This is a genomic window from Plantibacter sp. lyk4-40-MEA-4, assembly GCF_030209415.1.
In the GTDB taxonomy this organism is placed as follows: domain Bacteria; phylum Actinomycetota; class Actinomycetes; order Actinomycetales; family Microbacteriaceae; genus Plantibacter; species Plantibacter flavus_A.
This window is the reverse complement of the sequence record NZ_JARVSA010000002.1, coordinates 56,453-509,557: the sequence shown is the minus strand read 5'-3', so window position 1 is coordinate 509,557 and position 453,105 is coordinate 56,453. Positions and strand designations below refer to the sequence as shown.

414 protein-coding genes, 6 tRNA genes, 1 pseudogene and 1 riboswitch (1 of these 422 running past the window's edge) are annotated in these 453,105 nt (G+C 69.5%); of the genes and pseudogenes, 272 read left to right on the top strand and 149 right to left on the bottom strand.

All coding sequences use genetic code 11. From position 1 onward, the window contains the following. Positions 1-1,181, bottom strand: partial view of an NAD-dependent succinate-semialdehyde dehydrogenase gene (locus QRN44_RS04435; protein ID WP_175116403.1) — the 5' portion only. It extends 286 nt beyond the left edge of the window; 1,181 of the gene's 1,467 nt are visible here — the first part of the coding sequence; its start codon is at positions 1,179-1,181; the stop codon falls past the left edge of the window. Between the two features lie 166 nt (positions 1,182-1,347). After that, positions 1,348-2,712, bottom strand: coding sequence for a 4-aminobutyrate--2-oxoglutarate transaminase (gene gabT / locus QRN44_RS04430; RefSeq protein WP_285038381.1), 1,365 nt, complete (start codon positions 2,710-2,712; stop codon positions 1,348-1,350). Between the two features lie 156 nt (positions 2,713-2,868). On the opposite strand from gabT, the gene QRN44_RS04425 reads away from it, so the two are divergent. After that, positions 2,869-4,464 (top strand): PucR family transcriptional regulator, encoded by a 1,596-nt coding sequence (locus QRN44_RS04425; RefSeq protein WP_175116401.1) that lies wholly within the window; start codon positions 2,869-2,871, stop codon positions 4,462-4,464. Between the two features lie 54 nt (positions 4,465-4,518). After that, positions 4,519-6,570: a bifunctional lysylphosphatidylglycerol flippase/synthetase MprF gene (locus tag QRN44_RS04420; protein ID WP_285038378.1), complete on the top strand. Its 2,052-nt coding sequence runs from the start codon at positions 4,519-4,521 to the stop codon at positions 6,568-6,570. 13 nt (positions 6,571-6,583) lie between these two features. Here the strand turns inward: QRN44_RS04420 and QRN44_RS04415 are convergent, their stop codons facing one another. Then, positions 6,584-8,014: an alanine--tRNA ligase-related protein gene (locus tag QRN44_RS04415; RefSeq protein ID WP_285038376.1), complete on the bottom strand. Its 1,431-nt coding sequence runs from the start codon at positions 8,012-8,014 to the stop codon at positions 6,584-6,586. A 58-nt stretch (positions 8,015-8,072) separates the two neighbouring features. Beyond that, positions 8,073-9,218: an alpha/beta hydrolase gene (locus QRN44_RS04410; RefSeq protein ID WP_285038374.1), complete on the bottom strand. Its 1,146-nt coding sequence runs from the start codon at positions 9,216-9,218 to the stop codon at positions 8,073-8,075. Positions 9,219-9,480: 262 nt separating this feature from the next. Here QRN44_RS04410 and QRN44_RS04405 point away from each other — a divergent pair, with 262 nt between their 5' ends. The 7 genes from QRN44_RS04405 (at position 9,481) to QRN44_RS04375 (ending at position 17,413) form a co-directional block, all read left to right on the top strand. Further along, the gene (locus QRN44_RS04405; protein ID WP_121291602.1) at positions 9,481-10,401 is read left to right on the top strand and encodes a phosphate/phosphite/phosphonate ABC transporter substrate-binding protein; all 921 of its coding nucleotides are present in this window, start codon (positions 9,481-9,483) and stop codon (positions 10,399-10,401) included. A 138-nt stretch (positions 10,402-10,539) separates the two neighbouring features. Continuing rightward, complete coding sequence (phnC, locus tag QRN44_RS04400) at positions 10,540-11,535, top strand: phosphonate ABC transporter ATP-binding protein (protein ID WP_079001426.1); 996 nt, start codon at positions 10,540-10,542, stop codon at positions 11,533-11,535. After that, positions 11,535-13,292 (top strand): phosphonate ABC transporter, permease protein PhnE, encoded by a 1,758-nt coding sequence (phnE, locus tag QRN44_RS04395; protein WP_285038371.1) that lies wholly within the window; start codon positions 11,535-11,537, stop codon positions 13,290-13,292. Before phnC ends, phnE begins: the two co-directional genes overlap by 1 nt. Next, positions 13,289-14,551, top strand: coding sequence for a TIGR03364 family FAD-dependent oxidoreductase (locus QRN44_RS04390; RefSeq protein ID WP_285038370.1), 1,263 nt, complete (start codon positions 13,289-13,291; stop codon positions 14,549-14,551). Before phnE ends, QRN44_RS04390 begins: the two co-directional genes overlap by 4 nt. Beyond that, entirely contained in the window at positions 14,548-15,345 is a 798-nt protein-coding gene (locus QRN44_RS04385; protein WP_285038369.1) for an HAD family hydrolase, read from the top strand. Before QRN44_RS04390 ends, QRN44_RS04385 begins: the two co-directional genes overlap by 4 nt. A 24-nt stretch (positions 15,346-15,369) precedes the next feature. Continuing rightward, a complete protein-coding gene (locus QRN44_RS04380) occupies positions 15,370-16,497 on the top strand; it encodes a zinc-binding dehydrogenase (RefSeq protein ID WP_285038368.1) in 1,128 nt (375 codons plus the stop codon). 211 nt (positions 16,498-16,708) lie between these two features. Then, positions 16,709-17,413: a hypothetical protein gene (locus QRN44_RS04375; RefSeq protein ID WP_139205499.1), complete on the top strand. Its 705-nt coding sequence runs from the start codon at positions 16,709-16,711 to the stop codon at positions 17,411-17,413. 13 nt (positions 17,414-17,426) lie between these two features. Here QRN44_RS04375 and QRN44_RS04370 read toward each other — a convergent pair whose 3' ends face one another. Further along, complete coding sequence (locus tag QRN44_RS04370; protein ID WP_121291608.1) at positions 17,427-18,365, bottom strand: phosphoribosylaminoimidazolesuccinocarboxamide synthase; 939 nt, start codon at positions 18,363-18,365, stop codon at positions 17,427-17,429. A 94-nt stretch (positions 18,366-18,459) separates the two neighbouring features. Between QRN44_RS04370 and QRN44_RS04365 the strand changes: the two genes are divergently transcribed. Further along, a complete protein-coding gene (locus QRN44_RS04365) occupies positions 18,460-19,101 on the top strand; it encodes a PadR family transcriptional regulator (protein ID WP_175116395.1) in 642 nt (213 codons plus the stop codon). Positions 19,102-19,191: 90 nt separating this feature from the next. Beyond that, the gene (locus QRN44_RS04360; protein WP_285038367.1) at positions 19,192-20,766 is read left to right on the top strand and encodes a DHA2 family efflux MFS transporter permease subunit; all 1,575 of its coding nucleotides are present in this window, start codon (positions 19,192-19,194) and stop codon (positions 20,764-20,766) included. Between the two features lie 29 nt (positions 20,767-20,795). Here QRN44_RS04360 and QRN44_RS04355 read toward each other — a convergent pair whose 3' ends face one another. The 4 genes from QRN44_RS04355 to purD are packed head-to-tail and all read right to left on the bottom strand — an operon-like array spanning position 20,796 to position 23,958. Beyond that, a complete protein-coding gene (locus tag QRN44_RS04355; RefSeq protein ID WP_285038366.1) occupies positions 20,796-21,278 on the bottom strand; it encodes a 2'-5' RNA ligase family protein in 483 nt (160 codons plus the stop codon). Positions 21,279-21,295: 17 nt separating this feature from the next. Beyond that, complete coding sequence (locus QRN44_RS04350; RefSeq protein ID WP_285038365.1) at positions 21,296-21,745, bottom strand: MSMEG_6728 family protein; 450 nt, start codon at positions 21,743-21,745, stop codon at positions 21,296-21,298. Positions 21,746-21,802: 57 nt separating this feature from the next. Then, a complete protein-coding gene (locus QRN44_RS04345) occupies positions 21,803-22,681 on the bottom strand; it encodes an alpha/beta fold hydrolase (protein ID WP_285038364.1) in 879 nt (292 codons plus the stop codon). A gap of 11 nt (positions 22,682-22,692) precedes the next feature. Further along, a complete protein-coding gene (gene purD, locus QRN44_RS04340) occupies positions 22,693-23,958 on the bottom strand; it encodes a phosphoribosylamine--glycine ligase (RefSeq protein WP_064294202.1) in 1,266 nt (421 codons plus the stop codon). 38 nt (positions 23,959-23,996) lie between these two features. On the opposite strand from purD, the gene QRN44_RS04335 reads away from it, so the two are divergent. Beyond that, on the top strand, positions 23,997-24,362 hold the full coding sequence (locus tag QRN44_RS04335) for a sterol carrier family protein (protein WP_064294203.1): 366 nt from the start codon (positions 23,997-23,999) through the stop codon (positions 24,360-24,362). Positions 24,363-24,439: 77 nt separating this feature from the next. After that, positions 24,440-25,444, top strand: coding sequence for an NAD-dependent epimerase/dehydratase family protein (locus QRN44_RS04330; RefSeq protein ID WP_175116390.1), 1,005 nt, complete (start codon positions 24,440-24,442; stop codon positions 25,442-25,444). A 7-nt stretch (positions 25,445-25,451) separates the two neighbouring features. Here the strand turns inward: QRN44_RS04330 and zapE are convergent, their stop codons facing one another. Beyond that, a complete protein-coding gene (zapE, locus tag QRN44_RS04325) occupies positions 25,452-26,597 on the bottom strand; it encodes an AFG1/ZapE family ATPase (protein ID WP_175116389.1) in 1,146 nt (381 codons plus the stop codon). Between the two features lie 84 nt (positions 26,598-26,681). Between zapE and QRN44_RS04320 the strand changes: the two genes are divergently transcribed. The 3 genes from QRN44_RS04320 to purF all read left to right on the top strand — a co-directional run bounded on the left by QRN44_RS04320 (position 26,682) and on the right by purF (position 29,800). Next, positions 26,682-27,161, top strand: coding sequence for a DUF2273 domain-containing protein (locus QRN44_RS04320; protein WP_071262414.1), 480 nt, complete (start codon positions 26,682-26,684; stop codon positions 27,159-27,161). Next, positions 27,158-28,270: a phosphoribosylformylglycinamidine cyclo-ligase gene (gene purM, locus QRN44_RS04315; RefSeq protein WP_071262413.1), complete on the top strand. Its 1,113-nt coding sequence runs from the start codon at positions 27,158-27,160 to the stop codon at positions 28,268-28,270. Before QRN44_RS04320 ends, purM begins: the two co-directional genes overlap by 4 nt. 72 nt (positions 28,271-28,342) lie before the next feature. Further along, complete coding sequence (gene purF / locus QRN44_RS04310; protein ID WP_064294208.1) at positions 28,343-29,800, top strand: amidophosphoribosyltransferase; 1,458 nt, start codon at positions 28,343-28,345, stop codon at positions 29,798-29,800. A gap of 68 nt (positions 29,801-29,868) precedes the next feature. Here purF and QRN44_RS04305 read toward each other — a convergent pair whose 3' ends face one another. Both QRN44_RS04305 and QRN44_RS04300 read right to left on the bottom strand, forming a co-directional pair. After that, the gene (locus QRN44_RS04305; RefSeq protein WP_285038363.1) at positions 29,869-31,056 is read right to left on the bottom strand and encodes a 2TM domain-containing protein; all 1,188 of its coding nucleotides are present in this window, start codon (positions 31,054-31,056) and stop codon (positions 29,869-29,871) included. Between the two features lie 132 nt (positions 31,057-31,188). Then, positions 31,189-31,404 (bottom strand): DUF3073 domain-containing protein, encoded by a 216-nt coding sequence (locus QRN44_RS04300; RefSeq protein WP_064294210.1) that lies wholly within the window; start codon positions 31,402-31,404, stop codon positions 31,189-31,191. A gap of 207 nt (positions 31,405-31,611) precedes the next feature. Here QRN44_RS04300 and QRN44_RS04295 point away from each other — a divergent pair, with 207 nt between their 5' ends. Genes QRN44_RS04295 through QRN44_RS04280 form a run of 4 tightly spaced genes read left to right on the top strand, consistent with a single transcriptional unit; the run spans position 31,612 to position 33,533 of the window. Continuing rightward, positions 31,612-32,196, top strand: coding sequence for an HhH-GPD-type base excision DNA repair protein (locus QRN44_RS04295; RefSeq protein ID WP_064294211.1), 585 nt, complete (start codon positions 31,612-31,614; stop codon positions 32,194-32,196). 4 nt (positions 32,197-32,200) lie between these two features. After that, positions 32,201-32,725 carry a universal stress protein gene (locus QRN44_RS04290; protein ID WP_285038362.1) on the top strand — a complete coding sequence of 175 codons (525 nt, stop codon included), beginning with the start codon at positions 32,201-32,203 and terminating at the stop codon, positions 32,723-32,725. Between the two features lie 53 nt (positions 32,726-32,778). Beyond that, positions 32,779-33,156 (top strand): fluoride efflux transporter FluC, encoded by a 378-nt coding sequence (locus QRN44_RS04285; RefSeq protein WP_285038361.1) that lies wholly within the window; start codon positions 32,779-32,781, stop codon positions 33,154-33,156. Beyond that, complete coding sequence (locus QRN44_RS04280) at positions 33,153-33,533, top strand: fluoride efflux transporter FluC (protein ID WP_285038360.1); 381 nt, start codon at positions 33,153-33,155, stop codon at positions 33,531-33,533. Before QRN44_RS04285 ends, QRN44_RS04280 begins: the two co-directional genes overlap by 4 nt. Before the next feature lie 69 nt (positions 33,534-33,602). Here the strand turns inward: QRN44_RS04280 and QRN44_RS04275 are convergent, their stop codons facing one another. Then, complete coding sequence (locus QRN44_RS04275) at positions 33,603-33,893, bottom strand: hypothetical protein (RefSeq protein ID WP_285038358.1); 291 nt, start codon at positions 33,891-33,893, stop codon at positions 33,603-33,605. Between the two features lie 59 nt (positions 33,894-33,952). After that, positions 33,953-35,956 (bottom strand): APC family permease, encoded by a 2,004-nt coding sequence (locus QRN44_RS04270; protein WP_399543036.1) that lies wholly within the window; start codon positions 35,954-35,956, stop codon positions 33,953-33,955. A 261-nt stretch (positions 35,957-36,217) separates the two neighbouring features. Here QRN44_RS04270 and QRN44_RS04265 point away from each other — a divergent pair, with 261 nt between their 5' ends. Continuing rightward, positions 36,218-36,724 (top strand): septum formation family protein, encoded by a 507-nt coding sequence (locus QRN44_RS04265; protein ID WP_285038356.1) that lies wholly within the window; start codon positions 36,218-36,220, stop codon positions 36,722-36,724. Positions 36,725-36,811: 87 nt separating this feature from the next. Here QRN44_RS04265 and QRN44_RS04260 read toward each other — a convergent pair whose 3' ends face one another. The 3 genes from QRN44_RS04260 to QRN44_RS04250 form a co-directional block, all read right to left on the bottom strand. Beyond that, positions 36,812-37,441 carry a PadR family transcriptional regulator gene (locus tag QRN44_RS04260; RefSeq protein WP_064294217.1) on the bottom strand — a complete coding sequence of 210 codons (630 nt, stop codon included), beginning with the start codon at positions 37,439-37,441 and terminating at the stop codon, positions 36,812-36,814. Then, positions 37,438-38,295 carry a DUF4097 family beta strand repeat-containing protein gene (locus tag QRN44_RS04255; protein WP_285038355.1) on the bottom strand — a complete coding sequence of 286 codons (858 nt, stop codon included), beginning with the start codon at positions 38,293-38,295 and terminating at the stop codon, positions 37,438-37,440. Before QRN44_RS04255 ends, QRN44_RS04260 begins: the two co-directional genes overlap by 4 nt. A gap of 170 nt (positions 38,296-38,465) precedes the next feature. Next, positions 38,466-39,080 carry a hypothetical protein gene (locus QRN44_RS04250; RefSeq protein ID WP_175116384.1) on the bottom strand — a complete coding sequence of 205 codons (615 nt, stop codon included), beginning with the start codon at positions 39,078-39,080 and terminating at the stop codon, positions 38,466-38,468. 205 nt (positions 39,081-39,285) lie between these two features. Between QRN44_RS04250 and QRN44_RS04245 the strand changes: the two genes are divergently transcribed. From QRN44_RS04245 to QRN44_RS04235, 3 genes are read left to right on the top strand one after another with little or no spacing between them, the layout of a single operon-like run. Further along, on the top strand, positions 39,286-39,561 hold the full coding sequence (locus QRN44_RS04245) for a hypothetical protein (protein ID WP_121291625.1): 276 nt from the start codon (positions 39,286-39,288) through the stop codon (positions 39,559-39,561). Continuing rightward, the gene (locus QRN44_RS04240; RefSeq protein ID WP_285038354.1) at positions 39,558-39,953 is read left to right on the top strand and encodes a hypothetical protein; all 396 of its coding nucleotides are present in this window, start codon (positions 39,558-39,560) and stop codon (positions 39,951-39,953) included. Before QRN44_RS04245 ends, QRN44_RS04240 begins: the two co-directional genes overlap by 4 nt. After that, a complete protein-coding gene (locus QRN44_RS04235; RefSeq protein WP_285038353.1) occupies positions 39,950-41,602 on the top strand; it encodes a hypothetical protein in 1,653 nt (550 codons plus the stop codon). Before QRN44_RS04240 ends, QRN44_RS04235 begins: the two co-directional genes overlap by 4 nt. 187 nt (positions 41,603-41,789) lie before the next feature. Here the strand turns inward: QRN44_RS04235 and QRN44_RS04230 are convergent, their stop codons facing one another. Both QRN44_RS04230 and QRN44_RS04225 read right to left on the bottom strand, forming a co-directional pair. After that, complete coding sequence (locus QRN44_RS04230; RefSeq protein WP_285038352.1) at positions 41,790-42,497, bottom strand: response regulator; 708 nt, start codon at positions 42,495-42,497, stop codon at positions 41,790-41,792. Continuing rightward, complete coding sequence (locus tag QRN44_RS04225) at positions 42,494-44,152, bottom strand: sensor histidine kinase (protein ID WP_285038351.1); 1,659 nt, start codon at positions 44,150-44,152, stop codon at positions 42,494-42,496. The genes QRN44_RS04230 and QRN44_RS04225 overlap by 4 nt, the downstream gene beginning before the upstream one ends. A 199-nt stretch (positions 44,153-44,351) precedes the next feature. Between QRN44_RS04225 and QRN44_RS04220 the strand changes: the two genes are divergently transcribed. Continuing rightward, on the top strand, positions 44,352-45,674 hold the full coding sequence (locus QRN44_RS04220) for a cation:dicarboxylate symporter family transporter (RefSeq protein ID WP_175116378.1): 1,323 nt from the start codon (positions 44,352-44,354) through the stop codon (positions 45,672-45,674). Positions 45,675-45,781: 107 nt separating this feature from the next. Here the strand turns inward: QRN44_RS04220 and yczE are convergent, their stop codons facing one another. After that, complete coding sequence (yczE, locus tag QRN44_RS04215) at positions 45,782-46,447, bottom strand: membrane protein YczE (RefSeq protein WP_285038350.1); 666 nt, start codon at positions 46,445-46,447, stop codon at positions 45,782-45,784. A gap of 63 nt (positions 46,448-46,510) precedes the next feature. Between yczE and yczR the strand changes: the two genes are divergently transcribed. Together yczR and QRN44_RS04205 are read left to right on the top strand one after the other, a co-directional pair. Further along, a complete protein-coding gene (gene yczR, locus QRN44_RS04210) occupies positions 46,511-47,953 on the top strand; it encodes a MocR-like transcription factor YczR (RefSeq protein ID WP_285038349.1) in 1,443 nt (480 codons plus the stop codon). A 144-nt stretch (positions 47,954-48,097) separates the two neighbouring features. Then, entirely contained in the window at positions 48,098-52,027 is a 3,930-nt protein-coding gene (locus QRN44_RS04205) for an efflux RND transporter permease subunit (protein WP_502928583.1), read from the top strand. Positions 52,028-52,134: 107 nt separating this feature from the next. On the opposite strand, the gene hutH is transcribed toward QRN44_RS04205, so the two are convergent. Continuing rightward, entirely contained in the window at positions 52,135-53,709 is a 1,575-nt protein-coding gene (gene hutH / locus QRN44_RS04200) for a histidine ammonia-lyase (RefSeq protein ID WP_285038465.1), read from the bottom strand. A gap of 159 nt (positions 53,710-53,868) precedes the next feature. Between hutH and QRN44_RS04195 the strand changes: the two genes are divergently transcribed. Further along, positions 53,869-54,621, top strand: a complete 753-nt coding sequence (locus tag QRN44_RS04195) for an IclR family transcriptional regulator (RefSeq protein ID WP_071262398.1) — start codon at positions 53,869-53,871, stop codon at positions 54,619-54,621. A gap of 46 nt (positions 54,622-54,667) precedes the next feature. On the opposite strand, the gene QRN44_RS04190 is transcribed toward QRN44_RS04195, so the two are convergent. Beyond that, positions 54,668-55,150, bottom strand: a complete 483-nt coding sequence (locus QRN44_RS04190) for a hypothetical protein (protein WP_064294230.1) — start codon at positions 55,148-55,150, stop codon at positions 54,668-54,670. A 150-nt stretch (positions 55,151-55,300) separates the two neighbouring features. Here QRN44_RS04190 and QRN44_RS04185 point away from each other — a divergent pair, with 150 nt between their 5' ends. Continuing rightward, positions 55,301-56,218, top strand: coding sequence for an AraC family transcriptional regulator (locus QRN44_RS04185; protein WP_285038348.1), 918 nt, complete (start codon positions 55,301-55,303; stop codon positions 56,216-56,218). A gap of 26 nt (positions 56,219-56,244) precedes the next feature. Here the strand turns inward: QRN44_RS04185 and QRN44_RS04180 are convergent, their stop codons facing one another. Beyond that, entirely contained in the window at positions 56,245-56,859 is a 615-nt protein-coding gene (locus QRN44_RS04180) for a putative antibiotic biosynthesis monooxygenase (protein ID WP_285038347.1), read from the bottom strand. Positions 56,860-56,924: 65 nt separating this feature from the next. Between QRN44_RS04180 and QRN44_RS04175 the strand changes: the two genes are divergently transcribed. After that, positions 56,925-57,410, top strand: a complete 486-nt coding sequence (locus tag QRN44_RS04175; RefSeq protein WP_071262396.1) for an NUDIX hydrolase — start codon at positions 56,925-56,927, stop codon at positions 57,408-57,410. Between the two features lie 51 nt (positions 57,411-57,461). Here the strand turns inward: QRN44_RS04175 and QRN44_RS04170 are convergent, their stop codons facing one another. Next, positions 57,462-59,285, bottom strand: a complete 1,824-nt coding sequence (locus QRN44_RS04170; protein ID WP_285038346.1) for a glycoside hydrolase family 15 protein — start codon at positions 59,283-59,285, stop codon at positions 57,462-57,464. Positions 59,286-59,568: 283 nt separating this feature from the next. Here QRN44_RS04170 and QRN44_RS04165 point away from each other — a divergent pair, with 283 nt between their 5' ends. Beyond that, positions 59,569-61,881: a DEAD/DEAH box helicase gene (locus QRN44_RS04165; RefSeq protein WP_285038345.1), complete on the top strand. Its 2,313-nt coding sequence runs from the start codon at positions 59,569-59,571 to the stop codon at positions 61,879-61,881. A gap of 56 nt (positions 61,882-61,937) precedes the next feature. Here the strand turns inward: QRN44_RS04165 and QRN44_RS04160 are convergent, their stop codons facing one another. Next, entirely contained in the window at positions 61,938-63,455 is a 1,518-nt protein-coding gene (locus tag QRN44_RS04160; RefSeq protein ID WP_285038344.1) for a carboxylesterase/lipase family protein, read from the bottom strand. 67 nt (positions 63,456-63,522) lie between these two features. Here QRN44_RS04160 and QRN44_RS04155 point away from each other — a divergent pair, with 67 nt between their 5' ends. Beyond that, positions 63,523-63,945 (top strand): GNAT family acetyltransferase, encoded by a 423-nt coding sequence (locus QRN44_RS04155; RefSeq protein ID WP_079001495.1) that lies wholly within the window; start codon positions 63,523-63,525, stop codon positions 63,943-63,945. 69 nt (positions 63,946-64,014) lie between these two features. On the opposite strand, the gene QRN44_RS04150 is transcribed toward QRN44_RS04155, so the two are convergent. The 5 genes from QRN44_RS04150 to QRN44_RS04130 all read right to left on the bottom strand — a co-directional run bounded on the left by QRN44_RS04150 (position 64,015) and on the right by QRN44_RS04130 (position 69,375). Continuing rightward, positions 64,015-65,106 (bottom strand): Rv2578c family radical SAM protein, encoded by a 1,092-nt coding sequence (locus QRN44_RS04150; protein WP_285038343.1) that lies wholly within the window; start codon positions 65,104-65,106, stop codon positions 64,015-64,017. A 47-nt stretch (positions 65,107-65,153) separates the two neighbouring features. Then, entirely contained in the window at positions 65,154-65,984 is an 831-nt protein-coding gene (locus QRN44_RS04145) for an energy-coupling factor transporter transmembrane component T family protein (protein WP_285038342.1), read from the bottom strand. After that, positions 65,981-67,684, bottom strand: a complete 1,704-nt coding sequence (locus QRN44_RS04140) for an ABC transporter ATP-binding protein (RefSeq protein WP_285038341.1) — start codon at positions 67,682-67,684, stop codon at positions 65,981-65,983. The genes QRN44_RS04145 and QRN44_RS04140 overlap by 4 nt, the downstream gene beginning before the upstream one ends. A gap of 45 nt (positions 67,685-67,729) precedes the next feature. Then, complete coding sequence (locus tag QRN44_RS04135) at positions 67,730-68,311, bottom strand: ECF transporter S component (protein ID WP_071259786.1); 582 nt, start codon at positions 68,309-68,311, stop codon at positions 67,730-67,732. A 113-nt stretch (positions 68,312-68,424) separates the two neighbouring features. Further along, positions 68,425-69,375: a pirin family protein gene (locus tag QRN44_RS04130; protein WP_285038340.1), complete on the bottom strand. Its 951-nt coding sequence runs from the start codon at positions 69,373-69,375 to the stop codon at positions 68,425-68,427. Positions 69,376-69,493: 118 nt separating this feature from the next. On the opposite strand from QRN44_RS04130, the gene QRN44_RS04125 reads away from it, so the two are divergent. The 5 genes from QRN44_RS04125 to QRN44_RS04105 all read left to right on the top strand — a co-directional run bounded on the left by QRN44_RS04125 (position 69,494) and on the right by QRN44_RS04105 (position 73,482). Further along, complete coding sequence (locus QRN44_RS04125; protein ID WP_071259781.1) at positions 69,494-70,612, top strand: AI-2E family transporter; 1,119 nt, start codon at positions 69,494-69,496, stop codon at positions 70,610-70,612. Positions 70,613-70,659: 47 nt separating this feature from the next. Next, positions 70,660-71,088 (top strand): DUF3592 domain-containing protein, encoded by a 429-nt coding sequence (locus QRN44_RS04120; protein ID WP_285038339.1) that lies wholly within the window; start codon positions 70,660-70,662, stop codon positions 71,086-71,088. A 210-nt stretch (positions 71,089-71,298) separates the two neighbouring features. Further along, positions 71,299-71,913, top strand: coding sequence for a hypothetical protein (locus QRN44_RS04115; protein WP_121291641.1), 615 nt, complete (start codon positions 71,299-71,301; stop codon positions 71,911-71,913). Positions 71,914-72,055: 142 nt separating this feature from the next. Then, positions 72,056-72,823, top strand: a complete 768-nt coding sequence (locus QRN44_RS04110; protein ID WP_285038338.1) for a YcnI family copper-binding membrane protein — start codon at positions 72,056-72,058, stop codon at positions 72,821-72,823. Continuing rightward, entirely contained in the window at positions 72,823-73,482 is a 660-nt protein-coding gene (locus QRN44_RS04105) for a copper resistance CopC family protein (RefSeq protein ID WP_285038337.1), read from the top strand. Before QRN44_RS04110 ends, QRN44_RS04105 begins: the two co-directional genes overlap by 1 nt. 325 nt (positions 73,483-73,807) lie before the next feature. On the opposite strand, the gene QRN44_RS04100 is transcribed toward QRN44_RS04105, so the two are convergent. Beyond that, on the bottom strand, positions 73,808-74,467 hold the full coding sequence (locus QRN44_RS04100; protein ID WP_064294247.1) for a fasciclin domain-containing protein: 660 nt from the start codon (positions 74,465-74,467) through the stop codon (positions 73,808-73,810). Positions 74,468-74,675: 208 nt separating this feature from the next. Between QRN44_RS04100 and recQ the strand changes: the two genes are divergently transcribed. From recQ to pip, 4 genes are all read left to right on the top strand, one after another. Then, complete coding sequence (gene recQ, locus QRN44_RS04095) at positions 74,676-76,670, top strand: DNA helicase RecQ (RefSeq protein ID WP_285038336.1); 1,995 nt, start codon at positions 74,676-74,678, stop codon at positions 76,668-76,670. A gap of 161 nt (positions 76,671-76,831) precedes the next feature. Beyond that, positions 76,832-78,913: an acyl-CoA dehydrogenase family protein gene (locus QRN44_RS04090; protein ID WP_285038335.1), complete on the top strand. Its 2,082-nt coding sequence runs from the start codon at positions 76,832-76,834 to the stop codon at positions 78,911-78,913. Between the two features lie 90 nt (positions 78,914-79,003). Continuing rightward, positions 79,004-79,891 (top strand): KPN_02809 family neutral zinc metallopeptidase, encoded by an 888-nt coding sequence (gene ypfJ / locus QRN44_RS04085; protein ID WP_121291646.1) that lies wholly within the window; start codon positions 79,004-79,006, stop codon positions 79,889-79,891. Between the two features lie 133 nt (positions 79,892-80,024). After that, complete coding sequence (gene pip / locus QRN44_RS04080) at positions 80,025-80,984, top strand: prolyl aminopeptidase (RefSeq protein ID WP_285038334.1); 960 nt, start codon at positions 80,025-80,027, stop codon at positions 80,982-80,984. A 99-nt stretch (positions 80,985-81,083) separates the two neighbouring features. Here pip and QRN44_RS04075 read toward each other — a convergent pair whose 3' ends face one another. The 5 genes from QRN44_RS04075 to QRN44_RS04055 all read right to left on the bottom strand — a co-directional run bounded on the left by QRN44_RS04075 (position 81,084) and on the right by QRN44_RS04055 (position 85,264). Beyond that, entirely contained in the window at positions 81,084-81,806 is a 723-nt protein-coding gene (locus QRN44_RS04075) for a polysaccharide deacetylase family protein (protein WP_175116358.1), read from the bottom strand. Positions 81,807-81,907: 101 nt separating this feature from the next. Beyond that, positions 81,908-82,378: an FAD synthase family protein gene (locus QRN44_RS04070; RefSeq protein ID WP_064294253.1), complete on the bottom strand. Its 471-nt coding sequence runs from the start codon at positions 82,376-82,378 to the stop codon at positions 81,908-81,910. 146 nt (positions 82,379-82,524) lie between these two features. Continuing rightward, positions 82,525-83,247 carry a polysaccharide deacetylase family protein gene (locus QRN44_RS04065; protein ID WP_285038333.1) on the bottom strand — a complete coding sequence of 241 codons (723 nt, stop codon included), beginning with the start codon at positions 83,245-83,247 and terminating at the stop codon, positions 82,525-82,527. Further along, a complete protein-coding gene (locus QRN44_RS04060) occupies positions 83,244-84,224 on the bottom strand; it encodes a glycosyltransferase family 2 protein (protein WP_285038332.1) in 981 nt (326 codons plus the stop codon). The genes QRN44_RS04065 and QRN44_RS04060 overlap by 4 nt, the downstream gene beginning before the upstream one ends. Further along, positions 84,221-85,264, bottom strand: a complete 1,044-nt coding sequence (locus QRN44_RS04055; protein ID WP_071259750.1) for a glycosyltransferase — start codon at positions 85,262-85,264, stop codon at positions 84,221-84,223. The genes QRN44_RS04060 and QRN44_RS04055 overlap by 4 nt, the downstream gene beginning before the upstream one ends. Before the next feature lie 228 nt (positions 85,265-85,492). On the opposite strand from QRN44_RS04055, the gene QRN44_RS04050 reads away from it, so the two are divergent. After that, positions 85,493-86,131, top strand: a complete 639-nt coding sequence (locus QRN44_RS04050; RefSeq protein WP_153303382.1) for a hypothetical protein — start codon at positions 85,493-85,495, stop codon at positions 86,129-86,131. A 214-nt stretch (positions 86,132-86,345) separates the two neighbouring features. After that, a complete protein-coding gene (locus QRN44_RS04045; protein WP_285038331.1) occupies positions 86,346-92,024 on the top strand; it encodes a PKD domain-containing protein in 5,679 nt (1,892 codons plus the stop codon). 117 nt (positions 92,025-92,141) lie between these two features. Here the strand turns inward: QRN44_RS04045 and QRN44_RS04040 are convergent, their stop codons facing one another. The 5 genes from QRN44_RS04040 to QRN44_RS04020 all read right to left on the bottom strand — a co-directional run bounded on the left by QRN44_RS04040 (position 92,142) and on the right by QRN44_RS04020 (position 98,413). Further along, entirely contained in the window at positions 92,142-93,077 is a 936-nt protein-coding gene (locus QRN44_RS04040; protein WP_079001526.1) for a glycosyltransferase, read from the bottom strand. Beyond that, complete coding sequence (locus QRN44_RS04035) at positions 93,074-94,330, bottom strand: hypothetical protein (protein ID WP_285038330.1); 1,257 nt, start codon at positions 94,328-94,330, stop codon at positions 93,074-93,076. The genes QRN44_RS04040 and QRN44_RS04035 overlap by 4 nt, the downstream gene beginning before the upstream one ends. 148 nt (positions 94,331-94,478) lie before the next feature. Further along, positions 94,479-95,828 carry an oligosaccharide flippase family protein gene (locus QRN44_RS04030; protein ID WP_285038329.1) on the bottom strand — a complete coding sequence of 450 codons (1,350 nt, stop codon included), beginning with the start codon at positions 95,826-95,828 and terminating at the stop codon, positions 94,479-94,481. Further along, positions 95,828-96,931 carry a glycosyltransferase family 4 protein gene (locus tag QRN44_RS04025; protein WP_285038328.1) on the bottom strand — a complete coding sequence of 368 codons (1,104 nt, stop codon included), beginning with the start codon at positions 96,929-96,931 and terminating at the stop codon, positions 95,828-95,830. The genes QRN44_RS04030 and QRN44_RS04025 overlap by 1 nt, the downstream gene beginning before the upstream one ends. 39 nt (positions 96,932-96,970) lie before the next feature. Further along, the gene (locus QRN44_RS04020) at positions 96,971-98,413 is read right to left on the bottom strand and encodes a tyrosine-protein kinase domain-containing protein (RefSeq protein WP_285038327.1); all 1,443 of its coding nucleotides are present in this window, start codon (positions 98,411-98,413) and stop codon (positions 96,971-96,973) included. A 251-nt stretch (positions 98,414-98,664) separates the two neighbouring features. Here QRN44_RS04020 and QRN44_RS04015 point away from each other — a divergent pair, with 251 nt between their 5' ends. The 4 genes from QRN44_RS04015 (at position 98,665) to QRN44_RS04000 (ending at position 102,650) form a co-directional block, all read left to right on the top strand. Next, complete coding sequence (locus QRN44_RS04015) at positions 98,665-99,300, top strand: arsenate reductase/protein-tyrosine-phosphatase family protein (protein ID WP_071259737.1); 636 nt, start codon at positions 98,665-98,667, stop codon at positions 99,298-99,300. 161 nt (positions 99,301-99,461) lie between these two features. Next, positions 99,462-100,613 (top strand): DUF1972 domain-containing protein, encoded by a 1,152-nt coding sequence (locus tag QRN44_RS04010; RefSeq protein WP_285038326.1) that lies wholly within the window; start codon positions 99,462-99,464, stop codon positions 100,611-100,613. Beyond that, a complete protein-coding gene (locus QRN44_RS04005; protein WP_197977383.1) occupies positions 100,606-101,748 on the top strand; it encodes a Gfo/Idh/MocA family protein in 1,143 nt (380 codons plus the stop codon). The genes QRN44_RS04010 and QRN44_RS04005 overlap by 8 nt, the downstream gene beginning before the upstream one ends. Beyond that, positions 101,733-102,650, top strand: coding sequence for a hypothetical protein (locus tag QRN44_RS04000; RefSeq protein WP_285038325.1), 918 nt, complete (start codon positions 101,733-101,735; stop codon positions 102,648-102,650). Before QRN44_RS04005 ends, QRN44_RS04000 begins: the two co-directional genes overlap by 16 nt. Before the next feature lie 94 nt (positions 102,651-102,744). On the opposite strand, the gene QRN44_RS03995 is transcribed toward QRN44_RS04000, so the two are convergent. From QRN44_RS03995 to QRN44_RS03985, 3 genes are all read right to left on the bottom strand, one after another. Further along, positions 102,745-103,956: a glycosyltransferase family 4 protein gene (locus QRN44_RS03995; RefSeq protein ID WP_285038324.1), complete on the bottom strand. Its 1,212-nt coding sequence runs from the start codon at positions 103,954-103,956 to the stop codon at positions 102,745-102,747. Next, positions 103,953-104,747 carry a CDP-alcohol phosphatidyltransferase family protein gene (locus tag QRN44_RS03990; protein ID WP_285038323.1) on the bottom strand — a complete coding sequence of 265 codons (795 nt, stop codon included), beginning with the start codon at positions 104,745-104,747 and terminating at the stop codon, positions 103,953-103,955. The genes QRN44_RS03995 and QRN44_RS03990 overlap by 4 nt, the downstream gene beginning before the upstream one ends. Positions 104,748-105,162: 415 nt before the next feature. Next, a complete protein-coding gene (locus tag QRN44_RS03985; protein WP_285038322.1) occupies positions 105,163-106,707 on the bottom strand; it encodes a sugar transferase in 1,545 nt (514 codons plus the stop codon). A 485-nt stretch (positions 106,708-107,192) separates the two neighbouring features. Between QRN44_RS03985 and QRN44_RS03980 the strand changes: the two genes are divergently transcribed. The 4 genes from QRN44_RS03980 (at position 107,193) to QRN44_RS03965 (ending at position 111,052) form a co-directional block, all read left to right on the top strand. Continuing rightward, complete coding sequence (locus QRN44_RS03980; protein ID WP_231884389.1) at positions 107,193-107,678, top strand: MarR family winged helix-turn-helix transcriptional regulator; 486 nt, start codon at positions 107,193-107,195, stop codon at positions 107,676-107,678. A gap of 382 nt (positions 107,679-108,060) precedes the next feature. Beyond that, a complete protein-coding gene (locus QRN44_RS03975; RefSeq protein ID WP_285038321.1) occupies positions 108,061-109,365 on the top strand; it encodes a C40 family peptidase in 1,305 nt (434 codons plus the stop codon). A gap of 4 nt (positions 109,366-109,369) precedes the next feature. Beyond that, positions 109,370-109,747 (top strand): DUF1801 domain-containing protein, encoded by a 378-nt coding sequence (locus QRN44_RS03970; RefSeq protein ID WP_285038320.1) that lies wholly within the window; start codon positions 109,370-109,372, stop codon positions 109,745-109,747. Between the two features lie 102 nt (positions 109,748-109,849). After that, complete coding sequence (locus QRN44_RS03965) at positions 109,850-111,052, top strand: SLC13 family permease (RefSeq protein ID WP_285038319.1); 1,203 nt, start codon at positions 109,850-109,852, stop codon at positions 111,050-111,052. Between the two features lie 15 nt (positions 111,053-111,067). Here the strand turns inward: QRN44_RS03965 and QRN44_RS03960 are convergent, their stop codons facing one another. Further along, a complete protein-coding gene (locus QRN44_RS03960) occupies positions 111,068-111,442 on the bottom strand; it encodes an iron chaperone (protein ID WP_285038318.1) in 375 nt (124 codons plus the stop codon). Between the two features lie 93 nt (positions 111,443-111,535). Next, complete coding sequence (locus QRN44_RS03955; protein ID WP_285038317.1) at positions 111,536-112,507, bottom strand: NAD(P)/FAD-dependent oxidoreductase; 972 nt, start codon at positions 112,505-112,507, stop codon at positions 111,536-111,538. Positions 112,508-112,616: 109 nt separating this feature from the next. On the opposite strand from QRN44_RS03955, the gene QRN44_RS03950 reads away from it, so the two are divergent. The 4 genes from QRN44_RS03950 to QRN44_RS03935 all read left to right on the top strand — a co-directional run bounded on the left by QRN44_RS03950 (position 112,617) and on the right by QRN44_RS03935 (position 114,822). Continuing rightward, the gene (locus QRN44_RS03950) at positions 112,617-113,228 is read left to right on the top strand and encodes a helix-turn-helix domain-containing protein (RefSeq protein WP_285038316.1); all 612 of its coding nucleotides are present in this window, start codon (positions 112,617-112,619) and stop codon (positions 113,226-113,228) included. Beyond that, on the top strand, positions 113,225-113,653 hold the full coding sequence (locus QRN44_RS03945) for a hypothetical protein (protein ID WP_285038315.1): 429 nt from the start codon (positions 113,225-113,227) through the stop codon (positions 113,651-113,653). Before QRN44_RS03950 ends, QRN44_RS03945 begins: the two co-directional genes overlap by 4 nt. Positions 113,654-113,693: 40 nt before the next feature. Further along, a complete protein-coding gene (locus QRN44_RS03940; RefSeq protein WP_064296061.1) occupies positions 113,694-114,209 on the top strand; it encodes a DUF427 domain-containing protein in 516 nt (171 codons plus the stop codon). A 124-nt stretch (positions 114,210-114,333) separates the two neighbouring features. Beyond that, on the top strand, positions 114,334-114,822 hold the full coding sequence (locus QRN44_RS03935; RefSeq protein WP_285038314.1) for a hypothetical protein: 489 nt from the start codon (positions 114,334-114,336) through the stop codon (positions 114,820-114,822). 9 nt (positions 114,823-114,831) lie between these two features. Here the strand turns inward: QRN44_RS03935 and QRN44_RS03930 are convergent, their stop codons facing one another. The 3 genes from QRN44_RS03930 to QRN44_RS03920 all read right to left on the bottom strand — a co-directional run bounded on the left by QRN44_RS03930 (position 114,832) and on the right by QRN44_RS03920 (position 117,799). After that, positions 114,832-115,821, bottom strand: coding sequence for an MBL fold metallo-hydrolase (locus QRN44_RS03930; protein WP_285038313.1), 990 nt, complete (start codon positions 115,819-115,821; stop codon positions 114,832-114,834). Between the two features lie 223 nt (positions 115,822-116,044). Further along, positions 116,045-116,950, bottom strand: a complete 906-nt coding sequence (locus QRN44_RS03925; RefSeq protein WP_071259707.1) for a LysR family transcriptional regulator — start codon at positions 116,948-116,950, stop codon at positions 116,045-116,047. A gap of 99 nt (positions 116,951-117,049) precedes the next feature. After that, the gene (locus QRN44_RS03920; RefSeq protein WP_285038312.1) at positions 117,050-117,799 is read right to left on the bottom strand and encodes an NRDE family protein; all 750 of its coding nucleotides are present in this window, start codon (positions 117,797-117,799) and stop codon (positions 117,050-117,052) included. Between the two features lie 81 nt (positions 117,800-117,880). Here QRN44_RS03920 and coaBC point away from each other — a divergent pair, with 81 nt between their 5' ends. Next, the gene (gene coaBC / locus QRN44_RS03915) at positions 117,881-119,197 is read left to right on the top strand and encodes a bifunctional phosphopantothenoylcysteine decarboxylase/phosphopantothenate--cysteine ligase CoaBC (RefSeq protein WP_285038311.1); all 1,317 of its coding nucleotides are present in this window, start codon (positions 117,881-117,883) and stop codon (positions 119,195-119,197) included. Positions 119,198-119,216: 19 nt separating this feature from the next. After that, on the top strand, positions 119,217-120,512 hold the full coding sequence (locus QRN44_RS03910; protein ID WP_285038310.1) for a M23 family metallopeptidase: 1,296 nt from the start codon (positions 119,217-119,219) through the stop codon (positions 120,510-120,512). A 21-nt stretch (positions 120,513-120,533) separates the two neighbouring features. Here the strand turns inward: QRN44_RS03910 and QRN44_RS03905 are convergent, their stop codons facing one another. Then, positions 120,534-121,202 carry an SGNH/GDSL hydrolase family protein gene (locus QRN44_RS03905; RefSeq protein ID WP_175116338.1) on the bottom strand — a complete coding sequence of 223 codons (669 nt, stop codon included), beginning with the start codon at positions 121,200-121,202 and terminating at the stop codon, positions 120,534-120,536. Between the two features lie 125 nt (positions 121,203-121,327). Here QRN44_RS03905 and QRN44_RS03900 point away from each other — a divergent pair, with 125 nt between their 5' ends. From QRN44_RS03900 to QRN44_RS03880, 5 genes are read left to right on the top strand one after another with little or no spacing between them, the layout of a single operon-like run. Continuing rightward, on the top strand, positions 121,328-121,732 hold the full coding sequence (locus tag QRN44_RS03900; RefSeq protein ID WP_064296069.1) for a TOBE domain-containing protein: 405 nt from the start codon (positions 121,328-121,330) through the stop codon (positions 121,730-121,732). Then, the gene (modA, locus tag QRN44_RS03895) at positions 121,729-122,544 is read left to right on the top strand and encodes a molybdate ABC transporter substrate-binding protein (protein ID WP_285038309.1); all 816 of its coding nucleotides are present in this window, start codon (positions 121,729-121,731) and stop codon (positions 122,542-122,544) included. Before QRN44_RS03900 ends, modA begins: the two co-directional genes overlap by 4 nt. A 52-nt stretch (positions 122,545-122,596) precedes the next feature. Further along, complete coding sequence (locus QRN44_RS03890) at positions 122,597-123,364, top strand: ABC transporter permease (RefSeq protein WP_285038464.1); 768 nt, start codon at positions 122,597-122,599, stop codon at positions 123,362-123,364. Further along, on the top strand, positions 123,361-124,437 hold the full coding sequence (locus tag QRN44_RS03885) for a sulfate/molybdate ABC transporter ATP-binding protein (protein ID WP_285038308.1): 1,077 nt from the start codon (positions 123,361-123,363) through the stop codon (positions 124,435-124,437). Before QRN44_RS03890 ends, QRN44_RS03885 begins: the two co-directional genes overlap by 4 nt. A 45-nt stretch (positions 124,438-124,482) precedes the next feature. Further along, complete coding sequence (locus tag QRN44_RS03880) at positions 124,483-125,244, top strand: GH25 family lysozyme (RefSeq protein ID WP_285038307.1); 762 nt, start codon at positions 124,483-124,485, stop codon at positions 125,242-125,244. A gap of 26 nt (positions 125,245-125,270) precedes the next feature. Here the strand turns inward: QRN44_RS03880 and QRN44_RS03875 are convergent, their stop codons facing one another. The 9 genes and pseudogenes from QRN44_RS03875 to QRN44_RS03835 form a co-directional block, all read right to left on the bottom strand. Next, a complete protein-coding gene (locus QRN44_RS03875) occupies positions 125,271-125,411 on the bottom strand; it encodes a hypothetical protein (protein ID WP_153303386.1) in 141 nt (46 codons plus the stop codon). A gap of 253 nt (positions 125,412-125,664) precedes the next feature. Beyond that, positions 125,665-126,072 (bottom strand): annotated as a pseudogene (locus tag QRN44_RS03870) (arsenate reductase ArsC); the annotation flags it as partial. Next, a complete protein-coding gene (locus QRN44_RS03865; protein ID WP_285038306.1) occupies positions 126,069-126,668 on the bottom strand; it encodes a TetR/AcrR family transcriptional regulator in 600 nt (199 codons plus the stop codon). The gene QRN44_RS03865 and the pseudogene QRN44_RS03870, both read right to left, overlap by 4 nt. A gap of 42 nt (positions 126,669-126,710) precedes the next feature. After that, on the bottom strand, positions 126,711-127,169 hold the full coding sequence (locus QRN44_RS03860) for a hypothetical protein (RefSeq protein ID WP_285038305.1): 459 nt from the start codon (positions 127,167-127,169) through the stop codon (positions 126,711-126,713). Positions 127,170-127,478: 309 nt separating this feature from the next. Then, positions 127,479-128,750 (bottom strand): HNH endonuclease signature motif containing protein, encoded by a 1,272-nt coding sequence (locus QRN44_RS03855; protein ID WP_285038304.1) that lies wholly within the window; start codon positions 128,748-128,750, stop codon positions 127,479-127,481. A 373-nt stretch (positions 128,751-129,123) separates the two neighbouring features. After that, positions 129,124-129,564 carry a hypothetical protein gene (locus QRN44_RS03850; RefSeq protein ID WP_285038303.1) on the bottom strand — a complete coding sequence of 147 codons (441 nt, stop codon included), beginning with the start codon at positions 129,562-129,564 and terminating at the stop codon, positions 129,124-129,126. 191 nt (positions 129,565-129,755) lie between these two features. After that, positions 129,756-129,828, bottom strand: a tRNA-Phe gene (locus tag QRN44_RS03845). A gap of 78 nt (positions 129,829-129,906) precedes the next feature. Then, positions 129,907-129,980: transfer RNA gene (locus tag QRN44_RS03840), tRNA-Asp, on the bottom strand. Between the two features lie 117 nt (positions 129,981-130,097). Continuing rightward, positions 130,098-130,173 (bottom strand) — tRNA-Glu (locus tag QRN44_RS03835). 291 nt (positions 130,174-130,464) lie between these two features. Between QRN44_RS03835 and QRN44_RS03830 the strand changes: the two genes are divergently transcribed. Further along, complete coding sequence (locus QRN44_RS03830) at positions 130,465-131,760, top strand: M23 family metallopeptidase (RefSeq protein ID WP_285038302.1); 1,296 nt, start codon at positions 130,465-130,467, stop codon at positions 131,758-131,760. Positions 131,761-131,847: 87 nt separating this feature from the next. Here QRN44_RS03830 and QRN44_RS03825 read toward each other — a convergent pair whose 3' ends face one another. Then, complete coding sequence (locus QRN44_RS03825) at positions 131,848-132,339, bottom strand: inorganic diphosphatase (protein ID WP_064294335.1); 492 nt, start codon at positions 132,337-132,339, stop codon at positions 131,848-131,850. A gap of 129 nt (positions 132,340-132,468) precedes the next feature. Between QRN44_RS03825 and tilS the strand changes: the two genes are divergently transcribed. The 11 genes from tilS (at position 132,469) to QRN44_RS03770 (ending at position 142,249) form a co-directional block, all read left to right on the top strand. After that, positions 132,469-133,476, top strand: a complete 1,008-nt coding sequence (gene tilS / locus QRN44_RS03820; protein WP_285038301.1) for a tRNA lysidine(34) synthetase TilS — start codon at positions 132,469-132,471, stop codon at positions 133,474-133,476. A 62-nt stretch (positions 133,477-133,538) separates the two neighbouring features. Further along, complete coding sequence (gene hpt, locus QRN44_RS03815) at positions 133,539-134,090, top strand: hypoxanthine phosphoribosyltransferase (protein WP_064294334.1); 552 nt, start codon at positions 133,539-133,541, stop codon at positions 134,088-134,090. A gap of 154 nt (positions 134,091-134,244) precedes the next feature. After that, positions 134,245-136,263 (top strand): ATP-dependent zinc metalloprotease FtsH, encoded by a 2,019-nt coding sequence (ftsH, locus tag QRN44_RS03810; protein ID WP_121289504.1) that lies wholly within the window; start codon positions 134,245-134,247, stop codon positions 136,261-136,263. Positions 136,264-136,268: 5 nt separating this feature from the next. Beyond that, positions 136,269-136,931: a GTP cyclohydrolase I FolE gene (gene folE / locus QRN44_RS03805; protein ID WP_285038300.1), complete on the top strand. Its 663-nt coding sequence runs from the start codon at positions 136,269-136,271 to the stop codon at positions 136,929-136,931. Between the two features lie 4 nt (positions 136,932-136,935). Further along, positions 136,936-137,739, top strand: a complete 804-nt coding sequence (folP, locus tag QRN44_RS03800) for a dihydropteroate synthase (protein ID WP_285038299.1) — start codon at positions 136,936-136,938, stop codon at positions 137,737-137,739. Beyond that, positions 137,732-138,121, top strand: a complete 390-nt coding sequence (gene folB, locus QRN44_RS03795; protein ID WP_079003845.1) for a dihydroneopterin aldolase — start codon at positions 137,732-137,734, stop codon at positions 138,119-138,121. Before folP ends, folB begins: the two co-directional genes overlap by 8 nt. After that, positions 138,121-138,681: a 2-amino-4-hydroxy-6-hydroxymethyldihydropteridine diphosphokinase gene (gene folK / locus QRN44_RS03790; protein WP_121289510.1), complete on the top strand. Its 561-nt coding sequence runs from the start codon at positions 138,121-138,123 to the stop codon at positions 138,679-138,681. The genes folB and folK overlap by 1 nt, the downstream gene beginning before the upstream one ends. After that, positions 138,678-139,157, top strand: coding sequence for a DUF3180 domain-containing protein (locus QRN44_RS03785; RefSeq protein WP_079001580.1), 480 nt, complete (start codon positions 138,678-138,680; stop codon positions 139,155-139,157). Before folK ends, QRN44_RS03785 begins: the two co-directional genes overlap by 4 nt. Beyond that, on the top strand, positions 139,114-139,728 hold the full coding sequence (locus tag QRN44_RS03780) for a PH domain-containing protein (protein WP_436278692.1): 615 nt from the start codon (positions 139,114-139,116) through the stop codon (positions 139,726-139,728). The genes QRN44_RS03785 and QRN44_RS03780 overlap by 44 nt, the downstream gene beginning before the upstream one ends. Beyond that, a complete protein-coding gene (locus QRN44_RS03775) occupies positions 139,725-141,539 on the top strand; it encodes a PH domain-containing protein (protein ID WP_285038297.1) in 1,815 nt (604 codons plus the stop codon). The genes QRN44_RS03780 and QRN44_RS03775 overlap by 4 nt, the downstream gene beginning before the upstream one ends. Further along, on the top strand, positions 141,536-142,249 hold the full coding sequence (locus QRN44_RS03770; protein ID WP_064294399.1) for a Rossmann-like and DUF2520 domain-containing protein: 714 nt from the start codon (positions 141,536-141,538) through the stop codon (positions 142,247-142,249). Before QRN44_RS03775 ends, QRN44_RS03770 begins: the two co-directional genes overlap by 4 nt. A gap of 79 nt (positions 142,250-142,328) precedes the next feature. Here QRN44_RS03770 and QRN44_RS03765 read toward each other — a convergent pair whose 3' ends face one another. Beyond that, the gene (locus QRN44_RS03765) at positions 142,329-142,826 is read right to left on the bottom strand and encodes a DoxX family protein (RefSeq protein WP_285038296.1); all 498 of its coding nucleotides are present in this window, start codon (positions 142,824-142,826) and stop codon (positions 142,329-142,331) included. 217 nt (positions 142,827-143,043) lie between these two features. On the opposite strand from QRN44_RS03765, the gene lysS reads away from it, so the two are divergent. The 7 genes from lysS to QRN44_RS03730 all read left to right on the top strand — a co-directional run bounded on the left by lysS (position 143,044) and on the right by QRN44_RS03730 (position 154,342). Beyond that, positions 143,044-144,564 (top strand): lysine--tRNA ligase, encoded by a 1,521-nt coding sequence (lysS, locus tag QRN44_RS03760; RefSeq protein ID WP_079001587.1) that lies wholly within the window; start codon positions 143,044-143,046, stop codon positions 144,562-144,564. 41 nt (positions 144,565-144,605) lie between these two features. Further along, positions 144,606-144,752 (top strand): hypothetical protein, encoded by a 147-nt coding sequence (locus QRN44_RS03755; protein ID WP_153303387.1) that lies wholly within the window; start codon positions 144,606-144,608, stop codon positions 144,750-144,752. Positions 144,753-144,893: 141 nt separating this feature from the next. Next, on the top strand, positions 144,894-145,091 hold the full coding sequence (locus tag QRN44_RS03750; protein WP_213014309.1) for a hypothetical protein: 198 nt from the start codon (positions 144,894-144,896) through the stop codon (positions 145,089-145,091). 78 nt (positions 145,092-145,169) lie between these two features. Then, positions 145,170-146,639, top strand: coding sequence for a cardiolipin synthase (cls, locus tag QRN44_RS03745; protein ID WP_175116321.1), 1,470 nt, complete (start codon positions 145,170-145,172; stop codon positions 146,637-146,639). Between the two features lie 139 nt (positions 146,640-146,778). Then, positions 146,779-150,324: an SdrD B-like domain-containing protein gene (locus tag QRN44_RS03740; protein WP_285038295.1), complete on the top strand. Its 3,546-nt coding sequence runs from the start codon at positions 146,779-146,781 to the stop codon at positions 150,322-150,324. 179 nt (positions 150,325-150,503) lie between these two features. Beyond that, the gene (locus QRN44_RS03735; RefSeq protein ID WP_121289520.1) at positions 150,504-151,640 is read left to right on the top strand and encodes a baeRF11 domain-containing protein; all 1,137 of its coding nucleotides are present in this window, start codon (positions 150,504-150,506) and stop codon (positions 151,638-151,640) included. Between the two features lie 173 nt (positions 151,641-151,813). Beyond that, entirely contained in the window at positions 151,814-154,342 is a 2,529-nt protein-coding gene (locus QRN44_RS03730) for an ATP-dependent Clp protease ATP-binding subunit (RefSeq protein WP_064294324.1), read from the top strand. A gap of 127 nt (positions 154,343-154,469) precedes the next feature. On the opposite strand, the gene QRN44_RS03725 is transcribed toward QRN44_RS03730, so the two are convergent. Continuing rightward, a complete protein-coding gene (locus QRN44_RS03725) occupies positions 154,470-155,396 on the bottom strand; it encodes a Ppx/GppA phosphatase family protein (RefSeq protein WP_064294323.1) in 927 nt (308 codons plus the stop codon). A gap of 287 nt (positions 155,397-155,683) precedes the next feature. Between QRN44_RS03725 and QRN44_RS03720 the strand changes: the two genes are divergently transcribed. The 5 genes from QRN44_RS03720 to QRN44_RS03700 all read left to right on the top strand — a co-directional run bounded on the left by QRN44_RS03720 (position 155,684) and on the right by QRN44_RS03700 (position 164,348). After that, positions 155,684-157,060 (top strand): glucose-6-phosphate dehydrogenase, encoded by a 1,377-nt coding sequence (locus QRN44_RS03720; protein ID WP_285038294.1) that lies wholly within the window; start codon positions 155,684-155,686, stop codon positions 157,058-157,060. Positions 157,061-157,328: 268 nt separating this feature from the next. Further along, positions 157,329-157,847, top strand: coding sequence for an amino-acid N-acetyltransferase (locus QRN44_RS03715; RefSeq protein ID WP_064294321.1), 519 nt, complete (start codon positions 157,329-157,331; stop codon positions 157,845-157,847). A 260-nt stretch (positions 157,848-158,107) separates the two neighbouring features. After that, the gene (locus tag QRN44_RS03710; RefSeq protein ID WP_285038293.1) at positions 158,108-163,021 is read left to right on the top strand and encodes an ExeM/NucH family extracellular endonuclease; all 4,914 of its coding nucleotides are present in this window, start codon (positions 158,108-158,110) and stop codon (positions 163,019-163,021) included. Between the two features lie 110 nt (positions 163,022-163,131). After that, a complete protein-coding gene (locus QRN44_RS03705) occupies positions 163,132-163,797 on the top strand; it encodes a hypothetical protein (protein ID WP_064294319.1) in 666 nt (221 codons plus the stop codon). Positions 163,798-163,943: 146 nt separating this feature from the next. Further along, the gene (locus tag QRN44_RS03700) at positions 163,944-164,348 is read left to right on the top strand and encodes an SseB family protein (RefSeq protein WP_285038292.1); all 405 of its coding nucleotides are present in this window, start codon (positions 163,944-163,946) and stop codon (positions 164,346-164,348) included. A gap of 3 nt (positions 164,349-164,351) precedes the next feature. On the opposite strand, the gene radA is transcribed toward QRN44_RS03700, so the two are convergent. After that, entirely contained in the window at positions 164,352-165,728 is a 1,377-nt protein-coding gene (gene radA / locus QRN44_RS03695) for a DNA repair protein RadA (protein ID WP_064294317.1), read from the bottom strand. A gap of 109 nt (positions 165,729-165,837) precedes the next feature. Here radA and QRN44_RS03690 point away from each other — a divergent pair. Then, a tRNA-Ser gene (locus QRN44_RS03690) sits at positions 165,838-165,927 on the top strand. A 149-nt stretch (positions 165,928-166,076) separates the two neighbouring features. Here QRN44_RS03690 and QRN44_RS03685 read toward each other — a convergent pair. The 7 genes from QRN44_RS03685 to QRN44_RS03655 all read right to left on the bottom strand — a co-directional run bounded on the left by QRN44_RS03685 (position 166,077) and on the right by QRN44_RS03655 (position 174,652). After that, positions 166,077-166,409, bottom strand: a complete 333-nt coding sequence (locus QRN44_RS03685; RefSeq protein ID WP_285038291.1) for a hypothetical protein — start codon at positions 166,407-166,409, stop codon at positions 166,077-166,079. A gap of 59 nt (positions 166,410-166,468) precedes the next feature. Continuing rightward, complete coding sequence (locus tag QRN44_RS03680; protein WP_285038290.1) at positions 166,469-167,137, bottom strand: hypothetical protein; 669 nt, start codon at positions 167,135-167,137, stop codon at positions 166,469-166,471. Positions 167,138-167,622: 485 nt separating this feature from the next. After that, complete coding sequence (locus QRN44_RS03675) at positions 167,623-169,977, bottom strand: AAA family ATPase (protein WP_285038289.1); 2,355 nt, start codon at positions 169,975-169,977, stop codon at positions 167,623-167,625. Between the two features lie 92 nt (positions 169,978-170,069). Next, positions 170,070-170,945 (bottom strand): DUF4238 domain-containing protein, encoded by an 876-nt coding sequence (locus QRN44_RS03670; protein WP_285038288.1) that lies wholly within the window; start codon positions 170,943-170,945, stop codon positions 170,070-170,072. Between the two features lie 168 nt (positions 170,946-171,113). Further along, positions 171,114-172,268, bottom strand: coding sequence for a plasmid recombination protein (locus QRN44_RS03665; RefSeq protein WP_285038287.1), 1,155 nt, complete (start codon positions 172,266-172,268; stop codon positions 171,114-171,116). A 348-nt stretch (positions 172,269-172,616) separates the two neighbouring features. Further along, positions 172,617-174,425 carry a P-loop NTPase family protein gene (locus tag QRN44_RS03660; RefSeq protein WP_285038286.1) on the bottom strand — a complete coding sequence of 603 codons (1,809 nt, stop codon included), beginning with the start codon at positions 174,423-174,425 and terminating at the stop codon, positions 172,617-172,619. After that, positions 174,425-174,652, bottom strand: a complete 228-nt coding sequence (locus QRN44_RS03655; protein ID WP_285038285.1) for a helix-turn-helix transcriptional regulator — start codon at positions 174,650-174,652, stop codon at positions 174,425-174,427. The genes QRN44_RS03660 and QRN44_RS03655 overlap by 1 nt, the downstream gene beginning before the upstream one ends. 288 nt (positions 174,653-174,940) lie before the next feature. On the opposite strand from QRN44_RS03655, the gene QRN44_RS03650 reads away from it, so the two are divergent. Then, positions 174,941-176,044: a tyrosine-type recombinase/integrase gene (locus QRN44_RS03650; RefSeq protein ID WP_285038284.1), complete on the top strand. Its 1,104-nt coding sequence runs from the start codon at positions 174,941-174,943 to the stop codon at positions 176,042-176,044. Positions 176,045-176,105: 61 nt separating this feature from the next. Here QRN44_RS03650 and QRN44_RS03645 read toward each other — a convergent pair whose 3' ends face one another. Then, a complete protein-coding gene (locus QRN44_RS03645) occupies positions 176,106-176,888 on the bottom strand; it encodes a hypothetical protein (protein ID WP_285038283.1) in 783 nt (260 codons plus the stop codon). Positions 176,889-176,956: 68 nt separating this feature from the next. Next, entirely contained in the window at positions 176,957-177,433 is a 477-nt protein-coding gene (locus QRN44_RS03640) for a hypothetical protein (RefSeq protein ID WP_285038282.1), read from the bottom strand. A gap of 1,088 nt (positions 177,434-178,521) precedes the next feature. Here QRN44_RS03640 and QRN44_RS03635 point away from each other — a divergent pair. From QRN44_RS03635 to QRN44_RS03615, 5 genes are all read left to right on the top strand, one after another. Then, positions 178,522-178,794 carry a hypothetical protein gene (locus QRN44_RS03635; RefSeq protein WP_285038281.1) on the top strand — a complete coding sequence of 91 codons (273 nt, stop codon included), beginning with the start codon at positions 178,522-178,524 and terminating at the stop codon, positions 178,792-178,794. 139 nt (positions 178,795-178,933) lie between these two features. Beyond that, on the top strand, positions 178,934-179,899 hold the full coding sequence (locus QRN44_RS03630; RefSeq protein WP_285038280.1) for a nuclear transport factor 2 family protein: 966 nt from the start codon (positions 178,934-178,936) through the stop codon (positions 179,897-179,899). A gap of 198 nt (positions 179,900-180,097) precedes the next feature. Then, on the top strand, positions 180,098-180,475 hold the full coding sequence (locus QRN44_RS03625) for a hypothetical protein (RefSeq protein ID WP_285038279.1): 378 nt from the start codon (positions 180,098-180,100) through the stop codon (positions 180,473-180,475). A 52-nt stretch (positions 180,476-180,527) separates the two neighbouring features. After that, positions 180,528-180,896 carry a nucleoside triphosphate pyrophosphohydrolase family protein gene (locus QRN44_RS03620; protein WP_285038278.1) on the top strand — a complete coding sequence of 123 codons (369 nt, stop codon included), beginning with the start codon at positions 180,528-180,530 and terminating at the stop codon, positions 180,894-180,896. A 9-nt stretch (positions 180,897-180,905) separates the two neighbouring features. After that, positions 180,906-181,169: a DUF1653 domain-containing protein gene (locus QRN44_RS03615; protein ID WP_285038277.1), complete on the top strand. Its 264-nt coding sequence runs from the start codon at positions 180,906-180,908 to the stop codon at positions 181,167-181,169. Positions 181,170-181,235: 66 nt separating this feature from the next. Here QRN44_RS03615 and QRN44_RS03610 read toward each other — a convergent pair whose 3' ends face one another. Then, on the bottom strand, positions 181,236-181,553 hold the full coding sequence (locus QRN44_RS03610) for a DUF7882 family protein (RefSeq protein WP_285038276.1): 318 nt from the start codon (positions 181,551-181,553) through the stop codon (positions 181,236-181,238). A gap of 71 nt (positions 181,554-181,624) precedes the next feature. On the opposite strand from QRN44_RS03610, the gene QRN44_RS03605 reads away from it, so the two are divergent. Then, entirely contained in the window at positions 181,625-181,975 is a 351-nt protein-coding gene (locus tag QRN44_RS03605) for a DUF6804 family protein (RefSeq protein WP_064294309.1), read from the top strand. Positions 181,976-182,031: 56 nt separating this feature from the next. Next, on the top strand, positions 182,032-183,315 hold the full coding sequence (locus QRN44_RS03600) for an FAD-binding protein (protein ID WP_285038275.1): 1,284 nt from the start codon (positions 182,032-182,034) through the stop codon (positions 183,313-183,315). 219 nt (positions 183,316-183,534) lie between these two features. On the opposite strand, the gene QRN44_RS03595 is transcribed toward QRN44_RS03600, so the two are convergent. The 4 genes from QRN44_RS03595 to QRN44_RS03580 form a co-directional block, all read right to left on the bottom strand. Next, positions 183,535-184,197 (bottom strand): pentapeptide repeat-containing protein, encoded by a 663-nt coding sequence (locus QRN44_RS03595; RefSeq protein ID WP_285038274.1) that lies wholly within the window; start codon positions 184,195-184,197, stop codon positions 183,535-183,537. Between the two features lie 82 nt (positions 184,198-184,279). Beyond that, positions 184,280-184,585 carry a hypothetical protein gene (locus QRN44_RS03590; RefSeq protein WP_064294306.1) on the bottom strand — a complete coding sequence of 102 codons (306 nt, stop codon included), beginning with the start codon at positions 184,583-184,585 and terminating at the stop codon, positions 184,280-184,282. 9 nt (positions 184,586-184,594) lie between these two features. Next, positions 184,595-184,864, bottom strand: coding sequence for a putative acetyltransferase (locus QRN44_RS03585; protein ID WP_285038273.1), 270 nt, complete (start codon positions 184,862-184,864; stop codon positions 184,595-184,597). 16 nt (positions 184,865-184,880) lie between these two features. Beyond that, positions 184,881-186,374: an SDR family NAD(P)-dependent oxidoreductase gene (locus QRN44_RS03580; protein ID WP_064294305.1), complete on the bottom strand. Its 1,494-nt coding sequence runs from the start codon at positions 186,372-186,374 to the stop codon at positions 184,881-184,883. Positions 186,375-186,567: 193 nt separating this feature from the next. Between QRN44_RS03580 and QRN44_RS03575 the strand changes: the two genes are divergently transcribed. Then, positions 186,568-190,179 carry a DEAD/DEAH box helicase gene (locus QRN44_RS03575; protein ID WP_285038272.1) on the top strand — a complete coding sequence of 1,204 codons (3,612 nt, stop codon included), beginning with the start codon at positions 186,568-186,570 and terminating at the stop codon, positions 190,177-190,179. Positions 190,180-190,242: 63 nt separating this feature from the next. Next, the gene (locus QRN44_RS03570; RefSeq protein ID WP_064294303.1) at positions 190,243-191,979 is read left to right on the top strand and encodes a cation:proton antiporter; all 1,737 of its coding nucleotides are present in this window, start codon (positions 190,243-190,245) and stop codon (positions 191,977-191,979) included. 233 nt (positions 191,980-192,212) lie between these two features. Here QRN44_RS03570 and QRN44_RS03565 read toward each other — a convergent pair whose 3' ends face one another. The 9 genes from QRN44_RS03565 to QRN44_RS03525 form a co-directional block, all read right to left on the bottom strand. Then, complete coding sequence (locus tag QRN44_RS03565) at positions 192,213-192,452, bottom strand: hypothetical protein (RefSeq protein ID WP_285038271.1); 240 nt, start codon at positions 192,450-192,452, stop codon at positions 192,213-192,215. Positions 192,453-192,565: 113 nt separating this feature from the next. After that, a complete protein-coding gene (locus tag QRN44_RS03560; RefSeq protein ID WP_175116307.1) occupies positions 192,566-193,549 on the bottom strand; it encodes an SDR family NAD(P)-dependent oxidoreductase in 984 nt (327 codons plus the stop codon). Between the two features lie 103 nt (positions 193,550-193,652). Then, entirely contained in the window at positions 193,653-194,420 is a 768-nt protein-coding gene (locus QRN44_RS03555; protein WP_217634971.1) for a polyprenol monophosphomannose synthase, read from the bottom strand. Between the two features lie 77 nt (positions 194,421-194,497). Continuing rightward, positions 194,498-195,169, bottom strand: a complete 672-nt coding sequence (locus tag QRN44_RS03550) for a class F sortase (RefSeq protein ID WP_121289553.1) — start codon at positions 195,167-195,169, stop codon at positions 194,498-194,500. Beyond that, positions 195,166-196,350 (bottom strand): glycosyl hydrolase family 8, encoded by a 1,185-nt coding sequence (locus QRN44_RS03545; RefSeq protein WP_175116306.1) that lies wholly within the window; start codon positions 196,348-196,350, stop codon positions 195,166-195,168. Before QRN44_RS03545 ends, QRN44_RS03550 begins: the two co-directional genes overlap by 4 nt. Positions 196,351-196,352: 2 nt before the next feature. Continuing rightward, positions 196,353-197,201, bottom strand: coding sequence for a DUF4397 domain-containing protein (locus tag QRN44_RS03540; RefSeq protein WP_121289557.1), 849 nt, complete (start codon positions 197,199-197,201; stop codon positions 196,353-196,355). A gap of 80 nt (positions 197,202-197,281) precedes the next feature. After that, positions 197,282-199,312 carry an ArnT family glycosyltransferase gene (locus tag QRN44_RS03535; protein ID WP_121289559.1) on the bottom strand — a complete coding sequence of 677 codons (2,031 nt, stop codon included), beginning with the start codon at positions 199,310-199,312 and terminating at the stop codon, positions 197,282-197,284. Then, entirely contained in the window at positions 199,309-200,829 is a 1,521-nt protein-coding gene (locus tag QRN44_RS03530) for a glycosyltransferase family 2 protein (RefSeq protein ID WP_254628165.1), read from the bottom strand. The genes QRN44_RS03535 and QRN44_RS03530 overlap by 4 nt, the downstream gene beginning before the upstream one ends. Next, a complete protein-coding gene (locus QRN44_RS03525; protein ID WP_285038270.1) occupies positions 200,829-201,392 on the bottom strand; it encodes a GtrA family protein in 564 nt (187 codons plus the stop codon). Before QRN44_RS03525 ends, QRN44_RS03530 begins: the two co-directional genes overlap by 1 nt. A 399-nt stretch (positions 201,393-201,791) precedes the next feature. On the opposite strand from QRN44_RS03525, the gene QRN44_RS03520 reads away from it, so the two are divergent. The 4 genes from QRN44_RS03520 (at position 201,792) to QRN44_RS03505 (ending at position 204,277) form a co-directional block, all read left to right on the top strand. Continuing rightward, positions 201,792-202,154 carry a DUF7882 family protein gene (locus QRN44_RS03520; RefSeq protein ID WP_064294294.1) on the top strand — a complete coding sequence of 121 codons (363 nt, stop codon included), beginning with the start codon at positions 201,792-201,794 and terminating at the stop codon, positions 202,152-202,154. Next, the gene (locus tag QRN44_RS03515; protein ID WP_121289563.1) at positions 202,151-202,984 is read left to right on the top strand and encodes an SDR family NAD(P)-dependent oxidoreductase; all 834 of its coding nucleotides are present in this window, start codon (positions 202,151-202,153) and stop codon (positions 202,982-202,984) included. Before QRN44_RS03520 ends, QRN44_RS03515 begins: the two co-directional genes overlap by 4 nt. A gap of 71 nt (positions 202,985-203,055) precedes the next feature. After that, positions 203,056-203,229 carry a hypothetical protein gene (locus QRN44_RS03510; protein ID WP_153303389.1) on the top strand — a complete coding sequence of 58 codons (174 nt, stop codon included), beginning with the start codon at positions 203,056-203,058 and terminating at the stop codon, positions 203,227-203,229. A 58-nt stretch (positions 203,230-203,287) separates the two neighbouring features. Continuing rightward, positions 203,288-204,277 carry an SDR family oxidoreductase gene (locus tag QRN44_RS03505; protein WP_175116303.1) on the top strand — a complete coding sequence of 330 codons (990 nt, stop codon included), beginning with the start codon at positions 203,288-203,290 and terminating at the stop codon, positions 204,275-204,277. 105 nt (positions 204,278-204,382) lie between these two features. Here QRN44_RS03505 and QRN44_RS03500 read toward each other — a convergent pair whose 3' ends face one another. Continuing rightward, a complete protein-coding gene (locus QRN44_RS03500; protein WP_121289566.1) occupies positions 204,383-205,987 on the bottom strand; it encodes an AMP-binding protein in 1,605 nt (534 codons plus the stop codon). A 72-nt stretch (positions 205,988-206,059) separates the two neighbouring features. On the opposite strand from QRN44_RS03500, the gene QRN44_RS03495 reads away from it, so the two are divergent. Together QRN44_RS03495 and QRN44_RS03490 are read left to right on the top strand one after the other, a co-directional pair. Further along, positions 206,060-206,962: a hypothetical protein gene (locus tag QRN44_RS03495; protein ID WP_285038269.1), complete on the top strand. Its 903-nt coding sequence runs from the start codon at positions 206,060-206,062 to the stop codon at positions 206,960-206,962. A gap of 2 nt (positions 206,963-206,964) precedes the next feature. Then, positions 206,965-207,627: a TMEM175 family protein gene (locus QRN44_RS03490; protein WP_121289569.1), complete on the top strand. Its 663-nt coding sequence runs from the start codon at positions 206,965-206,967 to the stop codon at positions 207,625-207,627. A 153-nt stretch (positions 207,628-207,780) separates the two neighbouring features. Here the strand turns inward: QRN44_RS03490 and QRN44_RS03485 are convergent, their stop codons facing one another. Beyond that, positions 207,781-208,554: a DNA-formamidopyrimidine glycosylase family protein gene (locus QRN44_RS03485; RefSeq protein WP_175116302.1), complete on the bottom strand. Its 774-nt coding sequence runs from the start codon at positions 208,552-208,554 to the stop codon at positions 207,781-207,783. Between the two features lie 80 nt (positions 208,555-208,634). Next, complete coding sequence (locus tag QRN44_RS03480) at positions 208,635-213,479, bottom strand: ATP-dependent helicase (protein ID WP_285038268.1); 4,845 nt, start codon at positions 213,477-213,479, stop codon at positions 208,635-208,637. A gap of 152 nt (positions 213,480-213,631) precedes the next feature. Here QRN44_RS03480 and QRN44_RS03475 point away from each other — a divergent pair, with 152 nt between their 5' ends. After that, the gene (locus QRN44_RS03475) at positions 213,632-214,201 is read left to right on the top strand and encodes an NUDIX hydrolase family protein (protein ID WP_121289575.1); all 570 of its coding nucleotides are present in this window, start codon (positions 213,632-213,634) and stop codon (positions 214,199-214,201) included. 137 nt (positions 214,202-214,338) lie between these two features. Here QRN44_RS03475 and QRN44_RS03470 read toward each other — a convergent pair whose 3' ends face one another. Together QRN44_RS03470 and QRN44_RS03465 are read right to left on the bottom strand one after the other, a co-directional pair. Further along, a complete protein-coding gene (locus QRN44_RS03470; protein WP_121289577.1) occupies positions 214,339-214,833 on the bottom strand; it encodes a GNAT family N-acetyltransferase in 495 nt (164 codons plus the stop codon). A gap of 109 nt (positions 214,834-214,942) precedes the next feature. After that, a complete protein-coding gene (locus QRN44_RS03465) occupies positions 214,943-216,523 on the bottom strand; it encodes a DEAD/DEAH box helicase (RefSeq protein WP_175116300.1) in 1,581 nt (526 codons plus the stop codon). 478 nt (positions 216,524-217,001) lie between these two features. Here QRN44_RS03465 and QRN44_RS03460 point away from each other — a divergent pair, with 478 nt between their 5' ends. The 15 genes from QRN44_RS03460 to QRN44_RS03390 all read left to right on the top strand — a co-directional run bounded on the left by QRN44_RS03460 (position 217,002) and on the right by QRN44_RS03390 (position 234,782). Continuing rightward, the gene (locus QRN44_RS03460; protein WP_285038267.1) at positions 217,002-219,020 is read left to right on the top strand and encodes a glycoside hydrolase family 127 protein; all 2,019 of its coding nucleotides are present in this window, start codon (positions 217,002-217,004) and stop codon (positions 219,018-219,020) included. Between the two features lie 77 nt (positions 219,021-219,097). Beyond that, complete coding sequence (locus QRN44_RS03455; RefSeq protein ID WP_175116298.1) at positions 219,098-220,792, top strand: ABC transporter substrate-binding protein; 1,695 nt, start codon at positions 219,098-219,100, stop codon at positions 220,790-220,792. A 45-nt stretch (positions 220,793-220,837) separates the two neighbouring features. After that, positions 220,838-221,773: an ABC transporter permease gene (locus QRN44_RS03450; RefSeq protein WP_064294392.1), complete on the top strand. Its 936-nt coding sequence runs from the start codon at positions 220,838-220,840 to the stop codon at positions 221,771-221,773. After that, positions 221,770-222,765 carry an ABC transporter permease gene (locus QRN44_RS03445; RefSeq protein WP_064294283.1) on the top strand — a complete coding sequence of 332 codons (996 nt, stop codon included), beginning with the start codon at positions 221,770-221,772 and terminating at the stop codon, positions 222,763-222,765. Before QRN44_RS03450 ends, QRN44_RS03445 begins: the two co-directional genes overlap by 4 nt. Beyond that, positions 222,762-223,643, top strand: coding sequence for an ABC transporter ATP-binding protein (locus tag QRN44_RS03440; RefSeq protein ID WP_121289585.1), 882 nt, complete (start codon positions 222,762-222,764; stop codon positions 223,641-223,643). The genes QRN44_RS03445 and QRN44_RS03440 overlap by 4 nt, the downstream gene beginning before the upstream one ends. Next, positions 223,640-224,518, top strand: a complete 879-nt coding sequence (locus QRN44_RS03435; RefSeq protein ID WP_121289587.1) for an ABC transporter ATP-binding protein — start codon at positions 223,640-223,642, stop codon at positions 224,516-224,518. The genes QRN44_RS03440 and QRN44_RS03435 overlap by 4 nt, the downstream gene beginning before the upstream one ends. Beyond that, the gene (locus QRN44_RS03430; protein WP_285038266.1) at positions 224,515-225,828 is read left to right on the top strand and encodes an alpha/beta fold hydrolase; all 1,314 of its coding nucleotides are present in this window, start codon (positions 224,515-224,517) and stop codon (positions 225,826-225,828) included. Before QRN44_RS03435 ends, QRN44_RS03430 begins: the two co-directional genes overlap by 4 nt. Then, a complete protein-coding gene (locus QRN44_RS03425) occupies positions 225,825-227,315 on the top strand; it encodes an aminopeptidase P family protein (protein ID WP_350310086.1) in 1,491 nt (496 codons plus the stop codon). The genes QRN44_RS03430 and QRN44_RS03425 overlap by 4 nt, the downstream gene beginning before the upstream one ends. Before the next feature lie 41 nt (positions 227,316-227,356). Next, positions 227,357-228,034: a GntR family transcriptional regulator gene (locus QRN44_RS03420; RefSeq protein ID WP_071259600.1), complete on the top strand. Its 678-nt coding sequence runs from the start codon at positions 227,357-227,359 to the stop codon at positions 228,032-228,034. 118 nt (positions 228,035-228,152) lie between these two features. Beyond that, positions 228,153-229,349, top strand: coding sequence for an NAD(P)/FAD-dependent oxidoreductase (locus tag QRN44_RS03415; RefSeq protein ID WP_285038265.1), 1,197 nt, complete (start codon positions 228,153-228,155; stop codon positions 229,347-229,349). Further along, positions 229,349-229,699 carry a (2Fe-2S)-binding protein gene (locus QRN44_RS03410; RefSeq protein WP_071259596.1) on the top strand — a complete coding sequence of 117 codons (351 nt, stop codon included), beginning with the start codon at positions 229,349-229,351 and terminating at the stop codon, positions 229,697-229,699. The genes QRN44_RS03415 and QRN44_RS03410 overlap by 1 nt, the downstream gene beginning before the upstream one ends. After that, on the top strand, positions 229,696-231,213 hold the full coding sequence (locus tag QRN44_RS03405; RefSeq protein ID WP_285038264.1) for an FAD-dependent oxidoreductase: 1,518 nt from the start codon (positions 229,696-229,698) through the stop codon (positions 231,211-231,213). The genes QRN44_RS03410 and QRN44_RS03405 overlap by 4 nt, the downstream gene beginning before the upstream one ends. Before the next feature lie 41 nt (positions 231,214-231,254). Further along, the gene (locus QRN44_RS03400; RefSeq protein WP_064294275.1) at positions 231,255-232,169 is read left to right on the top strand and encodes a dihydrodipicolinate synthase family protein; all 915 of its coding nucleotides are present in this window, start codon (positions 231,255-231,257) and stop codon (positions 232,167-232,169) included. A 55-nt stretch (positions 232,170-232,224) separates the two neighbouring features. Next, entirely contained in the window at positions 232,225-233,226 is a 1,002-nt protein-coding gene (locus QRN44_RS03395) for a proline racemase family protein (protein WP_285038263.1), read from the top strand. Positions 233,227-233,252: 26 nt separating this feature from the next. After that, entirely contained in the window at positions 233,253-234,782 is a 1,530-nt protein-coding gene (locus tag QRN44_RS03390) for an aldehyde dehydrogenase (NADP(+)) (protein ID WP_175116292.1), read from the top strand. A gap of 34 nt (positions 234,783-234,816) precedes the next feature. Here the strand turns inward: QRN44_RS03390 and QRN44_RS03385 are convergent, their stop codons facing one another. Next, positions 234,817-235,344, bottom strand: a complete 528-nt coding sequence (locus QRN44_RS03385) for a hypothetical protein (protein ID WP_231884282.1) — start codon at positions 235,342-235,344, stop codon at positions 234,817-234,819. Positions 235,345-235,417: 73 nt separating this feature from the next. Between QRN44_RS03385 and QRN44_RS03380 the strand changes: the two genes are divergently transcribed. The 4 genes from QRN44_RS03380 (at position 235,418) to QRN44_RS03365 (ending at position 237,554) form a co-directional block, all read left to right on the top strand. Continuing rightward, complete coding sequence (locus QRN44_RS03380) at positions 235,418-235,891, top strand: EVE domain-containing protein (RefSeq protein WP_121289600.1); 474 nt, start codon at positions 235,418-235,420, stop codon at positions 235,889-235,891. Positions 235,892-236,088: 197 nt separating this feature from the next. Beyond that, a complete protein-coding gene (locus tag QRN44_RS03375; protein ID WP_285038262.1) occupies positions 236,089-236,739 on the top strand; it encodes a 2-phosphosulfolactate phosphatase in 651 nt (216 codons plus the stop codon). A 9-nt stretch (positions 236,740-236,748) separates the two neighbouring features. Continuing rightward, positions 236,749-237,051 carry a DUF427 domain-containing protein gene (locus tag QRN44_RS03370; protein WP_064296381.1) on the top strand — a complete coding sequence of 101 codons (303 nt, stop codon included), beginning with the start codon at positions 236,749-236,751 and terminating at the stop codon, positions 237,049-237,051. Next, on the top strand, positions 237,051-237,554 hold the full coding sequence (locus tag QRN44_RS03365; protein WP_175116290.1) for a DinB family protein: 504 nt from the start codon (positions 237,051-237,053) through the stop codon (positions 237,552-237,554). Before QRN44_RS03370 ends, QRN44_RS03365 begins: the two co-directional genes overlap by 1 nt. 27 nt (positions 237,555-237,581) lie before the next feature. Here the strand turns inward: QRN44_RS03365 and QRN44_RS03360 are convergent, their stop codons facing one another. From QRN44_RS03360 to QRN44_RS03340, 5 genes are all read right to left on the bottom strand, one after another. After that, a complete protein-coding gene (locus QRN44_RS03360; RefSeq protein ID WP_285038261.1) occupies positions 237,582-238,403 on the bottom strand; it encodes a TspO/MBR family protein in 822 nt (273 codons plus the stop codon). A 100-nt stretch (positions 238,404-238,503) separates the two neighbouring features. After that, positions 238,504-239,070 carry a DUF1697 domain-containing protein gene (locus QRN44_RS03355; RefSeq protein ID WP_285038260.1) on the bottom strand — a complete coding sequence of 189 codons (567 nt, stop codon included), beginning with the start codon at positions 239,068-239,070 and terminating at the stop codon, positions 238,504-238,506. Then, the gene (locus QRN44_RS03350) at positions 239,067-239,591 is read right to left on the bottom strand and encodes a SprT-like domain-containing protein (protein WP_285038259.1); all 525 of its coding nucleotides are present in this window, start codon (positions 239,589-239,591) and stop codon (positions 239,067-239,069) included. Before QRN44_RS03350 ends, QRN44_RS03355 begins: the two co-directional genes overlap by 4 nt. A 72-nt stretch (positions 239,592-239,663) precedes the next feature. Further along, positions 239,664-240,896, bottom strand: a complete 1,233-nt coding sequence (locus QRN44_RS03345; protein ID WP_285038258.1) for a PQQ-dependent sugar dehydrogenase — start codon at positions 240,894-240,896, stop codon at positions 239,664-239,666. A gap of 2 nt (positions 240,897-240,898) precedes the next feature. Next, the gene (locus tag QRN44_RS03340; RefSeq protein ID WP_285038257.1) at positions 240,899-241,753 is read right to left on the bottom strand and encodes a spermidine synthase; all 855 of its coding nucleotides are present in this window, start codon (positions 241,751-241,753) and stop codon (positions 240,899-240,901) included. Between the two features lie 56 nt (positions 241,754-241,809). Here QRN44_RS03340 and QRN44_RS03335 point away from each other — a divergent pair, with 56 nt between their 5' ends. The 6 genes from QRN44_RS03335 (at position 241,810) to QRN44_RS03310 (ending at position 252,749) form a co-directional block, all read left to right on the top strand. Then, entirely contained in the window at positions 241,810-242,598 is a 789-nt protein-coding gene (locus QRN44_RS03335; RefSeq protein WP_285038256.1) for a LamB/YcsF family protein, read from the top strand. Then, positions 242,592-243,287 carry a 5-oxoprolinase subunit B family protein gene (locus QRN44_RS03330; protein ID WP_285038255.1) on the top strand — a complete coding sequence of 232 codons (696 nt, stop codon included), beginning with the start codon at positions 242,592-242,594 and terminating at the stop codon, positions 243,285-243,287. Before QRN44_RS03335 ends, QRN44_RS03330 begins: the two co-directional genes overlap by 7 nt. Beyond that, complete coding sequence (locus QRN44_RS03325; protein WP_285038254.1) at positions 243,287-244,153, top strand: 5-oxoprolinase subunit C family protein; 867 nt, start codon at positions 243,287-243,289, stop codon at positions 244,151-244,153. The genes QRN44_RS03330 and QRN44_RS03325 overlap by 1 nt, the downstream gene beginning before the upstream one ends. Before the next feature lie 237 nt (positions 244,154-244,390). Further along, on the top strand, positions 244,391-247,882 hold the full coding sequence (gene rpoB / locus QRN44_RS03320) for a DNA-directed RNA polymerase subunit beta (protein WP_064296731.1): 3,492 nt from the start codon (positions 244,391-244,393) through the stop codon (positions 247,880-247,882). A 45-nt stretch (positions 247,883-247,927) separates the two neighbouring features. Then, positions 247,928-251,809 (top strand): DNA-directed RNA polymerase subunit beta', encoded by a 3,882-nt coding sequence (locus tag QRN44_RS03315; protein WP_064296730.1) that lies wholly within the window; start codon positions 247,928-247,930, stop codon positions 251,807-251,809. A gap of 172 nt (positions 251,810-251,981) precedes the next feature. Further along, complete coding sequence (locus QRN44_RS03310; RefSeq protein WP_285038253.1) at positions 251,982-252,749, top strand: hypothetical protein; 768 nt, start codon at positions 251,982-251,984, stop codon at positions 252,747-252,749. 110 nt (positions 252,750-252,859) lie between these two features. On the opposite strand, the gene QRN44_RS03305 is transcribed toward QRN44_RS03310, so the two are convergent. Then, the gene (locus QRN44_RS03305) at positions 252,860-253,855 is read right to left on the bottom strand and encodes an amidase domain-containing protein (RefSeq protein WP_285038252.1); all 996 of its coding nucleotides are present in this window, start codon (positions 253,853-253,855) and stop codon (positions 252,860-252,862) included. A gap of 261 nt (positions 253,856-254,116) precedes the next feature. Here QRN44_RS03305 and QRN44_RS03300 point away from each other — a divergent pair, with 261 nt between their 5' ends. The 71 genes from QRN44_RS03300 (at position 254,117) to QRN44_RS02950 (ending at position 323,008) form a co-directional block, all read left to right on the top strand. Beyond that, a complete protein-coding gene (locus tag QRN44_RS03300; RefSeq protein WP_285038251.1) occupies positions 254,117-255,151 on the top strand; it encodes a hypothetical protein in 1,035 nt (344 codons plus the stop codon). 2 nt (positions 255,152-255,153) lie between these two features. Next, positions 255,154-255,642, top strand: coding sequence for a DUF6121 family protein (locus QRN44_RS03295; protein ID WP_079001681.1), 489 nt, complete (start codon positions 255,154-255,156; stop codon positions 255,640-255,642). A gap of 128 nt (positions 255,643-255,770) precedes the next feature. Next, entirely contained in the window at positions 255,771-257,096 is a 1,326-nt protein-coding gene (locus QRN44_RS03290; protein ID WP_285038250.1) for a hypothetical protein, read from the top strand. A gap of 132 nt (positions 257,097-257,228) precedes the next feature. Next, on the top strand, positions 257,229-257,507 hold the full coding sequence (locus QRN44_RS03285; protein ID WP_139205334.1) for a hypothetical protein: 279 nt from the start codon (positions 257,229-257,231) through the stop codon (positions 257,505-257,507). Continuing rightward, entirely contained in the window at positions 257,507-259,900 is a 2,394-nt protein-coding gene (locus QRN44_RS03280) for a hypothetical protein (protein ID WP_064296723.1), read from the top strand. Before QRN44_RS03285 ends, QRN44_RS03280 begins: the two co-directional genes overlap by 1 nt. Before the next feature lie 475 nt (positions 259,901-260,375). Further along, positions 260,376-260,507, top strand: a complete 132-nt coding sequence (locus QRN44_RS03275; RefSeq protein ID WP_285038249.1) for a hypothetical protein — start codon at positions 260,376-260,378, stop codon at positions 260,505-260,507. 48 nt (positions 260,508-260,555) lie between these two features. After that, positions 260,556-265,076: a type VII secretion EssC family protein gene (locus tag QRN44_RS03270; RefSeq protein ID WP_064296721.1), complete on the top strand. Its 4,521-nt coding sequence runs from the start codon at positions 260,556-260,558 to the stop codon at positions 265,074-265,076. A 121-nt stretch (positions 265,077-265,197) separates the two neighbouring features. Next, a complete protein-coding gene (locus QRN44_RS03265) occupies positions 265,198-265,494 on the top strand; it encodes a WXG100 family type VII secretion target (RefSeq protein ID WP_056008215.1) in 297 nt (98 codons plus the stop codon). Positions 265,495-265,616: 122 nt separating this feature from the next. Then, on the top strand, positions 265,617-266,111 hold the full coding sequence (locus QRN44_RS03260) for a hypothetical protein (protein WP_175116279.1): 495 nt from the start codon (positions 265,617-265,619) through the stop codon (positions 266,109-266,111). Further along, positions 266,111-267,055, top strand: a complete 945-nt coding sequence (locus tag QRN44_RS03255) for a hypothetical protein (protein WP_285038248.1) — start codon at positions 266,111-266,113, stop codon at positions 267,053-267,055. The genes QRN44_RS03260 and QRN44_RS03255 overlap by 1 nt, the downstream gene beginning before the upstream one ends. Then, positions 267,052-268,701, top strand: a complete 1,650-nt coding sequence (locus QRN44_RS03250; RefSeq protein ID WP_285038247.1) for a hypothetical protein — start codon at positions 267,052-267,054, stop codon at positions 268,699-268,701. The genes QRN44_RS03255 and QRN44_RS03250 overlap by 4 nt, the downstream gene beginning before the upstream one ends. Positions 268,702-268,762: 61 nt before the next feature. Next, positions 268,763-269,275, top strand: a complete 513-nt coding sequence (locus QRN44_RS03245) for a hypothetical protein (RefSeq protein WP_121289630.1) — start codon at positions 268,763-268,765, stop codon at positions 269,273-269,275. After that, positions 269,272-270,093 carry a PP2C family protein-serine/threonine phosphatase gene (locus QRN44_RS03240; protein ID WP_064296716.1) on the top strand — a complete coding sequence of 274 codons (822 nt, stop codon included), beginning with the start codon at positions 269,272-269,274 and terminating at the stop codon, positions 270,091-270,093. The genes QRN44_RS03245 and QRN44_RS03240 overlap by 4 nt, the downstream gene beginning before the upstream one ends. A gap of 10 nt (positions 270,094-270,103) precedes the next feature. Then, on the top strand, positions 270,104-271,462 hold the full coding sequence (locus QRN44_RS03235) for an FHA domain-containing protein (protein ID WP_285038246.1): 1,359 nt from the start codon (positions 270,104-270,106) through the stop codon (positions 271,460-271,462). A gap of 1 nt (position 271,463) precedes the next feature. After that, on the top strand, positions 271,464-273,107 hold the full coding sequence (locus QRN44_RS03230) for a serine/threonine-protein kinase (protein ID WP_285038245.1): 1,644 nt from the start codon (positions 271,464-271,466) through the stop codon (positions 273,105-273,107). 53 nt (positions 273,108-273,160) lie between these two features. Continuing rightward, the gene (locus tag QRN44_RS03225; RefSeq protein ID WP_285038244.1) at positions 273,161-273,916 is read left to right on the top strand and encodes a hypothetical protein; all 756 of its coding nucleotides are present in this window, start codon (positions 273,161-273,163) and stop codon (positions 273,914-273,916) included. A 108-nt stretch (positions 273,917-274,024) separates the two neighbouring features. Continuing rightward, positions 274,025-279,283 (top strand): Ig-like domain-containing protein, encoded by a 5,259-nt coding sequence (locus QRN44_RS03220; RefSeq protein WP_285038243.1) that lies wholly within the window; start codon positions 274,025-274,027, stop codon positions 279,281-279,283. Between the two features lie 36 nt (positions 279,284-279,319). Next, entirely contained in the window at positions 279,320-280,288 is a 969-nt protein-coding gene (locus QRN44_RS03215) for an AAA family ATPase (RefSeq protein WP_064296711.1), read from the top strand. Then, positions 280,285-281,664, top strand: a complete 1,380-nt coding sequence (locus tag QRN44_RS03210; RefSeq protein ID WP_285038242.1) for a DUF58 domain-containing protein — start codon at positions 280,285-280,287, stop codon at positions 281,662-281,664. The genes QRN44_RS03215 and QRN44_RS03210 overlap by 4 nt, the downstream gene beginning before the upstream one ends. Then, positions 281,661-284,111 carry a transglutaminase domain-containing protein gene (locus QRN44_RS03205; protein WP_285038241.1) on the top strand — a complete coding sequence of 817 codons (2,451 nt, stop codon included), beginning with the start codon at positions 281,661-281,663 and terminating at the stop codon, positions 284,109-284,111. Before QRN44_RS03210 ends, QRN44_RS03205 begins: the two co-directional genes overlap by 4 nt. A 37-nt stretch (positions 284,112-284,148) precedes the next feature. Beyond that, positions 284,149-284,790: a hypothetical protein gene (locus tag QRN44_RS03200; RefSeq protein WP_064296709.1), complete on the top strand. Its 642-nt coding sequence runs from the start codon at positions 284,149-284,151 to the stop codon at positions 284,788-284,790. Positions 284,791-284,910: 120 nt separating this feature from the next. Beyond that, complete coding sequence (locus QRN44_RS03195) at positions 284,911-286,386, top strand: zinc ribbon domain-containing protein (RefSeq protein ID WP_175116272.1); 1,476 nt, start codon at positions 284,911-284,913, stop codon at positions 286,384-286,386. A gap of 347 nt (positions 286,387-286,733) precedes the next feature. Further along, a complete protein-coding gene (gene rpsL, locus QRN44_RS03190) occupies positions 286,734-287,108 on the top strand; it encodes a 30S ribosomal protein S12 (RefSeq protein WP_056008169.1) in 375 nt (124 codons plus the stop codon). Continuing rightward, positions 287,108-287,578 carry a 30S ribosomal protein S7 gene (gene rpsG / locus QRN44_RS03185; protein WP_064296707.1) on the top strand — a complete coding sequence of 157 codons (471 nt, stop codon included), beginning with the start codon at positions 287,108-287,110 and terminating at the stop codon, positions 287,576-287,578. The genes rpsL and rpsG overlap by 1 nt, the downstream gene beginning before the upstream one ends. 87 nt (positions 287,579-287,665) lie before the next feature. Next, positions 287,666-289,780: an elongation factor G gene (fusA, locus tag QRN44_RS03180; protein WP_064296706.1), complete on the top strand. Its 2,115-nt coding sequence runs from the start codon at positions 287,666-287,668 to the stop codon at positions 289,778-289,780. 141 nt (positions 289,781-289,921) lie between these two features. Continuing rightward, positions 289,922-291,112 (top strand): elongation factor Tu, encoded by a 1,191-nt coding sequence (tuf, locus tag QRN44_RS03175; protein WP_064296705.1) that lies wholly within the window; start codon positions 289,922-289,924, stop codon positions 291,110-291,112. Positions 291,113-291,287: 175 nt separating this feature from the next. Continuing rightward, entirely contained in the window at positions 291,288-293,102 is a 1,815-nt protein-coding gene (locus tag QRN44_RS03170; protein WP_285038240.1) for a DUF4012 domain-containing protein, read from the top strand. A gap of 469 nt (positions 293,103-293,571) precedes the next feature. After that, complete coding sequence (gene rpsJ / locus QRN44_RS03165) at positions 293,572-293,880, top strand: 30S ribosomal protein S10 (protein WP_005050520.1); 309 nt, start codon at positions 293,572-293,574, stop codon at positions 293,878-293,880. 24 nt (positions 293,881-293,904) lie between these two features. Further along, complete coding sequence (gene rplC / locus QRN44_RS03160) at positions 293,905-294,558, top strand: 50S ribosomal protein L3 (protein WP_071259511.1); 654 nt, start codon at positions 293,905-293,907, stop codon at positions 294,556-294,558. A 4-nt stretch (positions 294,559-294,562) separates the two neighbouring features. Next, positions 294,563-295,228 carry a 50S ribosomal protein L4 gene (gene rplD, locus QRN44_RS03155; protein WP_064296702.1) on the top strand — a complete coding sequence of 222 codons (666 nt, stop codon included), beginning with the start codon at positions 294,563-294,565 and terminating at the stop codon, positions 295,226-295,228. Next, entirely contained in the window at positions 295,225-295,524 is a 300-nt protein-coding gene (gene rplW / locus QRN44_RS03150; protein ID WP_056008147.1) for a 50S ribosomal protein L23, read from the top strand. Before rplD ends, rplW begins: the two co-directional genes overlap by 4 nt. 28 nt (positions 295,525-295,552) lie before the next feature. Then, on the top strand, positions 295,553-296,392 hold the full coding sequence (gene rplB, locus QRN44_RS03145) for a 50S ribosomal protein L2 (RefSeq protein ID WP_064296701.1): 840 nt from the start codon (positions 295,553-295,555) through the stop codon (positions 296,390-296,392). 12 nt (positions 296,393-296,404) lie between these two features. Further along, positions 296,405-296,686, top strand: coding sequence for a 30S ribosomal protein S19 (gene rpsS / locus QRN44_RS03140; RefSeq protein WP_064296700.1), 282 nt, complete (start codon positions 296,405-296,407; stop codon positions 296,684-296,686). Positions 296,687-296,712: 26 nt separating this feature from the next. Next, entirely contained in the window at positions 296,713-297,105 is a 393-nt protein-coding gene (gene rplV / locus QRN44_RS03135) for a 50S ribosomal protein L22 (protein ID WP_056008137.1), read from the top strand. Next, positions 297,105-297,893, top strand: a complete 789-nt coding sequence (rpsC, locus tag QRN44_RS03130) for a 30S ribosomal protein S3 (protein WP_064296699.1) — start codon at positions 297,105-297,107, stop codon at positions 297,891-297,893. Before rplV ends, rpsC begins: the two co-directional genes overlap by 1 nt. 2 nt (positions 297,894-297,895) lie before the next feature. Next, a complete protein-coding gene (rplP, locus tag QRN44_RS03125; protein WP_064296698.1) occupies positions 297,896-298,315 on the top strand; it encodes a 50S ribosomal protein L16 in 420 nt (139 codons plus the stop codon). Next, the gene (gene rpmC, locus QRN44_RS03120) at positions 298,315-298,650 is read left to right on the top strand and encodes a 50S ribosomal protein L29 (RefSeq protein WP_064296697.1); all 336 of its coding nucleotides are present in this window, start codon (positions 298,315-298,317) and stop codon (positions 298,648-298,650) included. Before rplP ends, rpmC begins: the two co-directional genes overlap by 1 nt. Positions 298,651-298,652: 2 nt before the next feature. Further along, positions 298,653-298,973 carry a 30S ribosomal protein S17 gene (rpsQ, locus tag QRN44_RS03115; RefSeq protein WP_056008125.1) on the top strand — a complete coding sequence of 107 codons (321 nt, stop codon included), beginning with the start codon at positions 298,653-298,655 and terminating at the stop codon, positions 298,971-298,973. A 31-nt stretch (positions 298,974-299,004) separates the two neighbouring features. Further along, entirely contained in the window at positions 299,005-299,373 is a 369-nt protein-coding gene (gene rplN / locus QRN44_RS03110; protein ID WP_064296696.1) for a 50S ribosomal protein L14, read from the top strand. Between the two features lie 3 nt (positions 299,374-299,376). Next, a complete protein-coding gene (gene rplX, locus QRN44_RS03105) occupies positions 299,377-299,736 on the top strand; it encodes a 50S ribosomal protein L24 (RefSeq protein ID WP_056008121.1) in 360 nt (119 codons plus the stop codon). After that, entirely contained in the window at positions 299,736-300,320 is a 585-nt protein-coding gene (gene rplE / locus QRN44_RS03100) for a 50S ribosomal protein L5 (protein ID WP_056008119.1), read from the top strand. The genes rplX and rplE overlap by 1 nt, the downstream gene beginning before the upstream one ends. A gap of 145 nt (positions 300,321-300,465) precedes the next feature. Further along, positions 300,466-300,864, top strand: coding sequence for a 30S ribosomal protein S8 (gene rpsH, locus QRN44_RS03095; protein WP_064296695.1), 399 nt, complete (start codon positions 300,466-300,468; stop codon positions 300,862-300,864). Between the two features lie 6 nt (positions 300,865-300,870). Next, entirely contained in the window at positions 300,871-301,407 is a 537-nt protein-coding gene (rplF, locus tag QRN44_RS03090; protein WP_064296694.1) for a 50S ribosomal protein L6, read from the top strand. Between the two features lie 2 nt (positions 301,408-301,409). Beyond that, positions 301,410-301,769, top strand: coding sequence for a 50S ribosomal protein L18 (gene rplR / locus QRN44_RS03085; RefSeq protein ID WP_285038239.1), 360 nt, complete (start codon positions 301,410-301,412; stop codon positions 301,767-301,769). Between the two features lie 38 nt (positions 301,770-301,807). Continuing rightward, positions 301,808-302,476: a 30S ribosomal protein S5 gene (rpsE, locus tag QRN44_RS03080; protein WP_229939737.1), complete on the top strand. Its 669-nt coding sequence runs from the start codon at positions 301,808-301,810 to the stop codon at positions 302,474-302,476. Then, the gene (gene rpmD / locus QRN44_RS03075) at positions 302,476-302,658 is read left to right on the top strand and encodes a 50S ribosomal protein L30 (RefSeq protein WP_079001710.1); all 183 of its coding nucleotides are present in this window, start codon (positions 302,476-302,478) and stop codon (positions 302,656-302,658) included. The genes rpsE and rpmD overlap by 1 nt, the downstream gene beginning before the upstream one ends. Continuing rightward, on the top strand, positions 302,658-303,254 hold the full coding sequence (rplO, locus tag QRN44_RS03070; protein WP_079705265.1) for a 50S ribosomal protein L15: 597 nt from the start codon (positions 302,658-302,660) through the stop codon (positions 303,252-303,254). Before rpmD ends, rplO begins: the two co-directional genes overlap by 1 nt. 93 nt (positions 303,255-303,347) lie before the next feature. Continuing rightward, entirely contained in the window at positions 303,348-304,676 is a 1,329-nt protein-coding gene (gene secY / locus QRN44_RS03065; RefSeq protein WP_064296691.1) for a preprotein translocase subunit SecY, read from the top strand. Then, the gene (locus QRN44_RS03060; RefSeq protein ID WP_064296690.1) at positions 304,673-305,281 is read left to right on the top strand and encodes an adenylate kinase; all 609 of its coding nucleotides are present in this window, start codon (positions 304,673-304,675) and stop codon (positions 305,279-305,281) included. Before secY ends, QRN44_RS03060 begins: the two co-directional genes overlap by 4 nt. A 21-nt stretch (positions 305,282-305,302) precedes the next feature. Beyond that, complete coding sequence (gene map, locus QRN44_RS03055; RefSeq protein WP_079001715.1) at positions 305,303-306,142, top strand: type I methionyl aminopeptidase; 840 nt, start codon at positions 305,303-305,305, stop codon at positions 306,140-306,142. A 53-nt stretch (positions 306,143-306,195) separates the two neighbouring features. Then, positions 306,196-307,080, top strand: a complete 885-nt coding sequence (locus QRN44_RS03050) for an aminodeoxychorismate lyase (RefSeq protein WP_079001717.1) — start codon at positions 306,196-306,198, stop codon at positions 307,078-307,080. 149 nt (positions 307,081-307,229) lie between these two features. Beyond that, the gene (gene infA / locus QRN44_RS03045; RefSeq protein ID WP_017885304.1) at positions 307,230-307,451 is read left to right on the top strand and encodes a translation initiation factor IF-1; all 222 of its coding nucleotides are present in this window, start codon (positions 307,230-307,232) and stop codon (positions 307,449-307,451) included. A gap of 80 nt (positions 307,452-307,531) precedes the next feature. Continuing rightward, on the top strand, positions 307,532-307,645 hold the full coding sequence (gene rpmJ, locus QRN44_RS03040; RefSeq protein WP_021759549.1) for a 50S ribosomal protein L36: 114 nt from the start codon (positions 307,532-307,534) through the stop codon (positions 307,643-307,645). A 162-nt stretch (positions 307,646-307,807) separates the two neighbouring features. Then, a complete protein-coding gene (gene rpsM / locus QRN44_RS03035) occupies positions 307,808-308,182 on the top strand; it encodes a 30S ribosomal protein S13 (protein WP_064296688.1) in 375 nt (124 codons plus the stop codon). Between the two features lie 41 nt (positions 308,183-308,223). Continuing rightward, positions 308,224-308,622 (top strand): 30S ribosomal protein S11, encoded by a 399-nt coding sequence (rpsK, locus tag QRN44_RS03030; RefSeq protein ID WP_056008094.1) that lies wholly within the window; start codon positions 308,224-308,226, stop codon positions 308,620-308,622. Positions 308,623-308,779: 157 nt separating this feature from the next. Then, positions 308,780-309,772 carry a DNA-directed RNA polymerase subunit alpha gene (locus tag QRN44_RS03025; protein WP_056008091.1) on the top strand — a complete coding sequence of 331 codons (993 nt, stop codon included), beginning with the start codon at positions 308,780-308,782 and terminating at the stop codon, positions 309,770-309,772. Between the two features lie 44 nt (positions 309,773-309,816). Continuing rightward, positions 309,817-310,374: a 50S ribosomal protein L17 gene (rplQ, locus tag QRN44_RS03020; protein ID WP_071259502.1), complete on the top strand. Its 558-nt coding sequence runs from the start codon at positions 309,817-309,819 to the stop codon at positions 310,372-310,374. A 94-nt stretch (positions 310,375-310,468) separates the two neighbouring features. Continuing rightward, entirely contained in the window at positions 310,469-311,482 is a 1,014-nt protein-coding gene (locus tag QRN44_RS03015) for a GNAT family N-acetyltransferase (protein ID WP_285038238.1), read from the top strand. Further along, entirely contained in the window at positions 311,472-312,416 is a 945-nt protein-coding gene (truA, locus tag QRN44_RS03010; protein WP_285038237.1) for a tRNA pseudouridine(38-40) synthase TruA, read from the top strand. The genes QRN44_RS03015 and truA overlap by 11 nt, the downstream gene beginning before the upstream one ends. A gap of 176 nt (positions 312,417-312,592) precedes the next feature. Next, positions 312,593-313,039: a 50S ribosomal protein L13 gene (gene rplM / locus QRN44_RS03005; protein ID WP_071259493.1), complete on the top strand. Its 447-nt coding sequence runs from the start codon at positions 312,593-312,595 to the stop codon at positions 313,037-313,039. A 28-nt stretch (positions 313,040-313,067) separates the two neighbouring features. After that, on the top strand, positions 313,068-313,553 hold the full coding sequence (rpsI, locus tag QRN44_RS03000) for a 30S ribosomal protein S9 (RefSeq protein ID WP_064296683.1): 486 nt from the start codon (positions 313,068-313,070) through the stop codon (positions 313,551-313,553). 25 nt (positions 313,554-313,578) lie between these two features. Continuing rightward, positions 313,579-314,940: a phosphoglucosamine mutase gene (glmM, locus tag QRN44_RS02995; RefSeq protein WP_285038236.1), complete on the top strand. Its 1,362-nt coding sequence runs from the start codon at positions 313,579-313,581 to the stop codon at positions 314,938-314,940. A 46-nt stretch (positions 314,941-314,986) separates the two neighbouring features. Beyond that, entirely contained in the window at positions 314,987-315,940 is a 954-nt protein-coding gene (gene coaA / locus QRN44_RS02990) for a type I pantothenate kinase (protein WP_064296681.1), read from the top strand. A 126-nt stretch (positions 315,941-316,066) separates the two neighbouring features. Continuing rightward, the gene (gene glmS / locus QRN44_RS02985) at positions 316,067-317,914 is read left to right on the top strand and encodes a glutamine--fructose-6-phosphate transaminase (isomerizing) (RefSeq protein WP_285038235.1); all 1,848 of its coding nucleotides are present in this window, start codon (positions 316,067-316,069) and stop codon (positions 317,912-317,914) included. A gap of 74 nt (positions 317,915-317,988) precedes the next feature. After that, positions 317,989-318,345 (top strand): holo-ACP synthase, encoded by a 357-nt coding sequence (locus QRN44_RS02980; RefSeq protein WP_064296680.1) that lies wholly within the window; start codon positions 317,989-317,991, stop codon positions 318,343-318,345. Then, on the top strand, positions 318,342-319,502 hold the full coding sequence (gene alr, locus QRN44_RS02975; RefSeq protein WP_502928549.1) for an alanine racemase: 1,161 nt from the start codon (positions 318,342-318,344) through the stop codon (positions 319,500-319,502). Before QRN44_RS02980 ends, alr begins: the two co-directional genes overlap by 4 nt. Continuing rightward, the gene (gene tsaE, locus QRN44_RS02970; RefSeq protein WP_121289653.1) at positions 319,499-319,999 is read left to right on the top strand and encodes a tRNA (adenosine(37)-N6)-threonylcarbamoyltransferase complex ATPase subunit type 1 TsaE; all 501 of its coding nucleotides are present in this window, start codon (positions 319,499-319,501) and stop codon (positions 319,997-319,999) included. Before alr ends, tsaE begins: the two co-directional genes overlap by 4 nt. Positions 320,000-320,009: 10 nt before the next feature. After that, entirely contained in the window at positions 320,010-320,639 is a 630-nt protein-coding gene (gene tsaB / locus QRN44_RS02965; RefSeq protein ID WP_285038233.1) for a tRNA (adenosine(37)-N6)-threonylcarbamoyltransferase complex dimerization subunit type 1 TsaB, read from the top strand. Continuing rightward, positions 320,636-321,172: a ribosomal protein S18-alanine N-acetyltransferase gene (gene rimI / locus QRN44_RS02960; protein ID WP_285038232.1), complete on the top strand. Its 537-nt coding sequence runs from the start codon at positions 320,636-320,638 to the stop codon at positions 321,170-321,172. Before tsaB ends, rimI begins: the two co-directional genes overlap by 4 nt. Next, positions 321,169-322,227 (top strand): tRNA (adenosine(37)-N6)-threonylcarbamoyltransferase complex transferase subunit TsaD, encoded by a 1,059-nt coding sequence (gene tsaD, locus QRN44_RS02955; RefSeq protein WP_285038231.1) that lies wholly within the window; start codon positions 321,169-321,171, stop codon positions 322,225-322,227. Before rimI ends, tsaD begins: the two co-directional genes overlap by 4 nt. Positions 322,228-322,321: 94 nt before the next feature. Next, complete coding sequence (locus QRN44_RS02950) at positions 322,322-323,008, top strand: DUF4190 domain-containing protein (protein WP_285038230.1); 687 nt, start codon at positions 322,322-322,324, stop codon at positions 323,006-323,008. 39 nt (positions 323,009-323,047) lie between these two features. On the opposite strand, the gene QRN44_RS02945 is transcribed toward QRN44_RS02950, so the two are convergent. Further along, positions 323,048-324,253 (bottom strand): class I SAM-dependent methyltransferase, encoded by a 1,206-nt coding sequence (locus QRN44_RS02945; RefSeq protein WP_285038229.1) that lies wholly within the window; start codon positions 324,251-324,253, stop codon positions 323,048-323,050. Between the two features lie 158 nt (positions 324,254-324,411). On the opposite strand from QRN44_RS02945, the gene groES reads away from it, so the two are divergent. The 3 genes from groES to QRN44_RS02930 all read left to right on the top strand — a co-directional run bounded on the left by groES (position 324,412) and on the right by QRN44_RS02930 (position 327,307). Beyond that, positions 324,412-324,708 (top strand): co-chaperone GroES, encoded by a 297-nt coding sequence (gene groES, locus QRN44_RS02940; protein ID WP_056008047.1) that lies wholly within the window; start codon positions 324,412-324,414, stop codon positions 324,706-324,708. A 195-nt stretch (positions 324,709-324,903) separates the two neighbouring features. Then, positions 324,904-325,842, top strand: a complete 939-nt coding sequence (gene rarD / locus QRN44_RS02935; RefSeq protein ID WP_079003853.1) for an EamA family transporter RarD — start codon at positions 324,904-324,906, stop codon at positions 325,840-325,842. 187 nt (positions 325,843-326,029) lie between these two features. Then, entirely contained in the window at positions 326,030-327,307 is a 1,278-nt protein-coding gene (locus QRN44_RS02930) for an ABC transporter substrate-binding protein (protein ID WP_121289665.1), read from the top strand. A 417-nt stretch (positions 327,308-327,724) separates the two neighbouring features. On the opposite strand, the gene QRN44_RS02925 is transcribed toward QRN44_RS02930, so the two are convergent. The 5 genes from QRN44_RS02925 to QRN44_RS02905 all read right to left on the bottom strand — a co-directional run bounded on the left by QRN44_RS02925 (position 327,725) and on the right by QRN44_RS02905 (position 333,089). Beyond that, positions 327,725-328,669 (bottom strand): hypothetical protein, encoded by a 945-nt coding sequence (locus QRN44_RS02925; protein WP_285038228.1) that lies wholly within the window; start codon positions 328,667-328,669, stop codon positions 327,725-327,727. Positions 328,670-329,146: 477 nt separating this feature from the next. Continuing rightward, positions 329,147-329,923 (bottom strand): ABC transporter ATP-binding protein, encoded by a 777-nt coding sequence (locus QRN44_RS02920; protein WP_064296669.1) that lies wholly within the window; start codon positions 329,921-329,923, stop codon positions 329,147-329,149. Beyond that, positions 329,920-330,891, bottom strand: coding sequence for an ABC transporter ATP-binding protein (locus tag QRN44_RS02915; RefSeq protein WP_064296668.1), 972 nt, complete (start codon positions 330,889-330,891; stop codon positions 329,920-329,922). The genes QRN44_RS02920 and QRN44_RS02915 overlap by 4 nt, the downstream gene beginning before the upstream one ends. Beyond that, on the bottom strand, positions 330,881-331,861 hold the full coding sequence (locus tag QRN44_RS02910; RefSeq protein ID WP_064296667.1) for a branched-chain amino acid ABC transporter permease: 981 nt from the start codon (positions 331,859-331,861) through the stop codon (positions 330,881-330,883). The genes QRN44_RS02915 and QRN44_RS02910 overlap by 11 nt, the downstream gene beginning before the upstream one ends. Positions 331,862-331,871: 10 nt before the next feature. Further along, positions 331,872-333,089 carry an ABC transporter permease subunit gene (locus tag QRN44_RS02905; protein WP_285038462.1) on the bottom strand — a complete coding sequence of 406 codons (1,218 nt, stop codon included), beginning with the start codon at positions 333,087-333,089 and terminating at the stop codon, positions 331,872-331,874. Between the two features lie 315 nt (positions 333,090-333,404). On the opposite strand from QRN44_RS02905, the gene guaB reads away from it, so the two are divergent. Next, positions 333,405-334,907 (top strand): IMP dehydrogenase, encoded by a 1,503-nt coding sequence (gene guaB, locus QRN44_RS02900; protein ID WP_064296666.1) that lies wholly within the window; start codon positions 333,405-333,407, stop codon positions 334,905-334,907. A gap of 279 nt (positions 334,908-335,186) precedes the next feature. Here the strand turns inward: guaB and QRN44_RS02895 are convergent, their stop codons facing one another. Next, a complete protein-coding gene (locus QRN44_RS02895) occupies positions 335,187-335,843 on the bottom strand; it encodes a hypothetical protein (protein WP_285038227.1) in 657 nt (218 codons plus the stop codon). Positions 335,844-335,872: 29 nt separating this feature from the next. On the opposite strand from QRN44_RS02895, the gene QRN44_RS02890 reads away from it, so the two are divergent. From QRN44_RS02890 to guaA, 7 genes are all read left to right on the top strand, one after another. After that, complete coding sequence (locus tag QRN44_RS02890; RefSeq protein WP_064296664.1) at positions 335,873-336,991, top strand: GuaB3 family IMP dehydrogenase-related protein; 1,119 nt, start codon at positions 335,873-335,875, stop codon at positions 336,989-336,991. A gap of 140 nt (positions 336,992-337,131) precedes the next feature. Beyond that, positions 337,132-338,865 carry a glycerol-3-phosphate dehydrogenase/oxidase gene (locus QRN44_RS02885; RefSeq protein WP_175116260.1) on the top strand — a complete coding sequence of 578 codons (1,734 nt, stop codon included), beginning with the start codon at positions 337,132-337,134 and terminating at the stop codon, positions 338,863-338,865. A 109-nt stretch (positions 338,866-338,974) separates the two neighbouring features. After that, on the top strand, positions 338,975-339,502 hold the full coding sequence (locus QRN44_RS02880) for a cation:proton antiporter regulatory subunit (protein ID WP_056008027.1): 528 nt from the start codon (positions 338,975-338,977) through the stop codon (positions 339,500-339,502). A 2-nt stretch (positions 339,503-339,504) separates the two neighbouring features. Beyond that, entirely contained in the window at positions 339,505-340,881 is a 1,377-nt protein-coding gene (locus QRN44_RS02875) for a cation:proton antiporter (RefSeq protein ID WP_285038226.1), read from the top strand. 64 nt (positions 340,882-340,945) lie between these two features. After that, positions 340,946-341,722 (top strand): SURF1 family protein, encoded by a 777-nt coding sequence (locus QRN44_RS02870; RefSeq protein WP_079001734.1) that lies wholly within the window; start codon positions 340,946-340,948, stop codon positions 341,720-341,722. Between the two features lie 37 nt (positions 341,723-341,759). Further along, the gene (locus tag QRN44_RS02865; RefSeq protein ID WP_056778703.1) at positions 341,760-342,203 is read left to right on the top strand and encodes a DUF3817 domain-containing protein; all 444 of its coding nucleotides are present in this window, start codon (positions 341,760-341,762) and stop codon (positions 342,201-342,203) included. Next, positions 342,200-343,804 carry a glutamine-hydrolyzing GMP synthase gene (gene guaA, locus QRN44_RS02860; RefSeq protein WP_079001735.1) on the top strand — a complete coding sequence of 535 codons (1,605 nt, stop codon included), beginning with the start codon at positions 342,200-342,202 and terminating at the stop codon, positions 343,802-343,804. Before QRN44_RS02865 ends, guaA begins: the two co-directional genes overlap by 4 nt. A gap of 290 nt (positions 343,805-344,094) precedes the next feature. Here guaA and QRN44_RS02855 read toward each other — a convergent pair whose 3' ends face one another. Next, on the bottom strand, positions 344,095-344,952 hold the full coding sequence (locus QRN44_RS02855) for a Bax inhibitor-1/YccA family protein (protein ID WP_071259472.1): 858 nt from the start codon (positions 344,950-344,952) through the stop codon (positions 344,095-344,097). Positions 344,953-345,146: 194 nt separating this feature from the next. On the opposite strand from QRN44_RS02855, the gene QRN44_RS02850 reads away from it, so the two are divergent. From QRN44_RS02850 to QRN44_RS02840, 3 genes are all read left to right on the top strand, one after another. After that, the gene (locus QRN44_RS02850) at positions 345,147-346,223 is read left to right on the top strand and encodes a glycerophosphodiester phosphodiesterase family protein (protein ID WP_285038461.1); all 1,077 of its coding nucleotides are present in this window, start codon (positions 345,147-345,149) and stop codon (positions 346,221-346,223) included. A gap of 13 nt (positions 346,224-346,236) precedes the next feature. After that, positions 346,237-348,705: an ATP-dependent helicase gene (locus QRN44_RS02845; protein ID WP_071259468.1), complete on the top strand. Its 2,469-nt coding sequence runs from the start codon at positions 346,237-346,239 to the stop codon at positions 348,703-348,705. A 73-nt stretch (positions 348,706-348,778) separates the two neighbouring features. Continuing rightward, positions 348,779-349,777, top strand: a complete 999-nt coding sequence (locus tag QRN44_RS02840; RefSeq protein ID WP_285038225.1) for an SseB family protein — start codon at positions 348,779-348,781, stop codon at positions 349,775-349,777. On the opposite strand, the gene QRN44_RS02835 is transcribed toward QRN44_RS02840, so the two are convergent. Further along, positions 349,704-351,278, bottom strand: a complete 1,575-nt coding sequence (locus tag QRN44_RS02835; protein WP_285038224.1) for a hypothetical protein — start codon at positions 351,276-351,278, stop codon at positions 349,704-349,706. The genes QRN44_RS02840 and QRN44_RS02835 overlap by 74 nt on opposite strands. A 104-nt stretch (positions 351,279-351,382) precedes the next feature. Next, positions 351,383-352,183 carry an oxygenase MpaB family protein gene (locus QRN44_RS02830; RefSeq protein ID WP_285038223.1) on the bottom strand — a complete coding sequence of 267 codons (801 nt, stop codon included), beginning with the start codon at positions 352,181-352,183 and terminating at the stop codon, positions 351,383-351,385. A gap of 160 nt (positions 352,184-352,343) precedes the next feature. Here QRN44_RS02830 and sucC point away from each other — a divergent pair, with 160 nt between their 5' ends. From sucC to QRN44_RS02770, 12 genes are all read left to right on the top strand, one after another. Continuing rightward, positions 352,344-353,507 (top strand): ADP-forming succinate--CoA ligase subunit beta, encoded by a 1,164-nt coding sequence (sucC, locus tag QRN44_RS02825; RefSeq protein ID WP_064296654.1) that lies wholly within the window; start codon positions 352,344-352,346, stop codon positions 353,505-353,507. A 14-nt stretch (positions 353,508-353,521) separates the two neighbouring features. Then, entirely contained in the window at positions 353,522-354,412 is an 891-nt protein-coding gene (sucD, locus tag QRN44_RS02820) for a succinate--CoA ligase subunit alpha (protein ID WP_064296653.1), read from the top strand. A gap of 125 nt (positions 354,413-354,537) precedes the next feature. Further along, positions 354,538-355,815, top strand: a complete 1,278-nt coding sequence (locus QRN44_RS02815; protein ID WP_285038222.1) for a cell division protein PerM — start codon at positions 354,538-354,540, stop codon at positions 355,813-355,815. 9 nt (positions 355,816-355,824) lie between these two features. Further along, the gene (gene purN, locus QRN44_RS02810) at positions 355,825-356,451 is read left to right on the top strand and encodes a phosphoribosylglycinamide formyltransferase (protein WP_064296651.1); all 627 of its coding nucleotides are present in this window, start codon (positions 355,825-355,827) and stop codon (positions 356,449-356,451) included. Next, the gene (gene purH, locus QRN44_RS02805) at positions 356,448-358,055 is read left to right on the top strand and encodes a bifunctional phosphoribosylaminoimidazolecarboxamide formyltransferase/IMP cyclohydrolase (RefSeq protein ID WP_285038221.1); all 1,608 of its coding nucleotides are present in this window, start codon (positions 356,448-356,450) and stop codon (positions 358,053-358,055) included. The genes purN and purH overlap by 4 nt, the downstream gene beginning before the upstream one ends. A 109-nt stretch (positions 358,056-358,164) precedes the next feature. Continuing rightward, positions 358,165-359,376 (top strand): dimethylargininase, encoded by a 1,212-nt coding sequence (gene ddaH / locus QRN44_RS02800; protein WP_285038220.1) that lies wholly within the window; start codon positions 358,165-358,167, stop codon positions 359,374-359,376. Between the two features lie 88 nt (positions 359,377-359,464). After that, complete coding sequence (locus QRN44_RS02795; protein ID WP_285038219.1) at positions 359,465-359,779, top strand: hypothetical protein; 315 nt, start codon at positions 359,465-359,467, stop codon at positions 359,777-359,779. A 180-nt stretch (positions 359,780-359,959) separates the two neighbouring features. Then, complete coding sequence (locus tag QRN44_RS02790) at positions 359,960-360,085, top strand: hypothetical protein (RefSeq protein ID WP_255376697.1); 126 nt, start codon at positions 359,960-359,962, stop codon at positions 360,083-360,085. Positions 360,086-360,307: 222 nt separating this feature from the next. Then, the gene (locus QRN44_RS02785; RefSeq protein ID WP_285038218.1) at positions 360,308-362,077 is read left to right on the top strand and encodes an ABC transporter ATP-binding protein; all 1,770 of its coding nucleotides are present in this window, start codon (positions 360,308-360,310) and stop codon (positions 362,075-362,077) included. Continuing rightward, positions 362,074-363,894 carry an ABC transporter ATP-binding protein gene (locus QRN44_RS02780; RefSeq protein ID WP_285038217.1) on the top strand — a complete coding sequence of 607 codons (1,821 nt, stop codon included), beginning with the start codon at positions 362,074-362,076 and terminating at the stop codon, positions 363,892-363,894. The genes QRN44_RS02785 and QRN44_RS02780 overlap by 4 nt, the downstream gene beginning before the upstream one ends. Before the next feature lie 94 nt (positions 363,895-363,988). After that, positions 363,989-364,666, top strand: coding sequence for a LuxR C-terminal-related transcriptional regulator (locus tag QRN44_RS02775; RefSeq protein ID WP_121289691.1), 678 nt, complete (start codon positions 363,989-363,991; stop codon positions 364,664-364,666). Then, positions 364,659-366,437, top strand: coding sequence for a sensor histidine kinase (locus QRN44_RS02770; RefSeq protein WP_121289692.1), 1,779 nt, complete (start codon positions 364,659-364,661; stop codon positions 366,435-366,437). The genes QRN44_RS02775 and QRN44_RS02770 overlap by 8 nt, the downstream gene beginning before the upstream one ends. A 16-nt stretch (positions 366,438-366,453) precedes the next feature. Here QRN44_RS02770 and QRN44_RS02765 read toward each other — a convergent pair whose 3' ends face one another. Next, the gene (locus tag QRN44_RS02765) at positions 366,454-366,774 is read right to left on the bottom strand and encodes an MGMT family protein (protein WP_285038216.1); all 321 of its coding nucleotides are present in this window, start codon (positions 366,772-366,774) and stop codon (positions 366,454-366,456) included. Positions 366,775-366,778: 4 nt separating this feature from the next. After that, on the bottom strand, positions 366,779-367,231 hold the full coding sequence (locus QRN44_RS02760; RefSeq protein ID WP_079001745.1) for a GNAT family N-acetyltransferase: 453 nt from the start codon (positions 367,229-367,231) through the stop codon (positions 366,779-366,781). 284 nt (positions 367,232-367,515) lie between these two features. On the opposite strand from QRN44_RS02760, the gene QRN44_RS02755 reads away from it, so the two are divergent. The 4 genes from QRN44_RS02755 (at position 367,516) to QRN44_RS02740 (ending at position 372,081) form a co-directional block, all read left to right on the top strand. Next, the gene (locus tag QRN44_RS02755; RefSeq protein ID WP_121289696.1) at positions 367,516-368,730 is read left to right on the top strand and encodes an NADP-dependent isocitrate dehydrogenase; all 1,215 of its coding nucleotides are present in this window, start codon (positions 367,516-367,518) and stop codon (positions 368,728-368,730) included. 149 nt (positions 368,731-368,879) lie between these two features. Continuing rightward, positions 368,880-370,217 (top strand): ABC transporter substrate-binding protein, encoded by a 1,338-nt coding sequence (locus tag QRN44_RS02750; protein ID WP_121289698.1) that lies wholly within the window; start codon positions 368,880-368,882, stop codon positions 370,215-370,217. Between the two features lie 95 nt (positions 370,218-370,312). Beyond that, the gene (locus tag QRN44_RS02745) at positions 370,313-371,167 is read left to right on the top strand and encodes a carbohydrate ABC transporter permease (protein ID WP_121290331.1); all 855 of its coding nucleotides are present in this window, start codon (positions 370,313-370,315) and stop codon (positions 371,165-371,167) included. Next, positions 371,164-372,081 carry a carbohydrate ABC transporter permease gene (locus QRN44_RS02740; protein WP_082916227.1) on the top strand — a complete coding sequence of 306 codons (918 nt, stop codon included), beginning with the start codon at positions 371,164-371,166 and terminating at the stop codon, positions 372,079-372,081. The genes QRN44_RS02745 and QRN44_RS02740 overlap by 4 nt, the downstream gene beginning before the upstream one ends. A gap of 68 nt (positions 372,082-372,149) precedes the next feature. Here the strand turns inward: QRN44_RS02740 and QRN44_RS02735 are convergent, their stop codons facing one another. Further along, positions 372,150-372,563 carry a hypothetical protein gene (locus tag QRN44_RS02735; protein WP_064296639.1) on the bottom strand — a complete coding sequence of 138 codons (414 nt, stop codon included), beginning with the start codon at positions 372,561-372,563 and terminating at the stop codon, positions 372,150-372,152. A gap of 259 nt (positions 372,564-372,822) precedes the next feature. On the opposite strand from QRN44_RS02735, the gene QRN44_RS02730 reads away from it, so the two are divergent. Next, complete coding sequence (locus QRN44_RS02730; RefSeq protein ID WP_121289700.1) at positions 372,823-373,734, top strand: ROK family protein; 912 nt, start codon at positions 372,823-372,825, stop codon at positions 373,732-373,734. After that, complete coding sequence (locus tag QRN44_RS02725) at positions 373,727-374,506, top strand: glucosamine-6-phosphate deaminase (protein WP_064296637.1); 780 nt, start codon at positions 373,727-373,729, stop codon at positions 374,504-374,506. The genes QRN44_RS02730 and QRN44_RS02725 overlap by 8 nt, the downstream gene beginning before the upstream one ends. Before the next feature lie 4 nt (positions 374,507-374,510). Here QRN44_RS02725 and QRN44_RS02720 read toward each other — a convergent pair whose 3' ends face one another. Together QRN44_RS02720 and QRN44_RS02715 are read right to left on the bottom strand one after the other, a co-directional pair. Next, positions 374,511-374,834 (bottom strand): AzlD domain-containing protein, encoded by a 324-nt coding sequence (locus tag QRN44_RS02720; protein WP_285038215.1) that lies wholly within the window; start codon positions 374,832-374,834, stop codon positions 374,511-374,513. Further along, positions 374,831-375,520, bottom strand: coding sequence for an AzlC family ABC transporter permease (locus QRN44_RS02715; RefSeq protein WP_121290335.1), 690 nt, complete (start codon positions 375,518-375,520; stop codon positions 374,831-374,833). The genes QRN44_RS02720 and QRN44_RS02715 overlap by 4 nt, the downstream gene beginning before the upstream one ends. Before the next feature lie 66 nt (positions 375,521-375,586). Between QRN44_RS02715 and QRN44_RS02710 the strand changes: the two genes are divergently transcribed. Continuing rightward, positions 375,587-376,159, top strand: a complete 573-nt coding sequence (locus QRN44_RS02710; protein ID WP_071259444.1) for a helix-turn-helix domain-containing protein — start codon at positions 375,587-375,589, stop codon at positions 376,157-376,159. 59 nt (positions 376,160-376,218) lie between these two features. On the opposite strand, the gene QRN44_RS02705 is transcribed toward QRN44_RS02710, so the two are convergent. Beyond that, positions 376,219-378,204, bottom strand: coding sequence for a BglG family transcription antiterminator (locus QRN44_RS02705; protein ID WP_350310085.1), 1,986 nt, complete (start codon positions 378,202-378,204; stop codon positions 376,219-376,221). A 124-nt stretch (positions 378,205-378,328) separates the two neighbouring features. Between QRN44_RS02705 and QRN44_RS02700 the strand changes: the two genes are divergently transcribed. The 6 genes from QRN44_RS02700 (at position 378,329) to QRN44_RS02675 (ending at position 383,905) form a co-directional block, all read left to right on the top strand. Continuing rightward, positions 378,329-378,652 carry a PTS sugar transporter subunit IIB gene (locus QRN44_RS02700; protein WP_071259442.1) on the top strand — a complete coding sequence of 108 codons (324 nt, stop codon included), beginning with the start codon at positions 378,329-378,331 and terminating at the stop codon, positions 378,650-378,652. 4 nt (positions 378,653-378,656) lie between these two features. Further along, positions 378,657-378,932 carry an HPr family phosphocarrier protein gene (locus QRN44_RS02695; protein WP_064296634.1) on the top strand — a complete coding sequence of 92 codons (276 nt, stop codon included), beginning with the start codon at positions 378,657-378,659 and terminating at the stop codon, positions 378,930-378,932. A 4-nt stretch (positions 378,933-378,936) separates the two neighbouring features. Next, positions 378,937-380,616 (top strand): phosphoenolpyruvate--protein phosphotransferase, encoded by a 1,680-nt coding sequence (gene ptsP, locus QRN44_RS02690; RefSeq protein WP_285038214.1) that lies wholly within the window; start codon positions 378,937-378,939, stop codon positions 380,614-380,616. Next, the gene (locus tag QRN44_RS02685) at positions 380,613-382,199 is read left to right on the top strand and encodes a PTS mannitol transporter subunit IIBC (protein ID WP_064296633.1); all 1,587 of its coding nucleotides are present in this window, start codon (positions 380,613-380,615) and stop codon (positions 382,197-382,199) included. Before ptsP ends, QRN44_RS02685 begins: the two co-directional genes overlap by 4 nt. 117 nt (positions 382,200-382,316) lie before the next feature. Beyond that, a complete protein-coding gene (locus tag QRN44_RS02680; protein ID WP_064296632.1) occupies positions 382,317-382,751 on the top strand; it encodes a PTS mannitol transporter subunit IIA in 435 nt (144 codons plus the stop codon). Then, on the top strand, positions 382,751-383,905 hold the full coding sequence (locus QRN44_RS02675; RefSeq protein WP_121289706.1) for a mannitol-1-phosphate 5-dehydrogenase: 1,155 nt from the start codon (positions 382,751-382,753) through the stop codon (positions 383,903-383,905). The genes QRN44_RS02680 and QRN44_RS02675 overlap by 1 nt, the downstream gene beginning before the upstream one ends. A 183-nt stretch (positions 383,906-384,088) precedes the next feature. On the opposite strand, the gene QRN44_RS02670 is transcribed toward QRN44_RS02675, so the two are convergent. From QRN44_RS02670 to QRN44_RS02650, 5 genes are read right to left on the bottom strand one after another with little or no spacing between them, the layout of a single operon-like run. After that, the gene (locus QRN44_RS02670) at positions 384,089-385,450 is read right to left on the bottom strand and encodes an FAD-binding oxidoreductase (RefSeq protein WP_175116244.1); all 1,362 of its coding nucleotides are present in this window, start codon (positions 385,448-385,450) and stop codon (positions 384,089-384,091) included. Continuing rightward, positions 385,447-386,601: an N-acetylglucosamine-6-phosphate deacetylase gene (gene nagA / locus QRN44_RS02665; protein WP_285038213.1), complete on the bottom strand. Its 1,155-nt coding sequence runs from the start codon at positions 386,599-386,601 to the stop codon at positions 385,447-385,449. The genes QRN44_RS02670 and nagA overlap by 4 nt, the downstream gene beginning before the upstream one ends. Further along, on the bottom strand, positions 386,598-386,954 hold the full coding sequence (locus QRN44_RS02660; protein ID WP_231884415.1) for a YrdB family protein: 357 nt from the start codon (positions 386,952-386,954) through the stop codon (positions 386,598-386,600). Before QRN44_RS02660 ends, nagA begins: the two co-directional genes overlap by 4 nt. A gap of 40 nt (positions 386,955-386,994) precedes the next feature. Beyond that, the gene (gene purU / locus QRN44_RS02655; protein WP_369808468.1) at positions 386,995-387,891 is read right to left on the bottom strand and encodes a formyltetrahydrofolate deformylase; all 897 of its coding nucleotides are present in this window, start codon (positions 387,889-387,891) and stop codon (positions 386,995-386,997) included. A 27-nt stretch (positions 387,892-387,918) separates the two neighbouring features. After that, positions 387,919-388,311 carry a MerR family transcriptional regulator gene (locus QRN44_RS02650; protein ID WP_064296627.1) on the bottom strand — a complete coding sequence of 131 codons (393 nt, stop codon included), beginning with the start codon at positions 388,309-388,311 and terminating at the stop codon, positions 387,919-387,921. A 184-nt stretch (positions 388,312-388,495) separates the two neighbouring features. On the opposite strand from QRN44_RS02650, the gene QRN44_RS02645 reads away from it, so the two are divergent. Then, positions 388,496-389,722 carry an MFS transporter gene (locus tag QRN44_RS02645; RefSeq protein WP_071259432.1) on the top strand — a complete coding sequence of 409 codons (1,227 nt, stop codon included), beginning with the start codon at positions 388,496-388,498 and terminating at the stop codon, positions 389,720-389,722. Between the two features lie 39 nt (positions 389,723-389,761). On the opposite strand, the gene QRN44_RS02640 is transcribed toward QRN44_RS02645, so the two are convergent. Both QRN44_RS02640 and QRN44_RS02635 read right to left on the bottom strand, forming a co-directional pair. Continuing rightward, on the bottom strand, positions 389,762-392,011 hold the full coding sequence (locus QRN44_RS02640; protein WP_285038212.1) for a sigma-70 family RNA polymerase sigma factor: 2,250 nt from the start codon (positions 392,009-392,011) through the stop codon (positions 389,762-389,764). Between the two features lie 404 nt (positions 392,012-392,415). Further along, on the bottom strand, positions 392,416-393,918 hold the full coding sequence (locus QRN44_RS02635; RefSeq protein WP_285038211.1) for a beta-N-acetylhexosaminidase: 1,503 nt from the start codon (positions 393,916-393,918) through the stop codon (positions 392,416-392,418). A gap of 158 nt (positions 393,919-394,076) precedes the next feature. Next, positions 394,077-394,195, top strand: a riboswitch (ZMP/ZTP riboswitch). A 42-nt stretch (positions 394,196-394,237) separates the two neighbouring features. Here QRN44_RS02635 and glyA point away from each other — a divergent pair. Further along, on the top strand, positions 394,238-395,509 hold the full coding sequence (gene glyA, locus QRN44_RS02630; RefSeq protein WP_064296623.1) for a serine hydroxymethyltransferase: 1,272 nt from the start codon (positions 394,238-394,240) through the stop codon (positions 395,507-395,509). Between the two features lie 11 nt (positions 395,510-395,520). Continuing rightward, positions 395,521-396,393, top strand: coding sequence for a bifunctional methylenetetrahydrofolate dehydrogenase/methenyltetrahydrofolate cyclohydrolase (locus QRN44_RS02625; RefSeq protein ID WP_071259424.1), 873 nt, complete (start codon positions 395,521-395,523; stop codon positions 396,391-396,393). 26 nt (positions 396,394-396,419) lie between these two features. Here the strand turns inward: QRN44_RS02625 and QRN44_RS02620 are convergent, their stop codons facing one another. The 3 genes from QRN44_RS02620 to QRN44_RS02610 all read right to left on the bottom strand — a co-directional run bounded on the left by QRN44_RS02620 (position 396,420) and on the right by QRN44_RS02610 (position 399,784). Continuing rightward, positions 396,420-397,337, bottom strand: coding sequence for a hypothetical protein (locus tag QRN44_RS02620; RefSeq protein ID WP_121289718.1), 918 nt, complete (start codon positions 397,335-397,337; stop codon positions 396,420-396,422). Positions 397,338-397,475: 138 nt separating this feature from the next. Next, complete coding sequence (gene galK, locus QRN44_RS02615) at positions 397,476-398,636, bottom strand: galactokinase (protein WP_285038210.1); 1,161 nt, start codon at positions 398,634-398,636, stop codon at positions 397,476-397,478. Next, entirely contained in the window at positions 398,633-399,784 is a 1,152-nt protein-coding gene (locus QRN44_RS02610; protein ID WP_285038209.1) for a galactose-1-phosphate uridylyltransferase, read from the bottom strand. The genes galK and QRN44_RS02610 overlap by 4 nt, the downstream gene beginning before the upstream one ends. A gap of 83 nt (positions 399,785-399,867) precedes the next feature. On the opposite strand from QRN44_RS02610, the gene QRN44_RS02605 reads away from it, so the two are divergent. Beyond that, entirely contained in the window at positions 399,868-400,680 is an 813-nt protein-coding gene (locus QRN44_RS02605; RefSeq protein WP_064296618.1) for a DeoR/GlpR family DNA-binding transcription regulator, read from the top strand. A gap of 67 nt (positions 400,681-400,747) precedes the next feature. Beyond that, positions 400,748-401,263, top strand: coding sequence for a YbaK/EbsC family protein (locus QRN44_RS02600; protein ID WP_121289726.1), 516 nt, complete (start codon positions 400,748-400,750; stop codon positions 401,261-401,263). Here QRN44_RS02600 and QRN44_RS02595 read toward each other — a convergent pair. Further along, positions 401,205-402,278 (bottom strand): CPBP family intramembrane glutamic endopeptidase, encoded by a 1,074-nt coding sequence (locus tag QRN44_RS02595; protein ID WP_285038208.1) that lies wholly within the window; start codon positions 402,276-402,278, stop codon positions 401,205-401,207. The genes QRN44_RS02600 and QRN44_RS02595 overlap by 59 nt on opposite strands. Positions 402,279-402,393: 115 nt before the next feature. Here QRN44_RS02595 and QRN44_RS02590 point away from each other — a divergent pair, with 115 nt between their 5' ends. Next, positions 402,394-402,750 carry a DUF2200 domain-containing protein gene (locus QRN44_RS02590; protein WP_121290342.1) on the top strand — a complete coding sequence of 119 codons (357 nt, stop codon included), beginning with the start codon at positions 402,394-402,396 and terminating at the stop codon, positions 402,748-402,750. An 81-nt stretch (positions 402,751-402,831) separates the two neighbouring features. Here QRN44_RS02590 and QRN44_RS02585 read toward each other — a convergent pair whose 3' ends face one another. After that, positions 402,832-404,328, bottom strand: coding sequence for an MFS transporter (locus QRN44_RS02585; RefSeq protein WP_121289730.1), 1,497 nt, complete (start codon positions 404,326-404,328; stop codon positions 402,832-402,834). 106 nt (positions 404,329-404,434) lie between these two features. Between QRN44_RS02585 and QRN44_RS02580 the strand changes: the two genes are divergently transcribed. The 3 genes from QRN44_RS02580 (at position 404,435) to QRN44_RS02570 (ending at position 406,847) form a co-directional block, all read left to right on the top strand. Beyond that, positions 404,435-405,046 (top strand): TetR/AcrR family transcriptional regulator, encoded by a 612-nt coding sequence (locus tag QRN44_RS02580; protein WP_079001781.1) that lies wholly within the window; start codon positions 404,435-404,437, stop codon positions 405,044-405,046. A 4-nt stretch (positions 405,047-405,050) separates the two neighbouring features. Further along, the gene (locus QRN44_RS02575) at positions 405,051-405,854 is read left to right on the top strand and encodes a hypothetical protein (protein WP_285038207.1); all 804 of its coding nucleotides are present in this window, start codon (positions 405,051-405,053) and stop codon (positions 405,852-405,854) included. Between the two features lie 300 nt (positions 405,855-406,154). Next, positions 406,155-406,847, top strand: a complete 693-nt coding sequence (locus QRN44_RS02570) for a ScbR family autoregulator-binding transcription factor (protein WP_285038206.1) — start codon at positions 406,155-406,157, stop codon at positions 406,845-406,847. A 63-nt stretch (positions 406,848-406,910) separates the two neighbouring features. On the opposite strand, the gene QRN44_RS02565 is transcribed toward QRN44_RS02570, so the two are convergent. Then, positions 406,911-406,986, bottom strand: a tRNA-Lys gene (locus tag QRN44_RS02565). Positions 406,987-407,115: 129 nt separating this feature from the next. Between QRN44_RS02565 and QRN44_RS02560 the strand changes: the two genes are divergently transcribed. The 3 genes from QRN44_RS02560 (at position 407,116) to QRN44_RS02550 (ending at position 409,532) form a co-directional block, all read left to right on the top strand. Next, positions 407,116-407,745, top strand: coding sequence for a DNA-directed RNA polymerase subunit beta (locus tag QRN44_RS02560; RefSeq protein WP_285038205.1), 630 nt, complete (start codon positions 407,116-407,118; stop codon positions 407,743-407,745). A 348-nt stretch (positions 407,746-408,093) separates the two neighbouring features. Further along, the gene (gene sigK / locus QRN44_RS02555; RefSeq protein ID WP_231884414.1) at positions 408,094-408,684 is read left to right on the top strand and encodes an ECF RNA polymerase sigma factor SigK; all 591 of its coding nucleotides are present in this window, start codon (positions 408,094-408,096) and stop codon (positions 408,682-408,684) included. Then, on the top strand, positions 408,681-409,532 hold the full coding sequence (locus tag QRN44_RS02550) for an anti-sigma factor (RefSeq protein ID WP_285038204.1): 852 nt from the start codon (positions 408,681-408,683) through the stop codon (positions 409,530-409,532). The genes sigK and QRN44_RS02550 overlap by 4 nt, the downstream gene beginning before the upstream one ends. 126 nt (positions 409,533-409,658) lie before the next feature. On the opposite strand, the gene pstB is transcribed toward QRN44_RS02550, so the two are convergent. From pstB to QRN44_RS02510, 8 genes are all read right to left on the bottom strand, one after another. Next, positions 409,659-410,438, bottom strand: a complete 780-nt coding sequence (gene pstB, locus QRN44_RS02545) for a phosphate ABC transporter ATP-binding protein PstB (RefSeq protein ID WP_175116226.1) — start codon at positions 410,436-410,438, stop codon at positions 409,659-409,661. 20 nt (positions 410,439-410,458) lie between these two features. Then, a complete protein-coding gene (gene pstA, locus QRN44_RS02540) occupies positions 410,459-411,559 on the bottom strand; it encodes a phosphate ABC transporter permease PstA (RefSeq protein WP_121289743.1) in 1,101 nt (366 codons plus the stop codon). Further along, entirely contained in the window at positions 411,559-412,503 is a 945-nt protein-coding gene (pstC, locus tag QRN44_RS02535) for a phosphate ABC transporter permease subunit PstC (protein WP_285038203.1), read from the bottom strand. The genes pstA and pstC overlap by 1 nt, the downstream gene beginning before the upstream one ends. A gap of 130 nt (positions 412,504-412,633) precedes the next feature. Then, positions 412,634-413,725, bottom strand: a complete 1,092-nt coding sequence (gene pstS, locus QRN44_RS02530) for a phosphate ABC transporter substrate-binding protein PstS (RefSeq protein WP_371743577.1) — start codon at positions 413,723-413,725, stop codon at positions 412,634-412,636. Positions 413,726-413,917: 192 nt separating this feature from the next. Then, entirely contained in the window at positions 413,918-414,856 is a 939-nt protein-coding gene (locus QRN44_RS02525) for an NUDIX hydrolase (RefSeq protein WP_285038202.1), read from the bottom strand. Positions 414,857-414,908: 52 nt separating this feature from the next. After that, entirely contained in the window at positions 414,909-417,104 is a 2,196-nt protein-coding gene (locus tag QRN44_RS02520) for an RNA degradosome polyphosphate kinase (protein WP_064296605.1), read from the bottom strand. A gap of 90 nt (positions 417,105-417,194) precedes the next feature. Beyond that, positions 417,195-418,100, bottom strand: a complete 906-nt coding sequence (mshD, locus tag QRN44_RS02515) for a mycothiol synthase (protein WP_285038201.1) — start codon at positions 418,098-418,100, stop codon at positions 417,195-417,197. Beyond that, on the bottom strand, positions 418,072-418,761 hold the full coding sequence (locus tag QRN44_RS02510) for a response regulator transcription factor (protein ID WP_175116223.1): 690 nt from the start codon (positions 418,759-418,761) through the stop codon (positions 418,072-418,074). Before QRN44_RS02510 ends, mshD begins: the two co-directional genes overlap by 29 nt. A gap of 110 nt (positions 418,762-418,871) precedes the next feature. Between QRN44_RS02510 and QRN44_RS02505 the strand changes: the two genes are divergently transcribed. From QRN44_RS02505 to QRN44_RS02490, 4 genes are all read left to right on the top strand, one after another. Further along, positions 418,872-419,162, top strand: a complete 291-nt coding sequence (locus QRN44_RS02505) for a hypothetical protein (protein ID WP_064296602.1) — start codon at positions 418,872-418,874, stop codon at positions 419,160-419,162. Between the two features lie 134 nt (positions 419,163-419,296). Further along, complete coding sequence (locus tag QRN44_RS02500) at positions 419,297-420,001, top strand: nitrobindin family protein (protein ID WP_071259388.1); 705 nt, start codon at positions 419,297-419,299, stop codon at positions 419,999-420,001. A gap of 58 nt (positions 420,002-420,059) precedes the next feature. Beyond that, positions 420,060-421,169 carry a CAF17-like 4Fe-4S cluster assembly/insertion protein YgfZ gene (gene ygfZ / locus QRN44_RS02495; RefSeq protein WP_285038459.1) on the top strand — a complete coding sequence of 370 codons (1,110 nt, stop codon included), beginning with the start codon at positions 420,060-420,062 and terminating at the stop codon, positions 421,167-421,169. A gap of 5 nt (positions 421,170-421,174) precedes the next feature. Next, on the top strand, positions 421,175-422,299 hold the full coding sequence (locus QRN44_RS02490; protein ID WP_121289751.1) for an FUSC family protein: 1,125 nt from the start codon (positions 421,175-421,177) through the stop codon (positions 422,297-422,299). Between the two features lie 19 nt (positions 422,300-422,318). Here the strand turns inward: QRN44_RS02490 and QRN44_RS02485 are convergent, their stop codons facing one another. After that, the gene (locus tag QRN44_RS02485) at positions 422,319-423,143 is read right to left on the bottom strand and encodes a class I SAM-dependent methyltransferase (RefSeq protein WP_175116222.1); all 825 of its coding nucleotides are present in this window, start codon (positions 423,141-423,143) and stop codon (positions 422,319-422,321) included. Positions 423,144-423,214: 71 nt separating this feature from the next. Between QRN44_RS02485 and QRN44_RS02480 the strand changes: the two genes are divergently transcribed. The 3 genes from QRN44_RS02480 (at position 423,215) to QRN44_RS02470 (ending at position 426,525) form a co-directional block, all read left to right on the top strand. Then, complete coding sequence (locus QRN44_RS02480; protein ID WP_121289753.1) at positions 423,215-423,964, top strand: phosphoglyceromutase; 750 nt, start codon at positions 423,215-423,217, stop codon at positions 423,962-423,964. 162 nt (positions 423,965-424,126) lie between these two features. Beyond that, positions 424,127-424,993, top strand: coding sequence for a hypothetical protein (locus QRN44_RS02475; RefSeq protein ID WP_285038200.1), 867 nt, complete (start codon positions 424,127-424,129; stop codon positions 424,991-424,993). 110 nt (positions 424,994-425,103) lie between these two features. Continuing rightward, positions 425,104-426,525, top strand: coding sequence for a chaplin family protein (locus tag QRN44_RS02470; protein ID WP_285038199.1), 1,422 nt, complete (start codon positions 425,104-425,106; stop codon positions 426,523-426,525). Positions 426,526-426,601: 76 nt separating this feature from the next. Here QRN44_RS02470 and phoU read toward each other — a convergent pair whose 3' ends face one another. Further along, positions 426,602-427,270, bottom strand: a complete 669-nt coding sequence (gene phoU / locus QRN44_RS02465; protein ID WP_064296372.1) for a phosphate signaling complex protein PhoU — start codon at positions 427,268-427,270, stop codon at positions 426,602-426,604. 166 nt (positions 427,271-427,436) lie between these two features. Here phoU and QRN44_RS02460 point away from each other — a divergent pair, with 166 nt between their 5' ends. Both QRN44_RS02460 and QRN44_RS02455 read left to right on the top strand, forming a co-directional pair. Next, positions 427,437-428,603, top strand: a complete 1,167-nt coding sequence (locus tag QRN44_RS02460; protein ID WP_079001808.1) for a sensor histidine kinase — start codon at positions 427,437-427,439, stop codon at positions 428,601-428,603. Continuing rightward, positions 428,600-429,283, top strand: a complete 684-nt coding sequence (locus tag QRN44_RS02455) for a response regulator (RefSeq protein WP_064296370.1) — start codon at positions 428,600-428,602, stop codon at positions 429,281-429,283. The genes QRN44_RS02460 and QRN44_RS02455 overlap by 4 nt, the downstream gene beginning before the upstream one ends. A 78-nt stretch (positions 429,284-429,361) precedes the next feature. Here QRN44_RS02455 and QRN44_RS02450 read toward each other — a convergent pair whose 3' ends face one another. Then, complete coding sequence (locus QRN44_RS02450; protein ID WP_285038198.1) at positions 429,362-429,895, bottom strand: hypothetical protein; 534 nt, start codon at positions 429,893-429,895, stop codon at positions 429,362-429,364. Between the two features lie 211 nt (positions 429,896-430,106). Here QRN44_RS02450 and QRN44_RS02445 point away from each other — a divergent pair, with 211 nt between their 5' ends. Next, positions 430,107-430,589, top strand: a complete 483-nt coding sequence (locus QRN44_RS02445) for a CarD family transcriptional regulator (protein WP_064296368.1) — start codon at positions 430,107-430,109, stop codon at positions 430,587-430,589. Positions 430,590-430,635: 46 nt separating this feature from the next. Continuing rightward, positions 430,636-431,886, top strand: a complete 1,251-nt coding sequence (ispD, locus tag QRN44_RS02440; RefSeq protein WP_285038197.1) for a 2-C-methyl-D-erythritol 4-phosphate cytidylyltransferase — start codon at positions 430,636-430,638, stop codon at positions 431,884-431,886. Positions 431,887-431,897: 11 nt separating this feature from the next. Here the strand turns inward: ispD and QRN44_RS02435 are convergent, their stop codons facing one another. Further along, on the bottom strand, positions 431,898-433,010 hold the full coding sequence (locus QRN44_RS02435; protein ID WP_285038196.1) for a winged helix DNA-binding domain-containing protein: 1,113 nt from the start codon (positions 433,008-433,010) through the stop codon (positions 431,898-431,900). 40 nt (positions 433,011-433,050) lie between these two features. Between QRN44_RS02435 and cysS the strand changes: the two genes are divergently transcribed. Further along, on the top strand, positions 433,051-434,502 hold the full coding sequence (gene cysS / locus QRN44_RS02430) for a cysteine--tRNA ligase (protein ID WP_285038195.1): 1,452 nt from the start codon (positions 433,051-433,053) through the stop codon (positions 434,500-434,502). Next, entirely contained in the window at positions 434,492-435,502 is a 1,011-nt protein-coding gene (gene rlmB / locus QRN44_RS02425; RefSeq protein ID WP_079001816.1) for a 23S rRNA (guanosine(2251)-2'-O)-methyltransferase RlmB, read from the top strand. Before cysS ends, rlmB begins: the two co-directional genes overlap by 11 nt. A gap of 96 nt (positions 435,503-435,598) precedes the next feature. On the opposite strand, the gene QRN44_RS02420 is transcribed toward rlmB, so the two are convergent. Beyond that, positions 435,599-436,879, bottom strand: a complete 1,281-nt coding sequence (locus QRN44_RS02420) for a DUF4032 domain-containing protein (protein ID WP_064296363.1) — start codon at positions 436,877-436,879, stop codon at positions 435,599-435,601. A 104-nt stretch (positions 436,880-436,983) separates the two neighbouring features. Next, positions 436,984-438,093: an ABC transporter ATP-binding protein gene (locus QRN44_RS02415; RefSeq protein WP_071261188.1), complete on the bottom strand. Its 1,110-nt coding sequence runs from the start codon at positions 438,091-438,093 to the stop codon at positions 436,984-436,986. 256 nt (positions 438,094-438,349) lie between these two features. Here QRN44_RS02415 and QRN44_RS02410 point away from each other — a divergent pair, with 256 nt between their 5' ends. From QRN44_RS02410 to QRN44_RS02400, 3 genes are all read left to right on the top strand, one after another. After that, positions 438,350-439,318 carry a DsbA family protein gene (locus QRN44_RS02410; RefSeq protein ID WP_285038194.1) on the top strand — a complete coding sequence of 323 codons (969 nt, stop codon included), beginning with the start codon at positions 438,350-438,352 and terminating at the stop codon, positions 439,316-439,318. A 46-nt stretch (positions 439,319-439,364) separates the two neighbouring features. Beyond that, positions 439,365-439,440, top strand: a tRNA-Thr gene (locus QRN44_RS02405). Between the two features lie 60 nt (positions 439,441-439,500). Continuing rightward, positions 439,501-440,457, top strand: a complete 957-nt coding sequence (locus QRN44_RS02400) for a DMT family transporter (protein ID WP_121289767.1) — start codon at positions 439,501-439,503, stop codon at positions 440,455-440,457. Between the two features lie 42 nt (positions 440,458-440,499). On the opposite strand, the gene QRN44_RS02395 is transcribed toward QRN44_RS02400, so the two are convergent. Beyond that, entirely contained in the window at positions 440,500-441,048 is a 549-nt protein-coding gene (locus QRN44_RS02395; RefSeq protein WP_071261184.1) for a nitroreductase family protein, read from the bottom strand. Continuing rightward, positions 441,045-441,464 (bottom strand): peptide-methionine (R)-S-oxide reductase MsrB, encoded by a 420-nt coding sequence (msrB, locus tag QRN44_RS02390; protein WP_064296397.1) that lies wholly within the window; start codon positions 441,462-441,464, stop codon positions 441,045-441,047. The genes QRN44_RS02395 and msrB overlap by 4 nt, the downstream gene beginning before the upstream one ends. 223 nt (positions 441,465-441,687) lie before the next feature. Here msrB and QRN44_RS02385 point away from each other — a divergent pair, with 223 nt between their 5' ends. The 5 genes from QRN44_RS02385 to QRN44_RS02365 all read left to right on the top strand — a co-directional run bounded on the left by QRN44_RS02385 (position 441,688) and on the right by QRN44_RS02365 (position 446,255). Continuing rightward, positions 441,688-441,990 carry a DUF3263 domain-containing protein gene (locus QRN44_RS02385; protein ID WP_121289769.1) on the top strand — a complete coding sequence of 101 codons (303 nt, stop codon included), beginning with the start codon at positions 441,688-441,690 and terminating at the stop codon, positions 441,988-441,990. A 21-nt stretch (positions 441,991-442,011) separates the two neighbouring features. Next, positions 442,012-442,584, top strand: coding sequence for a LytR C-terminal domain-containing protein (locus QRN44_RS02380; RefSeq protein WP_071261182.1), 573 nt, complete (start codon positions 442,012-442,014; stop codon positions 442,582-442,584). A gap of 285 nt (positions 442,585-442,869) precedes the next feature. Further along, entirely contained in the window at positions 442,870-443,073 is a 204-nt protein-coding gene (locus QRN44_RS02375; RefSeq protein ID WP_064296568.1) for a cold-shock protein, read from the top strand. A 204-nt stretch (positions 443,074-443,277) separates the two neighbouring features. Next, positions 443,278-444,897, top strand: a complete 1,620-nt coding sequence (gene groL, locus QRN44_RS02370) for a chaperonin GroEL (RefSeq protein WP_064296567.1) — start codon at positions 443,278-443,280, stop codon at positions 444,895-444,897. Positions 444,898-445,586: 689 nt separating this feature from the next. Further along, complete coding sequence (locus QRN44_RS02365; RefSeq protein ID WP_175116213.1) at positions 445,587-446,255, top strand: hypothetical protein; 669 nt, start codon at positions 445,587-445,589, stop codon at positions 446,253-446,255. A gap of 70 nt (positions 446,256-446,325) precedes the next feature. On the opposite strand, the gene QRN44_RS02360 is transcribed toward QRN44_RS02365, so the two are convergent. The 6 genes from QRN44_RS02360 to QRN44_RS02335 form a co-directional block, all read right to left on the bottom strand. Continuing rightward, a complete protein-coding gene (locus tag QRN44_RS02360) occupies positions 446,326-446,616 on the bottom strand; it encodes a WXG100 family type VII secretion target (RefSeq protein WP_079001905.1) in 291 nt (96 codons plus the stop codon). Positions 446,617-446,768: 152 nt separating this feature from the next. Continuing rightward, positions 446,769-448,433 (bottom strand): sensor histidine kinase, encoded by a 1,665-nt coding sequence (locus QRN44_RS02355; RefSeq protein WP_285038193.1) that lies wholly within the window; start codon positions 448,431-448,433, stop codon positions 446,769-446,771. 10 nt (positions 448,434-448,443) lie between these two features. After that, complete coding sequence (locus QRN44_RS02350; RefSeq protein WP_056007716.1) at positions 448,444-449,133, bottom strand: response regulator transcription factor; 690 nt, start codon at positions 449,131-449,133, stop codon at positions 448,444-448,446. A gap of 46 nt (positions 449,134-449,179) precedes the next feature. Beyond that, positions 449,180-450,823 carry a DNA repair helicase XPB gene (locus tag QRN44_RS02345; RefSeq protein WP_121289777.1) on the bottom strand — a complete coding sequence of 548 codons (1,644 nt, stop codon included), beginning with the start codon at positions 450,821-450,823 and terminating at the stop codon, positions 449,180-449,182. A 51-nt stretch (positions 450,824-450,874) separates the two neighbouring features. Further along, complete coding sequence (locus QRN44_RS02340) at positions 450,875-452,710, bottom strand: helicase-associated domain-containing protein (RefSeq protein ID WP_285038192.1); 1,836 nt, start codon at positions 452,708-452,710, stop codon at positions 450,875-450,877. A gap of 5 nt (positions 452,711-452,715) precedes the next feature. Continuing rightward, positions 452,716-452,991 (bottom strand): hypothetical protein, encoded by a 276-nt coding sequence (locus QRN44_RS02335; RefSeq protein ID WP_064296560.1) that lies wholly within the window; start codon positions 452,989-452,991, stop codon positions 452,716-452,718. Positions 452,992-453,105 lie beyond the last annotated feature (114 nt).

The window sequence follows — 453,105 nt, the reverse complement described above, 5'->3', positions numbered from 1 at the left end:
CCGAAGATCTCCTCGCGGAGGATGTCGGACCCCGGCACGACACCGGTGACGACCGTCGGCTGGAAGAAGGTGCCCGGTCCGTCGACGGCCTCGCCGCCGGTGAGGACCTCGGCGCCGCGCTCGACGGCGTCGCCCACGAGGGTCTTCGCCTTCGTGACCGCGCGGTCGTCGATGAGTGGACCGATCGTCACGCCGTCCTCGGTGCCACGACCGATGCGGAACGCGTTCACCTTGTCGGTGACGCGCTTCGCGAACTCCTCCGCGACGTCGCGGTGGACGATGAAGCGGTTCGCCGCGGTGCACGCCTGTCCGATGTTGCGGAACTTGGCGGCCATCGCGCCCTCCACGGCCTTGTCGAGGTCGGCGTCCTCGAACACGACGAACGGGGCGTTGCCGCCGAGCTCCATCGAGGTGCGGAGGACGTTCTTCGCGGACTGCTCGATGAGCTTCTGACCGACGGCCGTCGATCCCGTGAAGCTCAGTTTGCGGAGCCGCGGGTCGGCGATGATCGGGCCGGAGACCGCGGAGGAGCTGGAGGTGGTGATGACGTTCACGACGCCTGCGGGGAGCCCGGCGTCCTCGAGCAGCTTCACGAAGTACAGGGTCGTGAGCGGGGTGAGCTCGGCGGGCTTGACGACGACCGTGCAGCCGGCTGCGAGCGCCGGGGCGATCTTGCGGGTCGCCATCGCGAGGGGGAAGTTCCACGGGGTGATGAGGAAGCACGGGCCGACGGGGTGCTGCGAGACGGTCATCATGCCGGTGCCCTCGGGGTTCGACCCGTAGCGTCCGGAGATGCGGACGGCCTCCTCGGAGAACCAGCGGAGGAACTCACCACCGTAGGTGACCTCGCCGTTCGCCTCGGCGAGCGGCTTGCCCATCTCGAGCGTCATGAGGAGGGCGAACTCCTCGCGACGCTCCTGGAGGAGGTCGAAGGCCTTCCGGAGGATGTTGGAGCGCGTGCGGGGAGCGGTCGCCGCCCACTCGTCCTGGGCTGCGACCGCGGCGTCGAGGGCCGCGGTGCCGTCGGCGACCGAGGCGTCCGCGATCGTCTTGATGACGTCGCCGGTGGACGGGTCGCTCACGTCGAGCGTCGCGCCCTCCGTCGCGTCGCGCCAGACGCCTCCGATGAACAGGCCGTTCGGGACCTTGGCGAGCAGATCGGTTTCACGTGCGTCGGTCATGGGTGGAGCTCCTTGGTGGTGTCGGTGCCGTCGGTCACAGTGTTTCAGCGTGCATGCCCCTCGACAAGCTCAGGGTCCGGGGTTGTGCTGCGGGGGCCGCCTCGGTCCCTGCCCTTCGACAGGCGGTTCCTGAGCTTGTCGAAGGGCGGGACCGGCGGGTGTGGTGTCAGTTCGCGGCGAGCGCCTCGAGGACGACGTCGAGTCCTTCGTCGAGCAGTTCGAGGGGGATGGTCAGTGGTGGGAGGAAGCGGACCACGTTGCCGTAGGTGCCGCAGGTCAGGACGATGACGCCGGCCTGGTGAGAGGCCTTCGCGACGCGTGCCGTGAGGGCGGCGTCGGGCTCGCCGGTGGCCGGGTCGACGAACTCGACCGCCATCATGGCGCCGCGCCCGCGGATGTCGCCGATGCGGGGGTCGGAGGTCTGCGCCGCGGTGAAGCGGTCGACGATGCGGGTTTCGATCGCCCGGGCCGAGGCGGCGAGGTCCTCCTCCTCGTACGCTTCGATCGCCGCCAGGGCGGCGACACAGGCGAGTGGATTGCCACCGTAGGTGCCGCCGAGCCCGCCGACGTGCGGGGCGTCCATGATCTCCGCGCGTCCGGTGACGGCGGAGAGGGGCAGGCCGCCCGCGATGCCCTTGGCGGTGATGATGAGGTCGGGCACGATGTCGAAGCGCTCGGACGCGAACATCGCACCCGTGCGGGCGAAGCCGGTCTGCACCTCGTCGGCGATGAAGACGACGTCGTTCGCGCGGGCCCAGTCGAGCAGGGCCGGCAGGAAGCCGTCCGCCGGGACGATGAAGCCGCCCTCACCCTGGATGGGTTCGATGATGATCGCCGCGAGGTTGTCTGCGCCGATCTGCTTCTCGATCTGGGTGATCGCGCGCTGCGCCGCTTCGGGGCCGGTGAGCCCGCCGTCACGGAAGGGGTAGGACAGCGGTGCGCGGTACACCTCGGAGGCGAAGGGACCGAAACCGCTCTTGTAGGGCATGGACTTGGCGGTGAGGGCCATCGTCAGGTTCGTGCGGCCGTGGTACGCGTGGTCGAAGGCGACGACCGCCTGCTTCTTCGTGTGGCTGCGGGCGATCTTCACCGCGTTCTCGACCGCTTCGGCGCCCGAGTTGAACAGTGCCGTCCGCTTGGCGTGGTCGCCGGGGGTGAGGCGGTTGAGCGCCTCGGCGACCTCGACGTAGGAGTCGTAGGGGGTGATGGTGAAGCAGGTGTGGGTGAACTCCTGCAGCTGTCGGGTGACGGCCTCGACGACGCGCGGGTTGCTGTTGCCCACGCCGGTCACGGCGATGCCGGACCCGAGGTCGATCAGGGAGTTGCCGTCGACGTCGACGAGGACGCCACCGCCCGCGCCGGCCGCGAACACCGGCATCGTCGTGCCGACGCCGGACGCGACCGCAGCGTGTTTCCGGGCCATGAGTTCCTCGGAGATCGGTCCGGGGATGGTGGTGACGAGGCGACGTTCCTGGGGGAGCGAGGGTCCGCCGAGGATGGAGGGTGCGGGGGCTGCGGTGCTGCTCGTCATCGGTACTCCTTCGGCTGCCGCGTCCGGCGGGGGCGCCGAGGTCGTCCGCGAGCAGTGCCACCAGGCTAGGCAGCGGTCCGCATCGGTACATTCGACAGTCTGTCCATACCAGCGGCTTCAGTTGGACGATCCGGCATCCCTGCGTAGACTCGCGCCATGGCACCGACGCTGCAGGACCTCCTCGACCACCGTGCGCTCGGCCTGAAGCTCGTGGTGGCAGGAACCGAGGGCGCCCTCGACCGCCAGGTCGCCTGGGTCTCCGGGTCGGACCTGCCGGACCCCACGCCCTTCCTCCTCGCCGACCAGGTGCTGCTCACGACGGGCACGCAGTTCGGGACCGCCGTGTCGACGACGCAGGTCGAGGCGTACGTCGCCCGCCTCGCCGACGCCGGTGTCGCCGGACTGGGGTTCGGTACCGAGGTGATCACGGCCGGGACACCGCCGGAACTCGCCGAGGCCTGCGCGGCGCACGGGATGCCGCTCGTCGAGGTCCCGTACCGCACGCCGTTCATCGCCGTCATCCGGTACGCGGCCGACCTCCTCACCGAGGCGGCTCGGGCGAGGGACGCCTGGGCACTGGGCGCCCAGCGCGCGATCGCGTTCGCCGCGCTCCGCCCCGACGCGACGGTCGCCGTCGTGACCGAACTCGCGCGGTCCCTCGGCGCCTGGGTCGTGCTCTTCGACGCGCACGCGACCCCGGTGGCGATCGCGGGCGACGGGCCCACCGCCGCTCCCGAGGCCGAGCGCCTCCTGGAGCGGGTGGCCGGCGAGGCCACCATGCTCCTGAGCCGCGGACAGCGTTCGGGGGCGACGCTCGCGAGCCGCACGCGGACGGTGTCGCTGCAGACCCTCGGCCGACGCGGCGACCTCCGGGGCGTGCTCGCCATCGCCGGGACCGACGGCCCGTTGGACGCCGCGGCCCAGAGCGTCGTGACCTCGGTCGTCGCCATCGCCGGGCTCACCCTCGAGCAGGGCGGCGCACTCGGACGGGCGGGGCGCTCGCTGCGCACCGGTGTCTGGCAGCTGCTCCGCGCCGGACAGACCACCGCGGCGCGCGAGGTCGCCGAACAGCTCGGCACGCCGTTGCCGAGCGGAGCGGTTCGTGTCGGCGTCTGCTCCGGGCCGACCGACGGGCGCGAGGCGCTCCTCACCGAGCTGGAACGGGCCGAGACGCTCGGTCCGGGTTCGCTCTTCGTCGCCGAGCAGGACGGACGGCCCGTCCTGCTTCTCGCAGCGGCTGAAGGGGACACCGAGACGGACGTCGATCGGGCGGTCGAGGCGGTGATCGCAGCGGCCCCCGCACGGCGGCTCGGACTCTCCCGATCCCTCGCGCTCGCCGATCTGCCGACGGGGATCGAGCAGGCGGTCTCCGCGCACGAGCACGCCGTCTCCGCAGGCGAGGCCGTCGTGCGGTTCGGGGCGCTCGCCGCGGCAGGGATGGCAGGGTTGCTCGACCCCGTCCGCGCCGCCGCCGTGGCCGAGGAACTGCTCGAGCCCGCGCTCCGCGTCGACCGCGAGGAGGGCTCCGACCTCGTGCCGAGCCTCCGCGGCTGGCTCGAGGCGAACGGCCAATGGGAGCCCGCCGCGCGGCGACTCGGGATCCATCGACACACGCTCCGCAACCGCATCACCCGGGTGGAACAGGTGCTCGGGCGACCGCTCGACACCTTCGCCGCTCGGGCCGAACTCTGGCTCGCGCTGGCCAGCCTGCCGGACGGGGATGCGTTGCGGTCCCGCGAGGCCGTTCTGTAGCCTCGACCGCACGGCGCGCGTGTGCTCCGTGGAACCACGAAGGGGGCGGCGCGCATGAGGATCCGAACGGTGGTCGCCCGGGTGCCGGTCACGATCGCCCTGGTGCTGGTCGTCCTCGTCGTGGGTGTCGTCGAGCGTGGCCTCTGGGAGTCGACGACGGCGCAACCGTGGTGGGACGCGGTCGCCTACGGCCTGCCAGCCTTCGAGGTCGGGCGCTGGTGGACTCCCGTCACCGGGACGTTCCTCGTCGTGGAGCCGTGGGCCTACGTGTTCGCGGTGATCGGGTTCGCCTGGGTCGGCCTGCTGGAGTGGTGGCGGGGATCGAAGGCCGCGCTCATCACCTTCGCCGCCGGTCAGCTCGTCGCCGTCCTCGCCACCGCCGGGTTCCTCTGGGCCGCGAGTCAACTGCCCTGGCCGTGGGCGACGAGCCTCGCCGGGATGCTCGACGTCGGTCCCTCCGGCGGGACGATGGCCTGCTTCGCCGCGTGCGTGTCGCTCTTCGCCTCTCCGTGGCGGCAGCGGGGCTGGATCATCGTCGCGTCCTACGCCGCGATCGGGGTCCTCTTCATCGGGTCGCTCGCGGACCTCGAGCACGCCTTCGCGGTGCTCTTCGTCCTCGCGGTGAACCGTTCCTTCCGCATCCAGCGGGCCAGTGTGCGCGAGCGCCGACTGCTCGCGTTCACGACGAGCGTGGCTCTCGGCGTCGTCCAGATCGTCGCCCTGCTCGTGCCGACCAACGGCCCGTTCGGCCCGACCGCTCCGGCGGAGGGCCCGTGGCTCGACGTCGCGATCGACACGGTCGTGATCATCCTGGTCGCCAACGGCCTGCGGCTCGGTCGTCGCTGGGCGTGGGTGCTGAGCGTCGTCTGGGCGATCCTCAACGTTCTGGTCGCGGTCCTGTACCTGGCGCTGTCGCCGCTCGATCCCGCCGACCTCCCGATCGACTGGGGCGACACCGACGTGTTCCTGGCGACGTCGGTGCTCTGGCTCGCCTTCCTCGTCTACCTCGTCGCGACCCGCAGCGCGTTCTCATCCCACCGACGCCGACAGCTCGGCGTCGGGCGCAAGCAGCAGCAGGACCTGCCGTCGGCGGACGACGCCCGCGCGCTCATCCGGACCGAAGGCGGCGGCTCGCTCTCCTGGATGGCCACGTGGGACGGCATGGAGTACTTCCGCACCTCGGTGGGCCTCGTGCCCTACCAGAAGCACGCCGGTGTCGCGATCGTGCTGGCCGACCCGCTCGGCCCACCGGATCACCTGCAGGCGAGCGTCGCGGAGTTCGTCCAGGCGGCCGAGCGCGACTCCCTCATCCCGTGCTTCTTCAGTTCCAGCCAGGGGACGAAGGACGCGATGCCCGAGGGATGGCGCGACCTCATCATCGCGGACGACACGATCGTCGACCTTCCCGGTCTCGCGTTCACCGGCAAGGCCTGGTCGAACATCCGCACGGCGCTCAACAAGGCCGAGCGCGAGGGGATGGTCTTCCGGATGAGCACCTATGGCGCCGAGACGTGGGGCGTCCGACAGCAGATCCGTGCCATCTCCGAGGGCTGGGTCGGCGACAAGGGGCTGCCGGAGATGCGGTTCACCCTCGGGACCCTGCAGGAGGCCGACGACCCGGAGGTCCGCCTGGCACTCGCGATCTCGCCGGACGGCGACGTCGACGGCTTCCTCAGCTGGCTCCCGGTCTTCGGCCCCGACGGCGAGCACCGCGGATGGACGCTCGACCTCATGCGGCGCCGCGAGGAGGGCTTCGGTTCGGTCATGGAGTTCCTCATCGCCTCCTCGGCCAAGGTCTTCGCCGAGGAGGGAGCGCAGATCCTCTCGCTCTCGGGTGCGCCGCTCGCGCACCGGGTGGAGGACGACGAGGGCCGCATCGCGCACCTGCTGGGTCAGCTCAGCGGCATCCTGGAGCCCGTGTACGGCTTCTCGTCCCTCCACCGGTTCAAGCAGAAGTTCAACCCGCGATCGGAGCCGATCTACCTCCTGTACCGCGACGAGGGCGACCTCACGCGGATCGCGGCGGCGCTCACCCGTGCGTTCCTGCCGGACGCGACCCTCCGGCAGTTCGCCGGCGCCGGCATCGACATGCTCAAGCGCGACTGAGCGAGGCCGGCCCTCAGGCGGTGTCGCCGCCCGGGAGTCCCGCTGCGCCGAGGTGTGTCGCCCCGCGGGACCGCGCTCGCTGCTCGGCGAGGGCGGCGGCGAACTCCGTCTCCCAGTCGGAAGCGACCTCGATGCCGAGGCGCCCGGCCTCCTCGATGGTCAGCTCCTTCGGGAAGCCGTTCGTGTCGGACAGCCGGAACACGTCGTGTCCCGTCATGACCCGTCCGGCGTACCCCTGGACCATCTGGAGCCCTGCGCCCAGCGTGCGCCGGAACGACTGCTCCTCCTTGACGAGGACGGCGACGACCTCGTCGCGGGCGGCGGCCACCTCCGGGTAGTCGTCGGCGTACAACCCGGCGATGACGGGCACGATCTCGCCGAAGAAGTTCTCGTGCAGATCGAGCGAGAGCGCCAGCCTGATCGCCCGTCGGAGCAGTCGTCGCATAACGTAGCCCTGCTCCTTGTTCGACGGACGCACACCGTCGACCGCGAGGAAGGTCGCCCCGCGGAGGTGGTCGGCGATGATGCGCATGGCAGCGGTCTCATCCTCGTAGCGTCTCCCGGTGAGCTCCTCGAGGCGCGCGACGATGGGCCAGAGCAGCGAGATGCGGAAGACGTCGTCGGAGTCGATCGACGCGGCGGCGATGCGTTCGAGGCCGCCGCCGAAGTCGACGTTGCGTCTGGCGAGTTCCTCGAACGAGCCGTCCTCGCGCCGTCGGTACTGCATGAACACCTGGTTGCCGATCTCCATGAACCGTCCGCCGTCGCTCGCGGGATGCGCGAGGCCGTAGGACGGGTCCTGAAACTCGGGGCCGAAGTCGTAGAACACCTCACTGTCGGGGCCGCACGGGTCGCCGATCGGGGTGCCCTCGAGTGACCCGCCGCGGGACCACCAGTTCTCGCCGCCGTCGTAGAAGAAGATCCGCTCACCGGGCCGCACCCCGCGGGCGTCGCCGTCGGCCTGGGAGCCGATCTCCGCGATCCCGTTGGAGACGCCGCGCTCGGCGAACACCGACGCCCAGATCGAGGCGGCCTCGTCGTCGCGCGGGATGCCGTTCGCGGGATCGCCGATGAAGCAGGTGACGGAGATCCGCTCCGGATCCAGTCCGACGACGTCGACCAGGAAGGTGAAGAACTGCCGGATCTGCGTCTCCTTGAAGTAGTCGCCGAGCGACCAGTTGCCGAGCATCTCGAAGAAGGTGGTGTGCCGGTTGTCGCCGACGTCCTCGATGTCCTGGGCCCGCACGCACGGCTGGCTGTCGGTCAACCGCCGTCCGTCGGGGTGATCCTCACCGAGGAGGAACGGCAGGAGCGCCTGCATCCCGCTGCCGTTGAAGAGGGTGCTCGTGTCGCCGCGCGGGACGAGCGGAGCCCGCTTGATCAACGCGTGGCCGTTCCGTTCGAGGAAGTCGAGGTAGGCGTTCCGGATGTCGTGGGCGTCCATGCCGACACGATTCCAGCTTTCCGGTCCGAGGGGAAGCCGCTGGGCGCGGCGACCCGACTCAGTCCGCGTCGTGGAGTGACCGCAGGGCGGTCACGACGTCGTCGTGCCAGCGGCGGGCCGCCGGGAGCACGCCGCCGAAGATCGGGGTGTCGTGCGTCGCGCCCAGGTACATCGTCCCGCTCGCGTCGACGCCGTCGGCCCGGAGCGCGGCGAGGTAGGCCGCACCGTCACCGCGGAGGGGGTCGTACTCGGCCGTGAGGATCACGGCGCGGGGGAGGTCCGCGTGCGACCGGGCGAGGAGGGGCGACGCGTGCGGCTCCTTCGCCTGACGTCGGTCCAGGAGGTAGGTCTTCGCCACGGAGCGCAGCTCCTTGATCGCGAAGATCCTCGGGATGCCCATCTCCCGCACAGGACGGAGGTCGATGTGGCCGCCGGTGAGGTCCGTGACCGGCACCTCGAGCAGCTGGAGTCGGATGGGCAGCCGGCCGCGTTCACGGTTCGCGAGCGTGAGCGCCGCCGCGATGCTGCCGCCGGCGGACACCCCGGCGACGGCGATCCGCCCCGTGTCGATCCCGAGCGTCGTGGCCTGGGCGAACAGCCACTCGAGCGCCGCGTGGGCCTGTTCCAGCTGGGTCGGGTACCGGTGCTCGGGAGCGAGCGCGTAGTCGACGGCGGCGATGACCACGCCGGCGTCGGCCGCCCGACGACGGAACCCCGCGTCGGTCGTCGGGTAGTCGATCCCGCCGATGCGGAACGCCCCACCGAAGAAGGACAGGACCGCGGGCACCGCCTGGTCTCCGTCGGCCGTGGGCGGGTGATAGAGCCGGATCCGGACGTCGGGGAAGCCGGCGACCGGGATCGTGTGCTCCTCGATGCGCAGCTCCGGGCCCGGGACGCCGACGGTCGCGAGCTCCTTCTTGTCCCAGTTCCGCGCGGCCTTGCGGTGCTGTGCGCGTGTCTTCTTGCGGCGGGGTGCGGCGGTGGTGGCCTTCGCCGTCGGGCTCGAGGGCTTCGCCTTCGGTCCGGTGGCCTTCGGGGAGGTCGCCTTCGGGTCCGCGGCGGGAGCGGGCTTCGGGCGCGCGACGGTGGTCGTCTTCGGCCGCAGGAAGAAGGCCTTCGCCTGCTCGAGTGCGGTCGAGATGAGGTAGGCGCGGTGCGTCCGCGCTCGTTCGACGAAGATCGGGTCGAGAGGCAAACGACTCACCTGCCTTGCTGCTCGGATGGGCGGATCCCAGCAGTCTAGGCGGGCTCGGCAGACGACGACCGTGGCTTGCCCGATCGATCCTTCCGCGCGGCTTCACCTCCTGTTCACCGGGAGGCCCGGCCCTGTTCGGGTGCCGCTCGTAGCGTGATCACACGTACGGCACACAGCAGTGCCCGCGTCGGTCACTCGCGGTTCCGCTCCACCGGAGCCACGCGCGGAGCGGGCGGGTGCATCGGTCCTTCTGAAAGGTACGTCCCAGCACATGAAGCTCTCCCTCACCCGCGTCGCTGCGCTCGGCGCCGCCGCCCTCCTCTCGATCGGCCTGGCCGCCTGCTCGAGCGCCAGCGCCACTGACACCGGTTCAGCCGCGGCCGGGACCTTCGCGGTCGACGACCAGACCCTCGTCTTCGGCGTCGTCCCCGACTCGGTCGACACGCAGACGAATTACCAGCCGCTCATGGACTACATCGCCCAGGAGACCGGCAAGAAGGTCGAGTACCACGAGTCGACCGACTACGCGGCCCTCATCGAGGCGGCCGTCGCCGGCAAGATCGACGTCGCGTCCTTCTCTGGGTTCACCTACGTGACCGCGCTCAACAACGGGGCCAAGATCACGCCGATCTCGTCGATCATCACCGTCGAGGGGCAGGAGCCGGGCTACTACTCCGAGGCGATCGTCCCGAAGGACTCGTCGATCACCAAGATCGAGGAATTCAAGGGCAAGAAGGTCTGCTTCGTCGACCCGTCCTCGACGTCCGGGTACCTCTTCCCGAGCTACAACCTGCTCGAGGCCGGCATCGACCCCGAGAAGGACATCACCCCGGTCTTCGCCGGCAAGCACGACGTCTCGGTGACGAAGACCGCCGAGGGCGTCGAGTGCGAGGCGGGCTTCGCCGAGGACTCCGAGGTCGAGAAGAACGACGGCGTGAAGGTCATCGACCGCACGATGGTCCCCGGTGCGCCGATCGTCGAGTCCGACTCCCTGCCCGCCGACGTGAAGGAGAAGCTCGAGAAGGCCCTCTCCGAGGTCACGATCGACCAGATCATCGACTCCGGCGTGAAGAGCGCCGACAGCGACGCCTTCCGCGCGACCTTCTACGGCACCTCGCCGGTCGACGACGCGTACTACGACACCATCCGCGACATCTGCAAGAAGACCGACGCCAAGCAGTGCCAGGCCTGATCTGAGCACCGGCACCGCCCTTCGACAAGCGGTTCCTGAGCTTGTCGAAGGGCAGTGACCGGTGCTCCGGTTCCCGGTCACCGAGCCCGTCGCGGTTCGACGTCCGCATCACCACCAACCTCACGAGAGGCAGCAGTCATGAGCGTCACCGAGCAGCAGGCGCGTCACACCGCACCCGACGGAGCGGAACCGCTCGTGCGTCTCCGCGGGGTCACGAAGCGCTTCGACAGGACGGTCGCCCTGCAGCGCGTCGACCTCGACATCCGTCGCGGTGAGATCGTCGTCCTCCTCGGCCTGTCGGGATCCGGCAAGTCGACGCTCCTCCGTCACCTGGACGGTCTCGAGCGGCCCACCGCCGGGTCCGTCTCGGTCCTCGGCGACGAGGTGCCGGCCCTCGGGCAGCGCGCCCTGCGCCGGCTCCGCGCCCGCGTCGGGTTCGTCTTCCAGCAGTTCGAGCTGGTCCCGTCGCTCACCGTCCTCGAGAACGTCCTGACCGGTTCGCTGGCGGGCGTCCGCGGACCACGTCTCGGCATCCTCGGCTACGGCCGCAACCTGAAGATGAAGGCGCTCGGCCACCTCGACCGCGTCGGCCTCCTGGAGCGCGCCTACCAGCGCGCCGACACCCTCTCCGGTGGTCAGCAGCAGCGCGTGGCCATCGCCAGAGCGCTCATGCAGGACCCCGAGATCCTGCTCGCCGACGAGCCCGTCGCCTCCCTCGACCCGGAGTCGAGCGAGCAGGTGATGGCCCTCATCCGCGAGATCGCGATCGACCGTGGACTCACCGTCGTGTGCAGCCTGCACCAGGTCGACCTCGCGCTCTCCTGGGGCGACCGTATCGTCGGTCTCCGGCACGGCGAGGTGGTCCTCGACACCACGACCGACGGCCTGTCGAAGACCGAGGTGATGGAGATCTACGGCCGGGTCGCGACGAGCACCCGTGAGCTGCAGGCGATCGCCGTGGAGTTGGAGACCGACGAGCTGCTCGGCGACCCCGACGACGACCTCCGCGGCCTGCTCGGCGTCGAGGAGCGCGTGGGCGAGGACGAACTCCCCGACGAACCGGAGTGGGAGTTCGACGCCGATGTCGACGGCCGCGAGCCCGACGAGCTCCGTCGACCTGGCAGGACCCGCTGATGGTCGTCACCGCGCCCGCGAAGACGGCACCGCCCGCCGACCGCCCGCCCGGACTCTCCGGACCCGTCCCGGTCGGTCGGCTCCGCCCGCAGACGATCGCCGCCGTGCTCACGCTCGTCGCGCTGCTCGCGTTCTCGGTCTACTCGCTCCTCGAGGTCGGGATCTCGATCCCGAACATGGTGGCGAGCTGGGGCAACGCGGTCAACTTCTTCAACCGGGTGGGGACGATCACGTTCCCGCCGGCCGGGGAACTGTTGTCGCTCACCGCCCTGACCCTGGGGATCGTGATCTCCGGCACCGTCCTCGCTGCGGTGCTCTCGATCCCGGTCGCGTACCTCGCAGCCGCCAACACGACCCCGGGACCGGCCTGGCGCGCAGTCGGTCGGTTCATCGGCGTGCTCAGCCGTGCCGTGCCGGACGTCGTCATCGCGATGATCCTCGTGCTCATGTTCTCGCTCGGCTCACTGCCCGGCATCATCGCGATCGGGCTGCACTCCGTCGGCATGATCTCGAAGCTCTTCGCGGACGCGATCGAGCAGGTCGACGAAGGGCCGCGACTCGCGATCCGGGCGGCCGGCGGCTCGAAGCTGCAGGAGTTCACCTCGGGCGTCCTGCCGCAGGTCCTCCCGTCCTGGGTGGCCACGGTCCTCCACCGCGGCGACATCAACCTGCGCGGTTCGGTCCTCCTCGGCTACGTCGGCGTCCTCGGCCTCGGCCGTGAACTGTCGCTCGCGTTCAAGTCACTCGACTACTCGCTCGGCATCGGATTCGCGATCGTCATCTTCGCGCTGTGCGTCGTCATGGAGATCGTGTCGAGCACCGTGCGCACCGTGATGCTCGGGGTGCAGCCGACCGGACGCGGACTCGGTGACCGCGTCGTGCGTCGGGTGGCTGCGGGTCGGGACGCGCGTCGCGCGGTGAATGGGAGCAGTCGGACGACCGCTGCTCCGAGCGCCGAGTCCCGGATCGCCGCTGCAGCGAAGCGCCCCTGGACGCCGGCCCGCGTCCGCGACACCGTCGGTGCCTGGCTCGCCGTGGCGGTCGTGGTCTGGGGCGTCGTCGTGTCGGACATCCAGTGGGGCGACCTCGTGACGTTCTGGGCGAAGGCGCCCGACGTCCTCGCCCGTCTCTGGCCGCCGTCGTTCGGCATGCGCACGACGGAGCAGATGGTCGAGGCGATGTTCGAGACCGTCGCGATCGCCTTCGCGGCGACCCTCATCGCCCTCGTCTGCTCGATCGTCATCGGGTCCCTCGCCGCACGGAACGTCGCCCCGAACCGTGGTGTCCGCACCGGCGCCCGGTTCGCGCTCGTCGGCATCCGCGGCATCCCGGAGCTCATCCTCGCGATCCTGCTCATCGTCGTCACCGGGCTCGGTGCCCAGGCGGGGACGCTCGCGCTCGGCATCTGCGGGATCGGCCTCCTCGGCAAGCTCATCGCCGACTCCTTCGAGGAGGTCGCGCCCGGACCGGAACGGGCGCTGATCGCCGTCGGTGCGACCCGACCGCAGGTCTACGCCGCCGCGACCCTCCCGCAGGGGGCCCGCGCACTGGTCGGGCACACCTTCTACACGCTCGACACGAACATCCGCGCCGCGACCATGCTCGGCATCGTCGGCGGAGGCGGCATCGGCTACTACCTGATCCAGGCGGACCAGGGCGGGAACTACGACCAGGTCACGGCCATCGTGCTGATGATCCTCGCGGTGGTCCTCGTCGTCGAGGGCATCGCCATGTGGATGCGGAGGGTGTTCTCGTGAACGGACGACGGATGAGCGGCGGGGTGTCGGCGGCGCGGGTCGGCCTCGGCGTCGGCTCGCTGGGTGCTTCGGCCGATCGCGCCGACGTCGTGATCGTCGGAGCCGGCATCGTCGGGCTGTCGGCGGCGCTCGCCGCCGTTGACGCCGGTGCCGAGGTCGTGGTCGTCGAACGCTCGGCCGAAGCCCAGGGCGCGTCGGTCCGCAACTTCGGCCACCTGGCGGCGACGCCGCAGGCCGGGCTCGCCTCGCGCCTCGCCGCGCGTTCGGCCGAGATCTGGCAACGACTCGAGCAGGACGCGGGGCTGTGGGTCCGGCGTTCGGGCACGCACGTGGTCGCCCGGCACCTCGACGAGCTGCGCGTCCTCGAGGACTTCGCGGCGTCCCGTGCCCAGGCGGGTGCCGCAGCCGACGTCCGCCTGTACGACGCGGCCGAGTTCCTGCAGCAGGTGCCGATCAGCGCCGACGACGTGGTGGGCGGCGCCTGGCTGCCGCGCGACCTCCAAGTGAACCCGCGCCAGGCGCTGGGCGCCGTCACGGCGTACCTGGAACGCCGCGGTGTCGAGTTCCGACGCCGGACGACCGTGACCGGACTGCGCTCCGGCTTCGTCGACACCAGCCGCGGCGTCATCGCCGCAGGCCTCGCCGTGGTCGCGGTGAACCACGACATCGACACGCTCCTCCCCGAGCTGGCCGAGCGGGCGGTCGTCCGTCGATGCGCGCTCGACATGGTCCGGGTGCGCGCCGAGCTCCCGATGCCGATGCCGGCGCCGCTCCTGACCGGGTGGTCGCTCCTGCGCTACGCGGGATTCGCCGACTCGCCCGCCATCCCGGCACTCCGCGAGCGACTGCAGCAGGACCACCCCGGGCTCGCTTCGCTCGACGTCAACCTCATGGCGACCCAGCTGCCGGACGGGTCGATCATCCTCGGCGACACCCACAGCCGCGGCGAGGCGGTCTCCCCGTTCCAGTCCGAGCACGCCTTCGACGAACTCCTCCGGGCAGGAAGCGCGCTGTTCGGGACGAGGCTCGACGTCCTCGAACGCTGGCAGGGCGTCTACGCCACCGCCCCGGAGGAGCTGCTCATCGACGAACCGACCCCGGGCGTCCGCGTGGTCGCCGCGACGACGGGCATCGGGATGACGACCGGACCCGCGCTCGGCGAGCTGGCCGTCGCCGAGCACCTCGGCCCGACCTTCTCGCCCGCGCAGCCGACCAGCATCCGTGCCGCATCAGCCCACCTTCAGAAAGGCCTCTCGTGACCAGCATCGATCGACCCCAGCAGGACAGCACCGCGGCGCCCGACCTCGACGACGTGGAGACCGACCTCGACGACCTCGACGAGCTGGAGGACGGGTTCGACGACGCACACGAGGACGACCTCCTGCTCGAACTGGTGGTCCTGGACCTCGCGGGGACGACGGTCTCGGACGACGGCGTCGTCGAGGACGCCTTCCGCGTCGCCGCCGAGACGATCGGGATCGACACCGAGGACGCGCTCGACGCGGCCATCGAGCTCGTCCGCGACACGATGGGCCAGTCGAAGCTCGACGTGTTCCTCATGCTGACCGACGGCGACGAGGCTCGAGCCGCTTCCGGCAACGCCACCTTCGAAGCGGCCTACGAGCGCCTCGTCGGCGAGGGGCGCGTCGAGGCGATCCCCGGAGCCGAGGACACGGTGCGGCGGCTCCGCGAGCTCGGCGTGGGGGTCGTGTTCACCACCGGGTTCGCCCCGGCGACGCGCGACGCACTCCTCGCGAGCCTCGGGTGGTCCGAGCTCGCCGACGACGCCCTGTCACCCGCCGACGCCGGCCGAGGGCGTCCAGCGCCCGACCTGCCGCTGACGGCGCTCCTCCGGTTCGGAGCGAGCGCCGTCGACACCGTCGTCGTCGTCGGCGACACGGCAAGCGACATGCTGTCCGGGGTGAACGCCGGCGCCGGGCTCGTCGTCGGGGTGCTCACCGGAGCGCACGACGAGGAGACGCTGCTCGCGGCGGGCGCCGACGAGATCATCACGAGCATCGCCGAGCTGCCCGCGCTCCTCGGTCTCGACTGAACGACCGACCGACCGGGGGGAACCATGCACACGACGCTCACCGCGCACGCGGGCAACGACGTCTTCATCAGACCGTCGCCGATCGCGATGGTCTGGCAGGGGCCCGGGCGCCCGCACCAGGCGATGGCGGTGCCCGGGGTGACGCTCGGGCCGGGGGACGTCCTCGTCGAGGTGGAACTGGCGACCGTGTGCGGCTCCGACGTGCACACCGTCCTCGGGCACCGTGACGCCGCCACACCGCTCGTCCTCGGGCACGAACAGGTGGGACGCGTCGTCGCGGTCGGGGGACCGGTCACGGCGGTGGACGGCACCGTCCTCGTCGCTGGGATGCGGGTCGTGTGGTCGGTCGTCGTGAGCTGCGGCGTCTGCGACCGCTGCTCCGCCGGGCTGGAGCAGAAGTGCCGCCGGCTCGCGAAGTACGGGCACGACCGGGTGCACCGCGGGTGGGAGTTGAGCGGTGGGTTCGCGACCCACGTCGAACTCCTCGAGGGCACGGCCATCGTCGTCGTGGGGGAGACGCCGCCCGCCGCCGTCTTCGCGCCCGCGTCCTGCGCGACGGCCACCGCGATCGCCGCACTGGATGCGGCCGGGCACGACCTGCCCGGCACGGCGGTGCTCGTGACCGGCGCCGGGATGCTCGGGCTGACCGTCGCGGCCATGGCGGCCGATGCCGGGGCACGCGTCGTCGTGAGCGATCCGGACCCCGCCCGCCGGCTGCTCGCCGGCCGTTTCGGGGCCATCGCGACGGTCGACCCCACCATCGGCGCCGCCGAGCACCTCGACGCCGCACACCTCGCGGCGGGTGTGGAGGGCTTCCCCGTCGCCATCGAGATGTCCGGCGACGCCCGTGCCGTGGACGCCGCCATCGCGTCGCTGTCGATCGGTGGAACAGCTGTCCTCGTCGGCAGCGTGTCGCCCGGTGCGCCGCTCGGCATCGACGCCGAACGCATCGTCCGACGCCTCCTCACGGTGCGCGGGGCACACAACTACCGACCGCGGGATCTGGCCCGCGCGGTCGACTTCCTCACCGGTGCGTGGCGTCGGTATCCGTTCGCCGAACTCGTCGGCCCGGAGTTCCCCTTGCAGGACGTCGACGACGCGCTCGCCGCAGCCGCGTCGGGCACCTTCCCGCGCGTCGGGGTACGACCCTGAACGGACCACGGGGTGCGCTTCGACCTGGCGCGGATCGTCCGATGAGCCAGGCGGGGTCCCGACGACGGCTCGGCGACGTCCCGCCAAGGCGGCGTGACCCCTTCGGGCGCCCCCATTCCGGGGGCCACCGCGGTCGATCCGCCGCGGATTTCCGCCGATCTCGGCTCGTGAATCCCGCCGCATGACCCACCTTGTGGGGTATCCTCGGGCCATGACGGTCACGACTCGCCACCCCGGGGTGGTCCGTGTCGGTGGTCGCCTCATGGTCGTGGATCCCTTCGCGGAACGAGGCGAGCTCACCGAGGGTCAGCAGCGCGGTCACCAGCTGCGGCGGAGGATCACCCTCCTGCTCGGTGCCTTCCTCCTCCTCACGGGCTTCGTCCTCGGTGCGACGGCGGGCGTGCTGGTCGAGTGGTGGCTCGTGCACGACGAACGCTCGTCCGTGTCACTCCCCGGCTTCGACCCGGATTGGGCGCCCGGGCTCGACGTCGTCGGCGCCTTGCTCGGTGCGATCCTCGTCGCCGTCCTCCTGCTCGCGTCGGCCGAGCGACGCAACCGCCGCCGCCGACTGGACGGCGGACACCAGCCGTCGCGGTGGATCGATCCGCTCAACGATCACCTCATCGGGCTGAGTGACGACCTTCCGTGGACCTCGCTCTGGACGCTGACGCGCATGTACGCCACTGCGGAGCGGCTGCAGCGGGAGCTCGTGGAGCGCAGCGGCACACGCAGCGAGGTGGGCAGTGACGATTCATGCGATCTCGTCGAGGCACGGCTCGCGGCCGACGATGCACGCGACGCGCTCGAGAAGACGGCCACGCTCATGGGTGTCATCGTGCCGGAGGGGCCGCTGCCCGATGCGCAGGCCATCCTGGCCGACAGCGCTCGGCTCCGTGCCCGTCGGAAGACGAGCTGACCGGTACCTTCGATCAGCGACCGGTGCCGGTGAGGCGCTCGAGGAGTTCGCGGTAGCGGGCGGCCGTCTGCGTGACGATCTCGGCAGGCAGGGTCGGTGGTGTGGGCGTCGAGGCGTCGTCCTGGTCCCAGTTGTGGGCCAACCAGTTGCGGACGATCTGCTTGTCGAAACTCGCCATCCGTGCGGTGGGGTCGTCGCTCGTCAGGTAGACGTCGCGGTCCCAGTATCGGCTGGAGTCGGAGGTGAGCACTTCGTCGCCGAGCGTGATGACGCCGGTCGCCGGGTTGCGGCCGAACTCGAACTTCGTGTCGGCGAGGATGACGCCGTGACGCTCCGCCGTGAGCGCTGCCGTCTCGTAGATGCCGAGTGACAGGTCCTTCAGTGCGACCGCGTCGTCCTCGCCGATGAGTTCGACCATGCGGCTGAACGAGATGTTCTCGTCGTGCTCGCCGAGCGGCGCCTTGTACGCGGGGGTGAACAGCGGCTCGGGCAGGCGATCGCCGTCGCGCAGACCGTCGGGCAGCGGGATGCCGCAGACGGTGCGGTTCGCGACGTACTCCTTCCAGCCGGAGCCGGTGAGGTAGCCGCGGACGACGCACTCGACGGGGAACATGTCGAGCTTGCGGACGAGCATCGCGCGCCCGGCGAACTCCACCGGGATGCTGGACACCGCGACGCCCGCGGCGTCGAGCTCATGATCGGGCACGAGGTGGTTCGGCACCTCGCGGAGCTGGTCGAACCACCAGAGGCTCAGGCTGGTGAGCAGATCGCCCTTGCCGGGGATGCCCGGCTCGAGGACATGGTCGAAGGCGCTCACCCGGTCGCTCGCAACGACGAGCAGGAGGTCGTCGGGGCCGGCGGCCGGCTCGTACAGGTCGCGGACCTTGCCCGAGTAGACGTGGTTCCAGGCGTTGGTCTCCGAGGGTGCGCTCACTCGTTCATTATCGCGCATGGCCTCCTCTCTGGCCGATCGTCGGCCTTGCGTCAGCGTCGACGGCAGCGTATATTCCATGTGGAATAGTTCGAGCGGAACGATGGTGGGGGTCATGGGCAAGGTCAAGCCGCTCGGTCCGCTCGCCGTCGCCGCGCTCGGGTATCTGGCCGAGCGACCCATGCACCCCTACGAGATGTACCAACTCGCGCTCCACCGCCAGGAGGACCGCGTCGTCAAGGTGAGTCCCGGCTCGCTCTACCGCGCCGTCTACGGACTCGAGGCCGACGGCCTCGTGCTCGCTTCCGGGACCGACCGCGAGGGAGCCCGTCCCGAGCGCACCACGTTCGAGATCACCGATCTCGGTCGGCACCTGCTGGGGGAGCGGCTGCGCGAGCTGCTCAGCACCCCCACGAACGAGTACCCGGAGCTCGGGCTCGCGCTGTCCGAGGCCCACGAACTGGGCGCCGAGGAGGTGCGGATGCTGCTCGAGACCCGTATCCTCCGGCAGCAGGCCGAGCTCGCCGACCTCGATCGCCGCATGACGTGGGCGCTCGAACGCGGGATCCCGCGCGTGTACTGGATCAACGTCCCCTACTCGGCCGCCATGGTGCGCGCCGAGATCGCCCACCTCGAATCGCTCCTCGCCGAGATCGCCGACGGTGCACTCGCCTGGCACGTGCCGGGGACCCGTGCGCCACTCCACGAGCAGGCGGCGACCCCGCCCGTGTCAGCTCAGCCGACACCCTCCACCTGAACCTCCGGGACGACCGACCAGTCCGGCCGGCGGTCCCGCTCATCCTCGCGTCCCGAACGCGAACCCGTCCTCCATGCAGAAAGGGACATCATGTCCGCATCCTCCACGCCGCCGCCCGCCGGCGTACCGTCTCCTGCGAAGGGGGCCGTGCGCCCCTGGCCGGCGCTCTGGTCGCTCGTCATCGGCTTCTTCATGATCCTCATCGACACGACCATCGTGTCCGTGGCGAACCCCGCGATCATGCGCGGCCTCGACACCGACATCAACAACGTCATCTGGGTCACGAGCGCCTACCTGCTCGCCTACGCCGTGCCGCTCCTCATCACCGGTCGTCTCGGCGACCGCTTCGGCCCGAAGAACCTCTACCTCACCGGTCTCGTCGTCTTCACCCTCGCCTCGCTCTGGTGCGGCCTGTCGGGCTCCATCGAGATGCTCATCGTCGCCCGCGTCGTGCAAGGTCTCGGTGCGGCGCTCATGACCCCGCAGACGATGGCCGTCATCACGCGCATCTTCCCGCCGGATCGCCGTGGCGCGGCCATGGGTCTCTGGGGAGCGACCGCCGGTGTCGCGACGCTCGTCGGCCCGATCCTCGGCGGCGTGCTCGTCGACGGCTTCGGGTGGGAGTGGATCTTCTTCATCAACGTGCCCGTCGGTGTCATCGGCTTCATCATGGTCTGGCGCAACGTCCCCGCGCTCGCCACGCACCCGCACAAGTTCGACGTGCTCGGGGTCGTCCTCAGCGGGCTCGGGATGTTCCTCCTCGTGTTCGGCATCCAGGAGGGCCAGAGCTACGACTGGGGCACGATCACCGGTCCGATCACCGTGTGGAGTCTCATCATCGCCGGTGTCGTCGTCCTCGGCCTGTTCGTCGTGTGGCAGGCCGTCATGAAGGGTGAGCCGCTGCTCCCGCTGGCGTTGTTCCGCGATCGCAACTTCTCGGTCGGCAACCTCGCGATCTCGACGATCGGGTTCACGATCACGAGCATGTCGCTGCCGCTCGTCTTCTTCTACCAGACCGTCCGCGGCCTGACCCCGACGCAGTCCGCGCTCATGCTCGTCCCGATGGCCGTGCTCTCCGCCGGCCTCGCGCCCGTGGTCGGGCGGGCGATCGACCGCGTGAACCCGAAGTGGTTCGCGCTCGCGGGGCTCCTCCTGCTCGCCCTCGCGCTCGGCTGGTACTCGATCCTGCTCACGCCGGAGCAGCCGATCCTCATGCTGCTCCTCCCGAGCGCCGTCCTCGGTCTCGCCAACGGCTTCATGTGGGGCCCGGTCTCCAATCTCACCACCCGGGGGCTCCCGCAGCTCCAGGCCGGCGCCGGCTCAGGTGTGTTCAACACGACCCGTCAGATCGGAGCCGTCCTCGGCAGCGCCGCGATCGCAGCGCTCATCCAGGGACGCCTCGCGGCCGAGCTGCCCGCCGCTCCCGGTGGGGCGACCGGGGGCGTGAGCGAGGTGACGGGCGGCGAGCTGCCCGAGTTCCTGCACGCCGGCTTCACCACCGCGATGGCCCAGTCGCTGCTCCTGCCCGCAGCGTTGGCGCTCGCGGGCGCCGTCGTGGTGCTGTTCTTCCAGAAGCCGAAGGCGGCGTCCTGGTCGACCCCGGAGACGCAGCACGGTCAAGCGACCGCAGCGGCCGAGGCGGCGAGTCGCGCAGCCGCCGAGTGACGCGTTCGGAGTGACGACACCGGGTCGGCTCAGGGATCGACGAGGTCGCTGACCGTCCTGGTGCCGCCGTTCCAGAATCGGAGGCCGAGGACCCGTCCGTCCGGGAGCGGGCCGATCGCAGCCAAGGTGTCGAGCGCTGTGGTCGTCTGCTCCCGGGTCAGCCGACGGGAGAGCGTGACGTGCGGCGTCCAGAACCCCGGCCGAGTGTGGTCGAAGGCGCCCTGGACCAGCGCGGCGATCCGGTCGTGCAGCTCGAGCAGCGCCACCCCTGGGACGACACCGAGCGCGAGGACCGCGCCCGACCGACGAGGGAAGGACAGCGGGGCGCCGAGGCGGACGGGGAACGGTCGGAAGTCGGGTCGTCCCTGCAGCTCCAGCGTCGCCCCGGCGGCCAGGGTGACGTGCGGACGGTTGCTGGCACCCTGGTGGGTGGACAGGCTCGGTAGGCCGGCCTCGGCCAGGGCACGCCATCGAGCCCGGACGGCCGCGTCGAGCTCGTCGTCGAAGGTCACGTCGACACTGTCCGTCATCAGTCGGTCGGCACCGGCCAGACGTAGTCGAGCGTCGCCGGGTCGTCGGGGAAGATCCCGCTGTAGAGCTCCGGCGCTTTGGCGAGGAGCTTGGACCGGTGGGAGCGATGGACGTCGGCCCGCCCGAGCCACGGCGGCAGCTCGAAGTCGTCCGCCTCGTAGGCTTCGAGGTCGTCCGGAGCGTCGGCGAGTGCCAGCAGGGTCTTCTCGAGGCAGGTGTCGGCGTGACCTCGGCCGACCCAGACCGCGCAGGTGGCGACCTGGTAGTCCATGAGCGCGGGCCGATACCCTCGCCACATCGCCGTCACCGGATGATGCTGCCAGCCGTACCCCGGGACGATGAGCGCCTTCATCACCTGCAGCGTCTCCACCCGCTGCTTGCCCAACCGCTTGTCGTCGAGGACCTCGGCACTCGCCAGGAAGTCGGGGTAGGGGAGGAACGTCTGCACCCTCCCAGTCAACACGGTGGCAGCGCCCGTCGACAGGGCTTGCGGTCCTGGACCGCCTCAGTCGACGGGGAAGAACGGGGAGACGGCCGCGGCGAAGGATCGCGGCTGCTCCACCCAGGGGTAGTGTCCGCACCCGTCGAGCACGATCGCCTGGCCGAGGGGGAACCGCTGCGCGAGGGCGACGACGGGCGCGAGTCCCGTCAGGCCGTCCTCGGAACCCGCGACCACGAGCACGGGTGCCGTGACGGTTCGGAGGGCGTCGCGGATGTCCTCGACCTCGTCGATCGTGGGGGTGTGCACGAACGCGTCCTGCGCGGCCGGGTGCCAGGCGCCCAGACGCTCGTGTTCGCGGGCGGTGTCGTCCCACTCGCCCCAGGCGATGGGCGCCACCGCCGGAAACAAGCGGTTCCCCGACGCGGAGTCCGGCGCCGCGAGCAGCGCGGGCAGCGCCTCGAGGAAGCCGGGGTACCAGTCCTCCGCCGCGTGCCGGGCGATGATCTCCGCGCTGTCGTCGTCCGTGTCGACGAGCCAGGTGGCGGGTGGCGTGATGAGGCACAGGCGGTCGAGCCGGTGCGGGTAGCGCGCGGCGTAGCTCACGGCGACGCGGGTACCGGCGGAGTGCCCGAGGAGTTCGAGGCGGTCGACGTCCAGCCAGCGACGCACGGCCTCGACGTCCTCGGCGAGTTCCGGCCAGCTGGCCGCAGCGGTCGACGATCCGCTCTCGGACCGTCCGACCCCGCGCTGGTGCAGCAGGATGAGGCGACGCCTGGTGCTCAGGCCCGCGAGATCGCCGAGGTAGACCGGGTGACGCGCCGGACCGCCGGCGAGGACGACGAGGGGCGGCAAGGCGTCGTCGCCGATCACGTCCACGTGCAGCCTGGTGCCGTCGTGACTCTCGACGACGGCCGACGACCCGAGTCCCGCTGCTGCGCTCATCCGGGCCGCGATCAGGAGACGCGTGCGGCGATGTCGGTGCGGTACTGACCGCCCTCGAGTTCGATGCGCGACAGCGCCTCGTACGCACGTCCGCGTGCCTCCGGGAACGTGGATCCGAGGGCCACGACGTTGAGGACGCGGCCGCCGGTGGCGACCAGGCCACCGTCGACGTCGGCCGTGGCCGCGTGGACGAGGTGGACCCCCTCGACGGCGACGGCGGCGTCGAGGCCGGTGATGCTCCGGCCGGTGACAGGCGTCTCGGGGTAGTTCTGGCTCGCGAGCACCACGGTCACCGCGCTCGCCTCGGCGAACGCGGGCCGTGGCTGCTGGTCGAGCGTGCCGGTGGCCGAGCCGAGCAGGAGCGCCGACAGCGGGGTGACGAGCCGGGGGAGGACGACCTGCGTCTCCGGGTCGCCGAAGCGTGCGTTGAACTCGATCACGCGGATTCCGCGTTCCGTGAGGATGAGCCCGGCGTAGAGGAGCCCCTGGAACGGGTTGCCCTCCGACGCCAGCTGCCGTACGACGGGGACGGCGACGGTCTCCAGGACCTCGTCGACGAAGGCCGTCTCGCTCCCGAAGCGGTTGTCGAGCCAGGGCAGCGGGGAGTAGGCGCCCATCCCGCCGGTGTTCGGGCCGGCGTCGCCGTCGAGCAGTCGCTTGTAGTCCTGCGCGGGGGAGAGCGGGAGCACCGTCTCGCCGTCGGTGATGAAGAAGAGGGAGACCTCCTGGCCGTCGAGGAACTCCTCGACGAGGACGCCGCCGTAGCCCAGCCAGTTGGTGGCGTGCTGGATGGCCGCGTCGCGGTCGTGGGTGACGAGGACGCCCTTGCCCGCCGCGAGGCCGTCGGCCTTGACGACGTACGGGGCACCGAAGTCGTCGAGCGCGGCGATCGCTGCGTCGAGGTCCTCGGCGCGGACCGCGCGACCGGTGGGCACGCCGGCTTCGTCCATGATCCGCTTCGCGAAGGACTTCGAGCCCTCGAGCGCGGCCGCCGAGCGGTTGGGGCCGAAGACCGGGATGCCGGCGGCGCGCAGCTTGTCGGCCACGCCGGCGACGAGCGGGGCCTCGGGCCCGATGACGACGAGGTCGACCGCTTCGTCGCGGGCGAAGTCACGCACGATCGAGGGGTTCTCCTGGTCGATGCCGACCACGGTCACGTCGCCCGCGATGCCCGCGTTGCCGGGGGCGGCGATGATGTGGTGCCCGGCCTCTTCGGAGAGGAGAGCCTTGATGATGGCGTGCTCGCGAGCACCGGAACCGAGGACGAGGATCTTCACCCGTCTAGCTTAAGGCGCAATGGCCTAGCCTCGAATGCATGGCCAGACCCAGGATCACGGACGCCGTCGGTCGCGCTGCCCTGGAGCAGGCGCTCGGGGACGCACCGGCGTCGCGCACGGACACGGCGACCGCGGTCCGCTACCTGTTGGAGCTCCTCGTCGAACGGGCACCCGGCAACACCGTCGAGGTGCGGGTGCCGCCGTTCGGCGCGGTGCAGTGCATCGAGGGCCCCCGCCACACCCGAGGCACGCCGCCGAACGTCATCGAGATGGATGCGCCGACCTGGCTCGCCCTCGCCTCAGGCCGCATCGACTGGACCACGGCGATGGCCGGCGGCACGGTGCACGCGTCCGGCCAACGCGCGGACCTCACGGGCCTCGTGCCACTGCTGCTGCCGCGCTGACCGTTCGGCGGGATTCCGCGTGCCGCCGGGAGCGAACCGGGGTGGTGCATCACCGCCTCGTGCGCTGTGATGGAGGCATGAGCACGAAACGGCTGTTGGTCCTGGGCGGTACCGAGTTCGTCGGGCGAGCGGTCGTCGACGAGGCCGTCGCCGCCGGCTGGGAGGTCACCGTCTTCCATCGCGGCACGAACCGGTCCTCCTCGTCGGACGCCGTCAGCGTGCTGCACGGCGACCGGACGCTGCCCGGCGGACTCGACGCGCTCCGGGTCGGGTCGTGGGACCTCGCCGTCGACACCTGGTCATGGGCTCCGGTCGCCGTCCGCGACGCGGCCGCGCTGCTGGCCGACCGGGTCGGGAGCTACGTCTACGTCTCGAGCCGTTCCGTCTACGCCGACCCGCTTCCCGCCGGAGCTTCGGAGGACGCGCCGGTCGTCGAGGGATCGGCGCACGACGAGGGCTTCGCGGACTACGCCCGTGCCAAGCGCGGCGGTGAGCTGGCCGCCGTGCAGGCGTTCGGTGACCGAGCGGTTTTGGCGCGGGCGGGCCTCATCCTCGGCCCGCACGAGAACATCGGGCGGCTTCCCTGGTGGCTGGCGCGGATCGCCGAGGGCGGTGCGGTGCTCGCCCCCGGCGCCGCCTCCGACCCCATCCAGTACATCGATGCGCGGGATCTCGCGGCCTTCCTCCTCACGGCCGGTTCGACGGGCGCGAGTGGTGCGTTCAACGTCGTGAGCGAGCCGCGGGCGGCCACGCTGGGCGATCTGCTCGACGCCTGTATCGCCGCAACCGGGTCAGGTGCGACCCTGCGCTGGGTGGATCAGGAGCGGGTGCTCGCGGCCGGGATCCAACCCTGGACCCAGCTCCCCGTCTGGCTTCCGACTGGACCCCACGCGGACGCGATGCATCACGGTGACGTCTCGCGTGCGATCGCGGCGGGTCTCCGTCGTCGTCCGCTCGCCGAGACCGTCGCCGACACCTGGGGTTGGCTGCAGGCCCTCGGCGGTGTGGCGCCGCAGCGTCCGGACCGCCCCGTCGTCGGACTGGACCGTGCCCTCGAGCGGGCCGTGCTCGCCGGAAGCTGAGCGCCTGTCAGCGGACCTCGCGGAGGAGGGCGAGCCGACTGCGCGTCCTGACCGCGTCGCGGGCGAAGCCGCCCGGCCCGAGGGCGGGGTCGGTCACGAAGGTCTCCCGGTCGGTGGCGGCCACGACGTGGAGTTCGACGCCGAGATCGCACAGGGCGTCGATGAGCAGGACGAACCGGGCGCGCGCCTCCCTGGTGAGGGCATGGGATTCGGGCAGGGCGTCGAGCACCCACCGGTCGTAGTCCGCCGCCCAGGCGAGGTAGTCGCCCACGGAGGTCGGACGTTCGATGAGTTCGGCGCTGGCGAACCACACCCTGCCGTCGCGCGCGGCGGCCGCGTGGAAGGTGTGGCCACTGATCGTCAACGTCGTCGCATCGCCCGGCCCCGGTCGGTGGAGGCCGAGGGTCGCGAGGCGGGCGTCCGCGGCCTCGCCGGCGAGGGACCAGCTGCCACGGGCGAAGCCGTCGCGGTGACTGACCGGCGAACTGCGGCGGTGGTCGGTCGAGCCGGCGAGTTCGAGCACCTGCATGTTCGCCTCGATCAGGGCGATGCCGGGCTCGAAGACGTGATGGTACGCCGGGTCCGGCAGGAGGTCCTGCGGCCGGAAGTTCGAGCTCGTCAACAGGGTCACCTGTCGGGCGAAGAGCGCGTCGAGCAGCCGGATCATGAGGGTGCCGTCGCCGGGATCGTGCACGTGGAACTCGTCGAAGAGCACGACGTCCACGTCGGCGAGCAGCTCGTCGACGGCTTGCTCGACCGCGTTCGTCACCGCTCCCGCCGCCGCCCGGGACGCGGCGCCCGGCTCGCCCGTCGCGCGGGCCGCGTCGGCGGCCTCCGCGCGGACCCGGTGGATCGCGGCGTGCAGCCCGCGGAAGAAGGAGTGGAAGTGGACGCGACGCCTCCGCTGCGTCGGGAGCGCTGCGAGGAACGCGTCGAGGAGCCAGGTCTTGCCCCGCCCGGCCGCACCCCACAGGTACAGGTGTGCGGGTCGATCGTCGGCGATCCGGAGCGATGCCAGGCGCCTCGCCACCTCCAGCTGCTCCGGTTCGAGCGTGAACCCGGCGTCGGCGGCGGCGGACTCGACCGCCGCGAGCAGGGCGTCGTCGGGCGGGATGGGAGCGGGATCGGTCGTCTCGGTCCCCGTCGTGTCCACCGCTCGATCGTACCCGTCGGCTCGTCGACCGCGGCCGTTCACCATCGGTTCACGAAGCCCAGGATCGTGGGGGAGAATGGAGGCATGACAGACGCCACCGGGCAGCCAGCACCGGAAGCTCAGCACCCATCCGAACCGACCGGTCCGACGCCCTCGACCGAGCCCGACACCGAGGTCGCGACCGTGTACTCCTCCGGTTCGGTCTCGGTGCGCCGGTCACCCCGCTACTGGCGGTTCCTCGTCATCGGTGCCTTCGTCGGTGTCATCGCCGCACTCATCCTCACCTTCGCGTTCCCGGGGAGCGCCGACTACTCGCTCACCCAGGTGTTCGGCTTCCTCCTGCTCGTGTGCGTCGTGGTCTTCGGCGCGATCGCCCTCGTCGTCGGTCTCCTCATCGACCGCTCCATGGCGCGACGGACGCGGATCGTCGCAGCGGATAGAGTTGACGTGCATCCAGCCGGGACCCCCGCGGCCGACGCGGAACCGACCGGTTCCGTCAGTGCCGAGCCAGGTGAGTCCGGCCCCCCGAATCCACCCATCGCAGAAGGTTCAGGACGGTCATGACCTCATCCACCAGCTACCGGGAGGCCGGTGTCGACACGGCGGCCGGTGACCGCGCCGTCGAGCTCATGAAGGCCGCCGTCGCGAAGACGCACGGCCCGGAGGTCTTCGGCGGCTTCGGCGGGTTCGCCGGCCTGTTCGACGCCTCGGCCCTCACGGCCTTCCGTCGGCCCCTGCTCGCGACGTCGACCGACGGCGTCGGCACGAAGGTCGCGATCGCCCAGGCCATCGACAAGCACGACACCATCGGCCAGGACCTCGTCGGCATGGTCGTCGACGACATCGTCGTGGTCGGTGCGAAGCCGCTCTTCATGACCGACTACATCGCCTGCGGCAAGGTCCACCCGGAGCGCATCGCCTCCATCGTCGCGGGCATCGCCCGGGCCTGCTCCGACACCGGGACGGCGCTCATCGGCGGCGAGACCGCGGAGCACCCCGGACTCCTCGGGGTCGACGACTACGACGTCGCCGGCGCCTGCACCGGTGCGGTCGAGGCGGACGCCATCCTCGGTGAGCACCGCGTCGAGGACGGCGACGTCGTCCTGGCGCTCGCCTCCTCGGGCCTGCACTCGAACGGCTTCTCCCTTGTGCGGCACATCCTCGCCCAGGCGGGCGTCGGCTACGCCGACCACAGCGACGAGCTCGGCACGACGTTCGGCGAGGCCCTCCTCGAGCCGACGCGGCTCTACACCCTGCCCCTCCTGCGGCTGCTCGACTCCCCGGCCTTCGCGGGTGGCGTCCACTCGCTCAGCCACGTCACCGGCGGCGGGATCGCCGCCAACCTCGCGCGCGTCCTGCCCAAGGGGTCCTGGGCCGAGGTCGACCGCTCCACCTGGAGCCCGTCACCGGTGTTCCGCACCCTGAGCGAGCTGGCCGGATCCTCGCTCGAGTCGAGCGAGGGCACCTGGAACCTGGGCGTCGGGTTCTTCGCCGTCGTCTCGCCGGCGGTCGCCGACGGCGTCACGGCCGCCCTCGAGGCCGACGGGATCGCGACCTGGCAGGTCGGCACCGTGCACCTCGGCGACGACGCCGCAGACCTCAGCGCGTTCGAACAGGGTGCCAAGGGGGTCGACGGCGGCGCCGTCCGCCTCGTCGGCGCCTACCGCGACTAGTCCCGCCGCTCTCCGGCCCACCTTCCTCCGTTTCGCCACTCGCCCAGCACGAACCCCAAGGAGTCCCCACGCATGTGCGGCATCGTCGGCATCGTCTCAACCGAGCCTGCCAACCAGCAGGTCTACGACAGCCTCCTGCTCCTCCAGCACCGCGGTCAGGACTCCACCGGCATCGCCACCGCCGACGGCAGCACCTTCCACATGGTCAAGGCCAAGGGCCAGGTGCGTGAAGCCTTCCGCACCCGCGACATGCGCTCGCTCCTCGGCAACATGGGCCTCGGCCACGTGCGCTATGCGACGAAGGGCGACGCCGCCAACGAGAGCGAGGCGCAGCCGTTCTACGTGAACGCGCCCTACGGCATCACGCTCATCCACAACGGCAACCTCACGAACACGCGCGAGCTCAGCAAGGACCTGTTCCACGTCGACCGTCGTCACGTGAACTCCACGAGCGACACCGAGCTGCTGCTCAACGTCCTCGCGACGGAGCTGCAGGGTCAGATCAGCGGCCTCGACCTCGATCCCGACCAGGTGTTCAACGCCGTCGAGAACGTGCACGAGCGGGTCGAGGGCTCCTACGCGACGATCGCCCTCATCGCCGGTCACGGCCTGCTCGCCTTCCGCGACCCGTTCGGTATCCGCCCGCTCATCCTCGGCAAGCGCCAGACGGGCATGGTCGGCAACGACTGGGTGGTCGCCTCGGAGTCGCTCGTCCTCGAAGCCGGCGGCTACGAGATCGTCCGTGAGATCGCCCCGGGAGAGGCCGTCTTCATCACCGCGTCGGGCGAGCTGTACTCGCGGCAGTGCGCGAAGAACCCGCGTCTCGTGCCGTGCTCCTTCGAGTACGTCTACCTCGCGCGCCCCGACTCCGTCATGAACGGCATCTCGGTCTACGAGGCCCGGCTGCGTCTCGGCAACCGGCTCGCCGACACCATCGCCGAGTACACGCCGATGGGCGACATCGACGTCGTCATGCCGATTCCGGACTCCTCCCGTCCAGCGGCCATGCAGGTCGCGCAGAAGCTCGGCATCGAATACCGCGAGGGCTTCTACAAGAACCGGTACGTGGGGCGCACCTTCATCATGCCGGGCCAGGCGCAGCGCAAGAAGAGCGTCCGTCAGAAGCTCAACGCGATGGGCTCCGAGTTCAAGGGCAAGAACATCCTCATCGTCGACGACTCGATCGTCCGCGGGACGACGTCGAAGGAGATCGTCGACATGGCGCGTCTCGCCGGTGCCAACAAGGTGACCTTCACCTCCGCCGCACCGCCGGTCCGCTACCCCCACGTGTACGGCATCAACATGCCGTCCCGCCAGGAGCTCGTCGCACACGGTAAGAAGATCCCCGACATCGCGCGTGAGTTGGGCGCTGACAACCTCATCTACCAGGAGGTCGCCGACATGAAGGCCGCCATCCTCGAGGGCTCCGGCATCAGCGACCTCGAGATGAGCTGCTTCACCGGCGAGTACGTCACCGGTACGGTCTCCGAGGAGTACCTCGAGTGGGTGGAGCGCTCGCAGCTCTCCTGAGCCCTGCTGAACGACGAAGCGCGCGAGCCCCGAGGGGATCGCGCGCTTCGTCGTTCAAGAACCGACTGCTACTCCGGCGTACCGGGCTGCTCGAGCGGTGCCGGCGTGGCCGCGGGGGCCGCCTTCGGCTTCGTCGTGCGCGGCTTCGCCGGTGCCTTCGCGTTGGCCGGCTTCGCTGCGGCGCCCGTCGTCTTCGTCGTCGGTGCCTTCGCGGCTGCGGTCTTCGGCGTCGTGGTCTTGGCCGCTGCCGCCTTGGGCGTCGTCGAACCGGTGGTGGCGCGCGTCGAACTCGTCTTGCGGACGGTGGTGCCCGCGGCCGTCGCCGTGGTCGTCTTCGCGGCGGGCTTCCGAGCCGTCGTCGAACGCGTCGTCGCCGACCGGCTGGTCGAGGTGCGTGGCGCGCTCACGGCCGCGGCCGGTGCGGTGGCCGACACGGTCTCGTCGCGTCCGGTCGTGTCTGCGGCTCCGGTCTCGTCGCTCGCGAGGCGCGCCTCGGTCTCGTCGGCGGCGGCTGCGACGGTCTCCGCGTCGCCGGTGGACGTCGACTCCAGGACGATCGACTCGGCCGGTTCGGCGGAGGTGTTCGCTGCGGCGGCGGCCTCGGGCGCGCGGTCGGTGCCGGAGAAGACCGCGGCGAACTGCTCGGTCGGGGTGGGCCCGGCGGCGCGCACCCAGTCCGAGGTGGGCTCCGCGGCCGGAGCCTCAGCGGTCGGAGCCTCGGTCGACGGTGCCTGGTAGGCGCCGTACTGCTGCGTCGCCTGGGAGCCCTGCTGGGTCTGCGTCGTGCCGTATCCGCCGGTCTGGCCACCGGCATACTGCGAGGTGTCGTAAGCGGTGGTCTGTCCGTACTGTGCGGGGTCGTACACCGGCGCCTGGCCGGTCTGGCCCGCCTGGTAGGGGTGCTGCTCGTAACCGCTCTGACCGGCGTACGGTGCCTGCGTGGAGTTCGGCTGCGAGGCGGCCTCGCGAGCGGCAGCGCGCTGCTGCTGCTGGTTCACGAGGCGCGCGACCTCGGCGTCGATGGCGTCCTCGGTGATGTGCTTGGACGGACCGTAGGCGTCGAGTCCGACGAAGACCAGGGCGATGCCCATCACGAAGATCGGCCAGATCGGCCAGAAGTATCCCCACGCGCCGGTGAGGAGCCAGATGACGATCAGGAGGACGGAGACCGCACCCCAGACGGCGAGAAACTGCTTGAAATCGTGCTGCGCCTTCAGGCGCTTCTTGGCGGCAACGCGGAGTTCGTCGGTGTTCATCCGTCCAGGCTAGTCGCCGCCCAGCGAGAACTCCATTTGCCTACAGTCGTCTGAGAGATCACCCGGCCGAGACGTGCCGGAGCGATGGTGAACCGCTGATGCAGACACGCCGGAACGGTGGGAAGGACGCGCCTACGCGCCCTTCGCCTCACCGTCGGCGTACTTCTCGGCGTACTCAGCCCACTTGGCGATCTCGTCGTCGTAGCTCTCGTCGACGCCCGTGCCCGGGTGGTCGACGGAGTGCCCAGTGAGCTCGCGCTCGAGCGCGTTGTAGTTCACGTCCGGGCTGAACGACTTGAGCTCACGAGCGATCTTCGTGTGCTTTGCCTTTTGACGGCCACGACCCATGCGAGACCCCCTCATGATTTTCTGACCGGCCGCGCTTGCGGGGCGTCCGGGGCTTTCGCCTACCAGGGAACGATAAAGACTAGCGTTGAGCTTACCATGCCGCCCGTGGACGGGGCGCTCGTACGGGGACGGTCCGGCGCGCACCGCTGCCGACACCGCGACGGAACGGGGCTGGGCCAGCACGCCGAGTGGTGGGACGATGGACCCATGACCGGAACCCTGCACATCACCGGAGATGCGGACGCCGACCGCCTGTTGTCGACCGACCCGCTCGCCCTCCTCGTCGGCATGCTGCTCGATCAGCAGGTGCCGATGGAGACCGCGTTCGCCGGCCCGCTGAAGATCAGCGACCGCCTCGGTTCCTTCGACGCGGCCACCATCGCGCGGGAAGAACCCGAGGCGTTCGCCTCGCTCTTCAAGACGAGTCCCGCCGTGCACCGGTTCCCGGGTTCCATGGCCGGCCGGGTGCAGGGGCTCTGCGCCGCGATCGTCGACGATTGGGACGGCGACGCTGAGGCGATCTGGACGCGCGACGCGCCCGACGGCCCGGAGATCCTGAAGCGCCTGCTCGCCCTGCCGGGGTTCGGTGAGCAGAAGGCGAAGATCTTCCTCGCGCTGCTCGGCAAGCAGTACGGGCTCGACGCCGCCGACTGGCGGGAAGCGTCGGCGCCCTACGGCGAGGACGGCAGCCTCCGGTCCGTCGCCGACATCGTCGACCCGGAGTCGCTCGCGCAGGTGCGGGCGGCGAAGCAGGCGGCCAAGGCCGCCGCGAAGCGCGCGAAAGGGGAGTGAGGACATGGTCGAAGCGCAACGGTCGGCCGCGATCGTGGTCGGTGTCACGCCGGGGCAACCCGACACCGTGCTCGTCGAGGCGGCGTCGTTCGCGCAGGCCTTCGCCTGCAGGCTCGTCCTCGCCCACGTCGACGCGAGCCGGTTCGTCGTGGTCGAGAACGTCGACGGCACCGTCACGTCACTCCCGTTCGACGCCGATCTGCACGACTTCGATCCGGAGCCCGTCGATCCCGGCCTGGAGGCGACGGCGCATCGCCTCCTCGACGACACCGGCGTCGCCTGGGAACTGACCCAGCTCGCCGGTGATCCGGCACGTGCCATCGGTCGGCTCGCCGATTCGGTGTCCGCCCGGGCGATCATCGTCGGGACCCGGGAGCGGGGCCTCCGGAAGGGCATCCTCGAGTTCTTCAACGGTTCCGTCGCCGCGACGCTGGCCCACCGGCAGGCGCGTCCGGTGGTCGTGGTCCCGCTCGCGCCGAGCGCCACCGACGAACCGCTCTGGGACGCCCCCGCCGGCGACCTGCGGTGACGGCCGCTCCGACGGGGACGCGGGCTCCGCACCTCCGGCCCGCCACGATCGCGATGGTCGCGCTCGGAGGCGCGATCGGGACGGGCGCCCGCGAGGCGATCTCCCTCGCGGTCCCGCCCATCGGCGGTGTTCCCGTGGCCATCCTCGGCATCAACGTCGTCGGCGCCTTCCTGCTCGGCCTCCTCCTCGAGTCGCTCCTCCGACGCGGACCCGACGACGGCCGTCGACGCGATCTCCGCCTGTTCCTCGGCACCGGCGTCCTCGGCGGCTTCACGACGTACAGCGCGCTCGCGGCCGACAGCAGCGTCCTCCTCATCGGGGGGAACGCTCTGGTGGGGGTGCTGTACGCGGTGGGGAGCGTCGTGCTGGGCGTCCTCGCGAGCTGGGGCGGCATCGTCCTCGCCCGACGGATCGGCGATGGCCGCTCGTGACGCCCTGGCTCTTCCTCGCGATCGCGGCGGCCGGCGGTGTCGGCGCCGCTGCTCGCTTCGTCGTCGACGGCCTCATCCGGTCCCGCGTGGGCGGCGCGTACCCCTGGGGCACGACCGTCATCAACGTCAGCGGGTCGCTTCTGCTCGGCCTCGTCACGGCGCTGGCCCTCGGCGGGGTCGTCGACGAGGCGTGGCGGCTCGTCCTCGGGGGCGGGCTGCTCGGTGGGTACACGACGTTCAGCACCGCGAGCATCGAGACCGTCCGGCTGCTCCACGACGGACGTTCCCGGGCCGGAGCGACCAACGCGTTGGGCATGCTCGTCGCGTCGGTCGTCGCGGCCCTCGTCGGCTACGGGGTCGGTTCGCTCCTCGCCTAGCCGCTCGTTCGCCCAAAGATGGGCGAATGAGTATTCGTTCGCCCGAAAATGGGCGAACGAATACGGCGGCTACGCCTCGAAGCGGCGGTTGTGCCGGAGGTTCAGCACGATCGGGATCCCGAGGGCGACGACGAGCAGGAGGATGCTCCAGAAGCCGATCTCCGACCACAGCAGGAAGACCCCGAAGATCCCGAGCCCACCCGACAGGCCGCGCAGGATGATGGTGAACTGCGGGAGTCGCTGCGGGCGGCCCTGCCACATCGGCAGCGGCGAGTCGGGGTTCGCGGCGATGAGGCGGACCATCGACAGCGTCCCGAAGACGGCCGCGAGGAACAGTAGCGAGAGACCCCAGGTGAACATGTCCCCAGTCTGTCAGTCGGCGGCCGACCCCTCACGCCGTCGCCTGAGTGCGTGGCCGATCAGGAGCGCGGCTGCCCCGTGTTGCGGTCGATGTGCGGCTTCCGCTCGATCGGCTTCTTGACGCGGACGATCTCGCCACGTCGCTCCTGGCCGGGCAGCGGCCGTGACCGACGTCCGTAGATGAGCTCTGAGGAGTCGAGCAGCCAGGGCACGAGGGCGACGGTCACGCCGTGGACGAGCATGATCTGGTTGCGGATCCGCGACGCCCGCCGGTTGTGGAGGAGGCTCTCCCACCAGTGCCCGACGATGTACTGCGGCATGTAGACGGTCACGACCTCGGCGCCGTGCTCAGCACGGTGCGCCTTGATGTACTTCGCGAGCGGCATCGCGAACTCGCGGTACGGCGACTCGAGGATGACGAGGGGAACGTGGATGTTCTGTTCGATCCACTGCTGTTCGAGGAGCTTCGTGGCCTCGGGGTCGACCGACATGTGGACCGCTTCGAGGCTGTCGTGCTTCGCGGCGATCGCGTAGTCCAGCGCCTTGAGGATCGGCTTCTGCATCTTGCCGACGAGGACGATCGCGTGGTCGCCGGTCGCACCGAAGGTCGTGGTCGGGTCGACCTCGACCTCCTTCTCCACGTCGCGGTAGTAGCGGTTCACGCCGAGCATGAGGATGAAGAGGATCGGCATGAGCACGAAGACGAGCCAGGCGCCGTGGGTGAACTTCGTGATCGTGACGACGATGAGGACGCTCGCGGTGAGCAGGGCGCCGAACGCGTTGATCGCGAGTCCGCGGTAGACGGAGCCGCGGTTGTCGCAGCCCTCCCGGAGCATCCGCAGCCAGTGCTTCACCATGCCTGTCTGGCCGAGCGTGAACGACACGAACACCCCGATGATGTACAGCTGGATGAGCTGGGTGAGGTTCGCCTGGTAGACCACGAGGATCGCGCATGCGGCGAGACCCAGGATGATCATGCCGTTCGAGAACACGAGGCGGTCGCCGCGGGTGTTGAGCGACTTGGGGGCGTAGGAGTCGCGCGCGAGGACCGCACCGAGCAGCGGGAAGCCGTTGAAGGCCGTGTTGGCTGCGAGGAGGAGGACGCACGCGGTCGCCGCCTGGATGAGGAAGAACGGGATGCTGTTCGCGCCGAAGACCGCGGTCGCGACCTGTGCCATGAGGCTCGGCTGCGGCGTCGTCGCGCAGTCCGCGAACCCCTCGAGGTGACAGGCGTTCTCGGCGTAGTGCACGCGGGAGATGAGGGCGAGTGCGGTGAGGCCGACGAACAGCACGATCGCGGTGCCGCCCATGAGGACCAGCGTCTTCTGGGCGTTCTTGATCTGCGGGCGGCGGAACGCGGGCACACCGTTCGAGACCGCTTCGACACCGGTGAGTGCGGAGCAACCGGAGGAGAAGGCGCGCAGGAGGAGCAGGATGAACGCCGCCTGGGTGAGGCTTTCGCCTTGCACGGTGAACTCGGCGCTCGAGGCGACCGGGGCGTCGCCCATGACGGTGCGGGCGAGTCCTGCGACGATCATGACGAGCACGCTCGCGATGAAGAAGTAGGTGGGGATCGCGAAGGCCTTGCTCGACTCCCGGACACCGCGCAGGTTGACGGCCATGAGGACGAGGACGAATCCGACGGCCAGCTCGACGCGCCACGGGTTCAGCCCGGGGATCGCGGAGATGATGTTGTCGACGCCCGAGGCCACCGAGACGGCGACCGTCAGGACGTAGTCGACGAGGAGAGCGGAGGCGACCACGAGGCCGGCCTTCTCGCCGAGGTTCCGGTGGGCGACCTCGTAGTCGCCACCGCCCGACGGGTACGCCTTGATGAGCTGCCGGTAGCTCGCGACGACCACGACGAGGAGGATCACGACGCACGCGGCGACCCACGGCGCGAAGCTCAGGAAGGCGAGCCCGCCGAGCGTCAGGATCATGAGGAGTTCCTGCGGTGCGTATGCCACACTCGACAGTGCGTCGCTCGCGAAGATCGGCAGCGCGAGCCGTTTGGGGAGGAGCTGGCCCTCCAGGTTCTCGGTCGGCAGCGGGTCCCCGATCAACCAGCGTTTTGCCGATCGTGGTTCTGTCCCGGGCTCTCGACCCTCAGTTGTCACGAGCGGCGATATTACTCCTTCGGGAACCGGAGTCAAGCGGGGATGAGCTGGATGGACAGGCATCGTCACCCGACCGTGACGCAGTGTTCATCGACCGGGGGAGTGGCGGACCAGAATGGTCGACCAATATCCTGATCGACGGCTGTTGCCTGGCTGTGTGCCCGGACAGTCGCTCGTGATCGACCACCCACCTCAAGGACCCTCATCGTGACCGCTCGCCGTCGTCTCCTCCCGCTCGCCCTCGCCGCCCTCGCCGCGACCCTGACGCTCTCCGGGTGCAGTGTCGTGGAGGGCATCCTCCCGAAGCCCGCCGAGACCCGGGACGCGCAGTCCGGCGAGATCGTCGGTGGAGGTACGACGGACGTCTTCACCCTTTCGGTCGGCGACTGCCTGAACGACGAGTCGTCGTCCGACGAGGTCACGGAGGTGCCGACCGTGCCCTGTTCCGAGCCCCACCAGTACGAGGTGTACGGCGAGGTCACGCTGACCGGCGACGAGTGGCCCGGCGAGGAGGCCGTCACGCAGCAGGCCGACGACGGTTGCTATGCGCAGTTCCAGGCGTTCGTCGGGATCGTCTACGAGGACTCCAACCTCGAGTTCAACTACTACACGCCGACCGAGGCCAGCTGGAACGGGGTGGACGACCGGCTCGTCACCTGCGTGATCTACGACTCCGAGGCGACCACGGGCTCGCTGGCCGGGGCGGCACGGTAGCTCGACCGCACGCGCCGCGCCGACGGAACCGCCCGACCCCAGAACGGGGTCGGGCGGTTCCGTGTCTCGGCTCGCATGGCGGGGCGATCAGCCCTGCAAGCGCTCCCGCAGGCGGTCGCGGACGGCGACGAGGTCGGCACGCAGGGCTGACACGGTGTCGTCGTCCAGCGCGCCGCCACGGGCGACGTGCTCGCGGAGTTCGGCTCGGACCGCCTGTCGGAACTCGTTGATCGACACGTCGGTCTCGTGGAGCGCCAGGCGACCCTGCACCTTCTGATCGGCGCTCTCCTCGGCGGTCGACGTCCAGCTCGGACCGGGCTTCGCGGACTGCTTCGCCTCGCGCGCGGCGGAGGCGAGATCGGCCCGGAGGCTCTTCATGGCCGCCGTGACCCCGCTGCGGACCTCGTCGGCGATACGGCGGACGGAATCGGTGAGCTGGTCCTCGATGCCGTCGAGCTCACCCGCCCGTGCCGCGAGCTCGGCCCGGCCCGCCTCGGTGATCTCGTAGACGGTCTTCCGGCCGTCACTCGTCTTCGTGACGAGTCCCTCCTCCTCGAGCTTCGCGAGGCGCGGGTAGATGGTGCCGGCGCTCGGGCTGTAGGTGCCACCGCTCCGGTCGGTGAGCGCCTGGATGAGTTCGTAGCCGTGCTTCGGCGACTCGTCGAGCAGGCTCAGGAGGTACAGCCGCAGGCTGCCGTGGGCGAAGACGGGGCTCATGCGCCTGCCTCGCTCCCTGCGGTGGTGGCCGCGCCCGCCGGCTCGGCAGCCGGGCGGCGGAGGACGGTCACCGCGCCGCCGACGGTGTTCATGCGCACCTCGGCGAACTGTCCGGAGAGGGCGCCCGTGTGCGAGTTGTACCCGCCACCGCGCAGTCCCTTGAGGACGACGCCGTCGATCGCCAGGCGGCCGCCGACCGAGTTCGCCGTGTAGCGTGCGGCGAGTTCCTCGTCGAGACGGACCGTGATCGCGCCGCTCACGGTGTTCAGGTCGAGCTGCTCGCACGCACCGTGGATGTCGAGGAGCAGGTCGGAGGAGACGCCGTCGATCGAGGCGCGCGTGATGTCGCCGGAGACGGTGACGTCGCCCGAGACCGTGTGCGCCTGGATGCGACCCGTGTGGTTCTGGACCGTGAGCTCGCCGCTCACGGAGTTGAGGTCGAGTCGTCCGGTCATCCGGTCGGCCACGAGGTCGCCGGACACCGTGTTGAGTTTGGCGTCCGCGGTGAGGCCTGCGACCAGTCCGCTGGCGCTCACGACGCCGAGCGTCAGGGCGATGTCGCGGGGGACGAGGACGCTGACCTGGGCCGTGGCGCGGTTGGCGCCGAAGTTCGAGAACACTTCGAGGAAGTTGTCCCACCGCAGCTGCGGGTGGTCGATCTCGGCGACGTCGCCGTCGATGGTGATCTTGAGGTCCTTGCCGGTGACGGCCCCGACCTCGATGCGGGCGCCGGGCTCGTCGTGTCCGATGATGTCGACCTGGCCGCCGACGAGGCCGACCTTGAGCCGTCTCACGAGTTCGAGGTCGATGATGCGGCTCTCGCCGGGAGCGATGATCCACTTCTCCTGTGCCATGGTGCGGTTCCTTCCGAGTAATCGCGATATATCGCGTTGAACTGAAGTTCACGATATATCGCGTTTTGGTGCATGGCAACCCCCGGAGCCTCCGGGATCACCCTGAGTCGACCCTGGGATCGGCGGCCGCTCGGTCGCGGCCCCACACGTCCGGCCGGACCGGCCGCCGCTCAGTACCAGGGAGCGATGGCCAGGTCGTCGGGGACGGACCCCTCGTCGGCCGGCGGCCCACTGCCGTCGAGGCAACTCGATCCGGCGGGGACCTCCGAGTGGGCCGACCACGGGTCGTCGGCCTCGGCATGGAAGGGCACGTAGCCGACGAGCTTCGAGGACGGGGGCCTCACCACGGCCTCGAGCGCAGCGGTGAAGTCGCCGAACTCCTTCGTGGCGAACACCGTCGCTCCCTCCAAGCCCGACGACCGATCCAGCTCGCAGGAGACGGCCACCGGCCGCCAACCGGCTTCGCGCAGCTGGACCAACATGGCGGTGGCGGCAGGCCAAGCGGGCCCGCTCGGTCCCGGTTCCGCGGTCACGTCCGACGGCCAGAGGCCATCGACCGTGATCGCCCCGCGTTGCACGCTGACATTGGCGGAGGTGTCCGGAACCTGCGGCCCGCTGACGCTGCCGTCCGTGAAGAGCGGATCATCGGCAAGCGCTGCGAGCCGGGCGTCGTCGGTCCCGTCAGCGACGACAGGTTTCGCCGACAGGCCGCATCCCGTGCAACAGAGCGCGGCGACGAGGATGCTCAGCGACACGGTCGCGAGGCGGCGATGGATCTGCTGCATGACGGCCCCTTCCGCGGCGCCCGGGCGGACGCGTCACCCTCACCGTAACCGACGCCCCGGCGTGCGCCACGTCCGACGCCCGACGGGTGATGGGTAGTGCTGCCCATCGTCTTCCGGTGCTGGCGGGGACAGGGTGGAACCATCGGATCAGGCGCATCACCGGGATCGACCGGCAAGCGCGAACAGCACCGGAGAGCGGGGACCCATGAGTGGCACGATGCAGGTGGACGACGCGGGCCTGACGGCGGTCGTCCACACGGTGGGTGGGGCGGCCACGAGCGCGACGGGGATGTTCTCCACGTGCCTCGACACGTCGTTCCTCGACGAGCAGGTGGCCGCGAACGCCGCCGCCTTCGAACTGACGTGGCGGACCGAGATGACGGAGGCGGGCAAGACGCTCGACGACTTCGCACGGTGGATGCAGCACGTCGCGGACACCATGGCCGGCACGGACGCGGCCCTCGCCGAGGACGCCTCATGACCGCGCCGTCGCCGCAGGCTCCGCCACCCACGGTGGTCCCGTCCGATCGCCGTGACGCGTCCGAGCGGGCCGCGACCGGCGCACGGGTCGCGTCGCTCGCCGCGGAACTCCGCGGGGCCGGTGTCCCCGCCGGCGTCACCGGACAGGTCGCGAGCGTGGTCCGCACGGCCGGTCTCGACGCCGTGATCGACCTCGGTGCCGGCATGCTGACGGACGAGCAGGCGGGGGTCGTCCTGCTCGACGCCCTCCTCGACGCGCGTCGTCGAGGTGCCGGCAGCGCTGAGACCGCCGCCGAACTGCGCGCGGTCGCCCGATTGCAGACCGTCGTCCGGCAGCTCCTCTCCGGACTCGCCACGACCACGCGCACCGCCGGGATCGGAGACCGCTCGTGAACCTCTCCGAACTGCGCACCAAGAGTTCAGCCGAGATCGATGTGCTCGCCACCTTCATCGGTTCGCTGAGCGGCGACCCGATGAGCTTCATCACCTCGATCGGATCGTTCGTCGATCGCGCGGTCGGGCTCATCCCCAGATCCTCCACGTTCGCGGACACCCCACCGCCGGGTGATCCGGCCACCATCGACGGGCTTGCGGAGCAGTACGAGCACGCGGCGCTCGCCGCCGAGACCATCCAGACCACGCTCTCCACCGTCACGGCGTCGAGCCTGCCGGACGCCCTGGTCGGGGTGACCGGCGCGAGCGCGGCACACGTCCTGGCGTCCGTCGACACCCTCGTCGGCAGCGAGATCGAGGGGCTCCGGACCGGGGCCACCGGTCTGCGCGACTACGCGGACGCCATCACCGCGGCCCGCAGCGCTCACCATCCGGGTGCGGACACCATCCGCGACGGTCAGCGGACCATCGGGAACATCTCCGTGAACCCATGGGCGATGACCAACCCGATCACCGGAGCCGGAGAGGTCGCCGGGGTGATCTCGGACCTCATCCGCGGGGCCGGCCAGATCCTCGACGGCGTGTCCGTCTGCCACGACGCCTACGACGACGCATGGGCGGCCGGTGAGGCGCTGCAGCGGGCACTGTCGGACTCCGAGGGCCACGCCGTGCTCGCGGGCGTCGAGGTGCCCGTGGGTCAGACACGGCTGGACGTCCTCGTCTCGCGGACGCAGTTCCCGAACGGCGACCCGGACGGTTCGGTCCTCTCCGAGACGGAATGGGCGAACTACGTCCAGAACTGGAACGCGATGAGCGACGACGAACGCGAACGCATCCTCGCGGCGATGGAGGAGTCCGGCGATCCCGCCGTCAGCGCCCTCCTCATGAGCGCGATCGCCACCGGCGCCGGCAGTTCCTCCGTGCTCGCCCTCGCCGACGCGATCAAGAACGCTCCGGCCGGCGAACGTCAGCGCATGATCGACGAACTCACGAACCTCGGCGTCGGCGACAACGGGGACGCCACGGTGAACGGCGAGACCTTCGACCAGTACAACAACAAGACGTGCGGATCGACGACGCTCATCACCCTGGCCGCCCAGTCCGATCCGTTCCTCGCGTACTGGCTGCGGACCGGCGAGCTCCTCGACGGACATGTGCCCGACTACCTCCGGGGACTCGACCTGGCCGACGCGGCCGGTCTGGACACCGAGGATCGGATGACGTTCCTGCAGCAGGCCGTCCAGGACCGCGCGAACGACCTGTTCCCCGGCCCGGTCGATTACCCGAACGTCGCGGGTACGGCACCCGGCGGCGCGGTCGACGAAGCCGACCGCACCGGCACCGACTACCACATCGACTGGACCAACCTCCTGGGTGGCGACTCCGGCAGAGGGGCTGCGCTCACCGAGGCGGCGGTCGCCGCGAACGACGGGACCCCCGTCCCGCTGCTCGTCGGCCCCGGCGACAACACCATCCCGCAGCACTATGTGCTCATCATCGGCTTCCACGACGGCGACTACGAGATCTACGACCCGTCGACCGGCGAGACGAACTCGGTGGACGAGGACATCATGCTGAACGGCTCGGATGAGCCGGTCACGGGCTTCGCGAACTGGAACCAGATCTACGCCGTCGTGAACCCGAGCTGACCCTTCGACAAGCTCAGGGACCGGGGGGGCTCAGGGACCGGGGGGTGCTCAGGGACCGGGGGGGTGCTCAGGGACCGGGGGGGTCGGGCAGCGGGTTGGGTGGTTCAGGGAGCGGGTGGGGTGGCTCGGGGAGCGGGTGCGGCTCAGGGGGGCCGGGGTGCGCGACCGGGTGGAGACCGACGTCCGCTCACCGCCAGCGGTACTCGAGCTCCGGGCGCCCAGGCGTGCCGTAGCGCGGCGAGCGCTCGACGGCGCCCGTCTCGGCGAGGTACTCGAGGTAACGCCTCGCCGTCACCCGCGACAGGGACCCGGCGGCCGCCGCCTCGCTCGCCGAGAGCGGTCCGGCCGCCTGCCGGAGGAGGTCCGAGACCAGACGCAGGGTGTCCTCCGAGAGGCCCTTCGCCAACTGCGGACGGGAGGACGGCGCTCGCAGCGTGGCGAGGGTGAGGTCCACCTCGTGTTGGCTTGCGACCGAGCCCTCCGCCGACATCGTGTGCCGGAAGGAGCGGTACGCCTCCATCTTGTCGGCGAACGCGGGGAACGCGAACGGCTTGATGAGGTATTGGACGATGCCCGCCGAGACCGCCGCCCGGACGATCCGGAGATCACGGGCCGCGGTGATGGCGATGACGTCGACATCGATACCCGCCGTCCGGATGCGTCGGCACAGCTCGAGACCGTGCGCGTCCGGCAGGTTGAGGTCGAGCAGGACGAGGTCGATCCGGTCGTCGGGGGAGCGACCGGCCGCAGTGGCCCGAAGCGCCTGCATCGCGGTGGCCGCATCGCCCGCCACACCGGCGAGCTCGAAGCCCTCCACGCGGCGCAGGTAGGACGCGTGGGCCTGCTGGGCGATCGGTTCGTCCTCGACGACCAGGACCCGGATGTGCCCGCTCATGTGCCTGCCTCGTCCCGGACCCCGACCGCTGCCGGCAGCGTCACGACGAACGCCGAGGACGGCTCGCGGACGACCTCGATCGTGCCATCGAGCCGTGTCACGGCCTGCTGGACCAGCGCGAGACCGAACCCCCGACCGTATCGGCCGGGCTCCTTCGTCGACCAGCCGCGCACGAACGCGACGTCGAGCGCCTCCGGGGGCAGGCCCGGCCCGCTGTCGGTCACCTGGATCACGAGCTCCGTCGTCTCGGCGTCGGCGGACCGCCCGGCGCCGAGCTCGTCCGGCAGCCCCTGTCCGAGGTAGACCTCCACCCAGGGGCGATCGCCGGCCGCCGCGTCGATCGCATTGTCGATGAGGTTGCCGAGGATAGTGACGATCACGGCCGGGTCGACGCGCACGCGTCCGAGCGCCGGGTCGCTCTCGAGGTGCAGCTCGACCCCCTGCTCGGCCGCCTGCGCCGTCTTGCCGAGCAGCAGGGCCGAGATCACCGGCTCGTGCTCCGCCGCGAGCACGCGGTCGGTCAACCGCTGACTGGCCCCGAGTCCCTGCGCCGCGAGGTCGAGCGCCTCCTCCCGCCGGTCGAGCTCGATGAGCGAGACGATCGTGTGCAGCCGGTTCGCGAACTCGTGGGTCTGCGAGCGCAGGGCGTCGCTCATCGTCCGCATGGACGCCAGTTCGCCGCTCAGGTGTTCGATCTCGGTATGGTCGCGCAGCGTCATCACCCAGCCACGCGGGTGCGGGCCCGCCGTCTCGCCCGGACCGACCGCCGACTCCTGGTTCACGACGAGCACGTGCTCGCGTGTGAGGTGGATCTCGTCGACGGCCTGACGCCCACTCGCGAGGAGCTCCCGCAGGCCGGCGTCGATCGGCAGCTCGTCGACCGGCACCGCGCCCGGGGAACGCTCACCGAGCGGCAGCCCGAGCAGTTCGGCCGCCTGGTCGTTGACGAGCACGAGACGCCGGTGTCGGTCCACGAGGACGAGCCCCTCGCGCACCGAGTGGAGCACCGATTCGTAGTAGTCGAACATCCTGGCGAGGTCCTCAGGTCCACGCGACCCGGTGACCCGCGCGAGGTAGCGGCGGAGCGTCCAGGAGCCGATCGCGCCGACGACGAGCACGAGCAGGGCCGTCCCGAGCAACCACGGCACCCGGGTCTCGAAGGTCTCCGACACGTTGCTGACCGTGACCCCCGCGGCGACGAGGGCGACGACCTCGCCGGCGCCGTCACGGATCGGTGCGACGGCGCGGACCGAGGGGCCGAGCGTGCCCGTGTACGTCTCGGTGAAGGTCCCTCCCTCGAGCGCCGGTCCGATCGTGCCGATGAACGGCTTGCCGATCTGGTCGCGCTCACGGTGCGTGTACCGGGTGCGGTCCGGAGCCATGATCGTCACGAAGTCGACGCCGGTGTCGCGCATGAGCGCCTCGGCGTACGGCTGGAGCGCGTCCGACGGGCGTTCCGAGCCGAGCTGCGCGACGACGTAGGGGTTGTCCGCGACGCCGTTCGCGACGTCGAGGCACTTCGCGACCGCGCGGTCCTCGGTCTCGGTACGGGCCTGGAACCAGAGCAGGACACCGGCGACGAGTGTCATCGCGACGACCGCGACGAGCTGAACGAGGAAGAGCCGCGAGGCGATGCTCCTGGACCGACCGGCCATCGCGTCACCTCCGTCTGCTCCGTCGCGTCGACCCCTCAAGTATCGGGGGTGACGAGGGCCTCAGGCGTCGCCGACCGCGACCAGTACGACCACAAGCGGCCACTACGACCACAACCCGGCCGATCCGCCGACGTGGTCGCAGCATGGGTCGATCGACCACCCGCTGCCGCACTGACGCGGCCGACGAAACGGATCCGGAATGGCAATGACGCTCTCCTCCCTGAAACGGCTGGACAAGACCCACTACCTCTACCTCGCGGTGATCGTCGCGGTGCTCGCCGGCATCGTCGTCGGCCTCGCCGCCCCGGAGTTCGCGAAGGGACTCAAACCCATCGGCGACGCCTTCGTGGCGCTGATCAAGATGATGATCGCCCCGGTCATCTTCTGCACCATCGTGATCGGCGTCGGGTCGATCGCGAAGGCCGCGACCGTCGGCAAGGTCGGCGGGCTCGCGCTGCTGTACTTCATCGTGATGTCGACCTTCGCGCTCGCGATCGGCCTCGTCGTCGGCAACCTCATCCAGCCGGGCGCCGGCTTGAACCTCGCCGAGACGAGCTATCCGGTGGAGGGGGAGGCCAAGAGCACGACCGAGTTCATCCTCGGCATCATCCCCACGACGCTCGTGTCATCGCTGACCGGCGGCAACATCCTGCAGGTCCTCTTCGTCGCCCTGCTCGTCGGCTTCGGCCTGCAGAAGATGGGCGCGACGGGTGAACCGATCCTGCGCGGTGTCAAGCTCATCCAGGCGCTCGTGTTCCGGGTGCTCGCGATGATCATGTGGATCGCCCCCGTCGGCGCCTTCGGAGCGATCGCCGCGGTGACCGGGTCCGCCGGTGCGAGCGCGCTCGTCGGGCTCGCCACGCTCATGATCGCGTTCTACATCACCTGTGCGTTGTTCATCGTCATCGTGCTCGGCGGGGTCCTGCGCCTCGCCACGGGCTTCAACATCTTCAAGCTCATGAAGTACCTCGGCCGTGAGTACCTCCTGATCGTCGGCACCTCCTCCTCCGAGGCTGCGCTGCCGCGACTCATCGCGAAGATGGAGCACCTCGGTGTCTCCAAGCCGGTCGTCGGCATCACCGTCCCGACGGGCTACTCCTTCAACCTCGACGGCACCGCGATCTACCTCACCATGGCGTCGATCTTCATCGCCGACGTCATGGGTGTCCCGATGAACCTCGGGGAGCAGATCTCGCTCCTCGTGTTCATGATCATCGCGTCGAAGGGCGCCGCGGGCGTCACCGGCGCCGGTCTCGCGACCCTCGCCGGCGGGCTGCAGGCCAACCGACCCGACCTCGTCGACGGGGTCGGCCTCATCGTCGGCATCGACCGCTTCATGTCGGAGGCGCGTGCGCTCACGAACTTCACCGGCAACGCGGTCGCCACGATCATCATCGGCACGTGGGTGAAGGAGGTCGACCGGGTGCAGGTCGGCGAGGTCCTCTCCGGTCGCTCGCGGTTCGACGAGGCGACGATGAGCGTCGACGACCACACGGGCGCAGTCGCGGTGGCGAAGCGCTGAGGCTCCGGCACGTCGACAGGCTCAGGGGCCGGACATCCGGTCCCTGAGCCTGTCGCTCCCGGTCCCTGAGCCTGTCGCTCCCGGTCCCTGAGCCTGTCGAAGGGTGCTCAGTTCGCAGGGGAGTCGACGATCGGCTTCGTCGGCGGGGTGTCGCCCTCGAGCACCGCCTCGTCCACGGCGGTGGTCGACCGTTCCGTCCGCGGAGCGATCCGGAACAGCGGGATCGTGTAGCCGCAGATCGGGCCGATGAGCACGGCGAAGACCACCGTTCCGATGCCGACGTTCCCGCCGAGCAGCCACCCGACACCGAGGACGACGAGCTCCACGCCCGTGCGCCCGACCCAGATCGGCCACCCGGTGACGCGGTGGATGCCGGTCATGAGGCCGTCCCGCGGGCCGGGGCCGAAGTTGCCGCCGATGTAGAGGCCCGAGGCGACGCCGAGGAGGAGCAGTCCACCGGCGAACAGCAGGATGCGCGCCCACAGGTCGAGGTCCGCGGGGATGAACTCCAGCCCGATGTCGGCCGAGGGTCCCACGAGGAGGACGTTCAGGACGGTGCCGACACCCGGCCGCTGCTTGAGCGGGATCCAGGCGAGGAGCACGAGCCCGCCGACGATGATCGTGATGAGTCCGAAGCTCAGGCCCGTCCGCAGATTGAGTCCCTGGGTGAGGACGTCCCACGGGGCGACCCCGACCGCACCGCGCACGATCATCGCGATGGCGATGCCGTACAGGAAGAGGCCGATGAGGAGTTGAAGCACACGACGGGTCATGGTGGACAATCCAATTGCACGATTGGCTTTGGCGCTAGAGGCCAATCCGGGTATCGTGGTTCAATGGCTTCCATCACCCTGAGTGCCCGATCGCTCGCCGCCCTGCTCGGGCAGTGGAAGACCGCTGCGCCCGCCTACCGCGGTCTCGCCGACCGCATCCGACTCCTCGTCCTCGACGGACGCATCCCGGTCGGCACCCGTCTGCCGGCCGAGCGGGAACTGGCGGATCGACTCGCGCTGAGCCGCACCACGGTCACCGCGGCGTACCGCGAACTCCGGGAGGCGGGCTACCTCCGCAGCATCCGCGGTTCGGGCAGCGTCACCCTGCTGCCGTCGGCGCCCACTGCGCTGGCGCCCGTGCCACAGGGCGGGTTCCTCGACTTCAGCAAGGCGGCCGTCCCGCCGTGCCCTGAGATCATCGACGCCGTGGCCACCGCCGCCGCAGAGCTGCCGCGGTACATGCACGACTTCGACTACGACCTCGTCGGCATGCCCGAGCTCCGGCAGGCCATCGCCGACCGCTACTCCGCGCGCGGTCTGCCCACCGACCCCGACGAGATCATGGTGACCGTCGGGGCCCAACACGCGATCGCCCTCATCGCCCGCACCCTGCTCAGCCGAGGTGACCGCGTCCTCGTCGAGATGCCGAGCTATCCCCACGCCTACGAGGCACTCCGGGCGGCCGGGGCCAGACTCGGCGCGGCGACCGTGTCCTCGGAGACCGGTTGGGACGTCCGCGAGCTCGAGCAGTGGTTCGAACGCACGAGCCCCGCGATGGCCTACCTCATGCCGGACTTCCACAACCCGACCGGGGCGTCGATGCCGCTCGAGACCCGCCGACGGGTCGCCGCAGCCGCCGAGCGGCACGGGACGGTGCTCGTGATCGACGAGACCACGGCCGAACTCGACATCGACCGGCCGACGGACCAGGGGCTCGACGGCACCCCGTTCGCCGCACTCGAGGGCGCGCCGGCGTCGATCATCACGATCGGCTCGGTGGGCAAGACGATCTGGGGCGGCCTCCGCATCGGGTGGATCCGGGCCGAGCGCGGCACGATCAGGAAGCTCGTCTCGGCGCGCTCGCTGGGCGATCTCGGCACCCCGATCCTCGACCAGCTGACCGTCCAGCAGTTGATGCCGGCGATGGACGGCATCGTCGCCCGGCGCGGTGTCGCGCTCGGCGAGACCCGCGACCGGCTCGTCGACCTCCTGGCCGATCGCCTCCCCGAGTGGACCGTGCCGCGGGTCGACGGCGGGATCGCCACCTGGGTGAACCTCGGCGAGGCGGCGTCATCGCAGCTCTCGCTCGCGGCTCGGAGTCACGGGCTCGTGATCGTCGCCGGGCCGCGGTTCGGGATCGACGGTGCGTTCGAGCGCTACCTGCGCATCCCGATCAGCTATCCGTGGGCCCAGACGGAGCAGGCGGTCGAGCTGCTGACGCAGACGTGGCACTCCGCGATGTTCGGGCACGTGCCGGCCCTGGACTACCTCGAAGACGTCGTCTGACCTCGTCGCCGACGAGCTTGACGCCGCTCCACACGCAGTGCTCGTGCGTGCAGTGTCCAGCCTCCGCGCGAGACCGCCGTCGGACGGGTGTGCGGTGACATACTTGCAGAGTCGGCACCTCTCGCAACAACCGAAAGCGGCTCCGTGCACCTGCTCTCCGTCCTCAGCATGAAGAACCGCGCGTTGATCGCGCTCGTCACCATCGTGGCAGCCGTGTTCGGCGTCCTGGCGGTGGGCGGCCTCAAGCAGGAGCTCATCCCGTCGGTCCAGTTCCCGCAGCTCGCTATCATCACGAGCTACCCGGGTGCGGCACCCGAGGTCGTCAACGACGACGTCTCGACCCCGATCGAGACCGCGATCCAGGGCGTGCCCGGTATCGAGTCCACCTCGGCGACGTCGAGCACGAACTCGAGCCTCGTCAGCGCGACCTTCACCTACGGCACGGACCTCGCCACCGCCGAACAGAAGATCACCCAGGCGATCAACCGCATCAAGTCGACCCTGCCCGACACCGTCGACCCGCAGGTGGTCAGCGGCAGCATCGACGACCTCCCGGTCATCCAGATCGCCGTGTCCGGTGCGGCCGACCAGGACTCCCTGGCCGAGGTGCTCTCGAGCTCCGTGGTCCCCGACATCAAGGACGTCGACGGCGTCCGCGACGCGGCGATCGTCGGCGAGGTGGGCAAGCGGGTCACGATCACCCCCGACGACGCCAAACTGGCCCTCGCGGGGCAGACCAGCCGGGTCATCGGGACGACGCTGCAGCAGAACGGCTCCCTGCAGCCCGCGGGCGACATCACCGAGGGTGACAAGACGTTCTCCGTCCAGACGGGCACGAAGCTCACCTCGGTCGACGACATCGCCGCCCTGCCGATCACGGGCGCCTTCGCCACTGACGGCTCCGTCCTGACCATCGGCGATGTCGCGACGGTCGCCCTGAGCGACGACCCGATCACCTCGATCTCCCGCGTCGACGGCGAGCCGGCGCTCACCATCGCCGTCACGAAACTGCCCGCGGCGAACACCGTCGAGGTCTCGCAGGGTGTGCGCGACATCCTCCCCGAGCTCGAGCGCACCATCGGGTCCGACGCCAAACTCACCGTCGTCTTCGATCAGGCGCCCTACATCGAGCAGTCCATCGAGGCCCTGACGACCGAGGGCCTGCTCGGCCTCGTCTTCGCGGTCCTCATCATCCTCGTCTTCCTCCTCGATGTCCGGGCCACGCTCGTGACGGCGATCTCCATCCCGACGTCCGTGCTCATCACCTTCATCGGTCTCCAGGTCGCCGAGTACTCGCTCAACATCCTCACGCTGGGCGCGCTGACGATCGCCATCGGGCGGGTGGTGGACGACTCCATCGTCGTCATCGAGAACATCAAGCGGCACCTCTCGTTCGGCGACAACCGCACGGGTGCGCAGCGTGCCGGGTCGATCCTGAGCGCCGTCCAGGAGGTCGCGGGCGCGATCACCGCCTCGACCATCACCACAGTGGCCGTGTTCCTGCCCATCGCGTTCGTCGGCGACGTCACCGGCGAACTCTTCCGACCCTTCGCCCTCACCGTCACGATCGCCCTGCTCGCGTCGCTCCTCGTCGCGCTCACCATCGTGCCCGTGCTCGCGTACTGGTTCCTCCGCGCCCCGAAGGCCCAGCGGCTCGCAGCCGCAGCCGCAGCGGAGGAAGCGCCGTCCGACGCGACGACCGGACCGGTCCGGAGCCGGCGCGAACGTCGCGTCAGCGTGCAGGACGAGGACGACCTCGAGAAGCCGTCACGGCTCCAGAAGGCGTACCTCCCGATCATCCACTGGACCCTCAAGCACTCGGTCACCACGCTGCTGCTGTCGGTGCTCGTGCTCGTCGGCACCTTCGCGCTCACGCCGTTCATGAAGACCAACTTCCTGGGCGACTCCGGCCAGAACACGCTGACGGTCACGCAGACCCTGCCGGTCGGCACGAGCCTCGACGCTCAGGACGCGGCGGCGAAGCAGGTCGAGACGAAGCTGCGCGACATCGACGGCATCGACACCGTCCAGCTCTCGATCGGGTCGAGCGGAAGCTCCCTGCGCGACGCGTTCTCGGGCGGCGGCGGTGGAGCCATCACCTACTCGATCACGACGAGCGAGGACGCCGACCAGACGGCACTCCAGAAGACGGTCCGCAAGGACCTGTCCGGCCTCGACGACGTCGGCGAGATCGAGGTCGCCGCGTCCGCGGGCTTCGGTGGGTCGAGCGACATCGAGATCGACATCACTTCCGCACGGCAGAGCGACCTCGCGGAGGCCGCCGACGCGATCCAGCAGGCCGTCACCGGCCTCGACGGCATCGACCAGGTCACGAGCAACCTCAGCGAATCGCGACCCTACGTCCAGGTGGCCGTCGACCGCGACGCCGCTGCCGCTGCAGGGTTCAGCGAGGTCGCGCTCGGGGCGTACGTCTCGCAGCTCATGCAGCCGACGACGGTGGGCTCCATCGTCATCGACGACACCACGCTCACCATCTACGTCGACGCCCAGGACCCACCGACCACCGTCGACGCCCTCGCGGCGACGGAGGTTCCGACCGCCACCGGCCCGAAACGCCTCGACGCCCTCGCGACGGTCTCGCAGGTCGACGGACCCGCGACGATCTCGACCGTCAAGGGGCTTCGCTCGGCCACGATCAGCGCGACTCCGGGCAGCGACAACCTCGGCACCGCCAGCGCCGAGGTGCAGACGGCGATCGACGACGTCAAGCTGCCCGCCGGCACCACGGCGACCCTCGGGGGTGTCACGGCATCGCAGAGCGACGCGTTCGGACAGTTGGGCCTCGCGCTCCTCGCCGCGATCCTCATCGTGTACGTCATCATGGTCGCGACGTTCCGTTCGCTGCGGCAGCCGCTCGAACTTCTGGTGTCGGTACCGTTCGCCGCAACCGGCGCGATCGGGCTCCAGATCATCACCGGCGTGCCGCTGGGCGTCCCGTCCCTCATCGGCGTGCTGATGCTCATCGGTATCGTCGTGACGAACGCGATCGTCCTGGTCGACCTCGTGAACCAGTACCGGCGACGCGGCATGACGGTCGTCGAGGCCGTCGAGCACGGTGCTGCACGCCGGCTCCGCCCGATCCTCATGACGGCGCTCGCGACGATCTTCGCCCTCACCCCGATGGCACTCGGCATCACCGGACACGGCGGCTTCATCTCGCAGCCGCTCGCGATCGTCGTCATCGGCGGGCTCGTCTCCTCGACCATCCTGACGCTCGTCGTGCTCCCCACCCTCTACAACCTCGTCGAGGGGTTCCGGGAACGTCGCGAGCAGCGGCGGGCTGCAGCCGAGCCGAAGCCGACGCCGCGCACGGTCGCCGCGATCGAGGGGCCGCGGGCCGCGACGGTCCCTGCTGAGGAACCGGCTCTCGTCGGCGCCGATGGTGGAAGCGCTGCGACCACGGCGACCGCGCCTGACGCGTCCGTTCCGTCGGATGCTGTGGACGTGAATCCGGTCGACGCGGCTCCAGATGCCGCCGCTCCCGCTGGCGCGGAACCGACGGAGGAGGCCCCGATCGATTCGGTTCCCGCGGACGCCGGACCGGCCGATGCGGTTCCCACGGACTCGGGTGCGGCTCCCGAGACGCAGGTCGCTGCGCCGAGTGAGCCGGCGGTGGATCGACCGATGACGCGCCCGGCTGCGTACGAAGCCCACGAAGCCCACGAGGTGCACGGGGCGCATGTGGCGACGGGTGACGAGCTGCCGCGCACCGAGGCGATCACCCTCCCCGACGCGGTCTCCGACGCCCCTGCGGACGAGGTCGCGCATTCCGGCGAGCACGCCGCCCCAGCGGCGGAGCCTGAGCCGGACGCGCGGGCTGATGCTGATGCGGTCGCTGAGCCGGTCGCTGAGCCTGAGCCGGTCCTGGAGCCGGAGCCAGCGGCGGAGTCCGAGCTCCCTGCTGAGTCTGAGCGAGCTACCGAGTCCATGCCGACGCCCGACACCGAGTCGACGCCAGCCGCTGAGTCGGCGTCCGATGCCGATACGGCACCCGCTACCGAAGCGTCATCGGGCACCGAACGGCCGAAGCGCCGCCGCGCGCAGTGGCCGTGATCGACCACCTGCCGCTGGGTCGCTGAGCTGCGGCTCGCGCGGATCGACACGAAGCCCTCGGGAACGCCGTCACCGGCGCCCGAGGGCTTCGTCGTGTGACGCCCGACTCAGCGGAGATCGCCGACCGCGCCGGTGACCGCCCGCACGACCCCACCCGACTGCACCAGTGCGGTGACCGCCTCGATCTCGGGGGAGAGGAACCGGTCGGGACCGGGACCCGTGACCTGCTCACGCACCCGGCGGAGCACCGCTCCCGTGCCGACGGCCGGCTCGAGCGGGCCGCGCAGGTCGAGGCTCCGGGCTGCCGTCATGACCTCGATCGCCAGCACCCGGCTGAGACCGTCGATCGCCCTCCGGAGCTTCCGCGCCGCCGCCCAACCCATCGAGACGTGGTCCTCCTGCATCGCGGAGGACGGGATCGAGTCGACGGACGCCGGGTGCGCCAGGCGTTTGAGCTCGCTCACGATGCCGGCCGCCGTGTACTGGGCGATCATGAGGCCGGAGTCGACACCCACCTCGTGTGCGAGGAACGGCGGGAGGCCGTTGCTCCGGCTCCGGTCCAGGAAACGGTCGGTGCGGCGCTCCGACATGGACGCGACATCGGCGACGGCGATCGCGAGGAAGTCGAGCACGTAGGCGACCGGGGCACCGTGGAAGTTCCCGTTCGACTCGACGCGTCCGTCCGGCGTGAGCACCGGATTGTCGACGGCACTCGCGAGCTCACGCTCGGCGACCATCGCGGCGTGGTCGACCGTGTCCCTGGCGGCACCGTGCACCTGCGGGGCACAGCGCAGTGAGTAGGCGTCCTGCACCCGGGTGCACTCGGGACCCCGGTGGCTCGCGACGATCGGGGAGCCGTCGAGCAGCAACCGCAGGTTCGCGGCGCTCTCGGCTTGACCCGCCTGCGGGCGCAGGGCCTGCAGGTCCGCGGCGAACACGGCGTCCGTGCCGAGCAGGCCCTCGACGCTCATCGCCGCGGCGACATCGGCGGTGCGCAGGAGCATCCGCAGGTCGTCCACGGCGAGCGCGAGCATCCCCAGCATGCCGTCGGTGCCGTTGATGAGCGCGAGCCCCTCCTTCTCGGCGAGCTGTACCGGGACGAGGCCGGCGTCGGCGAGGGCGTCGGCTGCAGGACGACGGCGTCCGTGCGAATCGGTCACCTCGCCTTCACCCATCACCGCCAGCGCGCAGTGCGCGAGGGGCGCGAGGTCGCCGGAGCAGCCGAGCGACCCGTACTCGCGCACGACCGGGGTGATGCCGGCGTTGAGCATCGCCGCGTAGGCGCGGACCGTCTCGACCCGCACCCCGGTGCGGCCCGTCATGAGCGTCGAGAGCCGCAGCGTCATCAGGGAGCGCACGACCTCCCGCTCGACGACGTCACCGCTGCCGGCCGCGTGCGAGCGGACCAGACTCGCCTGCAGCTGCGAGCGGCGTGCCGGCTCGATGAACGTGGTCGCGAGCGCACCGAACCCGGTCGAGATCCCGTAGTGGGGCTCGGGGTCGGAGGCGAGCGCTTCGATGATCCGACGGGATGCGGCGACGTCGTCGAGGGCCTCGCCGTCGAGGTCGATCCGAGCGCCGTGCCGGGCGACGGCGACGACCTCGGCGATCGACAGCGGTCCGGTGCCGAGGGAGACCGAGGTCGGACCGACGGGCTCGGGATGCGGGCGACCGGAGGTCATCGGGTCGCTGGTGGTCGGGGTCGCGCCGGGCTGGATGTCCATGTTCCGATCGAACACCCGGGCGCCGACCGCGGCGGTGCGCGTAGAGTCGTCCGTGTCTGGGATGACAGACATGGACGACCAGGCGGCCGCGTCCGAGCCGCGGAGACGAGGTCAACGGTGAGTCAGGTCCCGGCAGCCGACGCCACTCTGCGCGTGCTGAGCCATCTCGCCGGAGCCCGCGGCCCGCTTCCGGCCGCGGCCATCGCCTCGGCACTCGACCTCCCTCGATCGACGGTCTACCACCTCCTCAGCGTGCTGCAGGAGCACGGCTTCGTGGTCCACCTGCCCGAAGCCCGTCGCTACGGGCTCGGGGTCGCCGCCTTCGAGCTCTCCGGTGGGTACGCCCGGCAGGAGCCGCTCAGCATGCTCGGGCGCCCGTTGCTCGCAGAGCTGGTCGACCGGGTGGGTGAGAGCGCGCACCTCGCCGTCCTGCACGGCCGGGACGTGCTCTACATCGTGGACGAGCGTGCCCCGCGTCGGCCGCACCTCGTCACCGATGTCGGTGTGCGCCTCCCGGCTCACCTGACCGCCAGCGGCTGCGCGATCCTCGCCGCGCTCCCGGCCGGCCAGCTGCGCGCCCTGTTCCCCGACCAGGCGGCGTTCGTCGACCGCACCGGCCACGGACCGAAGCGGTACCGGGAGTTACGACAGGTCCTGACCCAGACGACCCAGGACGGGTATGCGCGCGAGGCGGGCGGGGTGACGCTCGGGCTCGCGAGTGTCGGGGTGGTCGTCCGCGACCACACGGGGTGGCCGGCGGCGGCGATCGCGGTCACCTACGACGCCGATGCGGGACTCGATCCGGCGTGGCTGGCCCGCGAGATCCAGCCGGCGGCCGCCGAGCTGTCGCGGCGGATCCGAGGTCGCTGAGCGCTCGGCGGAGCGGGCGGGCGGTGCGGCGGCTCAGGAACCGTGGTCAGGCGACCGAGCGCAGGATGAGCTCGAGCAGTGCGGTCGCATACGCGTCGGGCGCCGTCGCGGCGCTGAACCGTCGCAGTTCGCCGCCGAGCTCGACCACGACGGTGTACGCCTCGGCGTCGCCCAACGACAGGAGGACGTCGAGTTCGTCGTCGAGCGTCGGCTCGCCGTCGGTCGGCGCAGCCGGGGACACCGCGCGTTCGAGCGACCGGAACGAGCCGCGCAGCAGAGCGCGCAGCTGGTGCTCCGACGGCAGCCAGAGCGTCTCCTCCTGGTCGACGGAGTCCAACGCCCACTCGGTCGTCCCGTTGAATCCGAAACTGCGGCCACCCGGGTGCTCGTGCACTTCGACGGTCATCTCGCTGACCGTGAACACGTCGCCGGCGAGCTCGCCGCCGTCGATGGTGAAGCGGTCGCCGGGTTCGGGGGTCCAGCGCAGGCCGGCGGTGCGGAGCGCTCGGGCGAGGTCAGCGGAGATCATCAGTCCAGTATCGCCGACCACCGTGCGATGCGGCTGGCAACCCCTCGATTCGGACGGAACCCTGTGCGAGGGTGGATGGACTCTTCGAAGGGTCCGATGATGCCCGTACCTGATGATGGCCTATCCGGTCGCTTCCCTGCGCGCGGCCGCGTGACCACACGACGGTTCGAGGGGACGACCGGGATGCAGGAGGCGTCGGGCGCGCTGCGATTCGTGGACGTGGACCCCGATCGGTTCTCGATGACCGTCGACTCGGTCATGCTCGGCGAGTACGTCCTCCATCGCAACACGGTCGGGCCCGGGACGTTCGACGTCCTCGCCGACGCCTACGGGCTCGATGAGCCGGTCGCGACGATCGTGATGCTCATCGAGGGTGCGGCCAGCCTGGTCCACGGCCGACAGCAACTCGAGCTGCTCCCCGGGACCGGAACGCTCACGGAGGGCGCCGAGACGTATCGGACGACGATCCACGACCACGCGACCTATCTGTACGTGTTCGTGCCGATGCGTGCGCTCCGCCGCCTCGGCATCGCCCCGACGAGCGCCCTCGGCCCGTTGGCGCCGTCGCCGCTGCTGCGGGGGAGCGCCGCGTTCCTCGTGGAGGTCATCTCCACATTCGAGCCGATCGGCGGCGCCGCGCAGCTCAGACTCTGCCGGGTGATCGACACGATGCTCGCGACGCTCTACGCGGAGAACGACCTCTTCCGGGCCGAGGGTGAGGCCGGACGGGTTCCGCTCCGGCTCCGGATCATCGAGCACATCGCCGCGTCCTTCGCCGAGCGGGAGCTGCGACCGGAGACGCTGGCGCGTCGCTTCAACATGTCGACTAGGTCCCTGCAACGGGTGTTCGAGGGCTCGGGAACGAGCGCCGCGGGCGAGATCGCCGAGCGGCGGGTGCAGCTCGCGCTCGCCCTCCTCTCGGACCCCGATCACCGAGGCCTGTCGATCGCCGAGATCGCGGCCCGCTGCGGCTACCACTCGCAGGCGCACCTCCGTCGAGCTGTCGTCGCGCACACCGGGCTCAGCCCGAGCCAGTTCCGGGAGCAGACGAAGGCGGAGGACGCCTGACGTCGCAGCGTCGTCAGGCCGCCGGATCAGCCTGCGGTACTCCTGCTTCGACGCGGGGCCGTCAACCAGGGACGCAGCAGCTTCGTGACGAGCGGCAGGAGCCAGTAGGTCATGATCGGCGTCAGGATGAGCGTCGAGATCAGCACGTGGAGGAACACGCCGAGCGGTTCCCAACCGGGCACGAGTGCCGTGACGAGGAGGGTGAAGACGAGGTTGAGCGGGAAGAAGCCCAACCAGATGCTCACCGCCTGCTTCCAGCGCGGCGGTGCCGGCGGGATCGGGTCCGGGTCGCCGGAGAGCTCGGCCTCCTCGACGCGGAGGATCCCGTCGGGCGCGTCGAACCACCCCTCGATCCCGCTGCGCCGTTCGACGCGGGACTGCTCCATGAACTCGCGGCCGCTCGAGAGCCACCAGGCGCGTTCCTTCGACTCCTCCCAGTCGGTGAGCGTCTGTTCGTCCGCGAAGCGGTACAGCATGTACCAGACGTCGCTCTCGGCACCCGCGCGCACCCAGCCGGAGCCGAGGAAGCCGGGGTACCGGTTCGCCAGGTTGATGCCTGCCTGGACCCAGATGGTGGCCTCGGAGATCGACGCCGGGTTGACGCGTCGCTCGATCGAGACGGTGATGGGATCGTGTTCCATACGCCCAGTAGACCGCACTCGTGTTTCGATCTCGTGTCCCACCGCAGCCCCCGTAGAGTCGAGGCATGGCGACTCCTGACTTCGTACTGGCCCTCCGCGAGCGGATCGGGCACGCGCCGCTCTGGTTGACGGGGGTGACCGCGGTCGTCCTCCGCGGTCTCGGGACCCCCGAGGCCGAGGTCCTGCTCGTCCGGCGACAGGACAACGGGGCGTGGACACCGGTCACGGGGATCATCGACCCGGGCGAGGAACCCGCGGTGGCGGCGGAACGCGAGGTCCTCGAGGAGGCTGCCGTCGTCGCCGTCGCCGAGCGTCTCGCCCAGGTGCAGGTGCTCCCGCAGAACGTCTACGACAACGGCGACATCACGCAGTACATCGACCTCGTGTTCCGATGCCGCTATGAGTCGGGCGAGCCGTATCCGGCCGACGGCGAGAACTCCGAGGCGCGGTGGTTCCCGCTCGACGCCCTGCCCGAGCAGGTCTCACAGAACTTCCGCACCCGGATCGCGCTCGCCGCCTCCGACGAGCGCGAGGCCCGCTTCACCCGCTGACGTCCCTCCAGCCCGCGAACTGTCACGTGAGGCTCGTTCCGGGGCCTGTGACTAGCGTTCGGTGACAGTTCGCGGGCTGGAGGGGGTGGCTGCGGCTGCGGCGATGGCGTCGGCGGCTCGGACGAGGGTGAGGTGCGAGAGCGCCTGCGGGGTGTTGCCGACCTGCCGCGCCTGCTGCACGTCGTACTCCTCGGACAGCAGGCCCAGGTCGTTGCGGAAGGACAGCAGCCGGTCCATCAGCTCGCGGGCGTCGTCGAGTCGGCCCGAGGCCGCGTACTGCTGCACGAGCCAGAACGAGCACGCGAGGAACGGGTGTTCATCGCCCGGCAGACCGTCGACCCCGCTCGTGGTGCGGTAGCGCAGGAGGAGACCGTCCTGGAGGAGGTCCTCCTCGATGGCCGCCACCGTCGCGAGCATGCGCGGGTCGTCGGGCGCCACGTAGCCGATCTGCGCGAGGACGAGCAGGGACGCGTCGACCTCGGTCGTCCCGGCGTGCTGGACGTAGCACCCGCGTGCGTGGTCGACGTTCTCGCGCTCGATCGTCTCGCGAAGGGTCTCGCGCAGGGCCTCCCAACGTTCGACGGGCCCGTCCAGGCCGTGCTCGCGGACCGCGCGGACGCCGCGGTCGAGCGCCGCCCAGATCATCGCGCGCGAGTGGGTGAAGTGCTGCTCGTCGCCCCGTACCTCCCAGATGCCGCGGTCGGGGCGGTTCCAGTGCTCCTCGAGGACGCCGAGCAGGGCGCGCTGGAGGCTCCACGAGAAGTCGTCGTCCGCGAGACCGACGGAGCGCGCCTCGTCGAGGGCGATCATCACGGACCCGAAGACGTCGCCCTGGTACTGCGTGTAGGCACCGTTGCCGACGCGCACGGGGGCGGCACCGAGGTAGCCGGGGAGGCTGTCGAGCTCCTCCTCCACGAGGTGGCGTTCGCCTGCGAGGCCGTACATGATCTGCAGATCGTTCGGATCACCGGCGATCGCCCGGAGGAGCCACCTGCGCCAGTCGTGCGCCTCCTCGGTGAAGCCGTGCTGCATGAGGGCTTCGAGGGTCAGCGAGGCGTCACGCAGCCAGACGTAGCGGTAGTCCCAGTTGCGGACGCCCCCGAACGACTCCGGCAGGCTCGTGGTCGCGGCGGCGACGATGCCCCCGGTGTCCTCGTGCGTGAGGGCGCGGAGGACGAGCAGCGACCGCACGACCGCCTCTTCGTATTCGTCGGCGGGATCGCAGCGGGACGCCCAGTCGCGCCACCAGGCGATCGTGTGGTCGATGCGCGGGCCGACGTCGACCGAGTCGGGCACCTCGCGGTGCGAGGGGTACCAGGTGAGGGTGAGGTCGACGGTGTCGCCCGCGGAGACCTCGACGGTCGCCGAGTGGGCGTGATCGGAGGCCGTCAGGTGCACGCCGCGGACCACGACGGCGTCGGGGCCGGCGACCGCGACGATCCCGGATCCGTCCGGGAGCTGCCGCACCCAGGGGATCGCGTCGGCGTACCCGAAGCGGAGGCGCACCTCGACGTCGACCGCGACGGTGCCGCTGAGTCCTTCGACCCGGCGGACCACATCCGCCCGGCGGTCGCCGTGGGGCATGAGGTCCGTCACGCGCACCTGACCGTCGGGGGTCGTCCAGACGGTTTCGAGGACGAAGGTGTCGTCGAGGTAGGCGCGGCTCGCCGTCGCCCGAGCGTCGGCGGGCCGGACGGTCCAGCAGCCGTGGTCCTCGGTGCCGAGCAGCGCGCCGAACATCGACGGCGAGTCGAAGCGGGGGAGGCACAGCCAGTCGATGCTGCCTTCCGACGAGACGAGCGCGGCGGTGTGGCAATCACCGATGAGGGCGTAATCCTCGATGGGGCTGGGCATGCACCCATGCTGCCACGCCACCGTGCGCGTGCCTGGGAGCGATGCTCCGTGACTTCTCAGGAGGGATCGGGTAACGTAGGTGAGTCGGCTCGAGACACCGCGTTTGTACCGCGGAGGGTTATGTCAGTCTGGTGGGCCGGTTTCGTCGGAGAGAACTCCGCGAACACACACATGATGTGGACGGCCCCGGCCAGTGATCGCCCGGGTATGAGCATGCCGCAGCGCAGCCGAGGTTTCGGATGGCGCTGTGTGAGTCATGCAGGTTGTTCATGCGAACGAGTTATAACCCGGAAAGCACTTCTCCATGCCCAAGAACAACACCCCCGCCGGCAAACGCCCGGCCAAGAACTTCGACCCCAAGTCCAAGTACGGTGAGAACAAGCGGCCCTTCGGCTCACGCCCCGGCGCGAAGTCCGGCAGCAAGAGCGAAGGCCACCGCGGCTACCGTCCCGACGCCGGTGGAGCGCCGCAGAAGTCCCGCTGGAACGCAGACGAGCGTGCCGAGCGCGCCGCCCGCTTCGAGTCTGAGGAGCGCGGCGACCGCGCACCCCGCGGCGACCGCAACGAGCGCCCCGCGTACAACCGTGGTGGCGACCGCAACGAGCGTCCTGCATACAACCGTGGCGGCGACCGGAACGAGCGTCCTGCGTACAACCGTGGTGAGCGGACTGAACGTCCGTCCTACGGCGACCGGAACGACCGTCCCGCGTACAACCGTGGTGGCGACCGGAACGACCGTCCTGCGTACAACCGTGGTGGCGACCGGAACGAGCGTCCTGCGTACAACCGTGGTGAGCGGACCGAGCGTCCGTCCTACGGCGATCGGAACGAGCGCCCGTCGTACAACCGCGGCGAGCGGACCGAGCGTCCGTCCTACGGTGACCGGAACGAGCGCCCGTCGTACAACCGCGGCGAGCGGACCGAGCGTCCCTCGTACGGCGACCGGAACGAGCGTCCTGCGTACCGTGGTGGTGACCGGAACGAGCGTCCTGCGTACAACCGTGGTGAGCGGTCCGAGCGTCCCTCGTACGGCGACCGGAACGACCGTCCCGCGTACAACCGTGGTGGCGACCGCAACGAGCGCCCGGCCTACAACCGGGGTGAGCGCACGGAGCGTCCCTCCTACGGCGACCGCACCGAGCGTCCGTCCTACGGGGAGCGCCCGGCTCGCCAGGGTGACCCGCGTCAGGCGAACCGCACCGACCGCCCCGCGCGTTCGTACGACGACCGCCCCAAGCGGTCCTTCGAGGAGCGTCCGGCGCGTTCGTACGACGACCGCCCCAAGCGGTCCTTCGACGATCGCCCGAAGCGCTCGTTCGACGACCGCGGCGCGTCCGACGCCGGCCGTGGCAGCGACTACTACCCGAAGCGCGACGCCGGCTCCTACACGCCCCAGGACGACGTGGTGCTCGAGCGCCTCGAGGCCGACGCGATCCAGGCCGGCGACGTCGAGGGTGTGACCTTCGAGAGCCTCGGCCTCGGCGGCAACATCGTCCGTGCGCTCGCCGAGCTCGGCGCCGACAGCCCGTTCCCGATCCAGGCGGCGACCATCCCGGATGTCATCGCGGGCCGCGACGTGCTCGGACGTGGCCGCACCGGCTCCGGCAAGACCATCGCCTTCGGTGCCCCGCTCGTCGAGAAGCTCATGGAGAACGGCGGCGGCAAGAACCGCAAGCCGGGTCGCAAGCCGCGCGCCCTCATCCTCGCCCCGACGCGTGAGCTCGCCCTGCAGATCGACCGCACCGTGCAGCCCATCGCGCGCGCCGTCGGCCTCTTCACCACGCAGATCTACGGCGGTGTCCCGCAGGGTCGCCAGGTCGGCGCACTGCAGCGCGGCGTCGACATCATCGTCGGTACGCCCGGTCGCATCGAGGACCTCATCGAGCAGGGTCGCCTCGACCTCTCGCAGGTCACCGTGACCGTCCTCGACGAGGCCGACCACATGTGCGACCTCGGCTTCCTCGAGCCCGTGCAGCGCATCCTGCGTCGCACCGCGCCCGACGGCCAGAAGCTCCTCTTCTCCGCCACCCTCGACAAGGGTGTCGCAGCCCTCGTCAACGAGTTCCTCCCGAACCCGTCGGTGCACGAGGTCGCCGGTGAGGACCAGGCGTCCTCCACGATCGACCACCGCGTGCTGGTGGTCGAGCACAAGGGCAAGGACCGCCTCATCGAGGAGCTCGTCAACCGCACCGAGAAGACCCTCGTGTTCGCCCGCACCCGGGCGTACGCCGAGCGTCTCGCGGAGCAGCTCGGCATGGCGGGCATCCCCGCCGTCTCGCTCCACGGAGACCTCAACCAGGCGCGCCGCACGCGCAACCTGGAGAAGCTCACCTCGGGTCGGGTCAACGTGCTCGTCGCCACCGATGTCGCCGCCCGCGGCATCCACGTCGACGACATCACGCTCGTCGTGCAGGCCGACGCCCCGGACGAGTACAAGACGTACCTGCACCGTGCCGGCCGCACCGGTCGTGCCGGCAAGATCGGTCGCGTCGTCACGATCATCCCCAAGGCCCGTCGCCGCCGGATGACCGAACTGCTCGACCGCGCTGAGATCGAGGCCGCATTCGACGACGCCGCCCCCGGCGACCAGCTCGTCGAGGACATCGCCACCGCGTAGTCCGCACCGCAGCAGGAACGCCCGCCGAGCTCACGCTCGGCGGGCGTTCTCGCGTGTCAGGGGGTGAGGGCCGCCCGCTCGTCGTCGCGCGGGGCGAGGACGACGGCGTCGTCGACCCCGTCGAAGGTCCGGACCGGGCGGGTGGCGTCCCAACGCTGCCAGCCCGGGTCGCCTGCCTTCGCGAACGCGACCCAGGCGTCGTGCATCGCGGTCGCGAGCGACTGCGGGGCCGAGCGGCCAGCCATCCGGACGGCCTCCGGGGAGTCGAGGTGGTCGAAGACGAAGCCGATCTCCATCGCGTGGGCCGCACCGAGCTCACCTTCGCCGTCCCCGCCGACCGGGCTCCGCCAGGCGAACTCGTACACCCAGGTGTCCGAGCCGTTGTCGGCGCGTGCGTCCGCGAGTTGATTGAGCGGGACGCGGAGCAGGATGTCGGTCGCGATCGCCCCGAGGATCTCCCCGGACTTCGCTTTCGGACGGTTGCGGCGGAAGGTGCGCACGGCCGAGGCACTGACCCCGAAGCGCAGTCGCGCCGCGAACAGCTGGAGACGCGTGATCCGCCGGGAGATACCGGTCGGGACGAGGAACAGGCGGTGCTCCTCCGTCGTCGTCCCGATGAGCACGGGGATGTCGGCGGAGCCGCCCGACACCAGGGCGTCCAGCGGACTCAGCGGCGCGAGTGGCGACGACGTCGTGATCGAGAACCCCGGACCGCCGGTCAGGGGATTGCCGCCACCCATGACCCGTTCCTGGGCCCCGACGAGTCCCTCGGGCGGCACACGGCGGAAGCCGGCCCTGGTGGTCGGCACGCCGAGGTCCTTGGCCATGAGCTTCGAGATCCGGCCGGAGCGCTCTCGGGGTTCCGAGCGCAGCGGGCCGCTCTGGATGATCGCCCGTCGCATCACGGACGAGGCGTCCGGGTGCGCGAGGAGCGCCGCGACCGAGGCTCCGCCCGCGGACTCTCCGAAGACGGTGACGTTGTCGGGGTCACCGCCGAAGCGGGCGATCTCGTCCTGCACCCACGTCAACGCGGCGAGTTGGTCGGCGAGACCGAGGTTCAGCGGGACGTCGTCGAGCACCGAGAACCCCTCGGACCCGAGGCGGTAGTTGACGGAGACGAGGACCACGCCGTCGCGCGCGAACGCGGTGCCGTCGTACGAGTCGAGTGCGTTGGAGCCGTGCACGAGCGAGCCGCCGTGGATCCACACCATGACCGGGAGCGGGGTGTCGGACCGCTCGGCCGGGGTCCAGATGTTGAGGTTGAGGATCTCGTTGCCCGGCACCGTCACGGTGGCGAGCAGCTCGCCGACCGCGCCGGCGTAGGGCGGCTGCGGGGCGGTCGCACCGGGACGGGTCGCATCGCGGGGGTCCTCCCAGGGGACGACCGGCTGGGGGAGTCGGAAGCGGTCGTCACCGAACGGAGCTGCCGCGTACGGAATACCGAGGAATCGGGAGACACCGGCTTCGGTGAGCCCGGTGATCGGGCCGCTGCCGGTGGCGATGGTGACCGGTGTCGATTCGTCAGGCGCCGGGATCGGTTCGCCGGTCGGTTCCAGGCCAGGGTCGATGCTCATACGGGTCCGTTCGTCGATGCTCGGGTGACCAACTGTATCGACGCCGCGTGTGCGGAAGACTGGGCTGATGCAGATCCGTCCCTTCACGCCGTCCGACACCGAGGCCGTCATCGCCCTCTGGCACACCGTCGGGCTCACCCGACCGTGGAACGACCCGGCGAAGGACATCGAGCGCAAGTCGACGACGCAGCCCGAGCTGTTCCTCGTCGCGGCGGATGCCGACGGCGCCCTCGTCGGCACCGCGATGGTGGGGTACGACGGCCACCGCGGTTGGGTGCACTACCTGGCGGTGTCGCCGGCCCAGCAGGGCGGCGGGCTCGGACGGCAGCTCATGACCGAGGCCGAACGCCTGCTCACCGAACTCGGGTGCCCGAAGATCAACCTCATGGTCAGGACGGGCAACGACCGGGTGATCGGCTTCTACGAGGCGCTCGGCTACGGCACCGACGAGGTCGCGCTCCTCAGCAAGCGGCTCATCCCCGACGCCTGACGCCGGTTCGTTCGCCCATTCTTGGGCGAGGGAGTTCTCGTTCGCCCGAGAATGGGCGAACGAACGGGGTCAGAAGAGGGTCGGCTGGACCTGCAGGCCGGTCGTGACGAACTCCGGGGCGCGCTTGCGCAGCTCGGCCCGCTCGCCGTACCCGTCGCGCAACATGCCGAGCGCCGACGAGCGGACACCTCCGGTAGCGGGGTCTTCGGTGCCGCGCTCGAGCCCGTGCTCGCGGATCATCGGGCGGATGCGCGCGGCGAGCCACTTCCGGTACTCCTTCGGGGCGTAGGTGCCGTCGGCGTACATCGAGGTGTAGCGGTCGACGAGCTCGGGGTGCTCCCGCGACAGCCACTGCATGAACCAGGGTTTGACGCCGGCCTTCAGGTACAGGGTCGAGAAGAGGACGGTGCTCGCGCCGGCCTCGCGGATGCGCGACAGGGCGAGGTCGAGGTGGTCGACGGTGTCGGTCAGGTAGGGGAGGATGGGCATCATGAAGACCCCGACGTCGAAGCCGAGGTCGGCAGCAGCGCGGACGGTCGCGAGTCTGGACGCCGCGGTCGGGGTTCCGGGTTCGATCGATTGCTGGAGCTCGTCGTCGTAGATGGCGATCGACATGGCGAGGTCGACGGGTACGCGCTGAGCGACCTCGGCCAGAAGGGGCAGGTCTCGCCGGAGCAGCGTGCCCTTCGTCAGGATCGAGAACGGGGTCCCCGAGTCGGCGAGGGCGTTGATGATCCCCGGCATGAGCCGGTACTTGCCCTCGGCGCGCTGATACGGGTCGGTGTTCGTGCCGAGCGCCACCGGGTGCCTGCCCCAGCTCGCCTTCGCGAGCTCCTTCTCGAGGACCTCGGCGACGTTCACCTTGACGATGAGCTGCGAGTCGAAGTCCTTCCCGGCGTCGAGGTCCAGATACGAATGCGTCGGTCGGGCGAAGCAGTACACGCAGGCATGCGAGCAGCCCCGATAGGGGTTGATGGTCCACCCGAACGGCATCACGGACTGGCCGGGCACGCGGTTGAGCGCGGACTTCGCGAGCACCTCGTGGAAGGTGATCCCGGCGAACTCCGGCGTCTGGACGCTGCGCACGAGGTTGTTCAGCTTCGCGAGGCCAGGCAGCGCCGACGTCGTCTCAACCCCGAGTTCCTGTCCGCTCCACCGCATGCCTCCATTAGAACATATGTTCGAGTCATCAGGGTGACTCCGGACGGTCAGTTCCGGGCGACGGGACCCGGTCCGGCGGCGAGGCTCCACCAGAGGAGGGCGGCGCTCACGAGCCAGAAGGCGATCATGAAGCACCAGTCGCGGGTGCGGAAGGGGATGCGGGTCCGCTCCGTGCGCTGCGGATGGGCACCGAACGCGCGGGAGTCCATGGCGAGCGCGACCCGCTCCGCGTGACGGATGGCACCGGCCAGCAGTGGCACGACGGTGCCGGCGGCGCGGCGGACGGCGGCGATCGGTCCGCGACCCTCGGCCATACCGCGGACCCGGTGGGCGGAACGGATGACCTCCAGCTCGTGCCCGAACCGCGGCACGAACCGGTAGGCGGCGAGCGCCGTGTACCCGATCCGGTAGGGCACGTGCAGCTGCTGGATCATCGCGCGGACGAACTCCGGGCCGGTCGAGGTGAGGCCGCCGATGCAGGCGAGGACGAGGAGGGCCGCGAGCCGCAGGGCCGTCGCGAGGCCGACGAGCAGCGCCCCGAGGAAGAACCGGTAGTCGCCGACCTGGAACAGTAGGACGGACTGGTCGACGCGGCTCGGGTCGGTCCACAGGCCGAAGCTGAACGACATGATCGCGACGAGGAGCGGCAGCGCCACGAAGAGCAGGAGGGCGACCGTCCGCGTCAGGCTGGCTCCGACGAGGATGACGACGACCGCGAGGGCGATGAAGAGCGCGGGCGTGACCGGGTCCCTCGTGAACGCCAACAGGATCATCGCCGGGAGCGGAGCACCGAGCTTCGCCAACGGGTTCAACCGGTACAGGAATCGACCGGCCGGTGCCGCGCCCGAGGCGTACGGGTCGATCGTCGTGGCGCTCATCGGGTGGACGCCCCGGGCAGGTCGTCGAGTCTCGACACGTGCCGCCAGTCGGGGTGGTTCGCCAGCGAGCGCATCGCCTGGGCGAGCGGTGGTGGCCGGAGCCCCGCGCGGCGCAGGAGCTCGTCGTCGCCGAGGACCGCGGCGGTCGTGTCGTGGGCGAGCAGGCGACCGCCGGCTATGACCGCGACGTGACTCGCGTGATCGGCGACGAGCTGGAGGTCGTGGGTCACGACGAGGACCGTGGTGCCCTGCGCGTTGAGGCCGGCGAGGAGGTCCAGGAGCTCGTTCGCCCGCGCCCGGTCCTGACCGAAGGTCGGTTCGTCGAGCGCGAGCACCGGAGCTCCGGCGATGAGGGCGCTCCCGACGGACAGCCGGCGCTTCTGGCCGCCGGACAGGAGGAACGGGTGCACGTCGCGAGCGGATTCCAGGCCGAACCGCCGCAGCAGGTCGTCGACGCGCCGCTCGATCCCGGTGTCGTCGACGCCCCGGATCCGCAGGCCGTGCGCGAGTTCCTCGTGGACGGTGTGGGCGATGAACTGGTGCTCAGGGTTCTGGAAGACGAAGCCGATGTGTGCCGCGATCGTCCGGACCTCGCTGCGCCCCGGGTCGATCCCGCCGACGTCGATGCGCCCGCGGGGAGGTCGGACCACCCCGGCGATCGCCTGGAGCAGCGTCGTCTTGCCGGCGCCGTTCGTCCCGATCACGGCCAGGAAGTCGCCCGCAGCGACCTCGAGGCTCACCTCGTGGAGGATCGGGGTGCGCCGGCGGCCCCGACCGTGATCGACGCCGAGCCGGTCGACGCGGACCGCGACCGACCGTTCGGCGGTGATCGGGGCGACGGGTGCCGTCGGCGGCGTCGGCAGTGCGGTCGCATCGAGTGCGGCGGTCAGCTCGGCGGGTGTCAGGGGGAGGTCCGGCAACGTGACACCGGCCGACCGCAGGCGCAGCGCGGCGAGCGTCGCGACGGGGAGCCAGACGCCCATGGCGAGGAGTTCGTCGAGGTGTCCGAGCAGGACCTCGCGGGTCGGACCGTCGAAGGCGAGCCGCCCGTCGCGATCGAGGACGACGACCCGGTCGACGAGGTCGATGGCGGCGTCGAGGTTGTGCTCGACGAGCAGGATCGCGTGCCGCTTCCCGGCGTCGCCCGGTCCGGAGACGAGCGAGCGGAGGGCGGCGTAGACCTCCTCGATCCCGGCCGGATCGAGGTTCGCCGTCGGCTCGTCGAGGACGAGGAGGTCGCTGCCCATGGCCAGGGCGCAGGCGATCGCGAGTCGCTGTCGGCCTCCGCCCGAGAGGCGGTCGGGGTTCTCAGCCCGGCGCTCCCAGAGCCCGACCTGCCGGAGCGCCCGTTCGGCGCGGGACAGCACCTCCTCGACGGGGAGCAGGAGGTTCTCCGGGCCGAAGCACACCTCGTCGAGGACCGTTCCGGTGACGATCTGCGCGTCGGGGTCCTGGAACACCATCGCCACGTGCTCGCTCAACTGCGCGACCGTCGAGGTGGCCGTGTCGAGCCCGCCGGTGATCACAGCACCCTCGAACTCGACCGGGACGGCGTGGGGGACGAGGCCGTTGAGCGCTAGAGCGAGCGTCGACTTCCCCGAGCCGCTCGGCCCGAGAAGCAGGACCACCTCACCGGGCGCGACCTGGAACGACACGTCGTCCGGGGTCCACTCCTCGCGCTCGTCGTGACGAATGCGCACCCGCCGGACGACGGTGGCGGGGTGAGTCGGCGGTACGAGGTCCACTCAGGCCCGCGTGCCGGCCGAGCCGCGGTCGCGCTGCAGCGGTTTCGCGATGGACCGCCCCACACCGGCTCTCGCGAGGGCCGCTGCGACCGCCCGCCCGAGCGCGGTGAAGGCGATCGGGCTCAGGACGAAGAGCGCGATGTAGACCGTCTGGGCGAGGGGCGCGAAGTGCTCGATCCCGAGGACGACGAGCACGGAGCCGCCGAAGACGAGTCCAGCGATGCCCGCAGCCAGGTAGAAGACCCAGGCCTTCCAGACGCGGTAGCGCGACACGGCGAAGGGGATCTCCTGGAGGAGCCCGATCGCGAGGCCGGTGCCGAAGTAGCGGAAGAACCACTGCGGGCTGAACGCCGCCGAGACGAGGCCTGCGGTGAGCCCGGTCATGAGGGCCACTCCACCTCGTCGGAGAAGCGCCTGCGAGACGACGCCCGGCAGGAAGTACACGCCGATGATCAAGCCGTAGAGCACGGGGGCGGTCGCGGAGATCGTGCCGCCGACGTACCCGGAGACGACGAAGACGAGGCCGCCCCCGACGCCGATGGCGGCGCAGGTCAGCAGCAGTCGCGTACTCAGACGTTGCATGAGCCCACTTTCACGAGCAGCCGATCTCCTGAGGACAGCCTATCCTTTATCAGCCCATGGAGACGCCGACGGAAACCGCTCGGAACGGGGTCCCGAGCACCCGATCCGGGCGATCAGATCGAGCGTCGGCGCGGGGTCAGTCGGACGTTCGGCAAGGGCGGCGCCGGGATGCGTTCCGTGCCGTGGCCGGCGACCGACCCGAAGCGCGGCGACCCCGCCTCCCAGTCCTCCCGGGCGGACGCGATGTCCTCGTGAGTGCGACCGACGAAGTTCCACCACATGACCAGTTCCTCCGGGAACGGCGTCCCTCCGAGGAGCACGAAGCGGGCACCGGTCGCGCTCCGGAACCCGAGGCGATCGCACCCGGGCGCCAGGTAGAGCAACGGGCCCGAGTCGAGTTCGACGCCGCCGACCTCGAGCACCCCGTCGAGCACGAGGACGCCGTGCTCGAAGGCCGGATCCACCGGCACCTCGACGACGGTGTCGGCCTCGAGCGTCACGTCGGCACCGAGCAGGGGCGAGTGGACGGTCGCGGTCGACGTCGCCCCGCCGAGCGTGCCGACGAGGACGGTCGCCTCCAGTCCCGGAGCGCGGTGGACGGGCAGGTCCGTGTGCTGCTCGAACGCCGCCGGCACCGAGGCGGCTGCCTCCGGGAGCGCCACCCACAGCTGGAGGCCGTGCATGGCGGCCGCCTCCTCGCCCACCGAGAACTCGGAGTGCGACACGCCGCGGCCGCTCGTCATGAGGTTCAGCTCGCCCGGGCGGACGACCACGTCGCTGCCCACGCTGTCGCGGTGGCGGATGTCGCCGACCAGTGGCCACGTCACGGTCTGCAGGCCGGTGTGCGGATGGGGCAGGACGCGCATCAGCGAGCGGTCCTCGTCGAAGCGGTCGAGGAAACACCAGGCGCCGATCATCGGCAGCTCCCGCTGCGGGAGGGTGCGGTGGACGCTCAGGCCGCGGACGCCGCCCAGGGGGACCTCGCGGGCCTCGAGGAGCCTCGTCCCGGATCCGTCAGGTGCGTGGCAGACGCTGGGGACCGGGTCGGCGTCGAGTCTCGTCATGAGCGCCTCCTTATCACGGACAACGCTACTCCCGCTCGGCCTGACCTCGGCCCGCACCGACGTGGTTGACTGGGCGCGGGGCCCGTCCGGCTCCGCCGCTGCCGAGATTGGGGATCCCATGGGCCTGTTCGACAAGCATGAGGACGCACCGGAGCCGCTCGCCCGCGGCCTCTGGCACGACCGAATCGGCACGCTCGCGACCCGGAGTGTCCAGACGCTCGCCATCGTCGCGGTCGCCGCGCTGATCGTCTTCGCGCTGACCCAGCTCTCGCTCGTGATGATCCCCGTCGTCATCGCACTCATCCTCGCCTCGGCGATCTACCCGCTCATGCGGTGGATGCGGTCGAAGGGGCTCCCGTCGATCCTCGCCACCTGGATCGCCCTCGTCTCGATCCTCGTCGTCCTCGGCGGCATCGGGTGGCTCATCGTCTGGGCCGTGCGCAGCCAGTGGGACGACCTCGTCGACTCCGCCTCGAAGGGCTTCGGTCAGCTGCAGGACTGGCTCGGCACCCTGCCGTTCGACATCGACGAGAAGCAGATCGAGGACGCCAAGCAGACCGCGGTCGACTTCCTCACCTCGAGTCAGTTCGGCAGCGGGGCGCTCGCCGGCGTCTCCGCGACGGCGAGCTTCCTCACCGGTCTGGTGCTCATGGTCGTCGTCCTGTTCTTCTTCCTCAAGGACGGGCCGCGGCTGTGGGAGTTCCTGCTCCGCCCCTTCACCGGAACCGCATACGACCGTGCCAAGCGCATCGGCGGTAAGACGGTGGACACCCTCGGCGGGTACGTGCGAGGCACGGCGACCATCGCGGCCGTCGACGCGATCGGTATCGGTATCGGCCTCGCGATCATCGGGGTCCCCCTCGCCCTCCCGCTCAGCGTCATCGTGTTCCTGACCGCCTTCATCCCGATCGTCGGTGCGACCGCCGCGGGCATCCTCGCGGCCCTCGTCGCGCTCGTCGCCAACGGTCCGGTCGCCGCCCTCATCGTCGTCGGCATCGTCGTGCTCGTGAACCAGCTCGAGGGCAACTTCCTCCAGCCCGTCGTCATGGCCCGCTCGCTCAAACTGCACGCCCTCGTCGTCCTCCTCGCCCTGACGGCCGGCACCATCCTCGGCGGCATCGTCGGCGCGGTCCTCGCCGTCCCGATCGCCGCGGTCGCGTGGGGCATCATCGGCGTCTGGAACGGTCCGGACCAGCCGGCCGAGCCCATGCGGCAGAAGCGACCCGAGTCCGTTTGAGGGAGGCCGTCCGGGTCGTGGGTCCGCCCGCCGGATAGCATGTGATCGTGGACCCCCACGATCTCCTCGGCCTCGTCCTCGAGGTCTTCACCTGGATCGGCTTCGGCAGCGCCGTCGTCGTGCTGATCGTCATGCTCATCGCGCGGGCCGCGGACGGCAGCTGGGTGGAGACGCACGGGGTCATCGTGGACTTGCCGGACGACGCGGACGGCGGGCAGGGGCGCGAGGTCCGCTGGATGACCGAGTCGGCCGAGCTGTACTCACGACCCGTCACGGACGCGGAGATCGACGCCCTCCGCGACCCCGAGGAGCCGAACGTCTTCTACGCCCGCCGTGAACCGTCGCGCGCACGCTTCCGCCGGACGGCCGATCACACGAGAGCGCTCCGGCTGCTCTTCGGCGTGACCTTCGGCATCGGCGTCGTCTGCTCCGTCGCCTCGATCGTGCTGCTGTTCGTCGCCGACACCGGGGCCTGACCACCCCTCCCCGGTCCCCGGGCACCCTCTCCCCGGGGCCTGACCACCCCTCCCCGGTCCCTGGGCACCCTCTCCCCGGTCCCTGGGCACCCTCTCCCCGGTCCCTGAGCACCCTCTCCCCGGTCCCTGAGCCTGTCGAAGGGCGGCGCTCGGGTAGGCTGTGAGCACGAGCGTCGACACCTGGTCCGCTCGTTCTCCCGGAGGCAGCGCATGACGGAACGGTGGGCCCGTGTCGCCCGCGGCACCGCCGCAGCCGCGTTCGCCACCTTCGCCGCCGCCCTCTCGCACACGATCGGTGGGGCCGCCGCGCCGTCCGCGTTCGTGCTCCTGGTCGGTGGAACCTTCGCCGTCCTGGTCTGTGTCCTCCTCGCCGGCCGTCGCATCACCGCACTCGGGGTCGTCGCCTCCGTGCTCGTGAGCCAGCTCGGCTACCACGCGCTCTTCACCCTCGTCCCGAGCACCGTCAGTGCCACGGTCGCCTCCGGCGGCGCGACCGGCCCCGCCGACTGGCACCGGCACGGGGTCGTCGAACTCGCGACCGGCGGCGTCACCACGGCACACTCCCACGGCGACACCACGATGTGGGCGGCGCACCTCGTCGCGGCCGTCGCGACCATCGCCGCCATCCTGTTCGCCGAACGCGCGACGCTCGCCGCGCTCGCCGCGCTGACCGTCCGGATCCTCGCCCGCCGTGCAGCACCGACCCACCTCGTCCCCGCGCCCCGTCGGGTGCGCTGGGTCCGGGTCAACCGTCGCCCCCGCAACCTCGGGGTGGTCCTGCTCCACCTGCGACACCGCGGTCCGCCGGCGCTCGCCGCCGCCTGACCGACGCATCACCCTCCGACCGGGACGGGTGCCGTGCGTGGCCGGGTCGGCCCAGCGCAGCAGCACCCTTCGGCGCGCCATCCGGCGCGACCATCCCCATTCCGCACGCTCGACGCCGTGCGGATCAGTCGACAGGACGATCATGAACGCAACCACCCCCCGCCCCACCTTCCGCAAGCCCGCCGTACTCGGTGCCGTCGCCATCGGCGCCGGAGCGCTCCTCGCGGTCGGCGCACCGCTGGCCGCCAGCGCCCACGTCAGCGTCACGCCGACCTCCACGGCCGCCGGCTCCTACACGGTGCTGAGCTTCGCCGTCGGTCACGGCTGCGACGGCTCGCCCACGACGAGTCTCTCCTTCGAGATCCCCGAGGAGATCAACGCCGTGACGCCGACGGTCAACCCGAACTGGACCATCGACAAGCAGATGGCCCCGCTCGCGAAGCCCATCACCGACAGCCACGGTGAGCAGCTCGCCGAGCGTGTCGGCACGGTCGTCTACACGGCCAAGACGCCGCTCGCCGACGGCTACCGCGACACCGTCTCCTTCCAGGTCCAGCTGCCGGCCGACGCCGAGGGCAAGACGCTCGTCTTCCCGGTGACGCAGACCTGCGAGGTCGGCCAGACCGACTGGACCGAGGTCGCGAAGGACGGTCAGACCGAGGACGACCTCGAGTCGCCGGCGCCGGTCGTCGTCGTGACCGCTGCCGAGGCCGGCGACCACCACGGTGGCGCCGCCACTGACGACGACGGTGACGGCGACCACACCGAGGCCGCCGCCGCGACCGACGCCGGCAGCACCGACGTGCTGGGCCGCGTGCTCGGCATCGCCGGTCTCGTCGTCGGTGCCGCCGGCATCGTCATCGCTGCCTCCGCACGCCGCGCAGCGTCCGACGCGAAGCGCCAGGCCTGATGACGGTCTCCCGCCGTCGCCGTCTCGTCGGCACCGCTGCGACCGCGTTCCTCGCGGTCGCAGCGGTGCTCGCCGTGGCCCAGCCGGCCTCAGCGCACAACAGCATCATCTCGACGACGCCGGCCGAGGGGTCGACGATCACGGAGCAGCCGGAGCAGCTCGTCATCACGACGAACGACAACCTGCTCGACCTCGGGGAAGCCGGCCAGTCCAACCAGATCCAGGTGACCGGTCCCGGTGACGAGCGGCTGTATTACGGCACCGCCTGCGCAGCCGTGAACGGCCCGGCGCTCGTCATGCCGCTGCAGCTCGGGCAAGCCGGCGAGTACACCGTCGTCTGGCAGCTGGTCTCGACCGACGGCCACCCGCTGTCGGGCAGCTACACCTTCGAGTGGGCGCCGGCCGAGGGCCAGGAACTCGCGACGGGGAGCGCGAAGCCCGCGTGCGCGACGGGCGGTGCCTCCACGGTCGAGCCCTCGTCGGAGGCGGGCGGTGTCGAGCCGCAGTCGTCATCCGACGGCGGCTTGAGCGGCGATGTGTGGTGGATCGTCGGCGCGATCGGCGTCGTCCTGATCGCCGGCATCGGCGTGCTCCTCGTGACCCGGCGGAAGCCGGAGCCCGTCTCGGACGACCAGGGCACGGACACCTCCGCGCCCTGAGTCGCACCCCGCCCGGACTCTGAGCCCTACCCAGTCCGGTCCCTGGGCGCCACCCTCCCGGTCACTGGGTGCTTCCCGTCCGGCCCCTGGACGCCACCACGTTCCGGTCCCTGAGCTCGTCGAAGGGTGGTCCGGTCGGTGGTGCTCTCGGCTGGTGAGGTGTCTCGTGGGCACTTCGACAGGCTCAGTGACCGGGGGTGGTGACACGTTCCGGTCCCTGAGCTTGTCGAAGGGTCCCGACACAACGGAACAGCCCCGCCATCCTCGAGAGGATGACGGGGCTGTCGGTGTTACCGGTGTAGCGTGCGGGTGAACCCGCGGTCGGCTACTTTGCCGGCGGCATCAGCACCGAGTCGATGAGGTACACGGTCGCGTTGGCGGTCTTGACGCCACCGCAGATGACCTTGGCACCGTTGACGGTGATGTTGTCACCCGAGCCCTCGACCTTGACGGTTCCACCCTCGACGGTGGTCTGCTCACCGTCGATGTCGGACGGAGCGATCTGGCCGGGGATCACGTGGTACGTGAGGATCGAGGTCAGCGTCGCGGCACCCTCAGGCGTCTTGAGGCTGTCGATCGTGGCGGCGTCGATCTTCTTGAACGCGTCGTCGACCGGGGCGAAGACGGTGAACTCGGAGCCGTTCAGCGTGTCGACGAGGTTGACGTCGGGGTTCAGCTGGCCGGAGACCGCAGCGGTCAGCGTGGTGAGGAGCGGGTTGTTCGACGCGGCGACGGCGACGGGGTCGGCCGACATGCCGGCGACGGAGCCTGCACCGTCCGGGACAGCCTCGGCGTAGGCGGCGCAGCCCGAGCCGACGAGGTCCGCTGCGGGGTCGGAGGTCATGCTCGACTCGGAGGGAGCGGAGCTCGGCTCCATCGACGAACCGCTGTCGGAGCTGGAGCCGCTGGAACAGGCGGCGAGGCCGAAGGTCGCGACGGCGGCGAGTGCGAGCACTGCCATGTGGTTTCGCTTGATGGTACGCATGTGATTCTCCTTTGATGAGGTTTGGACCGGTTGTCGAGTGCCTCTCAGAACCGGCCCTCGATGACACTTCGGAGCCCCCTCGGGGGTGGTTTGGAAAAAGATCCGATCGCGACTCGAACGGGGTCGCGCATTAAGAGGAGCGAAATTCTTCGGATCCGTTCCTGTGGAGGGGCACCGGGGTGTCAGCCGCTGCGGCTACGATCGACGGATGAGCTGGAGCACCGAACCCGACTGGATCCCGGACGACGCGGACGCTCCCGACGACTTCGACGCCCCGCCGCCCGACGACGCGTATCTCGGCGGTGGCGTCGCCTGGGGGAGCGGTGCTGTCACCTCGGCTCCCGCCGCTCCGCCTGTGGTGGCGGTGCGTGCGGCAGGCCAGAAGTTCGCCACGGCGCAGGAGGCACTCCACACGGTCTTCGGGTACGACGCGTTCCGCGGTGAGCAGCAGCAGATCATCGAGCAGGTCGCCAGCGGCGGCGACGCGGTCGTCCTCATGCCGACGGGTGGGGGCAAGAGCCTCTGCTACCAGATCCCCGCCCTGCTCCGGCCGGGCACCGGCATCGTCGTCTCCCCACTGATCGCCCTCATGCAGGACCAGGTCGACGCCCTCCTCGCCGTCGGTGTCCGCGCCGCGTTCCTCAACTCGACCCAGGATCCGGCTGAGCGCTCCCGGGTCGAACAGGCCTACCTCGCGGGCGAGCTCGACCTCCTCTACGTCGCGCCCGAGCGTTTGAGCTCCGAGGCGACCCGGCGCTTCCTCGGCCAGGGCACCATCGCCCTGCTCGCGATCGACGAGGCGCACTGTGTGTCGCAGTGGGGGCACGACTTCCGTCCCGACTACCTCATGCTCGGCGAGCTCGCCGAACGCTGGCCCGACGTCCCGCGCATCGCACTCACGGCGACCGCGACCGAGGCGACGCACCAGGAGATCACGCAGCGCCTCCACCTCGGTGAGGCGAAGCACTTCGTGTCGAGCTTCGACCGCCCGAACATCCAGTACCGGATCGTCGGCAAGAACGAGGTCCGCAAGCAGCTCGTCGCGTTCGTGAAGGAGCAGCCGGCCGGCACCGCGGGGATCGTCTACTGCCTGAGTCGGAAGACGGTGGAGCAGACGGCACAGCTGCTGCGCGACAACGGGGTGGACGCCGTGGCGTACCACGCCGGACTCGACGCCTCCGTGCGTGCCGCGGCGCAGTCGCGCTTCCTCCGCGAGGACGGCGTCGTGGTGGTCGCGACCATCGCCTTCGGCATGGGGATCGACAAGCCGGACGTCCGCTTCGTCGCCCACGTCGACCTCCCGAAGAGCGTCGAAGGCTACTACCAGGAGACGGGCCGCGCGGGGCGAGACGGCGAGCCGTCCATCGCCTGGCTCGCGTACGGTCTGCAGGACGTCGTCCAGCAGCGGCGCATGATCGCCGAGTCGCCGGGCGATCTCGCGCACCAGCGCAATCTCAGCGCCCACCTCGACGCGATGCTGGCCCTCTGCGAGACCGTCGACTGCCGCCGGGTCAACCTGCTGCGCTACTTCGGTCAGCCCTCCACGCGGTGCGGCAACTGCGACACCTGTCTCGAACCCCCGGTCACCTGGGACGGCACCGTGCCGGCGCAGAAGCTCCTCTCGACGATCGTGCGCCTGAAGCGCGAGCGCAACCAGACCTTCGGTGCGGGGCAGATCATCGACATCCTCCGCGGCAAGCGCACCGACCGCGTCGCCCAGCAGCGGCACGACGAACTCGCGACCTTCGGCATCGGCGAGGACCTCAGCGACCAGGAATGGCGCGGCGTCGTCCGTCAGCTGCTCGCACGCGACCTCCTGGCCACGGTCGGTGAGTACGGCACGCTCGGCCTCACCGAGGGGAGCGCCGAGGTGCTCGCGGGGAACCGGCCGGTCGCCATGCGTCGCGAGCCGGAACGTGCCGCACGCTCCTCGTCGAGGTCGTCCTCCCGCTCGTCGAGCGCGAACGCCGAGCTCGAGCCCGCCGCGGCCGAGCTGTTCCAGGCCCTGCGTGCCTGGCGGGCCGGGGTGGCGAAGGAGCAGGGCGTCCCCGCCTACATCGTCTTCGGCGACGCGACTCTGCGGGAGGTCGCGACCGCGAAGCCCGACTCGCTCGGCGCGCTCGACGGCATCAGCGGCATCGGCGCGAAGAAGCTCGACGCCTACGGGCAAGCGCTCATCGAGGTCGTCGCCGCCAACGCCTGACGCCGCTCCTGAGAGCCAGCTGCGACAGCTGTGGGGGAGGACCAAGTCGATAGACGACGATCGGGCGGGCCCTTGTCCACATCCCACAGGCGCTTTCACCCATCGTTATGACAGTCCTACCATTGTGGGAGGTTTTCATGGGTGAAAGGCAGGACACAGCGATGGTCGACACAGCGATCCGGACGAGCGTCAGCGGCAGCACGGCAGCGACGGTCGAGGTGGCGCCGTCCGACGCGCGGATCGATGTCCCGGCGCTGGCGCACCAGCTGCTCGGCACCTGGCCTGAGGCCCGTCTCGCGTCCCGGGCGCTCGCCGCCAAGCCGGAGATGCAGCGCATCGAGGGCCAGTCGATGGACGACCACCGCGACCGCGTCTTCCACCAGCTCAAGCTCCTCGTCGAGAACGGTCAGGTGCACAAGGCGTTCCCGAAGCGCCTCGGCGGCGCCGACGACCACGGCGGCAACATCGCCGGCTTCGAGGAGCTCGTCCTCGCCGACCCGTCCCTCCAGATCAAGTCCGGTGTGCAGTGGGGTCTCTTCGGTGCGGCGATCCTGCACCTGGGCACCGAGCCGCACCACGACGCGTTCCTACCCGGCGCGATGAACCTCGACGTCCCCGGTGCCTTCGCGATGACGGAGTCCGGTCACGGCTCCGACGTCGCCTCGATCGCGACCACCGCGACGTACGACCCGGAGACCCAGGAGTTCGTCATCGACACCCCGTTCCGCGCGGCGTGGAAGGACTACCTCGGCAACGCGGCGGTCCACGGGAAGGCGGCGACGCTGTTCGCGCAGCTCATCACGAAGGGCGTGAACCACGGTGTGCACTGCTTCTACGTGCCGATCCGCGACGACGAGGGTGCGTTCCTCCCCGGGATCGGCGGCGAGGACGACGGCCTGAAGGGCGGGCTCAACGGCATCGACAACGGCCGGCTCCACTTCACCGGCGTGCGCGTGCCACGCACCAACCTCCTCAACCGCTACGGCGACGTCGCCGAGGACGGCACCTACTCCTCGCCGATCAAGAGCCCCGGGCGTCGTTTCTTCACCATGCTCGGAACGCTCGTCCAGGGCCGGGTGTCCCTCGACGGGGCCGCGACGTCGGCCTCCGCGCTCGCCCTCCAGATCGCGATCACCTACGGCAGTGAGCGTCGGCAGTTCAACGCGGGCAGCGACACCCAGGAGGAGGTCATCCTCGACTACCAGCGCCACCAGCGCCGGCTCCTGCCGCGCCTTGCGACGACGTACGCGCAGATCTTCGCCCACGACCGGCTGCTCGTGAAGTTCGACGAGGTGTTCAGCGGCAAGGCCGACTCGGATGACGACCGTCAGGACCTCGAGACGCTCGCGGCGGCCCTCAAGCCGCTGTCGACCTGGCACGCGCTCGACACGCTCCAGGAGGCGCGCGAGGCGTGCGGTGGCAACGGCTTCCTCGCGGAGAACCGCCTCACCGGCCTGCGCGCCGACCTCGACGTCTACGCGACGTTCGAGGGTGACAACAACGTGCTGCTGCAGCTCGTGGCCAAGCGTCTCCTCACCGACTACAGCCGGAAGTTCGCGAAGGTCGACGCCGGTGCGCTCGCCCGCTACGTCGTCGAGCAGGCGACCGACCGCGCCGTCCACAGCAGCGGACTCCGGAGCCTTGCGCAGACCGTGAAGGACTTCGGGTCCACCGCACGCTCGGTGAGCCAGCTGCGCGACACGAACGTCCAACGCGAGCTGCTGACCGAGCGCGTCGAGTCGATGATCGCCGAGGTCGCGACCAAGCTGCGCGGCGCGAACAAGCTCTCGAAGCAGGCCGCGTCCGACCTGTTCAACGCACACCAGAACGAGCTCATCGAGGCGGCGCGCGCCCATGGCGAGCTCCTGCAGTGGGAGGCGTTCACCGAGGGTGTCGAGCAGATCCAGGATCCCGGGACGAAGCAGGTACTGACCTGGGTGCACGACCTCTTCGGGCTCTCGCTCATCGAGAAGCACCTCGCCTGGTACCTCATCCACGGGCGCCTCTCGCCGCAGCGCGGCCAGGCCGTCAGCGCCTACGTCGACCGCCTCATCTCCCGGCTGCGTCCGCACGCCCTCGATCTCGTCGAGGCGTTCGGTTTCGCGCCCGAGCACGTGCGGGCACCCATCGCGACGGGCCAGGAGGCGCAGCGTCAGCAGGAGGCCGCCGACTACTTCGCCGCCCTCCGCGCCTCGGGCGACGCACCCGTCGACGAGAAGACGCTCACGAAGAAGTCCCGCTGACCCCAGCCGGTCGACGGGAGGCCAATCGTCGCCCGCGCAAGGGGCGGGCGACGATATGCCTCACCTCACGCTGCGCGATAGGGTGCCGACATGACGTTCAACGACAACGCCGACATCAGCGGGAACAAGGTCAAGCGACGGGGCCGCACGACCGGCATCGCCGTCGGTGGTGGCGCGGTCGGTGTCATCGTGATCGCCCTCATCTCGCAGTTCCTCGGGGTCGACGTGTCGGGCATCCTCGGTGGCGCGGGTGTCGGCGGGGGCCAGCAGGAGGAGACCCAGCTCTCCGACGAGTGCCAGACGGGCGCCGACGCGAACGCGAGCGTCGACTGCCGCATGGGTGGTGCTTACTCGTCGCTCGACGCCTACTGGGCCGAGGAGCTGCCCGCGCTCGGTGCCGACTACACCTCGCCGGCCGATTTCATCATCTTCGATCAGCAGACGAACACGGGTTGCGGGGCCGCCACGAGCGCCACCGGCCCGTTCTACTGCCCTCCGGATCAGACCATCTACATCGACACCAGCTTCTACGCCGAACTGCGCGACCGCTTCGGGGCGTCGGGCGGACCGCTCGCCGAGATGTACGTCGTCGCCCACGAGTGGGGGCACCACATCCAGGCGCTCACCGGCATCATGGACCGCGCCGATCGCAGCGGTACCGGGCCCGCCTCCGACTCCGTACGGATCGAGGTCCAGGCCGACTGCTTCGCCGGTGCCTGGGTCGCCGCGGCGTCGGACACGGAGGACGCGAAGGGGGTCGCCTTCCTGAAGCCCGTGACCCAGCAGGAGATCGACGACGCGCTGAGCGCCGCGGCGGCCGTCGGTGACGACCGCATCCAGGAGGCCGCGACCGGCCAGGTGAACCCCGAAGCGTGGACCCACGGCTCGGCCGAGCAGCGCCAGCGCTGGTTCATGACCGGGTACCAGTCCGGTCCGTCCGCCTGCGACACCTTCTCGGTGTCGGCCGACCAGCTCTAGCCCGCGAGTGGTCCCGAATGGTGGGTTCCGCCGGTGCCGGGCCGACCATTCGGGACCCCTCGCGAGCTGTGGGGCGATGGGTGCGGCATGCTAGGTGAGACACATGTCGTGAACGCAGGAGGAAGTGGACCGCATGGCTGAGCTGTATCCCGAGATCGAGCCGTACGAGACCGGCATGCTCGACGTCGGCGACGGGCAGTCGCTGTACTGGGAGACCTCCGGCAACCCCGACGGCAAGCCCGTCGTGTTCCTCCACGGTGGCCCTGGCGGTGCGACGAGTCCCGTCCACCGTCGGCTCTTCGACCCGAAGCGCTACCGCATCGTCCTCGTCGACCAGCGCGGCTGCGGCAGGAGCACGCCGCACGCGAGCGACCCGGCGGCCGACCTGTCGACGAACACCACCTGGCACCTCGTCGCCGACCTGGAGACGCTCCGGAAGGCGCTGAAGATCAAGCGCTGGATGGTGTTCGGCGGGTCCTGGGGGTCGACGCTCGCGCTCGCCTACGCCCAGAAGCACACGAAGCGCGTCACCGAGCTCGTGCTCCGCGGCATCTTCACCCTGCGTGACGCCGAGCTCGACTGGTTCTACGAGGGTGGTGCCTCCGCGGTCTTCCCCGACCTGTGGGAGGGCTACCTCGAGCCGATCCCGGTCGGTGAGCGCCGCCACCTCATCGAGGCCTACCACCGGCGGCTGTTCGACGAGGACCCGGCCGTCCACGGGCCGGCGGCCGTCGCCTGGTCGCGGTGGGAGTCGTCGACGATCACGCTGCTCCCGCAGGCGGAGACCGTCGCGCGCTTCACCGACCCGCACTTCGCGGTGGCGTTCGCGCGCATCGAGAACCACTTCTTCACGAACAAGGGCTGGTTCGAACCCGAGCAGCTCATCCGTGACGCCGGCAAGCTCGCCGGAGTCCCCGGTGTGATCGTCCAGGGCCGCTACGACATGTGCACGCCGGTCTTCACCGCGTGGGACCTGCACCGGGCGTGGCCGGAGGCGGACTTCACGATCGTCCCCGACGCGGGGCACGCCTTCGACGAGCCGGGCATCCTGTCGGCGCTCATCGACGCGACGGACCGGTTCGCGAAGGACTGAGGGGCTGTTCCGGTCGCTGATGACGCCCTTCGACAGGCTCAGGGACCGGGGGCGGCTCAGGGACCGGCGGCGGCTCAGGGGCGCCGGAGCCGCTGGCGGCTATTCCGTGAAGCGGGCCCGGCGGACGGCCTTGCCCTCGCGCAGCGCTTCGCCGAGCGATCGGCCGACGAGGCCCTCGCGGGCGAACCCGCTCAGCAGCTCGGCTGCGAGCGCACCGCGGTCGACCTCGGGTTCCGGGCCGTCGTCGACGCCGTCGGCCGGGCCGGCGAAGCCGTCGTGGGCGAGCAGGATCGAGCCCTGGTGGCAGTGCCGGACGGCGTGGGCGACGCGCTCGTGCTCGCCGACGTCCTTGACGTCCCACGCGGTCGCGGTCCACAGCACGGTCTGCAGGCCGGCTCGTTTGACGGCCTGCCACGTCTCGATGCTCTGCGCGCCGTAGGGCGGCCGGAACCACTCGATCGGCTGGCCGCTCAGCTGCTCGAGCTCCTGTTTGGCGGCGAGGGTGCGCCGGTAGGCGACCTCTTCGGAGAAGTCGGTGAGGCGAACGTGGTCGTCGCCGTGCAGCGCGAGTTCATGCCCACCGGCGACGATGCGTTCGAGGAGCTCCGGGTACTTCCGCGCGCGGCCGACGAGGACGAAGAACGTCGCGGTCGCTCCGGCCTCGGCGAGGGCGTCGAGGACCCCCGGCGTACCGTCGGGGCTCGGGCCGTCGCCGTAGGTGATGACGACCGTCCGCTCCTCGGTCGCGACGCCGACGATCGAACCGTGGACGGGCAGCGAGCCGGTGAGCCGGGCGAGCAACGCCTGCCGAGCCTTCGTCATGTGTCCACCGCCCTGTGAGTCGATCCGTCCAACAGTACCTCGCTGTCGTGGCGAACGGGAGCGTGGCCGCGGCGGCGGAACGGGCGCAGGGAGCGCGGGTGTCAGGCCTGGACGAGCGTCGTGTCGAGCTCGCGCTGCTCCTCGAGCTGGGCGAGGGCACGACGGAGTGCCGTGCTCGAGGTGCTCATCGTGTACGGGAAGTAGACGACCTCGACGCCGACCTTGGCGAACTCCGCTTCGAGCCGGAGACCCTCGGCGGTCCCGCGCCAGTCGTCGCCCTTGAAGAAGATGTCGAACCGGAGCGCGTCCCACGCCTGGAGCTTGTCGTCCCAGGTCTCCTCGACGGCCTCGTCGACGAAGCCGATGTGGCGGACGATCTCGAGACGCTCCGTCAGCGGGACCACGGGCTCGATGCGCTTGCGGGTGCGGAGCAGCTCATCCGAGACGACGCCGGCAATGAGGTAGTCGCACGCGCTCTTGGCGTGGCGCAGGATGTTCAGGTGACCGACGTGGAAGAGGTCGAAGGCCCCTGCGGCGTAGCCCACGCGTCCGACGGTGCTTCGATCGGTCATGTTCGCCCCCTGGCGTGCTCGTGTGGTGTGCGCACGGAGCCGGCTGGATCGACTCCGGTGCTCGGCACGTCCATCGGGCCACTTGCGAGCCTATGAGGGGCATCACGGCTTGCCGAGTCCACTTTCGAGTGGCACCCGGACAGGGCTCAGGACGAGAAGACGGCGCTCTTGACCGGTCGACCGTGCACGAGCGCATCGGCGAGCGACCGGCCGACCCAGCCTCGCGCCCGGAACTCGGCGAGCAGGGTCGCGGTGAGCGCCCCGCGGTCGACCTCGGGCTCGGCTCCGTCGTCGACACCGTCGGCCGGTCCGGCGAAGGCGTCGTGCGCCAGCAGGATCGTCCCCGGGCGGCAGTCGGCCAGGGCGTGGGCGACGCGCTCCTCGGCGGCGACGGCGCGCGCATCCCAGGTGGTCGCCGACCAGAGGACGGATTCGAGGTCGGCCCGGCGGATGGCACGCCAGGTCGCGAGATGCTGAGCCCCGTACGGTGGCCGGAACCATCGGACGGGCGTGCCGGCGAGGTCCTCGAGCTCGTGCTTCGCGTCGACGGTGCGCCGGGTGACCTGCTCAGCTGTGAACGCCGTGAGACGCCGGTGGTCGACACCGTGCAGGGCGATCTCATGCCCCTCCGCGGTGATCCGCGGGATGAGCTCCGGGTGACGGCGAGCGCTGCTCAGCAGGACGAAGAACGTGGCGGTCGCCCCGGCGTCGGCGAGGGATCGGAGGACGCCGTCCGTACCGACCGGGTGCGGCCCGTCGTCGTAGGTCAACACGACGGTGGGGGTCGAGGTCTCGACCTCGATGATCGAGCCCAGGGCCGGTAGCGACCGCTTCACACGATCCTTGAGCCGTGATCCGAGACCGCTCATGATCGCTCGTCCCGCGCGTACTCGCGGAAGACCACGCCGAAGGCGCCGACGAACATGCCGCCACCCTTCCGGATGGCTCGCGCGCCGCGCGCCCGGTGATGGAGCGAGCCGGTGAGCGTCCCGAACACGGAACGTGCGACACCGACCGCGGCCCGAGCGGCACCACCCACCGCCGCGACCACACGGATCCGCGCTCGGTCACGGCGCCCCGACGCGAAGTACCGCTCCACCGTGATCCTGGTGTTGCCATGGCTCCACGCGCGCTGCAACGCCCAGCGCTTCGTCGCTCGGTCCCGTTCGACGAAGTCGTGGGTGACGGACTCGTTGCACCAGACGATCCGCCCGCCCCGCCCGACGAGGTGCTTGCTGAAGAGCGTGTCCTCGCCACCGCCGAGCTCGAGTTTCGACTCGAACCGCACGCCGAGTGCGCGGACCTGGTCGAGGTCCAGGAGCAGGTTCCCGGCGGCGGCCTCGCCGATGACGGTGCCCGTCGGGCGCTGCACGCGGTCGAAGAACCCGCCCGCGACGACCCACGGGTCGGTGCCCTCCGGCAGGTGCGACTGCACGCGACCCATGACCGCCGCAGCGCCCGTCGCCCGCCACGTCTCGACGATGGGCAGCAGCCAGTGCTCGCCCGGTTCCTCGTCGTCGTCGATGAAGACGAGGAGCTCGGCCGGGTCCGCCTCGGAGAGCGCCCGGTTCCTCGCCGCCGCGATGCCCGGTGTCGATTCCACCACGTAGCGGACGCCCGCCGTCGACCCGGCGACCTCCCTGGCGCTCGCCGCGGGGTCGTTGTCGATCACGAGCACCTCGGTGCTCACGACCGCCGCGTCGGCATCGCGGAGCCACCGGGTCTGCTCCAGCACCTTCGGCAGGCTCGCGGCAAGGGCTGTCGGGCGTCGGAAGGTGAGGATGCCGACGACGAGGCGGACCTCGGCAGTACGGGCGTCGGGCCTGCCTGCGGACGACCCGGTCATCGCGCGGCCCCGGCCGTGGGCGCCGGAGCTCCGCGTCGGGCGGCGATGGCCCGTCGGTAGGCCTCGACGTGTCGTGCGGCTCCGAGATCCCAATCACGGTCGACGAACGTCACCGGGCCGCGCGCTGTGGCGCGGACGTGTTCCATCGCGGAGAGCAGTGCCTCGGCATCGAGCTCGCCGGAGAACCGATGGACCCAACCGGGCCCGACCTCGGCTTCGAGGAGTCGGTTCACGGCGTTGTCCGGCACGAGCACCGGGCGGTCCAGCGACAGGGCGGCCAGCGTGCTGCCGGAGTTGTGCATGAACCGGTACGGGAGGACCACGAGCTCCGACGAGGTCGCGATGTCCACGAGTTCGTCGTCACCGAGGAAGTGGAGGTCGAGCAGGACGTCGTCCTCTCGGCCGGCCAGCGAGGTGAGGGTGTCGGCGAGTTCCGCCGTCGACGGCTTGCCGCCGACGCGGAGCGAGAGTCCGCGGGTCGTCGACACCGCGGAACGGAACGCCTCGATGAGGGTTTCGACACCCTTGTAGCGGCGGATCAGCCCGAAGTACCCGAACCGGCCGTCCTGCTGTGCAGCGCGCGGGTGACGGGCGAACCACTCACGGTAGTGGCCGTGCGGGATCAGGATGGACGGTTGGTCCTCGGGCAGGGTCGTCGTCTCGTTGAGCGTGATCCGGAAGTCCGTGCGTCGGTCGATGAGGCGGAGCAGCGTGATCTCGACCCGCGAGATGTCCTGCGGGAGTTCGACGTTGTGCACCGTCCTGACGATCGGGGTCCGGGTGACCGCGAGCCGGACGATGAGCAGCACGGTGAGGCACTGGCGGAGGAACTGCTTCAGCGGGGTGTGCCCCGACACGAGGATCTCGGGCCAGTGGATGTGGAACGCGTCGTACCGCCCGAGGAGCGCGCCCTTCCAGGTGAAGTTCTGCACCGAGACCCCGGGGACCGCGCGGAGATGGTCGGCGAGCATCACCAGATACGGGTTCGTCGTGGGGCGTGGCACGGGGAACTGCTGCAGGACGGTCAGGTGTCCGCTCATGAACCCTCCAGGGGTCGGTGCTCGGGTGCATCGGTCGCGCTCGGCGTTCGTCGGTGCCTTTCGGTAGCCGAGGGTTCGCTGCGAGATCGGGGAGGCGTCGGGTGGTGTGAGCCATTGTGACATGAGCGGCGGCCGGGGTCGCGAGCCGGACGAGGCCGCGCACGGAGCCGAGGCAGTACACTCGGGGCATCGAGCGCCGGGTGGCCGTCGTCGAGGAGAGGTACGGGCGTGAGCGAGCCGGCAGCAGAGCAGCAGACCCCCACGTCGAGCACGCCCGACCCGCGGCGCCGACGCCGGATGGTCGTCATCTCGGTGCTCGCGGCGGTCGTCGTCGCGGTGGTGGCCGTGGTCGTGGTGTTCGCGGTGAACGCCAACCGCGTCGGCACCGGCGACGTCGTGAACCCGCCCGCCATCACGGGCACGCCCACGCCGAGCCCCATCATCACCGACCCGGCCGAAGCCCTCCCCGAACGTGACCCGGTCGCCGGTGACGCACCCGTGGAGATCGTGCCCGGCGTGACCGTCTCCTTGGGCGACTTCGAGGCGGTCGACGGCGAAGCGAAGGCCCCGGGCGAGACAGCCGGACCCGCGGTCCGGTTCACGGCGACGATCGAGAACGCCACCGACGCCAGCATCGATCTCAGCTCGGTGGTCGTCACGGCGTTCTCCGGAGCCGACCGGGTGCCGGCGGAGCCTCTCACCGAACCCGGCGCCGCGCCCTTCGACCCGGAGGTGGCGGCGGGGGACACCGCGACGGCCACGTTCGTCTTCACGGTGCCCGTCGAGCAGCGGGACGACGTCACGATCCTGGTCGACTACCAGGCCGGCGTCCCCGCGGCCGTGTTCCAGGTCACCGCTCCCCGCTGACCCGATCCGGATCCGCGCTGACCCCCGCAGGATCCCCGTGAAATCGGACCTGTTTTGGGGGTGACGCCCCTGATGCCCCCCGCGTTATGGTTCACGAGCGAGGCACCCCTGCACCTGGCCGGCGATCGTGGATCCGAAACACGATCGCACCCCTCGGCCCGTCCGCGGAGTTCTGTCGCGCCCCGAGCCCGCCTCCAGCGAAACCCGAGAACCCGTGTCCAGATTTCTGCGATCCCAGGATCGACCGAGCGCGCACGCGCCGAGCCGTAACGACGCCCGCGGCGTCCCGTCCAAGTTGAAGAAGCCCGTGGCGCTCGGCGTGATCGGCGCGGTGTTCGCCGCGCTGCTCACGTTCACCGCGACGGCGGCTCCGGCGGTGGCCGACACGGTCCCCCAGGGCGCCGGCGAGGCATCGACGGTCTCGGCGGACGCGCTGCCCACGGTGCAGATCAACAAGACCGTGTGGTCGCAGGTCGTCGTCGGGAACACCGTCTACGCGGGCGGCACCTTCACGAAGGCTCGTCCGGCCGGCAACGCAGCCGGCGTCGGCGAGGTCGACCGCACCTACCTGCTCGCGTACGACCTCACCACCGGCGTGCTCATCAACTCGTTCGCTCCGGTCCTCAACGCCGAGGTCAAGGCGGTCACAGCCTCGCCTGACGGCAAGACCCTTTACGTCGCCGGTAGCTTCACGAAGGTCAACGGGCAGGATCGGACGCGGATCGCCGCGTTCGACACGGCGACCGGCGCCCTCAAGTCCTTCGCCCCGGCACTCAACTACATCGCCTACAGCGTCGCAGCGACGAACAGCACGGTGTACGTCGGTGGCGGATTCACCAACGCCGGCGGCCAGACCAGGAAGGGAGCGGCGGCGTTCACGAACGCCGGTGCCCTCCTGCCCTGGGCGCCCGTCACCGAGGGCGGCGTCGTCCGCGCCCTCGCGATCGCGCCCGATCAGTCCAAGGTGATCCTCGGCGGAGCGTTCACGACGCTCAACGGCAGCAGCAACCCCGGCTACGGCCTCGGCGCCGTGGACGCGACCGCCGGTGCGCTCCTCCCGTGGAACGTCAACGGCCTCATCCGCAACGGCGGCGCCAACGCCGCGATCTACTCGCTCACGAGCGACGCGAACAACGTCTACGGCACCGGCTACGTCTTCGGCTCCGGGGGCAACCTCGAGGGGGCCTTCAACGCCGGCTGGGCGAACGGCGACATGAACTGGGTCGAGGACTGCCACGGCGACTCCTACTCGGTCGCCTCGCACGGCGACGCCGTCTACATCGCCGGCCACCCGCACTACTGCGGGAACATCGGCGGCTTCCCGCAGACCCAGCCGTGGACCTTCCAGAACGCACTGGCGTTCTCGAAGACCACCACCGGCACGGCCACGGCAGACCCGTACGGCTACTACAACTACGCCGGTCAACCGACGCCGAGCATCCTGAGCTGGTTCCCGGACTTCACCCCCGGTACCGCGACCAACCAGAACCAGGGTCCGTGGAGCGTCGCGGCGAGCACGAACTACGTCGTCTACGGCGGGGAGTTCCTCGCCGTCAACAACAAGTCGCAGCAGGGACTGGTCCGGTTCGCGACGAAGGCGGTCGCACCGAACCTCGAGGGTCCGAAGCTCAAGGGGAGTGCGTTCCCGGTCACCGCTGTCTCGCTCGCCAGCGGCACCGTGCGCGTCTCCTGGAAGACGAACAACGACCGCGACAACGAACTCCTCAAGTACGAGCTGATCCGCAACAACCAGACGGCGACGCCGATCATGACGAAGTCCGTGCGCTCGACCTTCTGGAAGGTCAGCAACCTCATGTACACCGACAGCGGCCTGACGCCGGGGACGACCGTCAACTATCGCGTCAAGGTGACCGATCCGCTCGGCAACTCGACGATGAGTGACAACGTCCCGGTGACCGTGTCCGCCGACGGCTCCACCTCGGCCTACGCGCAGGCCGTCCTCGCGTCCGGTCCCACGTCGTTCTGGCCGCTCGGCGAGGCCAGCGGCACCACCGGCTACGACTGGGCCACCGGCGACGACCTGACGCTCACGAGCAACACGACGCGCGGGACGGCGGGTGCGATCATCGGCTCGAACACGACCGCGACCACGTTCGCCGGCACGAGCGACAGCGCCGCCGCGACCACGACCGCGCAGCACGCACCGAACACCTTCACCGCTGAGACCTGGATCAAGACGACCACCGACCGTGGCGGCAAGATCCTCGGCTTCGGCGGGAACTCCACCGGGACCTCCGGGAACTACGACCGCATGATCTTCATGAACAACGACGGGCGCCTGATGTTCGGTGTCTACCCGGGCACCGTCCGGACCGTCCAGTCCTCGAAGGCGTACAACGACGGCGAGTGGCACCACGTGGTCGCGACGCTCGGCGCCAACGGCATGCAGCTCTTCGTGGACGGCAAGAAGCTCGACAGCCGCACCGACACGACGAGTGGCCAGGACTTCACCGGCTACTGGCGGGTCGGCGGCGACAACCTCGGCGGTTGGCCGGGCTCGCGCTCGAGCGACTACTTCGCCGGCGCGATCGACGACACCGCGATCTACCCGACGGTCCTCGACCGCGACACGATCGTGAACCACTACGTGGCCTCCGGCCGGACCTCGCCGGTCCCGGCCGCTCCCACCGACGCCTACGGTGCAGCGGTGTTCAACCTCGACCCGACGTCCTACTGGCGCTTCGATGAGACGAGCGGCGCCACGGCGAAGGACTCCGGCCGGAACGACAGCCCCGCCACCTACTACGGTGCCGTCGGGAAGGACCAGAACGGTGCGCTCGCCGGCGTCGCCGGGAACCGCTCGGCACAGTTCGGTCCCGATGGGGCAGGTGTCGCCAGCGACACCGCTTACTCCAACCCGACGAGCTACGCGCTCGAGGCCTGGTTCAACACCACGACCACCAACGGTGGCAAGATCGTCGGCTTCGGTTCCAACCAGCAGGGCGGTTCCGGCGGCTACGACCGGCACATCTACATGGAGAACGGCGGCCAGCTCACCTTCGGCACCTGGACCGGTCAGACCAACACGATCACGACCCAGTCCGCCTACAACGACGGGGCCTGGCACCACGTCGTGGCACAGCAGTCGTCGGCGGGCATGAAGCTCTACGTCGACGGTGTCCTCCAGGGGACCAACCCGCAGACGAGTGCCCAGGACTACACCGGGTACTGGCGCGTGGGCTCCGACACGACGTGGGGTGGAACGGCCGGCACCTTCACCGGACGCATCGACGAGGTGGCCGTCTACGCGCAGCCGCTCACCGCGGCGCAGGTCACCCAGCACCACGACCTCGGGCTCGGCATCCTGCCGAACGTCGCTCCGACCGCCGGCTTCGCCGTCACGAACACCGACCTCACCGCGCACCTCGATGCGTCGAGCTCGGTCGACTCCGACGGGACCATCGCGTCCTACGCCTGGGACTTCGGCGACGGCACCACCGGCACCGGCGTGACGACCGATCACACCTACGCCGCGGCCGGCACCTACACGGTGACGCTCACGGTGACCGACAACCGCGGCGGAACCGGTACCCTGCAGCACCCGGCGACCGTCGTCGCACCGAACGTCGCCCCCACGGCGTCGTTCACCGCGACCGTCGCGAACCTGGGGGTCCAGTTCGACGCCTCGGCATCGAGCGACTCCGACGGAACGATCGCCTCGTACGCCTGGAACTTCGGCGACGGCACGACCGGGACCGGCGTCAACCCGAGTCACACGTACGCCTCGGCGGGCTCCTTCACCGTCCACCTGACGGTGACCGACGACAAGGGGCTCCTCGGAGAGACGAGCCAGGCGGTCGTGACGACCGTCCCGGTGAACCAGCCCCCGGTCGCCGCCTTCACCCCGACCGCATCGGGCCTCACGGTCACGGTCGACGGCTCGGCGTCGAGCGACCCGGACGGGACGATCGCCTCCTACGCGTGGAACTTCGGTGACGGCGCGACCAGTACGGGTGCGACGGCGGCACACGCCTACGCCGCCGGTGGGACGTACACGCTCGCGCTGACGGTCACCGACAACGGCGGGGCCAGTACGACGACCTCGCAGGCCGTCACGGTGGTGGCTCCGCCCGCGGCGACCGTCTTGGCGAAGGACACCTTCGCCCGCTCGGTCACCGGCGGATGGGGTTCCGCCGACGTGGGAGGCGCCTGGACCCTCGACGCGGCGTCCAACTACTCCGTGGCGGGTGGCAGCGGTCTCATCTCGACCGCAGTCGGCCTCACGCGGACAGCCAAGCTGACCACGGCCGGCGCCACGGACACCGAGACGCAGGTCCGCCTGTCCTTCGACAAGAGCTCGACCGGCGGCGGGAACTACGCCTCGGTCATGGGTCGCGTCGTCGGCGCCGACAGCTACGCCGCGCGGATCTGGATCCGGAACAACCAAGGCGTGCAGCTCCAACTGATGAACGGGAACACGATCCTCAAGGCGGTGAACATCGACGGTCTGACCTACTTGCCCGGTACCCAGCTGCAGGTCCGGTTCCAGGCCGTCGGGACCTCGCCGACCGAGCTCAAGGCCAAGGTCTGGGCGATCGGATCGACCGAGCCCACCGCCTGGCAGCTGACGGCCACGGACAGCACCGCTGCCCTGCAGGCGGCCGGCTCGGTGAGCCTCCGCTCGTACATCTCGGGCACCGCCACCGGCGGCACCGTGGTGACGCGCTTCGGCAACCTGATCGCGCAGCCCTCCGGCTCGGTCACGGCGCCGCCGGCGAACGTGCCGCCCACCGCGGCGTTCACGCAGGCGGCGACGTTCCTGACCGCCTCCTTCGACGCTTCGACGTCGACCGACTCGGACGGCTCCATCGCGTCCTACGTCTGGGACTTCGGGGACGGCACCTCGGGGACGGGCGTCACCGCGAGTCACACCTACGCGGCTGCAGGGGCGTACCCGGTGAAGCTCACCGTGACCGACAACGCGGGAGCCTCCGCCACCAAGACCAGCACGGTCACGGTGCAAGCGCCGCCGCCGAACGTCGCACCGACCGCCGCCTTCACGACGAGCGTGACCGGCCTCGCCCTGACGACCGACGGATCGGGATCAACCGACACCGACGGCACCGTCACCGGGTACACCTGGGACTTCGGAGACGGAGCCACCGCCACCGGAGCGACCGCGAGCCACACCTACGCGGCCGACGGCACCTTCACGGTGACGCTGACCGTGACCGACAACGCCGGCGCCACCGCGGCGACCCAGAAGCAGGTCACCGTGGCAGGAACGGTCGTCGTGCCCCCGGTCACTCCGGCCACCGCGCAGGACGCCTTCGAGCGTCCGGCCGGTGCCGGGTGGGGGACGGCCGAGGCGGGTGGCGCCTGGACGCCGGCGAACAACCCGTCCGCGTTCAGCCTCGCCGACGGCAAGGCCGTGATCACGACCCCGGCCGGCCAGACCCGGGCCACCACGCTCAACGGCGTGAGCCAGACGAGCTCCGACAGCAGCGTGAAGGTCTCGTTCGATCAGGGACCGACCGGCGGCGGCAACTACGTCTCGGTGATCGGCCGTCAGGTCGGCTCGGCGAACTACGCGGCGCGGGTGTGGATCCGCTCGAACAGCGGGGTGCAACTGCAGCTCCTGCAGGGCGGCACCACCCTGTCCGCCGTGAACATCGCCGACCTGGTGTACGTCCCCGGCCAGCAGCTGCAGGTCCGTCTGCAGGTGTTCGGCACCTCGCCCACCACGGTGCGTGCGAAGGTCTGGGCGGCCGGGACGACCGAACCGACGAACTGGCAGCTGACGAGCGTCGACTCGACGGCGGCGCTGCAGGCTCCCGGCACCGTCGGACTGAGCCAGTACATCTCGGGAACCGCGACCAACGGGCCGATCATCGCCCGGTTCGACGAGTACCTCGTCAAGCCGACGGTCTAGTCCACCGCGGGTGAACGGCCGGTCGTCCTTCGGGACGGCCGGCCGTTCGACGTGCGGGGAGGCGTCCACGCGCAGCGGCGACGCCGAGGCGATGGCCTGGCTGCGTGACCGCGTGCGTCAGCGTCCGCGCGCGGCGGCCTTCGAGAGCCGGAGCCCGTCGACGACCCCGCGGACGCCCGCACGGAGGGGGCTGCGGGTGCTGAGGAACTGCCGACGACCGCCCTGCAGGAGCACGGACCAGGCCACGGGGATGGTCGAGCGTCTCCAGGCCCGCACCTCGGCCGGCGAGAGATGTTCGGCCGCGTAGACGAGACGGTTCCGGATGTTGAAGTAGTAGTAGGTCGTCGACTTGGCACGTGCCGAGGCGGCGTCCGAGCGGTCGTGGGTGCCGCCCTCGTCGTGGACGGCGGTGGCCTCCTCGACGACGGCCAGCGAGCCGCCGACGGCGACGACGCGGTGCGACAGGTCGACATCCTCCCAGTAGAGGAAGTAGGCGTCGTGGAAGCCGCCGGTGCGCGCCCAGAGTTCCGTGCTGAGCATGAGGCAGGCACCGCTCAACCACGGCGCCACGGCTGCCCCGGGGTGGTCCTCGCGTCGTCTCCGCGATCGGATCGTCCCGTCGTGCAGATACAGGTCCACCCCGTCGAACCACAGGCTGCCGTCCGGTCGCTCGATCCGCGGAGCGAGCATCGTCATCGGCTGCTCGGCGCAACGATGCGAGAGCACGTCGAGCGCCTCGGGCGTGAGCGACGCGTCCGGGTTGAGGAGCAGCACCTGCTCGACGCCGAGTTCGATCGCCCGGGCGACGCCGAGGTTCATGCCGGCGCCGAATCCGAGGTTGTCGTCGGGCAGGATGACGTCCCAGCGTTCCGCGTCGGCGAGCCGAGTGACGGCGTCGCGGGCTGCAGGGGAGGAGTAGTTGTCGACGACGACGGTCCGGAGGCCGGGTACGGCGCGGGTCAGGGTCGCGAGGTGCTGCTCGAGGAGTGCGGGGTCGCCGTAGTTCACGACGACGATGCCGATCCGCTCGGGTGAACGCACGGGTCCGGTCATGCTGCGTCCCCCCGACGGTGCTCGGACGCGAGGGCCGCCTGGTGTCGTCCCGCAGCAGGGCCGTCGGTGCCGACCTTCAGGATGAGGGCGAGCCCCAGGAACAGGGTGAGGGTCGGGACGGAACTGTAGAGCGGACTGAAGAAGAGGTCCCAACAGGTCCGCACCCCCAGGAAGATGACGACCGCGCTCGCGTTGCGCCGTGCGATGCCGTGCCCGAGGCCGTAGATGGTGAGCCAGGCGATCAGCACGGCCAGGGCGAGCCCGATGAGGCCGAAGCGGACCCAGAGGTCGCCGATGGTGGAGTGGACCTCGAACCCGGTACCGAACATGAAGCGTTCGACATAGCCGTTGTTCGGGTCGTACCCGATGGAGGCCATACCGGTCTTGGCGACCAGCACGTCGCTCAGAGAGGCGTAGGTGCCGCTCCCGTACCCCGCCGGCTGATGGAGGAAGAGGGCGGCGGTCGCGGCGAGCTCCGGTCGTCCGCCGAGCAGGATGGATCCCGACTGATCGAGTTGCGCGACGGTGCGACTCTGGGTCTCCGCGCCGAACACCCCGTCGAGGAGCAGGGCCTGGCCGACGTTGAACACGAACGCCGCGGCGATGCCGATCCCGATGATGACCCGTGCGGTCGACGCCTTGCGGCTCCTGCCGGCGGAGCGCATCTGCCAGGCGACGAGGCAGAGGGTCAGGAGCAGGATCGCGAACAGCGACCGCGAGTCGTTGAGGATCGACACGGCTGCGAGGGCGGCGACGACGGCGACCTCGATCCAGCGGCGGCGGGTCGCCAGGGCCAGTCCGAGCAGGATCACGGTCAGTGGGACCGAGTACTGGAACTTCCACACGTTCGTCATGTAGGCGGTACCGCCCGGGCCAGCGATGACGGCACGGACGAGCAGTCCGAGGCCGTAGAACACGATGATGTGCGACGGCGTCAAGACCGTCCGGGTCCAGACGATGCACGCGACCGACACGAGTGGGCCGAGGAGCACGATGGTCGCACCGATGGCGACGCCCTGGCCGGTCTGGTGGTCGTCGGCCATCGCAGCCGTGAGCCAGAGCCCCGACACCGCTGCAGCGACCCCGCCGAGGAGCAGGGGTACTCCGCCACGGTACCTCCGGAGCTCGCCCATCCAGAGGGGGAGCAGGATCAGGGCCACGCCGAAGCCCACGGTGAAGCCCTGGAAGACCTGGAGGCGAGCGCCGAGGAGCACGAGGAACACGATCGCGATGATGCGGTGGACCGTCGCCATGGTCGGATCGGCCGGCGGTCGCAGGACCGGGAGCGGTTCGAGCCGCTCGTCCGCGGGTGCTCCGACGGTGCCCCGCGATACGCGCCGCGGGCGGGCCGCACGCCACCGCGGGCTTGCGGTCCCCGTCGGGCCCGCCGTCGTCTTCGGGTCAGCGAGCGACATCGACGGGCTCCGCTTCCGTCGCGAGCCGGCGTCGCCTCGCGAGGTCGCGCTGGACGTACCAGAGGTTCGGGACGACCTGGCAGATCGCGACGGCGACCGCGGATCCGACGATGGGACCTGCGGCACCGAGGACGGGGATGAGCACCCAGGAGAGGCCGAGGTTGAGCGGCACCATGAACAGGATGGGGAGGACCTGGAACTGGAGCCCCTTCGCGTCCGTCATGTACATCCCGACCGGGTACTTCGCGGCCTGGAGGGCGACGAACACGACGTAGGAGACGAGGATCGGCCAACCGAGGGTGATCTCGCCGTCGGAGACGAACCCGGCGATCCACGGGGAGATCGCCGCGAGGACGACCGCGAGGGCGAGCCCGCCGCCGAGGAACCACAGCGTCGGGACGAGCGGCGACTCGACGCGCTTCGCGGACCGCGCCTTGGCATAGATCGGCCACAGGGCCAGCCCGGCCGCACCGATCGTCTGGATGACGAGCCCGAAGAGCTGCGTCGCGAGGTTGTACTGGGCGAGTTCCGGTCCGGTCGTCAGGTGGCTGAGCAGCAAGCGGTCGGTCTGCATGGCGATGGGCAAGGCGATCATCTGGACGACCATCGGCCAGGCGAGGGCGAAGGCGGGGACGCCCGGAGCGCTGCGGAGCTTGGGCACCTCCTTCATCGCCTGCCAGACCTGCGGCCTGATCGAGCGCGCGGCGAGCACCAGGCAGACGGCGGCGACGACGCCGCTCGCCGCGTAGGAGAGGACGGCGACGAAGGAGCCGCCGTCGAACCCGGTGACGACGAAGAGCCACACGCCGAGGAAGATCGCCGGAGCGGCGATCGCCTGCGTCGCGACCTGGGTGCTCGTCTTACCGACTCCGATGAGGATGCGTTGACCGACGGTCATCGGCAGGACGAGTCCGAACGTCGCGAGGCAGAGAAACGCCGCGACGCTGCCGCCGTCGGGTGCGAGGCCGTTGCCGAGGATCGCCGGCCACAGGTCGAGGACGGTGATGAGGATGGCGACGAGCATGATGACCGCGCCCGACACGGTGAGGATCCGGAACGCCGTCACGATCGAACGCCGCACCTGCAGGTCGCGCTTCGGGTCGTCGGATCCGGCGATGGCGTTGATGACGACGGCGGCGATGCCGAGGTCGGCGAACGGCAGCAGGGCCGGCAGGCTCGTCAGCAGCCCGTACTGGGCGTAGGCGCCGGAGCCGAAGTGTTCGATGATCATCCGGCTCGTGAAGATGCCGAGGACGCCGGAGAGCCCCATCACAAAGATCTTCGCGACGGCCGTCTGGCTGACGGAGGCCCAGATGCCGCCCCTGCCGCGCGCCATCAGCGATCACCGCCGGCGTCACGGAACAGCCAGGTGTCGGCGGCGAGACGGCCGTCACGGGCGGGAAGGTCCGCGAGCACGTCCTCCGGGGTCCGGGTGCTGGCGAGCGTCGCGAGCAGGGCTTCGGCGAGCGCCACCGCGTCGTCCCCCGGCTCGATGACCCGGTGGCCGTGCTCGTCCAGCCAGCCGGCGACGCCGGTCTCGGTCGTGGTCACCACGAGGCAGCCGGCGGCGAGGCCCTCGACGATCGGCAGGCCGACCTGCTCGCGCCAGTCCGGACGTGGCTGAGAGGGCAGGACGAGTGCGCGGCTCGCGGCGAGGGTGTCGAAGATCACGGAGCGTGCCGGGTCGCGGTGGAAGGTGACGGACGGGTGGCGGTCGCTGAGCGCGGTCGCTGCGGGCTCGAGCTCGCCGGAGCCGAGGATGACGAGGGAGGCGAGCGGTTCGCGCTGCAGGACGGTCGACCAGGCTTCGACGAGCAGGGGGAAGCCCTTCCGCTCGACGAGGGCTCCGAGGAAGACGACCTGCAGGGGGTTCCGGACGATGTCGCTCCGCTCGGGCATGGGCGCGGGCAGGGCTTCGATGACCGTGGACTCGAGGTCGCGTCGCGCAGGCAGAACCCTGGCGTGCAGATCGCGGGCCCCGGTCGTCCCGTAGACGATCCGATCGAGACGACGCCACACCCGACCGGCGGCCCATCGCTGCGCCCGGAGTTTGACGCGCGACCGGAGGCGGGCGGGGCGGGCGGACATCGGGTCGAGGTTCTCGATGGCGTACGTCACCACGAGCGGCGGTGTTCCACGGGGGCGTGCGCGCAGGTCGAGGGCGATCAGGGTGCTCAGGGTGGCGATGGCGGTGGACAGTTGGAGCGGCTCGTTGACCTCGAGCGCGGTCACGCCGGAGCGGACGAGCAGCCGTGCTGCGGCCATCGGCTCGGCCTGGACGAGCTCGACGCCCGGGGCGACGCTCGGGTCGAAGTCGTAGCGGCGGCGACGGTAGACGATGCTCGCAGGCGCCAGTTCACGGGCCCGTTCGAGGTGCGCGGTGCGGACGACCTCGTACAGCCTGGCGCGGCGGTGGCTCAGGCGAGCGGGTGTTGGCATCGTTCCTCGGTCCCTTCGGGCGCGTCGTCGGGCAGCGGCTCAGCGGCCGGCCATGGACGGCGTGCGCGCCGCGTCGTTCGCCGCGGGGGTGGCCCCTCCCGCAGCGGGTGGGCCGAGCGGGACGGTCTCCGGAGCCGAGCGGTAGGAGTTGTAGCGGTAGTAGGAACTCGTCTCGTCCTGCTTGAGGCCGTTGAGGACCAGCCCGATCGTGCGGGCGTTCGCGCCGTCGAGCGTCTCGAGCGCGCGGTGGAGCTGCTGGCGGCGGGTCGACTTGTAGCGGGAGACGACGATCGCACCGTCGGTCATGTGCGTGAGCCAGAGCGGGTCGGTGACCGGGATGATCGGCGCGGTGTCGATGACGACGAAGTCGTACGACTCCTTGGCGCGGTCCACCAGCTGGCGCATCGCGTCGGAGGCGAGGAGCTGGCTCGGGTTCGGCGGCACCCCGCCGGAGGCGAGGACGTCGAGGTTGCCGCGACCCCAGGACTGCACGGCCTCATCGAGGGTGATGTCGCCCACGAGGACACTGGTCAAGCCGACCTCGCCTTCGATCTGGGTGTAGCCGGCGATCGAAGGGCGGCGGAGGTCCGCGTCGATGAGGAGGACGCGCGGCGCGCGTTCGGTCATCGCGAGGGCGAGACCGAGCGCGACGGTGCTCTTGCCCTCACCGGGGAGTGCTGAGGTGACGATGACGGAGGTGATCCGTTCGTCGACGTCGGCGAAACTGAGGTTCGTCGCGAGGCTCCGGAAGCCCTCGGCGATCATGCCGTTCGGGTTCCGCATCATGGCCTGCGTCGGCAGCTCGCCCTTCCGTGTGCGGGCGACCGTGGTGAGGACGGGTGTGTCGGAGACCTGTTGCAGCTCGCGCAGCGACCGGATCCTCGTGTCGAGGAGCTCCCGGCCGAACGCGTACAGCACGCCGATGAGCAGGCCGCCGAGTCCGCCTCCGGCGACGAGGAGTTTGGTGTTGGGCGCGAAGGCGAAGATGGGGAGCTTGGCCGGCGCGATGATCGTGAGCTGGACGGCCGGGCGGTCCTGGTCGTCCCTCGGGGAGATGCCGTCCACCGCGGAGGACAGGGAGTTCGCCACGGCGGCGGCGATGCTCTGCGCCTGCTCGGCGCTCGTCGACACTGCGGAGATCTCGACGATCACCGTGTTGAGGGGCGCGTCGGCGGTGACCGCTTCCGCGAGGTCCTGGACGCTCATGTCGAGACCGAGCTCGTTGATGACCGGCTCGAGCACGATCGGGGAGGACGCGAGGACGGCGTAGGACTGCACGAGGTTCTGCACGTACGTGGATCCCTGGACCAGTTCGGTCGTGGAGTTGCCGGCCTCGGTGGTCACGAACACGCTCGTCGTGGAACGGTACTGCGGTGCCATCGTCTGTGCGAAGACGTAGGCTCCGGTCGCGCCGACGAGTGCGAGCACCACGATGACGATCCACTGCTTGCGCAGCGTTGCGATGTAGTCGCCGAGATCCATCTGACTCCCCCTGGTTTGTTGACACCCAACACCTCAGCGTACCGACGATTTCCCCGTTTATCAGGGGAAAGACGCCCCCACTCAGGGGGGTACGGGCCGTTTGATGACCCCCAGTCCGAGGGTGTCCACCCCCGCGGATGACCCCCGTTCGACGGGGTTCAGGACGGTCTCCTTCGGTGTCGGTCAAGGGGGTGTGGCGCTCACGCTACGATTGTCGGAATTCTTCCCCCGAGTGAAAACCGAAGGACGTCATGGCGCGGATCCTCGTAGTGTGCAGTGCCAACGTCTGTCGCTCCCCGCTCGCGGAACAGCTCCTCCAAGCCCGGTTCTCGACCATTCCCGGCTTCGACCGCCTCGTCTGCTCGAGCGCCGGCATCGAGGTCAGTCGCGGGCACGAGATGTGCGCTGACGCGGCCGCGATCCTCGGCCTGCCGGCTGAGGGGCCGAAGGCGTCGGCTCATCGTGCACGCCGCGTCACCAAGTCGATGATCGGTGGTGCGGGGCTCGTGCTGACCGCGAGCCGCGCCGAGCGCTCCGCCCTCGCCAAACTCTCTCCCGAGGCCCGTTCGAAGGTCTTCACCCTCCGCGAGGCGGCAGCGCTCGCCGAAGCGCCCGACCAGGCGATCGCCACCTGGCGACCCGGTGCCGGCACGACGGCCGATCAGCGTCTGTCCGACCTGGCGGCCCTGCTCAACGCCCGTCGGGGTCTCGCTCCTGCTCCGAAGCCGGAACGCACCGGGCTGTTCGCGCGATTCGGGAGCGACGTCGACCCGCTCGACATCGCCGACGGACACAACCTCGGCAAGCGGGCGCACCGGGCGACCCTGCGGTCCGTCCAGCGCTCGGTCGAGCGGTTCGGCGCCGCTGTGGAAGCCCTCGCGCGGTAGCGGTTCGAGGGTCATCACTACCCCTGTCTTTGGGGGTACGCAGGGCGCGATTTTCCCGTTTTCCGACGAATGTTGGGCGGTAGGCTCTTCAACATTCCAGCCGAGACACGCTCCGTGTCCGCGCCGCCCGAACGGCGCCTGGAGCGATGAGGAGAAGCTCGATGGGGGACAACGCTGCACGGCGTCAGGGGCAGCCGACGGTTCGCATCCTCGGCACGCACGGGATCCCGGCGGCCTACGGAGGGTTCGAGACGGCAGCCGAGAACATCGCCGTCTTCCTCCGGGATCAGGGCTGGCGCGTCATCGTGTACTGCCAGTCCGACGGCGACGGGCCGATCGTCGAGGACGACTGGCGCGGCATCGAACGCGTGACGATCCCCGTCGGTCCGGACGGGTGGAAGGGCACCTCGCTGTTCGACCTGAAGTCGATCGGACACGCCTTGCGGTTCGACGACGTCTGCCTCACGTTCGGCTACAACACCGCCGTCTTCAACGTCCTGCAGCGTCTCAAAGGCATCCCGAACGTCATCAACATGGACGGCATCGAATGGTCACGGGCGCGCTGGGGGTTCATGAAGCAGGCGATCCTCTACGTGAACGAACGCATCGCGTGCTGGGTCGGGAACACGCTCATCGCCGACCACCCCGAGATCGAGACCTACCTCGCGAAGAAGGCGAAGCGGTCGAAGCTCACGACGATCACCTACGGCGCACACCGTGTCGACTCGGCACCCGTCGCACCGCTGACGGCCCACGGGCTGACGCCGGGGGAGTACCTGACGCTGATCTGCCGCCCGATCCCGGAGAACACGATCCTGGAGCTCGTGCAGGCGTTCTCGGCCGAACGGCGTGGCGTCACCCTCGCCGTCTTCGGCACCTACACCCCGGAGACGGACCCGTACCACCGCGCCGTCGTCGACGCCGCGAGCGACGAGGTCGCGTTCGTCGGGTCGGTCTACGACCCCGACGAGCTCGCCGCCCTCCGATTCCACGCGCTCGGCTACCTCCACGGGCACACCGTGGGCGGCACGAACCCCTCGCTCGTCGAGGCGATGGCCGCCGGGAACGCCGTGATCGCCCACGACAACCCGTACAACCGATGGGTCGCCGGCGACGGCGCCCTCTACTTCACCACCGCCCGTGACGCCGCCGCACGGATCGGCGAGCTGCTCCAGAACCCCGCCCGCCGTGCCGCCCTGTCCTCCGCCGCGTCCGCGCGGCACGCCGAGGAGTTCACCTGGGAGCACGTCGCCGGCCAATACGAAACCGTCCTGCAGACCTATCTTGGAGGTGCACGTGTCGCACGTGTCTGAAACGAACGCCCCGGCCGCGGAAGTGCCCATCGAGACGGCCCGCGTGCGGGTCGGTGTGATCGGGCTCGGCAAGATGGGCCTCTCCCACCTCGCCATGATCAAGGCCCACCCGTGGGTGAGCGTCGACGCGGTCGTCGACTCGACCGGCTACATCCTCGACGTCCTCGGCAAGTACACCGGCCTCAAGACCTTCACCTCGGTGGACGAGATGCTGGCCGCGGTCGAGCTCGACGCGGTCATCATCGCGACCCCGACGAAGTTCCACGCACCCATGGTGAAGTCGGTGCTCGAGCGTGGTCTCCACATCTTCTGCGAGAAGCCGCTCAGCCTGAGCGCGGCCGACTCCGACGAGCTCGCGGCACTCGCCGAGCGTCGCGGCGTCGTGACCCAGGTCGGGTACCACAACCGCTTCGTGGGTGCGTTCCGCGAGGTCAAGCGTCTGCTCGACCTCGGTGCGATCGGTCGCGTCACGCACATCCAGGCGGAGGCCTACGGTCCCGTCGTGTTGAAGTCGCGCGGCTCGACCTGGCGGAGCAACCGCAACGAGGGTGGTGGCTGCCTCTACGACTACGCCGCCCACCCCGTCGACCTCCTCACCTGGTACGCCGGTGAGCCGATCGGCGTCGGGGGCACGGTCCTCGGCAGCGTGTTCTCCGAGCACACCGAGGACGAGGTCTTCTCGACCCTGTTCTTCGACGCCGGCGTCAGCGCGCAGCTCTCCGTCAACTGGTCGGACGAGTCCTACCGCAAGATGACCACGCAGATCACCATCACCGGGACCGCCGGTCGGATCCACGCCGACCGCCAGGAATGCCAGGTCTACCTGCGCGACACCGCGCCCGAGATCGAGGGTTACGAGACCGGCTGGAACGTCAAGTACACCACCGAGCTCACCGACGAGGTCTGGTACTACCTGCGGGGCGAGGAGTACAGCGCACAGCTGGACCACTTCGTCACCCGGGTCGTCGAGGGCGCCGTGCTGGGGACGAACTCCTTCACCAGCGCGGCCGCCACCGACCACGTCCTCGAACTCCTCACCATCGACGCGGCGGCAGGCCCGTCCACCCGAGCCGCGACGGCCGCACCCGCTCCCGTCGCGAAGAAGAAAGGCCTCCTCCCATGGCGACGAGCGTAGAGACCCAGACCGGCGCGGCCGCGACAGCTGCCCCGAAGCTTCCCCGGCTCCTGTTCGGAGACAACCAGTTCTTCGGCGTCAACCACATGTCGGAGGAGAAGGCGCGCGCCCAGGCCATGCGCTTCCAGGACACCGGCGCGATCATGGACGTGCTCGACGTCGCGTACGACGAGGGCATCACCTCGTTCATGTGCACCACACACGACCGGATCGCCGAGGTCGCGGAGCGGGTACGGCTCGACCCGACGCGGTACGCCGACTTCACGTTCCAACCGTGCATGCCGTACGCGCACAAGTACGCGGACGCCGTCACGGAGAACGGCATGCTCGGTGCGCTCAAGCGCTTCCTGCCTGAGGAGGGCCTGATGAACGCCGCCTTGCGTGGCGGCAAGGCGTTCGCCACGAAGGACGTCGAGGGCATCATCACGCTGCTCATCGACGCCGAGATGGCGATGTTCCGAGGCGTCGAGACGCCGGTGATCTGGCTGCAGAACGTCGTCGTCGACCTCCTGCTCGGTCTCGGGTTCAAGGACGCGTTCGCCATCTTCGATCACCACGTGCGCACGAAGTACCACGCGCAGCCCGGGTTCATCACGATGAACCTGCCCCTGCTGCTCGACGCCTTGGACGAGGCCGGCCTCGACAACCCGATCGTGTGCTCGAACATCAACAAGATCGGCTTCCGCATGTCGGGAGGGATCGAGGGCTACCAGCGGGTGCTCGAGGGCCGCCGGTTCCGTGCCGTCGCGATGTCCGTCTACGCGTCCGGTGCGATCCCGCCGCGCGAGGCGATCGAATGGCTCTCCGAGCAGCCGAACATCGAGTCGATGGTGTTCGGTGCCTCCAGCCGGCAGAACATCCAGAGCACGCGACGCCTGGTCGACGAGTTCTTCGGGGTGTGATCCGGCACGAGTCCGACCACACGAGGAACGGCCCCTGGCATGCCAGGGGCCGTTCCTCGTGTGGTCGGTGCGTTGCCCGTCGGGGACCTCGCCGTCAGACGCGGACGCGACGGACGGACTCGATCACCTGGATGATCTCTGATCGATAGCGCTCCGGGGAGAAGCGCTCCTGCGCCGAGCGGCGGGCCCGGTCGGCGATCCGTGCGCTCCGGTCCGGATCGTCGAGGAGCTCGGCGACCGCTGCGGCCATGGCCTCGGCGTCACCCGCCGGCACGAGCAGGCCGGTCGCGCCGTCCTCGATGCTCTCCAGGTGACCGAGCGCTGCTGATGCGACGACGGGTCGCAGCGCCAGCTGGGCCTCGACCACGGCGTTGCCGAAGGGTTCCCGGAGCGAGGGGGCGACGACGAGGTGCGCGCGCTCCAGCGCCGGCCAGATCGGCGAGACGTAGCCCGAGAAGGTGACCGCGCCCCGGAGGTCCGGTCGGTCGGCACGGTCCCGGAGCTGCTGCTCGAACCACTCGTACCCCTCGAACGGCGTACCCGCGATCTCGATCCGCACGTCGCGTCCGGCGCGGCGTAAGATCCCGACCGCGTCGAGCGCGATGTCGGGCCCCTTCCGCGGGGAGAGCCTGGCCACGATCGCGAGTCGATGCGGTTCGGAACCGATCGGCGCCGGCAGGGGATCGATATCCGGGCCGGCGACGCCGTTGAAGACGAGCCGGACCTTCCCGGCGAGTCCTGGAGCGGCCGTGGTGGTCGCCTCGACCGCTGCACGGCTGATGACGATGAGCGCGTCGGCGAGGATCAGGGGCGAGTTCAGGGCGAAGCGGACCAGTCTGCCGTCCGCGGTCTCCGCCTCGTGCACGTGGCAGACGACCGGTGTGCGCGTCAGGCGTGCGGCGAGGATCCACCACGGAAGCGTCACGGTGTTGACGTAGACCGCGGTCGGGGCGATCTCCTCGATGACCTTGCGCAGGAAGCGGACGGATCGCAGACCGTCCATCGCGAGCGAGGCGACGCCGCCCAGCGAGGCGTTGGCCCGACGCAGGACGGGGAAGGGGACGAACCGGACCTCCGCGCCGCGGCCGAGCAGCCTCGGGACCAGCTTGCCGTCGGCGGGGAGGGCGACGATCACCCGGTACCCGCGCTCGACGAAGGCGGTGATGCTTTCGAGCATCTGCAGGTCGGACCCGTAAACGTCACCCGATGGATTCGCGATGAGGACCGTTCGCCCGGCGTCGGTGGCCGAGGCGCCGGCGAGCTCGTGAGCGTCCAGGGTGGTCTCCGATGCGTCGATGGCGGTCACCGGCCGAGTGCGACGGGCTGCCCGCCGGATGCAGTCACGACGGAGCCGAGCCGTTCCATGTCACGGAACCACTTGACCGAGGCGAGCAGCAGGTGACCGCCATTGGCGAGGAACATGAGGGTGTAGGCGGCGAAGAACATCTGCGGGGCACCGAGGAGGACGAAGACCAGGCAGAGGAAGCCGTAGTCGGTCGGGATGACGAGCAGCGAGCGCAGGATGGTGCTGTGACCGTTCTCCGGAGCCGGATCGGCACCGTAGACCCGCTTGAGCTGCTCGTTGAGGATGATCGCGAAGAACGCGACGGCCGCCACGACGCAGTAGCCGATGGGGACGAGCAGCAGCGCTGGCGTCGGCAGCTCGAAGAACCGGAATGCGCTGATGAGGACGGCGAGGTGCAGGGAGGAGATCTTCGTCGCGTCGATGACGTGGTCGAGCCACTCACCGGACGGTGATCCGCCGCCGCGCAGTCGCGCGACCTGGCCGTCGGCGGAGTCGAAGGCGTACCCGATCGCGAGACAGAGCCACACGCCGACACCGAGACCGATGCTCGGGGGCAGGGTCGCGAGCATGACGATGCCGCTGAACGTGAAGACCGCGCTGATCACGGTGACCATGTTCGGCGTGAGACCGAGCTGGTACGCCGCCGCGGCGAGGTAGCGACCCGCCTTGCGGTTGACGTAGATCGAGTACGCCGGAGCGCCTCGCGTCCGCTTCTTCTGTGCACCGGCGAGACGGGCGACGATGTCGGAGTACCGCTCGGCGACGTCGGGGTCTTCCGTGGGCTGAGTCATGGGGGCAGTTCGGGTCATGCCGGTCCTTGTGTTCTCATGTGGGCGCTGCAGGCGATCGCTGCTTCGGGTGAGCGGTCGTGAGCGGTCGGGCGACGAAGGCGCGCCCGGATTCGGGTGTTCCGCGACCGGTCGGGTACCGGGTCGCGGGGATCGTGGCGAGGCGCGCACGGTGCCGGACGTGATGCGTCGACGACTCGGGTAAGTCGTCGCTGCGGTGCGTCGCGGGCGGGTTCGGGTGTGCGGCTCCCACCAGTGAGCAGCCGTGCGATCGAGCCGTTTTCGGGTGACTCGCCGTGCGACTGCTGGCGGTGATGGAGACGACTGTATCGAAGTGTTGTCCCCTCTGGAAGGGGATTTGTCCTCTTTTTGCAGGACACCCCTCGCTTTGGGGGCATCACCGACAGTGGCCCGCGCATCAGTACGCGCCGACCGGTTTGAGTACCACCTTGACGGTCTGCCACATGATCATCAGGTCGCCCGTGATGGACCAGTTCTCCACGTAGTAGAGGTCCAGGCGGACGCTCTCCTCCCATGTCAGGTCGGAACGCCCGGAGACCTGCCACATGCCCGTGAGGCCCGGCTTGATGTGCAGGCGGCGGTGGACGTCCTTCTCGTACTCGGCGACCTCGCTCGCCAGCGGCGGCCGTGGTCCGACGAGGCTCATGTCGCCGGTCAGGATGTTCCACAGCTGTGGGAACTCGTCGAGGGAGTACTTGCGCAGGATGCGCCCGACACGGGTGACCCGCGGGTCGTTCCTCATCTTGAAGAGCACGCCGTTGCCCTCGCTCTGCGCCATGAGGGCTGGGAGGGCGGCTTCCGCGTCGGTGATCATCGACCGGAACTTGAACATCGTGAACCGCTCACCGTTGCGCCCGACGCGCTCCTGGCGGAAGAGCACGGGACCCGGGCTGTCGAGCTTGACGGCGAGGGCGATGAGCGCCAGCAGCGGCGAGATGAGCAGCATCCCGAGGCTCGTGAGGCCGATGTCGAGCGCCCGCTTCATGATGTGGTGACCACCCTCGAACTGCGGGATCTCCACGTGGATGAGGGGCAGCTCCTCGACGGGCCGGAAGTGGATGCGCGGCCCGGCCACGTCGGTGAGACGAGCCGCGAGCACCAGTTCGGTCGCCGTGCCCTCGAGGTCCCACCCGAGGCGACGGACGTAGTCGCTGCCGCCGTCGACGGGGCCGGCGATGATGACGGCGTCGGCGGTCAGGTTCGCAGCGGCCTGGGCGACGCCGTCGATGTGTGCGATGACGGGGACGGAGGTCCCTCGGCTGGAGAACGGCTCGGCGGTCTCCTGGTCGACGACGGCGGCTCCGACGACGGTGTAACTCATGCTGTGCTGCTTCGCGACCTGTTCGAGGACGTACGCGACGTCGTCGCGCTTGCCGACGACGACGGTGCGCGCGGTGTACTCGCCGACTCGGCGGCGGCTGAGGAGCCAGCGGCGCCACATCCAGCGGGAGGCGAGGAGCGCGAGTGTCCCGGCGGGGAGCGCGAGGATGAAGTACCCCCGCGCGATGTCGATCTTCAGGATGAGGAAGACGATGGCGAGGATGCCGAAGGCGAACGCGCTGGCGTTGACGACGCGCTTGTACTCGGCGACGCCGGAACCGATGATGCGGCTGTCCCGGGTCCTGGTGAAGCCGAGGAAGGCGAGCCAGACGAACACGATGACGCCCGACAGCAGGACATAGAGCTGCTGGGCCTCGGGGCCGACCGGGTCGTCGCCGAACCGCACGACGAATGCGGCGGAGACGGCGAAGAGTGCGATGACGCTGTCGGTGAGGATGAGCCAGCGACGGTAGCGCCGCGACCACTCGCGCTGGGTCAGGGACTTCACCGCGGCGGTGGAGGACTCCGCGCCGGCCGCTGCGGCGCGACGGCGTCGGAGGCCGATCGGGCTCGCGATCGGAGCGCTCAACGGGAAGGGGTTGTCGTTGATCTCCGCGCTCACGCGTGCACCGGCCCCTCGGGGAGGAGTGCGGTGAAGGCCTCGGTCCGCGCGTGCGGAGCGGCCTGTCGGAAGGACCGACGGCGGTTCGGGTACGTCGTCATGGGGTGTTGTCCGATGGTGGGGTTCGGGTGCGATTCTGGTGTGCGGTGCACATGGGCGGTTCGGGCCGCCCGCGGAGAACGCGACGTCACTCGTGTACCCACGATCGACCGGTGAACCCGGTCGAGATGAGCGTCCCCCTTGGATATCCCTCAACTGTAGAAAGCGGGGGTCATCGGCGGATCCCCCACTCCAGGGGGGTCACCGCCCCCAATGCTGGGGGTGTCAGGGGTCCTCGACGCGCGATTCCGTCGTCATCGGCCGAAACGACGACGGACCTCGTCGGTCGCTCTCGCCGCTGCCCGGTGGGGGACAGCACGGTCCGCCCACGTCACGCCGGTGATGGGTGGCGGCTCGGCCGCACGCTCAGCGACTACATTGGTGCCATGGATGGAGCGCGCGCGACCGATGGCGCGATCGCCGACGCCGCCCGCGATCCCATGGCCGATTGGCCGACCGGGCGCCTCCTCTCCACGGCGTCGCGACTGATCGAGCACACCTGGCAGCAGGCCCTCGACGGCATCGGGGTGACCCACGCCGGGCTCATCGTGCTGCACCTGCTCGACAGCGGGCCCGCCAGTCAGAAGGAGCTCGCCCGTCGAGCCCGCGTGCAGAACCAGACCATGTCGCGCACGCTCGACCGACTGGAGCGGGCCGGCCACATCGAGCGCATCGCCGCGGTCGACGACCGTCGCCGTCACGTGGTGAGCCGGACGACTGCGGGTGATGAGGCCTGGCTCGCCGCACACCGGCTGGAGGCCGACGTCTTCCCGGAACTGCCCGACGAGTCGGCGTTGCGGTCCCAGCTGCTTGCGATCATCCGTTCGGGCGAGTCCGCCCGTTGGTCGCCCGAGGACGTCGAACCCGCCTGACCCGTGGCCCGACGCGCCCACCCCGGTCACTGAGCTTGTCGAAATGCCCACGGGGAACCGTCGTGATGCGGGCGTCCAATCGGGGCTGCCCTTCGACAGGCTCAGGGACCAGACCGGTTTCGGGTGCGCCTCTTCCGGTCACTGAGCTTGTCGAAGTGCCCACGGGGAACCGTCGTGATGCGGGCGTCCGGTCGGGGCTGCCCTTCGGGTGTCCGCTCAGAGGCGCACCCAGGCACAGCAGTACCCCGTCCGGGGGGATTCGAGCTGGTGCTCCGGGGCGAGAGTGGCTAGTGTGATCAAAGTTTCTATTGTGACTGTTGTGACAGGATGACGGCCGCGACCCGCCGAGGTCGCCGTGATCGTGTCGTCGGACTGGAGAATGATGACCCCCGCACGAACGCCCGGTGCGCAGTACGGCCGCCGCCGTCCCTGGCTGGCGATGGCCCTCTCCGTCGGCGTCGTCACCGCGTCACTCACCGTCGGTGCACTACCGGCCCATGCGGACGACTACCCGAGCTGGGCCGACGTCGAAGCGGCCAAGTCGAGTGAGTCCGCGAAAGCCGCCGAGATCACGAACATCACCGCACTCATCACCTCGCTGCAGGAGCAGTCCGACGCCGCGTTCCGCACGGCGCAGATCGCCGCCGAGGCCTATCGTCAGGCGCAGGACGCCGTGACCGAGGCGACCGCCCGCGAGTCGGCCCTGCGCGAGCAGGCCGAGGCCGCTGCGGCCGCTGCCAAGGTCTCGAAGCAGCGCGCCGGTGCGCTCATCGCGCAGCTGTCTCGCGGCGGCGGCGGCGACGTCTCGCTCGACCTCGTCCTCGGCGCCGGGAAGTCCGACGACCTGTTGTCCCGACTGTCCGTCATGGACAAGCTGGGCGAGCGGAACGCCGCGAGCTACGCCGAGGCGGTGACCGACCGCAACGCGGCGAGCGGGCTGACCGACCAGGCGGAGGTCGCGAAGACCGAACGCGAACGCCTCGAGGGCGAAGCGCAGACGAAGTACGACGAGGCGGAGAGCGCCTCGGCGGCGGCATCCGCAGCCGTGGCGGCCCAGGAGCAGCAGGCCGACCAGCTCTACGCGCAGCTCGCCTCGTTGAAGAACACCACCGCCGAGACCGAGCGCGGGTACGCGGCCGGCGAGTCCGCTCGTCAGGCGGCGGAGGCGGCTGCAGCGGCGGCGGCAGCCGCGGCCAACACCCCTCCCGCCTCGGGCGGCGGTTCGTCCGGGGGCGGCGGATCGAGCGGTGGCGGCGGCGGTGCGTCCAGCGGCGGTGGCGGTGGCGGTGGCGGCGGCTCGGTCGCACCTCCGGACTCCGCCGGCGTCGAGTCGGCGATCGCCTTCGCGCTCGCCCAGGTCGGCAAGGGCTACCAGCTCGGCGGTTCCGGTCCGAACGTCTGGGACTGCTCGGGGCTCACCCGCGCGGCCTACGGCAGCGGCATCGGGACGCATTCGGCGACGAACCAGTACTACACGATGCAGTCGCAGGGACGCCTCGTGCCCTACAGCCAGAAGCAGCGTGGCGACCTCATCTTCTGGTCGAGCGGCTACGACTACTACCACGTCGCCATCTACCTCGGGAACGGCCAGATCGTCGAGGCGGCCAACGAGCGGGCCGGTACCCGTGTCGGCGGCATCTGGGGCTCCGGCGACGTCGCACCCTACGTCGGTCGCCCGACGGGTTGATCCCATGAGCTCCGCCGAGGTCGACGCCTACCTCGCGTCCCTCACGCACCAGCTGAAGCCGGCGGTCGTCCGTCTGCGCGAGGCGATCATGGCCTCGGACACGGGGTTGTCGGAGCACCTGAAGTGGAAGGCGCCGAGCTTCGTCTACGACGGCGAGGACCGCGTCACCTTCGCGCTCCATCCGGCGAACCGTATCCGGATCATCCTGCACCGCGGGGTGCATCAGCGGGACGACACCGACGCGTTCCGGTTCGACGACCCCTCCGGTCTCGTGGCGTGGGCGGCGCCGGACCGCGGAGTCGTCACCTTCTCGACCATCGAAGCGGCGGCCGCCGCCGAGCCCGCCCTGCTCGAACTCATCGGGCGCTGGGTGCGGGCCTGACACCCGTCGACGAGCGCAGGGGCACGCGGTCGGCGAGCCGTCGTATGATCGACTGCCGAGCGGGCGACAGCGCACCGACGGACCCGTCGTGAAGGAGGCCTCGTGCGCAGTGCCGTGCTCGGCGTCGTGCTGCTCGTCATCGGGACGATCGCGATCCTCACCGGTGTCCTCCCAGCCCCGGAGGCCCTCGGCATCGCCGACCGCGTGTGGCCGATCCTCCTGTTCGTCGTCGCGATCACCGTCGTCGCCGAACTCGCTGCCGACGCCGGCCTGTTCACCCTCGTCGCCTCGCGGCTCGTGCGCTGGGGTCGGGGGAGCACCTGGTTGCTCTGGTTGCTCGTCGTCGCGCTGGCCACGCTCAGCACCGTCTTCCTCTCGCTCGACACCACGGCCGTCCTCCTGACACCGGTCGTCATCACGCTCGCGCGGCACGCGGGGCTGTCGCCGGTGCCGTTCGCCCTGACCACCGTCTGGCTGGCGTGCACAGCGTCGTTGCTGTTGCCGGTGTCGAACCTCACCAACCTCCTCGCCGAGCACGCGATCGACGAGGCCGCCACGGCGTCGGGCGGCGGCCCGCTCGGTCCCGGTGGTTTCGCAGCGCTCATGGTCGTCCCCGCGATCATCGCGGTCGTGGTCCCGTGCGTGGTCCTCGCGATCGTGTACCGCCGCCAGCTCGCCGGTGCCTACACGGTGGACGTGGAGGCGCAGGACGACGACCGGGTGCTGCTGTGGACGTCCGGGCTCGTGGTGCTAGTGCTCCTGCCACTGCTGGTGTCGGGTATCCCGGTGTGGATGTCGGCGGTCGGTGCGGCGGTGATCCTCGTCGTCGTGTTCCTCGTCCGGCGTCCGGCGGCGTTGCGTCCGGCGCTCGTCCCGTGGCAGCTCGTCCTGCTCGCCTCAGGACTGTTCCTCGTGGTCGAGGCGGCTCACGCCCTCGGGCTCGCGCGGGCGCTCGCGTCCATCGCGGGGACCGGCGACTCGCTCCTGGCGCTCCTGCAGCTGGCTGGCGTCGGGATGGCGAGCGCCAATCTCGTCGACAACCTCCCGGCGTACCTCGCCCTGGAGCCGGTGGCCGGCGACCCCGTGCGGTTCGCCGCCCTGCTCGTCGGCGTGAACGCGGGCGCGCTCATCACCCCGTGGGCCGCGCTCGCGACCCTGCTCTGGCACGCGCGGCTCACCGCGGCGGACGTCGAGTTCCGTTGGGGCCGGTTCATCGCGCTCGGGTTCGTGGTCGCCCCGCTGACGGTGGCCCTCGCCACCGTCGGGCTCTGGCTGGCGCAGGGTGCAGGCGCCATACTGCCGTGACGTCCCAGCGCCGCCCTAATGCTCGTGGCGCGCGTCGGCCGCCCGGCGCCGCTCCAACAGCTCCGTGACGATCCGGTCGATGAGGTCGAAGGGGATCGGCCGGCTGAACGGGAACTGCAGCGTGTCCTTCGCCGCCCGGTAGTCGGCGACGGCGTTCTGGAGGGGGCCGTCGAACGGGGGGATCGAGTAGAGGGCGATGTGGTGCTTCCAGGCGCCGAGGTACAGCAGGTAGCGGTCGTCGAGCATGAACGTCGGCATGCCGTACCGGATGGCCTCGGTGACTCCAGGCACGATGCGGTGGACGCGGAGTCGGATCTCCTCGATGGCGTCCGCGGCGTCGGCGGGTTGCGCGGCGAGATAATCGTCGATCGTGGTGGGTGCACCCGGCATGTCTCTCCTCGTCGGAACGGACACGGCACGGGAGCCGTCGGGCCCCCGTGCCGTCATCGTCCCATGTCCGAGTCTCGCGCGACAGTGGTGGTTCTACCGCTTCGCGAGGGCGCGCCGCACGTCCTCCTGGACGAGGTCGGCGTTCATGATCGCGCCGGCCATCGATCCGGCCGCCGCCGCCTGGAGGACCTGCGTACGCAGGTTCGTGACGTCGCCGGCCGCCCAGACGCCCGGCACCGAGGTGGCACCCAGCTCGTCGACGCCGATCGCATCGCCGAACTCGGCTCCGCGGGGGTGCGGTCGCGTGTGGAGCCCGAGACCGGCGAACGCCTCGGCGCGCACCCGGTTGACCGGGGCGACGGCCAGCGCCTCGACGGGGACGGTGCGGCCGTCGTCCAGGCGCACGCCGACGAGCCGGTCGTCGGCGATCTCGAGCCGCTCCACGACGCCGTCGACCACCTCGATGCCGCGCGCCGCGAACGCCGCCTCCTGCTCCGACGTGAAGGCGCCCGCGGTGTTGCGGAGCACGACGACCCGGTCGCTCAGCTGCCGGAACAGCTGCGCCTGGTGGGCTGCGGACTCCGCGTTCGTGCCGAGGACACCGATCACGCGGTCCTGGACCTCCCAGCCGTGGCAGTAGGGGCAGTGGAGGGCGTCGCGGCCGAACCGCTCCCAGAGGCCGGGGATGGGTGGGAGCTCGTCGGCGGTGCCGGTGGCGATGAGGAGGCGGCGGCCTCGGACGATCGCGCCGTCCGCCGTCGTCAGGGTGAACCCGTCATCGTCGCGCCCGGCATCGACGACCTGACCGTCGACGACGCGGACGCCGTACGACGCCACCTCCACGCGGCCGAGGCGCAGGAGCTCGCGAGGCGGGGTGCCCTCTCGGGTCAGGAAACCGTGGACGCCGTCGGCGGGTGCGTTCCGGGGCTCGCCGCCGTCGACGACGATCACGGACCGTCGTGATCGTCCGAGCATGATGGCTGCGCTGAGCCCGGCGGCGCCCCCGCCGACGATGACGGCGTCGACGAGGTCGGTGGTGGTTGCTGGAGTGGCGGGAGTGCTCATGGGTCGTTCCGTTCGTTCGACGTGCTGGGAGGTGTCCAGGGTGCGCCGACTGGTGCCGAACTGGCAAGAACCCTTGCCGAAGCGGCAACGTGCGCGCGAGAATCGACCCATGGCGCATGCACACGACGAGCAACGGTCCATCGACGGTGTCCTGGATGCCGTCGGGCCGAGGCTGCGAGCCATCCGGCAGCATCGCGGCACCACCCTCGCCGCATTGTCGGCGGAGACGGGCATCTCGGTCTCCACCCTCTCCCGGCTCGAGTCCGGCCAGCGCCGACCGAACCTCGAGCTGCTCCTCCCGCTCGCCAAGGCGCACCAGGTGCCCCTGGACGACCTCGTCGGTGCTCCGCAGACGGGTGATCCCCGCGTGCATCTGAAGCCCGTCCAGCGGCACGGCCAGACGATCGTGCCGCTGACGCGTCGATCGGGCGGCCTCCACGCGTTCAAGAGCATCATCCACGGCGGCGACGGCCCGCAGACGCCTGAGACGCAGAAGGTCCACGAGGGCTACGAGTGGCTCTACGTCCTCAACGGCCGGTTGCGGCTCCTCCTCGGCGACCAGGACATCGTGCTCACCGCGGGTGAGGTCGCCGAGTTCGACACCCGCGTCCCGCACTGGTTCGGCCGGGCCGAGGCCGCAGCGGTGGAGTTCCTCAGCCTGTTCGGCAAGCAGGGTGAACGGATGCACGTCCGCGCGACGTCGACGAGGAGGATCGCATGATCGGACGTGATGACGAGGAGGGCGCCCGCCCACCCGAGGACGACCGGCCGTTCGCGGAGCAGCTCCTCGAACGCCGCGGGTTCGCGATCACGGCGGCCCTGTTCGTGATGCTCGGCGGGCTCGTCGTGCCGTTCGTCGGCTGGGTGGCCGGCATGGTCATGCTGTGGCGGTCGCGCGCCTGGACGACCAGGCAGAAGGTCTGGGCCACCGGCGGACCAGTCCTCGCGAGCGCCGCGGCACTGCTCGTCCTGGCCCTCCTGAGCGCGAACTGGAAGTCGACGGACGCCGGCGTCGGTGGCTCCCCGGTGATCCCCGTCGTCTACGACCTCGGGTCGACGGCTGTCGTGCTGCTGTTGGTCGGCTACGCCGCTGCCGGCACCTGGTTGCTCTGGCTGGCGCTCCGGCCAGCGGGCCGGCGCGCCTGATTCGCGGTCGTCGCTCAGGTGGACCGGGCAGCATGGGGAGATGCCCGACTCCTCGCGATTCCGCCGCCCCCTGCCCGTCCAGCCCGGACCCGGTGAGGAGTCCGTCTGGGAGTACCCGCGTCCGCCGCGGGTCGAGCCGCGCGACGAGCGCGTCGTGATCCGGTTCGGTGGCACGGTCATCGCGGAGTCGACGGCCGCGGTCCGGGTCCTGGAGACGAGCCACCCGCCGGTGTACTACGTGCCGGCGGCGGACTTCTCGCCCGGGGTCCTGGTGCCGGTCGACGGGACGACCATGTGCGAGTTCAAAGGCGAGGCCCACTACCTCGACGTGCGGGTGGGCGACGAGGTCGCCGGTGCCGCCGCGTGGACCTACCCCGATCCACGCCCGGGATACGCGCCGCTGTTCGGCATGATCGCGGTCTATCCGGGACGCATGGACGCCTGCGAGGTCGACGGGGTGCCGGTGCAGGCGCAGGAGGGCGACTTCTACGGCGGATGGATCACGCCGGGGATCGTCGGGCCGTTCAAGGGCGCCCCGGGCACGCGCGGCTGGTAGCGGACGCCGCCGCCCTACACCCGCCCCTCCGTCGCGCGCAACGCCCTGGAGCACCGTGCACCCGCATGCCACGCTGAGCGCCAAGCGCTGTCGACGACGAGGCGCGCAGGAGGCGGTCGAAGCCATGGACGTGTTCGATGAAGCAGCGGACCCGGGTTGGTCCCTCCTCCGTGTCGTCCCGCTGTTCGGCCTCGCCGTCAGCGTCGGTGCGGTCGCCGGTGCGGCCCTCGCGGCCGGTGCGGAGCTCTTCGGGGCGGTCGGGACCGTCTCGATGCATCCGGCCGATCCCGGCGGGATCGCCGTCCTCGTCGGCGGACTCGTCGGTGGGATGCTCGCCGCGGTCGGGGCGGTCGGCGCGCTGCTGGCGCTCGGCATCCTCGACCACTGGGGCGAGCGGGGCCCGGTCCACCGGGCCTGGATCGCCGGTGGTGGTGCGGCCTTCCTCGTCCTGATCGTCGGCGGCCTCATCGCCGCACCCATCGGACTCGCCTCGACGATCGGGGTCGTCGTGTTCGCGGTGCTCGCCGCCGGAGTGGCGGCCGGCGGTGGGCTCTACGCCTTCGAACGGGCGCTGGCGCGTCGTCGAGCCGGGTGGGTCGGCCTCAGCCGGTAGCGCGGACGGTCAGCCGGCGAGCTGCTGAAGGCGCGCCCGGTGCCAGTCGGTCTGCGTGAGGGCCGAGACGCGCAGGAGACCGGTCAGTGCGTCCCATCCTGCCGACCAGCCGATGCGGGAGGCGATGGTCCACACGCTCGCGTCGGGGTCGTCAGCCAGGACGGCGCGCACCTCGTCGGCTCGCCGCAGATGGTGCGCGGCCAGCTGGTCGCAGCGGTCCGCGAGTCCCGTGAACCGGAAGCCGTGTCCGGGGACCACCTGATCGCCGTCGTAGCCGCGGACGCGGTCGAGCGACGACAGGTAGGCCGTCACCGGGTTCTCCGAGGTGCGCGCCCCGAGGCCGAGGCCGGAGAAGATCGTCGGCAGCACGTGGTCGCCCGTGAAGAGGTAGCCGCGGTCCTCATCGCGGAGGGTGAGGTGACCCGTCGTGTGGCCGGGTGTGTGCAGGACCCTGATCGAGCGACCGGGGAGCGTCAGCAGCTCGCCGTCCTCGAGCGTCCGGTCCGCGCGGGTGTCGCCGAGGTGCCCGGCGGGTGCCGTCGCACCGGTGGCCCAGGGGCGCACGGTCGTGTCGTCCGCCGGGACACCCCACTCGTCCAGTGCTGCAGCGAGATCGGCGGGGCCCGGCGGCGTGGAGCCGGCCGCCTCGTCCTCGAGCCGGTGCATGAGGACCGGTGCGGCGAGCTCGTCGCGGAGGGTGCCGGCGAGTCCCAGGTGATCGGGGTGCAGGTGGGTCACGACGACGCCCGTGAGCGTCGTCACCCCGATGCCGCGGAGCTCCTGCAGCAGATGTTCGCGGCCCTCGGGGGTGTCGGTTCCGGGGTCGACGACGATCGCGCGACCGTCGGTGCCGAAGAGGACCGAGCAGAGGGTGAACGGATTGCCGGGGTCGCCGGTCGGGACGGCGATGACGACCGTGTCGGCGTCGAGGTGCTCCGTCGCAGGGATCCGGCCGTCGCGGAAGGCGGCAGCCTGGGATTCGCTCGATGAGGTGATCATGGTGCTGCTCCGGGTGGTGTCGGGGGACGGACCAACCCTAGTCGTGGGGCCCGTCGGGTTCAGTACGATGGGTGCATGACCGTCAACGACATCCTCATCGGCGTGATCGCCTTCATCACCGTCTTCGGCGGCATCGGCCTGGTCGGAGCGCTCGTCGCCATGGCCAAGTCCGGTTACCACGGCTGATCCTCCCCGGAGGAGGCTCGGCCGGTTCCGCTGCGGCTCAGCGGGCGACGGCCTCGTCCGTGGCACGCTGTACCGCCGCGAGCGCTGCCGCGACGGCCGAACGCTGCAGTGAGCCCTTCCTCGCCGTCGCGACGATCTTCCGTTCGCTCATCCCGGCGATGGGTTTCCGCACGACGTCCGTCCGCGAGCCGATCGCGATGTCCGGAAGGACGGCGATCGACAGCCCGGCCGCTACGTGGTCGATGACGACCTCGTAGCTCGTGAACCGTCCCGCCACCTTCGGTTCGAACCCCGCGCGACGACAGATCAGCGGGACGAGTTCGCCGAGGTAGGTGCCCGGGGCGTCGAGGGCCCACGACTCCCTCTGCAGCTCGCTGAACGTGACCTGCTCCTGTGCGGCCAGTCGGTGGTCGAGCGGCGCGATGAGCAGGAGGGGGTCGGTGGTGAGCGGCACGCTGTGCACCGAGGGGTCGAGGAGGAACCCGTCCTCCTGATCGACGGTGATCACGACGTCGCAGGTTCCCCGCTGGACCGCCGTGGTGCTCTCGTGCGGTTCGACCTCGATGAGTTCGACCTCGAGGCGCGGGTACTGCCGCGCGAGGGAGCGGGCTGCGGGGATGAGGATGGGGGCGATGACGCTCGCGAACCCGGCGATGCGGAACCGACCGGACGGCTCGGACTCGACCTCGGCCAGCTCGACCTCGATGGCGTCCATCTGCGCGAGCAGGGCCCGAGCGCGCTCGACGAGCAGCGCACCGGTCGGCGTCAGGGTGAGCGTCCGGCCACGTCGTTCCAGGAGCGCGGCGCCGGTCTCGGCCTCGAGGACGGAGAGCTGCTGCGAGACGGTCGAGGGGCTGAGGTCGAGCTCACGGCCGACGGCGCGGATCGTACCGAGGCGGTCGAACGCCTCGAGCAGTCGCAGTCGCACGGGGTTCAGGGCCATGTTGCAACAGTATCGAGCGCGCCAGGGCGCCCTCCACACGGGTCGCAGTCCGATCCGGGTCCCGTGGCTCCCGGAGGGTGCTGACCGTCACCGTCCGGTTCACTCCCAGACGAGCGCCTCCGGCAGATGGCCGGGCTCGGCGAGTCGGGCGTTCCGGAGCATCGCGCCGTCGGGGCCGAGCGAGAGCGCGGTCACCGAGAGCGAGGCGAGGCGCAGACCGTCGTGGTCGTCGATGCGGACGATCGCCTCGTCGGCGTCGGCGGGGACGCTCGTCGTGGAGCGCAACGTGCGCAACCACGGCTCCCAGGACGCGGCCGTCGCTCCGTCCAGCGGCCCGATGGGCGACGGGACCTCGAGGAAGGCCGGCCGCCACCGGTGGACCCGGGGGACGTCGAGGTGGTCCGGGCCCTCGTGCGTCACGAGGTGGAGACCGGGTGCGACGTCGACCGACCGGAGCGAGGCGCCGTCCCAGCTCGTCACGGTGACGCGGTCAGGACGCAGCTCCACGAGGTTCCAGGACCGGGCACTGCGGGCGTCGTCCGCGTCGACGCCGGTCGTGACGGCTTGCAGGGGGAGGACGCCCCGCGAGGTCCACCCGGCGGCGGGCATGTCGAGGTCCTCGCGTCGGTTGAGGACCACCGCCGCCCGGGGGCCGCCCGTGGCGTCGTCGTTCGTCGCCAGCCACGCGCCGCCCGCTTCGCGGTCGTGGATGCCGCGGACGCCGTCACCGAGTCCGGGCCACCACGCGCCGGGTGGATCCCAGGCACGCCCCGGCTGCTCGTCTCGCAGCCCGAGGACGGCGATCGGCCACGCGCGCCCCGGCTCGAAGTCGATGATGACGGTGCACACGCTGGTTCCTCCTCGGGCCGGCCGGACTAGGACAGACTAGACGAGGACCCGGCGCGGGAGCGCCGGAAGCGAGGAGGCGGCATGGGCGTGCAGGATGCATCGCGGGAGGCGGCGGGGCGCACGGTCGTCGTCGGGATCACAGGCGGGATCGCCGCGTACAAGGCGGTCGGCGTCGTCCGCGGGTTCGTGCTCGCGGGCTTCGACGTCCACGTGGTGCCCACCGAGAGCGCCCTCCGGTTCGTCGGCCTGCCGACGCTCGAGGCGATCAGCCGGAACCCCGTCACGACCTCGCTGTACGACGGCGTCGCCGAAGTCCGGCACGTCGCCCTCGGGCAGCGCGCGGAGCTCATCGTCGTCGCACCGACGACGGCCAACACCCTCGCGAAACTCGCGGCGGGACTCTCCGACGACCTCCTCGGCACCACCATCCTGGCCAGCCGGGCGCCGGTCCTGCTGGCGCCGGCGATGCACACCGAGATGTGGCAGCACCCGGCGACGACCGCGAACGTCGCCCTCCTGCGATCGCGCGGGGTGGCCGTCATCGGGCCGGCGCACGGCGCGCTGACGGGCGGCGACACGGGGCCGGGACGCATGAGCGAGCCCGACGACATCGTGGCCGCCGGCTTGGCGCTGCTCGCCGGACGCACACCTGGAGCGGACGCGCACCCGGACGACCTGCGGGGTGAGCGCGTCGTCGTCTCGGCCGGTGGCACCCGTGAGCCGCTCGACCCGGTGCGGTTCCTCGGGAACCGGTCGAGCGGTCGGCAGGGGCTGGTCATCGCGCAGGCCGCCGCCGAGCGCGGGGCGGACGTGGTGCTCGTCGCGGCGCACCTGGACGCCGACGTCGCGGCCGAAGCGGCTGCGGTCGACGGTCTGCGGGTCGTCCCGGTCGGCACCGCAGCGGAACTCGCGGTCGCCGTGGAGGACGCGGCGGCCGACGCGACGCTCGTGGTCATGGCGGCCGCCGTGGCCGACTACCGCGCCGCCGAGATCGCCGAACGGAAGATCAAGAAGGACGACACCGGCGACCAGCTCACCCTGCGACTCGTCCGCAACCCCGACGTGCTCGCCGGACTCGCCGCGGCCCGGGTGCCGGGACGGATGGTCGTCGGGTTCGCCGCGGAGACCGCCGCCGACCGCGAGGAGCTGCTGGCCCTCGGCCGGGCCAAGGCGGCACGCAAGGGCGCCGACCTCCTCGTGCTCAATCGTGTGGGGTGGACGAACGGCTTCGGCACGCCGGACAACGAGGTCGTCGTGATCGACGGCGCCGGCGAGGTGGTCGGCGAGGCGACCGGGTCGAAACTCGGCATCGCCGACCGGCTGCTCGACCTCGTGCTCGCCCACCGGGCGGAGCCGGTTCGTTCCCAGGCTGGCGAGCCTCCCCCCGAACGGGGCTGACCACTGCCACGATGGCACCATGCCACGCCTCCGTCCCGCGCGCCGTCGCGCCTCCATCGCCGCGGCGCTCGCCGGAGTCATCGTCCTCTCGATGGGTCTCGCGCAGCCGGCCGCCGCTGCGGAGTACCCCAGCTGGGAGGACGTCGAGGCGGCCCGTTCGAGCGAGTCCTCGAAGCAGTCGACCATCGGTCAGATCGAGGGGCTCGTCCAGCAGCTGAAGACCGCTGCGGCGCTCGCCGAAGCCGAGGCCGTCCTCCGTGCCGACGAGTACGAGGCCGCTCAGCTGGCCGTCGACGAGGCGAGCTACCGTGCCGTCTCGCTCCGTGAGCAGGCCGTCGCAGCGACGACCGCGGCGCAGGCCTCCAAACGCCAGGCCGGCGCGCTCGTCGCCGCGTGGTTGCGGTCGGGGAACGTCGACCTCAGTACCGCCGCGTTCCTCGACGGCCAGGAGCCGGAGTCGCTCCTCGGACGTTTGAGCACGATCACGAAGCTCAGCGAGTCCACGGACGGCACCTACGACCGGGCGAGGACCGATGCGAACACGGCGTCGCTCCTCACCGAGCAGGCGACCATCGCCGAGGCCGCCCTCGGCGAGCTCGCCGCGGCAGCCGAGACCGCGCTCGGAGATGCGGTCGCAGCCCGTGCCGACGCCGAGACCGCCGTGTCCGAGCAGCAGGAGTACCTCGCGACGCTCGAGGCCCAGCTCGTGGTCCTCAAGGAGAACCGCGCAGCCACCGAGGCCGACTACCGCAAGGGCGAGGAAGTCAAGGCGGCTGCGGCCGCCGCTGCTGCAGCCGCGGCGGCTGCAGCTGAGGCTGCACGGGCGGCTGCCGAGGCCGCTGCCAACGCCGGCGGTGGTGGAGGAGGCGGCGGCGGAGGTGGCGGTGCCTCGGGTGCCGTCGGGAGCCAGGGATGGGCCCTGCCGATCTCCGGCCGGATCACCGACAACTACGGACCGCGACCCGGTCGCCCCGTGCCCGGCGTCAACCCGTTCCACTCGGGCACCGACATCGGAGCAGGTTGTGGGCGAGCGGTCTACGCCGCGAACGCCGGCACGGTGGTCTATGCCGGCTGGCTCGGTACCTACGGCAACTGGGTCCTCGTCGACCACGGCGGCGGCGTCATGACCGGATACGCGCACAACAGCAGCATCCTCGTCGGCGAGGGGCAGTGGGTGTCCGCCGGTCAGAACATCTCGCTCGTCGGGACGACGGGTGCCTCGACCGGATGCCACGTGCACTTCGAGGTCAGGATCGGCGGTTCGCGCGTCGACGCCGTCCCGTTCATGGCGGACCGGGGCATCCGGCTCGGCTGAGCCGCGTTCCGGATCGAGGCGTCAGAGTCCGAGGCGCTCGAGCTCGGCGTCCATGCGGCGAGCCATCTCCGCGTACCCCTCGTCGTTCGGGTGGAGGCCGTCTGCGGCCATCCACTCCGGGTGTCCCTCGATCCAGTGCGACGCCCCGGGGATGGTGTCGGCGTCGATCTCCTGCGCGGCGTCGGCCACCCAGCCGATGATCGTCTCGATCGACTGCGGTCGCTCGTCGGTGTACCAGAACGGTTCGACGACGATGAAGCGCGCCTCCGGGAGGGCGTCGCGGAGGCGATGCAGGTCCGTCGTGATCTGTTCGTGGATCCGGTCGGCGGCATCGTCGAAACTGAACGCGTCGTTGAGGCCCATCGTGACGAAGACGATGTCGGGCTGCTCGGCGATGATGAGGGAGGGGAGGTCGCCGCTGCCGTCGCCGAAGCGGTCGCGGTGGTTCACGAACCCGAGGCCGTTGACGCTGGGGTTGAACTCCCGCCAGCCGCGTTCCTCGCTGACGACGGTGGACCAGCGGTTGGCCGGGTCGCTCGCTCCGGTGCCGAGGGTGTACGAGTCGCCGTAGAACGCGACGAGCGGTCCGTCGCCCGTGGCGCCGCCGGTCCCCGAGCCGGGGGAAGCGCAGGCGGTGAGGCCGGTGGCGAGGGCGAGCAGGGTGACGGCGGCGAGCAGTCGTGATCTCATACGGATGCTTCGGAGCGGTGGGCGTCGCGGAGGGCCGAAGCGCCGGTCGACTGCCGACGGCCCGGAACGCGGATGCGGTTACGGTTACGTCGTATCAACGCGAATGCGTGCACTAGCCTGTCTCCATGCCGCAGATCCGTATCCGAGACGCCGCCCTGTTCCTCGGGGTCAGTGACGACACCGTCCGTCGCTGGATCGACCAGGGCGCACTCGTCAGCGCGAAGGACGAGGCGGGCCGAGCGGTCGTCGACGGCCTGTCGCTCGCTCGGCTGGCCAGGGAGAACGCCGTCCTCCCCGTCGACCCCTCGGAGATCGGACGCTCGGCACGCAACCGCTTCGTCGGCATCGTCACCGACATCACGATGGACACGGTCATGGCGCAGGTCGAACTGCAGTGCGGCCCGCATCGGGTGGTGTCGCTCATGAGCAGTGAGGCCGTACGTGAACTCGGCCTCGAACTCGGCTCCACGGCCATCGCCGTCGTGAAGGCCACGACGGTCCTCATCGAGACCCCGAAGGCGAGCTCATGAACCGCATCGCACCCCGTCGATCCTTCCGACTGCTCAGCGCACTGGCCCTCGGCACCGGGGTCCTGCTCGCGGCGTCCGCCTGCGCCGCACCCGCGGCGACGCCGACACTCACCGCCTCGGCCACGACGGACGAGCTCAGCGGCTCCATCACGGTGTACGCGGCCGCCTCGCTCAAGACGACCTTCACCGAGCTCGCGGAGGACTTCGAGGAGGCGCACCCCGGTACGACCGTCGAGCTGACCTTCGCCGGGTCCTCCGACCTCGTCACGCAGCTCACGAACGGTGCTCCCGGCGACGTGTTCGCCTCGGCGGACGAGAAGAACATGGCGAAGCTGACCGATGCCGACCTCGTCGAGGGCGACCCGGTCGACTTCGCGACCAACGTCCTGCAGATCGCCGTGCCCCCGTCGAACCCTGCCGGTGTGAAGACGTTCGCCGACCTCGCCCGTCCGGGCGTCAAGACGGTCGTGTGTGCGCCGCAGGTCCCCTGTGGAGCGGCCACCGCCGCCGTCGAGGACGCCACGGGTGTCGCGCTGAGCCCGGTCAGCGAGGAGTCCTCCGTCACCGACGTCCTCGGCAAGGTGACCTCGGGCGAGGCCGATGCCGGGCTCGTCTACGTGACCGACGTCATCGCGGCCGGCGACGCCGTGCGGGGCATCACCTTTCCCGAGTCCTCGAAAGCCGTCAACACCTACCCGATCGCGCCGCTGGCAGGAAGCGCGAACCCCACGGTCGCGGCGGCCTTCGCGGCCTACGTCGTGAGCGCCGAGGGACAGCGGGTGCTCGCCGACGCCGGCTTCGGCGCTCCGTGACCCCGTGAGGGAACTCGGCTCGGGGGTGCCCCGCTGGATCGTCGTCGTCGCCATGGTCGGCGCGGCGTTCGTCCTGCTGCCGCTCGTCGCGATCGTCCTGCGCGTGGACTGGGCGGACTTCGGTGCACTCGTCACCTCCGAGTCGTCGGTCGCGGCGCTCGGGCTGAGTCTGCGGACGTCGTCACTCGCGACGGCCCTCTGCATCGTGTTCGGCGTGCCCCTCGCCCTCGTCCTCGCTCGCACCCGGTTCCCGGGGCAGCGTCTGCTGCGGTCGCTCGTCCTCCTCCCGCTCGTGCTCCCACCCGTCGTCGGCGGGATCGCCCTGCTCTACACCTTCGGTCGGCTCGGCCTGCTCGGGCCGGCACTCGCGGACGCCGGGATCGACATTGCGTTCTCCACGACCGCCGTCGTCCTCGCCCAGACCTTCGTCGCCCTGCCGTTCCTCGTGTTGAGCCTGGAGGGGGCGATCCGCACGACCGGCTCGCGGTACGAGGCCGTCGCCGCGACGCTCGGTGCACGTCCCACCACGGTCTTCCGCACCGTCACGCTGCCGCTCCTCGCACCCGCCGTCGTGTCGGGCGCGATCCTCTCGTTCGCGCGGGCCCTCGGCGAGTTCGGTGCGACCCTCACCTTCGCGGGCAGCCTGCAGGGGGTCACGCGGACGCTGCCGCTCGAGATCTACCTGCAGCGCGAGACCGATCCCGACGCCGCGGTCGCGCTGTCGCTCGTCCTCGTCGTCGTGGCCGTGCTCGTCGTCGGCGTCGCGGGGGCACAGGGGCCTATCCGCCGTGGACGGACCGTCGCCGGAGTAGTGCGATGACCGGGGCGGCCCTGGAGTTCCGAGCGACGCTGCGTGAACGCGACTGGGAGCTCGCCGTCGACCTCGCCGCGGGGGAGACCGTCGCCGTGCTCGGACCGAACGGCGCCGGCAAGTCGACGCTGCTCGCCGTCCTCGCCGGGCTCCTGCGTCCGGACACGGGTCACGCGACCCTCGCCGGTCGCGAGCTGTTCGCGGTCGGCGGATCGGGTCGGGACCGGTGGTCGCCGCCGCATCGGCGGGGGATCTCGCTCCTGGCGCAGGAGGCGCTGCTCTTCCCGCACCGCTCCGTGCTCGACAACGTCGCCTACGGCCCGCTGGTCGCCGGAGCGTCGCGCGGCGAGGCTCGGGACATCGCCCGACGACGACTCGCGGACGTCGAGGCGTCCGAGCTCGAAGGGCGCCGTCCTGCCGAGTTGTCCGGCGGTCAGGCGCAGCGGGTGGCGCTCGCCCGCGCGCTGGCCCCGGACCCGGCACTCCTGCTCCTCGACGAACCGATGGCCGCACTCGATGCGACGGTCGCACCCCACCTGCGCCGCATGCTCCGTGAGCAGTTGCACGGACGGACGACCGTGCTCGTGACGCACGAGGTGCTCGACGCGTACACGCTCGCGGACCGGGTGATCGTCCTGGACGCCGGGCGCATCGTCGAGCAGGGGCCGACGGCGGAGGTGCTCGAGCGGCCGCGGACGGCGTTCACCGCGGACCTCGCGGGACTCGAACTGTTGTCGGGCGTTCGCACGGCACGCGGGATCCGTCTGCAGGACGGGGCGGAGGTCGAGGTCGACACCTCCGCGGAGACAGACCCGATCCCGGTCGGGGTCGCCGCCGCCTGCGCGTTCCGACCGTCCCGCGTCGAGGTCCGCGAGGCTGACGGGTCTGGCAGCCCGAGTGCGTCAGGCGCCCTCCGCGCGATGATCACCGACCTCGAACCCCGCGGTGACGTCGTCCGGGTCCGCTCGGCGGTCATCACCGCCGACGTCGCCGTGCAGCAGCTCGCGGCCGCGGGGTGGTCGACGGGAGACGTCGTCGACTTCGTGGTCGACCCGCGGGCCTCCGTCCTCTACCCGCGCTGAGGCGTCCTGCACCGGGACACGTCCGAGACGTGACAGAGTGAGTCGATGAACCGATTCTGGAGGCGCTGGTGGCCGATCGTCGTCGGGGCGGCCGGCACGCTCGCCATCGGCGGGATCTGCGCGGCGCTCGTCGCCATGGGGCTCGTGCGGCCGAACGCGATCCTGGCCGCCTCGTACGCGGTGCGCGGTGTCGACGTCTCCTCGTACCAGGGCGAGATCGACTGGGACGTCCTCGCGGCTCAGCCCATCGACTTCGCGATCATGAAGGCGACCGAGGGATCAGGTGATCAGGACGAACGGTTCGCCGCGAACTGGGCGGGCGCGCAGCGTGCGGCCGACGAGAGCGGCTTGCTCATCGGGGCGTACCACTTCCTGAGTTTCGACAGCCCGGCCGAGACGCAGGCGCAGAACATCTTCGACACCGTGCCGGTCACTGCGGGCGCTCTCCCGATCACCATCGATCTCGAGTGCTACGCCGACTACTGCCGGACGCCACCGAGTGCTGAGCGGGTCGCCGCCGTGCTCGATCCGCTCCTCGCCGCACTCGAGGAGCACTACGGTCGGCCGCCGATCATCTACGCAACCATGCGGTATTACGACGCGTTCCTCGCGGGTGCGTACGAGCGGAACCCGCTCTGGATCCGCTCCGTCATCACGCCGCCGGTCCTGTCGGACGGGCGGGCGTGGGACCTCTGGCAGTACACCAGCCGGGAACGGATGCCCGGGTACGTCGGCAAGGAGGAGTCCATCGACGTGAACGTCTTCGACGGTTCACGGGATGACCTCCAAGCACTCGTCGGACCCTGAGCCGCGGCGTCCAGAGGCGCCTCGGGTTACGGCGCGGGAGCGGGACCGGTGGTCGGCTCGGCGACGGGGAGGAACGTGTCCTCGCCGTCGACCTCCTGCTCGATGGAGTCCTCGGTGGTCTCGTGGTCCTCGGGGAGGTTGTCGTCGTTCGCTGCGTGCTTACTCATACGACCACGATACGACGGGTGTCGCGCCGGGCAATGGGGTTGCGCGTCGCAGGCGTCCTCAGGAGGCGAAGGCGAGTGAGCGGGCCGTGAGTTCCGCGGTCAGGAGGTCGACGGCCTTCGGGCCGACGCCGTGGATGCGGAGCAGGGCGGCGGGGGAGACCCTCGTGAGCTGCTCGAACCGGGTGAAGCCGTGCGCGCTGAGTGCTTCGTGGGCGACCGAGCCGATGGCGGCCGGGAACTCGGATGCCTCGGCGGGCACGAGTTCGACGAACAGTGCGGCGATCCGCTCCTCGATGTCGTCGCGGATGCGGCGGACTGCCTCGATGCCTTGCCCGGCCGGATCCTCGAGTTCCCAGTCCTCGTAGCGCTTGCCGGGGAAGATCGGGCAGGCGTCGCCGCAGCCCATCGTGATGACCGCGTCGGACGCCCGGACGGCGTCGGTCGTGAGGATGCGGGGCACGGCCGCGGTGATGTCGATGCCGTGTTCGGCCATCGCCTCCACCGCCACGGTGTTGATCCGGTCCTTCGGCTCGCTCCCGGCCGACAGCACCTCGACCCGGTCACCGGCGAGGGCACCGAGGAAGCCGGCTGCGATCTGGGAGCGACCGGCGTTGTGCACGCAGACGAAGAGGACGGTGGAGGTGGTGGTCGTGATGGTCATGGCGTCTCCTGGGGGTGGCGTGAGCCGAGTGCGGACGAATGGTCGAGCAGCTGCACGAGGGCAGCGTAGCTGCTGGCGGGGTCGGCGCCGCGGGTGAAGCCGCCGACGAGCTCGAGTGACACGAAGCCGTGGAGGGCCGCCCGGACGATGCGTCCGGCGTCCGTCATCGCCACGCTGTCGAGACCGCGCCCCGCGAGTGCGCGTTCGACGAGCATCACGAGCTCGCGGTCGGCCGGCTCGCCGGTGTCGGCACGGACGTCCTCGATCGAGAACGCGAGGGTGTACCGACCGGGATAGGCGAGGGCGAAGCGGCGGTACCCGTCGGCCAGTGCGGTGAGGGCGGGGGTCCCGCTCAGGCTGGTCGTCGCGATGTCGAGCCCGCTGGCCAGTTGGGCGAGGGCGAGCTGGGCGACGGCGGCGCGGAGGTCCTCGGTGCTGCGGACGTGTTTGAGGAGGGCCGGTGCCGAGGTGTCGAGTTCGCGGGCCAGGGCGGCGAGTGTGAGTGCGTCGGCTCCGTGCGTGTCGGCGAACTCGGCGGCTCCGACGATCACCCGTTGGCGGGAGAACTTCGTCCGGGAAACGGGTGCATCGGTCATCGGATCGAGCCTAACGGCACGCTGCCCTGATGCCGTGCTGCCTCAGACCGTCGGCGGTGTGGCTTCGTGGTGGGGCGCGCCGTGCGTGCGGCGGTCCTCCTTCATCGCGGCTTCCGCGAGGTGGCGTCGGCCGCCCGCCAGCTCGTTGCGGACCTCCGCCTCGAGCGTGCGGAACGGCTCCCAGTAGTTGCCGTCATAGTCTTCGACGATCTGGAACGTCCAGCGTCCGTCGATGACGTTGCGTCCGACCAGCTCGGTGTCGATCCGGTCGGCGAGGGCGCCGTGTCCGGCTTCGCGCAGAGCGTCCGCGGCTTCGCCGAGCGCGAGGTCCGCTTTACCGGTCAGGCGATGGAAGCCGTAGAGCATGCCGCGCGCCTGCTCGACGACTTCGAGCGCCTCGGTCACTTTGCCGACCGCTTCCACGGTGGCGTCGTCGACCCCTTCGGGGACTCGGTGGGCGTCGTCGGGGCCGTCGGTGGTGCGATCGTCTGCAGAACTCATGTCACCAGTCTGTCCCGATCGGCCCCGGATGTCTGGGGCTTGCGGACGGAGGTGCACGATGTGAGCCGGCGGACGTCCTCACGTGCATCGATCTGGCTCGACCGGACTGCCCTTCGACAGGCTCAGGGACCGAGTTGGCTCCGCTGGACTTTTCCCGGTCGCTGAGCGCGTCCACCCCGGTCACTGAGTGCGTCCTCCCGGTCACTGAGCTTGTCGAAGTGCCCACGAGCATGCCTCACCGCTCCGGGCACACCTTTCCCGGTCACTGAGCCTGTCGAAGTGCCCACGCGAAACCCGTCATCGGCAGGGTCAGAACGGCGCCGGGTCGGGCTTTGTCCGGTGATGCTTCCCATCGGGTGTCGTCCAGTCGAGGACCCCGCTGGGACCGTGCTCGAGGTTCCATCCGGGCAGGTGTTTCATCCGATGGTGATGTCGACACAGGCAGGCGAGATTCCCGAAATCCGTTGTCCCGCCGTCTTCCCATGCGACCGAATGGTCGAGGTCGCAGGCCCTGGCGCGTCTGCCGCAGCCCGGTGCCCTACAGGTGCCGTCCCGGAGGCGCACAGCGCGTTGGAGGTCGGCCGGAACCCGGTACTGGTTCCGCCCGACGGACAGCACGGATCCCGTTTCCGGCTGGACCAGGATCCGGGTGAAGCTCGGTGCGTTCACCGCGATACGTGCTGCGGTCTCGGGGTCGATGGGCCCGTAACCGTCGAGGGTGGCCGGGGCGTCTGAGACACCGGCCATGCTCAGTGCCGGGACCGTGATCTGCACGGTCGGCGTGATGTGCTCCTGCACCTCGATCGGGTGCGGGAGGACCGGGCTCGACATGACGTCGTCCGGTGTGACGCCGGTGAGCGCGAGGGCGGCGAGAGCGTCGGCCTGCAGTTGTCCGCAGGTGCGGGTGTCGCCGGCGGCGCGCGACTCAGCCGCTGCGGCCTCAACCCGCTCGATGACGCCCTGGGCGATCGGGGCCGTGGCGAACAGATGCACCCACGCCATCCCGTCCGCTGCGGGTTCGAACTCGACCCGGCGGTCGGCCTCGGAGCGGATCGCTCGGGCGGTGATCGACTCGGGGTGCAGACGCTCGCGCAGGACGCGGGCGCGCCTGCGGAGGTTCGCGTTCGTGGACTCCTCCGCGACCGGCAGGACCTCGGCGAGGAACACCGCCTGCCCTTCGGTCGGGACGTCACTGAGCTGGTCGATGATCGTCTGCGCGTGCCTGGCGGAGATCCGGCCCGCTTCAAGGGAGGCGAGCACGGCCGGTGCGTCGTTGACGAGCCTTTCGGCGTCGTTCGTCGCACGCTGCACGGTCCGCTCAGGGGTGCGGGTCGCCATCGCGAGGGCCGCACACGTCGAACGACGGGAGAGGGCCTGCCGTTCCGCGGGCGGGAAGATCGCCGGAACCGTGACGTCGGCGAAGGCGGCGGCGTAGGCGGCGGAGCGGGCGAGGAGCCGGGCCTCACGCGCGTCGAGGGCAGCCCGCAGCCGTTGGATCTCTGCGTATTCGTCCGAGAACTCCGCGAGTTGCGCGGCGTATTCGTCGCCGACGCGGGTCGCGGTGAGGGTGGTCTCGGTCATGGGACAAGTCCACCATGGACCACTGACATTCCAGATGCTGAGCCGAGCCGGTTGTGAATGTCGCTCGTGTGCCCTTCGACAGGCTCAGGGACCGGGAAAGGGTTGCTCGAGGAGCGGAGGGGATTCGGGTGGACCTCCTCCGGTCACTGAGCTTGTCGAAGTGCCTACGCGGGCCCTTCGACGGGCCCAAGGAACGAGACAGGGTGCGCCGGATTCGCGAGGTGGCCCGTCGCCCATCGGCAGGCTCAGGGGTCGAACTTCGCCGAGTGTGCTTTCCGGTCACTGAGCTCGTCGACGTGCGGAGGTTTCTTGGCGCTCAGGGACCGGGAGCGGGTGCTCAGGGAGCAGAGGAGGCTGGTCCATCCCGGGTGCGTTAGTAGTTCAGGCAGCGATCCGGATCCTCGGTCTCCGGAGGATCACCCTGATACAGGGTGAAGAAGTTCTCGGCCGGACCGGACAAGGACCCGCGGGCGTGGACGCAGAGACGGGCGAGATCATCGTCGCTCCGGACGTCGGAGGTGATCCGGGACGTATCGCATGCACCGCCACCGGGCTCCAGGATCAGGTCGCGATGGGTTCCCTCGTTGTCCACCATCCAGGTCCCGGAGAAGTCGATCGGCTCGTCCGCACGGGGGTCGTCGTCACGGCTGCACTGAACCTGCGAGGGCCAGGCGGTGGCCTGGAACGTTCCGTCGTCGGCGAGCTCGAGCCGGGTGTCCCCGCTGCGCCAGGTGCCGACGGCGTCATCGCGCGGCAGTCCGTACCTCGTGTCCGAGCAGGCGACGAGTGACGTGCCGAGCATGACTGCGAGCACGGAGGCTGCTATCCAGAACGCGATTCGAGGCGTCACCCGCGGTACCCGGTCGGTCGCTCGGTGTGCCGGTCTCGATTCCACGCTGCGAGTCTGACCGTCATGGCAGGGGAGTGGCAACTCGTCGGGGCATGCGGTCCGGCCGCAGGGCAAAAAAAGAACCCCCACCATGTAGAAGCTAGGTGGGGGTTCCGTGGCTCCGACGGGCGTCGATCCCGTGACCTCACGATTTTCAGTCGTGCGCTCTACCAACTGAGCTACAGAGCCGAGTACATCAGCTGCACGAACGGCGACGATGTCTCAAAAGCAGAAGCCCTCCCTTGCGAGAGGGCTTCCGACCTTTTGCGACCCTGACGGGACTTGAACCCGCGACCTCCGCCGTGACAGGGCGGCACGCTAACCAACTGCGCTACAGGGCCATACATGTTGAATTGCTGGTGATACGAACTGCGGTGATGCTGGTGTTCCTCGGTGCTTCTCGCAGTCGCGCAGACTCACTATACCTGAATCCGAGCGGCTGTTTTTCCAGTAGTCGGTGGTGACCCCAACGGGATTCGAACCCGTGCTGCCGCCGTGAAAGGGCGGTGTCCTAGGCCGCTAAACGATAGGGCCGCGAAGCCCTGAAGCTTCATGACTACCGAGCGACAAGCATACGGATGAAACCGCCGAATCCAAAATCGGGTTCGCGGAGCCGCGATCGGCACTCCATGCCGGATGTGGCGACAGGCACCGAATGACCACTGCACGGCCCCCGGCCGGGGTTAGCCTCTGGCGTGGACCACTCCCGGATGCCGCGGCCGACGGGAGTGTCCGCAGCCGGTCCCGACCCCCGTCGGGCTAGCGTGGACAGTGGTACCGATGTGACCGATGTGACTGCAGCGAACCGAGATGGGCCCCTACTTCATGAGCAAGAAGCTTGCCGGCGCTTGGCGCCGAAGCCGGACGACCAACGCCGGAGCGGCGTCATCCGTGCGGTGGCGAGCACGCCTCACCGCCGCCATCGTCATGTCGCTCGCGATCGTCGGCTCGTTCGGCGTCGCCGGTCCGGCGTCGGCAGCCGACTACCCCTCGTGGGACGACGTCCAGGCGGCGAAGGGCAACGAGGCCGCCAAGGCCGCCGAAGTCACGAACATCAAGAACTTCATCGTCCAGCTGCAGGACGAACTGCAGGTCGCCCAGGACGAGGCCGAGAAACGCGGCACGGAGTTCCAGGCCGCTGAGGAGGCCTTCTTCGAGGCGGACGCCCGGGCCACCGCGATCCAGTCGCAGGCCGACGCCAAGACGACCGAGGCCGACACCGCCACGAAGCAGGCCGGTCGGGTCGCCTCACAGCTCTACCGCTCCGGCGGCGCCGACCTCAGCCTGAGCCTCTTCCTCGACGGCGAGAGCAAGGGCGCGACCGACCTGTTGTCGAAGCTCGGCAACATGAACCAGGTCGCCGAGCACAGCAACGGCGTCTACGAGCAGGCGGTCGCCGCACGCAACACCGCGGCTGCGCTCGGCGAGCAGGCCGGTGTCGCCCGCGACGAGCGCGAATCGCTCCGACAGGCGGCTCAGACGGCCATGGAGGCCGCCCAGGCGGCGGCGTCCGCGGCGGCGGAGAAGCTCGAGAAGAACCAGGAGTTGATCGTCACGCTCAACGCGCAGCTGACCGCGTTGCAGGACACGACGGCGAAGACGGTTCAGGACTATGAGGCCGGAGTCGCAGCGGCGAAGGCGAAGGCCGCGGCCGAAGCCGCTGCACGGGGGCAGAGCGCCGACGGCGGTCAGCTCAGCAGCCAGGGCTGGGCGATCCCGGCCTCCGGCAGCATCTCGGGCACCTACGGCTACCGCGATCCGATCTCCACGGGCGGCGGCAGCTCGGGCAGCTTCCACCGCGGCACCGACATCGCGGGCGGCTGCGGGATCCCGATCTACGCGGCTACCTCCGGCACCGTGACCTACGCCGGTTGGTACGGCACCTACGGCAACTTCATCCTCATCGACCACGGCTCCGGCGTCTCGACCGGCTACGCGCACATCGTGAACGGCGGCATCCAGGTCGGCGTCGGCTACCAGGTCTCCGCCGGACAGGTCATCGCCTACGTCGGCACGACCGGCGCTTCGACCGGCTGCCACCTGCACTTCGAGGTCCGCATCAACGGCAGCGCGATCGACGCGCAGCCGTTCATGGCCGACCGCGGGGCGCCGCTCGGCTGATCGAGCGCAGCGACCCGCACGACGAAGCGGCCGGCACCCTCGGGTGCCGGCCGCTTCGTCATGCGGTGTGCGGAGGTCCGCAGGGGGTCAGTGCCCCTCCGCCTTGAGCTTGTCGAAGCCCGCGAGGATGATCTTCTCGGCCGCTGCGGCGTCGCCCCAGCCGTCGATCCGCGCCCACTTGCCGGGCTCGGTGTCCTTGTAGTGGACGAAGAAGTGCTCGATCTCGTCGCGCGTCGCCTGCGGGATGTCGTTCAGGTCCTGGATGTGCGACCAGCGCGGGTCCTTGTACTGCACGGCGATGACCTTGTCGTCGCCGCCGCCGTCGTCCGTCATGTGCAGCACACCGACGGGGCGGACCTTGATGCCGACGCCCGGGAAGGTCGGGAAGTCGAGCAGGACCAGGACGTCGACCGGGTCGCCGTCCTCGCCAAGGGTGTTCTCGAAGAAGCCGTAGTCGGCGGGGTAGACGAAGCTCGTGAACAGGACGCGGTCCAGGAAGACCCGACCGGTCTCGTGGTCGATCTCGTACTTGTTGCGGCTGCCCCGCGGGATCTCGATGACGGCGTCGTACTCGGCCATAAGCCTGCTCCTTGCGCGGTTGGATGACATGGAGTCGGCGCGGTCGCCGACGAGGACCAACCATAACCGATGCGTCCCGGAGCGAACGGCGTGGGGAGGCGCTCGGCGCGGTGCAATAGCGTGGTCCGCGTGAACGACGTCCGACCCCCGCTCCACCCGTCCGTCGCCGCCCTGCGGAAGGCGGTGCGCGATGCGCTCGCGGGCACGGCGCCAGCGGCGACGCGTGACGTCGCCGGTGCCGACCTGCTCGTCGCGCTGAGCGGTGGCGCCGACTCGCTCGCGCTCGCCGCCGCGACCGCGTTCGAAGCCGGAAAGGTCGGTCTGCGGGCCGGCGCCGTGATCGTCGACCACGGACTGCAAGCGGGCTCGGCCGACGTCGCAGCGCGCGCCGCGGACCAGGCGCGTGCCCTCGGGCTCGACCCCGTCCTCGTCCGCGTCGTCGAGGTGGGCTCCGAGGGTGGACCGGAGGCCGCGGCACGGGCGGCCCGGTACACCGCGCTCGACGCCGCCCGGGTCGAGGTCGGTGCGTCCCTGGTGCTGCTCGCGCACACCCTCGACGACCAGGCGGAGACCGTGCTCCTCGGCCTCGCTCGCGGGTCGGGCACGGGTAGCCTCCAGGGCATGGCGCCCGTCTCCGGTGCACTCCTCCGACCGCTGCTCGGGATCCGACGCTCACAGACCCGCGAGGCGTGCGCGGCCGAAGGACTCGAACCGTGGCACGACCCGCACAACACCGACGACGCCTACGCGCGGGTCCGGGTCCGGGAACGGGTCCTGCCGGTGCTCGAGGCGGAGCTCGGGCCGGGGATCGCCGAGGCCCTCGCCCGCACCGCCGACGCCGCCCGAGAGGATGCGGACGCGTTCGAGGAGATGATCGAGGAGACCATCGAGGAGCTCGTGGAGCACGCCGAGGCCGGGATCTCCGTCAGCGCCGGGGCACTCGCCGCCAATCCGGCGGCGCTCCGCCAGCGCATCATCCGGTACATCGTGCAGAGCGAGTTCGGCGTGTCACTCACGAGGTCGCAGACGATCGAGGTCGCGCGGCTCGTCACCGATTGGGCGGGCCAGGGGCCGATCGACCTGCCCGGCCTGACGGCGTCCCGGCATGCGGGACGCATCGTCTTCGCGGCCCGCTGACCGACGAGCTCTCCGAGCAGGAGGCGCACGGGCGTCCCGGTCATCTCGCATACACTCGACGCATGGAGCAGAGCGACATTTCCGACGACCTCACGACCATCCTCGTCACCGAGCAGGAGATCCGCGACAAGCTCGCCGAACTCGCCCGGCAGATCGAGACCGACTACGCCGGGAAGGACGTCCTGCTCGTCGGCGTCCTGAAGGGTGCGGTCATGGTCATGGCCGACCTCGCGCGCGAACTCCGCATCCCGCTCTCGATGGACTGGATGGCCGTCAGCTCGTACGGCGCCGGCACGAAGTCGAGCGGTGTCGTCCAGATCCGCAAAGACCTCGACGCGGACCTCACCGGCCGCCACGTCCTGATCGTCGAGGACATCATCGACTCCGGCCTCACCCTCTCCTGGCTGCTCGAGAACTTCGCCTCGCGAGGAGCCGCGTCCATCGAGGTCTGCGCGCTCCTCCGCAAGCCCGAGGCCGCCAAGGTGCACGTCGAGTGCAAGTACGTCGGTTTCGACATCCCGAACGACTTCGTCGTCGGGTACGGCCTCGACTTCGACGAGAAGTACCGCAACCTCCGCGACGTCGGCGTCCTCGCCCCGCACGTCTACGCCTGAACCACTCCACCGACCTCACACCGCACCCCTGTTAAGCCCACGGCAAACACAGGGGAGGCATCCAGCGGCGAGGGGGTAGCCTGATTCGCGACGCGGCTCCGCCCGTCGACCCCTCCTGCAGAAAGGGAACGGGCCAGCCCCGGCCTCTCAACTTATGAACGTCAAGCGTCTCTTCAAGGGTCCCATCCCGTACCTCATCATCGCCGCCCTGGTCTTCTGGATCGGCATCAGCCTGATGAGCATGAACGGCTTCCGTGAGGTCTCCACGCAAGAGGGTCTCGCCTTCCTCGAGAAGGGGCAGGTCAAGGAGGCCGTCATCACCGACGGCGACCAGCGCGTCGACCTCACGCTGACGAAGGCCGACGACGAGTTCGGCAAGCAGGTGCAGTTCTACTACGTCGGCGCCCGTGCGGCCGACGTGGTCGAGGCCGTCGACGCCGCAGACCCGTCCGGTGGCTACAACGACAAGGTGCCCCAGCCCAGCTGGCTCCTGTCGATGCTCGGACTCCTCCTCCCGCTGCTGCTCATCGGTGTCTTCTTCTGGCTGATGCTCTCCGGCATGCAGGGCGGCGGCAACAAGGTCATGCAGTTCGGCAAGTCCAAGGCGAAGCTCGTCTCGAAGGAGTCGCCGAAGGTGACCTTCGACGACGTCGCCGGTGCCGACGAGGCGATCGAGGAACTCGAGGAGATCAAGGACTTCCTCAAGGAGCCCGCGAAGTTCCAGGCCGTCGGCGCGCGCATCCCGAAGGGCGTCCTGCTGTACGGCCCTCCCGGAACGGGCAAGACGCTCCTCGCCCGCGCCGTCGCCGGTGAAGCCGGTGTGCCGTTCTACTCGATCTCCGGTTCCGACTTCGTCGAGATGTTCGTCGGTGTCGGTGCGAGCCGCGTCCGCGACCTCTTCCAGCAGGCCAAGGAGAACTCGCCCGCGATCATCTTCGTCGACGAGATCGACGCCGTCGGTCGCCACCGCGGCGCCGGCATGGGCGGCGGTCACGACGAGCGCGAGCAGACCCTCAACCAGCTCCTCGTCGAGATGGACGGCTTCGACGTCAAGACGAACGTCATCCTGATCGCCGCGACCAACCGTCCCGACATCCTCGACCCCGCGCTGCTGCGCCCGGGCCGCTTCGACCGCCAGATCGGCGTCGACGCCCCCGACCTCGCCGGTCGCAAGAAGATCCTCGAGGTGCACGGCAAGGGCAAGCCGCTCGCCGCGAGCGTCGACCTCGAGGTCGTCGCCCGCAAGTCGCCCGGCTTCACCGGTGCCGACCTCGCCAACGTCCTCAACGAGGCCGCACTGCTCACGGCGCGCTCCAACGCGCAGCTGATCGACAACCGCGCACTCGACGAGGCCATCGACCGTGTCATCGCCGGCCCGCAGCGCCGCACGCGCGTCATGCGCGAGCAGGAGAAGCTCATCACCGCGTACCACGAGGGCGGTCACGCGCTCGCTGCAGCGGCGATGAACAACACCGACCCCGTCACGAAGGTCACGATCCTTCCGCGCGGCCGCGCCCTCGGCTACACGATGGTCCTGCCCCTCGAGGACAAGTACTCCGTCACGCGCAACGAGCTGCTCGACCAGCTCGCCTACGCGATGGGCGGCCGCGTCGCCGAGGAGCTCGTCTTCCACGACCCGACCACGGGTGCGTCGAACGACATCGAGAAAGCCACGGGCATCGCTCGCAAGATGGTCACCGAGTACGGCATGACCACCGACGTCGGCGCCGTCAAGCTCGGGCAGTCCTCGGGCGAGATGTTCCTCGGCCGCGACATGGGCCACCAGCGCGACTACTCGGAGGAGATCGCGCAGCGCGTCGACGCTCAGGTCCGCGAGCTCATCGAGGCCGCACACGACGAAGCCTGGCAGGTCATCACGACCAACCGGGCCGTGCTCGACCGCCTCGCCGCCGAGCTGATGGAGAAGGAGACCCTCGACCACGTCCAGCTGGCCGAGATCTTCAAGGACGTCAAGAAGCTCCCGCCGCGCCCTGTCTGGCTGTCCAGCGAGAAGCGTCCCGTCGGGTCGGGTTCGGCCGTCGGTTCCGCATCGTTCACCGCACCCATCGACTCCGGTGCGGCCGATGGTGGCGTGAGCTCGGAGCCCGAGCCCGAGGCTCCCGCGAAGCCCAAGCGCACCCGCGCGACGAAGCCGCGACCGGCGACCGCCTAGCCCGCATGACCCACGGCGAGCACACCGCGGACGACGCGGTCGCAGCCGCGCAGGCCGAGCCCGATCAGGGCTCGGCCTCGCGGTCGTCGGTGGACCGGGAACGGATCGCCGCAGCGGTCCTCGAGATCCTCGAGGCGATCGGCGAGGACCCCTCCCGCGACGGCCTCGCCGACACCCCCTCGCGCGTCGCCGACGCGTACGCGGAGTTCTTCGGCGGCGTCGGCCAGGACGCCGGCGTGCACCTGGCCCGCCCCATCCCGATCGAGGAGGGCGCGACCAGCGACGTCGTGCTCGTCCGGGACATCGCCTTCCGTTCCGTGTGCGAGCACCATCTGCTCCCGTTCCTCGGCACGGCGCACATCGCCTACCTGCCCGACGAACTCGTCATCGGCCTCGGTGCCCTGCCGAAGCTCGTCGACACACTCGCCTCGCGCCCGCAGGTCCAGGAGCGGCTGAGCGAGCAGATCGCCGACACCCTCGTCGAGCGGCTCGCGCCTCGCGGCGTCCTCGTCGTGCTCCAGGCCGCGCACGGCTGCGTCTCGATGCGCGGATCGCGCCAGCTGACGAGCACCACCGTCACCATCGCCAGCCGTGGAGCCCTGGCCGATCCGGCCGCGCGGGCCGAGCTGATGGTCCTGATCGGCGCGTCCGCCGACCAGGCGGGGTGATCGCATGTTCCAGATCATGGGCGTCGTCAACGTCACCCCCGACTCGTTCAGCGACGGCGGCCGGTACCTCGACGTCGACGACGCCGTCGCCCACGGGCTCGAGCTCATCGCGGCCGGCGCCACCATCATCGACGTCGGCGGCGAATCGACGCGGCCCGGTGCCGCCCGGGTCGACACCCGCGAGGAGCAGCACCGGGTCGCACCCGTCATCGCGGCGTTGGCCGCCGCTGGTGCGCGAGTGAGTATCGACACGATGAACGCGGACACCGCCAGTGCGGCGGCCGACGCCGGTGCCTCGATCATCAACGACGTCTCCGGTGGCCTCGCCGACGACCGGATGCCGGGCGTGATGGCGGCGTCCGGTCTCGACTGCGTCATCAGCCACTGGCGCGGACACTCGGCCGACATGGCGAGCCGCGCCACCTACACCGATGCGGCGGTCGACGTCGCTCGCGAACTCGACGACCGGGTGACGACCCTCCGCGCTCAGGGCGTCGACCCCGGCCGGATCGTCGTCGATCCGGGCCTCGGGTTCTCCAAGCACGCCGAGCACAACTGGCGCATCCTCGCCCGACTCGACCTGCTGCGCGAGCTCGGGTACCCGGTGCTGGTGGGCGCGTCCCGCAAACGGTTCATCGGAGCACTCCTCCCCGAGGACGCCCCGATGGAGGCGCGCGATCTGCCGAGCGCCGTGGTGAGCGTGCTGGCCGCGCAGGCCGGAGCCTGGGGTGTGCGCGTCCACGACGTCGCCGCCACCAGACTCGCTCTCGATACCCTCGATGCATGGCAAGGTGGAGCCGATGACTGATTCGATCACCCTCACGGGCCTGCGGGCGTTCGCGCACCACGGCGTCTTCGACTTCGAGCGCGAGGCCGGACAGGAGTTCGTCATCGACGTCACCGTGTCGCTGGACCTCCGCCCGGCCGCCGGCGGCGACGAGCTCGGCGCGACCATGCACTACGGAGAGCTCGCCGAAGCGGTCGTGGCGGCCGTCGAGCGCGACCCGGTCGACCTCATCGAGACCGTGGCCGAGCGCATCGCCGACGTGGTGCTCGCGAACGAGCGCGCGGAAGCGGTCCGGGTCACGGTGCACAAACCGAGCGCCCCCATCACGGTGCCCTTCGCGGACGTGGCGGTGACGATCGAGCGCACCCAGGCCGACCGTACTGCGACCGGGCGGGCCGTCTGATGGTCTCGCGCACACCGATCCACGACCCCGCCCGTCGGCCCGGACCGCCGAAGCCTCGCGCCGTCTGGGCCGTCGTGGCCATCGGGGCCAACCTGGGGGACCGCCGCGCGACGATCGCACAGGCGGTGGAAGACCTCGCCGCCGTCGACGGGGTGCTCGAGGTGCGCCCGTCGCCGCTCGTCTCGAGCGCGGCCGTCAAGCCTGCCGGCGTCGACGAGTCTGCTCCCGCCTACCTCAACGGTGTCGCGGCCGTCCGCACCCGCCTCCAGCCGCACGCGCTCCTCGACGAACTCCAGCGGATCGAACTCGCGCACGGCCGCGTCCGCGAGGAGCGCTGGGGCGACCGGACGCTCGACCTCGACCTCATCGCCTACGACGACGAGACGATCGACGACGATCGCCTGACGGTCCCGCACCCGCGAGCCGCCGAGCGCGGGTTCGTCGTCGTGCCCTGGCTGCTCCTCGACCCCGACGCGACGCTGCCCGGCGTCGGCCGACTCGACACCCTCGCGGCCGCCAAGGACGGCTCCGTGGTCCCCGACGACGGCAGGCACCCGTGACCCGCACCACCGCGACACCGCTCATCGTCCTCGCCGGGGTGGGCGTCGTCGTCGGCTTCCTCGTCGAGGTCGCGATGGTCTCCGGCGGACGCGCGTCGATCATCCCGCCCGTCACCCTCGCGGTCTCGCTCGTGGCGGTCGCGATCATCCTCATCGCCCTGTCCTGGCCGATCCGCCGCAGCACGACCGGTCGCGCCACCCGCCGGATCGACCCGTTCCGCGCCATGCGGGTCGCCGCGCTCGCGAAGGCCTCGAGTCATGCCGGCTCCCTGGTGGCGGGGGCGACCGTCGGGATCCTGCTCTTCGTCCTGACCCGCCCGATCCTGCCCGCGATAGGCTCGTTGTGGCTGGTGATCGCGTCCATCGTGGGATCGGTCGCACTCGTCGTCGCCGCCTTGGTGGCCGAGTGGTTCTGCACCGTTCCGAAGGATGATGATGACGACGCCGCACCCGGGGGAGCCCCGTCCCACACCTGATCAGCCCGCTGAACGGCCGCTGATCGAGACGCCGCTGGAGGAGCTGTCGTCGTCGGAGACGGTCCACGCCGGTCCCGCGGAGCAGAGCGGCAAGCGACTCGAGCTGCCTGATGCCGAGTGGCGCCGCGTGAGTCGCAAGCTCATCGCCGTCGAGTTCATCTCCGAGGGTGCCGGCCTCGTGCTCGTCACGGCGGCCGTGGTCTTCGTCGCGCTCGTCTGGGACTGGACCTGGATCTGGTGGCCGTTCGCCGCCTTCGCCGTGATCTCCCTGATCGCCGCGGCGTTCATCCCGCGCCGCATCCGATCGATCGGGTATCAACTGCGCGCGGACGACCTGTTGTTCCGCCGAGGGATCATGTGGCAGCGCTTCGTCGCCGTGCCGTACGGGCGCATGCAGCTCGTCGACATCAACCGCGGGCCCCTCTCGCGGGCGTTCGGCCTCGCCGACCTCAAGTTCGTGACCGCCTCCGCCTCGACCGGAGTGGTGATCAACGGGCTGCCGGAAGCCGAGGCCGAGGGGCTGCGCGACCATCTGGTCGCCGTGGCGGAGAGCCGGCGGACCGGACTGTGAGCGAGCACCAGGCGGCAGGACCGCCGGAGCGGTTCGAGGCTCCGGCCACGGGTCCTCGGGTGAAGCCGACGGCCGAGGCGATCGTCCCACGGGTGGCCGGACAGAGTCTCGTCGACGGGCAGTGGCACCGGCTGCATCCGGCGACGCCGTTGCTCCGAGGTGGGATCGCGTTCGTCGCCATCCTCGGCATCGTCATCGCGAACCTCCGCGAGAGACTCATCGAGTTCTTCATCCCCGCTCCGGGGATGGAGCAGCCGACCGACCCGATCGACTACATCCTCAACCACGGCTTCGTCGGGTGGGTGCTCCTCGCGATCGCCGTCGGGCTCATCGTGGTGATCGCCGTGTTCTGGTTCTCCTGGCGCATGCACACCTTCCGGGTCACCGACGAGGCGGTGGAGGTGCGCAGCGGCATCCTGTTCCGCACGAACCGCAAAGCCAAGCTCGACCGCATCCAGGGCGTCTCCATCGAGAAGCCGCTCCTCGCCAGGCTCATCGGGGCCTCCCGCATCAACGTGAGCGTCGCGGGCCAGGACGCGAACGTCAAACTCGAGTACCTGTACGGTGCCGACGCCGACGGCCTCCGCCGGGACGTACTCACGCTCGCGAGCGGGGTGAAGCTCGCCGAACGCCGGCAGGCCGCAGCAACCGTCGACCCGGCCGACCCGACCCTGCCGCCGCAATCGGTGCCCGACGGCGCCGGCGGGGTGTCCCGGTTCGTCACCGAGCGCGTCGACGACTTCATCTCGCCCGAACTCGACCCGGAGGAGGCGGTGCCGGACTCCGTCGTCCGCTTGACGCTCGGGCGCCTGGTCGGGTCCACGCTGCTCAGCCCGTTCACCGTGATCGTCCTGATCTCGGTCGTGGTCGGTGTCGTGCTCCTCGTCAACGGCCTGGACTGGGCCTGGTTCTGGCTCGTCCCCATGGTGCTGAGTCTCGGTGCCTTCGTCTGGTCGAGCGTGACGAAGTCGCTGCGCTACAGCATCGCCGCGACCCCCTCGGGCGTCCGCATCGGCTTCGGGCTCTTCTCGACGACCAACGACACCGTCCCGCCCGGCCGGATCCATGCGATCGAGGTGTCTCAGCCCATCATCTGGCGGCCGTTCGGCTGGTGGCGGGTGCGGATCAACAAGGCCGGCCTGTCGCTGGAGCAGGCTGCTCGCGGTGCGACGAGCAACACGGTGTTGCCGGTCGGGTCGCTCGTGGACGCCGCGCAGGTCGTGGAGTTGATGCTCGCGGGCCGCATCGACGGCAGCGCCTGGGCGCCCCTGCAATCGGCCCTCGCCACACGCGACGGCGTCGGTTTCGTGGGCTCACCCCGTCGCTCGCGATGGATCAACTGGTTCTCCTGGCGTCGTACCGGCTACGCCCTGCGGGACGGGATGCTGCTGTTCCGGCAGGGGGTGGTCTGGCGCAGACTCCACATCCTTCCGCTTGCACGCCTGCAGAGCATCCGGATCGACCAGGGGCCGCTCCTGCGCGCGCTCGACCTCGCCTCCGCGACCGCGCACACGGTCCCCGGCCCGGTGATCGCCAAGCTTCCGGCCATGGCCCGCGACGAGGCGGTGCGGATGTTCGACGCGGCGTCGGCGGCGATCGTGGTCGCACAGTCGAACGATCGCAGCCACCGGTGGGCGAGCTCCGACCCTGAGCACCAGCCGTCCGAGGCGCAGGCGACGGCCCCCTACCTCGATGAGCCGACGGCGCAGTCCGCGTCGGTGACGCGGCCGGACGCCGAGCCGTGGCAGGAGCAGCGGCCGACTCCGTCCGTCCCACTCCCGACGACCGACCACGACCGGAGGACCACGTGAGCGCGGAACGACGGAGTGCAAGACTCGGCATCGGGATCATCGGGAGTGGTCGCGTCGGCCCGGTCATCGGAGCGGCGCTCGGGGGAGCCGGACACGCGATCGTCGGCATCACCGCGGTGTCGGAGGAGAGCCTCGAACGGGCGAACGCCCTGTTGCCGGACGTCCCGGTGCTCGATCCGACCGAGGTGGTCGAGCGGAGTGAACTCGTCGTCATCGCCGTACCGGATGCGCAACTCGCGTCGTTGGTCGAAGGGCTCGCGGCGGTCGGTGCGTGGCAGCCGGGTCAGCTCGTCGCCCACACCTCGGCTCGGTTCGGGACCGCAGTCCTCGCTCCCGCCGCGAAGGCCGGCGCCATCCCGTTGGCATTGCACCCCGCGATGGTGTTCACCGGGACGAGCCTCGACCTCGCCCGGCTCCACGAGACGTCGTTCGCCGTGACCGCACCGGCCCCGGTCCAACCGATCGGGCAGGCGCTCGTGGTCGAGATGGGCGCGGAGCCCGTGATCATCGCCGAGGCCGATCGAGCGGCCTACGCCGAAGCGGTGGAGACGGCCGCGAGCTTCTCCCGCGCGGTCGTGCAGCAGGCGACGGGGCTGCTCCAGGACATCGGCGTGGAGAACGCCGGCGGTTTCCTGTCCTCGCTCGTGCGGTCGTCGGTCGACGAGGCCCTGCGCGGTGCGACGACGCCCGACGTCGACGAGCTGCTCTAGCCGGGTGGACGGACCACCGCCCGCCCACCCGAGTCGGGGCGGGCGGGCGGGCGGGCGGGTCCGAGTCAGCCGACCCGTGTCAGCGGCTGCGGCGGCGACGGATCAACGCGTCGACGGCGAGTCGGCCCGGGCCCGCGAGGGTGAGCGCGATCGACGCGAGTGCGAGCAGCATGACGTACTCGAAGCCACCGTCGGCGGCGTAGAACCCCGCCGGCAGGTGCACGAGCACCATCGCCACGGCCATCGTCACCGCGAGCAGGGCGCCCACGATGCGCGTGCCGAGGCCGACGATGAGCAGCAGGCCACCGACCACCTCGAGACCGGCGACGACGACCGCCGCGACCTCGGGAGCCGGGATGCCCATGCCGCCGAACCCGGAGGCGACGCCAGGGATCGAGTCGACGAGGAACTTCTGGAGCCCGTGCGCGATGAAGACCACGCCGAGGGCCAGGCGCAGGAGGAGGAGACCGGCGTCGATCCCCGCCTGTCCGCGCGTCACGGCGGGGGAGGCCGGGGCGGGTGGGACGGTGGTGGCGTCGCGGTGGTCGGTGTGCTGGTGGTCGGAGAGCGTCGTCATGACGAGCCTTTCGAGTTCGTTTCCGGCGTCGGTGCCCCCGATCGGGACTCCTGTCCTTCGAGCCAAGCACGGCCCGGGTACCCGGCGATGTCCTCCGAATGGTTGTTCGCAGACCCTTGTCAGGCCGTCGATAGCCGGTTCATAGGAAGCCGGCCGTGCGCACGGCCCGCACGGTCCCCGGTAAACTCCAGTGACCGCACGAGGAGAATCCCACCGCATGACTGACACGACGCCAGAGCCGATCGACGACGCAGCAGAGCAGGCAGAGCTCTCCGAGCAGAAGGCCGTCCGGCTCGCGAAGCGCCAGCGCCTCATCGACGAGGCGACGTCGGGTGCCGGTGGCGCCTACCCCGTCACCCTCCCCATCACCGACACGATCCCGGCGGTGCGCGCCCGCTTCGGTGAGCTCCAGCCCGATGAGGCCACCGGCGTCACGGTCGGCGTCGCGGGTCGCGTCGTGCACCTGCGCAACACCGGCAAGCTCTGCTTCGCCAGCCTCCAGTCGGGCGACGGCAGCCGCATCCAGGCGATGGTGAGCCTCGCCAGCGTCGGCGACGAACAGCTCGCGGCCTGGAAGGAGCTCGTCGACCTCGGCGACCACGTCTTCGTCTCCGGCGAGGTCATCTCCAGCCGCCGCGGCGAACTGTCGATCATGGTGGCCGAGTGGACCATCGCGGCGAAGGCGATCCTGCCCCTGCCGAACCTCCACAACGAGCTCAACGAGGAGACGAGGGTCCGGAGCCGGTACCTCGACCTCATCGCCCGCGACCAGGCGCGCAAGAACGTGCTCGACCGGGCCAAGACGGTCGCGAGCCTCCGCCAGACCTTCACGGAGCGCGACTTCGTCGAGGTCGAGACGCCGATGCTCCAGGTCATGCACGGTGGAGCCTCGGCCCGCCCGTTCGTCACCCACTCGAACGCGTTCGACACCGAGCTCTACCTGCGCATCGCGCCCGAACTGTACTTGAAGCGCGCCGTCGTCGGCGGCATCGACCACGTCTACGAGATCAACCGCAACTTCCGCAACGAGGGCGCCGACTCCACGCACAGCCCCGAGTTCGCCATGCTCGAGGCGTACGAGGCCTACGGCGACTACGGCACCATGGCCGACCTCACGCAGACCCTCATCCAGAACGCCGCGCTCGCGACGAGCGGGAGCCACGTCGTCACCTGGGCCGACGGCACGCAGTTCGACCTCGGTGGCGAGTGGGACCGCATCTCGATGTTCGAGAGCCTGTCGGCCGCGGCGGGTGTCGAGATCACTCCGCAGACGCCGATCGAGGAACTCAAGGCGCTCGCCGAGCGTGAAGGCGTCGAGGTCCCGCACCCCATCCACGGCAAGTACGTCGAGGAGCTGTGGGAGCACTTCGTCAAGGGTGGCCTCGAGCGCCCGACCTTCGTCATGGACTTCCCCGTCGACACGAGCCCGCTCGTGCGCGCCCACCGCTCGATCGAGGGCGCCGTCGAGAAGTGGGACCTCTACGTCCGCGGCTTCGAGCTCGCCACCGGCTACTCCGAACTCGTCGACCCGGTCGTGCAGCGCGAACGCTTCATCGAGCAGGCGAAGCTCGCGGCGCAGGGCGACGTCGAGGCCATGCGTCTCGACGAGGAGTTCCTGCGGGCGCTCGAGTTCGGGATGCCGCCGTCCGGCGGCATGGGGATGGGCATCGACCGACTCCTCATGGCGCTGACCGGTCTCGGCATCCGCGAGACGATCCTCTTCCCCCTGGTCAAGTAGCGGCCACCCGGCAGCACGACCACCGACAGTCAGGCGCGACGATGAGCATGATGGACCCCGGCGACCACCAGGACCCGAAGAAGCAGGGGCCGACGACGGCGCGCATCACGATCTGGATCGTGGTCGGCGGCATCGGCCTGTACCTCGTCGTCAGCGGTCTGTGGGGCGCTCTCGCCGGAGGCTCCTGAGCCGGCTGCGCGCCCGTTCGGGATCGCGCCACCACGTCGTTCCGGTCCCTGGGCCGGCTCTCCCGTCTCTGAGCCGGCTCTCCGGTCCCCTGGGCCGGCTCTCCGGTCCCTGAGCCTGTTGAAGGGCGGTACGATTGACGGGTGATCGAAGACTACTGGCTCAACGCGCTCTGGTCGCTGCTGCCCACCGTGGTCGTCGGCATCATCTTCTGGGTCGTCATGCGCGCCATCCTGCGGTCCGACCGCAACGAGCGCAAGGCGTACGCGCAGGTCGAGGCGGAGCAGCGCGCGAAGCTCGGTCTCCCACCGGTCGAGCCCTCCGGCCCCCGCGAGGTCTGACCCGCACGTATCACGTGGCGAGGTCGCTCCACAGCTGTCCGGCATGGTCAGTAGGCTGGAGCCTCGGCAGCTGAGCGGATGGGCGACATGACGATCGAGTTCTCCTGGAACTGGCTGGGCATCACGGCCCTCGTCCTGGACTTCATCATCCGTGTCATCGCGGTGATCGTCGTCCCGCGCAACCGGCGCCCCACCGCGGGGATGGCCTGGCTGCTCGCGATCTTCCTCATCCCGTACGTCGGTGTCATCGCCTTCCTCCTCATCGGGAACCCGAAACTGCCGCGGGCGCGCCGGCGGAAGCAGTACGACATCAACGTCTACATCCGCCAGACGACGCGCGACCTCGTCAAGGCGAACCTGACGTCGAACGCGCCGGCCTGGTTCCGCTCGGTCGTGACGCTCAACCGCAATCTCGGATCGATGCCGCTGCAGGGCGGGAACACCGCGAGTCTCATCGGTGACTACGAGGCATCACTGCACGCCATGGCCGAGGAGGTCGACCGCGCCGAGCAGTTCGTGCACGTCGAGTTCTACATCCTCACCTGCGACCGCACCACGAAGCCGTTCTTCGACGCCCTCGAGCGTGCGGTGGACCGCGGCGTCACGGTCCGAGTGCTGCTCGACCACTTCGCGAGCTGGCGGACCCCCGACTACAAGCACACGCTGAAGCGCCTCACCACGATGGGTGCCCAGTGGGCGCTCATGCTGCCGCTCCAGCCGTTCAAGGGCAAGTTCCAGCGTCCCGACCTCCGGAACCACCGCAAGATGGTGATCGTCGACGGCGCGGTCGCGTTCATGGGCTCGCAGAACATGATCGACCGGAGTTACAACAAGCCGGGCAACATCAAGCGTGGTCTCCAGTGGCAGGAGCTCATGACGCGGGTGGAGGGCCCCGGGGTCGCGGGGATCAACACGATCTTCCTGAGCGACTGGTACAGCGAGACGGGCGACGTCCTGTCCCACGAGGTCGGCCTGCTCGACGCCCGACCGGTGGGCGACCTCGAACTGCAGGTCGTACCGAGCGGGCCGGGGTTCGACGGCGACAACAACCTCAAGTTGTTCCTCACCCTCATCTACGCGGCTCAGCGGCGCATCGTCATCACGAGTCCGTACTTCGTACCCGACGAGTCGTTGCTCGCAGCGGTCACGACCGCCGTCCAGCGCGGTGTGCCGGTCGACCTGTTCGTGTCGGAGATCGGCGACCAGGCGATGGTGTGGCACGCGCAGCGCTCCTACTACGAGGCGCTCCTGCGGGCCGGCGTGCGGATCTTCCAGTACCCGGCGCCGTACATCCTGCATGCGAAGCACTTCACGATCGACGACGACGTCGCCGTGATCGGATCGAGCAACATGGACATGCGTTCCTTCGGTCTCAACCTGGAGGTCTCGCTCATGGTCCGCGGTCGCGAGTTCGTCCAGGAGATGCGGGGCGTCGAAGACGGATACCGGGAGATCAGTAAGGAACTGACGCTCGCGGAATGGTTGAAACAGCCGCTGCGGTCGACGGTGCTCGACAACCTCGCGCGGCTCACCTCCGCGCTCCAGTAGGCGTCACCCGTCGCCGCACCGACGCCCCGATCATCCGACAGCTGCCCTTCTTCGTCCGGAGCTGTGGATATCCCAGATATCAGTCGACCACATTGTGTAACGTGTGACCGCCCCCTCTCGTCAAGAAGGTCGGACCCACGTGAACACCATCCTCTTCCGCAGGGCGCTCGGCGCCCTGTCCGTCGCCGCCGTGACCGGGAGCGCGCTGCTCCCGGCCGCAACGCCTGAACCCGCAGCCGCGGCCGCGCCGGCGCCCGACATCGTCTCGGCCGCCACCGACGTCTCGGACCGGGCGCTCGGGCTCACCACCGTGCTCCAGCGGACCGCCACCGGCAGCGTCCCGTTCGACGCCGAGCCGGGGCCCGGGCTCGACGTCTCTCCGGACGACCCCGTGCTGCGTTCCCACGACGCGGTCACCTACACGATCGAGGTGCAGCTGCGCGGTGCCGCCGAGGACGACCGGGTGGTCGTCCGTCAGCGCCTACCCGAGGGACTCCGATGGCCGCCCGTCGCCCAGCTCCCGGGGTACTGTGCCGCGGGCTCGACCGTCAGCGACGATCGCTCGGTCGTCGACTGCGTGCGGACCGACGTCCTGCCGAACTCGGTGAGCGCGATCGACCTCACGGCCGTGCTCGCATCCTCCCCGCCGAACGGCACGGTCATCACCGCGCCGCAGAGCGGGATCGAGACCATCGCGATCGACGCGGCCGACGGATCGGAGATCCGTGCCAGCACGACCGCACCCGATCTCGTCGTCAGCAGCGCTCCCCGCGTCAACGTGGGTGTGAAGCGCGGTCCGATCGTCGCCGACGTCACTGAGCGTGACGGCACGCGAGGCTGGTACGTCGCGCACGACACCGCCCTCTCGGTCACCGGGTTCGGCACCGACGAGGGCCGTGGCGCCCGCGGGTCCGGCAACGTGGTCGAAGACGTGACCTTCCGGATCGACCTCGGCGGGTACCCGGCCGGCACCCGCCTGGCCACGGTGAACCCCGAGGGGCGACCGGTCTCGAACAGCTGCCTCGTCGGCGCCTTCGACACCGCGGTCTTCCCGAAGGCCGGCGGCGGGGGCACCGACGCGGTCACGGACTCCGGGACCTGGTCCTGCGAAGTCGAACCCGATGGTCGTTCCGCGCTCGTCACCATCAGCGGCGCCGATCTGAGCGGCGACCACATCCCGACCCGGTCCGCCTCGGGCGCCGCGATCACCGCGCAGGGTTTCCTCGCGATCGGCCGGTTCGGCGTGTTCGTGCCGGAGTCCGCGGTGCCGTCGAACGGCTCCCTCCCGGTGCGGCTCGACCTCACCGACCTCGACGTCCGGGGTGTCACCGCCGACGGGACACCCCTCCCGAACGCCCCCGAACCGCTCGCCGACAACACGGCCAACGCGACGATCGCCCAGCGCACCGGTGGCGGCGAGCACACGACGCGCTACGTCGACCGCCGGACGGAGAACCGTCTGGTACCGGGGCAGAGCACGGCCGGCTCCGGAGAGGGGCCCGTCGCCGGCGGACAACGCTTCGAACAGACGGTCGCCTGGAACAACACCACGACGAGCCCCCTCACGGGAGCGGTGCTCTGCGCGGTCTTCGACCCGGCCACGCAGCGCGTCGGTGAGCGTCCCGGAGGCGGTGCCCCGGCCGAGTCCCGGACCACCGGTGGGCCCGTGATCGTCGAGTACGGCACGACGCCGAGCGTCGACACGACGGCCGACGCGGAGACCCGCCAGGCGCAGATGGACGCGACCACCTGTGAGGACGCCGACGACACCTGGGTCTCGGACCCGTCGCTCGTCGACACCGAGGACATCACCAGGGTCCGTCTCCGCCCGGTCGACGGTGTGCTCCCGCCCCGGACGGGCGTCACCCTGTGGGTACAGCTCCAGGCGGTGCAGGGCCTCGAGGTGGGCACCCGTCTCACCGAGACCTACAGTGTGAAGTCCTCCGGCAATGGGGAGGACCGTGAGTCGGCGAGCTCCTGGGTCGAGGACGGCTGGTGGCACGGACGGTATCGCGCCACCGACGACAACGCCCAGTACCCGCGAGGCGATCAGCTGGTCGCCGCGAACGCGGCGGTCGCTCTGAACAAGCGCGCGACCTCGCCCCAGGTCGCTCCCGGCGCACCGGCCCCCATCGCCGCCGGCTCCCCGATCACCTTCGAGGTACGGCCGGAGATCGTCACGCCGGACGGCGTGGCCGACCGGGCTGCGGGTGTCACCGTCTCGGACTCCCTACCGGCCGGCTTCGTCTTCGACGCCGAATCGGCGACGCCGCCCGCGACGACCGCTGTGGCGCAGCCCGATGGGAGCACGCTCCTCACCTGGGACCTCGGTCGGATCAGGCAGGGCGCGGAGCCGGTGATCACCTACACCGCGATCTCGGATCGCTTCGTGGTGGGCCAGTTCCTCAATCGCGCGATCGTCGCGAGTCCCGACGACCCCGGATCGCTGTCGGACTTCCCGGCGGACGCCGGCAGACTCGACGCCCACTACTCCTGGCAGTCGATGGTGGTCAGCACCCCCTCGGGGCTGCAGATCGACAAGCACGTCGCCCGGTCCGTCGTCGAGTTCGGCGACGCGGTCGAGGTCGACGTCGTCTTCGGGAACATGAGCGCCGGGGCCGTGCAGCGCGAGGTCCGGATGATCGACGTCCTCCCGTACCCGGGCGACGGACGCGGCTCGACCGGGCAGGGCGTCCTGGCTGGTCCGGCCACGTCGGACGGAGCGGACCTCCGCTATACGGCGGCCCCCGGTGACGCGGTCGCGAGCCACGTCGACCCCGTCGTCGACGACGGCTTCGGCACCCTGCCGGACGGAGCACGGTGGTGCGCGGCGGACGAGTTCGGCATGACCGGGTGCCCCGCGTCCATCGCAGCGGCGACCGCGATCGAGGCCACCGTCGCCGAGCTCGCGCCGTTCGCGCCGGTGGTCGTCGACTACGAGCTGACGACCACCGGGGCCGCGGTCGACGCCCGGTTCGTGAACGACGCCGTCCTGCACTCCGCGACGCAATCGCTCGGCGCACAATCGCCGCAGGTCGCGGCCCGGTTGGTGAGCTCGGCGCTCGGTGAACGCATCTGGTGGGATCTCGATGCGAACGGGCTCGACGACGACGGGCTCGACGGGACGCCGGGGCCTGGTGTCGCGGACGTCGAGCTCGAACTGACCGGCACGGACAAGCACGGTGAGCCCGTCACCCGGACCGCCACGACCGACGCCGACGGCCGGTACCGGTTCGATTCGCTCCGCTCCGGCGCCTACCGGATCGACGTGCGACTCCCAGACGACCTGGTGGCCGATGCCACGTCGCCTCGGGTCGGCGACGACGATCTCCGGAACTCCGCGATCGACCCGGCTGAGTGGGTCATGCCGGACATCGTGATCGCGGACCCGTCGCCGAGTGGAGCCGACGGCGAGGATCTCCGTTGGAACGGCGGGCTCATCGCGACCGAGCCCGGGACCGGCCCGGATCCTGAGGGGCCGGGCGTGACGCCGGGGGGATCGGAGGGCTCGACCGCCCCGGACACCGCGAGTCCGCTCGCCGTCACCGGCGTCGGGCTCACGACCGGGGCACTGCTCGCGGCCGGTCTGCTCGTCGTCGCCGGTCTGCTCGTCCTGGCGCTGCGGCGGACGCGACGGCTCGTCGCATCGGAGCAGCCGACGGACGGCCCGGTCGTGACCGAGTGACGAGGCCGTGAGTCGGGCCGCGGGATCGATGTCCCGCGGCCCGACCCGGCTCCGAATGTCCGCAGAATCGACCCCGGGTCAGCGGGTGGGCGCTCCCTATACTGGGGTCAAGTCAGGCCCACGACGGCGTCGCCTGCTCCCGGTCGACCCTTCGCCTGACGCGATCGAAGGAGGCATCAGTGCACCACACCGATATTCCGACCCGCTCCGACATCGTCGAGCTCGCCACCGCTCGAGAGCCCGGCAGCGTGTCGATCATCCTCGCGACGAGCACCAACCCCTCGGATACGAGCCATATCCGCCTGGACCTCAAGAACCAGGTGAAGGTGGCGGTCGAGCAGCTGACGGCCGCGGGAGCAGACCGGGCGGCGATCGCGGCGTTCACGCAGACGGTCGACGACCTCCAGGAGGATCCGGACTTCCTCCGCTACCTGTCCTCGAGCCTCGCGCTCTACATCAGCCCGAGTCTCACGCGCTACTTCCGCGTCCCGAACATCCTCCAGTCCTGCACGGAGGTCTCGGACCGCTTCTTCATCAAGCCGTTGATGCGTGCGCTCACCTTCCCGCAGTCGGCCTACGTCCTGGCGCTCGCGCAGAGCGGTGTGCGACTCGTGGCCGTCTCGCGTGATCTCCCGGCCACGAGCATCGAACTCGAGGGTGTCCCCGCCGACGTGGCCGCGGCCGCTGGTGTCGACTCGATCCGGGGTCGCGGTTCCGACGGACGCAGCCCCCAGGGACGCATCCAGGGCTCCGAGGGACAGAAGGTCCGGATGCAGGAGTACGCGCAGGCGATCAACAAGGCGTTGTCGCCCGTGCTCGCCGGTTCGAAGGAGCCGCTCATCCTCGCGGGCGCCGAACCGATGACGGGGATCTTCCGGTCCGTCTCGAGTTACAAGCACCTCGTGAAGCCCGAGATCGAGGGCAACCAGCAGGAGCGCTCCGACGAGCAGCTCGCCGCAGCAGCCCGCCCGATCCTCGACGAGCTGTACGCCGCCGAACTGCACGCGCTGTGCGAGGAGTTCGGCACCCGCGCGTCGAACGGTCGTGCCGTGACCGACCTCGGCGACGTCGCACGTGCCGCGACGGCGAACGCGGTCGACACCCTGTTCGTCGACATCGACAGCAACCTGCCTGGCACGGTCGACGAGACCACCGGTGTCGTCACGCTCGCCGATGACGCCGACGCGACGAACTACGGCGTGATCGACGAGATCCTCCGCCGGGCGCTGCTCTCCGACGCCCGGATCCTCGCCGTCCGTGCCGACGACGTCCCCGGTGGGGGCGCACTCGCGGCGACCGTCCGGTTCGCGGTCTGACCGAGCCGCGATCAGCCGACACCCGCAGCGCACGTGCCCGGTGCACGTGCGCTGCGGCGTTCCCGGTGGCCGCGCATCACGCCCACGGCGAACAGGGGCGAAGAGAGCTGCGGCGGTCGTTACGCTCCTACTAACGGCATCACCACCCTGCCCGGTGCCGGAGGAGAGTGATCATGTTCGAGAGATTCACCGACCGTGCGCGTCGTGTCGTCGTCCTGGCCCAGGAAGAGGCCAAGATGCTCAACCACAACTACATCGGGACCGAGCACATCCTGCTCGGCCTCATCCACGAGGGAGAAGGAGTCGCCGCCAAGGCGCTCGAGTCCCTCGGGATCTCCCTCGATGCCGTGCGCGAGCAGGTCACCGACATCATCGGCACCGGCCAGCAGCAGCCGACGGGACACATCCCGTTCACGCCGCGCGCCAAGAAGGTGCTGGAGCTGAGCCTGCGCGAAGCGCTGCAGCTCGGCCACAACTACATCGGCACGGAGCACATCCTGCTCGGCCTCATCCGCGAGGGCGAGGGCGTCGCAGCCCAGGTCCTCGTGAAGCTGGGCGCCGACCTCAACCGTGTGCGCCAGCAGGTCATCCAGCTGCTTTCCGGCTACCAGGGCAAGGAAGCAGCCCCGGTCGGCGGCAACCAGAGTGAGCAGCAGGCGCAGGGCGGGTCGCAGATCCTCGACCAGTTCGGCCGCAACCTCACGCAGGCCGCGCGCGACAACAAGCTCGACCCGGTCATCGGTCGCGACAAGGAGATGGAGCGGGTCATGCAGATCCTCTCCCGTCGCTCGAAGAACAACCCGGTCCTCATCGGTGAGCCCGGCGTCGGCAAGACCGCTGTCGTCGAGGGTCTCGCCCAGGCGATCGTCAAGGGCGATGTCCCGGAGACGCTGAAGGACAAGCAGCTGTACTCGCTCGACCTCGGCTCGCTCATCGCCGGTAGCCGCTACCGCGGTGACTTCGAGGAGCGCCTGAAGAAGGTCACCAAGGAGATCCGCACCCGCGGCGACATCATCGTCTTCATCGACGAGATCCACACCCTCGTGGGTGCCGGTGCCGCCGAAGGCGCGATCGACGCGGCCTCCATCCTCAAGCCGCTGCTCGCCCGCGGTGAGCTCCAGACCATCGGTGCCACCACGCTCGACGAGTACCGCAAGCACTTCGAGAAGGACGCCGCACTCGAGCGTCGCTTCCAGCCGATCCAGGTCATGGAGCCGTCGCTGCCCCACACGATCAACATCCTCAAGGGGCTGCGCGACCGGTACGAGGCACACCACAAGGTGTCCATCACCGACGGCGCGCTCGTCTCGGCGGCGAACCTCGCCGACCGCTACATCTCCGACCGCTTCCTGCCCGACAAGGCCATCGACCTGATCGACGAGGCCGGCGCGCGCCTGCGTCTGTCGATCCTCTCGAGCCCGCCGGAGCTGCGCGAGTTCGACGACAAGATCGCCGGCGTCCGCGAGGCCAAGGAGACGGCCATCGAGGAGCAGGACTTCGAGAAGGCGGCGTCCCTCCGCGACGAGGAGAAGAACCTCCTCGGCGAGCGTCTGCGCCTCGAGAAGCAGTGGCGCTCGGGCGACGTCAAGACGACCGCCGAGGTCGACGAGGGCCTGATCGCCGAGGTGCTCGCCCAGGCGACCGGCATCCCCGTCTTCAAGCTCACGGAAGAAGAGTCCTCGCGACTCGTCTTCATGGAGAAGGCGCTGCACCAGCGGGTCATCGGTCAGGAGGAGGCCATCTCGGCGCTCTCCAAGACCATCCGCCGCACGCGTGCCGGCCTCAAGGACCCGAAGCGTCCCTCGGGCTCGTTCATCTTCGCCGGCCCCACGGGTGTCGGTAAGACCGAGCTTGCAAAGGCGCTCGCCGAGTTCCTGTTCGACGACGAAGGCGCGCTGATCTCCCTCGACATGTCGGAGTACGGCGAGAAGCACACGGTCTCGCGACTGTTCGGTGCTCCTCCCGGGTTCGTCGGCTTCGAAGAGGGTGGCCAGCTCACCGAGAAGGTGCGTCGCAAGCCGTTCAGCGTCGTGCTCTTCGACGAGATCGAGAAGGCCCACCCCGACATCTTCAACTCGCTCCTCCAGATCCTGGAAGAGGGCCGGTTGACGGATGGTCAGGGTCGTGTCGTCGACTTCAAGAACACCGTCATCATCATGACCACCAACCTCGGTGCTCGTGACATCGCCGGTGGTCCGGTCGGCTTCCAGATCGAGGGCAACGCCTCGACCGGGTACGACATCATGCGCGGCAAGGTGAACGAGGAGCTGAAGAAGCACTTCAAGCCCGAGTTCCTGAACCGTGTCGACGACATCATCGTGTTCCCGCAGCTGTCGAAGCCGGAGCTCCTGCAGATCGTGGACCTGTTCACGAAGCGTCTCTCGGAGCGTCTGCTCGACCGCGACATGACGATCGAGCTCACGTTGCCGGCGAAGGAGCGCCTCATCGAGGTCGGCTTCGACCCGACCCTCGGTGCTCGTCCGCTGCGTCGTGCGATGCAGCGCGAGGTGGAAGACCAGCTCAGCGAGCAGATCCTCCACGGCGAACTCAACGCCGGCGACCACGTGCACGTCGACTTCGTGAACGGCGCGTTCGCCTTCACGACCTCTGCTCGTGGTGAGTCGGTCGGTGCCGGCGTCAACGCGCAGGCGTCGCTCGGTACGGGTTCGGCCACGCCGGATCTCGCGATCACGGGCGAATAGCCCTGATTCACCGAAGGCCCCCACTCCGCGGAGTGGGGGCCTTCGTCGTGTCTGGACGTGTTCGTTCGCCCGTCTTCGGGCGATCCGGGTCTCGCGCGCCCGAACCTGGGCGAGCGAACGGTGGCGGTCAGCCGAGGCGGTCGAGGTACCGGAGGATGATGCCCTCGCGGAGCGCCCAGGGGGAGACGTCGAGCTCGCGGACGCGGAAGGCGGCCATCGCCTCGGACAGGACGATCCCGCCGGCGACGATCTGGAAGGTGCGGTCGGCGGTGATCCCTGGGAGCGCGGGGCGGGCCTCGGCCGGAATGCGGGCGAGCCGGGGGATCCAGTCGTCGAGCTGGCTGCGCCGGAGCAGCGACCGTTCGGTGCCTCCGATGCCGTCGGCCACCGATCCTGCGAGGCGTGCGAGGGAGCGGATGGTCTTGGACGACCCGACGACGTGATGGGCGTCGGGCTCCTCGGCGAACGCGGGGAGTGCTGCGGTGAGCACCTCGCGGGCGTGTAGGCGGAGTGCCTCCTGCTGTGCGGCGGTCGGCGGGTCGTCGTGGAGGAAGCCCACGGTGGAGCGGCCGGCGCCGAGCGGGAGGGAGATCGCGACATCGGGATACTCGTCACCGCCGGCTGCGATCTCGAGTGAGCCGCCGCCGATGTCGAGGAGGAGCATCTCGCCGGCCGACCAGCCGTACCAGCGGCGGACGGCGAGGAAGGTGAGCTTCGCCTCGTCGTCACCGGAGAGGACCTGCAGGGCGATGCCGGTCCGTTCCTCGACGAGGGCGAGGACCTCCGGCCCGTTTGTCGCCTCACGGATGGCCGAGGTCGCCATCGAGAGCAGTTCGTCGAGGCCGCTCTCGCGGGCGATCGCTGCCGCTGCACCGATCGACTCGAGGATGACCGCGACGCCCTCGTCGCTGATCGATCCGTCCGGGGTGAGGTATCGCATGAGCCGCAGCACCGACTTGTGCGACGACTGGGGGATCGGCCGCGCTCCTGGGTGTGCATCGACGATGAGCAGGTGGACGGTGTTCGATCCCACGTCGAGGACTCCGAGTCGCATGCGCTCACAGTACTGCCTGCCCGCCCGCGTCCGCTGTGGTCGGTCGCCAGCGCGGTGCGCTGACGTGACCGCGGGTCCAGCGCGTGAGCGCGGGTCTCCGGAGGGGTGCGCTCACGCGCTGGACCCGCGGTGAGGCCGATCCCGCGCCACTCGCGTCGGCGCACCGCGCTGACGCCCACAACCCTGCGCTCGCGTCAGCGCACCGCGCTGGCCTGGGTCGGGTGGGGTGGACCTCGGGAGGACGCAAGGCCGCGCGACCTCGTCGGCGCACCGCGTAGGATCGCCGCATGACCGCCGCCACCTCGGAATCCTCCGCCCCTCGAACCCTCGTGATCCTCGGCGCCGGGGGCGATCTCACGGCCCGACTCCTGCTGCCCGGACTCGCGTCGCTCCTCGCCTCCCCGCGTGGCGAGGCGGTGCGCCTCATCGGAGTCGACCGCTCCGAGTCGAGTGATGAGGCCTGGCGGAAGCGCGTCGAGACCGCGTTCGCCGACGCCCCGTCGAAGCTCGCCGAGACGATCGTCGCCGAGACCACCTACGTGCAGGCCGACGTCTCCGACCCGGCGTCACTGGAACGCGTCCTCGCGGCCGCCGGACCGAACGTCGCCCTCTACTTCGCCCTGCCGCCCGCCATCACCCTGCTCGCGTGCAAGGCGCTGCGGAAGCTGGAGCTCCCCAAGGGCATCATGCTCGCCCTCGAAAAGCCGTTCGGGACCGACTACGCCTCCGCCCGCTCGCTCAACCGCCTGCTCCAGCACCTGGTGCCGGAGGAGCAGGTGTTCCGCGTCGACCACTTCCTCGGCAAGTCGACGGTCCTCAACCTGCTGGGCCTCCGCTTCGCGAACCGCATCTTCGAACCGCTCCTCTCCGCCGACAACGTCGAACGTGTCGACATCGTCTTCGACGAGCAACTGGCGCTTGAGGGTCGCGCCGGGTACTACGACCGCGCGGGCGCCCTGATCGACATGATCCAGAGTCACCTGCTCCTCGTCCTCGCGTTCGCGGCCATGGAGCCACCGGCGAGCGTCGATGCCGAGGATCTGCGTGGCGGCATGGCCCAGGTGCTGCGGGCGACCCGACCGTGGAAGACGAACGGCACGGAGAGCCGGCGTGCACGCTACGGCGCCGGGACGATCGGCGATCGCGAGCTGCCCGCTTACGTCGACGAGCAGGGTGTGGACCCGTCGCACCACACGGAGACGCTCGCCGAGATGACGCTCGCGATCGACAACTGGCGTTGGGCTGGTGTCCCGTTCGTGCTGCGGTCCGGGAAGGCGCTGGCGGACACCCGTCAGGAGATCGTCTTCACCTTCAAGCCGGTGCCGCACCTCCCGTCCGGCCTGCACGGGATGAAGACCCCGGCGCGGCTCCGGATCGGCCTGAAGCCGGCGTCGCTCGACCTCGACCTGATGATCAACGGTGAGGACGACCCCTTCGAACTGGACCCGGTCGCCCTCCACGCAGAACTCCAGGCCGGGCAGCTCAGTGCCTACGGCGAAGTCCTGTCGAGCATCCTCGAGGGAGACCCGACCCTGTCGGTGCGCGGTGACGTCGCCGAGCAGTGCTGGCGGATCGTCGCGCCGGTCCTCAAGGCGTGGCGCAAGGACGAGGTGTCGATCGACACCTACCCGGCCGGCACCGCGGGTCCGAGGTCCTGGCACTGATCCGGACCTCGTGATCCGATGTCGTCACTCCGGCGTCCGGCGCCAGCGCGGTGCGCTGACGTGAGCGCGCCCCACTGGACCGAGCGCGCCCCTCTGGAGGCCCGCGCTCGCGCGGCTGGGTAGCGCTCACGCCGCTCCGGCAGCGCTCACGCCGCTTCGGCAGCGCTCGCGCGAGCGCACCGCGCTGGCGCCCACCAACCCGCGCTCGGTCGGGAGCGTCGCGCTGGCGTCAGTAGACTGCTCGGAGGTTCTGACAGGAGGAGGCGGGATGGTCGAGCAGGCTCAGCAGGGGTATGTCGTCCGTCGCGCCCGCACGAGCGACGTCCGCCGCATCCAGGCGCTCGTCGAACCACTCGTGCAGCAGCGGATCCTCCTCGGCAAGGACGACGTCGTCTTCTACGAAGCCGTCCAGGAGTTCCGCGTCGCCGAGACGCCCGACGGCGAACTCATCGGGTGCGGCGCACTGCACGTCATCTGGGAGGACCTCGGTGAGGTCCGCACCCTCGCCGTCTCCGCCGACCACCTCGGTACCGGGGTCGGCCACGCGCTCGTCGAGCGCCTCGAGCACGACGCGATCGAGCTCGGCCTGCGTCGCCTGTTCTGCCTGACCTTCGAAACCGGCTTCTTCACGAGACACGGCTATCAGGAGATCGGCGAGGAGATCGTCCCACCCGAGGTCTACGCACAGCTCGTGCGCTCGTCGGACGAAGGTGTCGCGGAGTTCCTCGACCTCGCGCGGGTCAAGCCGAATACGCTCGGTAACACCCGGATGCTCAAGCTGCTCTGAACCACAGCTTGAAGGTTGGCGCTCGTCGGAGCGACCCGTGAGACCGTTCACATCGCCGCGCTGATCAGCACTTTCTCCGATTTTCGACGCGAATCCGCTGCTCACATGAGCACGCCCGGATTTACGTGCCGTTCACATTCGCGGTGGTCTTCCGTCACGCATGTCGGTTAGCTTGTGAGGCACTACCCATCGTCTGTGCCTCGAATGGGGGGTGCGTTGTCGCGCGCTCCGAACGGGGACGGCCCTCGATTCGGAGCCACATGTCGTTCAAACACCCGTGGAGGCTGTCCGCCTTCGCCGCCCTTGCCGGGCTCGTCGCCGCACCCCTCGTGGCGACACCAGCCGTCGCCTCGACCGACGGCCTCGGCGTCGTCATCAACGAGGCATACCTCTCGGGCGGGAGCGCGAACGCGCCCTACCTGAACAAGTTCGTCGAGCTCTACAACCCGAGCGACGCGGCAGTCGACGTCAGCGGCTGGTCGATCCAGTACCGCTCGGCGACCGGTGCCGCGGCGTCGTCGACGACGGTTCCGCTCACCGGGAAGATCGCGGCCGGCGGCTACTACCTCGTCTCGGGCAGCAGCAACGGCGCGGTCGGCGCGGCTCTGCCGACACCCGACGTAGCCAGCGAGCTGAACGCGTCGGGCTCCAAGGGCACTATCGCCCTCGTCGCCTCGACCGCGGCGGTCACGCTCCCGACCGGTTCCGTCGTCAGTAACCCGGCGATCGTCGACCTCCTCGGCTACGGCACGTCGAACACCTTCGAGACGGCCGCTTCGCCGTCGCCGTCGGGCAACAGCGTGCCGCAGTCGATCGTGCGCACCACCTTCGCCGACACCGACAGCAACGCCGCCGACTTCACGCTCAGCGACACGGTCACCCCGCAGAACAGCGCCGGCGACACCCCGGTCGACCCCGAGCCCACCCCGGAGCCGACCCCTGAACCCACCGACCCGACCACCCCGGTCGAGCCCGGCACGGCGACGATCGCCCAGATCCAGGGCACCGGCGCCGCGAGCACGATGGTCGGCCAGACGGTCACCACCACGGGCTTCGTCACCGCGAGCTTCCCGACCGGCGGCTTCAACGGCTACTACCTGCAGACCGCGGGCACCGGTGGAGCGATCGACCCCGCGACGCACCTCGCGTCCGACGGTGTCTTCGTCTACTCGCCGGCCACCGTCGGTTCCGTCACCGTCGGCCAGTACCTGCAGGTCACCGGCGTCGTGGACGAGTACTACGGCCTGACGCAGCTGAAGGTCACGGATGCGGCCGCCGTCACGGCGCTCGACGCGACCGGCGTCACCGCACCGACCGCCGCGAGTGTCGCCTTCCCGGCGACCGACGAGGAGCGCGAACGCCTCGAGGGCATGCTGCTCGCCCCCGCCGGCGACTACACGGTCACCGACAACTACAGCACGAACCGCTACGGCGAGATCGCGCTCGCGGCGTCGACGACGCCGTTCGTCACGCCGACGGTCCTCGGCAAGCCCGGTTCCGCTGAGGCGCTCGCCGCCGCGGCCCGGGTCCCGGCGGAGAAGGTCGTCCTCGACGACGGCGCGACCGTCGACTTCTCGAAGGCGGAGAACACCGGCACCCCGCTGCCGTACCTCTCGACCACCGCGCCCGTCCGGGTCGGTGCCGCCGTCGACTTCACCGCTCCGGTCGTCTTCGACTTCCGCAACAGCAACTGGAAGTTCCAGCCCACGCAGCAGCTGACCGGTGCCAACGCGGCGACCGTCCAGCCGGCGGCGTTCGACAACACCCGCTACACCTCGCCTCGCGGTGTGGGTGGCGACGTGTCCCTCGCGACCTTCAACGTCCTCAACTACTTCGCCACCACCGGCGACTCCCGCACCGGGTGCACCTTCTACACCGACCGTCAGGGCGGCAAGACCACGGTGAACAACTCCGACGCCGCCGGTTGTGGCGTCCGGGGCGCGGCGACGGCCGAGAGCCTCGCCCGTCAGCAGGCGAAGATCGTCTCCGCGATCAACGCCCTGGACGCCGACGTCGTCTCGCTCGAGGAAATCCAGAACTCCGCCTCGATCGGGCTCGACCGCGACGACGCCCTCAAGACGCTGACCGCGGCGCTCAACGCCGATGCCGGCGCAGGCACCTGGACGTTCGTCCCCTCGCCCGCGAAGGTCCCCACGGACGAGGACGTCATCCGCACGGCCTTCATCTACAAGTCCGCCACCGTCGAGACCGTCGGTGAATCGCGCATCCTGCTCGACTCGCCCGCGTTCGACAACGCCCGTGAGCCCGACGCGCAGGCGTTCAAGCCCAAGGGTGCGGACGACGCCGCGACGTTCCTCGTGATCGCCAACCACTTCAAGTCGAAGAGCACCTCGGCAGCGGCCACCGGTGACAACGCCAACACCGGGCAGGGCGCCTTCACCGGCGACCGCACGCGTCAGGCCAGGGCCCTCGTGACCTTCGCGGACACGGTCTCGAAGGATGTCGGCACGAAGAAGGTCTTCCTCGTCGGAGACTTCAACTCCTACGACGCCGAGGACCCGCTGGACGTGCTCCGCGACGCCGGCTACATCAGCCAGGAGGCCAAGACCGGCGAGTACACCTACGCATACGAAGGCGCGGTCGGATCCCTCGACCACATCTTCGCGTCGCCGGAAGCCGACCAGAGCGTCACCGGTGCCGACGTGTGGAACATCAACTCCGTCGAGTCGATCGCCCTCGAGTACTCCCGCTACAACGCGAACGTGACCGACTTCAACGTGCCGGACATGTTCCGCTCGAGCGACCACGACCCCGTGATCGTCGGCATCAGCGCCGACGCGAGCGAGTCCGCGACCGTCAACCTGCTCAACATCAACGACTTCCACGGTCGGATCGACGCCAACACGACGAAGTTCGCGGGCACGATCGAGCAGCTCAAGGCGATGTTCGCGCCCGACCAGACGGCGTTCATCTCCGCCGGTGACAACATCGGGGCCTCGCTCTTCGCCTCGTCGGCGCAGCAGGACCAGCCGACGATCGACGTGCTGAACGCGCTCGGTCTGAAGGCCTCCGCGGTGGGCAACCACGAGTTCGACCAGGGCTACGGCGACCTCGTCGACCGCGTCATGGCCGACGGGAAGAACGCGGCCTGGCCGTACCTCGGTGCCAACGTCTACGAGAAGGGCACGAAGCAGCCCGCGCTCCAGGAGTACACGATCCTCGACATCGACGGGGTGAAGGTCGCCGTCGTCGGCGCCATCACGCAGGAGACGCCGACGCTCGTGTCGCCCGCCGGCATCGCCGACCTCGACTTCGGTGACCCGGTCGAGGCCGTGAACCGCGTCGCGGCTCAGCTGACCGACGGCGACGAGTCCAACGGTGAGGCGGACGTCATCGTCGCGGAGTACCACGAGGGTGCTGGAGCAGGCACGCCGGACGGCGCGACCCTCGAGCAGGAGCTCGCCGAACAGAGCGCCTTCACCGAGATCGTCACCACGACGAGCGCGGACGTCGACGCCATCTTCACCGGCCACACGCACAAGCAGTACGCGTGGGACGCTCCGATCCCCGGCGTGACCGGCAAGACCCGCCCGGTGCTCCAGACCGGCAGCTACGGCGAGTTCATCGGCCAGATCACGCTGACCGTCGACCGCGCGTCGGGTGACGTGACCGCCTACACGGCGAAGAACGTCGCACGCACCACGGTGGCCGAGGCCGACCTGGTCAAGCAGTTCCCCGCGGTCGCGACGGTCAAGACGATCACCGACAAGGCCCTCGCGGTCGCGGCGGAGATCGGCAACCAGAAGATCGGTGAGGCGACGGCCGACATCACCCGCGCGTTCAACAACGGGGTGAAGGACGACCGCGGCGCCGAGTCGACGCTCGGTGCGCTCGTCGCCGACTCCCTCCGCGCCTCGCTCTCGAGTGCCGACCGTGGCGGAGCCGACATCGGCATCGTCAACCCGGGCGGCATGCGTGAGGAGATCCTCGCGGGCGACATCACGTACGCCGAGGCGAACGCGGTGCTGCCGTTCCTCAACAACCTGTGGACGACCTCGCTCACGGGTGCGCAGTTCAAGACCGTGCTCGAGCAGCAGTGGCAGCTCGACGCGGCCGGGAACGTGCCGTCCCGTCCGTACCTGCAGCTCGGACTGTCGTCGAACGTGCAGTACACGTTCGACCCCACGAAGGCCCAGGGACAGCGCATCACGAGCATCACGGTGAACGGCGCTCCGATCGACCCGAACAAGAGCTACCGGATCGGCTCCTTCAGCTTCCTGCTGCAGGGTGGCGACAACTTCCGTGAGTTCGCGAACGGCACGGACACGCGCGACTCCGGTCTCGTCGACCGCGACGCGTGGATCGCCTACCTGACGGCGAACAGCCCGGTGTCCCCGGACTTCGCCCGCCAGAGCGTGCAGGTCACGAACGCGCCGACCGCAGCGGTCGCCGCGGGGAAGACGGTCTCGTTCGACGTCGCGAAGCTCGACCTCACCTCGACCGGCAGCCCGGTGAACACCTCGCTGGCGATCGAACTCAACGGCTCGCCGATCGGGACGGCCCCGGTCACCGCGGGGGCCGCGACGGTGTCCTTCACCGTCCCGGCGGGTACCGCTGACGGCGCGGCGACGGTGCGCCTCACGGCACTCGAGTCGGGGACGACGCTGACGGTGCCGCTCACGGTCGCGACGCCGCCGGTGGTCACGCCGCCGACGCCCGCACCGGAGTCCGCGCTCATCCAGGCGCTCAAGGACCTCATCAAGGCGATCACCGACTTCATCATCGGCAAGCTCGCCACGATCCACGTCGGCAAGGAGTACGCCGGCACCTGGGTGAGCGTCTGGCTGCACTCCGACCCGATCCTCGTGAGCGACGGCCTCGTGCAGGTCGACGCGGACGGCAACGTGCAGGTCACGGTTCCTGAGGACGCGCCGGTCGGTGCCCACCGACTCGTCGTCCAGGACGCCGACGGCAACGTCATCGGTTGGCAGGACATCGTCGTGCAGGCCGCGGCGGTCGACCCCGGCACCGACCCGGGCACCCAGCCCGGCGCAGGCGGCGGGACCGGTTCGGGAACGGCCGACGGAAGCCAGGACGGCAGCCTGAGCAAGACCGGTGCCGAGCCGTGGGGGAACGCGGCGCTCGCCGCGCTGCTCCTCGTCGGTGGTCTCGCGCTCGTGATCGCCCGTCGTCGCTCGGCGCAGCAGCTCTAGGCGCTCGCACCACCCAGCACCATCCCGATGCCCCGTCATCGGTCGGACCACGGTCCGCACCGACGGCGGGGCATCGGGCGTTTCCGCGCCACTGCACTTAATCTGTGAGCATGTCGAGCCTCACGAATCCCCGCGGACCGGAGCGGCCCGCCGTCTACTGGCGACGCAGGCTGATCGTGTTCGGTGTCCTGCTCGCCGTCATCGTCCTGGTCATCGTGCTCATCGTCCGTCTCGCGTCGGGTCCGGGCACCGAGAACACGGCCGCGACGTCGACCCCGACGCCCACCGCGACCCCCGCGCCGACGCCGGCTCCTGAGGCGTCGACGGCCGCGCCGATCGATGAGGCCGCGACCACCGACCCCGGTTCGGCGGCCGCATGCACCGCCGACCAGATCCGCGTCGAGGCCGTCGTGAACGGCACGAGCTTCGCGGCGGACGAACTCCCGCAGCTCTCGCTCAGCGTGACGAACACCGGCTCGGCCGCGTGCACGATGAACGCCGGCACGAGCCAGCAGGTGTTCACGGTCTCGAGCGGCGAGGAACCGTACTGGACGTCGACCGACTGCCAGACGGCACCGAGCGATCAGCAGGTGCTCCTCGAGCCGGGGAAGACGGTCTCGTCGAACCCGCCGATCACCTGGGACCGCACGCGGTCGGCGCCCGACACCTGTGACCAGCCGCGGGACCCGGTGCCCGCGGGCGGCGCCTCCTACCACCTGAACACCTCGATCGGCGGCTTCGCCTCCGCCGACAGCGCGCAGTTCCTGCTCAACTGACCGAACCTGCTCGCTGAGCCGTCCCGGTCCCTGGGCTGCCCTCCCGGTCACGGAGCCGCCCTCCCAGTCACGAGCCGTCCGCCCGGTCACTGAGCCTGTCGAAGTGCTCGACCCGCAGCCCCGCACCGGCCTGCGACAATGGACGTATGGCGAAGCAGAAGCGACCCGAGTTCCGTTCCGAGCCCCTGGCCGCGGCCCTCGCCGCCGGCGACATGGTGGCCGTGGCACTCGCGTTGCGGAACGGCCGGTTCGTCGTCCCGCTCATGAAGCCGGGCAACCCCGACAAGCCGACGGAGACCGGCGAGGTCTGGATGTTCCGACAGCCTGAGACCGCGAGGCTCGCGCTGCTCCTCTTCTCCGATGCGAAGAACAAGCCGGCCGCCCTGCCGCCCTACGTCGGTCTACACGACGGCGTCTGGCTCGCGAGCTTCCTCCGTACCTACGGCGACGACATCGAGACGGTGCTGTTCGACGTCGCCGGCCCGCACTCGCTGCAGGCGTCGCCGGAGGAACTCCTGCGGGTGCTCCAGCTCGAGGCGCCGGCCGAGTAGTGCTCAGAAGGCCGCGTCGAGCTCGCGTTCGCGTCGGGCGGGCCGTGCGGCCTCGGCTGCGGTCTTCGCGATGCCCAGCACCGACTTGAGGTCGTTGCTGACGTCGGAGTTGAGCAGCAGCTTGTAGCCGAGGCGGTTGCCCTCCGAGCCGCGTTGCTTCGCGACGCTCACCGGGCGCACTTCGCCGCTGAGGCTGATCTCGCCGTAGGCCGCGAGGTCGCGGGGGAGGGCGAGGTCGCGGATGACGGAGACGAGGGCGAGGGCGATCGCGAGGTCGGCCGCCGGTTCGCTGATCTTCACGCCGCCGACGGTCGAGATGTAGACGTCGTGGTCGGTGAGGTCGTAGGAGTAGCGGCCGTGCAGCACGGCGAGGATCATCGCGACACGTGATGGGTCGACGCCATTGGTGACCCGGCGGGGGTTCGGTGCCTGCGTCTTGTTGATGAGCGCCTGGACCTCGACGGGGAGCGCGCGGCGTCCCTCCATGACGATGGTGACGCAGGTGCCGGCCACGGGTTCGTTCTGGCTGAGGAACAGGGCGCTGGGGTCGGGGACCTCGGCGATGCCGTCGCCGGCCATCTCGAAGCAGCCGACCTCGTCGGTGGCGCCGAAGCGGTTCTTCTGTGCGCGGAGGAAGCGGAGCGCGGTGTGGCGGTCGCCTTCGAACTGGCAGACGACGTCGACGAGGTGTTCGAGGAGCCGGGGGCCGGCGATGGACCCGTCTTTCGTGACGTGGCCGACGAGCAGGATCGGGAGGTCGCGTTCCTTGGCGATGCGGGTGAGGACGGCCGAGACCTCGCGGACCTGGCCGGGTTGTCCGGCGAGGCCGTCGGACTGCGAGGAGGAGACGGTCTGGACGGAGTCGACGATGAGGAGCTTGGGCTGCACCTGGTCGATGTGGCCGAGGATGGTGGCGAGGTCGGTCTCGGAAGCGAGGTAGAGGTCGTCGTGCAGGGCCCCGGTCCGTTCGGCACGGAGGCGGACCTGGCTGACCGACTCCTCGGCGCTGACGTAGAGGACGCGGGCGCCGGTCTTCGCCGCGCGGGATGCGACCTCGAGCAGCAGGGTCGACTTGCCGACGCCCGGCTCGCCGGAGAGGAGGATCGCGGCGCCGGGGACGATGCCGCCGCCGAGCACGCGGTCGAACTCGGCGATGCCGCTCGACCAGCGCGGTGCCTCGTCGGCGCTGGCCTGGGTGATGGGGCGTGCGGCGCGCTCGTCGGTGGCGCGGATGGGCGTCAGCTTGCCGAGGACACCGGTGGGAGCCGAGGCTTCGACGACCGTTCCCCACTGCTGGCATTCGCCGCATCGACCGGCCCACTTGGCGGTGGTCCAGCCGCATTCGGTGCAGCGGAATGCGGGGGAGGGTGCCTTGGCCATGCGGCCAGCCTAAGCGCGGCCACCGACACCGCCGGCCCTCCGCGCCGCCTGTGGATGACCGGCATCGCTCAATTCGCGTCGGCGCTCGTCTTCTATTACACTCGACCCCGGTACCGTGTCCGAGCGGCCGAAGGTGCAACTCTCGAAAAGTTGTGTGCTTGAAAGAGCACCGTGGGTTCAAATCCCACCGGTACCGCCACAGAAAACCCCTGGTTAGCCGGGGGTTTTCTGCTTGTGCGTGGCCGTCGTGGTGCGCCTGTGGTGCAAGCATTCACGGTTGGGTGATGAAACGGTGAACCGCGCGACTGGATCAGCTACGCCGGAAGCGTGCCCGTTGCCGTTCTATCGTCAACGTCGACCCGGCCTCCACGGCTCGACGATCTCGCGTAGCTTGCCGTTGACGCGCTCCATACGCTCCAGGGGACCGTCCTTCTGGTACCTCAAGAAGTTCACCTGCGCCTGTTGATACGCGTGCAGGAAGTCATCTGCGGCCTGCTCGAGATACTCGCGCTGCGGCGTAGAAAGCGACTCCCAACGCGGGTCGTGCCCCTCCGTGAGTGCCGCGCGACGGTCGGCCGCGCACTTGGCGATCTCGATGATCCACTCTTCGTGGGAAGGCGCCCATGCGTTTGTGTCCTCGACGGGCTGGCCCGCCGGGCCCATCCAAGTGTTCATTTCCATTTGCTCTCGTCCCGTCTGTCGGTGGCATCGCTGTTGCTATCGGTTGGTTTTGCGGCTCGTCACCTCCAACCCGAAGATTCGATGGCGTCCCGGACCGCATCAAAGTCGCCGGTGCGGATGATGTACTCGGTGGGCCGTGTGGGCCCCTCTGTGACGAGTCTCGATTGGCTGGTCTCCATGAAGCCGCTGACGACCTGCGGCGTCCAGTGAGGGGGAACGAGATCGATCAGCTCGGCCAGGTGAGGCAGAAGACCGTCGGGCGCGGCCCTGTGGAACTGCCAGCGGGGGAATCGAAGCCGGCCGGCGACGTCGAACACGTATAGCCGTCCCTCCGACGCAGCCGCACGGACCGCTTTCTCGTCCCAGCCGAGGTAGGCACCCGTCTTCTCCAGCGAGGCGGTGCGTATAAGTCGCGAGAACTGTGACTCGATGCCCGCGAGCGCCAGCGAGCCTCGCCCTACCTTGGCTTCGACTGCAGCGAGGTGGCCCTCGATGACCGCGCCGGATTCGATCAAGAGCTGCCTCTGCTCCCGGCCCACAGAGGTTGCGACGACTGGCCGTTGGGCGAGCACCATCTCGATTAGCGCGTCCACCATGTACTGGCCGTCTGGTCCGAGGGAGGCAACAGCATCCGCGAGTTCCCTCACCGATTCGTCAGAAGCACGATGGCTTTGAGCTACGGACGTCGCGGTCCGTGGTGCATCAGCTGGGATCTCAGGAGTCGACATGGCGCAAGCGTGCCGGGACTTCGGGGCAAATGCAACCATCGTGGTGCGACGCAGCGGAGCGGCATTTTGCGCCAGCGGATAAGTCTGCCGTCCCTCGAATCTGCTCGTTCTCGAGCAGCGATGGTGAACGCGAGGATCAACCTCTTAGTGACACCGCCTGCTCTCCGCGCCGCAGTGTTTGTCAGGAGACTCCCAGTCGCGGCACGCTTCGATCCTTTGAAGTCGCGGTCCGGTGGAGGACCATTTGGTGGACATCCGGTAAGCCAGACGAACTAGCGGGGCCTCTGCTGTGTCCCGACTCGGACCACTAGCTGGCCCACGCCATTTTGTCCTGGTCCCGATCACGGAGCCAGCGTGCACTGGGGCGAGGTAGGACCGTCATGGGCCGCTTGCCTCAGAGTTCGACTGAATGCTCCGGCTGGACGTGCCGCAGGGCTCCTCGACGACATGTTGCCCAGGTGGGACGGTTTGGATCCGGGAGAGATTCACGACGCTTTATCCGCGAGGGCGAACAGTGCCGCCTCATCGATGCCGAGCGCCGCGCACATCGCACTGAAGTGGACGGCGTCGTTGGCGCGCATCATGAGAAATAGTGACCGAAGCACTACCGTAGCTTCGGTTGGATCCACGATGGCAGAGATGTTTCCTTCTTCATTGTGTGAGTAGGCATGCAGGTATCGTTCGACATGGGTGCGGATCGCTGGATCATCCAGCTTGTTGATAGCTGCCTTCATTCCGCCGTGGAAGTTCCCTATGTGCTGGGGGAATCGGAAGCTCAGGAACGCTTCAACCATCTTCCGTGCCGCGTTAGGGGCGAGCGCTAGAACATCCATCCGTTCAGCAAGGCTGATCTCTGGGGTCGCGGCGACGACGGACTGCGCTACGCGCGCGAAGAGGTAGTGATACAGAGACCGCAGCCGGCGGCTCTGCTGCTGATTCTCGGTCCAAGGGTCCAGCTGCGGAAGTCGGCGTGGTTTGCCGGACCCTCTGCTGCGATGGCGCATCCGAATCTCATGGATGGTGAAGCCACCCGAGACATACTTTCCCGCGGACTCTAGCTGCACCACCCACTGTCGGAACAGCTCGAAGTTGTGCGTGAAGAGAATGACCTGGCTTGCATGGGTGCTCTCAACGAGCGATGACCACAGGAAGGATGAAACGCCGAAAAGAATGCCGTCATCCATGCTGGACACCGGGTCGTCGATAACGACGATGGGCGCGTCGCCCACGACAACCCCCTCCCTGATACTGGCCAGAAAATGCAGGAGTGCGATCGCGGTTCGCTCGCCCTCACTCAAGTGCGTGGCGGGACTCCCGCCCCGCTCAATGCGGTACTGCTTCCCATCCTCACTGGGCGCAAACGCGAGGTCCGAGCGACCAAGCAGTCGCGCTGCACTGCTGGTGAGTTCAGCAGCTTGCGGGATTGGGTCGGCGTTCACATGGCGGAGCGTGATTGCTCTTGAACTCAACTGGTCGAGTTCAGCTTCGATTCTGACGACCTGCTCATTCGCTTCACGGAGTCTGTCGGCGTTCGAGTCGTACTCGTCGACAATCGCACGAACGCGGGCCAGTTCAACTCTTCGAGCAGCCTCTGAGGCACGTGCGACATGTTCGCTTCGTCGTTGTTCGTGAGCGTCGATCACGGCTAGCACCGCATCCGAAGTGGGGATCACGACCGAACCCAGCTCCATGACTTGGGAGCTGAACGGGTTCGCACGTTTGGTCTCGAGCGCGGATGACAGCTTGACAATGAGAGCTTCAAAACGGTCCACCTGGTCGCGAACTTCCGTCCTGGCCGACCGAAGTGCGCCGGCTAGGTCCGGGTATAGTTCCGCGTCCCTGGGGATGCTCTCAGCCATGGCTCTTGATGACGTGCTCGCCTGAGTGAGGAGCTGCAGTTGACGGTCAATTCGCGCTTGTAGATCGACGATTGACCTGTCGAAGTGAGCCGCTAGCTCGGCGCGACGTTCATCCGTGATGGGACTGTCGCAGAACGAGCACGTCCCTTCTCCCTCGTGCAGCGCAATGCCGTCCTGGACCCAGTTTGCTCGAGCGGCATCGTTGGTCAGCCTAGCCAGCGGTCGTGCCGTCACATCGGAGGCCAAGAGTGCGACCGCCACATCTTGGATGGATTCGGCGTCCGGCATTTGAAGGCGTTGGAACCTGGTGAAGGGAGGCAGCGCATCCGAGGTCGCCAGTTTGCGGTCGGCCGGAATATCCGTCGATGCGCCATCGAAAACTGTGCGATCGCCGGCGAGCAATGCTCGAACATTAGCTCGTGTGTACGCGTTGGTCCCGCGGTACGTCGCCACGGGCGACGTACGCAGATCATCGACTACGAACCCGGCCACCTCTGTCATTCGCTGTTGCAGCGACTTGTCCGCTCCCTTCGCGCCTGCTCGGGCGGCAGCCGCAGCTGGTTCAAGCTTCGCGCGCCGGTTATCGATCTCCGCAAGCTCGCGTTCTGCATCAACATTTGCTTTGCCGAGTGTCAGGAGGCTGTCGGAGCGAGGTCCGTTCGCATCATCGAACTTCAAGTTTTCGCGCACGTACTCGGAGTTGAAAACGCGGACTCTCGGCCAAAAGTTTTGCGATGTCTCGGTGACAACCGTGGCGACGTCGTCCACTGACACATCGAACTCTATCCCGGCCCTCTTCGCCTCCTCGGCATCTATCGAGCACGCGCGAAGCAAGTTCGCGAGCGTGCTCTTACCGCTCCCATTTGTCCCGTAGACGAGATTGACGCGTGCGAGAACCTTCGGGCGACCTTCGTCGTTCCAATTCTCGAAAGCTCGATACCTGTCGATTTTGCGAAAGCGTGTAATCATTGCGCGCGTCATGCTCAACCCCGTCTGATCCCGACCCCGATTAGAATCGACATTAGCGAACGGCAGGTGAATCCTCGGCCTTATCTCGCGCGGCCTGGCCTGCGCTAGAGCAGTCGATCCGACTCCCGGGACTGCGGCTTGAGGCGGTCCCGGATGGTCATGCGAGCATGGGCGTGGAGGTCTGGCGCGCTGTTCGGCCAGCTGGGTGGGTGCGCGATGAAGTCGGTCGCCGAGCGGATTGAAGTCCGGTTGAACGACTCAGCGCGCAGCCGGGTCCGTCCAGGTCGGGACAGGAGCAGTCCTGCGGTCGGGCTGAGAGGAACGGTGATGCGTTCGGCCTCCGCGATGCCGACAAACCCGTAGGCTCGCGCAGGGACACCTCTCTGGGTCGTAAGTCGCGATGCACACACCCAGACGTCAGAGATCACCAAAGATGGGCGGTCGAACGAGACGACGCTCCACCGATACTGACCCAGCTCTCGGCGATACCGTGTCCAGCGCTTGGCTTCGTCGCCGCCGTAGGCGAAGTCAGCGTCATCAAGAAGAGCAGCGAATGACACAGCGTGCGACAGATAGTCGGCGTGCGCTCGTTCGAACAGTGGATGTTCTCGAAGGTTGGCCTGCTCGGCCGCAACAGTCGAGCTCGCGAACTCCATCATCACGGGGTGTCGTTGAAGGTGTAAAACGATCAGACGTTCGAGAATCTCGCGCTCGGCCTCGGGCACCTCTGCGTGTCCCTGCGATACGAGACGTCTGACTATTGGCGCCGCGCGCATCTCGAGGCGGGCCTGGGCGTCCTCAAACGTGTCAGGATCGGGGACGATCAGTTCCGCACGATGCGCATCGCGGCGGAAGGCGATGCTCTTCGTGGTCCCGGGCCGTTCGGCGGAACCGTCGAGTGGGAGAACGGTGAGCACACCGCTCTCGGAGAAGGGCGTAAGGAGGAACTGGGATAGGTAGTGATGCCGACGCTTTACCATGTTGTCTCGGGAGTGCACTGGGTCCGATTCGCACATCGAAGCGGAGCGTCGGCATCTTGATGCATGTCTTGAGGGTAGTAGCAGCGGTAGAAGGATCACTTTGTTGCATTCGGAGCGACGCTGGACTTTCGACAACGTCGGCGATAGCCCGGTCGGCGACCCGCTCGCTCACGGAGCCTCCGGGGAAATACTGTGCGGCCGTTCACGGCTCAAGCCTCCGTCTCCTTCAATGAGTCGCCGCACCTCAGCGCGAGTGGCACGAGCTTGGGTTGCAGCTTCATTGAAGTAGTCACGCGCCGGCTTCCCGCCGAATCTCGCCTTGTCGAGCCAGCGCTCCACGTCCGGCGGGATGCACTCCAGCCGCGCATTCGTGATGCGGAGACGCTCGCGCTCGCGCTCGGCCTCCTCTTTCGCGCGTCGGGCCGCGTGCTGCGCCGTCTGCGCCGCGGTCATTGACGATTCTGCGGCCATGCTAGCCAGCCTCGCCTCCTCACGGGCCGCGGCCACCTCTTGCTCCTGCAGAACGATGCTGGTTTCGCGTCCATCGAGGGCTGCCGCTCTCTTCCCGAGGCCGATCGTCATGCTCTCGTATGTCGTCCTCTTCGTCTCGACATCCTGCAGCGCGTAGCGAATTCGATCTGCCTTCGCCTGGAACTCACTGCTGCTGAGGTGTTCCGTCGATCGTTCCGTGACTTGGTGCTCGACGTCGTAACCTGCCTCGGCCATGTGTTGGCGCAGTTCTGCATGTTGACGCCTGAGGTCCTGTGGACCCTTGAAGAACTCCTTTTGAGCGAGGCGCCCGTCCTTGGTGACGGGGGTGAACATCACCTGCAGCTGCGGGTTGTACTCGTCCAGATGAACAGAGAAGCCGACGATGTTGCTGGCGCCGAACTCCTGACTGACCCAGTTGAGTGATGCGACGGTGTGGGCAGCTGCCTCCTCATTCAGACCATCCTCCCGCCAGCTTGGATTGTGATCATCGAACCACTTCGGGTCGAGCTGCAGGATGAGACCTCGCATCACGACGGCATCTTTGCGAAGAGGCTTCTTCACCGACGCGAGACGTTCCTCGAGGTAGTTCTCGAGTTCCTGAGATGGAGCCTCACCGTCGACGGACACGAGCTCCCGGAACCCACCCGCCCCATCGTTGACCCGTGTGAAGTTGGAGGACGTGCGCGTCGGGACGATGTTCCTGTTGCTGTGCGTGAAGGTGAAGCCGGCGGCCAGATCGGCATCGCGCGCGATGTGGCGGAAGAAGCTTCGTGCGTGCGAGCCAGAACGTCCCACCTTGTGGGACGCGTCGAAGGTCATCGTGTAGCTCATGCGGCCCTCCTCTCAGCGCGTCCAGCGTGGTGCCTCGTCTTCGACGCGGCACCACGCTGGGCCTCCGGCGCCTCTCCCGAGGGGCTTCGACTACCGCAAAGGAGCCAACTACCCCTGTGTGTCTTCGGGAGGGTGGTCGTCTCCTTCGCGGTAGTCGAAGGTGTAGCCCCATACACTTTGCGATCGCTGCGCTCCTCAAAGTTCCTGGTGCCCTGCGGGGCACCTCCGTGCTCCGCCCGTCGGGAACGCCCTGGTGGGCGTCCGATCGACCCATCACGCTGGACGCGTGACGGGTCGGCAGCTGCCGGACGCCGAGCGTCGAAGCAGCCATCCGCTTGCGCGATGATGTCACGCGACATGAGTGGTCACCTCCTCATGTCCAATGCCCCAGGTGCGAGCGTGGCGTGCTTCCTCGGCCGCGGCTGCCAACGCCGCTTTACGCTGGCGCTCGAGGGCGCGTTGAGCGATCTCCTCTTCAGGAATCGGCTTTCCGAGCTCTGCAAACTCCAAGATCAACGACTCTGGGTCCTCGTCGATGGATGACTTCGCGGCCAGCACCTTCTCGAACTGATCCTTGATCGGAGCGACCTGACGCGCCTCAATCGCCAGATGCGTCTCGATGCGGCGCGGCGCGTCGGAGATGCCCTTGAGTCGAATCTGCACCTGTTCGATGCTCTGACGGAGGTTTCTGTACGAGTAGTACTCGTGGAACTCTCTGGTGTTGTCCGCGAACCCCTTGTTGACCAGCAGGTCGAACTCACCTTCGCGGACCGGGATGATGAATGGCACTCGCCGACGGGACTGAGCCTTGTTCTCTGCCTTGTGTTGGATCCCGGCCTTGTCGACGTACTCACCCGCTAGCCCGTCGAGGAACACGTCGTAGGGATCTGGGCCGGTGAAGATGGTGATCGTGTTGACGGGCTGAGTCGAGCCGTACTTCACATTCATCGACTGCTTCTCCGGAAACGGATTCATGAACGTGAACAGTTCCTTGCGCCCCATCGAATGGATGAGGTTCTCCACGCGGGCCTCCTCGAAGATGACGACGGGCTGGCCGTCGTAGCCCTGCCAGGTCACGTTCTCGCCGCCGATAGTGAAGAAGGGATCGTGCACGCCTGGCACCCAGTCGCCAGGGACCAATGTGCGGGCGAGTGCCTTCGCCAGCAGATCCTTCCCTACGCCGCCCTGGCCTTCGAAGTAGAAGCAGATGCGATACGGCGGCGCGGGTTGGTGTTGGAGGAAATCGCCTCGCCACTTCGTGAAACGGTCAATATGCCTGCCGTAGTAGATCGGGTAGTCGCGACGGAGTTCCCGCAGGGTGATCTCGCCATGTATGGTCGCGAGCATCAACGAATCCAGCTGCTTCTGGTCGTTGCTCTTGCTGCCAGGCGCGCGCGACGCCATGTGATCGTCGAGCTCCGCGCCGAAGTCAAAATTGGCAACCACGGTCGCGCGGTCATACTGGTGCTTCTGCCGCTGCTTACTGCCTTCGTGGGTGAGGTACTGGCAGAGGTCGAAGAACGCCTTCTCGCGCGCGCCGTTGCCTAGATAGGACTTTCGGCCCTCCGCCTGCGCCAACTCTCGCGGCACCTTCACTCTGGCCGCCGACACCATGAACCAGTTGGAGATCTGCCGAATCGTGTAGTCATGGTCGCACTGAACGACGAGGTGGACATGGCGAGGTTTCAACGCTCCGGCGGCGACCTGGCGCCCCTTGCCTTGTTGCTCTGCAGCCTCTTGTGCGTCGAATCGGTCGAGGTCGTGCCATGCGTAGGCGTACCGCTTGATCGAGTCCATCGATAGGCCCTGGTCGATCTGGGCCTGGGTGATCATCGCCTCGCCTGTGTCGGGGTGCACCTCGTACTGCATGATCGAGAACACTGTCGCCGACAACGACGCGCGCTTCATCTGGCTATCTGTCTCGGCAGCCTTCGCGGCCTCGAAGAAGGTGCGAACAGCTTCGAGTTGAGTACCCGCGACAGGGGTGGCTACGGGAGTAACGGGAGAAACGGGAGTTTCTGGGCGGGGGGACCCAAGGAGGCCCCCCGCCCGTTCTGCAGCGTAATTATGCGGTTTTTGCGTCTGCTGGGCGGCTGCGACGGGAGAAACGGGAGTTTCTGCGAGAAAGGTCTTGTCGCTCACGTGTGCGTCGGACATCAACGCACCTCCTCAGAGGTGCTCGCGTGTTCCTGTGACAGCAGCCAGGCATCGACAGCTTCAGGGCGGTACCGGACACCGCGACCGACGCGGATGAACTTCGGGCCGCGGCCCTTGATGCGCCATTCGCTTAGACTGCGCTCGGTTGTTCCAAGTCGCTCGGCCAGCGTCGCGGGGGCTACGAGCGCATCGAGCAGAGAGGTACTGGCGGGAGAGTTGGCGGGCATAGAAGAGTCCTCATGAGTTCGCTCTCATGGGGACCGCATCCGCCTGGTCGTGTGGCCGTTCCGTATCTGGCGTGCGTGCACATCCTGTGCTGTCCGCTCTTCGAAGCCAGCGCTTGAGTCACCCGCTATGCGGACCTGTTCTCCAACGTGACGCTTCCTAGCGAAGGAAGCTCCGCCGCCCCGTAGTGCGGCATCTTCTGACCCTTCAATTCGGGCTGCCCACAATGTAGCACGAGGCGCCGACTAAGCTCACAATTGTTCACGCCAATTCATACCCACGGGGGATACATGGGCACGGTCAAGTCGTACGAGACCAAGACCAAGGGCCGGCTCTACGAGGTCTGGTACACGAAGCCAGACGGCTCACGTGGTCACGACCGGGGCTTCAAGCTGAAGCGTGACGCCGAGGCTCACCTCGCGACCGTGGAGGTCTCGAAGCTCAAGGGATCGTACGTGGATCGGGCGGACGCTCGGGCCACGATCGCGCAGCTGGGAACCGAATGGATCGCGCGCCACAAGACCAAGGTGACCCCCAGCAGCCATCACTCGGTTGAGAGTGCCTGGCGGGTGCACGTGCTGCCGGAGTGGGGAGGGTACGCCGTCGGTGCCGTGACCAAGCGGCAGGTCGAGGCGTGGCTCACGCGACTTGGTGAGACGCGATCGCACACGACTGTCGCGCGAGCACGAGATCTCCTCGCTGGCATCTTCGACGATGCGATTGAGGACAACCGTGTCACGAAGAACCCCTCGCGGGGGATCACGATCAAGAAAAAGCCGATTCCCGACGAGGTCTTCCTGACTCATGCGCAGGTCGAGGCGCTAGCAGGGGCGTCCCGGGAGTCCAGCATCGTGTACTTCCTGGCCTACACCGGACTCAGATGGGGCGAAGCGACTGCTTTCCGCGTGCGCAACATCGACCAAGCGAGGAGGCGTGTGAACATCCGGGAAGCCGTCGCGGAGGTCAACTACCAGCAGATCCTGGGGAGCGTGAAGTCCCATGAGCGGCGCACAGTCGCCTACCCTGACTTCCTCGATACCGAGGTGGCTGCAGCCTGCAAGAACAAGGCGCCGGACGATCTTGTTTGGACCGCAGACGACGGCACGTTTCTCCGACCTGGCCACGCCCACAACGGCTGGTTTGCTAGAGCCGTGAAGCGCTGTATGGATGACGATCCTCGCTTCCGCCGGATCACCCCGCATGACCTTCGCCACACAGCCGCGTCGCTGGCCATCAGTGCGGGCGCGAACGTCAAGGTCGTGCAGCGGATGCTTGGACACAAGTCAGCCAAGGTCACCCTCGACACCTACGCCGCGCTCTTTCCGGACGATCTGGACAATGTGACTCATGCACTCAGCCGGCAGCGCTCCGAGCAGGTTCATCGACGAGCCTGAACGGTTCGATAGCGGAAGCCTTGCCCTCGCTCGCCGCCGATGATATGAATCTCCGCCAGGGTTAGGAGGGAAGGCATTCCTTCATGCCCTGGCAATCGAGCAGGCAGACGTTGCATTGAAGGTCTCCGGAGGTAGCGAGCTTTAGCTGAGCCTCCGACGGGTCTTCGATCAAGCACATTTCTGTTACGCGTGCCCTGGGGTAGCGGGGTCGCGCTACGAACGCGATGGCGCCGTTGCTGATTGCCGATGCAACAGCTCTAGGCATTATTTGGTACTCGCTGCCGTCGATGTGCTCGCAGGACTCCTGCCGACAAAGAGAACAAAGCCCCTGGTTGCGGGACGCCTCCACGCTGTAGTAGGTGTCGGGATCGTGAGAGCACACATCGAACCGCTGATTGCAGATCGAGCAGTTCCATACCGTGGTCATTTCTGCGGAAACTCCGAAACACAGATGTGAGACTCTTACGGGGCAGTCGGTCCAGATCGCCCGTCCCTCGGCCCAAAGGGTGCACCCATATAACCCGTTCCGCAAGAGCGAGGTGCGGTGAATGAGCTCGTGCGCCGCGCCCGCGTCCGCGGTATCTTCTAAGTAGTTGAGCGCGTCGACGGCTAGGCTCACGGCTTGTGCGACTTCTTGCTTGTGTGTTTCGCGTGCCTCTTCCGGGATGCTCAAGCGGATGGCTTCCCACTCACGTCGCACCTCTTCCGCCAGCTCCAGGTCAGCATTCTGATCACCGGTGACGATGATGATGGGGAGTTCCTCGCCGCTCTTGTTAATAGACCTCAGTACACCGAGGTAAAGATCGGTCGAAGCCGTCAGAGCCGCGCGACCGTTATCTAACATGTATCGAACACGTGTCGGGCCGTCAGCAGGTGGCACGGGGCCCGCTTCGAGGAGACGGAAGCGGAACATCAGTTATCGCGTTTCAGCGCCTCGACAGTGGCGATGACGTCTTCAGCCGGTCCAATGACTTCGAGCCCTTCATACGCGCCGGAATCAGGGTTGTACTGAGCGATGCGAACCGTTACGGCGGTCCCATCGATGTCAGACCGAGAAGACCCGCGATTGTGCAGGAGACGGTCGATCATGTAGCCGAGGCCGAAAAGGACAACGTCGGTGATTGGTCCGGAGAGAGCAAGCCAGAGCTCCAATGTCGATTCTGCTGAAAAGTGATCGACGAATCGCCGTTCATCGGGTGGAAGTGCATAATCTAAGCGTGCGCCTGAGGTGACAGCGGACTTCACGAGAGTCAGATTCTCTGGGTGGAAGGCAGGCCTGCCCTCGCCGTCCCGCATCCGCGGGAGGATATAGACGATTCCCGGCTGCGGTCCGTCCGGCAGAGTGTCAATGGGTGGCTGCCACGGCCTGGTGGTTACTGTTGCGTCCATAGGGTCAGCGTACAGATAGTTGGAGGCTCACACGCGTGGGTCATCCTTGGCGGTCGGTAAGAGCAATGCGGACGTCTCGCGAGCGAGGTGTGCGTTGTTGCTGTAAAAGTGGTTGTGCGAACAAAACGGGGGACATTGGTTATGGGATTTGCAAAGTTCGAGAGCCGCATTGTGCCGCCATGGTCGGCAGTAGTCGTTGCGATTGCAGCACTCGGTGCCACGGCGGCTTCGGTCTGTGCTGCCTCACAGGTGAACTGGGGGCTTACTGCAGCATTTCTACCTCTGGCGGGCGTGTTCTTGGCAATTGCGGGATTCGCCGCGGTGCGGGCTTCAACGAAAACGCCGACGACTGTTGGGGATCTTCTGATCCTTTTTGGACTGCTCATCGCTGGGCTGTCTGCATTGGCTGTCGAGTCATTGAAGGCCTCCGAGGCCTCGGTCACCGCACAGAATTGGTCGCTAGGAGGCTTTGCGTTAGCGAGTGCCGTAGTCGTGATCGTGAGCGCGTCTCCATTGGGTCGCAAGGTGATTCATAGTGCTGGCGGTGGATCGACGACGTCGCCAGCCAGCCAGCCACCTGTCGCTGAAGGACCATCGGTGCGGTCGGCCGAATGCTCCGAGACAGGTCTATCTGCGCCGGTTGGTGCAACCGCGAGTCATAAGGCAGGGCCCGACGTGACGAACGGTGCTGCTGCTGGTGGACGCTGGCGGCTGGTGCGAGCGCTACTGCTGGTGACCGGGGGCCTTCTTTGGATAGCTGTTGCTGTGAAAACCTTGCGGAAAGGGCGCGCGCGCTGACAGTGCGCCGCCTCGGACGCGCGTCGCGCCGCAAAGTGCCTCCGTGGTGCGTTTTGGTGCAGGAGTAGGTGTGGGTAGGTGTGAGTCGACGAGAGATGGTGGGGGAAGATGCCTTTGATTCCATGGGAATTGGACGGCAGTCGCTAAGTATCGCGTGCCTCTAAATGGGTTCAAATCCCACCGGTACCGCCACGAAGAAGCCCCCTCCATCCCCGAGCAACACCGGGACGGAGGGGGTTTTCGTCGTCATGCCCGTCCGTCGGTGGGCACGGGCGGCATAGCATCGAACCGTGCAGACGGGGGAAGACGCGGAGTTCGAGGTCGAGCCTCGCTGGAAGGAAGAGGTCGTCTACTGGGAGGGGGCCGAGGGCTTCGTCTTCGACGCCGGGTGGGGCGTGGATCCGCCCGTGCTCTACATCCCGTTCCCAGAGGAGTGGGACGCCGCCACTGCGTCATGGATGCATGGCCGACGCGATGAGATCGTGGAACGGCTACGTCGTCACTCCCGGCATCGGATCGAGGCTGGGCCTTATCCCGGCTCTGGGCGCCGGGTTACACGCTGAACGGCCGCGATGGCGGATAGGGCGGCCCGGTCGGCAGGACGACCCCCAGGCACCGACCCCAGAACTGAAAGACACGGATTCCCAGCGAAGCCCAGAAACACCTCACCTGAGGTTCAGAACGCCGTCGCACCCTGATGTCATGACCAGATCGCGTGCCCTCGTCGTCCCCCTCGTCCGCACTGCCGCCGTCCTCGTCGGCGTCTCACTGCTCGCGGGCTGCCAGGCCACCTCGGCAGCCGTGCCCGATCCGTCGTCCTCGGTCTCGCCGGCACGGAAGGGAAGTGCCGACGGCGGCTCGACGGGCGACCGCAGCGACTCGACGACCGAGCAGAAGAACCTCGCCGCCGTGCTCAAGCTCTACACCGACGCCTTCCCCGACCCCGCCTCGCCGAAGGCGGTGGCCACGACCGACAAGCTGGTCGCGGCCGACGCCATCGCGCACGGTTCTGGCCAGAAGTCCGGTCCGAGCGGCGTCCTGGCCGAGTTCACCGCCGACCGGACGCGGGTCCCCGGAGCGCAGGCGGTCGTCAAACACACCGCGGCCGACGGCGACCTCGTCGCCGTGCACTACCAGGTCGCCTCCGACCCGGCCGACGAACGGACAGGCGAGGCCGCCGTCGACCTGTTCCGGGTGCGGGACGGCGCCGTCGTGGAGCGCTGGGCGTTTGATCAGCCGATCGCGACCGGGACGCCGGCGAGCGGGAACACCAACACGATGTTCAGCGACCTCTACAGCCCGGGGAAGCCTGCGGTCGCCCCGTCGGAGTCGCAGGAGGAGCAGAACCGGACGTTCGCGGTGAGCGCGTACAACACGCTGTTCCGCGACCAGGACGTCTCGATCCTCGACAAGGCCTTCGACCCCGCCTATCTTCAGCACAACCCGGTCGCACCCAACGGCACGGCGGCGCTCAAGTCGTTCTTCTCCGGGTCTGCCACCTTCCCGCCGCAGGAGTCGGTCATCTCGCTGAGCGACGGCGACCTCGTCTGGACCTTCTCGCAGAGCGTCGGCGCGAAGGCCGACGACCCCGTTCTGGCGGCGGACATCTTCAGGGTCGACGACAAGCTCATCCGCGAGCATTGGGACGTTGTGCCGACCGCCGGGTAAATCACTGCGGCGGTGCTTCCAGGATGCGGTCCTCGGGTCGCAACGCGGCCTCCCGATGCGGTCGCCCGCTCGACGTCTCCGCCGAATACCGCGCGCCGGGCCTTCCGCTCCACCCCTGGCGGTCTCCGGTAGCACACCGCTAGGGTCGGGGACGGTCCCGATCCGGGACCGTCGAACGACGAACGAGAGGTGTGCAGGATGGCGAAACGACCAGGGGGAGTGACCATCGTCGCGGTGATCGTCTGGATCCAGGGCTTCCTGAGCGCCCTCGGCGGCGCGCTCCTGATGGTCGGCGCGAACACGCCGAACGGCAACCTCCAGGGGATGCAGGTCGCCGGTCTCGTCTCGCTGATCCTCGGGATCATCACCATCATCGTCGGCGTCGGCCTCCTGCGGGGGAGCAGCGTGGCGAGGGTGCTCACCACGATCGTCCTCGTGCTGTCGATCGCCAGCGCCGTCTACGCGATGGTCACCACCGGCAACCTCGCGACGCAGATCATCAGCCTGCTGCTCGCGGTCATCGGCCTCATCCTCCTGTACACGAAGGCCGCGTCCGACTACTTCCGCTCGGCCTGAGCCTCTCCCTCCGAGCGAGGAGGGCGTCGACGGCGGTGGCTAGGCTCTGGGGATGACTCAGGACTTCGCAGCGCTGAACGCCCACGCCATGGAGGTCGCCGCCGCCTACGACGATCTCAGCACGAAGCGGATCGGACGTCCTTGGACGAACCAGGAGGTCGCCCTCGGATTCGTCGGCGACGTCGGTGACCTCGCCAAGATCGTGATGACGCTCGAGGGGACGCGCCGCATCGACGGCATCGGACTCGAACAGCTCGAGCACGAGCTGTGTGATGCCATCTGGTCGTGTCTCGTCCTCGCCGACCGGTTCGGGATCGACATCGGCGAGGCGTTTCCCCGCCAGATGCAGGACTTGGTGCGGTACGTTTCCGAGCTCCGGGCCGACGAAGAGCGCACCGATTCCGCGACGCCCGCTGGCTAGAATCGCGACATGAGCGACGACAGTATGGCCAGCACCGACGACGGCGAGTCCTTCGGCGTCGAGCCCGGCACCTACCGGCACTTCAAGGGTGCGCGGTACGAGGTCATCGGCGTCGGACGACACAGCGAGACCGAGGAGCCGTACGTCTTCTATCGGACGAACACGACGCCGCCGACGTCGTGGGTGCGACCGCTCGCGATGTTCGTCGAGCCCGTCTCACGCGACGGCTACGAGGGACCGCGCTTCGCCCGCGTCGAGGACGCAGCCGACTGACCTGAAGGAGTGCTGTCACGGACCAACTCGCCGCGCTGGTGGAGCAGCGCTGAGCCAGCCTTCGGGTCAGGCCGACTCCGGATCGGTCGTCGTGTCGGGTTCGGACGTCAGGATCATGCCGCTCGGCGTATAGGAGGAGTCGAGCAGGGCGCGCACCCACGCCTGGTTGACCGGCGGCTCCGCCTGCGCGAACCGGAACTGCAGCGGGACGTCGCTCGTGACCCAGAGACTCACGCGCCCACCGCCGTCCACAGCGCCCTTCGTCCATTCGACGAAGAAGGACTCCCGACGACGCAGCTTGTTCCCGATCGCCGCCCTGAGATGGGCGAGCACGCGGTCGTCGAAGTCGTAGTGACTTCCTGCACCGTAGATGAGAACGCCCATGCAGTGATTGTGCCGCATCGGCCCCGCCGCACCGCTCGGCGACGCCCCGCCGCTCCACGTAAACTCGTGGGATGCCGAGTCCGACTCCCGCTCCCGCACCCTTCGCCCTTCGCCCGGCGCTCATCCCGGGCATCATGGGTGCGGTCGCGCTCATGTTGGGCCTCGCGCTGCTCGAGCTCGACGCCTTCACGATCGTGCTGTTCGTGGTGAGCATCCTCGCGCTCATCATGGCCGTGTTCGCTTGGCAGGCCAAGCAGCCGCTCTGGATGATCCCGACGCTGCTCGTCGCGATCGTGTGGAACCCGGTCCTCCCGCTCCCGTTCGGCGGCATCCCCTGGATCATCGCGCAGTTCCTCGGCGCGGTCGTGCTCGTCGCCGTCGGTGTCCTGCTCGAGAACAAGCACGCCGCTCCGCCCGCCTGACTGGAAATGTTTCGGGAACGCCTGCGGGTCGTCCCGGCTCTGGCAAGCTTGCGCTCATGACGCTTGAACGCAACTGGGCCGGCACGCACACCTTCGCAGCGCCGCGGATCGTGAACGCCACGTCGATCGACGAGGTCCGCGCACTCGTCGCCGAGGCCGCCAGGACGGGCACGCGTGTCCGCGCCCTCGGCACCCGACACTCGTTCACCGACCTCGCCGACTCCGACGGCACGCTCATCACGGTGCTCGACATCCCCGCCGACCCGGTGTTCGACGAGGCTGCCGGCTCGGTGACGATCGGAGCCGGGACGCGCTACGGGATCGCCGCCGCCTGGCTCGCCGAACATGGCCTCGCCTTCCACAACATGGGCTCGCTCCCGCACATCTCCATCGGCGGCGCGATCGCGACCGGCACCCACGGATCCGGCAACGACAACGGCATCCTGTCCTCAGCGGTGAGCGGCCTCGAGTACGTCGACGCCACGGGTGAACTCGTCCACGTGCGGCGCGGGGACCCCGGCTTCGACGGCCTCGTCGTCGGGCTCGGCGCGTACGGCATCGTGGTGCGCGTGACGGTCGATGTGCAGCCCGCCTACCGCGTGCGTCAGGACGTCTACCGCGACGTCCCGTGGGACGCCGTCCTCGCCGACTTCGAGGGCGTCACCGGCGGTGCCTACAGCGTCAGCATTTTCACCAACTGGCTCGGCGACACCGTCGAGCAGATCTGGTGGAAGACCCGCCTTGTCGCCGGTGACGACGAGCTGCCCGTGGTCCCGGAGTCGTGGCTCGGTGTGCAGCGGGACTCCCTGACCGCCGGCAACCTCGTCGAGACGGACCCCGACAACCTCACCCTGCAGGGCGGTGTCCCCGGCGACTGGTGGGAGCGGCTGCCGCACTTCCGGCTCGAGTCGACGCCGAGCAACGGTGACGAGATCCAGACCGAGTACTTCATCGACCGCGCTGACGGACCCGCTGCGATCACTGCCCTGCGTGCGCTCGGCGACCGCATCGCCCCGCTGCTGCTCGTGACCGAACTGCGCACGGCCGCGCCGGACAAGCTCTGGCTGAGCGGCGCGTACCACCGGCAGATGCTCGCCGTGCACTTCACCTGGCGCAACCTGCCCGAGGAGGTCCGAGCGGTGCTGCCTGCGATCGAGGAGGCGCTCGCACCCTTCGACGCCCGCCCGCACTGGGGCAAGCTCAACCTCCTGACCGCCGAGCGCATCGCCGAGGTCGTGCCGCGGCTCGCCGAGGCACGGGACCTCTTCGAGGAGTTGGACCCGGCCGGAACCTTCTCGAACGCGCACTTGGAGCGCATCGGGGTCCGTCTGCCCCGGTAGCGGGTGTCGGTGGCTCGGGTGCCAGCGCGGTGCGCCGGCGCGAGCGCGGTGCGTCGGCGCGAGCGCGGGTCATCGGGCGTCAGCGCGGTGCGCTGACGCGAGTGCCGGAGAACCGGCGTGGGCGCGGGGTACACGCGTGAGCGCGGGCCTCCGGAGACCCGCGCCCACGCGCCAGACCCGCGGTCACGTCAGCGCACCGCGCTGGCGCAACCCGAGAGGTCAGTCCTCGACTCGGATGCCGAACTGCTCGGCGAACATCGCTGCGAGCTCTCCGACCTGGAACGGCGTCATCGTCGCGCCCCGCAGGTGCTCGATGCCGGCGATGCGACGGAGCTCGAGCGTCCGGAGGTCGACGTCGGTGAGCCTCGCCCGCGTGACGTCGAGACTGTTGAGCGTGCAGTCGACGAACCGGACCCTGGTGGCCGTCGCGTCCGCGAGGTCGAGTTCGTCGATCGTGCAGTCCTCGAACAGGACGTCCTGCAGCACGGCCCCGCGCAGGTTCACGAAGCCGAGCTTGCATCCGGTGACCCGCACCGACTGCCAGTTCGCGTCGTAGCAGTCGGCGGAACCGACCCGGGACTCCTCCAGCTCGACGTCGCGCAGGCGACTTCGAGGGGCGAGGAGGATGGGCGCGTCCCACCGCTCGAGCCGGGAGTCGAGGAACGACGCCGCCCGGAAGTCGGTCTGGTCGGCTCGAATGCCGGCAAGCAGGGACTCGGAGATCGTGATGCCCGAGAGGTCACGGTGCGACAGGTCGAGATCGGCGAACCGCAGGCCTTCGACACTGTCGTGCGCGTCGAGGGCCCCCTCGTCGCCGTCGGTCAATCCGATGAGACGGACGGGGTCGAGCCGTGGTGCCGTCGTTCCGGTGCGTTTCGCCATGCCGTGTTCTCCCGATGCCCGTGCGTGAAAGGGTGATCCGGCCAGCCTAGGGGCGGCCGCCGACGGGCTTCCGAGCCACCGCTCAGCTCGCTGTGAACCGACCTGGGAGGAACGGCAGGAGCGGCGCGCGGTAGACGAGCGACGTGTCGACGCCGGCGGTCAAGGTGGTCCGGGCCGCGCCGTACCGCCAGACCCGATTGAAGAGGAAGACCTCGAAGGAGACCTCCGTCCCGCCGAGCCGCCAGCTGCCCGTACCCCACTGCGCCGGCTGGCCTCGCCCGTCGAACACCACCGTCGGACGCTGGAACGCGCCGTACCAGGGACGTCGGAGCGTCACTTCGACGCGATGCTGCGTCGGCGACGGGTCCTGGGTGACTTCGCTGCTCATCGGCCCAGCCTAAGGCGAGCGGCGGCGTTCCCGTGGTGCAGGCGCAGGCGGGACGGGCTTCGCCGCGATGACGTCGGCGTCGGCGATCACGACCGGTCCGCGCTTGGTCTCGACCGTGCAGCCCGTGTCCGACCGCTCGACGAGCTCGCCGAGGGCGTCGGTCGCACCCGCCTCGGCGCCCTCGGGTAGTGCGAAGCGCACGACGACCCGCGAACCGAGCGGTGCCTCCCGGAGGAAGCGGACGGCCGCCGGACCGATCATCGCCGGGTCCTCGACCACGACCGCGAGTCGACGCTCACCAGGAGCTCGGGCGGTAGTCCTTGAGGAAGACGCCGAACAGGTTCTCGCCGGCCTCGCCGCGGACGATCGGGTCGTACACCCGCGCCGCGCCGTCGACGAGGTCGAGCGGGGCGTGGAAGCCCTCCTCCGCCAGTCGCACCTTGGTCGGGTGCGGGCGCTCGTCGGTGATCCAGCCGGTGTCGACACTCGTCATGAGGATGCCGTCGGTCTCGAACATCTCCCGCGCGCTCGTCCGGGTGAGCATGTTCAGCGCGGCCTTCGCCATGTTGGTGTGCGGGTGTCCTGGGCCCTTGTAGCCGCGACCGAAGACGCCCTCCATCGCGGAGACGTTGACCACGTAGGTGCGCGGGAAGTCGGACGCCGCCATCGACGCACGCAGGCGGCTGATGAGGATGAACGGGGCGGTCGCGTTCGCCAGCTGGACCTCGAGCATCTCGATAGGCTCGACCTGGTCGACGTTCTGCACCCAGCTGTTGCTGTGGTCGACGTCGGGGACGAGTCCGCCGGCGTCGATCGCGGTGCCGGCGGCGAGCCGTTCGAGCGAGGATGACCCGGCCGTCATGGCCGCTTCGGTGAGCGCATCGGCTTTGGCCGCCGCTGCGGCGAGGATCGGGTGGGCGGACACCGACGCCGCGAGCGACAGCGGGTGTGCGTCGTTCGTGTGGCCGAAGGTGACGAGTTCGGGCAGTGGGCCGTCCGGCAGCGGGGCGAGCTCCGCGTCGACGAGCGGCTGGTAGGCGCCCTTCGTGCGGCGGACCGTCTGCGCGGCGTTGTTGATGAGGATGTCGAGTGGACCCTGCTCGGCCACGGAATCCGCGAGGGCGATGACCTGGGCCGGGTCGCGGAGGTCGATGCCGACGACGCGAAGCCGGTGCAGCCAATCGGCGCTGTCGGGGAGCGCGCTGAAGCGGCGGACGGCGTCGCGCGGGAACCGCGTCGTGATGGTGGTGTGTGCTCCGTCGCGCAGGAGTCGCAACGCGATGTACATGCCGATCTTCGCGCGGCCGCCGGTGAGGAGGGCGCGCTTGCCGGTGAGGTCGGTGCGGGCGTCTCGCTTCGCGTGGCTCATCGCCGCGCACTGCGGGCAGAGCTGGTGGTAGAAGGCGTCGACCGTCGTGTAGGGCTGCTTGCAGATGTAGCAGTTGCGCGGCACCAGCAGCTCGCCGGCGGTCGGAGCCGTCGTGGTGGTGGCGAGCGGGATGCCCCGGGTCTCGTCGTCGATGCGGTCGGGTGCGCCCGTAGCGGTGGCGGCGATCACGGCGCGGTCGGCGTCGGCGATCCGGGCCCGACGGTCGAGCCGGCGCTCCTTCTTGACCGCCTTGAACATCTTGGCGGTGGCGCGGCGCACCTGGAGGTAGTCGGGATGCTCCTCGTCCATCGTCGCCATGGTCTGGAGGACACGCAGCGTGACCTCGAGATCGGTGGGATCGATGCCCGCGTCGTCGCCGGGAGCGTGGTTCGCAGGCTCGTCGTGGGGGAGAGAGGTCATTACTTCATTCTACGAGCCGCCGGACGTGCCCCGGTCGGTGCTGAGGTCAGCGCGGGGCGCTGGACCGACCGCGACCCACAGACGTGAGCGCGACCCTCCGGAGGGGCGCGCTCACGTCGCAGACCCGCGCTCGGGTCAGCGCACCGCGCTGGCCCGAGGCAGGGGTGTCCGTCGTGCGTGAGACCATGGGGCGATGACTCCCGAGCCCGCACCACTGGTCGACGTGGCCGACCTCGTCCGGCTCGTCGGGCGGGTGGCGTTCGACCGCGGCCGGGTCTACGCGAGAGACGGTCGGGTCACCGCCGCCGACTGGGACCCCGACAAGCGTCGGCTCCACGGGATCGTCGAAGGCTCCACCGACGTCCCGTACGCCTGCATCATCGACCTCGGCGACGACACCGGTGGGTTCGCTCGCATCGAAGGCAGCGCGTGCTCCTGCCCGCTCCGCGGTGACTGCAAGCACATCGTCGCCACCCTGCTGCACAGCAACGCGGCCCATCTCCGTGCCGAGGGTCGCTCCGACCGGTGGGTGGCACCACAGCGGCCGCCTTCCGGGAAGGAGGCGTCCTGGCGCTCCGACCGGCGTTGGACCGCGCCCATCAACGACCCCGTGCTCGACGAGCCGGCCGAGCACCGGCCGATGTACGCCCTGGACGAGTTCGACGACCTCCCTGCCTCCTGGCGTCCGGAGGCGGAACGGCGAGCAGCGCGATGGACCCCGAGTCCGCAGACGCCGCCGGCACCGCCCAGTTGGCGGAACCGACTCGACTCCCTCGCCGGCGATGCCGGTCGTGCCACGGCGCCGACGGCCATGGGCCTGCAGTTCGAGGTCCGCGAGAGCATCCCGCGCACCGCCGAACGCTGGCGCGGACCGACCTCCCGCACGGCCGACGGCCCGCCCGAGCCCCGGCACCCCCGCCGCATCGCCGTCCGACCCGTCGTCAAGAAGGCCGGCGGCGGCTTCGTGAAGTCGACGATCTCGTGGACCTCGTTCACGCACCAGGGCCACCGGCTGTCGCTCGATCCGGCGCACCAGCAGTGGTTCACGCAGTTCCAGGCGCTCCTGCGTGCCACCCGTCCGCCGGCCGGTGCCTACGCCGGCGCCGGCGACTCGGACTGGCTCGTCCTCGACGACTTCGGCAGCCCCGTCCTCTGGCATCTGTTCGAGGAGGCGGCCCAACTCGGGATCGAACTCGTCGGCACACGCAAGGGCACGGTCGCCCTCGGCACCACCGCCGCCATCCGGCTGGACGCCGCGCACGACGACGAGGGCGTGGTCCTCCGATCCGTCGTGACGATCGATGGCACCGACGTCGACGCGGCCACCAGCGGAGCCCTCGGCGACCACGGGCTCTACCACTACACGCTCGAACCCCAGCAGGCGATCGTGCTCGCCCCGCTCGCCGAACCGCTGACGGACGAGGCCCGCGGACTGCTCGGGCCTGGCGAGCCGGTCGTCGTCCCCGAGGCCGAGGTGCCGGAGTTCCTCGAGCACTACGTCCCACGGCTCCGCCGTAGCATCTCGCTGAGTTCGACGGACGGCACCGTGGCCCTTCCCGAGATCGTGCCGCCGGTCCTCGTCCTCACGGCTTCCTTCGAACCGAAGCAGACCCTGCGCCTCGCCTGGTTCTGGCAGTACGCCCCGGCGCAGCGCGTCCCGATCGGTGGCGGCACCCCGGCGCTCGCCGCAGGACGACCACTCGTGTCGACGGTGCCGCACGGCGGTCCCACCGACGCCGCCGAAGCGGAGGTCCTCCGCGACGAACGCGCGGAGCGGGCCATCCTCGACCGGGTCGGCGCCGCCATCGCCGCCGCGGCGGAACCGGAACGCCGGGCGCTCGCCGCGGGCTCGTTCGACGAGCTCACGACCCCGGGCGTCTGGCCGCCCCGGCCGCAGGTCCTGACGGAGTTCGACGCGGCACTCGTCACCGAGCGCACCCTCCCCGTCCTCGAGTCGCTCGACGACGTCCTCGTCGAGGTGTCCGGCGACCGCCCCGAGTACCGGGAGCTCACGGGCACGCCCCACATCTCGGTCACCACGGTGGAGACGGAGCAACGCGACTGGTTCGACCTCGGGATCGTCATCCACATCGGCGAGTACAGCGTCCCCTTCGAGCCCCTCTTCAAGGCCCTCTCGAAGGGGCGCACCAAGCTGCTCATGGTCGACCACACCTACCTGTCGCTCGAGCACCCCGCCTTCGACCGCCTCCGCGAGCTGCTCACCGAGGCGGCCGCGCTCAAGGAGTGGGAGACGAAGCCGAGCATCAGTCGCTATCAGGCGAGCCTCTGGGCCGACTTCGAAGACCTCGCCGACGAGACCGAGCAGGCCGTCTCCTGGCGCGAGGCTGCAGCCGGACTCAACGCGATCGAAGCGGTCCCCGACACCGCCTTGCCGTCGGGACTCCACGCAGACCTCCGGCCTTACCAGGTCGAGGGCTTCCGCTGGCTCGCGTTCCTCTGGCAGCACGGACTCGGCGGTATCCTGGCCGACGACATGGGCCTCGGCAAGACGCTGCAGGCCCTCGCCCTCGTCGCCCACGCGCGCGAGACCACCGGGACCACGGCACCACCGTTCCTCGTGGTCGCCCCGACGTCGGTCGTCTCCAACTGGGTCGCCGAGGCCACGCGCTTCGTGCCCGACCTCGTCGTCCGCAGCATCACAGCCACGCAGGCGAAGGGGAGCGCGTCGATCGCGGACCTCGCGGCGGGCGCCGACATCGTGGTCACGAGCTATGCGCTGTTCCGGCTCGATGCGCCGGCGTACCAGGCGGTCGACTGGTCGGGGCTCATCCTCGACGAGGCGCAGTTCGTGAAGAACCACCGCGCCAAGCTGCACGAGTGCGCGGTCGACCTCAGAGCACCGTTCAAGCTCGCGATCACCGGCACGCCCATCGAGAACACGCTCATGGAGCTGTGGTCGCTGCTGGCAATCGTCGCGCCGGGCCTGTTCGCGTCGGCGCCGCGCTTCACCGAGCACTACGTCAAGCCGATCGGCAAGGGTCTCGACTCGAGTCGGCTGCAGACCCTGCGCCGACGCATCCGTCCGCTGCTCATGCGACGGACGAAGGAGATGGTCGCGCCCGAACTGCCGCCGAAGCAGGAGCAGGTGCTGCGGATCGAACTCGCGCCGGCACACCGCAAGCTCTACGATCTCGTCCTCCAACGCGAACGGCAGAAACTCCTCGGACTCGTCGACGACCTCGACCGCAACCGGTTCATCGTGTTCCGCTCGCTCACCCTCCTCCGCATGCTCAGCCTCGACGCGAGTCTCATCGACGCCGAGGAGCACGCGGGCATCCCCTCGAGCAAGCTCGACGCCCTCCTCGAGCAGCTCGACGACGTCGTCGCCGAGGGCCACCGGGCGCTCATCTTCAGCCAGTTCACGAGCTTTCTCGGCACCGCTGCGCGTCGGCTCGAGGAGCAGGGCATCGCGTACGAGTACCTCGACGGGTCGACCCGTCGTCGGGGTGAGGTCATCGACCGCTTCCGCACCGGCGACGCCCCCGTGTTCCTCATCAGCTTGAAGGCCGGCGGGTTCGGCCTCAACCTGACCGAAGCGGACTACGTCTTCCTGCTCGACCCGTGGTGGAACCCGGCCGCAGAGGCGCAGGCCATCGACCGCACGCACCGCATCGGCCAGACCGAGAACGTCATGGTCTACCGGCTGGTCGCCGCCGACACGATCGAGGAGAAGGTGATGGCGCTGCAGGCGAAGAAGTCCGAGCTCTTCGCCGCGGTCCTCGACGACGACGCGGTGTTCAGTCAGGCCCTCACCGCGGAGGACATCCGGGGCCTGCTCGAATAGTCTCCCGGCACCCACGACAGCCGTCGGGGTGTGGCCGGCCGAGCGACCGATAGCCTGATCGCTATGGAACTCGGGGTGTATGCGGTCGTCGGCATCGCGGTGATCGTGGCCGTCGCGGCCTTCTCCCGCAAGCTCGGTGTCGCCGCGCCGATCATCCTCGTGATCGTCGGCGTCGGGCTCTCGTACCTCCCGGGCGTGCCCGAGATCGAGGTCGAACCGGAACTCGTGCTCGACGTCGTCCTGCCGCCGATCCTCTACGCCGCGGCGATCAGCGTCCCGATCATGGACTTCCGCCGCAACCTCGCCACCATCACGAGCCTGTCCGTCGTGCTCGTCATCGTCACCGCGTTCGGTGCCGGTTTCCTCCTCTTCAGCCTCCTGCCGGACCTCAACCTGGCCGCGGCCATCGCCCTCGGCGCGATCATCAGCCCGCCCGACGCGGTCGCGGCGACGTCCATCGGACGCCGTCTCGGCCTCCCGCCCCGCCTCTTGACGGTGCTCGAGGGTGAGGGGCTCGTGAACGACGCGACCGCGCTCGTGCTCCTCCGATCGGCGAGCGCTGCGGCGGCCGGCGGCATGCTCACGCCGTGGGCGACGGTCGGCGACTTCGTCTACGCGGTCGTCCTGGCGATCGTCGTCGGCTTCATCGCCGGGTACGTCACCGTCTGGCTGCGGTCGAAGCTCAACGACTCCGTCCTCGACACCGCGATCTCCATCGCCGTCCCGTTCGTCGCGTTCATGCCGACCGAGGCGCTCGGCGGGTCCGGCGTGCTGGCCGTCGTCATCGCCGGCCTGTACACGGGGCACGCGAGTTCGGCCGCGTTCTCGGCGCAGGCGCGGATCAGCGACCGCATCAACTGGCGGACCATCCAGTTCCTGCTCGAGAACGCCGTGTTCCTCCTCATCGGCCTCGAGATCCGCACCCTCATCGGCGCCGTCGACGCCGAGATTTTGTCCGTCGAGGAGTCCATCGGGATCGGTCTCGTCGCGACGGCCGCGCTCATCGCACTGCGGTTCCTGTGGGTGGGGCCGCTGGTGCTCGGGCTCCGTGCACGAGAACGTTGGGCGGAACGCCAGACCCTGCAACGGTGGCTGTCGATGGGGTACTCGGAACGGTTCCCGAGACAGAACCGGCGATGGCACCGGCGGCGGCGGCGGGAGCGCGCCTACGAGCGGCAGCGCGCCGACCTCGAGCAGTTGCGGTTGGAGCAGATCGACTGGCGAGGTGGCGTCATCCTCAGCTGGTCGGGCATGCGCGGCGTCGTGACGCTCGCCGCCGCACAGTCACTGCCGCAGAGCACCCCGTACCGCGAGCAGCTCGTCCTCATCGCCTTCACGGTGGCCGTCGTGACGCTCGTCGTCCAGGGCGGCACGTTGCCGTGGCTCATCCGGCTGCTCAAGGTGCAGGGGATCGACGAGTCCGAGGACCGTCGCCAGCTGGCGACCCTCCTCGACGAGATCAGCTACGCGGGCATCAGCGTGCTGGAGGATCCGGCATCGGCGGTCGGCATCGAGGAGGAGATCGACCCCGATCTGCTCGAACGCGTCAGACAGTCCACGTTCCTGCGGGCGGAAGCCGCCTGGGAACGCTCGCGTGAGTCGGTGTCACCCAGCGAGACGCATGCCGAGACGCCGCACCGGCTCTACCGCCAGCTCCGCCTCGCCGTCGTGCAGGCCGAACGCGAGCGGCTCCTCGACGCCCGGGCGCGCGGCGCGTACCCGTCGCGCATCCTCGCCGAGGCGCAGACGATGCTCGACATCGAGGAGACGCGCCTGCGTCCGCCTCGCGCTGACCACTGACCGAGTGGGACCCGTCGGTTCACAACTCAGGAGCGCCCCCGCGTGTCGTCCGTCCGGACCGGACGGGAGGGCGGACACACCCGGGGCGTCCTGAGTTGTGAACGGTGGACTCGGTTGTGGGCGTGCGGTTGGCTGATGTCCACAACTCAGGAGTGGTCCGGCGCGTCGGCCATCCGCATGGGTGGGACGACGCGACGCGCCGGGGGGCGTCCTGAGTTGTGGACCGGGTGCGGTCAGCTGTGCGGGCCGGGGTTCGTGATGTTCGCGACGCGCTCCGCCTCGCGCTCGGCCGCGGCGTCGCGTTCGGTCTCCGAACCGGGGTTCGTGATGTCGGCCTCGCCGCTCGCCGCCGGGTCGTCCTCGGTGACGTGCGGGCCGGGGTTCGTCGTGGACGCCACGCGCTCGGCTGCCGCGTCGTCGACGACCTCGTCGTGCGGGCCCGGGTTGTTGATGTCGGCGTTCTGGTCACTCATGGGGTGCTCCTTCCGAGATCCGCCTGGGCGGTCTCCGTCTCGCGCATCGTCGCGCTGATCCGCTCTCACGGTAGGTCCGTGGGCGGGTGGCTGCAAGGGGTGGCGCCGGCCGATCAGTCGCGAGCGGCGAAGGCGTCGACCCCGGTGAGTTCGGCGGAGAGCTCCCAGAGTCGGGCCGCCTCCTCCGGATCGGTCGCGTGGTCGGCGACGCCGGAGGCCGGGGAGACCGCGGTCTCCGCCGGGCCGGCGATGTCGCAGTCCTCACAGAACACCCCGCCGAGGCCGTCGAGCGACGGCGAGGTCGCGGCCCACACCTCGGTTGCGGCACCCTGCTCGGGCGACTTGAACCCCGAGACGAGGAGGTTGCCGTCGGCGTCGACCCAGCCGAGCGCCATCATCTCCTCGCGCGGCAGGTGCCGCTGCAGCGGCGTGAGGATGCCGCCGGGGTGGACGGAGAACGCGCGGACACCTTCCTCGGCGCCGAGCGTGTCGAGCTGGAGGGCGAAGAGCGCGTTGGCGGTCTTCGCCTGCCCGTACGCCTCCCACTTGTCGTAGCCGTGCTCGAACTGGACGTCGTCCCAGCGGATCCCGGAGCGCTTGTGGCCGCTGGAGGACAACGCGACGACCCGCGATGACCCGCCCTTGACGATGGCGGGCCAGAGGCGGTTGACGAGGGCGAAGTGGCCGAGGTGGTTGGTCGCGAACTGGAGTTCCCAGCCGGGACCGACGCGCGTCTCGGGAGCCGCCATGACGCCGGCGTTCGTGATGACGAGGTCGAGGCTCCGGCCCGTGGCGAGGAAGCGGTCGGCGAACGCCTCGACGCTCGCGAGGTCGGCCAGGTCGAGTTCATCGACCTCCACACCGTCGATGCCGGCGAGCTCCTCGCGAGCGGTCTCCGGGCGCCGCGCGGGGACGATGACGCGGGCACCCGCGCCGACCAGGGCACGGACGGCCTCGCGGCCGATACCGGAGTAGCCGCCGGTGACGATGGCGAGCTTACCGGTGAGGTCGATGCCCTCGAGCACCTCCGCCGCGGTGCTCGAGTGGCCGAAGCCGGAACCGATGGGGTGCTGCGGGGTGCGCGTGCGATTGGTCATGCCCTCACGCTACGACTCCGGGGAGGGCGGCGGAACCGGAAGGACCTGGGAAGATGTGCAGCCGTCGTCGGTCCGTGGTCGTGGCCGCCCGCACCACCAGGTCTCAGCGGGTGGACAGCACGCGCACGGATGGGAGCGGGTGGCCGTGCAGCAGCGCGCGGACCTCCTGGAGGCGACGACGCACGCCCCACATCGTGACCTTCTTGAGCGACTCCGAGACGATGCCGCCGCTCATCTTCGACTCGCCAGACACCCGCTCGGTGAAGACGATGGGCGTCTCCACGACCCGGAGCCCGCGCTGCAGCGCCCGCCAGAGGAGGTCGACCTGGAAGCAGTACCCCTGCGACGCGACGTCGGCGAGGTCGATGCGGCGCAGTGCCTCGCTGCGGAACGCGCGGAACCCGCCGGTCGCGTCGGCGACACCGATCCCGAGGGCCAGTCGCGTGTAGAGGTTGCCGCCGCGACTCAGCGCGAGCCGGTGGGCGGGCCAGTTCTCGACGACGCCACCCGGGACCCAGCGTGAGCCGAGCGCGAGATCGTGATCGTCGAGGAGCGCGATCAGGCGGGGCAGGTCCTCGGGGTGGTGGGATCCGTCCGCGTCCATCTCGACGACGACCTCGTACCCCCGGGCGAGCGCCCAGGCGAAGCCCGCGAGGTACGCGCCGCCGAGCCCGTCCTTCACGGCCCGGTGGAACACGTGCACCTCCGGGTGCTGCGCGGCGAGCTGCTCGGCGAGGAACCCGGTGCCGTCGGGCGAGGAGTCGTCCACGACGAGGATGTCGACCCCCGGGACGGCGAGCGTGCGGTTCACGATCGGCTGCAGATTGTCGAGTTCGTTGTAGGTGGGGATGACGACGAGTGAGCGGTTCACGTCGGTTCCTTTCGGGTCGGTGGGAATGGTTCGGAGCGGGGCCGCGCCGCGACGGGCGCGCGGAGCAGGGAGCGGCGCTACGGGGTCGTGCCGACGAGCGACGCGAAGACGACGTAGTTGTTCGCGTAGGTGTTCGCGGCGTCGTCGAAGGGGCCGTTGCAGGTGATGAGCCGGAGCTGCGCGTCGGGCGTCGGCCCGTAGACCTCCTCGGTGGGGAAGGTCTTCTTCTCGACGTCGATGGCGCGGTCCACGGCGTACGTGGCGGTCGAGCCGTCGGACATCGTGACCGTCACCTGGTCGCCCGCCACGAGCTGCTTGAGGTGGACGAACACCGCCTCGCGGAGGGTCGTGTCGAGGTGGCCGGCGATGACCGCCGGCCCCACCTGGCCGGGCAGGACGCCGGCGCGGTACCACCCGGCGTCCTCCCACTCGACGGGCGGCAGGAGGACACCGGACGCATCGCGTTCGAGCGGTTCGACCGCCGCGTCGACCCCGATGGACGGGATCTGCACCCGGCTCACGCTCAATGCGCTGACATCGGCGGCCGGCGCTTGCGCGACCGGGTCCTGCTTCGCACCGGCGGCGCCACGGTCGGACGCCTCCGAGGAGGTGATGGGCCCGTCGGCGGCGTTCGGCGAGGTCGGCGTCTGCCCGGCGTGCGTCGTGGCGCAGCCCGAGAGGGCGAGCGCCGTGAGGAGCGCTCCGGCGGCGGCGAGCATGCCGATCCGACGGCGCTGTGCACGGATCATGAGGTGGCTCCTTCGGTGAGTGGTGGACACCCGTCCAGCTCACCGGTCGTGAGCATCATCGGTGCGAGGGCTGCCCAGGCGGCGCCGAAGTAGCTCGGCACCTCCTGCGCGAGTTCATCGGCGGCCCGGAGGTCGTCCGCCGACTCCGGCAGGTTGCCCACGGCGGCGCGCGCGGCCGCTCGGGCCTGGAGGGCGAGCGGGTGCACATCCGAGGTCAGGGGTGATCCGCCGAGATCGGTCTCCGCCCGCAGCTCCTTCGACCGCGCGAGGGTCGAGGCGAGGCGGGCGGCCGTCGCCCGGTCGGCGGTGTCGCACGACTCGGCATAGCGGATCGGGAGTCGGGCCGCGTCGTAGCCGTAGCGGACGCTCTGCCCGGTCCCTGCCGCACCCGGCATGGCGTCGACGGTGCCGTCGGCGTGCACCTGGGCCCAGTCGGGCGGGAGCGGACTCTCGTCGAGCAGGGTGGTCGTGACCGCTGCGGAACCCGCCTGCAGTTCGGCCCACCGCGGGTCACCCGTCGCCGCACCCAGCACCGAGAAGGCGACGGGGGAGGCGTAGGACGGGTTGTACGCGTAGGGCTCGGTCGCTGCGGCCCAGACGCCGGGGAGGAGGATCCGGCCCGCGGCGGTCTCGGCGGTCATGCGGTCCGCGATCACACCGGCGAGCGTGACGCCGGCCTCGGTGAACCGCGGCTCGTCGAACCGGGTGCCGGCGACGACGAGCGCGCGGGCGGCGTCGAGGTCCGCATCGCTGGCGGGTTCGTCGTCGACGACCTCGCCATCGCGCCACTGCCAGGCGAGCAGCCCGTCGGGCCGCTGCAGGTGCTGCTCGGTCCAATCCCAGATCTCGGTGAAGGACTGCTCGTCCCCGACCCCGGCCGCGACGAGCAGTCCGTAGGCCTGCCCTTCGCTGACCGTGTCGTCACCCTGGTCCCGGCGCACGACCCGGCCGTCGTCGACCCAGTCGGCGAGGAACGCGTCGGCGGCCTCGGTGGTGGTCCGGTCCGTGACCGTCGAGGTCGGGCCAGGCTGACCGTCGGCGTCGGTCGCGCCGGGTGACGCCGCGGTCGGGCCCTGGAGGAGGTTCGCCGGGAACCCGGTAGCCAGGGAGGCGATCACGGCGGTCGCGGTGACCGCGGCGACCGCGGTCGCGGCGATACCGATCGTCTTCTTGGCACTCATGGTCAGCTCACCGCCGTCCCGAGGTCGCGCACGAGCCGGGCGAGCTTCGCGTCGAGGTCGTCGAGGACGCCCCGCAGCGTCGACGACTGCTCGGCGAGTCCACCGCCACCGGTCTCCACCGGGCCCTCGGGGGCGTCGCCGGCGGCTGAGCTGTCGAGGACGGGCATGAGGGTGACGCCACCTGCGGCGTTGTCGAGCACGAAGAGCGTGCTCACGGTGCCGGGGGCGAGGTTCACGGAGGCTTCCGCCGCCTGCTTGCCGCCGGTCAGCTCGAGATCCCACGGGCCTGCTGGGACGCTCGCGTAGTCGGTCGCCGTCCCGGTGGTGGCGCCCTTCGCGATCGGCATGCCGGTCGAGGTGCTGACGTCGACGCTCTTGACGTCGGTCGACGCCTGGATCAGCCGGATGCGCGCCGCACCCTCGGTCGGACCGGTGAGGTCGTCCTCGAACACCTTCGTCTGCAGGTCCTTGTTGGGACCGTAGGCGGCGACGGTGGCCGCCTCCCCGGCGGTGATGGTCACGTTGGTGCTGATGACCGGCTTCGTGCTGTCGGGCGACCCGGCGGGCACCATCGACACCACGTAGGTGCCGGCGGCCAGATCGGTGTAGGGGGAGACCTGGCCGTAGGCGACGTCGTCGAGTTCGAACACGGTCGCGCCGCCGGAGAGTGCCGACAGCTTGACGTCGACGGTCTTGGTGTCGGCCGAGAGGTGGCCGACGCGGATCCAGCCGGAGCCTGAGGCCTCGGTGGTGGCGGCGCTCGCGGCGGTGGTGCCGAAGCCGATGAGTGCTGCCGTCGCGACGGCGGCGAGGCCGCTGAGGGCGAGTCGCCTGGTGGTGGTGGTTCGCATGGTGGAACTCCTGTTCTTCGGGTGGGTCGGGGTTTCGGGTGGCCCGGGCGTCCGGCTCGAGCCGGTGCTCGGGAAGGTGGTCAGCGGACGACGTCGGGTTCGACGACCGAGTAGGTGACCCGCACGCCGGCCGCCGTCTGCTCGACGCGGTCGGCCGCGTAGTCGCCCTGGATCGAGCGGATGGAGTCGGCCAGACGGCCGTCGCCCACCTCGGTGCCGGTGCGGAGCACCATCGTCCGACGCACGTCGCCCGTCTCGCCGTCGAGCACCGGAGTGCTCTCGAGCCGGACCGGCGTCGTGGCGAGTACCTGGCCGAGCGCCAGGAGGGCGCGGGAGTCGAGCTGGCCGTCGCTGAGGGTCTGCGCGGCCTCCGCCGAGACGCTGAGCGAGGGGTTCAGCAGGAGCTGCGCACCGAGCGCCGCCCGAGCCGCCGTGCGCCCGGCAGCCTGTTCGGCCGCCGCGTCGAGACCGTCGGCGTCGATGCGGCGGACCTCGACGGCCTGCGTCCCGGAGCCGAAGGTCGCGACGAGCTCGGAGTTGTCGATCGCACCCTTCACCTCGGGGAAGGTGGTCGGGAAGGTCCGCATCGAATCGGTCGTGACGATGTAGTCGGCGTCGCGCCAGCCGTTGGGCGACTGGGCCTGGACGGCGGAGTCGGTGTCCATCTTGTAGTACCAGATGACGTTGTCACGATCGAAACCGCTCTCGACGAGGTCGACCCACATCGCGTCGTCGACGATCACGCGGGACTCCTTCGGCACATTGGTCTGGACCCACTGCTGGGCCTGCCGGACCGGCTTGTCGAGGTCGGCGAGGAGGAAGCCGCGGAGCTGGGTCGCCGTGTTGGGGACGGCGACGACGGCTGCAGCGAGCACCGCGGCGACCCAGACGGCTCCGGCAGCACGTCCGCCGAGGAGACGACGGCGCTGCGCTCCGGCCTCGACGGTCGAGCGGCGACGGAACCGGCGGATGGCGGCGCCGGTCACGCCCATGATGAGGATCGCCATGAACGGCAGCAGCATGATGACGTACGGCACCGGCAGGTAGCCGCCCGGGCGCAGCATGAACAGGCCGAGGAAGACGGTCATCGCGGCGATGACACGCAGTCGCGAGATGAAGAGCCCGGCGACGGCGGCCACCGCTCCGGCGACGAGGAGTGCCGCGTCCAACTGCCACCACATGCCGAGGGTCCTCGCCGACAGGCTCTCCGGGTCGAACAGCGACCCGCTCGTGACGCGGGATCCGAGCTGGAAGAAGACGCCACCGAGGAGGCTCACCCGGTCAGGGCCGGGGATGAGTTCGCCCTTGATGGCGGCGAAGAGCACGTAGGTGAAGCCGATGACGACGACGATGGTCGCGGCGACCGGCAGCGTGTACCGGCGGGTCTCCTTCCGAGCCGCGCGCCACATGGTCCAGGCGAGGAAGGGCAGGGCGAGCAGGAAGGTCTCCTTGCTCAGCACGGCGATGCCGAACGCGGCGGCGGAACCCGCGAAGCCGACGAGCTGGTGCTTGCGGCTCGTCGCGAGGATGAAGGCGCCGAGGAGCCAGGGCACCGCGACGTTGTCGAGGTAGACGGTGCGGTGGAACTGCACGGCGAGCGGTGAGATGGCGAACACGAGTGCGGCGACGGCGGCCATGGCCCGGCTGAGGTGCAGTCGGCGGGCGAGGACCCACACGAGCACGACGGCGATGAGCGTCGCGACGACCATGGCCTCACGTGCCGCGATCACGGCGATGTCGTAGCGGTCGAACGCACCGGTCAACCCCGTGTAGGCCGCGATCTGCAGCCAGCCGAGCGGCGGGTGGTCGTACCAGTAGGTGTAGTGGGCGAGTTCGCCGAGCTTCAGGACACTCCACGCCTGGGCGGTGTAGGTGCCCTCGTCGTCGATGCGCTGCGGGGAACCGCCCAGGTTCATCGCCTGCACGACGGCGGCGATGGCGAGCACGGGCAGGAGGAAGGCCAGGGTGCGACCGTGGCGTGAGAGCCAGCGGCGCACGACGCCGGGGCCTCGCTTCGTCGGTGGCCCTGAGGCGAGCCAGCCGAGGCGGTCGCTCTCCAGGCGGAGCTCTGGTCGGCCGGGGGCGGCCGGGCGTTCGAGGATGCCGGTCATCGGGTTGCTCCGTTCTGGAGGACGAGCTCGGGTGCGCGGTCGGGCAGGTCGACGGAGACGGGAGCGGCCTCGGTGGCCTCGGCGACCTCCTCGCTGCGGTGGGCACCGGTGTGTTCCGTCTTCTCCCAGGAGTGGTCGCCCTTCCACTCGCGGAAGACGGAACGGACGGCGGCCAGGCCGAGGAAGATCTGGTACGGGAAGGTGCCGAGGATCAGCCGGGCGTAGTCGCGGAGGCGGACCTTCTGGCCGTAGAGGCGGCCGAACTCACCGAGCCCGGAGGCTTCCACCGCGAGGGTGACGATCGTCGGCGCGAGCGGGATGAAGGTGAGGAGGGCGATCGGTGCGGGCACCTTCGCGAACAGCACCAGCAGGACCGAGACGGGGATGAGGAGGCCGGTCGCCGCCTGGAGGAACGGCATCGACAGCAGGTATCGCGCGAACATGCGCTGACGGAACGTCGGCAGCTTGCGCCACTCGCCCTTCTTCAGGACCTGCAGGAAGCCCTGGTTCCAGCGCGTGCGCTGCTTGTAGAGCGACTGCAGGGTGCCGGGCGTCTCCTCGCGGGTGACGACCTCGGGGCTGTAGGCCACGACGACCGTCGCGCCGGCGCTCGAGAGTCGGACGCCGAGCTCGCAGTCCTCGGCGAGGCAGCCGTCGTCCCAGCCCTCCGACCAGTCCAGCCAGGTCTTCTTCACGAACACGGTGTTGCCGCCGAGCGGGATGAAGCGGGAGTTCGCGTGGAAGTGCAGGCGCGACCGGAACCAGAAGTAGTACTCGAGCACGTTCCGCAGCGACCACCAGCTGGACTGGAAGTTCATGAGCTGCACGCCGCCCTGGACGACGTCGGCGCCGCTCTCCGTGAAGCGCGAGTCCACGAGGGTGAGCAGGCGCGGATGCACCTCGTCCTCGGCGTCGAACACGCCCACGACGTCGCCACGGGCGATCTGCAGCGCCCGGTTGAGGGCCTTGGGCTTGTTCTTCGGCACGCTGTCGTCGACGACCACTGTGATGAGGTCGGGGTGCCGTGCGGCGGCCTCGCGGACGACGCGCTCGGTCCCCGGGTCGTCGTGGCCCACGATCGCGATGATCTCGAAGTCGGGGTGGTCCTGTTCGGCGAGGCGGTCGAGGGTCTGACCCATGACCTCCTCCTCATGCCGACCGGGGACGAGCAGGGTGAAGGAGTGCTTGGCGGGCAGTGGGACCGCGGCGAACCCGGTGTTCTTCAGGTGGCCGGTCGACCGCCAGGCGTGGAGCATCCAGTAGAGCGTGGTGACGGCGATGATCGTCAGCGCGGCGGCGAACAGCAGCATGGTGCCGTAGCCGAGCCATTCGCCGATGCTCCAGGAGCCGGGGTCGGCCGCCGTCATCGGGTCCACCAGGGTGCCGCGGTTCGGCAGCGGTTCCGTGGGTGCCGCGGGTTGGGGGGTCAGCAGGGGAGCGGGCTCGTCCGCGGATGCGAACGGTCGGGAGGGGATGAGCGCGAGCGCTTCGAGCAGCGGTGCGAGTGCGGGTGCCATCAGGACAGGCCTCCAGAGGTCGGCAGTGCGTGGGTCGGTGCGGATCGACGAGTGGTCGTGGTGCGCGTTGCGGCGGCGGGTGCCGGCGCGGCCGGGCTCGAAACGGAGGTTTCCTGCGACGTCGTGCTTCGACGGCGACTGGTCGCCGAATCGGCGGGTCGGAAGACGACGAACCGATAGGCGAGGAAGCGGAACACCATGCCGAGGACGAGTCCGACGCCGTTGCCCGCGATGTTGTCGGCGAGCGGGGTGGTGTAGCCGAGGACGTAGTGCGAGACGAACAGACAGCCCGCGGCGATCCCGAGGCCGAGGACGTTCATGAGCGCGAAGAGGGCGCCCTCCTTCCACACCGCGCGGCGGTGCTCGGTCCGGAAGGTCAGCGCCCGGTTGCCGAGCCAAGCGACGACCGTGGCGACGGCGACGGAGATCACCTTCGCTCCGATCGGCTTGTCGTCGAGCACGGTGAACCGCAGGAGGTTGTACACGCCGACGTCCACGACGAACGCGGTGCCGCCGACGAGGCCGAAGGTGACCAGCTGGGAGACGAGCTTGGGCAGTCGCAACGGCTGGCGTGCACGGCGTGGACGTGTTCCCGGAGCGACGGATCGTTCGGGAAGGGACGGCTGGCTCGGGTGCACGACGGAAGATTCGGGCTTCACGGTCATGCACGCCGTTCGGGGGCAGTGGGAAGCCCGGTTTGGTCGAGGCGACCGCAGCTCAGGGCTTTGCCAGGTTCATGAAACAGCGCCGAAACACCTTGATTTTCTGCGGAAGTTGACGTACTCGCGAGGCCATGGGGGACAACACCGCGGACCCCTGAACTGGGCTGCCGCCCGTCCGTCAACCGGCACGACGGCGATCCCTCGGTCGCCTACGATGGGGGCAACGCCCGGTGTGCTCGGGCGTCGCGTCGCCCTAATTCCCGGGTGCGCGAGGACGACCGGCACAGAGGGAGACATCTGGTGGGAAAGCTGATCTACGGGAGTTCATCGCGTGAGCTCGAACTCGACGACCGGATGCTCGCGCATGTGAAGTCGATCGCGGTCATGAAACTGCGGCGCAACGAGTCCTTCACGATCTCCTGGCCGCGCTCGCTCGAGACCGGTGGCGGACGCGTGACCATCTGGGTGCACCCGTCGATCTCGCTGCAGTTCGAGTTCGATCAGGAGCAGCGTCCCGAGCTCAACCGCAGCTGGCTCGAGTCGATGATGCAGGACGCCAACAAGACCGGCGACCTCGCGATCGGCCGTGAGGTCCCCGACATCGACGAGCGGGCGCGCCCGACCAACGTCAGCGAGCCCCGCCCCCGGAAGTCGTCCGCGTGAGCGATCGGGTGATCGTCCTCACCGGTGCGAGCGACGGCATCGGCGCTGCGGCTGCGAAGGCGTTGACGGACGCGGGCGAGCAGGTCGTGGTGGTCGGGCGGTCACCGGAGAAGACGGCAGCCGTCGCGCGACAGATCGGGGCTGCATCGTTCATCTGCGACTTCGCCGAGCTGGCACAGGTTCGCCTCCTCGCCGAGCATCTCCTCGAGCAGTACCCGCGGATCGACGTCCTCGCCAACAACGCCGGCGGCATCTTCGGTGCCGACCGCCGGGTCACGACGGACGGCCATGAGCAGACGTTCCAGATCAACTACCTGGCACCCGCGCTCCTCACCCATCTCCTGCTCGACCGCCTCGTCGAGTCCGAGGCGACGGTCATCAACACCTCGAGCGTCGCCAACCGCCTGTTCGGGAAGCTCGACCTCGACGACCTCGACGCCGAACGCTCCTATTCGCCCACGCGCGCCTACGGCAACGCGAAGCTGGCGCAGATCCTCTTCACGAAGGAGCTCGACCGCCGGTACGGCCCGCGCGGCCTGTCCGCGGCGGCGTTCCACCCGGGGGTCATCTCGACGAACTTCTCCAGCTCGCCCGACGGCGCGATGCGGTTCCTCTATGCGAACCCGCTCGGGCGTCGCCTGCTGAACACCCCCGAGGAGGGCGCCGACACGCTCTTCTGGCTGGCCGAGAGTCAGCCGGGACTCGACTGGACCTCGGGCGGCTACTTCGCGAAGCGGAAGCCCGCACGCACGAACAAGCTCGCCGCCGACGTCGCCCTCGCCCGCGGGCTCTGGGAACGGACCGAGGAGATGCTCGCCGAGCACCGCTGAGCGGTCCCGCCGGTTCACCGCAGCGGCTCCCGCGTCCCCGGGTCGTGGTGACGGGAGCCTAGGCTGGTGGGATGCGATGGAACGAATGGACGACGGCGCTCGTCGTCGCCGGGGTCCTCGCCCTCGCCGCGGTGCTGATGCTCCTGATCCTCGGACCCGAGGCGCCTGTCGTGTGGGGACTCGTCTCCGGGGTGCTGCTCGCCCTCGTCGTCGGTGCCATGGCGTTCGTCAAGCGCGAGCGCTGACTGGGGCGATCCTGGGAGGGCCTGGGCGAGTCGGGCGACGGTGCGCGAGGATGGACCAATGACGACGAAGCGCATCCTGTTCATCGGCGGCAGTGGCATCATCTCCTCGGCGTCGGTCGCCAGAGCGGTGTCGCTCGGCCATGACGTCACCGTCCTGAACCGCGGCCTGTCCCACGTCCGCCCCCTCCCCGAGGAGGTCGAGCTCCTCCGCGCGGACGTGCGCGACACCGACGCGGTGACCGAGACGCTCGGCTCGCGCGAGTTCGACGTCGTGGCGCAGTTCACCGCGTTCACGCCACCGCAGGTGCAGGCGGACATCGACCGCTTCGCCGGTCGGATCGGCCAGTACGTGTTCATCAGCTCCGCATCCGCATACCAGAAGCCGCCACAGCGCCTGCCCGTGGTCGAGTCGACGCCGCTCCGGAACCCGTTCTCCCAGTACGCGCGCGACAAGATCTCCTGCGAGGACGTCCTCGTCCACGCCTACCGCGAGGAGGGGTTCCCGGCGACGATCGTGCGCCCGTCGCACACCTACGACCGCACGCTCATCCCGACGATGGGCCGACGCACCGACCTCGACCGCATGCGCGCGGGCAAGCCGGTGGTCGTGCACGGCGACGGGACGACCCTCTGGACCATCACCCACACCGAGGACTTCGCGGTCGGGTTCGTCGGCCTGCTGGGTCGCCGCGACGTGCTCGGAGAGGCCTTCCACATCACGGGCGACCACGCACCGAGCTGGAACGACATCACCCGGTGGATCGCGGAGGCCGCCGGTGTGGAAGCCGACATCGTGCACGTGCCGTCCGACGTCATCGCGGAGGTCCACCCGCCACTCGGGCCGACGCTCCTCGGCGACAAGGCGTTCCCGATGGTCTTCGACAACACGCGCATCCGCAGTCTCGTCCCGGAGTTCCGGCCCACCATCCCGTTCTGGGACGGCGCGGCGGAGATGGTCGCGTTCCACGATGCGAACCCGCACTGGCAGCCGGCCGAACCGGAGCTCGACGCGGCCTTCGACCGGATGGTCGCCGCCGTCGGGCGCTGAGCGATCCTCGGTCCCTGAGCTTGTCGAAGGGCGGCCCTCGGTCAAGCACAGGGACCGGGACACCGGTCACGCCCTTCGACAGGCTCAGGGACCGGCGGGTGCGGCTCAGGGACCGGCGGGGGTGGCCTCCGCGGCCCGGAGGTCCTTCCGGAGGATCTTCCCCGACGCCGACTTCGGGATGGCGTCGACGAAGGCCACGCGCCGGATCTTCTTGTGCGGGGCGACGCGCTCCGTGACCCACGCCATGAGCGCCTCGGCCGTGACGTCCTGGCCCGGTTGCAGGACCACGAAGGCCTTCGGCACCTCCTGGCCGTCGTCGTCGGGCACCCCGATGACGGCCGCGTCGGCGATCGCCGGGTGGCCGAGCAGCAGCGCCTCGAGCTCCGCCGGGGCCACCTGGTAGCCGTGGTACTTGATGAGCTCCTTCAACCGTTCGATGATGCGCACGGTGCCGTCACCGCGGACCGTCGCGATGTCGCCGGTGTGGAGGAATCCGTCGGCCTCGAGGGTCTCGCGAGTGGCCTCCTCGTTGCCGAGGTACCCGAGCATGACGTTCGGCCCCGCGCAGAGCAGCTCGCCCGCCGCGCTCTCCTCGTCCGAGCCCTCGGCCGGGTAGTCCACCTCGGCGCCGGTCTCGGGATCGACGATCCGGCACTGCATGTTCGGCAGCGTCGTGCCGACGCTGTCGAGCGACGCCCCCGCGGCCTGGAACGCGATCGCGTGGCTGACCGGGCTGAGTTCCGTCATGCCGTAGCCCTGCCGCATCCGACAGCCGAGGCGCTCCTCGACCGCCCGCCCGAGCGTCGCGTCCAGGGGCGCTGCACCGGAGAAGATCGTGTGGACGCTCGAGAGGTCGAATTCGTCGACGAGCGGGTGCTTCGCGAGCGCCACCGCGATCGGCGGGGCGATGAACACGTAGCTGCAGCGGAAGTCCTGGATGATCCGGAGGAACTCAGCCAGGTCGAACCGTGGCATGGTCACGAGGGAGGCCCGCCGCGACAGCGCGAGGTTGAGCAGCACCGTCATGCCGTAGATGTGGAAGAACGGCAGGACCGCGAGGATCCGGTCGTCGGCGACCATACCGAGCTGGGGGATCGACTGCTGCACGTTCGCGACGAGGTTCCGATGCGAGAGCATCACGCCCTTCGGCCGACCCGTCGTGCCGGAGGAGTAGGGCAGCACCGCCACGTGCGTGGCCGGGTCGAACGAGACGTCCGGTGCGGGGAGGCGGCGCAGGAGGAGGTCGCTCAGCGACGCGTGCCCCTCCGCGCCGTCGAGGACGACGACGCGGTCGGAGGGGATGCCGCAGGCGCTCGCCGCAGCCCAGGCCTGGGGGAGCAGCGGCGAGACGGTGAAGAGCATCGTCGCGCCGGCGTCGCGCAGCTGCGCCTCGATCTCCTCGGCGTTGTAGAGGCCGTTCACCGTCGTCGCCGTCGCGCCCGCGCGCAGGATGCCGTGGAACACGGTCGCGAAGGCGGGGACGTTCGGCGCGTGGAGGGCGACGACGTCGCCGACCCCGATGCCGGCCGCCGCGAGGGCGCCGGCCAGGGCGTTGATCTGGCCGATGAGCTGTCGATAGCTCGTCTCGGCGCCGGTCGTGCCGTCGCGGAGGGCGATGCGGTCGAGGTCGCTCGGGGCGATGTCGCCGAACAGGGCGTCGTAGACGCTCAGGTCGGGGATCTCGACGTCGGGATGCGGGCTGGTGAACACGAGTGATCTCCTTCGAACACCGGTGAGGGTGGAGTGAGTCTATCCACGCCGGGTGCTCGTTAGGCTGAACCCGTGAACGCGTCCCGCCCCATCCTCGGTCTCCTGCTCGACGTCGACGGCCCCATCGCCAGTCCGATCACCCGGACGATCAACCTCCCGAGCATCGCGCAGGACCTCGCGACGCTCGCGAACGCCGGGGTCCCGATCGCCTTCAACACCGGGCGGAGCGACGCGTTCCTCCGCGAGGTGGTCGTCCCACCGCTCCTGGCCGCCGGGCTCGCGGACGACGTCCGGCTCTACGGCATCTGCGAGAAGGGTGCCGTGTGGTTCGGCTTCTCGGCGGCCGGGGTCGACGAGCTGAGCCTCGATCAGGACGTCGCGATGCCGGAGGGCTACGGCGATGCCATCGAACGCCTCGTCGACGAACGGTACGCCGAGACGGTGTTCTTCGACCACACCAAGCGAGCGATGGTCTCGGTCGAGCAGCACGTCGAGGTGCCGGCAGCGGACTACGCCCTCGTGCGGAAGCACTTCGACGACGACGCCCGAGCCGAGCTCGCCCGACGCGGGTTCGGCGTCGATCACGCCCCCGGCCGCTACCCGGACGACGCCGGCCTCGTGCAATACCGCATCGATCCCACGATCATCTCCACCGACATCGAGTCGGTCCGGCTCGGCAAGGACCTCGGCGCCGAGCGCGCGCTCGAGCTCCTCGAGGCCGACGGTGGTGCGCTCCCACTCGCCTGGCGCACGGTCGGCGACTCCCGGAGCGACTACGCGATGGCCGACTGGTTGTTCGAGCACGGATACGAGGTCGCGCACGTGGACGTCCGCCCCGCCGACGGCGTCGCCGAGAAGCCCTACCCGGTGCTGACCCACCCGACGCTCATCCACGACGAAGCCGGAGCCGCCTTCCTGGCCCGCTGGGTCGCCATGGTCCAGGGGACCGCGACCGACGACGCCGACGTGAGCTGACGATGGCCGGCGACGAGGGACGTCCGACGGGCCGCCGTCGACCCGGTCCGACGACGGAGCGCGGGCTCGACCGCGTCGTCAACTTCAGCGATGCCGTCGTCGCGATCGCGATCACACTGATCATCCTCCCGCTCGTCGACCTCGCCCAGGAACACGACGACGGCTCCGTGGTCGCGTTCTTCGGCCACAACTGGACCGGCCTCGCCGCGGCCGCGTTGAGCTTCGTCGTCATCGCCAACTTCTGGCGCGACCACCACCGCCTGTTCGAGCGCACCGTCGGATACTCGACGCGGCTCGTGACCCTGAACTTCGTCTGGCTCGCCGGGATCGTGTTCCTGCCGCTGCCGACGGTGCTCCTCTTCGACGGCACGGGAGACGACCGCGGCGCCCCCACGCTCTACATCGCGACGATGCTCGTCTCGATGGTCGCGGTACGACTCCAGCAGGTGGTCGTCGAGCGCGATGGGCTGCTCAGCGAGGAAGCGGCGGCCGCGCCGCGCCGACCGTGGCCGCTCGTGTGGTTCCCGACCGGCCTGATGCTGCTCGCCGGCGTCCTGGCCGCGACGGTGCCGGGGCTCGGCGCCCAGGCGCTGTACCTCCTGCTGCTGTCGATCCCGATCGGGTGGATCGGCAGTCGGCGGCACCGGGCCGACCCCGGTTCCTGAGTCCGTTCCGGTCCCTGAGTCCGTTCCGGTCCCTGAGTCCGTTCCGGTCCCTGAGCTTGTCGAAGGGCGGGGTGGGTCCGTCGGGGGCTGCACTTCGACAGGCTCAGTGACCGGTGGTGGTGGTGGCTCGGTGACCGGCGGGGCGCCGTCGGGTCAGGTCTGGCAGTGGGGACACCAGTAGGTGTCGCGGAGGGCGGTCGGGTCGGCGCCGAGCTTGCCCCGCTGGATCCGGGTGCCGCACCGCAGGCAGCGCTGGCCGTCGCGCCCGTACACCCAGGTCTTCCGGCCGGGCCTCGTGTCGCCCGTCGTGACCCGGTTGCGGCGGTCGCGATTGGCGTTGATGAGCCGATAGCCGAGTCGGACGGCGCCCGGCAGGTCGACCTCGGCGGTGGGCCTCGTCGGGAGGACGCCACGGATGTAGCACAGCTCGTTGACGTACTCGTTGCCGAGTCCGGCGAGGTTGCGCTGGTCGAGCAGCGCGACGTGGATCTCGCGGCCGTCGGCCTCCAGGTTGTGGATGGCACGCTCCTCGTCCCAATCCGGACCGAGGAGGTCGGGACCGAGCCAGCCGAAGCGCTCCTCGTCCTCGCGGGAGGGGAACACCTCGACGAGGCCGAGTTCGAACCCGACCGTCACCCAGTGCTGCGTCGACACGATCGCGCGCGCCTTCCAGGCCGGCCGCCGCCAGTGCTCGCCCGGCTGATAGACGTGCCACAGCCCCTCCATCTTGAGGTGCGTGTGGAGGGTGTGGTCGCCGATGTGGTGCAGGAGGTGTTTGCCGCGGGGGATGACGTCGTGGACGACGTCGCCCCGGAGGTCGACGGTCGCGAAGGCGGGCACCCGCAGGTCGAAGCCGGTCACGACCTCGCCGGCGAGCGCCTGCCGCAACCGGTGCGCGGCTTGGAAGACCGTGTCACCCTCTGGCATGAACCGCTCCGTCCGTTCCGGCTACGGTGCCACCGGCAGGGTGTCCGGCGCAACCCGTGGCGGAACGGCCGCGCGTCGGTTCACCCACGCCGGAGCCGCAATCCACGCGGCGTCTCGACGAACCCGGCGTCGCGGAGGGCGTGGCCCGTCGGGGTGCCGAGCACGAAGGCGCCGTTGACCTGTTCGATGCCGAGCTTCTCGATGCGACCCGCTCGCACCGTCGCCGCCAGGGAACGCGCCCCGGCACGGAGCTGGTCGTCGTCCTCCGAGAACACGAGCGCCGTCTTGCCGCCGCGTTCGAGGTAGTAGACCGGTGCTCCGTCGACGAGGACGACGAGCGCACCCGCCTTCCGACCCGGACGGTGTTTCACCCCGGTGACCTCCTGCCCCGGCCACCCGAGGGCGGCGCCGTACGGGTTCGCCGGGTCGGTCGCGGCGAGGGTGACGGCGTCGAGCGGCGGTTCGTCGTCGGTCCGGATGAATCCGCGCAGGCGGTCGACGGTGCCCGAGGAGGCGAACTGGGCCCCACCGAGGCGCTCCACGAAGTACCCGCGTCGGCAGCGGCCGTTCTCCTCGAACTGCTTGAGCACGCGGTAGGCGAGGGCGAAGCCGCCCGTCACCCCCTCCGCGACGACGGAGCCGCGCGTCACGACGCCGTAGCGCTCGAGCAGGGTCTCGCCCGTGGCGACGGCACGGATGGTGGCGTCCTGCTCGGCCAGCGGCAGGATCGACCACCGTCCGCCGAGCGTCTGACTCGCCCGCGTCGACATCGAGGGACGTTGCAGGTTGCGCCCGCGGTACAGCTTCGATCGCGGGGTCTGCCGTTGCACCCGGTGCGCCGAGTTCCCCGAACCGGAGCCGACGAGGGTGCGGAGTGGGGAGAAGGTGTCGTTGGTGACGAGACCAGCCCACACGAGCTCCCAGAGGGCGTCGACGAGGAGTTTGTCGTCCGTCGAGCCGACCGACTCCGCGAGCTGCCGGAAGAAGTACGCACCGCCCCCACCGAGCGTCGCGAGCAACTCGGTCTGCAGGGCGTCGGGGGTGTGCGGCGTCGGAGCGAGCGGCAGCGTGAGTGGTGCCGTGTCGGCGAGGTGGAGCGCGACCCAACCGTCGTTGCCGGGAATCGACCCGCTGCCCGACCACACGACCTCGCCCGTCGCGGTGAGCTCGTCGAGCATCGCGGGACTGTAGTCGGCGACGCGCGAGGGCAGGATCAGCGACTCCCAGGCCGACGCCGGGATGGGCGCGCCGGCGAGCTGGTCGATGACCGTCGCGACGCCGTCGACGCCGCGGAGCGTCCCGCCGAGGTGCTGCCACACCGGCAGGAACCGGGCGAACGCCTGCTGCTCGACCGGCTCGACCTCGTGGCGCAGAGCGGCCAGCGATCGGATGCGGAGCTTGCGCAGCACGCCGGCGTCGCACCACTCCGTCGCGTCGGTGGGGCCACGGTCGGCGTCGTCGCCCTCGCCCACCTGCTGCCGGCCGGCGGGGAGGAACTCGCCCTTGACCACGCGTCCGGCGTCGGCCAACCGGGCGAGCGTGTGCTGGACCACCGCCGTCCCGAGACCGAAGCGCCTGGCCGTCTGTCCGGTCGTGAACGGCCCGTGCGTGCGCGCGTGGCGCGCGAGGAGGTCGCCCAGCGGGTCGGCGACCGGCTCGGTGAACGCGACCGGTACGCCGATGGGCAGCGGGGTGCCCAGGGCGTCGCGGAGTCGTCCGGCGTCCTCGATCGCGGCGAAGCGCTCCTCGCCGGCGATCGGGACGCGGATGACGCGCTTCGAACGTTCGAGTTCGGCGACGGCGGCCGCCGAGCGAGCCGGATCCGGGGACCAGGCTTGCGGGTCGTCGCCGCGACTCGCCTCGCCGTCGGCGGAGACGGCGACGCCGTCGAAGGTCGTCCGGGCTGCGATCTCGTCGATGGTCAGCGGGCCGAGCATCCGCAGCGCGTCGGCGACGCCCTCGACCCCCTTGAGTCGCCGCTCGGGGTCGAGACGCTGCAGCTCGAGCGCGGTCTGCTCGATGACGCCCGGGTCGAGGAGCTCGCGGAGTTCGACACGGCCGAGGAGCTCGCCCAGCATGGTGCTGTCGACCGCGAGCGCGGCGGCCCGGCGCTCGGCCAACGGGCTGTCGCCCTCGTACATGAACGCGCCGACGTAGCCGAACAGGAGTGAACGGGCGTAGGGCGAGGGCTGATCCGTCGTGGTCTCGACGATGCGGATCGCGCGCGACTGCAGCTCGCGCGCGAGGTGGTCGAGGGCCGGGAGGTCGTAGACGTCCTGCAGACACTCGCGGAGCGTCTCGAGGATGATCGGGAACGTCGGGTACTGCTTCGCGACCTCGAGGAGCTGTGCCGAGCGCTGGCGCTGCTGCCAGAGCGGCGAGCGTTTCTGCGGCGAGTAGTTCGGGAGCAGCAGCGCACGGGCGGCGCACTCGCGGAACCGTGAGGCGAACAGCGCCGAGCCACCGACCTCCTGCGTGACGAGGGCGTCGAGCTCCTCCGGTTCGAAGACGAAGAGCTCGGCTCCCGGCGGCTCGCTCTCGGTGTCGGGCAGGCGGACGATGATGCCGTCGTCGCTCGCCACCGCCGAGCCGTCGACCCCCAGACGCTCCTGCACCCGGGCACCGACCGCGAGCGCCCAGGGCGCGTGCACACGGAGTCCGTAGGGGGAGTGGAGGATGACCCGCCAGTCGCCGAGTTCGTCGCGCGAGCGTTCGACGACGAGGGTCGTGTCGTTGGGGACGACGCCCGTCGCCTCGCGTTGCTCGCGGACGTAGGCGACGAGGTTGCTGATGGCCCGCTCGTCGAGGCCGGCTGCTTCGAGACGTGGGGTGGACCCCGTGCCGGTCGTGTCGAGCTCGCGCACGAAGGCGCCGATGGCGCGACCGAGCTCGGCCGGGCGTCCGATGCCGTCGCCCTTCCAGAACGGCAGTCGCCCCGGCTGGCCGAACGCCGGGGTCACGAGCACTCGGTCGTGGGTGATCTCCTGGATGCGCCAGCTCGTGGCGCCGAGGGCGAAGACGTCGCCGACGCGGGACTCGTAGACCATCTCCTCGTCGAGCTCGCCGACGCGCGCGCCGGCGCCGGACTCGCCGACCATGAACACGCCGAAGAGCCCGCGGTCGGGGATGGTGCCGCCGCTCGTGACGGCGAGGCGCTGGGCTCCCGGCCGACCGGTCAGGACCCCGGCGTCGCGATCCCAGACGATCCGCGGGCGCAGTTCCGCGAAGGCGTCGGAGGGGTAGCGTCCGGCCAGGAGGTCGAGTGTGGCCTCGAAGGCCGAGCGGGGCAGGGAGGCGAACGGGGCACTGCGCTTGACCGTCTCGAACCAGTCCTCCACGCCGAGTTCGTCGAGCGCGACCGCAGCGACCGTCTGCTGCGCGAGGATGTCGAGCGGGTTCGAGGGGACCTCGATCGCCTCGATGAGCCCGGCCTCCATCCGCTCGGTCGCGACCGTGGTGCTGATGAGATCGGCGCGGTGCTTCGGGAACAGGACGCCTCGGGAGACCTCGCCCACCTGGTGGCCGGCGCGGCCGACCCGCTGCAGGCCGCTCGCGACGCTCGGCGGTGACTCGACCTGGATGACGAGGTCGACCTCGCCCATGTCGATGCCGAGCTCGAGGCTCGAGGTCGCGACCACGCAGCGCAGGCGTCCGGACTTGAGGTCCTCCTCGATGCCCGCGCGCTGCTCCTTGGACACGGAACCGTGGTGGGCGCGTGCGAGGAGGGGGATGTCGTCGTCGCTCTCCTCGGTGGCAGGCCGGGCCGCTGCGGCCGCGACGCTCGTCGATCCGCGGGTCTGTCCGCTCTGGGCCATGAGCTGCGCCGGCGGACGCCCCGCACCGGGGGTCGTGAGCGTGGCGTCGCTGAGTCGGGACTCGTTGATCTCGTTGAGCCGGGCCGTGAGCCGCTCCGCCAAACGACGGGAGTTGGCGAACACGATGGTGGAGCGGTGCGCGAGCACGCGGTCGACGATCGCCTCCTCGACGTGCGGCCAGATGCTGCCGACGCGGTCTTCGCCGCCGCCGTCGCTGTTCGGGGTGTAGCCGGTGAACCCGCCACCGCTGCCGTCGTCGTCGGCCTCGCCGGGCGTCCGCATGCCGGCGTCGGGGTCGGTCATGTCGTCGACCGGGACGACCACGTGCAGGTCGAAGGTCTTCGCGGCCGGCGGGGCCACGATCTCGACCGGCGCGCGGCCCCCGAGGAACCGTGCGACCTCCTCGGCGGGGCGCACCGTGGCGGAGAGCCCGATACGCTGCACCGGCTTCTCGAGCATGGCGTCGAGCCGCTCGAGCGACACCGCGAGGTGCGCGCCTCGCTTCGTCGAGGCGACGGCGTGGATCTCGTCGATGATGACGGTGTCGACCGTGCGGAGGGTCTCTCGCGCCGCACTCGTGAGCATGAGGAAGAGCGACTCGGGGGTGGTGATCAGGATGTCCGGTGGCTCCTTGGCCATCGCCCGGCGGTCGGCGGAGGGGGTGTCGCCGGAGCGGACGCCGACACTGATGGTGGGTGGTTCGGTGCCGAGGCGGCGCGCCGCCTGGGCGATGCCGACGAGCGGCGTGCGGAGGTTGCGCTCGACGTCGACGCCGAGGGCCTTCAGTGGCGAGATGTAGAGGACGCGGGTGCCCCGGGAGCGCTCGCGCTGGGCGGCGGCGGCCTCCGCCTCGTCGGCCTCGAGCCCCGTGAGCGGGACGCCGCCGCGTGGTCGGCCGGTGTGCTCGGCTATGGCCTCGGAGAGCAGGCGGTCGATCGACCAGAGGAACGCGGACAGGGTCTTACCCGAACCGGTCGGCGCGACGACGAGGGCGTTGGCGCCGCGGGAGATCGCGTCCCAAGCACCCGCCTGCGCCGGTGTGGGCGCGACGAACGCCCCCTCGAACCAGTCGCGCGTCGCGGGGGAGAAGCGCTCGAGCACCTCGGTCATGGGTTCCATCATCCTGCACCCCACCGACACCGCGACCGGCGTCGCGCGCGGTCGCGTGGCCCCGTATGATCCCGCCACCCGTCGGGCGCGGTGTCCGGTCGAACCGCCGCCCACCTGGATCGCCGCTCGGCTCCATACGGTATGAAGGAGCTATGAGCGTTCGCACCCCTGACCCCGACCCGGAACCCGATCTCCCCGGCAATTCCAATCCGGGCTGGCTGTCGGACGTCGAACTCGAAGAGATCCGCCGCCGGCTCCCGCTGCTGTACGTGGAGGCCGTGCCGGTACGCGTCGACGGCTTCGGCGTCGTCACCGAGGTGGGCGTCCTGCTCCGGGCCACGGCGCTCGGCGAGATGACGCGCACGCTCGTCTCCGGTCGCGTCATGTACGGCGAGACGATCCGCGACGCGCTCTTCCGTCACCTGGAGAAGGACCTCGGTCCGATGGCGTTCCCGTTGCTCCCCGCGTCGCCCGTGCCGTTCCAGGTGGCCGAGTACTTCCCGTTGCCCGGATTGTCGCCGTACTCCGACGACCGGCAGCACGCCGTCGCGTTGGCGTACGTCGTCCCGGTGACCGGTACCTGCGAACCCCGCCAGGACGCGCTCGAACTCACGTGGATGACGCCCGAGGCGGCGTCCTCCGACGCGATCGCCGCCGAGATGGAGGGCGGCCGCGGCACGCTCCTCCGCGCGGCCCTCGCCTCCGTCGGCCGGCTGCGCTAGCCCTTCGACAAGCTCAGGGACCGGGGGAGCGGCTCAGGGACCGGCGGAGCGGCTGAGGGACCGGGGGAGCGGCTCAGGGAACGCGGGGGCGGCTCAGGGAACGCGGGAGCGGCTCAGGGGCCGGGGACCGGGGTACGTCAGCGGGTGTAACGGACCTCGTCGATCATCTCGCCGAGGAACGGCTCGGTCTTGGCTCCACCGTCGAGGACGAACCCGTTGCGCTGGTAGAAGCGGTGCGCACGCGGGTTGTCCGCGGCGACCCACAGGAACGACGGCTGACCGTCGGGGATCGCTGCGTCGAACAGCTGCTGACCGATCCCGGTGCCGTGCCACGCGTCCAGCAGGTAGATGAAGTACAGCTCGCGCTCGCGGGGTGCGTCCTCGTCGCGGGCCGGACCCGAACCGGAGAACCCGACGATCTCGCCGTCGACGAGGGCGGCGAAGTGCGTGTACTCGGGGCCCTGTGCGGCCCAGTGTGTCCAGAGCTCGGCCATGCGACGCGGCGACAGCTTCGCGAGCGTCGCAGCGCTGATGAGGTGGTCGTAGGTCTCGTGCCAGGACGTGGCGTGGACGCGTCCCAGCGACTCGGCATCGACGTCGCGGACGGGGCGGACGACTGCGTTGACGTTCATGGTGGAACCGTATCCCGAGCGCCCCCGTCTCGCGAAATCGAGCGGGTCCGCGCACGGCGAAGCGCCGCCCACCCTGCGGTGGACGGCGCTTCGTTCGAGCGGTTCGCTGCTAGTTGCCGCTGGACGCGCGACGGTTGGTCCGGGGACGCGAGGACTCGGCGGGAGCGCCTGAGTTCGCGGCGTAACCGGTGCTGTAGTGCGTGCGGCTGCCACCGGTGGCGGCACCCGCACGGGTACCGCCCGAGCGACCGGCGCCGGAGCGCTGTCCGCCCTGACCGCCGTTGCCGCCAGCGGGACGACCGCCACGGCGACCGCCGCCGCCCTGGCCTCCCTCGCGAGGAGCACTGTCGCGGCTCGCGCCGGCACGGGCGCCGTCGCGGTCGCGGTGACCGTTGCCGAGGCCGTTGCCGTCGCGGGCTGCGCGCTTGCGCTGCGCGTTGGCACCCTGCGAGCGACCGCCGCCGCCACCCTGCTGCTGCACGGCCGCGCGCGGCGCCGGCTTCACATAGGGGGCGACGTCGCCGATGAGCTCGAGGACCGCCGGGGAGGTCGCGGTGACCGCCTGCGGGGTGACGGTGATCTCGGCCTTGCGGAGGAGCTTCTTGAGGTCGTCCATCTGGCCGGGGATCGCGAGGGTCACGACGTCACCGGCGCTGCCCGCGCGAGCCGTTCGGCCCGAGCGGTGCAGGTACGCCTTGTGCTCGGTCGGCGGGTCGACGTGGATGACGAGCTCGACGTCGTCGACGTGCACACCGCGTGCGGCGACGTCAGTGGCGACGAGGACCTTGGCGGTGCCGGCGCTGAAGGCCGCGAGGTTGCGGTCGCGGGCCACCTGCGAGAGGTTGCCGTGCAGGTCGACCGCGGGGATGCCGGAGTCGGTGAGCTGCTTCGCGAGCTTCTTGGCGTGGTGCTTCGTGCGCATGAAGAGGATGCGACGGCCGCTACCCGAGGCGAGGGCCTGGATGAGGTCCTTCTTCGACTCGACCGAGGGGGTCGTGAAGACGTGGTGGGTCATCGCGGCGACGGGCGAGTTCGCCTCGTCGACGGAGTGGAGCACCTCGTTCTGCAGGAACTTGCGGACGAGCTTGTCCACGCCGTTGTCGAGCGTCGCGGAGAACAGCAGACGCTGCCCGCCGCGAGGCGTCTTGTCGAGGATGCGCGTGACGACCGGCAGGAAGCCGAGGTCGGCCATGTGGTCGGCCTCGTCGAGGACGGTGATCTCCACGGCGTCGAGGTTCACGAAGCCCTGCTTCATGAGGTCCTCGAGGCGGCCGGGGCAGGCGATGACGATGTCGACGCCGGCGCGGAGCGCCTCTTCCTGACGCTTCTGCGAGACGCCGCCGAAGATCGTGGTGGTCTTCAGCGAGTAGGCGTCGGCCAGCGGCTGCATGACCGCGGCGATCTGGGTGGCGAGCTCGCGGGTCGGGGCGAGGACGAGTCCGAGCGGGCGGCCCGGACGGCGCTTGCCGCCGGCGAGGGCGCCGCCGAGACGGGCGACCATCGGGATGCTGAAGGCGAGGGTCTTGCCGGAGCCGGTCTTGCCGCGGCCGAGGACGTCGCGTCCGCCGAGGGTGTCGGGGAGCGTGTCGATCTGGATGGGGAACGCGCTCGTCTTGCCGTCCTTCGCGAGGGAGGCGACGAGTGGTGCCGGGACGCCGAGGGCGTCGAAGGTGATGGTTGCTTCGGTCATGGGTGTGTGTCTCTTTCAGGCACGGCCACGAGCTTCGATGACGGCTGCCGGCGCACTCGTGTGCGGTAGCGGGCACTGCCGGGACGACCACGCACGTGATGACTCACATGGATGGTACGGCGTGCTTCCGTCGGCGTCGTCGCTGGTGGGAGGTGGCGAAGGCGCAGGTCGCGCATCCGTTCGCCGTATGAAGTGTCATCGACCCTGGCATGCACCGCTGGGTGCCGTGCAGGGGAGAGAGGGAGCGTTCTACGACGCAAGCGAGTACCGCACCGGATGGCGCGATCGCACGCAAGTTCCTCCAGCGTAGCGCATCCGGCGAGGAGTCTGCTGGGAGTGGCGCGTTACGGCTGTGTTTCCATCTCCTGGAATCGGTCGTCGGCGCTTGACAGTGCGCCGGAGCGGGTGAGTAATGTGTCACCCACCACAAACCCGGATCCGTGTACTGTGTCACACGGTACAGAAAGGCCTGTCGCCCATGAGCTTCGACGAAGACGCCCGAGCAGCGAGCACCGCGGTGCACGCGGGAGGCCGTTACGCCGCCGTCGCACCGATCGCCGGAGTCCGCATCCCGCTGGGTGCCGGACAGGTCGCGCTGGGCGACGGCGAACTCGGTGCGTGGCAGCGTCGGAACCGGGGCGCCACCGTCCCGCACTCGATCGAGCAGCTCCGCCTCGCCGGCAACCTCGACAACCTCACCCGGATCGCCGACCCCGGCGACGGCACGTCACGCTTCCGCGGGCGCTACCCGTTCCTCGACACGGACGTCTTCAAGACCCTGGAAGGCCTCGCCTACCTGCTCGCCGAGGACGAGGCCGTCGGCGCGGCACCCGGCGATGTCCGCGACTTCTACGAGGAGGCCGTCGGCGTCATCGAAGCCGCGCAGCGGGAGGACGGGTACCTCAACTCCTATTTCCAGGCTCCGGAGATCGAGAAGGAACCCTGGGAGGACCTCGCCTGGGGCCACGAGTTGTACAACCTCGGGCACCTCATCCAGGCGGCGATCGCCGCGAAGCGCCGTCTCGGCGACGACCGTCTGCTGAACGTCGCCCGGGCCTTCGCCGACCTCGCCGTCGATCGGTTCGGACCGGACGGCGACCCGCAGGTGTGCGGGCACCCCGAGGTCGAGATGGCCCTGGTGGAGCTCTTCCGTGAGACCGGCGTGCGGTCCTACCTCGAGCTCGCGACCGCGTTCGTCGACCGCCGCGGCCACGGCACGGTCGAGCTCCGGGTCTTCCCAGCCGAGTACTTCCAGGACTCGGCCCCACTGCGCGACCTCGACTCCGTGACCGGACACGCCGTCCGCATGGCGTACCTGGCCGCCGGGGCGACCGACGTCGCCCTCGAACGCGGCGACCAGGAACTGCTCGCGTCGCTGCAGCGGCTCTGGGACGACATGATGGAGACGAAGCTCTACCTCACGGGCGGCCTCGGGAGCCGACACTCCGACGAGGCGATCGGCGACCGCTACGAGCTGCCGTCCGACCGCTCCTACAGCGAGACGTGCGCCGCGATCGCCGTGATGCAGTGGGGCTGGCGCCTGTACCTCGCGACCGGGTCGGCGGCCGTCCTCGACACCGTCGAGACCGTCCTCTACAACGCCTACGCCGCCGGCCTCTCCGCGGACGGCACGGCCTTCTTCTACGACAACCCGCTGCAGCGTCGCCCCGACCACCTGCAGCGGTCGGGGGCGGAAGCGGACGGCGAACTCCTCAGGCGGAGCTGGTTCGGGTGCCCGTGCTGCCCGCCGAACATCGTGCGCTGGACCGCGGAGCTGCAGGACCACCTCGCGACGTCGACTCCCGCCGGTGTCGAAGTCGCGCACCTCACCGCGGCGTCGATCACGACCGAGCGGCTCTCCGTCACCGTCGACACCGCGTACCCGTGGGACGGAGCGGTCACCGTGACGGTGGACACCGCCGCCGACGACGAGGTCGAGCTCGCGATCCGCATCCCCGGGTGGGTCGTCGGTGGTTCCATCCGCGTGGGTGGATCGGCCGCGCCGCTCGAACCCGTCGACGGATGGATCCGGGTCCGGCGCTGGTGGCGTGCGGGCGACACCCTGGAACTCGACCTCCCGATGCCCGTCCGGGCGCACGGCGCGCACCCCTCCGTCGACGCCCTCCGCGGCTCGATCGCCTTCGCCCGCGGACCGATCGTCTCCTGCGCCGAGCAGCAGGACACGACGGCGGACCTCGACCTCCTGCGGTTCTCCGGAGCCGACGCGGATCTCGCGGTCGTCGAGCACCGTCGGATCCTGGCCCGGGAGGGGATCGACGCCGTCGCACTCCTCGTCCCGGCGGCCGTCGACGCTCCCGCTCCGGCCGTGCTCTACCCGGTCCTCTCCGGTGCGCCCGACGCCGAGCCCGCCGCGGCACCGCTCGTCGATGTCGCGACGACAGCCGCGGCGACGCAGACCACCGCGACCCTCATCCCCTACGCCCTCTGGGGCAACCGCGAACCGGGCGCCATGCGCGTCTGGTTCCGCGCCCGCTGACCTCCTCCCGTCCCCGACCCCGCTCCACCCTCTCCACCCGCGGGCGACCCGCCCGATCGACACGAAAGCAGAGCGTCATGAAGCAACGATTCTCCATCCCCGCCCTCGCGGCGGCGGCCGTCCTCCTCCTCGCGGGGTGTACCTCTGCGGGTTCGGGCTCGGGAGGTGACGGACCATCCAGCACCCCGGTGAAGGGCGGCACCGTCGACGTCCTCTTGAACGCGGACTTCTCGCACCTCGACCCGGTCCAGGGCTTCGACGGCGGCGTGAACAACTTCTACCGTCTGATCTACCGCACGTTGACGACGCAGTCCACGGGCGAGGGCGCCAAGGGCACCGAGATGGTCCCCGACCTCGCGACCGACCTCGGCACGGTGAGCGACGACGGCCTCCAGTGGACGTTCACGCTCAAGGACGACCTGAAGTTCGAGGACGGCACGCCGATCACGAGCAAGGACGTGAAGTTCGGCGTCGAGCGCTCCTTCGACCCGGCCATCGCCGTCGGATCGCCCTACGCCCGCCTCACGATCGCCGGCGCGGACTCGTATGAGGGCCCGTACATCACGGGTGACCTGCCGTCCATCCAGACGCCGGACGACCAGACCATCGTCTTCACGCTCAAGGAGCCGTTCGCCGACTTCGCGAGCGTCGTCGGGCAGAACAGCTTCACACCCTTCCCCGCCGACACCGAGCGGGTGACGACGACGAGCCTCGACAAGATGCCGATCGCCTCCGGCCCCTACAAGGTCGACAGCTACGAGCGCGGTTCGCAGCTGAAGCTCGTCCGCAACGACTCGTGGGACCCGAAGACGGACGACGTCCGCAAGGCCTACCCGGACGGCTTCGACTTCACCTTCGGTCTCGACGCCTCGACCATCGACGAGCGCATGATCGCCGGCCAGGGTGACGACGCGAACGCGATCGCCGGGTCCGTCCAGGCGGCCTCCATCTCCCGGATCCAGACGCCGGCCCTCAAGGCACGCACCATCGCCGGTCTCCAGGGCTGCACCACGTACATGGGTCTGAACACGACCAAGCCGAACATGGACAACCCGCTGGTCCGCCAGGCCATCGCGTACGCCATCGACCGCGAGTCGGTGAAGGACGCCTCGGGCGGGTCGCAGCTCGCGGACATCGCGACCACCATGCTGCCGCCCACCGTCGCCGGTCACACCGAGTTCGACCTCTACCCGAGCAAGGACAACGCCGGCGACCCGGAGAAGGCCAAGGAACTCCTCGCGGAGGCGGGCCTGCCCGACGGCTTCTCCTTCACGCTCGACATCCGCAGCCAGCCCAAGATGCAGGCGCAGGCCGAGGCGGTGCAGCAGGCGCTCGCGAAGGCCGGCATCACGGTGAACTTCAACCTCATCGACACCTCGACCTACTACGAGGTCATCGGCACGACGTCACAGCAGAACGACGCCGCCATCACCGGCTGGTGCCCGGACTGGGCCTCAGGCTCGACCTTCCTGCCGCCGCTCTTCGACGGTTCGCAGATCTTCCCGAAGGGCAACTCGAACATCGCGCAGCTGAACGACCCCGCCGTCAACGAGCGCATCGCCGAGATCCGCGCGATGACCGACACCGACGAGGCCAACGCCGCCTGGGGCGCGCTCGACGAGCAGATCCAGAAGCTCGTACCGACGGTGCCGCTGCTGTTCGAGAAGACGGTCATGGTCGTCGGAGCCAACGTCGCGGGTGCGTACTCGCACGCCGGGTACTCCGGTGGCATCGACTACGTGTCCGTCGGCCTGTCCTCGGCCGGCAAGTAGTCGGAAAGCCGGTAGCCGCAGATGTCGTCGTCCGTTCCCAGTGAGCTGACCACCGTCGCCGAGGAGGTGGGTGCGCCGGTCGGTGCGCCCACCCCCGCGCGGCGGGTGATCGCCACCCTCCGTTCCAGCCCACCGGTGCTGCTCAGCGTCGCGTTCATCGTGCTCGTCGTGCTGCTCGCGATCCTCGCCCCACTGATCACCGCGATCAGCGGCTGGGGTCCGTACACCTTCGACAAGTCGGCGGTGGACTCCGACCTCGGCGGCGTGCCGATCGGCAACCTCGGCGGGATCTCCGCCGAGCACTGGTTCGGGGTCGAACCCGGGAACGGGCGCGACATCTTCGCGCGCATCGCCTTCGGTGCGCAGGTGTCGCTGTCGATCGCCGTCTCGGCGACCATCGTCACCACCGTGCTCGGCGTCGTGCTCGGCATGCTCGCCGGCTTCTACGGCGGGTGGGTCGACCAGGTCGTCTCCCGCGTCATGGACTTCCTCATGGCGTTCCCGTCGCTCATCTTCATGATCGCGCTCCTGTCGGCCCTGCCCGCCGGCAACCGACCGGTCCTGCTCGTCGTGGTGCTGAGCCTCTTCGGCTGGCCGTACACCGCGCGGGTGGTGCGCGGTCAGGCGATGTCGCTGCGGACGAGCGAGTTCGTCGAATCGGCGCGTGCGTCGGGCGCCGGGGGCATCCGCATCGTCTTCCGCGAGATCCTGCCGAACCTCCGCGGCACCATCATCGTCCTGGCCACCCTCGCCGTTCCCGGTTACATCGGCACGGAGGCTGGCCTCTCCTTCCTCGGCGTCGGCGTCACCCCGCCCACGCCGAGCTGGGGCCAGATGATCGCGACCGCGGTCGGCTGGTACGCGGTCGACCCGATGTACTTCCTGATCCCCGGCACCTTCCTGTTCCTCACGGTGCTGTCCTTCACCGTGCTCGGCGACCGCCTGCGCAAGGCCCTCGACTCGGGAGACGCCGCCTCATGACCCTCTACCTCCTGCGCCGCATCGCGTCGGCGATCGGCATCCTGCTGCTCATCAGCCTCTTCACCTACGCCATCTTCTTCCTGCTGTCGCCCGACCCGGCGGTGCAGATCTGCGGCAAGACCTGCACCCCCGACCGCATCGACCAGATCCGGGCGCAGCTCGGGCTCGACCAGCCGTTCTGGCAGCAGTACCTCGAGTTCATCCGGGGGATCGTCATGGGCCGGAGCTACGGGGAGGGTGCCTCGGCGGTCTCCTGCGCGGCGCCGTGCCTCGGCTTCAGCTTCCAGACGAACGAGTCCGTCATGGACATGATCACCGCGCGCTTCCCCGTGACCGCGACGGTCGCGATCGGTGCGGCGGTCCTCTGGCTGCTCGTCGGCGTCAGCGGTGGCCTGCTCAGCGCCGTCAAGCAGGGGACCGGCTGGGACCGTGGGGCGATGATGGTCGCGCTCGCCGGCATCAGCCTGCCGAACTACTTCCTCGCGCTCCTCCTGCAGTACGTCCTCGTGGTGCAACTGCAGATCCTGCCGTTCCCGCAGGCCGTACCGTTCGCCGAGGACCCGGTGCGCTGGTTCCAGAACTACCTCATGCCGTGGATCGTGCTCGCCCTCGGCTACGCGTCGATGTACGCGAGGCTCGTCCGGTCGAACGTCATCGACACCCTCGGTGAGAACTTCATGCGGACCGCCCGGGCGAAGGGCCTGCCCGCGCCCCTCATCCTGCGCCGCCACGCGCTGCGCCCGGCGCTCACCCCCGTCGTCACGCTCTTCGGCATGGACTTCGCGGGCCTCCTCGGTGGCGCCCTCATCACCGAGACGGTGTTCGGACTGAACGGCGTCGGCAAGCTCGCCGCCGACTCGATCGCGAAGAACGACCAGCCGGTCATCATGGGCGTCACCCTCCTGGCCGCGTTCTTCGTGGTCATCGGCAACGTCGTGGTCGACGTCGCGTACACGTTCCTCGACCCGAGAGTGAGAGTGAAGAGCGCATGAGCCCCACCGTCACCAGGACCATCTCCCTGCCCGTCCCCGGGGCGGCGCTGCTCGAGGTCGACGACCTCACGGTCACCTTCCCGACCACCTCCGGTGACGTCGACGTGGTGCGGAAGGCGTCGTTCGCGGTCCAGCACGGCCAGACCCTCGGCATTGTGGGCGAGTCCGGCTCCGGCAAGTCCATGACCTCGCTCGCGATCATGGGACTGCTCCCGAACGGCGGGCGCACGACCGGCAGCGTCCGACTGAGCGGACACGAGCTCGTCGGGCGCAGCGACCGCGAGATGCGCCGCGTGCGCGGCGACCGGATCGCGATGGTCTTCCAGGATCCGCTCTCCTCGCTCAACCCGTACTACACCGTCGGACTGCAGATCGAGGAGGCGTACCGCGCCCATCGCGGCGGTTCCCGGAAGGCCGCGAGGGCCGTCACGATCGAAGCCCTCGAACGGGTCCGCATCGCTGACGCCTCCCGGCGCGTCGACCACTACCCGCACCAGTTCTCGGGCGGCATGCGGCAGCGCATCATGATCGCCATGGCGCTCTGCCTGGAACCCGACCTGCTCATCGCGGACGAACCGACGACAGCACTCGACGTCACCGTCCAGGCGCAGATCCTCGACCTCCTCTCCGAACTGCAACGGGAGACCGGCACCGGCATGATCTTCATCACCCACGATCTCGCCGTGGTCAGTCAGGTCGCCGACGACGTGCTCGTCATGCGTGGCGGCGACCCCGTCGAGATGGGCACCGCCGAGCAGATCTTCTCCCGGCCGCAGGCGCCGTACACCCGCGCACTGCTCGACGCCCTGCCGCGGATCGACGACCCGTTCTCCGAGCGGCCGACGGCACCCGCCACGACCGGAGAGGGACGGGCATGAACGACGCACCAGTGCTCCTGCAAGCCACCGGGCTCACGAAGGACTTCACGACCAGGGGTGACGGGGCGTTCCGCGCACGCACCACCCGGTTCCGCGCCGTCGACGAGGTCGGATTCGCCGTCCGCGCCGGCGAGACGCTCGGCATCGTCGGGGAGTCGGGCAGCGGCAAGTCGACGACCGCGCGGATGATCGCGAAGCTCATCGAACCGACCGCCGGCACGATCACCTTCGACGGCGAGGACGTCACCACCGCGCGTGGCCCGGCGCTCGCCGCGTTCCGGACGAAGGTGCAGGTCGTCTTCCAGGACCCGTTCTCGTCCCTGAACCCTCGGCACACCGTCGAGCGCATCGTGTCGGCACCGCTCGACTACCAGGGCATCACCCCGAAGCAGGGCAAGCGCGCCCTCGTGCGCGACCTGCTCGACCGCGTCGGCCTGAACCCCGACCACCTCCAGCGCTATCCGCGGCAGTTCTCGGGCGGCCAGGCCCAGCGCATCGGGATCGCCCGGGCGCTCGCCGTCTCCCCGAAGCTCGTCATCTGCGACGAGGCGGTGTCGGCGCTCGACGTGTCGGTGCAGGCACGCATCATCGACCTGTTGCGGGACCTGCAGGCCGAGCGCGGCCTGAGCTACCTGTTCATCGCGCACGACCTCGCCGTCGTGCGGCAGATCGCCCACGACGTCGCCGTCATGCACCGGGGCAAGGTGGTCGAGCAGGGTGACCGCGAGGCGATCTTCGACCACCCGCAGGAGGAGTACACGAAGACCCTGCTCGCCGCCGTGCCCACGATCGACCCGAGCTGGGAGGCCGCGCGTGCCACCATGCTCGAACAGGAGCGGACGCACGGATCGACCGCCGGAAGGACAGAGGCATGACCCACCGCACCACCACCTACCTACTGCCGGGGATCCACGTGACCGACCACACGGTCGACGTCCCGCTCGACTGGCGGCGCCCCGACGACGGCCGCACGATCAGCCTGTTCGCCCGGGAACTCGTCGACCCTCTGCGTCGCGACGAGCAGCTCCCGATCCTCGTGTTCCTCCAGGGCGGACCGGGCGGCAAAGGCCCGCGTCCGGTGTCCAGAGACGGCTGGGTCGCCGAGGCCCTCCGCACCTTCCGGCTCGTGCTGCTCGACCAGCGCGGCACCGGCCGGAGCACCAGGATCGACGGCCGGTCCATCGCGGCCGTCGGTGACGCTGCCGCACAGGCCGAGTACCTGGAACGCTTCCGGGCCGACTCGATCGTCGACGACGCCGAGTACCTGCGCCGCACCGTCTTCGGTGGCCGTCGCTGGTCGACGCTCGGTCAGAGCTACGGCGGGTTCCTCACCCTCACCTACCTCTCGCGAGCGCCGGAGGGACTGGCCGCCTGTTACGTCACGGGCGGTCTGGCAGGCATCCACCCGTCGGCGGCTGAGGTCTACCGCCGCACCTATCCGCGCACGGAGCGCAAGAACCGGGCCTTCGCCGAGCGGTACCCCCAGGACGTCGACACCGTCGCGCGGATCGCCGACCGACTCGCCGCCGACGAGGTGCTCCTGCCGGACGGCGACCGACTCACCGTGCGGCGCTTCCAGAACCTCGGGATCGACTTCGGGATGAAGCCCGGTTACGAGCGTCTCCACTGGCTGCTCGACGAGGCGTTCGACAGCGGCGACCGCTTGAGCGACACCTTCTTGGCGCAGGTCTGGGGGAGGACGTCCTACGTCGACAACCCCCTCTTCATCGCCCTGCAGGAGAGCATCTACGGTGCCACCGGCTCGGGGGCGACCGCGTGGGCGGCGCAGGCCGAACGCGATGCACGGCCGGCGTTCGCCGAGACGGCCAGGCCGCTGCTGTTCACGGGCGAGATGGTCTACCCCTGGATGTTCGAGGAGATCCGCTCGCTCCGACCCTTCCAGGGCGCGGTGGAGCGACTGGCGGCCAAGACCGACTGGGACCCGCTGTACGACCCCGCTGTCCTGGAGGCGAGCACGGTGCCGCTCGCCGCGGCCGTGTACCACGACGACATGTACGTGGACGCGCAGCTGCAGTTGGAGACGGTCGACGCGGTCGGCGGGGCGACCGCCTGGGTCACGAACGAGTACGAGCACGACGGGATCCAGGACGCCGCCGTGGTGCGCCGCCTGTTCTCGATGGTGGACGAGCGCGGCGGCCGTCGCGCGGATGAGGATCAGGCATGACCGACACACAGCAGCAGGCACCCGAGCAGACGGCGGGCCTCGCGCCGGCGACCACGGAGGCACCCGCCACGTCCATGCCGCGCCCGGCGAACCCGGACCCGAAGCTGCCCCGTCTGGCCGAGGTGCCGGCGTTCCGCGAGTTCCTCAGCACCGGCTGGGGCACCCCCGACCGCACGCCGCCGGTCGAGCCCGGGATCGCCGCAGCCGCAGCCGAGCACCGTCGTCGGTTGAGCGAGGCGTTCGTCGGGCGGACGCTCGTCGTCGCCGCCGGTCGCGCGCCCGTCCGGGCCAACGACTCGAACTACGACTTCCGCCCAGACAGCGACTTCTTCTGGCTCACCGGCTGCTCCGCCGAGGACGCGGTCATCGTGCTGCGTCCGAGTGGCACCGGCCACGACGCGACGTTGTACATCCCGGCACCGGCGCACCCGGGCGAGACCGGGTTCTTCGCCGACGCCAACCACGGCGAGCTCTGGGTCGGTTCGGCGCCGGGGCCGGCCGACTGGTCCGCGGTCCTCGACCTCCGGGTCGAGGTGCTCGCCGCGCTGCCCGACGCGCTCCGGGGCGTCGAACGACCACTCCTCGCGGGGACCCTGACCTCGCGGCATCGTGCGCTCGAGCCGCTGACGGTCGCGCCGGAACTCGGCCGCGTGCTCTCGGAACTGCGCATGATCAAGGACGACTGGGAGATCGCGGAGCTGCGGCGGGCGGTCGACGCGACCGTCGGCGGGTTCTCCGCCGTGATCCGGGAGCTGCCGACGGCCCTCGCCGGCGGCGGTGAACGTTGGCTCCAGGGGACCTTCGACCGACACGCCCGCACCACGGGGAACGGCCCCGGCTACTCGACCATCGTCGGCAGCGGTGCGCACGCACCCACGCTCCACTGGGTGCGCTGCGACGGCCCGGTCCGCCCCGAGGACGCGATCCTGCTCGACATGGGCGTGGAGACGCGTGCCTTCTACACGGCGGACGTCACCCGCACCTTCCCCGTCTCGGGCACCTTCAGTCCGGAGCAGCGTCGCGTCCACGACCTCGTCGAGGCGTCCCACCGCGCCGGGATGGCCGCCGTCCGCCCGGGCCGCGACTTCACCGACTTCCACCACGCGGCCATGGAGGTCATCGCGCAGGGACTCCACGACTGGGATCTCCTGCCGGTGTCCGTCGACGAGGCTCTGAGCCCGGTCGGGCAACAGCACCGGCGGTACCTCGTGTGCGGCATCGGTCACCACCTCGGCCTCGACGTGCACGACTGCGCGAAGTCCTCCTACGAGGCCTACCAGGGTGGCTTGATGGCCCAAGGCATGGTCCTCACGGTCGAGCCGGGGCTGTACTTCCACGCCTTCGACGAGACGGTTCCACCGGAACTGCGCGGCATCGGCGTCCGGCTCGAGGACGACCTCCTCGTGACGGCCGACGGCGCCGAGGTGTTGTCGGACGCGCTGCCCATCGACGCGTCGGGCATCGAAGCGTGGATGCGCGCCCAGTAACCTGAGCGGACCGTGGTGGGAGACGAAGGATGGGAGTCGCGATGAGCATGTCGGCGATCCGACCGGCCGAGGAACGGCTGAGCCTGCGGGCGCAGGTGGAGCGGGCGGTGTCCGCGGCGATCATCTCGGGCGAGCTCGCGCCGGGGACGATGATCTCGGTACCGACGCTGGCGGTGCAGTTCAACGTCTCGGCGACGCCCGTCCGTGAAGCGATGCTCGATCTCGAGAAGCGCGACTTCGTGGAGGCGGTCCGAAACAAGGGGTTCCGTGTCACGGTCGTCAGCGAGGCCTCGCTCCGCAACACGGCGCAGATCCGCCAGCTCCTCGAGCCGCCCGCGATGGCGGACCTGGCGGAGGTCTTCGACCACGGGTCGCTGCCCGAGCTCCGGCAGCAGGCTGACGACATCGTGGCCGGTGCCCGCGACGGCGACCTGACCCGATACCTCGAAGCCGACCAGGCGTTCCACCTCGCGCTCACCGCGAAACTCGGCAACCCGCTGCTCGTCGAGCTCGTCGCGGACCTCCGCGGACGTACCCGCCTCGTGGGGTTGGCCGCCATGCTCGATTCGCAGCAGCTCGACCGCTCCGCCGTGGAGCACCACGAGCTCCTCGACGCCCTCGAGCGGGGTGACGGGGCCGCCGCTCGCGAGCTCATGCACCGACACATCGGGCACACCACCGGCTGGTGGGCCGGCAAGCCGGAATCCGACGCCGAGTAGCCCCTGGCGTGCGTGCGCGGACCTCGACCAGGATCCGCGATCGCGCACGCTTGCCTGTTCAGTGAATGTGTGACACATTACTGAAAGCCCTTCCCCGCACCGACCGAAAGGACCGCCCATGACCCGCATCGTCATCGTCGGCGCCGGCATCGTCGGTGCGGCCTGCGCGCGGATCCTCGCCCGCCGCGGCGCCGAGGTCGTCGTATTGGACCGTTCGGCGGCCGCCGGCGGTACGAGCGGCTCGGGGGAGGGGAACCTCCTCGTCTCCGACAAGGGGCCCGGCCCCGAACTCGACCTCGCCCGGTACGCTTCACGCCTCTGGCCCGTCGTCACCGCCGAACTCAGTGCCGAACTCGGACCGACCTTCCCGAGCATCGAGTTCGAGCGCAAGGGCGGCATCGTGGTCGCCACCACCGAGGCCGGCGCGCAGCCGCTGCTCGACTTCGCCGCCGCCCAGCGCGCGGCCGGTGTCGACGCCCGGCCCCTCACCGAGGACGAGCTGCTCGCGGCGGAGCCGTCGATCACCCGCTCCTCCACGGCGGCCGTGCACTATCCCGAGGACGCACAGGTCCAGCCCGTCATCGCCACGGAGGCCCTGCTCGCCTCGGCCCGGCGGGCGGGCGCGATCGTGCGCACCGGCGTCACCGTGACGGGCGGCGTCCGGAGCGCGACCGGTCGCCTCACGGGTGTCCGGACCTCCGTGGGCGACGTCTCGGGCGATGCGGTCCTCGTCTGCGCCGGACCGTGGTCGGCCGAGCTCGGCGAGGTGCTCGGGGCACCCGTCCCGGTCCGTCCCCGTCGCGGCATGGTGCTCGTCACCACCCGCATGCCGCACCGCGTGCACCACAAGGTCTACGACGGCGACTACTTCGGGGCCACACAGTCGAGCGACGCCTCGCTCCAGACCTCGAGCGTCGTCGAGTCGACGGCTGCCGGCACCGTCCTCATCGGATCGAGCCGGCAGCAGATCGGGTTCGACGCGCGCCTCGACGTCGACGTGCTCCGCGAGGTCGCGGCGAAGTCGCTGCGCCTCTTCCCGTTCCTCCGCGACGCCTCGGTCATGCGCAGTTACGGTGGCTTCCGGCCGTACATGCCCGACCATCTCCCGGTCATCGGCCCCGACCACCGCCTGGACGGCCTGTGGCACGCGACGGGCCACGAGGGCGCCGGCATCGGACTGGCCCTCGCGACGGCCGAGCTCATCGCCGCCCGCCTGCTCGGCGGATCGACCGACCTCGACGACGCCCCGTTCCAACTCGACCGCCCGGGGCTCGCCCCGCACCTGCGCGTCGACCGGCCGGCGGAGGTGGCCTGATGGTCTCGAGACGACTGCCCGCGACGAGCGATCGGATCCTGCCCGGCACGGAGGACGCGCTGCGCATCGACCTCGACGGGACGCCCGTCGACGGACTCCGCGGCCAGACGATCGCCGGTGTCCTGTTGGGTTCCGGCGTCCTCGCCTGGCGCCGCACCAGCGGGGCCGGGAAGCCGCGCGGCGTCTTCTGCGGCATCGGGGTCTGCTTCGACTGCATCGTCACGGTGAACGGCCAGCGGGACGTCCGTGCCTGCCAGCGTCGCGCCGCGGACGGCGACCGCATCGAGACGCAGCACGACGCCCTCCCGGAACCCACGACGGAGAACGACCCGTTCGGGGACCGGACATGAGCGCCCGGCAGCGGGAGGTCGTCGTCGTCGGTGCAGGTCCCGCCGGCCTCCAGGCCGCGCTCGCCGCCCGGGCCCTCGGTGCGTCCGTCACCCTGCTCGACGCCTCGGACGAACTCGGCGGTCAGTACTGGCGGCACCTGCCGGCCAGCCGGCCGTCCGCGGCCGAGGCCTCGCTGCATCACGGGTTCGAGCGCTTCATCGCCATGCGCGCGGCGCTCGACGCCGACGACGGCTGCACGGTGATCACCGAGGCGCAGGTGTGGGCGATCGACGTCGACCGCGCCGCCGCCGACCACGGCTCCGACGACGTCTCCGGGGCGACCAGCCTGCGTCTGCACGTCCTGGTCGGACCGCCGGACGGCACCGACCGCACGGCGCTCACCCTCCGGCCGGACGCGCTCGTCCTCGCGACCGGCGCGCACGACCGCACGCTGCCGTTCCCCGGCTGGGACCTCCCCGGCGTGTTCTCGGCCGGTGCCGCCCAGGCCCTCGCGAAGGGCGAGCGGGTCACCGTCGGTCAGCGGGTGGTCGTGGCCGGTGCCGGACCGTTCCTGCTGCCGGTGGCCGCGTCCTTGACCGCGACCGGATCACGCGTCCTCGGCGTCTACGAGGCCACGACCGTCGGCGGACTCGCCAGAGGCTGGCTCCCCAAGCCCTGGCAGCTGCTCGGCGTGACCGGGAAGGCCGGTGAGCTGCTCGGCTACGTCGGCGGCCACCTCCGTCACCGGATCCCGTACCGCGTCGGCCACGCGGTGGTCGCTGCGCACGGCACGGACCGGGTCGAGCGCGTGACCATCGCCGCCGTCGACGCCGACTGGTCGCCGATCCCCGGGACCGAGCGCACGGTTGACGCGGACGCCGTCTGCGTCAGCCACGGGTTCACCCCACGGCTCGAGCTGCCCGTCGCGGTCGGCTGCGCGCTCACCGAAGCCCGGTTCGTCCAGGTCGACGACGAGCAGCGCACGAGCGTCCCGGCCGTCTTCGCGGCGGGGGAGATCACCGGCATCGGGGGCGTCGACGCCGCGCTCGCCGAGGGCGCAATCGCAGGGCACGCTGCCGCCGGCGGACTCCCCGGCGCCTCCGGGATCCGTGCCGCCGTGAGCCGACGCGACACGTTCCTCGCCTTCGCCGACCGGCTCGAACGCGCGCACGGCATCCGCGCCGGCTGGAGCGACTGGCTCGACGACCACACCACCATCTGCCGCTGCGAGGAGGTCGACTACGGCTCGTTGCGCACGACGGCGACCGCCACCTGCGCGACCGGCCTGCGCTCCCTCAAACTCAGCACGCGCGCCGGGCTCGGGATCTGCCAGGGGCGCATGTGCGGTCGCACCGTCGAGGAACTCCTCCACCGCGTCGGAGCCGAATCCGGCGGCAGCGGCCTCATCGACGGCGTCTCGAGCGACCGCCGGCCCATCGCCTCCCCGCTGCGCATCGGCGAACTCGCCGCGCAGGCACCGGGACACCCTCCTCACGAACCGCCGTCGACCCCGACGTCCGAACACCCAGGATGACCGACCGGTCTCCGCACCACTCCCTCGGAAAGGAACCACCCATGGCCAAGCAGTTCGACCTCGGCGGCGTCATCGTCGCGACCACCCTCGCGTTCAAGGAGGACGCCTCGGCGCCCGCAGGCCTCGCCGTCGACTACGACCGCTTCGCCGAGCACTGCAACTGGCTCATCGAGAACGGTTGCCGCGGCGTCGGCCCGAACGGCTCGCTCGGTGAGTACTCGTCACTCACGGACGCCGAGCGTCGCAAGGTCATCCAGGTCGCGGTCGACACCGTCGGCGACCGCGGCCTCGTCGTCGCCGGTGTGCACGGCGTCGGCTGGCACCAGGCCCAGCAGTGGGCCGAGTACGCGAAGGAGGACGGCGCGGACGGCGTCCTGCTCCTGCCGCCCACCATCTACCGGGCGAACGACGACGAGGTCATCGAGCACTACAGCCGCGTGGACGAGGTCGGCCTGCCGATCATGGCCTACAACAACCCCATCGACACCAAGGTCGACCTCACGCCCGACCTGCTCGTCGAACTCGCCAAGCTCGAGCACGTCGTCGCCGTGAAGGAGTTCTCGGCCGACATCCGTCGGGTGCTCGAGATCCAGGACAAGACCGACCTCGACGTCATCGCGGGAGCGGACGACCTCCTCTTCGAGTCCCTCGTCGCCGGTGCGGTCGGCTGGTTCGCCGGCTACCCGAACGCCTTCCCGCGCGAGGCCGTCGAGCTGTACACGCTCGTCACCTCCGGTCGCGTCGACGAGGCCCGCACCCTCTACCGCGAGCTCGTGCCCGTCTTCGGGTGGGACTCGAAGACGGAGTTCGTCCAGGCCATCAAGCTGTCGATCGACATCGCCGGCGAGAGCTACGGTGGTCCGACGCGTCCGCCGCGCGGTCCGCTGAACGCGCTCCAGACGGAGCAGGTCACGACGCAGACGCGACGCGCGCTCGACTACCTCGCGGCACGCTGAGCCTGGTGGCCGACGCGACACCCCGACCACGACCACCAGTCCTGAGAGGCACACCATGAAGTCCTCCCGCATGATCAGTGCGGTCGACTCGCACACCGAGGGCATGCCGACCCGCGTCGTCACCGGCGGGGTCGGCGTGATCCCCGGCGCGACCATGAACGAGAAGCGCCTCCACTTCATGGAGCACCTCGACGACCTGCGGCTCTTCCTCATGAACGAGCCCCGCGGTCACGCGGCGATGAGCGGGGCGATCCTGCAGCCGTCCACGCGTGCGGACTGCGACTGGGGCGTCGTGTACATCGAGGTGTCCGGCTGCCTGCCGATGTGCGGGCACGGCACCATCGGGGTCGCGACGGTCCTCGTGGAGACCGGCATGGTGGAGGTGGTCGAGCCGGTCACGACGATCCGGCTCGACACCCCCGCCGGACTCGTGATCGCGCGGGTCGACGTCAGCGACGGGCACGCCGACCGCGTGACGATCGAGAACGTCCCGAGCTACGTCGACCGCCTCGACGCCACGATCGAGGTGCCCGGTCTCGGCACCGTGCCGTACAGCCTCGCGTTCGGCGGCAACTTCTACGCGATGGTCGACCTCGACGACGTGGGCCTGCCCTTCGACCGCGACCGTCAGCAGGACATCCTCGACACGGGCCTGCGGATCATGGCGGCGATCAACGAGCAGGCGCCGCCCGTGCACCCCGAGATCGCCGGCCTCGACCACTGCCACCACGTCGAGTTCATCGCGCCGGGGTCCGACGCCGTGCTGTCCCGGCACGCGATGGCCATCTTCCCGGGGTGGTTCGACCGCTCGCCCTGCGGCACCGGAACCTCGGCGCGCATGGCCGAGCTCTGGGCCCGCGGTGAGCTGCCGCTCGACCAGGACTTCGTCAACGAGTCCTTCATCGGTAGCCGGTTCACCGGCCGGCTGATCGCCGAGACGACGGTGGCGGGCCGGCCGGCCGTCATCCCGACCATCTCCGGTCGGGCCTGGGTCACCGGTATCGGCTCCTACCTCCTCGACCCCGCCGATCCGTTCCCGACCGGCTTCCAGTTCTGAACCACACCACGATCCCGGAGGATCACATGACGACCACGCCAGCCCCCGACGCCCCCATCGCGGAGACCACCCACGAGCAGCTCGAGGAGGTCCTCCGGGGAGCCGCCGCGGCTGCACCCGCGTGGGCCGCGACGCCGGCGGACGCCCGTGCGCGTGCGCTCGTCGCCGTCGCCGACGCCCTGCAGGCCCACGCGGACGAGCTCGTCCCGGTCGGCATGGTCGAGACGGGGCTCGCCGAGGCCCGGCTCCGCGGCGAGCTCCTCCGGACCGCCGTGCAGCTGCGGTTGTTCGCCGAGACGATCGTCGACGGCTCCTACCTCGACGTCCGGATCGACGAGGCCGACCCGGATTTCGCGCTCGGCGCGCGCCCGGAACTCCGCCGCGTCCTCGTGCCGCTCGGCCCGGTCGTGAACTTCGCGGCGAGCAACTTCCCCTTCGCCTTCTCGGTCGCCGGTGGTGACACCGCGTCGATCCTCGCGGCCGGATGCCCGGTGATCCTCAAGGTGCACGACGGGCACCCGCGGCTCTCGCTCGCGACGGCGGCCGTCGTCGAGGCCGCGCTCCGGGCGTCCGGGGCTCCTGACGGCGTCTTCCAGACGATCATCGGCCAGGAGGCCGGCGTCGTCGCGCTGCAGGACGAGCGCGTCCGGGCCGGCTCCTTCACGGGCTCCCTCCGGGCGGGTCGGATCCTCGCCGACCTCGCGGCGGCACGCCCCGTCCCGATCCCGTTCTTCGGCGAGCTCGGCAGCGTCAACCCCGTGTTCGTGACGCAGACCGCCCTCGACGAGTCCGCAACGGCCATCGCGACGGGATTTGTCACGAGTGTCGCGGGCTCGGCGGGTCAGCTGTGCACGAAGCCCGGCTTCGTCTACCTGCCGGACGGCGCGGGGCTCGACGAGTCGATCCGTGAGGCTGCTGCCGCGGTCCCCGAGCACCGACTCCTGAACGACCGCATCACGGCCGGGTACCAGGCGAGGCGCGACACGATCCTCGGCACCGACGGCGTGCGGGTCATCGCCGAGGGTTCGCTCCGGGTCGACGAGGACGGCGACGGCTGGGCGACCCCCACGATCGTCGCGGTCCCACTCGACGCGCTGCGGGCCGGTCGGGACGCCCTGCTCGACGAGGCCTTCGGCCCGTTGTCGATCCTCGTCGAGGTCCCGGCCGGTACGGCGCTCGCACCGCTCGTGTCGGAGTTCTGCGAGGGCAACCTGACGGCCACCCTGCACGCCGGTGCCGACGAGACGAGCGACGACCTCGTGGAACTCGTCCAGCAGCTGTCGGCGCACGCCGGACGGGTGCTGTTCGGCGGTTGGCCCACCGGCGTCGCGGTCACGCCCGCCATGCAGCATGGCGGACCATGGCCGGCGACGACGAACGACTCCAGCACCTCGGTGGGGACGGCCGCGATCACCCGTTTCCTGCGGCCGGTCGCGTTCCAGAACATGCCGGACCGGTTCCTGCCCGAGGTGCTGCGGTCGTCGGCCACCGGCGTCCCGCGGACGATCGCACCCGCGGGCGAGTCGACGCACTGGGGCGAGGCGGCTCAGCGCTGACGCGCGGCCGGCCGGGCCTCCGGACAGCGAGGCGTCAGATGGCGCCCTCGACCGTGGCGCCGACCTCGTCGTCCTCCTCGTCGCCGGGGAGCGGCGGGTCGTAGGCCCAGCTCGGCGCGAGCGCTTTGATCCGCGCACCGCGCCACTGCCATGTCGCCCACAACGGGTACCAGTAGAGCGGGGCGATCGCGCCGGTGATCACGAGTCGGTCGCGGTACAGGGTCTTCGTCGGATCCTGCTTGTCGCGGGCCACCGCCATCTGGTGGTCCCACCCGGCGAGCTTGCTGAGCGGCCCGCTGACCGGGTCGCCCTGGTCGTGGAGGATGCGGGTGCCGTCACGGCGCTCGATGAACTCGAGGTCGATGATCTGGTCGCCGACCGGGATCGCGCCGGCGGCCTTCACGCGCACGCGGTGCGCTCCCGGCTCCCAGATGGTGGGGAACCCGTCGGCGTCGAGCGCCTCGAGGCCCATGACAGGGCTGTAGAGCTCCCGCAGGACCGCCGGGGAGCGGAGTGCCCGCCAGGCGACGTCGACATCACAGTCCAGGACGAGTTTCAGCATCACGCGCATGCCTCAGTGTCGCATGTGCGGCTCGGCGGCTGCAGGGGGTGCGCCGGTAGGGAAGACTGTGCCTATGGCGATCCGGTACTGGCTGGGCGTGATCCAGCGGGATCACGTCGTCCTCGGTGTCCGGCAGGGCTTCGTGCAGATCAACCACGGGCAGCGCGGCGGTCTCGACCAGATGCGCGAGTCCGACGGCTTCGTGTACTACTCGCCGAGGGTCAGCACCCCGGACGGCGCGCCGCTCAAGGCGTTCACCGCGATCGGGCGGGTCTCCGACGACACCGTCTACCAGGCGGCCGTGCCGCGACCGGACGGAGCCGATTGGCGGCCCTGGCGGCGGAGTGTCGACTGGTACCCGGATGCGGTCGAGGCGCCCATCCGTCCGATGCTCGCGCTCCTCGACTTCACGAGCTTCACCCGGAACTGGGGTGTCCAGCTCCGTCGGGGGTTCCTCGAGCTGAGTCGTCACGACTTCGAGCTCATCCGTAACGAGATGCGTCCGCCCCACCCCGACGACCGTCGCTTCCCCACCGCCTCCCGCTGACCCCCTCCTGCCCTTGCGCCAGCGCGGTGCGCTGACGTCACCGCGGGTCTGGCGCGTGAGCGCGCCCCTCCGGAGGCCCGCGCTCACGTCCGATGACCCGCGCTCGCGTCAGCGCACCGCGCTGGCGCCCACCCCCACGGAGGTCTTCGGACGCAACAGTCGTGGGGTGGGTGGGTGCGCCTGGATACGATGAACGGGTGAGTACCGCAGCCGCCACCCCGCCGCCCGTCCACCCGCCGCTCGCCCAGACCAAGTACCAGGTCAGGTTCGACTGGGGCGTGGCAGGAGCCGGCCGGGTCGAGGCGGCGGACGTCGCGGTCGTCGTGGACGTGCTCCACGCGACGACCTCCGTCGAGCGACGCGTGAGCGGCGGGGAGACCGTCGCCGTCGCCGAACTGGACGACCGCGGGGAGACGGCTCAGATCGCGACCCTGCTCGCCGACGCGGGTGCGACGGTCGTCGCCGGGTGCCTGCGCAACCGGTCGGCGGTCGCGGACTGGATCATCGCGAAGCAGGCCGAGCTCGGTCGGCGCACGAGCATCGTCGTCATCGCGGTCGGCGAACTCGACGACACGGCCGAGACCCGGTTCGCCGTCGAGGACCTCTTCGGGGCGGGCGCCGTGATCGAGGCGCTGGGGCTCCGCGGCATCGACTTCACCTCACCGGAGGCCGCTGCCGCCGCCGCCGCGTACGAGGGCCTGCGCAACGGCGTCGGGCACCTGCTGTCCGCGTCCGCCACCGCCCAGCAGCTCGCGCAGGCGGGTGTCACCCAGCACGTCCAGGCGGCACGCGAGGTCGACGTGTCAAGCGTCGTCCCGGTCCTGGACGGAGCCGTGTTCCGGGCGTAGTCTCGGCGCATGCGCGCACTCCTCGGAACCACCGTCCTCGCCGAAGCCCCCGAATCGGAGCTCATCAAGATCGAGGGCAACTGGTACTTCCCGCCGTCGAGCCTCAACCGCGAGCGCTTCGTCGAGACCGACACCCAGTACCACTGCCCGTGGAAGGGCGACGCCCAGTACTGGGGCGTCACCGACGGCGGTGAGGTCAAGCCCGATGTGGCCTGGTCGTACCCGACCCCGTATCCGACCGCGTTCGACCGCGTCGGCAAGGACTTCTCCGGCTACGTCGCCTTCGGGAACGAGGTCCAGGTCGTCGACTGATGGCCGACTGGGGCGACCGCCCGCAGCCGCCTGAGCGCGGTGGCGAGCGCGAGACGATCGAGGGTTTCCTCGATCTGCAGCGCGCCAGCATCGTCTGGAAGGCACGCGGCCTCACCGACGAGCTCGCGGCCAAGCGGCTGCTGCCGAGCATCACGACGGTCTCGGGCGTCATCCGACACCTCGCCGATGTCGAGCGCAGCTGGTTCCGCGAGGACATGGACGGGCAGTCGGACGTCCCAGCGCGGTGGACCGACGACGATCCCGACGGCGAATGGCGCGTCACGGCCGAGGACAGCCTGGCCGAGATCATCGCCGACTACGAGGCGGCCTGTGAGGAGTCCCGCGAGGTGGCGTCGCGGTATCGGCTCGACGACGTCTGCCTCGGCAACGACCGGCGGTTCACACTGCGGTGGATCGAGCTCCACATGATCGAGGAGACGGCCCGGCATCTCGGGCACGTCGACGTCCTCCGCGAACAGCTCGACGGCCGCACGGGCGAGTAGCGCCGCGGCCGTCGGGCGAGCCGAGCGTCAGGCGACCACGAGCGCTGTTCGGTCGCGTCCCCGTGAGACGCGGACGACCACGGTGACGACGGCTACCACGACCGCGACGATCAGCGCCGTGACCCCCGCTTCGGTCGACAGCAGTTCACCGGTGAAGCGGCCCACGGCCACCCACGCCAGCCCCCAGCAGAGCGACAGCATGGGGGCGATGCGCCCACGTCCGACGACCGCGAGCAGGATCCCGACCGCGCCGGCGACCGCGAGGACGATGATCGCCCAGACACCGGCGGCCGGGCCGTCCGCGCTCCCGATCCCGGATCCGACGAGCGCCGCGGTGATGTTCGCCGCCGTCGCGACGCACACCCACCCGAGGTAGAGGCCCATCGTGCCGTCCGTGATGATGGCGTCGACCATCCCGGCCGGCCTGGTGCGGAGCACGATGACGAAGATGCGGGCCAGGACACCCAGGAGGGCGACGATCACGAACACGCTGAGGATCAGGAAGCCCGCCTGCACCACGAGGATCCACGCCGCGTTCAGCAACAGGCTCGCCACGACCCAGTAGCCGAGACGACGGTGCCGCTCGCGAGTCGTCTGCGAGGGCAGGAACTGCCAGACCGCATAGGCGACGAGCCCGAGGTAGATGACGCTCCAGATGGAGAACGCGGGTCCGTCCGGTGCGATCGGCGTCGACGAGGCACTCAACGCGCCGTTCGCCGCGTTCTGGACCTGCGTGCCCCCGGCGGCTCCCGACCCGATGTAGGAGCCGATGATCGCGAGGACCGCGCTGACGGCGAGGGCGATCTGCCGGACGCGGTCCGCGGTGGTGGGTGAATCGATGCCGGTCATGAAGCGTGCCTCCAGAATTGTGCAGCTAGCTGATCAATTCAGCGTACGCCACCGTCGGGCACCTCGCGGGGGCTTGCGCCGACGCCGCGGATCAGCCTGCTCAGAGGAGCTTCCGCAGCGTCCGCAGGTTGCGCGTGGTGACGTGCGGTTTGAACCGGGCCTTCGAGGACTCCTTCGCGAAGGCGGTGTCGGTGCTCGACCCCTTCGGGACCTCCCAGTAGAGGACGCCGTCGCCGGGTGCGACGCGGTCGGGCTGCTCGCCGGCTGCCGCCGAGAACGCGAGCAGGGCGTCGAGCGAGCTCTGTTCGGAGGAGAACATGACGTACGGCTGCACCTCGTCGGCCTCCGGCCAGGGGTAGGCGTCGACGACCTCGGCGAGTGCGTGCTGATGCGTGAGCACGATCCACGCCTCGTAGCCGAAGGCCTCCGCGAGCGCCCGCTCGATTCGCCGTTTCAGCGCGCCACGTGCATCGTGCGCCGTCTCGCCGGGCTCGTGCTCCGGGTCGTCGAAGACGACGTTGCCGCTTGCCAGCACGGTACGGACTCCCGTGAACCCGGCCGATCGGAACACCTCGGCGAGGTCCGCGGAGCGGATCGTGACGCCGCCGACGTTGACCCCGCGCAGGAGTGCGATCCAGCTGTCGACGGGAACCGCGTTGCTGGTCATGGCCCGATGCCCGGCTCGGGCTGGGTGGAGCCGTCGAACGCGGCCGCCCGACGCCGCATGGCCGGCGTGACCTCCCGGTGCACCCAGCTGAGGAGGAAGCGTTCGTCCCAGGAGCGTGAGCACTTGCCACACGAGGTGGCCCGGCTCGGGCGCCGATGCCGGTAGAGGACATGGCCCGAGGGGCAGGTGCCGACCCACGGGGCGAGTTCGTCGGCCGTCTGGCCCTCGTGGAGTCGGGAGCCCTCGTAGCCCAGCTCCTCGGCGATCTTGCGCCACTTGGGTCCGTGCCCGGCGCGCGCCCCGGCGAGGGCGTGCGCGACCTCGTGGAGGAGGATCTGGTGGATCTCGTCGTCGTCGTAGCGTGCAGCGAGATAGCGCGAGACGGTGATGCGCTTCGTCGTGAAGTTGCACAGGCCGGCGCGTCGCTTGGCGTTGTCGAAGCCGAAGGTCCAGACCGTCGGGTCGAGGTGCAGCACGATGAGCGCCTGTGCCCACGCCGTGACCCGACTGAGTTCTGCCATGCCTGGATGGTACTCCCGGCGACCGACACCGGACCGCAGGAGCGGGACGACCCACCGGTGTGGCGGTCGCTCTCAGCGGGCCGCGAGCGGGGCGAGGGGGAGTTCGACGATCCGGTCGTCCTGGGACCCGGGCGAACCGCGGCCGTCGGTGTTGTTCGTGAGGATCCAGGCGGTCCCCGGCGGGCCGGCCACGACGTCGCGGATCCGTCCGAACTCACCGACGAGGTAGGGCACCGCGTCGATCACGCCCACGAGCGCGCTGCTCCCCGCCGGGACGTGCACACCGTCGGTGATGCCGTACAGTCGCTCGCCGCGGAGCGAGGCCATGAAGATCGTGTCATCGATGATCGCGAGACCGCTCGGGCTCGCGTCCTCCGTGGCCCACTGCGCGACCGGGTCGATCATGCCCTGGGCTCCGGCGATGCCCTCGGCGACCGGCCAGCCGTAGTTCCCACCGGGGGTGATCCGGTTGAGCTCGTCCCAGGTGTTCTGGCCGAACTCGCTCGCCCACAGACCACCGTCGCGATCCCACGCGATGCCCTGCGGGTTGCGATGGCCGAGGGAGTAGACGGGCGACCCCGGGAACGGGTTGTCACCCGGCACCGCACCGTCGGGTGTGAGCCGCAGGATCTTCCCGCCGAGGCTGCTCACGTCCTGAGCCAGGCTGCGGTCACCGGCGTCGCCCGTGGTGGCGTAGAGCATGCCGTCCGGTCCGAACGCGATGCGTCCGCCGTTGTGGTTCCCGGCCCGGGGGATGCCGACGAGGACCTCCTCCACGCCGCCGAGCGCGTACGACCCTGCCGCTCCCGTGAGCGGGAACCGCACGATGCGGTTGTCGGACGACGTCGTCAGGTAGGCGTAGAGCCAGGTTCCCGCGGTCTCCGATCCCGTCGGCGTGAGGACGGCGAGTCCGAGCAGCCCGCCCTCGCCTCCCGCGGCCACCCCGGGGACCACGCCGACCTGCCGCACCGCGCCTCCGCTGACGACCTCGAGGATGTCGCCCGCGTCGCGCTGGCTCACCAGCGTGCTGCCCGAGGCGAGTCGGACCATCGACCAGGGCGCGTCGAGGCCGCCGACGACCGTGATGGCCTCACCGGTCGGCGCGACCGGCCCGGTGGGAACCGCGGATGTGGGCGTCGATGCGGACGCACTCGGCACGGGGGAGGGGGAAAGGGAGGCTGTACCCGGTGATCGTGGCTCCCCGTCGGTGCATGCCACGAGCGCCAGGGCGGTGGCGGCGAGCAGGGTGGTGAGCGCGGCGGGCGCACGCAGGCCCCGTCGTCGCGGCGTCTGCGTGGTGGCCATGATCAGCCCTTCGTCTGGAAGACGCCCTGGGCGGGGTTCGGGGAGGGGACGGCGGTCGTGTCCGTCACGACCTGAGCCCCCGCGATGAAGGCGCGCAGCTCGGCGCCCGCCACCGCCTTGGCGGGGTGGGGTCCGGCCGCGAGGAGCCTCGGCAGGAAGTCGAGTGGGAGCGCGGTGTTCGAGCCGACGAGGACGACGTTGCCGAAGCGGCGACCCTTGAGGATCTGCGTCTCCGCGAGGGCCGCGACGTGCGACACGGAGTCGGCGAGCGTCGCGGCCTGTCCGCGGGCGAACGCCAGTCCGCGGCCGTCGGCGACGTTCACGACGATGACGCCGGTCGGCGACAGCAGCTCGACCGCCGAGGCGTAGAAGTCCGTGCTCGTGACATGGGCGGGCGTGTTGGCGCCGCTGAAGATGTCGACGACGACGAGGTCGACGGTGCCCCGGAGCCCCGGCGGCAGCTTCGCGACGATCTCGCGGGCGTCGCCGTAGCGGACGCGGATCTGGGCGCGCTTCGACCAGGGGAGGTGCTCGCGCACGAGATCGATGAGTTCGCGCTCGAGCTCGACGACCTGCTGCCGCGAGCCCGGCCTCGTCGCCTCGACGTAGCGGGGGAGGGTGAGCGCGCCGGCGCCGAGGTGTACCGCCGTGATCGGCTGGCCGGGATCGGCGATCTCGTCGATGATGTGACCGATGCGCTGGATGTACTCGAAGAAGAGCTCCTCGGGCTGATCGAGGTTGACGTGTGACTGCGGCGTGCCGTCGACCACCAGCTGATAGGTGCCCGGCACGAAGCGGTCGGCCTCGATCCTGGCCAGGTATCCGCTGACGCCGAGTCGTACCTGTGCCTCGTCCATACCCCCACCCTAGACTTTCCCGCAGGAGTGGGAGGCGGAGCGGAAGGGGTGCGGCCGTGGCGCAGGCGGACCTCAACAGCGACCTCGGCGAGGTCTGGCGCGGCGTGCCGACCGCCGACGACGACGCCATGTTCGCCCTCGTCACGAGCGCGAACATCGCCTGCGGCTTCCACGCCGGGGACGACGTGTCCATGCGCGACGCCGTCCGCCGCTCGACGGCCCACGGGGTGTCGTTGGGAGCCCACCCCTCCTACCGGGACGAGGCGGGCTTCGGGCGCCGCGACCAGGACGTACCCGCCGAGGTGCTCGAAGCGGAGGTCCTGGAGCAGCTCCGCGCCCTGCAGCGAGCGGTCGACGAGGTCGGCGAAGCCGACGGGACCGCCCTGGGGCTCGCCTACGTGAAGCCGCACGGCGCCCTCTACAACCGGATCGCGCACGACCGGGTCCAGGCGCGGGCGGTCGTCCGCGCGGTGGTCACGGCCTCCGAAGAGCTCGGGCGACCACTTCCCGTGCTCGGGATGCCCGGCTCCGTGATCGAACGCGAGACCCTCGCCGCCGGGCTCCGCTTCGTCGCTGAAGCCTTCGTCGACCGCGGCTACCGCTCCGACGGTTCGCTCGTCCCGCGTGATACCCCCGGGGCACTGGTCACCGATGAGACCGCCGCCGTCCGCCGCGCCGTCTCCCTCGTCCTCGACCGACGCATCACCAGTGTCGACGGTGCCGACGTCGAACTCGACGCGGTCTCGCTCTGCGTGCACGGCGACACCCCGGGAGCCGTGTCGCTCGCCACGGCGGTCAGGACCGCCCTGCTGGACGCCGGCGTCGCACTGGTCGCGCCGTGGTGAACACGGACACCTCATCGGGACCCGTGCTCCGAGCGATGGGGGAGGAGGCCGTACTCCTCGAACTCGGATCGCTCGAGGACGTGCTGCTCGTGCACCGGGCGCTCGCCGCGTCGCGCCCGGCGGGGCTGGTCGACCTCGTCCCGGCCGCCCGGACCGTGCTCGCCGTGACGGGCGCGCGGGGTCCGGCGCTCGCCGCGGTGGGGACCTGGTTGCTCGCGACCGCGGAACGGGCGCTCGCACCCGGCGCGGGAGGCTCGACGGTCGCTGTCGAGGAGGAGCTGGCGCGGCCGGACGTCGTCATCCACGTCCGCTACGACGGACCGGACCTCCGCGAGACCGCGGAGCTGCTCGGCATGGAGCTAGCGGATCTCATCGCCTGGCACACCGCTCGCGCATGGACCGTCGCCTTCAGCGGCTTCGCGCCGGGATTCGCCTACCTCGTCCCGGAGCGGGAGGACGAGACGATCGGCCGGCCACTCGAGATCCCGCGCCTGAGTGTGCCGCGGACGACCGTCCCCGCGGGTTCGGTGGCGCTCGCCGGAACGTTCAGCGGCGTCTATCCGCGTGCCTCCCCGGGCGGGTGGCGCATCATCGGGACGACCGACGCCGTCCTGTGGGACGATGCAGCGGACCCGCCCGCCCTCCTCGTCCCCGGCGGCCGGGTGCGCTTCGTGCAGGTCGTCGCATGATGGGCGGGACGCTGCTCGTGGAGGCGGCGGGGCCGGCGACCACCGTGCAGGACCTGGGTCGACCTGGGGCCGCGGCCCTCGGGGTCAGCCCGTCCGGCGCGCTCGACCGCGGCGCCCTGCGCCTCGCCAACCGTCTCGTCGGCAACCCGGAGGGCCGTGCGGCGCTCGAGGTCGTCCTGGGCCCGTTCGTGGCCGTCGCCGAGGTCGACCTCTGGATCGCCGTGACCGGTGCGTGGGGTCCGATCACCGTCGACGGCAGGCGGTCCGACGGGCACCGCGCCGTCCGCGTCCAGGCCGGCTCCCGGCTCGAACTCGGCGCGGCGACCCACGGGCTCCGGTACGTCCTCGCCGTCCGCGGCGGCTTGGACGGCCCGCAGCTCCTCGGCTCGCGGTCGACGGACACCCTGGCCGGCCTCGGCCCGGCACCGGTCGTCGCCGGCGATCGACTCCCCGTCCTCCCCACCCCGCGCCGCCGCGTCCCTCCGCTCGACATCGCCCCGTGGACGCGGCCCGACGCCGGGGAGCGTCTCGTGCGGATCTCGCCGGGGCCCCGCCGGGACTGGTTCGACGACGCCTCCCTGCGGCGCCTGGTCGAGCAGCCGTGGACCATGACGGCCGACGCCGATCGCATCGGGATGCGCCTCGACGGGAGGCCGCTCGAGCGGCTCGATCCCGGTCGTGAGCTGCCGAGCGAGGGCATGGTCGCCGGGGCGGTCCAGGTGCCGCCGAGCGGTCTGCCGACGATCCTGTCGGCCGACCACCCGGTCACCGGCGGGTATCCGGTCGTCGCGGTCGTGCGTGCCGCGGACCGAGACCTCCTGGCGCAACTCCGGCCCGGTCAGCGTCTGCGGTTCAGCACGGGTTGACGGGAACACCGGGGGCGACGCGGCGGTTATACCGGAAAGTCGAAAACTCGTCAAGGAAAGAGTAGACACGCCGAAGATTCCGGCATATAGTTGTTCTTTGCGCTCCCAGAATCTCTATGCCTTCATATTGCGGTCGGCTGGTGTGCGGGTCCAACCCGCCACATGTTCTCTTTCTGGTGAGTAACTCCACTGACGACCAGTAACTCGGCCCCCAACAGGCCTCCGGAGGTTATCCCCTTGGCTGCTGCGCGCAACGCAACCACCAACTCACCCAAGAACGGCCGCGGAGCATCCCGCCTCTCGTTCGCGAAGATCACCGACACGCTCACGGTTCCAGACCTCCTGGCTCTGCAGACCGAGAGCTTCGACTGGCTGGTCGGCAACGACGTGTGGAAGGCACGCGTCGCAGAAGCCACCCAGGCCGGCCGACAGGACCTGCCCACGAAGAGCGGCCTCGACGAGATCTTCGAGGAGATCTCGCCCATCGAGGACCTCGGCGAGACGATGCAGCTCTCCTTCGCCAACCCGTACCTCGAGCCCGAGAAGTACTCCATCGACGAGTGCAAGGAGCGCGGCAAGACGTACGCGGCCCCGCTCTACGTCGAGGCCGAGTTCATGAACCACCTCACCGGTGAGATCAAGACGCAGACGGTCTTCATGGGCGACTTCCCGCTCATGACCGAGCGCGGTACCTTCATCATCAACGGCACCGAGCGTGTCGTCGTCTCGCAGCTCGTCCGCAGCCCGGGCGTGTACTTCGAGTCGGCTCAGGAGAAGACCTCCGACAAGGACATCTTCTCCGCTCGCGTCATCCCGAGCCGTGGTGCCTGGCTCGAGTTCGAGATCGACAAGCGCGACCAGGTCGGCGTCCGCATCGACCGCAAGCGCAAGCAGTCCGTCACCGTGTTCCTCAAGGCGCTCGGCATGACGAGCGAGGAGATCCTCGAGGAGTTCAAGGGCTACGAGTCGATCGAGCTCACCCTCGAGAAGGACACGATCCTCACCAAGGAGGACGCGCTCCGCGACATCTACCGCAAGCTCCGTCCGGGCGAGCAGGTCGCAGCCGAGGCCGCGCGTGCGCTCCTCGACAACTTCTACTTCAACTCGAAGCGCTACGACCTCGCGAAGGTCGGCCGGTACAAGATCAACAACAAGCTCGGTCTCGACAAGCCGCTCAGCGACTCCGTCCTGACGACCGACGACATCGTCGCCACGATCAAGTACCTCGTCGCCCTGCACCGCGGCACGGCCACCCTCCCGGGTGTCCGCAACGGCAAGCCCGTCGACCTCCGTCTCGACACGGACGACATCGACAACTTCGGCAACCGTCGCATCCGCGCCGTCGGCGAGCTCATCCAGAACCAGGTCCGCACCGGTCTGTCCCGCATGGAGCGCGTCGTCCGCGAGCGCATGACCACGCAGGACATCGAGGCCATCACGCCGCAGACCCTGATCAACGTGCGCCCCGTCGTCGCCGCGATCAAGGAGTTCTTCGGGACCTCGCAGCTGTCGCAGTTCATGGATCAGAACAACCCGCTCGCGGGTCTGACCCACAAGCGTCGCCTCTCGGCGCTCGGCCCCGGTGGTCTGTCGCGTGAGCGTGCAGGCGTCGAGGTGCGAGACGTCCACCCGTCGCACTACGGCCGCATGTGCCCGATCGAGACCCCGGAAGGCCCGAACATCGGCCTCATCGGTTCGCTCGCATCGTTCGCGCGGATCAACTCGTTCGGTTTCATCGAGACCCCGTACCGTCGCGTCGTCGACGGCCGGGTCACCGAGGACATCGACTACCTGACCGCGATGGAAGAGGACAACTACATCGTCGCGCAGGCCAACGCTCCGCTGAAGAGCGACGGCCACTTCCAGGAGGACCGCGTCCTCGCCCGGAAGAAGGGCGGCGAGGTCGACCTCATCCCGTCCGAGGAGATCGGCTACATGGACGTCTCCCCGCGCCAGATGGTGTCGGTCGCGACCTCCCTCATCCCGTTCCTCGAGCACGACGACGCGAACCGCGCCCTCATGGGTGCCAACATGCAGCGTCAGGCCGTCCCGCTCCTCATGTCGGACTCGCCGCTCGTCGGTACCGGTATGGAGGGCTACGCAGCCATCGACGCGGGTGACGTCGTCACCGCCGACAAGGCCGGCGTCGTCCAGGAGGTGTCGGCCGAGTCCGTCACCATCCAGCTCGACGAGGGTGGCACGCAGACCTACTACCTGCGCAAGTTCGACCGCTCCAACCAGGGCACGAGCTACAACAACCGCGTCATCGTCTCCGAGGGTGCACGCATCGAGGCCGGCGAGGTCATCGCCGACGGCCCCGCTACGGAGAACGGCGAGCTCGCGCTCGGCAAGAACCTCCTCGTCGCCTTCATGACGTGGGAGGGTCACAACTTCGAGGACGCGATCATCCTCAGCCAGAACCTGGTGAAGGACGACGTCCTCTCCTCGATCCACATCGAGGAGTACGAGGTCGACGCCCGCGACACCAAGCTCGGCAAGGAGGAGATCACCCGTGATCTCCCGAACGTCAGCCCGGAGCTGCTCAAGGACCTCGACGAGCGCGGCATCATCCGCATCGGTGCCGAGGTCCGCCCCGGCGACATCCTCGTCGGCAAGGTCACGCCGAAGGGTGAGACCGAGCTCTCCGCCGAGGAGCGCCTGCTCCGCGCCATCTTCAACGAGAAGAGCCGCGAAGTCCGCGACACCTCGCTGAAGGTCCCCCACGGTGAAGCCGGCACGATCATCGCCGTCAAGGTGTTCGACGCACAGGACGGCGACGACGAGCTCGGCTCGGGCGTCAACCAGCGTGTGGTCGTCTACATCGCCCAGAAGCGCAAGATCACCGAGGGCGACAAGCTCGCCGGCCGTCACGGCAACAAGGGTGTCATCGCGAAGATCCTGCCCGTCGAGGACATGCCGTTCCTCGAGGACGGCACGCCGGTCGACGTCATCCTCAACCCGCTCGGCATCCCCGGTCGAATGAACTTCGGTCAGGTCCTCGAGATCCACCTGGGGTGGATCGCGAAGCAGGGCTGGAACGTCGAGGGCAAGCCCAGCTGGGCCAAGAAGCTCCCGGCTGCCGCGCACTCGGCCGAGCCGAACACCAAGGTCGCGACCCCGGTGTTCGACGGCGCCTCCGAGGAGGAGATCGCCGGTCTGCTCGACTCGACCAACGTCACCCGCGACGGCGACCGCCTCATCGGTTCCTCCGGGAAGGCCCGTCTGTTCGACGGCCGCTCCGGCGAGCCGTTCCCGGCACCGGTCTCGGTCGGCTACATGTACATCCTCAAGCTGCACCACCTCGTGGACGACAAGATCCACGCGCGTTCGACGGGTCCGTACTCGATGATCACGCAGCAGCCGCTCGGTGGTAAGGCTCAGTTCGGTGGACAGCGCTTCGGTGAGATGGAGGTCTGGGCCCTCGAGGCCTATGGAGCCGCGTACGCGCTCCAGGAGCTCCTGACCATCAAGTCCGACGACATCCTCGGCCGCGTCAAGGTGTACGAGGCCATCGTCAAGGGCGAGAACATCCAGGAGCCGGGTATCCCCGAGAGCTTCAAGGTGCTCATCAAGGAGATGCAGTCGCTGTGCTTGAACGTCGAGGTCCTCTCGGCCGACGGCACCGCGGTGAGCCTGCGCGACACCGACGACGACGCGTTCCGCGCCGCCGAGGAGCTCGGGATCAACATTTCCTCCAGGTTCGAGTCGTCGTCCATCGACGAGATCTAAGCCTGACCACTGTAGAGACTGACGAAACCTTTCATAGGAGATACATTGCTCGACGTCACAACTTTTGACGAGCTTCGCATTGGTCTGGCCACCGCAGACGACATCCGTGCCTGGTCGCACGGAGAGGTCAAGAAGCCCGAGACCATCAACTACCGCACCCTCAAGCCCGAGAAGGACGGTCTGTTCGGTGAGCAGATCTTCGGTCCTTCCCGCGACTGGGAGTGCGCCTGCGGCAAGTACAAGCGGGTCCGCTTCAAGGGCATCGTGTGCGAGCGCTGCGGTGTCGAGGTCACGAAGTCGTCGGTGCGCCGTGAGCGCATGGGCCACATCGAACTCGCCGCCCCGGTCACGCACATCTGGTACTTCAAGGGTGTCCCCTCGCGCCTCGGCTACCTGCTGGACATGGCGCCCAAGGACCTCGAGAAGGTCATCTACTTCGCGGCCTACATGGTCATCGATGTGGACGAGGACGCACGTCACCAGGACATGCCCGGCCTTGAGAACGAGCTCCGTCTCGAGATCAAGACCCTCGGCGACCAGCGCGACTCGCGCATCGCAGACCGCCTGAAGAAGCTCGAGGACGACCTCGTCGCCCTCGAGGAGGAAGGCGCCAAGAGCGAGCAGAAGCGTCGCACCAAGGACGCCGCCGAGAAGGAGATGAGCCAGACCCGCAAGTCCTACGACGAGCAGATCGCTCACCTCGAGCGCGTCTGGGAGGACTTCCGCAACCTCAAGGTCGGCGACCTCAAGCCCGAGGACTCCGTGTTCCACGAGCTGCAGGACCGCTTCGGCCTGTACTTCGAGGCCTACATGGGTGCCGAGGCGGTCAAGAAGCGCCTGCTGTCCTTCGACCTCGCGGCCGAGTCCGAGCTGCTCCACCACCAGATCGCGGAGGGCAAGGGTCAGAAGAAGATCCGCGCCATCAAGCGTCTGCGCGTGGTCAACTCGTTCCTCATCACCGGCAACTCGCCGGCGGCGATGGTCCTCGACGTGGTCCCGGTCATCCCGCCGGAGCTCCGCCCGATGGTGCAGCTCGACGGTGGCCGCTTCGCGACCTCCGACCTCAACGACCTCTACCGTCGTGTGATCAACCGCAACAACCGTCTGCGTCGTCTGCTCGACCTCGGGGCTCCCGAGATCATCGTCAACAACGAGAAGCGGATGCTGCAGGAGGCCGTCGACGCACTGTTCGACAACGGTCGTCGTGGTCGCCCCGTCACCGGTACCGGCAACCGTGCCCTGAAGTCCCTCAGCGACATGCTGAAGGGGAAGCAGGGTCGATTCCGCCAGAACCTGCTCGGCAAGCGCGTCGACTACTCGGGCCGTTCGGTCATCATCGTCGGCCCGCAGCTGAAGCTGCACCAGTGTGGTCTGCCCAAGCAGATGGCGCTGGAGCTCTTCAAGCCGTTCGTCATCAAGCGCCTGATCGACCTGAGCCACGCTCAGAACATCAAGGCCGCGAAGCGCATGGTCGAGCGCAGCCGCCCCGAGGTCTGGGACGTGCTGGAGGAGATCATCCGCGAGCGTCCCGTGCTGCTGAACCGTGCGCCAACGCTGCACCGTCTCGGCATCCAGGCGTTCGAGCCTCAGCTCGTCGAGGGCAAGGCCATCCAGCTGCACCCGCTCGTCTGCGCCGCGTTCAACGCGGACTTCGACGGCGACCAGATGGCTGTCCACCTCCCGCTCTCCGTCGAGGCCCAGGCCGAGGCGCGCATCCTGATGCTCGCGTCGAACAACATCCTGAAGCCGTCCGACGGCCGTCCGGTCACCCTGCCCACGCAGGACATGATCATCGGTCTCCACCACCTGACCACCCTCAAGGAGGGTGTCGAGGGTGAGGGCCGTGCTTTCTCGTCCGTCGCCGAGGCCATCCTCGCGAAGGACCAGGGCTCGCTCGACCTCAACGCCAAGGTGCGCATCCGTCTGACCGACGTGACGTTCGCCGAGGGCACGGGTCCTGAGGGCTACGAGGGCTCGGGTGTCGCACTCGTCGAGACGACCCTCGGTCGCGCACTCTTCAACGAGGCGCTGCCGGCGGACTACCCCTACGTGGAAGACGTGGCGGACAAGGGCAAGCTGTCCTCGATCGTCAACGACCTCGCGGAGCGGTACCCGAAGACGGTCGTCGCGGCCACGCTCGACAACATCAAGGACGCCGGTTTCCACTGGGCGACGCGTTCCGGTGTGACCGTTGCGCTCAGTGACGTCCTGACCCCGCCGAACAAGCGCGAGATCGTGCAGGGCTACGAGAAGCAGGCCGCCAAGGTCCAGAGCCAGTTCGACAAGGGTCTGACCACGGATGCCGAGCGTCGTCAGGAGCTCATCAAGATCTGGACGGAGGCCACCGAGAAGGTCGCCGAGGCCATGCGCGCGAACTTCCCGGCGGACAACACCATCAACCGCATGGTGTCGTCGGGTGCTCGTGGTAACTGGCTGCAGATCCGCAACATCGCGGGTATGCGAGGCCTGGTGAACAACCCGAAGGGTGAGATCATCCCTCGCCCGATCATCTCCTCCTACCGTGAGGGCCTGTCGGTCGCGGAGTACTTCATCGCGACCCACGGTGCTCGTAAGGGTCTGGCCGACACGGCGCTCCGTACCGCCGACTCGGGATACCTCACGCGTCGTCTCGTCGACGTCTCGCAGGATGTCATCATCCGCGAAGACGACTGCGGCACGACCAAGGGTCTCGAGCTCGCGATCGCGAACGTCGACAGCTCGGGTGAGCTCGTGCGCGACCCGAACGTGGAGAACTCCGTGTTCGCCCGTTCGCTGGCCGCTGCTGCGGTGGGCCCGAAGGGTGAGGTCGTCGCCGAGGCCGGCGAGGACGTCGGTGACGTGCTCATCGACAAGCTCGTCTCCGCGGGTGTCGAGAACATCAAGGTGCGCTCGGTCCTGACCTGCGAGTCGACCGTCGGTGTGTGTGCAGCCTGCTACGGCCGCTCGCTCGCCACGGGCAAGCTCGTCGACATCGGCGAGGCCGTCGGCATCATCGCGGCCCAGTCGATCGGTGAGCCCGGTACCCAGCTGACGATGCGTACCTTCCACACGGGTGGTTCGGCATCGGCGGACGACATCACGCAGGGTCTGCCCCGCGTGCAGGAGCTGTTCGAGGCTCGTACCCCCAAGGGTGCGACCCCGATCGCCGAGGCCGCCGGTCGCATCACGATCGACGAGAACGACAAGGCTCGTAAGGTCATCCTGACGCCCGACAACGGCGACGAGCCGGTCGTCTACCCGGTGCTGAAGCGCGCGGTCCTCCTCGTCGAGGACGGACAGCACGTCGAGCTCGGTCAGAAGATCCACGTCGGTGCGGTCGACCCCAAGGAGGTGCTGCGCGTGCAGGGCGTCCGCGAGGTCCAGAAGCACCTCGTCGGTGGCGTCCAGGGCGTGTACCGCTCGCAGGGTGTCCCGATCCACGACAAGCACATCGAGGTCATCGTGCGCCAGATGCTGCGGAAGGTGACCGTGGTCGACCACGGCGACACCGACCTGCTGCCCGGCGAGCTCGTCGACCGCCTGCGCTACGCCGAGCTCAACCGCTCGGCCGTGTCGGAGGGTCGTCGCACCGCATCGGCTCGCCAGGAGGTCATGGGTATCACCAAGGCGTCCCTCGCGACCGAGTCGTGGCTGTCGGCCGCTTCCTTCCAGGAGACCACGCGTGTCCTCACGCAGGCCGCCATGGAAGGCAAGAGCGACCCGCTGGTCGGCCTCAAGGAGAACGTCATCATCGGTAAGCTCATCCCGGCCGGTACCGGCCTGGCGCGCTACCGCAACGTGACGGTCGAGGCCACCGAGGAGGCGAAGGCGGAGCGTTACCCGAACCGCATCTTCGGTGAGGACGGCGCGTTCAACGAGTCCGACCTGAGCTTCGTCGACTTCGACAGCTTCAGCTCCGACGACTTCACCCCCGGTAACTACAACTAGGGCTGAACGACTCACCCGGAGGGCCCGTTCCGATCGTTTCTCGATCGGGACGGGCCCTCCGTCGTTCGTTCGCCCATTCTTGGGCGAACAAGCGCTCGTTCGCCCATTCTTGGGCGAACGAATCGAGTACCGGTGAGTTGTGTGGCGGGTCTCCGCACGACATGCTGGTCCGATGAGTGATCAGCCCGAGCAGCCCACCGGCCAGTTCCAGCCGCTGGAGCCGGACGCGACTCCGGCGCAGCCAGACGTCCGCTACGGTGCTCCGGCACCCCGGCGGAAGCGCAATCGCGTGGTCATCGGTTTGAGCGTGCTCGCCGGTGTGCTGGCGATCGCGCTCGTCGTGGTCATCGGGCTCCTGGTCGTCGGCCCGGGCGGTACCCCTGCCGCCGACTCGACCCGTACACCGAGTGCGACGGCGACCGCCGGCTCCTCTCCTGCTCCGACCGCGACCGACGCCGCGGAGACGCCCGCTGCGCCGGTGCGTCCGACCGAGTGCACGCAGCTCTTCCCCGACGGCTACATCGAGTCACTCACCGCTGACGGTTTCCTGGAGTTGAATCCAGCCTGGGCGCAGCCGACCTTGTCCGAGAGTTTCGGGTCGAACGACGACGCGCTGGTGGCCTTGCTCACCCCGACGGACCGACTCACGTGCGATCTCAACAAGGCCAGCGGCGCCGGCGAGGTCTTCATCCTGACGAACGTGGCCTGGGCGGGGGCAGATGTGCAAGCGGCGGCGATCGCGCGGATGAACGAGGCCGGCTTCACCTGCTCCGAGGAGACGGGCGGAACGATGTGCTTCACCGAGCGCGATGACCCTTCGGGCAACACCTCCGGCGAACGGCACTTCCTCCGCGACGGCACCTGGGTGGCCACCCGCTGGGCGAACGTCGCTATCACCGGTTGGACGCAGACCATCGTCTCGACGCTGTTCCCCGCCTGACAGGTCCTCCCGTTCGCAACTCAGGACGCGCGCGGTGTGTCCCGCTCACGAGGCGGTGAGTCGGGTCGGCGCGCCGGCGCTGCCCTGAGTTGTGAACCGGGCGGGACCAGCTAGGCGATGCTCCAGTAGTACACGGAGGCGCCGGGGTGGATGACGGTGATCGCCTCGTCCACGGTGCGGTAGTCGGTGTCGTCGGTGTGTCCCGCGTAGTACACCTGGGTGCCGGCGTCGGTGGTCTCGACCTTCGACACGATGCCCGTGTGGTCGCGGTCCCCGCTGTTGTCCCAGTCGAACTGCACGATGTCACCGACCTTGACCTGGTCGCGCTGCGTGTCGTCGAGAGCGGTGGCGAGCTCGGGGTGCTCCTCGACGTAGTTCATGAAGAACGTCGAGCTGACCCAGGCCTTCGAGAAGTCGAAGTCGTCGCCGGTACCCTCGGCCCACCAGTCCTCGTCCATCGTCCACCCGCGTTCCAGCAGACTCTGGCTGGCGAAGTTCGCGCAGTCGGTGTCGACCAGGGAGCCGTATTCAGCCAGGTTGTAGTCGTTCCAGTGCGTGAACACGTAGGCCATCTGCGCGTCGACGGGGCTCGTGATGTCGTAGCTGTAGCTCAGCGCGTCACCGTCGACCCGGAGCTCGTCCGCGTAGACGGCGATGCCGACGTCGGCGGGCGAGAAGCCGGTGGCCGCCGGCACGGCGACGGTCACCTCGGTGCTCGTAGCCGACAGGATCCGGGCTTCCTCCTCGCCGAACACGACGCGGGTCACGCCGTCCACGTCGACACCGCTCACGGTCAGGGTGCTCCCACCTGCGACGGATCCGGTCGTGGCGGAGATCGCGGTGACCGCCGTGGCGTTGACCGTGGAGGCCGGGACCGTGGACGTCGTCCCGCCCAGAGCCTGCGCGGCCGGCTCGGATCCGGTCGCGTCGGAGTGCTGCAGCGCGATCGGGGTGATCACCGCGGTGGCGAGGAGGAGGACGGCTCCGGCAGCGGTGCCAGCGACCACGCGTCGCGCGCGCAGGGGGAGGGCGCGGTAGCGGGAGGAGAGCCGCCCGAAGGGGGAGCGGGAATCGACGTGACGGTCGTGGGGGAGTTGCTCGGGCATGGGGCCTTTCCGGGGGATACGCCGTGGGGGATCGGCGTCGCGGGATCGGCAGTGATCCGACAGATGGCTGTTCGAACTCCCACCCAACCGCACGGAGCTGAGGGGACCGTTTCCTCCGGATATGAATCGGACCTGAATCGGGTCGACGGGAGTGAGCGAGTCCCGGCGAGGTTGCCGGGCATCCGCGTCCCGGCTTGCTACCGTGGCGAGCGGAGCGCCGTGAGGGCGCTCCTGAACTGGCTTCCGCCGAAGGAGTACGCGATGAGCACCCAGAACCCCGAGCCCGGATGGCCCACCGACCCGAGCACTCCGGCGGCTGCCCAGACCGCGTCTGGCTCCGCGCGTCCCACGACCGCGGCCGAACAGCCCGCGGCCGAGCGGCCCGTGGCCGAGCGGGACATCCTCTCCGAGGACACCGTGCAGCAGGACACCATCACCAGGGCGGACGGCGTCGGGGCGGACCCGGTCGTCGACGACCGCCGGGTCGCAGACCGCGCCGACACGGCCTCGGACGCCGGGGTGCGCGAGACGCGTCCCTACCAGCCGCACACGCCGCAGCGTGCGTACTCGAACATCGACTTCGACGACGACGACACGGCCGGTACCCCGACCTCGACCTCGACCACCCGGCAGGCCGACACCGGTGCCCACCCGTACCCCGCCGCCGCATACGAGCCGGTCGCCCGCTCCGGCGCGACCGCGACCGCCACCGCCGCGGAGACCGAGCAGCAGCAGGCCTTCCCGCTGTACGTCCAGGCGCCGTCCGAGCCGGAGGTCCGCGGCAACCGCGGCTTCGGCATCCTCATCGGTCTCCTCGGCACCATCATCTTCGCCGGCCTCTACGCGGCCGCTGTCGCGGGCCTCCAGCTGGTGCTGGAAGGCGACGGCACGTTCGTCCAGAACCTCATCCAGATCGCCACCAGCTGGCCGTTCCTCATGGCCGCCGCAGGCTTCTTCCTGGCTTGGGTCGTCACCGCGACCATCGTGAACCGTTCCGGCTGGGTGCACTGGGTGCTCGGCGGCTTCATCATCGGCCTGGTCGTCTTCCTCGCGTGGGTCGGCGGGTTCCTGATCCAGGAGCGCGCGTGGACGCTCAGCATCGACGAGATCCTCGCCGAGGTCACCGGTGTCGCCTTCACCTTCGGGCCGGTCCTCGCCTTCGTCGTCGCCCGTGAGATCCCCGTCTGGCTCGGTGGTTGGATCGCCGCCCGTGGACGCAAGGTGCGCGAGGCGAACATCGAGGCCCGCGCCGAGTACGAGCGCGTCCTCGAAGCCGGACCGACGACCGCCCGCTGAGCATGACCGGTGACGCGGACGGAGCACGTGGCCCCTGGTGGGTCGCCCCGTTCGCAGCGGTCACCTACGTGGCGCTCGTCGTCTGCGCCTTCGGGTTCATCAGCCTGCTGGCGGACCTCGACGTCGTGACCGACCGGGACGCCGGCCCGCTGACCGGTCCGCTCATGGTCGTGGTCGCCACGATCGTGGTCCTCTGGGCGATCATCCGTGAGACGCGCCGCACACCGCTGCGCGTCTCGGTCGGCTCCGCGGTCCTCGCGGGGCTCCTCGCCTGGCTCGCCTACGGGGTGAGCGGCGGCGTGTTCGACGCGATCGCCAGCCGGGACGGAGCGGACGCCGCCGCCTTCGCGGTGACGACGCTGACCGGACCGTTCTCGGTCACCGTGGGTGTGCTCGCGCTCGTCATCGTCCTCGCGGCCGCCGCTGTCGCGACGTCGTCGACCGGGCGGCGCCCGACCCCGCGCTGGCCCTGGGAGCACGACGCGCGGTGAGCCGATGCGACGTCCACCCGGGACCGCTCGCGAGGTGCGCCGCCCGTCCCTCCCCACGAGGGCGACGGCGTAGGCGATAATCGATCCGTTGCCGTCGTCGGCCGACGGCGCTTGGGGAGGAACCACCGATGAGATCACCCGACCTGACCGACACCGGTCTGGATCTCGACCTCGCGGGGACCGCCGACGACGTCGTCGCCCTCGTCCAACGTGCGGTCACCGCTTCAGGCGAGCAGGCTCAGCAGACCAGGCACTACGTCGCGATCGACGGTGGTACGAGCGCGGACATCCGGTTGCGGGTCGTCTCGGTCGACGACCCCGCGCCACTGCTCGCGTTCGCGATCACGACCGCCCCGTCCGCACGCGGTACGGCGGCGGCGACCTTCATCATGCAGCACGGCGTCCAGAAGCGCCGGCGTCAACGCTCGTTGCTCGGACAGGAGCCGTTCCTGAGCTTCCTGCGCGCGCTCGCCGAGCTGGTCTCGGAGTCCGATCCCGGCGCGTCAGCCACCCTGCGCGTGCACGGCACGCGCACCGAGCTCGCTCCGCGTCCGGCGGAAGCACCGACCAGCGCCGACGCTGGGCCTGCGGCGACACTCGCGAACATGCCCGTCATGGGCGGACCGGTCTCCGCGGGTTGGTCTCAGACAGTGACCGACGCGTCGACCCCGTCCCCGGCGACGGCCCCCGACGTCGCGATCCCGAGGGATGCCGATCCGGCGCCGGCCTCCGACACACCGGCCGCCGAGCCTCCGGCCCCCGAACCCGCCGTTCCCGAGGCACCGGTGATCGGGGTCCCGACTCCCGCCACAGGGGCTCCCGAACCACAGCCGACCCCGTCGAGTTCCGCGCCCGTGCCGTCGCCAGTCGTCGTCGAGCCACCGACTCCTGCAGCACCGCTCCGTGAGCCGCAGGCAGCGCCCACCCAGACACGCGCTCCGGCCGCGTCGACGTCCTCCGTCCCGCCCGAGCTGCAGATCACCGTGCCCCCGGGTCTGATCGCCGGCGCTCCGATCGCACCGGAAGCGCCCGACGCGCCCGCCGGTGCCTCGGCGCGCGCCACCGAGCAGGCGCCGGCCCATGCCGACCTCGGCGCGACGGTCGTCTCCGCATCGCTGCGAGCGGGGGACTTCGCGCTCGAGCTGCCCGACGGCGAGCGCATCCCGCTCCGCGGGCCGATCCTGCTCGGACGCAACCCTGCGGCGCGGCCCGAACAGCCCGACGCCGAGCTGCGCTCGCTCGTCGACCCGCGCATGTCCGTCTCGAAGACGCACACGGTCGTCGTACCCGGACGACGGTCGCTCCGCGTGACGGACCTGCACTCCACGAACGGCACGACGATCACGGACGCGTCCGGCGCGGTCACCGTCTGCCAGCCGGGCGAGGCCTACGTCGCGGAAGCCGGGTCGACCATCGGGATCGGCGAGTTCCCGATCCGCGTCGTCGTCGGCTGACGGGCCTCCGGGGCATGGGGAGTGCTCCCCATCGTCGTCACCCGCGCTCTCGGTTACGCTGAACGACGTACCCGCTGAGGAGCCATCGGCGGGCGGCGCAGGTCCACTGCGCCGGTGTCACGAAGGGGAATGATGAGCGAGCAACCACTCGTCGTCGACGGGGACCAGATCCTGGCCGTCGCCGCACCACTGACACCCAGCGGGTCCGGCCTGCCGCAGAACGTCCCGCTCGACTTCTCCGGCAGCTGCAGCAGCACGGTGACCGCCGCGGCGGAGAGCTTCGCGATGTACATCTCCGTGCACGTGGCCCTCGCCGGCGGAGCGATGGTCGAGGCCGGTCGCGCGGCGAGCGACATCGTGACCGCCTGGGAGCAGACCGACGCACAACTGAACCCGGGAGGAGAGGGCTGATGGCCAACTGGACTGCTGACGATCCGGGGCGGATCGACTCTGGCGCGCTCGGCACCACTGCGACGACCATCCAGACGACCGAGACGAGTCTGACCGAAGCACGCACGGTCGCGGTCACCGCTCAGGGTGGCATCTCAGACGCCATCTGGAGCGGCGACGCCGCGACCGCCTGGGTGTCCTCCCTCTCGACCCCCATCGGCAAGATCGACGCGATCACCCCGGCGATGGCTGCGGTGCGCGACGCGATCGCCACGTACACGACCACGGTCGACGACATCAAGACCCGTGCGACGAGCTACACCGAGATGATCTTCCAGGCCAACATCTCCGCCAACCAGACCTATCTCGACCCGATGGGTGGGCCGACGCCCGAGCAGCAGATGCAGCGCGACCAGGTCCACCAGGCGGCCGTCGCCGATCGGCAGAGCGCGCAGCGCCTCCTCGACGCCCTGTCGGAAGAGCGCCAGGCCGCCGACGATGCGCTCGCGTCGGCGCTGTCTTCACCGGGTGGTGACAACTGGGACCGGCAGCAGGCCGCCCTCGCGGCCATCGGCATCACCTCCGCATCCGACCTCACCCCGTCCGCCGTCGCCCGCGGCATGGCGGAGATGGCGGCCGAACTCGGGAACGGCACGTTCGAGACCGATCTCGCGGCACAGCTGCAGTCGCTGTACGCGCTCTACGGCAACGACCCGTCCGTCATGGCGCAGATGAATCTGGCGCTCGGCGGCGAGGACCTCATCTCGCTCATCAGCCGCATCGACGACGCCGGTGCGAACGGATGGATGACCCCGGCAGCGGCGCTGCTCCTTGCCCAGTCCGTCCGCGGTGGTCTGTCCGTCGGATCCCAGCGTTGGACTGACGCGGTCGGCCAGAACTTCGCGCAGGAGCTCTACGACGGTTCCGCGTCCGTTCATGGCACGGAGAGCTGGACGAGCCTCGCGTTCCTGTTCGGCGACGAACAGGACAACCCGATCGGAGAGACGACGACGGTCGGTCTCGCGAACATCGCCGACGAGATGGAGCGCGGTCTGCCCGGCGCGCACGAGGGCATGTACGGACCCGCACAGGGCGTCATGGGCCCCGGCGGCTTCCTCAGCCTCGCCGAGGCGGAGCAGGCCGGCTACGACGTCAACCGCCTGGGCGACTGGACCTCGCGGGTCTTCAGCACGCTGGGTGAGTACCCCGAGGCCGCCATGGACTGGCTGACCTCGACGGAGCAGGACCCGTACCGCGACGCGCCGCTGTACCCGGACGAGCCCTACGAGAGCAATGAGCTCGGCGCGAACCGTCTCGAGTACTGGTTCGGTCGCCGGGACTCTGGACTCGACGGATTCGAAGGCGTCCTCGCCCTGTGGGCTGGAGCCGAGTCGATCCCCGGAGGCCCCGCCGACCCTGCTGGTGCGGACCCGGATGCGTACACGCGTGTCGCCACGCTCTCACACGATGTCATCGAGCGCCTCGTCGGCAACCCCCGTGACGCGGAGGTCGGTGAGTACGTGCCCGGGAACGACGCGTTCGACGGCAATTCCATCTCCGACCTCGGTGCGGTCAAGCTCGTCGAAGCGTTGTCCTATCAGTTCCCCGGTCTGATCGAGCGTCCCATCGCGGGCGAGCCCATCGGGATCGAGGGCGAGGACATGCCGAGCACGAACCCCTCCTCGATGTTCGGCATCGACGGACTCGACGAGTTCGACTACGCGAACCTGTCCAAGGAGGCGCTGGCGAAGGTGTTCGGTGTCGCAGGCCAGAACGACGCCGGAGCCGCAGCCCTCGACACCGTCGTCGCCCACTATCAGGAGACGTTGAGCGCGACCGTGCAGACAGGGCTGTCCGACCCGGGTGAGGCGTCGAAGCGCATCATGGCGCTGCAGGGCCTCCTCGACGGGTCGACGGACGGTGTAGCCCTGGATGCAGCGGCGGATCGTGATGCCGCAGTCGAGAGTGCGCTCGGGCTGGTCGAGACGGGCGTCGGCTTCCTCCCCATCCCCGGACTGGACAAGCTCGTCGGCGTGACCGGCGATGCTGTCATCGATCACCTGGTCAGCAGCGGATCAGGGTACGTGACCGGTCAGCTCGTCGGGGCGGCCAAGGACGTCGGGCTGTCGACATGGGGCGCGGCCGAACAACAACTCCTCAACCAGCAGGGCGAGCTCGAGATCCCTCGAGAACGCGCGGCGGCGGTCACGCTCGGTCTGTTCCTCTACGACACGTTGCAGCCGGCCGGCATGCCGGATCCCTCCACCATGGATCCTGAGGAGCAGTTCGCTTGGGCCTCGGATCCCGACACCATGGACGCGTTCGACGAGCTGCTGTCTCATCGGGACATCGAAGAACTGCAGGGCGACTACTCGAATGCTTATGCAGCGTTCAACGCACATGGCCAGCGGTAGTCGTCTTGGCGGTGTCGCCCTGCTCGCGGCGCTCCTCATGTCCTTGACCGCCTGTACGCCTCCGCCACAGCAGCCACAGCCGTATCCCGACGTGCGGTGGGACGGTGGAGCCCCGACTGAATTCGCAGACTCGGAATGGGTGATGGCCGTCCGTGCTTCGCTCGAGGCACAGGCGGTCGCCCGAAATCGCAACGACTTCACGATCAAGCAGCTCGTGGACACGACCGGGCCGGATCTTCGTGATCGACTGTCAGCATCAGCGGTCCGTACCGTGAGCGCCGGCGAGGTGACTCGTCTCCTGCCAGGTCCCTGGCCATTCACCCCGGTGGTCGTCGATGCGGACGGATCCGGGAAGGCGGAGGTCACGGGCTGCCTGGCGACAAAGTGGGCGAACGACGCTGGAACACCGCCACCGTCGTTCGGAGCGGTCGGGATCACCTACCGCCTCGAACAAGCAAGCGGATCGATCCGTGTCATGTCGACCGCCGGCGCCGATCTGGACTGCTCGCAGACCGAGTTGCCGGTCGGGGTGTTCGATCCGGCGCCGACGCCGAGCGGCGTCACCTCGATCGACGACATCGTCAGGGCAGAACCGGACGCTCGCTAGGCTGATCGGGGTCGCGCCGAGCGACCCGCACTTCCAAGGGGATCCTGCATGCGCATCAAGCTGACGTTGACCAGGCCGTCGGGCTCGTCCGCCGACATCGTCGTGACGACGGACGCGGCGGCGAGCATCGCGGAGGTCGCGTCGACCATCGCGCGCGTCGACCCGCAGGGGCCCGACTCCGCGAACGCCGACTTCACGCTGCACGCCCGCCTTCCCGGCTCGACCGAGACCCTCCCGCTCCCGCCGGAGGCCCCGATCGGCGAGGCGTGGGTCGGTTCGGGTGCCGTCATCGAGCTCGCCGACGCGGGCGTCTACTACTCCGCGGCGCGCACCGGTCAGGCGCCGGCCGTCGCGGTGGTGCGGGTCCTCTCCGGCGACGACGCGGGCCGTGAGTTCACCCTGCCGGCCGGCAGCTGGACCATCGGTCGCGAGGCGAGCTGCGACATCGTCCTCGACGACCCGCTCGTCTCGAAGCGGCACGCGCGGCTCGAGGTCGGCGGCGAGATCGAACTCGTCGACCTCGGCGCGGCCAACGGCATCGTCGTCGACGGCGGCATCGTGCCCCGACTCAAGGTCATCGAACCCGAGCGCGTGCTCATCGGCGACACCGAGGTCGAGATCGGCTTCGCCGGGACCGTCGGTCGCGCGGGTGTCGTCCCGAAGGCCGGACCGGTCTACTTCAACCGGTCGCCGCGGGTCGAACAGCGCTACGCGGGGGAGACCTTCCCCGCCCCCGAGCCGCCGACCGAGCGTGAGAACCAGCCGTTCCCGCTCCTCGGCATGCTGACGCCGATGCTCCTCGGCGGCGCGATGTACTTCTTCACGAAGAACCCGCTGTCGCTCATCTTCATCGCCATGACGCCGCTCATGCTCATCGGCAACTACTTCACCGGTCGCGGGCGCAACAAGCGGAAGCTCAAGCAGCAGATCAAGATCTTCGACGAGCGGCTCGAGTCCCTCGGCAAGCAGCTCGCGGCCGAGCGGGAGATCGAGCACGACGTCCGCATGCGCGAGGCACCGTCCACCTCGGAGGCGCTCAAGCACGCGCTCACGCGTGGGCCACTGCTGTGGACCAGGCGCCCCGAGCACTGGTCCTTCCTGAACCTCCGGCTCGGCGTCGGCACGATGCCGTCGAGGAACGAGGTCTCGGCGAAGGCCCGCGACAGCTTCCTGCCGGAGTTCCAGGAACGGCTCGAGAAGCTCAAAGACCAGTACGCGACCGTCGCCGACGTCCCCATCATCGACAACCTCTACGACGCGGGCGCGCTCGGCATCGCCGGTTCACCGCAGACCGCCGGGGGAGCGGTGAACGGCATCCTCGTGCAGCTCACCGCCCTCCACTCGCCGGCCGAGGTCGTTGTCTCGGCGATCGTCTCGCCCGCGTGGTCGAACGCCCTCTCCTGGGTCAAGTGGCTCCCGCACGCGTCGTCGCCGAACAGCCCGCTCGACGTCGGCCACCTCGCCGACAGCGTGTCGAGCGGCAACCTGCTCCTGGCAGCGATCGAGGAACTCGTCCAGACCCGCCTGCAGGCGGCCAGGGCCGGCGACGCCCGACGCGGAGCCATCTCCGAGAAGCAGGCCGCCCAGGAGCGCGGCGCGGAGATCGGGACCAAGAGCTCCAACGACACCGGCACGAAGTCCCCGATCCCCGCGATCGTCCTGCTCATCTCCGACGACGTCGGCGTCGACCGCGCACGCCTCGTCCAGCTCGCCGAGATCGCGGCGGACGCGGGCGTCTTCCCGATCTGGATCGCCGACGACGTCGTCTCGCTGCCGGCCGCCTGCCGCACCTTCCTGCAGGTCCCGGAGGCCGGCGCCGGCGTCGACGCACCGGCGACGGTCGGCATGGTCCGCCTCGGCTACTCCGTCGACGACGCCCGCCCGGAGTTCGTCGACCCCGTGACCGCCCTCGACTACGCCAGGCGCATGGCGTCCGTGATCGACGCCGGTGCCCTCGTCGAGGACTCGAGCGACCTCCCGCGGTCGGTGTCGATGGTGACGCTGCTCGGGCCGGAGCTCACGACCTCGAGCGACGCCGTGGTCGACCGCTGGCGGCAGAACTCGTCCATCCACGACCGCACGCCCGGGCTCCCGCCGAAGCCCCGCCGGGCCGGCCAGCTGCGCGCGACCGTCGGATCGGGCGGTGTCGACGCCATGCACCTCGACCTCCGATCCCAGGGCCCGCACGCCCTCGTCGGCGGGACGACGGGTGCCGGTAAGAGCGAGTTCCTGCAGGCCTGGGTGCTCGGGATGGCGGCCGAGTACAGCCCCGACCGCGTCTCGTTCCTCTTCGTCGACTACAAGGGCGGTTCGGCCTTCGCGGACTGCGTGACGCTCCCGCACTGCGTCGGACTCGTCACCGACCTCAGCCCGCACCTCGTCCGCCGGGCGCTCACGAGCCTCCGGGCCGAGCTGCACTTCCGTGAGCACCTGCTCAACCGGAAGAAGGCCAAGGACCTCCTCGAGCTCGAGAAGCGCGGCGACCCGGACTCGCCGCCCGCCCTCGTCCTCGTCATCGACGAGTTCGCGGCGCTCGTCGGCGAGGTCCCGGAGTTCGTCGACGGCGTCGTCGACATCGCCCAGCGCGGTCGCTCCCTCGGGATCCACCTCATCATGGCGACCCAGCGGCCCGCCGGTGTCATCAAGGACAACCTGCGCGCCAACACCAACCTCCGTGTTGCACTGCGCATGGCCGACGAGTCCGACAGCCAGGACGTGGTCGGCGTCAAGGACGCGGCGCACTTCGACCCGGGCGTGCCTGGGCGTGGCATCGCGAAGACCGGCCCCGGCCGCCTGAGCATCTTCCAGTCGGGCTACGCGGGCGGTTGGACGAGCGACGAGCCCAAGCGCTCCGACATCGAGGTCCGAGAGCTCCGGTTCGGCGGCGAGACGCGTTGGGAGGAGCCCCGCGCGGCCGACGCCGAGGAGGAGCGCGACCTCGGCCCCACCGACCAGCAGCGGCTCGTCGCGAGCATCATCGCCGCAGCCGACCGTGCGTCCATCCCGGCGCCGCGACGACCCTGGCTCGACGAGCTCGCGCCCGTCTACGACCTCAGCAAGCTCCGTCAGCGGTCCGACGCCGAACTCCTCATCGGTGTCGCCGACCTCCCGGACTCGCAGGAGCAGCGTCCGGTCTACTTCCGGCCGGACGTCGACGGCCACATCGCCGTGTTCGGCACCGGTGGCTCGGGCAAGAGCACCGTCCTGCGGACCCTCGCGACGGCGGCCGGCATCACGCCGCGTGGCGGTCCGGTCGAGGTGTACGGCCTCGACTTCGGCGCGGGCAGCCTCCGCATGCTCGAGGCCTTGCCGCACGTCGGATCGATCATCCCCGGCGACGACCAGGAGCGCGTCATCCGACTGCTCCGCCGGATCAAGGAGATCGTCGACGAGCGCAGCGTCCGGTACGCCGAGGCGAACGCGTCCTCCATCACCGACTACCGCCGCGTCTCGGGTCGCAACGACGAGCGCCGCATCCTCCTGCTCGTCGACGGCTTCCAGTCCTTCCGGCAGGAGTACGAGACGACGCTCGGCCTGTCCTCCTGGTACACGCTGTTCCAGCAGCTCATCACCGACGGCCGGCAGCTCGGCGTGAACATCGCGTTCTCGGCCGACCGCCCGGGCTCCGTCCCGACGAACATCAGCTCCGGTGTGCAGCGACGCGTGGTGCTGCGCCTCGCCGACGAGACCGGCTACCAGCTCCTCGGGGTGCCGAAGGACATCCTCGGCCCCGAGTCGCCCGCCGGCCGGGCGATCGTCGACGGCCTCGAGGTCCAGGTCGCGATCCTCGGCGGTTCGCCGGTGCTGTCGGACCAGTCGGTCGCGACGGTCCGGCTCGCGGAGGCCATGTCCCGCGCGGGAGCCACGATCACGGCCCCGCCGATCGGCGCACTGCCGAAGGAGATCGAGGCGCGCGAGCTGCCCGAGCGCGTCGGCGACCGCCCCGTACTCGGCATCGGCGACGCCGACCTCGCACCGATCGGCTTCGACCCGACCGGCGCGTTCCTCGTCGGCGGCCCTCCCGGCAGCGGTCGGACGAACGCCGTCGCATCCCTGGTCGGCGCCATGCGACGCTTCGATCCGGCGACGCGCTTCGTCTACTTCGGCTCCAAGCGCTCGGAACTGCTGCGGGAGCTGCGCTTCGACGAGTCGGCCGTCACCCCCGAGACGATCGCCGAGCAGGCGAAGGCGCTGTCCGCGGCGATCGCGGCCGAGACGGTGACCGGCCGGACGGTCGTCGTCATCGAGACGCTGTCGGACTACCTCAACGGCATCGCCGACCCGCCGCTCGTGGAGCTCATCAAGGCCATCAAGCGCAGCGACCACCTCGTGATCGCCGAGAACGAGGTGTCGGGCTGGTCGTCGTCCTGGCCGCTCATGGGTGAGATCAAGAGCGCCAGGCGGGGCATCCTGCTGCAGCCGGAGCAGATGGAGGGCGATCTCGTCCTCCGGACGACCTTCCCCCGGCTCGCACGCAAGGACTTCCCGCAGGGGCGCGGAATGTACGCGAACCGCGGTGCGCTGTCGCGCGTGCAGCTGCCGATCGCGCCCGAGTTCCCCGTCGCCTGAGCGGCGTCGTCCCCGGATGGGGACTGCATGGGGAGTGCTCCCCATGTGCTCCCGCGAGGCGTTGTGGTTACATGATGAAGGCACCGACGGTGCCGGTGACCACAACGAAGGAGCAAGACTCATGGCCAACATCAACGTCAACTACAGCGAGATCAAGCAGGCCGCCGTCAACCTGACGACGGGTAAGGGCGAGGTCGAGACCACGCTCAACCGCCTCCAGACCCTCATCAACAACCTCGTGTCCTCCGGGTTCCAGACCGACACCGCGTCCGGCACCTTCAACGAGACCTACACGGCCTTCACGCAGAGCGCGACGGTCACGATCCAGCACCTCGACAAGCTGTCGGGCTACCTCAACAACGCTGTGACCACGCTCGAGCAGACCGACGCAGCGCTCGCTGCCGGCGCCGGCCAGTAGTCACCACCGTCGGCTTCGCTCTGCGCGCCCTCCCGACCACGTGTCGGTGAGGGCGCGCGGTTTTTCCGGCGAAGGCGACCCACGGCGACAGCGAGGCAGCATCACCCGACGAGGAGCGAGCAGTGTACGGCGACACCCAACAGATCCGCCTCCGCGCGACGGAGCTCCGAACCCTCGCGACCGAGGTCCGTGGCCGTGCCGGAGACCTCCGCTCGGCGGCCGAGCTCGCGTGGACCTCCACCGCGGCGGAGACCTTCATCGAGCAGCTCGGCACCCGGGCGGTCTCGCTCGAGAACTCGGCGACGCAGCTCGACGACGCCGCCGACAAACTCGACGCGCACGCGACCGCCGTCGAACACGTGAAGCAGCTCATCGAGGACGCCGCGCGCTGGGTGGGCGACCGCTGGAACGACGCGGTGAACCTCGTCTCCGGTGCGGTCGAGACCGTGAAGGACGGTGCCGCGAAGGTGTTCGAGTTCTTCGGCCAGGAGGTTCCGGACTTCCTCGTGCACCAGGCCGAGGACATCGTCGCCTCCACGCCATCGCTGCCGACACCCGGTGACCGCAGCTGGTTGGACCTTGCAGACCTCTACCGCAGCCGAGGATGGACCCCCTGATGCCCATGACCCGTACCCGCCCGGCTCCGGCCGCGGCAGCCTTCCTGCTGACCGCCGACGAACTCCACGTCCTGGAGCACCGCACCCCGCACATCGTGCTGCCACCCGCCTTCCACACCGAATGGGGTTCGGAGGTGTCGCCCGCCGACGTCCGTGAGCGCGAGCAGCGAGCCGTCGCGCGGCTCCGGGAGCGGCGACTCCTCGCCCGCGGCGACGACAGCCTCCCGGACGACCTCACCGCCGACGTCGATCCCGATTTCGCCGCCTTCCTGTCGATGCCGCAGTTCGCGACGGCGGCCGTCGACGCCTCCTGCTGGACCCTCGACCGGACGGCGATCCAGTCCGTCTCCGTGATCGGCGCGCACGCCCTGGCGCTGTTGCGGACGCAGCGGGTCGACCACTCGGACGCGTCCGTCGCCGAGCACGGCACGGCCGCGCGCGACGAGGACGCCGTCGAGATCCGCGCCTTCGACACCGCCGGGCTGGCCCAGCAACTCCTGCGGCCCCTCTCCGCGCTCCACGACGTCCCGGACGTGCGGGGTCGTTCGACCGACGTGGTCGTCCTCCCGCTCGCGGACGCCGAGGCGCTCGTCCTCGCGCTCCGCCAGGACCGACCTGACGTCGTCGGCGCGGTCGTCGAACAGCTCCACAGCCCGGAGGCCGCGGTGCTCCTCGGCGGTGTCGCGCGGCGGATCGACGGCGGCTTCCGGCTCGACGCGCTCTCTCGGAGCGGGGAGCCCATGAGACGGTGGACGGACACGTGGCTCCGTGGTGCCGACGGCTGGGTCGCCGTGTCGGTCGACACCCCGGACATCGATTCGGTAGGCATGGACCCGTCCGCCGTCGCCGAGGGGACCCGGGTCTCGATCCGGGCGGTCCGTCGCGCGGACATCGTCGCCGAGGTGTTGGCGATCGCCGCGACCATCCAGGGAGCACGGGCATGAGCGGCATCACGGTCTCCGGTGGAGCCGGCGGCGTCGGCGCGAGGCTCGACGACATGCGACTGCAGGCGCAGCAACTCGCCGCGTTGTCGACCGAGCTGATCGGGCGTTCGGGCACGGCCGCTGCGAAGGCGGTCGACGGCGACCTGCTCGAGTCCATGATCCTGTCCCCGGTGACGGGGGCGGCCGCGGAAGGCGCCATCGTCCTCGCCTCCGGTTCCCTGCTCCTCGTGGCGACCGAGACCGGCGTCTCCGCCGTCTTCCTCGAGGGCGCCGTGGTCGCCTACGAGACCGCCGACCAGCTGATCGCCGCGGCGACCGTAGCCCTCCACAACGGGGTTGCCTTCGTCATCGGCGTCCTCGCGGTGCCGGTCGGCCTCGTCGCAGCGGCGGGCGTGGCGGTGGTGGGCGGGGCGTGGATGCTCACCGTGGCAGGCGTCAACATCGTCGTCGAGGGTGTCGACTCGCTCGTCGAGGGCGCCCAGCAGACGCTGGACCAGATCGGCGACAACCCCTGGCTGCTGCTGTCGCCGGCCGGCGTCGCGGGACTGTTCACCGCCAACTCGATCGCCGCCTACTCACCGCAGGAGGTCATCGATCGGACCGCCGCGACGTATGCGGACGCACTCGCGAGACTGCAGGAACTCGCTCCGATCGCAGGTCAGGCGGCCAACGAATGGTTGGGCGACAACGCGTGGATCGAGGACATCCTCACGGACGGCGCCCCAGGCCTGCTGGCCGGCCTCACCTTCCTCCCCGGGCTGTTGCCCGGCTTCAACGGACTCATGTCGGTCGTCACCGGCCAGGGCTGGCCGCCGCTCACCTATGAGCAGGCGATCGACGCCATCGCCACCGGTGGCGGCCGGTTCGGCCTCTTCGACGACGGCCAGGGCGGCCTCGCCATGGATCCCGACGACCCCTCACAGCCACTCGCCGTGCCTCGGGACCGAACCGTCACCGACCTCGGCGACCTCCTGCAGGGTTCGGCGGACATCGACAAGGGTGAGGAGGAGCTCAGCAACATCCGCGTGATCCAGTCGGCCGGACCGCCGCCGAGCTGGATCGTGCAGATCCCGAGCACGCAGGTCTGGGATCCGCACGGTGGCGCGATCTCGAACGACCTCACCTCGGACATCGCCGCCATGCAGGGTGAACAGACGGCGCTCGGCCAGGCGGTGAGGGACGCGATGGCCGCCGCCGGCATTTCGCCGACAGACCCGGTGATGCTCGAGGGCTTCAGCCTCGGCGGGATCACGGCCGGGTCGCTGGCTTCGGACCCGGACTTCGGATACAACGTCACGCACGTCGTCACGGCGGGCTCGCCGATCGCACGCTTCGACATCCCCGATGACGTGCAGGTCCTCTCGATGGAGTTCAACGAGGATCCGGTCGCCCGGCTCGACGGACAGGGGAACCCGGACTCGGCCAACTGGACGACGGTCCAGGGTGACGCCCCGAGACTGGGCGGCGTCAACCCGGAAGAGCAGGATCCGGGGATCGCGAGTGCCCACAACGCGCAGCGGTACGAGATGATGGCCGACCAGACGTCGTCGTCGGGAGACCCGAGCGTCGACGCCTACCTGGACTCGGCGAGCGGCTTCTTCAGCGGTGATCAACAGGTGACCGACTACAGTCCTACGCGGAGATGATCGAGCGCGGCCCGACACCGGGTCGCCCGTCCGCAGCCCGTTCCCGACCGTGAGGCCTTCCATGCGCATCAGCACCATCGTCCGATCCGGCGCCGTGTCGGTCGTCCTGTTGGGGCTCCTCACCGCCTGCGGGACCGCAGCACCGACGGCGCAACGCACCCCGGCCCGCAGCCCGGACCGGACACTGGCCGCGGTCGAGGAAGCGGTCGCCGAGATCCCCGGGGCAGGCTTCAAGGCCGCCCGCGCCTGGGACGGCACGACGGCGTACGTCACCGCGACGCTCTCGGCGACCGACGCCTTCACCGGCGACCCCGGTGCCCTCGTCGACTACTCCCTCGCGCAGCTCGCTTCTCAGGACGAGGTCGACCGCGGGCGCTTCGTGCGATTCGCCTTCGACGCCCCCGGGCAGACCGTCGAGTCGACGATCGCCATCCTCGCGACGCTGGACATCTCCTCCGAGCAGTACGCCGGTGGCGATTCGGTGGAGCTCTCGAGCTCCGATCTCGACGCGAGGTACGGGAGCTGGCCGGGTGAGGTACCGACCCTCCCCGCCGAGTTGGGCGGTGCGGGATGACGACGATCGAGACCGCGCGGTCCACGCACACCCTGCGCAGCGAGGGGCGGACCGACACCGGGCTGGTCCGACGCCTGAACGAGGACGCGTTCTACGCCGGCGCGCCCGCCTTCGTCGTTGCGGACGGCATGGGCGGGCACGAACGCGGCGAGGTCGCGAGCCGTGAGGTCGCGGCGGCGCTCGAACGTGGCATCCCGATCGGCATCCCGACGACGACCGAGGCGGTCGTGACCACGATCGTCGCCGCCAACGCGGTCATCCGCGGCATCCCCACGCCGAACGGGGTCATCGGCACGACCGTCGCGGGCCTCGCGCTCGTGGCGCTGTCGCCGCAGACCGACCTCCATTGGATGGTGTTCAACGTGGGGGACTCCCGGGTGTACACCTGGGCCGACGGCGCACTCCGTCGGATCACCGTCGACCACTCGGCCGTGCAGGAACTCGTCGACGCCGGCTCCATCACGGAGGCGGAGGCGCGCGAACACCCCGATCGCAACATCGTGACGAAGGCGATCGGCGTCGAGGCCGGCATCGACCCGGACGTCTGGCTCCTTCCCGTCGTCGGGCGGCAGCGGTTCCTGCTCTGCTCCGACGGGCTCACCGGCGAGCTGTCCGACGAGCGGATCGCCGAGGTCCTGTCGCAGGGCTTCGAGGGAGCGGCAGACCGCCTCGTGGAGCTCGCGCTGGCCGCCGGTGGGCGGGACAACGTGACCGCACTGGTCGTCGACGTCGTGTCGACCTCGCTGATGTCCAGCGGCCCCGGCTACGATGACGCGGGTGGTCTCGGGTATCTTGAAGAGACGATGCCGCGAGGCTAGAGGAGTGGCCGTGTACTCGTACGAAATGGAACCGGCCGAGGTCCGCCGTTGGCTCGCTGTGGCGGGGCCCGGCAGGCTGGTGCTGGTCGACGCCCAGGGCGACGACACCGCCGCTGCAGCATTCGCCGCAGACCTCCCGGGCGACGCGTCGCTGTCGTTGATCGTCGACCGCCTCGCCGCCGGTGGTCTCTCGAACACGCCCGCGTTCGCCGCGGCCGTCTGGGACGGATCGGGAGCGACGGTCATCGTGCGCGGGCTCGCCGCGGCCGTCGTGACGAGCGCCGCCGGGACCGAGACGGTCCTGGGCGCCCGCGCCACCACCTGGGTCGAGGAACACCACGCGGACGCGGTGAGCGTCACGCTCCGGAGCGACCAGCCGAACCCGTCCGGCGTGCGACTCCCGCTCGGGTCGGGAGCCGTCTGGACGACGTCCATCACGGCGACCCTCGACGAGGAGTCCACGGCTTCCGTCGCCGCTCCGACCAGCGACGAGCGCCGGTCGACCGAATCGTCCACCGATGCGCCGACGGCGGCGGAGCAGCTCGCGGCCCCGCCCGTCCCGGCTCCCGCCGAGCCCGCTGCGTCCCCGGCGACCTCAGACGACACGGACGACGGGACGGACGGCGACGAGGCGACCCCGGTGGCGCACATCGAGCCGGCGCAGTCGCTCCACGTCGTGCCGTCCGTCTCCGACACCCAGTTCTTCCACGACGAGGACGACCCGGACGAGACCCACTCCACCCCGGAGGAGCCCGTCGACGAGGGCTATGACTTCCTGTTCGGCCAGACCGTGCTCCGACCGGTCGGTGCGGCGGCGGTCGACGAGGCCGGCGACGCGGAACGCGCGGCGGCCGAGGAGTCGGCGCACCAGCAGGCGGCAGCCACCGCGGTCGCCGCGCCGGAACCCGCGGCAGCCGGACCATCGGACCTCGGCGACCACGACGGCCACACGATCCTCGCCGAGGACCTCGCCGCGCTGCGTGCGCGTCGAGCGGCCGAGACCCCGCCTGCCCGGTCGTCCACGCCGTCGGCGACCCCGCTCACGTATCTCGAACTCCCCGGCGGCACTCGCCAATCGCTCGCCTCGCCCGTCGTCCTCGGCCGGGCGCCGAGCGTCTCGCAGGTCCCGGCGTCCGTCGTCCCGACACTCGTCACGCTCACGGGCGACGACATCTCGCGGAGCCACGTGCGCGTCGCGGTCGAGGGCGGCACGGTCGTCGTCACCGACCTCCACTCGCGGAACGGCACGCAGGTCGTCCTGCCCGGTCAGGCACCGCAGTCCCTCCGACCAGGGGAGCCGACACCGGTGATCGTCGGGACCGTCATCGACCTCGGCGGCGGCGTCGCGCTGCGCGTCCGAGAGGGCTGACGTGCGCCGTTCACCCTCGCAACCGCCGGCCATCCCCGGGCTGCGGTTCGAACGACAGCTCGGAGCAGGCGGGTTCTCCGACGTCTTCCTGTACGAGCAGCAGTTGCCGAGGCGTCAGGTCGCCGTCAAGGTGCTCCTCGCCGAGCACCTCAGCGAGCAGACCCGTGAGGCCTTCGTCGCCGAAGCGAACCTCATGGCGCAGCTCTCCGCGCACCCCTACATCGTCACGATCTACACGGCGGACGTCGCCCCGGACGGACGACCATACCTCGCGATGGAGTACTGCGCGGGGCCGAGCCTCGCCGAGCAGGCGAAGCTGCGGCGGTTCGCCGTCGCCGATGCGCTGCGCACCGGCGTCCGCCTGGCCAGTGCGGTGGCGACCGCCCACGCGGCCGGCATCCTCCACCGCGACATCAAACCGGCCAACGTGCTCACCAACGCGTACGGCTGGCCGGCGCTGACCGACTTCGGCATCTCGCAGGCCGTCGAACTCGAGGTTCCGACGAACGCCGGCCCCGGGCGCCCTGGCGACGTCGGTTCCACCGGTGCCTCGGGCACGCAGACGGTCGGTCTCTCCATCCCCTGGTCGCCGCCCGAGATGTTCGAGGACGAGCCACATCCGGACGTGCGGTCCGACGTGTTCTCCCTGGCAGCGACGGTCTACACGCTCCTCGCCGGACGGACGCCGTTCGAGATCCCCGGGCAGTCGAACGGAGCGGCCGACCTCATCAGCCGGATCGAGCGCGGGACCGTCACGCCGCTCGGGCGCGACGACGCACCGGCTTCCCTCGTCGCGACGCTGCAGAAGGGCCTCGCGAAGGACCGCGGCAACCGTTTCGAGAGCGCCGTCGACTTCGCGCGGGCGTTGCAGCGCGTCGAGATGGAGCTGGCGTACGCGCCGACACCCATCGACATCCCGAACCTCGTGCAGCCGCAGTCGCAGACCCCCCGGCCGGACACGTCCAGCAGCGCGTCGGACGAGACGCGGGTCCGACAGGTTCCGACGGTCGAGGCCCAGCCACGTCCCGGCGTGCCGAGTGTGCAGCCGTCGATCGGCGACGAGACGGTGGTCCGCTCGGCGGGACCGCTCGTGCAGCCAATCCAACCGTCGGCGCCGATCACCGTCGGAGCGGCCTCGGCGCCTTCCGAGACGATCCGCCGCGACCGCCTCGAGACCGCCGCCGCAGGTCCGACGGAGGACCCCGATGCCGGTACGGACGGACGAGGCGGACGTCGCCGACTGACCCGCCTCCTCGTCGTGGGCGGCGTCGCGGTGCTCGCGGTCGGTGGGATCGCCGCCGGCATCATCTGGCAGGGCGCGGCCGCCGATCCGAAGCCGACCGCCGCCGCGACCGGGGCGCCGATCCAACTGAGCGACGTCCCCTCGCCGAAGCCGTTCGGGGTGAACATCAGCGAGGACGGCAGCGTCGTCACGTTCATCTGGGACAACCCGGATCCGCAGGACGGCGACTCGTACATCTACCAGGTGACGAGCAGCGGCAAGAACTCGCCGAAGGTACCGACCTCGACGTACGCGGTCGATCTGAAGCCGAGTGCTCCGGGCGCGCAATTGTGCATCGAGGTGGTGATCGTCCGGGGCGGCGTCACCTCGCCCGATCCACTCGAGATGTGCTCGCAGCAGTAGCGGGACGGACGCACGGGGAGCGACACGATGACAGATATCAGGGGGACTGGGCGATGAGCATGGACGAGGCGACGGACACGACGACGACGAAGACGGCGGTGCGCGTCGAGTTCTGCGGCGAGGAGTACGCCGTGGACGCACGCAAGCCGTTCCTGATCGGGCGCGAGGGCGACCTCGTCGTCGACGAGAACCCCTTCCTGCACCGCACCTTCCTCAGTGTCACCTTCGACGCCGGGCTCTGGTGGCTCACGAACATCGGGAACACCCTCTCCGCGACGGTGACGGACACGACCGGCAACGTGCAGGCGTGGCTCGCGCCCGGCGCGCGGCTCCCGATCGTGTTCCCCGAGCTGCAGGTGCTGTTCAGTGCGGGGACGACGACCTACGACTTCACGATCACCTCGGATCTCGAGTACTTCAGTCCGTCGCAGCTCTCGACGACCACCGCCGGGACCACGACCGTCGGTCCGATCCACCTGACGAGCAGCCAGCGCCTCCTCATCGTCGCCCTGGCCGAGGACGTCCTGCGTCAGGCGTCGCCCGGCCGCGGTGAGATCCCGGCGTCTGCGGCCGCCGCCGCCCGCCTCGGCTGGAGCCAGACCACCTTCAACCGCAAGCTCGACAACGTCTGCGACAAGCTCGACAAGTTCGGGGTGCAGGGGCTGCGCGGCGGACCAGGCAAGCTCGCGACCGGACGTCGCGCACGACTGGTCGAGTACGCCGTCTCGACCAGGCTCGTCGACGCCAGCGACCTGCCGCTCCTCGACCATGCCGACCAGGCGGCCGTCGACGGGGGACGACCAGCCTGAGGTTGACCCCCGCAACCGTTTTCCAGACGGCACTTGTTTGTTAGAGTGACTCCGCGTTTGCAGCGCGGTGCGTGGACCGTGCCTTGACCGAACATCACCTGGGGGATCGTGAGCAACTGGAGCGCCTGGCTGCGCAAGCGCAAGACCGCGGCCTCCATCACGGCACTGTCGGTCCTCGTCGCCGTACCGGTGACCGCTGCACTCATCCACCAGGGCTTCCCCGTCACCGAGGTCGACCTCGAGTCCCGCGACGTCTGGGTCACCAACGGTGAATCCCTGCTCGCCGGGCGCCTCAACGACCAGATCTCCGAACTCGACGGAGCGGTCTCGACGGCCTCCAACAACGCCGACGTGCTGCAGGACGGCGACGACGTCTTCCTCCAGGACAAGGCGCTCTCCTCGCTCGAGCGCATCGACCCGGCGTTCACGAGTCTCATCCAGCGCGTCTCGCTGCCGACCGGCGCGACGGTGCACTACGGCGGCGACCGACTCTCGGTCGTGGCGGGGGAGACCGGCAAGCTTTGGTCCGTCGACGCCGCCGGAGAACTCCGGTTCGACCCCACGGAGACGAAACCGATCGTCTCCATCGGCAAGGCCGGTCAGGCGGTCGTCACCTCGACGGGCACCATCCTCGCGGTGGCACCGGCGAAGGGGATCCTCTACCGCATCCTGCCCGACGGCACGAAGACCGAGTCGAAGCTCCCGAAGCTCGACGAGTACCAGCTCAGTGCGGCCGGTGAGCAGGCGGTCATCCTCGACCTGAAGTCCGGCGACCTCGTGAAGCAGGACGGCTCCATCGTCGAGCTGCCCGGCAAGCCCTTGAAGATCCAGGAGCCGTCGGCCTCCGACGACGCGGCCGTCATTGCGACCGGCGACTCCCTCGTGCGCATCCCGCTCGGTGGCGGCGACCCGGAGGTGCTCGACGCGGACGTCGTCACCGAGGCGACGAGTGCGGCCGAGGTCACGGCCCCGGTCAACCTCGACGGCTGCATGCACGGTGCGTGGGCCTCCTCCAGCCGGTATGCCGCCGAGTGCGCCGACAAGAAGCCGGTCATCGCCGACATCAACCCGGAGACCGTCGGGCAGCAGCTCGTCTTCCGGGTGAACCGCTCGGTGATCGCGCTCAACAACGTCCAGACCGGCAACTCCTGGCTCGTGCAGGCGAACATGCGCCTCGTCGACAACTGGGACGAGGTGACGCCCCCGCAGGAGGAGGACGGCGAGGACGGCGACGAGAAGGCGTCAGAGCAGTCCTTCGAGGACACCCTGGCCGAGCGGACCGAGGAGAACCGGCCGCCGATCGCCCGCGACGACGCGTTCGGCGTCCGCCCGGGCCGCGCGACGGTCCTCCCGCTCCTCGACAACGACTCCGACGCGGACGGCGACGTCCTGACCATTCAGAACTTCGGCGACATCGGTCCCGAGACCGGCAAGCTGGAGTACATCGACGGCAAGCGGGCATTGCAGTTCACGCCCGCCGAGGGCTTCGTGGCCGGGACGACGTCGTTCCGGTACTCGGTCAACGATGGACGGCCGGGTGGCGTGGCCGAGGCGAACGTGAGCATCGCCATCAAACCGCCCGAGGTCAACGAGCCGCCGACCTCGCACCGCGAGGCCGCCGTGTCGGTCGAGGCCGGCCAGACGGTCACCTACAACGTGCTCGCCGACTGGCGCGATCCCGACGGTGACGACATCTTCCTCCAGTCGGCCTCGCCGGCGTCCGGCGACCTCGTCCGCTTCACCCCGGACGGCTTCGTGACGTTCACGCACGCCTCGCCCGAGATGGGCCCGCGCGACGTCAAATTCGTCGTGTCCGACGGCGTCACCTCGGCCGAGGGGACGCTCAAGGTCGACGTGCAACCCGCCGGAGCCCTCAGCCCCATCGGTACACCGGACTTCGTCTCGACCTTCGTCGGCGAGTCCGCACAGGTCCTGCCACTCGCGAACGACCAGTCACCGAGCGGTGCGCCCCTCGGTCTCATCGGTGTCGAAGCCCTGCAGGGCGGACTCGTGTCGTCGCCGAGTCTCGAGAAGCAGTCGGTCACCGTCTCGTCGAACGAGCCGGGCACCTACTACCTGAAGTACACGCTCGGTGCCGGTATCGCCTCGAGCATCGGGCTCATCCGCGTCGACGTGCTGGAGAAGCCCACCGACGTGCAGCCTCCGGTCGCCGTGAAGGACGAGGGCTACCTGCGACCGAACGAGACGATCACGATCCCGGTCCTCGCGAACGACGAGTCGCCGGGCGGTCAGGTGTTGGCGCTCCAGTCCGTCGACGTGCCGGACGAGTCCGCTTCCCTCTCCGTCGAGGTCCTCGACAGTGCCGTGGTGCGCGTCTCCTCCTCGGCACCGCTCGAGGGACAACTGCAGTTCACCTACACGGTCTCCGACGGGACCTCCTCGGCGACGGCGGCGGTCACCATCGTCCCGGTGCCGCCGCTCCCGAAGCACCAGGCGCCGGTCGCGAGCGACGACGCCGTCGTGGTGCGCGCCGGCGACATCGCGAACGTCGCCGTGCTCGACAACGACTACCACCCCGACGCGGCCGTGATGCTGGTCGACCGCGAGCTGGTCGACGTGCCGACCGCCGGCCTGGCCTTCGTCGACGACGACGAGGTGCGGTTCCAGGCGCCGACCGAGCCCGGCACCTACACCGCCACCTACCGCGTGTACGACACCTTCGGCGAGGCCGACACGGCCACGGTGACCTTCAACGTGGTCGGCGAGGACAAGAAGAACAACCAACCGCCCGTCCCGCAGCTGCTCACCTCCCGGGTGTTCGCCGGTGCGACGGTCCGCGTGGACGTCCCGCTCGACGGTCTGGATCCGAACGGCGACTCGGTGGTCCTCGACGACATCGCCTCCGCGCCCCTCCTCGGTCGCGTCATCGAGCAGGGGAGCACCTGGTTCGTCTACGAGGCGGCCCCGGACTCCTCCGGCACCGACACCTTCCAGTACCGGGTCAAGGACACCTACGGCGCGGTCGCAGTGGGCACGATCAAGATCGGCGTCATCGGGCGTCCCGAGGTCGACGGGCAACCGAACGCGGTCGACGACTACATCGAGGTCCTCCCGGGCAAGGTCGCCTCCGTGCCGGTGCTCTCCAACGACTCCGATCCGAACGGCTACAAGCTCAAGCTCGAACCGAAGCTGCTCTCGGTGGACGACGGCCTCACCGCCGAGGTCAGCAAGAGCCGCGTCGTGATCGAGGTGCCGGACGAGGAGGCCTTCTTCACCGTCCGATACCAGATCACCAACGGCAAGGGCGGGATCGACAGCGCCTACATCCAGGTCAAGGTCACGAAGGACGCGAAGCCCCAATTCCCCGAGGCCGACGACCACGTCCTCGAGGACGCCGACATCGTCGGGAAGAAGACCGTCGACATCGACGTGCTCGACGGTGCGCAGAACCCCGGGGGGCTCGTGGACGACCTGCAGCCGAGCCTCGAGGGTGCGAACGCCCCGTCCGGCGAGGTGCGCGACGGTGGCACCATCCGGGTCACCCTCACCGACCGACGCCAGGCGATCGCCTATCGGTTGACGGATCCCGTCACCCAGCTGAGCGGCGCGGCGTTCATCATCGTGCCGGCGGCGACCGACGGTGAGCCGCCGCGGATCAAGAGTCCTCTGCCCGAGCAGATCGTCAAGGTCAACGAGACGCGGACCTGGAAGCTCTCGGAGATCACCGAGGCGCCGTCCGGGAAGCCCGTCACCATCGCCTCCGAGGGCAGTGTCGTGAACTTCCGGAGCAACGGCACGTCGAGCTACGTCGACGACGCCACGATCACCTTCACCCCGGCCAAGGACTACCGCGGACCGGCGTCGGTGAGTTTCGAGGCGACCGACGGCCGGGACAGCAAACTGCTCACCCTGCCGATCACGGTGGGTGACCCCGACCTCGAGGACGTCCCGCCGACGTTCACGCCGCCGACGGTGACGATCGAGGCCGGAGAGGCACCCATCACGGTCGACCTGCGGGCGTCGAGCGACCACCCGAACCCGAAGATCCTCGCAGCCCTCACCTACCAGGGCTTCGGCGGGACCACAGCGGGCGTCCAGGGGAACCTGTCGGGCTCGCAGGTGACGATCTCCGCCCCGCAGGGCACCCAGCCCGGCACCTCGGCGACGCTCACCTTCACCGTGAACTACAAGGAGTATTCCGTCCCGGGGTCCGTCAACGTCCGCGTCGTGTCGTCGACGAGGCCGCTCCCGCGCGCCATCGACGACCGCGTGGAAGAGGGCCGCAAGAACAAGGCCGAGTCGATCAACGTGCTCGCCAACGACTACAACCCGTTCCCCGACACGCCGCTCAAGATCCTCGACGCCACGGTCGAGAGCGCCCCGGCTGGTGGAGCGACGGCCACGGTGTCCGGGAGCTCGGTCACCGTCACGCCCGGTTCGTCCAAGAGCGGGACCGTGAGCGTCATCTACACGATCCAGGACGCGACGAACGACCCCAACCGACGAGTGCAGGGCCGCATCACCGTCATCGTGAAGGACGTCCCCGATCCGCCGTCGCTCAGTCTGAAGAGCGCGAAGAGCGGCAAGATCACCGTCGTCGTCGGCGGTTCGCCCGCGAGCAACGGCGCGCCCATCGAGTACCACGCGGTGAAGTGGAGCGGCGGCGGGGAGAAGCAGTGCGCCCCGGGGAACGACTGCAGCTTCGATGTCACGAACGGGCAGAGCTACACCTTCTCCGCCTACGCGCACAATGCCGTCGGCAACAGCGCGGACTCCGAGACGGTCACGGCCACCGCCTACGGCGTCCCGACCGCGCCGCAGAACGTGTCGCTACGGGCATCCGGAGATGCCCCGGCGACCCTCACCATGCAGTGGGCGAGGCCAGCGGATGACGGTGGACAGGTCACGAGCTACAGCTGGCGGATCATGAGCGGTTCGAGCACCGTGAAGACGGGGACGACGGGGAGCACCAGCGATTCCGTCGGCGGCATCGGCGCGGGCACCTATCAGGTGTACGTGTCCGCGACCGGGCCCGGCGGAACCGGCCCGGAGGGCGGACCGGCGGAGGCCACGGTCAAGGATCCGCCGCCGCCGAAGCCCAGCGGCTCCCTGTTCAAGTCCGGGGGCGCGCATGCCTGTCAGAGTGGCGGCACCGGCTGCTACGACGTCGGTGTGAACTACCAGAACGTGCCCCAGGGCAATTACACCGTGGACATCACCCGCGATGGACGCGCGATCGGCACGTCCATGAACGTGACCGTCGGTGGTAACGGGAGCTTCACGCACCACAACCATCTCGGCGTCATGACCGGCGGCGAGACCATCGCCGCGACGTTCCGGAACAACGCCACCGGTGAGACGTTCACCATCGGCTCGATGTCCGGCTCGGCCTGGAACAACCTCTAGAACCACAACGACCTTCACTTCACGGAGAGCACACCCATGACTGTCACGCAGGAACAGGCCACCTGGTTCGCCGATGCTTTCGGCAAGCTCGTCGGCAACGTCGAGCAGGCCATCCTCGGCAAGGAGCACGTCATCAAGCTCGTCGTCACGGCCATGCTCTCGGAGGGCCACGTGCTCCTCGAGGACTACCCGGGCACCGGCAAGACCGTGCTCGCGAAGGCCCTCGCGAACACGCTCGACGGCACGAGCTCGCGCATCCAGTTCACGCCGGACCTCCTGCCGTCCGACGTCACGGGTGTGACCATCTACGACCAGGGCAAGGGCGTCTTCGAGTTCCACAAGGGACCGATCTTCGCCTCGATCGTGCTCGCGGACGAGATCAACCGTGCCTCGCCGAAGACGCAGTCGGCGCTCCTCGAGGTCATGGAAGAGGGCATCGTCACGATCGACGGCACGAGCTACGAGGCCGGCAAACCGTTCATGGTCATCGCGACGCAGAACCCGATCGAGCAGGCCGGCACCTACAAGCTGCCCGAGGCGCAGCTCGACCGGTTCCTCATCAAGACGACGCTCGGCTACCCCGACCGCCAGACCTCGGTGAACCTGCTGCTCGACGCCTCCAACCGGGCCCGCGCGACGAAGGTGCAGCCGATCATCGGCTCCGACGCCGTCATCACGATGGCGCAGCTCGCGACCGAGGTGCACGTCGACGGCAGCATCCTCGAGTACGTCGCGGACGTCGTGGCGGCCACGCGGGACGACCAAGACGTCGCCCTCGGCGTCAGCATGCGCGGTGCCCTCGCGCTCGTGCGCGCCGTCAAGACGTGGGCCATCTCGCAGGGGCGCACCTACGTCACCCCCGACGACGTCAACGACCTCGCGCAGGCCGTCCTCGCGCACCGCATCATCATCGACCCGGAGTCCGACTTCGCGGGCGTCACAGCGCAGGACGTCGTGGCCCGGGTCCTCGTCAGCATCGCTCCGCCGGCGTACCGCGCAGCATGAGCGAGACCCTCGAGCAGCGCGCCGCCGCCGCGCCGGACGGATCCGACCCGGTCCGCACGGCGACGGTCGGCGCGCCTGCCGAGACGAGCCCGGACGGCCCCGATGCGCACGTCGACGGTGCGCCGGTCCCGGCCCGACGGCCGAACCCGTTCCGCGGCGCGCTCGACGGTGTCGGTGCCGTCGTCGTGCCCTGGGCCCGGGTCGCCTGGACGGCAGCGCAGCCCGTCCTCGCTGTGGTCAGCGGCCTCGGCTGGGTCGTGCTCGCGATCGGCGTCATCGCGACCGTCGCCGGCTTCATCCTGGGCTGGGCGGAGCTCGTCTTCCTCGGCTTCGTGCCGCTGGCCGCGTTGCTCGCCTCCGTCGCCTACCTTTTCGGACGGTCGACCTTCCGCATCTCCATCCACTTGAACCCCAGCCGGGTCACCGTCGGCGAGCGCGCGATCGGGCAGGTCCTCATCGCCAACCCCGGCAACCGCGCCACGACGCCCACGCGCCTCGAGGTCCCCGTGGGCTACGGCCTGGCGGAGTTCGCGATCCCGGCCATCCCGAAGGACGGCGAGCACGAGGAATTGTTCGCCGTACCGACGAACCGGCGAGCCGTGATCCCCGCCGGGCCCGCCCTCTCGGTCCGCGGCGACCAGCTCGGTCTGCTGCGTCGCGAGGTGCGTTGGACGGAGCCGGTCGAGCTCTTCGTGCATCCCGAGACCACGCGCCTCCACCCGACGGCCGCCGGTCTCATCCGCGACCTCGAGGGCCTCGTCACGAAGACCATCACCAACAACGACATCTCCTTCCACGCCCTCCGTGGATACGTCGCCGGCGACGACCGCCGTTACATCCACTGGAAGTCGTCCGCGAAGACCGGCCAGCTCATGGTCCGGCAGTTCGAGGAGACGCGGCGGTCGCAGCTCACCATGGTGATGACGACCGACTCCCGCTACTACGCCGAGGACGAGGACGAGTTCGAGTTGGCGGTGTCGCTCACCGCGTCCATCGCCACCCAGGTGATCCTCGACCAGGTGCCGATCAGCGTCGTGACCGACCGGCTCGCGCTGCGGACCCACACCGTGACCTCCTTCCTCGACGACAGCTGCCGGCTGCAGCTCGCCGAGGGCACCTTCGACACCCCGCGCACCTTCGCCCGGGAGACCACGAAGCGCCTGCCGGCACCGAGCGTCGTCATCATCGTCGCCGGTTCGCGACTCGAGGCACAGGAGTACCGGGGGATCCAGCGTCTCTTCGGTCCCGACGTCAACGTGTTCGGCATCCGCGTCGAGCGCGGCGCTCGGGCCAGCATCAAGGACGTCGCCGGGATGAACGTCATGACGGTCGGGGCGCTGAGCGACCTCGCCAAGGTCATGTCGAGGGCCCTGTGAGCGGGGTCGACGAGCGCACGACGGTGCGCCCCGGGCGCGTTCCCGGCTCGGCGGCGGACGTCGACGTCCAGGGCATCGTCCCGACCTTCACCGCGCCCTGGCCGTTGCCCGGCCGTTCCTGGATCGACCTCGCGGTCGTCTTCGTCCTCGCGGCCCTCGGCCTGCTCGGCTTCGGAGCGGCGCTCAGCGGCACCGGGTTCCTCCTCGCGGGCCTCGGAGGCCTCGCGCTCGGCATGGCGGTGGGCGTCGCCTCCCACGCCCTCCGGCTGAACGCCCTCCTGACCGGCCTCTCGACCGTCCTCGTCTTCTACGTCTTCGGCAGCGCCCTGGCGATGCCGTCCGTGGCGACGTTCGCGGTCCTCCCGAACCTGCGGACCCTGGGCGGGATCAGCGTCGGCGCGGTGTTCGGGTGGAAGGACTTCGTCACCCTGCAGACCCCGCTGAGCGCGCCCGCGTACATCATGACCCTGCCCTACGTCGCAGGGCTGCTCGTCGGCGTCGTCTCCGCCGTGCTCGCCGTCCGCTGGCTGCCGCGCCGTCCGCAGGTCGCCGTGCGCTGCGCGATCGTGCTCGTCGGCCCGACCGTGCTCTACGCCCTCGGCGTCCTCCTCGGCACGCAGACGCCCTTCCTGGCGGCCGTCCGCGGGATCGCGTTCGCGCTCATCGCCCTCCTCTGGCTCGGCTGGCGGCCGGGTGCCGGTCGTGGCGAGAACGCGGCGGCGTCGACCACCGCCGTCCTCCGGCGCAAGAAGATCATCGGCACGGCCGTTCTCGCCGCGGTCGCGGTCGTCGTCGGCGGCGGTGCGGCCGTCGTCGCCTCGCCTCCCACGGACTCACGGTTCGTCCTCCGCGAGGTCGTCACCCCGCCGTTCGACCCCCTGGAGTATCCGAGCCCGCTCGCCGGGTTCCGCGAGTACACGAAGGACCTCGCCGAGACGAAGCTGTTCACCGCGACCGGCCTCGAGCCGGGGGATCGGATCCGTCTGGCGGCCATGGACAGCTACGACGGCCGTCTGTGGACCGTCTCCGGGCCCTCCACGGCGACCGACGGTTCCGGTGCCTTCGAGCTCGTCGGCGACCACCTTCCCGCACCCCAGCTCATGACACCGGGGAGCGACCGGCGGGTGTCCATCGACGTCACCGGCTACGACGACATCTGGGTGCCCAGCGTCGGGTACCCGAGCGCGCTCACCCTCGACGGCAAGGCGGCGGAGCGATCCGAGGACATCCGCTACAACGCCGAGAGTGGCGCGGCCGTCATCACCTCGGGCATCGGCACGGGCGACGACTACGAGGAGCGGACCACGACGCAGGCGGTCCCGAGCGACACGGCCCTCGCGACGACGCCGACCGCAGCGGTCGAGCTGCCGCCCGTCACGAACATCCCGGACATCGTGGTCGCGAAGGCCTCGGAGTTCGTCGGCGCCGAGACGACCCCCATGGCCCAGCTGCGGCGGATCGAGCAGACGCTCCGCACCACCGGGTTCCTCAGCCACGGGCTCGCCTCGGACAGCTCTCCGTCGCGCGCCGGTCACGGTGCCGACCGGATGTCGGAGCTGTTCACCCGCACACCGATGGTCGGTGACGAGGAGCAGTACGCCTCGGCGTTCGCCCTCATGGCCCGATCGCTCGGCTACCCCGCGCGGGTCGTCATGGGCTTCGCGCCGGAGGTGACGGAGGGCCAGGGTTCTGTGCAGGTCGTCGGGGACGACGTGACGGCGTGGGTCGAGGTGCCCTTCGAGGGCTACGGCTGGGTCGCGTTCTCGCCGACCCCCGATGAGACCGAGATCCCGCAGGACCAGGACCCGAAGCCGAAGACCGAGCCGCAGCCGCAGGTGCGTCAGCCGCCGCGCAGCGACAACCTCGACGACAGCCTCCTCACCGAGGCCTCGATCGACGACGGCGACGACAAGGACAAGAACGACGGGCTCGTGATCCCGGAATGGGTGTGGTGGCTCGCGCTGATCGTGGGTGTCCCGGTGTCGCTGTATTTCATCCCGCTCCTCGCCATCTCGGGTGCGAAGCGTCGGCGGACGAAGCGTCGCCGCGCGGGCGGCGGTGACCGCAGTGCGGCCGGTGCGTGGGACGAGCTGATCGACCGCTACGCCGAGCTCGGGTACACGGTGCCTGCGGCCGCGACGCGGTCGACCACGGCGTCCGTGCTCGGAGCCCAGGAACCGGAGGGCGCGACCACGCTCACCGCGCTCGCGGGGACGACCGACGACGTGGTCTTCTCCGGTCGTGACGTGGACGACACGACGGCCGACGAGCTGTGGCAGCGGTCGGAGGCCGAGGCGTCACGGGCGCAGGGAGCGCTCGGCTGGTTCGCCCGCCAGCGGAGCCGGTTCCGCTACCGAGCGAAACGCGGTCTCGTGAGTCGACTGCAGCCGTCCGGTTCGCTCGCACGGCGAGCAACACGCGAGCAGCGCGCCACCGGAGGTCGCTGAGGTCGATGCGGCCACCGAGGCACTACCCTCGGTGAGTATGGAGCGCTCGCTCGAGACCAGTGTGAGCCAGGCCGTCGACGCCTGGCTCCGGTGGTTGCCGCGCTGGCACCCCGCCGCACACCGTGGACGCACCCGGATCTGCCGCCGGTGCATCGGATCTCCGATCCTCCGCGCAGCAGGCCTCGTCGACGACGTGCCGCACCAGGTGCAGCACGGCCTCGCCACCCGGATGAAGGCCCTCGTCGACCACGCGGTGGCGGAGTACACCGAGCGGAACCTCCCCGTCCTCCGTGCCGAACTGCGTGCTGCCGACCTGCGCGAGGCGCAGCGTTCCTACCGTCCGGGGGAGGGGCTCGACCCGGAGTTCGACGGGCTGCAGCTCGACCCCGATCCGGATCCCGAGCAGCCCTACCTCTTCACCCTCGCGGAGCTCGGCGAGTCCCAGGCGAGGACCGTTCCACCACCCCCGCCGTTGTCCGACGACGCGAAGGAGGCGCTGCGCACCGAGATCGCCCTCGCCGACCAATGCGCGAACGAGACCGGGCGCCGCATCTGCGAACTCCTCGTCGGGCACCGGCTCGCCATCCACGACGCCGTCGAACGGTACGTCGAACCGCAGGTCGCCGCACTCCTCGACGACCTCGCGCTCGAGCTCGATTCCCCCACCTCGCCCTGGTAGTCGTCGGGGCTCACCCGGACGCAGGAGGGGAGATCTCCCCATCGTGCTGTCCGACACCCGTCACTATACTTTCGAGCACTTGTCATCAGCACGATCCATGCTCATTGGGGGCGCAACACCATGACCGATCCCGGAGATCAGAACCCGCAGCAGCCCCAGTGGCAGCGACCGCCCGCCCAGCCCGACCCGCAGCAGGGATGGCAGGGCAACGGCCCGCAGCAGTCGGGTTCGGGCCAGCAGCAGACGGGCCAGTACGGACAGCAGTCGCCGTACGGGCAGTCGCCGACCCAGCCGTCCGGGCAGTACGGGCAGCAGTCCGGCCAGTACGGTGAGCAGTCGTCCGGCCAGCACAGCCAGCAGACGGGCCAGTACGGCCAGCAGTCCGACCAGTACAGCCAGCAGACCGGTCAGTACGGTCAGACGGCGCAGTACGGCCAGCAGCCGACCGAGCAGTTCGGTCAGCAGGGCACTGGTCAGTACGGCCAGCAGCCCACGGGACAGTACGGTCAGCAGCCCACCGAGCAGTACGGCCAGGCGCCCTACGCGCAGGGCGCCGGCGGGTATGGCGGCGGCCAGCAGCCGCCGAAGAAGAAACTCTCGAAGAAGGGGCTCACCGGCATCATCGCCGGCGGCAGCGCCCTCCTCCTCATCATCGTGGGTGGCGTCGTCGGTGTCACCGTCGGCAATGCGCTCCACGCCCCGCAGGTGACGGTCGAGAGCTACCTCGACGCCCTCAAGTCGGGTGACGCCGAACAGGCGCTCAAGCTCTCCGGCACCGAGGTGTCGGCGGCCGACGTGCTCCTGACGGACGACGCGTACAAGGCCGCGTCCGGCAAGGTCTCCGGCTATACGATCGGGAAGACCACGACCAACGGGAACACCGCGACCGTCCAAGCCCGCCTCACCCAGGGTGGCGAGAGCGTCGACCAGGAGTTCACGCTCACCAAGGTCGGCAAGGACGCCGTGCTCTTCGACAAGTGGAAGCTCGAGGCTCCGGAACTCAGCACGGTCCAGGTCGACGTGGTCGCCCCTGAGGACGCGGTGGCGACGGTCGGCGGTGTCGACCTCACCGACGTCGAGCCGATCGCCGAGGGGTCGTACCAGCTGCGTGCACTCCCCGGCACCTACGACGTCGCCCTCAGCGAGAGCGACTGGTACACCGCCGAGGCGACCACCACGACGGCCGTGGGCTTCGGGCAGGCCGCGGAACCCGCGACGCTCGCCGTCGCCCTCACCGACGCCGGGACGACCGCCGTCGAGGAGGCCGTCAACGCGTACATCGACGGCTGCGGCGCCGCGACGGAGCTCGCCCCCGAGGGGTGCCCCTTCGAGATCCGCAACGACACCGGCTTCACGCCGTCCGGCGTGACCTGGAAGTTCGACACGCGCCCGACCTTCACGGTCGGCGAGTTCTCGGGCGGCGGCTGGGCCGTCGACTCCGAGACCGTCGGGCGCATGTCGATGACGTGCACGCTGACCGACCCGGCCACCGGCCAGACCGGCCCGGGCTACAGCATCAACCCGGTCGACTTCATCGTCGGCGGCACGGTCGAGGGCTTCACCGACGAGGGCGCGACGTTCGTCCCCTTCCCCTAGACCCACACCTGGACGACCCCTGGGAGCACTGCTCCCAGGGGTCGTCGTCGTTTGACCACAGGCCCTCCGCGGGCTAGTCTTGTTTGGGTGTGCGCGCTGTCGTGCGCTCTCGTGCTGTCCACGTTCTCCGGAGCCTGGCTCGGGGGAGCGGACAGCAGTCTTGCACCATCGGGTTGATCCCCGCCGGGCTGGTCCCGGTTGCAGATCGCCCCCACGGCATACCCACCACTTCAGTGACGCGCACTCGCGCGTCACCGGTGGGTCCATACGACCTCGTGGTCCGGGAGACCGGTCCACGAATGCTGCAGTACCACTGTCACCGTGCAGTCATCATCAAGGAGCAAGTAGTGCCAACCATTCAGCAGTTGGTTCGGAAGGGCCGCAGCCCCAAGGTCGTCAAGACCAAGGCGCCCGCCCTGAAGAGCAACCCCCAGCAGGCCGGCGTGTGCACCCGCGTGTACACCACCACCCCGAAGAAGCCGAACTCGGCGATGCGCAAGGTCGCCCGCGTGAAGCTGCGCAACGGCACCGAGGTCACCGCGTACATCCCCGGTGAGGGCCACAACCTCCAGGAGCACTCGCTGGTCCTGGTCCGTGGTGGTCGTGTGAAGGATCTCCCGGGTGTCCGTTACAAGATCGTCCGTGGCGCCCTCGACACGCAGGCCGTCAAGAACCGCAAGCAGGCTCGCAGCCGCTACGGCGCGAAGATGGAGAAGAAGTAATGCCTCGCAAGGGTCCAGCTCCGAAGCGTCCCGTCGTCGCCGATCCCGTCTACGGCGCCCCCATCGTCAGCCAGCTCGTCAACAAGATCCTGCTGGACGGCAAGAAGGGCCTCGCTGAGCGCATCGTCTACGACGCACTCGAAGGCGTCACCGCCAAGAACCAGGGCGACGCCGTCGTCACGCTCAAGAAGGCGCTCGACAACGTCCGCCCGACCCTCGAGGTGCGTTCGCGCCGCGTCGGTGGTTCCACCTACCAGGTGCCGGTCGAGGTCAAGCCTCACCGCGCCAACACCCTCGCCCTGCGCTGGCTCGTGAGCTACGCGAAGGGCCGCCGTGAGAAGACGATGACCGAGCGTCTCCAGAACGAGATCCTCGACGCATCGAACGGTCTCGGTGCAGCCGTCAAGCGTCGTGAAGACACGCACAAGATGGCCGAGTCGAACAAGGCGTTCGCGCACTACCGCTGGTAGTCGCCGCCCGATGCGAGGGCGGACGATCCGTCCGCCCTCGCACACCTGAGTGAATCAGCTCACCCCTACCTATCCCCGGAGGACCCCGTGGCACAAGACGTGCTCACCGACCTGAACAAGGTCCGCAACATCGGCATCATGGCCCACATCGATGCCGGCAAGACCACCACCACCGAGCGCATCCTGTTCTACACGGGCGTCAACCACAAGATCGGCGAGACCCACGACGGTGCGTCGACGATGGACTGGATGGCGCAGGAGCAGGAGCGCGGCATCACCATCACGTCCGCCGCGACGACCTGCTTCTGGAACAAGAACCAGATCAACATCATCGACACCCCCGGCCACGTCGACTTCACGGTCGAGGTCGAGCGTTCGCTCCGCGTCCTCGACGGCGCGGTCGCGGTGTTCGACGGCAAGGAGGGCGTTGAGCCCCAGTCCGAGACCGTCTGGCGTCAGGCCGACAAGTACGACGTCCCGCGCATCTGCTTCGTCAACAAGATGGACAAGCTCGGCGCCGACTTCTACTTCACCGTCGACACGATCATCAGCCGTCTCGGCGCGAAGCCGCTGGTCATCCAGCTGCCGATCGGTGCCGAGTCCAACTTCGAGGGCGTCGTCGACCTCGTCGAGATGCGTGCGCTGACCTGGCGTGGAGACGCCAAGGGTGACGTCGAGATGGGCGCCAAGTACGCCATCGAGGAGATCCCGGAAGACCTCAAGGAGAAGGCGGCCGAGTACCGCACCGCGCTCCTCGAGGCCGTCGCCGAGACCGACGACGCACTCATGGAGAAGTACTTCGGTGGCGAAGAGCTGACCGTCGCGGAGATCAAGGCCGCGATCCGTCACCTCACCATCACGAGCACGATGTACCCGGTCCTCTGCGGCTCCGCGTTCAAGAACCGCGGCGTCCAGCCGATGCTCGACGCGGTCATCGACTACCTCCCCTCCCCGCTCGACGTCCCGGCCATCGAGGCCCACGACGCGCGCGACGAGGAGAAGGTCGTGGAGCGTCACCCCGACTCGACCGAGCCCTTCACCGCGCTCGCGTTCAAGGTCGCGGTGCACCCGTTCTTCGGTCGCCTGACGTACGTCCGCGTCTACTCGGGTCGTCTCGACTCCGGTGCGCAGATCATCAACTCGACCAAGGGCAAGAAGGAGCGCATCGGGAAGATCTTCCAGATGCACGCCAACAAGGAGAACCCGGTCGACTTCGTCACCGCCGGTCACATCTACGCGGTCATCGGCCTGAAGGACACCACCACCGGTGACACCCTGTCCGACCCGCAGCACCAGGTCGTCCTCGAGTCGATGAGCTTCCCGGAGCCCGTCATCGAGGTCGCGATCGAGCCGAAGACCAAGGCCGACCAGGAGAAGCTGGGCACCGCGATCCAGAAGCTGGCCGAAGAGGACCCGACGTTCCGCACCGAGCAGAACACCGAGACCGGCCAGACGGTCATCAAGGGCATGGGCGAGCTCCACCTCGACATCCTCGTCGACCGCATGAAGCGCGAGTTCAACGTCGAGGCCAACGTCGGCAAGCCGCAGGTCGCGTACCGCGAGACCATCAAGCGCAAGGTCGAGAAGTACGGCTACACGCACAAGAAGCAGACCGGTGGTTCGGGTCAGTTCGCGAAGATCCAGTTCGATCTGGAGCCGATGGACGTCACTCCGGAGACGACCTACGAGTTCGTGAACGCCGTGACCGGTGGTCGCATCCCGCGCGAGTACATCCCGTCGATCGACGCCGGTTTCCAGGACGCCCTGCAGGTCGGTGGCCTCGCCGGCTACCCGGTCGTGGGTGTCAAGGCGATCATCACCGATGGTGCGGCGCACGACGTCGACTCCTCGGAGATGGCGTTCAAGATCGCCGGCTCGATGGGTCTCAAGGAGGCCTACTCGCGTGCCAACCCCGTCCTCCTCGAGCCGCTCATGGCGGTCGAGGTGCGTACTCCCGAGGAGTACATGGGCGACGTCATCGGAGACCTCAACTCGCGCCGTGGGCAGATCCAGTCCATGGACGACGCCACCGGCGTCAAGGTCATCCGTGCCAACGTGCCGCTCTCCGAGATGTTCGGCTACATCGGCGACCTCCGGTCGAAGACCTCCGGTCGTGCCGTGTACTCGATGACGTTCGAGAGCTACGCGGAGGTCCCGAAGGCTGTCGCCGACGAGATCATCCAGAAGAACAAGGGCGAGTAGTCACTCACTCTCTCTTCACCGCGGTCCGGCCGGGTGTGCGAACACCCGGCCGGATCGCGTAACATGAATACACATCCCTGCAGTGCGTCGGGCATCGAATGGTGCCCGGCGTCCCGCACAACGTCCTGAGGAGGACTCACAGTGGCAAAGGCCAAGTTCGAGCGGACCAAGCCGCACGTCAACATCGGTACGATCGGTCACGTCGACCACGGCAAGACCACGCTCACCGCGGCGATCTCGAAGGTCCTGGCGGACAAGTTCCCGTCCGCGACCAACGTGCAGCGCGACTTCGCGTCGATCGACTCCGCGCCGGAAGAGCGTCAGCGTGGTATCACGATCAACATCTCGCACGTCGAGTACGAGACCCCGAAGCGCCACTACGCGCACGTCGACGCCCCCGGTCACGCCGACTACATCAAGAACATGATCACCGGTGCTGCGCAGATGGACGGCGCGATCCTGGTCGTCGCCGCCACTGACGGCCCGATGGCTCAGACGCGTGAGCACGTGCTGCTCGCCAAGCAGGTCGGCGTCCCCTACCTGCTCGTCGCGCTGAACAAGTCCGACATGGTCGACGACGAGGAGATCCTGGAGCTCGTCGAGCTCGAGGTCTCCGAGCTCCTCGCCTCGCAGGGCTTCGCTGAGGACGCACCGGTCGTCCGCGTCTCGGGCCTCAAGGCGCTCGAGGGCGACGAGAAGTGGGTGCAGAGCATCCTCGACCTCATGGACGCCGTGGACGCCAACGTCCCCGACCCCGTGCGCGACAAGGACAAGCCCTTCCTCATGCCGATCGAGGACGTCTTCACGATCACCGGTCGTGGAACCGTCGTCACGGGCCGCGCCGAGCGTGGCACGCTCGCGATCAACTCCGAGGTCGAGATCGTCGGCATCCGCCCGACGCAGAAGACGATCGTCACGGGTATCGAGATGTTCCACAAGCAGCTCGACGAGGCATGGGCCGGCGAGAACTGTGGTCTCCTGCTCCGTGGCACGAAGCGTGAAGACGTCGAGCGCGGCCAGGTCGTCGTCAAGCCGGGTTCGGTCACGCCGCACACGAACTTCGAGGGCACCGCGTACATCCTGTCCAAGGATGAGGGTGGGCGTCACAACCCGTTCTACGCGAACTACCGTCCGCAGTTCTACTTCCGCACCACCGACGTCACCGGCGTCATCACGCTGCCCGAGGGCACCGAGATGGTCATGCCCGGCGACACCACCGACATGACGGTTGAGCTGATCCAGCCCATCGCCATGGAGGTCGGCCTCGGTTACGCCATCCGTGAGGGTGGCCGCACCGTCGGCGCCGGCACCGTCACCAAGGTGCTCGCGTAAGCATCCGCTGACGCGAACCCCTGATCGACCTCAGGGTCGACACGGTTCCACACGAAGGGCCCGGAGCATTCCGCTCCGGGCCCTTCGTCGTGCGTGCTGTCGGCCGATCAGCGCCCGGCGACTCATATGTAAGATATCGGTCGACCCATTCTGTATCGAGCCGCCCGAGGTGACCGTGTCCCGTTCGTCCATCCGTCCGCGTCGTCTGTCGCGTCCACGTGTCCTGATCCCGGGCGTCTTCGTCCTGTCCATCCTGCTCGGCATCGCCGGAGCCACCGTATCGGCGGCGGTGGAAGCCATGTCCGTCCGGGACGAGCTCGCTTCGGTCCTGCCTGAGATCGAGGCGATCCGAGCGGGCGTCGATGGCGTCGGCACCGACGCGATCGATCCCGACGGCGTGCAGCGTGCCGGCGATGCGGTCGAGCGGGCACTGGCGTCGACGCAGCGGCCTGACTGGTGGCTCGCGGAACGCGTGCCCGTCTCCGGGGCCAACTTCGAGGCGGTGCGCACGGCCGTCGAGGCGGCGCACGTCGTCGTCGACGAGGTCGTCGAGCCGGTCCTCGGCCTGTCCCTCGACGGACTGGCGGTCGACGGTCGACTGGACACGGCGCGGGTGGGGAGCATCGCCCGCACCTCGGCGCGTGCGCTCGAGCGACTCGAGGAGCAGGTGGCGCGCCTCGACCGCCTCGACCGCTCGGTGCTCCTCCCGCAGGTGGCGTCGGCGCTGGTCGGGCTCGACGGTCCGCTGCGCGAGGCGTCACCGCTCGCTGCTCGGCTCGCACCGGTGCTTCGCGCGCTGCCCGGGTTCCTGGGGGAGGACGGGCCGCGAGACGTGGTCGTCCTGTTCCAGAACTCGGCGGAGAGCCGAGCCCTCGGGGGCATCGCGGGAGCTTCGGTGCTCGTGCACATCGAGGATGGGGTGCTCGGCGTGACGAGGACCCTCGGCGGCGCGGACTTCGTGTCGCACGCCGATCCGGTGGTGCCCCTCCCGGCCGATGCCGACGCGCTCTACCGGACCGAGGGATACGCTACCGCGGGCACCTCCATCCATGAGGTGACGGCGAGGCCGGACTTCCCCTACGGTGCGCAGGTGGCCTCGCGGCTCTGGCAGGAGAGTCAGGGCGTCACGCCCGATCTGGTGCTCGCCGTCGACCCGGTCGCGTTGTCCCACCTGTTGCGAGCGACGGGCCCCGTGGTCCTTGCCGACGGTACGGAGCTGTCGAGCGATACGGTGGTCGACGAACTCCTGAACGGTGTGTATCGGGATCATCCCGGTCTCAGCGACGAGGCGAACCGGGCGCAGGACGCCACCTTCACCGCCGTCGTCCAGGCGCTCACCTCGCAGCTGCAGGCGGGGTCCATGTCGGTCCCCCGGGCGATCGGCGGCTGGGTGCAGGCGGTCGACGAGCGGCGTCTGCTCGCCTGGAGTCCCGACCGCGTCGAGGAACGGGCGTTGGTGCTCGCCGGGGTCGCCGGCGGCCTGCCCGAGCGTTCGTCCCGTTCGGTGCCGTTCGGGCTGTACCTCTCGGACGCGGTCGGCTCCAAGCTCGAGTACTACCTCCGACAGCAGGTCCGTGTCCGTGCGGGCTCGTGCGACGTCGATGGGACGCGCACAGTGATGGTCGCGTCGCAACTCTCGAACACGATCGACACGGAGTCGGAGTTCGACACGGAGGCGTTCGACTACATCGCGGGGTTCTACGAGCGTGAGGGGCTCCCTCGTGGTTGGATGCGCCTGCGGGTCATGGCCTACGCGCCCGACGGTGCCGACATCCGCTCGGTTCGCGTGGACGGCACCGAGGTCCCGTACACGGCCGGATCGGACGACGGACGCCCGGTGGCCTACATGGTGGTGACGATCGCGCCGGGCGCGACGGTGACGCTCGACGTCGATGCGGACGTGTCCGGTGCGACGGTGGACGCCGTGCGGTTCCTGGGCACTCCGGGGGTGCGTCCGGTCGAGGTCGACAACGTCGTCGAGCCCTGCTGAGCAGCGGCGCCTCGGTGCTCGGGACGCCCGAGACTGGGCGGATCCTGACCATCCGACGCCCGCGACACGCCCGGGTTGCACGCATGGTGGATCCGTGGCAAACTAGTCCAGTTCAGTACTTCGGACGAGCGTGCCTGTGCGCGCTCCGGCGGATCACTGCCAGGTAGTGCATAGGAGCTCCCAGACGCGGCAACGCGACAGGGATCGAGCCTAGGCCGCGGGTAGCAGAACACCAATCACTTCATCGCAATCCAGGTCGTAGCAGTGCTACGCCCAGCGCCGACCACGAGTCGGGGTGGAACCCGGTGGATGACCACGAGGGTCGCAAGACACGAGTGGTCGTTGACAGCAGAACAGTGGTGCGACACCAGTAGTGCCAATGGCGTGGAGCAACCGAACGTTGCAAAGCGCACGATATGCGTCCAATACGGAGCGATCCGCATGACGCGAGACAGAGAGTGAGTCACACATGGCGGGACAGAAGATCCGCATCCGACTGAAGTCGTATGACCATGAGGTCATCGATACTTCGGCGCGCAAGATCGTCGACACGGTCACCCGTGCAGGCGCAACCGTCGTCGGCCCGGTGCCGCTTCCGACGGAGAAGAACGTGGTCTGCGTGATCCGTTCGCCGCACAAGTACAAGGACAGCCGGGAGCACTTCGAAATGCGCACCCACAAGCGTCTGATCGACATCATCGACCCGACCCCGAAGGCCGTCGACTCGCTCATGCGTCTCGACCTGCCGGCGGACGTCAACATCGAGATCAAGCTCTGAGCTCGGTAGAGACGGAAGGAAGACATGTCTAACACGAAGACCAGCAAGGGTCTGCTCGGCACCAAGCTCGGCATGACCCAGGTGTGGGACGAGAACAACAAGCTCGTCCCCGTCACCGTCATCGAGATCACGCCCAACGTGGTCACGCAGGTTCGCACCCCCGAGGTTGACGGCTACGACGCCGTGCAGATCGCGTACGGCCAGATCGATCCCCGCAAGGTCAGCAAGCCTGACGCGGGTCACTTCGACAAGGCCGGCGTGACGCCGCGTCGCCACCTCACCGAGGTGCGCACCGCCGACGCATCCGAGTACTCGCTCGGCCAGGAGCTCACCGTCGACGGTGTCTTCGAGGCCGGCCAGAAGGTCGACGTCGTCGGCACTTCGAAGGGTAAGGGTTTCGCCGGTGTCATGAAGCGTCACAACTTCAAGGGCATGGGCGCATCTCACGGTGCTCACCGCAACCACCGCAAGCCGGGCTCCATCGGCGCCTCCTCGACCCCGAGCCGTGTCTTCAAGGGCATGCGCATGGCCGGTCGTATGGGTGGCGAGCGCGTCACCGTGCTGAACCTCCGGGTTCACGCCATCGACGCCGAGAAGGGCCTGCTGCTCGTCAAGGGTGCCGTTCCCGGCGCTCGTGGCCGTATCGTATTCGTCCGCACCGCAGTGAAGGGAGCGTAGTTCCATGGCTATCGCTACTCTCGACGTGCTCGACACCAAGCTCAAGAAGGCCGGCACCGTCGACCTTCCTGCCGAGGTGTTCGACGTTCAGACCAACATCCCGCTCATCCACCAGGTGGTCGTCGCGCAGCTCGCTGCCGCCCGCCAGGGGACGCACAAGACCAAGCGCCGCGGCGAAGTGTCCGGTGCCGGCCGCAAGCCGTTCAAGCAGAAGGGTACGGGTAACGCTCGTCAGGGCTCCATCCGTGCACCTCAGATGACCGGCGGTGGCATCGTCCACGGTCCAGTGCCCCGCAACTACGCACAGCGCACCCCCAAGAAGATGATCGCCGCGGCTCTCCTCGGCGCCCTCTCCGACCGCGCACGCGGCAGCCGCCTGCACGTCGTCGACTCCCTCTCGATCGGTGAGAAGCCGTCGACGAAGGCCGTGTCCGAGTACCTGACGAACGTCGCTTCCTCGAAGCACGTCCTGATCGTCCTCCAGCGCGACGACGAGCTCAGCCTCCGCAGCGTCCGCAACCTGCAGAACGTGCACGTGCTGTCGTACGACCAGCTGAACGCATACGACGTGCTCGTCTCCGACGACATCGTCTTCACCAAGGCCGCCTTCGAGGCATTCGTCGCCAGCAAGACCGGCAACACGGCCGCAACCGAGGAGGTCTCGGCATGACCGCGATCAACAAGGACCCCCGCGACGTCATCTTCGCGCCGGTCGTCTCCGAGAAGAGCTACAGCCTGATCGACGAGGGCAAGTACACCTTCCTCGTCGACCCGCGCTCGAACAAGACCGAGATCAAGCTCGCCATCGAGAAGATCTTCGGTGTCGAGGTCGCTTCGATCAACACCCTCACCCGTCAGGGCAAGACCCGTCGCACCAAGTTCGGCACCGGCAAGCGCAAGGACACCAAGCGCGCCATCGTGTCGCTCAAGTCGGGTTCCATCGACATCTTCACGGCTGTTGGCTAAGACGGCCGGGAACGAAGAGGAATAAGAAATGGCTATTCGTAAGTACAAGCCCACGACTCCTGGTCGTCGCGGTTCGTCTGTCGCGGACTTCGCGGAGATCACCCGCACCACGCCGGAGAAGTCGCTGCTTCGTCCGTTGTCGAAGACCGGTGGTCGCAACAACCAGGGCCGCATCACGACGCGTCACATCGGTGGTGGCCACAAGCGCCAGTACCGTCTGATCGACTTCCGTCGCAACGACAAGGACGGCGTCAACGCCAAGGTCGCTCACATCGAGTACGACCCCAACCGCACCGCGCGTATCGCGCTGCTCCACTTCGTGGACGGCACCAAGCGCTACATCCTGGCTCCGAACAAGCTCAGCCAGGGCGACGTGGTCGAGTCGGGTGCCGGCGCGGACATCAAGCCCGGCAACAACCTGCCGCTGAAGAACATCCCCACCGGTACGGTCATCCACGCGATCGAGCTCCGTCCCGGCGGCGGCGCGAAGATGGCCCGCTCCGCGGGTGCATCGGTGCGTCTCGTCGCGAAGGACGGCCCGTACGCGCAGCTCCGTCTGCCGTCCGGCGAGATCCGCAACGTCGACCTGCGCTGCCGCGCCACCATCGGTGAGGTCGGCAACGCCGAGCAGTCGAACATCAACTGGGGTAAGGCCGGCCGTAAGCGCTGGCTGGGCGTCCGCCCGACCGTCCGTGGTGTCGCGATGAACCCGATCGACCACCCGCACGGTGGTGGTGAGGGCAAGACCTCCGGTGGACGTCACCCGGTCAGCCCGTGGGGCCAGAAGGAAGGCCGCACGCGCCACCCCAACAAGGAAAGCGACAAGCTCATCGTTCGTCGTCGTACCGCCGGCAAGAAGCGTAAGTAGGAGTAAGAGAAGATGCCACGCAGTCTCAAGAAGGGCCCCTTCGTCGACGACCACCTGCTCCGCAAGGTCGTCACGGCGAACGAGGCCAACAACAAGAACGTGATCAAGACCTGGTCGCGTCGATCGATGATCATCCCGGCGATGCTGGGTCACACCATCGCCGTCCACGACGGTCGCAAGCACATCCCGGTGTTCGTCACCGAGACGATGGTCGGGCACAAGCTCGGCGAGTTCGCGCCCACCCGCACCTTCCGTGGACACGTGAAGGACGACAAGAAGGGCCGTCGCCGCTAACGCGGTGACGTGAAGGAGGAAGAGAAATGGTGGAGTCGATCGCCCGCGTGCGACACATCCGCGTCACCCCCCAGAAGGCCCGTCGTGTCGTCGCGCTCATCCGTGGCAAGCAGGCTCAGGAGGCCTTGGCCATCCTGAAGTTCGCACCACAGAGCGCCAGCGAGCCCATCTACAAGCTCGTTGCCTCGGCCATCGCGAACGCTCGCGTCACGGCCGACAAGGACAACGTGTTCCTTGACGAGCAGGACCTGTACATCGCGAAGGCGTACGTCGATGAGGGTGCAACCCTCAAGCGTTTCCGTCCCCGCGCACAGGGCCGCGCGTTCCGCATCCTCAAGCGCACCAGCCACATCACCGTCGAGCTTTCGACGCCTGATGAGACTGCCGGCGCTGCCAAGGCCAAGAAGGTGAGCAAGTAATGGGTCAGAAAGTCAATCCATACGGCTTCCGTCTGGGAATCACGACCGACCACGTGTCGCGTTGGTTCTCCGACAGCACGAAGAAGGGTCAGCGTTACAGCGACTTCGTCGCGGAAGACGTCAAGATCCGCCGTCTGCTGGCGACCTCGCTCGACCGCGCTGGTGTCAGCCGCATCGAGATCGAGCGCACCCGTGACCGCGTCCGCGTCGACATCCACACCGCCCGTCCGGGCATCGTGATCGGTCGCCGTGGCGCCGAGGCCGAGCGCATCCGCGCCGACCTCGAGAAGCTCACGAAGAAGCAGATCCAGCTGAACATCCTCGAGGTCAAGAACCCCGAGGCCGACGCTCAGCTCGTCGCGCAGGGCATCGCCGAGCAGCTCTCCGCACGTGTGGCATTCCGCCGCGCGATGCGTAAGGGCCTGCAGGGCGCTCAGCGCACGTCCACCGTCAAGGGTGTCCGCATCCAGGTGTCCGGCCGCCTCGGCGGCGCCGAGATGAGCCGTTCCGAGTTCTACCGCGAAGGCCGGGTGCCGCTGCACACCCTCCGCGCGAACATCGACTACGGCTTCTACGAGGCGAAGACCACGTTCGGCCGTATCGGCGTGAAGGTCTGGATCTACAAGGGCGACATCACCAACAAGGAGCTTGCTCGCGAGCAGGCCAACCAGAAGTCGACGCGTCCGGAACGTCGCGACGGTGGCGACCGCCCCCGTCGGAACGCCGGTCCGAGCAGCGCCCCCAAGGCAGCTGCCGAGGCGCCCGCCGCCGCAGGAGTTGAGGCATAACCATGTTGATCCCACGCAAAGTCAAGCACCGGAAGCAGCACCACCCCGGCCGTTCCGGCCAGGCGACCGGTGGCACCAAGGTGTCGTTCGGTGAGTTCGGTATCCAGGCCCTGACGCCCGCTTACGTGACCAACCGTCAGATCGAGTCCGCTCGTATCGCCATGACGCGTCACATCAAGCGTGGCGGAAAGGTGTGGATCAACATCTACCCCGACCGTCCGCTGACCAAGAAGCCCGCCGAAACCCGCATGGGTTCCGGTAAGGGTTCGCCCGAGTGGTGGGTCGCGAACGTCAAGCCGGGTCGTGTGCTGTTCGAGGTCGCCGGAGTCGATGAGACCCTGGCCCGCGAGGCGCTGACCCGTGCAATCCACAAGCTGCCCCTCAAGGCACGCATCATCAAGCGCGAGGAGGGCGACGCATAATGGCGATCGGATCCAAGGAGCTCACCCCCGTCGAGCTCGACACCTTTGAAGACCAGCGCCTCATCGAGGAGCTCCGCAAGGCCAAGGAAGAGCTGTTCAACCTGCGCTTCCAGTCGGCCACGGGGCAGCTCGAGAACCACGGCCGCCTGCGCGCCGTGAAGCGCGACATCGCTCGCATCTACACGGTCATCCGTGAGCGCGAGCTCGGCATCCGGGCCACGCCGACCGTCGAGGTCGTCGAGGCCAAGGCCGAGAAGAAGACCAAGAAGGCCAAGGCCGCACCGAAGTCCGAGGACACCGCTGCAGCCGACGCCGAGACCACGAAGGAGGCCTAGACATGGCTACCGCTACTGACAAGGCCCCCGAGGGTCACGAGTCGGCCGAGCACGACGTCAAGGACGCCGCTGCTCGTGGCTACCGCAAGACCCGCCGTGGTCTGGTGACCAGCGACAAGATGGAGAAGACCATCGTCGTCGAGGTCGAGGACCGCGTGAAGCACCCGCTCTACGGCAAGGTCATCCGCCGCACCTCCAAGGTCAAGGCTCACGACGAGGCGAACTCCGCCGGCATCGGCGACCTCGTCCTGATCAGCGAGACCCGCCCCACCAGCGCCACCAAGCGCTGGCGTCTGGTCGAGATTCTCGAGAAGGCCAAGTAGGCCTCGCGGCTTACTGAGAGGAAAGCGAACAATGCTTCAGCAAGAATCACGAGTCAAGGTCGCCGACAACACCGGCGCCAAGGAGCTCCTGACCATTCGCGTGCTCGGTGGCTCCGGCCGCCGCTACGCGGGCCTCGGTGACACCATCGTCGCGACCGTCAAGGACGCGATCCCCGGTGGCAACGTCAAGAAGGGCGACGTCGTCAAGGCGGTCATCGTCCGCACCCGCAAGCAGACCCGTCGTTCCGACGGTTCGTACATCAAGTTCGACGAGAACGCCGCTGTCATCCTGAAGGCTGACGGGGACCCCCGTGGTACCCGCATCTTCGGACCGGTCGGTCGCGAGCTTCGTGACAAGAAGTTCATGAAGATCGTCTCGTTGGCGCCGGAGGTTATCTAAGTCATGGCAAAGATCAAGAAGGGCGACCTGGTTCAGGTCGTCTCCGGCCCGAAGCAGGACCGCGGTGGTTACCGCGGCAAGCAGGGTCGCGTCATCGAGGTCCTGGCGGACAAGAACCGGGTGATCGTGGAGGGCGTCAACTACGTCACGAAGCACTCCCGTGTCGGCCAGACCCAGCGTGGAACGAAGACCGGCGGCATCGAGACCGTCGAGGCTTCGATCCACATCTCCAACGTCGCGCTCGTCGACCCGGAGACCAAGGGACCGACCAAGGTCGGCCACCGCAACGAGGAAGTCACGAAGGACGGCGTCACCAAGACGGTCCGCGTTCGTTACGCCAAGAAGTCAGGTAAGGACCTGTAATGACCGACACAGAAGTGGCGACTGGCAAAATCCAGCCCCGTCTCAAGCAGAAGTACCGCGCTGAGATCCTTCCGCAGCTGCAGAAGGACTTCGGCTTCACGAACGTGCACCAGGTGCCCGGACTCGTGAAGGTCGTCGTCAACACCGGTGTGGGCGAGGCCGCTCGCGACAGCAAGGTCATCGACGGCGCTGTTTCGGACCTCACCAAGATCACCGGCCAGAAGCCGCAGGTCACCAAGGCACGCAAGTCCATCGCGCAGTTCAAGCTGCGCGAGGGTCAGCCCATCGGCGCTCACGTCACGCTTCGTGGCGACCGCGCGTGGGAGTTCCTCGACCGCCTGCTGAGCCTCGCTCTTCCGCGTATCCGCGACTTCCGCGGTCTCTCGGACAAGCAGTTCGACGGCAACGGCAACTACACCTTCGGTCTCCAGGAGCAGTCGATGTTCCACGAGATCGACCAGGACAAGATCGATCGTGTCCGCGGCTTCGACATCACCGTCGTGACCACGGCCAAGAACGACGACGAGGGTCGCGCGCTGCTCAAGGCGCTCGGCTTCCCGTTCAAGGCGGCTGAGTCCAAGTAGGCTGAGCTTCTGCCCGGTCCTCGGTGTATGTCGAGGACCGGGCTTCCGCCCGTTCGGGGCACTCCTGCCCAGAACGGTTCAACCACCACAGGTCGGCACCCTTGCACAGGATGTCGAAACCTGGTGAACAAAGGAAACACTCGATATGACCATGACAGATCCGGTCGCAGACATGCTGACCAGACTGCGCAATGCGAACTCGGCGCACCACGACACCGTGTCGATGCCGCACTCCAAGCTCAAGGTGAACATCGCCGAGATCCTCAAGTCCGAGGGCTACATCTCCGGCTGGGAGGTCGCTGACGCGGCCGTCGGACAGACGCTCTCGCTGAGCCTGAAGTTCGGCCCGAACCGCGAGCGCTCCATCGCCGGCATCAAGCGCGTCTCGAAGCCCGGCCTCCGCGTCTACGCGAAGTCGAACGAGATCCCCAAGGTCCTCGGCGGCCTCGGCGTCGTCATCCTGTCCACCTCCAGCGGCCTCCTCACGGACCGCCAGGCCGAGAAGAAGGGCGTGGGTGGGGAAGTCCTCGCCTACGTGTGGTAGCCAGTCATGTCTCGTATTGGAAGACTCCCCATCGACATCCCGGCAGGCGTCACCATCGACGTCGCCGGTCAGAACGTCACCGTCAAGGGCCCGAAGGGTGAGCTCCAGCTCACCGTCGCGAGCCCCATCGAGGTCAAGCTCGAAGACGCACAGCTGCTCGTCACGCGTCCCGACGACGAGCGCAACTCGCGCTCGCTCCACGGCCTGACCCGCACGCTCATCGCGAACCAGATCATCGGCGTCACCCAGGGCTACACCAAGGGCCTCGAGGTCGTCGGTACCGGTTACCGCGTCGCTCAGAAGGGCAGCGCCGTCGAGTTCGCGCTCGGCTTCTCGCACCCCGTCACCGTCGAGCCGCCGGTCGGCATCACGCTGACCGTCGAGGGCAACAACAAGCTCACGGTCGCCGGTATCGACAAGCAGGCCGTCGGCGAGGTCGCCGCCAACATCCGTAAGATCCGCAAGCCCGAGCCGTACAAGGGCAAGGGTGTGCGCTACGCCGGCGAGATCGTGCGTCGCAAGGCCGGAAAGGCTGGTAAGTAACCATGGCTCGTCCAACGAAGACTGCCGCACGTGGCCGTCGCCACACGCGTCTGCGCAAGAAGGTCGAGGGCACCGCGGTCCGTCCGCGCCTCGTCGTCAACCGTTCAGCCCGTCACGTGTTCGTGCAGGTTGTCGATGACACGAAGGGTCACACCCTCGTCTCCGCCTCGACCATGGAGGACACCCTCCGGACGTTCGACGGCGACAAGACCGCCAAGTCGCGCAAGGTCGGCGAACTCATCGCCGAGCGTGCCAAGGCAGCCGGCATCGCCGATGTCGTATTTGACCGTGGAGGCAACCGCTACGCAGGTCGCGTGGCAGCAATTGCCGATGGTGCTCGAGAGGGCGGATTGAACCTGTGAGCGAAGACAACAAGCAGCAGCAAGAGCCTGTGGCGACCGTGGCCGAGGCCCCGGTCGAGACCGCGGCATCGACGGCGCCCACCGGCGACCGCGAGCCGCGCGAGGCGCGCCGCGGAGGCCGTGAGCGCAACCCCAACCGCGACCGCGGTAGCCGCGACAGCGACAAGAGCCAGTTCCTGGAGCGCGTCGTGACCATCAACCGTGTCTCGAAGGTCGTGAAGGGTGGTCGTCGCTTCAGCTTCACCGCCCTCGTGGTCGTCGGTGACGGCAACGGCATGGTCGGCGTCGGCTACGGCAAGGCCCGCGAAGTCCCGCTCGCGATCGCGAAGGGCGTCGAAGAGGCGAAGAAGAACTTCTTCCGCGTCCCGCGCGTCGGCTCGACCATCCCGCACCCCACCCAGGGTGAGGCAGCAGCCGGTGTGGTGCTCCTGCGCCCCGCCGCCGCTGGTACCGGTGTCATCGCCGGTGGTCCCGTCCGCGCCGTCCTCGAGTGCGCCGGCATCCACGACGTGCTGAGCAAGTCGCTCGGTTCGTCCAACACGATCAACATCGTCCACGCGACCGTCACGGCGCTGAAGCAGCTCGAGGAACCTCGTGCCGTCGCAGCCCGTCGTGGTCTCGAGTTCGACCAGGTCGCTCCGGCCCGCCTGCTCCGTGCAGAGGCAGAGGCCGTTCAGGCGGCCGCTGCTGCGAAGGTAGGTGCCTGATGGCCCAGCTGAGGATCACCCAGATCAAGGGCAGAATTAGTGAGAAGCAGAACCAGCGCGACACGCTTCGCAGCCTGGGTCTCCGTCGCATCGGTGCTGTCGTCGTCCGCCCGGACAACGCGCAGAACCGCGGCTACGTGAACACTGTTGCTCACCTCGTACAGGTTGAGGAGATCGACTAATGGCTGAGAAGAACGAAACCACTGAGGAGAAGGCCCCCAAGGCCGCTGCCAAGGCAGCTCCGAAGACGGCTGCCGCGAAGGCCGAGCCCAAGGCGAAGGCGGCCCCCAAGGCCGCTGCAGCCAAGAAGCCCGCGAAGGACGAGCCCGCCGAGAAGCGCGAGCAGGTCCTGAAGGTGCACCACCTGCGTCCGGCCGCCGGGGCCAAGAAGTCCCGGATGCGCGTGGGCCGTGGTGAGGCGTCCAAGGGTAAGACCGCCGGTCGCGGTACCAAGGGTACGAAGGCGCGTTACAACGTCAAGGTCGGCTTCGAGGGTGGGCAGATGCCGCTGCACATGCGCACCCCGAAGCTCCGTGGCTTCAAGAACCCCTTCCGCGTCGAGTACCAGGTCGTGAACCTGGAGAAGCTCGCCGAGCTGTACCCGAAGGGTGGCGACGTCACCACGGTGGACCTCGTCGCCAAGGGTGCCGTCCGGAAGAACGAGAAGGTCAAGGTTCTCGGAAACGGTGACATCTCGGTTAAGCTGAATGTCGCGGTTGACAAGGTCTCCGGCTCAGCTGAGCAGAAGATCGTGGCAGCCGGGGGCAGCGTCAAGTAGCCCTCGGCCGGCTCCGCACAGGAGCTCACTCGGGTGGCCGGCATCATGCCGGTCACCCGGGCCGACCCCGCAACATCTCACAGGAGGCCCCTTTTGTTCAGCGCCATCGGCCGGATCTTCCGGACCCCGGATCTTCGTCGCAAGATCGGGTTCACACTCGGAATCATCGCCATCTACCGGCTGGGGTCCTTCATCCCCGCTCCGTTCGTGAACTTCCCGAACGTGCAGCAGTGCCTCGCGAACCAGCAGGCCGCCGGCGCATCAGGCCTCTACGAGCTCGTCAACCTCTTCAGTGGTGGCGCGCTCCTCCAACTCTCCATCTTCGCGCTGGGCATCATGCCCTACATCACCGCGTCGATCATCGTCCAGCTCCTCCGCGTGGTCATCCCGCACTTCGAGACGCTGCACAAAGAAGGCCAGGCCGGCCAGGGCAAGCTGACGCAGTACACGCGGTACCTCACGATCTTCCTCGGCATCCTCCAGTCGACGACGCTCATCACGGTCGCCAAGAGCGGCGCACTGTTCGGCAACCAGGGCGGCGTCTGCGCCGACCTCATCACCGCCCAGGGCGGCACCTGGTACGGCATGCTCCTCATGGTCGTCACCATGACCGCGGGCACCGGCCTCGTCATGTGGATGGCCGAGCTCGTCACCGAGCGCGGCGTCGGCAACGGCATGTCGCTCCTCATCTTCACCTCGATCGCAGCCACGTTCCCGGGCTCGCTGGCCGCCATCTGGACCGCGAAGGGCCCGGAGGTCTTCCTCCTCGTGCTCGCCGTCGGCCTCGTGATCGTCGGACTCGTCGTCTTCGTCGAGCAGTCGCAACGTCGCATCCCCGTGCAGTACGCGAAGCGCATGGTCGGACGCCGGACGTATGGCGGCAACAACACCTACATCCCCATCAAGGTCAACATGGCCGGTGTGGTGCCCGTCATCTTCGCGTCGTCGATCCTGTACCTGCCGGCCCTCATCGCGCAGTTCAACCAGCCGACGACCGGCACTCCGGCGCCCTGGGTCCTGTGGATCCAGCAGTACCTCACCAAGGGTGACCACCCGCTGTACATGCTCATGTACTTCCTGCTCATCGTCGGCTTCACCTACTTCTACGTCGCGATCACCTTCAACCCTGAAGAGGTCGCCGACAACATGAAGAAGTACGGCGGGTTCATCCCGGGCATCCGTGCCGGACGCCCGACGGCCGAGTACCTCGACTACGTGCTGACCCGAGTGACCCTGCCCGGATCGATCTACCTGGGGTTGATCGCCCTCCTGCCGCTCATCGCGCTTGCCCTGGTCGGTGCGAACGCGAACTTCCCGTTCGGTGGGGCGTCGATCCTCATCATCGTGGGTGTCGGACTCGAGACGGTCAAGCAGATCGACTCGCAACTCCAGCAGCGCCACTACGAAGGGCTCCTGCGTTGAGCGCGGCGGCCGGCAAGCCCCGCCTGCTCATCGTCGGTCCTCCGGGATCCGGCAAGGGCACCCAGGCGGCCTTCCTCGCGGAGCGCTTCGACATCCCCGCGATCTCGACGGGCGACATCTTCCGCGCGAACATCAAGGAGGGTACGGCGCTCGGGAAGCAGGTCCAGGCGATCGTGAGCGAGGGCGGGTACGTCCCCGACTCCTTGACGAACGAGATCGTCCGCGACCGGCTCCACCAGCCTGACGCCGTCGAGGGGTTCCTGCTCGACGGGTACCCGCGGACCACCGACCAGGTCGTCGCGCTCGACGCTCTGCTCGCAGAGAACGACGCGAGCCTGGACGCCGTCGTGCAGCTGCAGGCCGACACGGAAGAGGTCGTCTCACGACTCCTCAAGCGTGCCGCCGAGCAGGGTCGCACCGACGACACGGAGGAGGTCATCCGCCACCGGCTCGACCTCTACGCGCACGAGACCGCGCCGCTGATCGAGGTCTTCACGGCCCGGGGGCTCGTCGTGGCAGTCGACGGCCTCGGCGAGGTCGATGACGTGACCGCGCGGATCGACGCGGCCCTCGCCGCTCGCGGCATCATCGTTCCGGCCGTCTGACGCACCGACACATCCATCACGGTGTTCCGGAAGTCGATCTACAAGACCCCTGACCAGATCCGCGCCATGATCGCGCCGGGGCTGGCCACCGCGGCTTCGCTCGATGCGGTGCGTGCGCTCGTCGCCCCCGGGGTGACGACGCTGCAACTCGACGCGGCTGCCGAGGCGGCGATCGTCGCGGCCGGCGGGCACTCCAACTTCAAGCTCGTCCCCGGCTACCGGCACACGGTCTGCACCTCGGTCAACGAGGACGTGGTCCACGGCATCCCCGGGTCACGCGTGCTGCAGGCGGGCGACATCGTGTCGATCGACAGCGGCGCCGAGATCGACGGCTGGAACGGCGACTCCGCGATGACCATCGTGCTCACCGATCCCACGCGCCCGGAGCTCGTCACCGAGCGCGAGCGCCTCTCGGCGGTGACGGAGGGCTCGCTGTGGGCCGGGATCGCCGAACTCGCGACCGCCCGACACCTGAACCAGGTCGGTGCCGCGATCGAGGAGTACGTCGAGGACCACTCACCCGAGGGGAAGCCCTACGGGATCCTCACGGACTACGTCGGGCACGGCATCGGACGCACGATGCACGAGGCACCGCCGGTGTTCAACTACCGGGTCCGTCAGCGCGGACCCGAAGTGAAGCCCGGACTCGTGGTGGCCATCGAACCCATGGTGGTCGCCGGGAGCCCCGACACCTTCGTCCGCGACGACGAATGGACGGTCGCCACGCTGGACGGTGGCTCGGCGGCGCACTGGGAGCACAGCGTCGCCGTGCACCGCGACGGCATCTGGGTCCTGACCGCTCACGATGGCGGGGCCGCGGCCCTCGCCGCCTTCGGCGTCACCCCGGTCCGTCCAGCCTGACCGCCCGCCAGGTCGCCGGACGGACCTCGTCCGTCCCGGTAGAGTTGCTCGGCATGAGCGTGCCGATCGTGTTCCTTCTCGACGTCCTCCCCGCAGACACCGTCCTCGACGACGCCGACCTCGCGGCCACGATCACGCCGGCCGGCGACGGGTCCGGCGTCTTGAGCGTCTTCGATCTGGGTCCCGCGCGGGGGGACGGGATCTTCGAGACGATCGGTGTCGTCGGCCGGCACCCGCAGTCGGTCGAGGCGCACCTCGACCGGCTGACCGAGTCGGCGGCGATCCTCGATCTGCCTGCGCCGAACCACGCTCAGTGGCGAGTCGCCATCGCCCGCGCGGTCGCGGAACTCCCCGTCGTCGATCAGAGCGCCGTCCGACTCGTCGTGACGCGGGGGAGTGGCGGACGCCCGACCGCGTGGGTCTCGGCGACGCCGGCTGACGGGTTCCCCGAGCGCGAGAACGGCATCGAGGTCGTCCTGCTCGACCGAGGCCTCGCGAGCGACGTGCAGCAGCGTTCGCCGTGGCTGCTCGCTGGTGCCAAGACGCTGTCGTACGCGGTCAACATGGCCGCGCTCCGTGAGGCGCACCGTCGCGGAGCTGACGACGTGCTCTTCGTCAGCAGCGACGGCTTCGTCCTCGAGGGCCCGACCTCCACCGTGGTCGTGCGGATCGACGGGACCTTCGTGACGCCGCCGCCGTCGAGCGGCATCCTCCCCGGCACCACGCAGCTGGCGCTCTGGGCCCATCTCGAGGAGCAGGGGCTCGCGCACGAGTACCGGATGCTGACACCGGAGGACGTGCTCGACGCGGAAGCGGCGTGGCTGCTCTCCAGCGTCCGACTGGCAGCGCCGGTGCGTGCGGTGGACGGACGTGCGCTGGCGATGGACGCCGGTCTCACGACGCAGATCAACGATGCGCTGCTCTCCCGCACCGACTGAGAGGTCGTGGCCGACGTTGAGTTGGCGAAACCCGGGAACATAGCATAGAATCGATCTTTGGTGCTTTCTGCATGCCTTCGGCGAGCCGACATCCGCACCGCAATCCATCCGCACGACCAGTGCGACTCAACCTGAGCGACAGTGAGGCTATGGCCAAAAAAGACGGCGTCATCGAGATCGAGGGCCAAGTGGTCGAGGCTCTGCCCAACGCGATGTTCCGCGTTGAGCTGACCAACGGACACAAGGTACTTGCCCACATTTCGGGCAAAATGCGTCAGCACTACATCCGCATCCTCCCAGAGGACCGCGTGATCGTGGAACTGACCCCCTACGACCTGACCCGTGGTCGGATCGTCTACCGCTACAAGTAGGTCGCGCTGTAAGTAACGGCCGGACGCGCCTCCACCACCCGGTGGTGGGCCCGGCACGATGACAGCGAAAAGAGAGAACTATGAAGGTCAAGCCCAGCGTCAAGAAGATCTGCGACAAGTGCAAGGTCATCCGTCGCAACGGCCGCGTCATGGTCATCTGCGAGAACCCGCGCCACAAGCAGCGCCAGGGTTGATCTCAGAGGACCTGCAGCACGCAGCCCTGAGCAACACAGCACCACCCCTCTAACGGCAGTTCCAGATCCCGCAGCACATCGTGCGCCGCGGGTGACACCTCGGGTCGGAGGCCCGAGCACCGGAACTGCTCCACACCTCCACAACTCCTAGGAGAAGCCACCATGGCACGTCTCGCCGGCGTAGACATCCCACGCGACAAGCGCGTGGAAGTTGCACTGACGTACATCTACGGTGTTGGCCGCACGCGGTCACTCAAGACCCTCGCCGACACCGGCATCAGCGGAGACATCCGCGTGAAGGATCTCACCGATGACCAGCTGATCGCCCTGCGCGATTACATCGAGGGCACCTTCAAGGTCGAGGGTGACCTCCGCCGTGAGGTCGCCGCCGACATCCGCCGCAAGGTGGAGATCGGGTCCTACCAGGGCATCCGTCACCGTCGTGGACTTCCGGTCCGCGGCCAGCGCACCAAGACCAACGCGCGCACCCGCAAGGGCCCGAAGCGCACCGTCGCCGGCAAGAAGAAGGCTCGCTAGGCCCCGCCTAGTCGCCTCGTCATAGGACTCAGGAGATATTCATGGCAGCACCAAAGTCGGCCGTTCGGAAGCCGCGTAAGAAGGAAAAGAAGAACATCGCCGTGGGCCAGGCCCACATCAAGTCGACGTTCAACAACACGATCGTCTCGATCACCGACCCCTCGGGCGCGGTCATCAGCTGGGCTTCGTCCGGTGGCGTCGGCTTCAAGGGTTCGCGTAAGTCGACCCCGTTCGCCGCACAGCTCGCCGCCGAGTCGGCTGCGCGTCAGGCGCAGGAGCACGGCATGAAGAAGGTCGACGTCTTCGTCAAGGGACCCGGCTCCGGCCGCGAGACCGCGATCCGTTCGCTCCAGGCCGCGGGCCTCGAGGTCGGCTCGATCAACGACGTCACGCCTCAGGCACACAACGGCTGCCGCCCCCCGAAGCGTCGCCGCGTCTAATTCCTTCGGTTCACCGGCCGTGATCCGTCCGTAGCGATCGTCTGATCGCCGCGGACGGATCACGGCATGGTCCTGGTGACCAGGGCCAGCGAACACCATTCACTACCTCGCCAACGCAAGTGTCATATAGCGGACACTTAGCCGAAAGGAATCCATAGTGCTCATCGCACAGCGCCCTACGCTCACCGAAGAATCCATCTCGGAGTTCCGCAGCCGGTTCATCATCGAGCCGCTCGAGCCAGGCTTCGGGTACACCCTCGGGAACTCGCTCCGTCGCACCCTGCTGTCGTCCATCCCGGGTGCAGCCGTCACCAGCATCCGCATCGACGGCGTGCTGCACGAGTTCAGCACGATCCCCGGTGTCAAGGAAGACGTCACCGAGATCATCCTGAACATCAAGGGCCTCGTCGTCTCCAGCGAGCACGACGAGCCGATCACGGCGTACCTCCGCAAGACCGGCGCAGGCCAGGTCACCGCAGCGGACATCTCGGCTCCGGCCGGCGTCGAGGTCCACAACCCGGACCTCGTCATCGCGACCCTCAACGACAAGGCGAAGTTCGAGCTCGAGCTCACGATCGAGCGTGGCCGCGGCTACGTGTCGGCCACGCAGAACCGCAACGAGTTCAGCGAAGCCGGTCAGATCCCCGTCGACTCGATCTACTCGCCCGTCCTCAAGGTGACCTACCGCGTCGAGGCGACTCGTGCCGGTGAGCGCACCGACTTCGACCGCCTGGTCGTCGACGTCGAGTCGAAGCCGGCCATCACGCCGCGCGACGCCATCGCGTCGGCCGGTCGCACGCTGACCGAGCTGTTCGGCCTGGCTCGCGAGCTCAACACCGCCGCAGAGGGCATCGAGATCGGCCCCGCGCCGGTCGACGCCGTGCTGCCGGGTGAGCTCTCGATCCCGATCGAGGACCTCGACCTCTCCGTGCGCTCGTACAACTGCCTCAAGCGCGAGGGCATCAACAACGTCAGCGAGCTCGTCGCGCTGTCGGAGACGCAGCTCATGAACATCCGCAACTTCGGACAGAAGTCGGTGGATGAAGTTCGCGACAAGCTCACCGAAATGGGCCTCTCGCTGAAGGACTCGGTTCCCGGGTTCGACGGCGCCCACTTCTACAGCGGCTACGACGACGAGACCGTCTCCTAGCACGCGATCCACCTGACGACTTTCCAACCTGAAGAGAGACAAGAATGCCTACTCCCACCAAGGGACCCCGCCTCGGAGGCGGACCTGCCCACGAGCGTCTCCTGCTCGCCAACCTCGCTGCTGCGCTGTTCACCCACAAGCGCATCCAGACCACCGAGACCAAGGCGAAGCGCCTGCGTCCGCTCGCTGAGCGCCTGATCACCTTCGCGAAGCGCGGCGACCTGCACGCCCGCCGTCGGGTGCTCGCGACCATCACCGACAAGAGCGTCGTCCACGAGCTCTTCACGGAGATCGCGCCCCTCGTCGCCGACCGTCAGGGTGGCTACACGCGCATCATCAAGACCGGTTACCGCAAGGGCGACAACGCTCCGATGGCCGTGATCGAGCTCGTCCTCGAGCCCGTCACGCCGAAGGCGAAGCCGGCCAAGCAGTCCGCGAAGCACGCCGCAGCGCCGGTCGACGAGGCTCCGGCCGAGGAGACCCCCGCCGAGGTCGAGGCCGACGCAGAGGCGACGGAAGCCGTCGAGGCGACCGAGACCGACGGCGAGTCCGTCGACGCCGGCGAGGCCACCGACGAGGCTCCCGCGAAGGACGCCAAGTAGGTTCAGCGACACACGAACGGAACCCCGCCCTCCACCTGGAGAGCGGGGTTCCGTCGTTCCTGGCGGCGCTGCGACGGTGTCCTAGGCTGGAGACATGAGTGCCACTCCCGCCGTCCCGGCCGGCCAGCCGGCCCTGCCACAGCACCCCGACGTCGACCGATGGCGTCCGGCGGTCCGCGCGGACATCGACGACATCGTGGCGCTGTGCCGCGCCATGGATCCGTTCGACAACCCCCACCGGGTGACGAGCCGCGACGAGATCGCGGACGAGTTCGACCACGCGTGGATCGACATGGCTGCGGACAGCCTGCTGGCGATCGCAGCCGACGGCACGCTGGTCGCCTACGCGATGGTGATCCTGTCGCCCTCACGAGACGTGTCCGTCTATTCATACGTCTTCGGCGGCGTGCATCCCGCATGGCGTGAGCGGGGGATCGGCCGAGCGGTGCTCGCGTGGTCGATGGAACGGTCCGAGCAGCAGCTGGCTTCCGTGGAGACGGGTGCCCCAGCTTCGTCCCGTGCCTACGTCGACGAACGGAACCCGGGGGCGGCGCGGCTGTTGGAGCGGTTCGGCTTCGTCGTGGCGCGGTACTTCACGATCATGGAACGCGATCTCTCCGCGCCCGTCGACGAGATCGACGTGCCCGACGGTGTCCGGCTCGAGGCGTACCACCCGGACGTGGCCGAACGCACGAGACAGGCTCGGAACGACTCGTTCCGGGATCACTGGGGCAGCCTGGAGACGGTCCCGGCGATATGGGAGCAGTTCGTCGGCGGGTCCCACTTCCGAGCCGACCTCTCCGTGGTGGCGATCGACGACGACGGACGGGTCGTCGGCTTCACGCTGGCCGAGGTGGACGAGGACAGCTGGTCCGCGCAAGGGTTCACCAGCGCGTACATCGCCCTCGTCGGGACCGTGCGCGACTGGCGTGGCCGACGACTCGCACCGGCACTGCTCGCCACGGCGCTTCGTCGGATCCAGGCAGCCGGCCTCGAGCGGGCGACGCTGGAGGTCGACACGGCCAGCCCCACGGGTGCACTCGGGCTGTACGAACGACAGGGCTTCGTCGCGACGACGCGTGATCTGGCGTACGTCCGTGAGCGCTGAGCAGGTCGCGGCAGCGGACGTCCTCCCGACCCAGCGGTTCCGGCTCGCCATCGCGTACGACGGCACGGACTTCGCCGGATGGGCGAAGCAGCCGGGGCTCCGGACGGTCGAGGGGGTCCTGGAGGAGGCGCTGTATCGCGTGCTCGGCAAGACCGTCCCGCCGATGCCACGGTTCGTGGTGGCCGGACGGACTGATGCCGGCGTGCATGCGGCCGGTCAGGTGGCGCACCTCGACCTCACCGAGCCGCAGCTCGCGAAGATCACGCGATTGCAGGGGCGCCACGCCGAGTTCCACGACGGTACGCCGCGGAACGAGACCGCGAGCTCCCTGCTCGTGCGTCGACTGAACGGCGTGCTCGGGATGGACCGCGACGTCGTGATCCATACGGCGGAACCGGCGTCGGATGGCTTCGACGCGCGCTTCTCGGCTGTCTGGCGTCACTACCGCTACCGCCTCGCGGACGCCGACGTCCGCAAGGACCCGATCCTCCGGCGGACGACGAGCTGGACGACGGCGTCGCTCGACGTCGAGCTGCTCCACCGGGCGGCCACCTCGCTCGTGGGGCTCCACGACTTCCAGGCGTACTGCAAACCGAGACCACGCGCGACGACCATCCGGACCCTGCAGTCCTTCAGCTGGGAGCGGGACGAAGCGGGCGTGCTCGTGGCGAGCCTCACCGCCGACGCGTTCTGCCACAGCATGGTGCGGGCGCTCGTCGGCGCCTGCGTCGCCGTAGGGGAGGGGCGCATGTCGCTCGACGAGGTCGTCCGGCTCCGCGACGGCGGGCGGCGGGAGGTCGACTTCCGGGTGATGCCGGCGCGCGGGCTCACCCTCGTCGAGGTCGGTTACCCCGAGCCGGGGCTGCTGCACGCGCGGGCCGCCGAGACCCGTCAGCGGCGGAGCCACGAGCACGTGGAAGCGAGCGCCGAGTGAGGTTCCCGGTGGGAATTGACCGCCGGGACGTCGTCGCGTAGACTCTCCCGTTGGTGCCTGCGCCTTCTGCGGCGCGGTACCCGAAGTTGAGCCCTCCACCTCGGGCGTTCCGTTCGGAACACCCAACAGGAGCGGGATTCACGAACGACCAACTCCGACCAGAAAGCAGCACTATTGTGACGCGCACGTATTCCCCGAAGGCCAGTGAGATCACGCACGACTGGGTCGTCATCGACGCCACCGACGTGGTCCTCGGCCGCCTGGCCAGCCACGCTGCAGCGCTCCTGCGCGGCAAGCACAAGGCGACCTTCTCCCCCCACATGGACGGTGGCGACTTCGTCATCATCATCAACGCCGACAAGGTGGCCCTCACCGGCGCCAAGCTCCTGCAGAAGAAGGCCTACCGCCACTCCGGTTACCCGGGCGGGCTCTCGGCCGTCACCTACGCCGAGCTCCTCGAGAAGAACCCGATCCGCGCCGTCGAGAAGGCGATCCGCGGCATGCTGCCGAAGAACACGCTCGGCCGCGACCAGCTGAAGAAGCTCAAGGTCTACACGGGCAGCGAGCACCCGCACGCCGCTCAGCAGCCCAAGCCGTTCACGCTCGACCAGGTCGCCCAGTAAGCACCGGACAAGAAAAAAGGATTACACAGTGGCGAACATCGCAGATTCCATCGAAGAGACCCCGCAGAGCTACTCCACCGAGTCGGCTCCCGAAGCAGCAGTCACCGCGCCTCGCGCCGTGCTGAGCGTCCCCGGCGCAGCCGTCGGCCGTCGCAAGCAGGCCATCGCCCGCGTGCGTCTCGTCCCCGGCAGCGGCACCATCACGGTCAACGGCCGCACGCTCGAGGACTACTTCCCGAACAAGCTGCACCAGCAGCTCATCAACGACCCGTTCACCGTCCTCGACCTGGCCGGCGGCTACGACGTCATCGCACGCATCTCCGGTGGTGGCCCCTCGGGCCAGGCCGGCGCGCTGCGCCTCGGCATCGCTCGCTCGCTGAACCAGATCGACGAGGAGAACAACCGCGCCACCCTGAAGAAGGCCGGCTTCCTCTCCCGTGACGCTCGCGTCAAGGAGCGCAAGAAGGCCGGACTCAAGAAGGCCCGTAAGGCTCCGCAGTTCTCGAAGCGCTAAGCGCTCTCAGGACAAGCGAAGCTCGATGCCTCAGCTGTTTGGTACCGACGGCGTACGCGGACTCGCGAACGCCGACCTGACGGCAGACCTCGCCCTCGGCCTTGCCCAAGCCACCGCAGTGGTGCTTGGGCAAGGCCGTAGTGCTGAGGCCCGCTGTGCCGCCGGGAAGCGCCCGGTCGCCGTGCTCGCACGCGACCCGCGCATCTCCGGCGAGTTCCTGTCCGCCGCCGTCGCGGCGGGTCTGGCGTCCTCGGGCGTCGACGTGCTCGAGGCCGGCGTGCTGCCCACGCCCGCGACGGCGTTCCTCATCGCCGACATCGACGCCGACTTCGGCGTGATGATCTCCGCCTCGCACAACCCTGCGCCCGACAACGGGATCAAGATCTTCGCCCGCGGCGGCACGAAGCTGCCCGACGCGGTGGAACGCCGGATCGAGGAATACCTCGACCGCCCCAAGCTCAGCCCGACCGGCGCCGATGTCGGCCGGATCATCCGCTTCGCCGACGCCGAGGACCGCTACGTCCTCCACCTGCTCGGCAGTCTCCCGAACCGCCTGGACGGCATCCATGTCGTCCTCGACTGCGCGCACGGCGCGGCTGCGGGAGTGTCGCCGGAGACCTTCCGCGACGCCGGGGCCAAGGTCACGATCATCGGCAACGACCCCGACGGCATGAACATCAACGACGGCGTCGGCTCCACGCACCTCGACCTCCTGTCCAAGGCGGTCCTCGAGCACGGTGCCGACCTCGGCATCGCACACGACGGCGATGCCGACCGCTGCCTCGCGGTGGACGCTGCGGGCAAGGTCGTCGACGGCGACCAGATCATGGCCATCCTCGCGGTCTCGATGCAGGAGCGAGGCAGGCTCAAGGACGACACGCTCGTCGCCACGGTGATGAGCAACCTCGGCCTGCACGTCGCGATGCGCGAGCACGGCATCAACGTCGTCCAGACCGGGGTCGGCGACCGCTACGTCCTCGAGGCGATGAACGCGAACGCCTATTCGCTCGGCGGCGAGCAGTCGGGTCACGTCATCATGGCCGACTACGCGACCACCGGCGACGGCATCCTCACCGGCCTGCACATCGTGGCCGAGATGGCGCGCACCGGGAAGACGCTCGCGGAGCTGGCCGCGGTGATGCAGGTGTACCCGCAGATCCTCGTCAACGTCACGGGTGTCGACCGCACACGCCTCGCCGGCGACGAGGTCGTCGACGCTGCCGTACAGGCTGCCGAAGCCGAGCTCGGAGACGACGGACGCGTGCTGTTGCGGCCGTCCGGCACCGAGCAGCTCGTCCGCGTCATGGTCGAGGCGGCCGACCAGCCGACCGCCGACCGCCTGGCGCACCGCCTCGCCGACGTCGTCCGCGAACGACTCGCCATCTGAGTCGTCCGGCGACGGGTCGGCACCTCAGCTGTGGAAGAGTGATCGCATGACTTCGACGACGACGGGCGGTGCCTCCGGGCAGCCGACGCCCTACGTGGAGATCGACCGTGCCGAATGGGCGCGACTCGCTCCGGAGACGGCCACACCGCTCAGCGAGACCGAGGTCGTGCAGATCCGCGGCCTCGGCGACCGTCTCGACATGCGGGAGGTCGAGGAGGTCTACGTGCCGCTCAGCCGACTGCTGAGCCTCTACGCGAAGGGCACCCAGGACCTCGGCCGCGCGACGAGCCGGTTCCTCGGCGACCAGGCGCTCCGGACGCCGTTCGTGATCGGCGTGGCGGGTTCCGTCGCCGTCGGCAAGTCGACGATCGCGCGGCTGCTGCGCGAACTGCTGTCGCGCTGGCCGGACACCCCGCACGTCGAGCTCGTGACGACCGACGGCTTCCTCTATCCGAACGAGGAACTCCAGCGGCGCGGCATCATGGATCGCAAGGGCTTCCCCGAGTCGTACGACCGCCGGGCGCTCCTGCGATTCATCACCGCCGTGAAGAGCGGCGCCGCCGAGGTGCGGGCACCGTTCTACTCGCATCTGCGCTACGACATCATCCCGACGGCGCAGGTCGTCGTCCGGCGCCCCGACGTCCTGATCGTCGAGGGCTTGAACGTGCTGCAACCGGCCGCGACGGCCAGCGGACTCGCGATCAGCGACCTGTTCGACTTCAGCATCTACGTCGACGCACGGACGCGCGACATCGAGTCCTGGTACGTCGACCGCTTCATGGCGCTCAAGCGGGGCGCGTTCTCGAACCCGAACTCCTTCTTCAACGTGTTCGCCGAGCTCTCCGACGAGGAGGCGGCCGATCAGGCACGCGGGTTCTGGCGCTCCATCAACGAACCGAACCTCATCGACAACATCCGCCCGACCCGGTCACGCGCGAAGCTCGTGCTGCGGAAGGACTCCGATCACACGGTGTCCTCGGTGCTGCTCCGCAAGCTCTGAGCAGCGGCAGGGGAAGGGCCCGGCAACCGCTGGATCCCGGCAGCACCGTCCTGCTCCCACGCTGAGCGTCGGCGCCTCGAGGTTGGTGCAGGATCCTCGCAAACTCGCGCGATTATGCTGCTCTACATGTGTGGAATCGTAGGGTACGTCGGGAACGACAAGACGGTGGACGTCCTCATGGGCGGACTCAAGCGGCTCGAGTACCGGGGGTACGACTCCGCCGGGATCGCCGTGCTCGACGCGACGGGCTCGCTGAACACCCGGAAGCGCGCCGGGAAGCTGGCCGTCCTCACTGAGGACCTCGCCGCGAACCCCATCGCGCCGGGCTCGACCGGTATCGGTCACACCCGTTGGGCGACCCACGGTGGACCGACGGACCGCAACGCGCACCCGCACCTCGGTGACGAAGGACGCCTCGCGCTCATCCACAACGGCATCATCGAGAACTTCGCCGAGCTGCGCGCGGAGCTCCTCGCGGACGGCTTCACCTTCGAGAGCGACACCGACACCGAGATCGCCGCCGTGCTCATCGGCCGCGAGTACCGCTCCACCGGCGACCTCACCGAAGCCTTCCGCCGCGTCGTCGCTCGCCTGGACGGCGCCTTCACCCTGCTCGCCATGCACCAGGACCTGCCCGGCGTCGTCATCGGCGCGCGTCGGAACTCGCCGCTCGTCATCGGACTCGGCGACGGCGAGAACTTCCTCGGGTCGGACGTCGCCGCGTTCGTGCAGTACACCCAGCGCGCGGTCGCGATCGGTCAGGACCAGATGGTCGTCATCACGCCCGACGACGTGACGGTCACCGACTTCGCCGGCAACCACGTGGTGACCGAGCCGTTCGAGATCCAGTGGGACGCTTCGGCGGCCGACAAGGGCGGCTGGTCGAGCTTCATGGCGAAGGAGATCAGCGAGGAGCCCGATGCGGTCGCGAACACGATCCGCGGGCGGGTCGAGGGCGGCCAGGTCGTCATCCCCGAACTCGCCGGTCTCGACGAGCTCTTCCTCGACATCGACCGCATCGTGATCATCGCGTGCGGCACCGCCGCCTACGCCGGCACGGTCGGCACCTACGCGATCGAGCGCTGGGCCGGGATCCCGGTCACCGTGGAGCTCAGCCACGAGTTCCGCTACCGCGACCCGGTCATCGACGCGCGCACGCTCGTCATCTCGGTGAGCCAGTCGGGCGAGACCATGGACACGCTCATGGCGGTGCGTTTCGCGAGCGAGTCCGGCGCGAAGACGCTGTCGATCTGCAACACGCAGGGCGCCACGATCGCGCGTGAGTCGGACGCCGTGGTGTACACCCATGCGGGGCCCGAGGTCGCTGTCGCGTCCACGAAGGCGTTCACCGCCCAGATCACGGCGCTGTACCTGTTCGGGCTGCACCTCGCGCGGGTGCGCGGCACCCAGACTCCGGAGTTCCTGGCGTCGCAGGTCGAGGAGCTGCAGGGCGTGCCCGACAAGATCGCCAGCATCCTCGGGGCCTCCGAGAAGATCGCGCAGCTCGCCCACTGGATGGCCGACTCCCGCGCGGTGCTCTTCCTCGGCCGCCACGTGGGGTACCCGATCGCGCTCGAGGGTGCGCTGAAGCTCAAGGAGCTCGCGTACATCCACGCTGAAGGCTTCGCCGGTGGCGAGCTCAAGCACGGCCCGATCGCCCTCATCGAGCCGGGCCAGCCCGTCTTCGTGGTCGTCCCGAGCCCACGTGGCTCGGCGATCCTGCACCCGAAGGTCATCTCGACCATCGAGGAGATCCGTGCACGCGGTGCCCGGGTCATCGCGATCGCGGAGCAGGGCGACGCCGCCGTCCTGCCCTCGGCCGACGAGGTCATCCAGATCCCGCTCGCCGGTCCGCTGTTCGAGCCTCTGCTCGCCGTCATCCCGCTGCACATCTTCGCGATGGAGCTCGCGACGGCGAAGGGCCTCGACGTCGACCAGCCGCGCAACCTCGCGAAGTCCGTCACGGTCGAGTAGGGACGGTCCGCGGGGTCCGAGGTGGCCCGTCGAGCGAGCCTCGGGGCCGCACACGACGGCCGTAGAGTAGAGGGATGATCATCGGCATCGGGGTGGACCTGGTCGACCTCGCACGGTTCGAACGGGCGATCACGCGCACCCCGAACCTGCTGGCCAGGCTCTTCGTCCCGTCGGAACGCGACCTCCCGCTGCGGTCCCTCGCAGGACGGTTCGCCGCCAAGGAGGCGCTCATCAAGGCACTGGGTTCCTCGGACGGTATCCGGTGGCAGGAGATGGCGATCGTGAACGGCCCGGAGGGGAAGCCCGACTTCGCGCTGTCCGGCGTCACGGCGGGTGTGGTGGCCGAGCGGGGGATCACGAGCATGCACCTGACCATGACGCACGACGCCGGGGTCGCCGTCGCGTTCGTCGTCGCGGAGCGGGAAGGATGACGCCCGTGTCCGAGGTCGACGAGCGCCCGACCCGCGAGGCGATCATCGACCTCGACGCCCTGCGCCACAACGTCCGTCGCCTGCGCGAGCTGACCGGCGTCGGTGAACTCATCGTCGTCGTCAAGGCCGACGCCTACGGGCACGGTGCCGAGGCGATCGCCCGCGCGGCGATCGAGGCCGGGGCCGATCGCCTGGGAGTCGCCGACATCATGGAGGGCGTCGCGCTGCGTGCCGCCGGGATCACGGCACCGATCCTCGCCTGGCTGCACGGCCCGCAGGTTGCGTTCGGCGCCGCACTCGATGCCGGGATCGACCTCGGTCTGTCGTCGGTGGCGCAGCTCGAGCGCGTGATCGAGGCCGCTCGGGATCGGCCGTCCGTCGTGCCGGTCGTCCAGTTCAAACTGGAGACCGGACTCAGCCGGAACGGTGCGGCCGAAGCCGACTGGCCGGAGCTCTTCCGAGCCGCCGCAGCCGCTGAGGCTGCGGGGCTCGTCCGGGTCGACGGGCTGTTCTCGCACGTCTCCAACACCTCCACCGCCGACGACCGGGCCGCCGCTGTCCGCTTCGAACGCGGTGTCGCCCTCGCCGCGGAGGCCGGTCTCACGCCGCGGAGTCTGCACCTCGCCGCATCGGCGGCAGCGCTCGGCGAGCCCTCCCTCCGCTTCGACGCCGTCCGCCTCGGACTCGCGGTGTACGGCCTCTCGCCCTTCGAACCCACCGAGGACGTCGACCGCTCGGCCGACGCCTTCGGCCTCAGGCCCGTCATGACCCTCCGGGCGACGGTCGCCGCCGTGCGTCGGGTCGAACCGGGTGCCGGGGTGTCCTACGACTACAGCTACCGGACCAGCACGGCGACGACGCTCGCCCTCATCCCGCTCGGATACGCCGACGGTGTGCCGCGCAGCGCCTCGAACGCCGGTCCGGTCGTCATCAACGGACGCCGCTACCGGGTGTGCGGGCGGATCGCGATGGACCAGTTCGTCGTCGACGTCGGTGACGACGCGGTCGCCGTGGGCGACGACGCCGTGCTCTTCGGCGATCCGGCGTCCGGCGCGCCGCGCGTCGAGGAGTGGGCGGAGGCCGCCGGCACCATCAACTACGAACTCGTCACCCGGATCGGACCGCGCGTCGTCCGGACGACCAGGGAGCGGCCATGACCGATCACGTCCTCACCCCGGGCACCGTCGACGTGGCGACGCCCGAGGAGATGCATGCCTACGGCGTCCGGCTCGGCGCCGCATTGCGCGCCGGGCAGCTTCTCGTCCTGACCGGGCCGCTCGGAGCGGGCAAGACGACCCTCACGCGAGGGATCGGCGAGGGCCTCGGGGTCCGCGGCCCCGTCACCAGCCCCACCTTCGTGCTCGCCAGGACGCACCCGAGCCTCGTCGGAGGTCCGCCGCTCGTCCACGTGGACGCCTACCGGCTCGGCTCGGCGCTCGAACTCGACGACCTCGACATCGACTTCTCCCGATCCGTCGTCGTCGTGGAATGGGGAGCGGGATTGCTCGACGGCGTGGTCCCCACGTGGTTCGAGCTCGTCATCGAGCGTCCGACCGGAGCCGGCGACGAACCCGCGACGGACGATGCCGGCGAGGAGCCGATCGAGCGCCGGACCCTCACGCTCTCGCGGCACCCCGCCATCGACGCCGGGTAGGCTGGACGACGTGCTGTTGGCGATCGATACATCCGCGGGTTCGAGCGTCGCCGTCGTCACCCTGGGTGGCGAGGTGCTGGCCGAACGGTCCTCCGACGACCCGATGCGGCACGCCGAGGTCATCGGGACGCTCATCGCCGGATGCCTCGACGACGCCGGGATCGAGGTCGCCGCGCTCACCGGGCTGGTCGCGGGTATGGGACCAGGGCCGTTCACCGGACTCCGGATCGGGATCGCCGCAGCCCGCAGCTTCGGGATCGGCGCAGGCCTCCCGGTGCACCCCGTGGTGAGCCACGATGCGATCGCGCTCGACGCCTACCGTTCCGGTTCCGCCGCAGCCGACGCCACGCTCCTCGTGGTCACCGACGCCCGCCGTCGCGAACGCTACTGGACCAGCTACGCCGGACTCGACGCAGCCGGGCTCCCGGTCCGCGTCCAGGGGCCGGCCCTCGCGAAACCCGACGACCTCCCGACCTCCGAATCCGTGCGCCTCGACGCACTCGTCGTCCCCGCCGGGGCGTTGGGACAGGTCGCCGCCGCACTCCTCGCCACCGATGGCGGATTCGCGGGGGAGGAGCCGTTGTACCTCCGCTCACCCGACGTCACGATGTCCGCGGGCGCCAAGCGGGTGACGGCGTGAGCTGGTCGCTGCGCCGCGCCGGTGTCGCCGACCTCGACGCGATCATGGAGCTCGAGCACACCGTCTTCGTGAACGACGCCTGGTCGGCGGACATGATGCGCGCCGAACTGTCGTCGCCGCACGGGTACTACCTCGTCGCGAAGGAGGTCGACGCCGACGACGCGACACTCGCCGGCTACGGCGGTCTCTTCGCGCCTTCCCGCTCCGACGACGCCGACATCCAGACCATCGCCGTCGCCGGGTACGCCAGAGGACGAGGACTCGGGCGACTCCTCATGCAGGCGCTCATCGAGCAGGCCAGGCAGCAGGACGTCACCCAGGTCTTCCTCGAGGTCAGGGCCGACAACCCCGTTGCGATCACGCTGTACCGGAGTCTCGGCTTCGAGGAACTCGGCGTCCGCCCCGGCTACTACCAGCCGGACGACGTCGACGCCATCGTCATGCGACTCACGGTCCAGCCGAGGCCGCCCATGCCCGCCCACGGCCAGTCCCCGCTCGACCAGACCGACCAGCACCCCGGGAGCATCGCGTGAACCGAGCAGAACCGCTCGTCCTCGGCATCGAGACGAGCTGCGACGAGACCGGGATCGGCATCGTCCGCGGACACCACCTGCTGGCGAACACCATCGCCTCGAGCATGGACGAGCACGCGCGGTACGGCGGGGTCGTCCCGGAGGTCGCCGCGCGCGCCCACCTCGAGGCGCTCGAGCCGACGCTCACGGCGGCGCTCGCCCAGGCCGGCGTCGCCCTGGCCGACCTCGACGCCGTCGCGGTGACGAGTGGCCCCGGCCTGTCCGGCGCACTCATGGTCGGCGTCGGTGCAGCGAAGGCGCTCGCTGTCTCCCTCGGCAAACCGCTGTACGCCGTGAACCACCTCGTCGGTCACGTCGGCGCGGACGTCCTCGACTCCGAAGGCGGGGCGATCGAGTACCCGACGATCGCCCTGCTCGTGTCCGGCGGGCACACCTCGCTGCTCCTCGTGCGGGACCTCGTGTCGGACGTCGAACTGCTCGGCGAGACCATCGACGACGCGGCTGGCGAGGCCTTCGACAAGGTCGCGCGCATTCTGGGCCTGCCCTACCCGGGCGGGCCGCAGATCGACCGTGCGGCCGTCGGCGGCGACCCGAAGGCGATCCGCTTCCCCCGCGGACTCAGCCTGCCGAAGGACATGGAGCGGCACCGCTACGACTTCTCCTTCTCCGGCCTGAAGACGGCCGTGGCACGCTGGGTCGAGGCGAAGCAGGACGCGGGGGAGCCGGTCCCCGTCGCGGACGTCGCCGCCAGTTTCCGCGAGGCCGTCGTCGACGTGCTCATCTCGAAGGCGGTCAGAGCATGCACCGAGCTCGGCGTGCCCCGCCTGCTGCTGGGGGGCGGCGTCATCGCGAACGCGCGGCTCCGCGAGGTGGCCGCCGAACGCACCACCTCGGCCGGGATCGAACTCCGCATCCCGCCGTTGCAGCTCTGCACCGACAACGGTGCGATGATCGCCGCACTCGCCGCGCAGCTCATCTCCGCCGGGCACGAGCCGTCCTCGCTCGACTTCGGCGCCGACTCGACCCTGCCGGTCACCGAGATCCAGGTGTACTGACCGCTCGACCAGCCGTCTCCCGGCCGTCGACCGGGTGCGCGGACGTCGGCGCATAGGATGGGCCGGTACCCGGTCACGGATCGAAGGAGCGGCGATGGATCAGCACGAGCACCCCGACGGACGACCTCAGCACCAGGACGGTGCAGTGGACGGGCAGTCGCGCCCGCCGCAGGCCGAGCAGCCCACCGGGCAGCCGCAGCAGCAGTGGGGGCAGCAGCCTCCTCACCAGCCGCAGGCCCAGCAGCCCTGGTCGAAGTACCAGCCGCCGCAGCCCTCCCAGCAGGCTGTCGCGCCGCAGGGCCGGCAGCAGCCGTACGCGCCCCAGCAGCCGTACCAGCCCCAGGGCCAGCAGCAGCCCTACCAACCTCAGCAGCCGTACCAGCCCCAGGGCCAGGCCTCCCCTCCACCAGCGGGTTGGCAGGGCGATCACGCGACCTATCTCCAGACGGTGCCGACGGCGGTCTACCAGGCACCGAGCCAGGGCGGCTACGCCGCGTACCAGCAGTCGCAGACGCAGAGCCCTGCCGCGTCGACCGGGACCTCACGGAGCACCTGGTCGCTCATCACCGGTCTCGTCGGTCTCGTCGTGTCGGTCTTCGTCGGTTGGGGCTTCCCCCTGTCGATCGCGGCCATCGTCCTCGGATTCGGAGCCAGGCGTCGCGAGCCGCAGGGCCGAGGCCGCGCCCTCACAGGCCTCGTGACCGGGTTCGTCGGCCTCGCCTGCTCCGTCGGCTGGCTCGCCTACAGCGTCGTCGTGATCATCGGGTACGTCTCGACCTGATCCGCCTCGGGGCGCTGCGGCTCGGCGGACACCGTCGGGTCAGACGTCAGCGGCCGGTGTCACCCGTTCGACGAGCAGCGCACTGTGTTTGCCCGCGATCCTCGTGAGGATGATCGTGGCCGAGCCGTCTCCCTTGAGCGCCATGCGCTTCCGGAACGCCGCGGGGTCGACGTCGACGCCGCGCTTCTTGATCTCGAGGACACCGATCCCGCGATCCCGCATCGTGCGCTTGAGGACCTTCTCGTCCATCGGTAGCCGCTCGAGCACCCGGAAGGTCGTGGCGAACGGCGAGGTCGTCGCCGTGTCGGAGGTCAGGTAGGCGATGCCCTGGCCGAGCATGCCGGCCTCCAAGCGGACGGCGAGGTCGCCGATGAGTCGGGCCCGGATCACCGACCCGTCGGGTTCGTGCACGTAGTCGCCGAGTTCCCGCACGGGGGCGTCGTCGGCGTCGGCCTCGGCGTGCAACTCGTGGTGGACGCCGTCCGCGAGGAGGAGCGCGGACCGTCGGACGTCGGGACGGGCCAGCGGGCCGAACCAGAGCGCCATCTCGACGAGCTGTCCGTCGACCGACACCCACTGCGCCTCGGCGTCGTCGGGGATGAGTGAGCGGTCGAATCCGGGCCCGAGCTTGACGCCTGTGGGGAGGCTGGTCGCCGCACCGAAGACCAGGTCGAGGGACGGGGTGTAGTCGGCGGCACTGGACAACCGCGCGGTGTCGGCGTGTCCTGCGGTGCGCCGCGCGGGATCGAACCAGACCGCGTCGAAGTCGTCGAGCGAGACGTCCTCGGCGGCGGCGTTCCGCACGGTCGCCGTGGGGAACGGGGCGAGGTTGTAGCTGGCGATGGCCGCGGTGACCTCGTCGATGTCGACCGCCGTGACCTCCAGGTCGAGCGAGGCCATGGCCATCGAGTCGGCGCCGATGCCGCTGCCGAGGTCGGCGACGCGCGTGAGGCCGGCCCGGGCGAAACGTCCGGCGTGCAGCGCGGCGACGGGAAGGCGCGTGGCCTGTTCGAGGCCCGCCTCGGTGAACAGCATGCGGCCGGCGAACGGACCGAACTTGCCGACGGCTTTCTGCCTGAGCCGCGACTGCGTGAGGACCGCCGCGACCAGCTCGGGGGAGTGGCCCTCCTTGCGCAGGCGCCCGACCAGGCGGACGGCCTCGTCCTTCGTCGGGTAGGGCGGCAGGGAGTCGAGGAGCCTGAGGCCGTCGGCCGTGAGGAGTTCGACGAGTTCCGAACGGTCCATGGTCAGTGGGCCTCGGGCGGAGCTGGATGCATCCGGCAACGGTAGCAGCCGCTGATTGGCACTCGCATTGCATGAGTGCCAGAAGATGCCTACACTGGAATCAGCACTCTCGCAGTGTGAGTGCTAACCACGTCTTCGTTTCAAGAAAGAGGTCAACCGTGTCGGTCTCCATCAAGCCGCTCGAGGATCGCATCGTCATCAAGCAGGTCGAGGCAGAGCAGACCACCGCTTCCGGTCTGGTCATCCCCGACACCGCCAAGGAGAAGCCCCAGGAGGGCGAGGTCGTGGCGGTCGGACCCGGTCGCATCGACGACAACGGCAACCGCGTCCCGCTCGACGTCGCCGTCGGCGACAAGGTGATCTACTCCAAGTACGGTGGCACCGAGGTCAAGTACGCCGGTGAGGACTACTTGGTCCTGTCCGCGCGCGACGTCCTCGCAGTCGTCGTCCGCTAGTCACCAGCGCACGGATCCGGCGGCTCAGGCCGCTCGACAGCCCGAATGGCATTCGCCGTTCGGGCTGTGTCCGTTTTCGGAGGGTGTCGCGGGGAGTCGCGGGTCTAGCCTGGACCAGTGCAGAACCCCAGCGATCCAGCCGACGTCGACATCCACCCCGTCTCCGTCGACGGGGGAGTGGATCGACGTGCGAGTGTGGCCGTGCCCCAGCAGGGGAGCCGGTCCGGACTGCTCTCGGCGGTCGCCGCCTACTGCCTCTGGGGAGCGCTCCCGCTCTACTTCATCGCCCTCGCACCGGCCGGCGCCTTCGAGGTCGTGGCGTGGCGCATCCTCTTCTCCCTCGTCTTCTGCGCCGTCCTCATCCTGGCGACCCGTTCCTGGCGTCGACTGTTCGGCATCCTCCGCCAGCGCCGCATCGTCCTGACGATGGGCCTCGCCGGAGCGCTCATCTACGTCAACTGGCAGACCTACGTCTACGGCGCGCTCAACGGCCAGGTGGTCGAAGCGTCGCTCGGGTACTTCATCAACCCGATCGTGACCGTCTTCCTCGGCGTCTTCTTCCTCCGGGAGCGGCTGCGTCCGGCCCAGTGGGCCGCGGTGGTCGTGAGCGTGATCGCGGTCCTCGTCCTCGCGATCGGACACGGCAGCGTCCCCTGGATCGCCCTCATCCTGGCTTTCTCATTCGGCCTCTACGGCTACATCAAGAAACTGGTGGGCGGCTCGGTCGACGCCGTGTCCGGGTTGACGCTCGAGACCGTGTGGCTGATGCCGGTCGCGATCGCCCAGCTCATCGCGGTCGGCGTGACCGGTGGGCTGACCATCGGCACCGCAGGCGTCGGGCACGCCCTGCTGCTCGTCGGTGCCGGCGTCATCACCGCCGTCCCGCTCCTGCTGTTCGCGGCGGCGGCGCGCCGCCTCCCGCTCACCTGGATGGGTTTCATCCAGTACTTCGCACCGATCATCCAGTTCGTCGTCGGTGTCGCGGTCCTGCACGAGGCGATGCCGCCGGAGCGCTGGTTGGGCTTCGGTCTCGTGTGGCTGGCGCTCGCGATCCTCACCGTCGACATGCTCGTCGCCTCCACCCGTGGTCGTCGGGCCGTCGGGGCCGAACGGCGCCGCTCGACGAGCATCTGAACAGCGGATTCCAGCGCTGATCGCGCGACCACTGCAGGAAACGCGCGAAACAGCCCCTCCTGAGGTAACGATTTGGTCGTGTTACACGCTTGTAACGTCAACGACATTGTCCAGCGCACGTGCAGCGGATAACTTGACTCAACGGCAGCCCCTGGAGCTGCCACTCTTCTGACAAGCAAGGAGTACCATGAGCGTCTTTTCGAAGGCCACGGCCGCTCGCTCCCGCCCACGTTCCATCGTTCTCGGTGGTATCGCACTGATCGGAGCCAGCGCGCTGGTCCTGAGCGGTTGCGCCTCGAGTGGTAGCGGCGACAGCGGCAGCAGCAGCAAGCCTGCTGGCGACCTGACCCTGAAGCTCGGCACGGCGTTGCCGCAGACCGGTAACCTCGCGTTCCTCGGCCCGCCCGAGGAGGCCGGTGTCGGTCTCGCGGTCAAGGAGGTCAACGACGCAGACCTCGGCATCAAGATCGACCTGACGCTCGGCGACTCGGGTGACTCTGACAACAAGGCGTACGCGACCGAGGTCCCCCGTCTGCTCTCCGAGGGCGTCACCGCCATCATCGGTGCAGCGTCCTCGGGTGTGTCGAAGCTCTTCATCGACGAAGTCACCGGCGCAGGCGTCATCCAGTTCTCCCCGGCGAACACCTCCGCGGACTTCACCACGTGGGACGACAACGGTCTCTACTGGCGGACGGCGCCGTCCGACGTGCTGCAGGGCGAGGTCCTCGGGAACCTGATCGCGGAGGACGGCAACGCCACCCTCGGCATCATCTACCTGAACGACTCGTACGGCACCGGCCTCGCGAAGTTCACCAAGGAGGCGTTCGAGAGCGCCGGCGGTGAAGTGGTCGCCGAGCAGTCGTACAACACCGGTGACACCTCGTTCGACGCGCAGATCAGCGCGGTCAAGGCGGAGAACCCCGACGCGATCGCGATCATCGCGTTCGAGGAGACCAAGACGATCGTCCCCGGTCTCGCCGGCTTCCCGTCGGACAAGCTCTACTTCGTCGACGGCAACCTCGCCGACTACAGCGCGGACTTCGCTCCGGGCACGCTGACGGGCGCCAAGGGCACGCTGCCCGGTCTCGACACCGCGAAGCTCGGTGACTTCACCGACCGCCTCCAGGCGTTCGTGAAGGACGAGGGTGGCGAGCCGCTGAAGGACTACAGCTACGCGGCTGAATCCTACGACGCCGTCATCCTGCTCGCCCTCGCGGCGCTGCAGGCCGGTTCGACCGAGGGTGCCGACATGGCGGCCGAGCTCCAGTCCGTGTCCGGTGGCAAGGACAAGGGCGAGAAGGTGACCACCTTCGAAGAGGGTGCGAAGGCCATCGCCGACGGCAAGAAGATCGACTACGACGGCAACTCCGGTCCGATCACGTTCGACGAGAACGGCGACCCGACCGAGGCGACCATCGGTATCTACCAGTACGGTGACGACAACAAGTACACCCGCATCAACTAGTCGCCCACGCGACTGACGAGGCCTCGGAGTGATCCGGGGCCTTCGTCGTGTCCGGCAGCTGTAACTGCCCCCGCGTGTGCTGTGCCGTGTGTGGTGGCGCCAGCGCGGTGCGCTGACGCGAGCGCGGGTCCAGCGCGTGAGCGCGGGTCTCCGGAGACCCGCGCTCACGCGCCTGCGACGCGCTCACGCCGATTCCGAGCCCATGCGGCACAGCGGGGCGCGCTCACGCCGGCGCACCGCGCTGACGACGGGAGGGGGCTCCTGCCAGCGCACCGCGCTGACGGAGGGAGCGGTGCGCTCACGCTGGCGCGCCGCGCTGACGACGGGAGGGGCTCCTGCCAGCGCACCGCGCTGACGGAGGGTCCGGTGCGCTCACGCCGGCGCACCGCGCTGACAGCGACCAGTCGGACGCCCGGGTCAACGGAACGCGCGTTGCAGCCCTGCGCGCTCGAGCTTCGTGGCGAGCCGACTCGGATGCACGAGGTCCTCCCAGGTGGCGCGGACGACGGTGTACCCGAGCGCGCGCAGACGGTCCTCCCGATGCTTCTCCGCCAGGACGATGTCGGCCACGTCCCGCCCCTGCGTGAACTCCTCCCGCACATACTTCTGCCGGCCGTCGAGTTCGAGGATGATGCGCTCGTCCGGCCAAACCGCATCGACCACGCCGACCGGTCCGTCCGCGTCGGAGAAGGCATGCTGCAGCACCGGCAGGGCGAAACCGAGCTGCGCGATCACGACCCGCATCTTCGATTCACCACCGTTCGCGGCGAGCGGGTCCGCGAACTCGATCGCAAAGCGCACCTGGCGTCCTCCCCGCCGGCCCGGCAGGTCTCGTGCGAGCGAGCGGAGCGCCGTCTCGTCGGTGAGCTTGAGCCGGAGGGCAGCGTCGGCGACGGCGACGGCGTCCTCAAGGCGGGCGATCCGAGCGAGATCGACGACGGTCCGAGCCGGGTCCGTGACCGCGAGCCCGTGCCGCATCCGCCGGGTGACAGAGCCCTGCGTGGTGTGACGGATGATGCCGGGTGCCGAACGTCCTCCGCGATCACCGCTCGTCAGCGTGTGCACCTCGGGAGGCCACGGACCCACGATCGGGAGTCCCCACAACCGCGCCGCCGAGTAGTGGCTGAACAGTGCGTCCTTTCGGAGCGCAACGGCCGCGGCATCGATCCGGACCCGGTAGCGGTCATCGGGGGACAGGGAACGCCATATCGGTTCAGGGACGTAGATGCCCTTCCGCAGACGCACCAGGTCGCCGTCGCGGTGGGCGGCGCTCACCAGGCGCTCGGCACCGACCCGGCGTGCATCGCGGACAAGCAGGAGTCCGTTCGGGCGGAGGAGCAGGTTGAGGTCGAAGGATTCCATCGCCTCACCGTGCCCGTTCGACTCCGACAGCAGCTCGTGTCGTGGAGGCGATGTGGAGAACTGCTCCCATCCAGCCTCCGGTGGAGCGAGGGTGGAATGGCACCCAGCGCGGTGCGCTGACGCCAGCGCGGGTCGTCGGCCTCAGCGCGGGTCGCTGTGCCGCAGTGGTGATGACTCGGCGTGAGCGCGGGTCCAGCGCGTGAGCGCGTGCCTCCGGAGACCCGCGCTCACGCGCCAGGACCGCGCTCGCGTCAGCGCACCGCGCTGGCGAAAGGGGGAGGGAGAATGCACAACTCCTCCGTCCCCGTCTCAGGAGGCCGTCTTGGTACGACGGTGCCCCTCGGGGGAGGGAGGAGTTGTGGTTCGTTCACCGGTCGGGATCCGGTGGCTTCTGGCCCGTCGCTCGGCACGCGGCCGGGACGAGCATGTTCGAGGGTACCGAAGTCCCCGCCGACCCGCGAGTGGGGATCGCCCTGATCAGTCCTCGTCCTGGCCGAGCGTGCCCAGGTAGAGGCCGATCACCTTGTCATCCGAGAGGAGCTCGCGGCCCGTCCCGGTGTAGGCGTCACGACCCTGGTCGAGCACGTACCCGCGGTCGCAGATCTGCAGACACCGACGTGCGTTCTGCTCCACCATGATCGTCGTCACGCCGGCCTTGTTGATGTCCGAGACGCGGATGAACGCGTCGTCCTGTCGGACCGGCGACAGCCCCGCGGACGGCTCGTCGAGGAGCAGCACGTGCGGATCCATCATGAGGGCCCGCGACATCGCGACCATCTGGCGCTCACCACCCGACAGCGAACCGGCGCGCTGCTTGAGCCGCTTCCCGAGTTCGCTGAAGATCCCGGTGACGAACTCGAGGCGCTCGTTGTACTGCTTCGGCTTCTGGAACAGCCCCATCTTGAGGTTGTCCTCGATGGTGAGGCTCGGGAACACGTTGTTCGTCTGCGGCACGAACCCGACGCCGCGCGCCACGAGCTTGTTCGCCCGGAGCCCCGTGATGTCCTCACCGTTCAGGAGCACCTGTCCGCTGCGCACCTTCACCTGTCCGAAGATCGCCTTCAGCAGCGTCGACTTCCCCGCACCGTTCGGTCCGATGATGCCGATGAGCTCGCCCTTCCGGGCGGTCAGGTTGGCACTGTTCAGGATGTTCACGCCGGGGAGGTACCCGGCGGTCAGATCGGTGACCTCCACGACCATCTCGGCGGTCTTGACCGCGGTGCCGCCGACCGGCGCACCCTTCACGTCGCTCATTTCCGCTCCTCCTCGGGCTCGGCACCAGCCGCGAGCCGTTCGTCTTCGATCTCGGCGAGCAGCTCCTCGGCCGCAGCGCTGTCCTCTCCGGCGATCCTGCCGGTCACGACCCCGAGGTCGACGTCCTGGTGGCTCCCGAGGTAGGCGTCGATGACGGCGGGGTCCTCCATGACGGTGTCGGGCGGGCCCTCGGCGACGACACGACCTTCGGCCATGACGACCACCCAGTCGGCGATGTGCCGGACCATCTGCATGTCGTGCTCGACGAACAGCACGGTCATGCCCTCGTCCTTCAACGCCAGGATGTGGTCGAGGAGGGACTGCGTGAGCGCCGGGTTGACGCCGGCCATCGGCTCGTCGAGCATGACGAGCTTCGGATCGCTCATGAGCGCCCGCGCCATCTCGAGGAGCTTCCGCTGCCCACCGGACAGGCTGGCCGCGTAGTCGTCGCGCTTCGTGTCGAGCTTGAAGCGACGCAGGAGGTCCATCGCCTTGACCTCGAGGTCCTCCTCCTGCTTCCGCCAGAGCGGCTTCACGAGGCTCGAGAAGATGCCCTCGCCGGTCTGGCCGGTCGCGCCGAGCTTCATGTTCTCGAGCACCGTGAGCAGGCCGAGCGCCTTCGTCAACTGGAAGGTCCGGACCTGACCCATGCGGGCGACCTTGAACGCCGGGACGCCCCCGAGGCTCTTGCCGTCGAAGTTCCACGTCCCGGTGTTCGGCTTGTCGAAGCCGGTCAGCAGGTTGAACAGCGTCGTCTTACCGGCGCCGTTCGGGCCGATGAGGGCGGTGATCGCGTTGCGGGGCACCTCCAGGTGCTCCACGTTCACCGCCTGCAGGCCGCCGAAGGTCCGGGTGACCTGGTCCGCGATGAGGATCGGGTCGACCTTCTTGACGCCCGGGACGATCTCGCCGACGTGGAGGCCGGTGGTCTTGACCGGTCGCGAGGTGGGTGAGCTGTTACTTGACAAAGGTCAGCTCCTTCTTGTTTCCGAGGATGCCTTGCGGCCTGAAGATGACGATCAGCATGAGCGCGACACCGACCAGCACGTAGCGGAGCGTCGACGCCTGCGTCGAGCTCATGAACGGCAGGACGTCCGCCTTCACGAGCGCCGGGAGGACGTTCGAGAGGAACGCCATGATCACCCAGAAGATCACCGAGCCGAGCAACGGCCCGAAGACCGTCGCGGCTCCACCGAGCAGGAGGATCGTCCAGATGAAGAAGGTGAGACTCGTGACGTACACGCTGGGCACGACCGCGGAGGGGAGCGCCAGCACCACCCCGCCGAGCGCACCGAACACGCCACCGACGACGAGCGCCTGCATCTTGTAGGCGAACACGTTCTTGCCGAGGGCGCGCACGGCGTCCTCGTCCTCGCGGATGCCCTTCAGCACGCGGCCCCAGGGGCTGCGCATGAGGAGGAACACGAGGAGGGCGGCGACGGCGAGCAGCAGGATGCCGAAGATCCGGACCCACCACTGGTTCGCGTTGAGTTCCCAGGGCCCGAAGCCGTACGTGCCCGGCGGGATCGGGTTCGCGGCCCGGAAGCCCTCGTGGTAGTTGCCGAGTCCGTCGGCCGAGTTCGTGAACTCGTCGAAGACCTGCGTGGTGAAGAGGAGTCGGACGATCTCGGCCGCCGCGATGGTGACGATGGCCAGATAGTCGGCCCGCAGTCGCAGGGTCGGGATGCCGAGGATGAAGGCGAAGACCACCGAGGCCAGACAGCCGACGATGATGCCCGCCCACCACGGGAGGTTGAAGCTCAGGATCGAGATGGCGTAGCCGTAGGCGCCGAGCGCCATGAACCCCGCCATACCGAAGTTCAACAGACCGCCGTAGCCGAAGTGCACGGCCAAGCCGAGTGCTGCGAGCGCGTACGCGATCGTCTCCGGGCTGATGACCCAAGCGAGCGTGTTCGAGAGAATGCTTCCCCAGTCCATGCGCGTGCCCCTAACCGATTCTCTCGCGACGTCCGAGGATGCCCTGCGGTCTCACGAGGAGCACCGCGATGAGCACCACGAGGGCGCCGACGTACTTGATGTCAGACGGGATCCAGAGCGTCGAGACCTCGACGAGGATGCCGATGATGAGGGCGCCGACCATGGCGCCGAAGGCGGTTCCGAGCCCGCCGAGGGTGATGGCCGCGAAGATGAGCAGGAGCAGCTGCGCTCCCATGTCCCACTTGATGCCCGGTCGGAAGTACGCCCACAGGATGCCGGAGAGACCCGCGAGGGTCGCTGCGAGGATCCAGACGATGCGGACCACTCGGTCGACGTCGATGCCGCTGGCCGCGGCGAGGCTCGGGTTGTCCGAGATGGCTCGTGTCGCCTTGCCGGTCTTCGTCTTGATGAGCCACCAGGCCACGCCGAGGAGTACCACGACGCTGACCGCCATGCTGATCATGTCGGTGACGCTGAGCGAGACCGTGCCGAACAGCTTGATGTTCTCCTCTCCGGAACCGGGCAGCTGGAACGTCCCGCCGCCGATGAAGTAGAGGAACACGTAGCGGAGCGCCAGCGACAGGCCGATCGAGACGATCATGACCTGCACGATGCCGACGCCCTTGCGTCTCAAAGGTCTCCAGATGCCCGCGTCGAGCGCGAAGCCGAATGCGGCGCTCAGGGCGAGGGCGATGATGATGGCCAGCCAGATCGGCCACTGCAGGAACACCCCGAACACGAGCGCCATGATCGCGCCGAAGGTCACCATCTCCGCGTGGGCGAAGTTGCTGAGTCCGGTGGTGCCGAACACGAGGGAGGCTCCGATGGCCGCGAGGGCCAGCATGAGGCCGAAGTTCAGGCCGTTGACGAGTCGTTCAACGAGTTGGTCCCAGAAGCTGACGGTGACGCGGACGCCCTCGCCGAGGAAGAAGTTCACTGACTTCGATTGGGTGAGACCGAACTCGGCCTCGATGGTCGAGCCGCCCTCGGCGACGATGACGCCCTTCGGGAGGGTCTCCTCGTCGAGCGTTACCTTGTACGTACCTTTCTCGGGGACGCCGATCTTCCACTTGCCGTCGGCGTCGGTGTCGACATCGGCCTTGTAGCCGTTGCCGTCGACCGTGATGTTCACGCCTTCGAGTGGTTTGTCGTCGTACTTGACGTTCCCAGCGAAGTAGAAGTCGTACTCCTCGCCCACCTCGTCAGCATGAGCCGGGACGGCGCTCATGACGGACGTGAGGGTGATGGCCCCGAACAACAGGGCGATGAGGAGCACGAATCTCCGTGCCAGTCTCGGGTTTCGGGTCGTTCCAGCGAACTTCACTGCACCTCCAGTGCCGGGCCACTTCCGTGGACCGTTCTCCTGCGTCGGACAACGCTGTTCGACGATAGAACCTGATTATTGCCTACATGTTTCGCCCATGCGTATTTCTCCGCATCGATTTGTCGGGATCGTGGAATAGGGGTAGGCCCTGCTCGGTTACGATGGTGATACCGGCAGGTCTGCGTTTCTCCGGTGTGTTCGTGGCTATGAGAGGGATAAATGGACCAGCCTGATCCGTTCGGATTCGTAGGACTCACGTATGACGATGTGCTGCTGCTGCCCGGGCACACCGACGTCATCCCGAGCGAGGCGGAGACCTCGTCCCGCCTGACGAAGCGGATCACCGTGAACACGCCGCTGCTGTCGAGCGCGATGGACACCGTGACCGAGGCCCGCATGGCGATCGCGATGGCTCGCGAGGGCGGCATCGGCATCCTCCACCGCAACCTGTCGATCTCCGACCAGGCCGAACAGGTCGACCGCGTGAAGCGGAGCGAGTCGGGCATGATCACGAACCCGATCACCACCACGGCCGACGCCACCGTCGCCGAGGTCGACGAGCTGTGCGGCCAGTTCCGCATCTCGGGCCTCCCGGTCGTCGACGACAAGGGTGTGCTCGTCGGCATCATCACGAACCGCGACATGCGCTTCGTGTCGCCGTTCGAGAAGGCCACGACCCGCGTCAGCGAGGTCATGACGAGCACCGGTCTCGTGACCGCTCCCGTCGGCACCGACCGCAACGCGGTGATGGCGCTCCTCGCACAGCACCGCATCGAGAAGCTGCCCCTCATCGACGAGGCGGGCAAGCTCAAGGGCCTCATCACCGTCAAGGACTTCGACAAGAGCGAGAAGTACCCGCTGGCCACGAAGGACGACACCGGTCGTCTGCGGGTCGGTGCGGCCATCGGCTTCTTCGGCGACGCCTGGTCCCGTGCGGGCCAGCTGCTCGACGCCGGTGTCGACGTCATCGTGGTCGACACGGCCAACGGTGAGAGCGCCGGTGTGCTCGACATCATCCGCAAGCTCAAGGCCGACCCGGCGTTCGCCGGTGTCGACGTCATCGGCGGCAACGTCGCGACCCGCTCCGGCGCGCAGGCGCTCATCGAGGCCGGCGCGGACGCGATCAAGGTCGGCGTCGGTCCGGGTTCCATCTGCACCACGCGCGTCGTCGCGGGTGTCGGTGTCCCGCAGGTCACCGCGGTCTACGAGGCGTCGCTCGCGGCGCGCGAGGCGAACGTCCCGGTCATCGCCGACGGCGGTCTGCAGTACTCGGGCGACATCGCCAAGGCACTCGTCGCGGGTGCGGACACCGTGATGCTCGGCTCGCTCCTCGCCGGCACCGACGAGAGCCCCGGCGACCTCGTGTTCGTGGGTGGCAAGCAGTTCAAGAACTACCGCGGCATGGGATCGCTCGGAGCCATGCAGACGCGTGGCGAGAAGACCTCGTACTCGAAGGACCGCTACTTCCAGGCCGACGTCCCGAGCGACGACAAGCTGATCCCCGAGGGCATCGAGGGCCAGGTGCCCTACCGCGGCCCGGTGTCGGCCGTCGCGTATCAGCTCATCGGCGGGCTGCGTCAGTCCATGTTCTACGTGGGCGCGCGCAACATCGGCGAGCTGAAGGCCAAGGGCAAGTTCGTCCGCATCACCTCCGCGGGCCTCAAGGAGTCGCACCCGCACGACGTGCAGATCGTCGTCGAGGCGCCGAACTACCGCAAGTAGGCACCCGCACGAACGCCGACGGTCCGGCAGGCTTCCGCCTGCCGGACCGTCGGCGTAGGTGTGGTCAGCGCATCCGACGTTTGTTCAGAGCGGTTAGCGTCACCCACATGACCAGGGCGAAGCCTCCGATCCACAGGGCGTATAGCAGGTAGCCATCGAGGCCGAACCCCAAACGGACCGCCGTCGTGCCACAGATGACGATCCCGACAATGGTGCTGGCAAGGACTGATTGGCGGACGCGTAGAGGTCGTTTAGGAGGAACGTTGTGGGTCTCAGGGCTCATACGTAGACGCAGCGACCTTGGTTGCCGCCGATGTAGATCTTCATCTCTCGTCCTCCTTGGCAGATGCCGTTCGTCGCGAGAGCGGTGGATGCGACCAAGAGGATGGCTCCGAAGACGACGCACAGCGCGGCGCCGACCCCTGGGAGGAGGCACAACGCTCCTTGAAGGGCCATCGCGCCTCCACCGATGATGAGACCTTGGTCGAAGGCATTGAACAGGACATAGATTCCACCGGAGTCCTGCCCTCCGCCGAGACGCGTGTCGGCAGGGCCTTGTCCCACCGAGAAGCTGAACCCGTTCTCGAATACGAAAGTCTCAATCGTGTCCTCGCCTACCTGCTGCGTGGTGAACGGGACTTGTGCTGCCTTCAACTCCTCGACGGCCAGTCGAAGCTGTTCGGGAGTGATCTCGGGCTGAGCTGCTGTGCTCAGGGGCGTCGCGGTAACAGGTGGAGGAGCAGCGTTGGCTGTTGCCGGGGCAGCGAGAGCGATGACGACCGCCAGGATTGTTCCGAGACTGAAGGCCCGTGAAGTGGTGAGCATGACTTGGTATTCCCTTCTCTGGTTGGTGCGCCGCGGTGCGAGCCTGGTCGTTAATATAGATATTTCTGAATCAAACGTCCAGAGTTTCGACGAGATCCGGTATTCGTCCACCAGGCGACCGGTAGGCTGGTGCGGTGAGCATGGATATTGAGATCGGCCGGTCAAAGCGCGCACGGCGCGCCTACGCGTTCGACGACATCGCCGTCGTCCCGTCGCGGCGGACCCGCGACCCACAGGACGTCTCGGTGTCCTGGTCGATCGACGCCTACCAGTTCGAGATCCCGGTGCTCGCGGCACCGATGGACTCCGTCGTCTCGCCGACGACCGCGATCATGATGGGCCAGCTCGGCGGCGTCGGCGTCCTCGACCTCGAGGGCCTCTGGACGCGGTACGAAGACCCCGAGCCGCTGCTCGCCGAGATCCGGTCGTTGCCGGTCGGCCGCGCGACCGCGCGCATGCAGGAGATCTACTCGGAGCCCATCAAGCCCGAACTCGTCACGGCCCGGCTCGCCGAGATCCGCGCGGCCGGAGTCACCGTCGCCGCAGCCCTCTCGCCGCAGCGCACGCAGGAGCTCTACGAGACCGTCGTCGCCGCAGGTGTCGACCTCTTCGTCATCCGCGGAACCACCGTGTCGGCGGAGCACGTCTCCAAGAACCAGGAGCCGCTCAACCTCAAGAAGTTCATCTACGAACTCGACGTCCCCGTGATCGTCGGTGGCGCGGCCACGTACACCGCAGCCCTGCACCTCATGCGGACCGGTGCGGCCGGCGTCCTCGTCGGCTTCGGTGGCGGCGCCGCCTCCACCACGCGGGCCTCGCTCGGCATCCATGCCCCGATGGCGACCGCCGTGGCCGACGTCGCCGGTGCGCGTCGCGACTACCTCGACGAGTCCGGCGGCCGCTACGTGCACGTCATCGCCGACGGCGGTCTCGGGACCTCGGGCGACATCGTCAAGGCCGTCGCGATGGGGGCCGACGCCGTCATGCTCGGCACCGCACTCGCCCGCGCAACGGACGCACCCGGCGGTGGCTGGCACTGGGGTGCCGAGGCGCACCACCTGCACCTGCCGCGCGGACGCCGTGTCGAGGTGGGGACCGTCGCGACGCTCGAGGAGATCCTCTACGGCCCGTCGCCGAAATCGGACGGCACGGCCAACCTCATCGGCGCGCTCCGTCGCTCGATGGCCACCACCGGCTACTCCGACCTCAAGGAGTTCCAGCGGGTCGAGGTCGTCGTCGCGCCGTACCAGGGCGCCTAGCCCTGCCGGAAGCGAGCCGCGTCCGCAAGCGGTTGTCGGGTCGCATCGCGCCGACTAGCCTCTGAGGCAGAGCCTCGTGGACGAGCACCTGCCTCCGGCAGGATCATCGCGAGGGCGGTTCCAGCGAGCGGAGTTCGACGATGGCCACCACCCACAACAACGTGTCACGTTCCACCAAGCTGGGGATGGAGGAGCGCGACGCCGCGATCGAAGCGTTGAAGTCGAAAGAGCTCGACATCCTCGTCGTCGGTGGTGGCATCGTGGGCACCGGTGCAGCGCTCGACGCCGTCACGCGCGGTCTCAGCACCGGTCTGCTCGAGGCGCGCGACTGGGCGAGCGGCACCTCGAGCCGGTCCTCGAAGCTCGTGCACGGCGGTATCCGGTATCTCGAACAACTCGACTTCCGGCTCGTCCGAGAAGCGCTCATCGAGCGCGGGTTGCTGCTGCAGCGCATCGCGCCGCACCTCGTGAAGCCGGTCCGGTTCCTGTACCCGCTCAACAAGCCGGTCTTCGAACGCCTCTACATCGGCGCCGGCATGCTGCTCTACGACCTCTTCAGCTGGACCGGCGGCCGTCCGCCCGGCGTCCCGCACCACCGGCACCTGTCCAAGCGTCAGGTCCTGACTTCGATCCCGAGTCTCAAGTCGGACGCGTTCGTGGGCGGACTCACCTACTACGACGCCCAGGTCGACGACGCCCGGTACGTCTCATCCCTCGCGCGGACGGCGTCGGCCTACGGTGCGCACGTCGCGAGCCGCGTGCGGGTCGAGGGCTTCATCAAGGTCGGTCAGCGCGTCGTGGGCGTCAAGGCGCACGACCTGCAGACCGACGAGCGCTTCGAGATCCGCGCCAAGCAGGTCGTCAACGCGACCGGCGTGTGGACCGACGACACGCAGTCGATGGTGGGGGAGCGGGGCCAGTTCAAAGTCCGCGCGTCGAAGGGTATCCACCTCGTCGTGCCGCGCGACCGATTCCAATCGAACATGGGGCTCCTGCTGCGCACGGAGAAGAGCGTCCTCTTCGTCATCCCGTGGGGCCGACACTGGCTCATCGGCACGACCGACACGGACTGGCACCTCGACAAGGCGCATCCGGCGGCGACGGCGGCGGACATCGACTACCTGCTCGAGCACGTCAACAAGATCCTCGCCGTCCCGCTCACCCGTGAGGACGTCGAGGGCGTCTACGCCGGCCTCCGTCCGCTGCTGGCCGGCGAGTCGGAGCAGACGTCGAAGTTGTCACGCGAGCACCTGGTCGCGCACTCCGTCCCCGGACTGGTGGTCATCGCCGGTGGCAAGTGGACCACGTACCGGGTCATGGCGAAGGACGCGATCGACGCCGCGGTCGACGCCCTCGACGGCAAGATCCCGGCGAGCGCGACGGAGAACATCGCCCTCCTCGGAGCCGAGGGGTATCAGGCGGCCTGGAACAAGCGGGGCAAGATCGCGCGGGCCTTCGGGGTGCACACGGCGCGTATCGAGCACCTGCTGAACCGCTACGGCGTCCTGACGGACGAGCTGCTCGACCTCATCAAGGACGACCCGACGCTCGCCGAAGCACTGCCGGGAGCGGACGACTACATCGGGGCGGAGGTCGTCTACGCGGCCTCCCACGAGGGCGCCCTCCATCTCGACGACGTCCTCGCCCGTCGGACGCGGATCTCCATCGAGGCCTGGGACCGCGGCGTCTCGGCGGCCCCGGTCGCGGCGAAGCTCATGGGTGGGGTCCTCGGGTGGGACGAGGAGCGCATCGAGAAGGAGGTCTCCTACTACCTCGAGCGCGTCGCTGCGGAGCGGGCGTCGCAGGAGCAGCCGAACGACGAAGCGGCGGACCGCGTGCGCCTGGAGGCACCGGACATCGTCCCTGGGGCCTGAACCGGCGGTGATCGCCCGCAGCGGAACGGCTGCGGGCGCCTCGGGCGGGCGGGACGGGTGTGGCGGATAGACTAGGAGGACTGCCACAACAAGCCTGAGGAGTACAGCCATGGTGGATGTTCGGCGGGTCAAACTTCCCGGGGTCGGTGTGCTCCACACCTTCGTCACGGACGACGGCGGCAAGGTCGGCGTCATCGCCCACCGGTCCGGCCACAGCGACCTCATCACCTTCGCCGACCACGAAGACGGTGCCGATGCCGGCAAGGTGTCGCTCCGGCTCAACGAGGACGAGGCGCACACGCTGGCCGAACTCCTCGGTGGCACACAGATCACCGAGTCGCTCAGCGCGCTCGACCAGATCCCCGGCCTCAGCATCGACTGGTTCACCGTCGACTACGAAGACCACATCGCCGGGCAGCCGCTCGGCAACCCCGCCGAGAAAGGCATGGTCGGGCTGACCGTCGTCGCCGTCGTGCGCGGCGACTCCGCCAACCCGGCTCCTGCGGCGGACTTCCGGGTCTTCCCGGGAGACACCCTCGTCGTCGCGGGCAGTCCCGAGAAGGTCGCCAAGGCCTTCGCCTACTTCCGTTCGGGCGCCGTCAAGAAGGTCGCCGTCGACGCTCCGCCCGGAGGGTAGGCATGCTGCACGCCGCGACCGAAAACCCCCACCTCGGCCAGGATCTGCTCATCCTCGGCGTCCTGTTCGTCATCGCCTTCATCCTCGGCCGCCTCGGCAAGCTGATCGGTCTGCCGTCGATCCCCGTCTACATGCTCGTCGGCCTGCTCGCGAGTCCGTACACCGGCTGGTTCCCGCTCGACTTCGCCAGCGCGCAGATCGAACTCATCGCCGTCTTCGGCCTCGTGCTCCTGCTGTTCAACCTCGGTCTGGAGTTCGATCAGGACGAGTTCTTCGGCAACGCCGGGAAGCTCATCGTGTCCGGTGGCTCCTACATCCTCGTCAACATGGCCGCCGGGCTGGTGTTCGGGTTCCTGGTCGGGTGGGGCACGCGAGAGGCGCTCATCATCGCCGGCATCACGGCGACGAGCTCGAGCGCGATCGTCACGAAGCTCCTCATCGAGCTCAAACGGCTGACAAACGACGAGACGCCGATGATCCTGGGCGTCACCGTGGTGGAGGACATCTTCATCGCCATCTACCTCGCCATCGTCGGTGTCGTCCTGAGCGGCGAGACCGAGGTGTGGCCGGTCATCGGCAAGCTCGCGATCGCCTTCACGTTCATCCTCGTGATGTTCGCGATCGCGCGCTTCGGCGGCCGATTCGTGTCGCGGTTGTTCCGCACGAAGGACGACGAGCTCTTCACGATCCTGTTCTTCGGCCTCGCGGTCGCGTTCGGCGGTATCGGCGAGCTCCTCGGGGTCACCGACGCGATCGGCGCCTTCCTCATCGGGCTGGTCCTCGGAGCCACCCGGTTCCGCAACAAGATCGAGCAGATCGCGATCCCGCTCCGCGACGTGTTCGGTGCGTTCTTCTTCTTGAACTTCGGCCTCGCGCTCGACGCGACGAAGTTCGGCAGCGTCCTCGTCCCGGTCCTCCTGGCCGTCCTCATGACGGTGGTCCTCAACGTCCTGGCCGGTCAGTTCGTCGCCTGGCTCAACGGACTCGGGCCGCAAGCGGGGATCAACGCCGCGGTCATCCTGCAGAATCGCGGCGAATTCGCCCTCATCCTCGCGACGCTCTCGCTGAGCGCAGGGCTCAACCCGCTCATCCAACCGTTCGCCGGGCTCTACGTGCTCATCATGGCTGTGATGGGCCCGATCGTCGCCGGCCGGTCCGAGCAGATCGGCGCCGTCATCCTGCGTCCGCGTCGCCGGAAGGCGCGCCGAGTGGAGCAGGTCGACGCGTCGGCGGAGGAGGCCCTCGCGCTCGTCGAGGGTGCGGGCGACGACCAGGGCACGACGGACGTCGACACCGATCAGGCGGCCATCGACCGACTCGTCGAACAGGCGATGAACGACCAGGAACCACCAGCACGAAAGCGAGAGCCCGATTACTAGCACCGCCCCGTCGGCACCAGGCCCCGACAACCACGGACAGGTCCGTCCGACGCTCCGCTCCCTCATGCTGCGTCCCCGGTGGATCGGCGTCCTCGTCCTCTGTCTCGCCGTCGCGGGCGCGTTCGCCGCGCTCGGGCAATGGCAGCTCGCACGCGCCATCGAATCCGGGCAGGTGGTGCCGACCGAGACTGAATCGGTCCGGCCACTCGCGGACGTCCTCGAACCGGGCGTCGGCATCCGAGAGGCCGACGCCGGACAACGGGTGAGCGTCTCGGGCACCTGGGTGCCGGAGGACTACCTCGTGGTGGGCAACCGGGTGAACGACGGCACGCTCGGGTACTGGGTGACGGGCCACCTCGCGACCGACCGCCCGGACCAGGCCGGTCTCGCCGTCGCGCTCGGGTGGACGAAGGATCGCGAGACCGCCGACCGTGTCGCGGAGGCATTGAACGCGGACGCCCCCACCGGTGCCGTGGAGCTCGAAGGGCGTCTGAACCCGCCGGAGGGCCCGGAGGAACCGGCGGCGGACGCCGCACCGACCGACCTCGACAACATGTCGGTCGCCGCGCTGCTGAACCGCTGGAACGACGCCGACGGCCTGCGGGTGTTCAGTGCGTTCGTCGTGGATGACGTGGCCGTCGACGGACTCGAGCCCATCTCGTCACCCGCGCCCAGCCAGGAGATCCAGCTCAACTGGTTGAACATCTTCTACGCGGCCGAGTGGGTCGTCTTCGCGTGCTTCGCCGTGTTCCTGTGGTTCCGGCTCGCCAAGGACGCCTGGGAGCGCGAGATCGAGGAGCTCGAGGACGCCGAGGAGGAGGCCGCAGCGCTCCGTCCGTGATGTCCGGTCGCTTGGCGGCCGCGGGTAAGATGGGGGCATGCCCCTCCAGCCGAAACCGTCGACGTTTCCCGCGATCCGAGGCGCGCTGAAGTTCTACCAGGTGGCCGCCCCCATCACCGGTGTGCTGCTCCTGTCGCTCTGCGCCGAGATGCTCATGAAGTACGCGTTCGGCCTCGAGCTCGAACTCGGCGGTGCTTACGGCTTCCTCGCCTTCGTGCCCTCCGGCACCGCCACCGCGGTCAACCTGAGCACGGGCATCCTCATCATCCACGGCTGGTTCTACGTCGTGTACCTGTTCGCCGCGTTCCGGCTCTGGAGCCTCATGCGGTGGAACGTCCTGCGTCTGCTCTGGCTCGCGCTCGGCGGCATCATCCCGTTCCTGTCCTTCTTCTTCGAGAGCCGCATCCCGCGGGAAGTGAAGGGCTACCTCTCCGGCCGCGAAGCAGCAGCGGCCGCCGAACCCGTGGAGTCCATGCAGTGAGTGAAACCGCCCCCGCCGCCGCAGCGGAGCAGACCGCCGCCCGACCGGTCCTCGTCGTCGACTTCGGTGCGCAGTACGCGCAGCTGATCGCGCGTCGCGTCCGCGAAGCCGGCGTGTACTCCGAGATCGTGCCGCACACCGTGTCCGCCGCCGAGGTCGCCGCCAAGAACCCCGTCGGGATCGTCCTGTCCGGCGGCCCGTCCAGCGTGTACGAGCCGGGCGCTCCGTCGCTCGACGAGGGCATCCTCGAGCTCGGCGTCCCGACCTTCGGCATCTGCTACGGCTTCCAGGTCATGGCCAAGCAGCTCGGTGGAGAGGTCGCGCACACCGGTCTCCGGGAGTACGGCGCCACCGACGCGACCAGCGTCGTCGACGTCCCGGGCACCCTCCTGCACGGCGTCCCGACCGAGCAGAACGTCTGGATGAGCCACGGCGACTCCGTCTCCAAGGCCCCCGAGGGCTTCGAGGTCCTCGCCTCGACCGCCTCGACTCCGGTCGCCGCCTTCGCGAACGCGGAACGCGGCCTCTACGGCGTCCAGTGGCACCCCGAGGTCAAGCACTCCGCTTACGGCCAGCAGGTGCTCGAGAACTTCCTCCACCGGGCGGCGGGCATCCCGGCCGACTGGAACAGCGGCAACGTCATCGCCGAACAGGTCGACCGCATCCGCTCCCAGGTGGGCGACGCCAAGGTCATCTGCGGGCTCTCCGGCGGTGTCGACTCGGCAGTCGCCGCGGCGCTCGTGCACAAGGCCGTCGGCGACCAGCTCGTCTGCATCTTCGTCGACCACGGCCTGCTCCGGAAGGACGAGCGGCGCCAGGTCGAGGAGGACTTCGTCGCCTCGACCGGTGTCCGGCTGGTCACGGTCGACGCTCGCGAGCAGTTTCTGTCGGCGCTCGCCGGTGTCAGCGACCCGGAGCAGAAGCGCAAGATCATCGGCCGCGAATTCATCCGGTCCTTCGAACAGGCCGAGATCGACCTCGTCAAGGAGGCCCAGAGCGAAGGCGAGCCCATCCGCTTCCTCGTCCAGGGCACGCTGTACCCCGACGTCGTCGAGTCCGGAGGTGGATCCGGCACGGCCAACATCAAGAGCCACCACAACGTCGGCGGGCTGCCGGAAGACCTCCAGTTCGAACTCGTCGAGCCCCTGCGCACCCTGTTCAAGGACGAGGTCCGGGCGATCGGCCGCGAGCTGGGCCTCCCGGAGGAGATCGTCGGTCGTCAGCCGTTCCCCGGTCCCGGACTCGGCATCCGCATCGTGGGTGAGGTCACGGCCGAGCGTCTCGACCTCCTCCGCGACGCCGACGCGATCGTCCGCGAGGAGTTGACCGCGGCCGGGCTCGACCAGGAGATCTGGCAGTGCCCCGTGGTCCTGCTGGCGGACGTCCGTTCCGTGGGCGTGCAGGGCGACGGCCGCACCTACGGTCACCCGATCGTGCTGCGACCGGTGTCGTCTGAAGACGCCATGACCGCCGACTGGACCCGCCTGCCGTACGACGTCCTCGCGCGCATCAGTAACCGCATCACCAACGAGGTGAAGGACGTCAACCGCGTCGTGCTCGACGTCACGTCGAAGCCGCCGGGGACCATCGAGTGGGAGTGATCGCTCCCTGAAGCATCGGAAGGCCGTCCCGTTCGCGGGGCGGCCTTCGTCGTCCGCGCCCTTCGACAGGCTCAGGGACCGGGTGGGTGGCTCAGGGACCGGGTGGGGTTGGCTCAGGGACCGGGTGGGTGGCTCAGGGACCGGGTGGGTGGCTCAGGGATCGGGGATGGTGCCCGGCGCGAGGGGTTCGGTCCCTGAGCCTGTCGAAGGGCAGTAGCGCGACCGGCCGGTTCCTCGGACGACGAAGGCCCGCCCCGCGAACGGGAACGGGCCTTGCCGTGCGTGCGCTGCTAGTTGCGGGAGATGGCCAGCAGACGCAGGATCTCGACGTAGATCCAGATGACCGTGACCATGATGCCGAAGGCGCCGGTCCAGCCGTACTTGGCGGGTGCACGGTTCTGCACGCCGCGCTGGATGAAGTCGAAGTCGAGCACCAGCGAGTACGCGCCCATCAGCACCGCGAAGATGCCGATGACGATCCCGAGCGGGATGCCGAAGATCGTCGCGCCGTAGAGGCCGAACGGGTTGTTCAGGACGCCCGTGAACATGAGCACGAGGTTGAGGAGCTGGAAGACGCCGTAGCCGATGATGGCGACGAGGAAGACCTTCGTCAGCTTCTTGGAGGCGCGGACCTTGCCGCTCGCGAAGAGCGCGAGGGTCACGCCGACGACGGCGAGGGTCGCGAGGACCGCCTGGACGACGACGCCCGACCAGGCCGGGTTCGCCTCGAAGACGCGCGAGATGCCGCCGACGAAGAGTCCCTGGAAGACGGCGTACCCGAGGATGAGCGCCGGGACCGGCTCCTTCTTGAAGGAGTTGACGAGCCCGAGACCGAGACCACCGATCATGCCGATGATCATGGGGAGGGCGTAGCCGCTGCCTGCCTGCAGGAGGGAGGTCGTCCACATCCAGGAGACGACGGCGAACACGACGAGGACGGCGAACGAGCCGAGCGTCTTGACGAGCGTGTTCTCGATCGTCATGCGGTCGGCGGTGCCGACGCCCGCCGGTGCGGTGGGCTGCTCGTACATCTTGCGGAGCTGTTCGGCGGTCAGCGAGGGGTTCGCTGCTTGAGCTGCCTGCAGCGTCCCGCCTCCCTGCTTCGCGAATGCCGGGTTCTTCGAGAACGCGGGATTGTCGAGGGCCATGGCTGATTCCTACTCTCAGTCGTGGAGGCTGTGTCGCGCCAAGCGGCGCTGCTGACACCCAGAGTATCCGAGTTCCCTTTGAATCAGCCGGGTCGCGCGTGGAAAACCCCGAACGGGCGCCGATGTTCGCGGCGGGCTGACAGCCGGCACCCTGCGCGCACGCTGGAGCGTCGTCCTAGGCTGATGGCGTGCGCATCGACTCCCTGCCCAACCCGCTCGTCATCGGACACCGCGGGGCTCCCGGTTACCGCCCCGAGCACACCGAGTCCTCCTACCGCTTGGCCGTCGCGCTGGGTGCGGACGCCGTCGAGCCCGATCTCGTCGCGTCGAAGGACGGCGTCCTCGTGGTCCGACACGAGAACGAGATCTCCGGGACGACCGACGTCGCCGCCCGGGCGGAGTTCGCCGACCGGCGGACGACGAAGCGCGTCGACGGCCACGAGCTGACCGGATGGTTCACCGAGGACTTCACCTGGGCCGAGCTGTCGACCCTGACCGCGCGTGAGCGGATCCCCGAGGTGCGGACGGTGAGTGCGGGATTCGACGGTACCGAGGGCATCCTGCGGTTCGCCGACCTCGTCGAGGTCGTACGCAGCGCGGCCGAAGCGCACCGACGACCCGTCGGTGTCGTGGCCGAGGTGAAGCACGCCGACTACTTCGCTTCGATCGGACTCCCACTCGATCGACTCCTGGCCGAGGAGCTCGCCGCTCTGGGGTTCGGCACCGATCCCGATGCCGAACCACTCATCATCGAGTCGTTCGAGCAGTCGGTCCTCACGGCGTTGCAGGCCCGTCGGGTGCAGGCGGAGTTCGTGTACCTCATCGAGCGGTCCGGCAGGCCGAGCGACCTCGTCGCCCGGCTGGGGGATTCGGCCCCGTCCTACGCCGACGCGATGACCGACGCCGGACTCGCGGCGCTCGCCCTCGAGGTCGACGCCATCAGTGTGGACAAGGCGATGCTCATCGACCTCGACGACGACGGCGCCCACCCGACGGACCTCGTGGAGCGCGCCCACGCGGTGGGCCTGCGCGTCTACACCTGGACCCTCCGCCCCGAGAACCGGTTCCTCGCGCCACCCTTCCGGGACGGGTCCGATCCGGCGGCGGTCGGCCGCTGGCTCGAGGAGTTCGTCCTGGTGCTCTCCTCGGGGGTCGACGGCTGCTTCGTCGACCAGGCCGACCTCGGTGTCGCCGCCCGGTCCGCGGCCGGCGAGCGGGCGGAACACCGCGACGGCGGTGCTCGGCCGAGCGATGTCGGAGGCAGCGCCTAGACTTGCAGGCGATATGGCGAGCTCTCCTTCTTCGAACGCCGACGCCGTGCAACCGGTGATCGTCGGCTGGCCCACGGCAACCGTCCCCGAGTCGTCTTCCGACGAGCGTGCCGGCGGGAGTCGGCTGCTGGAGGGGCTCAACCCCCAGCAACGGATCGCGGTGGAGTACCGGGGCCAGGCCCTGCTCATCGTCGCCGGTGCCGGATCGGGCAAGACGAGTGTGCTCACCCGCCGCGTGGCGCTGCTGCTCGAGCAGCGGGAGGCCTGGCCGAGCCAGATCCTGGCGATCACGTTCACCAACAAGGCCGCCGCCGAGATGCGTGAGCGGGTGCAGGCGCTCGTCGGCCAGGCCGCGCAGGGCATGTGGATCTCCACCTTCCACTCCGCCTGCGTCCGCATCCTCCGGCGCGAGGCCGAGCACTTCGGCTTCACCAAGAACTTCACGATCTACGACAGCGGCGACCAACGCGCCCTGTTGAAGCGGATCATCAAGGAGCTCGAGGCCGATGCGTACGGCTTCACGCCGTCCAACACCTCCGCGAAGATCTCGAAGCTCAAGAACGAGCTGTCGGACGTCGAGTCGTACTCCCGCACGATCAACACGAACGACCCGCAGGAACTCGTCTTCCTGCAGGTCTTCCGGAAGTACACGCGCGCGCTGGCCGACGCGAACGCCTTCGACTTCGACGACCTCATCAGCCAGACGGTGTTCCTCTTCCGGGCGTTCCCGCACGTCGCCGCGCAGTACCAGCAGCGGTTCCGCCACATCCTCGTCGACGAGTACCAGGACACCAACCACGCCCAGTACTCGCTCATCCGGGAGCTCACGCGTGCGCCCGAGGCCGGCACGGATCAGCTCGCCATCACCCGCACCGAGGGTGCCTCGCTCACCGTCGTCGGCGACTCGGACCAGTCGATCTACGCGTTCCGCGGGGCCGACATCCGGAACATCACCGAGTTCGAGCGCGACTTCCCGGGTGCCAAGGTGGTGCTGCTCGAGCAGAACTACCGCTCCACGCAGAACATCCTCTCGGCCGCGAACGCGGTCATCTCCAACAACTTCGACCGCAAGGACAAGAAGCTCTGGACGGCCGTCGGCGACGGAGAGAAGATCGTCGGCTTCACGGGGTACTCCGGCCACGACGAGGCGCAGTTCATCGCCGACGAGATCGAGAAGCTCCGGAACGCCGGCACGGCCTACAGCGACATCGCGGTGTTCTACCGCACGAACGCCCAGACCCGTGCGCTCGAGGAGATCTTCATCCGCGCGGCCCTGCCGTACCGGATCATGGGCGGCACCAAGTTCTACGAACGCGCCGAGATCAAGGACGCCCTCGCCTACCTCGTGTCGGTCGCGAACCCGGCCGACATCATGGCGCTGCGGCGCATCCTGAACACGCCCAAGCGTGGCATCGGACCGGCGACGGAGACGGCACTCGCGAGCTTCGCCGAGAACAACGGCGTCACCTTCCGCGAGGCCATGCGGCGTGCCGACGCCCTCGGGCTCGGGCCGAAGGTCACGAGCGCGATCCTGCAGCTGTCGGCGCTCCTCGACGAAGCGCAGGCCGCGCTCGACGACGCCGCTGCGGCCGACCGCCCGACGGCGTCCGCGACCGCGGTCGGCGACGTCCTGTCGCTCCTCATGACGAAGAGCGGCTACCTCGACTCGCTGCGCAACAGTCGCGACCCGCAGGATGAGGCACGCGCCGAGAACGTCGACGAGCTCATCGCCGTCACCAAGGAGTTCGCCAAGAACAACCCCGACGGCGGCATCGTCGACTTCCTGACGGAGGTCTCGCTCGTCGCCGCGGCCGACGACCTCGACGACGCCACGGGCAGCGTGTCGCTCATGACCCTGCACACGGCGAAGGGCCTCGAGTACGATGCGGTCTTCCTGACGGGCATCGAGGAGGACCTCCTCCCGCACCGGATGTCGGCGAACGAGCCTGGCGGCCCGGCGGAGGAGCGGCGCCTGTTCTACGTCGGCATCACCCGCGCCCGTAAGCGCCTGTACCTCTCGCTGGCGATGACTCGTGCCCAGTACGGCGAGACGGCCGTCGCCATGCCCAGCCGCTATCTGCAGGAGATCCCGGCCGAACTGATCGAGTGGCGTCAGTCGCCCGGCAACGTCAACGGTCGTGGTGGAACCCAGTCTCGCGCCCTGAACGCCCGCCGCGCCCCTTCGAGCGACCGCTGGTCGGTCCGCTCGCTCCCAGAAGGAGCCTCCGCGGGCGACACCCGGTTCTCCGGCGGTTCGAGCAAGCCGGAGACGGCCTGGGCCAACCGCATCACGGCGAAGGTCCGCGACAACGGTGATCTCGAGCTCGTCCCCGGCGACCGCATCTCCCACGCGGACTTCGGTGTGGGGCGGGTGAACGCCGTCACCGGCGAGGGCGCGAAACGCATCGCCCACGTGCAGTTCGAGTCGGCGGGAGCCAAGAAGCTGCTGATCAAGATCGCCCCGATCGAGAAGGTGGAGTGACCCCCTGTCCCGTCGGCCGTCCCCGGCGGCATCAGGTTCCCCAGTCCTGGCGAAGCCTCTAGGCTGAGGCATCATGGCTCTGTTCTCCAAGCGCAACGCGTCCGATGCCCGATCCGCAGCGGCGGAGGCAGCGACCTCCGCCCGGGAAACCGAGGAGGACACGACCCCCGCGGTCGCCGAACCGGTTCCGCACGTTCCCATCTCGGTCACGACGGTCAGTTCCGCCGCACGGACACCTGAGGCCCCCGTATCGGTGCCGGCTGCCCCGGCGGCCGCTCCGGCGCCCGCGGCCGCGGAGCCCGACACGAACGTCGACCTCGCCCAGGCGCTCACGGCCCTGGCCGAAGGCGGTGACGAGCGTGCGATGATGCATGTCCTGCGCCAGAGCATCCAGGGCAAGCTCCTGCTGTCCACGAGCCTCGACGGTGTCTCGGAGGAGGACAAGGCCGCGGGACGCGTCCCGCTCGGCGTCCACCGCGACCCGGAGGGGGCCGTCTACCTCCTCGCCTTCACCTCGCCTCGCGAGCTCGAGAAGACGCGGACGGCCGAGGGCCCCGTCTCCGGGGTCGCGGTGGACGCGGTGTGGGCGCTGCGTCAGGCGGCCGGCGAAGGCTACGCCGGCATCGTGCTGAACCCCGCCGACGGAAAGGCGAGTGCCGTCGTCCCGAAGACACTCATCGTCCGCCTCTTCGGTGACGGCCGGAACAACGACCTCGCCAAGCAGGCGCTCGCCCAGCCTCGCGACGCCGATGCCCTCCAGCAGCTGGTGGCGGCACTCGCCGCACACGGCGGATTCGTGGCGGGACGAGCAGAGATGGACGAGGACGGTAACCGCAAGACCGTCGGCATCGCGGAGACCCGGCTCGGGGACCGCCGCCTGCTCGAGGTCTTCACCTCGCCCATCGAGATCGCGGCGCTCGGCCGCGGCGACGACGCGTATCCCGTGACCGCCGCGGAACTGGCGGCTGCGCTCCGGAGCGACGAGGGCATCACCGGGATCATCGTGAACCCTGCGGCGCCGTGGCTGGACGTCGACCGCGCCCAGCTCGCACCCCTCCTCGACGTGCGCTGAGCGTCGCACCCGCTCCACTCGGAGTGATCCGTCGACGGAGAGCGAGCAGGATGCCGCCGAGCGCGAGCGCCCCGATCGCCGCAGAGCCGGCCGTGAGCAGGGAGTGGTCGTCGGCGCCGGTCTCGGCGAGGCGCGCTTCGGGCACGGTCGGGGTCGAGGCGAGTGTGATCTCCGACGCGACCCCGAAGGCGGATCGCCAGGGGCGGATCATCGCGCCGCCGTTCTCCGGCAGGGTGTCGCTCGGCTCGATGCGTTCGACCCAGACGTAGTAGCCGTCCTCGGGAAGGACGCAGGACGGTGTCGTGTACTCGCCGGGGCCTGCATCCACGAGCGTCTCGACCTCGCAGACCACCGGTGCTCCGAGCGGGACCTCCGGTGCCTCGACCGGGCGCTCCGCGAACGGACCGAGCAGCTGGCTGCGGACGGTCACCGGGATCGGTGTGTACGGTCCACCCTCCGGTCCGATGAGGCCCCACTCCGCGGCGAGGCCCGAGTCGGTCGCGATGCCGACCGACAGCCGGTCGGCGATCTCGGTTCCCGGTGTCGCCGTCGCGTGCGAGGTGGTGGTGACGACGACCGGCTGGAAGGGGAGTGGTGTGGGGCGCTCGCGGTCTGCGCTCGCCCCGGCGGCGACCGTGATCGGGCGGGCGATGAGGACGCTCTGCACGTTGGCAGCGCTTCGAGCGATCGTGAGGCCCGCCCCGTACGGCAGCTCACCGAAGGTGGCGTTCGCTGAGAACGCCACGACGGCGGCATCGGTGCTCGGCAGGATCCGCAGGCTCTCACCGTTCCCGACGATCCGCTCGGACGTGCCGTCCTCGAAGGTCGCACCGTCGAGGGTGACCGTCCCGGTGTGGGTACCCGGTGGCAGGGTGGTGACGCCGGAGGAGACGAAGTCGACGGCGAGTTCCGTTCGGACGAGGTCGAATCCGTCCTCGCCGCGTTCGATGGACATGGTGGCGCTCGCTCCCCGACTCGCGCCGCCGGGTCCGTCGGCCTCGGCGAGCATCTGATGGGCCAGTGAGAGCACGCGGTCGGCGCTCGCTCCCGCCCGAGCGGCGATCTGCGCCGGTGTCCACCCGTTCAGGCCGGTGATGATCCAGGTGGCGAGCTGTCCAGCAGCCGCCTCGTCGGCGTCCTGGCTGGCACCCCAGTGTCGCGAGAGGTAGGCCAAACGGGCGGCGTCCTCAGGGGAGAACCAGCCGAGCGATGATCCGTCGACGTGCTCGTAGGCGTGACCCGGCGGGATCGGGAGGTCGAGGTTGATGCAGAACCCGACCGTGCCGTCGTCGAAGGCCCACGAGCCGAGCCAGCGGCCGTTCGAGGCGTCGCGGTGGCCGTAGGCGGCGCCGGTCGCGGTCAGGGCGGAGGACGCGGTGGCGCCGCCGAGGACGATGCCGAGGACGAGCGTCAGCAGGATCGGGACGGCCGCCAGGAGCCGGAGGATCCGCGGTCTGCCGCCGAGCAGGCGGCCGGTCTGGGGGAGGTGGTGTGTTGTCATGCCCCCATCGTGCGAACCGCGGTACCTCGGTCAGCCGGGCGAGGACCCGAATGTGGACGGGACTGCTCCACCAGTGTGCTGTGGAGGGCGGTCCTGGAACCTCGTCAGCCGAGGCGGCGGGCCGCGTCCGTGCGATTCCGCTCTCGCATCGCCCGGAGGTACCAGGCGGTGGGTGCCGCGCGCAATCGGTGCGGAAGACGCGGCCAGACGGCTCGTGCTGCGGCGACCCGCCGCGCGAAGCGACGCTGCTGCCGGGGTGTGAAACGGAAACCGTAGGCGCTCCGCAATCCGTCGGGCAGCAGTCCCGCCGTCACGAGTCTGACAAGGGGGAGCAGACACCGGACGGGGAGGGGCGCCGCACGCGCGGTCATGAGCTCGACCGAGACGCGGCGTGCCTCCGCGGTGACGTGGAGTCCCGCGACCCGGGCTGCGAAGTACTCGTCGAACTCGGCCCGGGTCGGAGGCCAGCGGTCGGGCGGGAGCTGCAGGCTCGTCCCCACGATCGCGTACTCACGGTGCAGGCGCTCCCGCGACTCCTCGTCGAGCGGGCCGAACACGAGCTCGTAGACCTGGACGGCGGTGTCGTACAGCGTGGCCGCGACCCAGAGTTGCGCGTCGTGGTCGAAGGCCGAGTACCCCGGGGCGGCCTCGCCCGGCTGAGCGCGGACGGGCGCGTGGGCGTGGTTCACCCGCCGGGCCGCGCTCCGCTGCTCGTCCGGCGTACCGAGGGCGAGCGCGTAGACGAAGGTGAGGGTGGCGTGCAGCCGGTCGAGCGGACGGGAGCCGAAGTCGCTGTGCCGCGCCACCCCGGCTGCGACCGAGGGGTCTGCGATCTGGAGCAGGATGGCCCGTCCGGCGCCGGCGACGAGGATGCCCTCGCGAGCGAGGTCCGCCATGCCGGTCATGGACCCGACCTTAGTCGTTCACTGCGAACGTCCGGTTGCGGCGCAGCGCTGGGGGTAGAGTCGTCACTGGCCCTTTTTCTCTCGCCGCCGAGATAACGCGCGGCCGAAAATCGCCACGACAATCACAGCAGAACGCGCGCAGCGCGGATGGGAATGACACGTGGATCTTTACGAGTATCAGGCACGAGACCTGTTCGAGCAGTACGAGGTGCCGGTCCTCGCCGGCATCATCGCCGACACCCCGGACGAGGTGCGGGCCGCGGCCGAGCGTCTCGGCGGCGTGGTCGTCGTCAAGGCCCAGGTGAAGGTCGGAGGCCGCGGCAAGGCCGGCGGCGTCAAGGTCGCCAAGACCCCCGACGAGGCCTACGAGGCGGCGAAGTCCATCCTCGGACTCGACATCAAGGGTCACGTCGTCAAGCGCGTGATGGTCGCGGCCGGCGCACGCATCGCCCAGGAGTTCTACTTCTCGGTGCTGCTCGACCGCGCCAACCGGTCCTACCTGTCGCTCACGAGCGTCGAGGGCGGCATGGAGATCGAGCAGCTCGCGGTCGAGAAGCCCGAGGCGCTCGCGCGCATCGAGGTGAACCCGCTCACCGGTGTCGACAAGGCGGCCGCGGTCGAGATCGCGAAGGCTGCGAACTTCCCCGAGGAGCTCGTCGACCAGGTCTCCGACGTCTTCGTGAAGCTCTACGACGTCTACAAGGGTGAGGACGCGACGCTCGTCGAGGTCAACCCGCTCGTCCTCACGGAGGAGGGGCGCATCGTCGCCCTCGACGGCAAGGTCTCGCTCGACGAGAACGCCGCCTTCCGTCACCCGAACCACGCCGAACTCGAAGACACCGCAGCCGAGGACCCCCTGGAGCTCAAGGCCAAGGAGAACGACCTCAACTACGTCAAGCTCGACGGCGAGGTCGGCATCATCGGCAACGGCGCTGGGCTCGTCATGTCCACGCTCGACGTCGTCGCCTACGCGGGCGAGCAGCACGGCGGCGTGAAGCCGGCCAACTTCCTCGACATCGGCGGCGGCGCCTCGGCCGAGGTCATGGCAGCCGGCCTCGACGTCATCCTCGGCGACGCCCAGGTGAAGAGCGTGTTCGTCAACGTCTTCGGTGGCATCACCGCCTGCGACGCGGTCGCGAACGGCATCGTGAAGGCGCTCGAGATCCTCGGTGACGCAGCGACCAAGCCGCTCGTGGTCCGTCTCGACGGCAACAAGGTCGCGGAAGGCCGCGAGATCCTCGCCGCCGCCGCGCACCCGCTCATCACGCTCGCCGCAACCATGGACGAAGGCGCCGACAAGGCCGCCGAGCTGGCTTCGAAGTAAGGGATCGCACAAGCATGTCAATCTTCCTCAACAAGGACTCCAAGGTCATCGTCCAGGGCATCACCGGAGGCGAGGGCACCAAGCACACGGCGCTCATGCTGAAGGCCGGCACCCAGGTCGTCGGCGGCGTCAACGCCCGCAAGGCCGGCACGACCGTCACCCACGACGGTGGCGTCGAGCTGCCCGTGTTCGGCACGGTCGCCGAGGCCATCAAGGAGACCGGCGCAGACGTGTCGATCGCCTTCGTGCCCCCGGCCTTCACCAAGGACGCGGTCATCGAGGCCATCGACGCCGAGATCCCGCTGCTCGTCATCATCACCGAGGGTGTGCCGGTCGGCGACTCCGCCGAGTTCTGGGCCTACGCCCAGTCGAAGGGCTCCAAGACCCGCATCATCGGCCCCAACTGCCCCGGCATCATCACGCCTGGTGAGTCCCTCGTCGGCATCACGCCCGCGAACATCGCCGGCAAGGGACCGATCGGCCTCGTGTCGAAGTCGGGCACCCTCACGTACCAGATGATGTACGAGCTGCGCGAGATCGGTTTCTCGACGGCGATCGGCATCGGCGGCGACCCGATCATCGGCACGACGCACATCGACGCGCTCGCCGCGTTCGAGGCCGACCCCGAGACCAAGGCCATCGTCATGATCGGTGAGATCGGTGGCGACGCCGAGGAGCGCGCGGCCGATTTCATCAAGGCGAACGTCACGAAGCCGGTCGTCGGCTACGTCGCGGGCTTCACCGCGCCCGAGGGCAAGACGATGGGCCACGCCGGCGCGATCGTCTCGGGCTCCGCAGGCACCGCGCAGGCGAAGAAGGAGGCCCTCGAGGCCGCCGGCGTCAAGGTCGGCAAGACGCCGAGCGAGACCGCCGACCTCATGCGTGAGATCATCGCCTCGCTGTAACACCCGCAGCTCGACTGCGACCACGACGCGGCGCCCGGTTCGGGCGTCGCGTCGTGGCGTTTCGGCCCACGCACGCCGTGTGCCTGACCGTCCGCACGCGCGGCTCCAGGTAGGGTCGAAGGCGCATGAACCGTCTGACCGTCGCCCTCCTCGCCGCCCTCGATGCCACCCTCGCCGTGGCCATCGGCATCGGTGTCGCACTCGTCCCACTCCTCGCCCTGTGGGCCCTGCACTTCCAGTTGGACGTCGACCCGGCCGCGCTCTGGCGGGGGGCCGTCGACATCTGGGCGCTCGGCAACGGTTCGAGCATGCGCATCACCCTCGACACGGCCCTCATCACCCAACTCGGACTGCCCGCCGGGATGGAGCCGTTCCTCGTCTCCCTGGCGCCCCTCGCCTTCACGATCGGCACGGTCCTGTTCGGTCTGCGCACCGGGGCCCGCGCGGCGCGCAGCACCTGGTGGCAGGGTGCCGTCGTGCTGTCGGTGTTCGTGTTCGCCCTGCTCTCGTTCCTCGTGGCCCTCACCGCCCTCCACCCGGCGGTGCGTCCCTCGATCGTCCAGGGGACCCTCGCGCCGACCGTGCGCTTCGCAGGCGGGGTCGTGGTCGCCGCACTGTGGGTCCGATTCCGTGAGCAGGACGCGGCCGATCCGATCCTCGACGGACTCCGCGCGATGCGGGACCGGATGCCGGACGGGACCTGGTCGATGATCGTCGCGGCGCTGCGTGGTGGAGCGCTCGCAGCCACGGGACTGGTGGCGGTCTCCGCGGTCCTGGCGGCCATCCTCATCGCCGTCGGCTACGGTGCCATCATCTCCCTGCATGAGAGCGCGCAGTTCGGCGTCCTGGGTGGTGCGATCGTCACCGGCGCCGAACTCCTGTACCTCCCGAACCTCGTGATCTGGGCGATGAGCTGGATCACCGGCGCGGGCTTCGCCATCGGGAGCGGCACGGCGATCTCACCGATCGGCACGCTCGTCGGGCCCATGCCGGCCGTGCCGGTCCTCGGCGCCATCCCGACGGGGGAGAGCCCACTCGGTTTCGTGGTCCTCGTGGTCCCGGTCGTCATCGGATTCGCCGCCGCCGTGTTGCTGCGCCGTCGTCTGCTCGTCGACCTCGACGGGCGCGGCGGGCTCGCACGACTGGCGGTCGTCGGTCTCGGCGTCGGGGTCACCGCGGGCATCATCGTCGGTGTCCTCGCCGCCCTCTCGGCGGGCGCGGCAGGCCCAGGTCGACTCATCGAGGTCGGCCCGAACGGTTGGGCGACGGGCCTGTGGACCACGCTGACGGTCGGGATCGCGGCCGTGGTCGGCATGGCGGCCGGTCCGACGCATCTGGCCGATGAGGACCGCCTCCCGGAGCTGTACGCCCAGCCGAGCGGCCGGGGTGCCCGCGACCGATAGGATGCTCTGGTGCTGTCACTCGTCGTGCTGATCTCCGGTGGCGGATCCAATCTCCGCGCCCTCCTCGAAGCCTCACGCGACGCGGATTTCCCCGCTCGCGTCATCGCCGTCGGTGCCGATCGGGAGGCTGACGGCCTTGCTCACGCCGAGGAGTTCGGCATCCCGTCGTTCACCGTCCCGTACTCGTCCTTCGACTCGCGGGCGGAGTGGGGCGCAGCCCTCCTCGAGCAGATCCGGGTCTGGAACCCGGACGTCCTCGTCCTCAGCGGCCTCATGCGCCTCCTGCCACCCGTGGTCGTCGACGCCCTTTCGCCGCGCATCATCAACACGCACCCCGCGTACCTCCCCGAGTTCCCGGGAGCGCACGGCGTCCGGGACGCACTGGCGGCAGGCGCCTCGCAGACCGGGGCATCGATCATCGTCGTCGACAACGGTGTCGACGCGGGTCCGATCATCTCGCAGGAGCGTGTCCCGGTCCTGCCCGACGACACGGAGCACAGCCTCCACGAGCGGATCAAGCCGGTGGAGCGTCGACTGCTCGTCCAGGCCGTCCGCGACCTCGCCACCGGAACCATCGACCTCGAGGCGCTCTCCACGGCGTCCCGCCCGCCAGCAGAAGGAGCACCCCAGTCATGAGCGGTCCCAGCCACGACCACAGCCTCTACCGCGAACGCGACCTCGTCCCCGTCCGCCGGGCGCTGATCTCGGTCAGCGACAAGACCGGGCTGCTCGAGCTCGCCGGCGCACTCGCCGCAGCGGGCGTCGAGATCGTCTCCACCGGCTCCACTGCGGCGACCATCCGCGGTGCGGGCCACACGGTGACCGACGTGTCCGAGGTCACCGGGTTCCCCGAGTCGCTCGACGGTCGCGTCAAGACCCTGCACCCCTCGGTGCACGCCGGACTCCTCGCCGATCTGCGCCTCGAATCCCACGAGGCCCAGCTCGCCGAGCTCGGTATCGAGCCGTTCCAGCTCGTCGTCGTGAACCTGTACCCCTTCGTCGAGACGGTCGCGAGCGGCGCCGCCGGTGACGACGTCGTCGAACAGATCGACATCGGTGGGCCGGCGATGGTGCGCGCCTCGGCGAAGAACCACGCCAACGTCGCGATCGTCGTCTCTCCCGAACGCTACGGGCTGATCACCGAGGCCGTCGCGGCCGGCGGCACCACGCTCGCTCAGCGTCGCTCGCTCGCCGCGCAGGCCTTCGACCACACCGCCTCGTACGACGCGGCGGTGTCCGCGTGGTTCGCGAGCACGGAGACGACCGAGGTGGACGCCTTCCCCAGCACGCTGACCGTCACCGGTCGTCGCGAGGCGGTGCTGCGCTACGGCGAGAACTCGCACCAGGCCGCGGCGCTGTACGTCCGTCCGGGTGGTGCCGGGATCGCCCAGGCGACGCAGTTGCACGGCAAGGAGATGTCGTACAACAACTACGTCGACGCCGACGCTGCAGTCCGCGCGGCCTACGACTTCGCCAACCCCGCCGTCGCGATCATCAAGCACGCGAATCCGTGCGGTATCGCCTTCGCGAACCCGAAGGCACCCGACCCGATCGCCTCGGCCCACCGTCGGGCGCACGAGTGCGACCCGGTCTCCGCCTTCGGTGGCGTCATCGCAGCCAACCGCGTCGTGACCCTCGGCATGGCCGAGACGGTCAAGGAGATCTTCACCGAGGTGCTCGTCGCCCCGGGCTTCGAGGACGCCGCGCTCGAGGTGCTCAAGACGAAGAAGAACCTGCGTCTCCTGCAGCTGCCGGAGGACTTCGTGCGTGAGGACCGCGAGGTCCGGCAGATCTCCGGTGGCCTGCTCTACCAGGACGCGGATCGCTTCGCCGACGACCCGCAGGACACCGCCAAGGGCTGGACACTCGTCACTGGCGAACCGGCCGACGACGACACCCTGCTCGACCTCATCTTCGCGTGGAAGGCGTGCCGCTCGGTCAAGTCCAACGGCATCCTGCTCGCCAAGGGCAGCGCGAGCGTGGGCGTCGGGATGGGCCAGGTCAACCGCGTCGACTCCTGCCACCTCGCCGTGAGCCGAGCCGGTGACCGCGCGGCGGGCTCCGTCGCGGCCTCGGACGCCTTCTTCCCGTTCGCGGACGGCCTGCAGGTCCTGCTCGACGCCGGCGTGCGCGCGGTCGTGCAGCCCGGTGGTTCCGTCCGCGACGAAGAGGTCATCGCTGCGGCCGAAGTCGCCGGCGTGACCATGTACTTCACGGGGGAGCGTCACTTCTTCCACTAGGCCGTGCCGCCCGCCCCTGTGGGGGTTCTGGGCCGGCTCTTGGTGATCTCCCAGCGGCGTCGGGCCCACGTGGCCCGACGCCGCTGTGTCGTTGGGCTACGGTTGTCGGATGACTGCCACCTGGAGCCGCAAGCTCATCGCATCCGCCGCCGCCGCCGTCGCGACCATCGTCGTGGGCTTCCTGGGGGTCATGTTCGTCACGTTCGTCGGCTACCAGTTCGCCGGGACGATCTTCGCCCAGGCGAGCCCGTACTTCTTCGAGAGCACGATCATCACCTTCGTGCTGCTGCTGATCGTGGGCGTCGTCGGCCTCTACCGGTACCGACTCCTCGCCCTGCTGGGCGGCGCCGCCCTCGCCGTCATCGGAGCGCTCCTCGGCCTCATCGTCCAGGTGGCGACGACGGGGCAGCCCATCGACAGCGCCGTGCTCGGCAGCATCGTCGCGACGCTCGTCAGCCTCAACCTCGTCTTCGTGGTCGTCGTCGCGCTCTCCGCGGCATTCATCGGATACCCCGTGTACTGGATGGTCGTCCGCACGCAGGACGCCGTGCTCGACGACGGACGCCGGATCGCGCTCGTGCGCATGCCCGCCTCCAACCTCGCCGAAGGCCTCGTGACGCACCTGGAGCGCACGCCGATCGATGCCGAGCTCGCCGACAAGCAGTGGGACGCCTACGTCGCCGCGTTCGACGCCGCCGGCTGGGACACCACCGAGGTCTCCTGGGCCGAGCAGCTCGCGGACTCCGTCTTCATCGAGGACGCCGTCATCGTGATCGGCGACGTCGCCGTCGTGACCCGACCGGGCGCCGAGAGCCGTCGCCCCGAGGTCGTCGCAGCCGAGACCACCGCCCGTGAGCTCGGCCTCCGGGTGTACCGGATCGAGGGCGAAGGCACCCTGGAGGGCGGCGACGTCCTCCGGGTCGGCACGACCGTCTACGTCGGTCGCAGCGGCCGCACCAACGCCGAAGGCGTCCGGCAGCTCCGAGCCATCCTCGCGCCGCTCGGGTTCGATGTCGTGGCGGTCCCCGTCACGACCGCCCTCCACCTGAAGTCGACGGTCACCGCGCTTCCCGACGGGACCGTGCTCGTCCACCCCGACCTCGTCGAGGACCCGTCCTTCTTCGGTCGCCACCTCGTCGTGCCCGAGCGCGAGGGCGTCGCTGTCGTCGAACTCGCGGAGGACACCGTGCTCATCTCCGCAGCCGCTCCCAAGACGGCTGCGCTGCTCGAGGACCGCGGCTACACCGTGGTCCAGGTGGACATCAGCGAGTTCGAGAAGCTCGAGGGCTGCGTGACCTGCCTGTCCGTGCGGGTCAGCTGAGCCGATCGTGGAGCAGCAGGCTGGAGCGCGCGGCGGTCGGGATCTGAGCAGGAGGACCGTCGCGCAGCGATTGGACATCCCGCTCGAGATGGCCAGACACCACGGGATCCCGCCGTTCTGGTCGGCGGACCAGTTGGCGGCGTTCCAGGCCGACCCGCCGGCGTGGTACGTGCAGTCCCGCGCGAACCGGACCGGGAAACGGCCGGTCTGGGTGGAGTTGCGGTGCTCGATCTGCGGCACCAGTGAGACGCTCCGCCCGAAGAAATGGTGGCCGGAGTTCTCGATGGTGAGCTGCTCGTGGCACGGCGCCGACGAGCTGCCTCCGGTGCCTGAGGGTGCCCGTCGGCGTGAGGTCGACGGCATCGGAGCCTTCGTCGGCATCGTCGACGAACCGATCTCCTGACGACGAGACCACCCGGGCCGGTGCGTGCAACCGCATGGATCCCTTGCAGGCTGATGGCCGATTCCCATAGTCTGGTCTGCTGCGCCGAACCTCGTTCACCGTGATCGGTCGCCGCCCGCGTTCGAGTGCGACCTGTACACCCGGCCCGCGGCTCTCGCCAAACAGGATGAGGAGGATGCCATGACGCTCTCGAACCACACCGCGCTCGCGCCGACGGTCGATCGTGCCCGCTCCGCCTCGAGCCGCCGCCCCGTGGCCGTCCCGGCGCCAGCCGGACGCGCGGCCGCAGCGGACGCCGACGCTTAGCACGAGCGCCAGGCAGTCCACCTCACCATCCGCCCGGCCTCGTCCGGGCCCGTCACCGGATGCTGCGACCTCGCACAGCGACCCCGCCGTCCGGCCGTTCCACGACCATCCTCCCGTCGGTGATCGACGTCACCGACGCTCTCGCAAGGAATCCCCGTCATGACTCCGCTCGGCGATGAACGCCGTCCTGTCCAACCGCGCCAGAGTACGTTCCGTGCCCTGATGCGGATCTACCCCTTCGCGAAGACCGCCATGCCGCGGATCGTGCTCGGCATGGTCGCCGCGCTCGTCGCCGGCCTGGTGGCCCTCGCGATCCCGCTCGTGCTGCAGGCGCTCGTCGACGGTCCGCTCTCGACCGGCGACTCCGCGCAGATCTGGCCGGCTGTGCTCGTGGTCCTCGCCCTCGGAGTGCTCGAGGCGGTCATGATCGCGCTGCGCCGCTGGTTCGTCCTGACGCCCGGGACCCACGTCGAGGCGCGGATGCGCAATGCGCTGTTCGCCAAGTTGCAGGACCTCCCCGTGACCTTCCACGACCGCTGGCAGAGCGGACAGCTGCTCTCCCGCGCCGTCAGCGACCTCGGACTCATCCGCCGGTGGATCTCGTTCGGCTTCGTGCTCCTGATCGTCAACGGCGTCACGATCGTCATCGGTGCCGTCATCCTGTTCACCTGGAACTGGCTGCTCGGACTCATCTTCATCGCGCTCGCCATCCCCGTGTGGGTGTTCGGGTTCACCTTCGAGGGGCGGTACTCGGTGATCGCCCGGCGCAGCCAGGACCAGGCGGGTGACCTGGCGACCGCCGTCGAGGAGTCCGTCCACGGCATCCGGGTGCTCAAGGCTTTCGGTCGCGGCAAGCACGCCCTGCGGAGCTTCGCGTCGCGCGCCGAGGACCTGCGGGGGACCGAGGTCGAGAAGGCCAAGGCCATCGCGGGGATCTGGTTCTGGCTCGTCCTGTTGCCGGACGTCGCCTTCGCGCTCTGCCTGTTGGCGGGGGTCTGGCTCGCGTCGATCGGAGAACTCACCGTCGGTCAGCTGTTCGCCTTCTTCGCGACGGCCACGATCCTGCGGTTCCCGATCGAGTCGATCGGCTTCCTGCTCGCGATGACCTTCGACACCCGGACGGCGACCGACCGGTACTTCGAGGTCATCGACTCGGTCAACACGATCACCGACCCCGAGCACCCCGAACGCATCCGTGAACCGCGCGGCGAGCTCGTGTTCGAGGACGTGCACTTCCGCTACCAGGACGCACCCGACCGCTACGCGGACGTGGTGGACGGCGTCGACCTCCGGCTCGAGCCGGGGGAGACCATGGCACTCGTCGGTCTGACGGGTTCCGGGAAGTCGACCATCACGGCACTGACCACCCGCCTGTACGACGTCACGGGTGGGCGGATCCTGCTCGACGGGGTCGACATCCGGGCGCTCACCCGAGAAGACCTGCGCCGGCACATCGCGATGGCGTTCGAGGATGCGACCCTCTTCTCGGCGAGCGTCAAGGAGAACGTCCTCCTCGGGCGGGACGACATCGACCTCGACTCCGCGGAGGCCGATCGGATCCTGCGCGAGGCGCTCGACATCGCCCAGGCCGGGTTCGTCGACGAATTGCCGAACGGCGTCGAGACGCTGGTCGGTGAAGAGGGGCTCAGCCTGTCCGGTGGGCAGCGTCAGCGGCTCGCACTCGCGCGTGCGGTGGCCGCGCGGCCGGAGGTGCTCGTGCTGGACGATCCGTTGTCGGCGCTCGACGTCGACACCGAGGCGCTCGTCGAAGCGGCACTCCGCCGAGTGCTCGCCTCCACCACGGCCCTGATCGTCGCCCACCGGCCGAGCACCGTCACCCTGGCGGACCGCGTCGCCCTCCTGGAGGACGGTCGCATCACCGCCGTGGGTCGCCACAGTGAGTTGTTGCAGCACAACGCCCATTACCGCTACGTGATCTCGAGTCTGGAAGACGACGAACGAGAGTCCAACCGCCAGGAGGTGAACCTGTGACCCCGCCGACGACCGTCCACGGAGTGGAGGGTGAGGAGCGCGACGACCTCACCCGTGAGGAGTCCGCGCACATCCGGCGCCGTTCGCTGCGCCTGCTCGGATCGCTGCTCGCGCCCCTGCGCCTGCGCGTGATCGCCGCCATGACCATCGTCGTGGTGTCGACCGCCGCCCAGGTCGCCGGGCCCGCGTTGATCGCCCTCGGCATCGACCGCGCCCTCCCGGCCGTCCTGGAACGCGCCGACTGGATGCCGGCCTTCCTCGTGGTCGGCGCGTACCTGCTGACCGGCGCCGCCGGTGCGACGCTGATCTCCTGGTACACCGTGCTCGCCGCTCGGATCAGCCAGGCGATCCTGATCGACCTGCGGAAGCGCGTGTTCCTGCAGACGCAGCGGCTCAGCCTCGACTTCCATGAGAGCTACACCTCGGGTCGCATCATCTCCCGGCAGACGAGCGACCTCGACTCCATCCGCGAGCTGCTCGACTCCGGGATCAATCAGCTCGTGTCCGGCGTGCTGTACATGGGGTTCACGGCGGCGGCCCTCGTCCTCGTGGACTGGGTCAGCGGTCTGGTGCTGCTCGGGTCGCTCATCCCGCTGTTCGTGCTCACCCGCTGGTTCCAGCTCCGCTCGCAGCGGATGTTCCGCGAGTCGCGCGTCCGGTCGGCGAAGCTCATCGTGTTCTTCGTGGAGGCGATGACCGGTATCCGTGCCGTGAAGGCGTTCCGGAAGGAGCGGCGGAACGAGCGCGCGTTCGGCGAGCTCGTGGAGCAGTACCGCGACACCAACGCCCGGGTCATCCAGCTGTTCGGGGTGTTCGATCCCGGACTGGTGTTCATCGGCAACGTCTCCGTCGCCGTGGTGCTCCTCGTCGGCGGGTTCCGGGTCGCGGACGGACAGCTCGCGATCGGAGCGCTGCTCGCGGCGCTCCTCTACACGCGACGGTTCTTCGACCCGATGGAGGAGATGGCGATGTTCTACAACTCCTACCAGTCGGCCGCTGCGGCGCTCGAGAAGATCTCCGGCGTGCTCGAGGAGCGTCCCGGGGTGCCCGACCCGGTCGCGCCGGTCGACCTGTGGACGTCGCAGGGACGCATCACCTTCGACGACGTGACGTTCGCGTACGCCGCCGACCGGGTGGTGCTCCCGGAATTCGACCTCGAGATCCCGGCAGGGCAGACCATCGCACTCGTCGGCACGACCGGTGCGGGCAAGTCGACGCTCGCGAAGCTCGTCAGTCGGTTCTACGACCCGACCGACGGTGCGGTGCGCCTCGACGGCATCGACCTGCGCGACCTCCACCCGAAGGACCTCCGTCGGGCGATCGTCATGGTGACGCAGGAGGCCTACCTGTTCTCCGGCTCGGTCGCCGACAACATCGCGTTGGGTAAGCCCGACGCGACGATCGAGGAGATCACCGCCGCCGCGAAGGCCGTCGGCGCGCACACCTTCATCGAGGCGTTGCCGAACGGCTACGACACAGACGTGAACAAGCGCGGTGGTCGAATCTCGGCCGGCCAGCGGCAACTCCTGTCGTTCGCGCGGGCGTTCCTCGCGGATCCGGCCGTGCTGATCCTCGACGAGGCGACCGCCTCGCTCGACATCCCGAGCGAGCGACTCGTCCAGGAGGCGTTGCAGACCCTGCTCGCGGACCGCACCGCGATCATCATCGCGCACCGGTTGTCGACCGTCGCGATCGCCGACCGGGTGCTCGTGATGGAGCACGGCCGGGTGATCGAGGACGGCGCGCCAGCGGAGCTCATCGGCGGCACGGGTCGGTTCGCCGCGATGCACGCCGCCTGGCGGTCCTCGGTCGGCTGACCCGGGCCGCGCAGGCGTGTCCACGGGGTCTTCCGGTGACGGAGTGACCCCGTGGGCACTACACCTCGTCTCGTCGACCTGCCACAATGAGCGGATGACCAGTCAGGAACCGCGTTCGCTGCGTGTCGCCGTCGCGGACGACGCGGTGCTCCTCCGTGAGGGTGTCGCGCAGATCCTCAAGGCGGGTGGTCACGCCGTGGTCGGATCGTTCGGGTCGGCGGTCGACCTGGTCGACCGCATCGACGCGGGGCTGCAGCTCGACGCCGTGGTGCTCGACATCCGGATGCCGCCCACCCACACCGACGAGGGCATCGTCGCCCTCGAGCAGTTGCGGGCGTCGGGCTTCGCGGCCGGGGTGCTCCTGCTGAGCACGTACGCCGTACCCTCCTACGCGGTCCGCGCGCTCGGCTCCGGAGGTGGCACCGGCTACCTGCTGAAGGACCGCGTCGCCGACTCCGGGACACTCGTCGACGCCGTGGAGCGCGTGGCGGCGGGTGAGTCCGTCGTGGATCCCGAGGTCGTCTCCCTCCTCGTCGCGGAGCGGACCCGTTCCGACGGCCTGGACCACCTCACGGAGCGGGAACGCGAAGTCCTCACCCTCATGGCCGAGGGGCGATCGAACTCCGGCATCGCGAAGGCGCTGGTCGTCAGTCTGAAGACCGTCGAAGCACACATCAGCCGCATCCTGGCCAAGCTCGGACTCGAGGACTCCCCGGCGGACCACCGCCGCGTCCTCGCGGTCGTGCGATGGCTGGAACACACGGATGGCTGACGGTCGCCCACACGGACGGGCGACCTCGCTGCCCATCCCGGCACCGGCCGGCCGCGGGCGCCTGCCGTGGCCGCTGCGACTCGGCATCCTGCTCGCCGCCGCACTCGTGTGCGTCCTGTCGGTCGTGTTCGGCGTCGTCCAGCCGGGCATCGCCGACGGCAACGGTCTGCCCTGGTTGGTGGGCCACCTCGCGGCGCTGGTGGCGGCAGGGCTGATCTGGTGGCTGGCTCCGACGGCCGCTCCGGGCTGGGTGATCGTCGGGTACGCGCTGGCCGAGACGGCCTACATGTGGGCGTACGGCGTCCACGCGGGCTGGCTCTGGCCGCTCCTCATGTCGATCTCCGTACTCCCGGGGGTCGCGCTGGTGTGGCTGGCCCTGGCCTTCCCGGCCGGCCGGCTGCGGCGCGGCTTCGATCGGCGGCTCGTCATCACCGCCTCGGTCTACCTCGTCACCTATGCGATCGTGACGCTGCTGGTGACGCCGAACCACGTGCTCGACGCGAGCCACGAGCGGAGTCGGTACGCCGTCATCGCGACCGGAGACGTGGCCGACGCGCTCGGCCGGGTCCACGCGGGTGTCATGGGGGCCTTCGCGGTCGTGGTCGCGGGTGTCGTGCTCCTGCGGTGGGCGCGGAGCAGCGGAGCGGCCAGACAGGTCGCCTTCATCATGCCGGTCGCGTTCGTGTTGTGGCTCGTCATCGGGGTGGCGTGGTCCCTCGTCCGCCTCGGGGGATGGCCCGAGCACCTCCGGCTCGTCGTCGAGGACCTCAACGCGTTCTCGGTGGTGCTCGTCCCTGCCGCGTACGCGACGGGTCTCATCCGGATGCGGACGATCCGCGCCAGGGCCGTCGACCTCGTGCAGACCGGACAGCTGAGCGAGACCGGTCACGACCGCTGGGACGGCGCGGTGAAGACCGTCCTCGGGGACCGCACCGCCCGGCTCGTCTGGCCGGGATCGCAGCGGACCACCGACCGGGACCCACGCGGTCGGGCGATGTCGAGCGTCGGCGACGCGGACGCGCCGCTCGTGTACATCGAGCACGACGCGGCTCTGCTCGACAATCCGCAGTTGCTCCGGTCGGTGTCGGCGTCGCTGCGCATCATGATCGATAACGAACGACTCACCGCTGAACTCCGCCACTCGTTGCGCGAGGTGAGCCGATCGCGGTTGCGCATCGTGCAGGCGGCCGACGAAGCGCGACGGCGGGCGGAGCGCGACCTGCACGACGGTTCCCAGCAGCAGCTGTTCTCCGTCGCACTACGACTCCGGATGGCGAGCGACGCTGCACGCGCCGACGGCCAACTCGTCCTGGCCGACGGCCTCGAGACCACCATCGATCAGCTCGCGAGCGCCATCAAGGAGCTCCGCGAACTCGCCCGAGGACTGCATCCGGCGCTCCTGGCCGAGGGCGGACTGGTGCCGGCGATCGCCGAACTCGGGCGTCGGTGCACCGTCGTCACCAAGGTCACCGTCGAGCTGCGCGAGCGGCCCAGACAGCTCATCGAGGCGACCGTCTACTACGTCGTCTCGGAGTGCCTGGCCAACGTCACGAAGTACTCCGGGGCGTCCAGCTGCGAAGTGGTCGTCTCCGACCACCCCGACGGCGGGCTCCGGGTCGTGGTCGCGGACGACGGTGTAGGCGGCGCCGATCCTGCGCGGGGGAGTGGGTTGCGCGGTCTCGCGGACCGGGTCGACGCCGTCGGCGGGACGATGCGCGTCGAGAGCCCGGTCGGTGCCGGGACGGTCGTCTCGATCCACCTTCCCGGCTGATCGGGCGCGAAGACGGTCAGTACAGCAGTGCCTCGCGACCCAGGCGGTACCGCCCGCCGCTCATCGGGACGATCGGTGTGCCCTCGGCCTCGTAGTGTTCGAGGGCGCGATCCTCGTGCCCCGTCGGAGGGATACCGCCCGACCGCACGACCCGCCACCAGGGCACGGCGTGCCCGTACTGCGCCATGACGCGACCGACGCCGCGCGCCGACTTCGACCCGATGATGGACGCGACCTGGCCGTAGCTCAGGGCGCAGCCCTCGGGGATGTCGGCGACGACGGCCAGCACGGCCTCGGCGAACGCCTCAGCCGAGTCCGTCGGTGACGACCCGCTCACCGTCTCAGAGGCTGATGCTGCCGATGGTCTCGCCGTACTGGGTCTCGCCGACGGGGGAGAACCCGACGCGGAGGAAGAACGCCTCGGGACCGAGGTCGCCGGGCTCGTAGATGACGTTGACGTGGTCGAAGCCGCGCTGCTTGGCCTCCTCGATGAGCGAGGCCACCGCGAACCGGCCGACGCCGCGGCCCTGGTCGTCGGCGTCGACGTTGATGCGCCACAGGGCGGAGCGGAACTCCTCCTGCGCCGACTCGTGGTCGAAGTTGGCGGAGATGAATCCGACGACCTCGTCGCCGTCGAGGATGACGCGCTGCCAGGAGGTGGCGGGGTTCACGACCGCGGCCGCGACCGCGTAGGACACCGGGGCGATGAACTGCTCCTGCCCGGGTTTCATGGTGAGCGCGTTGACCGCCACGATCGTCGATGCGGACAGTTCTTCCAGACGCAGCTCAGCCATGAGCCCAGGCTAACCTGTCCGGCGGACCGCGGATAGTCCGTCGGACCGCCGACACGCTCCTCGCGGCGACATCCACGGCCGACCCACAGGCGGGGAGCGGGGCGTCCGGATGCCGTCGGATCCAACTGTCTCGATGTCAAGAGACCTGGCAGGTCTTGTAAGCTAGGGCGTGGCCGTGCCGTCCACCTTTCGGATGCGGTCTCCTCCATGCCATGCGGAGCACTCCACCGCGTGCGCACCTCCGTAGGCCGCTCGGCTCAGGGCGGCATCAGAAAGGACAACCAGTGTCGAAGATCAAGGTCGAAGGCACCGTCGTCGAACTCGACGGCGATGAGATGACTCGCATCATCTGGCAGTTCATCAAGGACTCGCTCATCCACCCCTACCTCGATGTGAACCTCGAGTACTACGACCTCGGCATCGAGAAGCGTGATGAGACGGACGACCAGATCACGATCGACGCCGCGCACGCCATCCAGAAGCACGGCGTCGGCGTCAAGTGCGCGACCATCACCCCCGACGAGGCACGTGTCGAGGAGTTCGGTCTCAAGAAGATGTGGCGGAGCCCGAACGGCACCATCCGCAACATCCTCGGCGGCGTCATCTTCCGCGAGCCCATCATCATCTCGAACATCCCGCGTCTCGTGCCCGGGTGGAACAAGCCGATCATCATCGGCCGCCACGCGTTCGGCGACCAGTACCGCGCGACCGACTTCCTGTTCAAGGGCGAGGGCAAGCTCACGGTCGAGTTCACGCCCGACGACGGCTCGGAGCCGCAGAAGTTCGAGGTCTTCCAGTCGCCCGGCGACGGCATCGCACAGGTGCAGTACAACCTCGACGCCTCGATCCGCGACTTCGCGCGTGCCAGCCTCAACTACGGCCTGAACCGCAACTACCCGGTGTACCTCTCCACGAAGAACACCATCCTCAAGGCCTACGACGGCCGGTTCAAGGACATCTTCCAGGAGATCTTCGACGCGGAGTTCAAGGAGCGGTTCGAGGCTGCCGGCATCACCTACGAGCACCGACTCATCGACGACATGGTCGCCTCGGCCATGAAGTGGGAGGGCGGTTACGTCTGGGCCTGCAAGAACTACGACGGCGACGTCCAGTCCGACACCGTGGCTCAGGGCTTCGGCTCGCTCGGCCTCATGACGAGCGTGCTGGCCACGCCCGACGGCAAGATCGTGGAGGCCGAGGCCGCACACGGCACCGTCACGCGCCACTACCGCCAGCACCAGCAGGGCAAGCCCACGTCGACGAACCCGATCGCCTCGATCTTCGCGTGGACCCGTGGCCTGCAGCACCGAGGCGTGCTCGACGGCAACCAGGAGCTCATCGAGTTCGCGGCGACCCTCGAGGACGTCGTCATCAAGACGGTCGAGTCCGGTGCCATGACGAAGGACCTCGCGCTCCTCGTCGGCTCCGACCAGGCCTACCAGACCACCGAGGAGTTCCTCGAGACCATCTCGGCGAACCTCAAGGCGCGCCTGGCCTGATGACGTCGGCCTGACCGGTACCGGCACCACACGGACGGGGTCCGGGAGCACACGCTCCCGGGCCCCGTCCGTCGTTCGGGTCACGACGCCGGCCCGGACGGTCGTGTTAGCGTCGATGGACCACCTCGACGACGACGTGAGGACCATCGATGTCACCGATGACGAGAAGACAGTTGCTGGCCTGGGCTGCAGCCGGTGGTGCGACCGCACTCCTGGCGGGCTGTTCCACCCCGGGGACGGTGTCGCCGAACACCGGTCCGACGATCGCCCCGGCCGCCGCCGGTGAACGGATCACGCTCACGTACTGGGCCTGGCTGAAGGACCTTCAGAAGGTCGCCGACGTCTGGAACGCCGACCACCCGAACGTGCAGGTCGAGGCGGTCTGGATCCCCGGAGGCAACGACGGCGGGTATCAGAAGCTGTACTCGGCGCTCGCCGCGGGTGGTGGTCCGGACCTCGCGCAGGTCGAGATGCGGACGCTCCCCGAGTTCCTGCTCGTGAACGGGTTGGTCGACCTCCGGCGCTACGGCGCGGACGAGGTCGCGTCGCGGTACAACGAGACCCTCTGGAACCAGGTCTCCTACGTCGACGGGGTCTACGGGATCCCACAGGACTCCGGTCCGATGGCGCTCTACTACCGCCCGGACCTGCTCGACCGGGTGGGCGCGAAGGCCCCGGCCACCTGGGACGAGTGGTTCCAGGTGGCGGGGGCGGTGCGCGACGCCGACATGTATCTGGACTGCTTCGCCCTCGACGACGCGTCATGGTTCGCGGCCATGGCGACCCAGGCCGGCGCGTCCTGGTTCCGTGTGGACGGCGACCGGTGGATCGTGGATATGACGGACGACGCGACCTTGGAGACGGCCAGGTTCTTCGACCGGGCCATCGACGACGGCGTCATGACCACCTCCTACAGCCAGTTCTCACCGGCCTGGTTCGCCGCTGCGGCGAAGGACTCGATCGCGTCGCTCGCCGGAGCCAGCTGGGGAGACGCCCTCCTGCAGGGCGTCTCGGGGGCCGAGGGCAAGTGGCGGGTCGCGCCGTTGCCCCGGTGGGGGAGCGAGGGGTACGGCTCGACCTTCCAGGGCGGGTCCACGGCTGCCGTCCTGGCGAACAGCGCCCACCCGAGGGAGGCGCTCGAGTTCGCCGTGTGGATGACCACGAGCGACGCCGGCATCGACGCCATGATCGAGCACTCCGGCATCGGGTGGTCGCCGAACGACGCCTACATCGGCTCGCGCCGACAACAGCCGAGCGAGTTCTTCGGTGGCCAGAACTACAACGAGGAGGTCTTCGTGCCGGCCGCCAAGGAACAGAACAACGAGTGGCAGTGGTGGCCACTCACCCAGCAGACCTTCAACATCCTCGCCGACGGGTTCCGGGCCAAGGCCTCGGGCGGCACCCTCGTGGACGCCGTGGTCCAGGGGCAGCGCGACGTCATCACCGCGTTCCGCAACAAGGGCCTCCGGATCGAGGCGGCGTCGTGAGCGCCCTCACGGAACGCCCGGCGCGTGGAGTGGCGGACGACCCGTCCCGGTCGGGGTCGCAGCGCCGACGCCGGACCTCGGTCGCGGCTCCGTGGATGCTCCTCGGACCATTCCTGGCGCTCTTCGTCCTCACCTTCATCCTGCCGATCATCGTCGCGGTCGGCAGCAGCTTCGTCCGTGTCTCACGGAAGGGTGTCTTCGGGGAGGAGGGCGTCACGACCGAGTTCGCGTGGTTCTCCAACTACGCCCAGGCCCTGGAGAACGGCAACTTCATCGCCTCGATCGGCCGGATGCTCCTCTTCGGCGTCGTGCAGGTCACGGTCATGATCGCGCTGTGCACCCTGCTGGCGCTCCTCCTCGAGTCCGCCTCCGCGAAGTGGCCGGGGTTCTTCCGGGCCGTGTACTTCCTGCCCTACGGCATCCCCGGCGTGATCGCGACGATCCTCTGGTCGTTCCTCTACGTCCCGGGACTCAGCCCGATCATCGACATCGCCGGGGCAATGGGGATCGAGCTCGACTTCCTCGGCGCCGGCACGGTGCTCTGGTCCATCGCCAACATCGTGACCTGGACCTACACCGGGTACAACATGATGATCGTCGTCGCCCAATTGAAGGCCATCCCCGGCGAGGTCTACGAAGCCGCGAAGGTCGACGGCGCCGGGCCGTTCCGCGTCGCGGCGAGCATCCAGCTTCCGCTCATCCGGCCGGCGCTCATCCTCACGACCGTGTTCTCCATCATCGGCACGCTCCAGCTCTTCGCCGAGCCCCAGGTGCTGCAGACCGTGTCGCCCGCGATCGACAACGAGTACACGCCGAACCTCAGCGCCTACACGACCGCGTTCGCCTACAACGACTACAACGTCGCCGCAGCGCAGGCGGTGCTCATCGCCCTGGTCGCGTTCGCGCTGTCGTTCATCTTCCTGCGGCTGACGTCGAGGAGGGCATCATGAGCGAGACCCGGAGCATCACGACCGCGACCTCGTCGAAGCGAGCCCAGCGGCTGAGCGACCAGCAGGGGCGCCCCGGTGGGTCCAGGGGGATGCGGGTGCTCGTGACGGGCATCCTCGTCGTCGTCGCGGTCTACTTCCTGGTGCCCGTGTACTGGGTGGTGATCGCTGCGACCAAGAGCACCGAGGATCTGTTCGGCAGCAACGGCTTCCTCCTCGGCTCGGAGTTCTCGTTGTGGTCGAACCTCCACGAGGTACTCACCTACGACGGCGGCATCTTCGTCCGCTGGTTCGGCAACTCGGTGCTTTATGCGGGCGTGGGAGCCCTCATCGCGACGTACCTCGCCGCGGCAGGCGGGTACGCGCTCGCGAAGTACCGGTTCCGCGGGCGCAACCTCGTCTTCGGCACCATCCTCGGCGGGGTCCTCGTGCCGGGGACGGCCACAGCACTCCCGCTGTTCCTGCTCTTCAGTCAGCTGGGGCTCGCGAACACGTACTGGTCGGTGCTCCTTCCGTCGCTCGTCTCGCCGTTCGGGTTGTTCCTCTGCCGGATCTACGCCGACGCGACGATCGACGACTCGCTCATCGAGGCCGCACGGATCGACGGCGCGAGCGAGCTGCGGATCTTCCACACCGTGGGGCTGAAGATCCTCACGCCCGCGCTCGTGACCGTCTTCCTCTTCCAGCTCGTCGGGATCTGGAACAACTACTTCCTGCCACTCGTCATGCTGTCCGACAGCACGCTGTACCCGATCACCCTGGGCCTGAACAACTGGCGGAGCCAGGTCGACCGCCTGCCGGAGTTCTACGAGCTGACGACCGGCGGCGCACTGTTGTCGATCATCCCCTTGGCGATCGCGATGATCGTGCTGCAGCGCTTCTGGCGTGGCGGGCTCACCGAGGGATCCGTGAAGTAGCCGACGGCCCGGAGACGGCGACGGGCCCCGGATCAGCCGATCCGGGGCCCGTCGTCAGTCGTGTCGAGCTAGAGGCTGCAGGTGTTGCCGAGCGTGGTGAATTCGTCCTGGAGCTTCGTGAGTGAATCGGTGAGCCCGGTCTGGTCGACGTTCTGCGGGTCGTCGACAGCCGTCTTCGCGACGTCGATGAAGTCGTTGAGTGCCTTGACCGAGTCGTTCGCCGCGGTCTTCACCTCGTCGTTCGTGACCTTGTCGGCCGCAGCCTTGAACGTTCCGGAGAAGTCGTCGAGCTGGGTGACGGCCGCCTCGGGGTCGGAGGACAGCGAGCTCAGGCCCGACTGCAGCTGCGAAGCCGACTCCGTCACCTCGGACTGGATGAGCTTGCACGCATCCTCCTTGCTCTGGGCGCCGCCGGCACAACCGGTGAGGAGCAGGCCAGAGACGGCGATCGCGCCGAGGAATGCTGCTGCGTTCTTCTTCATGGTGGTGTGATTCCCCCGTGTTCGGTGCCCGTGGCGGGCCCGCCCGCGCGCTGCGGGTCGGCCTCCAGGCTACCCGGTGGAGCCCGCAACCCGCAGGCGGACGCCGTCCGACGCTGGTGCGTGGTCGTCTCCGACATGGACGCGAGCCCCGTTTATTTGTAAGCTTGGCGAACAAACCGGTGGTGCGAGCGGGTCGCTCCACGGATCGAAGGAACCACAGCATGCAGACGCGCCACGACGCCCTCCGGAGACGAAGCGCGTGAGGGTAGGACTCGACATCGGCGGCACGAAGACCGATGCCGTCGTCGTGACGGACGACGGCGCGCTCCTGCATCGGCTCAGGCTGGTCACGGGACGCGGGCCCGAAGCCGTCGTCGAGACCGCCGTCGAGGCCGTCAGTCGGCTCTCCGACGCCGTCGCGCGCCCGATCGACGCCTTCACCTCGGTCGGCGTCGGCATCCCCGGGCTGACCGTCCCGGGCACCGGTCGGGTGACCCACGCCGTCAACCTCGACGTGGAGGAACTCGAGCTCGGTGCGATCCTCACCCAGCGACTCAGGGTCCCGGTCGCCGTGGAGAACGATGTGAAGGCGGCCGCCCTCGGCGCCTGGCAGCTGCTCGACGGTTCCGGCACGATGGCCTACCTCAATCTGGGCACGGGCGTCGCCGCAGGTATCGTCACGGACGGCCGGCTCTGGCGGGGCTCGAGCGGGGTCGCCGGCGAGGTCGGGCATCTGTCCGTCGATCCGCTCGGTGACCGCTGCGGGTGCGGACAGCGGGGGTGCGTCGAGACCATGGCCGCCGGTGGTGCGGTCTCCGCCGCCTGGGGAGCCGACGTGGCCCTGCCGGTGCTCGACCTCTTCGACCACGCCGACGCCGGGGACCCGCGGGCCGTCGCCCTCCGCGCACGCCTGGGTCACGGTGCGGCCGCGGCCGTCCGCATCCTGACCCTCACCGTCGACGCCGACGACATCGTCCTCGGAGGAGGACTCACCGCTCTCGGCGAGCGACTGCTCGCCGTCATCCGCGAGGCTCTGGCCGAATCCGCCGCCGGGTCTCGATTCGTCGCATCATTGCAGTTGGAACAGCGCGTGCGCCTCGTGCCGACGGGATCCCCCGTCGCGGCGATCGGCGCAGCGCTCGTGGGAAGAGGAGAACCGTCGCATGGCTGAAGTCGTGATCGTGGGGGACAGTGGTGCCGCAGGCGCCCTCGTCGCGGAGGCGATCGTCTCCCTGATCGAGGAGCGTCCGGACGCCGTCCTCGGGCTGGCGACGGGTTCGACCCCGCTCCCCGTCTACGAGGCCCTCGCGACCCGGTCCCGCGGCCTCGACCTCTCGCAGGTGCGAGGGTTCGCCCTCGACGAGTACGTCGGTCTGCCGGCCGGGCACCCCGAGTCGTACCGTTCCGTCATCACACGTGAGGTCGTCGAGCCGCTCGGCCTCGTGCCCGAGCGCATCCAGGTGCCGAACGGTGCGGCCGAGACCATCCAGCACGCGGGCGCCGACTACGAAGCGGCGATCCAGGCCGCCGGTGGCGTCGACCTGCAGATCCTCGGCATCGGGACCGACGGCCACATCGGGTTCAACGAACCGGGCTCGTCGTTCGCCTCGCTCACCCGCGTGAAGACCCTGACGGAGCAGACCCGCCGGGACAACGCACGGTTCTTCGACTCGATCGACGACGTCCCCATGCACTGCATCACCCAGGGTCTCGGCACCATCCTCCGGGCGAGGCACCTCGTCCTCCTCGCCTTCGGCGCCGGCAAGGCGGCTGCGATCGCCGCTGCGCTCGAGGGACCGCTCTCCGCCAACCTCCCCGGTTCGGCGGTGCAGCTGCACCCGCGCGCCACGGTGGTCCTCGATGAAGCGGCGGCGTCCGAGCTGCAGCACGCCGACTACTACCGCTACGCGTACGCCAACAAGCCCGCCTGGCAAGGTATCTGACGGCTCAGGCGACGCCCCCCAGTCGGAGGAGTGCCGTGGTGAGGGCCGCCGCGAGGACGATGACGACGAACGGTGCCTTCCTCCAGGCGAGGACGCCGGCCACCAGGACGCCCGAGAGTCGTGCGAATCCCGCGAAGTGCTGGTCCTGGGTCAGGGCCGTGGTCGTGAGCACCGCCATGAGCAGGACGATGGCGGCGTCCGCGAGCAGGGTCTCGACCCGTTCCGAGACCTCGGCGCGGGTGCGCAGGAGTGGCCCGGCCAGGCGGAACGTGTAGGTGCCCACGGCGAGGACGAGGACCCCGACCAGCACGAGCATCGACTGGTTCACGCGGTGACCTCCGGCTTCGGCTGCTTCCGGCCGAAGCCGAACAGGAGGCCGACGAGCGACAACAGGACGGGGATCCCCGAGGGGAGGAACGGCGTCGCGGCGACGGCGACGAGCGCGCCGACGAGTGCGGCTCGGCGTGTGCGGCGCTCGCGGAGGGCGGGGAAGATGAGGGCGAGCAGCACTGCGGGGAACATCACGTCGAGTCCGAAGGCGTCCGTGTCCTCGATCACGGTGCCGGCGAAGGCTCCGAGTGCCGCGCCCGCCGGCCAGCAGAGGAGGATGCCGAGGCCGCACGCCCAGAACGCGGCGCGCTTCCGCTCCAGGGTGTCCTGATCGAGCGCGAAGACCACGGACTCGTCGTTGAGGAGGTGTGTACCGAGCACGCGGCGCCAGCCCGTGCCGACGACCTCATGGATCGCGAGGCCGAACGGCAGGTGACGGGCGTTCACGAGCAGCCCTGCCAGCGCTGCGGTGAGCGGACTCCCGCCGGCCGCGACGATCCCGACGAACAGGATCTCCGATGCGCCGGCGAGGACGAGCAGGGCGAGCGCCAGGACAACCCAGGGCTGGATGCCCGAGTGCACGGCGACGGCTCCGTAGGAGATGCCGACCAGTCCGTCGGCGACGCAGACCAGCGCGATGGCCCGCGTGGTCGGCCGACCGAGGTGACTCCATATCGAACGCACGTACACTATATTGAACGCGCACGAACCGTTCGTCAAATCGAACGCGTAATACCTTGGAGCGAACGCATGACGCAGGTCGAACCATCCGACGACGGAGCACCGCACGCCGCGGTCGCGGCGGCGCTGACCCGCGAGCGGCAGCGGACCGGCCTCTCACTCGCGGAGGTGGCCCGTCGAGCCGGGATCGCGAAGTCGACCCTCTCGCAGTTGGAGGCGGGGCTCGGGAACCCGAGTCTCGAGACCCTCTGGGCGCTCAGCGTCACCCTCGACGTCCCCTTCGCCCGCCTGGTCGAGCCGGTGCGACGGCCGGTCCAGGTCATCCGTGCCGGTGAGGGGCCGACCCTCGCCGCGTCCGGGGCGGACTACGTCGCGACGGTGTTGTCCGCCTGCCCGCCGAACGCCCGACGCGACATCTACCGCATCGTCGTCGAACCCGGGGAGCCGAGGCGCTCGGAGCCGCACATGCCGGGCGTCGTCGAGCACTGGATCCTCAGCACCGGTCGCGCGTCCATCGGGCCCGTCGGCGAGGAGGTCGAACTCGGTCCGGGGGACTACCTCGCCCACGCCGGGGACGTGCCGCACGTCTTCGAGGCACTCGAGCCGGGTACGACCGCCGTGGTGGTCACCGAACACGTCTGAGCACCTCGACAGGCTCGGTGACCGGGGCGGCTCGGTGACCGGGGCGGCTCGACGGCTGATCAGCCGTCGATGACGTGCACGAGCTCGTCGATGAAGCCGGCGAAGTCCTCGGAACGGCGGATGATCCGGGCGACGCTCGAGCGCTCCGAGAACACCTCGACGAACTGGTCGAAGACCGTCTGGAACGCAGCGCGACCCGATTCGCTGAACGCCACGAGTGCGACGACGCTCACGCGCGCTCCGCCCCACTCCATCGGCGTCTCGTTCACCGCGATCGCGATGGCGGTCGAGTGCGCGGTCATCGCCATGGCGTGCGGCACGGCCAAGGTGTCGGTGAACGCCGTCGACGACATGCGCTCCCGCTCGATCGCCGCGGTGAGGTAGCTCTCGTCGATGATCCCCTGGGCGATCATGCGCTCGCCGAGCAGGCGGATCATGCCCTCCTCGTCTTCGGCGTGCGCGTTCCGGAGGAAGAGGTCCGGGTGGAAGTACTGCAGCAGTTCGTCGGTGATCTCCGACAAACGGGACGACCTCCGCACGCGGCTGACCGCACTCCGGACGCGCTCCACGTCGGCCGCGGTGAGGAACGGTTGGATGACGACGATGCCGTCGGCAGGGGCCGGTGGCTCGATCGTCGTGAGCACGAGCTCGGTGTCGATTCCGGCCCAGTCGACATCGGTGCGGGTGATGACGGATCGGACGTCGAGGACGTCGCCCAGCTGCGATTCGACGCGTCGACGCAGCACCTCGTGCATGTCGTAGTAGCCGGCGGAGACGATCGTGGAACCGAGGAGAGCCTCCTTGCGGGCCTTCTGCTCGAGCTGGGCACCGACGTGCATCGCGATGTAGGCGATCTCGTCGTCGTTGATGATGATCGAGCCGTGTCGCTGCAGTTGGCTGGCGATGAAGACCGCGAGCTCGTAGATCATCGGGTACGAGGTCTTGATCGAGCGGGTCAGCGGATTGCGTGAGTAGGACTGGTCCTGTGCACGACGGATGAGGTTCTGGACGTGGAGGGTGAGCCGGACGATGAAGTCCTCGTCGGAGAGGTCGACGAGGTACTCTCGGCCGGCACGGTCGACGGCCTGACGGACGGCGGCGAGGTCGTCCTGGTTGACGTAGTCGTCGACGAGGACTTCGGCGGGAGCCCCGCTGCCCGGCGTCACCACCCGCGTCACGAGCAGGTAGCTGAGGTAGACGAGGTCGCCGTCGCCGAGCGCGACGTGGAAGTGAGCGTCGACGAGCCGCGCCAGATCCTCCGCGACCGCCTCGACCTCCGGGGTGCGCGGAGCGTGGTCGGCGGGCTCCGCCGGACGGTCCTTCGTGACCCGGTCGATGGCGATCGCGATGTGGAGCAGGACGTTCGCGATGCCGTACTCGTTCACGTAGTACCCGCGCGCGGTCAAGGCCTCGAGCAGCTCGCCCTTGAACGGGCTGAACTCGTTCGGCGCGAACGCGCGCTGGAGCGCCTCGAGCTCGACGATGCCGCGGTCGGTCTCGTCGCGGAACATGCGGCTGAGGAGCCGTCTCCGCTCGGTCTCACCGCCCGCCATCGTCACCGTCGATCCGGAACGGTCGAGCGTGAGGGCGGTGTCGGCGAGCATGGCACGGACCCGGCCCAGGTCGCCCTCGACGGTCGACTCGCTGACGTGGAGCCGCTGTGCCGTCTCATGCACGTCGATCCCCGAGGGGGCGCTGATGAGCAGCCGGACGAGCCCGTAGAGCCGATCCCGGGGCGTCTCCGATTCGAACGCCGATGCGGCTCGTCGCCGGTAGACCGCGTAGCCGTCGGCGTTCAGCCGATACCCGTTCGGCCCGGACTCGACGACGTCGTGCGGTGCCGTGCGGGTGTTGACCGCCGTGACGTAGCTGCGGACGCTGCGCGGTGTGACGCCGAGCACCTCCGCGACCTCGGTGGCCGTCGTCCAGCCGTCCCGTCCCGCGAGGTAGCCGAGCATGCGGTCGTGTTTCTCGCGTGCCACGATGCCCTCTCCGTCGGTCGGCCGTCGCGCGGTCCGGGCGAACCGCTCCACCGAGTCAACCACCTTCCCGGCTGCTTCCGCGCGTTCGACGACCTTTCCGCCCCGGCGGAAGAGCTTCTGGTGGAGCCACGAGGGGCGCGACGGAATGATGGGTTGGTAGGCAATCGGCGGTTCTGGAGAAGGTTCGATGAAGATCCTGGTGATTTGCGGCGCGGGTGCGTCGAGCACGTTCATGGCCCAACGCCTGCGTCGCGCGGCAGCCGACCGATCGATCGACGTCTCCGTCGCGGCCGGTGCCGAATCGCAGGTCCTCGGCGGCACGATCGCCCTCGACGGTGTCGACGTCCTGCTCGTCGGCGCCCACCTCGCCGACCACGAGGCCGCGCTGCGCGCAGCGGCCGAGCCTACCGGCACCGCGGTCGCCGTCCTGCCCGGCGACGTCTTCGGCGTCGAGGGTGGCGCGCGAGCCCTCGAACTCGTCCTCTCGATCCAATCACCAACCAGGAGGTAACCCCATGGCAACTCGAACCGTCCGCATCGGCTCGTCGCACGGCCTGCATGCCAGGCCCGCGAAGCTGTTCACGCAGGCTGCGAAGGACGCCGGGGTCCCGGTGACGATCGCGAAGGGCAGCGGCAAGCCCGTCAATGCGGCGAGCATCCTCGGCGTGATCGCGCTCGCCGTCGAGCACGGCGACTACGTGACCCTGTCCGTCGACGGCGAGGGCGCCGCAGCCGAGGGCACCCTCGACACGCTCTCCGAGCTCCTGGTGACCGACCATGACGAGCAGTAGTCCGATGACCGCGTTCCAGGGCATCGGTATCGGCCAGGGCATCGCCGTCGGCCCGGTGGCCCGCATGGCCGACCCGCTCCCCGCGCCCGCCGACGTCGCCAGCACCCTCGACCTCGCGACCGAGACCGAACGCGCGAACACCTCCCTCGCCGCGGTCGCCCGCGAACTCGAAGCCCGAGGCGCCGCCGCCGGTGGTGCAGCTCGTGACGTCCTCGAGGCCCAGGCGATGATGGCGGAGGACCCGACCCTCGCCGAGGAGATCGCCACGCGGCTCGCGGACGGCAAGACCGCCGAGTGGGCCGTCCACGCGGCGTTCGCCTCGTTCCGCGACCAGCTCGCCGCGATGGGCGGCTACCTCGGGGAGCGCGCCGCCGACCTCGACGACGTGTCACAGCGGGTCATCGCCGACCTCATGGGCGTGCCGGCCCCCGGCGTCCCCTCACCCGGCCACCCGTTCATCCTCGTCGCCCGCGACCTCGCACCGGCCGACACCGCTCTCCTCGACCTCGACCTGGTCCTCGGGCTCGTCACGAGCGACGGCGGCCCGACCTCGCACACGGCGATCCTCGCCCGCGAGAAGTCGATCGTCGCGATCGTCGGCGTCGTCGGAGCGGCCGAGCTGACCGACGGCACGACGCTCGTCGTCGACGCGGCAGCCGGTGAGATCACGGTCGATCCGACGCCCGAGCTCGTCGCCGCCACGGAGCAGCGCATCGCCGACCGCCTCGCGCTCGTGAACGCACCGGTCGTCCCCGGTGCACTGGCGGACGGCACCCCGGTGCCGCTGCTCGCCAACCTGGGCTCGGCCGAGCACGCCGACGCCGCCGCGGAGCTCGGCGCCGAGGGCGTCGGCCTCTTCCGCACCGAGTTCCTCTTCCTGGACCAGGCGCTCGCGCCCACGGTCGAGCAGCAGCGCGCGCACTACGAGAAGCTTCTGAACGCCTTCCCCGGCCAGAAGGTCGTCGTGCGCGTCCTCGACGCCGGAGCCGACAAGCCGTTGGCGTTCCTCAACGACGCGCACGAGGACAACCCGGCGCTCGGACTCCGTGGCCTCCGTGCGCTGCGGGCGAGCGAGGACATCCTGCGCGAGCAGCTCACGGCGCTCGCCCAGGCCGACGCCGCGACGGACGCCGACCTCTGGGTCATGGCCCCGATGGTGTCGACCGTCGAGGAGACGAAGTACTTCATGGCGATCGCCGCCGAGTACGGCCTGAAGACGCCCGGCGTCATGGTGGAGGTGCCGTCGAGCGCCCTCCTCGCCGACCGCGTCCTCGCCCACGCCGGATTCGCGTCGATCGGGACCAACGACCTCACGCAGTACACGCTCGCCGCGGACCGCCTGCTCGGTTCCGTCGGCGCGTTCCAGGACCCGTGGCACCCGGCGGTCCTCCGCCTCGTGCAGCTCGTCGGCGAAGCCGGCCAACACCACGGCAAGCCGGTCGGCATCTGCGGCGAAGCAGCCGCCGACCCGCTCCTCGCCGTCGTCCTCGTCGGACTCGGCGCCACCACCCTGTCCATGTCACCGTCGGCGCTCGCCGACGTCCGTCACTCCCTCCAGCAGTACACGCTCGACGATGCCCGGCGCATCGCGGCAGCAGCACTGGCCGCCGACGGTGCGGCCGAAGCCAGGGCAGCGGCCACCGCTGCAACGACTCCCGAAATGAAAGAGGCAACATCATCATGACAACGACGTCTACTCCCAAGAAGCCGGGAGGTGCACGAGTCGGCGTACAGCGATTCGGCACCTTCCTCTCCGGCATGGTCATGCCGAACATCGCGGCCTTCATCGCCTGGGGCCTCATCACCGCGTTCTTCATAGCGACCGGCTGGTTCCCGAACGGGATCCTCGGCGGCTTCGGCAACGCCGACCTCATCGGCTGGCAGGGTGCCGCGACGGCGCTCGCGCAGGCCGACGACGGTACGACCTTCCCGCAGTACGTCGGCCTCGTCGGCCCGATGATCACGTACCTGCTCCCGTTGCTCATCGCGAACACCGGCGGCCGCATGATCTACGGTGAGCGTGGCGGCGTCGTCGCGTCCATCGCGACCATGGGTGTCATCGTCGGCAGTGCGATCCCGATGTTCATCGGTGCGATGATCATGGGCCCGCTCGCCGCGTGGCTCATGAAGCAGGTGGACCGGATCTGGGACGGCAAGATCAAGGCCGGCTTCGAGATGCTGGTCAACAACTTCTCCGCGGGTATCCTGGGAGCCCTCCTCGCCATCGGTGGCTTCTTCGGTATCGCACCGATCGTCACCGCGCTCAGCAGCTTCCTCGAGGGCATCGTCGACTGGCTCGTCGCCAACTCGCTCCTGCCGATCGCGAGCATCTTCATCGAGCCGGGCAAGATCCTCTTCCTCAACAACGCCATCAACCACGGTGTGCTGACCCCGCTCGGTGTCCAGCAGTCCGAGGAGACCGGCAAGTCGATCCTGTTCCTCCTCGAGGCGAACCCCGGCCCGGGCCTCGGCATCCTGCTCGCGTTCTGCTTCTTCGGCATCGGTCTCGCGAAGGCGTCGGCCCCCGGCGCGGTCATCATCCAGTTCTTCGGTGGCATCCACGAGATCTACTTCCCGTACGTGCTCATGAAGCCGATGCTGGTCCTGGCCGCGATCGGTGGCGGTATGGCCGGTGTGGCGACGAACGTCGCGTTCAACACGGGTCTCCGCGCCCCGGCCTCGCCGGGCAGCATCATCGCCGTCCTCATCCAGACGGCGCCCGACAGCTACGTCGGCGTGATCCTGTCGGTCATCGTCGCAGCAGCCGTCTCGTTCGCGATCTCCGCGATCATCCTGCGGGCCAGCCGGAAGCGCGACCTCGAGAACGAGAACGCCGGTGACCTCTCGGCCGCGGTCGCCGCGACCGAAGCCGCCAAGGGCAAGAAGTCGAGCGTGCTCGGCAACCTGTCCGCCGGAAGCGCCGCAGCCGGTGCGGACGTCGTCGACGAGGGCGTCGTCACGACGCTCGAGCGCGGACCGATCCGCAACATCGTCTTCGCCTGCGACGCCGGTATGGGTTCGAGTGCGATGGGCGCCTCGGTGCTCCGCAACAAGATCAAGAAGGCCGGCATCGACGAGATCACCGTCACCAACAAGGCGATCGCGAACCTCGCCGACGACGTCGACCTCGTCATCACCCAGCGCGAGCTGACGGAGCGCGCGAAGGAGAAGACCCCGAGTGCCGTGCACATGTCGGTCGACAACTTCATGAACTCTCCGAAGTACGACGAAGTGGTGGAGTTGCTCCGCGGAGAGGGAGCACACTAGCAACGGAACGATCCCGGGGCGCACGCGAACGGCGTGCGCCCCGGGCTTTATCCATCGACCCACACCCGGCTCCGGACCGCACCGGCGGAGCCCCGCACGACGAATGCAGAGGAAGACATGTCGCAGGTACTGACCCAGGATCGGATCACCATCGTCACCGGGACGGTGACGCAGGAGGAGGCCATCCGCCGCGCTGCCGACGCCCTCGAAGCGGCCGGAGCCGTGACCGACGAGTACTTCGAGGCCATGCTCGCCCGCGAGCAGTCCGTGTCGACCTACATGGGCAACCTCCTCGCGATCCCGCACGGGACGAACGACGCGAAGGAGGCGGTCCGTGATTCCGCCCTGTCGTTCACCCGCTACGAGACCCCGATCGACTGGGACGGCGACGAGGTCCGCTTCGTCGTCGGCATCGCAGGCAAGGACGGCGGGCACATGGAGATCCTCTCCAAGATCGCCATCATCTTCTCCGAGGACGACGAGGTCGCCAAGCTGCTCGCAGCCGAGACGCCCGAGGAGCTCTACGCGCTCCTGAGTGAGGTCAACGAGTGATGCGAGCCGTCCACTTCGGCGCCGGCAACATCGGGCGCGGCTTCGTCGGCCTGCTCCTCCACGAGGGCGGCTACGAGGTCGTCTTCGCGGACGTCAACGCCGAGCTCATCGATGCGATCGCCGCGGCCGACAGCTACACGGTGCACGAGGTGGGCGACGGCGCGAAGGACACGGTCGTCACCGGGTTCCGCGCGATCAACAGCGCCACCGACGAGGAGGCCCTCGTCCAGGAGATCGCCGCCGCCGAGGTGGTGACCACCGCCGTCGGGCCGACCATCCTGCGCTTCGTCGCCCCGGTCATCGCGCGTGGGATCGCCGCGCGTCCGGCCGACGCCGCTCCGCTCGCCGTCATGGCCTGCGAGAACGCGATCAACGCCACCGACCTCCTCGCCACCGAGGTGCGCCAGGCGGTCGGCGACGAGGCCTGGGCGTCGCTGTCGACCCGGGCCGTGTTCGCCAACACGGCCGTGGACCGCATCGTCCCGGGCCAGCCCGCCGGGCAGGGCATCGACGTGACCGTCGAGACCTTCTACGAGTGGGCCATCGAGACCCCGGCGTTCAACGGCTCGCTGCCGTCGATCCCCGGTGCCCACTTCGTCGAGGAGCTCGCACCGTACATCGAGCGGAAGCTCTTCACCGTGAACACCGGCCACGCCTCCGTCGCCTACTTCGGTGCGCGCGCCGGTATCGGGACCATCGCCGAAGCGCTCGCCGAGCCGTCGATCGCCGCGGCCGTCGGCGCGGTGCTGGAGGAGACCTCCGCGCTGCTCGTCGCCAAGCACGGGCTCGACGTCGACGCGCAACGCGAGTATCGCGAGACGATCCTCCGTCGCTTCGCGAATGTGCACCTGCCCGACACCGTGGAGCGCGTCGGTCGGCAGCCGTTGCGCAAGCTGAGCCGGACCGAGCGGTTCATCGGGCCCGCCGCAGAACTCGCGGAGCGCGGCATGGCCCACGACGCACTCGTCTCGGCCATCGGTGCCGCGCTCGAGTTCGACGTCGCCGACGACGAGCAGAGTGTCCACCTGCAGGCGAAGCTCCACGAGCTCGCGCCGGGCACCTTCGTCGAGGAGGTCACCGGCCTCGCTCCCGAGCATCCGCTGGCTCCCGCGGTGCTCGCGCAGGTCGTCGCCCGACAGGCCTCGCTCGCGTAACGCCCTTCGACAGGCTCAGGGACCGGATCCGTCCGGACCCTGAGCCTGTCGCCGTTCCCGGCCGCTTCCGGCCCCTGGGCCCGCCTCCGGACGCCCGTCGCCGGCCACTGAGCCGGCCTCCGGTCCCTGAGCCGGCCTCCGGTCCCTGAGCCGGCCTCCGGTCCCTGAGCCTGTCGAAGGGCCTCAGAACATCTTGCCCGGGTTGAGGAGGTTCTCGGGGTCGAAGAGCCGCTTGATCCCGTGCTGGAGCGCGAGCTGATCCTCGCCGAGCTCGTCGCCGAGCCAGCGCTTCTTGAGCAGGCCGATGCCGTGCTCGCCGGTGAGGGTGCCGCCGAGCCGCAGCGCGGTGGTGAAGAGGTCGTCGGCGGCCTGCCAGATGAGGTCGGGTACCTCGACACCCTCGAAGACGAAGTTCGGGTGGAGGTTGCCGTCGCCCGCGTGCGCGACCGTCGGGATGGAGATGCCGTAGCGGCGCTCGATCTCGCCGATCGCCGTGAACATCGCCGCCAACTGGCTGCGGGGGACCGACACGTCCTCGATGAGCGGGGTGCCGAACTGCTCGAGCGAGGGATGCAGGGCGCGGCGGACGGCCAAGAGATGCTCACCCGTCGCGTGGTCGGTGGACATCTCGGCACGCCCGCCGCCGGCGTGGAGCACCTCGAGGATCGCGGCGGCCTCCGCCTCGGCGTTCGGGCCGTCGGTCTGGATCACGACGTGGGCCTCTCCGCTGTTCGGGATCGGCAGCTGCAGGTAGCGGTGCACGGCGACGAGCGCGACGGGGTCGAGCAGCTCCATGATCGACGGCTGGATACCGGATGCGGTGACGGCGGCGGTGGCCTCCGCGGCCGAGACGACGCTCGGGAAGTACCCGGCGATGGTCGCGACGGTGCCCGGCGTCACGCGACGGATGCGGACGGTCGCCTCGACGATGACGCCGAGGACGCCCTCGGATCCGACCATGAGACTCGTGAGGTCGAGGCCGGTGACCCCCTTCACGCTCCGGTGCCCGACGCTGATGAGTCGTCCGTCGGCCAGCACCACCTTGAGGGCGAGCACAGCGTCGCGCGTCACGCCGTACTTGGCACAGAGCAGGCCACCGGCGCCGGTCGCGATGTTCCCACCGACGGTCGAGATCGCGCGGCTCGCCGGGTCGGGCGCGAACCAGAGCCCCCTGGCGAGCAGGAGGTCGTTGAAGGCGCCGTTGATGATGCCCGGTTCGACCACCGCGAGGAGGTCGGGTTCGTTGATCTCCAGGACGCGCTGCATCTCGAGCGTCGACAGGACGACCTCGCCCGCGCCGCCGAGTGCACCGCCGGCCAGTCCGGTACCGGCGCCGCGCGTCACGACCGGCGTCCCGGTCGCGGTGGCGATCCGCATGACCGTCTGGACGTCCTCGATGGAGCGTGCGGAGACCACGGCGATGGGTGGGGCGTCGGACACGTGACCCGACTTGTCGGACCGTGCGTCCGCGAGGACGGCGTCCGTCGTCGAGACCGCGTCGCCGAGGGCGTCACGGAGGGCGTCGAGGACGGTCGGCGTCGTCATCGCGGCAGGGCTGATCCGTCGGCCCAGACCGCCTGGACGTTCCACTGGTGGTCGAGGAGGACGGCGTCCGCGGCGTATCCCGGGGCCAGTCGTCCGAAGCGGTCGGCGAGGCCGAGGACACGGGCCGGGGTGCTCGTGAGCGCACCGACCGCCGCGTCCGCCGCGACACCGCTGGTGATGGCGAGTCGGAGCGCCCGGTCGAGCGTCAGCGTCGAGCCGGCGATCGAGTCGCCTTCCACGAGCCGCGCCAGACCGTCGGTCACCTGGACCTCGAGCGCTCCCAGCAGGTAACGGCCGTCGGAGGAACCGGCTGCGGCCATCGCGTCGGTGATGAGTGCGACGCGGCCCGGGGCCTGCTCGAAGGCGAGCTTGGCGACGTCGGGGTGCACGTGTTCGCCGTCGAGGATGAGCTCGACCGTGACCCGCTCGTCGGCGAAGGAGGCGATGATCGGTCCGGGCGCACGGTGGTGGATCCCGTTCATCGCGTTGAACACGTGGGTGACGAGTCGGGCACCGAGATCGAACGCCGTCTTCGTCAGTGCCTCGTCGGCGTCGGTGTGACCCACGGCGACGATGACGCCGGCCTCGACGAGGACCTGGATCGCCTCGAGGGCGTTCGGCAGCTCAGGGGCGATCGTGATCTGCCGGAGCGTGCCTCGGCTGGCGTCGATGAGGCGTTCGACGACGGCCGGGCTCGGGTCGATGAGCGCCCCGGGGTCGTGTGCGCCCTTCTTGGCCGGTGAGAGGAACGGACCTTCGAGGTGGGCTCCGAGGACCAGCGGATCCTCGGCGATGAGGTCGGCGATCCCCTCGAGACTCGCGACGAGGGCGTCGACCGGGTTCGAGACGAGACTGATGAGCGTCCTCGTGGTCCCGTGCGCCCGGTGCACCGCGAGCGCGCGTCCGATGGCGTCGCGTCCGTCGTCGAAGGATGAACCGCCGCCGCCGTGGACGTGGAGGTCGATGAACCCCGGCGTGAGGTGGCCGCCGTGTGCGTCCTGGACGGATGCGTCGTCGCCGACGGGGAGGGACCGCCAGTCGTCGCCGGTACCGGTGGAGCGGATGACACCGTCGACCGCGTGCAGCCAGAAGGCGTCCTGGTGGCCGTCGACGTCGACCTTGGTGGCGGAGTGGATCAGGAGCTCGCTCATGCGAGCTGCTTCCGGCCGCGGATGACACCACTGGCCACGGCGACCACGGCGAAGACGGTCGCGATGATCGGCTGCCCGAGGTGCAACCAGGCGAGCGCCGCCGCCGCGAAGATGAGGAGCTCGACGACCGCCTGGCCGTAGAGGTCGATGCGGATCACGGCGCGCGGCGAGAGGAACAGCGCCCAGAGGATGATCGCCACGACCGGCGCGGCGATCCCGACGACCACGTTCAGGGGGAACGGCCACACCGCGACGCCCCAGAAGCCGAGCGAGAAGAAGGCGAAGAGTTCGAGGAAGAACCGCAGGATCTCGTTGGGGCCGATCTTCACATCGGCGGGAGTTCGTTCAGACACCACACGATTCTACGGCGCGTGGCCGCGAGCCCGCTCCGGGTCAGCGGAAGATGATCGTGCGCGCACCGTCGAGGAGGACGCGGTCCTCGGCGAACCACTTCACCGCCTGGGTGAGGGTGCGGCTCTCCTCGTCCTGACCGATGGCGACGAGCTCCGCGGGGGAGCGGGAGTGGTCCACGCGGACGACGTTCTGCTCGATGATCGGTCCCTCGTCGAGGTCGCTCGTCACGAAGTGCGCGGTCGCACCGATGAGCTTGACGCCGCGCGCGTGCGCCTGCTTGTACGGGTTCGCGCCCTTGAAACCGGGCAGGAAGGAGTGGTGGATGTTGATGGCGCGACCGGCGAGGCGCTCGCAGAGCTCGGGGGACAGGATCTGCATGTACCTCGCGAGGACGACGAGCTCGATGTCGTGCTCCTCGACGGCCTCGACGACCCTGGCCTCGAACGCCGCCTTCGAGGCTGCGTCCGTCACGGGCAGCGCCTCGAAGGGCACGCCGTAGAAGGAGGCGAGATCGCGGAGCGAACCGTGGTTGCTGAGCACGAGGGGGATCTCGACCGGGAGCTGGCCGGCCCGCTGGCGGAAGAGCAGGTCGTTGACGCAGTGTGCCGCCGTCGAGGCCAGGACGAGCGTCCGGAGCGGGCGACCGACGACGTCGAGCCGCCACTGGAGGCCGTACCGTTCGACGACGGGCGCGATGGCCGCCTCGAAGCGCTCGCGCGAGACCGCAGCCTCGACCTGGAGCCGCATGAAGAACCGCCCGGTGTCATCGCTCGAGAACTGCTGGCTCTCGGTGATGTTGCCGTCGGCCTCGACGATCGCGCCGCTGATCGCGTGCACGATACCCGGGCGGTCCTCGCAGATGATCGAGAGCACCCAGTGGACGGAGCGCTCGTGCGTGGTCGATGGCACAGCGGAGGGATCGGTCGAGTTCGTCACCGACTCAGGTTACCGGGACCCGACCGCTCAAGCCGCAGGGACGGACCGCTCGTCGACGAGGTCGGCGTGGGAGGACTGCCGCAGGTACGACCGAACCGTCTCGCGACTCTGCCTCAGGCAGTCGATGCGGGCGTCGATCGAGGCGATCTGCGCATGGAGCGACTCGGCCGTCGCGCGGGAGCAGTCGGGCACGGCACGCGAGGTGCGTGCGTCGTCGAGATCGAGGACCACGCGCACGAGACGGGTCGTGAGCCCCGCGTCGAACAGGTTGTCGACCGTGACGACGTGGTCGATCGCGGACGGTTCGTACTCGTCGGGCGCGTGCGACGCGCGCACGGGCGCCAGGAGTCCCTCCTCCTCGTAGGAGCGGAGCCGGGTGGCCGGGACACCCGTTCGTTCAGCGAGTTCTGCAATGCGCATGAGCGGCCTCTCTGTCACCTTCACGTCAGCTGCAACGTCGGATCGAGCCCTCCGCATTCCCGGCCTCGGGTAGACTCGTCCGCGGTCGCCGGATGTCGGTTGACCCTGGGCGCGCACATCAGCGCGTAGACGAACTCGTCCGCCACGTCCGCCGACGAGTGAACGCCATCGTTGGAGCAATCCGATGACCTCCTCTTCGCCCTCCTCGGCGCGCGCCGCCGAACCCACCAAGCCGTCGTCACCGCCGTTCCCCTGGGTCGGCCTGATCGCGCTCGCGGCGGGCACCTTCCTCTCCGTCACCGGCGAGATGATCCCGACCGGTCTCCTCCCGGAGATGAGCGCCTCGCTCGGCGTCACCGAGTCGCAGATCGGGCTCCTCGTCAGCGTGTTCGCGTTCACGGTGGTGCTGTCCAGCACCGCGCTCATCCACCTCACCAGGCGTGTGCCGCGACACGCGTTGCTCGTGGCCGTCATCGTCGTCCTCGGCGTGAGCACGGGTCTCGGCGCGCTCGCCCCGAACTACGAACTCCTCGTCGCCACCCGGGTGCTCGGTGGGCTCGCCCATGGTGTCTTCTGGGCGGTCGTCGGCGCCTACGCCGGTCACCTGGTCCCGAAGGAACAGCTCGCCCGTGCCGTGTCCGTGACGATCGCCGGAGGCACGCTCGCCTTCGTCCTCGGCGTCCCGCTCAGCACCGCGCTCGGGCACGCGCTCGGCTGGCGGCTCGCGTTCGGCGTGCTCGCCGCAGCCATGCTCCTCGGCGCCGTCGTCGTGTGGTGGAAGCTGCCGCCCGTCGGTCGGGAGGAGTCGCACGCGGCAGCCTCGGGTGCCACGGGCCGTGATCCGAGCGTCATCCCGGTCGCGATCGTCTGCATCGCGGTCGGCGTCATCATGGCGGGCCATTACGCGTTCTACACCTACATCGCACCGTTCCTCATCGGCGAGGTCGGTGTCCCGGCCGGCCAGCTCAGCATCCTCCTCCTCGTCTACGGCGTCGCGGGCGCGATCGGCCTCATCCTCACCGGCAGCGTCTTCGCGAGGCGTGCGACCACCGGCCTGTTCGTCGCCCTGACCGTGTCTGCCGCCATGGTGAGCGTCCTCGCCCTCTCAGCAGGGTGGCTTCCGGGCGCACTCGTCGCGTTCTTCCTCTGGGGGACGGCCTTCGGCATGTTGCCGCCGCTCATGCAGACGCGCCTCCTGCACGCGGCGAGCCCGCGCATCCGCGACACCGCGAACGCGTTCTACACGACCGCGTTCAACACGGGTATCGGTGGCGGTTCGGCGCTCGGAGCGTTGCTCCTCGCCGAGATCGGTCTCGGCGTGCTGCCGTGGGTGTACGTGTGCCTGGCCGTGGTCGCGACCTCGCTCCTCGCCGCGGACGTGCTGCGCACCCGCAGGCGCGAATCCGTCTGATCGAGCACGAGCCGCTGCGGACGCGCTCAGCGTGACCGTTTACGGTACCGCCGGTTCGTCCGTCGTCGGTGCCGGTGAGGCGTCTGCGCCATCGGTCGGCGCGGTGACGTCGGGTGCGGTCTCCACCGGCGTCTCCGTCTCCATCGCCGGATCCGGCTCGGTCGTACTCGGCACGTCCGGCTCCGTCGCGGGAGCCGGTTCCACCGGGATCTGGTCCGCGATCGGTTCGACGACGGCCTGAACAGGGAGCGGAGCGGGAACCGCCTCCGGTGCGGTGTCCAGAACCGCTTCCGGGAGCGGGGCCGTCGCCGGATCGACGGCGGACTCGGTACTCAGGAGGCCGGTCAGCGAAAGATATTCGACTGAGGTCGCCGGTCCCACGCGAGACGGGTCCGCGGGGTCGACGCTCCAGACGCTGAGCTCGTGGAACCCGCCGGCCACGGCGGCGCCGGTGAGCGTCGCCCGACCGTCGGCATCGAGCGCGACGCGCTGCTCGTCACCACCGTCGAGGGTGTACCCGATCGCGCCGTTCGGAGCGCCGCTGATGACGATCGGTGCGTCCGGCTCGAGGATCCGGAACGACAGGATCGTCTCGAATCCGGAGATCGAGGGCCCGGAGATCGTCATGCCGGCAGGTTCCGCGGACTCGGTGACCTGGTCACCGAGGGTCTGGCGCACGGTGAGGGTGAACGTCCCAGACCGGTTGAGGACGACCGGTCCTGTCGACCAGGTCCCGGTCACCGGGGCGGCTGCGACCGATGACCGCTGCGCGGACCCCGGCACGACCGTCGAAGCGACGACGAGGTCGCCGTCGAGGACGTCGATGGTGGCTCCGGCCGCTCCCGTGCCGCTGAACGTGGGCCACAGGTAGCCACCGCCGGAGTCGGCGACCATGGTCGGCACCGGGAGCGCCGTGGGTTCGGTCGGGTCGACGGGATCGACCGGGGTGACGGGCGGAGCGACCGGTGGGGCAGTGGGCGTTGGAACCTGCGGGGAGAGCACGACGGGATCCGGCGTCCCATCCTCGTTCGGACTCGGACTCGGACTCGGACTCGGAGTCGGATTCGGTGCCGGGGAGGAGGGTGTCGGCGTCGGGCCGGCGATCGGGGCCGCATCCGGGGATGGGGCGGCGGGCGGATCGGTGGGCCCAGCAGCCGTGCCGGAGGTCGGCGTGTCGGCGGTCGGCGGGAACACCACCGGACCCAGGACGAGCGCGGCGGCGGTCACCGCCGCGACGACGCCGACACCGACCGCGGCGATGATCCCGCCGGAGAGACCGGCCGCCGCAGCACCCGCGGCGCCGGCACCCGACGCGGCGCCCGCACCCGACGCGGCGCCGGCACCCGATGCGGCGCCACTGGAACCGGCTGCACCGGAGGCCGCCACCCCACCGGAGGCCGCCACCGAGGTGCCCAGGTGCGCCGTCAATGCGACCCCACCGGTGACACCGGCGGGCATCGCGGCGACCGCGGTCGCCGACGGGCCGTTCGCCTGCAACCAAGCGGTGTAGCCGGCCGCACCGGCAGCGCCTGCGACGAGGGGGAGGAGGACGAGCGCCATGCGCGAGCCGACCTCCTTCGCCTCAGCGGCCACGATGGTGCACCGCTGACAGGCGTCCAGGTGCGACTCGACCTTGGCCGTGTCCCGGGCGGAGAGGTTCCCGCGCGCGTACGATCCGAGCCTGCTGATCGTGAAGGCGTGCTCCGAGTCGTCGTCGACGGCCTGCAGGTGCGCCTGGATCCACGCTTCGCGCAGCCCCTCGCGTGCTCGGTAGGCGAGCGCGGACACCGAGTTGGCCTTCATCCCGAGGAGCGGCGCGACCTCCGCAGGCGTCATCGCCTCGATCTCCGTGTACCAGAGCACCTCCTGCCACCGGGTCGGCAGGCTCCGGAACGCTCGGGCACTCAGGCTGCGATCGAGGGCCTCGATCGAGGAGGCCTCGTTCGTGTCCGGGTCCTCGAAGGAGTCCAGGGTGTCGAGCGAGGTCTCCCGACGCGATCGGCCCCACGCGGCCGCCGTGTTCCGGATGGTGGTGAACAGGTAGGGGCGGAAGGCGCCGGTGGGTCCCTTCCCGCGACGGACCGCCTGATAGATGCGGGCGAAGGACTCCGAGACGAGGTCGTCGGGATCGAGGCTCGAGGTGACGGACCTGGCGACGGTCCGTCCGGCGTTCGAGTGTCGTCGCCACAGCTCCGCGTAGGCGTCTTGCGAGCCCGTGCGGGTGCGCTCGATGAGCTCGGCATCCGATCGCTCGGTGAGCGATGAAGCCGGGGATGTGTCCAGGCTCATGATGCCTCCGTCTGCGAGCTGCGCACTACCGGGCACCGTGCCCGCCCAAGAGAGTCGGGTGGAGCGGGATCATGACGCCGATCCCTCATCTTGGCACGGGGTGTCTCGCGGACAGCCGCTGGCGCCGAGGAAGATCCGTTCCGATTGTTCCGGGAAACCGCGTCATGACCTGTTCGGGATGCACTCTCTCAGGATGAACAGCAGGATTCCCGGCGACGGGGACCCGGCTGGGCCGTCCTCGGACGGCCACGATGCGCGCCACGGCCGGTGTGCATCGGGCAACGGACCCGAAACGTTGCAGATCTCGACGGGAGGGGGCGCCTTCGTGCGTACCCGTCGACAGGCCGGGAGTGGTGCTCGGGGGCGAGCGCCACTCCCGGCCGCCTTCCCGTCCGTCGCCCGGATCAGTCGAGCCAGCCGACCTCGGGGGAGCGGTGGAAGGCGATGCCCGCGGCCGACCAGCCCTGAGCGAGGTCGGCCAGCCGGTCCCGGAAGTCGCTCCAGTCCGGCGTGCGTCGCTCCGACCAGCCGATCTCCGCGATGGACGCGATCCTGGGGAAGACGAGGAACTCGAGCGTCTGCACGTCGGCCACGGTCTCCGTCCAGAGCGGGGCCTCGACGCCGAGGATGTCCTGCTCTCCGACACCTTCGACGATCTCGGTCGGCTCCCAGACGGCGGAGCGTTCGACACTCGTGGGGCCGTCCGCCCAGGTGAGGCCGGCCGTCGCGACGCCGGGGTACTGCATGTCGAGGTAGGCGGCGTCGGCCGGAGACATGATGACCTGCCCGCCCTGATCCACGAACGAGCGCAGCTTGTCGGCGTGGCCGTCCTCGGGGGAGACGTAGTTCCAGTACTGGCCGATGGTGCCGGGGGCGAGGTCCCGAGACGCGCCGAACTCGTGCCAGGCGATCGCGGTCTTCCCGGTCGTGGCGATCAGCTCGGACACCCGACGGGCGAAATGGAGGAAGTCCGCCTCGGGGGTGGCGAGCGCTTCATCGCCGCCGAGGTGGAGGTAGGGGCCCGGGGTCATCGCGGCGAGCTGGGTGAAGACGTCGTCGAGGAACGTGTAGGTGGACTCGGCATGGATGTCGAGGCTCGAGAAGCCGACCTCCGTGCCGGTGTAGGGCTCGCGGGCGACGCCGTCCGGGTTGAGTTCGGGATACGCCGCGAGGACCGCGTTCGTGTGTCCGGGGACGTCGATCTCGGGGACGATCGTGACGCGGCGGTCGGCGGCGTACTCGATGATCGCCTGGTAGTCGTCGGCACTGTACGAGCCGCCCGCACCACCACCGACCGCGGTCGCCGCACCGATCCCGGTGAGCTCCGGCCACCCGGCGATCTTGAGGCGCCACCCCTGGTCGTCGGTGAGGTGCAGGTGCAGGTGGTTGAGCTTGAGTGCGGCGATCTGGTCGATGAACCGCTGCACCTGCGCGACCGTGAAGAAGTGCCTCGCGACGTCGAGCATCGCGCCGCGGTACGCGAAGCGCGGCGCGTCGTCGATGACGGTCGCTGCGATGATCCAGTCCTGTGCGCCGGCCGTCGATGCCCAGTTGGCCGGCGGGAGGAGCTGCCTGAGTGTCTGCGTGCCATGGTGGACCCCGTCGGCGTCTGCGCCGACGATCTCGACACCGGAGGCCACGGCGGTCAATCGGTAGGCCCCGCTCGTCGTGGACAGGCGGGGGTCGACCGACAGCGAGATGTCCGCACCCGCCAAGTCCACGACCTCCTCCGTGTCGGTGGTCTCGACCGGGAGGTCGAAGCCCGTCGAGGCGCGCAGGGCCTCGGCGAGGATCCGAGCCGTGGTCGCCGCCGACGGGTCGGTACGGATCACCGAATCCGCCGACAACCGGAACGGGGGAGCGGAGGCGTCCGTGGTCTGCGACATGGGGCGGGGCAGCAGGCTCATACGTGGTTCCTTCAGCGTCGGCGACGCGGGATCGTGGGGCCGGAACGGGGTTTGTTCGGAGGGTGAACAAGCGTCGGGCCATCTTGACACACCGGCCCCCGCCGCTGCCCGCCCCATCCACAGGACGGTGCGCGTCGGGCGTCCCGTTGCTATGCTGCTAGCAGTCGCAACTGGCGTATAGACGGAGTTCCGCTCCGCCTCAGATGGTTCACCATCGGGGAGCGACCCTGCACCTTGAAGACAAGGGCGGATTCGGCCGCACGCCTGGGCCGAAACGGCACATCACCGACATCCGTTCTGTCACAAAAGGGAGCCAGTCTTGTCCGACACCTTCAACGCGCCACTCTCCGAGGTCGATCCCGAGATCGCTGCGGTCCTCGAGCAGGAGCTCGGTCGCCAGCGCAACACCCTCGAGATGATCGCGAGTGAGAACTTCGTGCCCGTCTCCGTCCTGCAGTCGCAGGGCAGCGTCCTCACCAACAAGTACGCCGAGGGCTACCCGGGTCGTCGCTACTACGGCGGCTGCGAGTTCGTCGACATCGCCGAGTCCCTCGCGATCGAGCGGGCCAAGAGCCTCTTCGGTGCCGCATACGCGAACGTCCAGCCGCACTCGGGCGCCACGGCCAACGCCGCGGTCCTCTCGGCGATCGCCACCCCCGGCGACACCATCCTCGGTCTCGAGCTCGCCCACGGTGGTCACCTCACCCACGGCATGAAGCTCAACTTCTCCGGCAAGCTCTACAACGCCGTCTCCTACGGCGTCGACCCCGAGACCTTCCTCGTCGACATGGACGTCGTCCGCGACAAGGCACTCGAGCACAAGCCCCAGGTCATCATCGCCGGCTGGTCCGCCTACCCGCGCCAGCTCGACTTCGCCGCGTTCCGCGCGATCGCCGACGAGGTCGGTGCGAAGCTCTGGGTCGACATGGCGCACTTCGCCGGCCTCGTCGCGGCAGGCGTCCACCCGTCGCCCGTGCCGTTCGCCGACGTCGTGTCCTCCACCGTGCACAAGACCATCGGCGGCCCGCGCTCCGGCTTCATCGTGAGCCGCGACATGGAGCTCGCCAAGAAGCTCAACTCGAACGTGTTCCCCGGCCAGCAGGGCGGACCGCTCATGCACGTCATCGCCGCCAAGGCGACCGCGTTCAAGCTCGCCGCCACGGCGGAGTTCAAGGACCGCCAGGAGCGGACGCTCCGCGGTGCCAAGCTCCTCGCCGAGGCGCTCACCTCCGAGGCGTCGAAGGCCGCCGGCATCGACGTCCTCACCGGCGGCACCGACGTGCACCTCGTGCTCGCCGACCTCCGCACCTCCGAGCTCGACGGCCAGCAGGCCGAAGACCTCCTCCACGAGGTCGGCATCACGGTCAACCGCAACTCGGTGCCGTTCGACCCGCGCCCGCCGATGGTCACCTCCGGCCTGCGGATCGGTACCCCGGCACTCGCGACGCGTGGCTTCGGCGACACCGAGTTCGCCGAGGTCGCCGACATCATCGCTCTCGCGCTGCGCAACGGTGCCGAGGCCGGAGCCCTCCGGGAGCGCGTCACGGCGCTCGCCGAGCGCTTCCCGCTCTACCCCGGCCTCCAGCAGTAGGGCGCGGGCGCATGACCGCACAGATCCTCGACGGCAAGGCAACGGCCGCCGCCATCAAGTCCGAACTCGCGATCGAGGTGGCAGCGCTCAAGGAGCGCGGCATCTCGGTCGGGCTGGGCACCGTCCTCGTCGGTTCCGACCCCGGTTCGCAGTGGTACGTCGCCGGCAAGCACCGCGACTGCGCCGAGGTCGGCATGGAGTCCATCCGACGCGACCTGCCCGAGACGGTCTCGCAGGAGGAGCTCGAGGCCGTCCTCGACGAGCTCAACGCCGACGAGAGCTGCACCGGCTACATCGTGCAGCTGCCGTTGCCGAAGCACATCGACACCGACGCGATCCTCGAGCGCATCGATCCCGAGAAGGACGCCGACGGGCTCCACCCGACCAACCTCGGTCGTCTCGTGCTCAATGTGAACCGCCCGATCCACACACCGTTGCCGTGCACGCCGAAGGGCGTCATCGAGCTGGTGGAACGTCACGGGATCAGCTGGGCGGGTAAGCACGTCGTCGTCGTGGGCCGCGGGGTCACCGTCGGTCGCGCGATCGGCCCGCTGCTCACCCGTCGCGAATACAACGCGACGGTCACGCTGACGCACACCGGAACTGTCGGACTCGACGACATCCTCCGCACCGCCGACGTGATCGTCGCCGCGGCGGGCGTCCCCGGGATCGTCACGCGCGATGCCGTGAAGCCGGGCGTCATCGTCCTCGACGTCGGGGTGAGCCGGGAGACCGACCCCGAGACCGGCAAGTCCCGGGTCGTCGGCGACGTCGCCCCTGACGTGGCCGAGGTCGCCTCGTGGATCAGCCCGAACCCCGGTGGTGTCGGCCCCATGACGAGAGTCGGACTCCTCGCCAACGTCGTCCGCATGGCCACCCCCTGACCCAGCCCGCGAACTGTCACTCGACGCTAGTCCGGCGCCCCGCGATTAGCCGGAAGTGACAGTTCGCGAGCCAGGGCGGTGAGGATGGGCGACGGGTCCGTCAGGTGCGAGCGATTCACCCGGATGACCCGCCAGCCCGCTGCCATGACTCGGTCGAGGCGATCGATGTCGTGGAAGATCTGCCGTTCATCCGAGAAGTGGGTGCCGCCGTCGTATTCGACGAGGACCCGCTGTTCGGGATACACCAGGTCGCCCAAGGCCAGAAACCGTCCGAGGGCGTCTGAGATGACCTCGTTGACGAGTGGTTCCGGAAGGCCCGCGCGGACGATCAGCAGGCGCAATGCGGTCTCCATCGGCGAATCCGTCCGAGGCCGCATCATCGAGAACGCGAGCCGCAGCCGCTTCGCGCCGCGACGGCCGTTCATCCGTGCCAGCCCGCGGACGATCTGCTGCTCCGATGCCAGTGGTCGCCTGCGGCGGAGCAACACATCGCCGGCGATCACCAGGTCGTCCAAGAGGAGTCGGGTTCCGAGCTGACACCAGGCATCGACGGCGGTCAGTACCGGCAGCCCTTCGACGGCGACGACCTCCCAGTGGTCCCCGTCGAGTTGATGCCCACGCACGCCCGATCCTCGAGGCGCGCGTGCCGGCGCGATGGACGCGACGTCGAGTGGTGCCTCGTGTTCCCAGGTGGGCACGGGGAGGCCGTGCAAGGCCGCCGCGCTCACGTGGCTGAAGAACTGCCCATCGTGGAGGAGTGGGGCATAGGCGTGACAGCGTCCGGGGATGTCCGTGGGCTGGTCGAGCGGTGCCCGGACGCCTCGGTGCGGCGTGGCGAGGTCGCGCGCTCGTAGCCGCGATCGAGGCACGCCGAGTTCGTCGGCTTCGGCCATGGAGAACGGCTGCTTGCTGAGTTCGAGGGGGAGGGGACGTCGGCGGACCATCCCACCACGGTGCCGACTGCGGCGTCTCAGCGTCGGAAGTTCTCCACACCCAGCCCGCGAACTGTCACTCGACGCTAGTCCGAGCGGCCGGGACTAGCCGGAATTGACAGTTCGCGGGCAGGGGTGGGAAGGGGAAGGTCAGGACTCTCGGGTGGCTCCGGCGGCGGGACGGACGGGGAAGATGGTCGGGGCGGTGAAGGACGCCTCGGCGAAGGCCGCCGTGACCGCCTCGGCCACGGCCGATGCCAGGGCGACGGGGACCAGGGCGATCGCCGCACCCCCGAAGCCACCACCGGTCATGCGCGACCCGATCGCACCCGCCGCCATCGACGTCTCGACGGCCAGGTCGAGTTCCGGAACCGAGATCTCGAAATCGTCCCGCATCGACGCGTGGGAGGCCACGAGCAGCTCGCCGATCGACGTCGGCCCGTGCTCGCGCAGGGTCCGGACGGTGTCGAGGACACGCTGGTTCTCCGTCACGACGTGACGGACGCGGCGGAAGGTCTCGTCGTCGAGCAGCTCGCGAGCGCGCTCGAGGTCGCCGACCGTGATGTCGCGGAGCGAGTCGGCGCCGAGCGCTGCGGCCCCCGCCTCGCAGGACGCCCGACGTGCGGCGTACCCGCCCGAGACGTGGGCGTGCTCGACGCGCGTGTCGATGACGAGCAGCTCGAGGTCGTGCTCCTCGAAGCCGAGGGGGATGACATCGGTCTCGAGCGAGCGGCAGTCGAGGAAGACGCCGCAGTCACGCCGGCCGAGGAGCGACGCCGACTGGTCCATGATGCCGGTCGGTGCGCCGACAGCTCGGTTCTCGGCGAGCTGGCAGATCTTCGCGAGCGTCCGGCGGTCGTGGTCGAGGTGCCAGATCTCGTTCAGTGCGACGCCGACCGAGGCCTCGATGGCCGCGGAGGAGGACAGGCCGGCCCCGACCGGGACGTCGGAGTCGATGTAGATGTCGACACCGGGCACCTCCTGCAAGGGTGCCCCGAACTGGCCGAGCGCCCACGCGACGCCGAGCGGGTAGGCGGACCAGCCGTGCAGTGCGTCGGGATCGAGCGCGCGCACCGAGACCTCGACGATCTCGGGTGAGAAGCTGCTCGAGACCCGGATGCGGTCGTCGTCGCGACGCCGGACGGCTGCGACGGTGCGGCGGTCGATCGCCATCGGGAACACGAAGCCGTCGTTGTAGTCGGTGTGCTCGCCGATGATGTTCACGCGGCCGGGCGCGGTCCAGAGGCCATGCGGCTCGCTGCCGAAGGCGTTCTCGAATCCGCTCGTGGCGGTGCGCTGCAGGTCGGTCATACGGGGTTCTCCTCATCGGCTGCGGCGATCGCGGCGCGCAGGGCGGTGGCGGTGGTCTCGGGCGGGACGTCGCCGATCCAGGCGCCCATGGCGGCCTCGGAGCCGGCCAGGTACTTCAGGCGGTCGGCTCCGCGACGCGGGGAGGTGAGCTGCAGGTGGAGTCGGAGCTCGTCGCGGTGGACGCGGGTCGGGGCCTGGTGCCAGGCGGCGATGTACGGGGTCGGGGTGTCGTAGAGGGCGTCGACTCCCCGCAGCAACCGCAGGTAGAGACCGGCGAGCTCGTCCCGTTCTTCGAGCGAGGTCGCGGCGAAGTCGGGCACGTGCCGGTGGGGGAGCAGGTGCACCTCGATGGGCCAGCGCGCGGCGAACGGGACGAACGCCGTCCAGTACTCGCCGGCGAGGACGACGCGCTCGTCGGCCTGCTCAGCGGCGAGGACGTCGGCGAAGAGTCCGGGACCGTAGGCCTCGCTTGCGGCGATGAGTCGCTGCGTGCGCGGGGTCACGTAGGGGTAGGAGTAGATCTGCCCGTGCGGGTGGTGGAGGGTGACACCGATCTGTTCGCCACGGTTCTCGAAGGGGAACACCTGCTGGATCGAGTCGATCTGCGACAGCGCGTGCGTCCGGCGGGCCCACGCTTCGATCACCGTGCGCGCCCGGGTGCGGGACAGCGAGCCGAAGGAACCGGTGCTGGACGGGCTGAAGCTCACGACCTCGCATCGCCCGACCGAGGTGCGGGTCCGGCCGATCCCGATCGTCTCGAGGTCGGCGAGGTCGACCGGTGCGTTCTCGTCTTCGAGCAGCGGTCCGAAGGACGGCGACTTGTTCTCGAAGACCGCGACGTCGTACTGGTCGGGGATCTCGGAGGGGTTCGAGGGGCTCGCAGGCGCGAGCGGGTCGAGGTTCGCGGGTGGCAGCATCACCCGGTTCTGGCGGGCGGCGGCGATCGAGATCCACTCACCCGTCAGGGGGTCCTGGCGCATGGACGCGGTCGGTGGTCGTGGCGCGAGTTCGCGTGCGTCGGGCAGGCGCTCCGCGGGCAGCGTCGTGTCGACGTCGTCGAAGTAGATGAGTTCGCGACCGTCGGCGAGGCGCTGGGTCGAGCTCGCGATCGCCGAGTCGATGACGAAGGTGTCGTCGAGTGGGGGCATGGGGATCCTCAGAACGGGTTGTCGAAAGGAAACGTACAACGTTTCGCCTTGAAAAGTATAGGCAGGTCAGCGAAGATTCAAGCATGTCCGACGACGAGCCGATGCAGTTGCCCGCCCCACTGCGACGCGACCGCATCCGCGAGCTCCTCGATGAGCGCGGCTTCGTGCGCGTCGCCGACATCTCCGACGACTTCGGCGTCTCCCGGGTGACCGCCCGGACGGACCTCGACACCCTCGTCGACCAGGGCGAGGCCGTCCGCGTGCACGGAGGTGCGATGCCCGTGCAGGGACGCGGCGCCGTCGAGTCGCCGATCGAACTCGCGACCGCGACCTCGGCCCACGCGAAGCAGCGGATCGGAGAGGCGGCGGCCGCGATGGTGCGCTCCGGTCAGAGCGTGATCGTCGACGTCGGCAGCACCGGCCTCGCCCTCGCCCGCGCGCTCAAGGCTCGCCGCGACCTCGCCGACGTCGTGGTCATCACGAACGGCCTGACCATCGCGCTCGAACTCGAGTCGGAGATCCCGAGGTTCTCGGTGATCGTCACTGGTGGATCGCTTCGGCCGCTCCAGCACTCGCTCGTCGATCCGCTCGCCGGTTCGCTGCTCGGCCAGGTCCACGCCGATCTCGCCTTCATCGGGTGCAACGGTGTCGACGCAGGCCATGGCGTGACCAACGTCAACCTGCCCGAGGCCGAGGTGAAGGCCAGGATGGTTCGCGCCGCCGAGCGGGTGGTCGTGGTCGCCGACGCCTCGAAGCTCGGTGTGCGGCAGCTCGGCCGGATCGCCGGCCTCGAGGCTTTCGACGCCCTCCTGACCGACGACGGGGCCGCGCCCGAGACCATCGCACTCCTCCGGGAAGCGGGCCTCGCGGTGACGTTGGTCCCACTCGGCGACTGACCTCGCGCCGCGTGCCGCTGCGTCTGGGTACTCGCGCGTCGACGGCCCGGTGCGGCAGCATGGTCGCATGACTGATCGAGCGCATCCGGCCGTGTCCATCGTCGAGCAGACGCTGCGTGATCGCGGGGCCCAGGGCGAGATCACCTGGCTCGACGATGCTGCTCGAACCGCGGCGCTCGCAGCGGAAGCCCTGGGGATCGAGGTCGGGGCGATCGCGAACTCCCTCGTGTTCACGCTCGACCGCGAGCCGACCCTGATCCTCACGAGCGGTGCCCATCGTGTCGACACCGCCTGGGTGGGCGGGCGGCTCGGTGGACGGCTGAAGCGTGCTGACGCCGAGGTCGTCAGGGCGGCGACGGGACAGGTCATCGGCGGCGTCGCGCCCGTCGGTCACCCGGAACCGATCCGCACCTACGTGGACGAGGCGCTCGCCGCCTACCCGGAGGTCTGGGCCGCAGCCGGCCATGCGCACACGGTGTTCCCGACGACCTTCGAGGAGCTCGTGCGAGTGACCGGCGGGCAGGTCATCGCGGTGAAGCCGCCGACGGATCCTGCGGGGTCGTCGGCAGCTGCGTCGGTGTAGCCACCGGAGCGGCCATGGCGGTCGGCGGCGTTCCCTGCTGCTTTGTCACCCGGCTCGGCGGCAGCGGAGCCGTCGCGATCACGCCGTTCCTGCGCCCCCACCAGGTGCTCACGACGGCTGCGGCGACGCAGAGCGCCATCGGGATGAGCATGAACGGTCCGCCGGCGCCCTCGCCTCGCTCGAAGACCTGGTCGGTCTGCGACATGAGGGCCGTGGGGACGAGGAGCAGGACGTTGTTCGTCGCATGGATGAGCACCGGCGCCTCGAGGCCACCGGTCCCGCGGGCGGCGAAGGACATCGAGGCGCCGAACACGAAGTAGTAGGCGATGAGCCAGGGGTCGCCGGCGAAGTGCACCGAGGCGAAGACCGCGCCGGAGACGACCGTGCCGACGAGGAACGCGGTGATCGGGCGACTGAACCAGGATCCGACGGAGCGCTGGATGAGGCCGCGCGCCCCGTACTCCTCACCGGCAGACTGCAGCGGCGTCGTGAGGATCACGACGAGGAGCATCGCGATCATGGTGCCGTCGACCACGATGGGCTCGAGCGGGGAGAGCAGGACGGACGCGCCGACGTACACGATCCACACCGGGACGATGATGAGCGCGAGACGCCCGAGCCAGCGCCAGCGGAAGCGCCCCTCCACCGAGGACAGCCACCGTGGACGGATGCCGAAGATCGCCCACTGGATGAGCATCGACACCGGGATGAGCGCGGCGAGCGACAGGTTGTTCGCGAGCATCGTGACCGGTGTCAGCGTCATGAGGCCGTTCGCGACGTCGTCGAGCGTGTACGCCCCGGTGGCCACGTCCACGATGAGCGCGATGCCGCCGAGTGCGATCGAGAGGATCAGGAACCCGACGACGAGCAGGAGGAGCGCGAGTGCGCCACGCCACCAGGCTGGTGCGGCGCGGAGGGCGTGGTCGTACGTCGCGAGCTGCCGCTGAGGCACGGCCGGATCGACGGGCGAGGGCGATGGCGAAGGCGTCTGCGGGTGCTGTCCAGGGTTCGTCATGCTGCCAGGGTAGGCAGCCGTCGCGGCAGCACGCGTCCCCCGAGCGATGGACGACGAGCGACGGATACCCAGTTCGACCTGGTCCCGAACGCGCGACGGTGGGAGACTGCCAGGTATGGCCGGACATCGCATCTTCACGACGAGCTTCGCCAGCGTGTACCCGCTCTACGTCGCGAAGGTGGAGCGGAAGGGCCGTACGAAGGCCGAGGTGGATCAGGTCATCACCTGGCTCACGGGCTACGACGACGCCGCGATCGAACGGGTGCTCGCCGACGGTACCGACTTCGAGACCTTCTTCGCCGACGCGCCGGCTATACACCCCAATGCGTCGCTCATCACGGGCCTCATCTGTGGCATCCGCGTCGAGGAGATCGAGGATCCCCTGATGCAGCGCGTCCGTCAGCTGGACAAGCTCGTGGACGAGGTCGCGAAGGGGAAGAAGATGACCTCGATCCTCCGCACCTCCGCCTGACGGCCGACCGCGTGGCCCTCCGATGACGCAGACGGCCGCCGCGCGAGTGCGCGACGGCCGTCTGCTCGGGACCCGATCGGATCAGTGCGCGAGCACCGGTTCCGCGGACGCCTCCGGGGCGTGGTGCAGGGCGAGTCCCTGGTTGCGTCGGCGGAACAGCAGTGCCGCCGTCACCGCGCCGACCGCGAAGAATCCGGCACCCCAGAAGTAGGCGGTCTGATAGCTCTGGATCGCGGCCTGCGCGAGCACCTCGGGGGTGGGCGGCGCGTTGTCGGTCACGTAGGCCGTGGCGGCGCTCGCCGCGAGGGTGTTGAGCAGCGCCACACCGATCGAACCGCCGACCTGCTGGCTGGTGTTGACCGTCGCCGAGGCGACCCCGGCGAACGCCCGGTCGACACCGAGCGTCGCGGTCTGCATCGAGGCGGGCATGATCGATCCCATCGCGAAACCGAGCACCATGAGCGCCGGCATGACGTTGCCGACATAGGAGCTGTCGAGGTCGAGTCGGGTGAGGAGGAGCATGCCGATCGCCCCGAGCGTCATGCCGAACGGCACCATGACCTTCGGCCCGAACCGCGGGACGAGGAGGTTGGTCCCCAGCTGTGCGGCGAGCACGAGCATCGCGATCATCGGGAGGAAGGCGAAGCCCGTCTGCTGCGGTGAGTAGCCGAGCGAGGCCTGCAGGTAGTAGGTGACGAAGAGGAAGATGCCGAACATCCCGGCCCCGGCGATCATGACCGAGATGAACGCGGCACCGCGGTTGCGGTCGAGGACGATCGACAACGGGAGGAGCGGGTGCGCGGCCCGGCGCTGCCAGAGGACGAACACGACGAGGAGCACGGCCGCGGCGGCCAGGAAGGCCCAACTGAGCGGTGAGTCCCAGCCGTCGGTCTCGGCATTGGCGAAGCCGTAGACGAGGCTGAACAGCGCACCTGAGACGAGGACGGTGCCCGGAACATCGAGCTTGGGGCGGGGGCCGGTCGTCTTCGGCGTGGTGATGAAGAGGACGGCCCCGACGATGGCGACCACGGCGATCACGACGTTGATGTACAGGTTCCAACGCCAGTCGAACTGCTCGGTGAGGAATCCGCCGAGGAGGAGTCCGACCGCGCCACCCGCGCCGGCGATCGCACCGAAGACGCCGAACGCGCGGGCGCGCTCCTTCGGGATCGTGAAGGTGGTCGTGAGCATCGCGAGCGCGGTCGGTGCGAGGAGGGCTGCGAAGACGCCCTGCAGCGCCCGTGCGGCGACGAGGGTGCCGAACGAATCGGCGGCGCCTCCGAGGGCCGAGGCGATCGCGAACCCGACGAGCCCGATGATGAACGCCCGCTTCCGGCCCATGAGGTCGGACAGGCGTCCGCCGAGCAGCAGCAGACTGCCGAAGGCGAGGGAGTAGGCGGTGACGATCCACTGGCGGTCGCCGTCGGAGAATCCGAGATCGGCCTGAGCGGCGGGCATCGCGATGTTCACCACGGTGGCGTCGAGCACGACCATGAGCTGGGCGAGGCCGACGGTGACGAGCGTCCACCAGCGGCGTGAGGAGACTGCCGGGGTTCCGGCGGCGAGGTTCGAAGTCATGCTGAGGACTCTATACGGAACTGGACAGTTTCGGAACCGAATAGTTCCTGAACGTTCGAGTTCCTGAACTATGCTGTTCTCGGAGACGAAAGGGAGGTGAGCCGCGATGACGCAGCTCGAGACCCCACCCGCAGCGCCAAAGCTCGGCCGGAAGCGCGATCACACGCGGGACGCCGAGATCCTCGACGCCGCGCTCGACGTCCTCGCCGACACGGGCTACGCCGGGATGACGGTCGACATGGTGGCAGCACGCGCCAAGGCCGGCAAGGCGACGCTCTACCGCCGATGGGCGTCGAAGTCCGAACTCGTGATCGACGCGGTCGCCTGTATGAAGCAGATCGATCCCGACTTCTCGAAGCTGCCCGACACCGGTTCACTCCGCGGCGACCTCGTCGCGATGATCAAGGCGCCGTCCATCGCCGAGGGTGAGCGCAAGATGCGCGTGTTCGCCGGCGTGATGTCGATGATCTCGGATGCCCCCGAGCTCACCGAGTCCGTCCACGCCGCGATCGTGGAGCCGCGCATGGCGGTCAACCGCTTCCTCCTGCAGCGCGCGATCGACCGCGGGGAGATCCGGGCGGACGCCGATGTGGAGACCCTTGCGCTGATCAGCCAGGCGATGGTGAGCTATCGCGTGCTCATGCTGCGGGAGCCCGTGACGCGTGACTTCCTCGTGTCGGTGATCGACGGCGTCATCATCCCGGCCGTCCGGAAGTAGCCCGATGGCCGACGGACCCGCCCGATCTCGAACCGGGCTGCTCGATCACGCGGCGCCGGTCCATCTCGGGACACCGGACGCCCCACTGCACTTCACTGGTCTCCGCGAGCCCGGCGGACGCCACCTCATCGTCGATGGCGACGAGGCGTTCGAGTTGAGCTTCCCGTGCGGTACCTGCGCGCTGCTGTTCCGTCGTCTGGACGAGGGTGCTCAGGCGCTCGCCGCAGGCGCATTGCACGATCACCTGGACGAGGGCGTGCCCGCGATCGCCGATCCCTCGTTGCGCGACCTCGTGTCGAAGATCCTGCCCGAGGCGACCTACCTGCCGCTCCTGCTCTCCATCGAGCCCGTCCTGGTCACTCCGGGTGACGACCACGACTACTTCTCGCGGGAACAGGTCGTGCATCGCGGCGTCGACCCCACGCTCGGTGCGCCGGAGGACCCGGCGACCGCGTATTACCGCGGCTCGACCCGGACGACCGGCGAGCACGAGACCCTCTTCGAGTTCCTGGTGCCGATGGTGCAGCCCGGTCGAAATGACCGCGAGCGCGTGGCCTCGTACGAGGAGCGGCTTCGAGCCGGGGGAGCGGCGACCGTGCTCGCGGTCTCCGTGCTGGACAGGACGCAGCCGTTCGACAGCTTCGACGCCCACACCGGTCTTGTGCACTTCGTCCTCGACGGCCACCACAAGTTGGAAGCGGCTGCACGTGTCGGGGTCGCGATCACTGTCTTGTCGTTCGTGTCGATCGACGCGAGCCTCGCTGACGAGGCGACGGCGATCGGCCTCCCGGAGCTGCTCGCGCGCTGATCACGTCGAGCGTGAGACCGGGTGGATCACGCAGCGCTGGATCCCCCGATCCCTGCGCGACCCACCGGTCGAGGCGATGAGCGTCGCGCACCCCCGTCGCGAGCACACAGCCCACTGACGCGTGGACTGCGTCGGCATCACCTCCATCAGTGTGACACGAATAAGTCGTTCGTACCAGTTAGATGAAGACGTCGGCTGTGTGAGCTCCGAGCCTCTAGGCTGAGGCCCCGACCGGCAACGGTCGACGAGTACGGCGCCGATGGATCGGAGCCGGAACACAGGCTGTCCGAGGAGGTCAGGATGCCGGGGACGCGACGAACGCCGACGCAGGAGCGCGGGCAGGTGACGCAGGACGCGATCGTCGAGGGTGCCGCGACCGTCTTCGACCGCATCGGCTACGGGAACGCGAGTCTGTCGATGATCGCTGAGGCGTCCGGGATCTCGCAGGGGTCCATGTACTTCCACTTCAAGTCGAAGGAGCAGATCGCCCTCGCGGTCATCCACGAGCAGCACGACCGGTCGATGCCGCTCATGGCACGGGTGTCGGAACAGTACGACGGGGTCCTCGAACGGCTCATCCGCATTTCTCGCGCCATGGTCGACCAACTCGAGAACGATCCGGTCGTCCGTGCCGGGATCAGACTCACGCTCGATGAGGGTTCGCTGAGCCAACCGGCCGGCGCGTTCTACGAGGACTGGATCTCGGGTACGGCCGTTCAGCTCGACCTGGCACTGCAGGCAGGCGACCTGGAGAGTTCGATGTCGGCACCGGATCTGGCCCGCACGCTGATCGGATTCTTCACCGGTGTCCAGCTCACCGCCCAAGCCACAGTCGGCCGCTCGGACATCGCAGCATCGGTCGACCGCATGTGGCGGCTCGCGATCGACGCCATCGTCCCCGAGACGAGGCGGGCAGCGGCGACGCAGGTCCGGGAGGACGCGTTCGGCGCTACGGGCGATATGTACCCGGCACGTCCTGCCGCCACGATGTAGCGATCCACGCCGGACGGCGTACGACCGGACGCCCCGACGTGACGCGGTCGACAACCGCGTCCGTGGTGGGCCCGGTGGGGCTCGAACCCACGACCCGCGGATTAAAAGTCCGATGCTCTGCCAACTGAGCTACAGGCCCATACGCGCTCTACTCTACGAGATTTCGACGGCACCCGTTGACGCGCAGGTCAGCGCCCCAGGGGAGGATCGTCCCACGGGGCGAGTACCGTTGTCGGGTGCGCGAAGCGCGTCGCAGGGAGGAGCAGGCATGAACGAGGGATTCCATCGTCCGACGAAGCTGCCGCCGTCGATGCTCGAAGCGATCCAGGGCGGTCTCGACCCGGAGGCCGTGTCGAGGATCACGCACGAGACGGCCGTCGCACTCCTCACGCGTGTGCGCGCGGATCCGGACCCTGCCGTGGTCGACCGCCTCGTGACGTACACGGACGAGCACGGGATCGACGCCATCGCGGAGCTCTGGTCGCACGCCAGCCCGCGGAGTCTCCCAGGAGCCCTCTGGCGGATCTACCTACTGCGCCTGCTCATCCGGCAGGACCCGGTGGGGACGAGCTTCAGCTTCCAGCGGGGCTCCGAGCTCATCACCACCGTCGACCCCGTGATCGCCGGCGCGGCCGAACCGACCGGGCCCGAGGAGATCATCGTCCTCGCCGACCAGATCCTCCGTGGCCTCTACACGGGTGACTTCGCGATCGCCCTCGAGCGGGCGGCCTCCTTCTGCCGGATCAACGCGGTCGGCTGCACCTCCCTCGCGGACGACCGGGACGCCGTCGACCCCGCAGACGCCGCGAGACTCACCACGAAAGCCGCACGGTTCGGCACGATCGCCGAGGAACTCGCCGGCTGCGCGCGACTGTGGCGCACCGACTCCCTGGACTGACGCGACCCGTCCGGTCAAGGCCCGGTACCTGGGAATATCCATCGCCGATCACTTGCTACACTGATTCAGCCGGGCCGCAGTAACCCCGGGCTCCAAAAATCGCCGCTTCGAGCGGCCTTGCGCCGAGAGGCGTTTCTGCGGCCTGGCACTTGCTTTCTCCAGAGGTCTTCGCACTCCTGGCGCCCATTCCGTGATGACACCGGAACTGGGGTGTCGAATCGCGTCGATTCCTCCAATCGGATCCCGGGTCGGCACCGAACTCCGTGTATGACCGCCGCACTGTACACGCAGACCCGACCTCGGGCGGGCGTCGCGCAAACGGCCGGTGTCCGTGAGAAGCTAAGACTTGTGACCACGGGACCGGAAGCTGACGCTGCACCGCAGGTGTCATTGGCGAACGTGCTCGACGCGCTCCTCGTCCGAGTGGCCGGCGGCGACCAGGTCGCGTTCAGCGAGCTGTACGACCACATCGCCCCGCGGGTCCTCGGACTCGTCAAGCGGGTGCTCGTCGACCACGCGCAGTCCGAAGAGGTCACCCAGGAGGTGTTCCTGGAGGTCTGGCAGAACGCCCAGAAGTTCGAGGCGGGCAAGGGCACGGCGACGACCTGGGTGCTCACCATGGCGCACCGTCGTGCGATCGACCGCGTGCGCGCCTCACAGGCCGGGCGCGACCGCGATCTCAAGATCGGCATCCGCGACTTCGACGAGCGTGTCGACAACGTGCAGGAGACGGTCGAGATCCGGATCGAGCACGAGCGCGTCAAGCGGGCCTTCGTCCGGTTGAGCGAGCTGCAACGCGAAGCTGTTTCGCTCGCCTACTACGGCGGCTACAGTCACAGCGAGATCTCGAACCTGCTCGGCGTGCCGATCGGCACAGTGAAGACCAGGTTGCGAGACGGAATGATCAGACTTCGAGACGAGTTGGGGGTGCGTACATGACCGAGCGAGACGATGCAACAGACCTGGCAGCCGGAAACGCGCTGCACACCCTGACCCCGCGCGAGCAGGAGCGGTTCGACCGCCTGCGAGCCGAACACGAGTCCGTCCGCGAGGAAGCGGCGGAGTTCGAGGAGACCGTCGCCATGCTCGACCTCGCAGCACCTCCCGTGCAGCCGTCGGCAGCGCTCAAGAACTCGCTCATGGCCGCGATCCAGAACCTGCCGCAGCTGCCCGCTGAGGCCCCCGTCGATGCTCCTGTCGCCGAGGTGCAGACGCTTCCGACCGCGGTCCCGGAGGTCGACGAGACGCCGGTCTCGACGCCGATGGCCACACCGCCCGCGGCAGCAACGACCACCCCGGTGGTCGGTGCGGCGGAACGCAAGGCCGCCTCACGGTGGCGTCGCAGCGTCGTCGGCATGGTGGTCGGCGCCGCAGCAGCGGTCGGCCTCATCTTCGGCGGTGTCGGACTCGCGAACACCTTCGGTGGTGGTGGATCCCTCACACAGACGGTCGCGCTCGCGGAGATCAACGCGGCGTCCGACGTCCAGCGCGCGAAGGTGTCGATGGACGATGCGACGGCGACCCTCGTCTGGTCGGGTGAGCTCGGCAAGTCCGCCCTGCTCGTCGACGGACTCGGGTCCCTGCCGTCGGACAAGGTCTACGAACTCTGGTACATCGGCGAGGGAGGCCCGGTCTCGGCCGGCACCTTCTCGGCGGCGAACGGCACCACCTGGCGTGTCCTCGACGGCGCCATGAGTGCGGGCGACAAGGTCGGCGTGACGGTCGAGCCGCAGGGTGGCTCCAAGCAGCCCACCACCGATCCGATCATGGTCATCGAGACGGCGTAGTCCGTTCCCTCCGGTCCGTGAGAGCCTGTCTGCAGGCTTCACCTCGACGGACTCGCGGACGTGCTGCAGACGACGACAGCCCCGCCCGGGAATCCCGGGCGGGGCTGTCGTGATGCCGGCGTCAGATCAACCGAAGCGACCCGAGACGTAGTCCTCGGTCGCCTGGACGGACGGCTTCGAGAACATCGTCGTGGTGTCGTCGTACTCGATGAGCTTGCCCGGCTTGCCGGTGCCCGCGATGTTGAAGAACGCGGTCTTGTCGCTGACGCGGCTCGCCTGCTGCATGTTGTGCGTCACGATCACGATCGTGTACTCCTGCTTGAGCTCCTCGATGAGGTCTTCGATGGCGAGCGTGGAGATCGGGTCGAGGGCCGAGCAGGGCTCGTCCATCAGGACGACGTCGGGGGAGACGGCGATGGCGCGGGCGATGCAGAGACGCTGCTGCTGACCACCGGAGAGGCCGGAGCCCGGCTTGTCGAGGCGGTCCTTCACCTCGTTCCAGAGGTTGGCGCCCTGGAGCGAACGCTCGACGAGCGCGTCCTGGTCGGACTTCGTCATCTTCCGGTTGTTGAGCTTGACGCCCGCGAGGACGTTCTCCTTGATGCTCATCGTCGGGAACGGGTTCGGGCGCTGGAAGACCATGCCGACCTGGCGGCGGACGAGGACCGGGTCGACGCCCGGGCCGTAGAGGTTGTTGCCGTCGATGAGGACCTCACCCTCGACGCGTGCGCCGGGGATCACCTCGTGCATGCGGTTCAGGGTGCGGAGGAAGGTCGACTTCCCACAGCCGGAGGGGCCGATGAACGCGGTGACCGTGCGGGGCTGGATCTGGAGGGAGACGCCCTCGACGGCCATGAAGCTGCCGTAGAAGACGTTGAGGTCGTTGACTTCGATGCTCTTGGACACGGGGTTCCTTTGCTCGCGGCCTAGCGGCCGAACTTGGGGGCGAAGATCTTGGCGATGAGTCGGGCGATGAGGTTCAGCGCCATGACGATGAGGATGAGGACGAGCGCGCCGGTCCAGGCGCGGTCCACGTAGGAAGCCCCGTCGGTGCCCTGGTTCGCGTACTGGGTGTACACGAAGACCGGCAGGGTCATCATCGGGCCGTCGAAGAGGTTGTAGTTCATGCTCTGGGTGAAGCCGGCGATGATCAGGAGGGGCGCGGTCTCACCGATGACACGGGCGACGGCGAGCGTCACGCCGGTGATGATGCCGGCGATCGAGGTCGGGAGGACGATCTTGAGGATGGTCAGCCACTTCGGCACACCGAGCGCGTACGAGGCCTCGCGCAGTTCGTTCGGGACGAGCTTGAGCATCTCCTCGCTCGACCGCACGACGACGGGGATCATGAGCAGCGACAGCGCGATGGCACCGCCGATGCCGAGCCGGACGCCCGGGCCGAAGAAGATCGCGAGGAGGGCGAACGCGAACAGGCCGGCGACGATCGACGGGATGCCGGTCATGACGTCGACCAGGAAGGTGATGCCCTGAGCCAGCCGTCCACGGCCGTACTCGACGAGGTAGATGGCGGTCAGGATGCCGATCGGGATGGAGATGATCGACGTGGCCAGCGTGATGAGCAGCGTGCCGGTGATGGCGTGCAGCGCGCCACCGCCCTCACCGACGACGTTCCGCATCGACAGCGAGAAGTAGTTGAGGTCGAACCGGGCGGCGCCGGCCGAGATCACCGTGATGGCGACCGAGACGAGCGGCAGGAGCGCGATGACGAAGGCCGCGGTCACCAGGGTGGTGAGCAGGCGGTCCTTGGCCTTCCGGCGACCTTCGATCATGAGTGACGCGACGTAGACGGTGACCGCGTAGAGCGCGGCGCCGAGCACGACGGCCCCGGGGAGGTTGTAGCTCTTGTCGGCGGTCGACTGCTGCAGCAGCAGGAAGATGACACCGCTGACGATGAGGCTGCCTGCGAGGATGGTGAGCGGAGCGAACTTCGGCAGCTTGCCCGCGGTGAGCGAGTTGGAGAACGGCGTGGCGATGGACGCCTGACGGCGGTCGGTCGTGGCGGTCATCAGTTCGCTCCCGAGAATTCTTTACGACGGTTGACGATGAGTCTGGCGATGAAGTTCACCACGAAGGTGATGATGAACAGGATCAGGCCGGTGGCGATGAGCTTGTTCACGTCGATGCCGAAGGACTCGGGGAAGTTCAGGGCGATGTTCGCCGCGATGGTGTTCGGGTTGCTCGAGGTGAGCAGGAAGAACGAGTAGACGGCGGCGGGGGAGAGCACGAGGGCCACAGCCATCGTCTCGCCGAGCGCTCGTCCGAGGCCCAGCATCGAGGCGGACACGATGCCGGGACGGCCGAACGGCAGGACCGCCATCTGGATCATCTCCCAACGCGTCGCGCCGAGCGCGAGTGCGGCCTCCTCGTGGAGCTTCGGGGTCTGGAGGAAGATCTCCCGGGAGATGGCCGTGATGATCGGGATGATCATGACCGCGAGCACGAGGGCGACGGTGAGGATCGTGCGACCGGTGCCGGACACCGTGCCACCGAAGAGCGGGATCCATCCGAGGTTCTCGGACAGCCAGGCGAAGAAGGGCTGGACGAACGGCGCGAGCACGAGCGCCCCCCACAGGCCGTAGACCACCGACGGCACGGCGGCCAGGAGGTCGATGACGTAGCCGAGGGCGACCGCGAGGCGACGCGGCGCGTAGTGGGTGATGAAGAGCGCGATCCCCAGCGAGAGCGGCACGGCGATCGCGAGGGCGAGGATGGCCGCCCAGATGGTTCCGAAGACGAAGGGGCCGACATAGGCCCAGAAGCTTGTCGGAGCACCGGTGAACGTCGAGGAGTCGGCCGTGAGGGCCGGGAACGCCTGGACGATGAGGAAGATCGCGACCGCCGCCAGGATGACGAGGATGAGCGATCCGGAGACGAGGGAGAGCGTCGAGAAGACGCGGTCGCCGACTCGTTGCTTGGCTTTGGGTCTCGCAGCTAGGGCCTCGACAGCCATTGGTTCCCGTTCTCTCGATGCGATGGTCGTGCCCCTCGACGGACTCGGGGAGCGGTTACTGCGGGTGTTGCGAGTGCTGGTGACGCAGGTCGAGCGTGCCGGGCAGGGCCCGGCACGCTCGACCGTTGGACTACTTGATGGTCGCGATCGCGTCCTGGACCTTCTTGGCGAGGTCGGCGGAGAGCGGCGCAGCACCGGCCGACTTCGCAGCCTCTTCCTGGCCGGCGTCACTGGCGATGTAGCCGGCGTACGCCTTGACGAGGTCGGCGACCTTCGGGTCGGCGTACTCCTGGCAGGCGATGAGGTAGCTCACGAGCACGATCGGGTAGTGGGTCGCGTCCGTCGTCTCGCGGTCGAGCTTGATGGCGATGTCGTTCGCCTCGCGGCCTTCGACGAGCGGCGAGCCCTCGACGACGGCGGCAGCACCCTCGGCGCTGTACTCGACGAACTCCTCGCCGACCTTGATCTTCGCGACACCGAGGTCGCCCGCCTTCGACGCGTCGGCGTAGCCGATGGTGCCGGTGCCGCCCTTGACGGTGTCGACGACACCGGAGGTGCCCTTGGCGCCCTCACCCGACTGGAACGGGAAGGTGTCGGCCGGCTCAGCGGTCCAGACGTCGGGCGCGTTCTTGCCCAGGTAGTCGGCGAAGTTCTTCGTCGTACCCGAGTCGTCCGAACGGTGGACGGCGGTGATGGCCGTGGAGGGGAGCTTCGCGTCGGGGTTCAGAGCGACGATCGCCGGGTCGTCCCAGCTGGTGATCTGACCCGCGAAGATCTTCGCGATGGTCGAGGCGTCGAGGTTGAGCTCGTCGACGCCCTCGACGTTGAAGATGACCGCGATGGGGGAGATGTAGACCGGGAGGTCGATCGCCTTGGTGTCCGCTGCGCATGCGGCGAAGGTGCTCGTGAGCTCCTCGTCGGACAGCGCCGAGTCGGAACCGGCGAACTGCACACCGCCGGCGATGAACGCCTTGCGGCCGGCGCCGGAGCCGTCGGGGGAGTAGTTGATGGTGACGTCCGGGTTGGCCGTCTGGAAGGCGGCGACCCAGGCTTCCTGGGCGCTGCCCTGCGACGATGCGCCGCTACCGGCCAGGCTGCCCTTGAGGTCGCTGGCGGCTGCGCTCGTGGCTGTGGCGCCGCCTTCGTTGGCCGCACAGGAGGTCAGTGCGACGGCTGCGACTGCTGCTACGACCGCGACGCGGCCGAAACGTGAGAACTTCACAGGGATGTCCATTCATTGGTGTGGGTGCGAGCCGGTGCTGGCTCGTCAGTGACGCTAACCATGCGGCATGACGAGCATCCCCCGTGATGGTAAACAACGGGTGAACGGATATCGACGGGTTCATGCCGTCCGACGTGGCGACGCCGCGAACGCACCACGAACGGCCCCTGTTCAGGGGGGCGAGGGTATGGGTCAGACGCGGGGTTCGTGCGTCTCGATCGCGATGATGCCGGAGCTCGGATTCGTCCGGGAGAGGTGCACGATGGAGAACGCCCCGGTCTCGAGTGCGGCGGCGCTCCCGAGGTAGGAGCCTCGGGTGGACCCGGTGGCGAGCGCGATCTCGTGCAGGATCTCGGGGAGGACCGGCCCGTGGCTGCAGAGGATGGCCGTCTTGAGTGCCCGGACACGGCGACCGACGACCCGGCGGACGTCGGATTCGCCCCGCTCGAAGGCGTCCTGGCTGATGAGGTCGGAGCGTTTGGGCTCGATGCCCGCGGCCGCGGCGATCGGGCTGACGGTGCTGACGCAGCGCACGGCCGTGCTCGTCACGATCTTGCGGGGGCCGAAGGCCAGCAGGGTCGGGACGTTCCCCGCGGCCTGCTTGACCCCGCGCGGCGCCAGCGGTCTGGTCGCGTCCTCGCCGGACCATTCGGAGGGCGACATGGCCTTCCCATGGCGCATCGCGATGAGGGCGAAGGTCGCGGTGACGCCTTCGTCGACCAACGCGGCGAAGGCGTCGAGGATCTCCACGTCGCGCTCGTAGCTGAGGTAGCTCCGTGCCCGTTTGACGGTGACCCACTCCAGGGCTGCGACCTCGCCGTTCGGGATGAACGTGCTCTCGCGGACGGCCTGGTCGGTGACCTCCGCGGACCAGTAGTGGACGATCTTCTCGCGACCGCTCGACAGGGGGTACGTGGAGACGCCGAGCGGCACACCGAGGTGGACGCTCAGGCCGGTCTCCTCTTTGATCTCCCGCACGGCCGTCTGCGCGAGCGTCTCCCCGGGATCGACCTTGCCCTTGGGGATCGTGACGTCGCCGTACACCGTCCGGTGGATGACGAGGAGGTGGACCTTGCCGTCGATGAGGCGCCAGCACACGGCACCGGCTGCGTAGATTGCCGTCGTCGTCATAGTCACTGCCTCGTCGTGTCGTGGTGCTCGGGTGGGTCGCGGTGCGAAGTCGTCAGCGACGGTTCCTCGGCCGGCGGCGGGCCGCGGTCTCGAGCATGAGGGAGTCTTGCAGATCCGTGAGCGGTCGTCCGTCAGCGTCGACCGCGTGGCGCGTCCAGACGCCGTCGGCGTCGAGCCACCACGACGACGTCTGCTCGTCGAGTGCCTGCTCGAACATCGCGGCGGTCGCCTCGAGGTGCTTCGGGTCGGTGAGCCTGACGAGCGCCTCGACGCGGCGGTCGAGGTTGCGGTGCATCATGTCGGCACTGCCGATGAACACGTGCGGGTCGCCGTCGTTGTGGAACGAGAAGATGCGAGAGTGTTCGAGGTAGCGCCCCAGGATGGAGCGCACGCGGATCGTCTCGCTCATCCCCGGCTGGCCGGGCTTCAGCGCGCAGATCCCGCGGACCCACAGGTCGACCGGGACCCCCGCCTGGCTGGCTCGGTAGAGCGCGTCGATGATCGCCTCGTCCACCATCGAGTTGACCTTGATGCGGATCCCGGACGGCTTGCCCTCCTCGGCGTTCGTGCGCTCCTGCTCGATGTGCTTGAGGAGGCCCTTGCGCAGGTGGCGCGGCGCGACGAGGAGGCGCTTGAACTTCTTCTCGATCGCGTAGCCGGACAGCTCGTTGAAGAGGCGGGTGAGGTCTTTGCCGACCTGGTCGTCGGCCGTGAAGAGACCGAGGTCCTCGTAGATGCGGCTCGTCTTCGGGTTGTAGTTGCCCGTACCGATGTGGCTGTAGTGGCGCAGGACCCCGCGCTCCTGTCGGACGACGAGCGCGAGCTTGCAGTGCGTCTTCAGTCCGACGAGGCCGTAGACGACGTGGACGCCGGCCTTCTCGAGCTTCCTGGCCCAGGAGATGTTGTTCTGCTCGTCGAACCGGGCCTTGATCTCGACCAGCGCGAGGACCTGCTTGCCGGCCTCCGCCGCGTCGATGAGTGCTTCGACGATGGGGCTGTCGCCCGAGGTCCGGTACAGGGTCTGCTTGATCGCGAGCACGTGCGGGTCGGCGGCGGCCTGCTCGATGAACGCCTGCACGCTCGTGGCGAAGGACTCGTACGGGTGGTGGACCAGGACGTCCTCACGGGCGATCGACCGGAAGAGGTCGGGCTTGCCGTTCGGTTCGTCGGGCTGGAACTGCAGCGCCGTGGTCGGTACCCGCTTCGGGTACTGGAGGTCCGGACGGTCGATGCCGGCGAGGCTGAAGAGGCCGCCGAGGTCGAGCGGCGATGGCAGGCGGTAGACCTCCTGCTCGGTGATGTCGAGTTCGCGGACGAGGAGTCCGAGGGTGACGTCGTCCATGTCGTCGGTGATCTCGAGCCGGATGGGCGGCCCGAACCGGCGGCGCAGCAGCTCCTTCTCGAGGGCCTGGATGAGGTTCTCGGTCTCGTCCTCCTCGATCACCATGTCCTCGTTGCGCGTGACGCGGAAGACGTGGTGGTCGACGATCTCCATGCCGGGGAAGAGGTGGCCGAGGTGGTTGGCGATGACCTCCTCGAGGGCGATGTAGCGCACGCTGGGGGCGGTGTCCAGCGACGCGGAACGGCGCTCCGCCGGACCGACGCGGACGAAGCGCGGCATCATCTGCGGGACCTTGAGCCGGGCGAACTCCTCGCGCCCGGTCCGGGTGTTCCGCACTCGGACCGCGAGGTTCAACGAGAGGCCGGAGATGTAGGGGAACGGGTGGGCCGGGTCCACCGCGAGCGGCATGAGCACCGGGAAGACCTGGTTGCTGAAGTACTCGCTGAGGTATTCGCGGTCGGCTGCGTCGAGTGAGTCCCAGGTGACGACCGTGACACCGCGTTCGGCGAGGTCGGGGCGGACGAGGTCGTGCCAGGCGCGGGCGTGCCGTTCCTGCAGGACGTGTGCCTGCTGCGAGATCTCGGACAGGACGTCGGCCGGCGCGTTGCCGACGTTCGTCGGGACCGCCAGGCCCGTGAGGATGCGGCGCTTCAGGCCGGCGACCCGCACCATGAAGAACTCGTCGAGGTTCGAGGCGAAGATCGCGAGGAAGTTGGCACGTTCGAGGACGGGTAGCGCGGGGTCTTCGGCGAGTTCGAGGACGCGCTGGTTGAAGGCGAGCCAGCTGAGTTCGCGGTCGAGGTAGCGGTGTTCGGGCAGCGCGGGATCGTTCCGCTCGAAGGCGGGGTCGAAGTCCTCTTCGTCCCCATCGAGGCCGACATCGAGCACGGTTGGGTCTGCTGGCATGCCTTCATCATGACACCGTGGCGGGGGTGGTCGCGACGACTGCGGTGAACACTGTGTAAATGCCGCAGCACCACACCGCTGTGGAGGGGATCAGGCGTCGGTTCTCGCGTACTGCACGTCGACGGTGTGGTCGGTGAATCCGAGCGATCGGTACAGCGACACCGCGGGGAGGTTGTCGGCTTCGACGTAGAGCGTGACCGCCTCCACCCGTCGATCCCGCAGGCGGGCCAGGCCGGCCTCCATCAGGAGCCGCCCGAGCCCTCGGCCACTGGCCGCCGGGTGCACGCCGACCGCGTAGACCTCGCCGACCGTGTCCTCGACCTTCAACCAGATGAACCCGAGGAGGTCACCGTCGGAGCCTCGTGCGAGCAGGAAGTCCTCGGCGTCGAACCAGGACTCGGCCTCCCGGGCGCGGAGATCGTCGAGGGTCATGCGTCCCTGCTCGGGGTGGTCGGCGAAGGCGAGCGCGTTGACCTCGAGCCACTCCTCCTCGTCGGCTCCCGGCCGGAACGTGCCGACCGTGACATCAGCGTGCCCGGCGGTGGCCGGTCGCGCGCGGCTCGTGGGCGTCTTGGTCAGGCGGAGCTGCAGCAGCGTCCTGATCGGCGAGAAGCCGAACTCCTGTGCGAGCACCCGGGAAGCGGGGTGGTCGCCGTGTGCCCAGATGCGCACCTGCGGGGGACAGTTGGCGAGGACGCCGCGCAGTGCGGCGCGACCGTAGCCGTGGCCCCGCCACTCGGGCTCGACGACGAACTCCAGCTCGCCATGTCCGAGGATGGCCGCTCCCACGACGGCGAAGTCGTCGGGGTCGACCGGCGGGTCCTGTGGTTCGACGGCGAGGATCAGCGTCCGGGCGCCGGACGCGGCGTCGATGAGCGACTGATCGCTGAACGGCGGCTGGCCGTCGACGAGCGACGCCGTGCGCACGACGCGCTCGAGCGCGTCCCGGGTGCGGGCGTCGTCGACGTTACGAACCGACAGCGTCAGCCGGGGCATGATCGTCCTCGTAGACGTTGAAGCGGTAGCCGACGTTGCGCACGGTGCCGATGAGCTGCTCGAGGTCGCCGAGCTTGGCGCGCAACCGGCGGACGTGGACGTCGACGGTTCGCGTGCCACCGAAGTAGTCGTAGCCCCACACCTCGCTCAGCAACTGCTCGCGCGTGAACACCCGGGAGGGGTGGGTCGCGAAGAAGCGGAGCAGTTCGAACTCCTTGAAGGTGAGGTCGAGCGGCTTGCCGTGGACCTTGGCGGAGTAGCTGGCCTCGTCGATGACGACGCCGGACGCCTGGATCTTGCTCGCCGAGTGCTCCTGCGAGGCGCGGCCGATCGCGAGCCGGATCCGCGCGTCGACCTCGGCCGGCCCTGCGGATTCGAGGATGACGTCGTTCACGCCCCAGTCGGCGCTGACGGCCGTGAGGCCGCCCTCGGTCAGGATGAGGAGGAGCGGGACCGACAGCCCGGACGCACCGAGGATCTTGCAGAGCGACTTGGCGCTCGCGAGATCCTGGCGGGCGTCGACGAGGACGAGATCCGAACTCGGAGCGTTCACGAGTTGTGCGGGGTCGGCGGGGATCTGCCGGGTGCGGTGGCTCAAGAGCCCGAGGGATGGGAGGACCTCGGTGCCGACCATGGAGGTCAAGACCAAAATTTGCGCCACGCGCATCCTCCCGACTGAGTTTGGAACCATATTAGGCGAACGACCGTACCCCACGTCGCACCGGGCGCCGGCTGGTGGTCCGATGGCGTCCGCTCTGTGACAATGGGTCCGTGAGCGAAACCACTCTCTCCCCCCGGCTGCGCTGGATCAGCGTCGTCTCCATCTGGGCGCTCGCGCTCGTCGGCGTCGTCGTGTCCGGCCTGCTCTGGAGCCCGGGGGAGACCTTCTTCGGGCTGTCGGCCACGCTCGGCCTCTGCACGCTGGCCGCGTTCTCGGCACAGCTGCTGACGAGACAGAAGGTGGGATTCGTCGATCGGATGTCGACGAGCGTCACCGGCGCCGTCCTCATCCTCGCCATCGGCGGTGCCGTGTATGGCCTCATCGCCCTGGCCTCGGGGTAGACTTTCTCCCATGCTGCTCGCTCTCGAAATCTTCTTCATCGGCTTGCTCGTCCTCGCCAGCCTCGCCATCGCGTTCACCGCGGTGGTCGTGCTGAAGAACCTGTACCGCGGTCAGCGCTAGTCCGGGTCCCTCGATGATCGAGATCCCGAGCGGCCTGCCGAGCGAACTGGTCCCGCTGTCGTGGCTCATCGGCGTCTGGGAGGGAACCGGCGTCATTGACTACCGGGTCGGCGACGAGACCGTGACCCGCGAGTTCGGTCAGCGCGTGAGCTTCAGCCACGACGGCCTGCCGTACTTGAACTACAACTCCTACACCTGGCTCCTGCCCGAGCAGCCCCCGCGTGACGCCGAGGGGGCCTCGTCCACGGACGAGGACGCCCTGTCGGACGACACCGCTGCGGACGTCGCGCCTGAGGCGCATCCGGTCGACGAGTCCGGTGTGCCCGAGCCGCTCGTCACCGAGACGGGTTACTGGCGCCTCGAGCGCCCGTTGATCGAAGGCGATCCCGGGCCGGGCATGCTCCCAGGGCAGGGCCCCCGCCCGTTCGGCACGGCGCAGTCGGTCGAGACCCTGCGTACGTCGACCGGCGCCTTCCCCCTACAGGTCTCGATCGTCCACCCGAACGGTGTGAGCGAGCTCTACCTCGGTCAGATCGACGGCCCGCGGATCGACCTCGCGACCGACGCCGTCGTCCGGACCGCTGGAGCCAAGGAGTACGCCGCCGCGACCCGCCTGTACGGCCTCGTCGAGAACCACCTGCTCTGGGCCTGGGACATCGCCGCCCTGGGGCAGGACCTCCGGACGCACGCCTCGGCGCGCCTGGCCAAAGCCGACTGACGTGACCGATCCCACCGGAGCGGTCACGCCGGAAGCGATTCCGGGCTCGCCCTTCCTCATGCTGCCGGGTGCCGTCGAACAGGCGGACGCCGTCGACCACGGCGTCCCCTCCCATTACGGCAGCCCGAACATCGAGCAGCGCCTCATCGCCAGCGGGAAGGCGATCGTCGACCTGTCGAACCGTGGCATCGTGACGGTCACCGGCCCTGATCGGCTGAGCTGGCTCAACTCCATCACGAGCCAGGAGCTGCGGTCGCTGTCCGCCGGCATCTCGACGGAGACCCTCTTCCTCGACCAGAGCGGCCGGATCGAGCACGCGGTCAAGCTGCTCGACGACGGGACGACCACGTGGCTCGTCACCGAGGCCGACGATGCTGCGCCCCTCCACGCCTGGCTCGACCGGATGCGGTTCATGCTGCGCGTCGAGGTGGCCATCGTGACCGAGCAGTACGTCGTGATCGGCGCGGCGGCGGGTCTCGCGGTCGAGGCCGCAGAGCCGAACGGCATGCCGCTCGTCTGGCACGATCCGTGGTCCGAGGTCGCGGTCGGCGGGCATCAGTACGCGACGGGTGAGCACCCGGGTGCAGCGTGGACGTGGACCGAGACGATCGTCGCGCGCGAGCAGCTCGAGTCGCTCGTGCAGCAGATCCGTGCGGGGGCGTTCTCCGCCGCGGGTTCGTTGGCCGCAGAAGCCCTGCGCATCGCCGCGTGGCGCCCGCGGTTGCAGTCCGAGGTCGACGAGCGGAGCATTCCGCACGAGCTCGACTGGCTGCGCTCGGCCGTCCACTTGAACAAGGGCTGCTATCGCGGTCAGGAGACGGTCGCCAAGGTGCACAACCTCGGGCATCCGCCGCGGCGTCTCGTCATGCTCCTCCTCGACGGCTCCGACGCGGTGCTGCCACCGGCCGGTTCGAACGTGGTGCTCGTCGGCGACGGCGACGACGCGACCCGGAAGCCCGTCGGACGCATCACCTCGAGCGCGATCCACCACGAGTTGGGCCCGGTGGCGTTGGCGATCGTCAAGCGCTCCGCGGATCCGGCGGCCGTGCTGACGGTGGAGGCCGACGGCATCGACGTCGCGGCGTCGCAGGAGATCGTCGTGCCGGCGGATGCCGGGGCCACGGCGAACGTGCCGCGGCTGCCGCGACTCGGCGCCGTCCGGCGCTGACCCCGGTGGGGAGCGACGGCGCCTCGGACCCGGGCGTACGGATCGACCGATGGACCGCCGCGGTTCGTCGCCGCATCGCACTCGGCGACGCCTGGCATCGTCTCGTCGGATCCGTGCCGGCGGTGCTGCAGGTCAGCGCCACGGCGATCGGTGCGTACGCGTTCTCCCACTACGTGCTCGGGCACGCCGTGCCACTCCTCGCCTTGACCGTGACGATCTCGAGTCTCGGGTTCGTTCGCGACGCCCGCCCGATCCGGGTCCTCGAGACGGCCGTCGGGATGAGCGTCGGGATCGCGCTGGCCGAGATCCTGCTCCTCGGCTTCGGTCAGGGGACGTGGCAACTCGCGGTCGCGCTCGTGCTCACATTGCTCGTCGCCCGGTTCCTCTCGCCGGCGGCGTCGTTCGCGATCGCGGCGGCGGTGCAGTCCGTCCTCGTCATGCTCCTGCCCGTGCCTGACGGCGGCCCGTTCGTGCGCACCCTCGACGGACTGATCGGCGGGGTCTTCGCCCTGCTCGCGACCGCGCTCATCCCGCGCGACCCGCGCCGGAGTGCTCGCCGTGACGGCCAGCGGCTCATCGACGAACACGTCCGGACCCTCGCCTCGCTCGTCGCCGCCCTCCGTCTCGGCGACCTCGAGGAGGCGGACCGCGCGCTCGCACGGGCGAGGGCCACCCAGCCGGCCCTGGACGCGTGGCGCGGAACCCTCGACTCAGGGCTCGCCATCGCGCGCATCTCGCCGTTCCTCCGCAAGGCGGTGTTCGACCTCGAACGGCAGCGGACCATGCTCGACGGCATGGACCTCGCGACCCGCAACCTCCGGGTGATCGCCCGGCGCATCGACTACGTGTCGCGCGACGCCACGAGCCGTCCCGAGCTCGCAGACCTGCTCGCGCGCACTTCCGTCGCGCTCGGCATCCTGTCGCAGTCGATCGGCGACATCGCCCAGCAGCCGGTCGCGAGGCAGTCCCTACTGGAGATCGCGAAGCACCTCGAGCCGGTCGCCGTGCTCCCCGACGCCTCGGTCTCCGAGCAGGCGCTCGTGCTCGTACTCCGGCCGTACCTCGTCGATCTGCTCACGGCGACGGGGCTGCCGACGCCGGAGGCGCAGGCGGCGCTGCCCCCGCTCTGACGGCGGCGTTCCCCGACACTCAGTCCGTCGGGGAGGGATTCGGGGCGACAGCCGACCACGGCAGTGTCAGCTCGCCGAGGCGCCAGCGGTTGCGGCCGGCCAGCACCGGCCACCCGCTGTCCCGAAGCGTCCCGACGGTCGCCAACCAGCGCTGGACCGGGCTGTAGACCGCCAGGGGTGCGTGCATCCGCCAGGCGCGGTCGAGGTCCGTCATGAGCGCATGGATCCGTTCGCCCGGTACGTTGTGGTGGATCAGCGCCTTCGGCAGTCGTTCGGCCACGATGGACGGCAGCTCGAGGTCGGCGAGCCGCAGACTGATGGAGAACGACTCAGCACGCCCCTGGTCGTCGACCGCGATCCAGCTGGACACCCGTCCGATCTCGTCGCACGTCCCTTCGACCAGCACACCGCCGGGCTGCAGCCGCGACGCCATGAGACGCCAGGCCCCCGCGACCTCGGCTTCGTCGTACTGCCGGAGTACGTTGAACGCCCGGATCACCGCGGGGCGGTCGTCGCCGGTCGGCACCTCGAACCCTCCGCGTGCGAAGGAGACCGCAGCCGTCGGCGTGAACCGGGTCGTGCCCGTACGCACCTGCTGCAGCTGCGCGTCGGCGGTGCGGACGCGCCCCGGTTCGATCTCGAACCCGATGACCCGTACGTCGGGCCGGACGGCGAGGAGTCGGTCGTGCAGTTCCAACGCCGTGACGCCGCTCGCGCCGTAGCCGAGGTCCACCACCAGCGGGTTCGCCGTCCGTCTGAGCGAGAGGTGGGTCGCGACCCAGCGGTCCACCCGTCGAAGCCGGTTCGTACCGGTCGTCCCGCGGGTGATCGATCCGACGGGCATGGACCCATTCTCCCTCACGGAGCGGGGTCATCGTCCACCTCGCGGTCATGCGCCGTCGGTATGCTGGGGACATGCCTGAGACTTACACCCTCGTCCTGCTGCGCCACGGCAACAGCGACTGGAATCAGAAGAACCTGTTCACCGGTTGGGTCGACGTCCGACTCAGCGAACTCGGCGTCACCGAGGCCAAGCGTGCGGGCGAGCTGCTCGCCGACTCCGGCATCACCCCGGACGTGCTGTACACCTCGGTCCTCTCCCGCGCGATCCAGACGGCGAACCTCGCCCTCGAGACCGCCGACCGCATGTGGATCCCGGTCAAGCGCAGCTGGCGCCTCAACGAGCGTCACTACGGAGCGCTGCAGGGCAAGGACAAGGCGCAGACGCTCGCCGAGTACGGTCCGGAGCAGTTCCAGACCTGGCGTCGTTCCTTCGACGTGCCGCCGCCGCCGATCGCCGATGACGACGAATGGTCGCAGGCCGACGACCCCCGGTATGTCGGGATCGACGGCGAACTGCCCCGCACCGAGTGCCTGAAGGACGTCATCGACCGGATGCTGCCCTACTGGGAGTCCGACATCACGGTCGACCTGGCCGCCGGCAAGACCGTCCTCGTGACGGCGCACGGCAACTCGCTCCGCGCCCTCGTGAAGCACCTCGACGACATCTCGGACGACGAGATCGCCGAGCTGAACATCCCCACCGGCATCCCGCTCGTCTACGAGCTCGACGCGGACTTCCGCCCGATCGCCCCGGCTCGCTACCTCGATCCCGAGGCCGCGGCAGCAGGCGCCGCCGCCGTCGCGGCGCAGGGGAAGAAGTAGCGGAAACCCCACCAAACCACCACCCCGGTCGGGAGCACGGCTTGGCGACATCGTCGCCGAACGTCCTCCTGACCGGGGTTTTCCATGTCGCGAAAAAGGGGTTGAACCGCCTCGGGGTTGGGCGTACAGTGACTGCACTGTAACCCGATTGGGGGGATGCGCATGGAGCAGTCGACCGACGGCACCCGTTTCCCCCTGTGGCGCGCGCTGGCGCTCGGTGGCTTCGCCGCCGCGGCGTTCACGGCGATAGCCATCTTCGGGTCTCCTTCCTCCGCGCATGCCGACGACGGTGCCACCGATCCTTCGCTCTTGGGCGCGGTGACCGAGGTCGTCGGCTCGCTCGAACAGCCCGTCAGTGCTGTCGCCGAGGTCGTCGACGTCGTCGACGCCACCGTGCTCGAACCGGTGGTCGACGTCGTCGACGAGACCGTCGCAGCGGTACCGGTCGTCAACGACGTCGTCGAGGAGACCGTCGGCACAGCGCCGGTCGCCGCGATCGTCGATCCGGTCGTGCAGACGGTCGACCAGACGCTGACCGGCGTCGCAGACGTCGTCGCCGCGGTCCCGGTCCCCAGTACGCCGATCATCGATCCGGTCGTCCCAGCGCCTTCGCAGGGCCCGGCAGAGGACGTGTCGGCCACCGACTCGACCGCCGTCGGCGCGATCCTCCCGACCACGATCCTCGGACCGCCGTCTGTGCAGCAGGGCGACTCGACGACCGTGTCGGGCGGCCAGGATCGCGAAGACACGTCGTTCACCACGGCCGTGCCCGCCGCCGCCGTCGGATCGTCCAGTCTCCCCGACACCCCTGCGAACCTTCCGCTGCTGCCGGACGCCGACGGCCGCTGGGCCGTCACGCCGAGTGGCTCCGGGTCCTCCGGCTCCGGTGGTGCCGTCGGCGGTCCCGCAGCGGCTGAACAGTCGAGCTCCGTCATCCTCCCTGCGCCCGGCGACGACCGTCGCGGACCCGCGCGAGACGAAGACCTCCCGGCTTCACCCACGTTCCCCTCCGATACCTCTCCTGACTGACCCCGGATCACTCTGCCGCTCGCGGCGGAGGCCCGCCCACTGGGCGGTTCAACGGTCCGAAGCCTCCCGACCACGGGAGCACATCAGTCACTCTGCAAGGAGCAGGAATCATGAATTCGTATGTCAAGAAAGGCCTCTACTGTGGCCTGTTCGTCGCGGGACTCACGTTCCTCGGCGCTACGGCGGCCAACGCCGACACGTCCGGGGACGACAGCATCCTCGGCGGAACCCTCGTCGACGTGGTCCTCGAGGCCCCCGTCGAGATCGTCGACACCGCGGTGAGCGTCGTCGGCGATTCGTCGGCGACGTCCGCACCGGAGGCGGCACCCGCGCCTGAGCCGGCACCCGCGCCTGAGCCGGCACCCGCACCGGAGCCCGCACCAGCGCCGGAGCCCGCACCGGCGCCCGAGCCCGCGCCGGAGCCGGCCCCGGCCACCACCAGTGGTGACGACAGTGTCGCGGGTGGGAACCAGGTCCAGCTGCCCGTCTCCATCCCGGTGACGGTCGAGGACAACGCGATCTCGATCATCGGCGATGCCGAGCAGTCGGGTTCGACGTCCGGGCCGGCGGCGGGGGAGTCCGCCTCGCCGGTCACCGACGAGGCCACCACGTCCGGTGACGACAGTGTCGCCGGTGGGAACCAGGTCTCGCCGGTGGTGACCGTTCCGGTCACGGTCGGTGGGAACGCCATCTCGCTGTTCGGTGACTCGAGCAGTGAGCAGGCGGGTGAGCCTGCCACGTCGGGTGGTGCGGCTGTTCCGGCATCGCCGTCGACGACCACCGGTGACGACAGTGTCGCCGGTGGGAACCAGGTGTCGCCGGTGGTGACCGTTCCGGTCACGGTCGGTGGGAACGCCATCTCGCTGTTCGGTGACTCGAGCAGTGAGCAGGCGGGTGAGCCTGCCACGTCGGGTGGTGCGGCTGTTCCGGCGGCGCCGTCGACCACGTCCGGTGACGACAGTGTCGCCGGTGGCAACCAGGTCCTCGGCGACATCGGGCTCCCGATCTCCGCGGTCGGCAACGCCGTCAGCGTGATCGGCGACTCCGAGTCGACGGGCACCTCGGCCTCCGCTCCGGTATCGTCCGGTGGAGGCACGTCGACCACCGGTGGTGACGACAGCCTCGGCGGTGGGAACCAGATCGACCTCGGCCTGGAGCTGCCGATCACGATCGGCGGCAACGCGATCTCCGTGATCGGGGACAGCGAGACCGCAGGTCCCGGGACGACCGATCCCACCACTCCGGTGGACCCGACCGACCCCACGGACCCCACGGACCCGACCGACCCGACGGACCCCACCACCCCGGTGACCCCCGTCGTGCCGACGGTCCCCGCCACGGTGATCACCACCGCGCCGGCGGCGTCCTCGACCGGCTCGGACACCACGGCCTCGGCCGCTCGTTCAGCTGCGCCGACGCTCGCCGACACCGGCAGCGCTGCAGGCCAGCTCCTGCCGCTCGCCGGCCTCGCCACGGTCCTCGGCCTCCTGCTCCTTGCATGCGGCGCGATCACCCGTCGTCGGATGAGCTAGTCCCGCACGAACGGACGAGCGGTGCCGACCCGGTCTCGGGTCGACACCGCTCGTCGGGGTGTCCGGGATCAGCTGGTCAGTGGTGCACCGGCGTGGTCGCCTCGGGGATCCAGTCGCCGGTCGCGAGGTACTGGACCTTCTTGGCGATGGAGACGGCGTGGTCGGCGAAGCGCTCGTGGTACCGCGAGGCCAGGGTGGCGTCGACGGTCGCGACGGGCTCACCCTTCCAGGTGTCGCCGAGGACCTTCTCGAAGACGCTGGCGTGCAGCTCGTCGACGTCGTCGTCGTCGTTGCGGATCTCGTCGGCGATGCGCGGGTCCTGGGTGCGCAGCAGTTCGGTCAGTTTGCGGGCGATCGAGACGTCGAGTCGACCCATCTCGGCGAAGGTGGTCCGCAGGCCCTTCGGCACCGCCTTGTCGGGGAAGCGGTACCGCGACAGCTGGGCGATGTGCTCGGCCATGTCGCCCATGCGCTCGAGCGACGCGCTGATCCGAAGCGCGCTCACGACGATGCGCAGGTCGCGCGCGACCGGCTGCTGACGGGCGAGGATGTCGATGGCGAGCTCGTCGAGTTCGATCGCGAGCTGGTCGATGCGGTTGTCGTTGGCGATGACCTCCTCGGCGACCGCGACGTCCGAGTTGCCGAAGGACTGCGTCGCCTTCTCGATGGAGATCGTGACGAGTTCGGCGATCTCGACCAGGCGATCCTGGACCTCTCGCAGTGACTGCTGGAATACCTCGCGCATGGCTCTGGGTGCCGTCCTTCCGTGACCTGGCGGTGGGCAGGCAGACGCCCGCTCCGCCGATGATGCCGAACCAAGGTTAACAGTTGGGGCCCCAAGCGTGAACAGTCGTCGAAGTGGCGGGGTATTCGCGAGTTCGCCGTTCGGCGGACTGAGTAACGTAGTACCCATGGACACCATGTGGTTGGTGCTGATCGCCCTGGCACTCGGCCTCATCGTCGGAGGCGGTTTCGTCGCCCTCATCACCCTCGCCTTCCGCCGCGGAGAGCGCGCCGCGACGGTCGTCAACCCGGTCGTCCCAGACGGGGTCGACCAGGTGCTCGAAGCCCTCGACAGCGCGGGCATCGTCGTCGACCCGTCCAACAACGTGCTGAAGGCGTCCCCGGGGGCGTTCGCGCTCGGGCTGGTGCGCGACCGCGTGCTCGACAACCAGGAGCTCATCGACCTCGCGCTCGAGGTCCGACGCACCGGCGAAGCCGTCACGAGCGATCTGGAACTCGCGCTCGGGCGTTTCGGCGAGGCCACCCGCCACCTGCGCGTGCGGGCGGCGCCGCTCGGGTCTCGCTTCATCCTCCTCCTGGCCGAGGACCACACGGAGGCGCGTCGACTCGACGAGGTCCGCCGGGACTTCATCGCGAACATCAGCCACGAGTTGAAGACGCCGATCGGCGCCATCGGGCTCCTCTCGGAGGCGCTCGACACGGCGGCCGACGATCCGGAACGGGTGAAGCGGTTCGCCAGCCGGCTCTCGACCGAATCACAGCGACTCACCCGGATGACGGCCGAGATCATCGACCTCTCGCGGTTGCAGGCGGCCGACGCCCTCCATCAGCCGGAACTCGTCCGCCTCGATCGGGTCATCGCCGCGGCGGTGGACCAGAACCGTGTGCCGGCCGAGGCGACCGGGGTGGCGCTCTCCCTCAAAGGCGGTAAGAACCTCGAGGTGTACGGTGACGAGGCCATGCTCGTCGTCGCCGTGCACAACCTCATCTCGAACGCCATCCACTACTCGCCCACCGGCGCACACGTGGGTGTCGGCGTCCGGGCGGTCGACGACGTCGTCGAGATCGCCGTCACCGATCAGGGCGTCGGGATCGCCGAAGAGGACCGCGACCGGGTCTTCGAACGGTTCTTCCGCGTCGACCAGGCGCGGTCCCGCCACACGGGCGGCACCGGCCTGGGCCTCAGCATCGTCAAGCACACCGTCCAGAACCACGGCGGCGAGGTGAAGGTCTGGTCGCAGCTGGGCCGTGGCTCGACGTTCACCATCCGCCTTCCCAGAGCAACGACCCCGCCGGAGGACCTGTCCACCGGCACGGCAAGGAGTACCCCGTGACCCGCATCCTGCTCGTCGAAGACGAAGCGTCTCTGAGTGAACCACTCAGCTACCTGCTCGAACGGGAGGGGTACGAGGTCGAGGTGGCGGAGGACGGTCCCTCGGCGGTCCAGGCCTTCACGGCTCGCGGCGCTGACCTCGTGTTGCTCGACCTCATGCTCCCCGGCATCCCCGGGACGGAGGTCTGCCGTCAGATCCGCGCGGTCTCGAGCACGCCGATCATCATGCTGACCGCGAAAGACTCCGAGGTCGACATCGTCGTCGGGCTCGAGCTGGGCGCCGACGACTACGTCACGAAGCCCTACTCGACCCGCGAGCTGCTCGCGCGGATCAGGGCGGTGCTGCGACGCCGTGTCGAGGCGGACCAGGCGCAGGAGGAGGTGCTGCTCGAGGCCGGCACGGTCCGGATGGACACCGAGCGTCATGTCGTCGAGGTCAACGGGGCGCCGATCCCGATGCCGCTCAAGGAGTACGAGCTGCTCGAGCTGCTCCTACGGAACGCCGGACGGGTTCTCACCCGTGGTCAGCTGATCGACCGGGTGTGGGGGAGCGACTACTACGGCGACACCAAGACGCTGGACGTCCACATCAAGCGCATCCGTTCCCGGATCGAAGCGAACCCCTCGGAACCGGTGATGCTCGTCACCGTGCGTGGGCTCGGCTACCGCTTCGAGGCCTGACGCAGGTCCAGGACGGACGAACGCCCCGCGCCTCCGGAGGGAGGTGCGGGGCGTTCGGTCGTGTGGGGCGACGAGGGGCTATTCGGTCGGCTCCGTGGTGGGCGTCGCGAGCGGCGTCGGCGTCTCGGTGGGCTCATCCGTCGGCAGCGGCGTCGGGACGAGCGTGGAGTACTCGAGCAGCTCACCGGTGAGGACCGGCACACTCGCCGTGGCGCCCGTCTCGTCGCCGTACTGGAAGAAGACGTCCACGATCGCTCCGGGCTGGACGCCGAGGGACTCGATGCGCAGGGGGTCGTTGGCTCCCGAGCCGTCGAACGTCGTCAGGCCGGGCTCCGCGAGGACCTGGAACTGCTCGTCCTTGCCCTCGATCTCGATGAGCACCGTGTGGGCGCGGTCGTCGAGGTTCGCGACGCTGAAGACGAGGTTGCCGGTCTCGCCGTCGTCGGAGACGACGATGGCGTTGCGGACGGCCACCGAGCCGACGGTGACACCGACGCCGTCCGAGGCATCGTACTGCTTCAGGGTCGCCTGCGGCGCGATGAGGTTGCAACCGCTCATGCCGAGTGCGACAGCACCCGCGACGACGATGGAAGCGATGAGACGCGCCTTCACAGAACCCTCCAAGATGTGGTGGCCCCGGGCGCAGACGAGTGACAGGTGTCCCGGGATCCGGATTCGAGTCTAGCCCACGGCCGCGAAGGGGCGTGGCCGGGTCGCCGACCCGTGATCGATCGGTTCACCACCCGGTCCGCTGGGCACCCGGTACCCGGCTCTGATCAGGGGTCCCGTGGTATTCTGGGAGACGCTGAAGGGACCGAGACCCATGATCTTCGAAGTTGGCGAGACCGTCGTCTACCCGCACCATGGCGCCGCGACCATCACCGAGGTGAAGACCCGGATCATCAAGGGCGAGGAGAAGCTCTACCTGAAGCTCCGCGTCACCCAGGGCGACCTCATGATCGAGGTCCCGGCCGAGAACGTCGACCTGGTCGGGGTGCGCGACGTCATCGGACGCGAGGGGGTCGACCGCGTGTTCGACGTACTCCGTGCGCCGTTCACCGAGGAGCCGACGAACTGGTCCCGCCGCTACAAGGCGAACCTCGAGAAGCTGGCCTCGGGCGACGTCATCAAGGTCTCCGAGGTGGTCCGCGACCTGTGGCGTCGCGACCAGGACCGAGGGCTCTCAGCAGGAGAGAAGCGGATGCTCGCGAAGGCTCGCCAGATCCTGGTCTCTGAACTGGCATTGGCGGAGCAGACCGATGAGGAGCAGGCGTCGTCCGTCCTCGATGAGGTCCTCGCCTCCTGAGCCGACCGTCCGTTCGGGCTGGGCGCCCGAGAAGTAGGCTCGTGGCATGACTGCGATCGACGAACCGGGTGCCGTTGCCGACCCCTCCCTGGACGGCCCGGCCGTCGGCGTGATCGTCGTGGCGGCGGGCAGTGGGACGCGCCTCGGTGCCGGGATCCCCAAGGCGTTCGTGTCGCTCGCCGGCAGCACCGTGCTCGAACACGCGCTCGCCCCGGTCTTCCGCCTGCACGACGCGGTCCAGGTCGTCGTCGTGGTCCCCGCGGATCGCGTCGGTGAGGCTGAGACGATCGGTCGTCGCGCGGCGGGGAAGGCGGCCGACCACCTCCGTGTCGTCGCGGGAGGCGACACGAGACAGTCCTCCGTCCTCGCCGGACTCGCCGCCCTGTGGCCGGGAGTCCGCACGGTGCTCGTCCACGACGCCGCACGGGCACTCACCCCGACCGACCAGTTCGAACGGGTGATCGACGCCGCGGAGCGGACGGGGTGGGGCATCGTGCCGGGGCTCGCGGTGACCGACACGATCAAGCGGGTCGACGCGAGCGACCTCGTCGAGCAGACCGTGGATCGGGCCGCCCTCCGAGCCATGCAGACACCGCAGGCGTTCCCGCGTGATGCCCTCGTCGCGGCCTTCCGCGTCGCCGAAGACCGCCTGGCAGCGGCCACCGACGATGCGGCGCTCTACGCGGACGCCGGACACCCCGTGCTCACCGTCGGCGGCTCGGAGGCGGCGTTCAAGATCACGACCCCGTGGGACGCCCAGCGTGCGGAGCGACTTCTGGCGGACCGGGAGCGGGACCAGGAGCACGAGGTGGGCGCACGGCCGACCGCCTCGATCAGAACCGGCATCGGCATCGACGTCCACGCCTTCGCCGACGACGGCGAGCTGAGCCTCGCCGGCCTCAGCTGGCCGGGGGAACGGCCGCTGGCCGGACACAGCGACGGGGATGCGGTCGCCCACGCCATCGTCGACGCCCTGCTGTCCGCTGCCGGCCTCGGCGACATCGGCTCCATGTTCGGCACCGACGACCCCCGCTTCGCCGGGGCGAGCGGCGAGGTCTTCCTGCGGGCGGCGGTCGAACGGCTGCACGCTGCGGGCTTCGTCGTCGTCAACGTCGCGGTGCAGCTCGTCGGCAACCGCCCGCGGTTCGCGCCGCGTCGGGCGGAGGCGGAGGGAGTGCTGAGCGCGCTGGTCCACGGACCGGTCAGCGTCGCGGCGACGACCACGGATGCGCTCGGGTTCACCGGCCGCGGCGAGGGCGTCACGGCCATCGCCACCGCCCTCGTCGAGCGCCGCTGACGGGTCGGTCCTCAGTCGGCGGACGTGCCCTCGTCGACCGACGCACCGAGCCCGAGGAACCGCCCGTATTCGCCGGCAGCTCGTCGGAACCCCGCCTGCACCCGCTGCGACAGCGGTTGGAACGGTGTCGGGGTGACGACGACGCCGGTCGCACTCGTCCGTCGGCGCCAGGTGCCGACGACGCGCCCGTCGACGGTGATCATCGGGAGGAAGATGCCGTTCGCGCCGGGCACGATGCGGTCTGCGAACGCCGCCGGGAGCGTCAACTCGCGGTCGCGGTAGCCGAGGAGCAGCTCGTCGAATCCGGGCAGCGCGAGCACCCGCGGTGGTCGTGAAGCAGCTGAAGGTCCGATGCCCTCGGCCGACGACCAGCGGGTGACCCCGTCGCGCGACTCTGAGACCAGCCGTCCGGCGGCCACCTCGACGCCGCGTTTCGCCTGGGCGACGGTGAGCTTCGACCACCAGGTGAGGTCGGCGATCGTCGACGGGCCGTGGCCGGTGAGATACCGGACGACGAACTCCCCGAGCGCCTCGTCGGCCTCGAGTACCCGCGGGGCACGGATCCACTCCTCGCTCAGGACGAGTGCCTGTTGTCTTCCCGCGGGCGGTCCCCAGCAGACCACGCCCGACATCGCGAGTTCCATGATGAGGTGTGAGCCTCGTTGTCCGTCGATCGGGATCCCGGCGTCGGCGTGGGCCGTCAGCAGCGCATCCCTCGTCACGCGCCGATGCCCGCTGAGCAGTCGCTCGGTGAGTGCACGGGAGCGCGAGAAGGTCTCGGCGTCCAGCCCGAGCTGACGGTGTCTGGCCGCGATCGTCGAGCGGACCCGCGGGACACCGAGTCCGAGCAGCCACCCGAGGTCCTCGGCGGCGACGAGATGCAGGGTGCCGCGCATCGGCCAGGACCGGACGATCGAACCGTCCTCGAGCGCCATGAGCACCTCGGCCATCGTCGTGCCGCTCGACCTGACGCCGACCGCCCACAGCGACGAAGCGAGGTCCTGGGCCTGGACCGCGAGCAGCTGCGAGACCACAGCCGTGGGGGAGTGATGATCGCTTCCGTCGAGAAGCTGTGCCGCGAGTCGCGCGCGGAGAACCTGCTGGTCGTCGCGTCCCGTGGTCATGGGACCATCATGCCCCGACGACGGCGGCTAGTCTGGTCTCGTGGCCCTCCGACTCTACGACTCGAAAACGCAGTCCCTCCGGGACTTCGTGCCGCTCCGCGAAGCCGAGGCGGGGCTGTACGTCTGCGGACCGACCGTGCAGTCCTCTCCGCACATCGGGCACCTGCGCAGCGCGCTCGTCTACGACCAGCTGCGACGCTGGCTGACGTCCTCCGGGCTCCGAGTCACACTCGTCCGCAACGTCACCGACATCGATGACAAGATCCTCGCGAACGCCGACGCCGGCGTCGAGGGCGGCTTCGCCCAGCCCGGCGAGGAGTGGTGGGCGCTCGCCTACCGGTACGAACTCGAGTTCACGGCCGCCTACCGCGCCCTGGGCATCCTGCCGCCGAGCTACGAGCCACGCGCGACGGCGAGCATCCCGGAGATGCAGGAGCTCATCGAGCGGCTCATCGACGCCGGGCACGCCTACCCGGCCCCCGACGACTCCGGCGACGTCTACTTCGACACCGCCTCATGGAGCCGCTACGGCGAACTCACGCGGCAGAGCGCCGAGCACATGGAGGCCGCGACCGACGCCGACCCGCGCGGCAAACGCGATCCCCGCGACTTCGCGCTCTGGAAGGGCACCAAGCCCGGGGAGCCGCGCTCGGCGAGTTGGATGTCTCCGTGGGGCGAGGGGCGGCCCGGCTGGCACATCGAGTGCTCGGCGATGTCGACCAAGTACCTCGGCGAGGAGTTCGACATCCACGGCGGCGGACTCGACCTCCGCTTCCCCCACCACGAGAACGAGCTCGCCCAGTCGAGCGCAGCCGGCGACCCCTTCGCCCGGTACTGGTTGCACAACGGGCTGGTCGCCGTCACGGGCGGGCAGAAGATGTCGAAGTCCCTCGGCAACTCCGTCTACGCAGCCGACCTCCTGGCAGCAGCCCGGCCGCTCGTCGTCCGGTACTACCTCGGTGCAGCGCAGTACCGATCGACACTCGAGTTCCATCCGGGCGCACTCGCCGAGGCCGAGGCCGCACTCGGACGTGTCGAGGGCTTCCTCGATCGTGCCGCCCGCGCCGACCTCCTCACCGAGACGACCACGGCCGCCAGTCGAGCGACGCTCCCGGCCGCCTTCGTCGAGGCGATGGACGACGACCTGAACATCCCCCGCGCGCTCGCCGTGTTGCATGACGCCGTGCGCGTCGGCAACGCCGCCCTCGACGGCGGCGACCTGACGACGGCGCGCGAGCGTGCCGTCGCCGTCCTCGACATGACCCGGGTGCTCGGCATCGACCCGACCGACCCCTCGTGGTCGTCGGGCGCCGACCCCGTCACTCACCGATCCCTGTCCGCACTCGTCGAGCGTCTGCTCGTCGATCGCGCGGACGCCAGGGTCGCCAAGGACTTCGCAGCGGCCGACCGGATCCGCGACGAACTCACAGCGGCTGGGATCACCATCGAAGACACCCCGTCCGGAGCACATTGGAGTATCAGTGGCAAGTAAGCCTTCCCGCCCGACCGGGCCGAAGAAAGCGAAGAAGGGTCCCACCAAGGGCACCGGTGGCCTCGGCCGCAAGGCGCTCGAGGGTCGTGGACCGACCCCCAAGGCCGAGGACCGCGCCTGGCACCCGGCCGGCAAGCGGAAGGCCGCGCAGGAGCGCTACGCGGCCGCCGGCGGCACCGGCAAGCCGAAACAGGCGGCCGGCCAGAACGGACGCCCCTCCACGAACGGCCGGACCAAGCAGAAGTCGGGTGACGAGTCCGAGGTCGTCACGGGCCGCAACTCCGTCCTCGAAGCGCTCCGGGCGAAGATCCCAGCCACCACGCTGTACGTCGCGACCCGCATCGAGATGGACGACCGGGTGAAGGAGGCGCTCAGCATCGCCACCCGACGCGGGATCCCGGTGCTCGAGGTCATGCGTCCGGAACTCGACCGCATGGCCGGGTTCGACGGCGTGCACCAGGGCCTCGCCATCAAGGTGCCGCCCTACGAGTACGCGCACCCCATGGAGTTGCTCGACCAGGTCATCTCGCGTGGCGAGAACCCGTTGTTCATCGCCCTCGACGGCATCACCGACCCCCGGAACCTGGGTGCGATCATCCGATCGACCGCAGCCTTCGGTGGGCACGGCGTGATCCTGCCGCAGCGCCGGAGCGTGGGTCTCACCGCCTCCGCGTGGAAGACCTCGGCAGGCGCGGCGGCTCGGACGCCGGTCGCGATGGCCGCCAACCTCACCCAGACGCTCAAGGCGTTCAAGGAGCGCGGTGTCTTCGTGATCGGCCTCGACGGCGACGGCGACGTCTCCCTCCCGGGGCTCGAACTCGCCGACCAGCCGATCCTCGTGGTCGTCGGCAGCGAGGGCAAGGGCCTGTCCCGCCTCGTCACCGAGACCTGCGACGCGGTCGTGTCGATCCCGATCTCGGCCTCGACCGAATCGCTCAACGCCGGGATCGCGGCCAGCGTGACGCTGTACGAGATCGCGCGTCGCCGGAACGCCGAGTAGGCGACCGACGCTCGCGCCGCACGAACGAGGACAGGCCCTCGGAACGGATCTCCGTTCCGAGGGCCTGTCTGTCGTCAGCCGAGGTGTCGGACCCGATCAGACGAGGTCTCGCCAGTCGACCGGTCCGGTCATGGCGGCGGGGATGCTGATCGCCTCGGTCGGCGGCACGATCATGGTCGCCTCGTCGCGGCGGTGTCGAAGGACGGTGTTCACATAGGAACCGACGGCTTCCGCGAGGGGGATGTCGCGACCCTCGTTCTGCGCGAGGAACCAACGGTGCTCCAGAAGCTGGTGGAAGATCTCGGCGGGCTCGAGCTTGCCGCGGAGTTCGCGGGGGATCGCCTTCACCACCGGCTCGAACACGCGGATGAGCCACTCGTGCGCCGCCATCTCCTCGTCGAACCCGTCCTTCCCGAACGAGGCCGAATACGCGTCGAGGTCGTTGAGCAGGCGCCTCGCCTGGTTCTCGCCCGCGTCGAGACCGGTGAGCCGCAGGAGACGGCGCTGGTGATGCCCGGCGTCGACGACCTTCGGCTGGATCCGCACGGTCGAGCCCTCGTCGGTCGTCTTGATCGCAAGTTCTTCGATGTCGAAGCCGAGTTCGTTCAGGCGGTGGACGCGCTCGGTGATGCGCCAGCGCTCGGACGCGTCGAAGGACTCTGAGCCCGTGAGCTCCTTCCAGAGCGAACGGTAGGCGGCGACGATGCCGTTGCTCACGGTGACCGGGTCGAGCTCGGCGTCGGCGCGTCCGCCGGCCTCGAGGTCGAGGAGCTCGCCGGCGATGTTCACGCGGGCGATCTCGAGGTCGTTCTCACGCTGCCCGTTCGACAGGCCGCCCTCGTAGAGCTTGCCCGTCTCGGCGTCGACGAGATAGGCCGCGAAGGCGCCCGCGTCGCGCCGGAAGAGCGTGTTCGACAGCGACACGTCGCCCCAGAAGAAGCCGACGATGTGCAGTCGGACGAGGAGGACGGCGAGCGCGTCGACGAGGCGGGTCGCGGTGTCGGGCCGGAGGGTGCCCTGGAAGAGCGCGCGGTAGGGGAGTGAGAACTTCAGGTGCCGCGTCACGAGCACGCTCGGCAGCTCTCGGCCCTTGCGGTCGCTCCGGTTCGTGATGACCGCGAGCGGGTCGACGCAGGGGATGTCGAGGCGCTGCAGGGTGCGCAGCATGTCGTACTCGCCCTTCGCCATCTCCGCGGTCGTCTCCTTGACGGCGATGACGTAGCCGGACAGGTTCGCGAACCGGACGAGGTGGCGCGAGATGCCCTTCGGGAGCGAGGCGATGGCCTCATTCGGCCAGTTCTCGAGGGGGAGCTCCCAGGGGAGGTCGAGCAGCGCCGGGTCGACGGTGGCAGCGGTGATGTTCAATGCGCCGGACATGGTGCGGAGCGCTCCTCGGGGATCGTCGTGCAGAGACTGGACAAGCGAAAACGACGATGGCCGAGCGATCGGAGACCGACCGCTCGACCATCGTCGGCGGGAAACTAGATCGAGGAGGACACGACCGGCTTGTTGCCCAGACGCTCACCCGATGCCGAGTCGAACGCGTGCACGTGGTGCGGCGTCGGCGCGAGGAAGACCGTGTCGCCGATGTGCGCGTGGTTGCGGCCGTCGACGCGGGCGACGATGTCGGTGCGCTTGCCGGAGACCTCGGTGTGGCCGTAGAGGTAGCCGTCGGCGCCGAGCTCCTCGACGAGGTCGACGGTCACCTCGATGCCGGAGCCCGAGTTGCTGGACACGGTGATGTCCTCGGGTCGCACGCCGACCGTGACGTTCTTCGACGGAGCGGCGTCGGTGATCTCGCGCTCGACCGGGATGACGAAGCCGCCGAGCTTGATGCCGCCATCGGCGATCTCGCCCTCGAACAGGTTCATGGCCGGGCTGCCGATGAAGCCGGCGACGAAGACGTTGTTCGGCTTCTCGTAGAGGTCGCGCGGGGTGCCGACCTGCTGCAGGATGCCGTCCTTGAGGACCGCGATGCGGTCGCCCATGGTGAGCGCCTCGGTCTGGTCGTGCGTGACGTAGACGGTGGTGACGCCGAGACGACGCTGCAGCGATGCGATCTGGGTGCGGGTCTGGACGCGGAGCTTGGCGTCGAGGTTCGACAGCGGCTCGTCCATGAGGAAGACCTGGGGCTGACGGACGATGGCTCGACCCATCGCGACGCGCTGACGCTGACCACCGGAGAGCGCCTTCGGCTTGCGGGTCAGGTAATCCTCGAGGTCGAGGAGCTTGGCGGCCTCGAGCACGCGGGTGGCACGCTCTTCCTTGCCGACACCGGCGATCTTGAGCGCGAAGCCCATGTTCTCGGCGACGGTCATGTGCGGGTAGAGCGCGTAGTTCTGGAACACCATCGCGATGTCGCGATCCTTCGGCGGCACGTCGGTGACGTCGCGGTCGCCGATGAAGATGTGGCCGTCGTTGACCTCTTCGAGGCCGGCGAGCATGCGGAGGGAGGTGGACTTGCCGCAGCCGGACGGGCCGACGAGGACGAGGAATTCGCCGTCGGCGACCTCGAGGTTCAGCTTGTCGACCGCGGGGCGGGTGCCACCCGGGTAGAAACGGGTTGCGTTGTCGAACGTCACAGACGCCATGGTTGTTCTCCTTCACCGGCAGGTACGTGCCGGACGATCCGTTGTGAATGGACGCGAACCCGTCATCGATGGCCGGTTCGCCGTCCCAGTATGCCACGACCTCCTGTGAATGGAAGATCCAGCAGCCAGCGGATCTCCCGGTGGACGCACAGCCGGCTCCCGGCCTGGTTTGGGCCTCTCCCAGGCGGCAGGTCTACGATTACTCTGTTTGGCGCTGCCTCGTCTCCGCAGCGCGAGCCCCCCGAAACGAGGATCAATGTCTGGCGCTGGATCGCAGAACCGACCGACCAAGAACGAACGACGCGACGCGGCACGCGAGAAGGCGCGGGTGCTGCGCGAGCAGCAGAAGCGCCGCGACCGCCGCAATCGGGTGCTGCTCCAGGGCGGCATCGTGCTCGGCGCGCTCGCGATCGTGGCGGTGGTGGCGGTCATCATCGTGACGTCGATCAAGCCCGCCGGACCGGTCCCGACCGCGGCGAAGAACGACGGCTTCACCGTCTCCGCCGGCTTGCAGCTGGTCGGAGCCCCGGCCGGCGCGTCGACGCCCACGCCGAGCGCGACCGATCCGGCCGCCCCCGCGGAGCCCGCCCCCGCCGAGACGCCGGCAGCAACCGAGACCCCCGCCGCCGACGGCGTCGAGATCTCCGTCTACCAGGACTTCCTCTGCCCCTACTGCGGTCAGTTCGAGACCACGAACGCCGAGCAGGTCAAGGGCTGGCTCGAGGCCGGCGCCGCGACGTACACGGTGCACCCCCTCGCAACGCTGAGCAACCTGTCGCTCGGGACGCAGTACTCGCTGCGCGCTTCGAACGCGGCCGCCTGCGTCGCGGAGTACTCACCGAACGACTTCTTCTCCTTCAACACCGCACTGTTCGAGAACCAGCCCAAGGAGAACACCGAGGGCCTGACCGACGCAGAGCTGAAGTCGATCGCCAAGGGAGTCATCTCCGGCGGCGAGAAGAAGATCAACGCTTGCATCGACGACGGCACCTACAAGTCGTGGGTGAAGGACTCGACCGACCGTGCGCGCAGCGGCCCGCTGCCCGGGACGGACGTCGAGAAGGTGGAGGGGACGCCGACCATCCTGGTGAACGGCAAGCAGTACACGGGCTCACTCACCGACGCCGAGCAGTTCGCGGCGTTCGTCCTCGCCGTCTCGAGCGAGAGCTACTCCACCGGCACGCCGACGCCGGGTGCCAGCGAGTCGCCCGTGACCAACGGCTGATCCGCCGCCATCGTAGGATGGACGAGACCGGGGCCAGCCCCTGTCGGCCGACGTGGCGCAATTGGTAGCGCAACGCTCTTGTAAAGCGTAGGTTACGGGTTCAAGTCCCGTCGTCGGCTCCAGCCGAGAACCGCCCGCTCAGCCTGCTGAGTGGGCGGTTCCTCATTGGAAGGAACCCTCCCGTGACCCGTTTCCCAGCACCGCTCGCGCTCCTCATCGCCGTCGTCAGTGGCGCCTTCATCGCGGTGCAGGCCCGGTTGAACGGCGAGCTCGGTGCGCGTCTCGGTGACGGGTTCACCGCCGCCGCGATCTCCTTCGGGGGCGGCTTGATCATCCTCACGGTCGGACTCGCCGTCTCCCGCACCGGCCGTCGCGGGCTCGCCACGGTGATCGGTGCCGTCCGACGCCGGGAGATGCCCTGGTGGACGGTGCTCGGCGGCTGCGCCGGCGCCTTCCTCGTGCTGTCGCAGGGGCTCACCGCCGCCGCGCTCGGCGTCGCCCTGTTCACGGTCGCGGTGGTCGCCGGCCAGACCGCGAGCGGGCTGGTACTCGACCGGATCGGGTTCGGCCCGGGAGGCGTCGTCGGGTTGAGCGCCCAGCGCGTCCTCGGGGCGGTCGTCGCCCTCGTCGCGGTCGGCGTCGCCGTCTCGGGCGAGCTCGGGGGGAGCATCCCGCTCGGACTCCTCATCCTGCCGCTGCTCGCCGGGATCGGGATCGGCTGGCAGCAGGCGGTCAACGGTCGAGTCAAGATGCGGGCGCAGAGCACGCTCGCCGCGACGTTCATCAACTTCATCGTCGGGACGGTCGTGCTGGTCGTCGCCGCCGTGCTGCACGCGATCATCGTCGCGCCGCCCGGTCCGCTCCCGGGGGAGTGGTGGCTCTACCTCGGCGGCCCGATCGGATGCGTGTTCATCGCCGTGGCCGCGTTCCTCGTCCAGCACACGGGCGTGCTCATCCTCGGGCTCGGCACGGTGGCGGGTCAGACCCTGAGCGCGCTCGCTTTGGACGTGCTCCTGCCCACCGACGACGGCGGCGTGCATGTCGCGACCGTCATCGGGACGCTCCTCGCGTTCGCCGCCGTGGCGATCGCATCGGCGCGGTTCAGGCGTCGTCCCGCGGCATCGTCGTCCGCCGACTGAGTCGACCCGTCATCGGTCGGATGTCGTGAGCGACTCCGGTCCTCAGGGCATGGAGCTGAGGTGCGCCTTCGCGTTGAACGTCTTGCGACGCCCCGTGCGAGCGTTACCCGGCTTCCCTCCGACGTACAGCCAGCCGAGGAGCTCCTCGCCCTTCTTCAGGCCATGTGCCTTCCGGACCGCTTTGGCGCGAGTCGCGCCGCCGGTGCGCCAGAACACGCCCCAGCCGGCGTCGTCGAGCAGAAGGCTGACCATGTGGGCCACTCCTGCCGCGACCGCCTCCTGCTCCCAGGCGGGTACCTTCGACTTCTTCACACTCACGACGACCGCGAGCAACAGGGGCGCGCGGAGCGGCTTCGTCGAGGGCTTCGAGTCGCCCTCCGCCTTCGCGAGCGCCCGGCCGAGCTTCACCCGGTCGTCGCCCCGGAGGGTGATGACCCGCCACGGACGCAGGGCGCTGTGGTCGGCCACTCGACCGGCCGCCCCGAGGACCTCGAGGAGTTCCGCGTCACTCGGAGCGACGTCGGTGACCTTCGACCACGAACGGCGCCCGGCGACGGCGGCCAGGACCGGGCGCTCGATCGGTTCGGTCACTCCGTCGGCTCGGCGGTGTCGGCCGCGGCGAAGTTGAGCGCGATCGAGTTCATGCAGTAGCGGTCACCGGTGGGCGTCCCGAAGCCGTCGTCGAACACATGACCGAGGTGCGAGCCGCAGTTGGCGCAGCGGACCTCGGTGCGCACCATCCCGAGGGAACGGTCCTCGATGAGTTGCACCGCCTCGGGGTTCACGGACTCGTAGAAGCTCGGCCATCCGCAGCCGGAATCGAACTTGGTACCGCTCTTGAAGAGCTCGGCGTTGCAGGCGGCACAGGTGTAGAGGCCCGCGCGTGACTCGTCGAGGAGCTCACCGGTCCAGGCCCGTTCGGTCGCCGCTCCGCGGAGGACCTGATACTGCTCGGGCGTGAGTTCCTCGCGCCACTGCTCATCGGTCTTCGACACGTCGTACGTCATGCTGCTCCATTCGTCTCGGTCATCCTACGTGCGGGGCCGCCTCGTGCATGCGGCTCCCGACGTATTCCATAACACTGCACCGAGCCTGATCCTTCCCGGTGAACGTCGGCCCTCGCCGGGGTGGATGCGGCCCGGCGGCCATCGGCTGAATAGACTTGGAGGACGGCGGACCGGAGCACGACTCCACGGTCGCCGCATCGGCACCGATCGGCAGGAGACGAGCATGCAGTCAGCGTCGCGTACGCCTGCCGATGACGAGGCGTCGACGCCGACGGGCGGCCTCGAGCCGCGCGAGCTCGAGATCCTCGAGTTCGAGTCCCACTGGGTGCAGCACGTCGGGGCCAAGGAGGCCGCCATCCGCGACCGCTTCGCCCTGTCCCCGGCCCGGTACTATCAACTGCTCGGCGCGCTCATCGACTCGCCGTCCGCCCTCGCCCACGACCCCATGCTGATCAAGCGGCTGCAGCGCACCCGCGACGCCCGACTCTCGGCGCGAGGAGCCTCGGCTCCCCGCGCCGACGGCTGAGCAGCTCCCGGAGACCACACCATGGCTGAATCCTTCCCGCCCGACCGCTTCGACGAGGTCCCCGACCTCAAGCGCGTCGGCGCACACCGTGCCCCTGCTCCCAAGGGACGCGGCTGGATCGCCTTCCTCGTCGCCGTCGTCGCAACGCTCGTCCTTGTGGGGATCGGCACCTTCGCCCTGTTCGGACTGAACGACCGCATCGACTTCTTCGGCGGCTCGCAGAGCCCGAGCGCCACGCCCACGCCGACCCCCACCCCGACCGAGGCGGCCCCCGTCGTCGACCCCGCGGCCAGCATCCTCGTCTTGAACGGCACACCCACTGCCGGCCTCGCCGCATCGGCGGCGGCGGCGATCACGGCCGCCGGCTTCACGCAGCAGATCCCGACGAGCGACGCCAGCACCGAGGACGTCACGGCGAGCGGCGTCTACTACCAGGATCCGTCGCAGGAGGGCGTCGCTCGCGCCATCGCGAACGCACTCGGCGGTATCCCGATCCAGATCACGGACACGTACGCGATCCCCGTCGAGGAAGGCGAGGCACCGGTCCTCCGCATCGTCGTCGTGGTCGGCGCGGACTACCAGCCGGCCGCCTGAGCGCGGCTGGAGCAGGTCGATCGGTCAGGTCGCCGGCTCGCCGTGTTTCCGGAGTGTTTCCTCCATGTTGAGTTGTCGTATCACTCCGCCCCGATTGCCGAATTCGGGGTGAATCCGCGCGGTGCCCCGGATTAGTATCTGGAATTGGCCGCTCATCCCGTCCCGTCTCGACTCGCCCCCGGGTCCGCTTCGGCGCAGGGTGGCCGCCGGGATCCCGATCCCGGATGGCAGGTCCGGGTCCGGCAACAGTCGGGCGCCGAGAGCACGCAGCAATGGGAGTATGAAATGGCGAACGGAACCGTCAAGTGGTTCAACGCTGAGAAGGGCTTCGGCTTCATCACGGTCGACGGCGGCGGACAGGATGTCTTCGTCCACTACTCGGCGATCGACATGAGCGGCTACAAGTCCTTGGAAGAGGGCCAGGCGGTCGTCTTCGAGGTCGGCACGGGAGCAAAGGGGCCCCAGGCCGAAGGTGTGCGCCTGGCGTAGCCGCTGATCAGGCACGCGATTCCTGCGACGCCGTCCACTCCGGTGGGCGGCGTCGTTCGTCGTTCCGGGGCGGATCCCGGGAGTTCGCTCAGGGCTCCGGCGCTCACTTGCACTCCCACCCCCTGAGTGCCAGAATCGACTTAGCACTCGTACTCATTGAGTGCTAACAACGTTCATGACGTCCGGGAGGGACGAAAAACACACATGGCTAAGATCATTGCTTTCGACGAGGAGGCCCGTCGCGGCCTCGAGCGTGGACTGAACATTCTTGCTGACACGGTCAAGGTCACCCTTGGGCCGCGCGGTCGCAACGTTGTCCTCGAGAAGAAGTGGGGCGCCCCCACGATCACCAACGACGGCGTGTCCATCGCCAAGGAGATCGAACTCGACGACCCGTACGAGAAGATCGGCGCGGAGCTCGTCAAGGAGGTCGCCAAGAAGACCGACGACGTCGCCGGCGACGGCACCACCACGGCGACCGTGCTGGCACAGGCGCTCGTTCGCGAGGGCCTCCGCAACGTCGCCGCAGGCGCCGACCCCATCAGCCTCAAGCGCGGCATCGAGAAGGCCGTCGAGGCCGTCACGGTCGAGCTCATCGCCAACGCCAAGGAGGTGGAGACCAAGGAGGAGATCGCTGCGACCGCTTCCATCTCCGCCGGCGACACCACCATCGGCGAGATCATCGCCGAGGCGATCGACAAGGTCGGCAAGGAGGGCGTCGTCACCGTCGAGGAGTCGAACACCTTCGGCACTGAGCTCGAGCTCACCGAGGGCATGCGCTTCGACAAGGGCTACCTGTCGCAGTACTTCGTGACCGACCCCGACCGCCAGGAAGCGGTGTTCGAGGACCCCTACATCCTCATCGCCAACCAGAAGATCTCCGCGATCAAGGACCTCCTGCCGATCGTCGACCAGGTCATCCAGTCGGGCAAGCAGCTCCTCATCATCGCTGAGGACGTCGACGGCGAAGCTCTCGCGACGCTCGTCGTCAACAAGATCCGTGGCATCTTCAAGTCCGTCGCCGTCAAGGCTCCGGGCTTCGGCGACCGCCGCAAGGCTCAGCTGCAGGACATCGCCATCCTCACCGGTGGCCAGGTCATCTCCGAGGAGGTCGGCCTCAAGCTCGAGACCGTCACCCTCGACCTGCTCGGCCGTGCGCGCAAGGTCGTCATCACCAAGGATGAGACCACCATCGTCGAGGGTGCCGGCGACGCCGACGCCATCGCCGGTCGTGTCTCGCAGATCCGCAAGGAGATCGACAACACCGACAGCGACTACGACCGCGAGAAGCTCCAGGAGCGTCTCGCCAAGCTCGCGGGCGGTGTGGCGGTCATCAAGGCCGGTGCAGCGACCGAGGTCGAGCTCAAGGAGCGCAAGCACCGCATCGAGGACGCCGTTCGCAACGCGAAGGCCGCCGTCGAAGAGGGCATCGTCGCCGGTGGTGGCGTCGCCCTGATCCAGGCCGGCAAGACCGCGTTCGAGAAGCTCGAGCTCGTCGGTGACGAGGCGACCGGTGCGAACATCGTCAAGGTCGCCATCGACGCTCCGCTCAAGCAGATCGCGCTCAACGCAGGCCTCGAGCCCGGCGTCGTCGCCGACAAGGTCCGCAACCTGCCCGTCGGACACGGCCTCAACGCCGCGACCGGTGAGTACGTCGACATGCTCGCTGCCGGCATCAACGACCCGGTGAAGGTCACGCGCTCCGCGCTGCTCAACGCAGCGTCGATCGCCGGCCTGTTCCTCACCACCGAGGCCGTCGTCGCCGACAAGCCGGAGAAGAACCCGGCTCCGGCCGGCGACCCGACCGGTGGCATGGACTTCTAAGTCCGACAGCAACACCTGCGCAGGGCGTCTCCTTCGGGAGGCGCCCTGCGTCGTTTCGCCATGGCGCATCGGGGAGGACCCTCGACCTGTATGCCCGATTCCGCATGGGCCCGTCAGTCGTTGTAGAGACGTGATCGGAACGGCATATCGACGCGTGTGGCATTTCCTATGATCGAGCTATGAGACGCATCGGGGGAGCGGCGATCGCCGCCGTATTGATTCTGGGGCTGAGCGCGTGCACGCCGGCCGAACCGACCCCGACGGAGACGTCCACACCGGTGTCGTCCGCGACACCGACCACCGCCCCTGGGCCCACCACCCCGGTCAGCTCGTACGGACTCGGATGCAAGGACCTCGTCCCAGCCGACATCGTCAGCTCGGCACTCGCGCCCTCCGTCGTGCTCGAGGCCCCGTTCACGGATGACGTCAACGCGACACCGATCAATACGGCGCCCGTGGCGCTCGGAGGACTACAGTGCAGCTGGGGGAACGGGGAGCCCCGCAGTCGGCTGCAGGGAGGCTCTCCGCTCGGGACCGAGCGCTGGGCGCAGGTGCTGGTGCTCCCTCAGGCGTCGGCCCGCTGGCAGCCGTTCTTCGAAGGTTGGACGTCGGGCGAGCCCGGCCCCTGGGAGAACTCCACGCCGCTCTCCTGCTTCACCGGCGACGGACGTGTGCTCGATGTGTGCAGTATGCAGTTCCTCGTCGGCGACAGCTGGGTGGAGGTCCTCATCGACGGCCCGGCCGACAATGTCGCCGAGTCCGACGAAGCGGCGCTGACCGCGGTCATGCCGTTCGTCGAATCGATCAGGACCGCATTGGAGCCGACGGCGAGTGCGCCACGTTTCGACTGGGGCGACACGACGGCCGGGCCAGCTGTCCTGCCGACCGAGTGCGAGGGCTTCGTGCCCGAGGCGACGATGAGTGACCTCCTCGGCCAGCAACTGGTGTACACGTCGGCGCCGAAGAAGGGCGGTTCGGCCAGTCGAGGGGCCGCTGACGATTTGGGCGTCCCGGACTGTATCTTCGGGCTCCCTGACAGCGATTCGGCTCGCGGATTGCTCACCGCCCTGCCCCGTGGACAGTGGGCCTATGAGCAGTTGGTAGAGACGCGGATGAAGGACGGTGCGGACATCAGCTTCCTGGCGCTCGACGGCTTGGGATCGCGCGACGCCTTCCTGCAGTGCCGGACGGAGATCTTCTCGTCGTGCAGCGTCCACCTCACGGTCGACGGTCATTGGCTGCGCATCGATGTCAGTAACGAGAGCTCGGCCGATCCGGTTTACGGGGTCTCCGAGCTCGGCGCACAAGCGACGGCTTATGCTCAGGCTGCCGCGGCCGGGGTCCTGAGCGGCCGTTGAGCCGCACCGTCGCCGGAGGTCGCGGGAGCCCGCCGACGCAGGTCCGTGAACCGCGTCGGCGGTCAGCCGCTCACCCGCTGAACATGCTGGCGTTCGCCCGCTCGATCTCGGCGTACTGTGTGCCCGCGACGGCGAGTGCCCGGCTGATCTCGCCGAGGTTCTCCTCGACCTGACGCTGGGTGCCCCTCCAGCGCTCGACGACACCGTGGAACGCAGCGGCTGCTGCGCCGGTCCATTGCCCGTCGAGTGCCGCCAGCTGCGAGTGCAGGCGGGCGACCTCGTTCTGGATCTGTTCGATCGTGACGCGTGCCGCCGTGGAGGCGCGCTCGACCGCGTCGCTGTCGACCTGGAAAGTGGCCATGGGAACTCCGTTCGTCCGGGCGATGCCTGTCATCGCCACTACCGAGACGGTAGGTGCTCGTCACCGGCCGGAACCGGCGAGGGAGACCTCGGACATGCCGTCCGGGGCAAGCCGGCGCCTGTGGAGGAGGGTCGAGGAGGCCCGGTGGCGGGTCAGGCCGGAGGGCCCGCGATGACGATGGGGCTCGTGGCCGCCGACGGGGCGAGCGGCAGGATCACGCGGAACGTCGCGCCGCCACCGGGGGTCTCGGTGACGTCGACCGTGCCGCCGTGCGCAGCGACGATGGACGCGACGATCGCCAGTCCGAGGCCGCTGCCGCCCGTCTCGCGGGTCCGCGAACTGTCGGCACGCCAGAAGCGCTGGAAGATCTTCTCGCGGATCTGCGGCGGAATGCCCTCGCCGTGGTCGACGATGGCGATGCTGGCGGTCCCGGCGCGGGCGTCCGTGCCGACCGCGAGCTCGATCGGGCTGTCGGCGGGTGTGAATCGCAGGGCGTTTCCGATGAGGTTCGTGACGACCTGCCGGATCTTGTTCTCCTCGCCGAGGACGATCGGCGGCACGGCCAGGGTCAACGGTTCGGCATTGGGCTTCGTGTCGGGCGTGGTGGCGTCGCCGGACGGCTTCGGCCGACGCCGGAAGCGGTTGAACGTCGCTCCGAAGATCGGGCCGGTCGAGCTCGTCTGGACCGGTGCTTCGGCAGCGGCTGGGGACTCGCCTGGCGTCTCGGAGGCATCGTCGTCGGCGGCTCGCGCCATGCGTTCGTCGCGGACGACCTGGACCGTGCGCCCGGGGGCCTGTGCGGTGGTGTCGAGAGCGGCGTCGCGTGCGATCGGGAGCAGGTCGACGGGGGCGACGTTCAGCGGTCGCGTCTCGTCGAGGCGGGCGAGCTGGAGGAGGTCCTCGACGAGCGCACCCATGCGGATGGCCTCCTTCTCGATGCGCTCCATGGCTTGTGCCACGTCCTGCGGCGTCTGGAGGGCGCCCATCCGGTAGAGCTCGGCGTAGCCGCGGACGGAGACGAGCGGGGTGCGCAGCTCGTGGCTCGCATCGCCGACGAAGTTCCGCATCTGCTCGATGGTCTTCCCGCGATCGGAGTACGCGCGGTCGATGCGCGCGAGCATCGTGTTGAGCGATCGGCTGAGTCGCCCCACCTCGGTGTTCGGCGTCGAGCCCGCGAGTCGCTGGCTGAAGTCGCCGTCGGCGAACGCGGCGGCCGTCCGTTCCACCTGGCGGAGCGGTTCGAAGGTGCCGGTCACCAACCAGCGGGTGAGGAGTGCTCCGACCACGATGATGAGCACGCCGAGGACGAAGAAGATCGTGAGGTAGGTCGCGATCGTGTTGTCGGTGCCCTGCATCGAGATGGCGACCCATGCCGCTCCCGTGCGGAACCCGTCGAGGGTGACCGGGACGGACACCGCGTGGTACACGATCGTGCCGCTCGCGTTGGTGGTCGTGTAGATCTGGTTCCCGCTCGCGGCGACGTCGTTCGCGCTGAGGTGCGCCGGGTGCTCGGGAGCGATGCTGTCGTCCCAGCCGGAGGAGGCCCGGAGTTCGCCGTTCGTGTCGTACACGGCGACGAACAGCGTCGAGGGGGCGTCGAGCTGGAGCTGACCGTCCTCGGAGATCTCACCGACGATCTTGCCCTTGGCGGCAGTGACCAGACTGTCGTTCGCCTGCTGGGTGAGGACCTCCTTGAGGAGCGGGGTCGTCCCCATGCCGGCGACGAGCAGACCGAAGGCGAGGACGAGCACCGTCACCCCGGTGATCTTCGTCCGGAGTGAGACGCTGCTCCACCAGGTGGACAGGGAATCGGCCATCGGGTGGGGGCTACGCCTTTCCGGCCTTGAGCATGTAGCCGAATCCGCGCTTGGTCTGGATGAGCGGCTCGCTGGAGAACTGGTCGAGCTTCCGGCGCAGGTAGGAGATGTAGCTCTCGACGATGCCGGCGTCGCCGTTGAAGTCGTACTCCCAGACGTGGTCGAGGATCTGGGCCTTCGACAGGACGCGATTCGGGTTGAGCATGAGGTAGCGGAGGAGCTTGAACTCGGTCGGGCTGAGGTCGATGGGGGTGTCACCGACGAGGACCTCGTGGGTGTCCTGGTCCATCGTCAGCTCGCCGGTGCGGATCACCGCGTCCTCGTCGGCCTGCATCGTCCGGCGGAGGATGGCCTTGATGCGTGCCACGATCTCGTCGAGGCTGAACGGCTTGGTGACGTAGTCGTCGCCGCCGACCGTCAGGCCCGTGATCTTGTCCTCGGTGTCGTCCTTCGCGGTGAGGAAGAGGATGGGCGCCGTGTAACCGGCGCTGCGGAGGCGCTTGGTGACGCCGAAGCCGTTCATGTCCGGCAGCATCACGTCGAGGATGATGAGGTCTGGCTCCTCCTCGAGGACCGCCGAGATGGCGGCTGCGCCGTTGCCCACGGCACGGACGGCGAAGCCGGCGAATCGCAGGCTCGTGGTGAGGAGGTCGCGGATGTTCGGTTCGTCGTCGACGATGAGGATGCGGGGTCCGGTCATGACACCATTATCTGCACGTTTCTTGAGACTTTTCTGAGAGCCGGATTCACGCGTTCTGGAGGGCGTGGGCGTCGAGGATCGTGTAGCTGTAGCCCTGCTCGGCGAGGAAGCGCTGCCGGTTCTGTGCGAACTCCTGATCGACGGTGTCGCGCGACACGAGGGTGTAGAAGCTCGCGGTAAGCCCAGTGGACTTCGGGCGCAGCAGGCGGCCGAGACGCTGCGCCTCCTCCTGCCGTGAACCGAACGACCCCGACACCTGGATGGCGACGGTCGCTTCGGGCAGGTCGACCGAGAAGTTCGCGACCTTGGAGACGACGAGCACCTGCTCGGTGCCGTCGCGGAAGGCCTGGTAGAGCCGTTCGCGCTCGTCGACCGGCGTCGCCCCCGTCAACTGCGGGGCTCCCAGCGTCTCGGCGAGCTCCTCGATCTGATCGAGGTACTGTCCGATGACGAGGATCTGCTCGCCGCGGTGCCGTTCGACGAGCTGCCGGACGACGTCGAGCTTCGCCGGGGCGGTCGCGGCGAGGCGGTACCGCTCGTCGTCGGCCGATGCGGCATAGGTGAGTCGGTCGGCCTGGGGCAGGTCGACGCGTACCTCGAAGCACGCAGCAGGGGAGATGAAGCCCTGCGCCTCGATCTCCTTCCACGGGGCGTCGAACCGCTTCGGGCCGATGAGCGAGAAGACGTCGCCCTCGCGACCGTCCTCGCGGATGAGCGTCGCCGTCAGGCCGAGGCGACGCCGCGCCTGCAGCTCGGCGGTGAGCTTGAAGACGGGGGCCGGGAGCAGGTGCACCTCGTCGTACACCACGAGGCCCCAGTCCATGGCGTCGAGCAGCGCGAGGTGCGCGTACTCACCCTTCCGCTTGGCCGTGAGGATCTGGTAGGTCGCGATCGTGACCGGTTTGACCTCCTTCACCTGCCCCGAGTACTCGCCGATCTCCTCGGCGGTGAGGGAGGTGCGCTTCAACAACTCGTCGCGCCACTGCCGCGCCGACACCGTGTTCGTGACGAGGATGAGGGTGTTGGTGGACGCCGTCGCCATCGCTCCGGCGCCGACCAGGGTCTTGCCCGCACCGCAGGGGAGCACCACGACGCCGGAACCGCCGGAGAAGAAGTTGTCGACCGCCTGCTGCTGATAGTCGCGGAGGTGCCAGCCGTCCTCGACCAGGTCGATCCGGTGCGGCGTGCCGGCCGTGTATCCGGCGAGGTCTTCGGCGGGCCAGCCCAGCTTCACGAGTTCCTGTTTGAGCGCGCCGCGTGCCCACGGCTCGACGAGGAAGGTGTCCGGCGTCGGATGCCCGATGAGCAGTGGCGCGATCTTCTTGGCGCCGGCCACCTCGGTCAGGATCGGGAGGTCCGTCGAGCGGAGGACGAGCTCACCCTCCTCGGAGCGCTCGATCACGAGCCGTCCGTAGCGGTTGACGGTCTCGCGCATGTCGATCGTCACGGACGCGGGAATGGAGAACTTCGAGTACCGCTCCAGCGTCTCGATCATCTGGTCGGCATCGTGCCCGGCGGCCCGCGCGTTCCAGAGTCCGAGACGGGTGATCCGGTAGGTGTGGATGTGCTCCGGCGCACGCTCGAGCTCGGCGAACACCGAGAGATCGTGGCGGGCGTCCTCGGCGAGCGGGTGGGCGACCTCGAGCAGCACGGTGCGGTCGCTTTGGACGATCAGTGGTCCATCAGACATAACGGTCGAGTCTACCGGCGGATCCGGTGCGCAGCCCCCTTGAGCGGGCGCTCAGCCGGCGATCCGGACCTCGGTGATCATCGCGAGCGGCAGGGTGCGTTCGACGTCGGCCGACCGGTCCAGACCGCGCAGACGACCACCGGCGAGACTCACCGGCTCGATCGTGAACGTGGATCGGCGCTCGCCGTGCTGCAGCTGCACGGTGACCGGCGTGTGGTCGCGGACGGCGATCTCCAGCTGCTTGGACAACCACGCGGAGCTGGTGTCCCCGCGGTCGTCGGCGCGGAGCCGCGACACCAGGTCCGGTTCCGTCGAGGCGGCCGGAGCGGAGACCGCGGCACGCATGACCGGCTGCCGGCGGATCCGGAGCGAGGCGCCGTCGTCGTCCTCCGCGACCACCGGGTAGCGCGCGTCGTGGAGGGCCCAGTAGACCGTCGCCGCCTCGATCCGGCTGGTGAGCCGGTGCTCGTCGCTCGGCCGGAGACCGAGCGCCACGAGGCTCTGGTCGACCGAGATCGCCGCGATCAGGCCGGCGTCATCGGAGCGGATGTAGCTGCTGCGTCCAGGATCGGCCGAGGCGTCGGCTGACGCGCGGATCGTCCCGACGCGGACGAGGCCGAATCGGGATGCGGCCTCGGACACGAGGTACCGCAGGGGTTGGGGGACGCCGGTCAGGGAGATCGACTCGAGGTACGCGAGCAGGTCCTCGGCCGTGTCCCCGTCGGCGAGGGCCCGGGTGACGCTCGCGGTCGTGATGCGGTACCTCGACGCCTGGGCGCGCCCCTCCGGTTCCGCGAGGGCCCGGAGTCGGACGTCGAGTTCCGCCGTCGGGGGACCGAGCGCGATGACCGTCAGGTCGTCCTGGAGGACGACCTGCGACACCTCGGCGGGGAGCATGGACGCGAGCGCCGAGGCCGCGTCGGCCGCGTGGTCGTCGACGAGCAGCCGTCCGAACCCGCTGGTCGCCCCGTCGACGGTGATCCCGAGCAGCTCGGCGACGGCGTCGACCGCTCGCGTCGGTGCCACGACGGCATCCTCCGCCAACGGGTACCACCAGCTGAGCTCCTCGACCAGATCGACGGAACCGCGTCGGTACGCGGTCAGGATGTGGTCGCGGACCGTGGCAGGGATCGCGTCGCGCCACGCCGTCGCGAGACGGAGCCAGCGTTCCGCCGTGGCCGACGCCAGCCAGGCCTCACCGACCTCGCTCAAGCGGATGGCGGAGCCGATCGCGTCCGTGAGCCCGGCAGCCGACGCCACGGACAGGGCGAGCTCGATCTGTTCGGGTGTGCTCGCCGCCGCCGCTGCGAGCCGTTTGAGGTCGGGCATGGACGGGGCCCCACGGCCGAGCAGACGGGCGGGCTCGCGGTCGAGTTCGTGGAGGCTCTCGCCGACGATGCCGACGGCGCCGGCCGCACGCTCGCTCGCGAGGGCGTCCGTGTCGGGTGATGGTCGGGTCACGGGGGATGTCGGCGGCTCGACCGGAAGCTGGAGTTCGGCACGGCCGGGCTTGCCGCTCGCCGTCCACTCCTCGAACACCGCGGCCACCGCGTTCACCGGCCTGATCGGACCGGCACCGTCGTCCAGCACCAGGATGTCCTGCTGCAGCCGCTCCAGGGCGGCATCCACCTCCGACTCGTCGCGTCCGAGCGTGGTCGCGAGCGACTGGCGCTCCGTCCCGTCCAGCGAGGCGGCGAGGACGGCGAGGGTGTCCCGGTCGAGCAGCGCCATCCGGCGGGCGACGCTCGCCTCGTCCAACAGTGCTTCGGCGAAGTCGAAGAAGTCCGCGATGCGGGCTGAGGAGGCCCTGCGGTCGGGCGTCAGCCTGCGGAGCGCGTCGTCCGGGAGCTCCCGGAGGCGGCGCGCGATCGCGAAGGCCTCGCCCATGGTCGTCAGCGCGGCGACTGACCGCGGGACTCGCGGGACCGTCGAACGGCACCCACGATGATGAGCGTGATCAGCATCAGGAAGGCGATCGGGAGTCCGACGAGCGGCAGGATCGTCACGACCGGCCAGGCGCCGACGGCGAAGTCGCCCTGCTCGAGGCCGGTGGCGGTGCCGACCATCACCGCGACGAACGCGGCGATCGACACGGCGACGATCGTCACGACCATGTAGGCCAGGATCCGTTCGGGCCGCGAGATGCTCGGCGTCTGCTCATCAGTCACGCTCCCAGGATAGAGGCACGCGGCTGCTGCACCGAATAGGCTGGGGGCCGAGGACCGATGGTCCTCTCGATCGCGCGTCCTGCGCGATCACCGCACGGCGCTGCATTTCTGCGC

What these genes read in the sequence shown, in the direction of transcription:
- QRN44_RS02795 (WP_285038219.1), top strand. Translation starts at nt 359,465, where the DNA reads ATGGCCAGACACCACGGGATCCCGCCGTTCTGGTCGGCGGACCAGTTG.
- coaBC (WP_285038311.1), top strand. Translation starts at nt 117,881, where the DNA reads ATGGGCGTGCAGGATGCATCGCGGGAGGCGGCGGGGCGCACGGTCGTC.
- QRN44_RS03435 (WP_121289587.1), top strand. Translation starts at nt 223,640, where the DNA reads ATGAACGACGCACCAGTGCTCCTGCAAGCCACCGGGCTCACGAAGGAC.
- folB (WP_079003845.1), top strand. Translation starts at nt 137,732, where the DNA reads ATGACTGATTCGATCACCCTCACGGGCCTGCGGGCGTTCGCGCACCAC.
- QRN44_RS03490 (WP_121289569.1), top strand. Translation starts at nt 206,965, where the DNA reads ATGGCCGGCGACGAGGGACGTCCGACGGGCCGCCGTCGACCCGGTCCG.
- QRN44_RS03565 (WP_285038271.1), bottom strand. Translation starts at nt 192,452, where the DNA reads ATGAGTGACCAGAACGCCGACATCAACAACCCGGGCCCGCACGACGAG.
- QRN44_RS04070 (WP_064294253.1), bottom strand. Translation starts at nt 82,378, where the DNA reads ATGACCGATCGAAGCACCGTCGGACGCGTGGGCTACGCCGCAGGGGCC.
- infA (WP_017885304.1), top strand. Translation starts at nt 307,230, where the DNA reads ATGGCCAAAAAAGACGGCGTCATCGAGATCGAGGGCCAAGTGGTCGAG.
- QRN44_RS02575 (WP_285038207.1), top strand. Translation starts at nt 405,051, where the DNA reads ATGGCCGACGGACCCGCCCGATCTCGAACCGGGCTGCTCGATCACGCG.
- QRN44_RS04305 (WP_285038363.1), bottom strand. Translation starts at nt 31,056, where the DNA reads ATGAACACCGACGAACTCCGCGTTGCCGCCAAGAAGCGCCTGAAGGCG.
- QRN44_RS03940 (WP_064296061.1), top strand. Translation starts at nt 113,694, where the DNA reads ATGCCCGACTCCTCGCGATTCCGCCGCCCCCTGCCCGTCCAGCCCGGA.
- QRN44_RS03955 (WP_285038317.1), bottom strand. Translation starts at nt 112,507, where the DNA reads ATGAGCACTCCCGCCACTCCAGCAACCACCACCGACCTCGTCGACGCC.
- QRN44_RS02890 (WP_064296664.1), top strand. Translation starts at nt 335,873, where the DNA reads ATGGATATTGAGATCGGCCGGTCAAAGCGCGCACGGCGCGCCTACGCG.
- sucD (WP_064296653.1), top strand. Translation starts at nt 353,522, where the DNA reads ATGTCAATCTTCCTCAACAAGGACTCCAAGGTCATCGTCCAGGGCATC.
- QRN44_RS03710 (WP_285038293.1), top strand. Translation starts at nt 158,108, where the DNA reads ATGTCGTTCAAACACCCGTGGAGGCTGTCCGCCTTCGCCGCCCTTGCC.
- QRN44_RS03875 (WP_153303386.1), bottom strand. Translation starts at nt 125,411, where the DNA reads ATGAGTAAGCACGCAGCGAACGACGACAACCTCCCCGAGGACCACGAG.
- QRN44_RS03305 (WP_285038252.1), bottom strand. Translation starts at nt 253,855, where the DNA reads ATGCCCGAGCAACTCCCCCACGACCGTCACGTCGATTCCCGCTCCCCC.
- alr (WP_502928549.1), top strand. Translation starts at nt 318,342, where the DNA reads ATGACGCCCGTGTCCGAGGTCGACGAGCGCCCGACCCGCGAGGCGATC.
- QRN44_RS04065 (WP_285038333.1), bottom strand. Translation starts at nt 83,247, where the DNA reads ATGAGCGGTCTCGGATCACGGCTCAAGGATCGTGTGAAGCGGTCGCTA.
- QRN44_RS02905 (WP_285038462.1), bottom strand. Translation starts at nt 333,089, where the DNA reads ATGAGCGCCGTCCCGGCTCATGCTGACGAGGTGGGCGAGGAGTACGAC.
- QRN44_RS02635 (WP_285038211.1), bottom strand. Translation starts at nt 393,918, where the DNA reads ATGAGCCTGCTGCCCCGCCCCATGTCGCAGACCACGGACGCCTCCGCT.
- recQ (WP_285038336.1), top strand. Translation starts at nt 74,676, where the DNA reads ATGAGCTGGAGCACCGAACCCGACTGGATCCCGGACGACGCGGACGCT.
- QRN44_RS04240 (WP_285038354.1), top strand. Translation starts at nt 39,558, where the DNA reads ATGACCGCGCCGTCGCCGCAGGCTCCGCCACCCACGGTGGTCCCGTCC.
- ftsH (WP_121289504.1), top strand. Translation starts at nt 134,245, where the DNA reads ATGAACGTCAAGCGTCTCTTCAAGGGTCCCATCCCGTACCTCATCATC.
- QRN44_RS03620 (WP_285038278.1), top strand. Translation starts at nt 180,528, where the DNA reads ATGACTCAGGACTTCGCAGCGCTGAACGCCCACGCCATGGAGGTCGCC.
- QRN44_RS03825 (WP_064294335.1), bottom strand. Translation starts at nt 132,339, where the DNA reads ATGGCCGAGTACGACGCCGTCATCGAGATCCCGCGGGGCAGCCGCAAC.
- QRN44_RS03225 (WP_285038244.1), top strand. Translation starts at nt 273,161, where the DNA reads ATGAGCATGGACGAGGCGACGGACACGACGACGACGAAGACGGCGGTG.
- QRN44_RS03425 (WP_350310086.1), top strand. Translation starts at nt 225,825, where the DNA reads ATGACCGACACACAGCAGCAGGCACCCGAGCAGACGGCGGGCCTCGCG.
- QRN44_RS03625 (WP_285038279.1), top strand. Translation starts at nt 180,098, where the DNA reads ATGGCGAAACGACCAGGGGGAGTGACCATCGTCGCGGTGATCGTCTGG.
- QRN44_RS02345 (WP_121289777.1), bottom strand. Translation starts at nt 450,823, where the DNA reads ATGTCTGATGGACCACTGATCGTCCAAAGCGACCGCACCGTGCTGCTC.
- QRN44_RS02525 (WP_285038202.1), bottom strand. Translation starts at nt 414,856, where the DNA reads ATGACGACGACGGCAATCTACGCAGCCGGTGCCGTGTGCTGGCGCCTC.
- QRN44_RS03980 (WP_231884389.1), top strand. Translation starts at nt 107,193, where the DNA reads ATGGATGGAGCGCGCGCGACCGATGGCGCGATCGCCGACGCCGCCCGC.
- rpmC (WP_064296697.1), top strand. Translation starts at nt 298,315, where the DNA reads ATGGCGATCGGATCCAAGGAGCTCACCCCCGTCGAGCTCGACACCTTT.
- QRN44_RS03295 (WP_079001681.1), top strand. Translation starts at nt 255,154, where the DNA reads ATGACCGGTGACGCGGACGGAGCACGTGGCCCCTGGTGGGTCGCCCCG.
- QRN44_RS04295 (WP_064294211.1), top strand. Translation starts at nt 31,612, where the DNA reads ATGACCGGAACCCTGCACATCACCGGAGATGCGGACGCCGACCGCCTG.
- QRN44_RS04290 (WP_285038362.1), top strand. Translation starts at nt 32,201, where the DNA reads ATGGTCGAAGCGCAACGGTCGGCCGCGATCGTGGTCGGTGTCACGCCG.
- QRN44_RS02470 (WP_285038199.1), top strand. Translation starts at nt 425,104, where the DNA reads ATGAATTCGTATGTCAAGAAAGGCCTCTACTGTGGCCTGTTCGTCGCG.
- gabT (WP_285038381.1), bottom strand. Translation starts at nt 2,712, where the DNA reads ATGACGAGCAGCACCGCAGCCCCCGCACCCTCCATCCTCGGCGGACCC.
- QRN44_RS02680 (WP_064296632.1), top strand. Translation starts at nt 382,317, where the DNA reads ATGTCGCAGGTACTGACCCAGGATCGGATCACCATCGTCACCGGGACG.
- QRN44_RS04020 (WP_285038327.1), bottom strand. Translation starts at nt 98,413, where the DNA reads ATGGATCTCGGCGACTACATCGCAACGCTGCGCAAGCAGTGGATCGTC.
- lysS (WP_079001587.1), top strand. Translation starts at nt 143,044, where the DNA reads ATGACTGACACGACGCCAGAGCCGATCGACGACGCAGCAGAGCAGGCA.
- QRN44_RS03910 (WP_285038310.1), top strand. Translation starts at nt 119,217, where the DNA reads ATGCCACGCCTCCGTCCCGCGCGCCGTCGCGCCTCCATCGCCGCGGCG.
- rpsH (WP_064296695.1), top strand. Translation starts at nt 300,466, where the DNA reads ATGACCATGACAGATCCGGTCGCAGACATGCTGACCAGACTGCGCAAT.
- QRN44_RS04030 (WP_285038329.1), bottom strand. Translation starts at nt 95,828, where the DNA reads ATGGCGCGCGGCAGGGGCGGCATCTGGGCCTCCGTCAGCCAGACGGCC.
- QRN44_RS03720 (WP_285038294.1), top strand. Translation starts at nt 155,684, where the DNA reads ATGACCGCCGCCACCTCGGAATCCTCCGCCCCTCGAACCCTCGTGATC.
- QRN44_RS03240 (WP_064296716.1), top strand. Translation starts at nt 269,272, where the DNA reads ATGACGACGATCGAGACCGCGCGGTCCACGCACACCCTGCGCAGCGAG.
- QRN44_RS03470 (WP_121289577.1), bottom strand. Translation starts at nt 214,833, where the DNA reads ATGAACGTCAACGCAGTCGTCCGCCCCGTCCGCGACGTCGATGCCGAG.
- rpmJ (WP_021759549.1), top strand. Translation starts at nt 307,532, where the DNA reads ATGAAGGTCAAGCCCAGCGTCAAGAAGATCTGCGACAAGTGCAAGGTC.
- QRN44_RS03630 (WP_285038280.1), top strand. Translation starts at nt 178,934, where the DNA reads ATGACCAGATCGCGTGCCCTCGTCGTCCCCCTCGTCCGCACTGCCGCC.
- QRN44_RS02520 (WP_064296605.1), bottom strand. Translation starts at nt 417,104, where the DNA reads ATGCCAGCAGACCCAACCGTGCTCGATGTCGGCCTCGATGGGGACGAA.
- QRN44_RS03860 (WP_285038305.1), bottom strand. Translation starts at nt 127,169, where the DNA reads ATGAGTTCTGCAGACGATCGCACCACCGACGGCCCCGACGACGCCCAC.
- QRN44_RS04025 (WP_285038328.1), bottom strand. Translation starts at nt 96,931, where the DNA reads ATGCCAACACCCGCTCGCCTGAGCCACCGCCGCGCCAGGCTGTACGAG.
- QRN44_RS03430 (WP_285038266.1), top strand. Translation starts at nt 224,515, where the DNA reads ATGACCCACCGCACCACCACCTACCTACTGCCGGGGATCCACGTGACC.
- QRN44_RS04135 (WP_071259786.1), bottom strand. Translation starts at nt 68,311, where the DNA reads ATGCAACGTCTGAGTACGCGACTGCTGCTGACCTGCGCCGCCATCGGC.
- QRN44_RS03310 (WP_285038253.1), top strand. Translation starts at nt 251,982, where the DNA reads ATGAGTGATCAGCCCGAGCAGCCCACCGGCCAGTTCCAGCCGCTGGAG.
- QRN44_RS03255 (WP_285038248.1), top strand. Translation starts at nt 266,111, where the DNA reads ATGCCCATGACCCGTACCCGCCCGGCTCCGGCCGCGGCAGCCTTCCTG.
- QRN44_RS02385 (WP_121289769.1), top strand. Translation starts at nt 441,688, where the DNA reads ATGCAGTCAGCGTCGCGTACGCCTGCCGATGACGAGGCGTCGACGCCG.
- rplW (WP_056008147.1), top strand. Translation starts at nt 295,225, where the DNA reads ATGACCGCGATCAACAAGGACCCCCGCGACGTCATCTTCGCGCCGGTC.
- QRN44_RS02790 (WP_255376697.1), top strand. Translation starts at nt 359,960, where the DNA reads ATGACGCTCTCGAACCACACCGCGCTCGCGCCGACGGTCGATCGTGCC.
- QRN44_RS02365 (WP_175116213.1), top strand. Translation starts at nt 445,587, where the DNA reads ATGCAGTTCCTCGTCGGCGACAGCTGGGTGGAGGTCCTCATCGACGGC.
- QRN44_RS03345 (WP_285038258.1), bottom strand. Translation starts at nt 240,896, where the DNA reads ATGGCCACCACGCAGACGCCGCGACGACGGGGCCTGCGTGCGCCCGCC.
- purH (WP_285038221.1), top strand. Translation starts at nt 356,448, where the DNA reads ATGAGCGGTCCCAGCCACGACCACAGCCTCTACCGCGAACGCGACCTC.
- QRN44_RS04415 (WP_285038376.1), bottom strand. Translation starts at nt 8,014, where the DNA reads ATGGACGCCCACGACATCCGGAACGCCTACCTCGACTTCCTCGAACGG.
- QRN44_RS03935 (WP_285038314.1), top strand. Translation starts at nt 114,334, where the DNA reads ATGGACGTGTTCGATGAAGCAGCGGACCCGGGTTGGTCCCTCCTCCGT.
- rpsM (WP_064296688.1), top strand. Translation starts at nt 307,808, where the DNA reads ATGGCACGTCTCGCCGGCGTAGACATCCCACGCGACAAGCGCGTGGAA.
- QRN44_RS04110 (WP_285038338.1), top strand. Translation starts at nt 72,056, where the DNA reads ATGAACGCAACCACCCCCCGCCCCACCTTCCGCAAGCCCGCCGTACTC.
- guaB (WP_064296666.1), top strand. Translation starts at nt 333,405, where the DNA reads ATGGACCAGCCTGATCCGTTCGGATTCGTAGGACTCACGTATGACGAT.
- QRN44_RS03415 (WP_285038265.1), top strand. Translation starts at nt 228,153, where the DNA reads ATGACCCGCATCGTCATCGTCGGCGCCGGCATCGTCGGTGCGGCCTGC.
- QRN44_RS04345 (WP_285038364.1), bottom strand. Translation starts at nt 22,681, where the DNA reads ATGAGCGCAGCAGCGGGACTCGGGTCGTCGGCCGTCGTCGAGAGTCAC.
- QRN44_RS02550 (WP_285038204.1), top strand. Translation starts at nt 408,681, where the DNA reads ATGACCGAGCGAGACGATGCAACAGACCTGGCAGCCGGAAACGCGCTG.
- QRN44_RS03715 (WP_064294321.1), top strand. Translation starts at nt 157,329, where the DNA reads ATGGTCGAGCAGGCTCAGCAGGGGTATGTCGTCCGTCGCGCCCGCACG.
- QRN44_RS02855 (WP_071259472.1), bottom strand. Translation starts at nt 344,952, where the DNA reads ATGGCCCTCGACAATCCCGCGTTCTCGAAGAACCCGGCATTCGCGAAG.
- rpsS (WP_064296700.1), top strand. Translation starts at nt 296,405, where the DNA reads ATGCCACGCAGTCTCAAGAAGGGCCCCTTCGTCGACGACCACCTGCTC.
- phnC (WP_079001426.1), top strand. Translation starts at nt 10,540, where the DNA reads ATGAGCGTCACCGAGCAGCAGGCGCGTCACACCGCACCCGACGGAGCG.
- QRN44_RS03640 (WP_285038282.1), bottom strand. Translation starts at nt 177,433, where the DNA reads ATGGACGCAACAGTAACCACCAGGCCGTGGCAGCCACCCATTGACACT.
- QRN44_RS03615 (WP_285038277.1), top strand. Translation starts at nt 180,906, where the DNA reads ATGAGCGACGACAGTATGGCCAGCACCGACGACGGCGAGTCCTTCGGC.
- QRN44_RS03705 (WP_064294319.1), top strand. Translation starts at nt 163,132, where the DNA reads ATGTCGAGCCTCACGAATCCCCGCGGACCGGAGCGGCCCGCCGTCTAC.
- rplF (WP_064296694.1), top strand. Translation starts at nt 300,871, where the DNA reads ATGTCTCGTATTGGAAGACTCCCCATCGACATCCCGGCAGGCGTCACC.
- QRN44_RS03365 (WP_175116290.1), top strand. Translation starts at nt 237,051, where the DNA reads ATGGCCGACTGGGGCGACCGCCCGCAGCCGCCTGAGCGCGGTGGCGAG.
- QRN44_RS03730 (WP_064294324.1), top strand. Translation starts at nt 151,814, where the DNA reads ATGTTCGAGAGATTCACCGACCGTGCGCGTCGTGTCGTCGTCCTGGCC.
- QRN44_RS02650 (WP_064296627.1), bottom strand. Translation starts at nt 388,311, where the DNA reads ATGCGCATTGCAGAACTCGCTGAACGAACGGGTGTCCCGGCCACCCGG.
- QRN44_RS02695 (WP_064296634.1), top strand. Translation starts at nt 378,657, where the DNA reads ATGGCAACTCGAACCGTCCGCATCGGCTCGTCGCACGGCCTGCATGCC.
- QRN44_RS02685 (WP_064296633.1), top strand. Translation starts at nt 380,613, where the DNA reads ATGACAACGACGTCTACTCCCAAGAAGCCGGGAGGTGCACGAGTCGGC.
- QRN44_RS03665 (WP_285038287.1), bottom strand. Translation starts at nt 172,268, where the DNA reads ATGAGCTACACGATGACCTTCGACGCGTCCCACAAGGTGGGACGTTCT.
- QRN44_RS02500 (WP_071259388.1), top strand. Translation starts at nt 419,297, where the DNA reads ATGATCGAGATCCCGAGCGGCCTGCCGAGCGAACTGGTCCCGCTGTCG.
- QRN44_RS03300 (WP_285038251.1), top strand. Translation starts at nt 254,117, where the DNA reads ATGAGCACCCAGAACCCCGAGCCCGGATGGCCCACCGACCCGAGCACT.
- QRN44_RS04330 (WP_175116390.1), top strand. Translation starts at nt 24,440, where the DNA reads ATGAGCACGAAACGGCTGTTGGTCCTGGGCGGTACCGAGTTCGTCGGG.
- QRN44_RS04255 (WP_285038355.1), bottom strand. Translation starts at nt 38,295, where the DNA reads ATGGCACAGGAGAAGTGGATCATCGCTCCCGGCGAGAGCCGCATCATC.
- phnE (WP_285038371.1), top strand. Translation starts at nt 11,535, where the DNA reads ATGGTCGTCACCGCGCCCGCGAAGACGGCACCGCCCGCCGACCGCCCG.
- rpsQ (WP_056008125.1), top strand. Translation starts at nt 298,653, where the DNA reads ATGGCTACCGCTACTGACAAGGCCCCCGAGGGTCACGAGTCGGCCGAG.
- QRN44_RS04125 (WP_071259781.1), top strand. Translation starts at nt 69,494, where the DNA reads ATGGGCCTGTTCGACAAGCATGAGGACGCACCGGAGCCGCTCGCCCGC.
- ptsP (WP_285038214.1), top strand. Translation starts at nt 378,937, where the DNA reads ATGACCGCGTTCCAGGGCATCGGTATCGGCCAGGGCATCGCCGTCGGC.
- QRN44_RS03580 (WP_064294305.1), bottom strand. Translation starts at nt 186,374, where the DNA reads ATGACCTCTCTCCCCCACGACGAGCCTGCGAACCACGCTCCCGGCGAC.
- QRN44_RS03210 (WP_285038242.1), top strand. Translation starts at nt 280,285, where the DNA reads ATGAGCGAGACCCTCGAGCAGCGCGCCGCCGCCGCGCCGGACGGATCC.
- QRN44_RS03595 (WP_285038274.1), bottom strand. Translation starts at nt 184,197, where the DNA reads ATGGCGAAACGCACCGGAACGACGGCACCACGGCTCGACCCCGTCCGT.
- QRN44_RS03270 (WP_064296721.1), top strand. Translation starts at nt 260,556, where the DNA reads ATGCGCATCAAGCTGACGTTGACCAGGCCGTCGGGCTCGTCCGCCGAC.
- QRN44_RS03540 (WP_121289557.1), bottom strand. Translation starts at nt 197,201, where the DNA reads ATGCGAACCACCACCACCAGGCGACTCGCCCTCAGCGGCCTCGCCGCC.
- hpt (WP_064294334.1), top strand. Translation starts at nt 133,539, where the DNA reads ATGGAGCAGAGCGACATTTCCGACGACCTCACGACCATCCTCGTCACC.
- QRN44_RS02880 (WP_056008027.1), top strand. Translation starts at nt 338,975, where the DNA reads ATGGTGGATGTTCGGCGGGTCAAACTTCCCGGGGTCGGTGTGCTCCAC.
- QRN44_RS04230 (WP_285038352.1), bottom strand. Translation starts at nt 42,497, where the DNA reads ATGAGCGGGCACATCCGGGTCCTGGTCGTCGAGGACGAACCGATCGCC.
- QRN44_RS03885 (WP_285038308.1), top strand. Translation starts at nt 123,361, where the DNA reads ATGACCGGGGCGGCCCTGGAGTTCCGAGCGACGCTGCGTGAACGCGAC.
- QRN44_RS03510 (WP_153303389.1), top strand. Translation starts at nt 203,056, where the DNA reads ATGCGATGGAACGAATGGACGACGGCGCTCGTCGTCGCCGGGGTCCTC.
- QRN44_RS03420 (WP_071259600.1), top strand. Translation starts at nt 227,357, where the DNA reads ATGAGCATGTCGGCGATCCGACCGGCCGAGGAACGGCTGAGCCTGCGG.
- QRN44_RS03505 (WP_175116303.1), top strand. Translation starts at nt 203,288, where the DNA reads ATGACGACGAAGCGCATCCTGTTCATCGGCGGCAGTGGCATCATCTCC.
- rplP (WP_064296698.1), top strand. Translation starts at nt 297,896, where the DNA reads ATGTTGATCCCACGCAAAGTCAAGCACCGGAAGCAGCACCACCCCGGC.
- QRN44_RS03200 (WP_064296709.1), top strand. Translation starts at nt 284,149, where the DNA reads ATGGAGCGCTCGCTCGAGACCAGTGTGAGCCAGGCCGTCGACGCCTGG.
- QRN44_RS04155 (WP_079001495.1), top strand. Translation starts at nt 63,523, where the DNA reads ATGCAGATCCGTCCCTTCACGCCGTCCGACACCGAGGCCGTCATCGCC.
- modA (WP_285038309.1), top strand. Translation starts at nt 121,729, where the DNA reads ATGAACCGCATCGCACCCCGTCGATCCTTCCGACTGCTCAGCGCACTG.
- QRN44_RS03570 (WP_064294303.1), top strand. Translation starts at nt 190,243, where the DNA reads ATGGAACTCGGGGTGTATGCGGTCGTCGGCATCGCGGTGATCGTGGCC.
- QRN44_RS02740 (WP_082916227.1), top strand. Translation starts at nt 371,164, where the DNA reads ATGAGCGAGACCCGGAGCATCACGACCGCGACCTCGTCGAAGCGAGCC.
- QRN44_RS03610 (WP_285038276.1), bottom strand. Translation starts at nt 181,553, where the DNA reads ATGGGCGTTCTCATCTACGGTGCAGGAAGTCACTACGACTTCGACGAC.
- QRN44_RS02645 (WP_071259432.1), top strand. Translation starts at nt 388,496, where the DNA reads ATGACCTCCTCTTCGCCCTCCTCGGCGCGCGCCGCCGAACCCACCAAG.
- QRN44_RS03970 (WP_285038320.1), top strand. Translation starts at nt 109,370, where the DNA reads ATGAGCTCCGCCGAGGTCGACGCCTACCTCGCGTCCCTCACGCACCAG.
- ispD (WP_285038197.1), top strand. Translation starts at nt 430,636, where the DNA reads ATGACTGCGATCGACGAACCGGGTGCCGTTGCCGACCCCTCCCTGGAC.
- QRN44_RS03660 (WP_285038286.1), bottom strand. Translation starts at nt 174,425, where the DNA reads ATGTCCGACGCACACGTGAGCGACAAGACCTTTCTCGCAGAAACTCCC.
- QRN44_RS02840 (WP_285038225.1), top strand. Translation starts at nt 348,779, where the DNA reads ATGGCTCTGTTCTCCAAGCGCAACGCGTCCGATGCCCGATCCGCAGCG.
- QRN44_RS02585 (WP_121289730.1), bottom strand. Translation starts at nt 404,328, where the DNA reads ATGACTTCGAACCTCGCCGCCGGAACCCCGGCAGTCTCCTCACGCCGC.
- QRN44_RS03685 (WP_285038291.1), bottom strand. Translation starts at nt 166,409, where the DNA reads ATGGAAATGAACACTTGGATGGGCCCGGCGGGCCAGCCCGTCGAGGAC.
- msrB (WP_064296397.1), bottom strand. Translation starts at nt 441,464, where the DNA reads ATGACGTACGACGTGTCGAAGACCGATGAGCAGTGGCGCGAGGAACTC.
- QRN44_RS02485 (WP_175116222.1), bottom strand. Translation starts at nt 423,143, where the DNA reads ATGCCCGTCGGATCGATCACCCGCGGGACGACCGGTACGAACCGGCTT.
- QRN44_RS03905 (WP_175116338.1), bottom strand. Translation starts at nt 121,202, where the DNA reads ATGAGATCACGACTGCTCGCCGCCGTCACCCTGCTCGCCCTCGCCACC.
- QRN44_RS03455 (WP_175116298.1), top strand. Translation starts at nt 219,098, where the DNA reads ATGAAGCAACGATTCTCCATCCCCGCCCTCGCGGCGGCGGCCGTCCTC.
- QRN44_RS04420 (WP_285038378.1), top strand. Translation starts at nt 4,519, where the DNA reads ATGAGGATCCGAACGGTGGTCGCCCGGGTGCCGGTCACGATCGCCCTG.
- QRN44_RS03960 (WP_285038318.1), bottom strand. Translation starts at nt 111,442, where the DNA reads ATGCCGGGTGCACCCACCACGATCGACGATTATCTCGCCGCGCAACCC.
- QRN44_RS02410 (WP_285038194.1), top strand. Translation starts at nt 438,350, where the DNA reads ATGTCTGGCGCTGGATCGCAGAACCGACCGACCAAGAACGAACGACGC.
- QRN44_RS02640 (WP_285038212.1), bottom strand. Translation starts at nt 392,011, where the DNA reads ATGAGCCTGGACACATCCCCGGCTTCATCGCTCACCGAGCGATCGGAT.
- QRN44_RS02605 (WP_064296618.1), top strand. Translation starts at nt 399,868, where the DNA reads ATGTCCGACGACGAGCCGATGCAGTTGCCCGCCCCACTGCGACGCGAC.
- rplV (WP_056008137.1), top strand. Translation starts at nt 296,713, where the DNA reads ATGGTGGAGTCGATCGCCCGCGTGCGACACATCCGCGTCACCCCCCAG.
- QRN44_RS03550 (WP_121289553.1), bottom strand. Translation starts at nt 195,169, where the DNA reads ATGATCCGTGCACAGCGCCGTCGGATCGGCATGCTCGCCGCCGCCGGA.
- QRN44_RS04360 (WP_285038367.1), top strand. Translation starts at nt 19,192, where the DNA reads ATGTCCGCATCCTCCACGCCGCCGCCCGCCGGCGTACCGTCTCCTGCG.
- QRN44_RS04060 (WP_285038332.1), bottom strand. Translation starts at nt 84,224, where the DNA reads ATGACCGGGTCGTCCGCAGGCAGGCCCGACGCCCGTACTGCCGAGGTC.
- rpsK (WP_056008094.1), top strand. Translation starts at nt 308,224, where the DNA reads ATGGCAGCACCAAAGTCGGCCGTTCGGAAGCCGCGTAAGAAGGAAAAG.
- QRN44_RS02415 (WP_071261188.1), bottom strand. Translation starts at nt 438,093, where the DNA reads ATGGCGTCTGTGACGTTCGACAACGCAACCCGTTTCTACCCGGGTGGC.
- QRN44_RS02925 (WP_285038228.1), bottom strand. Translation starts at nt 328,669, where the DNA reads ATGGAATCCTTCGACCTCAACCTGCTCCTCCGCCCGAACGGACTCCTG.
- QRN44_RS03325 (WP_285038254.1), top strand. Translation starts at nt 243,287, where the DNA reads ATGGGCGGGACGCTGCTCGTGGAGGCGGCGGGGCCGGCGACCACCGTG.
- QRN44_RS04090 (WP_285038335.1), top strand. Translation starts at nt 76,832, where the DNA reads ATGGTCGACACAGCGATCCGGACGAGCGTCAGCGGCAGCACGGCAGCG.
- QRN44_RS02480 (WP_121289753.1), top strand. Translation starts at nt 423,215, where the DNA reads ATGCCTGAGACTTACACCCTCGTCCTGCTGCGCCACGGCAACAGCGAC.
- QRN44_RS02835 (WP_285038224.1), bottom strand. Translation starts at nt 351,278, where the DNA reads ATGACAACACACCACCTCCCCCAGACCGGCCGCCTGCTCGGCGGCAGA.
- folP (WP_285038299.1), top strand. Translation starts at nt 136,936, where the DNA reads ATGTTCCAGATCATGGGCGTCGTCAACGTCACCCCCGACTCGTTCAGC.
- QRN44_RS02580 (WP_079001781.1), top strand. Translation starts at nt 404,435, where the DNA reads ATGACGCAGCTCGAGACCCCACCCGCAGCGCCAAAGCTCGGCCGGAAG.
- QRN44_RS02845 (WP_071259468.1), top strand. Translation starts at nt 346,237, where the DNA reads ATGGCGAGCTCTCCTTCTTCGAACGCCGACGCCGTGCAACCGGTGATC.
- QRN44_RS04115 (WP_121291641.1), top strand. Translation starts at nt 71,299, where the DNA reads ATGACGGAACGGTGGGCCCGTGTCGCCCGCGGCACCGCCGCAGCCGCG.
- groL (WP_064296567.1), top strand. Translation starts at nt 443,278, where the DNA reads ATGGCTAAGATCATTGCTTTCGACGAGGAGGCCCGTCGCGGCCTCGAG.
- glmM (WP_285038236.1), top strand. Translation starts at nt 313,579, where the DNA reads ATGCCTCAGCTGTTTGGTACCGACGGCGTACGCGGACTCGCGAACGCC.
- QRN44_RS04130 (WP_285038340.1), bottom strand. Translation starts at nt 69,375, where the DNA reads ATGACGAGACTCGACGCCGACCCGGTCCCCAGCGTCTGCCACGCACCT.
- QRN44_RS03900 (WP_064296069.1), top strand. Translation starts at nt 121,328, where the DNA reads ATGCCGCAGATCCGTATCCGAGACGCCGCCCTGTTCCTCGGGGTCAGT.
- folE (WP_285038300.1), top strand. Translation starts at nt 136,269, where the DNA reads ATGACCCACGGCGAGCACACCGCGGACGACGCGGTCGCAGCCGCGCAG.
- QRN44_RS02360 (WP_079001905.1), bottom strand. Translation starts at nt 446,616, where the DNA reads ATGGCCACTTTCCAGGTCGACAGCGACGCGGTCGAGCGCGCCTCCACG.
- yczE (WP_285038350.1), bottom strand. Translation starts at nt 46,447, where the DNA reads ATGACCCGTCGTGTGCTTCAACTCCTCATCGGCCTCTTCCTGTACGGC.
- QRN44_RS03990 (WP_285038323.1), bottom strand. Translation starts at nt 104,747, where the DNA reads ATGACTCAGCCCACGGAAGACCCCGACGTCGCCGAGCGGTACTCCGAC.
- QRN44_RS02885 (WP_175116260.1), top strand. Translation starts at nt 337,132, where the DNA reads ATGGCCACCACCCACAACAACGTGTCACGTTCCACCAAGCTGGGGATG.
- QRN44_RS02910 (WP_064296667.1), bottom strand. Translation starts at nt 331,861, where the DNA reads ATGGACTGGGGAAGCATTCTCTCGAACACGCTCGCTTGGGTCATCAGC.
- QRN44_RS04055 (WP_071259750.1), bottom strand. Translation starts at nt 85,264, where the DNA reads ATGAGCGGACACCTGACCGTCCTGCAGCAGTTCCCCGTGCCACGCCCC.
- QRN44_RS04260 (WP_064294217.1), bottom strand. Translation starts at nt 37,441, where the DNA reads ATGAGCCCCGTCTTCGCCCACGGCAGCCTGCGGCTGTACCTCCTGAGC.
- QRN44_RS02420 (WP_064296363.1), bottom strand. Translation starts at nt 436,879, where the DNA reads ATGTCCGGCGCATTGAACATCACCGCTGCCACCGTCGACCCGGCGCTG.
- QRN44_RS02560 (WP_285038205.1), top strand. Translation starts at nt 407,116, where the DNA reads ATGAACGAGGGATTCCATCGTCCGACGAAGCTGCCGCCGTCGATGCTC.
- QRN44_RS02475 (WP_285038200.1), top strand. Translation starts at nt 424,127, where the DNA reads ATGGAGCAGTCGACCGACGGCACCCGTTTCCCCCTGTGGCGCGCGCTG.
- QRN44_RS02775 (WP_121289691.1), top strand. Translation starts at nt 363,989, where the DNA reads ATGACCAGTCAGGAACCGCGTTCGCTGCGTGTCGCCGTCGCGGACGAC.
- rplD (WP_064296702.1), top strand. Translation starts at nt 294,563, where the DNA reads ATGGCTATCGCTACTCTCGACGTGCTCGACACCAAGCTCAAGAAGGCC.
- QRN44_RS02950 (WP_285038230.1), top strand. Translation starts at nt 322,322, where the DNA reads ATGGATCAGCACGAGCACCCCGACGGACGACCTCAGCACCAGGACGGT.
- QRN44_RS02815 (WP_285038222.1), top strand. Translation starts at nt 354,538, where the DNA reads ATGAACCGTCTGACCGTCGCCCTCCTCGCCGCCCTCGATGCCACCCTC.
- QRN44_RS03390 (WP_175116292.1), top strand. Translation starts at nt 233,253, where the DNA reads ATGACGACCACGCCAGCCCCCGACGCCCCCATCGCGGAGACCACCCAC.
- tsaE (WP_121289653.1), top strand. Translation starts at nt 319,499, where the DNA reads ATGACCGATCACGTCCTCACCCCGGGCACCGTCGACGTGGCGACGCCC.
- QRN44_RS04220 (WP_175116378.1), top strand. Translation starts at nt 44,352, where the DNA reads ATGGCAATGACGCTCTCCTCCCTGAAACGGCTGGACAAGACCCACTAC.
- QRN44_RS03780 (WP_436278692.1), top strand. Translation starts at nt 139,114, where the DNA reads ATGATGACGACGCCGCACCCGGGGGAGCCCCGTCCCACACCTGATCAG.
- yczR (WP_285038349.1), top strand. Translation starts at nt 46,511, where the DNA reads ATGGCTTCCATCACCCTGAGTGCCCGATCGCTCGCCGCCCTGCTCGGG.
- QRN44_RS03605 (WP_064294309.1), top strand. Translation starts at nt 181,625, where the DNA reads ATGCCGAGTCCGACTCCCGCTCCCGCACCCTTCGCCCTTCGCCCGGCG.
- QRN44_RS02830 (WP_285038223.1), bottom strand. Translation starts at nt 352,183, where the DNA reads ATGACCGGCATGGCGGACCTCGCTCGCGAGGGCATCCTCGTCGCCGGC.
- QRN44_RS02355 (WP_285038193.1), bottom strand. Translation starts at nt 448,433, where the DNA reads ATGGCCGATTCCCTGTCCACCTGGTGGAGCAGCGTCTCACTCCGGACG.
- QRN44_RS03535 (WP_121289559.1), bottom strand. Translation starts at nt 199,312, where the DNA reads ATGACCGGCATCCTCGAACGCCCGGCCGCCCCCGGCCGACCAGAGCTC.
- rpsJ (WP_005050520.1), top strand. Translation starts at nt 293,572, where the DNA reads ATGGCGGGACAGAAGATCCGCATCCGACTGAAGTCGTATGACCATGAG.
- QRN44_RS02725 (WP_064296637.1), top strand. Translation starts at nt 373,727, where the DNA reads ATGGCTGAAGTCGTGATCGTGGGGGACAGTGGTGCCGCAGGCGCCCTC.
- QRN44_RS03460 (WP_285038267.1), top strand. Translation starts at nt 217,002, where the DNA reads ATGAGCTTCGACGAAGACGCCCGAGCAGCGAGCACCGCGGTGCACGCG.
- QRN44_RS02710 (WP_071259444.1), top strand. Translation starts at nt 375,587, where the DNA reads ATGACGCAGGTCGAACCATCCGACGACGGAGCACCGCACGCCGCGGTC.
- QRN44_RS02600 (WP_121289726.1), top strand. Translation starts at nt 400,748, where the DNA reads ATGACTGATCGAGCGCATCCGGCCGTGTCCATCGTCGAGCAGACGCTG.
- QRN44_RS03350 (WP_285038259.1), bottom strand. Translation starts at nt 239,591, where the DNA reads ATGGCAGAACTCAGTCGGGTCACGGCGTGGGCACAGGCGCTCATCGTG.
- QRN44_RS03680 (WP_285038290.1), bottom strand. Translation starts at nt 167,137, where the DNA reads ATGTCGACTCCTGAGATCCCAGCTGATGCACCACGGACCGCGACGTCC.
- QRN44_RS03650 (WP_285038284.1), top strand. Translation starts at nt 174,941, where the DNA reads ATGGGCACGGTCAAGTCGTACGAGACCAAGACCAAGGGCCGGCTCTAC.
- QRN44_RS04285 (WP_285038361.1), top strand. Translation starts at nt 32,779, where the DNA reads ATGGTCGCGCTCGGAGGCGCGATCGGGACGGGCGCCCGCGAGGCGATC.
- QRN44_RS04300 (WP_064294210.1), bottom strand. Translation starts at nt 31,404, where the DNA reads ATGGGTCGTGGCCGTCAAAAGGCAAAGCACACGAAGATCGCTCGTGAG.
- QRN44_RS03265 (WP_056008215.1), top strand. Translation starts at nt 265,198, where the DNA reads ATGGCCAACATCAACGTCAACTACAGCGAGATCAAGCAGGCCGCCGTC.
- QRN44_RS04250 (WP_175116384.1), bottom strand. Translation starts at nt 39,080, where the DNA reads ATGCAGCAGATCCATCGCCGCCTCGCGACCGTGTCGCTGAGCATCCTC.
- QRN44_RS03890 (WP_285038464.1), top strand. Translation starts at nt 122,597, where the DNA reads ATGGTCGGCGCGGCGTTCGTCCTGCTGCCGCTCGTCGCGATCGTCCTG.
- QRN44_RS03405 (WP_285038264.1), top strand. Translation starts at nt 229,696, where the DNA reads ATGAGCGCCCGGCAGCGGGAGGTCGTCGTCGTCGGTGCAGGTCCCGCC.
- QRN44_RS03285 (WP_139205334.1), top strand. Translation starts at nt 257,229, where the DNA reads ATGAGCGAGCAACCACTCGTCGTCGACGGGGACCAGATCCTGGCCGTC.
- coaA (WP_064296681.1), top strand. Translation starts at nt 314,987, where the DNA reads ATGACTTCGACGACGACGGGCGGTGCCTCCGGGCAGCCGACGCCCTAC.
- QRN44_RS02350 (WP_056007716.1), bottom strand. Translation starts at nt 449,133, where the DNA reads ATGACCGGACCCCGCATCCTCATCGTCGACGACGAACCGAACATCCGC.
- QRN44_RS04100 (WP_064294247.1), bottom strand. Translation starts at nt 74,467, where the DNA reads ATGCGTACCATCAAGCGAAACCACATGGCAGTGCTCGCACTCGCCGCC.
- QRN44_RS02930 (WP_121289665.1), top strand. Translation starts at nt 326,030, where the DNA reads ATGAGCGTCTTTTCGAAGGCCACGGCCGCTCGCTCCCGCCCACGTTCC.
- pstC (WP_285038203.1), bottom strand. Translation starts at nt 412,503, where the DNA reads ATGGCTGTCGAGGCCCTAGCTGCGAGACCCAAAGCCAAGCAACGAGTC.
- QRN44_RS02760 (WP_079001745.1), bottom strand. Translation starts at nt 367,231, where the DNA reads ATGGCTGAGCTGCGTCTGGAAGAACTGTCCGCATCGACGATCGTGGCG.
- QRN44_RS04320 (WP_071262414.1), top strand. Translation starts at nt 26,682, where the DNA reads ATGACAGACGCCACCGGGCAGCCAGCACCGGAAGCTCAGCACCCATCC.
- rplN (WP_064296696.1), top strand. Translation starts at nt 299,005, where the DNA reads ATGCTTCAGCAAGAATCACGAGTCAAGGTCGCCGACAACACCGGCGCC.
- rplQ (WP_071259502.1), top strand. Translation starts at nt 309,817, where the DNA reads ATGCCTACTCCCACCAAGGGACCCCGCCTCGGAGGCGGACCTGCCCAC.
- QRN44_RS02375 (WP_064296568.1), top strand. Translation starts at nt 442,870, where the DNA reads ATGGCGAACGGAACCGTCAAGTGGTTCAACGCTGAGAAGGGCTTCGGC.
- QRN44_RS03945 (WP_285038315.1), top strand. Translation starts at nt 113,225, where the DNA reads ATGATCGGACGTGATGACGAGGAGGGCGCCCGCCCACCCGAGGACGAC.
- QRN44_RS03340 (WP_285038257.1), bottom strand. Translation starts at nt 241,753, where the DNA reads ATGGACGAGGCACAGGTACGACTCGGCGTCAGCGGATACCTGGCCAGG.
- QRN44_RS03655 (WP_285038285.1), bottom strand. Translation starts at nt 174,652, where the DNA reads ATGCCCGCCAACTCTCCCGCCAGTACCTCTCTGCTCGATGCGCTCGTA.
- QRN44_RS04015 (WP_071259737.1), top strand. Translation starts at nt 98,665, where the DNA reads ATGGCGCGGATCCTCGTAGTGTGCAGTGCCAACGTCTGTCGCTCCCCG.
- rpmD (WP_079001710.1), top strand. Translation starts at nt 302,476, where the DNA reads ATGGCCCAGCTGAGGATCACCCAGATCAAGGGCAGAATTAGTGAGAAG.
- QRN44_RS03590 (WP_064294306.1), bottom strand. Translation starts at nt 184,585, where the DNA reads ATGAGCAGCGAAGTCACCCAGGACCCGTCGCCGACGCAGCATCGCGTC.
- QRN44_RS04105 (WP_285038337.1), top strand. Translation starts at nt 72,823, where the DNA reads ATGACGGTCTCCCGCCGTCGCCGTCTCGTCGGCACCGCTGCGACCGCG.
- QRN44_RS03380 (WP_121289600.1), top strand. Translation starts at nt 235,418, where the DNA reads ATGGCGATCCGGTACTGGCTGGGCGTGATCCAGCGGGATCACGTCGTC.
- QRN44_RS03930 (WP_285038313.1), bottom strand. Translation starts at nt 115,821, where the DNA reads ATGATCACCTCATCGAGCGAATCCCAGGCTGCCGCCTTCCGCGACGGC.
- mshD (WP_285038201.1), bottom strand. Translation starts at nt 418,100, where the DNA reads ATGCCCCGGCTGACGCTGTCGGTTCGTAACGTCGACGACGCCCGCACC.
- QRN44_RS02340 (WP_285038192.1), bottom strand. Translation starts at nt 452,710, where the DNA reads ATGGGCGAGGCCTTCGCGATCGCGCGCCGCCTCCGGGAGCTCCCGGAC.
- QRN44_RS04380 (WP_285038368.1), top strand. Translation starts at nt 15,370, where the DNA reads ATGCACACGACGCTCACCGCGCACGCGGGCAACGACGTCTTCATCAGA.
- QRN44_RS03855 (WP_285038304.1), bottom strand. Translation starts at nt 128,750, where the DNA reads ATGACCGAGACCACCCTCACCGCGACCCGCGTCGGCGACGAATACGCC.
- QRN44_RS04245 (WP_121291625.1), top strand. Translation starts at nt 39,286, where the DNA reads ATGAGTGGCACGATGCAGGTGGACGACGCGGGCCTGACGGCGGTCGTC.
- QRN44_RS04180 (WP_285038347.1), bottom strand. Translation starts at nt 56,859, where the DNA reads ATGGAACACGATCCCATCACCGTCTCGATCGAGCGACGCGTCAACCCG.
- QRN44_RS04035 (WP_285038330.1), bottom strand. Translation starts at nt 94,330, where the DNA reads ATGGCGACGGTCCACCGCATCATCGCGATCGTGTTCCTCGTGCTCCTC.
- QRN44_RS03645 (WP_285038283.1), bottom strand. Translation starts at nt 176,888, where the DNA reads ATGTTAGATAACGGTCGCGCGGCTCTGACGGCTTCGACCGATCTTTAC.
- QRN44_RS02590 (WP_121290342.1), top strand. Translation starts at nt 402,394, where the DNA reads ATGGCCGGACATCGCATCTTCACGACGAGCTTCGCCAGCGTGTACCCG.
- ypfJ (WP_121291646.1), top strand. Translation starts at nt 79,004, where the DNA reads ATGACGTTCAACGACAACGCCGACATCAGCGGGAACAAGGTCAAGCGA.
- QRN44_RS03355 (WP_285038260.1), bottom strand. Translation starts at nt 239,070, where the DNA reads ATGACCAGCAACGCGGTTCCCGTCGACAGCTGGATCGCACTCCTGCGC.
- QRN44_RS02460 (WP_079001808.1), top strand. Translation starts at nt 427,437, where the DNA reads ATGGACACCATGTGGTTGGTGCTGATCGCCCTGGCACTCGGCCTCATC.
- QRN44_RS04190 (WP_064294230.1), bottom strand. Translation starts at nt 55,150, where the DNA reads ATGATCTCCGCTGACCTCGCCCGAGCGCTCCGCACCGCCGGCCTGCGC.
- rpsC (WP_064296699.1), top strand. Translation starts at nt 297,105, where the DNA reads ATGGGTCAGAAAGTCAATCCATACGGCTTCCGTCTGGGAATCACGACC.
- QRN44_RS03275 (WP_285038249.1), top strand. Translation starts at nt 260,376, where the DNA reads ATGTCGACCGCCGGCGCCGATCTGGACTGCTCGCAGACCGAGTTGCCG.
- QRN44_RS03700 (WP_285038292.1), top strand. Translation starts at nt 163,944, where the DNA reads ATGGCGAAGCAGAAGCGACCCGAGTTCCGTTCCGAGCCCCTGGCCGCG.
- QRN44_RS03755 (WP_153303387.1), top strand. Translation starts at nt 144,606, where the DNA reads ATGAGCATGATGGACCCCGGCGACCACCAGGACCCGAAGAAGCAGGGG.
- phoU (WP_064296372.1), bottom strand. Translation starts at nt 427,270, where the DNA reads ATGCGCGAGGTATTCCAGCAGTCACTGCGAGAGGTCCAGGATCGCCTG.
- QRN44_RS03050 (WP_079001717.1), top strand. Translation starts at nt 306,196, where the DNA reads ATGAGCGTGCCGATCGTGTTCCTTCTCGACGTCCTCCCCGCAGACACC.
- QRN44_RS03765 (WP_285038296.1), bottom strand. Translation starts at nt 142,826, where the DNA reads ATGACGACGCTCTCCGACCACCAGCACACCGACCACCGCGACGCCACC.
- QRN44_RS02610 (WP_285038209.1), bottom strand. Translation starts at nt 399,784, where the DNA reads ATGCCCCCACTCGACGACACCTTCGTCATCGACTCGGCGATCGCGAGC.
- QRN44_RS04225 (WP_285038351.1), bottom strand. Translation starts at nt 44,152, where the DNA reads ATGGCCGGTCGGTCCAGGAGCATCGCCTCGCGGCTCTTCCTCGTTCAG.
- QRN44_RS04425 (WP_175116401.1), top strand. Translation starts at nt 2,869, where the DNA reads ATGGCACCGACGCTGCAGGACCTCCTCGACCACCGTGCGCTCGGCCTG.
- QRN44_RS02735 (WP_064296639.1), bottom strand. Translation starts at nt 372,563, where the DNA reads ATGAAGAAGAACGCAGCAGCATTCCTCGGCGCGATCGCCGTCTCTGGC.
- QRN44_RS02700 (WP_071259442.1), top strand. Translation starts at nt 378,329, where the DNA reads ATGAAGATCCTGGTGATTTGCGGCGCGGGTGCGTCGAGCACGTTCATG.
- QRN44_RS03975 (WP_285038321.1), top strand. Translation starts at nt 108,061, where the DNA reads ATGACCCCCGCACGAACGCCCGGTGCGCAGTACGGCCGCCGCCGTCCC.
- purF (WP_064294208.1), top strand. Translation starts at nt 28,343, where the DNA reads ATGTGCGGCATCGTCGGCATCGTCTCAACCGAGCCTGCCAACCAGCAG.
- QRN44_RS04365 (WP_175116395.1), top strand. Translation starts at nt 18,460, where the DNA reads ATGGGCAAGGTCAAGCCGCTCGGTCCGCTCGCCGTCGCCGCGCTCGGG.
- rplC (WP_071259511.1), top strand. Translation starts at nt 293,905, where the DNA reads ATGTCTAACACGAAGACCAGCAAGGGTCTGCTCGGCACCAAGCTCGGC.
- QRN44_RS03360 (WP_285038261.1), bottom strand. Translation starts at nt 238,403, where the DNA reads ATGACCGGCATCGATTCACCCACCACCGCGGACCGCGTCCGGCAGATC.
- radA (WP_064294317.1), bottom strand. Translation starts at nt 165,728, where the DNA reads ATGGCCAAGGCACCCTCCCCCGCATTCCGCTGCACCGAATGCGGCTGG.
- QRN44_RS03250 (WP_285038247.1), top strand. Translation starts at nt 267,052, where the DNA reads ATGAGCGGCATCACGGTCTCCGGTGGAGCCGGCGGCGTCGGCGCGAGG.
- QRN44_RS03410 (WP_071259596.1), top strand. Translation starts at nt 229,349, where the DNA reads ATGGTCTCGAGACGACTGCCCGCGACGAGCGATCGGATCCTGCCCGGC.
- QRN44_RS02770 (WP_121289692.1), top strand. Translation starts at nt 364,659, where the DNA reads ATGGCTGACGGTCGCCCACACGGACGGGCGACCTCGCTGCCCATCCCG.
- QRN44_RS03280 (WP_064296723.1), top strand. Translation starts at nt 257,507, where the DNA reads ATGGCCAACTGGACTGCTGACGATCCGGGGCGGATCGACTCTGGCGCG.
- QRN44_RS03480 (WP_285038268.1), bottom strand. Translation starts at nt 213,479, where the DNA reads ATGACCGAGGTGCTCGAGCGCTTCTCCCCCGCGACGCGCGACTGGTTC.
- QRN44_RS04275 (WP_285038358.1), bottom strand. Translation starts at nt 33,893, where the DNA reads ATGTTCACCTGGGGTCTCTCGCTACTGTTCCTCGCGGCCGTCTTCGGG.
- QRN44_RS03485 (WP_175116302.1), bottom strand. Translation starts at nt 208,554, where the DNA reads ATGCCAGAGGGTGACACGGTCTTCCAAGCCGCGCACCGGTTGCGGCAG.
- QRN44_RS02870 (WP_079001734.1), top strand. Translation starts at nt 340,946, where the DNA reads ATGCTGCGTCCCCGGTGGATCGGCGTCCTCGTCCTCTGTCTCGCCGTC.
- QRN44_RS03600 (WP_285038275.1), top strand. Translation starts at nt 182,032, where the DNA reads ATGACGCTTGAACGCAACTGGGCCGGCACGCACACCTTCGCAGCGCCG.
- QRN44_RS04165 (WP_285038345.1), top strand. Translation starts at nt 59,569, where the DNA reads ATGCCCAAGAACAACACCCCCGCCGGCAAACGCCCGGCCAAGAACTTC.
- QRN44_RS02785 (WP_285038218.1), top strand. Translation starts at nt 360,308, where the DNA reads ATGCGGATCTACCCCTTCGCGAAGACCGCCATGCCGCGGATCGTGCTC.
- QRN44_RS04010 (WP_285038326.1), top strand. Translation starts at nt 99,462, where the DNA reads ATGGGGGACAACGCTGCACGGCGTCAGGGGCAGCCGACGGTTCGCATC.
- QRN44_RS04145 (WP_285038342.1), bottom strand. Translation starts at nt 65,984, where the DNA reads ATGAGCGCCACGACGATCGACCCGTACGCCTCGGGCGCGGCACCGGCC.
- ddaH (WP_285038220.1), top strand. Translation starts at nt 358,165, where the DNA reads ATGACTGCCACCTGGAGCCGCAAGCTCATCGCATCCGCCGCCGCCGCC.
- QRN44_RS03370 (WP_064296381.1), top strand. Translation starts at nt 236,749, where the DNA reads ATGCGCGCACTCCTCGGAACCACCGTCCTCGCCGAAGCCCCCGAATCG.
- QRN44_RS03725 (WP_064294323.1), bottom strand. Translation starts at nt 155,396, where the DNA reads ATGCGACTCGGAGTCCTCGACGTGGGATCGAACACCGTCCACCTGCTC.
- purM (WP_071262413.1), top strand. Translation starts at nt 27,158, where the DNA reads ATGACCTCATCCACCAGCTACCGGGAGGCCGGTGTCGACACGGCGGCC.
- QRN44_RS03950 (WP_285038316.1), top strand. Translation starts at nt 112,617, where the DNA reads ATGGCGCATGCACACGACGAGCAACGGTCCATCGACGGTGTCCTGGAT.
- QRN44_RS03560 (WP_175116307.1), bottom strand. Translation starts at nt 193,549, where the DNA reads ATGACCAATCGCACGCGCACCCCGCAGCACCCCATCGGTTCCGGCTTC.
- QRN44_RS04150 (WP_285038343.1), bottom strand. Translation starts at nt 65,106, where the DNA reads ATGCGGTGGAGCGGACAGGAACTCGGGGTTGAGACGACGTCGGCGCTG.
- QRN44_RS02920 (WP_064296669.1), bottom strand. Translation starts at nt 329,923, where the DNA reads ATGAGCGACGTGAAGGGTGCGCCGGTCGGCGGCACCGCGGTCAAGACC.
- QRN44_RS04075 (WP_175116358.1), bottom strand. Translation starts at nt 81,806, where the DNA reads ATGACGAAGGCTCGGCAGGCGTTGCTCGCCCGGCTCACCGGCTCGCTG.
- QRN44_RS02875 (WP_285038226.1), top strand. Translation starts at nt 339,505, where the DNA reads ATGCTGCACGCCGCGACCGAAAACCCCCACCTCGGCCAGGATCTGCTC.
- QRN44_RS03015 (WP_285038238.1), top strand. Translation starts at nt 310,469, where the DNA reads ATGAGTGCCACTCCCGCCGTCCCGGCCGGCCAGCCGGCCCTGCCACAG.
- QRN44_RS03880 (WP_285038307.1), top strand. Translation starts at nt 124,483, where the DNA reads ATGAACCGATTCTGGAGGCGCTGGTGGCCGATCGTCGTCGGGGCGGCC.
- QRN44_RS04405 (WP_121291602.1), top strand. Translation starts at nt 9,481, where the DNA reads ATGAAGCTCTCCCTCACCCGCGTCGCTGCGCTCGGCGCCGCCGCCCTC.
- QRN44_RS03575 (WP_285038272.1), top strand. Translation starts at nt 186,568, where the DNA reads ATGACTCCCGAGCCCGCACCACTGGTCGACGTGGCCGACCTCGTCCGG.
- QRN44_RS02435 (WP_285038196.1), bottom strand. Translation starts at nt 433,010, where the DNA reads ATGACCACGGGACGCGACGACCAGCAGGTTCTCCGCGCGCGACTCGCG.
- QRN44_RS02670 (WP_175116244.1), bottom strand. Translation starts at nt 385,450, where the DNA reads ATGACGACGCCGACCGTCCTCGACGCCCTCCGTGACGCCCTCGGCGAC.
- nagA (WP_285038213.1), bottom strand. Translation starts at nt 386,601, where the DNA reads ATGAGCGAGCTCCTGATCCACTCCGCCACCAAGGTCGACGTCGACGGC.
- QRN44_RS02625 (WP_071259424.1), top strand. Translation starts at nt 395,521, where the DNA reads ATGACCGCACAGATCCTCGACGGCAAGGCAACGGCCGCCGCCATCAAG.
- QRN44_RS03395 (WP_285038263.1), top strand. Translation starts at nt 232,225, where the DNA reads ATGAAGTCCTCCCGCATGATCAGTGCGGTCGACTCGCACACCGAGGGC.
- rplO (WP_079705265.1), top strand. Translation starts at nt 302,658, where the DNA reads ATGGCTGAGAAGAACGAAACCACTGAGGAGAAGGCCCCCAAGGCCGCT.
- QRN44_RS04370 (WP_121291608.1), bottom strand. Translation starts at nt 18,365, where the DNA reads ATGCGCGATAATGAACGAGTGAGCGCACCCTCGGAGACCAACGCCTGG.
- QRN44_RS03865 (WP_285038306.1), bottom strand. Translation starts at nt 126,668, where the DNA reads ATGACCGATGCACCCGTTTCCCGGACGAAGTTCTCCCGCCAACGGGTG.
- rplR (WP_285038239.1), top strand. Translation starts at nt 301,410, where the DNA reads ATGGCTCGTCCAACGAAGACTGCCGCACGTGGCCGTCGCCACACGCGT.
- QRN44_RS02750 (WP_121289698.1), top strand. Translation starts at nt 368,880, where the DNA reads ATGTCACCGATGACGAGAAGACAGTTGCTGGCCTGGGCTGCAGCCGGT.
- QRN44_RS03475 (WP_121289575.1), top strand. Translation starts at nt 213,632, where the DNA reads ATGAGCGTTCGCACCCCTGACCCCGACCCGGAACCCGATCTCCCCGGC.
- cls (WP_175116321.1), top strand. Translation starts at nt 145,170, where the DNA reads ATGGGCGACATGACGATCGAGTTCTCCTGGAACTGGCTGGGCATCACG.
- QRN44_RS03675 (WP_285038289.1), bottom strand. Translation starts at nt 169,977, where the DNA reads ATGACGCGCGCAATGATTACACGCTTTCGCAAAATCGACAGGTATCGA.
- hutH (WP_285038465.1), bottom strand. Translation starts at nt 53,709, where the DNA reads ATGACCTCCGGTCGCCCGCATCCCGAGCCCGTCGGTCCGACCTCGGTC.
- QRN44_RS02980 (WP_064296680.1), top strand. Translation starts at nt 317,989, where the DNA reads ATGATCATCGGCATCGGGGTGGACCTGGTCGACCTCGCACGGTTCGAA.
- QRN44_RS04335 (WP_064294203.1), top strand. Translation starts at nt 23,997, where the DNA reads ATGGCCAGACCCAGGATCACGGACGCCGTCGGTCGCGCTGCCCTGGAG.
- QRN44_RS03245 (WP_121289630.1), top strand. Translation starts at nt 268,763, where the DNA reads ATGCGCATCAGCACCATCGTCCGATCCGGCGCCGTGTCGGTCGTCCTG.
- QRN44_RS02570 (WP_285038206.1), top strand. Translation starts at nt 406,155, where the DNA reads ATGCCGGGGACGCGACGAACGCCGACGCAGGAGCGCGGGCAGGTGACG.
- QRN44_RS03445 (WP_064294283.1), top strand. Translation starts at nt 221,770, where the DNA reads ATGACCCTCTACCTCCTGCGCCGCATCGCGTCGGCGATCGGCATCCTG.
- rplB (WP_064296701.1), top strand. Translation starts at nt 295,553, where the DNA reads ATGGCTATTCGTAAGTACAAGCCCACGACTCCTGGTCGTCGCGGTTCG.
- pstA (WP_121289743.1), bottom strand. Translation starts at nt 411,559, where the DNA reads ATGACCGCCACGACCGACCGCCGTCAGGCGTCCATCGCCACGCCGTTC.
- QRN44_RS02865 (WP_056778703.1), top strand. Translation starts at nt 341,760, where the DNA reads ATGCCCCTCCAGCCGAAACCGTCGACGTTTCCCGCGATCCGAGGCGCG.
- QRN44_RS03400 (WP_064294275.1), top strand. Translation starts at nt 231,255, where the DNA reads ATGGCCAAGCAGTTCGACCTCGGCGGCGTCATCGTCGCGACCACCCTC.
- QRN44_RS02620 (WP_121289718.1), bottom strand. Translation starts at nt 397,337, where the DNA reads ATGGTCCGCCGACGTCCCCTCCCCCTCGAACTCAGCAAGCAGCCGTTC.
- pip (WP_285038334.1), top strand. Translation starts at nt 80,025, where the DNA reads ATGGCTGAGCTGTATCCCGAGATCGAGCCGTACGAGACCGGCATGCTC.
- folK (WP_121289510.1), top strand. Translation starts at nt 138,121, where the DNA reads ATGGTCTCGCGCACACCGATCCACGACCCCGCCCGTCGGCCCGGACCG.
- QRN44_RS02595 (WP_285038208.1), bottom strand. Translation starts at nt 402,278, where the DNA reads ATGACGAACCCTGGACAGCACCCGCAGACGCCTTCGCCATCGCCCTCG.
- glmS (WP_285038235.1), top strand. Translation starts at nt 316,067, where the DNA reads ATGTGTGGAATCGTAGGGTACGTCGGGAACGACAAGACGGTGGACGTC.
- QRN44_RS03215 (WP_064296711.1), top strand. Translation starts at nt 279,320, where the DNA reads ATGACTGTCACGCAGGAACAGGCCACCTGGTTCGCCGATGCTTTCGGC.
- QRN44_RS02675 (WP_121289706.1), top strand. Translation starts at nt 382,751, where the DNA reads ATGCGAGCCGTCCACTTCGGCGCCGGCAACATCGGGCGCGGCTTCGTC.
- QRN44_RS03925 (WP_071259707.1), bottom strand. Translation starts at nt 116,950, where the DNA reads ATGGCCCTGAACCCCGTGCGACTGCGACTGCTCGAGGCGTTCGACCGC.
- QRN44_RS02745 (WP_121290331.1), top strand. Translation starts at nt 370,313, where the DNA reads ATGCTCCTCGGACCATTCCTGGCGCTCTTCGTCCTCACCTTCATCCTG.
- QRN44_RS03530 (WP_254628165.1), bottom strand. Translation starts at nt 200,829, where the DNA reads ATGGCACCCGCACTCGCACCGCTGCTCGAAGCGCTCGCGCTCATCCCC.
- ygfZ (WP_285038459.1), top strand. Translation starts at nt 420,060, where the DNA reads ATGCTGCCGGGTGCCGTCGAACAGGCGGACGCCGTCGACCACGGCGTC.
- QRN44_RS03545 (WP_175116306.1), bottom strand. Translation starts at nt 196,350, where the DNA reads ATGAGTGCCAAGAAGACGATCGGTATCGCCGCGACCGCGGTCGCCGCG.
- QRN44_RS03290 (WP_285038250.1), top strand. Translation starts at nt 255,771, where the DNA reads ATGAGATCACCCGACCTGACCGACACCGGTCTGGATCTCGACCTCGCG.
- QRN44_RS02380 (WP_071261182.1), top strand. Translation starts at nt 442,012, where the DNA reads ATGGCTGAATCCTTCCCGCCCGACCGCTTCGACGAGGTCCCCGACCTC.
- QRN44_RS03195 (WP_175116272.1), top strand. Translation starts at nt 284,911, where the DNA reads ATGACCGATCCCGGAGATCAGAACCCGCAGCAGCCCCAGTGGCAGCGA.
- QRN44_RS04375 (WP_139205499.1), top strand. Translation starts at nt 16,709, where the DNA reads ATGACGGTCACGACTCGCCACCCCGGGGTGGTCCGTGTCGGTGGTCGC.
- rplX (WP_056008121.1), top strand. Translation starts at nt 299,377, where the DNA reads ATGGCAAAGATCAAGAAGGGCGACCTGGTTCAGGTCGTCTCCGGCCCG.
- QRN44_RS04160 (WP_285038344.1), bottom strand. Translation starts at nt 63,455, where the DNA reads ATGAGCATCGACCCTGGCCTGGAACCGACCGGCGAACCGATCCCGGCG.
- QRN44_RS03385 (WP_231884282.1), bottom strand. Translation starts at nt 235,344, where the DNA reads ATGCTGAAACTCGTCCTGGACTGTGATGTCGACGTCGCCTGGCGGGCA.
- QRN44_RS03465 (WP_175116300.1), bottom strand. Translation starts at nt 216,523, where the DNA reads ATGACCGAAGCAACCATCACCTTCGACGCCCTCGGCGTCCCGGCACCA.
- QRN44_RS03440 (WP_121289585.1), top strand. Translation starts at nt 222,762, where the DNA reads ATGAGCCCCACCGTCACCAGGACCATCTCCCTGCCCGTCCCCGGGGCG.
- QRN44_RS04000 (WP_285038325.1), top strand. Translation starts at nt 101,733, where the DNA reads ATGGCGACGAGCGTAGAGACCCAGACCGGCGCGGCCGCGACAGCTGCC.
- QRN44_RS02945 (WP_285038229.1), bottom strand. Translation starts at nt 324,253, where the DNA reads ATGGACCGTTCGGAACTCGTCGAACTCCTCACGGCCGACGGCCTCAGG.
- galK (WP_285038210.1), bottom strand. Translation starts at nt 398,636, where the DNA reads ATGACCGACCTGCAGCGCACCGCCACGAGCGGATTCGAGAACGCCTTC.
- rplE (WP_056008119.1), top strand. Translation starts at nt 299,736, where the DNA reads ATGACCGACACAGAAGTGGCGACTGGCAAAATCCAGCCCCGTCTCAAG.
- QRN44_RS03670 (WP_285038288.1), bottom strand. Translation starts at nt 170,945, where the DNA reads ATGGTAAAGCGTCGGCATCACTACCTATCCCAGTTCCTCCTTACGCCC.
- QRN44_RS02445 (WP_064296368.1), top strand. Translation starts at nt 430,107, where the DNA reads ATGATCTTCGAAGTTGGCGAGACCGTCGTCTACCCGCACCATGGCGCC.
- QRN44_RS04175 (WP_071262396.1), top strand. Translation starts at nt 56,925, where the DNA reads ATGGCGACTCCTGACTTCGTACTGGCCCTCCGCGAGCGGATCGGGCAC.
- QRN44_RS04040 (WP_079001526.1), bottom strand. Translation starts at nt 93,077, where the DNA reads ATGACCGGACCCGTGCGTTCACCCGAGCGGATCGGCATCGTCGTCGTG.
- rpsG (WP_064296707.1), top strand. Translation starts at nt 287,108, where the DNA reads ATGCCTCGCAAGGGTCCAGCTCCGAAGCGTCCCGTCGTCGCCGATCCC.
- QRN44_RS03830 (WP_285038302.1), top strand. Translation starts at nt 130,465, where the DNA reads ATGAGCAAGAAGCTTGCCGGCGCTTGGCGCCGAAGCCGGACGACCAAC.